General features: G+C 71.7%; 416 protein-coding genes, 2 tRNA genes, 5 pseudogenes and 2 riboswitches (2 of these 425 running past the window's edge). Of the genes and pseudogenes, 255 read left to right on the top strand and 168 right to left on the bottom strand.

Features of this window, described 5'->3' with window-relative positions; genetic code table 11:
• On the top strand, positions 1-1,547 hold the 3' portion of the coding sequence (locus BJ999_RS40430) for a serine/threonine-protein kinase (RefSeq protein ID WP_268247761.1). It extends 100 nt beyond the left edge of the window; 1,547 of the gene's 1,647 nt are visible here — the last part of the coding sequence; the start codon falls outside the window, past its left edge; it ends in the stop codon at positions 1,545-1,547.
• 24 nt (positions 1,548-1,571) lie between these two features.
• Here the strand turns inward: BJ999_RS40430 and rho are convergent.
• Positions 1,572-2,750: pseudogene (rho, locus tag BJ999_RS40425) on the bottom strand (transcription termination factor Rho); the annotation flags it as partial.
• 570 nt (positions 2,751-3,320) lie between these two features.
• On the opposite strand from rho, the gene BJ999_RS40420 reads away from it, so the two are divergent.
• A complete protein-coding gene (locus tag BJ999_RS40420; RefSeq protein WP_179838105.1) occupies positions 3,321-4,094 on the top strand; it encodes an enoyl-CoA hydratase/isomerase family protein in 774 nt (257 codons plus the stop codon).
• A 44-nt stretch (positions 4,095-4,138) separates the two neighbouring features.
• Here BJ999_RS40420 and BJ999_RS40415 read toward each other — a convergent pair whose 3' ends face one another.
• From BJ999_RS40415 to BJ999_RS40405, 3 genes are all read right to left on the bottom strand, one after another.
• Positions 4,139-5,026, bottom strand: coding sequence for a hypothetical protein (locus BJ999_RS40415; protein ID WP_179838104.1), 888 nt, complete (start codon positions 5,024-5,026; stop codon positions 4,139-4,141).
• 64 nt (positions 5,027-5,090) lie between these two features.
• Positions 5,091-5,735, bottom strand: coding sequence for a response regulator (locus tag BJ999_RS40410; protein WP_089310572.1), 645 nt, complete (start codon positions 5,733-5,735; stop codon positions 5,091-5,093).
• Positions 5,699-6,997 (bottom strand): sensor histidine kinase, encoded by a 1,299-nt coding sequence (locus BJ999_RS40405; RefSeq protein ID WP_229810036.1) that lies wholly within the window; start codon positions 6,995-6,997, stop codon positions 5,699-5,701. The genes BJ999_RS40410 and BJ999_RS40405 overlap by 37 nt, the downstream gene beginning before the upstream one ends.
• A 226-nt stretch (positions 6,998-7,223) precedes the next feature.
• Here BJ999_RS40405 and BJ999_RS40400 point away from each other — a divergent pair, with 226 nt between their 5' ends.
• Positions 7,224-8,642 (top strand): DHA2 family efflux MFS transporter permease subunit, encoded by a 1,419-nt coding sequence (locus tag BJ999_RS40400; protein ID WP_179838103.1) that lies wholly within the window; start codon positions 7,224-7,226, stop codon positions 8,640-8,642.
• Positions 8,639-9,487, top strand: a complete 849-nt coding sequence (mca, locus tag BJ999_RS40395) for a mycothiol conjugate amidase Mca (protein ID WP_179838102.1) — start codon at positions 8,639-8,641, stop codon at positions 9,485-9,487. Before BJ999_RS40400 ends, mca begins: the two co-directional genes overlap by 4 nt.
• A 3-nt stretch (positions 9,488-9,490) precedes the next feature.
• On the opposite strand, the gene BJ999_RS40390 is transcribed toward mca, so the two are convergent.
• The gene (locus BJ999_RS40390; RefSeq protein ID WP_179838101.1) at positions 9,491-10,273 is read right to left on the bottom strand and encodes a polysaccharide deacetylase family protein; all 783 of its coding nucleotides are present in this window, start codon (positions 10,271-10,273) and stop codon (positions 9,491-9,493) included.
• Between the two features lie 553 nt (positions 10,274-10,826).
• Here BJ999_RS40390 and BJ999_RS40385 point away from each other — a divergent pair.
• On the top strand, positions 10,827-12,248 hold the full coding sequence (locus BJ999_RS40385; RefSeq protein ID WP_218935443.1) for an MFS transporter: 1,422 nt from the start codon (positions 10,827-10,829) through the stop codon (positions 12,246-12,248).
• Here BJ999_RS40385 and BJ999_RS40380 read toward each other — a convergent pair.
• The 4 genes from BJ999_RS40380 to BJ999_RS40365 all read right to left on the bottom strand — a co-directional run bounded on the left by BJ999_RS40380 (position 12,194) and on the right by BJ999_RS40365 (position 17,305).
• Positions 12,194-13,015, bottom strand: a complete 822-nt coding sequence (locus BJ999_RS40380) for a helix-turn-helix transcriptional regulator (protein ID WP_179838100.1) — start codon at positions 13,013-13,015, stop codon at positions 12,194-12,196. The two genes, BJ999_RS40385 and BJ999_RS40380, sit on opposite strands and share 55 nt — an antisense overlap.
• 257 nt (positions 13,016-13,272) lie before the next feature.
• Positions 13,273-14,913, bottom strand: coding sequence for an AMP-binding protein (locus tag BJ999_RS40375; RefSeq protein WP_179838099.1), 1,641 nt, complete (start codon positions 14,911-14,913; stop codon positions 13,273-13,275).
• A complete protein-coding gene (locus BJ999_RS40370; protein ID WP_179838098.1) occupies positions 14,910-16,592 on the bottom strand; it encodes an AMP-binding protein in 1,683 nt (560 codons plus the stop codon). The genes BJ999_RS40375 and BJ999_RS40370 overlap by 4 nt, the downstream gene beginning before the upstream one ends.
• 98 nt (positions 16,593-16,690) lie before the next feature.
• The gene (locus tag BJ999_RS40365; protein ID WP_179838097.1) at positions 16,691-17,305 is read right to left on the bottom strand and encodes a TetR/AcrR family transcriptional regulator; all 615 of its coding nucleotides are present in this window, start codon (positions 17,303-17,305) and stop codon (positions 16,691-16,693) included.
• 137 nt (positions 17,306-17,442) lie between these two features.
• Between BJ999_RS40365 and BJ999_RS40360 the strand changes: the two genes are divergently transcribed.
• A complete protein-coding gene (locus BJ999_RS40360; protein ID WP_179838096.1) occupies positions 17,443-17,913 on the top strand; it encodes a carboxymuconolactone decarboxylase family protein in 471 nt (156 codons plus the stop codon).
• Between the two features lie 68 nt (positions 17,914-17,981).
• On the opposite strand, the gene BJ999_RS40355 is transcribed toward BJ999_RS40360, so the two are convergent.
• The 6 genes from BJ999_RS40355 to BJ999_RS40330 form a co-directional block, all read right to left on the bottom strand.
• The gene (locus BJ999_RS40355) at positions 17,982-18,518 is read right to left on the bottom strand and encodes a GNAT family N-acetyltransferase (protein WP_229810035.1); all 537 of its coding nucleotides are present in this window, start codon (positions 18,516-18,518) and stop codon (positions 17,982-17,984) included.
• 216 nt (positions 18,519-18,734) lie between these two features.
• The gene (locus BJ999_RS40350; protein ID WP_179838095.1) at positions 18,735-19,418 is read right to left on the bottom strand and encodes a GNAT family N-acetyltransferase; all 684 of its coding nucleotides are present in this window, start codon (positions 19,416-19,418) and stop codon (positions 18,735-18,737) included.
• Between the two features lie 46 nt (positions 19,419-19,464).
• Positions 19,465-20,232 (bottom strand): group II truncated hemoglobin, encoded by a 768-nt coding sequence (locus BJ999_RS40345; protein ID WP_179838094.1) that lies wholly within the window; start codon positions 20,230-20,232, stop codon positions 19,465-19,467.
• A gap of 70 nt (positions 20,233-20,302) precedes the next feature.
• Positions 20,303-20,836, bottom strand: coding sequence for a copper resistance CopC family protein (locus tag BJ999_RS40340; RefSeq protein ID WP_229810034.1), 534 nt, complete (start codon positions 20,834-20,836; stop codon positions 20,303-20,305).
• Complete coding sequence (locus BJ999_RS40335) at positions 20,833-21,543, bottom strand: YcnI family copper-binding membrane protein (protein WP_179838093.1); 711 nt, start codon at positions 21,541-21,543, stop codon at positions 20,833-20,835. Before BJ999_RS40335 ends, BJ999_RS40340 begins: the two co-directional genes overlap by 4 nt.
• Before the next feature lie 76 nt (positions 21,544-21,619).
• The gene (locus BJ999_RS40330; RefSeq protein ID WP_179838092.1) at positions 21,620-22,249 is read right to left on the bottom strand and encodes an MFS transporter; all 630 of its coding nucleotides are present in this window, start codon (positions 22,247-22,249) and stop codon (positions 21,620-21,622) included.
• A 106-nt stretch (positions 22,250-22,355) separates the two neighbouring features.
• Positions 22,356-22,572, top strand: a riboswitch (cobalamin riboswitch).
• A gap of 137 nt (positions 22,573-22,709) precedes the next feature.
• On the opposite strand from BJ999_RS40330, the gene BJ999_RS40325 reads away from it, so the two are divergent.
• The 7 genes from BJ999_RS40325 (at position 22,710) to BJ999_RS40295 (ending at position 29,850) form a co-directional block, all read left to right on the top strand.
• Entirely contained in the window at positions 22,710-25,046 is a 2,337-nt protein-coding gene (locus tag BJ999_RS40325; RefSeq protein ID WP_229810033.1) for a ribonucleoside-diphosphate reductase subunit alpha, read from the top strand.
• A gap of 41 nt (positions 25,047-25,087) precedes the next feature.
• Positions 25,088-26,083 carry a ribonucleotide-diphosphate reductase subunit beta gene (locus BJ999_RS40320; protein ID WP_179838090.1) on the top strand — a complete coding sequence of 332 codons (996 nt, stop codon included), beginning with the start codon at positions 25,088-25,090 and terminating at the stop codon, positions 26,081-26,083.
• Between the two features lie 55 nt (positions 26,084-26,138).
• Complete coding sequence (locus tag BJ999_RS40315) at positions 26,139-26,297, top strand: hypothetical protein (RefSeq protein WP_179838089.1); 159 nt, start codon at positions 26,139-26,141, stop codon at positions 26,295-26,297.
• A 141-nt stretch (positions 26,298-26,438) separates the two neighbouring features.
• Positions 26,439-27,065, top strand: a complete 627-nt coding sequence (locus BJ999_RS40310; protein ID WP_179838088.1) for a superoxide dismutase — start codon at positions 26,439-26,441, stop codon at positions 27,063-27,065.
• 247 nt (positions 27,066-27,312) lie between these two features.
• On the top strand, positions 27,313-27,729 hold the full coding sequence (locus BJ999_RS40305; protein ID WP_179838087.1) for an acyl-CoA thioesterase: 417 nt from the start codon (positions 27,313-27,315) through the stop codon (positions 27,727-27,729).
• Positions 27,726-28,850 (top strand): zinc-dependent alcohol dehydrogenase family protein, encoded by a 1,125-nt coding sequence (locus BJ999_RS40300; protein ID WP_179838086.1) that lies wholly within the window; start codon positions 27,726-27,728, stop codon positions 28,848-28,850. The genes BJ999_RS40305 and BJ999_RS40300 overlap by 4 nt, the downstream gene beginning before the upstream one ends.
• Positions 28,851-29,019: 169 nt before the next feature.
• On the top strand, positions 29,020-29,850 hold the full coding sequence (locus tag BJ999_RS40295; protein WP_179838085.1) for a hypothetical protein: 831 nt from the start codon (positions 29,020-29,022) through the stop codon (positions 29,848-29,850).
• On the opposite strand, the gene BJ999_RS40290 is transcribed toward BJ999_RS40295, so the two are convergent.
• Positions 29,819-31,003: a hypothetical protein gene (locus BJ999_RS40290; protein ID WP_179838084.1), complete on the bottom strand. Its 1,185-nt coding sequence runs from the start codon at positions 31,001-31,003 to the stop codon at positions 29,819-29,821. The two genes, BJ999_RS40295 and BJ999_RS40290, sit on opposite strands and share 32 nt — an antisense overlap.
• A 7-nt stretch (positions 31,004-31,010) precedes the next feature.
• The gene (locus BJ999_RS40285) at positions 31,011-31,742 is read right to left on the bottom strand and encodes a PaaX family transcriptional regulator C-terminal domain-containing protein (protein WP_179838083.1); all 732 of its coding nucleotides are present in this window, start codon (positions 31,740-31,742) and stop codon (positions 31,011-31,013) included.
• A gap of 91 nt (positions 31,743-31,833) precedes the next feature.
• Here BJ999_RS40285 and BJ999_RS40280 point away from each other — a divergent pair, with 91 nt between their 5' ends.
• The 4 genes from BJ999_RS40280 to BJ999_RS40265 all read left to right on the top strand — a co-directional run bounded on the left by BJ999_RS40280 (position 31,834) and on the right by BJ999_RS40265 (position 36,860).
• On the top strand, positions 31,834-33,594 hold the full coding sequence (locus tag BJ999_RS40280; RefSeq protein ID WP_179838082.1) for an acyl-CoA dehydrogenase family protein: 1,761 nt from the start codon (positions 31,834-31,836) through the stop codon (positions 33,592-33,594).
• A gap of 17 nt (positions 33,595-33,611) precedes the next feature.
• Positions 33,612-34,379: a crotonase/enoyl-CoA hydratase family protein gene (locus BJ999_RS40275; protein ID WP_179838081.1), complete on the top strand. Its 768-nt coding sequence runs from the start codon at positions 33,612-33,614 to the stop codon at positions 34,377-34,379.
• Between the two features lie 107 nt (positions 34,380-34,486).
• A complete protein-coding gene (locus tag BJ999_RS40270; protein WP_229810032.1) occupies positions 34,487-35,755 on the top strand; it encodes a cytochrome P450 in 1,269 nt (422 codons plus the stop codon).
• A 10-nt stretch (positions 35,756-35,765) separates the two neighbouring features.
• Positions 35,766-36,860: an NAD(P)-dependent alcohol dehydrogenase gene (locus BJ999_RS40265; RefSeq protein WP_179838080.1), complete on the top strand. Its 1,095-nt coding sequence runs from the start codon at positions 35,766-35,768 to the stop codon at positions 36,858-36,860.
• Here the strand turns inward: BJ999_RS40265 and BJ999_RS40260 are convergent.
• Positions 36,838-37,629, bottom strand: coding sequence for a helix-turn-helix domain-containing protein (locus tag BJ999_RS40260; protein ID WP_308427178.1), 792 nt, complete (start codon positions 37,627-37,629; stop codon positions 36,838-36,840). The two genes, BJ999_RS40265 and BJ999_RS40260, sit on opposite strands and share 23 nt — an antisense overlap.
• An 81-nt stretch (positions 37,630-37,710) precedes the next feature.
• Here BJ999_RS40260 and BJ999_RS40255 point away from each other — a divergent pair, with 81 nt between their 5' ends.
• Positions 37,711-38,121: a nuclear transport factor 2 family protein gene (locus BJ999_RS40255; RefSeq protein WP_179838079.1), complete on the top strand. Its 411-nt coding sequence runs from the start codon at positions 37,711-37,713 to the stop codon at positions 38,119-38,121.
• A gap of 95 nt (positions 38,122-38,216) precedes the next feature.
• A complete protein-coding gene (locus tag BJ999_RS40250) occupies positions 38,217-38,954 on the top strand; it encodes a GntR family transcriptional regulator (protein ID WP_179838078.1) in 738 nt (245 codons plus the stop codon).
• 73 nt (positions 38,955-39,027) lie between these two features.
• Here BJ999_RS40250 and BJ999_RS40245 read toward each other — a convergent pair whose 3' ends face one another.
• Positions 39,028-39,936, bottom strand: coding sequence for an NAD(P)-dependent oxidoreductase (locus BJ999_RS40245; RefSeq protein WP_179838077.1), 909 nt, complete (start codon positions 39,934-39,936; stop codon positions 39,028-39,030).
• Between the two features lie 68 nt (positions 39,937-40,004).
• Between BJ999_RS40245 and BJ999_RS40240 the strand changes: the two genes are divergently transcribed.
• Together BJ999_RS40240 and BJ999_RS40235 are read left to right on the top strand one after the other, a co-directional pair.
• A complete protein-coding gene (locus tag BJ999_RS40240) occupies positions 40,005-41,030 on the top strand; it encodes a nitronate monooxygenase (protein ID WP_179838076.1) in 1,026 nt (341 codons plus the stop codon).
• Positions 41,031-41,144: 114 nt separating this feature from the next.
• Positions 41,145-41,894: a tRNA(His) guanylyltransferase Thg1 family protein gene (locus tag BJ999_RS40235; RefSeq protein WP_179838075.1), complete on the top strand. Its 750-nt coding sequence runs from the start codon at positions 41,145-41,147 to the stop codon at positions 41,892-41,894.
• Here BJ999_RS40235 and BJ999_RS40230 read toward each other — a convergent pair whose 3' ends face one another.
• Positions 41,895-42,254, bottom strand: coding sequence for a winged helix-turn-helix transcriptional regulator (locus BJ999_RS40230; protein ID WP_179838074.1), 360 nt, complete (start codon positions 42,252-42,254; stop codon positions 41,895-41,897). It lies immediately after the preceding gene.
• Between the two features lie 53 nt (positions 42,255-42,307).
• Between BJ999_RS40230 and BJ999_RS40225 the strand changes: the two genes are divergently transcribed.
• The 3 genes from BJ999_RS40225 to BJ999_RS40215 all read left to right on the top strand — a co-directional run bounded on the left by BJ999_RS40225 (position 42,308) and on the right by BJ999_RS40215 (position 44,527).
• A complete protein-coding gene (locus BJ999_RS40225) occupies positions 42,308-42,703 on the top strand; it encodes a YybH family protein (protein WP_179838073.1) in 396 nt (131 codons plus the stop codon).
• A 133-nt stretch (positions 42,704-42,836) separates the two neighbouring features.
• On the top strand, positions 42,837-43,253 hold the full coding sequence (locus tag BJ999_RS40220) for a YciI family protein (RefSeq protein ID WP_179838072.1): 417 nt from the start codon (positions 42,837-42,839) through the stop codon (positions 43,251-43,253).
• Positions 43,253-44,527: an RNA polymerase sigma factor gene (locus BJ999_RS40215; protein ID WP_179838071.1), complete on the top strand. Its 1,275-nt coding sequence runs from the start codon at positions 43,253-43,255 to the stop codon at positions 44,525-44,527. The genes BJ999_RS40220 and BJ999_RS40215 overlap by 1 nt, the downstream gene beginning before the upstream one ends.
• Positions 44,528-44,555: 28 nt before the next feature.
• On the opposite strand, the gene BJ999_RS40210 is transcribed toward BJ999_RS40215, so the two are convergent.
• Entirely contained in the window at positions 44,556-45,320 is a 765-nt protein-coding gene (locus tag BJ999_RS40210; RefSeq protein WP_179838070.1) for a tetratricopeptide repeat protein, read from the bottom strand.
• A 249-nt stretch (positions 45,321-45,569) separates the two neighbouring features.
• On the opposite strand from BJ999_RS40210, the gene BJ999_RS40205 reads away from it, so the two are divergent.
• Positions 45,570-46,469 (top strand): alpha/beta fold hydrolase, encoded by a 900-nt coding sequence (locus BJ999_RS40205; protein WP_179838069.1) that lies wholly within the window; start codon positions 45,570-45,572, stop codon positions 46,467-46,469.
• Between the two features lie 78 nt (positions 46,470-46,547).
• On the opposite strand, the gene BJ999_RS40200 is transcribed toward BJ999_RS40205, so the two are convergent.
• Together BJ999_RS40200 and BJ999_RS40195 are read right to left on the bottom strand one after the other, a co-directional pair.
• On the bottom strand, positions 46,548-47,552 hold the full coding sequence (locus tag BJ999_RS40200) for a HEAT repeat domain-containing protein (RefSeq protein WP_179838068.1): 1,005 nt from the start codon (positions 47,550-47,552) through the stop codon (positions 46,548-46,550).
• Positions 47,553-47,558: 6 nt separating this feature from the next.
• Positions 47,559-48,227, bottom strand: coding sequence for a HEAT repeat domain-containing protein (locus BJ999_RS40195; RefSeq protein WP_179838067.1), 669 nt, complete (start codon positions 48,225-48,227; stop codon positions 47,559-47,561).
• Between the two features lie 177 nt (positions 48,228-48,404).
• Here BJ999_RS40195 and BJ999_RS40190 point away from each other — a divergent pair, with 177 nt between their 5' ends.
• From BJ999_RS40190 to BJ999_RS40180, 3 genes are all read left to right on the top strand, one after another.
• Positions 48,405-48,794 (top strand): YccF domain-containing protein, encoded by a 390-nt coding sequence (locus tag BJ999_RS40190; RefSeq protein WP_179838066.1) that lies wholly within the window; start codon positions 48,405-48,407, stop codon positions 48,792-48,794.
• A gap of 165 nt (positions 48,795-48,959) precedes the next feature.
• The gene (locus tag BJ999_RS40185) at positions 48,960-50,297 is read left to right on the top strand and encodes a carbohydrate-binding protein (RefSeq protein WP_229810031.1); all 1,338 of its coding nucleotides are present in this window, start codon (positions 48,960-48,962) and stop codon (positions 50,295-50,297) included.
• 112 nt (positions 50,298-50,409) lie between these two features.
• On the top strand, positions 50,410-50,811 hold the full coding sequence (locus BJ999_RS40180) for a MerR family transcriptional regulator (protein ID WP_179838065.1): 402 nt from the start codon (positions 50,410-50,412) through the stop codon (positions 50,809-50,811).
• Here the strand turns inward: BJ999_RS40180 and BJ999_RS40175 are convergent.
• On the bottom strand, positions 50,775-51,608 hold the full coding sequence (locus tag BJ999_RS40175; RefSeq protein WP_179838064.1) for a phosphoribosylaminoimidazolesuccinocarboxamide synthase: 834 nt from the start codon (positions 51,606-51,608) through the stop codon (positions 50,775-50,777). The genes BJ999_RS40180 and BJ999_RS40175 overlap by 37 nt on opposite strands.
• Before the next feature lie 180 nt (positions 51,609-51,788).
• On the opposite strand from BJ999_RS40175, the gene BJ999_RS40170 reads away from it, so the two are divergent.
• Positions 51,789-52,148, top strand: coding sequence for a DUF3140 domain-containing protein (locus BJ999_RS40170; protein WP_179838063.1), 360 nt, complete (start codon positions 51,789-51,791; stop codon positions 52,146-52,148).
• Positions 52,149-52,481: 333 nt separating this feature from the next.
• The gene (locus BJ999_RS40165; RefSeq protein WP_229810030.1) at positions 52,482-53,255 is read left to right on the top strand and encodes an MgtC/SapB family protein; all 774 of its coding nucleotides are present in this window, start codon (positions 52,482-52,484) and stop codon (positions 53,253-53,255) included.
• Positions 53,256-53,270: 15 nt separating this feature from the next.
• Here the strand turns inward: BJ999_RS40165 and BJ999_RS40160 are convergent, their stop codons facing one another.
• Together BJ999_RS40160 and BJ999_RS40155 are read right to left on the bottom strand one after the other, a co-directional pair.
• Complete coding sequence (locus tag BJ999_RS40160) at positions 53,271-53,459, bottom strand: hypothetical protein (protein WP_179838061.1); 189 nt, start codon at positions 53,457-53,459, stop codon at positions 53,271-53,273.
• A 47-nt stretch (positions 53,460-53,506) separates the two neighbouring features.
• The gene (locus tag BJ999_RS40155; RefSeq protein ID WP_179838060.1) at positions 53,507-54,064 is read right to left on the bottom strand and encodes a hemerythrin domain-containing protein; all 558 of its coding nucleotides are present in this window, start codon (positions 54,062-54,064) and stop codon (positions 53,507-53,509) included.
• Between the two features lie 119 nt (positions 54,065-54,183).
• Here BJ999_RS40155 and BJ999_RS40150 point away from each other — a divergent pair, with 119 nt between their 5' ends.
• Positions 54,184-56,913 carry a helix-turn-helix transcriptional regulator gene (locus BJ999_RS40150; RefSeq protein WP_179838059.1) on the top strand — a complete coding sequence of 910 codons (2,730 nt, stop codon included), beginning with the start codon at positions 54,184-54,186 and terminating at the stop codon, positions 56,911-56,913.
• Between the two features lie 96 nt (positions 56,914-57,009).
• Here the strand turns inward: BJ999_RS40150 and BJ999_RS40145 are convergent, their stop codons facing one another.
• Positions 57,010-57,885: an arylamine N-acetyltransferase family protein gene (locus BJ999_RS40145; protein ID WP_179838058.1), complete on the bottom strand. Its 876-nt coding sequence runs from the start codon at positions 57,883-57,885 to the stop codon at positions 57,010-57,012.
• Positions 57,882-60,956, bottom strand: coding sequence for an AfsR/SARP family transcriptional regulator (locus tag BJ999_RS40140; protein ID WP_179838057.1), 3,075 nt, complete (start codon positions 60,954-60,956; stop codon positions 57,882-57,884). The genes BJ999_RS40145 and BJ999_RS40140 overlap by 4 nt, the downstream gene beginning before the upstream one ends.
• A gap of 93 nt (positions 60,957-61,049) precedes the next feature.
• Here BJ999_RS40140 and BJ999_RS40135 point away from each other — a divergent pair, with 93 nt between their 5' ends.
• Positions 61,050-61,922 (top strand): NAD(P)-dependent oxidoreductase, encoded by an 873-nt coding sequence (locus BJ999_RS40135; RefSeq protein ID WP_179838056.1) that lies wholly within the window; start codon positions 61,050-61,052, stop codon positions 61,920-61,922.
• Here the strand turns inward: BJ999_RS40135 and BJ999_RS40130 are convergent.
• Complete coding sequence (locus BJ999_RS40130) at positions 61,897-63,297, bottom strand: sensor histidine kinase (protein WP_229810029.1); 1,401 nt, start codon at positions 63,295-63,297, stop codon at positions 61,897-61,899. The two genes, BJ999_RS40135 and BJ999_RS40130, sit on opposite strands and share 26 nt — an antisense overlap.
• A 175-nt stretch (positions 63,298-63,472) precedes the next feature.
• Here BJ999_RS40130 and BJ999_RS40125 point away from each other — a divergent pair, with 175 nt between their 5' ends.
• Complete coding sequence (locus tag BJ999_RS40125; protein ID WP_179838055.1) at positions 63,473-63,985, top strand: ATP-binding protein; 513 nt, start codon at positions 63,473-63,475, stop codon at positions 63,983-63,985.
• On the opposite strand, the gene BJ999_RS43355 is transcribed toward BJ999_RS40125, so the two are convergent.
• Complete coding sequence (locus tag BJ999_RS43355) at positions 63,969-64,103, bottom strand: hypothetical protein (protein WP_268247758.1); 135 nt, start codon at positions 64,101-64,103, stop codon at positions 63,969-63,971. The genes BJ999_RS40125 and BJ999_RS43355 overlap by 17 nt on opposite strands.
• A gap of 307 nt (positions 64,104-64,410) precedes the next feature.
• Between BJ999_RS43355 and BJ999_RS40120 the strand changes: the two genes are divergently transcribed.
• The 5 genes from BJ999_RS40120 (at position 64,411) to BJ999_RS40105 (ending at position 68,587) form a co-directional block, all read left to right on the top strand.
• Positions 64,411-65,748: an LCP family protein gene (locus BJ999_RS40120; RefSeq protein ID WP_229810028.1), complete on the top strand. Its 1,338-nt coding sequence runs from the start codon at positions 64,411-64,413 to the stop codon at positions 65,746-65,748.
• A gap of 54 nt (positions 65,749-65,802) precedes the next feature.
• Positions 65,803-66,348 carry an AraC family transcriptional regulator gene (locus BJ999_RS43915; RefSeq protein ID WP_308427177.1) on the top strand — a complete coding sequence of 182 codons (546 nt, stop codon included), beginning with the start codon at positions 65,803-65,805 and terminating at the stop codon, positions 66,346-66,348.
• Entirely contained in the window at positions 66,330-66,749 is a 420-nt protein-coding gene (locus BJ999_RS43910; protein ID WP_308427176.1) for a helix-turn-helix domain-containing protein, read from the top strand. The genes BJ999_RS43915 and BJ999_RS43910 overlap by 19 nt, the downstream gene beginning before the upstream one ends.
• A 16-nt stretch (positions 66,750-66,765) precedes the next feature.
• A complete protein-coding gene (locus BJ999_RS40110; RefSeq protein WP_179838053.1) occupies positions 66,766-67,362 on the top strand; it encodes a DJ-1/PfpI family protein in 597 nt (198 codons plus the stop codon).
• Between the two features lie 109 nt (positions 67,363-67,471).
• Positions 67,472-68,587 (top strand): hypothetical protein, encoded by a 1,116-nt coding sequence (locus BJ999_RS40105; protein WP_179838052.1) that lies wholly within the window; start codon positions 67,472-67,474, stop codon positions 68,585-68,587.
• A gap of 39 nt (positions 68,588-68,626) precedes the next feature.
• Here the strand turns inward: BJ999_RS40105 and BJ999_RS40100 are convergent, their stop codons facing one another.
• Positions 68,627-69,532 (bottom strand): arginase family protein, encoded by a 906-nt coding sequence (locus BJ999_RS40100; RefSeq protein WP_179838051.1) that lies wholly within the window; start codon positions 69,530-69,532, stop codon positions 68,627-68,629.
• Positions 69,533-69,619: 87 nt separating this feature from the next.
• Between BJ999_RS40100 and BJ999_RS40095 the strand changes: the two genes are divergently transcribed.
• The gene (locus BJ999_RS40095) at positions 69,620-71,212 is read left to right on the top strand and encodes a CocE/NonD family hydrolase (protein ID WP_179838050.1); all 1,593 of its coding nucleotides are present in this window, start codon (positions 69,620-69,622) and stop codon (positions 71,210-71,212) included.
• 480 nt (positions 71,213-71,692) lie between these two features.
• A complete protein-coding gene (locus BJ999_RS40090; RefSeq protein ID WP_179838049.1) occupies positions 71,693-72,619 on the top strand; it encodes an alpha/beta hydrolase family protein in 927 nt (308 codons plus the stop codon).
• A gap of 78 nt (positions 72,620-72,697) precedes the next feature.
• On the opposite strand, the gene BJ999_RS40085 is transcribed toward BJ999_RS40090, so the two are convergent.
• Positions 72,698-73,927, bottom strand: coding sequence for a PucR family transcriptional regulator (locus BJ999_RS40085; protein WP_179838048.1), 1,230 nt, complete (start codon positions 73,925-73,927; stop codon positions 72,698-72,700).
• Between the two features lie 407 nt (positions 73,928-74,334).
• Between BJ999_RS40085 and BJ999_RS40080 the strand changes: the two genes are divergently transcribed.
• Positions 74,335-74,586, top strand: coding sequence for a hypothetical protein (locus BJ999_RS40080; protein WP_179838047.1), 252 nt, complete (start codon positions 74,335-74,337; stop codon positions 74,584-74,586).
• 9 nt (positions 74,587-74,595) lie between these two features.
• On the top strand, positions 74,596-75,399 hold the full coding sequence (locus BJ999_RS40075; protein ID WP_179838046.1) for a hypothetical protein: 804 nt from the start codon (positions 74,596-74,598) through the stop codon (positions 75,397-75,399).
• Between the two features lie 96 nt (positions 75,400-75,495).
• On the opposite strand, the gene BJ999_RS40070 is transcribed toward BJ999_RS40075, so the two are convergent.
• Positions 75,496-75,687, bottom strand: a complete 192-nt coding sequence (locus tag BJ999_RS40070) for a hypothetical protein (protein WP_179838045.1) — start codon at positions 75,685-75,687, stop codon at positions 75,496-75,498.
• Between the two features lie 104 nt (positions 75,688-75,791).
• Here BJ999_RS40070 and BJ999_RS40065 point away from each other — a divergent pair, with 104 nt between their 5' ends.
• The 6 genes from BJ999_RS40065 to BJ999_RS40040 all read left to right on the top strand — a co-directional run bounded on the left by BJ999_RS40065 (position 75,792) and on the right by BJ999_RS40040 (position 80,418).
• Positions 75,792-76,160: a hypothetical protein gene (locus BJ999_RS40065; protein WP_179838044.1), complete on the top strand. Its 369-nt coding sequence runs from the start codon at positions 75,792-75,794 to the stop codon at positions 76,158-76,160.
• Positions 76,161-76,248: 88 nt separating this feature from the next.
• Positions 76,249-76,605 carry a DUF488 domain-containing protein gene (locus BJ999_RS40060; RefSeq protein WP_179838043.1) on the top strand — a complete coding sequence of 119 codons (357 nt, stop codon included), beginning with the start codon at positions 76,249-76,251 and terminating at the stop codon, positions 76,603-76,605.
• 376 nt (positions 76,606-76,981) lie between these two features.
• The gene (locus BJ999_RS40055; RefSeq protein WP_229810027.1) at positions 76,982-77,527 is read left to right on the top strand and encodes a DUF4360 domain-containing protein; all 546 of its coding nucleotides are present in this window, start codon (positions 76,982-76,984) and stop codon (positions 77,525-77,527) included.
• 76 nt (positions 77,528-77,603) lie between these two features.
• Positions 77,604-78,254: a DUF4360 domain-containing protein gene (locus BJ999_RS40050; protein ID WP_179838041.1), complete on the top strand. Its 651-nt coding sequence runs from the start codon at positions 77,604-77,606 to the stop codon at positions 78,252-78,254.
• Between the two features lie 192 nt (positions 78,255-78,446).
• Entirely contained in the window at positions 78,447-79,784 is a 1,338-nt protein-coding gene (gene gdhA, locus BJ999_RS40045) for an NADP-specific glutamate dehydrogenase (RefSeq protein WP_218936437.1), read from the top strand.
• Positions 79,785-79,914: 130 nt separating this feature from the next.
• Entirely contained in the window at positions 79,915-80,418 is a 504-nt protein-coding gene (locus BJ999_RS40040; RefSeq protein WP_229810085.1) for a potassium channel family protein, read from the top strand.
• A 52-nt stretch (positions 80,419-80,470) separates the two neighbouring features.
• On the opposite strand, the gene BJ999_RS40035 is transcribed toward BJ999_RS40040, so the two are convergent.
• Positions 80,471-81,088: a TetR/AcrR family transcriptional regulator gene (locus tag BJ999_RS40035; RefSeq protein WP_179838038.1), complete on the bottom strand. Its 618-nt coding sequence runs from the start codon at positions 81,086-81,088 to the stop codon at positions 80,471-80,473.
• An 87-nt stretch (positions 81,089-81,175) separates the two neighbouring features.
• Here BJ999_RS40035 and BJ999_RS40030 point away from each other — a divergent pair, with 87 nt between their 5' ends.
• Both BJ999_RS40030 and BJ999_RS40025 read left to right on the top strand, forming a co-directional pair.
• Positions 81,176-81,949, top strand: a complete 774-nt coding sequence (locus tag BJ999_RS40030) for an SDR family oxidoreductase (RefSeq protein ID WP_179838037.1) — start codon at positions 81,176-81,178, stop codon at positions 81,947-81,949.
• An 82-nt stretch (positions 81,950-82,031) separates the two neighbouring features.
• Positions 82,032-83,012: a threonine ammonia-lyase gene (locus BJ999_RS40025; protein WP_179838036.1), complete on the top strand. Its 981-nt coding sequence runs from the start codon at positions 82,032-82,034 to the stop codon at positions 83,010-83,012.
• Positions 83,013-83,127: 115 nt separating this feature from the next.
• On the opposite strand, the gene BJ999_RS40020 is transcribed toward BJ999_RS40025, so the two are convergent.
• Positions 83,128-83,994, bottom strand: a complete 867-nt coding sequence (locus BJ999_RS40020) for a LysR family transcriptional regulator (RefSeq protein ID WP_179838035.1) — start codon at positions 83,992-83,994, stop codon at positions 83,128-83,130.
• A gap of 74 nt (positions 83,995-84,068) precedes the next feature.
• Here BJ999_RS40020 and BJ999_RS40015 point away from each other — a divergent pair, with 74 nt between their 5' ends.
• A complete protein-coding gene (locus BJ999_RS40015; protein WP_179838034.1) occupies positions 84,069-84,728 on the top strand; it encodes a LysE family translocator in 660 nt (219 codons plus the stop codon).
• 164 nt (positions 84,729-84,892) lie between these two features.
• Complete coding sequence (locus BJ999_RS40010; RefSeq protein ID WP_179839136.1) at positions 84,893-85,318, top strand: VOC family protein; 426 nt, start codon at positions 84,893-84,895, stop codon at positions 85,316-85,318.
• A gap of 16 nt (positions 85,319-85,334) precedes the next feature.
• Here BJ999_RS40010 and BJ999_RS40005 read toward each other — a convergent pair whose 3' ends face one another.
• On the bottom strand, positions 85,335-85,799 hold the full coding sequence (locus BJ999_RS40005; protein ID WP_179838033.1) for a nitroreductase family deazaflavin-dependent oxidoreductase: 465 nt from the start codon (positions 85,797-85,799) through the stop codon (positions 85,335-85,337).
• A 221-nt stretch (positions 85,800-86,020) separates the two neighbouring features.
• Between BJ999_RS40005 and BJ999_RS40000 the strand changes: the two genes are divergently transcribed.
• The 3 genes from BJ999_RS40000 to BJ999_RS39990 are packed head-to-tail and all read left to right on the top strand — an operon-like array spanning position 86,021 to position 89,536.
• Positions 86,021-88,516 carry an ATP-dependent Clp protease ATP-binding subunit gene (locus BJ999_RS40000; protein ID WP_179838032.1) on the top strand — a complete coding sequence of 832 codons (2,496 nt, stop codon included), beginning with the start codon at positions 86,021-86,023 and terminating at the stop codon, positions 88,514-88,516.
• A 37-nt stretch (positions 88,517-88,553) separates the two neighbouring features.
• On the top strand, positions 88,554-89,108 hold the full coding sequence (locus BJ999_RS39995) for a CGNR zinc finger domain-containing protein (protein ID WP_179838031.1): 555 nt from the start codon (positions 88,554-88,556) through the stop codon (positions 89,106-89,108).
• Positions 89,105-89,536: a protein-tyrosine phosphatase family protein gene (locus tag BJ999_RS39990; protein ID WP_179838030.1), complete on the top strand. Its 432-nt coding sequence runs from the start codon at positions 89,105-89,107 to the stop codon at positions 89,534-89,536. The genes BJ999_RS39995 and BJ999_RS39990 overlap by 4 nt, the downstream gene beginning before the upstream one ends.
• Before the next feature lie 72 nt (positions 89,537-89,608).
• Here the strand turns inward: BJ999_RS39990 and BJ999_RS39985 are convergent, their stop codons facing one another.
• A complete protein-coding gene (locus BJ999_RS39985; protein WP_179838029.1) occupies positions 89,609-91,216 on the bottom strand; it encodes a GMC family oxidoreductase in 1,608 nt (535 codons plus the stop codon).
• Between the two features lie 541 nt (positions 91,217-91,757).
• On the opposite strand from BJ999_RS39985, the gene BJ999_RS39980 reads away from it, so the two are divergent.
• On the top strand, positions 91,758-92,312 hold the full coding sequence (locus tag BJ999_RS39980; protein WP_179838028.1) for a lytic polysaccharide monooxygenase auxiliary activity family 9 protein: 555 nt from the start codon (positions 91,758-91,760) through the stop codon (positions 92,310-92,312).
• Positions 92,312-93,232, top strand: a complete 921-nt coding sequence (locus BJ999_RS39975; RefSeq protein ID WP_179838027.1) for a glycoside hydrolase family 19 protein — start codon at positions 92,312-92,314, stop codon at positions 93,230-93,232. The genes BJ999_RS39980 and BJ999_RS39975 overlap by 1 nt, the downstream gene beginning before the upstream one ends.
• Positions 93,233-93,293: 61 nt before the next feature.
• Here the strand turns inward: BJ999_RS39975 and BJ999_RS39970 are convergent, their stop codons facing one another.
• The 3 genes from BJ999_RS39970 to BJ999_RS39960 all read right to left on the bottom strand — a co-directional run bounded on the left by BJ999_RS39970 (position 93,294) and on the right by BJ999_RS39960 (position 95,674).
• Positions 93,294-94,046 carry a TIGR03943 family putative permease subunit gene (locus BJ999_RS39970; RefSeq protein ID WP_179838026.1) on the bottom strand — a complete coding sequence of 251 codons (753 nt, stop codon included), beginning with the start codon at positions 94,044-94,046 and terminating at the stop codon, positions 93,294-93,296.
• Positions 94,043-95,083, bottom strand: coding sequence for a permease (locus BJ999_RS39965; RefSeq protein WP_179838025.1), 1,041 nt, complete (start codon positions 95,081-95,083; stop codon positions 94,043-94,045). The genes BJ999_RS39970 and BJ999_RS39965 overlap by 4 nt, the downstream gene beginning before the upstream one ends.
• A 297-nt stretch (positions 95,084-95,380) precedes the next feature.
• Entirely contained in the window at positions 95,381-95,674 is a 294-nt protein-coding gene (locus tag BJ999_RS39960; protein ID WP_179838024.1) for a hypothetical protein, read from the bottom strand.
• A 206-nt stretch (positions 95,675-95,880) separates the two neighbouring features.
• Here BJ999_RS39960 and BJ999_RS39955 point away from each other — a divergent pair, with 206 nt between their 5' ends.
• A complete protein-coding gene (locus BJ999_RS39955; protein ID WP_179838023.1) occupies positions 95,881-96,411 on the top strand; it encodes a hypothetical protein in 531 nt (176 codons plus the stop codon).
• On the opposite strand, the pseudogene BJ999_RS44200 reads toward BJ999_RS39955, so the two are convergent.
• The 3 genes and pseudogenes from BJ999_RS44200 to BJ999_RS39935 form a co-directional block, all read right to left on the bottom strand.
• A pseudogene (locus tag BJ999_RS44200) lies at positions 96,389-96,849 on the bottom strand (DUF6807 family protein). The gene BJ999_RS39955 and the pseudogene BJ999_RS44200 sit on opposite strands and share 23 nt — an antisense overlap.
• Positions 96,850-96,860: 11 nt before the next feature.
• Complete coding sequence (locus tag BJ999_RS39940; protein WP_179838021.1) at positions 96,861-97,403, bottom strand: RNA polymerase sigma factor; 543 nt, start codon at positions 97,401-97,403, stop codon at positions 96,861-96,863.
• Positions 97,403-97,606, bottom strand: a complete 204-nt coding sequence (locus BJ999_RS39935; RefSeq protein ID WP_179838020.1) for a hypothetical protein — start codon at positions 97,604-97,606, stop codon at positions 97,403-97,405. Before BJ999_RS39935 ends, BJ999_RS39940 begins: the two co-directional genes overlap by 1 nt.
• A 402-nt stretch (positions 97,607-98,008) precedes the next feature.
• On the opposite strand from BJ999_RS39935, the gene BJ999_RS39930 reads away from it, so the two are divergent.
• Positions 98,009-98,968 (top strand): GlxA family transcriptional regulator, encoded by a 960-nt coding sequence (locus BJ999_RS39930; RefSeq protein ID WP_218935441.1) that lies wholly within the window; start codon positions 98,009-98,011, stop codon positions 98,966-98,968.
• Positions 98,969-99,120: 152 nt separating this feature from the next.
• Here BJ999_RS39930 and BJ999_RS39925 read toward each other — a convergent pair whose 3' ends face one another.
• Positions 99,121-99,603 carry a MarR family winged helix-turn-helix transcriptional regulator gene (locus tag BJ999_RS39925; protein ID WP_179838018.1) on the bottom strand — a complete coding sequence of 161 codons (483 nt, stop codon included), beginning with the start codon at positions 99,601-99,603 and terminating at the stop codon, positions 99,121-99,123.
• 77 nt (positions 99,604-99,680) lie between these two features.
• Here BJ999_RS39925 and wrbA point away from each other — a divergent pair, with 77 nt between their 5' ends.
• The 5 genes from wrbA (at position 99,681) to BJ999_RS39900 (ending at position 105,373) form a co-directional block, all read left to right on the top strand.
• On the top strand, positions 99,681-100,325 hold the full coding sequence (gene wrbA, locus BJ999_RS39920; protein ID WP_179838017.1) for an NAD(P)H:quinone oxidoreductase: 645 nt from the start codon (positions 99,681-99,683) through the stop codon (positions 100,323-100,325).
• A gap of 86 nt (positions 100,326-100,411) precedes the next feature.
• Positions 100,412-101,806, top strand: coding sequence for an MFS transporter (locus BJ999_RS39915; RefSeq protein WP_229810026.1), 1,395 nt, complete (start codon positions 100,412-100,414; stop codon positions 101,804-101,806).
• Between the two features lie 61 nt (positions 101,807-101,867).
• Positions 101,868-102,743: a carotenoid biosynthesis protein gene (locus BJ999_RS42735; protein ID WP_229810084.1), complete on the top strand. Its 876-nt coding sequence runs from the start codon at positions 101,868-101,870 to the stop codon at positions 102,741-102,743.
• Positions 102,731-104,200 (top strand): phytoene desaturase family protein, encoded by a 1,470-nt coding sequence (locus BJ999_RS39905; protein ID WP_218935440.1) that lies wholly within the window; start codon positions 102,731-102,733, stop codon positions 104,198-104,200. The genes BJ999_RS42735 and BJ999_RS39905 overlap by 13 nt, the downstream gene beginning before the upstream one ends.
• Before the next feature lie 30 nt (positions 104,201-104,230).
• Positions 104,231-105,373, top strand: coding sequence for a glycosyltransferase family 2 protein (locus BJ999_RS39900; RefSeq protein ID WP_179838016.1), 1,143 nt, complete (start codon positions 104,231-104,233; stop codon positions 105,371-105,373).
• Here the strand turns inward: BJ999_RS39900 and BJ999_RS39895 are convergent.
• On the bottom strand, positions 105,324-105,929 hold the full coding sequence (locus BJ999_RS39895) for a glycerol-3-phosphate acyltransferase (RefSeq protein WP_229810025.1): 606 nt from the start codon (positions 105,927-105,929) through the stop codon (positions 105,324-105,326). The two genes, BJ999_RS39900 and BJ999_RS39895, sit on opposite strands and share 50 nt — an antisense overlap.
• 12 nt (positions 105,930-105,941) lie before the next feature.
• On the opposite strand from BJ999_RS39895, the gene BJ999_RS39890 reads away from it, so the two are divergent.
• Positions 105,942-106,682 carry a spheroidene monooxygenase gene (locus tag BJ999_RS39890; protein WP_218935439.1) on the top strand — a complete coding sequence of 247 codons (741 nt, stop codon included), beginning with the start codon at positions 105,942-105,944 and terminating at the stop codon, positions 106,680-106,682.
• On the opposite strand, the gene BJ999_RS39885 is transcribed toward BJ999_RS39890, so the two are convergent.
• The 5 genes from BJ999_RS39885 to BJ999_RS39865 all read right to left on the bottom strand — a co-directional run bounded on the left by BJ999_RS39885 (position 106,676) and on the right by BJ999_RS39865 (position 113,090).
• Complete coding sequence (locus tag BJ999_RS39885) at positions 106,676-107,614, bottom strand: phosphate acyltransferase (RefSeq protein ID WP_179838015.1); 939 nt, start codon at positions 107,612-107,614, stop codon at positions 106,676-106,678. The two genes, BJ999_RS39890 and BJ999_RS39885, sit on opposite strands and share 7 nt — an antisense overlap.
• A 1-nt stretch (position 107,615) precedes the next feature.
• On the bottom strand, positions 107,616-108,521 hold the full coding sequence (locus BJ999_RS39880) for a phytoene/squalene synthase family protein (RefSeq protein WP_179838014.1): 906 nt from the start codon (positions 108,519-108,521) through the stop codon (positions 107,616-107,618).
• Complete coding sequence (locus BJ999_RS39875; protein WP_179838013.1) at positions 108,518-109,987, bottom strand: phytoene desaturase family protein; 1,470 nt, start codon at positions 109,985-109,987, stop codon at positions 108,518-108,520. The genes BJ999_RS39880 and BJ999_RS39875 overlap by 4 nt, the downstream gene beginning before the upstream one ends.
• Positions 109,988-110,197: 210 nt before the next feature.
• Complete coding sequence (locus BJ999_RS39870; RefSeq protein WP_179838012.1) at positions 110,198-111,724, bottom strand: SDR family oxidoreductase; 1,527 nt, start codon at positions 111,722-111,724, stop codon at positions 110,198-110,200.
• A gap of 49 nt (positions 111,725-111,773) precedes the next feature.
• On the bottom strand, positions 111,774-113,090 hold the full coding sequence (locus BJ999_RS39865) for a cryptochrome/photolyase family protein (RefSeq protein WP_179838011.1): 1,317 nt from the start codon (positions 113,088-113,090) through the stop codon (positions 111,774-111,776).
• Between the two features lie 348 nt (positions 113,091-113,438).
• Here BJ999_RS39865 and BJ999_RS39860 point away from each other — a divergent pair, with 348 nt between their 5' ends.
• From BJ999_RS39860 to BJ999_RS39850, 3 genes are all read left to right on the top strand, one after another.
• The gene (locus BJ999_RS39860; RefSeq protein WP_179838010.1) at positions 113,439-114,371 is read left to right on the top strand and encodes a MerR family transcriptional regulator; all 933 of its coding nucleotides are present in this window, start codon (positions 113,439-113,441) and stop codon (positions 114,369-114,371) included.
• Positions 114,372-114,484: 113 nt separating this feature from the next.
• Entirely contained in the window at positions 114,485-114,997 is a 513-nt protein-coding gene (locus tag BJ999_RS39855) for an RNA polymerase sigma factor (protein ID WP_179838009.1), read from the top strand.
• Entirely contained in the window at positions 114,994-115,965 is a 972-nt protein-coding gene (locus tag BJ999_RS39850; protein WP_179838008.1) for a YbgA family protein, read from the top strand. Before BJ999_RS39855 ends, BJ999_RS39850 begins: the two co-directional genes overlap by 4 nt.
• A 97-nt stretch (positions 115,966-116,062) precedes the next feature.
• Here the strand turns inward: BJ999_RS39850 and BJ999_RS39845 are convergent, their stop codons facing one another.
• The gene (locus BJ999_RS39845; RefSeq protein WP_179838007.1) at positions 116,063-117,586 is read right to left on the bottom strand and encodes an MDR family MFS transporter; all 1,524 of its coding nucleotides are present in this window, start codon (positions 117,584-117,586) and stop codon (positions 116,063-116,065) included.
• 195 nt (positions 117,587-117,781) lie between these two features.
• On the opposite strand from BJ999_RS39845, the gene BJ999_RS39840 reads away from it, so the two are divergent.
• On the top strand, positions 117,782-118,510 hold the full coding sequence (locus BJ999_RS39840) for an HD domain-containing protein (RefSeq protein WP_218935438.1): 729 nt from the start codon (positions 117,782-117,784) through the stop codon (positions 118,508-118,510).
• A 6-nt stretch (positions 118,511-118,516) separates the two neighbouring features.
• Here BJ999_RS39840 and BJ999_RS39835 read toward each other — a convergent pair whose 3' ends face one another.
• Positions 118,517-119,068 carry a hypothetical protein gene (locus BJ999_RS39835; RefSeq protein WP_179838005.1) on the bottom strand — a complete coding sequence of 184 codons (552 nt, stop codon included), beginning with the start codon at positions 119,066-119,068 and terminating at the stop codon, positions 118,517-118,519.
• A 476-nt stretch (positions 119,069-119,544) separates the two neighbouring features.
• On the opposite strand from BJ999_RS39835, the gene BJ999_RS39830 reads away from it, so the two are divergent.
• A complete protein-coding gene (locus BJ999_RS39830; RefSeq protein WP_179838004.1) occupies positions 119,545-120,612 on the top strand; it encodes a hypothetical protein in 1,068 nt (355 codons plus the stop codon).
• 137 nt (positions 120,613-120,749) lie between these two features.
• Here BJ999_RS39830 and BJ999_RS39825 read toward each other — a convergent pair whose 3' ends face one another.
• The 3 genes from BJ999_RS39825 to BJ999_RS39815 form a co-directional block, all read right to left on the bottom strand.
• The gene (locus BJ999_RS39825) at positions 120,750-122,021 is read right to left on the bottom strand and encodes a YncE family protein (protein ID WP_179838003.1); all 1,272 of its coding nucleotides are present in this window, start codon (positions 122,019-122,021) and stop codon (positions 120,750-120,752) included.
• A gap of 401 nt (positions 122,022-122,422) precedes the next feature.
• The gene (locus tag BJ999_RS39820; RefSeq protein WP_179838002.1) at positions 122,423-123,226 is read right to left on the bottom strand and encodes an HPF/RaiA family ribosome-associated protein; all 804 of its coding nucleotides are present in this window, start codon (positions 123,224-123,226) and stop codon (positions 122,423-122,425) included.
• Positions 123,227-123,243: 17 nt separating this feature from the next.
• Entirely contained in the window at positions 123,244-123,447 is a 204-nt protein-coding gene (locus tag BJ999_RS39815) for a DUF1918 domain-containing protein (RefSeq protein ID WP_179838001.1), read from the bottom strand.
• A gap of 165 nt (positions 123,448-123,612) precedes the next feature.
• Between BJ999_RS39815 and BJ999_RS39810 the strand changes: the two genes are divergently transcribed.
• Both BJ999_RS39810 and BJ999_RS42730 read left to right on the top strand, forming a co-directional pair.
• Complete coding sequence (locus BJ999_RS39810; protein ID WP_229810024.1) at positions 123,613-124,566, top strand: ribose-phosphate diphosphokinase; 954 nt, start codon at positions 123,613-123,615, stop codon at positions 124,564-124,566.
• 224 nt (positions 124,567-124,790) lie between these two features.
• Complete coding sequence (locus BJ999_RS42730; protein ID WP_229810023.1) at positions 124,791-126,602, top strand: phosphoribosyltransferase family protein; 1,812 nt, start codon at positions 124,791-124,793, stop codon at positions 126,600-126,602.
• Positions 126,603-126,608: 6 nt separating this feature from the next.
• Here BJ999_RS42730 and BJ999_RS39795 read toward each other — a convergent pair whose 3' ends face one another.
• Positions 126,609-127,112 (bottom strand): DUF2267 domain-containing protein, encoded by a 504-nt coding sequence (locus tag BJ999_RS39795; RefSeq protein ID WP_179838000.1) that lies wholly within the window; start codon positions 127,110-127,112, stop codon positions 126,609-126,611.
• 177 nt (positions 127,113-127,289) lie between these two features.
• Positions 127,290-128,405 (bottom strand): baeRF2 domain-containing protein, encoded by a 1,116-nt coding sequence (locus tag BJ999_RS39790; protein WP_179837999.1) that lies wholly within the window; start codon positions 128,403-128,405, stop codon positions 127,290-127,292.
• A gap of 167 nt (positions 128,406-128,572) precedes the next feature.
• Here BJ999_RS39790 and BJ999_RS39785 point away from each other — a divergent pair, with 167 nt between their 5' ends.
• Positions 128,573-130,075 carry a cryptochrome/photolyase family protein gene (locus BJ999_RS39785; RefSeq protein ID WP_218935437.1) on the top strand — a complete coding sequence of 501 codons (1,503 nt, stop codon included), beginning with the start codon at positions 128,573-128,575 and terminating at the stop codon, positions 130,073-130,075.
• A 69-nt stretch (positions 130,076-130,144) separates the two neighbouring features.
• Here BJ999_RS39785 and BJ999_RS39780 read toward each other — a convergent pair whose 3' ends face one another.
• Complete coding sequence (locus BJ999_RS39780) at positions 130,145-131,383, bottom strand: PucR-like N-terminal domain-containing protein (RefSeq protein WP_179837998.1); 1,239 nt, start codon at positions 131,381-131,383, stop codon at positions 130,145-130,147.
• Between the two features lie 33 nt (positions 131,384-131,416).
• Positions 131,417-132,643: a PucR family transcriptional regulator gene (locus tag BJ999_RS39775; protein WP_179837997.1), complete on the bottom strand. Its 1,227-nt coding sequence runs from the start codon at positions 132,641-132,643 to the stop codon at positions 131,417-131,419.
• Positions 132,644-133,028: 385 nt separating this feature from the next.
• On the opposite strand from BJ999_RS39775, the gene BJ999_RS39770 reads away from it, so the two are divergent.
• The 5 genes from BJ999_RS39770 (at position 133,029) to BJ999_RS39750 (ending at position 137,915) form a co-directional block, all read left to right on the top strand.
• Complete coding sequence (locus BJ999_RS39770) at positions 133,029-133,658, top strand: hypothetical protein (protein WP_179837996.1); 630 nt, start codon at positions 133,029-133,031, stop codon at positions 133,656-133,658.
• A 312-nt stretch (positions 133,659-133,970) separates the two neighbouring features.
• On the top strand, positions 133,971-135,860 hold the full coding sequence (locus BJ999_RS39765) for a Vgb family protein (protein ID WP_179837995.1): 1,890 nt from the start codon (positions 133,971-133,973) through the stop codon (positions 135,858-135,860).
• Between the two features lie 205 nt (positions 135,861-136,065).
• Positions 136,066-136,281: a hypothetical protein gene (locus tag BJ999_RS39760; RefSeq protein ID WP_179837994.1), complete on the top strand. Its 216-nt coding sequence runs from the start codon at positions 136,066-136,068 to the stop codon at positions 136,279-136,281.
• Between the two features lie 159 nt (positions 136,282-136,440).
• A complete protein-coding gene (locus BJ999_RS39755; protein WP_179837993.1) occupies positions 136,441-137,043 on the top strand; it encodes a TetR/AcrR family transcriptional regulator in 603 nt (200 codons plus the stop codon).
• 107 nt (positions 137,044-137,150) lie between these two features.
• The gene (locus BJ999_RS39750) at positions 137,151-137,915 is read left to right on the top strand and encodes an SDR family NAD(P)-dependent oxidoreductase (RefSeq protein ID WP_179837992.1); all 765 of its coding nucleotides are present in this window, start codon (positions 137,151-137,153) and stop codon (positions 137,913-137,915) included.
• Positions 137,916-137,948: 33 nt separating this feature from the next.
• Here BJ999_RS39750 and BJ999_RS39745 read toward each other — a convergent pair whose 3' ends face one another.
• Positions 137,949-139,148 carry a low temperature requirement protein A gene (locus BJ999_RS39745; protein WP_179837991.1) on the bottom strand — a complete coding sequence of 400 codons (1,200 nt, stop codon included), beginning with the start codon at positions 139,146-139,148 and terminating at the stop codon, positions 137,949-137,951.
• Positions 139,149-139,247: 99 nt separating this feature from the next.
• Between BJ999_RS39745 and BJ999_RS39740 the strand changes: the two genes are divergently transcribed.
• Positions 139,248-140,096 carry an oxidoreductase gene (locus BJ999_RS39740; protein WP_179837990.1) on the top strand — a complete coding sequence of 283 codons (849 nt, stop codon included), beginning with the start codon at positions 139,248-139,250 and terminating at the stop codon, positions 140,094-140,096.
• Positions 140,097-140,198: 102 nt separating this feature from the next.
• Here the strand turns inward: BJ999_RS39740 and BJ999_RS39735 are convergent, their stop codons facing one another.
• On the bottom strand, positions 140,199-140,474 hold the full coding sequence (locus tag BJ999_RS39735; RefSeq protein WP_179837989.1) for a DUF1905 domain-containing protein: 276 nt from the start codon (positions 140,472-140,474) through the stop codon (positions 140,199-140,201).
• Between the two features lie 9 nt (positions 140,475-140,483).
• The gene (locus tag BJ999_RS39730) at positions 140,484-140,858 is read right to left on the bottom strand and encodes a VOC family protein (protein ID WP_179837988.1); all 375 of its coding nucleotides are present in this window, start codon (positions 140,856-140,858) and stop codon (positions 140,484-140,486) included.
• Positions 140,859-141,096: 238 nt separating this feature from the next.
• Between BJ999_RS39730 and BJ999_RS39725 the strand changes: the two genes are divergently transcribed.
• On the top strand, positions 141,097-142,020 hold the full coding sequence (locus tag BJ999_RS39725; RefSeq protein WP_179837987.1) for a LysR family transcriptional regulator: 924 nt from the start codon (positions 141,097-141,099) through the stop codon (positions 142,018-142,020).
• 14 nt (positions 142,021-142,034) lie between these two features.
• Here BJ999_RS39725 and BJ999_RS39720 read toward each other — a convergent pair whose 3' ends face one another.
• The 5 genes from BJ999_RS39720 to BJ999_RS39700 form a co-directional block, all read right to left on the bottom strand.
• The gene (locus BJ999_RS39720; RefSeq protein WP_179837986.1) at positions 142,035-143,444 is read right to left on the bottom strand and encodes an MFS transporter; all 1,410 of its coding nucleotides are present in this window, start codon (positions 143,442-143,444) and stop codon (positions 142,035-142,037) included.
• 68 nt (positions 143,445-143,512) lie between these two features.
• On the bottom strand, positions 143,513-143,731 hold the full coding sequence (locus BJ999_RS39715; protein WP_218935436.1) for a hypothetical protein: 219 nt from the start codon (positions 143,729-143,731) through the stop codon (positions 143,513-143,515).
• Positions 143,728-144,621, bottom strand: coding sequence for an alpha/beta hydrolase (locus BJ999_RS39710; RefSeq protein ID WP_179837985.1), 894 nt, complete (start codon positions 144,619-144,621; stop codon positions 143,728-143,730). Before BJ999_RS39710 ends, BJ999_RS39715 begins: the two co-directional genes overlap by 4 nt.
• 419 nt (positions 144,622-145,040) lie before the next feature.
• A complete protein-coding gene (locus tag BJ999_RS39705; protein ID WP_179837984.1) occupies positions 145,041-145,337 on the bottom strand; it encodes a hypothetical protein in 297 nt (98 codons plus the stop codon).
• On the bottom strand, positions 145,334-145,624 hold the full coding sequence (locus BJ999_RS39700; RefSeq protein WP_179837983.1) for a hypothetical protein: 291 nt from the start codon (positions 145,622-145,624) through the stop codon (positions 145,334-145,336). The genes BJ999_RS39705 and BJ999_RS39700 overlap by 4 nt, the downstream gene beginning before the upstream one ends.
• A gap of 526 nt (positions 145,625-146,150) precedes the next feature.
• Between BJ999_RS39700 and BJ999_RS43905 the strand changes: the two are divergent.
• Both BJ999_RS43905 and BJ999_RS42725 read left to right on the top strand, forming a co-directional pair.
• Positions 146,151-146,246: pseudogene (locus tag BJ999_RS43905) on the top strand (helix-turn-helix domain-containing protein); the annotation flags it as partial.
• Positions 146,223-146,687 carry a DUF397 domain-containing protein gene (locus tag BJ999_RS42725; RefSeq protein WP_338070802.1) on the top strand — a complete coding sequence of 155 codons (465 nt, stop codon included), beginning with the start codon at positions 146,223-146,225 and terminating at the stop codon, positions 146,685-146,687. The pseudogene BJ999_RS43905 and the gene BJ999_RS42725, both read left to right, overlap by 24 nt.
• 97 nt (positions 146,688-146,784) lie before the next feature.
• Here BJ999_RS42725 and BJ999_RS39690 read toward each other — a convergent pair whose 3' ends face one another.
• The 4 genes from BJ999_RS39690 to BJ999_RS39675 all read right to left on the bottom strand — a co-directional run bounded on the left by BJ999_RS39690 (position 146,785) and on the right by BJ999_RS39675 (position 151,602).
• Positions 146,785-147,654, bottom strand: a complete 870-nt coding sequence (locus tag BJ999_RS39690) for an alpha/beta fold hydrolase (RefSeq protein WP_179837981.1) — start codon at positions 147,652-147,654, stop codon at positions 146,785-146,787.
• Between the two features lie 92 nt (positions 147,655-147,746).
• Complete coding sequence (locus BJ999_RS39685; protein ID WP_179837980.1) at positions 147,747-149,726, bottom strand: hypothetical protein; 1,980 nt, start codon at positions 149,724-149,726, stop codon at positions 147,747-147,749.
• Entirely contained in the window at positions 149,723-150,871 is a 1,149-nt protein-coding gene (locus BJ999_RS39680; protein WP_179837979.1) for a 5'-methylthioadenosine/S-adenosylhomocysteine nucleosidase, read from the bottom strand. The genes BJ999_RS39685 and BJ999_RS39680 overlap by 4 nt, the downstream gene beginning before the upstream one ends.
• A complete protein-coding gene (locus tag BJ999_RS39675; protein ID WP_179837978.1) occupies positions 150,868-151,602 on the bottom strand; it encodes an NUDIX hydrolase in 735 nt (244 codons plus the stop codon). The genes BJ999_RS39680 and BJ999_RS39675 overlap by 4 nt, the downstream gene beginning before the upstream one ends.
• A gap of 531 nt (positions 151,603-152,133) precedes the next feature.
• On the opposite strand from BJ999_RS39675, the gene BJ999_RS39670 reads away from it, so the two are divergent.
• The gene (locus BJ999_RS39670; protein WP_179837977.1) at positions 152,134-152,940 is read left to right on the top strand and encodes a hypothetical protein; all 807 of its coding nucleotides are present in this window, start codon (positions 152,134-152,136) and stop codon (positions 152,938-152,940) included.
• A gap of 44 nt (positions 152,941-152,984) precedes the next feature.
• The gene (locus BJ999_RS39665) at positions 152,985-153,983 is read left to right on the top strand and encodes a hypothetical protein (RefSeq protein ID WP_179837976.1); all 999 of its coding nucleotides are present in this window, start codon (positions 152,985-152,987) and stop codon (positions 153,981-153,983) included.
• 34 nt (positions 153,984-154,017) lie between these two features.
• Here BJ999_RS39665 and BJ999_RS39660 read toward each other — a convergent pair whose 3' ends face one another.
• Together BJ999_RS39660 and BJ999_RS39655 are read right to left on the bottom strand one after the other, a co-directional pair.
• The gene (locus BJ999_RS39660; protein ID WP_179837975.1) at positions 154,018-155,442 is read right to left on the bottom strand and encodes a DEAD/DEAH box helicase; all 1,425 of its coding nucleotides are present in this window, start codon (positions 155,440-155,442) and stop codon (positions 154,018-154,020) included.
• 219 nt (positions 155,443-155,661) lie between these two features.
• Positions 155,662-155,865: a cold-shock protein gene (locus BJ999_RS39655; protein WP_179837974.1), complete on the bottom strand. Its 204-nt coding sequence runs from the start codon at positions 155,863-155,865 to the stop codon at positions 155,662-155,664.
• Between the two features lie 266 nt (positions 155,866-156,131).
• Here BJ999_RS39655 and BJ999_RS39650 point away from each other — a divergent pair, with 266 nt between their 5' ends.
• On the top strand, positions 156,132-156,359 hold the full coding sequence (locus BJ999_RS39650) for a hypothetical protein (protein WP_179837973.1): 228 nt from the start codon (positions 156,132-156,134) through the stop codon (positions 156,357-156,359).
• A gap of 126 nt (positions 156,360-156,485) precedes the next feature.
• Here the strand turns inward: BJ999_RS39650 and BJ999_RS39645 are convergent, their stop codons facing one another.
• Both BJ999_RS39645 and BJ999_RS39640 read right to left on the bottom strand, forming a co-directional pair.
• On the bottom strand, positions 156,486-157,079 hold the full coding sequence (locus BJ999_RS39645) for a GAF domain-containing protein (RefSeq protein ID WP_179837972.1): 594 nt from the start codon (positions 157,077-157,079) through the stop codon (positions 156,486-156,488).
• A gap of 44 nt (positions 157,080-157,123) precedes the next feature.
• Positions 157,124-157,495, bottom strand: coding sequence for an STAS domain-containing protein (locus BJ999_RS39640; RefSeq protein WP_179837971.1), 372 nt, complete (start codon positions 157,493-157,495; stop codon positions 157,124-157,126).
• Between the two features lie 439 nt (positions 157,496-157,934).
• Between BJ999_RS39640 and BJ999_RS39635 the strand changes: the two genes are divergently transcribed.
• A complete protein-coding gene (locus tag BJ999_RS39635; RefSeq protein ID WP_179837970.1) occupies positions 157,935-158,222 on the top strand; it encodes a hypothetical protein in 288 nt (95 codons plus the stop codon).
• A gap of 822 nt (positions 158,223-159,044) precedes the next feature.
• The gene (locus tag BJ999_RS39630; protein ID WP_229810083.1) at positions 159,045-159,332 is read left to right on the top strand and encodes a MerR family transcriptional regulator; all 288 of its coding nucleotides are present in this window, start codon (positions 159,045-159,047) and stop codon (positions 159,330-159,332) included.
• 38 nt (positions 159,333-159,370) lie between these two features.
• Here the strand turns inward: BJ999_RS39630 and BJ999_RS43900 are convergent, their stop codons facing one another.
• From BJ999_RS43900 to BJ999_RS39590, 7 genes are all read right to left on the bottom strand, one after another.
• The gene (locus tag BJ999_RS43900; RefSeq protein WP_308427175.1) at positions 159,371-161,218 is read right to left on the bottom strand and encodes an ATP-binding cassette domain-containing protein; all 1,848 of its coding nucleotides are present in this window, start codon (positions 161,216-161,218) and stop codon (positions 159,371-159,373) included.
• The gene (locus BJ999_RS39615) at positions 161,215-162,123 is read right to left on the bottom strand and encodes a Nif11-like leader peptide family natural product precursor (RefSeq protein WP_179837969.1); all 909 of its coding nucleotides are present in this window, start codon (positions 162,121-162,123) and stop codon (positions 161,215-161,217) included. Before BJ999_RS39615 ends, BJ999_RS43900 begins: the two co-directional genes overlap by 4 nt.
• 15 nt (positions 162,124-162,138) lie before the next feature.
• Positions 162,139-165,333, bottom strand: coding sequence for a type 2 lanthipeptide synthetase LanM family protein (locus BJ999_RS39610; protein ID WP_179837968.1), 3,195 nt, complete (start codon positions 165,331-165,333; stop codon positions 162,139-162,141).
• Positions 165,334-165,459: 126 nt separating this feature from the next.
• The gene (locus tag BJ999_RS39605; RefSeq protein WP_089310450.1) at positions 165,460-165,699 is read right to left on the bottom strand and encodes a cinnamycin family lantibiotic; all 240 of its coding nucleotides are present in this window, start codon (positions 165,697-165,699) and stop codon (positions 165,460-165,462) included.
• Positions 165,700-165,723: 24 nt separating this feature from the next.
• Positions 165,724-166,095, bottom strand: a complete 372-nt coding sequence (locus BJ999_RS39600) for a DurN family substrate-assisted peptide maturase (RefSeq protein ID WP_179837967.1) — start codon at positions 166,093-166,095, stop codon at positions 165,724-165,726.
• Positions 166,096-166,593: 498 nt separating this feature from the next.
• Positions 166,594-167,961 (bottom strand): carboxylesterase/lipase family protein, encoded by a 1,368-nt coding sequence (locus BJ999_RS39595; protein WP_179837966.1) that lies wholly within the window; start codon positions 167,959-167,961, stop codon positions 166,594-166,596.
• Complete coding sequence (locus BJ999_RS39590) at positions 167,958-168,833, bottom strand: VOC family protein (RefSeq protein ID WP_179837965.1); 876 nt, start codon at positions 168,831-168,833, stop codon at positions 167,958-167,960. Before BJ999_RS39590 ends, BJ999_RS39595 begins: the two co-directional genes overlap by 4 nt.
• An 85-nt stretch (positions 168,834-168,918) precedes the next feature.
• Here BJ999_RS39590 and BJ999_RS39585 point away from each other — a divergent pair, with 85 nt between their 5' ends.
• On the top strand, positions 168,919-169,869 hold the full coding sequence (locus tag BJ999_RS39585; RefSeq protein WP_179837964.1) for an AsnC family transcriptional regulator: 951 nt from the start codon (positions 168,919-168,921) through the stop codon (positions 169,867-169,869).
• 91 nt (positions 169,870-169,960) lie between these two features.
• On the opposite strand, the gene BJ999_RS39580 is transcribed toward BJ999_RS39585, so the two are convergent.
• Complete coding sequence (locus BJ999_RS39580; protein ID WP_179837963.1) at positions 169,961-170,884, bottom strand: LysR family transcriptional regulator; 924 nt, start codon at positions 170,882-170,884, stop codon at positions 169,961-169,963.
• A 218-nt stretch (positions 170,885-171,102) separates the two neighbouring features.
• Here BJ999_RS39580 and BJ999_RS39575 point away from each other — a divergent pair, with 218 nt between their 5' ends.
• Positions 171,103-172,548, top strand: a complete 1,446-nt coding sequence (locus tag BJ999_RS39575) for an MFS transporter (protein ID WP_179837962.1) — start codon at positions 171,103-171,105, stop codon at positions 172,546-172,548.
• Positions 172,549-172,573: 25 nt separating this feature from the next.
• Here BJ999_RS39575 and BJ999_RS39570 read toward each other — a convergent pair whose 3' ends face one another.
• Positions 172,574-173,002 (bottom strand): peptidase inhibitor family I36 protein, encoded by a 429-nt coding sequence (locus BJ999_RS39570; protein WP_179837961.1) that lies wholly within the window; start codon positions 173,000-173,002, stop codon positions 172,574-172,576.
• 341 nt (positions 173,003-173,343) lie between these two features.
• On the opposite strand from BJ999_RS39570, the gene BJ999_RS39565 reads away from it, so the two are divergent.
• Genes BJ999_RS39565 through BJ999_RS39550 form a run of 4 tightly spaced genes read left to right on the top strand, consistent with a single transcriptional unit; the run spans position 173,344 to position 179,606 of the window.
• Positions 173,344-175,251 carry an NHL repeat-containing protein gene (locus BJ999_RS39565; protein ID WP_179837960.1) on the top strand — a complete coding sequence of 636 codons (1,908 nt, stop codon included), beginning with the start codon at positions 173,344-173,346 and terminating at the stop codon, positions 175,249-175,251.
• Positions 175,252-175,263: 12 nt separating this feature from the next.
• Positions 175,264-176,250, top strand: a complete 987-nt coding sequence (locus BJ999_RS39560; protein WP_229810022.1) for an AAA family ATPase — start codon at positions 175,264-175,266, stop codon at positions 176,248-176,250.
• Between the two features lie 3 nt (positions 176,251-176,253).
• A complete protein-coding gene (locus BJ999_RS39555; RefSeq protein ID WP_179837959.1) occupies positions 176,254-177,396 on the top strand; it encodes a DUF58 domain-containing protein in 1,143 nt (380 codons plus the stop codon).
• On the top strand, positions 177,381-179,606 hold the full coding sequence (locus tag BJ999_RS39550) for a transglutaminase TgpA family protein (RefSeq protein WP_179837958.1): 2,226 nt from the start codon (positions 177,381-177,383) through the stop codon (positions 179,604-179,606). Before BJ999_RS39555 ends, BJ999_RS39550 begins: the two co-directional genes overlap by 16 nt.
• On the opposite strand, the gene BJ999_RS39545 is transcribed toward BJ999_RS39550, so the two are convergent.
• From BJ999_RS39545 to BJ999_RS39530, 4 genes are all read right to left on the bottom strand, one after another.
• Positions 179,582-181,945 (bottom strand): protein kinase domain-containing protein, encoded by a 2,364-nt coding sequence (locus tag BJ999_RS39545; protein ID WP_179837957.1) that lies wholly within the window; start codon positions 181,943-181,945, stop codon positions 179,582-179,584. The two genes, BJ999_RS39550 and BJ999_RS39545, sit on opposite strands and share 25 nt — an antisense overlap.
• Positions 181,946-182,168: 223 nt before the next feature.
• The gene (locus BJ999_RS39540) at positions 182,169-183,986 is read right to left on the bottom strand and encodes a type IV secretory system conjugative DNA transfer family protein (RefSeq protein ID WP_179837956.1); all 1,818 of its coding nucleotides are present in this window, start codon (positions 183,984-183,986) and stop codon (positions 182,169-182,171) included.
• A 141-nt stretch (positions 183,987-184,127) separates the two neighbouring features.
• Positions 184,128-184,733: a hypothetical protein gene (locus tag BJ999_RS39535; protein ID WP_218935435.1), complete on the bottom strand. Its 606-nt coding sequence runs from the start codon at positions 184,731-184,733 to the stop codon at positions 184,128-184,130.
• The gene (locus BJ999_RS39530; RefSeq protein ID WP_179837954.1) at positions 184,730-185,896 is read right to left on the bottom strand and encodes a C40 family peptidase; all 1,167 of its coding nucleotides are present in this window, start codon (positions 185,894-185,896) and stop codon (positions 184,730-184,732) included. The genes BJ999_RS39535 and BJ999_RS39530 overlap by 4 nt, the downstream gene beginning before the upstream one ends.
• Before the next feature lie 438 nt (positions 185,897-186,334).
• Here BJ999_RS39530 and BJ999_RS43895 point away from each other — a divergent pair, with 438 nt between their 5' ends.
• The 19 genes from BJ999_RS43895 (at position 186,335) to BJ999_RS39435 (ending at position 203,898) form a co-directional block, all read left to right on the top strand.
• Positions 186,335-186,898, top strand: a complete 564-nt coding sequence (locus tag BJ999_RS43895; protein WP_308427224.1) for a DUF6668 family protein — start codon at positions 186,335-186,337, stop codon at positions 186,896-186,898.
• 254 nt (positions 186,899-187,152) lie between these two features.
• Positions 187,153-187,461: a hypothetical protein gene (locus BJ999_RS39520; protein WP_179837952.1), complete on the top strand. Its 309-nt coding sequence runs from the start codon at positions 187,153-187,155 to the stop codon at positions 187,459-187,461.
• Between the two features lie 143 nt (positions 187,462-187,604).
• The gene (locus BJ999_RS39515; RefSeq protein ID WP_189269911.1) at positions 187,605-188,558 is read left to right on the top strand and encodes a hypothetical protein; all 954 of its coding nucleotides are present in this window, start codon (positions 187,605-187,607) and stop codon (positions 188,556-188,558) included.
• Between the two features lie 69 nt (positions 188,559-188,627).
• The gene (locus BJ999_RS39510; RefSeq protein WP_179837950.1) at positions 188,628-190,082 is read left to right on the top strand and encodes a G protein-coupled receptor family protein; all 1,455 of its coding nucleotides are present in this window, start codon (positions 188,628-188,630) and stop codon (positions 190,080-190,082) included.
• Between the two features lie 24 nt (positions 190,083-190,106).
• The gene (locus tag BJ999_RS39505) at positions 190,107-191,588 is read left to right on the top strand and encodes an SCO6880 family protein (RefSeq protein ID WP_179837949.1); all 1,482 of its coding nucleotides are present in this window, start codon (positions 190,107-190,109) and stop codon (positions 191,586-191,588) included.
• Positions 191,585-193,147 (top strand): P-loop NTPase family protein, encoded by a 1,563-nt coding sequence (locus BJ999_RS39500; RefSeq protein WP_179837948.1) that lies wholly within the window; start codon positions 191,585-191,587, stop codon positions 193,145-193,147. Before BJ999_RS39505 ends, BJ999_RS39500 begins: the two co-directional genes overlap by 4 nt.
• A 283-nt stretch (positions 193,148-193,430) precedes the next feature.
• Positions 193,431-194,216, top strand: coding sequence for a 2-keto-4-pentenoate hydratase (locus BJ999_RS39495; protein WP_179837947.1), 786 nt, complete (start codon positions 193,431-193,433; stop codon positions 194,214-194,216).
• A 41-nt stretch (positions 194,217-194,257) separates the two neighbouring features.
• Positions 194,258-195,253: an ABC transporter substrate-binding protein gene (locus BJ999_RS39490; RefSeq protein WP_179837946.1), complete on the top strand. Its 996-nt coding sequence runs from the start codon at positions 194,258-194,260 to the stop codon at positions 195,251-195,253.
• A gap of 27 nt (positions 195,254-195,280) precedes the next feature.
• Positions 195,281-196,081 carry an ABC transporter permease gene (locus BJ999_RS39485; protein ID WP_218935434.1) on the top strand — a complete coding sequence of 267 codons (801 nt, stop codon included), beginning with the start codon at positions 195,281-195,283 and terminating at the stop codon, positions 196,079-196,081.
• Complete coding sequence (locus BJ999_RS39480) at positions 196,078-196,866, top strand: ABC transporter permease (protein ID WP_179837945.1); 789 nt, start codon at positions 196,078-196,080, stop codon at positions 196,864-196,866. The genes BJ999_RS39485 and BJ999_RS39480 overlap by 4 nt, the downstream gene beginning before the upstream one ends.
• Positions 196,863-197,741, top strand: coding sequence for an ABC transporter ATP-binding protein (locus BJ999_RS39475; protein ID WP_179837944.1), 879 nt, complete (start codon positions 196,863-196,865; stop codon positions 197,739-197,741). Before BJ999_RS39480 ends, BJ999_RS39475 begins: the two co-directional genes overlap by 4 nt.
• Positions 197,734-198,618 carry a creatininase family protein gene (locus BJ999_RS39470; RefSeq protein WP_179837943.1) on the top strand — a complete coding sequence of 295 codons (885 nt, stop codon included), beginning with the start codon at positions 197,734-197,736 and terminating at the stop codon, positions 198,616-198,618. Before BJ999_RS39475 ends, BJ999_RS39470 begins: the two co-directional genes overlap by 8 nt.
• On the top strand, positions 198,611-199,459 hold the full coding sequence (locus BJ999_RS39465; RefSeq protein WP_179837942.1) for a DODA-type extradiol aromatic ring-opening family dioxygenase: 849 nt from the start codon (positions 198,611-198,613) through the stop codon (positions 199,457-199,459). Before BJ999_RS39470 ends, BJ999_RS39465 begins: the two co-directional genes overlap by 8 nt.
• Positions 199,460-199,491: 32 nt before the next feature.
• Positions 199,492-199,821, top strand: a complete 330-nt coding sequence (locus tag BJ999_RS39460) for an extradiol ring-cleavage dioxygenase (protein ID WP_179837941.1) — start codon at positions 199,492-199,494, stop codon at positions 199,819-199,821.
• Positions 199,811-200,935 carry an amidohydrolase family protein gene (locus BJ999_RS39455; RefSeq protein ID WP_308427174.1) on the top strand — a complete coding sequence of 375 codons (1,125 nt, stop codon included), beginning with the start codon at positions 199,811-199,813 and terminating at the stop codon, positions 200,933-200,935. Before BJ999_RS39460 ends, BJ999_RS39455 begins: the two co-directional genes overlap by 11 nt.
• Positions 200,932-201,657, top strand: coding sequence for a FadR/GntR family transcriptional regulator (locus tag BJ999_RS39450; RefSeq protein ID WP_179837939.1), 726 nt, complete (start codon positions 200,932-200,934; stop codon positions 201,655-201,657). Before BJ999_RS39455 ends, BJ999_RS39450 begins: the two co-directional genes overlap by 4 nt.
• Positions 201,654-202,259 carry a cysteine hydrolase family protein gene (locus BJ999_RS39445; protein WP_179837938.1) on the top strand — a complete coding sequence of 202 codons (606 nt, stop codon included), beginning with the start codon at positions 201,654-201,656 and terminating at the stop codon, positions 202,257-202,259. Before BJ999_RS39450 ends, BJ999_RS39445 begins: the two co-directional genes overlap by 4 nt.
• Positions 202,259-202,459: a tautomerase family protein gene (locus tag BJ999_RS39440; protein WP_179837937.1), complete on the top strand. Its 201-nt coding sequence runs from the start codon at positions 202,259-202,261 to the stop codon at positions 202,457-202,459. Before BJ999_RS39445 ends, BJ999_RS39440 begins: the two co-directional genes overlap by 1 nt.
• Positions 202,456-203,898, top strand: a complete 1,443-nt coding sequence (locus BJ999_RS39435) for an aldehyde dehydrogenase (RefSeq protein WP_179837936.1) — start codon at positions 202,456-202,458, stop codon at positions 203,896-203,898. The genes BJ999_RS39440 and BJ999_RS39435 overlap by 4 nt, the downstream gene beginning before the upstream one ends.
• A 49-nt stretch (positions 203,899-203,947) precedes the next feature.
• Here the strand turns inward: BJ999_RS39435 and BJ999_RS39430 are convergent, their stop codons facing one another.
• Positions 203,948-205,177, bottom strand: a complete 1,230-nt coding sequence (locus tag BJ999_RS39430; RefSeq protein WP_179837935.1) for a hypothetical protein — start codon at positions 205,175-205,177, stop codon at positions 203,948-203,950.
• Positions 205,178-205,337: 160 nt separating this feature from the next.
• On the opposite strand from BJ999_RS39430, the gene BJ999_RS39425 reads away from it, so the two are divergent.
• Entirely contained in the window at positions 205,338-206,519 is a 1,182-nt protein-coding gene (locus BJ999_RS39425; RefSeq protein WP_179837934.1) for a DegT/DnrJ/EryC1/StrS family aminotransferase, read from the top strand.
• A gap of 138 nt (positions 206,520-206,657) precedes the next feature.
• Here BJ999_RS39425 and BJ999_RS39420 read toward each other — a convergent pair whose 3' ends face one another.
• Both BJ999_RS39420 and BJ999_RS39415 read right to left on the bottom strand, forming a co-directional pair.
• Positions 206,658-207,620 carry a dihydrodipicolinate synthase family protein gene (locus BJ999_RS39420; protein ID WP_179837933.1) on the bottom strand — a complete coding sequence of 321 codons (963 nt, stop codon included), beginning with the start codon at positions 207,618-207,620 and terminating at the stop codon, positions 206,658-206,660.
• Positions 207,621-207,640: 20 nt separating this feature from the next.
• Positions 207,641-208,756: a mandelate racemase/muconate lactonizing enzyme family protein gene (locus tag BJ999_RS39415; RefSeq protein ID WP_218935433.1), complete on the bottom strand. Its 1,116-nt coding sequence runs from the start codon at positions 208,754-208,756 to the stop codon at positions 207,641-207,643.
• A 110-nt stretch (positions 208,757-208,866) separates the two neighbouring features.
• On the opposite strand from BJ999_RS39415, the gene BJ999_RS39410 reads away from it, so the two are divergent.
• Complete coding sequence (locus BJ999_RS39410) at positions 208,867-209,838, top strand: LLM class flavin-dependent oxidoreductase (RefSeq protein WP_179837932.1); 972 nt, start codon at positions 208,867-208,869, stop codon at positions 209,836-209,838.
• Here the strand turns inward: BJ999_RS39410 and BJ999_RS39405 are convergent.
• The 8 genes from BJ999_RS39405 to BJ999_RS39370 form a co-directional block, all read right to left on the bottom strand.
• Entirely contained in the window at positions 209,820-210,995 is a 1,176-nt protein-coding gene (locus BJ999_RS39405; RefSeq protein ID WP_179837931.1) for a DegT/DnrJ/EryC1/StrS family aminotransferase, read from the bottom strand. The genes BJ999_RS39410 and BJ999_RS39405 overlap by 19 nt on opposite strands.
• Positions 210,992-211,768, bottom strand: coding sequence for an amidohydrolase family protein (locus BJ999_RS39400; protein ID WP_179837930.1), 777 nt, complete (start codon positions 211,766-211,768; stop codon positions 210,992-210,994). Before BJ999_RS39400 ends, BJ999_RS39405 begins: the two co-directional genes overlap by 4 nt.
• Entirely contained in the window at positions 211,765-212,460 is a 696-nt protein-coding gene (locus BJ999_RS43890) for an amidohydrolase family protein (protein WP_179837929.1), read from the bottom strand. The genes BJ999_RS39400 and BJ999_RS43890 overlap by 4 nt, the downstream gene beginning before the upstream one ends.
• Before the next feature lie 7 nt (positions 212,461-212,467).
• Positions 212,468-213,298, bottom strand: coding sequence for a carbohydrate ABC transporter permease (locus tag BJ999_RS39390; protein ID WP_179837928.1), 831 nt, complete (start codon positions 213,296-213,298; stop codon positions 212,468-212,470).
• A gap of 5 nt (positions 213,299-213,303) precedes the next feature.
• Positions 213,304-214,269: a carbohydrate ABC transporter permease gene (locus BJ999_RS39385; protein WP_229810021.1), complete on the bottom strand. Its 966-nt coding sequence runs from the start codon at positions 214,267-214,269 to the stop codon at positions 213,304-213,306.
• Positions 214,270-214,339: 70 nt separating this feature from the next.
• Positions 214,340-215,596: an ABC transporter substrate-binding protein gene (locus BJ999_RS39380; RefSeq protein ID WP_179837927.1), complete on the bottom strand. Its 1,257-nt coding sequence runs from the start codon at positions 215,594-215,596 to the stop codon at positions 214,340-214,342.
• A 575-nt stretch (positions 215,597-216,171) separates the two neighbouring features.
• Positions 216,172-216,933: an amidohydrolase family protein gene (locus BJ999_RS39375; protein WP_179837926.1), complete on the bottom strand. Its 762-nt coding sequence runs from the start codon at positions 216,931-216,933 to the stop codon at positions 216,172-216,174.
• Positions 216,930-217,697: an amidohydrolase family protein gene (locus BJ999_RS39370; RefSeq protein ID WP_179837925.1), complete on the bottom strand. Its 768-nt coding sequence runs from the start codon at positions 217,695-217,697 to the stop codon at positions 216,930-216,932. The genes BJ999_RS39375 and BJ999_RS39370 overlap by 4 nt, the downstream gene beginning before the upstream one ends.
• A 134-nt stretch (positions 217,698-217,831) precedes the next feature.
• Here BJ999_RS39370 and BJ999_RS39365 point away from each other — a divergent pair, with 134 nt between their 5' ends.
• Complete coding sequence (locus BJ999_RS39365) at positions 217,832-219,841, top strand: PQQ-binding-like beta-propeller repeat protein (RefSeq protein ID WP_179837924.1); 2,010 nt, start codon at positions 217,832-217,834, stop codon at positions 219,839-219,841.
• On the opposite strand, the gene BJ999_RS39360 is transcribed toward BJ999_RS39365, so the two are convergent.
• Positions 219,831-221,774, bottom strand: a complete 1,944-nt coding sequence (locus BJ999_RS39360) for a WD40 repeat domain-containing protein (protein ID WP_179837923.1) — start codon at positions 221,772-221,774, stop codon at positions 219,831-219,833. The genes BJ999_RS39365 and BJ999_RS39360 overlap by 11 nt on opposite strands.
• Positions 221,775-222,015: 241 nt before the next feature.
• On the opposite strand from BJ999_RS39360, the gene BJ999_RS39355 reads away from it, so the two are divergent.
• The 4 genes from BJ999_RS39355 to BJ999_RS39340 all read left to right on the top strand — a co-directional run bounded on the left by BJ999_RS39355 (position 222,016) and on the right by BJ999_RS39340 (position 228,336).
• Positions 222,016-222,705 carry a hypothetical protein gene (locus tag BJ999_RS39355; RefSeq protein WP_179837922.1) on the top strand — a complete coding sequence of 230 codons (690 nt, stop codon included), beginning with the start codon at positions 222,016-222,018 and terminating at the stop codon, positions 222,703-222,705.
• A gap of 11 nt (positions 222,706-222,716) precedes the next feature.
• Positions 222,717-223,379, top strand: a complete 663-nt coding sequence (locus tag BJ999_RS39350) for a hypothetical protein (RefSeq protein WP_179837921.1) — start codon at positions 222,717-222,719, stop codon at positions 223,377-223,379.
• 438 nt (positions 223,380-223,817) lie between these two features.
• On the top strand, positions 223,818-225,179 hold the full coding sequence (locus tag BJ999_RS39345; RefSeq protein ID WP_179837920.1) for a M28 family peptidase: 1,362 nt from the start codon (positions 223,818-223,820) through the stop codon (positions 225,177-225,179).
• A 175-nt stretch (positions 225,180-225,354) separates the two neighbouring features.
• A complete protein-coding gene (locus tag BJ999_RS39340; RefSeq protein ID WP_179837919.1) occupies positions 225,355-228,336 on the top strand; it encodes an AAA family ATPase in 2,982 nt (993 codons plus the stop codon).
• Here the strand turns inward: BJ999_RS39340 and BJ999_RS39335 are convergent.
• The 10 genes from BJ999_RS39335 to BJ999_RS39290 all read right to left on the bottom strand — a co-directional run bounded on the left by BJ999_RS39335 (position 228,333) and on the right by BJ999_RS39290 (position 242,077).
• The gene (locus BJ999_RS39335; protein WP_179837918.1) at positions 228,333-229,994 is read right to left on the bottom strand and encodes a glycoside hydrolase family 13 protein; all 1,662 of its coding nucleotides are present in this window, start codon (positions 229,992-229,994) and stop codon (positions 228,333-228,335) included. The two genes, BJ999_RS39340 and BJ999_RS39335, sit on opposite strands and share 4 nt — an antisense overlap.
• Before the next feature lie 80 nt (positions 229,995-230,074).
• A complete protein-coding gene (locus tag BJ999_RS39330; RefSeq protein WP_229810666.1) occupies positions 230,075-231,370 on the bottom strand; it encodes a cytochrome P450 in 1,296 nt (431 codons plus the stop codon).
• A gap of 50 nt (positions 231,371-231,420) precedes the next feature.
• Positions 231,421-232,470 carry a ketoacyl-ACP synthase III family protein gene (locus BJ999_RS39325; RefSeq protein WP_179837917.1) on the bottom strand — a complete coding sequence of 350 codons (1,050 nt, stop codon included), beginning with the start codon at positions 232,468-232,470 and terminating at the stop codon, positions 231,421-231,423.
• A gap of 214 nt (positions 232,471-232,684) precedes the next feature.
• On the bottom strand, positions 232,685-233,704 hold the full coding sequence (locus tag BJ999_RS39320; RefSeq protein WP_179837916.1) for a methyltransferase: 1,020 nt from the start codon (positions 233,702-233,704) through the stop codon (positions 232,685-232,687).
• A 60-nt stretch (positions 233,705-233,764) separates the two neighbouring features.
• Complete coding sequence (locus BJ999_RS39315; RefSeq protein WP_218935430.1) at positions 233,765-234,847, bottom strand: methyltransferase; 1,083 nt, start codon at positions 234,845-234,847, stop codon at positions 233,765-233,767.
• A 125-nt stretch (positions 234,848-234,972) separates the two neighbouring features.
• Positions 234,973-235,245, bottom strand: a complete 273-nt coding sequence (locus BJ999_RS39310; RefSeq protein WP_179837914.1) for an acyl carrier protein — start codon at positions 235,243-235,245, stop codon at positions 234,973-234,975.
• A 38-nt stretch (positions 235,246-235,283) separates the two neighbouring features.
• Positions 235,284-236,450, bottom strand: coding sequence for a beta-ketoacyl synthase N-terminal-like domain-containing protein (locus BJ999_RS39305; protein ID WP_179837913.1), 1,167 nt, complete (start codon positions 236,448-236,450; stop codon positions 235,284-235,286).
• The gene (locus BJ999_RS39300) at positions 236,450-237,727 is read right to left on the bottom strand and encodes a beta-ketoacyl-[acyl-carrier-protein] synthase family protein (RefSeq protein ID WP_179837912.1); all 1,278 of its coding nucleotides are present in this window, start codon (positions 237,725-237,727) and stop codon (positions 236,450-236,452) included. Before BJ999_RS39300 ends, BJ999_RS39305 begins: the two co-directional genes overlap by 1 nt.
• Before the next feature lie 672 nt (positions 237,728-238,399).
• Positions 238,400-240,277: a DUF11 domain-containing protein gene (locus tag BJ999_RS39295; protein WP_179837911.1), complete on the bottom strand. Its 1,878-nt coding sequence runs from the start codon at positions 240,275-240,277 to the stop codon at positions 238,400-238,402.
• 129 nt (positions 240,278-240,406) lie between these two features.
• Positions 240,407-242,077 carry a prenyltransferase/squalene oxidase repeat-containing protein gene (locus tag BJ999_RS39290; RefSeq protein WP_179837910.1) on the bottom strand — a complete coding sequence of 557 codons (1,671 nt, stop codon included), beginning with the start codon at positions 242,075-242,077 and terminating at the stop codon, positions 240,407-240,409.
• 647 nt (positions 242,078-242,724) lie between these two features.
• Between BJ999_RS39290 and BJ999_RS39285 the strand changes: the two genes are divergently transcribed.
• The 6 genes from BJ999_RS39285 (at position 242,725) to BJ999_RS39260 (ending at position 252,601) form a co-directional block, all read left to right on the top strand.
• On the top strand, positions 242,725-244,257 hold the full coding sequence (locus BJ999_RS39285) for an ABC1 kinase family protein (RefSeq protein WP_179837909.1): 1,533 nt from the start codon (positions 242,725-242,727) through the stop codon (positions 244,255-244,257).
• Positions 244,258-244,432: 175 nt separating this feature from the next.
• Complete coding sequence (locus tag BJ999_RS39280; RefSeq protein WP_179837908.1) at positions 244,433-244,906, top strand: nuclear transport factor 2 family protein; 474 nt, start codon at positions 244,433-244,435, stop codon at positions 244,904-244,906.
• 392 nt (positions 244,907-245,298) lie between these two features.
• Positions 245,299-247,722, top strand: a complete 2,424-nt coding sequence (locus BJ999_RS39275; protein WP_179837907.1) for a glycoside hydrolase family 5 protein — start codon at positions 245,299-245,301, stop codon at positions 247,720-247,722.
• A gap of 41 nt (positions 247,723-247,763) precedes the next feature.
• Complete coding sequence (locus tag BJ999_RS39270) at positions 247,764-249,314, top strand: beta-N-acetylhexosaminidase (protein ID WP_308427290.1); 1,551 nt, start codon at positions 247,764-247,766, stop codon at positions 249,312-249,314.
• 246 nt (positions 249,315-249,560) lie between these two features.
• Positions 249,561-252,377, top strand: a complete 2,817-nt coding sequence (locus BJ999_RS39265) for a glycoside hydrolase family 2 protein (protein WP_179837906.1) — start codon at positions 249,561-249,563, stop codon at positions 252,375-252,377.
• 68 nt (positions 252,378-252,445) lie between these two features.
• On the top strand, positions 252,446-252,601 hold the full coding sequence (locus BJ999_RS39260; protein ID WP_179837905.1) for a hypothetical protein: 156 nt from the start codon (positions 252,446-252,448) through the stop codon (positions 252,599-252,601).
• A gap of 184 nt (positions 252,602-252,785) precedes the next feature.
• Here the strand turns inward: BJ999_RS39260 and BJ999_RS39255 are convergent.
• Positions 252,786-252,871, bottom strand: a tRNA-Leu gene (locus tag BJ999_RS39255).
• Positions 252,872-252,983: 112 nt separating this feature from the next.
• Here BJ999_RS39255 and BJ999_RS39250 point away from each other — a divergent pair.
• The 3 genes from BJ999_RS39250 to BJ999_RS39240 all read left to right on the top strand — a co-directional run bounded on the left by BJ999_RS39250 (position 252,984) and on the right by BJ999_RS39240 (position 257,235).
• The gene (locus BJ999_RS39250) at positions 252,984-254,303 is read left to right on the top strand and encodes a M20/M25/M40 family metallo-hydrolase (RefSeq protein WP_179837904.1); all 1,320 of its coding nucleotides are present in this window, start codon (positions 252,984-252,986) and stop codon (positions 254,301-254,303) included.
• 79 nt (positions 254,304-254,382) lie between these two features.
• Positions 254,383-255,090, top strand: coding sequence for a hypothetical protein (locus tag BJ999_RS39245; RefSeq protein ID WP_179837903.1), 708 nt, complete (start codon positions 254,383-254,385; stop codon positions 255,088-255,090).
• Between the two features lie 135 nt (positions 255,091-255,225).
• Positions 255,226-257,235 carry a chaplin gene (locus tag BJ999_RS39240; RefSeq protein ID WP_179837902.1) on the top strand — a complete coding sequence of 670 codons (2,010 nt, stop codon included), beginning with the start codon at positions 255,226-255,228 and terminating at the stop codon, positions 257,233-257,235.
• Positions 257,236-257,447: 212 nt separating this feature from the next.
• On the opposite strand, the gene BJ999_RS39235 is transcribed toward BJ999_RS39240, so the two are convergent.
• Positions 257,448-257,633 carry a DUF5703 family protein gene (locus tag BJ999_RS39235; protein ID WP_141580137.1) on the bottom strand — a complete coding sequence of 62 codons (186 nt, stop codon included), beginning with the start codon at positions 257,631-257,633 and terminating at the stop codon, positions 257,448-257,450.
• 254 nt (positions 257,634-257,887) lie between these two features.
• Between BJ999_RS39235 and topA the strand changes: the two genes are divergently transcribed.
• The 10 genes and pseudogenes from topA (at position 257,888) to BJ999_RS39190 (ending at position 270,035) form a co-directional block, all read left to right on the top strand.
• Positions 257,888-260,578 (top strand): type I DNA topoisomerase, encoded by a 2,691-nt coding sequence (gene topA, locus BJ999_RS39230; RefSeq protein ID WP_179837901.1) that lies wholly within the window; start codon positions 257,888-257,890, stop codon positions 260,576-260,578.
• A gap of 28 nt (positions 260,579-260,606) precedes the next feature.
• The gene (gene tmk / locus BJ999_RS39225) at positions 260,607-262,676 is read left to right on the top strand and encodes a dTMP kinase (RefSeq protein ID WP_179837900.1); all 2,070 of its coding nucleotides are present in this window, start codon (positions 260,607-260,609) and stop codon (positions 262,674-262,676) included.
• Between the two features lie 19 nt (positions 262,677-262,695).
• The gene (locus tag BJ999_RS39220; RefSeq protein WP_179837899.1) at positions 262,696-263,835 is read left to right on the top strand and encodes a DNA polymerase III subunit delta'; all 1,140 of its coding nucleotides are present in this window, start codon (positions 262,696-262,698) and stop codon (positions 263,833-263,835) included.
• Positions 263,836-263,970: 135 nt separating this feature from the next.
• Complete coding sequence (locus tag BJ999_RS39215; RefSeq protein ID WP_179837898.1) at positions 263,971-265,686, top strand: S8 family peptidase; 1,716 nt, start codon at positions 263,971-263,973, stop codon at positions 265,684-265,686.
• 100 nt (positions 265,687-265,786) lie between these two features.
• The gene (locus BJ999_RS39210; protein WP_179837897.1) at positions 265,787-266,266 is read left to right on the top strand and encodes a low molecular weight protein-tyrosine-phosphatase; all 480 of its coding nucleotides are present in this window, start codon (positions 265,787-265,789) and stop codon (positions 266,264-266,266) included.
• Positions 266,256-267,107, top strand: a complete 852-nt coding sequence (locus BJ999_RS39205) for a fructosamine kinase family protein (protein WP_179837896.1) — start codon at positions 266,256-266,258, stop codon at positions 267,105-267,107. The genes BJ999_RS39210 and BJ999_RS39205 overlap by 11 nt, the downstream gene beginning before the upstream one ends.
• 103 nt (positions 267,108-267,210) lie before the next feature.
• Entirely contained in the window at positions 267,211-268,194 is a 984-nt protein-coding gene (locus tag BJ999_RS39200) for a TolB-like translocation protein (protein ID WP_179837895.1), read from the top strand.
• A gap of 49 nt (positions 268,195-268,243) precedes the next feature.
• The gene (locus BJ999_RS39195; RefSeq protein ID WP_179839119.1) at positions 268,244-269,077 is read left to right on the top strand and encodes a PSP1 domain-containing protein; all 834 of its coding nucleotides are present in this window, start codon (positions 268,244-268,246) and stop codon (positions 269,075-269,077) included.
• A 220-nt stretch (positions 269,078-269,297) separates the two neighbouring features.
• Positions 269,298-269,612, top strand: a pseudogene (locus BJ999_RS44145) (LiaF transmembrane domain-containing protein); the annotation flags it as partial.
• A gap of 45 nt (positions 269,613-269,657) precedes the next feature.
• The gene (locus tag BJ999_RS39190) at positions 269,658-270,035 is read left to right on the top strand and encodes a LiaF domain-containing protein (RefSeq protein ID WP_179837894.1); all 378 of its coding nucleotides are present in this window, start codon (positions 269,658-269,660) and stop codon (positions 270,033-270,035) included.
• 2 nt (positions 270,036-270,037) lie between these two features.
• Here BJ999_RS39190 and BJ999_RS39185 read toward each other — a convergent pair whose 3' ends face one another.
• The 4 genes from BJ999_RS39185 to BJ999_RS39170 form a co-directional block, all read right to left on the bottom strand.
• Positions 270,038-271,054 carry a hypothetical protein gene (locus tag BJ999_RS39185; RefSeq protein WP_179837893.1) on the bottom strand — a complete coding sequence of 339 codons (1,017 nt, stop codon included), beginning with the start codon at positions 271,052-271,054 and terminating at the stop codon, positions 270,038-270,040.
• 16 nt (positions 271,055-271,070) lie between these two features.
• A complete protein-coding gene (locus BJ999_RS39180) occupies positions 271,071-271,316 on the bottom strand; it encodes a hypothetical protein (protein ID WP_179837892.1) in 246 nt (81 codons plus the stop codon).
• Positions 271,317-271,589: 273 nt separating this feature from the next.
• A complete protein-coding gene (locus BJ999_RS39175) occupies positions 271,590-272,552 on the bottom strand; it encodes a hypothetical protein (RefSeq protein ID WP_179837891.1) in 963 nt (320 codons plus the stop codon).
• A 217-nt stretch (positions 272,553-272,769) separates the two neighbouring features.
• Positions 272,770-273,915 (bottom strand): hypothetical protein, encoded by a 1,146-nt coding sequence (locus BJ999_RS39170; protein ID WP_179837890.1) that lies wholly within the window; start codon positions 273,913-273,915, stop codon positions 272,770-272,772.
• Positions 273,916-274,152: 237 nt separating this feature from the next.
• Here BJ999_RS39170 and BJ999_RS39165 point away from each other — a divergent pair, with 237 nt between their 5' ends.
• The gene (locus BJ999_RS39165) at positions 274,153-274,830 is read left to right on the top strand and encodes a S1 family peptidase (protein WP_179837889.1); all 678 of its coding nucleotides are present in this window, start codon (positions 274,153-274,155) and stop codon (positions 274,828-274,830) included.
• Here BJ999_RS39165 and BJ999_RS39160 read toward each other — a convergent pair.
• Positions 274,827-276,224, bottom strand: a complete 1,398-nt coding sequence (locus BJ999_RS39160; RefSeq protein WP_179837888.1) for an MFS transporter — start codon at positions 276,222-276,224, stop codon at positions 274,827-274,829. The two genes, BJ999_RS39165 and BJ999_RS39160, sit on opposite strands and share 4 nt — an antisense overlap.
• 130 nt (positions 276,225-276,354) lie before the next feature.
• On the opposite strand from BJ999_RS39160, the gene BJ999_RS39155 reads away from it, so the two are divergent.
• Positions 276,355-277,182 carry a GNAT family N-acetyltransferase gene (locus tag BJ999_RS39155; protein WP_179837887.1) on the top strand — a complete coding sequence of 276 codons (828 nt, stop codon included), beginning with the start codon at positions 276,355-276,357 and terminating at the stop codon, positions 277,180-277,182.
• 2 nt (positions 277,183-277,184) lie between these two features.
• Here BJ999_RS39155 and BJ999_RS39150 read toward each other — a convergent pair whose 3' ends face one another.
• The 3 genes from BJ999_RS39150 to BJ999_RS39140 form a co-directional block, all read right to left on the bottom strand.
• Positions 277,185-278,267, bottom strand: a complete 1,083-nt coding sequence (locus BJ999_RS39150) for a fatty acid desaturase family protein (protein WP_179837886.1) — start codon at positions 278,265-278,267, stop codon at positions 277,185-277,187.
• A gap of 10 nt (positions 278,268-278,277) precedes the next feature.
• The gene (locus tag BJ999_RS39145) at positions 278,278-279,345 is read right to left on the bottom strand and encodes a ferredoxin reductase (protein WP_218935429.1); all 1,068 of its coding nucleotides are present in this window, start codon (positions 279,343-279,345) and stop codon (positions 278,278-278,280) included.
• Positions 279,346-279,575: 230 nt separating this feature from the next.
• The gene (locus tag BJ999_RS39140; protein ID WP_179837885.1) at positions 279,576-280,310 is read right to left on the bottom strand and encodes a DUF427 domain-containing protein; all 735 of its coding nucleotides are present in this window, start codon (positions 280,308-280,310) and stop codon (positions 279,576-279,578) included.
• 93 nt (positions 280,311-280,403) lie between these two features.
• Between BJ999_RS39140 and BJ999_RS39135 the strand changes: the two genes are divergently transcribed.
• The 4 genes from BJ999_RS39135 to BJ999_RS39120 all read left to right on the top strand — a co-directional run bounded on the left by BJ999_RS39135 (position 280,404) and on the right by BJ999_RS39120 (position 284,750).
• Positions 280,404-281,576 (top strand): efflux RND transporter periplasmic adaptor subunit, encoded by a 1,173-nt coding sequence (locus BJ999_RS39135; RefSeq protein WP_179837884.1) that lies wholly within the window; start codon positions 280,404-280,406, stop codon positions 281,574-281,576.
• A complete protein-coding gene (locus BJ999_RS39130) occupies positions 281,573-282,292 on the top strand; it encodes an ABC transporter ATP-binding protein (RefSeq protein ID WP_179837883.1) in 720 nt (239 codons plus the stop codon). The genes BJ999_RS39135 and BJ999_RS39130 overlap by 4 nt, the downstream gene beginning before the upstream one ends.
• Before the next feature lie 88 nt (positions 282,293-282,380).
• Positions 282,381-283,634 (top strand): ABC transporter permease, encoded by a 1,254-nt coding sequence (locus BJ999_RS39125; RefSeq protein WP_179837882.1) that lies wholly within the window; start codon positions 282,381-282,383, stop codon positions 283,632-283,634.
• 465 nt (positions 283,635-284,099) lie between these two features.
• A complete protein-coding gene (locus BJ999_RS39120) occupies positions 284,100-284,750 on the top strand; it encodes a hypothetical protein (protein ID WP_179837881.1) in 651 nt (216 codons plus the stop codon).
• A 563-nt stretch (positions 284,751-285,313) separates the two neighbouring features.
• Here BJ999_RS39120 and BJ999_RS39115 read toward each other — a convergent pair.
• Entirely contained in the window at positions 285,314-286,801 is a 1,488-nt protein-coding gene (locus BJ999_RS39115; RefSeq protein WP_179837880.1) for an MDR family MFS transporter, read from the bottom strand.
• Positions 286,802-286,904: 103 nt separating this feature from the next.
• Here BJ999_RS39115 and BJ999_RS39110 point away from each other — a divergent pair, with 103 nt between their 5' ends.
• From BJ999_RS39110 to BJ999_RS39100, 3 genes are all read left to right on the top strand, one after another.
• Positions 286,905-287,597 carry a TetR/AcrR family transcriptional regulator gene (locus tag BJ999_RS39110; protein WP_179837879.1) on the top strand — a complete coding sequence of 231 codons (693 nt, stop codon included), beginning with the start codon at positions 286,905-286,907 and terminating at the stop codon, positions 287,595-287,597.
• Positions 287,598-287,689: 92 nt separating this feature from the next.
• A complete protein-coding gene (locus tag BJ999_RS39105; RefSeq protein ID WP_229810664.1) occupies positions 287,690-289,171 on the top strand; it encodes an alpha/beta hydrolase in 1,482 nt (493 codons plus the stop codon).
• Between the two features lie 64 nt (positions 289,172-289,235).
• Positions 289,236-289,311, top strand: a tRNA-Thr gene (locus BJ999_RS39100).
• Positions 289,312-289,367: 56 nt separating this feature from the next.
• On the opposite strand, the gene BJ999_RS39095 is transcribed toward BJ999_RS39100, so the two are convergent.
• Positions 289,368-292,025, bottom strand: a complete 2,658-nt coding sequence (locus BJ999_RS39095; RefSeq protein ID WP_179837877.1) for an ATP-binding protein — start codon at positions 292,023-292,025, stop codon at positions 289,368-289,370.
• A gap of 106 nt (positions 292,026-292,131) precedes the next feature.
• On the opposite strand from BJ999_RS39095, the gene BJ999_RS39090 reads away from it, so the two are divergent.
• From BJ999_RS39090 to BJ999_RS39070, 5 genes are all read left to right on the top strand, one after another.
• On the top strand, positions 292,132-292,674 hold the full coding sequence (locus tag BJ999_RS39090) for a cysteine dioxygenase family protein (protein ID WP_179837876.1): 543 nt from the start codon (positions 292,132-292,134) through the stop codon (positions 292,672-292,674).
• Between the two features lie 13 nt (positions 292,675-292,687).
• Positions 292,688-293,197 (top strand): pyridoxamine 5'-phosphate oxidase family protein, encoded by a 510-nt coding sequence (locus BJ999_RS39085; RefSeq protein WP_179837875.1) that lies wholly within the window; start codon positions 292,688-292,690, stop codon positions 293,195-293,197.
• Between the two features lie 23 nt (positions 293,198-293,220).
• Entirely contained in the window at positions 293,221-293,646 is a 426-nt protein-coding gene (locus tag BJ999_RS39080; RefSeq protein ID WP_218936423.1) for a VOC family protein, read from the top strand.
• 210 nt (positions 293,647-293,856) lie between these two features.
• Positions 293,857-294,261, top strand: a complete 405-nt coding sequence (locus tag BJ999_RS39075) for a VOC family protein (protein ID WP_179837873.1) — start codon at positions 293,857-293,859, stop codon at positions 294,259-294,261.
• Positions 294,262-294,344: 83 nt separating this feature from the next.
• Positions 294,345-294,878, top strand: a complete 534-nt coding sequence (locus BJ999_RS39070) for a DinB family protein (protein ID WP_179837872.1) — start codon at positions 294,345-294,347, stop codon at positions 294,876-294,878.
• A 159-nt stretch (positions 294,879-295,037) separates the two neighbouring features.
• Here the strand turns inward: BJ999_RS39070 and BJ999_RS39065 are convergent, their stop codons facing one another.
• Entirely contained in the window at positions 295,038-295,412 is a 375-nt protein-coding gene (locus tag BJ999_RS39065; RefSeq protein ID WP_179837871.1) for a MarR family winged helix-turn-helix transcriptional regulator, read from the bottom strand.
• Between the two features lie 75 nt (positions 295,413-295,487).
• Here BJ999_RS39065 and BJ999_RS39060 point away from each other — a divergent pair, with 75 nt between their 5' ends.
• Positions 295,488-296,966 carry an MFS transporter gene (locus BJ999_RS39060; RefSeq protein ID WP_179837870.1) on the top strand — a complete coding sequence of 493 codons (1,479 nt, stop codon included), beginning with the start codon at positions 295,488-295,490 and terminating at the stop codon, positions 296,964-296,966.
• A gap of 524 nt (positions 296,967-297,490) precedes the next feature.
• On the opposite strand, the gene BJ999_RS43340 is transcribed toward BJ999_RS39060, so the two are convergent.
• A complete protein-coding gene (locus BJ999_RS43340; RefSeq protein WP_268247866.1) occupies positions 297,491-299,911 on the bottom strand; it encodes a VIT domain-containing protein in 2,421 nt (806 codons plus the stop codon).
• Complete coding sequence (locus tag BJ999_RS42705; protein WP_179837868.1) at positions 299,908-300,699, bottom strand: MerR family transcriptional regulator; 792 nt, start codon at positions 300,697-300,699, stop codon at positions 299,908-299,910. The genes BJ999_RS43340 and BJ999_RS42705 overlap by 4 nt, the downstream gene beginning before the upstream one ends.
• 533 nt (positions 300,700-301,232) lie before the next feature.
• Between BJ999_RS42705 and BJ999_RS39040 the strand changes: the two genes are divergently transcribed.
• A complete protein-coding gene (locus tag BJ999_RS39040; RefSeq protein ID WP_179837867.1) occupies positions 301,233-302,441 on the top strand; it encodes an RNA polymerase sigma factor in 1,209 nt (402 codons plus the stop codon).
• Between the two features lie 177 nt (positions 302,442-302,618).
• Positions 302,619-303,845: a C40 family peptidase gene (locus BJ999_RS39035; protein ID WP_229810662.1), complete on the top strand. Its 1,227-nt coding sequence runs from the start codon at positions 302,619-302,621 to the stop codon at positions 303,843-303,845.
• A gap of 143 nt (positions 303,846-303,988) precedes the next feature.
• On the opposite strand, the gene BJ999_RS39030 is transcribed toward BJ999_RS39035, so the two are convergent.
• Entirely contained in the window at positions 303,989-304,480 is a 492-nt protein-coding gene (locus BJ999_RS39030; protein WP_179837865.1) for an inorganic diphosphatase, read from the bottom strand.
• Between the two features lie 218 nt (positions 304,481-304,698).
• On the opposite strand from BJ999_RS39030, the gene dacB reads away from it, so the two are divergent.
• The 11 genes from dacB to BJ999_RS38975 all read left to right on the top strand — a co-directional run bounded on the left by dacB (position 304,699) and on the right by BJ999_RS38975 (position 314,995).
• The gene (dacB, locus tag BJ999_RS39025; RefSeq protein WP_229810661.1) at positions 304,699-306,018 is read left to right on the top strand and encodes a D-alanyl-D-alanine carboxypeptidase/D-alanyl-D-alanine endopeptidase; all 1,320 of its coding nucleotides are present in this window, start codon (positions 304,699-304,701) and stop codon (positions 306,016-306,018) included.
• Positions 306,019-306,158: 140 nt separating this feature from the next.
• Positions 306,159-307,268 carry a zinc-dependent metalloprotease gene (locus BJ999_RS39020; protein ID WP_179839117.1) on the top strand — a complete coding sequence of 370 codons (1,110 nt, stop codon included), beginning with the start codon at positions 306,159-306,161 and terminating at the stop codon, positions 307,266-307,268.
• Between the two features lie 65 nt (positions 307,269-307,333).
• Positions 307,334-308,329, top strand: a complete 996-nt coding sequence (gene tilS / locus BJ999_RS39015) for a tRNA lysidine(34) synthetase TilS (protein WP_179837863.1) — start codon at positions 307,334-307,336, stop codon at positions 308,327-308,329.
• 123 nt (positions 308,330-308,452) lie between these two features.
• Positions 308,453-309,016, top strand: a complete 564-nt coding sequence (gene hpt / locus BJ999_RS39010; RefSeq protein ID WP_179837862.1) for a hypoxanthine phosphoribosyltransferase — start codon at positions 308,453-308,455, stop codon at positions 309,014-309,016.
• A gap of 380 nt (positions 309,017-309,396) precedes the next feature.
• A complete protein-coding gene (gene ftsH, locus BJ999_RS39005) occupies positions 309,397-311,400 on the top strand; it encodes an ATP-dependent zinc metalloprotease FtsH (protein WP_179837861.1) in 2,004 nt (667 codons plus the stop codon).
• A 32-nt stretch (positions 311,401-311,432) separates the two neighbouring features.
• The gene (gene folE, locus BJ999_RS39000; RefSeq protein ID WP_179839116.1) at positions 311,433-312,038 is read left to right on the top strand and encodes a GTP cyclohydrolase I FolE; all 606 of its coding nucleotides are present in this window, start codon (positions 311,433-311,435) and stop codon (positions 312,036-312,038) included.
• Positions 312,039-312,194: 156 nt separating this feature from the next.
• Positions 312,195-313,106, top strand: coding sequence for a dihydropteroate synthase (folP, locus tag BJ999_RS38995; RefSeq protein WP_229810660.1), 912 nt, complete (start codon positions 312,195-312,197; stop codon positions 313,104-313,106).
• On the top strand, positions 313,103-313,540 hold the full coding sequence (locus BJ999_RS38990; protein ID WP_179837860.1) for a nuclear transport factor 2 family protein: 438 nt from the start codon (positions 313,103-313,105) through the stop codon (positions 313,538-313,540). The genes folP and BJ999_RS38990 overlap by 4 nt, the downstream gene beginning before the upstream one ends.
• Positions 313,537-313,902, top strand: a complete 366-nt coding sequence (gene folB / locus BJ999_RS38985) for a dihydroneopterin aldolase (protein WP_179837859.1) — start codon at positions 313,537-313,539, stop codon at positions 313,900-313,902. Before BJ999_RS38990 ends, folB begins: the two co-directional genes overlap by 4 nt.
• A complete protein-coding gene (gene folK, locus BJ999_RS38980; RefSeq protein ID WP_179837858.1) occupies positions 313,899-314,486 on the top strand; it encodes a 2-amino-4-hydroxy-6-hydroxymethyldihydropteridine diphosphokinase in 588 nt (195 codons plus the stop codon). Before folB ends, folK begins: the two co-directional genes overlap by 4 nt.
• A complete protein-coding gene (locus BJ999_RS38975; protein ID WP_179837857.1) occupies positions 314,483-314,995 on the top strand; it encodes a DUF3180 domain-containing protein in 513 nt (170 codons plus the stop codon). Before folK ends, BJ999_RS38975 begins: the two co-directional genes overlap by 4 nt.
• Positions 314,996-315,060: 65 nt before the next feature.
• Here BJ999_RS38975 and BJ999_RS38970 read toward each other — a convergent pair whose 3' ends face one another.
• Positions 315,061-316,209 (bottom strand): NADH-quinone oxidoreductase subunit D, encoded by a 1,149-nt coding sequence (locus BJ999_RS38970; RefSeq protein ID WP_179837856.1) that lies wholly within the window; start codon positions 316,207-316,209, stop codon positions 315,061-315,063.
• 391 nt (positions 316,210-316,600) lie between these two features.
• Between BJ999_RS38970 and BJ999_RS42700 the strand changes: the two genes are divergently transcribed.
• The 3 genes from BJ999_RS42700 to BJ999_RS38955 all read left to right on the top strand — a co-directional run bounded on the left by BJ999_RS42700 (position 316,601) and on the right by BJ999_RS38955 (position 319,904).
• Positions 316,601-316,948 carry a PH domain-containing protein gene (locus BJ999_RS42700; RefSeq protein ID WP_229810659.1) on the top strand — a complete coding sequence of 116 codons (348 nt, stop codon included), beginning with the start codon at positions 316,601-316,603 and terminating at the stop codon, positions 316,946-316,948.
• A 278-nt stretch (positions 316,949-317,226) separates the two neighbouring features.
• Positions 317,227-318,483: a PH domain-containing protein gene (locus BJ999_RS38960; RefSeq protein ID WP_229810658.1), complete on the top strand. Its 1,257-nt coding sequence runs from the start codon at positions 317,227-317,229 to the stop codon at positions 318,481-318,483.
• A gap of 212 nt (positions 318,484-318,695) precedes the next feature.
• Positions 318,696-319,904 carry a cytochrome P450 gene (locus tag BJ999_RS38955; RefSeq protein ID WP_179837853.1) on the top strand — a complete coding sequence of 403 codons (1,209 nt, stop codon included), beginning with the start codon at positions 318,696-318,698 and terminating at the stop codon, positions 319,902-319,904.
• A 260-nt stretch (positions 319,905-320,164) separates the two neighbouring features.
• Here the strand turns inward: BJ999_RS38955 and BJ999_RS38950 are convergent, their stop codons facing one another.
• Entirely contained in the window at positions 320,165-321,220 is a 1,056-nt protein-coding gene (locus BJ999_RS38950; protein ID WP_308427289.1) for an SAM-dependent methyltransferase, read from the bottom strand.
• 112 nt (positions 321,221-321,332) lie between these two features.
• Between BJ999_RS38950 and BJ999_RS38945 the strand changes: the two genes are divergently transcribed.
• The 12 genes from BJ999_RS38945 to lysX all read left to right on the top strand — a co-directional run bounded on the left by BJ999_RS38945 (position 321,333) and on the right by lysX (position 334,761).
• The gene (locus BJ999_RS38945; RefSeq protein ID WP_179837852.1) at positions 321,333-322,502 is read left to right on the top strand and encodes a sensor histidine kinase; all 1,170 of its coding nucleotides are present in this window, start codon (positions 321,333-321,335) and stop codon (positions 322,500-322,502) included.
• A gap of 76 nt (positions 322,503-322,578) precedes the next feature.
• Complete coding sequence (locus tag BJ999_RS38940; RefSeq protein ID WP_179837851.1) at positions 322,579-323,268, top strand: response regulator; 690 nt, start codon at positions 322,579-322,581, stop codon at positions 323,266-323,268.
• Between the two features lie 160 nt (positions 323,269-323,428).
• Positions 323,429-323,752: a chaplin family protein gene (locus BJ999_RS38935; RefSeq protein WP_179837850.1), complete on the top strand. Its 324-nt coding sequence runs from the start codon at positions 323,429-323,431 to the stop codon at positions 323,750-323,752.
• Positions 323,753-324,003: 251 nt separating this feature from the next.
• Entirely contained in the window at positions 324,004-324,777 is a 774-nt protein-coding gene (locus tag BJ999_RS38930; protein ID WP_229810657.1) for an ABC transporter ATP-binding protein, read from the top strand.
• The gene (locus BJ999_RS38925) at positions 324,777-327,272 is read left to right on the top strand and encodes an ABC transporter permease (RefSeq protein ID WP_179837849.1); all 2,496 of its coding nucleotides are present in this window, start codon (positions 324,777-324,779) and stop codon (positions 327,270-327,272) included. The genes BJ999_RS38930 and BJ999_RS38925 overlap by 1 nt, the downstream gene beginning before the upstream one ends.
• A gap of 107 nt (positions 327,273-327,379) precedes the next feature.
• Entirely contained in the window at positions 327,380-328,453 is a 1,074-nt protein-coding gene (locus tag BJ999_RS38920) for a Rossmann-like and DUF2520 domain-containing protein (RefSeq protein ID WP_229810656.1), read from the top strand.
• Between the two features lie 105 nt (positions 328,454-328,558).
• Positions 328,559-329,419 carry a pantoate--beta-alanine ligase gene (panC, locus tag BJ999_RS38915; RefSeq protein WP_179837848.1) on the top strand — a complete coding sequence of 287 codons (861 nt, stop codon included), beginning with the start codon at positions 328,559-328,561 and terminating at the stop codon, positions 329,417-329,419.
• The gene (gene panD, locus BJ999_RS38910; protein ID WP_179837847.1) at positions 329,419-329,835 is read left to right on the top strand and encodes an aspartate 1-decarboxylase; all 417 of its coding nucleotides are present in this window, start codon (positions 329,419-329,421) and stop codon (positions 329,833-329,835) included. Before panC ends, panD begins: the two co-directional genes overlap by 1 nt.
• A 90-nt stretch (positions 329,836-329,925) precedes the next feature.
• Positions 329,926-331,557: an L-aspartate oxidase gene (locus tag BJ999_RS38905; protein ID WP_229810655.1), complete on the top strand. Its 1,632-nt coding sequence runs from the start codon at positions 329,926-329,928 to the stop codon at positions 331,555-331,557.
• Positions 331,554-332,411: a carboxylating nicotinate-nucleotide diphosphorylase gene (gene nadC, locus BJ999_RS38900; protein WP_179837845.1), complete on the top strand. Its 858-nt coding sequence runs from the start codon at positions 331,554-331,556 to the stop codon at positions 332,409-332,411. The genes BJ999_RS38905 and nadC overlap by 4 nt, the downstream gene beginning before the upstream one ends.
• A gap of 14 nt (positions 332,412-332,425) precedes the next feature.
• The gene (locus BJ999_RS38895; protein WP_179837844.1) at positions 332,426-333,208 is read left to right on the top strand and encodes a type III pantothenate kinase; all 783 of its coding nucleotides are present in this window, start codon (positions 332,426-332,428) and stop codon (positions 333,206-333,208) included.
• Between the two features lie 98 nt (positions 333,209-333,306).
• The gene (gene lysX, locus BJ999_RS38890) at positions 333,307-334,761 is read left to right on the top strand and encodes a bifunctional lysylphosphatidylglycerol synthetase/lysine--tRNA ligase LysX (RefSeq protein WP_218936416.1); all 1,455 of its coding nucleotides are present in this window, start codon (positions 333,307-333,309) and stop codon (positions 334,759-334,761) included.
• On the opposite strand, the gene BJ999_RS38885 is transcribed toward lysX, so the two are convergent.
• Positions 334,748-335,974, bottom strand: a complete 1,227-nt coding sequence (locus BJ999_RS38885; protein ID WP_179837842.1) for a cytochrome P450 — start codon at positions 335,972-335,974, stop codon at positions 334,748-334,750. The two genes, lysX and BJ999_RS38885, sit on opposite strands and share 14 nt — an antisense overlap.
• Positions 335,975-336,029: 55 nt before the next feature.
• Positions 336,030-337,115 (bottom strand): LacI family DNA-binding transcriptional regulator, encoded by a 1,086-nt coding sequence (locus BJ999_RS38880; RefSeq protein ID WP_229810668.1) that lies wholly within the window; start codon positions 337,113-337,115, stop codon positions 336,030-336,032.
• Positions 337,116-337,540: 425 nt separating this feature from the next.
• On the opposite strand from BJ999_RS38880, the gene BJ999_RS38875 reads away from it, so the two are divergent.
• On the top strand, positions 337,541-337,771 hold the full coding sequence (locus BJ999_RS38875) for a transcriptional regulator (protein WP_021591725.1): 231 nt from the start codon (positions 337,541-337,543) through the stop codon (positions 337,769-337,771).
• Positions 337,772-338,352: 581 nt separating this feature from the next.
• Here BJ999_RS38875 and BJ999_RS38870 read toward each other — a convergent pair.
• Positions 338,353-339,294: a C40 family peptidase gene (locus BJ999_RS38870; RefSeq protein ID WP_179837840.1), complete on the bottom strand. Its 942-nt coding sequence runs from the start codon at positions 339,292-339,294 to the stop codon at positions 338,353-338,355.
• Between the two features lie 57 nt (positions 339,295-339,351).
• Positions 339,352-339,558: riboswitch (cyclic di-AMP (ydaO/yuaA leader) on the bottom strand.
• Positions 339,559-339,829: 271 nt separating this feature from the next.
• Between BJ999_RS38870 and BJ999_RS38865 the strand changes: the two genes are divergently transcribed.
• The 6 genes from BJ999_RS38865 (at position 339,830) to BJ999_RS38840 (ending at position 346,616) form a co-directional block, all read left to right on the top strand.
• The gene (locus BJ999_RS38865) at positions 339,830-340,351 is read left to right on the top strand and encodes an amino-acid N-acetyltransferase (protein WP_373292875.1); all 522 of its coding nucleotides are present in this window, start codon (positions 339,830-339,832) and stop codon (positions 340,349-340,351) included.
• Between the two features lies 1 nt (position 340,352).
• Positions 340,353-341,150, top strand: coding sequence for an RDD family protein (locus tag BJ999_RS38860; RefSeq protein ID WP_179837839.1), 798 nt, complete (start codon positions 340,353-340,355; stop codon positions 341,148-341,150).
• 7 nt (positions 341,151-341,157) lie between these two features.
• A complete protein-coding gene (locus tag BJ999_RS42695) occupies positions 341,158-341,781 on the top strand; it encodes an RDD family protein (protein ID WP_229810654.1) in 624 nt (207 codons plus the stop codon).
• Between the two features lie 980 nt (positions 341,782-342,761).
• A complete protein-coding gene (locus BJ999_RS38850) occupies positions 342,762-343,085 on the top strand; it encodes a histone-like nucleoid-structuring protein Lsr2 (RefSeq protein ID WP_089316904.1) in 324 nt (107 codons plus the stop codon).
• A 495-nt stretch (positions 343,086-343,580) separates the two neighbouring features.
• Entirely contained in the window at positions 343,581-346,115 is a 2,535-nt protein-coding gene (locus tag BJ999_RS38845) for an ATP-dependent Clp protease ATP-binding subunit (RefSeq protein WP_179837838.1), read from the top strand.
• Between the two features lie 111 nt (positions 346,116-346,226).
• A complete protein-coding gene (locus BJ999_RS38840) occupies positions 346,227-346,616 on the top strand; it encodes a VOC family protein (RefSeq protein ID WP_179837837.1) in 390 nt (129 codons plus the stop codon).
• A 105-nt stretch (positions 346,617-346,721) separates the two neighbouring features.
• Here the strand turns inward: BJ999_RS38840 and add are convergent, their stop codons facing one another.
• Complete coding sequence (gene add / locus BJ999_RS38835) at positions 346,722-347,717, bottom strand: adenosine deaminase (protein ID WP_179837836.1); 996 nt, start codon at positions 347,715-347,717, stop codon at positions 346,722-346,724.
• Between the two features lie 178 nt (positions 347,718-347,895).
• On the opposite strand from add, the gene BJ999_RS38830 reads away from it, so the two are divergent.
• Positions 347,896-349,056 carry an NADAR family protein gene (locus BJ999_RS38830; protein WP_179837835.1) on the top strand — a complete coding sequence of 387 codons (1,161 nt, stop codon included), beginning with the start codon at positions 347,896-347,898 and terminating at the stop codon, positions 349,054-349,056.
• Here BJ999_RS38830 and BJ999_RS38825 read toward each other — a convergent pair.
• Entirely contained in the window at positions 349,038-349,916 is an 879-nt protein-coding gene (locus BJ999_RS38825; RefSeq protein ID WP_179837834.1) for an HhH-GPD family protein, read from the bottom strand. The two genes, BJ999_RS38830 and BJ999_RS38825, sit on opposite strands and share 19 nt — an antisense overlap.
• 69 nt (positions 349,917-349,985) lie before the next feature.
• On the opposite strand from BJ999_RS38825, the gene BJ999_RS38820 reads away from it, so the two are divergent.
• Positions 349,986-350,609, top strand: coding sequence for a hypothetical protein (locus BJ999_RS38820; protein ID WP_218935428.1), 624 nt, complete (start codon positions 349,986-349,988; stop codon positions 350,607-350,609).
• A gap of 90 nt (positions 350,610-350,699) precedes the next feature.
• Here the strand turns inward: BJ999_RS38820 and disA are convergent, their stop codons facing one another.
• The 4 genes from disA to BJ999_RS38800 all read right to left on the bottom strand — a co-directional run bounded on the left by disA (position 350,700) and on the right by BJ999_RS38800 (position 355,207).
• Positions 350,700-351,782: a DNA integrity scanning diadenylate cyclase DisA gene (gene disA, locus BJ999_RS38815; RefSeq protein ID WP_179837833.1), complete on the bottom strand. Its 1,083-nt coding sequence runs from the start codon at positions 351,780-351,782 to the stop codon at positions 350,700-350,702.
• A gap of 113 nt (positions 351,783-351,895) precedes the next feature.
• Positions 351,896-353,344: a DNA repair protein RadA gene (gene radA / locus BJ999_RS38810; protein WP_179837832.1), complete on the bottom strand. Its 1,449-nt coding sequence runs from the start codon at positions 353,342-353,344 to the stop codon at positions 351,896-351,898.
• Between the two features lie 51 nt (positions 353,345-353,395).
• Complete coding sequence (locus BJ999_RS38805) at positions 353,396-354,472, bottom strand: alpha/beta fold hydrolase (protein ID WP_179837831.1); 1,077 nt, start codon at positions 354,470-354,472, stop codon at positions 353,396-353,398.
• A 36-nt stretch (positions 354,473-354,508) separates the two neighbouring features.
• Positions 354,509-355,207, bottom strand: coding sequence for a class I SAM-dependent methyltransferase (locus tag BJ999_RS38800; protein ID WP_229810619.1), 699 nt, complete (start codon positions 355,205-355,207; stop codon positions 354,509-354,511).
• A gap of 129 nt (positions 355,208-355,336) precedes the next feature.
• Between BJ999_RS38800 and BJ999_RS38795 the strand changes: the two genes are divergently transcribed.
• From BJ999_RS38795 to BJ999_RS38755, 9 genes are all read left to right on the top strand, one after another.
• Entirely contained in the window at positions 355,337-356,224 is an 888-nt protein-coding gene (locus BJ999_RS38795; protein ID WP_179837830.1) for a sugar phosphate isomerase/epimerase family protein, read from the top strand.
• Positions 356,221-356,826, top strand: coding sequence for a TetR/AcrR family transcriptional regulator (locus BJ999_RS43885; RefSeq protein WP_179837829.1), 606 nt, complete (start codon positions 356,221-356,223; stop codon positions 356,824-356,826). The genes BJ999_RS38795 and BJ999_RS43885 overlap by 4 nt, the downstream gene beginning before the upstream one ends.
• 93 nt (positions 356,827-356,919) lie before the next feature.
• Positions 356,920-357,669 carry an ABC transporter ATP-binding protein gene (locus tag BJ999_RS38785; protein WP_229810618.1) on the top strand — a complete coding sequence of 250 codons (750 nt, stop codon included), beginning with the start codon at positions 356,920-356,922 and terminating at the stop codon, positions 357,667-357,669.
• Positions 357,666-358,400 carry an ABC transporter permease gene (locus tag BJ999_RS38780; RefSeq protein ID WP_179837828.1) on the top strand — a complete coding sequence of 245 codons (735 nt, stop codon included), beginning with the start codon at positions 357,666-357,668 and terminating at the stop codon, positions 358,398-358,400. The genes BJ999_RS38785 and BJ999_RS38780 overlap by 4 nt, the downstream gene beginning before the upstream one ends.
• 125 nt (positions 358,401-358,525) lie before the next feature.
• A complete protein-coding gene (locus tag BJ999_RS38775) occupies positions 358,526-359,695 on the top strand; it encodes an LCP family protein (protein WP_179837827.1) in 1,170 nt (389 codons plus the stop codon).
• A gap of 60 nt (positions 359,696-359,755) precedes the next feature.
• Positions 359,756-360,676 carry a proline dehydrogenase family protein gene (locus tag BJ999_RS38770; RefSeq protein WP_179837826.1) on the top strand — a complete coding sequence of 307 codons (921 nt, stop codon included), beginning with the start codon at positions 359,756-359,758 and terminating at the stop codon, positions 360,674-360,676.
• 114 nt (positions 360,677-360,790) lie between these two features.
• Complete coding sequence (gene proC / locus BJ999_RS38765) at positions 360,791-361,585, top strand: pyrroline-5-carboxylate reductase (protein ID WP_179837825.1); 795 nt, start codon at positions 360,791-360,793, stop codon at positions 361,583-361,585.
• 70 nt (positions 361,586-361,655) lie between these two features.
• Positions 361,656-362,090, top strand: coding sequence for a hypothetical protein (locus BJ999_RS38760; RefSeq protein WP_179837824.1), 435 nt, complete (start codon positions 361,656-361,658; stop codon positions 362,088-362,090).
• 229 nt (positions 362,091-362,319) lie between these two features.
• Positions 362,320-362,493, top strand: a complete 174-nt coding sequence (locus tag BJ999_RS38755; protein ID WP_179837823.1) for a hypothetical protein — start codon at positions 362,320-362,322, stop codon at positions 362,491-362,493.
• On the opposite strand, the gene BJ999_RS38750 is transcribed toward BJ999_RS38755, so the two are convergent.
• Entirely contained in the window at positions 362,490-363,488 is a 999-nt protein-coding gene (locus BJ999_RS38750) for an alpha/beta hydrolase (protein ID WP_179837822.1), read from the bottom strand. The genes BJ999_RS38755 and BJ999_RS38750 overlap by 4 nt on opposite strands.
• Positions 363,489-363,659: 171 nt before the next feature.
• Between BJ999_RS38750 and BJ999_RS38745 the strand changes: the two genes are divergently transcribed.
• From BJ999_RS38745 to BJ999_RS38700, 10 genes are all read left to right on the top strand, one after another.
• Entirely contained in the window at positions 363,660-364,874 is a 1,215-nt protein-coding gene (locus tag BJ999_RS38745; protein WP_179837821.1) for an acetoin utilization protein AcuC, read from the top strand.
• Positions 364,875-364,947: 73 nt separating this feature from the next.
• Entirely contained in the window at positions 364,948-365,784 is an 837-nt protein-coding gene (locus BJ999_RS38740; protein WP_268247855.1) for a phosphatase, read from the top strand.
• A gap of 374 nt (positions 365,785-366,158) precedes the next feature.
• A complete protein-coding gene (locus tag BJ999_RS38735) occupies positions 366,159-366,362 on the top strand; it encodes a helix-turn-helix domain-containing protein (protein ID WP_021591693.1) in 204 nt (67 codons plus the stop codon).
• Between the two features lie 371 nt (positions 366,363-366,733).
• Positions 366,734-366,832: a 30S ribosomal protein bS22 gene (locus BJ999_RS38730; protein WP_018654693.1), complete on the top strand. Its 99-nt coding sequence runs from the start codon at positions 366,734-366,736 to the stop codon at positions 366,830-366,832.
• A gap of 49 nt (positions 366,833-366,881) precedes the next feature.
• Positions 366,882-367,877 carry an NAD-dependent epimerase/dehydratase family protein gene (locus BJ999_RS38725; protein WP_179839106.1) on the top strand — a complete coding sequence of 332 codons (996 nt, stop codon included), beginning with the start codon at positions 366,882-366,884 and terminating at the stop codon, positions 367,875-367,877.
• Between the two features lie 32 nt (positions 367,878-367,909).
• A complete protein-coding gene (locus BJ999_RS38720; RefSeq protein ID WP_179837820.1) occupies positions 367,910-368,857 on the top strand; it encodes a lysophospholipid acyltransferase family protein in 948 nt (315 codons plus the stop codon).
• A gap of 30 nt (positions 368,858-368,887) precedes the next feature.
• The gene (locus BJ999_RS38715) at positions 368,888-370,072 is read left to right on the top strand and encodes a low temperature requirement protein A (protein WP_218935427.1); all 1,185 of its coding nucleotides are present in this window, start codon (positions 368,888-368,890) and stop codon (positions 370,070-370,072) included.
• An 18-nt stretch (positions 370,073-370,090) separates the two neighbouring features.
• Complete coding sequence (locus BJ999_RS38710) at positions 370,091-370,849, top strand: dienelactone hydrolase family protein (protein ID WP_179837819.1); 759 nt, start codon at positions 370,091-370,093, stop codon at positions 370,847-370,849.
• A 132-nt stretch (positions 370,850-370,981) separates the two neighbouring features.
• Positions 370,982-371,938 carry an ATP-binding cassette domain-containing protein gene (locus BJ999_RS38705; RefSeq protein ID WP_179837818.1) on the top strand — a complete coding sequence of 319 codons (957 nt, stop codon included), beginning with the start codon at positions 370,982-370,984 and terminating at the stop codon, positions 371,936-371,938.
• Positions 371,935-372,720, top strand: coding sequence for an ABC transporter permease (locus tag BJ999_RS38700; RefSeq protein WP_179837817.1), 786 nt, complete (start codon positions 371,935-371,937; stop codon positions 372,718-372,720). The genes BJ999_RS38705 and BJ999_RS38700 overlap by 4 nt, the downstream gene beginning before the upstream one ends.
• Here BJ999_RS38700 and BJ999_RS38695 read toward each other — a convergent pair.
• The 4 genes from BJ999_RS38695 to BJ999_RS38680 all read right to left on the bottom strand — a co-directional run bounded on the left by BJ999_RS38695 (position 372,717) and on the right by BJ999_RS38680 (position 377,910).
• On the bottom strand, positions 372,717-375,884 hold the full coding sequence (locus BJ999_RS38695; protein WP_179837816.1) for an ATP-binding protein: 3,168 nt from the start codon (positions 375,882-375,884) through the stop codon (positions 372,717-372,719). The genes BJ999_RS38700 and BJ999_RS38695 overlap by 4 nt on opposite strands.
• Positions 375,885-375,958: 74 nt before the next feature.
• The gene (locus BJ999_RS38690) at positions 375,959-376,849 is read right to left on the bottom strand and encodes an HAD family hydrolase (protein ID WP_179837815.1); all 891 of its coding nucleotides are present in this window, start codon (positions 376,847-376,849) and stop codon (positions 375,959-375,961) included.
• A 10-nt stretch (positions 376,850-376,859) separates the two neighbouring features.
• Positions 376,860-377,048 carry a hypothetical protein gene (locus BJ999_RS38685; RefSeq protein ID WP_179837814.1) on the bottom strand — a complete coding sequence of 63 codons (189 nt, stop codon included), beginning with the start codon at positions 377,046-377,048 and terminating at the stop codon, positions 376,860-376,862.
• Positions 377,049-377,232: 184 nt separating this feature from the next.
• Positions 377,233-377,910 (bottom strand): sigma-70 family RNA polymerase sigma factor, encoded by a 678-nt coding sequence (locus tag BJ999_RS38680; protein ID WP_179837813.1) that lies wholly within the window; start codon positions 377,908-377,910, stop codon positions 377,233-377,235.
• 158 nt (positions 377,911-378,068) lie between these two features.
• Here BJ999_RS38680 and BJ999_RS38675 point away from each other — a divergent pair, with 158 nt between their 5' ends.
• The 8 genes from BJ999_RS38675 (at position 378,069) to BJ999_RS38640 (ending at position 386,750) form a co-directional block, all read left to right on the top strand.
• Positions 378,069-379,361 (top strand): putative quinol monooxygenase, encoded by a 1,293-nt coding sequence (locus tag BJ999_RS38675; protein WP_229810617.1) that lies wholly within the window; start codon positions 378,069-378,071, stop codon positions 379,359-379,361.
• 1 nt (position 379,362) lies between these two features.
• On the top strand, positions 379,363-379,614 hold the full coding sequence (locus BJ999_RS38670) for a glutaredoxin family protein (protein ID WP_179837811.1): 252 nt from the start codon (positions 379,363-379,365) through the stop codon (positions 379,612-379,614).
• A gap of 235 nt (positions 379,615-379,849) precedes the next feature.
• On the top strand, positions 379,850-380,590 hold the full coding sequence (locus BJ999_RS38665; RefSeq protein ID WP_179837810.1) for a redox-sensing transcriptional repressor Rex: 741 nt from the start codon (positions 379,850-379,852) through the stop codon (positions 380,588-380,590).
• Positions 380,591-380,738: 148 nt separating this feature from the next.
• Positions 380,739-382,304 (top strand): glutamyl-tRNA reductase, encoded by a 1,566-nt coding sequence (locus BJ999_RS38660; protein ID WP_218935426.1) that lies wholly within the window; start codon positions 380,739-380,741, stop codon positions 382,302-382,304.
• Entirely contained in the window at positions 382,301-383,221 is a 921-nt protein-coding gene (gene hemC, locus BJ999_RS38655; protein ID WP_179837809.1) for a hydroxymethylbilane synthase, read from the top strand. The genes BJ999_RS38660 and hemC overlap by 4 nt, the downstream gene beginning before the upstream one ends.
• A 206-nt stretch (positions 383,222-383,427) precedes the next feature.
• Positions 383,428-384,957 (top strand): bifunctional uroporphyrinogen-III C-methyltransferase/uroporphyrinogen-III synthase, encoded by a 1,530-nt coding sequence (locus tag BJ999_RS38650; protein WP_268247858.1) that lies wholly within the window; start codon positions 383,428-383,430, stop codon positions 384,955-384,957.
• 32 nt (positions 384,958-384,989) lie between these two features.
• Positions 384,990-385,973, top strand: coding sequence for a porphobilinogen synthase (gene hemB / locus BJ999_RS38645; protein WP_179837808.1), 984 nt, complete (start codon positions 384,990-384,992; stop codon positions 385,971-385,973).
• Between the two features lie 132 nt (positions 385,974-386,105).
• Complete coding sequence (locus BJ999_RS38640) at positions 386,106-386,750, top strand: bifunctional DNA primase/polymerase (RefSeq protein WP_179839103.1); 645 nt, start codon at positions 386,106-386,108, stop codon at positions 386,748-386,750.
• A gap of 52 nt (positions 386,751-386,802) precedes the next feature.
• Here the strand turns inward: BJ999_RS38640 and BJ999_RS38635 are convergent, their stop codons facing one another.
• Positions 386,803-388,506 (bottom strand): serine/threonine-protein kinase, encoded by a 1,704-nt coding sequence (locus BJ999_RS38635; protein WP_179837807.1) that lies wholly within the window; start codon positions 388,504-388,506, stop codon positions 386,803-386,805.
• Positions 388,507-388,593: 87 nt separating this feature from the next.
• Between BJ999_RS38635 and hemL the strand changes: the two genes are divergently transcribed.
• On the top strand, positions 388,594-389,892 hold the full coding sequence (hemL, locus tag BJ999_RS38630; RefSeq protein WP_179837806.1) for a glutamate-1-semialdehyde 2,1-aminomutase: 1,299 nt from the start codon (positions 388,594-388,596) through the stop codon (positions 389,890-389,892).
• Here hemL and BJ999_RS38625 read toward each other — a convergent pair.
• Both BJ999_RS38625 and BJ999_RS38620 read right to left on the bottom strand, forming a co-directional pair.
• A complete protein-coding gene (locus BJ999_RS38625) occupies positions 389,889-390,761 on the bottom strand; it encodes a dihydrodipicolinate synthase family protein (RefSeq protein ID WP_179837805.1) in 873 nt (290 codons plus the stop codon). The genes hemL and BJ999_RS38625 overlap by 4 nt on opposite strands.
• A 5-nt stretch (positions 390,762-390,766) precedes the next feature.
• A complete protein-coding gene (locus BJ999_RS38620; RefSeq protein WP_179837804.1) occupies positions 390,767-391,699 on the bottom strand; it encodes an EamA family transporter in 933 nt (310 codons plus the stop codon).
• A 72-nt stretch (positions 391,700-391,771) separates the two neighbouring features.
• Here BJ999_RS38620 and BJ999_RS38615 point away from each other — a divergent pair, with 72 nt between their 5' ends.
• The 8 genes from BJ999_RS38615 to BJ999_RS38580 all read left to right on the top strand — a co-directional run bounded on the left by BJ999_RS38615 (position 391,772) and on the right by BJ999_RS38580 (position 398,922).
• Positions 391,772-392,701 carry a LysR family transcriptional regulator gene (locus tag BJ999_RS38615; RefSeq protein ID WP_179837803.1) on the top strand — a complete coding sequence of 310 codons (930 nt, stop codon included), beginning with the start codon at positions 391,772-391,774 and terminating at the stop codon, positions 392,699-392,701.
• A 7-nt stretch (positions 392,702-392,708) separates the two neighbouring features.
• On the top strand, positions 392,709-393,347 hold the full coding sequence (locus BJ999_RS38610; RefSeq protein ID WP_179837802.1) for a histidine phosphatase family protein: 639 nt from the start codon (positions 392,709-392,711) through the stop codon (positions 393,345-393,347).
• 80 nt (positions 393,348-393,427) lie between these two features.
• The gene (locus BJ999_RS38605) at positions 393,428-394,030 is read left to right on the top strand and encodes a TlpA family protein disulfide reductase (RefSeq protein ID WP_229810616.1); all 603 of its coding nucleotides are present in this window, start codon (positions 393,428-393,430) and stop codon (positions 394,028-394,030) included.
• Positions 394,031-394,050: 20 nt separating this feature from the next.
• The gene (locus tag BJ999_RS38600) at positions 394,051-394,770 is read left to right on the top strand and encodes a cytochrome c biogenesis CcdA family protein (RefSeq protein ID WP_229810615.1); all 720 of its coding nucleotides are present in this window, start codon (positions 394,051-394,053) and stop codon (positions 394,768-394,770) included.
• Between the two features lies 1 nt (position 394,771).
• The gene (resB, locus tag BJ999_RS38595; RefSeq protein WP_179837800.1) at positions 394,772-396,463 is read left to right on the top strand and encodes a cytochrome c biogenesis protein ResB; all 1,692 of its coding nucleotides are present in this window, start codon (positions 394,772-394,774) and stop codon (positions 396,461-396,463) included.
• Between the two features lie 4 nt (positions 396,464-396,467).
• Positions 396,468-397,493 carry a c-type cytochrome biogenesis protein CcsB gene (gene ccsB, locus BJ999_RS38590; protein WP_179837799.1) on the top strand — a complete coding sequence of 342 codons (1,026 nt, stop codon included), beginning with the start codon at positions 396,468-396,470 and terminating at the stop codon, positions 397,491-397,493.
• Between the two features lie 137 nt (positions 397,494-397,630).
• A complete protein-coding gene (locus BJ999_RS38585; RefSeq protein ID WP_179837798.1) occupies positions 397,631-398,602 on the top strand; it encodes a hypothetical protein in 972 nt (323 codons plus the stop codon).
• 50 nt (positions 398,603-398,652) lie between these two features.
• On the top strand, positions 398,653-398,922 hold the full coding sequence (locus BJ999_RS38580) for a hypothetical protein (protein WP_179837797.1): 270 nt from the start codon (positions 398,653-398,655) through the stop codon (positions 398,920-398,922).
• Between the two features lie 215 nt (positions 398,923-399,137).
• On the opposite strand, the gene BJ999_RS38575 is transcribed toward BJ999_RS38580, so the two are convergent.
• A complete protein-coding gene (locus BJ999_RS38575; RefSeq protein WP_141580358.1) occupies positions 399,138-399,341 on the bottom strand; it encodes a BldC family transcriptional regulator in 204 nt (67 codons plus the stop codon).
• A gap of 236 nt (positions 399,342-399,577) precedes the next feature.
• Between BJ999_RS38575 and BJ999_RS38570 the strand changes: the two genes are divergently transcribed.
• The 19 genes from BJ999_RS38570 to BJ999_RS38480 all read left to right on the top strand — a co-directional run bounded on the left by BJ999_RS38570 (position 399,578) and on the right by BJ999_RS38480 (position 420,104).
• Complete coding sequence (locus BJ999_RS38570) at positions 399,578-400,591, top strand: threonine ammonia-lyase (protein WP_179837796.1); 1,014 nt, start codon at positions 399,578-399,580, stop codon at positions 400,589-400,591.
• A 12-nt stretch (positions 400,592-400,603) separates the two neighbouring features.
• A complete protein-coding gene (locus BJ999_RS38565) occupies positions 400,604-400,861 on the top strand; it encodes a DUF4229 domain-containing protein (RefSeq protein ID WP_179837795.1) in 258 nt (85 codons plus the stop codon).
• 70 nt (positions 400,862-400,931) lie between these two features.
• Positions 400,932-401,645, top strand: a complete 714-nt coding sequence (locus tag BJ999_RS38560; protein WP_179837794.1) for a demethylmenaquinone methyltransferase — start codon at positions 400,932-400,934, stop codon at positions 401,643-401,645.
• Positions 401,646-401,780: 135 nt separating this feature from the next.
• The gene (locus BJ999_RS38555; protein ID WP_179837793.1) at positions 401,781-403,037 is read left to right on the top strand and encodes a geranylgeranyl reductase family protein; all 1,257 of its coding nucleotides are present in this window, start codon (positions 401,781-401,783) and stop codon (positions 403,035-403,037) included.
• Positions 403,038-403,194: 157 nt separating this feature from the next.
• Positions 403,195-403,554 carry an NADH-quinone oxidoreductase subunit A gene (locus tag BJ999_RS38550; RefSeq protein WP_089315506.1) on the top strand — a complete coding sequence of 120 codons (360 nt, stop codon included), beginning with the start codon at positions 403,195-403,197 and terminating at the stop codon, positions 403,552-403,554.
• Position 403,555: 1 nt separating this feature from the next.
• Positions 403,556-404,101 (top strand): NuoB/complex I 20 kDa subunit family protein, encoded by a 546-nt coding sequence (locus BJ999_RS38545; RefSeq protein ID WP_179837792.1) that lies wholly within the window; start codon positions 403,556-403,558, stop codon positions 404,099-404,101.
• 1 nt (position 404,102) lies between these two features.
• A complete protein-coding gene (locus BJ999_RS38540; protein ID WP_179837791.1) occupies positions 404,103-404,849 on the top strand; it encodes an NADH-quinone oxidoreductase subunit C in 747 nt (248 codons plus the stop codon).
• A complete protein-coding gene (locus BJ999_RS38535) occupies positions 404,846-406,192 on the top strand; it encodes an NADH-quinone oxidoreductase subunit D (RefSeq protein ID WP_179837790.1) in 1,347 nt (448 codons plus the stop codon). Before BJ999_RS38540 ends, BJ999_RS38535 begins: the two co-directional genes overlap by 4 nt.
• Complete coding sequence (gene nuoE / locus BJ999_RS38530) at positions 406,189-406,968, top strand: NADH-quinone oxidoreductase subunit NuoE (RefSeq protein WP_179837789.1); 780 nt, start codon at positions 406,189-406,191, stop codon at positions 406,966-406,968. The genes BJ999_RS38535 and nuoE overlap by 4 nt, the downstream gene beginning before the upstream one ends.
• On the top strand, positions 406,965-408,263 hold the full coding sequence (nuoF, locus tag BJ999_RS38525; RefSeq protein ID WP_179837788.1) for an NADH-quinone oxidoreductase subunit NuoF: 1,299 nt from the start codon (positions 406,965-406,967) through the stop codon (positions 408,261-408,263). Before nuoE ends, nuoF begins: the two co-directional genes overlap by 4 nt.
• Positions 408,260-410,743, top strand: coding sequence for an NADH-quinone oxidoreductase subunit G (locus tag BJ999_RS38520; RefSeq protein WP_179837787.1), 2,484 nt, complete (start codon positions 408,260-408,262; stop codon positions 410,741-410,743). Before nuoF ends, BJ999_RS38520 begins: the two co-directional genes overlap by 4 nt.
• The gene (gene nuoH / locus BJ999_RS38515; protein ID WP_179837786.1) at positions 410,740-412,080 is read left to right on the top strand and encodes an NADH-quinone oxidoreductase subunit NuoH; all 1,341 of its coding nucleotides are present in this window, start codon (positions 410,740-410,742) and stop codon (positions 412,078-412,080) included. The genes BJ999_RS38520 and nuoH overlap by 4 nt, the downstream gene beginning before the upstream one ends.
• A complete protein-coding gene (gene nuoI, locus BJ999_RS38510; protein ID WP_179837785.1) occupies positions 412,067-412,717 on the top strand; it encodes an NADH-quinone oxidoreductase subunit NuoI in 651 nt (216 codons plus the stop codon). The genes nuoH and nuoI overlap by 14 nt, the downstream gene beginning before the upstream one ends.
• Positions 412,714-413,634, top strand: coding sequence for an NADH-quinone oxidoreductase subunit J (locus tag BJ999_RS38505; RefSeq protein WP_179837784.1), 921 nt, complete (start codon positions 412,714-412,716; stop codon positions 413,632-413,634). Before nuoI ends, BJ999_RS38505 begins: the two co-directional genes overlap by 4 nt.
• A complete protein-coding gene (nuoK, locus tag BJ999_RS38500) occupies positions 413,631-413,930 on the top strand; it encodes an NADH-quinone oxidoreductase subunit NuoK (RefSeq protein ID WP_021593191.1) in 300 nt (99 codons plus the stop codon). The genes BJ999_RS38505 and nuoK overlap by 4 nt, the downstream gene beginning before the upstream one ends.
• 10 nt (positions 413,931-413,940) lie before the next feature.
• On the top strand, positions 413,941-415,857 hold the full coding sequence (nuoL, locus tag BJ999_RS38495; RefSeq protein WP_179837783.1) for an NADH-quinone oxidoreductase subunit L: 1,917 nt from the start codon (positions 413,941-413,943) through the stop codon (positions 415,855-415,857).
• Positions 415,854-417,470: an NADH-quinone oxidoreductase subunit M gene (locus BJ999_RS38490; RefSeq protein ID WP_179837782.1), complete on the top strand. Its 1,617-nt coding sequence runs from the start codon at positions 415,854-415,856 to the stop codon at positions 417,468-417,470. The genes nuoL and BJ999_RS38490 overlap by 4 nt, the downstream gene beginning before the upstream one ends.
• Positions 417,467-419,053 carry an NADH-quinone oxidoreductase subunit NuoN gene (gene nuoN, locus BJ999_RS38485; RefSeq protein ID WP_179837781.1) on the top strand — a complete coding sequence of 529 codons (1,587 nt, stop codon included), beginning with the start codon at positions 417,467-417,469 and terminating at the stop codon, positions 419,051-419,053. The genes BJ999_RS38490 and nuoN overlap by 4 nt, the downstream gene beginning before the upstream one ends.
• A 49-nt stretch (positions 419,054-419,102) precedes the next feature.
• Complete coding sequence (locus BJ999_RS38480; RefSeq protein ID WP_179839101.1) at positions 419,103-420,104, top strand: polyprenyl synthetase family protein; 1,002 nt, start codon at positions 419,103-419,105, stop codon at positions 420,102-420,104.
• 321 nt (positions 420,105-420,425) lie between these two features.
• On the opposite strand, the gene BJ999_RS38475 is transcribed toward BJ999_RS38480, so the two are convergent.
• The 9 genes from BJ999_RS38475 to rarD all read right to left on the bottom strand — a co-directional run bounded on the left by BJ999_RS38475 (position 420,426) and on the right by rarD (position 430,220).
• On the bottom strand, positions 420,426-421,040 hold the full coding sequence (locus BJ999_RS38475; RefSeq protein ID WP_179837780.1) for a GTP-binding protein: 615 nt from the start codon (positions 421,038-421,040) through the stop codon (positions 420,426-420,428).
• Complete coding sequence (locus BJ999_RS38470) at positions 421,021-421,449, bottom strand: DUF742 domain-containing protein (protein ID WP_179837779.1); 429 nt, start codon at positions 421,447-421,449, stop codon at positions 421,021-421,023. The genes BJ999_RS38475 and BJ999_RS38470 overlap by 20 nt, the downstream gene beginning before the upstream one ends.
• Positions 421,446-421,871: a roadblock/LC7 domain-containing protein gene (locus BJ999_RS38465; RefSeq protein WP_179837778.1), complete on the bottom strand. Its 426-nt coding sequence runs from the start codon at positions 421,869-421,871 to the stop codon at positions 421,446-421,448. Before BJ999_RS38465 ends, BJ999_RS38470 begins: the two co-directional genes overlap by 4 nt.
• A complete protein-coding gene (locus BJ999_RS38460; RefSeq protein WP_179837777.1) occupies positions 421,868-424,303 on the bottom strand; it encodes a sensor histidine kinase in 2,436 nt (811 codons plus the stop codon). The genes BJ999_RS38465 and BJ999_RS38460 overlap by 4 nt, the downstream gene beginning before the upstream one ends.
• Before the next feature lie 209 nt (positions 424,304-424,512).
• Positions 424,513-426,267: a prenyltransferase/squalene oxidase repeat-containing protein gene (locus BJ999_RS38455; protein WP_229810614.1), complete on the bottom strand. Its 1,755-nt coding sequence runs from the start codon at positions 426,265-426,267 to the stop codon at positions 424,513-424,515.
• The gene (locus tag BJ999_RS38450; RefSeq protein ID WP_179837776.1) at positions 426,264-427,184 is read right to left on the bottom strand and encodes a terpene synthase family protein; all 921 of its coding nucleotides are present in this window, start codon (positions 427,182-427,184) and stop codon (positions 426,264-426,266) included. The genes BJ999_RS38455 and BJ999_RS38450 overlap by 4 nt, the downstream gene beginning before the upstream one ends.
• Complete coding sequence (locus tag BJ999_RS38445; protein WP_179837775.1) at positions 427,181-428,551, bottom strand: cytochrome P450; 1,371 nt, start codon at positions 428,549-428,551, stop codon at positions 427,181-427,183. Before BJ999_RS38445 ends, BJ999_RS38450 begins: the two co-directional genes overlap by 4 nt.
• Before the next feature lie 380 nt (positions 428,552-428,931).
• Positions 428,932-429,291 (bottom strand): hypothetical protein, encoded by a 360-nt coding sequence (locus tag BJ999_RS38440; protein WP_179837774.1) that lies wholly within the window; start codon positions 429,289-429,291, stop codon positions 428,932-428,934.
• Between the two features lie 38 nt (positions 429,292-429,329).
• Positions 429,330-430,220 carry an EamA family transporter RarD gene (gene rarD / locus BJ999_RS38435; protein ID WP_308427285.1) on the bottom strand — a complete coding sequence of 297 codons (891 nt, stop codon included), beginning with the start codon at positions 430,218-430,220 and terminating at the stop codon, positions 429,330-429,332.
• Between the two features lie 73 nt (positions 430,221-430,293).
• Here rarD and msrA point away from each other — a divergent pair, with 73 nt between their 5' ends.
• A complete protein-coding gene (gene msrA / locus BJ999_RS38430; RefSeq protein ID WP_179837773.1) occupies positions 430,294-430,944 on the top strand; it encodes a peptide-methionine (S)-S-oxide reductase MsrA in 651 nt (216 codons plus the stop codon).
• Between the two features lie 22 nt (positions 430,945-430,966).
• On the opposite strand, the gene BJ999_RS38425 is transcribed toward msrA, so the two are convergent.
• A complete protein-coding gene (locus BJ999_RS38425) occupies positions 430,967-432,202 on the bottom strand; it encodes a helix-turn-helix domain-containing protein (protein ID WP_229810613.1) in 1,236 nt (411 codons plus the stop codon).
• A 156-nt stretch (positions 432,203-432,358) separates the two neighbouring features.
• Between BJ999_RS38425 and BJ999_RS38420 the strand changes: the two genes are divergently transcribed.
• Positions 432,359-432,655 carry a hypothetical protein gene (locus BJ999_RS38420; protein ID WP_179837772.1) on the top strand — a complete coding sequence of 99 codons (297 nt, stop codon included), beginning with the start codon at positions 432,359-432,361 and terminating at the stop codon, positions 432,653-432,655.
• 720 nt (positions 432,656-433,375) lie between these two features.
• Here BJ999_RS38420 and BJ999_RS38415 read toward each other — a convergent pair.
• Positions 433,376-433,999 (bottom strand): maleylpyruvate isomerase N-terminal domain-containing protein, encoded by a 624-nt coding sequence (locus tag BJ999_RS38415; RefSeq protein WP_229810612.1) that lies wholly within the window; start codon positions 433,997-433,999, stop codon positions 433,376-433,378.
• Complete coding sequence (locus BJ999_RS38410) at positions 433,996-434,883, bottom strand: NAD(P)-dependent oxidoreductase (protein ID WP_179837771.1); 888 nt, start codon at positions 434,881-434,883, stop codon at positions 433,996-433,998. The genes BJ999_RS38415 and BJ999_RS38410 overlap by 4 nt, the downstream gene beginning before the upstream one ends.
• Positions 434,884-435,001: 118 nt before the next feature.
• Between BJ999_RS38410 and BJ999_RS38405 the strand changes: the two genes are divergently transcribed.
• The 3 genes from BJ999_RS38405 to BJ999_RS38395 all read left to right on the top strand — a co-directional run bounded on the left by BJ999_RS38405 (position 435,002) and on the right by BJ999_RS38395 (position 438,090).
• Positions 435,002-436,015, top strand: coding sequence for a GlxA family transcriptional regulator (locus BJ999_RS38405; protein WP_179837770.1), 1,014 nt, complete (start codon positions 435,002-435,004; stop codon positions 436,013-436,015).
• A 145-nt stretch (positions 436,016-436,160) separates the two neighbouring features.
• Positions 436,161-437,258, top strand: a complete 1,098-nt coding sequence (locus tag BJ999_RS38400) for a hypothetical protein (protein WP_179837769.1) — start codon at positions 436,161-436,163, stop codon at positions 437,256-437,258.
• A 202-nt stretch (positions 437,259-437,460) separates the two neighbouring features.
• A complete protein-coding gene (locus tag BJ999_RS38395) occupies positions 437,461-438,090 on the top strand; it encodes a hypothetical protein (protein WP_179837768.1) in 630 nt (209 codons plus the stop codon).
• Positions 438,091-438,407: 317 nt separating this feature from the next.
• Here BJ999_RS38395 and BJ999_RS38390 read toward each other — a convergent pair whose 3' ends face one another.
• The gene (locus BJ999_RS38390) at positions 438,408-438,899 is read right to left on the bottom strand and encodes a hypothetical protein (protein WP_179837767.1); all 492 of its coding nucleotides are present in this window, start codon (positions 438,897-438,899) and stop codon (positions 438,408-438,410) included.
• 309 nt (positions 438,900-439,208) lie between these two features.
• On the opposite strand from BJ999_RS38390, the gene BJ999_RS38385 reads away from it, so the two are divergent.
• Complete coding sequence (locus BJ999_RS38385) at positions 439,209-439,730, top strand: flavoprotein (RefSeq protein ID WP_179837766.1); 522 nt, start codon at positions 439,209-439,211, stop codon at positions 439,728-439,730.
• Between the two features lie 23 nt (positions 439,731-439,753).
• On the opposite strand, the gene BJ999_RS38380 is transcribed toward BJ999_RS38385, so the two are convergent.
• Positions 439,754-440,356 carry a Type 1 glutamine amidotransferase-like domain-containing protein gene (locus tag BJ999_RS38380; RefSeq protein WP_218935425.1) on the bottom strand — a complete coding sequence of 201 codons (603 nt, stop codon included), beginning with the start codon at positions 440,354-440,356 and terminating at the stop codon, positions 439,754-439,756.
• A gap of 9 nt (positions 440,357-440,365) precedes the next feature.
• Here BJ999_RS38380 and BJ999_RS44140 point away from each other — a divergent pair.
• Positions 440,366-440,680, top strand: a pseudogene (locus BJ999_RS44140) (thioesterase family protein); the annotation flags it as partial.
• A gap of 58 nt (positions 440,681-440,738) precedes the next feature.
• On the top strand, positions 440,739-440,873 hold the full coding sequence (locus BJ999_RS43880; RefSeq protein ID WP_308427284.1) for a hypothetical protein: 135 nt from the start codon (positions 440,739-440,741) through the stop codon (positions 440,871-440,873).
• Between the two features lie 282 nt (positions 440,874-441,155).
• Here the strand turns inward: BJ999_RS43880 and BJ999_RS38370 are convergent, their stop codons facing one another.
• The 3 genes from BJ999_RS38370 to BJ999_RS38360 form a co-directional block, all read right to left on the bottom strand.
• Complete coding sequence (locus tag BJ999_RS38370; protein WP_179837764.1) at positions 441,156-441,986, bottom strand: ABC transporter permease; 831 nt, start codon at positions 441,984-441,986, stop codon at positions 441,156-441,158.
• Positions 441,983-444,457 (bottom strand): alpha/beta fold hydrolase, encoded by a 2,475-nt coding sequence (locus tag BJ999_RS38365; RefSeq protein ID WP_179837763.1) that lies wholly within the window; start codon positions 444,455-444,457, stop codon positions 441,983-441,985. Before BJ999_RS38365 ends, BJ999_RS38370 begins: the two co-directional genes overlap by 4 nt.
• Positions 444,458-444,546: 89 nt before the next feature.
• Entirely contained in the window at positions 444,547-445,155 is a 609-nt protein-coding gene (locus BJ999_RS38360) for a TetR/AcrR family transcriptional regulator (RefSeq protein ID WP_179837762.1), read from the bottom strand.
• A 120-nt stretch (positions 445,156-445,275) separates the two neighbouring features.
• Here BJ999_RS38360 and BJ999_RS43875 point away from each other — a divergent pair, with 120 nt between their 5' ends.
• Together BJ999_RS43875 and BJ999_RS38350 are read left to right on the top strand one after the other, a co-directional pair.
• Positions 445,276-447,879, top strand: coding sequence for an MFS transporter (locus tag BJ999_RS43875; RefSeq protein WP_308427283.1), 2,604 nt, complete (start codon positions 445,276-445,278; stop codon positions 447,877-447,879).
• A gap of 70 nt (positions 447,880-447,949) precedes the next feature.
• The gene (locus BJ999_RS38350) at positions 447,950-448,771 is read left to right on the top strand and encodes a YceI family protein (protein ID WP_179837760.1); all 822 of its coding nucleotides are present in this window, start codon (positions 447,950-447,952) and stop codon (positions 448,769-448,771) included.
• Positions 448,772-448,973: 202 nt separating this feature from the next.
• Here BJ999_RS38350 and BJ999_RS38345 read toward each other — a convergent pair whose 3' ends face one another.
• From BJ999_RS38345 to BJ999_RS38325, 5 genes are all read right to left on the bottom strand, one after another.
• Positions 448,974-450,008: a SecDF P1 head subdomain-containing protein gene (locus tag BJ999_RS38345; RefSeq protein ID WP_229810611.1), complete on the bottom strand. Its 1,035-nt coding sequence runs from the start codon at positions 450,006-450,008 to the stop codon at positions 448,974-448,976.
• Positions 450,009-450,192: 184 nt separating this feature from the next.
• Entirely contained in the window at positions 450,193-451,296 is a 1,104-nt protein-coding gene (locus tag BJ999_RS38340; RefSeq protein WP_229810610.1) for a 2-oxoacid:ferredoxin oxidoreductase subunit beta, read from the bottom strand.
• Positions 451,289-453,130 carry a 2-oxoacid:acceptor oxidoreductase subunit alpha gene (locus BJ999_RS38335; protein ID WP_179837759.1) on the bottom strand — a complete coding sequence of 614 codons (1,842 nt, stop codon included), beginning with the start codon at positions 453,128-453,130 and terminating at the stop codon, positions 451,289-451,291. The genes BJ999_RS38340 and BJ999_RS38335 overlap by 8 nt, the downstream gene beginning before the upstream one ends.
• A gap of 424 nt (positions 453,131-453,554) precedes the next feature.
• Positions 453,555-454,736, bottom strand: a complete 1,182-nt coding sequence (locus tag BJ999_RS38330; RefSeq protein WP_179837758.1) for a LolA-like protein — start codon at positions 454,734-454,736, stop codon at positions 453,555-453,557.
• A 670-nt stretch (positions 454,737-455,406) separates the two neighbouring features.
• Positions 455,407-455,861, bottom strand: the 3' end of a protein-coding gene (locus BJ999_RS38325) for a hypothetical protein (RefSeq protein WP_229810609.1). The gene runs 613 nt beyond the window's last position; 455 of the gene's 1,068 nt are visible here — the last part of the coding sequence; its start codon lies off the right edge, out of view; its stop codon occupies positions 455,407-455,409.

Below are 455,861 nucleotides of genomic sequence, written 5' to 3'. Positions count from 1 at the left end.
TGCTCGATCGGGACGTCGCGGTCAAGGAGGTCCATCTCCCCCCGCGCATCACCGAGAGCGAGCGCAGGGTGATGTGCAGGCGCCTGTTCTCCGAGGCCCGCGCGACCGCCGCCCTGCGCCATCCCGGCGTCGTCGCCGTGCACGACCTCATCATCGAGGACGGCCGCCCCTGGATCGTCATGGAGTTCCTGGAGTCGTGCTCCCTGCACCGGCTGGTCACGGAGGACGGCCCGCTCGGCGTGCGGCGGGCGGCGGAGATCGGCGCGGCGGTCCTGTCGGTGCTCCGCGCGTCGCACGCGGCGGGCATCCTGCACCGCGACGTCAAGCCCAGCAACGTCCTGCTGTGCGACGACGGGCGCGTCCTGCTCAGCGACTTCGGCCTGGCCGTCCACACCGGCAAGGGCCCGCAGCCGGCCGACACCCTGCTCGCCGGCATCGAGGGCTCTCCCGCGTACCTCCCGCCGGAACGGGTGGACGGCCTGCCGAGCGTGGAGGCGTCCGACCTCTGGTCGCTCGGTGCGACGCTTTACACAGCGGTCGAGGGCTTTTCGCCTTTCCTGCGTTGCCACGCCCTCGCGTCGATGGTGGCGGTTCTTCTGGGCGACTATGCGCGCCCAGTACGGGCCGGGCCGCTGGGTCCGGTCATCGAAGGGCTGCTGCGGCAGCGGCCGGAGGACCGATTGACGGCCGAGGCCACCGCGGAAATGCTGCAAAAGGTTATCGGAACGGTCCCCGAACCGGGTTTCACCCGTGCGCCGGTGCCGCATCCCCGCCGTTTCTCCGCGCACCGCACCGTCCTCGGGCGCCGCGTCCCGTGGGCGCTCAGCGGCGCCTGGGTGTCGCGGGACGCGCCGAGGGCGCCGGTCCCGCGCGGGCCTCGGGTCCCGTGGACGCTGCGCGGCGGCAGGCCGCCCGGGGACCGGTCCGGCAAGCCGCCGTGCGGTTCGCGGCGGGCGGGGTGGCGCGTCCCGGCGCTTCCGTCGCAGCGGATGCGGCCCGGGACGGTGGTCAGCGTGGCGCTGCTCGCGGCGCTCGCGGCCGGGGCGGGCACCTGGACGGCCCGGTGGACGTCGATCGGCAAGGGCGACGCGGTCGCGCTGCGTCCGGCGGCGGGCGTGTCGGTGAAGACGGCGAAGTACCACGAGGCGGGCGCCTACTCGGTGCGGGTGCCCGCGGGCTGGCAGGCGGAACGGCGCGGCGGCGTGATGACCTGGAAGGACGCCGGCACCGGAAGGGGGCTGCGCATCGCCCCGGTCCCCGGCGACCCGCTGGCCGGGCTGCGCGCGGAGGAGCGCGACGCCGTGGTGGAGCACCGCTATCCCGGCTACGAGCGGCTGCGGCTGGAACCGGTGCCCGAGGTCGTCGACGGCGCCGCCGAATGGGAGTTCACCTGGCGGGACGGTGTCCACAAGGCCGTCCGGCACGTGCTGTGCGGCCGTGCGGCCGGGTACGAGTTCTGCTTCCACGCGCCCGACCCGGAGTGGACGCCGGGCCAGCGCCTCTACGACAGGATCCTCAAGTCGTTCAGGCCGGAGAACGGCGGCTGAGCCCCGGCCGGATCGCGGGGCCGGTCAGGTCGTCTGCTGGAGGCGCAGGAGGAACTCGGCGTTGGAGGAGGTGCCCTTCATCTTCTCCAGGAGCTGCTCGACCGCCGCCTGCTTGTCCAGCCCCTGGAGGGCGCGGCGCAGGCGCCAGGAGAGGGCGAGCTCCTCGGGGGACATCAGCAGCTCGTCGCGGCGCGTCCCGGACGCCTCGATGTCGACGGCGGGGAAGACGCGGCGGTCGGCGAGGCCCCGGTCGAGCTTCAGCTCCATGTTGCCGGTGCCCTTGTACTCCTCGAAGAAGACGTCGTCCATGCGGGACCCCGTCTCCACCAGCGCGGTGGCGAGGATGGTGAGCGAGCCGCCGTTCTCGATGTTGCGGGCGGCGCCGAAGAACTTCTTCGGCGGGTAGATCGCGGTCGTCGCGACGCCGCCGGCGAGGATGCGGCTGCTGGAGGGCGCCGCGAGGTTGTAGGCGCGGCCGAGCCGGGTGATCGAGTCGAGCAGCATCACGACGTCGTGGCCCTGCTCGACGAGGCGCTTGGCCCGCTCCACGGCGAGCTCGGCGAGCGCGGTGTGGTCGCGCGCGGGACGGTCGAAGGTCGAGTGGATCACTTCACCGCGCACGGTCCGCTGCAGGTCGGTGACCTCCTCGGGCCGCTCGTCGATGAGCAGGACCATCAGGTGCACTTCGGGGTTGTTCTCCGCGATGGCGTTCGCGACGGCCTGCAGCACCATCGTCTTGCCGACCTTCGGGGGCGACACGATGAGGCCGCGCTGCCCCTTGCCGATCGGCGCGACCAGGTCGATGACGCGGGTCGCGAGCGGGCCGGTGTCCAGGCGGAGCCGCTCGTCGGGGAACAGCGGGGTCAGCGCGCCGAACTCGGGCCGGTTCGCCGCCTCCGCCACCGGGAGGCCGTTCACGGTCTCGACGCGGGCGAGCGAGGGGGCGTCGCCCCGGCCCTGCTTGGGCGCCCTGGCGAAGCCGGCGACCACGTCGCCGGGACGCAGGTGGTGCGCCTTGACCTGGGCGAGGGAGACGTGCACGTCGTCCGGGCCGGCGAGGTAGCCGGACGTGCGGACGAACGCGTGCTTGTCCTGGAGGGAGAGGAGGCCGTGGAAGGGGACGGTCGGCGCGTCGTCGGCCGGGCGCCGCTGCTGCTGCCGCCCGTCCTTGCGGGCGCTCTGCGCGGACATGGCGTGCGCGCCGCGTGCGGGGGCCTTGCGGCCTGCTGCCGGTTCTGATTCGAGGGTGGGGGCGGACATACGGGTCCCTTCTCAGGCGGGCGCACGGTGGGCGGCGCCGCCCGGGGTCGAAGTCCGCGTACGGCGGCGGAACCCGCGGCGCGTACGCGAGAGGAATGCGAAGGATGCAGCTCGGTCCACCGGGCTGACGTCGGCTCCCTTGTGCGGTGGCCCCGCACGCCGTGTGCGTGCCGGACCGAAACTCACCGGGCGCTCAGATGGCCCGGGCGGGGAAGAGACGTCCTCGACGCGAGTCGTGATAGTCCAAGGACGTTGCCTTGACAGTACAGCAATCGAGGGCGCTTTCGCATTCCCCCAGGTCGGTGACGGCTTTCACGCGGATGTCCCCCTGCGTCGGTCCGGTGCCGCGGCGTCCCCCGACCCGCGTACCCGGTGTTCCATGCTGACGGTGTTCACGCTGACGATGAATATGACTACCGGCGCGGCCTCCAGGTTCCGGCGGCCGGTCCGGTGGCGGGGCGCCGGGCCGCGGGCGAATACGATGAGCCGCGCTGCGCGGGGCGAGGGAGGACGATGGGCGAGGGGCTGCGGTTCGAGGCGGCCGGAGGCGTCGGGACGGTCACGATCGACCGGCCGGCCAAGCGGAACGCCATGTCGGCGGACATGTGGCGGGCGCTGCCCGGCATCCTGGACGGGTTCGCCGCCGATCCGGACGTCCGGGTCGTGGTGCTGACGGGGGCGGGCGGGAACTTCTGCGCGGGCGCCGACATCTCCGAGCTGGACGACATCCACCGCGACGACGACTCGCACCTGTCGACGGTCGCCGAGCGGGCGCTCGCCGCGTTCGGCAAGCCGACGCTCGCCGCGATCGAGGGGTACTGCGTGGGCGGCGGCTGCCAGCTCGCGGCCGCCTGCGACCTGCGGTTCGCGGCGGAGGGCGCGCGGTTCGGGATCACGCCGGCCAGGCTCGGCATCGTCTACCCGGCCGCCGCGACGGCGCGGCTCGTCCGGCTGGTGGGCCCGTCGGCCGCGAAGTACCTGCTCTACTCCGCCGACCTGGTCGACGCCCCGCACGCGCTGCGCATCGGGCTGCTGGACGAGGTCGTCCCCGAGGGCGGCCTGCACGACCGCGTCGCCGCGTTCACCGAGACCCTCGCGTCCCGTTCCCTGCTCACCCAGCAGGCGACCAAGGACATCGTGGACGCCATCGTCGCCGCGGGCCCGGTCGAGGAGAAGACGCAGCGGTGGCTCGCGGAGGTCGCCGCCAGCGGGGAGGTCGCGGAGGGCATCGCCGCGTTCCTCGAACGCCGCGCGCCCGAATTCCCCTGGAGATCCCCTCTGCGGTGAGAGCCCCGTGGTGAGAGCCCCGTGGTGAAAGCCCGTGGTGCGGGTCAGGCGTTGAGGGCGGGCCAGGCGGACACGTCGCAGAACCGGCCTTCGGGGAGGCGGTGGAGGCGCCGGGCGGCGGCGTCGGGGTCGCCGAGCAGCCCGGCGGCGTCGGGGCGGCGCAGCTCGGCGAGCGGCAGCACCCCGCACACCAGCGACTCCGGCGTCCGCGCCATGAGGAGCGGCCCGATCCGCGCGCCGCCCCGGTCGACGTCGCGCAGCGCGCCGAGCAGGGACCGCGCCGGGCCGGTGGACTCCACGCAGTGCTCGCGCAGCGCGGCCACGAGGTCGATGAAGTCGAGTTCCAGGCCGCGCGGGCTGCGTCCGGACAGGTAGTAGCGGTCCCCGTCGGTCAGCTCGACGCGCAGCCCGTGGTGCTCGGCGAACCGCTCGAAGGGGCCGGCCAGCGCCGGGCGCGCCTCGCCCGGCACGACGGCGAGGGACCCGGTGACCAGGTCGGCGGGGTCGGCGCCGAGGGACGCGGCGGCGGCCTGGTCGAGCCGCCCGACGAGGTGCCCGCGGAGCACGGCCATCTCGGCTGCCAGCCGCTCCACGGCCGCGCGCTGCTCCTCGGCCGCCTCCCGCTGCTCCTTCAGCCGACCGCTCACGTCCGGTACCAGCCGGTCGTTGATCTGCGTGACGAGGGACCGGATCCGCGCGTCGGCCTCGCCGAACGCCGCGCGGTCGCTCTCCTGGTCGGCGGTGAGCCGGTCGAGCCGCTCGCGCTGGGACGCGCGGAACTCCTCCAGCTCGTCCCGGGTCCCCTTGAGGGCGCGCAGCTGCGTGCGGATGTCGGCGATCTCGGGCGCGCCCGGCGTCCGACCTCGCTCGAACGCCAGCCACAGCTCCCGCCCGGCGATCGCCAGGCACAGCAGAACCAGAATCACCGTCATCGCGCCCTCCCCGGGCCTGCTCGCGGGGCAGACTACGCCACCGCCGCGCCCGTCGGCGGACGACTCAGCGGTTGAGGTAGGCCAGGACCGCGAGGACGCGGCGGTTGTCGTCGCCGGTCACGGACAGGTCGAGCTTGGCGAAGATGTTCGCGGTGTGCTTGGTCACCGCGCGCTCGGTGACCACGAGCCTCTCCGCGATCGCCGCGTTGGAGCGTCCCTGCGCCATCAGCTCCAGGACCTCGGTCTCGCGCGGGGTGAGGCGGCCGAGCGGGGTGTCGCGGGTGTTGCGGGCCACGAGCCGGGAGATGACCTCGGGGTCCATCGCGGTGCCGCCCGCGGCGACCCGGCGGACCGCGTCCACGAACTGCGCCGCGTCGAACACCCGGTCCTTGAGCAGGTAGCCGATCGCGCCGGTGCCGTCGGCGAGCAGTTCGCGGGCGTAGAGCTGCTCGACGTACTGCGACAGCACCAGGACGGGCAGCCCGGGGACCTGCCGCCGCGCCTCCAGCGCCGCCTGGAGCCCCTCGTCGGTGAAGGACGGGGGCAGGCGCACGTCGACCACCGCCACGTCCGGGCGGTGGTCGAGCAGTGCCTTCAGCAGGGACGGGCCGTTGTCGACGGCCGCCGCGATCTCGAAGTCGTGCGACTCCAGGAGGCTGACGAGGCCCTCCCTCAGGAGGGCGAGATCTTCGGCGAGGACAACGCGCACGGCAGCTCCATGGTCACGATCGTCGGGCCGCCCAGGGGCGAGCTGAGGGCGAGGACGCCGTCGAATGTACCGATCCGCCGCTCGATCCCGCGCAGCCCCGAGCCGCCCTCCAGCGTCGCGCCGCCGCGGCCGTCGTCGGTGACGGTGATCCGCAGCATGCGGTTCTCGTACCGCATGTCGACCCAGACGCGGGACGCGCCGGAGTGCTTGGCCGCGTTGGTGAGGATCTCCGACACCGCGAAGTAGGCGGCGGACTCGACCGGCGGCTCGGGCCGCGCCGGCAGCTCGGCGGACACCTCGACGTCCAGCGGGTGGTCCAGCGCGAGGGCCCGGACCGCGTCCCCGACGCCGCGGTCGGCGAGCACCGGCGGGTGGATGCCGCGGACGAGGTCGCGCAGCTCGTGCAGCGCCTTCGCCGACGACGCGCGGGTCTCGGCGAGCAGGAGACGGGCCTTCTCCGGGTCCCGGTCGAGCAGGTGCTCGATCGCGCCGAGGCTCATCCCCATCGCCACGAGCCGGGCCTGCGCGCCGTCGTGCAGATCGCGCTCGATGCGGCGCAGCTCGGCGGCGGAGGCGTCCACGGCGTCCGACCGGGTCTCGGTGAGGTGCTGGACGCGCAGCGCCAGCTCCGACTTCCTCGTCGGGCCGAGGAGGGCACGGCCCCAGTACCCGTAGGCGGTCAGCATCTTCGGGCCGATGACGTACCCGAGGGCGATGCAGGCGGTGGCGACGGCCACCGTGGAGACGATCCGTCCGGTGTCGCGGCCGAACCCCTCGGTGACGTGGATGTAGGCGTACCAGTCGCTGCCGCCGTAGTGCCCGATCATGTCGCCGGCGAAGGCGGCGAGCACGTATCCCCACACCCCGTAAAGGATCAGCAGGGCGGGCAGCGCCGCGGTGAACACCGAGACGACCGGGTCGGTCAGGACCCACAGGTAGTCCCGCCAGGTGGCCGGGTCGCTGATCAGCGCGATGAACCGCTTGAACATGCCGTGCAGACCGGGCTCCTGCTCCGGCTCCGGCAGGTAGGGCCGCGCGATCCGGACGTCGGTCCACCGGTTGATGCGGACCCGGTACGCGTCGAGCTGGTTGCGCAGCAGCATCGCCGAGGACGGGAACAGCAGCACCCCGACGAAGCTCGTGATCATCGAGACGACCGTGATGAACCACACGCCGACGAGCGTCGCGGGGATGCCGAGCAGCCAGAGGGTCAGCCCGCGCCAGGGCGCCCTCACATGCCGTTGCAGCCGTGTCTCTTCCACCAGTCCACCGTTCACCGGATCCTCCGCGGGTCGCTTGCCGTCTGGAGTCCAGTCTTCTGGCGGCGCCCTCGCAACACAGTGTGCCCGCAACCCGAGCGTGGGGTGTACCTGAGTACACCCCGGGGATCCGCGCCTCCAAAGTTAGAACGAACATAAAAATAGTCTTGACCATGTGAGTGTGTTGAGTCTAATTTTAGGCTCGTTCCACTTATTTGGAGGATGTTCCATGACCGCACCCCTCCGCGCCCCCGCGGCGCGGCGACCGGCCGAGAGACTGGACCCGGCGCTGCTGAAGGCGTCGTTCGTCCTGGTCCTCGGCCCGGTACTCGCTCTGATCGACACGACGATCGTGGCGGTCGGCCTGGACGCGGTCGCCCGCGACTTCCACAGCCCGCCCGCCACGCTGCAGTGGGTGTCGGCCGGATACCTCCTCGCGATCTCGATGGTGATGCCGCTGGCGGGCTGGGCGAGCGACCGGTTCGGCGCCCGCAGGACGTGGATGCTCTCCGTCGCCCTGTTCGCGGCCGGGTCCGCCCTCTGCGGCCTCGCGTGGTCGGCCGGGAGCCTGATCCTGTTCCGGGTGCTCCAGGGCGTCGGCGGCGGCCTGATCCAGCCGATCGGGCAGTCGATCGTCGTCCGGGCCGCCGGGCCCGCCCGCCTCGGCCGCGTCCTCGGCATCACCGTCCTGCCGCTGACGTTCGCGCCGGTCCTCGGCCCGGTCCTCGGCGGGCTGATCGTCGACCGGTTCGACTGGCGCTGGATGTTCCTGGTCAACGTCCCGCTCGGCCTGCTGACCCTGCTGCTGGCGGCCCGCCACCTCCCCTCCGACCCCCGGCCCGGGACGAGCGGCGATGACCGGCTGGACGTCCTCGGCCTGGCGCTCCTGTCACCCGGCCTGGCCGCACTCGTCTACGGCCTCTCCGCGGCCGGCGACCAGGGCTTCGGCGCCCCCCGCGTCACGGTGCCGCTGCTGGCCGGAGCCGTGCTCGTGCTCGGCTATGTCGCGCATGCCCTGCGCCGCCGCGCGGCGGCTCTGATCGACCTGCGCCTCTTCGCCCGGCGCGGCTTCGCGGTCGCGACCACCAACTCGTTCCTGCAGGGCGCCGCGCTCTACAGTTCCATGCTCCTGCTGCCGCTCTACTACCAGCAGGTCGAGCACGCGTCCGCGCTGGAGGCGGGTCTCCTGCTCGCTCCGCAGGCCCTCGGGACGGCCGCCGCCACGTTCTTCGCGAGCCGTCTGGCCGACCGCACGGCACCCCGCCCGCTGATCCTCACCGGCATCCTGCTGACCCTCGCCGGCACGGTCGCCTTCACCCGGCTGGGCTCCTCACCGGCGGGCTGGCTCCTGGTGGCGTCGCTGGTCGTTCGGGGCGCGGGGCTCGGGGTCGTGATGGCGCCCGGCATGGCGACGATCTACGCCGCCGTCGGGCGCCACGAGGTCGCGCGCGCCGCCGGGGCGGTCAACACCCTCAACCGCGTCGGCGGGTCCCTGGGCACCGCGGTCCTCGCGGTCGTCCTGCAACGCTCCCTGGACGGCCGCGCTCCCGCCGCCGCTTACGGCCACACCTTCCGGTGGGCGGTGGCCCTGTCCGCCCTGACCCTCGTACCAGCCCTCTTCTACCCGTCCCGGAAGGAGAACCGATGAGGTTCCGGCTGCTCAGCGTCCACGCGCACCCGGACGACGAGTCGAGCAAGGGCGCCGCCACGCTCGCGAAGTACGCGGCCGAAGGCGCGGACGTCCTGGTCGCGACCTGCACGGGCGGGGAGCGCGGCGACGTGCTCAACCCCGCGATGGACCGGCCCGGGATCCGGGCGGACCTGCCGGCGATCCGGCGGGCGGAGATGGAGGCGGCGTGCGGGATCCTCGGCGTCCGGCAGCGGTTCCTCGGCTTCGTCGACTCGGGCCTGCCGGCCGCCGGCGAGCCCCTGCCGGACGGCTGCTTCGCGCGGACGCCGCTCTCCGAGGCCGCCCGCCCCCTCGTGGCGCTGATCCGCGAGTTCCGTCCCCATGTGGTCGTCACCTACGACGAGACGGGCGGGTACCCGCATCCGGACCACATCAGGACGCACGAGGTGACGGCGGAGGCGTTCGACGCGTCCGCCGACCCGTCCCGCCATCCGGGGACGGGCGAGCCGTGGCGGCCGGACAAGCTCTACTACCAGGGCGCCTTCTCGAAGGAGTGGTTCCAGGCGCTGCACGACGGGATGACCGGGCGCGGACTCGAATCTGGCATCGGCCCGATCCTGGCCGGGTGGCCGGACACCGCGCCGAAGCTCGACATCACCACCCGCGTCCACTGCGCGGAGTACTTCGCCGTTCGGGACAGGGCGCTGCTGGCGCACGCCACCCAGATCGACCCGAACGCGGGATTCATGGTCCACCCGCGCGACGTCGAACGCGCCGTCTGGCCGACCGAGGACTACCACCTCGCCCGTTCCCGCGTGGAGACGGAACTGCCCGAGAACGACCTCTTCGCAGGGCTGCGGTGACCTCTAGAGAGCGACGAACGTCAGGCCGCGCTTCTTCATCTTCGGGATGACGGTGTCCAGGGCCTTGAGGGTCTGGGAGCGGTCGCCGCCCCCGTCGTGGCACAGCATGATGTTGCCGGCCTTGCCCTTCAGGAGCGTGCGGCGGATGTGGCCGACGCCGGGACGGGCCCAGTCGCGCGGATCGACCGCCCAGTCGATCGGCAGCATGGCGTGCTCGGCCACCAGTTCCAGGATCGTCTTCGACCACGCGCCGCCGGGGGAGCGGAAGAACTGGGGGACGACGCCCGTCACGTCGGCGATCCGGTCGTGCGCCTCGACGATCTCCTTGCGGACCCGCTTCCTCGACATGCCCGCGATGCTGATCGGGTGCGTCTCGGTGTGGTTGCAGATCTGGTGGCCGGCGTCGGTGATGCGGCGGGTGAGCTTGGAGAACTCCTTCACCTGCTCGCCGATGACGAAGAACGTCGCGTGGATCTCGTGCTCGGCCAGCAGGTCGAGCACGCGGGGCGTCCACAGGGGGCTCGGGCCGTCGTCGATGGTGAGGGCGATCGACTCCGCGGGCGGCGGGGGAGACAGCTGCGACAGCTCGCGGACGGGGGTCTCCAGCGCGGTGAGCTTCGCCGGCGTCCACGGTGCGGGCCGGGGGGTCGGGGTCGGGGTCGGCGTCGGGGTCGGATGGATGACCGGCCTCGCGCGGGGGGTCGGCGCCGCCCACGCGGGTGCCCCCGAGCGCGGCGGACGCGCGCCGTCCGCGCCGAGCGCGGCGAGACCGGCGGCGGCCCCCATCAGCCAGAGTGCTTTGCGACGGGATGTCCAACCTGAGTCCTCAACCTCCACAAGTCCTACGCTATCGGGGTTTTGGGCGGGTAGGAGGCCGCTATGGGATCACAATCGGCTCACCCTGAGTGGTCCGATTTCGGGCGTGAGTACAGCGTCGCAGGTCGGGCCACTATCGGCGGTCGAGCGGCACTCGTCGTCCCGACCTGTGGTGGTGATCCCAGGGGAGGTCGTGAGCTGCGCGTGGGTGAGGTGAGGACGGCCGCGATCGTGCCGGCGGAGGTGTTACCGTCTTCAGTGCGAATCGGGGGCCGGACGTCCCTGCCCGGGAACGAGGCGGGACGGCCGAGCGAGCACGGCCCGGCGCAGCCGGCGTGCGGTGACCGTTACCAGGCAGTGCGCCGCGGGGGCCGATCTGTTCTGGACGACGCCCACGCCGCTGACCCCGTCGCCGGGCCCGATCCGACGAAGACCGCGCGGCCCCGCGGTGTTCACCGGCCCGTGAAGACCCCGTCGGCCCGCCCCACTGCAACCCGGTGGCGGCGGCCGGGGTTGGTCCCCCATGCCCTCCATCACCGGCCCCCGGCGGCCCGCCCTCATGCTCGCGGTGCTGCTCGCCGGGCAGTTCATGGTCAACATCGACATCGCGGTCGTCAACGTCGCGGGCCCGGCCATCAGGGAGGATCTGCGGCCGTCCGGCGGCGCCCTCGAACTGGTCGTCTCCGGGTACACGCTCGCCTACGCCGTTCTGCTCGTGATCGGCGCGCGGCTCGGGCAGGCGCGCGGCCACCGGCGGATGTTCCTGCTCGGGCTCGGCGCGTTCACGGCGGCGTCGCTCGCGTGCGGCCTGGCCCCGTCCACCGGAGCGCTCGTCGCCGCGCGGCTGGCGCAGGGGGCGGCCGGAGCGCTGATGGTGCCGCAGGTCCTCTCGGGGATCCAGCTCCACTTCACCGGCCCGGCGCGGGCACGGGCGCAGGGCCTGCTCGCGGTGGCGCTGTCCGGCGGCGCGGTCGCGGGCCAGGTGCTCGGCGGCGTGCTGGTCTCGGCCGACCTGTGGGATCTCGGCTGGCGCCCGGTCTTCCTGGTCAACGTGCCGGCCGGGATCGTGCTGCTCGCGGCCGGGGCGCGGCTGCTGCCGGCGGACCCGGGCGGCGGCCGCGCGCGGCTCGACCTCGGCGGCGCGGCCCTGCTGTCGGCGGCGTCGCTGCTGGCGGTCGTCCCGCTGCTGTTCGGCCGCGAGACGGGCTGGCCGGTGTGGGCGTGGGCGTCGCTCGCGGCCTGCGTGCCGGTGGCCGCCCTGTTCGTCAGGCGGCAGCGTCGCGTCGCGTCCCCGCTGCTCGCCGTGGGCGTGCTCGGCCGCCCGGTCGTGGCGTGGACGCTCGGGGCGCTCGGCGCGGCCACCGGCACCTTCTACGCGATGATGTTCGTCCTCGCCCTCTACCTGCAGGACGGGCTGGGCCACAGCGCCCGGTTCTCGGGCCTGGTGCTCGTGCCCTGGGTCGCCGCGTTCGGTATCGCCGGGCCGCTCGTGCCGCGCCTGCCCGCCCGCGTGGTCGACCGCGCGCCGGTCGCCGGCTACCTGATGCTCGCGGCCGTGTACGTCACGGCGGGGCTGACCCGGGTGGACGGGACGGCGCTCGCCGCCCTGCTCGGGTTCGGCGGGCTCGGCCTCGGGCTCGGGTTCGCGCCGCAGCTCGCGCGGCTGACGGCGCACGTCCCGGACCGGCACGCCGCTGACATCAGCGGGCTGGTCAACATGAACTTCCAGCTCGCGGGCGTGGCGGGCGTCGCCGTCTTCGGGACCCTGTACCTCGGCGTCCCCGGCGGCCACGGCGCGGCGTTCACCGCCGTGATGCTCGGGTTCGGCGGGACGGCGCTCGCCGCCACCGCCGCCTCGCTGGCGGGGCACCGGGCGGCGCGGCGCGAGGATCAGGGGAGCAGCCCGGCGCGGCGGGCGGCGGTCACGGCCTCCAACCGGGTGTGACTGTCGAGCTTGCGCATCGCCGACCGCAGGTAGCTCTTCACCGTCTCCGGCAGCAGCCCGAGCCGCTCTGCGGCCTCGGCGTTGGTGCAGCCGATCGCGACGTACGACAGGACGTCCAGCTCGCGGGGCGACAGGACGGGGCGCGGCGACCCGGCCGGCTCGTCCAGCCCGGCCGCCGCGAGGCGCAGCGACGCGTCCCGCAGCCGGTCGCGGGTCGGCAGGTCGCGGACCTGCTCGGCGAGGGCGCGCAGCTCGGCGTGCACGGCCCGGACCTCCTCCCAGCGCCCCGCCGACGTGCCGGGCGGCGTCCGCGCCAGCGCCTCGTCCGCGCGGTCCTGGACGGCGAGGTCCTGCTCCAGGTCGCGGGCCGCCTCCACGGCCGCGCCCACGACGCGGTCGGCGAGCGACAGCGGCTCCCTCAGCGCGCCGTACAGGACGCCGCGGACGCGCCGCCGCACGACGATCGGGACCGCGACGATCGACAGCAGCCCCTCGCGCCCGACGGGCTTGTCGTAGTCGTGGCTGATCGACGCCGAGCACGGGTAGTTGCTGACCCACGCGGGACGTCCCATGGCCATCGCCTTGCCGCCGAGCCCGTTGCCCTGGCGCACCGCGAGGCCGTTCAGCGAGTCGGTCGTGTTGCCGACCAGCTCGGTGATCAACAACCGGTCCTGGCCGCCGAGGGCGCCCCCGAACACCACGGGCAGGCCGGTCGTGCGCTGCAGCGTCAGCACCGCCGACCGGACGGCCCCCACGTCATCGCCCATGCTCCGAGAATGCCCTGAGCGACCCCCGCCACGAAAGTGGCAAGGCGGACGAACCTGGGCATGTCGCGAGGCGGCAGGGCCTAGGGCCTGTCTCGAAGTGGCCTCGGGCACGCGCACGAACGCGTGACCTGCCCGGTGCAGCGAAGCCGGAGGCGAGCGAAACCGGGCTGATCGCGAAGCGATGCCGCGTTCGCCCAGGCCCGGTCACGTAGCGAGCCGCCAGGCGAGCGAAGTGGGCCGGGACTTTGAAACCCGGCCTAGGTGTAGCGCGCGGCGGTGTCCTCCAGGCCGAGGATGTCCACGGCCTCGGCGCGCATCTGCACCTTGCGGATCTTGCCGGTGACCGTCATCGGGAACTCCTCCACCACGTGCACGTAGCGGGGGATCTTGTAGTGGGCGAGCCTGCCCTCGCAGAACGCGCGCAGCTCCCCGGCGGTCATGCCGAGCACGCCCTCGCGCAGCCGCACCCAGGCCATCAGCTCCTCGCCGTACTTCTCGTCCGGGACGCCGATGACCTGCGCGTCGACGATGTCGGGATGGGTGTAGAGGAACTCCTCGATCTCGCGCGGGTAGATGTTCTCCCCGCCCCGGATCACCATGTCCTTGATCCGGCCGGTGATGGTGACGTAGCCCTCCGCGTCCATCACCGCGAGGTCGCCGGTGTGCATCCAGCGGGCCGTGTCGACGGCCTCGGCCGTCTTGTCCGGCTCGTCCCAGTAGCCGAGCATCACCGAGTAGCCGCGCGTGCAGAACTCGCCGGGCACGCCGCGCGGGACGGTCACGCCCGTCTCCGGATCGACCACCTTGATCTCCAGGTGCGGCAGGACGGTCCCGACCGTGGACACGCGGCGTTCCAGCGAGTCGCCCGCACGGGTCTGCGTGGACACCGGCGACGTCTCGGTCATGCCGTAGCAGATCGCGACCTCGCTCATCCCGAGCCGCTGGATGACCTGCTTCATCACCTCGACCGGGCACGGCGACCCGGCCATGATCCCGGTGCGCAGGCCGGACAGGTCGAGTCCGGTGAGCGACGGCTCGTTCAGGACCGCGATGAACATCGTCGGCACCCCGTACAGCGACGTGCAGCGCTCGGCCGCGACCGCCTCCAGCGTCGCCTTCGGGTCGAACGCCGGCGCCGGGATCACGACGCACGCGCCGTGGCTCGTCGCCGCCAGGTTGCCCATGACCATGCCGAAGCAGTGGTAGAAGGGCACCGGCACGCAGATGCGGTCCTCCTCGTCGTAGCCGCACAGCTCGCCGACGAAGTAGCCGTTGTTCAGGATGTTGTGGTGCGACAGCGTCGCGCCCTTGGGGAACCCGGTCGTCCCGGACGTGTACTGGATGTTGATCGGGTCGTCGGCGGTGAGCATCCGCCCGATCTCGGCGAGGACGCCCGGTTCGCCCGTGCGGCCCGCCTCCAGCAGCGCGTCCCAGCCGGGGGTGCCGATGAGCACGACGTCGCGCAGCGCGGCGCACTCGGGCCTGACCTGCTCGATCATCGCCGCGTAGTCGGACGTCCTGAACACCGGCACCGCGACCAGCGTCCGGATCCCGGCCTGGTTGAGGACGAACTCCAGTTCGTGCACCCGGTAGGCGGGGTTGATGTTGACCAGGATCGCCCCGAGCTTGGCCGTCGCGTACTGGACGAGCATCCACTCGGCGCAGTTCGGCGCCCAGACGCCCACCCGGTCGCCCTTGACGACGCCGAGGTCGCGGAGGCCGAGCGCGACGGCCTCCACGTCGTCGGAGAACTGCTCGTAGGTCCAGCGGCGGCCGGACGCCCGCTCGACGAGCGCGTCGCGGTCCGCGTGCGCCGCGACCGTCCTGTCGAGGTTCGCGCCGATCGTGTCGCCGAGCAGCGGCGTGGCCGAGACGCCCGACGCGTAGGAGAGGTTCATCGCAGGTCCTCCTCCCTGAACTCGCCCGCCGGCCGGTCGTCCTGCCCGGGATGCTTGTCGATCTCGCTGGCCCGCAGCTCGACGCGGCGGATCTTCCCGGAGATCGTCTTCGGCAGCTCGGCGAACTCCAGCAGCCTGATCCGCTTGTAGGGCGACAGCTGCTCCCGGCAGTGCGCGAAGATCGCCTTCGCGGTCTCGGCGTCCGGCGCCCAGCCGCTCACGAGCGTGACGTAGGCCTTCGGGACGGCCAGCCGCACCGGGTCGGGCGACGGCACGACCGCGGCCTCGGCCACCGCCTCGTGCTCGATCAGCACGCTCTCCAGCTCGAACGGCGAGATCTTGTAGTCGGACGCCTTGAACACGTCGTCGGCGCGCCCGACGTAGGTGATGTACCCGTCCTCGTCGCGGGAGCCGATGTCGCCGGTGTGGTAGCGGCCGCCGGCCATCGCCTCCTCGGTGCGCTCCTCGTCGCCGTGGTAGCCGGTCATCAGCCCGAGCGGGCGGTCTTCCAGGTCGAGGCAGATCTCGCCCTCCTCGCCCGGTTCCCCGGTCAGCGGGTCGATCAGCACCACCTCGTAGCCGGGCACGGGACGTCCCATCGACCCGGGCTTGACCGGCTGGCCGGGCGTGTTGGCGATCTGGACGGTCGTCTCGGTCTGCCCGAAGCCGTCCCGGATCGTGCGGTCCCAGGCCCGCTTCACCCGCTCGATGACCTCGGGGTTCAGCGGCTCCCCGGCCGCGACGACCTCGCGCGGCGGCGTGCCGAGCCGTCCGAGGTCGGCCTGGATCAGCATCCGCCACACGGTCGGCGGCGCGCAGAAGCTCGTCACGCCGCAGCGTTCGAGGGTGTCGAGGAGCCGGTCGGGGTCGAAGCGGGTGTAGTTGTAGATGAACACGCACGCCTCGGCGTCCCACGGCGCGAAGATGTTGCTCCACGCGTGCTTCGCCCACCCCGGCGACGAGATGTTCAGGTGGACGTCCCCCGGCCGCAGCCCGATCCAGTACATCGTCGACAGGTGCCCGGCCGGGTAGGACGCGTGGGTGTGCTCGACCAGCTTCGGCTTGGCCGTCGTCCCAGATGTGAAGTACAGCAGCAGCGTGTCCCGCGACATCGTCAGCCCGTAGGGGGTGAAGGACTCGCCCTCCTCGTAGGCGTCGGCGTACGGCAGCCAGCCCTCCACCGGCTCGCCCACGGCGATCCTGGTGTACTCGCCCTCGACGCCGTCGAACTTCCCGGCCTCGGACGAGGCGGTCACCACGTGCCGGGCCTTCCCGCGCGTCAGCCGGTCCTGGAGGTCGGCCGTGCCGAGCAGCGGCGTGCACGGGATCATGATCGCGCCGAGCTTCATCGCCGCGAGCACGGTCTCCCACAGCTCCACCTGGTTGCCGAGCATCAGGATGATCCGGTCGCCGCGCCGCACCCCCGCCCGCCGGAGCATGTTCGCGACCTGGTTCGACCGCCGCGCCAGCTGCGAGAACGAGTACCTGGCCTCGGCGCCGTCCTCCTCGACGATCCACAGCGCGGGCGAGTCGTTCCCCTCGGCGATCTTGTCGAACCAGTCCAGCGCCCAGTTGAAACCGGTCAGCACCGGCCAGCGGAACTTCTCGTACGCCGTCGCGTAGTCGTCGCGATGCGCGAGCAGGAAGTCGCGCGCCGCGCGGAACTCGACTGCGGGCATGGTCTTCTCCCTCGTAGCCGCACGGACACCCGGTCAGATGGATGGTTGGCCATCCGGGTGACCCACGCCACCCCCGAACGGGGGTAGTGGGGGTGGTCTTACCCGCCCGTTACGAAGGTTGAGCGCAGCAAGAGCGCCATGTGGTCACCGATTTGGCCGGGGGTCCAGCCGCGGTCGTCGAGCAGCGTGCCGCTCACCTCGTTGGCGATGAGCGCGAGGAGCATGTCGGTGGCGGTGTCGACCGTCCAGCCGGGGGCGAGCACGCCCTCCTCGTGCAGCCGCAGGATCAGTGCGCGGTTCGTCTCGTACCGCCGGCGCATGGCGGCCTCCCAGTGCCGGGCCGCGTCCGGGTCGCTGCCCGCCTCCCGCTCCACCGCCCGCGCCACGGCGAGGACGCGCGGCATGAACTCGGCGTGCCGGCGCGCGAACACCTCCAGCGCGACCACCGCGTCCGGCGCCTCGCTGACCGGCGCGAACCGCCCCCGCAGGTCCTCGACCTCGTTGACGTGGTCGAACAGCTCATTGATGAGGTCGGCCCGCGACGCGAAGTGGAGGTAGACGGCCCGCCGCGACACCCCGGCACGCTCGGCGACGGCCGCCATTGTCGTCGCCGCCATCCCGTGCTCCTCGACGAGCTCGCGCGCGGCACTCAGCAGCGCCGTCCGGGAACGCCGGCTCCGCGCGTTCCGCGGCTCCTCGATCGCCCTCGCCATGCCCCCCATGTTCCCAGCCTCCCGCCCGCCGCCCGCCCGGGTCGCCGAGGTGAGGGGGGTCACTTTCCGGGGTGTCACAACCCGCGCGTCCGCCCCGTCAACCTGGTGCAACCCTCCACACGGCAAGGGAGATCACCATGGACGCCCGTTTCAACTACTACGGCACCGCCACCGCCGGCAAGTTCATGAAGTACATGCAGTCGGCGGCCAAGGCCGTTTCCGGATCGACGCTGCCGTCCACGACGGTGCACCTGGTGGAGCTGCGGGCCAGCCAGATCAACGGCTGCGGATTCTGTGTCGACATGCACAGCAAGGAAGCCGCGCACGCGGGAGAGACGTCGGTGCGCCTCAACCTGGTCTCCGCCTGGCGGGAGGCGACCGTCTTCACCGACGCCGAGCGCGCCGCCCTGGAGCTGGCCGAGCAGGGGACCCGCCTCGCCGACGGCACCGGCGTTTCCGACGAGGTCTGGGGGACCGCGGCCAAGCACTACGACGAGGAGGAGCTCGCGGCCCTGGTGTCGCTCATCGCCCTCATCAACGCCTGGAACCGCATGAACGTCATCACCCGGCAGCCCGCCGGCGCCTACCAGGCCGGCCAGTTCGGCTGACCGGACCGGAGAACGGACGTGCCGCCCTTCACCCGAGGTGAAGGGCGGCACGACGCTCGGCCCCGCCGTCAGGCGGTGCTGTAGGTGATGAGCTCCTCGCCCGTGCCGACCTGGCGGAGGCCGGCGTTCACCAGGACGCGGGCCGACGCGGGGTTGGACGGTTCCACGGTCGCGACGACCTTGTCCACGCCGGGCGCGGTCAGGGCGAACGCCACGATCGCGCGGGCGGCCTCGGTGGCGTACCCGCGGCGCCGGCGGGACGGGACGATGCCGTAACCGAACTCGACGGCCCCGTCGGCGGGCGGCCAGAACAGGCCGACGGCGCCGACCACCAGGCCGGTGGACCGTTCGATGATCTGGCGCTGGCCGTGCTCGCCGAACGCGGACGGGTGTTCGGCGATGAAGCCGGCGATGGCGAGGTCGCCTTCGGCGGGGAAGTCGTCCGCCCAATGGGCGAGCCTGCCGCCGGACACGACGACGGAGATCTCGCCGGGCGTCCACGGCCGCAGGACGAGACGGTCCGTGGTCAGGTCCGCGTGGGTCAGGTCGGCGTTGGCCGGGTCTGAGTCGGGCAGGCCTGGTGTGGTCAGGTCGGAAGAAGACAAGTCTGGCTCCTGGTCATTCTGGACGACCGGGCCGCGCTCAACCGCGGGCGGCCCGGACAAGGGCGTGCTGAAGAAGCGCCACGCGGGCCATATTCATCAACCTCCCCTGTCGCAGGAACGCCGCAGAGCGTACTACGACCGGCCCACCTAGTGCGACCGGCCTCTGCCTGTCGCGACGGGCCCGAGCGTCCGCGGCGGTGATGGTGCCCGCGGCGGTCAAGGAACCCGGAAGCCGCGGAACGTCACGTGCCCCCGGGTCTTGAAGCCGAGCCGTTCGTAGAGCGCGATCGCCGGGGTGTTCGTCTCGGCCACGTGCAGGAAGGGACGCTCGTTCCGGGCCGCGATGCGCGTCGCGAGCGCGCGGATCAGGCGTGCGGCGTGGCCGCGCCCGCGCGCCTCGGGGGCGGTGCAGACGGTGCTGATCTCCGTCCATCCCGGAGGCCGGAGCCGTTCGCCCGCCATCGCCACCAGTGCGCCTTCGTCGCGGATGCCGACATAGGCGCCGAGTTCGCGGGTGCGCGGCCAGAACGGCCCCGGTCGGGTCCGTGCGACGAGGTCGAGCATCTCGGGAACGCTGTCCGCGCCCAGTTCCACCACGCCGGTCTCGCTTTCGCCGCTCCCGGACCAGACCATCTGGAGGCCTTCGAGAACGAAGACCGGCTCCCAGTCCGGCGGCGGGGCCGCCGGACTGCTGAACATGTCGGCGAGTTCGCCTCGGCCGAGCAGCCGGGCGAGGTCGGCCCACTCCGCCGGGCCCGGGTCGGCGGACACCGTCGAGAAGGTGGAGACCTCCGGCCGGTAGGTGGCGGCCCGGCCGACCCGGCGGGCAAGGTGCGCGTGGTGACCGCGAAGCGACTCGCCCACGGGGTCGTCGAGGGCGACGTCGTCCCGGTCCGCCATGGTGCGGTACCTCCCAGGCCGTGCGTGAGGATCAGCGCCCTGGATGCTAGTCGGCGGGGACGTAGGGCGGGGCGACGCCCCAGCCCCAGTGGGGCATGGGGGCTTCGAGGGGCGGCTCGGCGCCCGGCTGGGAGTTGGCGAGGGCGATGCGGGTGCCCCACTCGAGGTAGGACGCGAACGCGGCGCGGAACTCCGGGTCGTCCGGGAGGCCGACCTCGTCCGCCGCGTCCATGAGGAGCGAGACCCAGCGGCGGCGCTGCGCCTCGGTGATGGACTTGCCGAGGTGGTGGCTCACCATGTGGTGGTAGCCGCCGCGCTCGCGGCTGTAGCGCGCGGGCCCGCGGAAGACCTCGCCGAGCCACGCCGCGACCCACTTCGGGTGGTCCGGGGACATGTGCTCGAAGAGGGGGCGCAGCAGGTCGTCCTTGAGGACGATCGTGTAGAAGTGCTCGGTGAGCCGCTCCAACGCCTCGCTCCCGCCCGCCCAGTCGTACATGGTCGGGACGGACGAACCGGCGCCGCGCACCGCCGTCCGCTCGTAGTGCCGCATCTCCTCGATCTGCTGGACGTACGGCTTGATCTCGGCGAAGAACGCGGGGAAGTGCTCGCCGCCCCGGAAGCCCCGCATGTGGTCGTCGGCCGACGTCCAGCAGATGCGCAGGATGTAGGACGACGGCTCGTCGACGCACCTGGACAGCTCGTAGTCCACGCACTCGGGGGCGGCGGCGAGGGGGACGGAGGCCCGCGCGTAGGCGGCCTCGAAGTCCTCCGCGTCCTGCGGCTCGATGCGGTAGCGGATGTACTCGACGATCATTGTGCCCCCAGGCTGCTTCCGGTCGGATTATCACTGTAATCCTGTAATCATCCGACCGGAAGCGAAAAGATCAATCCTGGGTGGGCGAGCGGCGGAACCAGGCGACGGCGCCCGCCGCGGCCGCGAGGACCAGGGCGATCAGGCCGATCCAGAGCCAGCCCGACGAGCCCCCGGAATCCCCGGTGGAGACGAGGTTCGTCCGGACCGGGGAGGGTGCGGGGGGCTGGGCGGCCCCGGACGAGCCCTGCACGGTGAACGTGAAGGTGCCCTCGACCGGATGGCCGTCCGACGCGACGACGCGCCACCCCACGGTGTACTTCCCGTCGGGCAGCGTGCCGCCGACGGCCTGGGTGACCTTGTTGTCGACCGCCTGCGCCGACCCGGCCTGGTACTGCTTGCGCGACCCGTCGGTCACGACCACGCGCGGCAGCCGTACCGGGTCGGCGTACGTCAGGACGATCTGGGACGGGGCCGCGACCGTCGAGTCCTTCGCCGGGCTCGCCGACGTCAGCGTCGTGTGCGCCGACGCCGGGACCGCGGTCGTCGCCAGGACGGCCGCGAGCGCCGCGGCACCGGCGGCCCCGCGCAGCGCCGCCCGGGTCATGCCCGGCTCCGCGCCCGGGTCGCGCCGTAGGCGCCGACCGCGATGCCGACCACGCCGACGGCGATGCCGATGCCGCCGAGCAGCCGGGCCGTCCCGTCGTCAGGCGACGCGGACGACGTCGCGGCGGCGGGCTTCACCTGCGCGGTCATGCCGGTCGTCGCCGTCGAGCCCTGGGGGAGGAGCTTCAGCACCGGCGAGGGGTGCTCCGGCTCGTCGGCCCCTTCGGCCGGGGGCTCCTCCCACTTGACGACCTCGCCGCCGGAGTACGTCTGGTCGGCCGTGAACACGAGCTGGTCGGTGTCGGTGGGCAGCGGCCCCATCGAGACGTCGAACTCCTCGAACCGGCCCGGCTCGATCTTGCCGCCGCTCCAGGTGATCTTCGTGACGGCCTCGGTCAGCTCGCCGCCCTCGGTCTTCACCGGCTTCGGCAGCCTCGACTTGTCCACCTTCACCGTCCAGCCGGGCAGCGGCCGGACCGACACCGACGACAGCGGGTGGTCGGTCGGCAGGTTCACCACGAGCTTGGTGGTGGAGGCGTCGTCGCGCTCGTTCGGCACGCGGAACGAGACCTTGGAGTACGAGCCCTGCTCGGCGGTCCTGGGGTTGACCGTGACGTGCGCGGACGCCGCCGCGGCCAGGCCGATCACGGACAGGGAGGCGAGGGACGCGACGGCGCCGGCGCGCCGGGCATGCGGAAGGAAGCGCATTGCGGAACTCCGTTCGAGACGTACGGGAATGGCCGGGCGCCGAGAACCGGCGTCCGGTGACGTACGGCGCTCCGGCTCAGGAGTGAGCGAGCGCCCTCGAACGCCGCGGCGGACCCCGCCGGACGACCTGGTGCCGCAGGGCGCGTCCGGTGGCCGTGACGGCGGCCGCCGCGGGCACCGTCCGAAGGGGGCGGGCCGGAGGCTCGGCCGGCTCCACGGCGAGCAGGGCCAGTAGCAGCCGGATCGGACGGTCCGCGAGGGCGGCGATCCGCCGGGCGAGCGACCACGCGGCCCGCTCGCCGCGCCGCAGCCACCACGCGGCCACCAGCGCGGCCGTGCAGTGCGCGAGCGTCATCACCAGGCCGTTGCCGCCGTGGGCGGCGGGGACCGCGACGGGTTCCACGGCGCCGGTCATGGCGGCGTGCGCCTCGGGCGTGTGGTGGGACGCGGTCGCCGCGGTGAACAGCGTGTGCAGGGCGAACTGCCCGCCGAGGAGCCCGCCCAGGATCGTCGCGAGCGAGCGCTCATGGCCCGCCAGCATCAGCGTCACGCCGAGGACGGCGCCGAAGCCCGTGAGCGCCGCCCAGGCCGGCACCGCCGCGCCGCCCGCCAGGACGTGCCCGAGGGACGCCAGCGTCGCGCACACGGTGGCGAACACCACCGCGCGGGCGGGCCGGAACAGCGGCTGCGGCGCATGGGGGCTCATGACGGCCCCCATCGTCCCATCCGCGGCGCGCTCTGCCCAGCCGCCCCCGAACATCCGCTGACACGCCCAACATCTTGGGGTTGTGCGTTGATCGTCGACTAGATGTAGGGTTCAGTCCCGTGCTGGTCCGCCCCCGCCGCTCGCGGCGGGGGCGGCGTGAGAGGGAACCCGGTGGGAATCCGGGACTGCCCCGCAGCGGTGAGCGGGAACGACCGCCGTCATCGAGCACTGGGCCCGGCGGCCCGGGAAGCGACGGCCAGTAGGACGCCTCGGAAGAGGCGGCGCCCGCGAGTCCGAAGACCTGCCCGCACGCGAGACCGGGAGACCGGCCTCATCTGGGTTCCGGGTCCGTCCCGGATCGACACGTCCAGGCCTCGCGGGTGGGCCGGGGACGGAGCGCGGCCGACCGCCGCGCGCCGTTCGCATGCCTCCGCGAGGCGGCATGCGAGGGGAGATGCACGTGACACAGGTTCTGGCCGCGCCGCCGGCGGAGATCGCCATCGAGGTCGAGGCGGCCTGCGAGGGGGTACCGGGCGCCGAGGCCGGACGGGTGCTGGCCGCGGTCCGGTCCGCGGACGGGCTGGACGCGGCGGCCCTGCGGGACCTCGTGATCGGGGAGGCCGCCGCGCTCATCCCCGCCGATCCCGGGTACTCCAAGGCCGCGGCGCGGCTGCTCGGCGGCCGGATCCGGGACGAGGCCGCGGCCGCCGGCGTCCGGACGTTCGCCGAGTCCGTCGCCGCCGCGCACCGGGAGGGCCTCCTGGCGGACGACCTGGCCGCCTTCGTCGCCGCCAACGCGGTGGCCCTCGACGCGCTCATCGACGAAGGGGCCGACGACCGCTTCGAGTACTTCGGGCTCCGGACGGTCTACGACCGGTACCTGCTCAGGCATCCGCGGTCGCGGCTCGTCCTGGAACGGCCGCAGCACTTCTTCCTCCGGGTGGCCTGCGGCCTCGTCTTCCCCGGCGAATTCCCCGACGATGGCGGGCCGGAAGGTGCCGAGGGTCGACCCCCCACGGGCGACACCGCGACCGTGGACGAGGCCGCCGAGCTGTACGCGCTGCTCAGCACCCTGTCGTACCTGCCCAGCTCGCCCACGCTCTTCAACTCCGGGGCCCGCCGCCCGCAGCTCTCGTCGTGCTTCCTGCTCGACTCGCCGCGCGACGAGCTGGAGTCCATCTACGACCGGTACGGCCAGGTCGCGCGGCTCAGCAAGTACGCGGGCGGCATCGGCATCTCCTGGTCGCGGGTGCGGTCGCGGGGCTCGCTGATCCGGGGCACGAACGGGCACTCCAACGGGATCGTCCCGTGGCTGCGCACGCTCGACTCGTCCGTCGCCGCCGTCAACCAGGGCGGCCGCCGCAAGGGCGCGGCGTGCGTGTACCTGGAGCCGTGGCACGCCGACGTCGAGGAGTTCCTGGAGCTGCGCGACAACACCGGCGAGGACGCGCGCCGCGCCCACAACCTCAACCTGGCCAACTGGATCCCGGACGAGTTCATGCGCCGCGTCGAGGCCGACGCGGCGTGGTCGCTGTTCGACCCCAAGGAGGTCCCCGAGCTGGTCGACCTGTGGGGCGACGAGTTCGACGAGGCCTACCGGGCGGCGGAGCGGGAGGGACGGTTCGTCCGCCAGGTCCCGGCCCGCAAGCTGTATGGACGCATGATGCGGACGCTCGCCGAGACGGGCAACGGCTGGATGACGTTCAAGGACGCCGCCAACCGCGCCTGCAACCAGACCGCCGAGCCGGGCAAGGTCGTCCACCTGTCCAACCTCTGCACGGAGATCCTGGAGGTGACGGGCGACGGCGAGGCGGCCGTCTGCAACCTCGGATCGGTGAACCTGGCCGCGCACGTGGGGCCGTCCGGCGTCGACTGGGAGCGGCTCCGGTCGACGGTCCGCACCGCGGTCCGGTTCCTGGACCGCACCATCGACCGGGGCTTCTACCCCACGCCCGAGGCGGAGACGGCCAACCGCAAGTGGCGCCCGGTCGGGCTGGGCGTGATGGGCCTCGCGGACGTGTTCTTCACGCTGCGCCTGCCGTTCGACTCCGACGAGGCGCGCGAGCTGTCGACCCGCGTCGCCGAGGAGATCGCGCTGGCCGCCTACAACGCGTCGGCCGACCTCGCCGCCGCCCACGGTCCGCTGCCCGCCTATGCCGCGACCCGCACCGCGCGCGGCCTGCTCCACCTGGACCACTTCCCGGACGCGGCGCCGTCCCGTCCCGCCGACTGGGACGCGCTCCGCGCCCGCGTCGCCGAGGTCGGCCTGCGCAACTCGCTGCTCGTCGCGATCGCGCCGACCGCGACGATCGCCTCCATCGCCGGCTGCTACGAGTGCATCGAGCCGCAGGTGTCCAACCTGTTCAAGCGCGAGACGCTGTCCGGCGAGTTCCTCCAGATCAACCGCTACCTGGTGGAGGACCTGAAGTCGCTCGGGCTGTGGACGCCGGCCGTCCGCGAGGCGGTCAAGAAGGCGAACGGGTCCGTCCAGGGGCTCGTCGACCTGCCGGAGGAGATGCTGTCGCTCTACCGGACGGCCTGGGAACTGCCGCAGAAGGCGCTCATCGACCTCGCCGCCGCCCGCACCCCCTACATCGACCAGTCGCAGTCGCTGAACCTGTTCATGGAGACGCCGACGATCGGCAAGCTCTCCTCGATGTACGCCTACGCGTGGCGGGCCGGGCTCAAGACGACGTACTACCTGCGGTCCCGTCCGGCGACGCGGATCGCGCAGACGACCGTCGCCGCGGCCGTCTGCTCCCTGGAGAACCCCGAGACCTGCGAGGCGTGCCAGTGACCGTGCGAGACGAAGGGCACAGGGGAGAGGAAAGGCGGGGCATGCTCCTCGATCCCGGCATGGACCTGACGCTGCGGCCGATGCGCTACCCGGACTTCTACGAGCGGTACCGGGCCGCGATCCGCAACACCTGGACGGTCGAGGAGGTCGACCTCGCCTCCGACATGGCGGACCTCGCGCGGCTCACGCCCGCCGAGCTGCACCTCGTCAACCGGCTCGTCGCGTTCTTCGCCACCGGCGACTCGATCGTGGCGAACAACCTCGTGCTCAACCTCTACAAACACGTGAACGCGCCGGAGGCCCGGCTCTACCTGTCGCGGCAGCTATATGAGGAGGCCGTGCACGTACAGTTTTATCTGACCCTCCTGGACACCTACCTGCCCGATCAGGACGAGCGCGTCAAGGCGTTCGCGGCGATCGAGCACATCCCGTCCATCCGGGCCAAGGCGGAGTTCTGCTTCCGCTGGATCGACTCGCTCGGCTCCCTGGACGAGCTCCGCGGCGCCGCCGACCGCAGGGCGTTCCTGCTGAACCTCATCTGCTTCGCGGCCTGCATCGAGGGGCTGTTCTTCTACGGCGCGTTCGCCTACGTGTACTGGCTCCGGTCGCGCGGCCTGCTGAACGGCCTCGCGTCCGGGACGAACTGGGTCTTCCGGGACGAGTCAATGCACATGGAGTTCGCGTTCTCCGTGGTCGACACCGTCCGGGCGGAGGAACCCGGCCTGTTCGACGCGGAGCTGACGGCCCAGGTCACCACGATGATCGAGGAGGCCGTCCAGGCGGAGCTGGCGTTCGCCCGCGACCTGTGCGGGGACGGCCTGCCCGGCATGAGCGCGGACGACATGCGCGCCTACCTCGAGTACGTCGCGGACCAGCGGCTCGTCCGGCTCGGCCTGCCCGCCCGCTACGGCACCGCCAACCCGTTCGCGTTCATGGAGTTGCAGGACGTCCAGGAGCTGTCCAACTTCTTCGAGCGCCGCGTTTCGGCCTACCAGATCGGCGTCGAGGGGACCGTCGCGCTCGACGAGGCGTTCTGAACCTTTCGGAACGGGCAGTCGTTGAACCGTGAAGACAAGGCCGAGGAGGAAGAACATGCCTTCCGTCATCGACCGCATCATGCGGTTCGCCCGGAGCCCGCAGGGCCGCAAGGCGCGTGCCCGGGCGGAACGGCTCGCCCGGGACCCGCGCACCCAGGCGAAGATCCGAGGACTGCTGTCGCGCGGACGCGGCGGCGGGCGCCGCCGCCACTGACCCCCGACCGCGCCCCGACCGAGCCCACCGCACCCGAGATCCCGACCCGCACCGAGACCGGACCCGTCCCCGCAACCGGGGGCGGGTCCGGTCCGTGTTGCACATTGGACGTAACTGCGACTCATTTGCAATAGTGGCCTCATGGCCGACTACACGCTTCCCGACCTGCCCTACGACTACGCCGCACTGGAGCCGGCGATCACCGGCGAGATCCTGGAGCTGCACCACTCCCGGCACCACGCCGCCTACGTCAAGGGGGCCAACGACACGCTGGAGAAGCTCGCCGAGGCGCGCGACAAGGAGCAGTACGGCGGGCTGGTCGGCCTGGAGAAGACGTTCGCGTTCAACCTCTCCGGCCACGTGCTGCACTCGATCTTCTGGGACAACCTGTCGCCGGACGGCGGCGACCGCCCGGACGGCGAACTGGCGGCGGCCATCGACGAGCATTTCGGCGCGTTCGAGGCGTTCCAGAAGCAGCTCACGGCGGCGACCTCCACCGTGCAGGGCTCCGGCTGGGGCGTCCTCGCATGGGAGCCCCTCGGCGAGCGCCTCGTCGTCGAGCAGGTCTACGACCACCACGGCAACATCGGCATGAACACGACGCCGCTGCTGGTGTTCGACGCCTGGGAGCACGCCTACTACCTGCAGTACCGCAACGTCCGCCCGGACTACGTGGAGAAGCTCTGGTCGCTCGTGAACTGGACGGACGTGAAGGCCCGCTTCGACGCGGCCCGTTTCGACGCGGTCCGCACGGGCTCCTCCCGATAGACGGCGGCGTCCGCGCGGCGCCGCTGAGGGGGCGGCGTTCACCTGGCCGGGATCGTGCTCAGAACCTTTCCTCGCGGCCTGGTGAACGCCGCTTCCGCCTTGCCGGCCGCGCGACCCGCTCGGCACGACCTGCTCGGCACGAGCGGGTTGGGCGTGCGCCCTCAAGCACCCGGCCGAGATTTTGCACGGTCACCGTTGTGCCAGGGCGGTGCGGCGCCACCGCTGCCCCGCCCCTAGTCTGCTCCTCATGACCGGCGAGTACCTGTACTGGGAGAACGTCCCGACGCGGTGGAAGGACAACGACGTCTACGGGCACGTCAACAACGTCGTCCACTACTCGCTGATGGACACCGTCATCAATGAGTGGATGATCCGGACCGCCGGCTTCGACCCCGCGGCCTCCGGCTCGATCGCGCTCTGCGTCGAGTCCCACTGCGAGTACAAGGCCGAGGCGGCCTTCCCCGACACGATCCGCGTCGGGCTCCGCGTCGGCAAGCTGGGCCGCTCCAGCGTCCGCTGGGAGATCGGCATGCTGCGGGGGTCGGACGGCGCGCTCATCGCCGAGGGCCACTTCGTGCACGTCTTCGTCGACCGGGACACCCGCCGCCCGGTCGAGATCACCGGAACGGTCCGCTCCGAGATGCAGAAGCTGCTGGCAGCATGACCGCCACCCGCGCCGCAGTCCTCGTCGAGTCGGGCCGTCCCGCCCCGTACGCCGCGTCCCGCCCCCTGGAGATCGCCGACCTGCGCCTCGACCCGCCCGGCCAGGGCGAGCTCCTGGTCCGGATCGGCGCCGCCGGTCTCTGCCACTCCGACCTGTCCGTCATCAACGGGTCCCGGCCGCGGCCCCTGCCGATGGCCCTCGGGCACGAGGCCGCGGGCGAGGTCGTGGAGACCGGGCCGGGCACCGAGTTCGCGCCCGGCGACCACGTCGTGCTCGCGTTCGTCCCGGCGTGCGGGCACTGCGAGCGCTGCGTCGCCGGACGTCCCGCCCTCTGCGGGCCGGGCGCCCAGGCCAACGGCGCCGGGACCCTGCTCGGCGGCGGCCGGCGGTTCCGCGCCCCGGACGGCACGCGCCCGCACCACCACCTCGGCGTCTCGGCGTTCTCCGAGTACACCGTCGTCTCGTCCCGCTCCGCCGTGAAGATCGACCGCGACCTGCCCTTCGACGTCGCCGCGCTGTTCGGCTGCGCGGTCCTCACCGGCGCCGGCGCCGCCCTCCACAGCGCCGCCGTCGCGCCGGGCGACACCGTCGCCGTGTTCGGCCTCGGCGGCGTCGGCCTGTCCGCCGTCCTCGCCGCCAAGGCCGCCGGAGCCTCCACCGTCCTCGCCGTGGACGTCGTCGCCTCCAAGCGCGACCTCGCCGAGCGCCTCGGCGCCCGTCCCGTCGCGGGCGGCCCGGACGCCGTCGAGGCGATCCGCGACCTGACGTCCGGCGGCGCGGAGAAGGTCGTCGACACGACGGGCGTCGTCGCGGTCCTCGAACAGGCCTACGCCGCCACCCGCCCCGGCGGCACGACCGTCACCGTCGGCCTCCCCGCCCCCGGCGCGCCGCTGACCCTGCCCGCTCTCAGCCTCGTCTCCGAGGAGCGGACCCTGCGCGGCAGCTACCTCGGTTCCTGCGTCCCCCGGCGGGACGTCCCCCGCTTCATCGCCCTGTACCGCGACGGCGCCCTCCCCGTGGACGCCCTCCTGAGCGGCCGTCTCCCGCTCGACAAGATCAACACGGGTTTCGACCGTCTCCACACCGCCGAGGCCGTCCGCCAGCTGATTACATTTCCTTGAATGAACGAAATTGCGTGCTATCGTCTTAATTCACCATTGTGGGCGAGCGATGCGGGCATGAATGAGCACTCGGCCGGGGCGTTCACGCAGGCAGCCGAAGAGCGCGCATAGGCGTCCCTCGCGAAGACCCTGGCATCAGCGGCCGTTCGCCTGGTTGGTCGTCCTCGCCATGGCGGTGACCACGGCCTATTTCCAGGACACGCTCCGGGCGGTGGCCGAGGGGTGGCTGACGCCCGGTGAGGTCGCCGATTCGGTGTCCGCGGGCGACGCCATCCGGGTCGTCGACATCCACCACGACCTCGACACCGGCAACGACATCCTCGTGCCGGCGCCGAAGGGCGGCGGAAACGCGCTCTCCGCCCGCGACGCGCCGCCCGACTCGCTGGACGAGGAATGGCTCGCCGCGCACGGCGCGATCGACGTCGGCTCGTCCCGCTGGGAGATCACCGTCGAGACCCGGCGGAACGAGGACGTGGAGATCGTGGACGTCCGCCCGGTGCTGGCGGCCCCGCGGTGCGGTCCGGCGCCGTCGGGCGCGCTCGTCACGAACCAGGCCGCGGGAGGAGGGGACAAGATCGCGCTCTACCTCGTGATCGACGGCCCCCGCCCGCGCCCGGTCTTCCAGCGGAACGAGGGCGGGAGGCTCTCCCCGTTCTTCGTCGGGTCCAAGGCGCAGCGGGTGACCCTGGAGAAGGGCAGGAAGGAGACGCTCGCGATCGTGGCGAGCATCGGGCACCCCGACAAGTCCACGGGGCGGGAGGGGCCGTACTGCCAGTGGAGCGTGCAGGTCGACTACATCGCGGGCGGTGGGCGCCACGGGATGTCGATCAGAGCACCGGGGAACCGGCTGTTCGCGCTCACCGGCACCCTTCCCGATGTCGCGCGGTACCAGGCGGTGTTCCTGGACGGTTTGACGTGCGCGAGGCAGCACTACACGAAGGTGTCGGCGTCCAAGTACGCCGGGCTTCTCAAGGCGTCGTCCCGGCTGGAGTGTCCGTAGGCGCGGCCACCAAGGCCGGGCGCCCGCTCCTCCGGCAGGAGAAGGCGACGGCCAGCCCGACGAGCCAGCCCCAGACGACGCCGAACCGCATCGCGAAGGGCAGGATGAGCGTCACCTGCGTCCCGAAACCGATGCCGTCATTCGTCAGACGGGACAGCGCCGCATGGAAGATCGCGGTCAGCGCGCCGGTGAGAACGATGACCGACCAGCCGAAGAGGAACGCGTACAGGGTGCCGCGGCGCGCCCCTGGTTCCAGTGCCGAGACGACCTTCCACAGCATCAGCCACAGCAGCACGAGGAAAACGAGCGCCACGGCGGTCGACACAGGCCAACTCTCGCTGATGCCGGAATAGAGCATCAATTTTTCGCCGTCCTTGGGGGGGAGCCAGTCGTCGACCACATTCGGCGGTGGCTTCGGCCGCAGTCTCGGATAGAGCGAGATGTTCGACAGTGCCTTGGGCAGCGAGATCCGGCCATCGCCGGGGGAGACGAATGGCGTGGCGCCGCCGACAAGGGCCAGGCACACCGCGGGAATGACGCCGACGGTGGCGACGTGGCGCGCCCGTCCCGGCAGGTCGCCCACGGCTCTCGTGAGCACGCCGGGGGGGTCGCCGGGCAGCCTCGCCCTCCAGACGCGGTGGGCCGTGTAGAGGCCGATCAGCGGGAGCCCGATCCACAGCGACATGCCGACACCGGCGAACATCCCGTCGGAAGACCAGAAGTGGCGGTCCCACCGCGTGTCGATACGGATCGCCGGCGAAACGCCTGACACGTGGTCCGCCCCGGAGAGGATCACGATCGTCAGCGCCGCCACCTCGCCGGCTCCGAAGGCCAGCATCACCACGCTCGTCCAGCGAAGGAGGGCGTTGACGAGACTCGTCCTGGCCGTGACGGAGCGGGCGGTGAGATAGACGAGCGCGGCGGTCAGCAGGTAGACGCCCAGTCGAAGCGGCCAGATCCACGGTGCCAGATGGGGGCCGACGGCGTCGTTCGGCGTCATGGGCGCGAAGAAGGAGAAGACCCGGAAAACGGGATTGTCGCCGTAGCGGAAGGCGGTCAGGCGCGGCGGGATGTGCGCGGCCGTGTCCGCTTGCGTGATCGATAAGCACACCGCGGCGCAGACCGCCGCCGCGATGCTCCAGGAGCGTTTCACGCCGGCCTCAGGCGAGGACGTGGGTGGTGAGGAGTTGCTCGAAGTCGGCCTCGAAGACCTCGTAGCGCGTGCGCAGGTCGGGCCCTGGCCAGTCGGCGGGCAGCAGTGACGGGGGGAGGAGCGGATCGTTCAGGAGGTGGCGCAGGATGGCCGCCGCGTAGGTGAAGCGCTCGGCGATCGCGGTCGCCCCGGCCAGGGCGGTGCGCAGGGCGTCGGCCTTGGCCGTCCAGGCGTCCAGGTCCCAGAGGGAGGCGGCCAGGGCGGCGGGGTCGTCCTCGGGGCGGCCCGTGAGGAAGGTGCACTGGCGGACGACGGGCTCGGGCCGCGGGCGCGTCAGGTTCGCCGGGCGCAGCCAGGTGCCCTCCCGCAGCTCGGCGAGCCGCAGCGTCGACATGGCCTGGCGCAGCGCCGCACGGTCGGCGGCGGGACGGCGCTCGGCGGTGATGACGGCGATCTCCCAGGCGCCGTCCCACGGCCGGGTCGGGGGGAGGCGGGCCTCGTCCTGGCGGGCCTGGCGGGCGAGGAGGCGCTCGGTGAGGGCGTACGTCCCGCCGGCCTGGACGAGGTCGCCGGCGGCGACCATGCGCGAGAGGGCCACCCGGATCGTCCCCTCCGCGATGCCGAAGAGGTCGCCGACGCGGACGAGGTAGCGGGCCGGGAGGCGGGGCGGGTGGACGCCCAGCAGCGTGCTCAGGACGACGGACCGAGCGGTGAGCGGGCGAATCTCCAGGCTGTCCATGGCTGGTGGTGACCCTACCCGGGAGGGAGGGTGGCCTCATCCTCAGATTACAGTCTTTTTGTCGCGTGAGCTATAAGTGTAATGTCGGGTCATGGCGTCTTACCTCATCGAGTCGTTCGACCGGTTGCCGTTCGGGGGCGCGGAGAAGGCGCGCCGCTACGCCACCGAGCACTACCGGGGCGCGGCCGGCCGCAACTGGTACGACTGCGACCCCACACTGCGGTTCCTCATGCGGCGGCATCTGGGGGACGGTTTCGGCTGGGCCGAGCCCCGCCTCAGGGAGATGGGCGCGCTGATGGGCGGGCCGATCGCCGAGCGGGCCGAGGAGACGGACCGCAACCCGCCGCGCCTGGAGAAGTACGACCGGTGGGGACGCGACATCAGCGAGGTCGTCATGCCGCCCTCGTTCGAGGCGGCGCGCCGGGACATCGTGGCGACCTCGTTCACCCGGCCCGACTTCGTGGCCGAGGCCAGGCGCGGCGGCGTCGACCCCGCGCCGATGGGCGTGGCCTGGAGCTACCTGCTCGACCAGGCCGACATCGGCATGGCGTGCGCGCTCGGCACCGGCGGCGACATGGTCGTGGGGCTGACGGAGATGTTCGCGCCGGACGACGTCAAGGCACGGGTGCGGGAACTGTTCGCGGCCGGGGAGATGTCCGGCGAGGCCGCGCAGTTGCTCACCGAGCGGTCGGGCGGCTCGGATCTCGGAGCGCTGGAGTCGACCGCGTCCAGGGAGGGGGACGCCTGGCGCCTCAACGGGTTCAAGTGGTTCGCCTCCAACGCGGGCGGCTCGGCGTTCGTGGTGCTGGCCAAGCCGGAGGGGGCCGTGGACGGGGTCCGGGGCATCGCGCCGTTCCTCGTGCTGCGGGAGCGGCGGGACGGCTCGCGCAACGGCGTCCGGATCCGGCGGCTCAAGGACAAGCTCGGCACGCGGTCGGTGGCGTCGGCCGAGATCGAGTTCACCGACGCCGAGGCGTTCCTGCTGGCCCCGGCGTCGAGCGCGGGAGAGGGCGGGGACGGCAGGGGCCTGGCCCGCATGATGGAGCTGACCAACGGCGCCCGGCTCGGCATCTCCATGATGGGCCTCGGCTGCGCGCGGCGGGCCCTCGTCGAGTCGCTCTGCTACGCGCGGGCGCGTGAGGCGTTCGGCGCGTCGCTCGGGGCGCAGCCGCTCATGCGCCGCAAGCTCGCCGAGCTGATCGTGGAGACCGAGGCCGTACAGGCGCTCGTGTTCGACGGCTACCTGGGACGTCCCCGGCTGCGCCTGGGGGCCGCGCTCATCAAGCTGCGGGCCGCCCGGCTGGGCGTGACGGCCGCGAGCGACGCCATCGAGATCCACGGCGGGAACGGCTACATCGAGCAGTGGCCGGTCGCGCGAATCCTCCGGGACGCCCAGGTCAACCCCATCTGGGAGGGCGGCGACAACATCCTGTGCCTGGACGTCCGCCGCGCCATCGAGCGGCAGGAGGCGCACGAGCCGTTCCTCGAACGGCTCGCCCAGGGCCTCCAGGAGGCGCCCAGCGGGGACGACGAGACGGCCGCGCTGGTCGGGCAGAGCATCGGGCATCTCCGCGAGGCCATCGAGAAGTGGCGCGGGCTCGACAGGACCCTGGCCGAAGCCCGCCTCTACCCGCTCGCCCAGTACATGGCCGACGTGTACGCGGCGGCGCTGCTGCTGGAGCAGGCCGGATGGGAGCGCGCCGATTCCGGCGAGGACCGCAAGGCGCTGGTCGCGCGCCTCTACGCTCGGAGACACCTCGCCGACCCCGGTCCGCTGCGGGGCATCGACGACCCGGCGGACGACCTCGAACGCTTCGAGGACCTGGCGGACGGCGCGTTCACCGACGACTAGCCAGCTGGGGAGGCCGCGTGGCGGTACGGATCGAGCGGGACGGCACGGTGACCACGGTGGTGATGTCCCGCCCGGCGACGCGCAACGCCGTGGACGGGCCGACGGCGCGCGAGCTGGCCGCCGCGTTCCGCGCGTTCGACGCGGACGACGGCGCGAGCGTCGCGGTCCTGTGGGGCGAGGGCGGGACGTTCTGCTCCGGCGCCGACCTCACCTCGGTCGGCACCGACCGAGGCCCGCGCCTGGACCCGCCCCCGGCCGACGGGCCGCTCGGCTGCACGCGGATGCGCCTGTCGAAGCCGGTCATCGCGGCGGTCGCGGGCCACGCCGTCGCCGGGGGCCTGGAGCTGGCGCTGTGGTGCGATCTGCGTGTCGCGGAGGAGACGGCCACGTTCGGGGTCTACTGCCGGCGCTGGGGCGTCCCGCTGGTCGACGGCGGGACGGTCCGGCTCCCGCGGCTGATCGGCGCGAGCCGCGCCATGGACCTGATCCTCACCGGACGGCCCGTGGACGGGCGGGAGGCGTTCGAGATCGGCCTCGCCAACCGGCTCGTCCCGCTGGGGAAGGCGCGGGAGGCGGCCGAGGAGCTGGCGGCCGAGCTGGCCCGTTTCCCGCAGACCTGCCTGCGGGGCGACCGGCTGTCGTCGCTGGAGGCGGAGGGCCTCGCCGAGGACGAGGCGATCGCCGCCGAGTACCGCCACGGCCTGGGCTCCATGGAGGATGCGATCAAGGGCGCCGGACGGTTCGCGAGCGGCCGCGGCCGGCACGGCGACTTCACCGACATCTGAGCCCGCCGTCCGCCGCCCGTGCCCGCCGGCACGACCCCGTTCGACATCAGCCGTAGGTCGTTGACCGAATGCAATTCGGGACCGTAGGTTCCTGAGGGGCGGCCGCCGTGACCGAGGAGAGCGAAGCGATGACGCTGACCGTGGAGGAGGCGGGCCTGGCGCTCGCCGACCCGAAGGCCTACGCCGACGACCGGCGGTTCCAGGAGTCCCTCGCGCTGCTCCGCCGCGAGTCCCCGGTGCACCGGGTGGAGGCCCCCGACTACACGCCCTTCTGGGGGATCACCAGGCACGAGGACGTCCTGGAGATCGAGCGCAACCACCAGCTCTTCCTCAACGCGCCGCGCCCGGTGCTCGGCACCGCCGAGTTCGACGCGCTCAACCGGCAGCGCGCGGAGCAGGGCATCGCGCTGCGCACGCTCGTCCACATGGACGACCCCGACCACCGGGTCGTCCGGGCGATCGGCGCGGACTGGTTCCGGCCGCGCGCGATGCGGGCTCTGGAGCCGCGCGTCCGCGAGCTGGCGAAGCGGTACGTCGACCGGATGGTCGAATTCGGCGGCGAGTGCGACTTCGCGCAGGAGGTCGCCGTCCACTTCCCGCTGTATGTGATCCTTTCGCTGCTCGGCCTGCCGGAGAGCGACTTCGACCGCATGCTGAAGCTGACCCAGGAACTGTTCGGCGGCGACGACGACGAGTTCCAGCGGGGCACGACCAACGAGGAGAAGCTCCAGGTCCTCCTGGACTTCTTCGCCTACTTCCAGGGCCTGACGGAGGAGCGCCGCAGGCACCCGACCGACGACCTCGCCTCCGCCATCGCGAACGCGCGCATCGACGGCGAGCCGCTCAACGACTTCGACACCGCGTCCTACTACGTGATCGTCGCGACCGCCGGGCACGACACCACCAGCGCGACGATCGCCGGCGGCCTGCACGCGCTCATCGAGCACCCCGACCAGATCGAGCGGCTGCGCGAGAAGCCGGAGCTGATGCCGCTCGCCGTGGACGAGATGATCCGCTGGGTGACGCCGGTGAAGGAGTTCATGCGCACCGCCACCGAGGACTACGACCTGCGCGGCGTCACGATCCGCCAGGGCGAGGCGGTGCTGCTGTCCTATCCGTCCGCGAACCGGGACGAAGAGGTCTTCGACGACCCGTTCCGCTTCGACGTCGGGCGCGACCCGAACAAGCACCTGGCGTTCGGCTTCGGCGTCCACTACTGCCTGGGCGCGGCCCTGGCCCGCATCGAGGTCCGCGCCTTCTTCGAGGAACTGCTGCCCCGCCTCGGCTCGATCGAGCTCGCCGGGGCGCCGGAGAGCATCGCCACCACCTTCGTCGGCGGCCTCAAGCGCCTCCCCGTCCGCTACTCCCTCGTCTAAGGAACCCCCGGTGCAGATCGAAGCCGCGGTGCTGCGCGCCGCAGACGCCCCCTACACGATCGAGTCGCTCGACCTCGCCGACCCCGGGCCCGGCGAGATCCTCGTCAAGGTCGCGGGCGTGGGGATGTGCCATACCGACATGCTCGGCCGCATCCCCGGAGACCTCGTCACGAAGCCGGTCGTGCTCGGGCACGAGGGCTCCGGCGTGGTCGAGGCGGTCGGCCCCGGCGTCACCGGCCCCACCGTCGGCGACCACGTGGTCATGTCGTTCGACTCGTGCGGGGGGTGCGCCAACTGCCGCGCCGCCAGGCCGGGCGCCTGCCCGCAGATGACCGCGCTCAACATGCTCGCGATGCCGCTGGACGGGACGCCCCGCGCCACCGGTCCCGGCGGCGAACCCGTCCACACGCGCTGGTTCGGGCAGTCGTCGTTCGCGAGCCACGCCCTCGGGACCGCGCACAACGTCGTGCCGGTCGTCAAGGACGTCCCCCTCGACGTGCTCGGGCCGCTCGGCTGCGGCGTGCAGACCGGCGCCGGCTCCGTGCTGATCTCGCTCGGCGTCCGCGCGGGCGACAGCATCGCGGTCTTCGGCGCGGGCGCGGTCGGGCTGGCCGCCGTCATGGCCGCGCGGATCGCGGGCGCCTCCACGATCGTCGCCCTCGACCTGCACGAGTCCCGGCTCGACCTGGCCCGCGAGCTCGGCGCCACCCACGTTCTCAACGGGGCGGACGACGACATCGCGGGACAGATCCGGGCGATCTCCGGGGGCGAGGGCGTGCAGTACGCCCTCGACTCCACCGCCGTCCCCGGGGTCGTCTCGACGGCGGTGGCGTCGCTGCGCACCACCGGCGTCTGCGGCCTGGTCGGGGTCGGCGCCGCCGAATACCGGCTGGACGCGAACCTCCTGCTCATGGGACGGACGGTCAAGGGCATCATCGAGGGCGACGCCGTCCCGCACACGTTCATCCCGCGGATGATCGAAATGTGGCGGCAGGGCCGTTTCCCGTTCGACCGGCTCGTCACGGCCTACCCGCTCGCCCAGATCAACGAGGCGGAGGCGGACACGACGTCCGGCAAGGTCGTCAAGCCCGTCCTGATCCCGTGAGCCCCCTCCCGGGGTCCTCGAAGTAGGCGGCGCTCTCGGCGTCCGCCGGGTAGTACGACTCGATGGCGACCTCGTCCAGCGTGATGTCCAGGGGAGTGCCGAACGTGGTGATGGTGGAGAACAGCCGCAGCTCCCGTCCCCCGATGCGGACGATCATCTGGATCGTGACGTCGGCATCGGCCGGCGCGTCCTCGGGACCGGGTTCCAGCAGTTCCTCGTAGAGGGCGGCGAGTCCGGGGTCGGGCGCGGCGGCGAGCTGGCGCCTGACCCGGGAGCGGAACACCGCGCGCACGTCGGACAGGTTGACGACCAGGCGGGCGAGGCCGCGCGGGTCCAGGCCGAGGCGCAGCAGGTTGACCGGCGGCCGGAGCAGCTCGGGGTCGACCTCGGCGAGGAACGGGTCGACGGCGCGGTTGGTCATGACGAGGTTCCAGCGGCGGTCGAACGCCAGCGCCGGATACGGCTCGTGCGCGCGCAGCACCCGCTCGACGGCGTTCCGGGCGGCGGACAGCGCGTCGTCGTCGAGCGGCCGTTCGGCGTACCGGGGCGCGAAGCCGGCCGCGAGCAGCAGCCGGTTGCGGTCGCGCAGCGGCACGTCGAGCTGGTCCGCGAGCCGCAGCACCATGGCGGCGCTCGGGTTGGACTTCCCCGTCTCGACGAGGCTGACGTGCCGGGCCGAGACATCGGCGGCGATCGCGAGGTCGAGCTGGCTGAGCCGCCGGCGATGCCGCCACTGCCGCAGGAGCTCCCCGACCGTGTGCATGGTCATCGAGAGTACTCATCGTGGAGCTGGACGCCATGAAACGGGACTTCATCGACAACCCGCCGCGACCGCCGAAACACTGCGTCCATGACCGACAAAGACATGACCGACAAGGACATGACCAACAAGGACACCGTTCAGCGGGCGCTGTCGGAACTGATCACCACGGGCAGCACCGACGGGCTGCGACCGCTGCTCAGCGACGGCTTCGTGCACCACCGGCCGGACGCGACCTCCTCGACCAAGACCGAGTGGCTCGCCGCCGTGCAGGCGGCGCTCACCCCGCTCGCCGGCATGCAGGTGGAGATCCGCCACCTGCTGGCCGACGGCGACCACGTGGTGCTGCACACGCGGCGGCGGCTCCCGGACGGGCCGGAGATCGCGGTCGTCGACATCTGGCGGGTCGACGACGGGCTGATCGCCGAGGCGTGGGAGATCATCGAGCCGGTGGCCCAGGCCGCCGCCAACCTCACCTGGTGGGAGCCCGCTCCCGCCTGACCCGCTGGTCGCTACCCAGCCGCACAGGACGCAACGACCAGGCGGCGCCCGGTGACGTCTGGCGACCGGGTGCGGTGATCGGATATGCATGCTAGGTGATCGATTCCTCCGGATCCCTGCCGAAGTACCTCCAGCTTCGCGCCATCCTGCTGGACATGATCGAAGGGGGCCGGCTGCCGGTGGACGCGCTCGTCCCGTCCGAACGGGAGCTGTGCCGAAGGTTCGGAGTGTCGCGGGCGACCGTCCGGCAGGCCATCGACCGGCTCGTCGCCGAGGGCCGGCTTCGGCGCATCCCCCGCGAGGGCATGGTCGTTGCGCGCCCGAAGGTGCGGATGGCAAGGGAACTGGTGTCCTTCACCGAGGACATGCACGCCCTCGGGTTGAGGCCCGCGTGCGTCGACCTCGACGCTCGCACGATCGAGGCGGACGCCCGGCTGGCCGCGCTCCTCGGCGCGGCGCCAGGAGTCGCCGTGCACGTCCTGGAGCGCCTGCGGCTCGCCGACGGCGAACCCATGGCGATGGAGCGCGCGCACATCCCGGTGTCCCTCGCGCCCGACCTGTTCGAGCGCCGCGCCCCCCGCGGCTCCCTGTCCAAGGTGCTGGAGGGCGAGTTCGGAATCGTCATGGACGAGGGCGACCAGACGATCGAGGCGGGCCCGGCGGATCGCGGCGAAGCCGGGCCGCTGAGCATCGCGCAGGGCGATGCCGTGTTCTTCCTGCGTCGGCGGACGTTCAGCCGCGGGACCTGCGCCGAGGTCACCTTCTCGACCTACCGGGCCGACCGGTACCGCATCCACCTTGGACATGAGACCTCGCGCCGCTCCGTGACCTAGCCGTCCGCGAACCAGCCCGACCGACGTGCGGTGGGCGGTGCTGGAGCCGTCGCCGCCGGGCAGCACGGGGACGCTACCGGACCCGGTGGAGGAGGCCGTCGCCGCGCGCGAGGCGGCGGCAGTTCTCCGCGGCGACCGCGAAGTAGCGGTCCCACGTCTCGCGCGTCAGCCACGCGACGTGCGGCATGACGACCACGTTGTCGAGGGCCAGCAGCGGATTCCCCGCGTCCACGGGCTCCTCCTCGAAGACGTCCAACCCGGCGCCGCCCAGATGCCCCGACGCCAGCGCCGCCACCAGCGCCTTCTCGTCGATCACCGCGCCGCGCGCCGTGTTGACCACGATCGCGCCCTCCGGCAGCAGCGCGAGCCGCCCGGCGTCCAGCAGATGACGGGTCTCGTCCGTCAGCGGGATGTGCACCGACACGATGTCGCCGGCGCGCAGCAGCTCGTCCAGCTCCCGCCAGGCGGGATCCTCAGGCCGGGGCCGCCGCGTCGTGTAGAGGACGGTCGCCCCGATCGCCTCCAGCATCCCGCGCAGCAGGGTCGCGATCTCGCCGCCGCCGAGGAGCCCGACCGTCCGTCCGGCCAGCTCACCGCCCATCAGGGACCGGTCGGCGGGCCACCCCTCGCCGCGCCGCGTCCGCGCGTCGAACGGGACGACCCGCCGCAGCGCCGCCAGCATCAGCAGCAGCGACGTCTCCGCGACGGCCTGCGCGTTGCGGCCCGGCATGTTCGCGACCGCGATCCCCCGCTCGGCCGCGGCGTCCAGGTCGATGGTGTTCACGCCCGTTCCGAGCTTCTGGATCAGCCTCAGCCGCGGCGCCCGGTCCATGTCGGCGGCCGTCACCGGGTGCAGCACGTGCCAGAGCACCTCGGTGTCCGGCAGCAGCTCGGCGAACCGCGCGTCGTCCTGCTCCGAGCAGCTCACGATGTCGAGACCGGGCTCCTCGTGTTCCCTGTCGTAGTGCAGCAGCACCCGCATGCCGACCCTCTTCTCTCTCTGCGACCCCGGCGTCACCACCCGGTGTCCCCCGCGATTATCGTGCGAGCATGACCAGGAGTCGGACCGAGGTGAGCGCCGTGCGGACGGAACTGCCGATCGTGCAGGCCCCGATGGCGGGCGGGCCGTCGACGCCGGAGCTGGCCGCCGCCGTCTCGAACGCGGGCGGCCTCGGCTTCCTCGCCGCCGGCTACCGGACGACCGAGGCCATGCGCGCCGACATCGCCGCCACGCGCGAGCTGACGTCCCGCCCGTTCGGGGTGAACGTCTTCATGCCGTCCCTGGACGAGATCGACCCGGCCGCCGTCGCCGCCTACCGCGAACTCCTCGCCCCCGAGGCCGCGCGCCTCGGTGTGGAGCCGGGCACCCCGGGCGCCCGCGACGACGCCTACGACGCGAAGATCGCCGACCTGGTGTCCGACCCGCCCGCGGTCGTCAGCTTCACGTTCGGCTGCCCGACCCCGGACGTCATCCGCGCCCTCAGGGACCGCGGCGCCACCGTCGTCGTCACCGTGACCTCCGTGGACGAGGCCCGCCAGGCGTCCGGCGCCGACGCGCTCTGCCTCCAGGGCCTGGAGGCCGGAGGCCACCGGGGCTCGTTCACCAACTCCCTCGACGACCCGCTGCCGCTGCGGGCGCTGCTCCCGGCCGTCCAAAAGATCACTCGGCAGCCCCTCATCGGCGCCGGGGGCCTGGCCACGGCCGCCGACGTCGCCGAGATCCTCTCCCTCGGCGCCGTCGCCGCCCAGCTCGGGACGGCGTTCCTGCGGTGCCCGGAGAGCGGTGCCGGCGCCGTCCACAAGGCCGCCCTCACCGACCCCGGCTACACCTCGACCGCGATGACCAGGGCGTTCAGCGGACGGCCCGCGCGGGGCCTGATCAACCGCTTTCTCACCGAGCACTCGGGGGACGCTCCCGCCGCGTACCCGGACGTCCACTACGTGACGGCGCCCCTGCGCCGCGCGTCCGCCGCCCAGGGCAACCCGGACAGCGTCAACCTCTGGGCAGGCGAGTCGTTCCGAGAGACGACCGAATCCCCCGCCGCCACGCTGGTAGCGGCCTTGGCCTCCGCCTGACGCACGAGCTCGGAGGGGACCGCAACGCGTCCTGGCCGCCGTAATTCAGGTGCCGGACGTCGGAATCCATGCCACGCTCAGGCGACTCCGCCGCCCGATCCGAGGAGCCCCCCGATGAAGGATCTTGAAGCGCGCATGCGCGCCCGCGAGTGGTTCCACTCCCTGACCCTGCTCCCCGGCGCCTGGGCCGTCGTCCGCGTGGACGGCCGATCCTTCTCCCGCTACACCGAGGCCAACTTCGACAAGCCCTTCGACCCGCGCTTCTCCGACCTCATGGTCGACACCGCGGCGACCCTGCTCACCGAGCTCGGCGGACGGTACGCCTACACCGAGAGCGACGAGATCTCCGTCGTCCTCGACCCCGCCTTCGACCTGTTCGGCCGCGAGGTGGAGAAGCTCGTCTCACTGTCGGCGGGCATCGCCACCGCCGCCTTCACCCACGCCGCCGGAGCACCCGCCGTCTTCGACGGCCGCGTCTGGATGGGCACCTCCCTCGGCGACGTCGTCGCCTACTTGATCTGGCGCCGGGCCGACGCGGCGCGCTGCGCCGTGAACACCTGGAGCTACTGGACGCTGCGCAAGGAGGGGTTGTCCGCGCGGAGGGCGACCCGCGAGCTGGAGCGGGCCTCCGCCGCCGACAAGAAGAAGCTGCTCCTCGCGCGCGGCGTGAACTTCAACGAGGTCCCGGCCTGGCAGCGAGAGGGCATCGGCCTCTGGTGGGAGACGTACGAGAAGACGGGCCACGACCCGATCCGCGACACGTACGTGACCACCACCCGCCGCCGTATCCGCACCGAACGCGACCTCCCGCATGATGACGCCTACCGTGACCACCTCGGAGCGGTCCTGCGGCCGCCCGCCTGACTACGCCTCGGCGCCCCAGTCCCACAGCGCCTGGAGCACCGGGCCCAGGCGGCGGCCCTGCGGAGTGAGCGCGTAGTGCGTGCGCGGCGGCCACCCGGCCGTTCTCTCCCGTCCGAGGACGCCCGCCTGGACGAGGTGGGCCAGCCGGTCGGCCAGCACCTTGTCGGACAGGGCCGGAAGGGACCGCCGCAGTTCGCTGTACGAGCGGTCGCCCCGCAGAAGCTCGCGGATCACCAGCGTCGTCCAGCGCCCGCGCAGCGCGTCGAGGGTGATCTCCACCGGACAGGACGGCGTGGGCTCCGCCGCGTCCGCGCGCGGATCGTCGGGCAGCCCCGGGTGGCTGACCGTTTGGTGAGTCACGAGGGCGCCTCCTAGCGTTTCGCGTCCCGACCTTGTCTACAGGATGGACGACGATGCGCCCCTTGGCCGAACTCCCCGAGGACGTCCCGTACGTGTTCGCCGACCGCTTCAACAGCGGCGACCCGGCGGCGGTCGCCGAGGTGTACGAGGAGGGGGCGGTCTTCGTCCCCGCACCGGGCACCCCGCTGACCGGCGCCGACGCCCACGCCGCCAACGCCCGCTTCCTGGCCCTCGGCATGCCGGTCAAGGTCGCCCCCCGCCACGTCTACACCGCCGGCGACCTCGCCCTCCTGATCGTCGACTGGGTGATCGAAGGCCGGGGGGACGAAGGCCCGGTCCGCGTCGAGGGCACCGCGACCGACGTCGCCCGCCGGGGCCCGGACGGCCGCTGGCGCTACGTCGTCGACAACCCCTTCGGCACGGCGGCGACCGCCGGGCGGCCGACGTGACCAGGGATGATGTGCGAAGTACAGGCATCCGGGAAAGATTCTTGGAGGCCGTGTTGATTGAGCCGTCCTCCATTCGACCTAAGGGTGAGAGGGTCCCTGCGGAGGGGCCCGGACGGACAGGGAGACAGCGAACATGAAGTACATGCTGATCATGCGGGCGACCGACGAGGCCTACGCGGGCATGGCGAACACGGACCACGCCGAGATGATCGAGACCGTGGGCCGGTTCAACGAGGAGCTGATCCGGGCCGGCGTGCTGCTGGCCGCGGAAGGCCTCGACGACCCGTCCGAGGGCGTGGTCGTCGACCACTCCTCCGAGCCGCCCGCGGTCACCGACGGCCCGTACGGCGAGACGAAGGAGCTGTTCGGCGGGTTCTACATCCTCAACGTGGCCTCGAAGGAGGAGGCCGTCGAGTGGGCCAGGCGGGCGCCGGGCGGTGCCGGCTTCAAGACCGAGATCCGCCGCGTCCCCACCATCGACGAGTTCCCGCAGGACAACGAGTGGATCAAGAAGGAGCGGGCCTGGCGCGAGGCCACCGGCCAGCTGTGATGGGCGACCCCACCGGACGCGAGGCCGTCGCCGCCGTCTGGCGGATCGAGTCGGCGCGGATCGTCGGCGCGCTCGCCCGCTACACCGGCGATTTCGCGCTGGCCGAGGATCTCGCCCAGGAGGCGCTGGCCGAGGCGCTCGTGACCTGGCCGCGCGACGGCGTCCCCCGCAATCCGTCGGGGTGGCTGCTCACCGTGGGCCGGCGGCGGGCGATCGACGCGTTCCGCCGCCGCTCCGCCCTCGACGAACGGTACGCCGCCCTCGCCCACGACCTGGACGAGGGCGGCGCCGCCACCGGCCGCCCGCCCGAGAAGGACGACGACGTGCTCTGGGACCCCGACCAGATCGACGACGACGTGCTCGCGCTCATGTTCGTCTCCTGCCACCCCGTCCTGTCGCGGGAGGCGCGGGTCGCGCTGACGCTACGCGTGGTCGGCGGCCTGACGAGCGACGAGATCGCCCGAGCCTTCCTCGTCCCGACCGCGACCGTCCAGGCCCGGATCACCCGCGCGAAGAAGACCCTCGGCGCGGCCCGGGTGCCGTTCGGGGTACCACCGGCCGGAGAACGGGCCGGGCGCCTTCCCTCCGTTCTCAACGTCGTCTACCTGATCTTCACCGAGGGCTCCACGGCCAGTTCGGGCGGCGAGCTGATCCGGTTCGACCTCGCGGGCGAGGCGCAGCGCCTGGCCCGCGTCCTGGCCCGGCTGATGCCGGACGAGCCGGAGGCCCACGGCCTGCTGGCGCTGCTGGAGTTGACCGCCGCGCGCTTCCCCGCCCGTACCGCCCCGGACGGCGAGCCGGTACTCCTGGAGCACCAGGACCGCACCCGCTGGGACGCCGCCGCGATCCACCGAGGACGCGCCGCCCTGTCCCGCGCCGAGAAGGCAGGCCGTGGCCTGGGCCCCTACGGCCTCCAGGCGGCGATCGCCGAATGCCACGCCCTCGCCCCCTCGGTCGCCGAAACCGACTGGGGCCGGATCGTCCTCCTCTACGAGGCCCTGGGCCGCCTGGCGCCGTCCCCGGTCGTCGACCTCAACAGGGCCGTGGCGGTCTCCATGGCGAAGGGCCCGGCCGCCGCCCTCCCCATCGTGGACGACCTGGCGGCCTCCGGCGCCCTCGCGAACTCCCACCTCCTCCCGAGCGTCCGAGGTGAACTCCTCACCCGCCTGGGCCGCCCCGAAGAAGCACGCACCGAACTGGAACGAGCCATGAAAATGGCAGCCAACGAACGCGAACGCACCCTTCTCCAACACAAACTCACCGCCCTCCCCTGAAAGAAGACGCGGCGGGCCTTGCGGTTGGTCAGAACAGGCCGGGCATGTAGGGGGCGCCATTCGCGCGGACTCCGCGCGCCACGGCCGTCGCCCTCGCCGCGCCACGCCGATGCCCGGCCTGGCCGGCCTTGCGGAAGTACTCCTCGGCCCCGGCCATGTCGTCCTTGTGCTCGCAACGGACGCCGAGGTTGAACAGGGAGTCCGGGTCACCCGCCGCCGCTCCCTTCTCCCACCACTCGTCGGCCTCCTCGCGCCGGTCCTGGGACCAGAGATGGTTGGCGAGCGCACTGAGCGCACGGCCGTCGCCCTTCTCAGCGGCGCGCCGAAGCCATTCCTCGGATTCCTCCGCCCGGCCCATCTCACCGAGTGCCAGCCCGAGGTTGGTCATCGAATCGGTGAGCCCGGCCTCGGCCGCGACACGGAACTGCTCGGCGGCTGCCTGCACGTCACGGCGACCGATGAGCAGCAGCCCGAGATTGTGCCGTGCGCCCATCTCGCCCGCCTCGGCCGCTTTGCGATACCAGCCTTCGGCCTCCTCGTCCCGCCCCTGGCCCGAGCAGAGGATGCCGAGGTTGAGCTGCCCGACGCGATCGCCCGCGTCGGCCGCCGCGCGCCACCACCGCTCGGCCTCCCCCTCGTCCCGCTCCACGACCAGGACACCGAGTTCGAGCATGGCGTCGACATGCCCCGCCTCGGCGGCGACCCTGAACAGTCGTTCGGCCTCCCGCACCTGCCCCTGCTCCTGAAGCGACTCCGCCTCCTGGAACTCGGCCTCTCCACTACCCGTCTCCACGCGGTCCCCTTCCGTGATCACCACGATCGGACTGGTCCGGCCCCAGAACGGTTCCAACACACTCCGGGCGACGTGCGTCTGGGGCGGCGGATCTGTCCCCCATCCGAGCTACCGGAGATTGTCCACTGAGCGGTGACGAATCGTGTGCCGCCGATTCCTTAGCGTTGCGGTGGTCGCGGCATTTCGGCCGCGCCTCCCGCCGCACCGCCAAGTGAATCACGGCGGCAATTCCCTCCTGGAGAAGAAGACATGATCCGCAAGATCAAGACGGCCGCCATCGCCGCAGCGTGCTGCACCGTCGTCGGCGCGGGACTCGCGGGCTGCGAGGGCGACTCGATGGCGGACGGAGGCCTGTTCTCCAGCGGCAAGCCGAAAGGCGACCTGATCACGGGCACCGAGAAGATCGAGGTCGGCGGCAAGTCGGTGAACGTGTCCTGTGCGGGTGACGCGGTGAAGGGCAAGCCGGTCATCGTCCTGATGCACGGAGGGGGCGACGGGCTGGACAAGCTGGCCGCCACCCAGAAGGAGCTGAGCAAGGACGACCGGGTCTGTTCCTACGACAGGCTCGGCGCAGGCAAGAGCGACCCCCCGGATGGTCCGCAGGATTTCTCCAGCACCGGCAAGGTCCTGACCGGAGTGCTCGACCGGATCGCCGGTGACGGTCCGGTCGTCCTGGCCGGACACTCGCTGGGTGGACTGATCGCCGCCAGGTACGCACCGGACCACCGGGACAGGGTCAAGGGGCTGGTCCTGATGGACGCCACACCGCCGACGATGGTCGAGGACATCACCAGGGCGATCCCCGCGTCCGCCAAGGGGCCCGCGGCCGAGGTGCGCGCGCAGAACCTCGCGATCTTCCAGGGGCAGAACCCGGAGAAGCTCACCATCACCGACGGGAAGGTCGGTTCCGCCGGGAACATCCCGGTAGAGGTGATCAAGCACGGGAAGCCGTACCTCGCGGCCATCCCCACCTACGGGCCGCGCCTGGAGCGGTCATGGTCCGCCGGACAGCGCGCGTGGCTCGCCCTGTCCAGCCGCAGCAAGCTGAGCACCGCTCCCAAGAGCGGGCACTACATCTACCTCGAACAGCCCGAGGCCGCCGTCAAGGCCGTTCAGCGAGTCACCGCCAAGGTCGCCGGCGACGGCTGATCAGCCGAGGAGGCCCTGCTCCACGGCGGCCACCACGCCGTGCGGTAGCCGATCGGCTCAGCATCTCGGGCGGCTCCGTCAGCGTGTGTTGCGTATCCCCAGGATGTAGGTCGCGGTGAGCGCGACGGCGCGGTCCTCGTCTTGGGCCAGGTCCGCGAGGGCGCGGGACGCCTTGGCTCCCGGGATGTCCGCGAGGGCCTGTGTCAGGCGTCGGCGGGCGGACGAATCGACGGTGGCTTGGGCGAGGTGGTCGACGAGCCTGGTGGCGATCTGATCCGCCAGGGCGGGGCGGCTCGCCAGCGTGCTCAGCGCGTCGGCCGCGTCGACGTCGTTCGCCTCCTCGACGATCATGTCGATCAGCGTCGGGACGGCGTCCTCCACTCCCCGTGCTCCGAGCGCCAGGGCCGCGTGTCTGCGGACCACGAGGTCAGGGCTCGTGAGGGCGTCCCGCAGCGGTGCGGTCGCCCGCTCGCTCGGAATCTCGGCCATGGACTGAACGGCCCGTCTCCGCACCTCGGCATCCGGTGAGCCGAGGGCCTCCGCCAGCGGCGCCAACGCGCTGTCGCCCGATCGCGCCAGTGCCCATCGAAGGGCTCCGGCCACGTTCGTGTCGGTCTCGCTCAATGCCGCCTCGACCAGTGCGTCCACCGGCACCGGAACCTCTTCGACCGAGGACAGGGCCGCGCGCTGGCGCTTCCCTGCGCTTTCCGACCCCAACGCGTGGAGGAGTGCGACGATGTGGAGGACGTCCTCCCAGCCGGCGGGTTCCGCGGCATCGATCCGGCGGAGTCGCGTGAGCAGCTCCGTCTCGCGTGCGATGCGCTCCCGCGTCCGGCGGACGAGGTCGTCGACGAGCTCCGCGGGGGCGAAGTCGGGATCGCCGAGCGCACGCCCGACCTCGCGCAGCGACAGCCCCAACGACCGCAGGCTCTCGATGTGGAAGATCCGCCGGATGTCCTCGCCGGAGTACTCGCGATAGCCGGCGCCGGTACGCCCCGTCGGCCGCACCAGGCCGAGCGACTCGTAATGCCTGAGCATGCGCGCGCTCACCCCGGACCGTCGCGCCACATCGCCGATCAGCATCGCCCGTCACTCCTCCTGGCCGGTCGTGCCGAGGGCCACGATGCGCTTCGCCTCCTCGATGGCGAACTCGAATCCGGCGTCCGGATCGCGCAACAGGCGTTCCGTGGCCATCGCGTGCGCCCGCACGCGGGGTTCGGGAGCCGTCATCGCGGCGCGCAGAACCGGCAGGATCACCTCACCGAGCGCGATCAGCGCCCTGCTGAGGCTCTGCTGCATCGGGCGCTCACCGCGCCCGAGCTGCGTGGCCAGGACCGCGGCCAACCCGGGTTCCTCATCTTCGGGTACGAGCACGACCGCGGCCCGCCAGGCGCTCCGCGCCACCTCGTCGTCGGCGTCGGTCAGCAGCTCCCGCGTGATCGCCGGCCACGCCCGCGGGTCCCCGACCTTGGACAGCGTGTGCAACCCCTGGCTTCGCGCCTGCGCCCGCTCCGAGCGGAGTTCGTCGATGAGCTTGGGAACCGTCGTCGATGACGAGTGGCGGGTCAGAGCCCACGTGAGCATGTCGCGCACGAAGAACTCGGATTCGACCGCGCACCGTTCGATGAGCTTGTCGACGAACCCCGGGTCAGGGGCCGTTCCGACCGCCATCGCCGCCCGCAGCCGCACCGAGGCGTCGCTGTTCTCCAGCCCCCGGAGAACTCGAACCGTGTCCGCGTCCTGTTGTGGCATGGTCATCGGACCACCTCCCTGGTCGCAGTGAAGAGCTTGTCACTGTGTCAAGGTCAAGCGCGGTCGAGCCGGGACGGCGCAGGGGCGATACGGGGCGTCCAACGGTCTTCTTCACACCGCCCGCCGGTTTGAGCATGAGGACGGTGTGAAATAACAGCATCTGATTACTCTCGGGGGGAACTCGTGCGCACGTTGTTGAACGTCCTCTGGCTGGTCCTGGCGGGCTTCTGGATGGCGATGGGCTACGTGGTCGCCGGACTGATCTGCTGCATCCTCATCATCACCATCCCGTTCGGCATCGCCTCGTTCCGCATCGCGGGCTTCGCGCTGTGGCCGTTCGGCCGGACGACCGTCCCCAGGCGGGACGCGGGCGCGGGCTCGCTGCTGGGGAACATCATCTGGATCGTCTTCGCGGGGTGGTGGCTGGCCCTCGGGCATCTCGTCACCGGGGTCCTCCTCTGCATCACGATCATCGGGATCCCGTTCGGCATCGCCAACTTCAAGCTGATCCCGATCTCGCTCACCCCGCTGGGTCAGGAGATCGTCCCGTCGGACCGCACCGCGACCTTCTGAACGGCCGCCCTTTCGAGGGCTTCACGGGCTCGGACGGGACGGTTACCCTCTAACTGGCGTCCACGCCGGTCGTATGTGCCTTGCTCTGGGAGAGTCCCGTCCCCACGGGACTTGTTCGGCTCCTGCACCGGCTCCTCTGTCCCGCTCAGCTGAGGAGTCGTCCCCGTGAAGCCCAAGCACGCGCGCTTCAAGCACAGACCCTTCACACGCGCGGCCGGTGCCGCGCTGGCCTCGGGCGCCGCCGCGGCCGTCCTGTCGTTCGGCACGCTGGTCGCGGTGTCCGCGCCGTCGTCGGCCCAGCCCGCTTCCGCGGTCGCCTGCACGTATCCGGCCTGGGCGGAGGGCACCTCCTACAAGGTCGGCGACAAGGTCGTCTACAGCGGCCACGGCTACGAGGCGATCGTCGCCCACACCGCCTACCCGGGCGCCGGATGGAACCCCGCGTCCACCGCCACGCTGTGGCGTGAGCTGGGCACCTGCGACACGTCCGAGCCGCCCACCACCCCGCCCACGGCCCCGCCGACCACCCCGCCGCCCGGCGGGGACGAGACCTGCGCGGTGAAGTCCAAGCCCGCCGGCAAGATCCTCCAGGGCTACTGGGAGAACTGGGACGGCGCGTCCAACGGCGTCCACCCGCCCTTCGGCTGGACGCCGATCGACAACCCGGTGATCAAGCAGCACGGCTACAACGTGATCAACGCGGCGTTCCCCGTCATCCGCTCGGACGGCACCGTCCTGTGGGAGGACGGCATGGACGCGACGGTCAAGGTCTCCACCCCCGCCCAGATGTGCGCGGCGAAGGCGGCGGGCGCGACCATCCTGATGTCGATCGGCGGAGCCGCCGCGGGCATCGACCTCAGCTCCAGCACCGTCGCCGACCGGTTCGTCCAGACGGTCGTGCCGATCCTGAAGAAGTACAACTTCGACGGGATCGACATCGACATCGAGACGGGGCTGTCGGGCAGCGGGAACATCGGCCAGCTGTCGGCGTCGCAGGCCAACCTGGTCCGCATCATCGACGGGGTCCTCGGCCAGATGCCGTCCAACTTCGGGCTCACGATGGCGCCGGAGACCGCGTACGTGACCGGTGGCAGCGTCACCTACGGCTCCATCTGGGGCGCCTACCTGCCGATCGTCAAGAAGTACGCGGACGACGGCCGGCTGTGGTGGCTGAACATGCAGTACTACAACGGCAGCATGTACGGCTGCTCGGGCGACTCCTACTCCGCCGGGACGGTCGAGGGCTTCGTGAAGCAGACCGAGTGCCTGAACAACGGCCTCACCGTCCAGGGCGCCACCATCAAGGTCCCCTACGACAAGCAGGCCCCGGGCCTTCCCGCGCAGCCGGGCGCGGGCGGCGGCTACATGTCGCCGGGCCTCGTCGGCCAGGCGTGGAACCACTTCAACGGCCGGCTGAAGGGCCTGATGACCTGGTCCGTCAACTGGGACGGGTCGAAGAACTGGACGTTCGGCGACAACGTCCGCGGCCTCCAGGGACGCTGACGGCCTGACCCGGGTGGGCCCGGCGGCGTCCGCCGGGCCCACCCGCTACGGCCCTTGACGTTGACGGCGGTGTCAAGGAGTAGCGTCGGCCTACGAAGACGAGGAGGGGCCGATGCGGATCGGGGAACTGGCCGCCCGCGCGGGTGTGAGCACCCGCATGCTGCGCTACTACGAGCAGCAGGGCCTGTTGCCGGCGCGGCGCGCGGCCAACGGCTACCGCGAGTACGAGGAGTCCGACCTGCGGCTCGTCGCACAGATCCGCGCGCTGCTGGACACGGGCTTCACGCTGGACGACACGCGCCCGTTCCTCGACTGCCTGCGCGCCGGCCATGCCGACGGCGCCGCGTGCCCCGAGTCGGTCGCGGTCTACCAGCGCGCGCTCGCCGAGATCGACGCGGAGATCCGCGCGCTCATCGGGCGCCGCGCCGAGGTGGCGGGGCGGCTCGCCCGGTCCTGCCCCGGCTGCGCGCCCGGGCCTCAGGAGGTCCAGGCGGTGCCGGTCAGGCGCTCGTAGACCTCGGTGTAGCGGGCGCGGGTGGCCTCCACGACCTCGTCGGGGATGGCGGGGCCGGGCGGGGTGCGGTCCCAGTCGAGCGTGCTGCTCCAGTCGCGCACGAACTGCTTGTCCAAGGAGTGCTGCGGACGGCCGGGCACCCACTGGTCGGCAGGCCAGAAGCGGGAGGAGTCGGGCGTGAGCACCTCGTCGCCGAGGACGAGGGTCCCGTCGGCGGCGCGCCCGAACTCCAGCTTGGTGTCGGCGATGATGATGCCGCGCTCGGCGGCGAGGGCGGCGCCGCGCCCGTAGATCTCCAGGGTGACGTCCTTGAGGCGCTCGGCGGTGTCGTCGCCGATCTCGCGGACCACGTCGTCGTAGGTGATGAACTCGTCGTGGCCCTCGGTGGCCTTGGTGGTCGGAGTGAAGATCGGCTCCGGCAGCCGGGACGCCTCGGTCAGGCCCTCGGGCAGCGAGACGCCCGAGACCGTGCCCGACTTCTGGTACTCCTTCAGGCCGAGCCCGGCGAGGTGCCCGCGCGCGATCCACTCGACGGGGAGCATGGTGAGGCGGCGGCAGCGGATGGCGCGCCCGGCCCACTCCTCCGGCACGTCCGTGGCCGAAACGACGTGGTTCGGGATGATGTCGGCGAGCCGCTCGAACCACCAGAGGGACAGCTGCGTGAGGATCTTCCCCTTGTCGGGGATCGGGGTCGGCAGGACGACGTCGTAGACGCTCACCCGGTCGGACGCGACGAGGATCAGATCGTCGCCGTCCGCGTAGACGTCCCTGACCTTGCCCGAGTGGACCAACTCCATGACGCTCCCCATCTAGCCGCCGTGCCGGTAGGAGTCTTCCACAACGCCGCCCCGCCACCCGCGGCGCCTCCGGCCCGCGGCGGGCCGCGTGTGATTCTGTCTGCAAGTAACGCAAGCTGGGACGAATGGGGCAGCGGTCTCCGGGTACGGCGGGCATGAACGCGTACAGGGAGTTTTGCTATGAACAACCGCGTATCGCCCGAGGTGGAGCTGGCGTGGGAGGACTTCCACCGGCTCGTGAACATGACCTCCGACGAACTGCGCATCTGGTTGCTCACGGACGCGTCCGGCGAGGAGGCGTTCCCGGCCGACGGCCAGGGGCCCGGGGTTTCGGAGCTGGGAGCCCGCGTGGTGGACGTGCTGCGCAAGCGGAAGGTCGACCTGACCGAAAGCGACGGGGAGGTGATGCAGGAGGTCGTCGACTACGTGGAGGACCGGCTGGACCACCGGCCGCCGGACGTGGAACGGGACGAGGAGTGGCGCCACGCGCTGATGAGCGTGGGGCACGACCCGCTGCGTCCCCAGCCGTCCAGGGCATAGGAGGCGAGAGCATGCCGAACCCGCAGCAACCCGAGATCCGCCGGTCCGGGAGGACCGCGGTGACGGACGGGCCCGCGCCCGAGGCCACCGCCCCGAAGTCGAAGTCGACGGCGGCCAGGGGCCACGCGCACGGCACCGACAAGGGGAGCCGAGGAGGAGGCGAGGGCGGCGGGACACCGCCGGGCCAGAAGCCTTCGCACCCCTCATAGCAGCAGGCCGGAGGCCGCCCCGGAGAGAGTCCGGGGCGGCCTCCCGTCTGCTGCTGTGCGGCCGCGGATGTCCGGCGGATGCACGCCGCCGATCGACAACGGAAGAGGGAGGGGTGGTACGAGGGTGTTCGAGTTGTCCCCCGGGCAGGGTTGGGTGGAGATGGGCGAGCTGCTGCTCGCCATGGTGCTGTCGGCCGCGATCGGGCTGGAACGAGGGCTGCGCAACAAGAGCGCGGGACTGCGCACGCACACCCTCGTCGGCGTAGGCGCGGCCCTGTTCATGCTGGTCAGCAAGTACGGATTCGAGAACGTCCCCGGGAACGTCTCGCTGGATCCCTCCCGGGTGGCGGCGCAGATCGTGTCCGGCATCGGCTTCATCGGCGGCGGGCTGATCTTCGTCCGCCGGGACGCGGTGCGCGGCCTCACGACCGCCGCCGTCGTGTGGGTGACGGCGGCCGTCGGCATGGCGGCCGGCGGCGGCCTGCCGGTCCTCGCGGTGGCGGTCACCGCGATCCACTTCCTCGTCGTCTACGGGCTGAGCGGCCTGACGAAGAGGCTGCCGCTGGAGCGGTACCGCCGGGCCGGGGTCGCGCGGATGAGGATCGTCTACCGGGACGGGCACGGCGTGCTGCGGCAGGTCCTGATGGAGTCCACGCAGCGCGGTTTCGTGATCCTGGAGGTCAACGTCGACCGTGACTACCTGCCGGACGACTCCGACCGCGGCCGTGACGAGCGCCGGGACCGGCGCGAACCCGACCGGCGCCGTCCCGGCAACGCCGTGGTGACGCTCACGCTGGAGGGAACGGGCTCGGTCCCGGAACTCGCCGCGGTCCTGAGCGAACTGGAGGACATCGTCGGCGTCACGGTCGGAGCCGACCAGGACGACGACAGCGAGTAGGGAGCCCCGGGCGGATCAGGGGACCTCGGTCTGCGGGCTGTAGCCGTCGTCCTCGCCGCCCGGGGTCTCGGCCTCGGCGATCGGCGGGTCCGTGGGGCCGGGCGTGTGCTCGGCCCCCACGTCGGCGTCGTCCTCCTGCGGCGCCCCGGCCTCGGCGCGCCGGTCGGCGAGCGGCTTGTCCTCGTCGTTCCTGCGGTCGGTCATCGCACCTCCTCGAAGGGGGGACGGCCCGGCGGGCCGCCCCGGGCGGGTCAGCCGCGCGCCTTGCCGATGGCGTCGCGGACGCGGTCGGCGACGGCCGCCATCGGCCCGACCGCGAGGTTCTTGGTGGGCGACTCCGTCCCCTGGTGGGGATGGGTCGGGGCGATCGCCTCGGCCGCCCTGACGGCCTTGGCCATGCCGCGCATCTGCTCGGGCGTGGCCTCGCGGGCGATGCGCGGGAACTCCTCTTTCTCCTCGTGCGAGGCGTGCGCCTCAAGGTCTCTGTGGAACCTGGCGAACGTCTCCACGAAGTCCGCGGACTCGGGGTCCATCTTCTCCAGGTCCGACAGGACGCCCTTGGCCTTGTTCTCCTCCTCCAGCCGCGCGTCCACCACGCGGGAGCCGTCGGCGGCGGCGCGCCGGGCGAACGGGTGGACGACCTCCTCCTCGGCGGTCTCATGCACGGCGAGGAGCCTGCGCAGCCGGTCGAAGGCGTCCTTGCGCACCTTGCCGTGGTTCTTCTCCACCGTCGAGGCGAGGTGGCGGATCTCCTCGTGCTGCGCGAGCAGCAGATCGACGACGTTCTCCTGGGTGGCCTGCTCGGCCATGACCGACCTCCTGTGGGTGTTCGACTCCTGTCCGGCTCGAATCGAGGCGATACCCGAGGTGAGGGCTTCAACCATCCGGGGCCGAGCAGGTGGTGCGGCGGGCTGAGTAGGGTGAGCGCATGCTGTACGGGCGGGACGGGGAACTGGCCGCGATCGACGGACTCCTCGACCGGGCCCGCGGCGGGCGCAGCGGGACGCTCGTGCTGCGCGGCGAGGCCGGGATCGGCAAGTCCGCCCTCCTCGACCACGCCGCCGGCGCCGCGGACGGGATGCGCGTCCTGCGCGGGACGGGCGTCGAGACCGAGAGCGGCATGCCGTACGCGGGCCTGCACCTGCTGCTCGGCCGCCACCTCGACCGGATCGGCGGCCTGCCGGACGCGCAGGCCGAGGCTCTGCGCGCGGCTCTCAACATGGGGGGCCCGGAGGCCGAGAGCGACCGGTTCCTCGTGGGGCTCGCGGTGCTGACGCTGCTGTCCGACCTGGCGGAGGAGCGGCCGCTCGTCTGCCTGGTCGACGACGCGCACTGGATGGACGGCTCGTCCGCCGAGGCGCTGCTGTTCGCCGCACGCCGCCTCGACGCCGAGCCCATCGCGGTCATCTTCGCGGCCCGCGATGCGGTCGCGCCGGAATGCGCCGCGCCGGAGTTCGTCGCGCAGGGGCTGCCGGAGCTGCGCCTGCGCGGCCTCGACGGGACCGCGGCGGCCGGACTGCTGGCCGAACGCGCCCCCGACCTGCCCGGCCATGTCCGGCGGGAGATCCTCGCCGGGGCGATGGGCAACCCGCTCGCGCTGCTCGAACTGCCGGGCCGGGGCGGGCACGGGTCGGCGTACGAGCGGATCCTGAGGTCGTTCGCCGAGCGGATCGCCGCGCTGCCGGAGCCGGCGCGGCGGCTCGTCCTGCTGGTGGGGGTGGACGATCTCGGCGACGCGGGGGTGGTGGTGAAGGCGGCGTGCCGGTTCGGCGCGACGGCCGGTGCCTCCGTCGGCGCCTCCGTCGACGACCTGGAGCCCGCCGAGCGCGCGGGCCTGCTGCGCACCACGTCCGACGGACGGCTGGAGGTGCGGCATCCGCTGATCCGCACCGCCGCCGTGCGGGAGGCGACGCTCGGCCTGCGCCTGGCCGCCCACCAGGTGCTGGCGGAGGCGTACCTGGAACGCGGCGACGTGTGCCATCACGCCTGGCACCTGGCCCGCTCGGTGACGGAACCCGACGAGCGCGTCGCGGCCGTGCTGGAGAAGACCGCCGAGACCGAGCGGAACGCGGGCGGCAACGCGGCCGTCGCCGCCATGTACGAGGCCGCCGCGGGTCTCACCCCGGACCCGGCCGAGCGCGGCCGGCGGCTGGCCGCGGCGGCGCGGGCCTCGGCCGACGCGGGGCTCCCCGAGCGCGCGGTCGAGCTGGCGGCGCGGGCGGAGGCCGACCTGCCGGACCCGCTGGCGCGGGCGGAGCTGACGCTGATCCGGGCGTCCCTCGCCGACGAGCAGGACCGGGCGGGGGACGCCCACCGGCTGTTCGCCGAGACGGCGGCGTCGGTCACGCGGCTCGATCCCCGCACGTCCGGCTACCTGTTCTTCCAGGCCGCGGCCGCGGCCGCCAACGCCGGGGACTTCGCCGCGATGGACGGCATCGCCGCCGAGGGCGTGCGCCTCGGCGTCCCGAACGCACCGCACCTGCGGGCGCTGAGCCGGGTGTTCGCCGGGCAGAACCCGCTCGCGGACGCCGACCCGGCGGACGGCGTGGCGGCGCTGCGCGAGCTGATGGGCGCGATGGGCGCCTGCTACGCGCCGCGCGACCGGATCCGCGCGGGCATGTGGCATCTCATGATCGGCGACGTGCGGGGCGCGGCCGAGGTCGCGGCGGAACTGGAGCGTCGCTTCCGCGACCGGGGCGCGATCGGGCTGCTCGCGCCCGTCCTGATGCTCCGGTCCCGGACGGACCTGCTGCTCGGCAGGCACCGCGACGCGCTGACCGGCGCGACGGAGGGCGTGCGGATCGCCGCCGACACCGGCCAGCACCGCATCCGCGTCTACCTCGACACCAGCCTGGGGCAGCTCGCCGCGATCCAGGGCGACGAGGAGCGCTGCCTGGAGCTGACGGAGGAGGCGCTGTCACGCGGTCTCCCGCCGAGCAACGTGCACGCCGCCGCCGCGCGCAGCCTGCTCGACCTCGGGCTCGGCCGGTACGACGCGGCCCTGGAACGTCTCGCCGACGTCGTCGCCGGACCCAGCCGGCAAGGCGCCATCGCCGCTCTGCCCGACCTCGTCGAGGCGGCCGTCAGAGCCGGCGTCCCAGAGCGCGCGCGGGACGCCGCCGACTGGTACGGCGATTGGGCCGCACAGACCCAGCAGCCTTGGGCGCAGGCCATAGCGGCACGCTGCGCGGCCCTGCTGGCCCCGGACGACCCAGACCCGCTGTACACGAAGGCCCTCGATCTGCACCGCGAGGGCAGGACGCCGTTCGAGCAGGCGCGCACCGAGTTGCTGTACGGGGAGTGGCTCCGCAGGTCACGCCGCAGGAACGACGCGCGGGCGCGGCTGCATGCGGCACTGGAGGCGTTCGAGCGACTCGGCGCCGCACCATGGGCCGAACGAGCCCGGGCCGAACTGCGCGCCGCCGGGGAGAACTTCGCCGCAGGGCAGGACGACGCGGCCTTCCGCGACGACCTCGCCGCCCGGCTCACCCCGCAGGAACTCCAGGTCACCCGGCTGGCGGCGACGGGCCTCAGCAACCGGGAGATCGGCGCGCAGCTGTTCCTCAGCCCCCGGACCGTCGGCTACCACCTCTACAAGGCCTATCCCAAGCTCGGCGTCACCACGAGGGCGGCCCTCGCCCGCCTCGACCTGGGCTAGTCGTGCGCTGATCCGCGGCCGGATCCACATGGCGGCCGATCTGCGCATCCCACGTCCCCCCGCCCATCGCGGATGCCGAGCTGAACGGCCTTGCGGCTAGCTCCTCGCGCGCACGAACTCGACGAGCCGATCCGCGTCCCCACCCTCCAGCACGATTCCGAAGTCCTCGCCCAGCGTCCCCGGCAGGTCCTCGGGGGCGAGCGTGCGGGTCTCGACGCTCCCGTCCGGGCGGGTGACGGTCAGCTTCACCCCGTCCAGCACACGGAGGGAGTCGGACGAGAACCTCTGCGCGAAGGGGCGGGTCGTGAACGGGGAACGCGCGCTGGTCGAGACGTAGTGGCTGCCCACCTCGAAGTCGATGCGGAACACCTCGTTCTGCACGAACGTGTGCCGCTGGACCCAGCTGTCCGGGCCGCGCTGGTGCAGCTCCCATTCCGCCGTGTCCGGCGTCCAGGTGGTGACGGTGCGGCCGCGCCGGAGCCGGAAGCCCCAGCCGTCCTGGACGGCCTCCTCACCGTCCACGAGCCGCAGCGGCTCCAGCGGGCCTGCGCCGAACCCCACGTCGCACAGCCACGCCGGCTCGTCCCGCGACGCGTCCGGCGGGCGGACGTGCAGGAGCGCGTGCGTGGCGGGCAGGATCTTCGCCGCCCCCAGCGTCACCCGCGCCGCCAGCGCCGTGACCTCGTACCCGAGCCTCTCCAGCACCGCCGCGAACAGCCGGTTGTGCTCGTAGCAGTAGCCGCCGCGCGGGCGCTCGACCAGCTTCGCCTGGACGGCGTCCAGCGACAGGTCGATCGGCCGCCCGAGCATGATCTCCAGGTTCTCGAACGGGATGGACGTGACGTGCGCGCGGTGCAGGGCCCGCAGCGTCGCGGCGGTCGGGGCCGGGTCGCCGTCGTGGCCGACCCGCTTCAGGTAGGCGGGCAGGTCGAGCAGCTCGCCCTGCCATCCGTAGCCGAGATCCTCGCTCATGGCTCCCTTTCCCCCGGTGATGACGATTCCCCCGGTGATGGCGATTCGCCGGTATCGGCGACAACACCGGAGGCGTCCCGGATCCTCCCGGCGATCCGGTCGACGTCGCGCCGCTCGGCGGGCGGCAGCGCGGCCCCGGCAGCCGCGCGGAGCCCGTCCGCCTCGGCGAGCATCCTGGCCGCGGCCGCGTGCTCGCCCGCCAGGGACCGCGCCCCGGCCAGCCCTTCCAGCGCGAGCGCGATCGCGCGCGGGTCGCCGACGGCGCGGGCGGCGGCGAGCCCCTCGGTGTGCAGGGCCAGCGCCCGTACCGCGTCGCCGCGCTCCTCGGCGACGAAGCCGAGCTGGGCGTGCACGAACGCCAGGCCCGCCGTCCCGCCGATGCCGCGCAGCCAGTCGAGCCGGGCGCGCAGGTGCCTCTCGGCGGCGTCGAGGTCGCCGCGGGCCCGGGCGACGAGGCCGAGCCCGACCTCGGCGAACTCCTCGGCCGACCGCGCCATGTGCCGCCGCGCCAGGTCCAGTGCCCGCTCGTGCAGGTCGCGGGCCTCGCCGAGGGCGCCGGTGAGGAGCGCGACGCGGCCGAGGCCGGACAGCCGGAACGACGTCTCCGGCCACATCCGCGACTCCTCGGCCAGCCGGAGCCCCTCGCGGAGCAGCCGCGCGGCCTCGGCGTAGTCCCCGGCGATCTCGGCGCGCCGGACGAGCGCGTCGGACGCCTCCAGCCGCCCCCACGGGTCGCCGAGCTCGGCGAACAGCGCGACGCTCTCGACCGCGTCCCGCTCCAGCGCGACCAGATCGCCGTGCCCGAGGGCGAGGTTGGCCCGGGTCGCGAGCGCGGCGGCCGTGAACCAGCGGTCCTCCCGCTTCCGGAACACCGTCAGGGCGCGGTCGACGCGTCGCCTGTTCACGGCCAGATCCCCGTACGCCCAATGCACATGGCTCAGCAGCCACTCGGCCTTGGCCCTGGCGAACGGATCGTCATGGTCGGCCAAGGCGGTCTGCCGAAGCTCCTCCGAATCGACGCCCTCGCCGGCCAGCATGGTGAAGACCGTCAGCCACGTCGCCGCCTCGGTTCTGGCCGGTGACGCCTGCGGGTGGGCGGCCAGGGCGCCGGCGAACGCGCGACGGGCCTCCCCGAAGCGCCCCCGCAGGTACCAGTACCAGGCGAGCGCGTTCACCGACCCGATTCCGGCGCCGTTGCCCAGCGCCGCGCGCAGGTTCGCGGCCTCATGGTCGAGCCGCTTCAGCCAGTGGCCCTGTTCCGGCCCGCGCAGCCGTTCCGCCGCATGTTCGGCCAGGCCGGTGTAGTGCAGGGCGTGGCGGTGCCGGAACTCGTCCTCCTCGCCCGCCTCCCGCAGGCGCTCCAGCGCGTAGGCGGCGACCGACTCCAGCAGCCGGTACCGGCCCTCCTCCGTCCGGACGGCGAGGGAGCGGTCGACCAGCCGGGCGAGCACGTCGACGTCCGTGTCGCAGACCGCCTCCGCCGCGTCCAGCGTGCAGCCGCCCGCGTGGACGGCGAGGCGCCGCAGCGCGACCCGCTCGGGCCCGGTGAGCAGCTCCCAGCTCCAGTCGATCACCGCGCGGAGTGTCCGCTGCCGGGCCGGGCCGCCGCGCCGCCCGTCCGCCAGCACCCGGAAGCGGTCGTCCAGCCGCGCCGCCAGCTCCCGCACCCCGAGCGCGCGGACGCGGGTCGCCGCCAGTTCCAGTGCGAGCGGCACCCCGTCCAGGCGCCGGCAGATCGCCGCGACCCACGGCGCCGTGTCGGCGTCCAGCGCGAAACCGGGGCACGCGGCCGCGGCCCGCGCGACGAAAAGCCGGACCGCGCTCGACTCCCGCAGCCCGTCCGGCGCGGTCTCGGGACCGGGCAGATCGAGCGGCGGGACGAGCTGCAGCCGCTCCCCGGCGATCCCCAGCGGTTCCCGCGACGTCGCGAGGACGCGCAGCCCGGGCGCGGCGGCGAGGAGCCGCCCGGCGAGCTCGGCGGCGGGTTCGAGCACGTGCTCGCAGTTGTCGAGGACGAGCAGCGCCCGCCGCCCCCGCAGCGCGTCCGTGAGAGGGGTCCCGCCGGGCTCCTCGCGAAGCCCCAGCACGGAGGCGACCTGCTCGGCCACGTCGTCGGGCGCGGTCAGCTCGACCATCCACACCCCGTCGGGATGGTCGGCGAGCGACCGGGAGGCGATCTCCACGGCCAGCCGGGTCTTGCCGACGCCTCCCGGACCGGTGAGCGTCACCAGCCGGTGCCCGGCCAGCAGGGCCCGGCCTTGATCGACCGCGTCCTCGCGGCCGATCAGCTCGTCGAGCGCGGCGGGCAGCCGGGGAGCGGGACGCGGCGGGGCGGCGGGGCCTTCCGCGAGCATCGCCCGGTGGAGCTCCGCGAGCTCGGGGCCCGGGTCGGCGCCCAGCTCCTCGGCGAGCCGCTCGCGCAGCGCGTGGTAGCCCGCGAACGCCTCGCCCTGCCGGCCGGACAGGTGGAGGGCGCGCAGGTGGAGGGCCTGAAGCGGTTCGCGCAGCGGGTGGCGGGCCGCCGGCGCTGCCAGCTCGGCCGCCACCGCCGCGTGCTCGCCGAGGTCGAGCCGGGCCCGCGCGTGCCGCTCCAGCGCGACGAGCCGCCCCTCCTCCAACTCGATGATCGCGGTGCGGGCGAACTCGGCGTCGGCGAAGTCGGCGAAGGCGGGGCCGCGCCACAGCGCCAGCGCGTCGCCGAGAAACCGCTTGCGGGCGAGGGGATCGGCGGCCTCGCGGCCGAGCGCCGCCGCGAACCGTGCGGCGTCGACCGCGTCCGGCCCGGCGTCGAGCGCGTACCCGGGCGGACGGGCGGCGACGAGGCCCCGGCCGCCCGGCTCGCCCTCCTCCAGTGCCCTGCGGAGCTGCGAGACGCGGGCCTGGAGCGTTCCGATCGCGTTGCGGGGCGGCCGGTCGCCCCACAACGCGTCGATCAGCCGATCGACGGACACGGGGTGGCCGGGCCGGGTGAGCAGGACGGCGAGCAGCGTGCGGACCTTCGCCTCGGGCACGCGCACGGGCGCCCCGGCGTCCGTCCACACCGCGAGCGGCCCCAGCACCCCGAAACGCACGGCCTCCAGCGTAGCCACCGCTACGGACGGACCCGCAGCACATCCGTAGCGGTCGGGACGAGTGTGGAGGAAATGCACATCCCAGGAGGACATATGAAGACCCCGGTAATCGTCATCGGACTCGGGCCCATGGGCGCGGCGATGGCCAGGACGTTCCTGGAGAACGGCCATCCGACCACCGTCTGGAACCGGACGGCGTCCAAGGCCGCCCCGCTGGTGAAGGACGGCGCGACCCTCGCCCCCACCGCCGCCGAGGCCCTCGCGGCCTCCGAGCTGGTCGTCGTGAGCCAGACCGACTACAAGGCGATGTACGACTCGCTCGACGGCGCGGACCTGAAGGGGCGCGTCATCGTCAACCTCAGTTCAGGCAGCCCTGGTGAACTGCGCCGTGCGAGCGAATGGGTGTCCGAGCGGGGCGGCGTCCTGCTCACCGGGGGCGTCATGGTGCCTCCGCCGGGCATCGGCCAGCCGGGCGCGTACGTCTTCTACAGCGGCCCAGAGGGGGCATTGGAATCCCACCGCGAGGCCCTGGGCGAGCTGGGGGACGTCACGTTCGTCGGCGAGGACCCGGGTCTGTCGATGCTCTACTACCAGTCCCAGATCTACCTCTTCTGGTCGACCCTTGCCGCCTACATGCACGCCGTGGCCTTGCTGGGCACCGCGGGCGTGTCCGCCCAGGAATTCCGTCCGTTCGCCGCGTCCCTGCTGACCGAGCTGGCCAGCGATGGGCCGATGGGCTTCCTGAAGCAGCTCACGGAAGAGTTCGAGGCCGGGGTCTACCCGGGCGCGGACAACACCCTGCGGATGCAGGCCGTTGGCGCCGACCACGTCGTGGAGGCCGCCCGCGAAGCCGGGATCGACGTCGCGGGCCCGACCGCCCTGCGGGATCTGTTCTGGCGTGCCGTGGACGCCGGCCACGGCGAGGACGGGCTGTCCGCCGTCATCGAGGCGGTCCGTCGCCCGTGACCAGCGGGAGGCGGAGGACGAACCTGGCGCCTCGGCGGGAGTCGGCGATGCGCAGGGAGCCGCCGTAGACCTCGGCGATCTCGCGGGCGATGGGCAGGCCGAGGCCGGTGCCCTGGGGGTCCCGGGCGCGCGACTCGCTGAGGCGGGCGAAGCGCTCGAAGACGCGTTCGCGGGCCTCCTCGGGGATGCCGGAGCCGTCGTCGAGGACCTCCACGACCGCGTCGGCGCCGTCGCGCGCCACGGTCACCTCGATGCGCGACTCGGCGTGCCGCTCGGCGTTGCCCAGCAGGTTGCCGAGCACCCGGCTCAGCCGCACCGGGTTCGCGCGCACGACCACGCCGGGCTCCAGGCGCATCCTGATCGGGACGTCGCCGGCCCGGAGGCCGACCTCCCGGCGGACCAGGGCGGCGAGGTCGACCGGTTCCACGGGCATCGGGGTGCGGGCGTCGAGCCGGGACAGCTCCAGGAGGTCGGCGACGATGTCGTTCAGGCGCCGCGTGTCGCGGAGCGCGCCGCGGACCATCGGCTTCCAGTCGGCGTCGTCCGGCTCGCCGAGGGCGAACTCCAGTCGCGTCTGGAGGCCCGTGATCGGGTTGCGCAGGTCGTGGGAGGCGTCGGAGACGAAGCGGCGCTCCCGGGTCACCGCCTCCTCCAGCCGGTCCAGGGTGGCGTTGACCGTCTCGGCAAGGCTCTTGACCCCTCCGGGGGCCTGCGGGACGGGCACCCGGTGATCCAGTCCCAGCGCGTCCAGGTCGGCCATCTCGGCACGGATGATGTCGACCGGGACGAACGCCTGCCCGATCGTGTGCCACGTCCACCACGCGATCAGGCTGAGCAGCGCGGCCAGAAGACCGAGGAGGGCGAGGGGCAGCAGCCACATGTTCAGCAGGCCGGGCAACGGGGCCGCGGCGATGACCATGGCGTTCGAGCCCCACGGGGACGTGTGGATGCGGAGGCCGAACGCCCACACGCACGTGTCCAGGAAATCGGGGCAGACCCGCTGGTCGATCAGCAGTTCGCCTCTCGCCAGGTCGGCGATGGCGAGCGCGGGACGCCCGCGGATCGCGTCACTTGCGGCCACGACCTCTTCCTCAGGGGTCACCACCTGCACCATCGGCGCCTCGTCGGGGCCGACGTCGATGATGCCGGGGTTCCCTCCCCTGGAGAGCTCGAAGGCGATCCGTTCGGCGGTCCGTTCCGTCTCGTGCTCGACCATGCTCTTTACCCAGTCCCGCGCCAGCAGCAGCATCAGGACGAGCGCCAGCGCCAGGATCAGCGCCGACACCACGACGGTGATGAGCGTCGCGCGCCCCCGCACCGAGAAGAGCAGGTGCCTGGCCCACGGGCGGGCGTGATCCCGCTTCTCCGTCGTCACAGTGGTTCTCCGGAACCGTACACACCGTCACTCTAAGTTACTCAGTGTGAGATGCTCGCGGCGCACGCGGCGCCGGGGCAGGTGGCCGTGAACAGGACAAGGGCCGCGATCCGTATATCGAGGGTGACGGGCCGCCTTCCGGACGTGAGGGCGGCCGGGACGGGGAGGCGGTGCTGTGGTCGGGACGCGGGACCGTGTGGTGGTGATCGGCGAGATCACGTTGCCGGGCGTGCGGCGGTCGGTCGGAAGCGCGCGCGGCTTCGTCCGGAGCTTGGCGGCCGGTCATCCCGCCCTCGACGACATGGTCCTGGTGGTGAGCGAGACGGTCGCGAACGCGGTCGCGCACACGGCGTCCGGGCTGGAGGGCGGGGTGGTGAAGATCGTCGTCCTGGCCGGGGGCGGGGGGTACAGGCTTGAGGTCGCCGACCAGGGGGCGGCGGGCGGGCGCCCCCATGTCAAGGACGAGTACGCGGAGGAGGGGACGGGCGCGGAGTCGGGACGCGGGATGCGGATCGTCGAGGCGCTCGCGGCGCGGTGGGGGTTCCGGACGGACGGCGCCCGGACGGTGGTGTGGGCGGAGTTCCCGGCCCCGGCGGCGCCCGCTCCGGAAGCGTCGCCGGCCCCGGCCGCCGCGATGGAGCGGGGCCGGGGCCAGGTCCGGGGAGCGCCGGTCAGCGGCCCCGGTTGAGCTGCCGGGTCGGCATCTGCCGGGCGTTGCGGCGGTTGTTCGCGACATTGGCCGAGCGGAAGTCGGAGTTCTTCCGCTTGCCCTTCTTCCTGGATTTGGTGAAGGGGTCGTTGTTCATTTCATGGTTCATTGCACGCATGAAGAGATCACCTCCGGGCACGTCTGAATTCGGCCGTGAAAGGCCGCGAAAAGGTGTGGAAGGGCGCGCCGCATCATCGCAGGACACGCGTGTGCCCGTGCGAGGGAGGAGCGCCATGGAGAGGGACGGGAGCGGGCCCGCGGCAATGCCGGGGGCGGCTCAACCGAAGAAGGATCAAAGCTTCATGGGAATAGTTAGCCATAGGTTCGGGCGGCGTGTCAACCATTAATTCCCGCCGGGCGTGAACTCGAAGGCGGGGAAACGGCGATACATGCCGGGAGGCTTCATGAGGCTGCTGGCTTGGGTCGCCGTCGCGGCGGCCGCGGTGATGGTGACGGGCGCCCTGTCGGCGTACGGGTACTACTGGCGGCTGCAGAGCGCCGTCCAGCACGAGGACGTCGACCGGCTGATCGGCGGAGACCGGCCCAGAAAGCTCAACGGCGCGATCAACATCTTCGTGCTCGGGTCGGACACGCGCGAGGGCGCCAACGCCCAGTACGGGCGGGGCCTGCGGGGCAAGCCGCCCGCGTCCGACACGATGGTGCTGCTGCACCTGTCGCCGGGCGGCGGCCAGGCGATCGCCGTCAGCTTCCCCCGCGACCTGGTGGTGCCCATTCCGGCATGCACCCGCAGGGACGGGACGAAGGCGCCGGGCAGCGGCAGCGCCATGCTGAACGAGGCGATCGCCCGCGCGGGCCCCACCTGCACGGTCCACACCGTGGAGCAGCTCACGAAGATCCGCATCGACCACTTCGTGCAGGTGGACTTCGTGGGCTTCAAACGGATCGCGACGGCGGTCGGCGGCGTGCCCGTGTGCGTGACGGCCGACGTGCACGACAAGGACTCCGGGCTGACCCTCACCAAGGGCACTCACCGGCTGAAGGGCGAGGACGCCCTGGCCTACGTCCGCAGTCGCAAGGGCTTCGGGGACGGCAGCGACACCGAGCGCATCCGGCGGCAGCAGCACTTCTTCGGCGCGCTCGCCAAGGAGGCGATGAGCGCGGGCGTCCTCACCGATCCGGGACGCCTGAACGCGCTGCTCAGAGCCACGGCCGAGTCGCTGACGACCGACAAGGCGCTCTCCGCCGCGGAGATGCTGAAGATCGCGCAGGGCATGCGCGATCTGAACGCGGGGAAGCTGCGCTTCGTCACCGTGCCGTCCGTGCCGTACCCGCTGAACCGCAACCGGGTGGCGCTCTCCCGGCCCGCCGCGGACCAGTTCTTCGACGCGCTCCGCAAGGACGTGGCGGCGCCGGCTCCGGCGAAGGCCGCGGGCGCGCGGCCGGGGAAGGTGCGGGTGTTCAACGCGTCCGGGGTCGAGGGCCGCGCCGCGCAGGTGGCGGCGCAGCTCACGGACGCCGGCTGGCAGGTCGCCGGCGTCGGCGACCTCGGCGCCCGCCCGCGGGCCACCGCCGTCCGCTACGGGACGGGCGCGGAACCGCAGGCGAGGGCGCTGGCGGGCGTCCTGCCGGGCGCACGGATCGCGCCGCGCGCCCGGACGGCCCCCGGCGTCGTCGACCTGGTCATCGGGACGGGCTTCACGCGCGTCCGGACGTCCGGCGGCGTCCCGGTCCAGCGCGGCGAGAGCCGGGCGAGCGACGAGGTCTGCGAGGCGGTGGCGTGATGTGTGGGGTACCCGTCGTGGACGCCACGGCGACCCCGGTGACAGCCTGGAGCCATGCGCGTCGCGTTCGTGATCTATGACGGCTTCCAGATCCTGGACCTGACCGGTCCGCACGAGGTGTTCGAGGCCACCGGGCGGTACGAGTGCCTGGTCGTCGGCCCGCGCGTCGGGCCGGTGCCGGCGTCCGGCGGGCTCCGCGTCCACGCCGCCTTCGACACGGACCTCGCACCCGAGGGCATCGACACGCTGGTCGTGGCGGGCGGCGTCGGGGTCGACGACGCGCGGGGCGACACGGCGCTCGTCGACTGGGTCGCGCAGGCCGCGCGGACGGCGCGGCGGGTCGCGTCGGTGTGCAGCGGCGCGCTGCTGCTCGCGGAGGCCGGGGTCCTGGAGGGACGGCGCGTCACCACGCACTGGGGCCGTGAGGAGCAGCTCCGCACGGAGTACCCCGGGCTGGCCGTGGACTGCGACCCGATCTTCGTCCAGGACGGGAACGTGTGGACGTCGGCGGGCGTCACGGCGGGGATGGACCTGGCGCTGGCGCTCGTGGAGGACGACCACGGGCGGGAGCGGCGCACGCGGTGGCGCGTGAGCTGGTGATGTTCCTGCGGCGGCCGGGCGGCCAGTCGCAGTTCAGCGTCCCGCTGTGGTCGGCGCAGCCCGCGACGGACCCGGTCCGTGCGGCGGTGTCGTCCGTCCAGGCCGATCCGGGCGCGCGGCACACCATCGCCGACCTGGCCGGACGCTCCGGCCTCAGCGCGCGGCACCTGCAACGCAGGTTCACCGCCGAACTGGGCGTACCGCCCGCCGCGTACGTGGAGCGCGTGCGGATCGAGGCGGCCCGGCGGGCGCTGGCGGAGGGGGACGAGCCGGTCGAGACGCTGGCGCGGCGGCTGGGCTTCGGGACGGGCGAGACGTTGCGCCGGGCGTTCCACCGGCACGTCGGCGTCGCACCGTCGGACTACCGGGACCGCTTCAGAGGAACGAGGGAGTACGCGTGAAGGGGTGGGAGTAGGCATGACCACGTATGGGCTGCTGGTGTTCGAGAACGCCGAGGAACTGGATTTCGTAGGGCCGTGGGAGGTGTTCACGGCATCGGCCATGGTGCGCGACCAAGGCGACAAGGCGGTGCTGGTCGCCGAAAGGACGGAACCGGTCCGCTGCAACAAGGGCATGAGGGTCGTGCCAGACCACACCCTGGACGACCACCCGAAGCTGGACGTTCTCCTGGTTCCCGGCGGGCGCGGCGCCAGGGAGACGCAGCCGAACAACCCGTCCGTCACCGGCTGGATAGCGAAGGTCGCCGAACAAGCCGATTGGGTGACGAGCGTGTGCACCGGGTCGTTCCTGCTGCACGCCGCAGGCCCGGCCAAGGGACACAGGGTCGCGACCCACTGGGCCTCCGAGGACGCCCTGGAAGCTCTGGGGGATGTGACCGTCGTCCGGGACGCGCGCTACGTCGTCGACGGCGACCTCGTCACGAGCCAGGGCGTGTCGGCCGGAATCGACATGGCCCTCTGGCTGGTCGGACGCATCCACGGCCGCGACCACGCGCGCAAGGTGCGCCGCTACATCCAGTACGAGCCCGCGCCCCCGTACATGGCGGACGAGTAGACGCCGGCCTGGTGGACGGCGGACGAGTGGACGGCTGGGAGCCCGCCCGATCGGAAAGAACATTCAGCCATACCGGTGATGATCTTCTCTTATCGGCATAATCACCCGAATGGCGATATCGCTTCCGGTGCGGTTCCGCAGCGACGGGGTGCGGGTCGCGGTGGAGACCGACCCCCTGCACGCTCCGCTGCGCGACTTTCTCATCAACGACCTGGGCGAGGACGTCTCGGCGATAGCGCGCGCCCAGGGGCGGCTGAGCGACGGCGCGGCCCGGCCCTGGCAGGAGCAGTACCGCTACCACCGCCTCGACTTCGACGGTACGACCGTGCACGTGCGCGACGTCGCCGGATGGGCGTCCTGCGATCTCGAACCGGCCGTCCTGCGGCGGTGCCTGGACGAGTACCTCCACCAGGTCGGCGCCCTCAAGAGCCGCCGCAGCCTGGAACGCGATCTCGGCGGGCCGGGCAACGGCGAGCCCATGGCCGCCTCCCTCGCCCTCGGTTCGGTGTCCCCGCGGACGCAGGGATGGGGACTCGTCCAGACCCCGCGCGCCGTGCTGGAGGACCTGGCCGGGCTGACCCCGCACCCCGACGCCTGCCTGCCGCACGGTGTCATGGAGACCGGCTCGGGCGCGTGCTGGGCCGACCTCGCCGTCCTGGACGAATCGGGGAAGCGCCTGCGCGGCGGCACCAAGACCTTCATGCCGAAGGGCATCGACCCGGAACGCATCATGGGCGAACTGGGGAACGCCCTGACCCAGGCCCGCTTCCTCGACGTCGTCCCCGGGGCGTGGTCGGGCGTCGTCGCCGGGGTGCCGGTGCACGGCTACGTCGACCCGGAGGCCGTGCTACGGCTCCCCTGCCGGCCCATCGAGATCGGCGGCGTGGTCCGGCGCGTCAAGGTGTTCTTCCCCGAACTCGCCGATTCCGGTGCCGACCTGGCGACCGCGGCGTCCGGCGCCAGCGCGTTCACGCCTTCGGTGTACGGGCCACGGCACGTCCTCACGGCGTTCCTGCTCCACGACGTGCAGAGCCACCGCCACCACCTTGAGGTCGTCCGCGCCGCGCGTCCCGGCTGGGAACACACGGGCAACGCCTGCCACATCCGCATGGACGTCCAGACCGTCCGTCTGGAACACCTGTGGCTTCCCGGCCACACCTGTGAGGTGCCGACAGGCGAGTTCGCCAGCGTCCTCTACGAATACGAACGCCTGACGGCGGCCTGACACCGGACGGCGGCCTGACCGGACGGCGGCCGACACGAGCTACGCGAACGCCGCGCCGAGCGTGTCGGTGAGGGCCGCGCCGGCCATGCCGTCCGGGTCCAGTTCCGGGTCGTAGATGGCCACGTGCAGGCCGACCGCCCGCGGGCTCGCCACCAGCGTCCGCAGGACGGACGTCAGCTCCTCGAACGACAGACCGTCCGGGTTGGGGGAGTCGACGGCCGGCATCACGCTCTTGTCGAGGATGTCGGCGTCCAGATGGATCCAGTACCCCACGATCGGGGCGGCCTCCAGATGCGCCCGCGCCCCCTCGGCGGCCGAGTCCGCGCCGTGCTCGCGGATGTACTCGATCGGGAAGCGCCGCACGCGCGAGGCCTCGAACGCGTCCAGGTCGAACAGCTCGAAGTCCTCGGGCTCCCGCTGGAGGCCGATGTGCGCGACGTGCTCCTCCTCGACGTAGGGGCGCAGCCCCTCGACGTCGGTGAGGGCGGCCGGCCCGTGCCCGGTGACCAGGCCGAGCGCCATTCCGGCCGCCACCAGCCGGCCAGCGACGGCCGACGGGTCCCGCCGCGGCGAGTAGTCGTCGTGCCCGTCCAGGTGCGCCAGCCCGTACACGCCGCGGCGCCGCAGCGCGAGCATCGGGCCGAGCAGGATGCCGCAGTCGCCGCCGAGCACGACCGGGAACTCGCCGCGGTCCAGCACCTCGCCGATGCAGGCCGCGAGCCGCTCGGTGTAGTCGACGAGGCCGGGGCCGTTCAGGTAGCCGGTCTCGTGGTCCGGGCCGAACACGTAGGGCGGCGGGTCCACGCGGCCGGCGTCCTCGGCCTGCAGGCGGCCGACGATGCCGTGCCCGCGCAGGGCGCGGGCCAGCCGGCGCACGCCGGGCTCATGACCCTCGCGCGGCGGGCGGAGCCCCAGGTTGGACGGTGCGTCGAGCACTGCGATCATTCATGCAATCTAGAACACCGCGACACCCCGGCACACCGCCCGACAGCGGGCACGTCAGGAAACGGCCGGGAACGGAAGGGGCGTTCGATGACCGCTTCGGGACGACTCGTCGACCGCCTCCTCGGCCTCCCCGAGTCGCCGTCCCCGCCCGCCGGGTCGGCGCGGGACCTGCGTGTGCCCATGCCGGACGGCGTCGCGCTCGTCGCGGACCTGTACCGGCCGCGCGGCGCGGGACCGCTGCCCGTCGTGCTGATGCGCACCCCGTACGGCAAGCGGCAGGCCGTCGTCCGGCTGTTCGCGGGCGTCCTGACCCGGCGCGGGTTCCAGGTCGTCGTTCAGAACGTGCGCGGCGTCTCCGGATCGGGCGGCGAGTTCCACGCCTTCCACGACGAGAAGGACGACGGCCTGGCCACGCTCAAGTGGCTCCGCGCGCAGCCCTGGTGCGACGGCAGGGTCGCGATGGTCGGCGCAAGCTACCTCGGGTTCACCGAGTGGGCCGTCGCGCCCTACGCGGACCCGCCCCTGGCCGCGATGGGGCTGGGCATCACCGCGTCCGAGTTCGCCGGCTCGTTCTACCCCGGTGGTGCGCTCGCCCTGCACAACACGCTCGTCTGGTCGTCCTTGATGGGGACGCGGGAGGAGAGAAGGCGGCCGTTCCACAACAGGCGCGTCCGGCAGGCGATGCGGCACCTGCCGGTAGGCGAGGCCGACCTCGCTGCCATCGGACGTCCCGAATCGTTCCTGCGCGAGGTCGCGTCCCACGCCGAGCCCGGCGACGATTTCTGGAAGGCGACCGACCACAGCGCCGGCGTCCCCGCGACCACCACGCCCACAACGATGGTCACGGGCTGGTGGGACCTCTTCCTGCGCGGCCAGCTCAGGGACTTCGCCGCCCTGCACGCGGAGGGACGCCAGGTCCGCATCACCATCGGCCCCTGGGGACACGACGCCAAAGCCCTCCGCGCGACGCTCCACGACCAGGTCTCCTGGCTGAACGCCCACCTGAACGGCGACAAGGCCCAACTCCGCAGGGCGCCGGTAAGGCTGCACCTGCAACAGGCCGACACCTGGCTGGACTTCGACCGATGGCCCCCGCCCGAGACCAAGCCCACGCCGCTCTACCTGTCCCACGGCCTCGTCTGGGACGAGCCGGACGCGGACCCCGCCACGTTCACCTACGACCCCTTCGACCCGACCCCGAACGTCGGCGGCCCGCTCCTGTCGCCGGGCAAGGGAAAGCAGCGCGACAACGCCCCGCTCGAACGCCGTGACGACGTGGTCGTCCTCACCGGCGCGCCGCTCGCCGTGGACCTCGACGTGATCGGGCCCGTCGCGGCGACGATCCACGTGCGCACCAGCACCGGGCGGGGCGACCTGTTCGTCCGCCTCTGCGACGTCGACCGGAGCGGCGTCTCCCGCAACGTCACCGACGGCATCCTGCGCATCACGTCCACCGGGACCGTGCGCGCCGAGATCGAGATGCATCCGACCGCGTACCGCTTCCGGCGCGGCCACCGCCTGCGCGTCATGCTCGCGGGCGGCGCGTTCCCCCGCTTCGCCCGCAACCACGGCACCCCGGAGCCCGCAGGCCGGGCCGTGGCGTCCCGGCGCACCCACTTCGCGATCCTCCGCGACGCCGCCCACCCCTCCGCCCTCCACCTCCCCGTCTGGAACCCCTGACCCCACCGCGGACGCCGGCCCACCCGGTCTGCGCCTGGCCGACGTTCCGGCCGCCCATCGCGCCGAATGCCCAGCGTGTTCCGTTCATCGCATGCGGTGGCCCGTTCGTCGACAGGGCCGGGCAAAGCCGCGATGCGCCGGCGGACCCCCGCTACGTTCTTCACATCCGCCGGACGGTACGGCGCGAGCCGCTTCGGGGGGAGCGGCCGGTCCTGTGCCCGCGCCGGGACCGCGACGGCGGAACGGGGGGAGAGGGGTCACTCGGGGGGAGTGGCCCCTCCGTCCGTTTCCAGGCTCTGTGAGTCACCCGCATTGTGAGTCACCTGCCCCGCCTGTCTGCCTGCTTTGTTGGCTGGCTACAAGGCGGCCGGAGCGAAGGCGCGGCTGCGTGAGAAGTAAAGAAAGCCGGGGCGCCCCACAATTCTTGCACCCGCGAATTCCCCCCCGTCGCGGGTTCGCCTAGTGAAGGGTACGCCCCCGATGAACAGGCATCTGACGCACGCGCTCAGAGTGCTCCCCGCCGTCGTCGCCCTGGCCTCCGGTGCCGCCCTGGCACCCGCCGCGCAGGCCGCGCAGCCCGCCGCGCCGGCACGTCCCGGTCCCCTCGCCGTAAACGACCTCGCCGCCAATCCCTACGAGCGCGGCCCCGCGCCGACCGAGGCGAGCATCAAGGCGGAGAAGGGTCCGTTCGCCGTCGAGAAGATCGACGTTCCGGCGGGCAGCGGGACCGGCTTCAACAAGGGCACCGTCTACGCGCCGACCGACCGGAGCCAGGGCACGTTCGGCGCCATCGCCGTCTCGCCCGGATTCGTCTCCCCGCAAGGCTGGATCGACTGGTACGGGCCCCGCCTCGCGTCCCAGGGCTTCGTCGTCATGACCCTGGAGACCAACAGCCTTCTGGACGTCCCGGCCGCCCGCGGCGAGCAACTTCTCGCCGCCCTCGACTACCTGACGGGCAGGAGCAAGGCGAAGGACCGCATCGACGCGTCCCGCCTCGCCGTCATGGGCCACTCCATGGGCGGCGGCGGGACGCTGGAGGCCGCGAACAAGCGCGCGTCGCTGCGGGCCGCCGTTCCGCTGGCGCCCTGGGACACCACCTACGACTGGAAGAACGTCAGGGTCCCCACCATGATCATGGGCGCCGACAACGACTTCATCGCGCCCGCGGACTCGATGGCGGAGTCCTACTACGACAACCTCACGGCCGTTCCGGAAAAGGCCTATCTGGAGCTGAAGAACGCCGGGCACATGACGTTCAACTCGCCGAACGCCACGATCGCGAAGTACGCCATCGCGTGGATGAAGCGGTTCGTCGACGACGACGCACGCTACGAGCAGTTCCTCTGTCCCGAACCGAGCCCGGACGCGGCCATCGCCCAGTACGAAGGCACCTGCCCCACCGGCTGACCCCGCCCCGGCCGGTGGTGGCGCCCGACCCGCTCGGCCGCCCCCACCGGCCGTCATCCCCGCCGTCAGTGCCGGTCGTCAGTGCCGGTCGGCGGGGGAGAGCCGCCGCTCGCCCTGATCGAGCCGGATCAGATGGTGCAGGAGCAGCAGCAGCTCGATCCGCCGGTCCGGGTCGGACATGCCGCCGCCCAGGATCTCCTCCAGGCGGCGGATGCGGTACCGGACGGTCTGCTCGTGCACGAGCAGCCGTTCCGCCGCCGCCACCGCGTTGTCGCGGCACTCCATGTAGGTCAGCAGCGTCCGGGCCAGGGCGTCCCGCCGGTGCGGCGGCAGCTCCATCAGCGCCGCCAGCCGGGAGCCCAGTGCGACGTCCAGAAGCTCCTCGCTCTGCGCCGCGACCAGGCTCGGCAGTTGGTCGAGGCAGCGCAGCGGTTCCTTGCCGGGCAGCACGCCGCGTTCCACCAGCGCGAGCCCGCGCCGCGCCCAGCGCAGCGACAGGGCGGCCCGGGACGGCGGGACGGCCGGGCCGATCGCCGCCGCCCGCGTCCCCCTGATCGCGGCGAGCAGCCGGTCCCGGCCGGGTCCGCCGGGGTCGGGGCAGATCAGGTACGGGTCCGGCGCGTGCCAGTCGACGAGGAGGACCGGCGGCAGGACGGGGACGGCCCCGCCGGGGTCGGGCCGCAGCGCGACGGCGGCCAGCGTCCGCGGCACCTGCCAGCCGGCCGACCTCGCCAGCTCCGCGATCGCCTCCGTGCTGGCCGGCGGGTCCATGACCAGCAGGTCGCGCAGCCGCCACCGGAACCGCTCCCTTTCGCCGGCCAGCTCGCCCTGGGCGCGCGCGTAACCCTGCGCGGCCGCGCTCGCGACGCGCTCCAGGAACACGAACAGCGACTCGGTGATGGAGCCGAGCGTGTCCAGGGACCAGCCGAGGCGCCGGGCGTCCTTGATGAACCGGCGGCACGCGACCTGCCCGCTCACCCGGACCGCCGCCTGCAACCCGTCCAGGCTGCGGCCCTCGCGCGCCTCGTACGCGCCGATCCCCTCGAAGATGCCGGTGACGCCCTCCCACTCCATGTCGGGGCGGCCGATGGCGTCCACGAACTGCCGGACGGTCTCCTGGACCGCCCACCGCATCCGCCGGCCGTAGCGGCTCTCCGGCGGGCGCGCGTACTCCGGGACGAGCCCCTGGATCTCCTTGACCATCTCCACCGCCGCAGCCTCCAGATGGGGCCGCATCGGCCCGGCGACCTCCGGTGGGAGCCCGGACAGCGGAAAATCTCTCCCGGCGGACGGGATGGTCCGACTCATGGCGCGCCCTCCTGAAGCCGACTGCCCCCTCAGGTTCGGTTCCGGAAGCGACGGACCGATAGGCGTGTTCGGAAAGGTTCGAGACGGGCGGATTGTCACCCGGCTGACAGCCGAGGAGGCGGCGCCCCGGCGTGTCGCGAGGCGCGGACCCGGGCGGCGCGGGGACGGGCCTCGCCGCATAAATGGGGATCTCCCCTCACCGGCCTCCCGGCGTGCTGCCGCAAATTCAGGTAAAGGAATCCCCGGGCCCGTTCCAGTATTCCCGGGCCCCGCACCAAGGACTCGAAGATCCCGACTTGGGGCGGACGTTTCCGACCTGACAGGAAATGACCGTTCCGCGAGCCTGGGTCGAAAAATTGACCCCGGGGGAGTCGACTTCGAGGCACGGCTGCGGAATGGTCTCCCGCATGGATTCACGATTTCGAGCCGCCTGCGGGACGTCCGGTCCCGTCAAGTGGCTGCTGGCCTTTCTCTGCGCCCGCGAGAAGGCGCTGCGGACGCACTCCGGGGTCGCCTCCGGCCCGGCCGAGTGGCTGCTGGTCTTCCTGGAGGTCGAACGCACCGGGCTGGCGGCCCGGCAGCGCCCGGCCGCCCTGCCCTCCCGGCGCGGCAGGGCCGAGGAGCCACCGTTCGGCCGGCTGTCCGCCCGCAGCGCGTAAAGGAAGTTCATGAACATCGAGATGCTCCTCGCCGCCCTGATCGGCGGCGCGATCGGCTTCGCCGAGCTCGTCGCGCGCTACCGCGACCGGCCGGCCGCGGCCCTGCTCTCCCCGGGCGGGCTGCTGTTCGTCTTCGTCAACGCCTGCGCGTCGATCGTCGCGCTGATCGCGGTGACCGCCTCCGGCTGGACGTTCGGGCTGCCCGTCACCACGCCCCCCGCGAGCCTGATGGTCGTCCGGGTGATCGCCGCCGGGCTCGGCTCCGCGGCGGTGCTGCGCATGTCGTTCGCCCCCGCGCGGGGCCGCGGCGCAGGCGCCGGCCCCGTCGCCCTCCTCAACGGCATCCTGCGGGTCGCCGACGGCGAGCTGGAACGCAAACGCGCGCTCAGCAGGCTGTCGCACGACGACCTGGCGGGGCTGTCGTTCGAGCGCGACCACGCCGCCCTCGCGGAGCTGTGCTGCCACCTCATGCGCGAGTTCGACCTGGCCGAGGCGCAGCGGCTCGGCGGCCTGGCGGCGGAGCTGAGCAGCCGCGACGACCTGACCGACGCCGACAAGCTGGACTGCTGGGGGCTGGAGCTGACGCGGCTCGTCGGCGAGCGCGCCCTCCGGCAGGCGGCGCGGCGGCTGCGGGACCGCCCCCGCGACGAGGCCCGTCCGGCGGCCGAACCCGAGCAGCCTTCGGCCGTCCCGGCCCCCGACCACGACTACCTGGCCGAGACCGCGCCGTCCCGCCCCCCGGTCGCCAAGGCCTCCCGCCTCGCGCCGAGCACGAACGGCAGGCCGGAACGCAAATCGTTCAGCGACGCCTGACACCCCGTGGAATACCGGTGCGCCCGTTCGGCGGGGCGCGCCGGTATTTTCGCTGGGACGGGTCACTTCGCCGGACGGGTCACCCCGTCGGGACGGCTATTTCGGCCGGCCAGAAAGGGCCGCCTCGGAATCGTCCCGCGCCTCCAGTGCCGCCGCAATGCGGTGCAGCGCCTCCGCCATCGAGACGAGCGCCTGCACCTGCGCGGCGGCCATGAGATTCCCCGGCGAGGGATCGGCGGCCTGGGCCTCCGCCGCCGCCTCGCAGGCCTGCTGGTTCCACCAATGCACGTGCCGATTCTATTCGGTGACACGAATGCGGCACATTGCGCCGCGCCGCCCCGCCGCCGGTACGGAAAAGGCTTTGCCGGCACCGGAATGGAAAGGACCCCGCCGTGAGCACCGAACCCCGCGCCGCCCCGCCCACCGCTCCGCCCACCGGAGGGCTCGCCGGTCCTCCGCGCTGGACCGGCAAGCCCGTGCGGCTGCTGACGACCGCGGAACTGGCCGAGGCCCTCGAATATCTGGAAAGGCACCGCCCGGACGACGACGTCCTCGGCCGCGCCCTCGCCGGCGAGTTCGTCCGGCGGACGGCCGCCGCCGAGTTCGCCCGCCGCGCCACGGCCGACCGCCGCGGTGCCCTGGAGAGCGGCCCCGGCAGGGGATGCGCCCCTGGAGAGCCCCACCCCGCCTCGCCGGATCTCGACGGGCCGCGCCGCCCGCCCCTGACGCCGCCGCCAGGACGGCCCCGAGCCCCGCAGTGAGTCGGAGCACCCTGCGTACCCGGGGGCCGTGAGGCCGGGAGGTCGTGAGGTCGTGCGTCACTTCCGTGGCCCGGGGTATGGACGCGTCATGGAGGTACGGCTGCGCAGGGTGTACGAGCCGCCGTCGGCCGAGGACGGCAGGCGGATCCTGGTCGACCGGGTGTGGCCACGAGGCCTGTCGAAGGACAGGGCCCGCCTGGACGAGTGGGAGAAGGACGTCGCCCCCTCCACCGAACTCCGCAAGTGGTACGGCCACGACGCCGCCAGGTTCGAGGAGTTCACCCGCCGCTACGACGCCGAACTGGCCGAGCCCGAACGCGCCGCGGCCCTCGACCACCTGCGGGAACTCGCCCGGCAGGGCACCGTCACCCTGCTCACCGCGACCAAGGACGTCGACCGCAGCCAGGCCGCGGTCATCGCCGGCAGGCTCCGCGACTCCTCCTGAGTTACCTGGCCGCTCCCTTGCCCTCCCCCTTTTTCTAGGGTTTCTGGACGTTTCGCGTCAACTTCCCGTTCACCTTAATGGAACGCTCCTTTTCGGCGGCGTCTTCAAAGGGGCGGTATTGGACATTCCATCTCCCCTGACCATGCCCTTCAAGAGAAGTTCTTTCACCTTTTGGTGACCCTGTTCAATTGAAGTGAAAAAGCAGAGATTGACCCCTCCGGCCGGGCGAGTTTACGCTCCCTTTGCGCAGGTCCCAGCGAGGAGGAATCGCATGCGTAAAGGGATTGCCGTTTCCGCTGCCACCGCAATTGCCGTGAGCGCCTTGTGCGTCGCGCCGGCGTCCGCGGCCCCGCGTCGGGTGCACGGGCCGAACGGGGTGACCATCGAGATCGCGACCGTCAACGGATCGGGCTGTCCGGCCGGAACGGCCGCGGTCGCCGTGTCCGAGGACAAGGAGGCCTTCACCGTCACCTACAGCGACTACCTGGCGCAGGCGGGCGGTTCCTCCGGCCCGACCGACTTCCGGAAGAACTGCCAGATCAGCATGAAGGTGCACGTCCCCCAGGGCTTCACCTACGCGATCTCGTCCACCGACTACCGAGGCTTCGCGTCCCTGGAACCGGGCGCGTCCGCCGTCGAGAAGGCGAGCTACTACTTCCAGGGAATGTCGCAGACCTCCGCCGTCTCGCACCCCCTGAAAGGCCAGTACGCCGACAATTGGCAGTTCACCGACACCAACGATGTGGCGCAACTCGTTTACAAGCCCTGCGGCGAGGAGCGCAATTTCAACGTCAACACGGAACTGCGGGTGCTCAAGGGCACCTCGGACCCCGCGAAGACCAGCTTCATTTCGATGGACTCCACCGACGGAAGCATCAAGACCACCTACCACTTCGCCTGGAAGCAGTGCCCCCCGTGGTGACGGGCCGTTCACGGCCGTGACCACCGGCGCCGAGCATGCCGGCTTCCATCCAGCCCCGAGTAGAGGAGAACAACCGATGCGCACAGGACTGTCCGTCCCGGCGGCCTGCCTGGCCGCCCTGGCGCTCCCCCTGGCCGCCGTGCCCGCGTCCGCCGAGACGGCGGACCCGCCCCCGCCCGACCGGATCGTCATCGACGTCAACACCGTGAACGGGTCGGGCTGCCGCGCGGGGACGACCGCGGTGGCGGCGGCGAGCGACAACACCGCGTTCACCGTCACCTACAGCGACTACCTGGCCCAGGCCGGAGGCGGCTCCAACCCGACCGAGTTCCGGAAGAACTGCCAGATCAACCTGAACGTGCACGTCCCGCAGGGCTTCACGTACGCGATCGCCGGCGCCGACTACCGGGGCTTCGCGCACCTGGAGGACGGCGCGTCCGGGATGGAGAAGGCGAACTACTACCACCAGGGCATGGCGCAGACCACGCCCGTCAGCCACACGATCCGCGGGGGGTACTCCGACAATTGGCAGTTCTCGGACCGCACCGACGTCTCCGAGCTCGTCTTCAAGCCGTGCGGTGAGGACCGCAACTTCAACATCAACACCGAGCTGCGCGTCTACAAGGGCACCTCGGACGCCGCGAAGACCAGCTTCATGGCCTTCGACTCCACCGACGGGAGCGTCAGGACGACGTACCACTTCGCGTGGAAGAAGTGCCTGGGCTGAGTCGGGCCCTCAACTGCGCCGCCCGGGCCGCGCCCCACACCAGGGAGAACGCGGCCCGGCCGCCCGTCCGGACGAGGTTCGCCGCGGCGAGGCGTCCCGGCGCAGCCCGGAACGGGTTTTAGAGTGAGGGGGTCTCAAGGAAGGATCCTCACCATGCCCCTCGCCTCACGCCTGCCGGCTCCGCCCGAGACCATGGCCGTCCTGGAGGAGACCTACGCGGGGGTGCTGCGCCGAGATCCGGGCGAGTCCGAGTTCCACCAGGCCGTGCACGAGGTGCTGGAATCCCTCGGCCCGGTGCTGGCCGCGCGGCCGGGCCTCGCCACCGCCAAACTGGTCGAGCGGGTGATCGAGCCGGAACGCCAGATCATGTTCCGCGTCCCGTGGCAGGACGACGACGGAGAGATCCACGTCAACCGCGGCTTCCGCGTCGAGTACAACGGCGCGCTCGGGCCGTACAAGGGCGGGCTCCGCTTTCATCCCACGGTGAACCTCGGCATCGTCAAGTTCCTCGGCTTCGAGCAGATCTTCAAGAACGCGCTGACCGGCCTCGGCATCGGCGGCGGCAAGGGCGGCAGCGACTTCGACCCGCACGGCCGCTCCGACGCGGAGGTCATGCGCTTCTGCCAGTCGTTCATGACCGAGCTGCACCGCCACGTCGGCGAGCACACCGACGTCCCGGCCGGCGACATCGGCGTCGGCGCCCGCGAGATCGGCTACCTGTTCGGCCAGTACCGCCGCGTCACGAACCGGTGGGAGGCCGGGATGCTGACCGGCAAGGGCATGCTGTGGGGCGGCTCCGCCGTCCGGACGGAGGCGACCGGCTACGGCAACGTGATGTTCACGGCCGAGATGCTGCGCCGCCGCGGCGAGGACCTGGACGGCCAGCAGATCGTCGTCTCCGGCTCCGGCAACGTCGCGATCTACACCATCGAGAAGGCGCAGCAGCTCGGCGCGAACGTCATCACCGTCTCCGACTCCGGCGGCTACGTCGTGGACGAGAAGGGCATCGACCTCGACCTGCTCAAGCAGGTCAAGGAGGTCGACCGGGGCCGCGTGTCCGACTACGCCGACCTGCGCGGCTCCTCCGCCCGGTTCGTCGCGGGCGGCCGGGTCTGGGACGTCCCCGCCGACATCGCGCTGCCGTCGGCGACGCAGAACGAACTCGACGCCGACGCCGCCGCGATCCTCGTCCGCAACGGCGTGAAGGCCGTGTCGGAGGGCGCCAACATGCCGACCACGCCGGGCGCCGTGCACGTTCTCCAGAACGCGGGCGTCGCCTTCGGCCCCGGCAAGGCCGCCAACGCGGGCGGCGTCGCGGTGAGCGCACTGGAGATGCGGCAGAACGCGAGCCGCGCCGCCTGGCCCTTCTCCCAGGTGGAGGAGGAGCTGCTGGCCATCATGACGAGCATCCACGACACCTGCTACGAGACCGCCGACCGCTACGGCGCCCCCGGCGACTACGTGGTCGGCGCCAACATCGCCGGCTTCGAGCGCGTGGCCGACGCGATGCTCGCCCAGGGCCTCATCTAGCGAAGCGCGTCACCTCCGCCGCAGGACCGCCCGCTTCCGAGCCGCCGGATGGCTCAGAAGGGGCGGTCCGGGGCATGAGCGGAGAGTGACGGCGCAATCGCGAAGAGCCCGCGTCCGGCCCTTGGTCAGGGTGACCCTGCGCACGACGCTGACCACGGTGGCTCTCATCATCGTGTACTTCACGGCTCCCTTGAACAGGCCGTTCACGACGCTGACCGGCGTCGGGCTGACCGTGGCGCTGTTCGCGCTGGGAACGCTCGCCACATGGCAGGCGAGGTCGATCGCGCGCTCGCGCTCCCCGAGGCTCCGCGCGATCGAGGCTCTGGGGACGACCGTCGCGTTGTTCCTCCTGCTCTTCGCCTCCGGCTACCTCCTGATGAGCCATGACACCCCGCCCGGCTTCTCCGAGCCGCTGACGCACGTCGACGCCCTGTTCCTCACCATCACGATCTTCACGTCGGTCGGTTTCAGTGACATCGTCCCGATCTCGCAGACGGCCCGCGCCCTCACGGTCGTGCAGATGCTCGGCGACCTGGTCTTCCTGGGCGTCGTGGCCAAGGTCTTCCTGGAGGCGATGCGCCGGGGCGTCGAACGCAAGGCCGGCGAACCCTCCGACGGTGGCGAAGGCGGCTGAGGGCATCCGCGCCGCCGACGCGTTCGGTTGGTCGGCTTCGGTGGAGCGTCGGTCAACCGCGTGGCGCGGGCCACGCGGCGAGGGCCAGTTCGGCGGTTTCGGTCAGCTCGGTCGCCGTGGCTCCATCGCAGGCGCGTTGCGACATGCCCTGGATGACGGCGGCGAAGTACGCGGCCATGGCGCGGGGGTTCGCCGTGGAGGGCAGTTCGCCGGCCTGTCGTGCCGTCTCAAGGCGGGCTTGGAAGACGTCCAGGTTCCTGTTCCGCAGATCGCGGAGGAATGCCGCCACCTCGGCGTCCTGCGGGGTGACGTTGGTGGCCGCGCTGATCGTCAGGCATCCGGCCGGGTGCGCCGGGTCGGTGTAGACGACGGCAGCCTCGCGCAGAATGCGGGCGAACGCGCCCTGCGCGGTGGGCTCCTCATCGAGGGCGACGCCCATGAAGGCGCCCACGGGGGAGCGCCCATAGCTGTGCACCACCTCCCTGAACAGTGATTTCTTGTCCCCGAAGGCCGCGTAGAGGCTGCCGGGTCTGATGTCCATCGCCTCGGTCAGCTCGCCGACGGAGGTGGCCTCGTAGCCGCGTTCCCAGAACAGCCGTGTGGCCGCGGTCAGTGCCGCGTCGCGGTCGAACGCCCTGGGCCGCCCTCGCTTCGCCCGTGTGTCACCCACCCCCACATTCTAGAACGAACGCTCAAGAAGGCGTGCTACCGTATTTCTTGAGTCATCGCTCAAAAATTTGAGGAGTGGTCACAGCCCATGGACGCACGTGCTCTTGAGGGGAAGGTCGCGCTGGTCACCGGCGCCGGCCGTGGCATCGGACGGGCCATCGCCCAACGTCTGGGCCGGGACGGGGCCACCGTCGCCGTCGCCTACGCGCGCGACGAGACGGCCGCGAACGAGGTCGTCGAGCGCATCCGCAAGGACGGCGGCCGGGCCTTCGCCTTGCAGGCGGAGCTGGGGCACCACGGTGACGCGGCCCGCCTGTGGGCGGCCTTCGACGCCCATGCGGACGAGTACGCGCCCGGCGGGGGCGTCGACATCATCGTCAACAACGCCGGCATCGGCCGCAGTCATGATCTTGCGTCGTTGACCGAGGACGGTTTCGACGAGGTCTTCGCCGTGAACGTCCGCGCACCGTTCTTCATCGTCCAGCACGGGCTGCGACGGCTGCGCGACGGAGGCCGGATCATCAACATCTCCAGCGGTGCGGCCCGCCTCGCCATGCCGGAGATCATCGCCTACGGCGCCACCAAGGGCGCGCTCGACACCTTCACCCTCAACCTCGCCAAGGAACTGGGCCCCCGGGGCATCACGGCGAACTCGGTGGCGCCCGGCATCATCGACACCGACGTCAACGCGGGCTGGCTGCGTGGAAACCCGCAGGCCGAAGCCCACGCCGCGTCCCTGGCCGCGCTCGGCCGGGTCGGGCGGCCGGAGGACGTGGCCGACATCGTGGCCTTCCTCGCCTCGGACGACGCGCGCTGGGTGACCGGACGGGTGATCGACGCGACGGGCGGTTCCGGGTTGTGAGCCTTCCGGGGCGCCGGGCGCGGCAGGGTATGGCCCCCGGCGCGGCCTTTGTCAGGGGCCGTCCGGGCTAGGCTGCTGTGTCGTGCTGGAGACGCGCCTCGACACTGCTCGGATCCGGGCGGCCCGCCGGATGATCGCCCCGGTCTTCCTCGACACTCCGCTGTATCGCTGCGAGGCGCTGGAGCCCGTCCTCGGGTGCGCGGTGAGCATCAAACTGGAGACGGCGAATCCGGTCCGCAGCTTCAAGGGGCGCGGCACCGAGCTCGTCGCCGGGCTGCTCGCCGAGAACGGTCCGCGAGCGGCGGTGTGCGCCAGCGCGGGCAACCTCGGTCAGGCCCTCGCCTGGTCCGGGCGCGGCCGGGGGCTCGACGTCACCGTCGTCGCGTCCCGCTTCGCGCCCGCGACCAAGCTCGATCGCATCCGCGCGTTGGACGCCAGGCTGGAACTGGTGGACGGCGACTTCGAGATGGCGCGCGAGCGGGCGGTGGCCATCGCGGGCCACGAGGGCGTCCGGCTGGTCGAGGACAGCCTGGACATCGAGACCTGCGAGGGCGCGGCGACCATCGGGCTGGAACTGCTCGACTCCGCACCGGCGTTCGACGCCGTCCTGATCGCGCTCGGCGGCGGGGCGATGGCCACCGGTGTGGGCCACGTGCTCAAGACGTTCGCGCCCGGGGCCGAAGTGATCTGCGTCCAGCCGTCGGGCGCGCCGGCGATGACACGCTCCTGGCGCCGGCAGCGCGTGGTCACCACCGAATCGACCGACACCATCGCTGACGGCGTCGCCGGACGACGCCCCATCCCGGAAGTCCTGGACGACCTCCTCCTGGTCGCCGACGACGCCGTCCTGGTCGAGGAGGCGTCGATCATCGCCGGTATGGGGCTGCTCCTCGACCGGGCCGGCCTCGTCGTCGAGCCGTCGGCCGCCCTCGGCATCGCGGCGATCCTCGAAGACCGCGCCCGCTTCGCGGACCGGCACGTCGTCACCATCGTGTGCGGCGGCAACGTCGACGCGGGCTCCTACCGCCGCTGGGTCGGCATGGGCCTCGACCACAAGCCTTGAGGACGCGCTCACCTGTTCCGGTCTTCGGCCCTGCGGTCTGCCGATGACTGCGCGGGATGCCTTTCGGAGGCTGGTCGAGCGGGTGAAGGCCGGGACCCTGGAGCGGACGGCCAGGTCACGCGGCCTGGCGTAGGGCCGCCAGCAGGGCCGTCGTGGCCGGTGGGTCGGGCGGCTCGCCGTAGGTGGCCGCGTAGACGCGACGGGTCGAGGCGGGGATCTCGGTCGCCTCGACGCCGGTGCCGCGGTGGGCCCGGAGCGCCAGGCCCGGCAGGGTGGTGACGCCCAGCCCGGCCGCCACCAGAGACTGCATCACCACCATGTCGTCGGTGCTGTAGGCGATGTCCGGCGCGAAGCCGACTCCGGCGCACAGGTCCAGCAGGTGGCCACGGCAGCGATCGCAGCCGGCGATCCAGCGCGCGTCGCGGTGCGCCTCCAGGGTCTGAGGTCCGGACGGCCCCGGCGTGACCAGGTAGGTGGGGTCGTCGAGCAGGTGGTGCAGCCGGATCCCGGGTTCCTCGGACGGCGACTCGTCGTAGCGGAAGACGACCGCGACGTCGGCCCTGCCGGCGCGCAGGAGCCGTAGCGCCTCGGGCGGGTGCGTGTCGGTGAGGCCCAGTTCCAGGCCCGGGTGGGTGGCCGCGAGGGTGGTCGCGGCGGCCGGGACGAGCGTGCACATGGCCGAGGAGAAGCCCGCGAGCCTGACCTTGCCCGCGCTCAGGCCGACGTGGGCCGACAGTTCGGCCGCGGCGGCGTCGACCCTGCCGATGATCTCCATGGCGCGTTCGGCCAGCAGTTCACCGGTCGGCGTGAGGCGGACCCCGCGGCCGACGCGCTGCAGCAGCGCGGCCCCGGTCTCCTTCTCCAGCCGCGCGATGTGGTGGCTCACCGACGGCTGCGTGTAGTGCAGATCCCTGGCCGCCGCGGTGATCGAGCCGGTGCGGGCCACGGCGGCGAGCACACGCAGGCGGACGAGGTCCAACATATTCACTCCGTCTATGGAATCCAATGATCATAGGCATTGGACGTGATGAGTCGAGAGCCGTCAGGCTGGACGGCATGCAGAGCTCGATCCTGACCTTCGCCCTCGCGGCGCTCGTGCTGATCATGATTCCGGGGCCCGACCAGGCCCTCGTCACCCGCAGCACGCTCGCCGGGGGCCGGGCGGCCGGGCTGCTGACGACGGTCGGCGGAGTGGCCGGGCTGGCGGTGCACGCCGGCGCCGCCGCGCTCGGGCTGTCCGCGCTGCTGCTCGCCTCGGCGACCGCCTTCGCCGCTCTGAAGATCGTCGGAGCCGCGTACCTGCTGTGGATGGCCGTGCAGACCCTGCGCTCGGCCGCCCGCTCGCGCCGTGAACCGGAAGCGGCACCGGTCGAGCGGGCCGGGCGGCCAGGACGACCACGGCGGCGGCCGATGTCGGCGCTGGGGCAGGGGTTCCTGAGCAACGCGCTGAACCCGAAGGTCGCGCTGTTCTTCGTGACGTTCCTGCCGCAGTTCCTGTCGGCCGAGTCGGCGGGCGCCGCGCGCGGCCGGGCGCTGCTGCTGTCGGCGGTGTTCGCGCTGCTCTACCTGGTCTGGTTCGGCCTGTACGTCGCCGTGGTCGACGGGTTCGGACGGTTGCTTCGCCGTCCTCGGGTGAAGGCGGGGATCGAGCGTGTCACCGGCGTGCTGCTGATCGGGTTCGCGGTCAAACTGGCCACCGCGCGCCAGTCCTCCTGACCGGCCCGCGGCCAGAGGGCCGATCCGCGGCCGTCGGCGGCGTCCCGCCGACCGGCATCATCACGACATCACAAGACCAGGCACCACCGATGCGGCCCGGAGCTGCACCGTCCGTGTCCTGCACCTGCGAACACACCGAGGAGAATCACATGGCCATCCAACGCATGGACCACGTCAGCGTCGTCGTCGACGACCTCGAGGCCGCCATCGCCTACTTCACCGAACTCGGCATGGAGCTGGAGGGCAGGGCGCCGATCGAGGGTCCCGTGGTCGACAGCATCAACGCGATCGACGACATCAAGGTCGACATCGCGATGATGAAGACGCCGGACGGCCAGGGCCGGCTTGAGCTGACGAAGTTCCGGTCGCCGGCAGTGATCGCCGGCGACCCTGAGGTCGCGCCGCCGAACATGCTGGGCCTGCGCAGCGTCATGTTCACCGTCGATGACCTCGATGACATCGTCGCCCGCCTGCGAAGCCACGGCGCCGAACTCGTCGGCAAGGTGGAGCAGTACGAGGACGTCTACCGGCTCTGCTACCTCCGCGGCCCGGCGAACATCATCGTCGCCCTGGCCGAGCCGCTGAAGTGAAGGCCGGCCCGGCGGGTCAGCGGCGGGTGAGGCGGACGACGGGAAACCGGCGGTCCGACTTGCCCTGGTATTTCGCGTAACGGGGCTGGGCGGCGGTGATGCGCTCCCACGCCTCCTCGCGGTCGGCGCCGTCGAGCCGGTGCGGCGCCACCGGCACGGCGTCGCCGCCGGCCAGCTCGATCGCCGCCTGCTCGGGGTGCGCCATCAGGTTGACGTACCAGTCCGGGTCCTGGCTCCCGCCGCCGGACGCGACGATCAGCCAGGCGTCGTCGCCGCCGGGGAACCACGACACGGGCGTCTCGCGCGGCCGTCTGCTCCGGTGGCCCACCGTGTTCAGGATCAGGACGTGCATCCCCATGAACGTCGCGCGGCCGCGCCGGATCTTGCGCATCATGCGGGCGTTCATCGTCTGCTGCATCCACCGCGACACCGCCCCGGGCCTGCCGCTCCTGTGCGCCTTCACCTGCTGATTCTGTGCCATCGCCTGCCTCCGGTCGGCCGTACTGGTATCCGTTGTCCTCACGCTAGGCGCGGCCCGGTCAAGGGCGCTTCTCGATTCCTGACCGGTCCGCCGTCCGTCGCGCCGAAGACAGGCGAGCCATGCCGCGGGACGGTTGGCGTGGGGGTTTTCTGGGGCATGCCATGAGGAGGGGGATGTCCGTCGTTGTGACGTGTCCTTCGACTACCGGGGGGTTTTCGGAGATGACCGCGGGATGGTACGGGCCAGGGGGAATGGACCCATTCGAGGAGATGCTCGCCCGCTTCTTCGGGGCGCGGGCGCACCGGCGGCCCATGGAGCGGATCAGCATCGCGCGGCTGATGAGCGAGCCCGCGCGGGAGCTGGTGCGGGACGCGGCCGCGCAGGCGGCGCAGTGGGGCAGCGACGATCTGGACACCGACCACCTGCTGTGGGCGGCGACCCGGCAGCACGGGACGCGGCAGTGGATGGCGCGGGCCGGCGCGGACCCGGACAAGATCCGGGATGAGATCGAGGACCATGCGCGGCGCGGCGAGCCCCGCGACGTCCCGCCCGAGCTGACCCCTTCCGCCAAGCGGGCGCTGCTCGACTCGCACCAGGTGTCGCGGGCGCTCGGGTCGTCCTACATCGGGCCCGAGCACCTGCTGTTCGCGCTGGCGCTGGACCGCGGGTCGAGCGCCGGGCGGATCCTCGACCACGAGCACGTGACGCCCGACTCGCTGCAGCAGGCGGCGCCCGGCGGAGGTTCCGGGCAGCCGCCGCCCGGCGGCGGCGGGCAGCAGAGCGGGACGCCGACGCTGGACGAGTTCGGACGCGACCTGACCGCCCTCGCCCGTGAGGGACGCATCGACCCGGTCATCGGGCGCGAGGACCAGATCGAGGAGACGGTCGAGGTCCTCTCGCGGCGCACCAAGAACAATCCGGTGCTGATCGGTGACCCGGGGGTCGGCAAGACCGCGATCGCCGAGGGGCTGGCGCAGCGGATCGTGGACGACGAGGTCCCCGAGACGCTGCGCGGCAAGCGCATCGTCCAGATCGACCTCGGCGGCGTCGTCGCGGGCACCCGGTACCGGGGCGACTTCGAGGAGCGGCTGAAGAAGCTCGTGGACGAGATCCGCGAGCACGCCGACGGCCTGGTCGTGTTCATCGACGAGATCCACACGATCGTGGGCGCGGGCAGCGCTGAGGGCGCGATGTCGGCGGGGAACATGCTGAAGCCCCCGCTCGCCCGCGGCGAGCTGCACGTGGTGGGCGCCACCACGATCGACGAGTACCGCCGCAACATCGAGAAGGACGCGGCGCTGGAGCGGCGGTTCCAGCCGATCCTCGTGCCGGAGCCGAGCACGGACGACAGCATCGAGATCCTGCGCGGCCTGCGCGACCGGTACGAGGCGCACCACCAGGTGCGCTTCACCGACGAGGCGCTCGTCGCGGCCGTCGACCTGTCCAGCCGCTACCTGACCGACCGGTTCCTGCCGGACAAGGCGATCGACCTCATCGACCAGGCGGGCGCGCGCGTCCGGCTGCGCAGTGCGCGGGACGGCGGGCGCCGCGAGCTGGAGCAGCGCCTCGACCAGCGGTGCCGCGAGAAGGACCAGGCCGTCGCCGACGAGGACTACGAGCGGGCCTCCGAGCTGCGCGACGAGGTCGCCCGGCTGGAGAAGGACATCACCGAGACGCGCGGGAACGGCGGGCCGGCCAAGGTCCCGGAGGTGACCACGGAGGACGTCGCCGAGGTCGTCTCCCGGATCTCCGGCGTCCCCGTCACCCAGCTCACCCAGGCCGAGCGGGAGCGCCTGTCGAACCTGGAGGGCCACCTGCACGAGCGCGTGATCGGGCAGGAGGACGCGGTCGCGGCGGTGGCGCGGGCCGTCCGGCGGTCCCGCGCCGGGATGGGCGACCCGGACCGGCCCATCGGCGGGTTCCTGTTCCTCGGCCCGACCGGCGTCGGCAAGACCGAGCTGGCGAAGGCGCTGGCGGAGGCCCTGTTCGGCAGCCGGGACCGGATGATCCGGTTCGACATGAGCGAGTTCCAGGAGCGGCACACCGTCAGCCGTCTGATGGGCGCGCCACCCGGATATGTCGGCTACGAGGAGGCGGGGCAGCTCACCGACGCCGCCCGCCGCCAGCCGTACTCGGTGATCCTGCTGGACGAGATCGAGAAGGCGCACCAGGACGTGTTCAACGTCCTGCTCCAGCTTCTCGACGACGGCCGCCTCACCGACGCGCAGGGCCGCACCGTCGACTTCCGCAACACCGTCGTGATCATGACGAGCAACCTCGGCTCGGAACTGATCACCGGCACGACCGAGATCGGCTTCGGCATGTCCGGCGAGGGCGGCGGGCTGCGCGATCGGATCATGCGGCGGCTGCGCGAGTCGTTCCGGCCCGAGTTCCTCAACCGGATCGACGAGATCATCGTCTTCCGGCGGCTGGAGCCGGGCCAGCTCCGCCAGATCACCGACCTGCTGCTGGACGAGACGCGCCGCCGCCTGCGCGCCCAGGACGTCTCCGTGACCTTCAGCACCGAGGCCGTGGACTGGCTCGCCGCGCGCGGCTACCAGCCCGAGTTCGGTGCCCGGCCGCTGCGCCGCACGATCCAGCGCGAGGTGGACGACCAGCTCTCCGACCTGCTGCTCTCCGGCGATCTGCGGCCCGGCGAGCACGTCGACGTGTCCGCGGTGAACGGCGGCCTCCAGTTCGACGTCGCCACGAAGTAAGAGTTACAGTCCTCCTATAAACCTTACAGGAGGACATGTGCTCATCCCGATGGCCGACTACGCGGCGGGTGTCGAGGTCGCGAACGATCTCGTCAGCACGTCGCCGGGCGTGCGGGGGGGCGAGGGGCTCTCCGGGCCCGCCGCCCTGGCCGGCCTGCTCGCGGCGTACGACGTCGCTGTGCCGACCGCCGAGGATGTCGAGAAGGTCCGTTTCCTGCGCGGCGAAGTGCGCTCCGTCATGGAGTCCGGGACCGAGGACGAGGCGGTGGAGCGCGCGGCGCTGCTGGCCGGGCACGCCGGGCTCGCGCCCGTGCTGCGCCGCGATCCGTCCGGCCGGTGGCAGTGGTACGTCCCGACGGCCCGGGACGCCTCCCTCGTCGGGGAGGTGGCCGCCCTCGTCGGCGTCGCTCTGCTCAGCCTCGTCCGGGCCCTCGGCCACGCCCGTTTCCGCCCGTGCGCCGCCCCCGGGTGCGGCGGCGTGTTCGCCGACGCCAGCCGTGCCGGACGCCGCCGCTACTGCATGCCGGAGCTGTGCGGAAACAGGCTCAACGTCGCCAACCACCGTGCGCGCCGCCGGGCGGTGGCCCGATGACGCTCACCGGCGCGCTCCGGCTTCCGGACGGGACCCTGATCCGGGGACGCGGCCTGCGGAACCCGCCACCGGACGGCCCTGCCCCCGACTTCGGGCTCTACCTGGGCTCCGGCCGCCTCCGCCGCAGGCACGAGCCGCGGCTGAGCTGGCCGTCCGCGTGGATCGACTGGCCGGACTTCCTGCTGCCCCGAGACCGGGACGAGGCCGTCCGGCAGATCCGCGCCCTGCACGAGCGGGCCCGCTCCGGCGCCGCCGTCGAAGTCGCCTGCGGAGGCGGCGTCGGCCGCACCGGCACGGTCATCGCCTGCCTGGCCGTCCTGTCGGGAGTGGCACCGTCCGAGGCCGTCGCCTGGGCGCGCGAGCACCACCATCCGCGCGCCGTCGAAACCCCCTGGCAACGCCGCTGGGTGACCCACTTCCCAACCTGACCCACGGAGCCCGGCCCGACAACGCACCCACCCCGAGGCCGGACCCCGCGCAGGACTCGGCCTCCCGCGTGGTCAGCCTCGCCCGAGGATCAGGTGTGCGGCGTGTTCGCCGATCATCATGCTGGGGGCGTTGGTGTTGCCGCCGATGATGGTCGGCATGATCGAGGCGTCCGCCACGCGGAGCGCCTCGATGCCGCGCACGCGCAGTTCGGGGTCGACGACGGCCCGCTCGTCGGAGCCCATCCGGCACGATCCGACGGGGTGGTAGACGGTCGTCGCGCGGTTCGGCAGCTCCCTGGCCAGGGCCTTGCGGTCGGGGAACTGCGGCCCGGGGGACAGCTCCTCCTTGACGTCCCCGGCGATGATCTGGTTGGCCATCACCTCGCGGACGAGCTCGATGCCGTCCAGCAGCAGCCGGGCGTCGTCGGGCTCGGTGAGGTAGCCGGGGTCGATGATCGGTGCGGCGGACGGGTCCGCCGACCCCAGCCGGACCGTGCCGCGGCTCTTCGGATAGATCAGCGTCGGCATGATCGTGAGTGCGGACCGCTTGTCGACGGCGTGCCGCACCGGCGCGTCCTGGTTCGGGAACGGGTACGACCACGGCAACGCGTGCAACTGGATGTCGGGCACGTCGCCCGCCTGCCCGCTGCGGACGAAGCCGACCGCCTCGAACACGCTGCGGGCCACCCACGTCCCGCCCCTCGTCCACTCCTTGGCGACGCCCCTGGCGAAGTAGGGCGCGGTGCCCCTGTGGCGGGCCGTGTCCATGACGAACGTCATCGGCACGAACATGTGGTCGTGCAGGTTGTCGCCCACCGGGAGGTCGGCGCGCACCTCGACGCCGTGGTCCCTCAGGTGGCCGGCCGGGCCCACGCCGGACAGCATCAGCAGGTGCGGAGAACCGAACGCCCCCGCTGACAGGACGACCTCCTGGGATGCCCGGATCGTCGCCGTGCCCTTCTTCCCGGCGACCTCGACGCCCGTGGCCCGCCCCTTGTCGATCACGACCCGTTGCACGGTCACGTTCGTCAGGACCGTCAGGTTCGGCAGGCCGTGGTCGTCCAGGTAGCCCACGGACGAGCTGTAGCGCAGGCCGTCCGCGACGCTCTGCTGGAAGATCCCCACGCCCTCCTGCTCGGCGCCGTTGTAGTCGTCGTTGCGCTTGACGCCCGCCGTCTGGGCGACCGCCTCGATGAACGCTTCGGAGGCGGGCGTGAGGTCCCGCTGCCGGGTCACCTGGATGGGGCCGCCCGCACCGCGCAGGTCGGACGCGCCGTCCTCCCAGTTCTCCATCCGCCGGTAGCTGTCGAGGACGTCGTCGAAGCCCCATCCGGTGCAGCCCTCGGCGGCCCAGTCGTCGTAGTTCTTGCGGTGGCCGCGCACGAACAGCATCCCGTTGATCGACCCCGAGCCCCCGAGGACGCGTCCTCGGACCTGCGGGATCTTCCGGTCGAGCGCGCTCTTCTGCGGGGCGCTGTAGAAGCCCCAGTCCAGCCGCTTCTTCAGCTGCGGGACGTTGTGGAAGACGGCGATCAGCCCCGGCTTGCGGACCAGCGGCGTCCGGTCCGGACCGCCCGCCTCGACCAGGACGACGCTCGCCCCGGACTCGGCCAGCCGCTTGGCCAGCACGCAGCCGGCGCTGCCGGCCCCCACCACGACGTAATCAGCGCTCCGGTCCATGTGTTCCTCTCAGCGGACGCCGTGCAGCGAGGCGACCGCTAACGAGGGCCCGCGCCTGGCCCTTGTCGGCGCCGCCGTCCCGGCCGGACGCGGGAGTCCCCGCCGGTCGGGCGACAGAAATGGGTGGCCCGATCGTAGAAGGGCGGGGACGGGCCTCCAAGGGGTGTCCCGGTGACCGGAACCTCACCCCCGCCCCGCCTCTTTTTATGGATCGCCTCCCCCTGGCAGATATCGCCTGCCGTTCGTGCGCGGTTGCGGGGAATGGTGCCGAATTTTCCGACCGTAAACGGCTGGTTCGCTTCCCTGCCTGCACTGGTCCGGCCGTGCGTGTGCGATGCCGTTTCGGCGGTTTCCGGCGGAGTCTTGCCCGCGATCGTGCGCGGGGTTAACGTTCCCTAAATCCGATAGGAAAGTTTCCTATCTGATGGAGTGTCCATGCCCCGCTCCCGCGCCCCGCCCCCGCGTTCGTCGACTGCTCCCCCGCGGCAGGCCCTGCCGCGACGACGTCCGATGACCACCCCCATCACGCAAGGACCCCCGCATGGAAACCACCCCCCGCACGAAGAAGACCCCCCGCACGAACCGCTCGCGAAGGATCGCCGCCATCACGGCGGGCGTCGGAATCGCCCCCCTCGTCGCCGTGGTGATCCCGGCGACCTCGGCCTGGGCCCACGGCTACGTCTCGGCGCCGATGAGCCGGCAGGCCCAGTGCGCGCAGCACATCGTCCAGTGCGGCTCCATCCAGTGGGAGCCGCAGAGCGTCGAGGGCCCGAAGGGCCTGCGCAGCTGCAGCGGCGGAAACTCGCGGTTCGCCGAGCTCGACGACGACGGCAAGGGCTGGAGGGCCACGACCGTCGGCCGGACGGTGACCTTCACCTGGACGTTCACCGCCCGGCACCGCACCTCGAACTACGAGTACTACGTCGGCGGTAGCCGCGTCGCCGTGGTCGACGGCAACAACCAGCAGCCTCCGGCCACCGTCTCGCACTCGGTCAACCTCGGCGGCGTCACCGGCCGGCAGAAGGTGCTGGCGATCTGGAACATCGCCGACACGGCCAACGCCTTCTACGCCTGCGTCGACGTGAACGTCCAGTGATGCCGGCCCGCAAGGCGCGGCGCGTCCCCCGGCTCGGCGCCCGGCTGACGGGTGCTCTCCTGCTCGCGGCGGGGACATGGTCGGCCGTCCTGCCGATGGCGTCGGCCTCCGCCGCGGACTGCGCGGCGGCGTGGAGCTCCTCCGCCGTCTACACCGGCGGCGCCGCGGCGTCCTACAACGGGCACAACTGGTCGGCGAAGTGGTGGACGCAGAACGAGACCCCGGGCCGGGCCGACGTGTGGGCCGACCAGGGGGCCTGTGGCGGCGGGTCGCCCGACCCCGGCGATCCGCCCGGCCAGGGCGGTTTCGTGGTGAGCGAGTCGCAGTTCAACCAGATGTTCCCGAGCCGCAACTCGTTCTACAGCTACAGCGGCCTGACCGCGGCCATGGCGGCCTTCCCCGCGTTCGCCACCACCGGAGGCGACACGGTGAAGAAGCAGGAGGCGGCCGCCTTCCTGGCCAACGTCAACCACGAGACCGGCGGGCTGGTCTACGTCGTCGAGCAGAACACCGGGAACTACCCGCACTACTGCGACGCGAGCCGGCCCTACGGATGCCCGGCGGGGCAGGCGGCCTACTACGGCCGCGGTCCCATCCAGCTGAGCTGGAACTTCAACTACAAGGCGGCGGGCGACGCGCTCGGCCTCGACCTGCTGAACAACCCGTGGCTCGTGGAGCGGGACGCGTCGGTCTCGTGGCGGACCGGGCTCTGGTACTGGATGACCCAGAACGGCCCCGGCACCATGACCGGCCACAGTGCGATGGTCAACGGCCGCGGATTCGGCGAGACGATCCGCAGCATCAACGGCGCCCTGGAGTGCGACGGCCGGAACCCGGCCCAGGTGCAGAGCCGGGTGAACGCGTACCAGCGATTCACCCAGATCCTCGGCGTCCCCGCAGGAAGCAACCTGACCTGCTGACCCCCCCGACCCGCCGACGGACACGACCCCCTGATGGTGGCGACCGGGACGGCGGGCCCGGTCACTCGTAGGGGTTGCCGGGCCTGCCGATCCGCTGGAGGGACCGCCCGCGCAGCGTCTGGACGACCGTCGCCCGGCGTCCGGTCGCGGGCGGCTCCCACACCCCCTCGACCCGCACCCACGTGTCGGCGGGCGGCCGCGGCAGGCCGCGCACGATCACGGGGAACGGGATGGCGTCCCCCGCGCAGCACGCGACCTTCAACCGGGTGACGCGCCAGCCGCGCTCGCCCTTCGCCGGCGGGCTCACGAAGCCCGTCAACCGCACCGGGACCCCGGCGAACGAGGCGGGGTCGCCCGTCTGCGCCTCGTAGGCGCGTCCGATGAACTCGCCCATGCTCATCGGGGCGGGCGCCCCCGTCCTCGGCAGCGGGGCGAAGCCCTCGGCGGGGGGCGGCGAGGGCGGCGCGGCGCGAGCGGTGCCGCGTGCCGCGGTGAACGAGCCGAGCGCGGGCGGCGCGATGATGAAGACCGCCAGCACGGGCAGGCAGAGCAGCCACGCCACGCCCGGCCCGTGCCCGCCGTGCCCGTGCCCGCCGTGCCCGTGCCCGCCGTGCCCGTGGTCGGCGTCGCCGGCGTCGCGCCATTCCCGGCGCAGCCCGGCGGCACCCAGCACGACCAGCGCGATCGCCGCGGCCACCAGCGGATAGCGGAACCCGGGCCGCACGTAGTTGACGTACTCGCCGCTGCCCAGCGTGATCCACAGCATCGCGCCGCCGACCAGGACCAGCAGCAGGTTCTGCGCGGACCTGCTCACGTGAGGAGCCCTCCCACCAGCGCGCTGACCCCCACCGCCAGGCAGAACGTCAACGGGACGAACCGGACGGCGAAACTCCGGCCGAAGAATCCCGCCTGCAAGGCGATCAGCTTCAGGTCCACCATCGGGCCGACCACAAGGAACGTCAGCCGCGCGGTGGTGGAGAACTGCGACAGGCTGGCCGCCACGAACGCGTCGGCCTCCGAGCAGATGGACATCAGCACGGCCAGCACGGCCAGGAGCAGGACCGACACCACGGCGTTGCCCGCCGCCGACGAGACCCACTCCGAGGGCACCGCGGCGTTGATGGTCGCGGCCGCTGCGGCGCCGACGACCAGGAACCCTCCGGCGTGCATGATGTCGTGCCGCATGGCCTGCCGGAACGCGTCGAGGCGTCCGGCCGCCCCGTGCGCGTGCGGACGGGACGGCACCCTGAGCCATTCGCGCCTGCCCAGCAGCAGCCACGCCCACCCGGCCAGCACCGCCACCAGCAGCGATGCGGCGAAGCGTCCCACCACCATCTCCGGCTTCCCCGGGAAGGCGACCGCGGTGGCGACCAGGACGATCGGGTTGATCGCGGGAGCGGCGAGCAGGAACGTGAGCGCGGCGGCGGGCGCCACTCCGCGCGCCATCAGCCCGCTCGCGACCGGTACCGACGCGCACTCGCACCCCGGCAGGACCGCCCCCATCGCGCCCGCGACCGGCACCGCCGCCCCCGGCCGGCGCGGCAGCACCCGCCGCCACACCGACGCCGGGACGAACGCCGTGATCGCGGCCGACAGCGCGACCCCGAAGACCAGGAAGGGCAGCGCCTGGACGCACACCGCGACGAAGATCGTTGCCCAGGCGTCCAGGGCCCGTGCGCCGATCCGCGGCGCCGCCCACACCCGGCCGAGCACGAGCGCCGCCGCCAGCGCGCCGAACGCCCACGCCGCGCGCGCCCCGGACGCCGCACCCCGCCCGCGTCCCCACTCCGCCGGAGGAAGCAGCTCCTCCTCGGCCGCCCGCAGGCCGATGCGTTCGGTCATGCGGGCCATCGTCCCAGAGCCCACCCCCGCAACGCCCCGGATCCACAGCCCCGCCCGGCAGCCCCGCCCGCCGATCTTCCCGGCCGCCGGGACCTACGCGCGCCCGGGATCTATGGCCGCGCGGGCTCCGCAGTCGCCGGGACGACGTGCGGCTGCCCGTGAATCAACCTTCCGCCACCCACGCCCGACCGAAATCTGTCGCCCTGATCCTGCGGGCGTCCGGGACTTGCGGGTGCCCGGGACTCTGAGTCGCCGGGGGCGTTCCGGTCGCCGGCGGCTTCGGGCGTCCGGGCCGCGGGTATGGCGTCAGCGCATCGCGTGGGACGCGCGGCCTCCGACTCGTTCGTCCATCTCGCCGCGCTGCTGCGGGACGTCGGTGCCCTCCTCGTGCATCTCCTCCAGGCGCATGGCGACGCCGATGGCGAAGAAGGTCGGAGCCCATTCGCCGACGAAGATGCCCCACCGGTCGGCGCGGTCCAGGCCCGCCTCCTCCAGGCGTTCGGACAGCGCCCACGACGCGAACGCCAGGGCGATCGACCCGAGTCCCGCCGTGTACATGTGATGCGACTTGAGGCCCCGCTTGTGCAGTGTCCTGATCATTTTCCCCCCTTGGTCGGTCGGGCAGTACCCGAGCGTTCACCTGCACAAGCACGCATTGGCCGGTTTTTACCCACTCCGGACGCGAGGGTGTCCGGCCACCGCCGAAAGGCGGCCGGGCCAGAGGTTTCGCGGTGAATACCCGTCCGCCCGCCGGGTACCGCGAGCACCATCACCCGACGAGCCGCCATCACCCGACGAGGAGGGCCATGGTCACCGCATCCGAGAGGACTCCCATGGAGAAGCCGGCCGGATCATTCTTGGCGATCTACCTGAACGACCACCTCGCGGGCGCGGCCGCGGGCGTGGGGCGCTCCCGCGCGCTCGCCCAGGCGCACCGGGGCAGGCCCGGCGAGGAGCGGTTGCGGCGGCTGGCCGAGGAGATCGCCGCCGACCGGGGAGCGCTGCTGTCCATCATGGCGTCGCTGGGCATCCCCGTCCGGCACTACAAGAGCATCGCGATGTCCGTGGCGGAGAGGGCGGGACGGCTCAAGTTCAACGGCCGCCTGAAAGAGCGCTCGCCGCTGACCGACATGGTGGAGTACGAGTTCCTGCGCCTGGCCGTCGAAGGCAAGGCCGCCGGATGGCGCACGCTGCTCACCCTCGCCGACCGGACGCCGGACCTGGACGCGGGCGAGCTGGAGAAGCTGCTCCACCGCGCCCAGACGCAGATCGATCTCCTCGAAGATCTCCGCAGGAGCGCCGCCGCGGACGTCTTCACCTCCGGCCGGCCCGCCTGATCGGCGGCGCCGCCGCGAGGGTGCAGGCGCGGTCGGGGGTGAGCCGTCCGTCCGCGACGACCACGGTGATCGCCCGCTCCAGGCGTCCCGGGACGGTCCGCGGCTCGTCCCACGCCAGCGCGGGCCCGACGCCGGGGTACTCGGCGACGCGGACGAACCAGGGATCGAGCCCGGCGGTCTGGACGAACACCAGGCTCCACGCGTCCGAGGTCAACGCCAGCCAGGGGGTGACGACACGGCCTCCTCACCGGACGCCTCGCCGGTGAAGACGTCCAGGCCGGGGGAATCCTTTTGGGCGCGCCAGAAGAAGCCGCCGTATCCGGCGCCGGTGCGGCCCTTGCACGCCGAGCTCCGCAGGACGAGCGGCCGCCCGGTCCGGCCGATCAGCGTGAACGCGAAGTCCAGCGCCCACGCGCCGGGTCCGGACCGGGGTGCCAGGGGCCGCGCCGTCAGGGTCCGCTCCTCGGTGGCGACGACGGTTCCGTCGGCTCATCGCCGGATAGGCCGTCGGGACGGCCGGGGATCTGCACCCGAAGCTTGCGGCGGGCCTTGTGCAGCGTGACGCGTACGGTGTTGGCGTCGGACCCGAGCAGTTCAGCGATCTCCGTCGGGGCGTAGCCGTCGTAGGTGAGCGCCATCACCTGCTGTTGAAGCCGGGGCAACGTGCCGATCAAGGCCAGGACCTGTTCGTGCGCCTCGGCTCTTTGGGGATCGACCATGGAGAACTGTGCGTCGATCCAGTCGACGGGTTCTTCGATCTGCGAGGTGCGAACGCGGGCGAGTGCGTTCCGTGCGGTGGTGTACGCGTAGGCTCGAAGGTTTTCGATCTTGTCCCGGCGCAGCCACATGGCTACCAGGGTCTCCTGTAGAGCGTCCTCGACCTCGTGCGGGTGGGCCCCTGCAGAAACCAGGAAACCGTACAGCCGACCCGCGTCGTGACGGCAGAACTCGGTGAACTCCTGGCCTGCGGTGATCTTCGCGATAGTGATCATCAGGCCTCCCGGCTTTCGCGGCGGCGGAGCTGCAGCCACAGTGCGGTGGCGCCGGCGGCCGCTGCGACCTGGGTCGGCGCCACCGTCGCCAGGACCACGATCACGATGATCACAGTGATGGGGCGAATCCGCCGGCGCAGCCAGGGGGAGGGATGGAGCCGATCGCGCAGAGTCAGGGTGAACGCCGGCAGGGCGTTCTGCATGTGAGCCTTCATGAGACGGTCTCTTCTCACTGGAGGCCCTGGTCGCCGTACGCTCCGGCCAAAGAGATGTCGGCGACCTGGGCCTTCGCCGGTCCTTTCCCACGATCGTGGAGCGCCAGACAGCGCCCCTGACACCCCCCGGCTAGGCAGGGTTTTCGCACCCGATCCCGGTTAATGTTCGGCCCTGGTCCAGCACTCTTAGAGGTGACGGACCTCTGCCGGATTGTTGAACAATCTGTCTGCTCAGGTGCAGGTCCGGTCACTGGAGGCCCTGGTCGCCGTACGCTCCGGCCAAAGAGATGTCGGCGACCTGGGCCTTCGCCTTGCCGCCATGCTTCGGCCCGCGAGGAGGATCCTCCTCACGGGCCCTTCTGCGCGTTCTCGTCTTTCGGCAAGGCCCGGTTGGGACGTCCTGCAGACGTCCCCGGGGACACGCTGAGACGTCCCGGCCGTCCGCACGCCGTGGCCGGAGCCACCGCCTACCGGCTGCTGACGGCGTCGCCGCGCGGTGGCGCCGTCATCGCCGAGAACGGCCTGACGATCCAGGCCGGGCACGCGCTGGGAGAGATCGCCTCCGGTGACGACGAGATCGACACGATGATCGTGGTCGGCGGCAGCGGGGTCTACGACGCGGCCGTGTCCGCCGAGGTGGTCCGGGAGCTTGCGGCACTCGCCCGGCGGTCGCGCCGCGTCGCCTCGGTCTGCGCGGGGTCCATGCTCCTCGCCGCCGCCGGGCTGCTCGACGGCTACCGCGCGACGACGCACTGGGGATCGACGCACCTGCTCGCCGAGCGCATCCCGCAGGTGCGCGTCGAAGCGGACCTGATCTATGTGCGCGACCGCGACCGATGGACCTCGGCCGGGGGCACCGCCGGCATCGACCTCGCGCTGGCCCTGGTCGAGGACGACCTCGGCGCCGAGGCCGCGCAACTGATCGCCCGCTGGTTCGTCGTCTTCACCCGCAGGCCCGGCGGCCAAGCCCAGTTCAGCGCCCAGATGCGCGCCCAGCCTGCAAAGACCCCGGCGATCCGGGCCGTCCAGGAATGGCTGCCCGACCACCTGGGCGAGGACCTGAGCGTGGTCGCGCCGGCGAGACGGGCGCGGATGAGCGAGCGGAGCTTCGCCCGCGCCTTCCGCGCCGAGACCGGCGGCACGCCCGGCACCTACGTGGAGAACCTGCGCCTCGAATCCGCCCGCCGCCTGCTGGAGACCACAGACCTGACGGTCGGCGCCATCGCCAGGACGGTCGGCTACAAGCACGGCGAGACACTGCACCGGCTCTTCGCCCGCCACCTGGCCACCACCCCCGAGCGCTACCGGCAGCACTTCGCGACGAGGGCCCACACGCCCCCAACGGCCTAGAACCGGGTCGGCGAGGCCGCCGGACTCGCTCGTAGAACCACGCACGACCTTGGCGACATCATCAGGCATGGCCGAGGTCTGGTGGGCCGTGACAGCCTGTGTAGCGGCGCGCTCGGCTGGTCCTGGCCGCGTCGGTCCGCGGTGGCCGACGGTCACCCGTCGGATCCGCGGTCCTGGCGTGCGCGCCTGGCATCGTCGCGTGGGCGCCGGGTGTCGACGTTGGCGGTCAGGGTGCCGAGCACGCCGGGCAGGTCCGCCACGGTCTGCTCGGGCAGGCCGGTCACGGTCTCCTCCGCCAGGGCGCACCACAGTTCCTTGACCCGTTCCGCCAGGGCCGCCCCGGAGTCGGTGAGCTCCACGATGCTGGCGCGCTTGTCGGAGGGCGCGGGCCTGCGCCGGACGTGCCCGGACGCCTCCAGCTTGCGGGTCATGAGCGTGACGCTGGGCGGCTCGCAGCCGAGCGCCTCGCTGAGTTGCGCCTGGATCCTCGGGCCGGTCCGCGCGAGTTCGAGGAGCAGCGTCTCCTGGCCGGGGTGCAGTCCGAGCGGGGCCAGCAGCGCCGCGGCCCGGGCGCGGTGGCGCAGGCTCAGCAGGCGGATGGCCTGGTTGATCGCGTCGGCTCGGTCGAAGTCCACGGCCCCTCCTTGACGGATTAGTTATGCGCATAACATTATGCGGATAACTAATTCTAGCGCGACGTCGAGGAGCCGACATGTCCGTGAAGGTCGCCGTCATCTACTACAGCTCGACGGGCGCCGTGCACGCGCTCGCCCAGGCCGTCGCCGAGGGCGCCGTCTCCGCCGGGGCCGAGGTGAGGCTGCGGCGGGTCGCCGAGCTGGTGACCGACGCCACGATCGACGAGAACCCGCGGTGGCGGCGGCACGTGGACGCCACCGCCTCGATCGCGGAGGCCGCCGTCGAGGACCTGGCGTGGGCCGACGCGTACGCGTTCGGGACGCCGACCCGGTTCGGCGCGCCCGCCGCGCAGCTCAAGCAGTTCATCGACCAGAGCGTCGGCCTGTGGCGGGAGGGCGTGCTGGCCGACAAGCCGGTGACGGCGTTCACCTCGGCGTTCAACCGCCACGGCGGCAACGAGGCCACGATCATCTCGCTGGCCAACGTCTTCTACCACTGGGGCGCGCTGATCGTCCCGCCCGGCTACACCGACCCGGCCGTCTACGCCGCCGGAGGCAATCCCTACGGCGCCTCGTCGGTGACCGGGCCGTCCGGCGACGGCCCCGACACGGCCTCCCTCGACGCGGCCCGGCACCAGGGCCGCCGCCTCACCCGGACCACGATCCGCCTGCTCGCCGGCACCCGCGCGGACGGGGTCGAGGCCGCCCCGCAGACCGCGTGAGCGGCGACGTCACCCGTGATCCCACTCGTTTCCAGGAGGAGCTCGTGTCGCCTGACCTGCCTGCGAAGACTCTGACCCGCGGACCCGTGAAGGCAGGGAGCGGGCCCGGCGTGCTGGTGCTGGTGTGCGCGTGCCAGTTCATGGTGATTCTGGACGCGTCCATCGTCAACGTCGCCCTGCCCTCGGTCGATCGGGACCTCGGCTTCACCGCCGCGGGACTGGCCTGGGTGGTGAACGGCTACCTGCTCACCTTCGCCGGGCTCATGCTGCTGGGCGGACGCGCCGCCGACCTGTTCGGCCACCGCCGGACGCTGGCCGCCGGGATGCTCCTGTTCTCCGCCTCCAGCCTCGTCGGCGGCCTGGCGACCGCGCCGCAGATCCTGGTGGCGGCGCGCGTCGTCCAGGGCGTGGGAGCCGCCCTGCTGGCCCCGGCGACGCTGGCCGTGATCAACACCGGCTTCACCGGGGGCCGCGAGCGGGCGCGGGCGTTCGGCGCGTGGTCCGCCGCCGGCGGCGTGGGCGGGATGGCGGGCGCGGTCGCGGGCGGCGCCCTCACGACCGGCCTGTCCTGGCGGTGGGTCTTCCTGATCAACGTGCCGATCGGCGCGGTGCTGATCGTGGTGGCCCTGACGTCGCTGTCCGGTGCGCGGACCGGCCGGCGGGAGCCGCTCGACCTCCCCGGCGCCGTCACCGGAACGGCGGGGCTGGCCGCGCTGATCTACGGGGTCATGCAGAGCACCGGCCACGGCTGGACGTCCGCGCGGGTCGCCGGTCCGGCCGTGGCGGGCCTGCTCCTGCTCGCCGTCTTCCTCGTGGTGGAGGGACGTTTCGCCGCCCGGCCGCTGATGCCGCTGCGGCTGTTCAGGATCCGGGGGGTGGCCGCGGGCGGCGGCATGCTGCTGCTCTTCGGGGGGATCGCCATCGCGATGTGGTACTTCACGTCGCTGTTCCTGCAGAACGTCCTGGGCTATGGCGCGCTCCGGGCCGGGCTCGGGCAGACGCCCGCGGCCGTGATGTTCATGCTGGTCGCGCGCCTCGCCGCCGGACTGCTGCCCCGGACGGGTGCGCGCCTTCTGGTCCTGGCGGGGTGCGGCTGTCTCCTCGCCGGGTTCGGCTGGCTCTCCCAGGCCGGCGCCGGGAGCGGCTACGTCACCGGCGTGCTCGGGCCCACCCTGCTCGTCGCGGTCGGGATCGGGCTGACGTTCCCCACCCTCATGGCCGCGACGACCGCGGGCGTCCCCGAGGGCGACGCGGGGGTCATCGGCGGGCTGGCCAACACCGCCGCTCAGGCGGGCGGGGCGGTGGGCCTGGCGGTGCTCGCGACGGTGGCCACCGCGCGGACGCAGGCGGCGCCCGGCGGGCCGGCCACGACCGCCGCGCTCGCCGCCGGTTACGACCGGGTCTTCCTCATGGCGGCCGGTCTGGGCCTGATCATCGCCGTGGTGGGCCTGCTGCTGCCGCGCGGCCGGGCCGCGTCCTGAGGGTCGATGCATCCGGCTGGGCGCCTCGGTACGAAGTGATCGTGTGGGCTTTGTGCGCAGAATGCGGCTCGGCTGGGACGCGCCGGCGTCGCGACCTCTCGGACTGCTCGGCGCCGGGCTGCTGGCCGCGATGGTGGTGGCCCAGGTCGCGTCCGGGCTGAGACCTGAGCCGATCCGGCTGACCAGCGTGGTCGTGGTGCTGCTGGCGGCGAGCGCCGTGGCGTTCCTCGCCGACCGGCGGGGCCCCGGCCGCGCGGCCGGGGCCTTCGCCGCGACCGTGGCCATCGGGTACGCGGCCGAATGGATCGGCATCCGCACGGGCCTGCCGTTCGGGGAGTACTCCTACACCTCGGTGCTGCGGCCCCAGGCCGGCGGCGTGCCGGTCATCGTGGCGGCGGCGTGGGGCGGCATGGGGCTGGCCGCGCACGCCGTCGCGACCGCGGTCGCGCCGGAGAACCGGGTCGCGCGGTGGGCGGCGGGGGCCGCGGCGCTGACGGCATGGGACCTGTTCCTGGACCCGCAGATGCTGCGGCTCGGCCTGTGGACGTGGGCGGACGACGGCCCCTACCGCGGCGTGCCGCTCAGCAACTTCGCCGGATGGCTGGTGGTGTCCGTCCTGGTCATGATGGCGATCGATCTGATCGTGGGACGGGAGGACGCCGCCGTTCGATCCTGGAGGAACGGCCCGTCCTGGAGTCGGAGCCCATCGTGGCGGCAGGGCCGGTCCTGGAGGCACGGCCAGTCGTGGCGGCATGGCCCGTCCTCGGAATCCGGCCCGTCCCGGGGGCTCGTCACGCTCTACTCGGTGATGGCGGCCATGGAGACGCTGGCCTTCGCGGCGGTGTTCGAGCCGGGAGACCCGCTGGTCGCGGCGGCGGGAGGGGTGGCGATGGGGGCGTTCGCAGTCCCGGCTTGGAGGCGCGCATGGCGGAAGTGACCGTGGTCGGCGGCGGGGTCGGCGGGATGACCGCCGCGCTGCGGCTGGCGCGCGGCGGCCACGAGGTCCGGCTCTACGAGCGGCTGGACCGGCTCGGCGGGAAGCTGGCGGAGTACGAGCGGGACGGGTTCACGTTCTCGCTCGGCCCGTCCCTGCTGACCATGCCGCGACTGTTCCGGGAACTCGGAGTGGACGTCCCGCTGGTGGAACTGGACGAGCTGTGCCGGTACCACTTCGCCGACGGGTCGCGGCTGCGCGCGTTCCGCGGCCCCGACCGGATGGAGCAGGAGGTCGACCGCCTGAGCCCCGGCCAGGGCCCGGCCTGGCGGTCCTTCTACGGCTGGGCGGAGGAGTGCTACGCGGCCTCGGAGCGGACGTTCTTCGCCGGGCCGCTGGGCCGTCCCCCCGAGAAACCCCGGATCGGCGACCTGTTCTCGGTCGCGCCGGGCCGGACGCTGGACGGCCTGGCGCGGCGCTTCTTCGACGACCCGCGGATGCACCAGTACGTCGGCCGGTACGCGACGTACGCGGGGTCGAGCCCGTACCGGGCGCCGGCCGCCCTCGGCTGCGTCCCGGCCATCGAGCACGGGTTCGGCGGCTGGTACGTCGCGGGCGGCCTGCCCCGGATCGCCGACGCCCTCGCCCGGCTCCTGACCGACGCGGGCGTCGAGGTGCACACGGGAACCGAGGTGGCGGAGGTGGTCGCCGGCCGTTCGGCGGTGTCGGGCGTGGTGCTGGCGTCGGGCGAGCGGGTGAGCGCCGACGCCGTGATCGTCAACGCCGATGCCGCCGCGCTGTACGGCTGGCTGCTGCCCGACCGGCGCCGACTGCGCAGGCTCGCCGGACTCGGCCTGTCGTCATCGGCTTTTCTGCTCCTCGCGGGGGTGGACGGCCGTACTGAGGACCTGCCGCACCACTCCGTCGTCTTCTCGGCGGACTACCGGAAGGAGTTCGACGACATCTTCCACCGGAAGGTGCCGCCGGACGACCCGACCGTCCACATCGGCTGCTCGGCGGTGGACGACCCGGCCCAGGCCCCGGGCGGGGCTGAGAACTGGGTGATGCTGGTGAACGTCCCGGCGCGCGATCCCGGCCGGTGGCCGATGTCCCGCGAGTCGTACCGGGACCTCGTGCTGGAGGGGCTGGCGAAACGCGGGCACGACCTCTCGGGCCGGCTCCGGTTCGTGGACATGTTCACGCCCGCCGACCTTCGCGACCGGTACGGCGCCTGGGGCGGCGCCATCTACGGAACCGCCTACCAGGGACGTTTCGCGCCGTTCCGCCGGCCGGGCAACCGTGGGCCGCGGCGCGGCCTCTACCTGGTGGGCGGGTCGGCGCATCCGGGCGGCGGCCTCCCGCTCGTCGCGATGGGCGGCCGGATCGTCGCCTCCCTCGTGAACCAGGACTTCGGCGGCGCACGCGGCACCACGCCCCTCGAAAGGACGGAAACACAGTGAGGCCGGAACCACGATGAGGCCGGAACCACGATGAGGGCGCTGACCGTCCTCCAGGCGGCCGCCGCCGGGGTCGTCGCGTCGCGGCTCGCCCGGGGGCGCCGCCGTCCCGCGCCGCTGAGGCCGGGGACGGCAGGACCGCCGCCCGAGCGGGTGTCGGTGGTGGTCCCCGCCCGCGACGAGGAGTCCCGCCTCGAAGGATGCCTGGCGCCGCTGCTCGCCGACCCGGCCGTGGACGAGGTCATCGTCGTGGACGACGAGTCCCGCGACGGCACCGCGCGGCTGGCCGAGCGGCTGGGCGCCACCGTCCTCCCGGGCGCGCCGCTGCCGGACGGGTGGATCGGCAAGCAGTGGGCCCTGCACCAGGGCGTGCAGGCCGCGACCGGCCCGGTCGTGGTCCTGCTGGACGCCGACATGCGTCCCAAGGCGGGCCTCTGCGCGGAACTGGCGGCGCTCCTGGACGCCCATGACCTGGTGAGCGCGGGACCCCGCTTCATCTGCGGCAACGCGGTGGAGCAGGCGCTGCACGCCTCGCTGCTGGCCACGCTCGTCTACCGCTTCGGGCCCATCGGCTCGACGACGGCGCCCACCGGGCCGGGGGCATCGGTGGGGCGGTTGCTCGTCACGGGGCAGTGCATGGCCTTTCGCAAGGCGCGGATGGACGAGGCCGACGGGTTCGCGCGAGTCAGGCGCCATCTCACCGACGATGTGGCGCTCGGGAGGCTCCTCGCCCGCGACGGCTGGCGGGTCGCGTTCGTGGACGCGGGCCCGCTGCTGGAGGTGGACATGCACACCTCCGCCGCCGACGTGTGGCGCGAATGGGGACGGTCCATCGCGCTGCGGGACGTCACCCCCGTCGCCCATCTGGCGGGCGATCTGGCGGTGGTCTGGCTGACCGCCGCGCTCCCCGTCCTGCGGCTCGCGGTAGGACGGCCGACGCCGCTCGACCTCGGCCTGCTGGCGCAGCGGCTCCTCCTCGTGACGGCCCTGCGCGGCAGTTACGTGCGTCCGGGCCCCGGCCTGGCGGCGTCCCCGTTCCTGGACGCGGCGGCGGCCATCCGGCTCACCTGGTCGGCGCTGCTGCCGACGCGCACCTGGCGCGGCCGGGACTACGGCCCGGCGGTGGTCAGGGCCGCCGTCCCGCCAGCGCCGCCTGCCCGAAACGCAGCCCGATGAGGCACATCAGCGCCCCGGTCCCGGCGACCTGCTCGACGGGGGCGAAGAACAGCTGCAGCACCGGCAGCGAGAACACCGAGAGGCGGGCGCCCCACGTGAACGAGAAGACGAGAGTCCCCGCGAGGAGCAGGACGAGGCCGAGCGCGAACGCCGCCGGGCAGATCACCGCGAACCCGCCGGCGAAGGTCAGGATCGAGCGCCCGCCCCGGCGCCCGGCGAACACCGGCCAGGCGTGGCCGGCCATCGCCGCGCCGACCGCCGCGTACACCGGCAGGACGCTCGCCCCGGCCACCGAACCGAACCGGCCCGTCTCGACCCCGCTCACCAGCAGGCCGACCAGCCCGGCCGCCGTCCCCTTGAGCATGTCGCCGGCGAAGACGGGCACGGAGGCCTTCCGGCCGAGCTGCTCCATGACGTTCCAGAAGCCGGGGTTGCGGTCGCCGACGTCGCGGGGATCGAGGCCGTGGGCGCGGCCGACGAGCACCGCGACCGGCACCGAGCCCAGCAGGTAGCCGCCGACGACCGACACGAGCACGGGAATCACCGCTGTGACCACGGGAACCACTGCATGAGCACGGAGATCATCGCCTCGTTCCACCTCATCAGGTACGCGGGAGTGGACGCCATGCGGCACATGGCGTTCGACCGTCCGGTGCTGCGCGGCACCGGCGGCCTGCGGTTCTGGCGGCTGCTCGGGACGGGGAGGGGCCGCTCCATGAGCCTCGGCGCCGACCTGCGGCGCTGGGCCCTGTTCGCGGTGTGGGAAGGCGAACCGGCGCTGGAGGGCTTTCTCACGCGTTCCCCGATCGCGGTGCGGTGGCGGGACGAGGCCGAGGAGTCCTGGCATGTGCGGCTCGCGCCGCTGGCGTCCCGGGGCGGCTGGGGAGGGGCCGACCCGCTCGCCGGAGCGGCGGCCCACCCTCCGCCGCACGGACCGGTGGCCGTGCTGACCAGGGCGTCGATCCGTCCGGGACGGCTGGTGGCGTTCTACCGTTCCGTACCGGGCGTGGACCGCCTGCTGTGCGGCCAGGACGGCTGCCTCGCCTCGGTCGGGGTCGGGGAGTGGCCGCTGGCCCGGCAGGCGACGTTCTCGCTGTGGCGGGACGAGGCGGCCGTCCGCCGCTACGCCTACCAGGGAGGCGCCCACCGCGACGTCGTCAGGCGGGTCCGCCGCGAAGGCTGGTACAGCGAGGAGCTCTTCGCCCGCTTCGTTCCGTTCGGCAGCGAGGGCACCTGGAACGGCCGCGACCCGCTGCGTCCCGGCGGCGGAGACGGACCCGCTCACGGCACCGGCCCCATGGCTCACTGACCCTCCGCGGCCAGGTCGCGTGCCACCACGCAGGCACGGGCGACGGCGGCCGCGCTCGACGAGCCGTGCGCGACGACGACCGTTCCGGTCAGGCCCAGCAGCGCGGCGCCCCCGTGGGTGTCGGCCGCGTACAGGCGCGCGACCGCCTCCAGCGGCCCGGCGTCGACGGTTCCGGCACGGGCGACGAGGCCGAGCGTCGTGCGGACGCAGCCTTCGATGCTCTTCAGTACGACGTTCCCGGTGAACCCGTCGGTCACGACCACATCGACGGTTCCGGCCAGCACGTCGTGGCCCTCGACGTTGCCGTGGAAGCGCACCGGCATGTCCGGCAGCAGCAGCGCCGCGTCCCGGACGAGCCGGTTCCCCTTGCCCGGCTCCGCCGCGATGGACAGCAGCCCCACCGAAGGATCGGCCACGCCCAGGACGCTCCGCGCGTACTCGGTGCCGAGCGCCGCGAACTGAGCCACCATCTCCGCCGACGGGTCGGCGGTGCCGCCCGCGTCGACCAGGACGGTGAAGCCCGACATGGCGGGCAGTGCCACGGCCAGCGCCGGGCGCAGCACGCCCTCGCGCCGCCCGAGGGCGCGGACGGCGCAGGTCACCACCGCGCCGGTGGACCCGGCCGACACGAACGCCGCCCCTCCGCGTCGCGCCAGCTCGCAGCCCACCATCAGGCTGGACTTGGACTGGAACGCGGCGTTCGAGCCCCGCTCGGCCATGGGGATGACGTCGTCGGCGTGCTGCACCTCCAGCTCGCCGACGCCGCCGTGCCGCCGCAGCTCCTCGTCGATCTCGTCGGCCCGTCCCACCAGGAGGACGGGGACCCCGTGCGCGCGGTGCGCCGCCAGCGCGCCCGGCACCGTCTCGGCGGGCCCGTGGTCGCCGCCCATCGCGTCCAGCACGACCCGCGCCGCGCCGCCCGTTTCTCCCATGTCAGGCCATCCCGGCGGGGACACGCCGCTCGGCCCGGCCCGCGGCCGACGCCGCCAGCAGGTGCCGCGCGTAGATCACGGCGCGGCGGTGGCGGGGCACCCGCGCCCGCGCGGCCAGCACGTCGTGGCCGGCAGCCTCGATCTCGTCCAGGATCCCGCCGTACAGCTCGTGCGCCGCGCGGATGCAGGGGCGCGAGGACGGCACCAGCAGCTTCACCCCCTCCAGCGCACGGCCGTAGTGCTCCCGCGCGCGGCCGGCCTCGAAGGCCACCAGCTCGCGGATGCCGGGCGTGCACGTGCCGGAGGCCAGGTCGTCCTCGGTCACGCCGAACCTCTTCAGGTCGTTCGTCGGGAGGTACACGCGGCCGCGGCCCAGGTCCTCGGCCACGTCGCGCAGGAAGTTGGTCAGCTGGAACGCCCGGCCGAGCTCCCGGGCGGGCTCGCGCGCGGTCCGCCCGGCGCCGGGCAGGGTCTCCAGGACGGGCAGCATCATCAGGCCGATGGCCGCGGCCGACCCCTCCATGTAGGCCAGCAGGTCGTCGTAGGTCGCGTACCGGGTGACGGTCAGGTCGGCGCGCATCGACTCCAGGAACGCGTCGATGTCCTCGCGCTCGACATCGAACGAGCGCACGGTGTGCACGAACGCGGGCAGGACCGGGTCGCGGACGTGCTCGCCCGCCAGTGCCGCGTCGAGCCGTCCCTTGACCTGGTCCAGCGCCGCGGCCCGGCCTTCCGCGCCGGTGGCCTCGTACTCGTCGACGATGTCGTCCACGTGGCGGGCGAACCCGTACAGGGCGTGCACGTGCCGGCGTTTCCACGCGGGCAGCAGCAGCGTCGCCAGGTAGAAGGAGCGCCCGTGCCGGGCGTTGAGGCGGCGGCAGTGCTCGTAGCTCGCGGTCAGCGTCATCGGGCGCCCTCCATGATCCGGGCGGCGGCCAGCCTCCCGGAGATCAGTGCCGGTGGGACCCCCACGCCGGGCGCGGTGTACATCCCGGCGAAGTGCAGCCCCGCGACGCGGCGGCTCCGGCCCGACGGGCGGAACCACGCCGTCTGCCGGAAACGGTGGTCGAGGGCGAAGGGCGTGCCCGCCGAGTGGCCGAGGCGCGCCCACGTCGGCGGGTCGAAGGTCTCCCTGGGCGCCGCCGACAGGTCGCCGTACCCGAGGTCGGCCAGACGGCCCAGCAGGCGGTCTTCCAGCTGCGGGGCGAGGCGGTCCCAGTCGGCCCCGCCCGCCAGGTTGGGCGCGGGTTCCAGGACGCTCAACGTCGAGTGCCCGGCGGGCGCGGCGGTGTCGTCCGATTCGGGATAGGTCACGAGGAGGCTCGGGTCCGGCTGGGGGCGTCCGGCCGCCAGGGCGGAGAAGACGGTGCCCCACTCGCGGCCGAAGTGCAGGGTGTGATGGGACTGACCGGGCAGCCGCCGGTCCAGCCCGAAATGCAGGACCAGGCAGGACGGCGAGTACCGCGGCCTGCGCAGCCGCCAGTCGCCGGCCCCGTCCGGGAGCAGTCCGGCGTGCGCCCGCGGCAGGTCGCAGGCGACGACGACGCTGCTCGCGGGCAGCCGCTCGCCGGTGTCCAGCCGGACCGCCGTCACACCGTCCGTGCCGGTCTCGACCCGTTCGGCGCGGACGCCGTACCTGATCGAGGCGCCGGCCTTCTCCGCGACGGCCGCCAGCGCCTGCGGGACGGCGTGCATGCCGCCCCGGGACGGGAAGTAGACACCGCCGACGGTGTCCATGTGCGCGACGACGGCGTAGATCGCCAGCGCCTTGTGAGGAGGCAGCCCCACGTACAGCGCCTGGAAGGTGTGGGCCCTGACGAGCCGTTCGTCCGTCAGGTGACCGGCGACGAAGCGGTCCAGGCGCCGGAATCCGCCCGCCGCCGCCAGCCTGAGCAGCGCGTGGGGGCGCGCCATGCCGCGCAGCCGGGTCATGTCCGCGTCGATGAACGACGACCATTCCCCCTCGAACATCTCCCCGAGCCGCCGCCGGAACCGCAGGTAGCGCGCCGCCTCCGCCGGGCCGCACAGCTCCCGGACGCCCGCGGCCATCCGCTCGGCGCCGCCCACCACGTCCAGCCGGGAGCCGTCGTGGAACGCCAGCCGGTAGAACGGGTCCAGGCGCCGCAGCGGGAGAACGCTCTCGAGGTCGGCGCCCGCCGCGCCGAACGTCTCGGCGAGCACCTCCGGCATGGTCAGCACCGAAGGTCCGGTGTCGAACCGGTACCCCCCGGTACGGACGGTCCCGCAGCAGCCGCCCGGCACGTCCCGGGCCTCGACCAGCACCACCTCGCGGCCCCGCGCCGCCAGATGGATCGCGGCGGACAGGCCGCCGAGACCCGCCCCGATCACGACGACCGGGCCCCGCCCTCCCATCAGCCCCGCCCTCTCGTCAGCCCGGCCCGCGTCATCGGCACCGCCCGCGACGGCTCGCCCGGCGTGCCGCACGATGTCGGGTTCGCACCTTTTTCCTCCATCGTCGTCCCGAGTGGGTTCTGCACGGTTCTTCAGGTCTGCACAGTTCTTCGGGACGCGACGCCCGGTCGGTTGCATCACCACGGGCCGTAGGTCACGCTCGGCGGAGCGTCAGCGGGCCCGTACCGTCGCGCGCTGCTTCGGCGCCCCGCGCCGCTCGGCCGCGCGGACGATGCCCGAGCACATCCCCCCGAAGATCCGGTCGTGCAACGGGCGGAACGCCCACCAGTACGCGTGCCCGGCGAGGCCCCGGGGATGGAACAGGGCCCGCTGCGTGAGGGACGTCCGGGAGCCGTCGCTGCGCACGACGAACTCCAGCCAGGCCAGTCCCGGCAGCCGCATCTCGGCCCGCAGCCGCAGCAGCCGTCCCGGCTCGATCTCCTCCACGCGCCAGAAGTCCACCGCCTCCCCGATCCGCAGCCGGCGCGGGTCGCGGCGGCCGCGCCGCAGCCCGACCCCGCCGACCAGCCGGTCGAGGACGCCCCGGGCCTGCCAGGCGACGGGGAAGGAGTACCAGCCGCGGTCCCCGCCGATCCCCTCGACGACCCCCCACAGCCGCTCGGGCGGCGCGTCCGTCCGGCGGACCTGCTCGTCGGTGTAGAGGCTGCCGCCCGCCCAGTCCGGGTCCGTCGGCAGCGGGTCGCTGGGCGCGCCGGGCGTGCTCGCCGACGACCAGCGGGTGGCGACGTCCGCCTCCCGGACGCGGCGCAGCGCCAGTTCGACCGAGCGCTCGAACCCGACCGCCCCACCGGGCGGTGGCGGCACGTACTCGGCGAGGTCGTTCTCCCTGCACACCACCTCGTTGCGCAGCGACTCCACCAGCGGCCGCGCCAGCGCGCCGGGAACGGGCGTGATGCCCCCGACCCACAGGCTCGACAGCCGCGGGCTCAGCACCGGGACCGGCAGGATGATCCGCTGCTTGAGCCCGGCCGCGCGGGCGTAGCCGCGGATCATGTCGACGTAGGTGAGCACGTCCGGTCCGCCGATGTCGAAGCCGCGGTTCACGTCCGCGGGCAGGTCCGCGGCCGCCACCAGGTAGTACAGGACGTCCCGGATCGCGATCGGCTGGATGCGGGTGCGCACCCAGCGCGGCGTGACCATCACCGGCAGCCGCTCGGTCAGGTACCGCAGCATCTCGAACGACGCCGAGCCCGAACCGATGATCACCGCGGCGCGCAGCCACGCGGTCGGCACCCCGCTGTCCAGCAGGATGCGGCCGACCTCGGCGCGGGACCGCAGGTGCGGCGACAGTTCCCCCTCCGGCTCCATCCCGCCGAGGTAGACCAGCCGCCCGACCCCCGCCTCCCGCGCCGCGCCGGAGAACGTGCGGGCCGCCCGGCGGTCGGTCTCGGCGAATCCGCCGTTGCCGCCGATCGCGTGGATCAGGTAGTAGGCGACGTCCGCGCCCTCCAGGGCCCGCCGGGACGACTCGGGGTCGGTCGCGTCGGCCTCCACGATCTCGACCCGGTCCGCCCACGGCAGGTCGCGCAGCCGCCGGGCCGAGCGCGCCATGCACCGCACCCGGTGGCCGGCCGCCAGGAGTTCCGGCACGAGGCGGCCTCCGATATAACCGCTCGCCCCCGTGACGAGGCAGGTCCGCCCTTCACCGGTGTCCGTTCGCCCGTTCCCGGTGTCCATACGTCTCCCTCGGTCGTCGTCCGCCGGGCGGGCCCGCCCGCTGCGGGGGTCATCGGTCGTCGGGGTCGATGATCGGCGGCGGGTAGCCGAGGGACCGCCTGCGGTCCTCGTCCAGCGTCCAGGGCCGGTGGACGCCGGACCCCTCGACGCCGGCCAGTTCGGGGACGTACCGGCGGACGTAGTCGCCGCGCGGGTCGAAGCGCGACGCCTGCCGGAACGGGTTCATCACCTGGTCGGGCCGGGTGCTGTTCCCGGTTCCGGCGACCCACTGCCAGTTCCCCGCGTTGTCGGCGACGTCGCCGTCGACGAGCCACTCGTTGAAGTGGCCCAGGCCCCTGCGCCAGTCGATGCCGAGGTCGCGGGTCAGGAACGAGGCGGTGATGAGCCGGGCGCGGTTGTGCATGAACCCCTCGCGGTGAAGCTGGCGCATCCCCGCGTCCACGATCGGGACGCCCGTCGTGCCCTCGCACCACGCGGCGAAGGCGTCCTCGTCGTCCTTCCACCGCCGGTCGCGCGATCGGTAGTCGCGCCGCGGGAGCTCGGGGAAGGCGGCGGCGACCTGGTGGTGGAAGTCCCGCCACGCCAGCTGGCGCCGGTAGGCGTCCGGCGCGGCCTCCGCCAGTTCCCGCGGCGAGACGCAGCCGAACTTCACGTACGGGCTGAGCCGGGACGTGCGGTCGGCGGCGAGATCGTCGCGGACGTCGTCGTAGGCGGTGGCGTCCTCGCGCAGCCACGCCTTCATGCGCTCGCGTCCCGCGCCCTCCCCGCCGGGCGCGAGCGCGGGGGACGGGGAGCCGGAGATCAGGTCGGCGAGCCGCGGCAGCGCGCCCGGCTTCACCCCGGACGGCAACCGGATCTTCTCGGGCGCGTCCGCGGCCGGACGCCACCGGGCCGCCTCCCAGGCCCGCCAGTACGGGGTGAACACCTTGTAGTGGTCGCCGCTGGTGGGAATGAGCTCGCCGGGCGTGACCACGGTGATGCCGGGGTGCGCCGACACGTCCAGGTCGAGGCCGTCCGCGCGCACGGCTTCGCGGATGCGGTCGAGGCGCCGGGTCGCGTACGCCGACCGCTCGTCGGCGAGGAACAGCGAGCCGGCGCCCGTCTCCCGGGCCAGCCGGGCGACCTCCTCGGCGGGGTCGCCGCGCCGCACCACCAGGTCGCCGCCCCGCTCGCCGAGCGACCGTCGCAGGTCGGCGAGGCTGTCGAGGAGGAACCGGATGCGGTTGGGCACGCCGAACGGGCCGTCCAGGATCGCGTCGTCGAAGACGAAGACCGGGACGACCTGATCCGCCTCGCAGGCCGCGGCCAGAGCGGGGTTGTCGCGTACCCGGAGGTCGCGGGTGAACAGCATCAACGAGGTGTCCATCACCTGGGTCTTCGGAGCCGGGGGCGTGAACGGTTGCGGTAGGCGATGTCGCAGTTCAGCGCGGTGGCGAAGGCGCACCGGGCCGCGTAGGGAGCGGCGCGCCGTCAGGGTCGACCGCCTTCCCGCTACGGCGGCATCCGCACGTCGCGTTTCGCGGCGGTCTTCAGGGGGTGTTCCCTGAGGTCAGAGGGCACCGGGATGCAACCGGAAGGACCGGCTCCGGCGAAGACCAGTGGGACCGCACGGTCAAGGAGCCCGTACGACCGGTGGCACCGGACGACCGGTGGCACCGGTAGATCGGTGACGCCGTACGCTGTGCCGTCGGAGCAGCACGGGAGACCGAAACGCATGCGTGGGGAGACGGACCGGGGGCCGGGACTGGGCGTGGGCGCGGTGGCGCGGCGCCTGGGCCTGGCGGCCGCCACCCTGCGCACGTGGGACCGCAGGTACGGCATCGGCCCGAGCGGCCGCAGCCCCGGCGGCCACCGCCGCTACACGCCCGCGGACGTGGCGCGGCTCGAAGCCATGCAGCGGCTGATCCTCGCGGGCGCCCCGCCGGGCGAGGCCGCCCTCGCCGCGCTGCGCGAGCCGCCCGGCGCGCCCCGCCCGCCGCGCGGGCACGGCGCCGGCGGCAACCGCGTGCCCGTCGGGGAGGCGCCCGCCGGAGCGGACACCGCCGAGGTGCGCGGCCTGGCCCGCGCATCGATGTCGCTGGACGTCCCCGCCATGAACGACGCCGTCCGGACCGCGATCGCGCGGGACGGGGTCGTGCGGGCCTGGGACGGCCTGATGGTCCCGGTCATGGTCGGTATCGGCCGCAAGCACGCGGCGGGCGGTGACTGCGTCGAGGTGGAGCACCTGCTGTCCACGGTGGTGCTCGGCTGCCTGGCGGAGGTGCCGCCGCCCGCACGGCCGGTGAACGTCCGGCCCGTCCTGCTCGCCTGCGCCCCGGAGGAGCAGCACAGCCTGCCCCTGTACGCGCTGGCCGCCGCGCTGGCGCAGGGCGGCGCCGCGGCGAGCCTGCTGGGGGCGCGGGTCCCCGCGAACGCCCTCGCCGCCGCGATCCGGCGCACGGGGCCGGGCACCGTCTTCGTCTGGTCGCAGATCGCCGAGACCGGCGACCCGGGCTGGCTGGCCGATCTCCCGGGCACCCGTCCCGTGGTGCGGCTCCTGGCCGGCGGGCCGGGCTGGAGGCGGGACCGGCTGCCGGACGCCGTCCGCCTCGTGACAAGCCTTTCCCAAGCCGTCACCGAGATTTTGGACGGCCCCGCGGCGCCCTGATACGCGCGGAACCCGCGCGCCCGCGTCCCCCATCGCCGTGTCGGGCCCGACGTTGCCCAGAGAATCGACTATGAACAAGTTTTGAAACGATTCTCTCGGGAAAGGCCCAGCTCATGAACCTGGGAGAGCGGCTCGCATGCGGGGACGAGACCGCGCTGGCCGAGTGCTACACCGTGCTCGGCCCGCTCGTCCGCCGCCACGTCGTCCGGCTCGTGCCCCGGCACGCCGTGGACGACGTCGTCCAGCTGGTCTTTCTGGAGGTCTGGCGGTCGCGGCGCCGCTTCGACCCGGCGCGCGCCCTGGAGCCCTGGGTCCTCGCCATCGCCCGCAGGCGCGCCATCGACCAGCTCCGCGCCGAGGCCCGCCACTACCGCAGGACGCTGCCCCTGGAGGACCACGCGGAACTGCCCGCCGCGCGGACGCCCGACGCCTCGCCGTCCGTGGAGACCGCCTGCGACGTCCGGGACGCCCTTGCCGTCCTGCCCCTGCCGCAGCGCCAGGCGATCGTGCTGGCCCACTTCGGGCAGCTGACGCAGACGGAGATCGCCGACCGGCTGTCCGTCCCGCTGGGCACCGTCAAGGCCCGCACGGCCCGCGGCCTGCGCCGGATGAGAGAGCTTCTATGACCGGCGGCCCGTATCCGCGTCCCCGGCTGGCGGTGTCGAGCTGCCTGCTGGGGGCCCCGGTCCGCTACAACGCCGGCCACAGCCGCGACCGGTTCCTGACCGACGCCCTCGACCCGCATGTCGACTGGGTCCCGGTATGCCCGGAGATGGAGATCGGCCTCGGGACACCGCGTCCGACGCTGCGGCTGCTCACCGACGGGCACCTCGTCACCCACGACGGGTCCGCCGACCACACCGCCGCGATGACCGCGCTCGCCGAGACCCGCGTCCCCCAGCTGGAGGACCTGGACGGCTACGTGCTCAAGTCGCGCTCGCCGTCCTGCGGGCTGTTCCGGCTGCCGCGCTACGCCTCCGGCAAGCCCGGTGAGCGCACCGACGGCCAGCCCGTGGACCGCCAGGGCCGCGGGGTGTTCGCCGACCTCGTCCGCGAGGCGCTCCCGGATCTGCCCGCCGAGGAGGACGGCCGCCTCCGCGACCCCGTCCTGCGCGAGCACTTCATCGAGCGCATCTACGCCCACGCCCGGCTCCGCGAGCTCTTCGACGCCGACTGGCGGCCCCGCGACCTCGTCGCCTTCCACAGCCGCCACAAGCTGCAGGTCCTCGCCCACGAACCGTCCGCCTACCAGGGGCTCGGACGGATCGTCGCGCAGGCGGGGACCCGTCCGCGGGACGAGTTGGAGGACGACTACCGGCACGTGTTCTGCGCGGCGTTCGCCGTCCGTCCCAAGCGCGGCCGCCACATGAACGCCCTCCAGCACCTCCTCGGCATGCTCGGCGACCACCTCGACGACACCCGCCGCCACGACCTTCTGGCCGCCATCGAGACCTACCGGCAGGGCCAGGCACCCCTCAGCGTCCCCATGGCCCTCCTGCGCCACCACGCCATGGGCGAGGGCCTCGACTACCTGACCCAGCAGACCTACCTGGACCCGTATCCCGCCGACCTGGTCCTGCGCCACTACCTGTGACCGCCCCTTGCCGGTGACCGGCAAGGCCCGCCCCACGCCGAACGGGCCGAGGCGAGAGCGAGGCTCACCACCGGCCCGTTCAGCAGGCACCGCTTGTTCAGCAGGGGGCGGGCTCCAGGATCCGGTCGGCGGCCTCCGGCTCCTCGGCGGCCGGCACATCGGACTCGTCGGCGGCCTTCGCGCGCCTGGGCAGCAGGAACGCGACCCCGACCATCGCCAGGGACAGTGCGGCGCTGATGACGAACGCCAGCCGCATCCCGTCGAGCTGGGCGAGGGTGGCGGTGACCCCGTCGGCCATCCGGCTCTCGGCGCGCCCGGCCATCACGGTCACCACCAGCGCGGTGCCGAAGGCCGCGGAGACCTGCTGGAGGGTGCCCAGCATCGAGCTGCCGTGCGAGTAGAGCGGGGCCGGGAGCGCCCCGAGGCCGAGGGTGAACACGGGGGTGAACGCCGCCGCCAGGGACACCATGAGCAGCGAGTGCAGGCCGAGCACCTGCCAGTACGGCATCGTCGCCGAGATCTGGGTGAACCCGGCCAGGGCGAGCACGATGCCCGCCGCCCCGGGAATGATCAGCATCCGCCCGCCGAAGCGGTCGAAGAGCCGTCCCACGGCCGGGCCGAGCAGCCCCATCGCCAGCCCGCCGGGCATCATCAGCAGGCCCGTCTCCAGCGGCGAGAGGCCGCGCAGGTTCTGCAGGTAGATCGGCAGCAGGATCATCGACCCCATCATCGCCATGAACCCGAGGGCCATCAGCAGCAGCGAGAGGGTGTAGGTGCGGTGCCGCAGGACGCGCAGGTCCAGCAGGGGGACGTCGCGGCGCTGCAACCGGAGCTGGCGGAGGGCGAACACCGCGATCGTGACCGCCCCGACCGCGACGAGCGCCGCGGGGAGCACCGCACTGCCCTGCCCGAACCTGCTCAGCCCGTACACCAGGGAGCCGAAACCGAGAGCGGCGGCCGCGACGCTGAACCAGTCGATGGTGCCGGCCTGCGGCTCCCCGACGTTCTCCAGCCGTCCGAGGCCGCGCCAGGTGACCAGCGCCGCGATCGGCAGCACCGCGGCGAACAGCAGCCGCCACGAGCCGAGCTGCAGGATCAGGCCCGAGACCGCCGGGCCCATCGCCGGCGCGACCGAGATCGCCATGGTCACGTTGCCCATCACCCGGCCGCGGTCCTCCTCCGGCACGACGGTCATCAGCGTGGTCATCAGCAGCGGCATCATCACCGCGGTGCCGGTCGCCTGGACGATCCGCGCGAGCAGCAGCACCTCGAACACCGGCGCGACCGAGGCCAGCGCCGTCCCGGCGAGGAAGACGCCCATCGCGGTGGCGTAGGCGCGGCGGGTGGTGACCCGCTGCAGGAACCACCCCGTCACCGGGATCACCGCGGCCATGGTCAGCATGAACGCGGTCGAAAGCCACTGCGCCGCCTGCTCGGTGACGTTCATGTCCGCCATCAGCCGCGGGATCGCGTTGATCATGACCGTCTCGTTCAGGATCACCACGAAGGTGGCCAGCACCAGCAGCCGGATCACGGCGGGCGTCTTCGAGCGGCCGCCCCCCGCTCCCCGGGCCGCGGTCTCCGGCTGTCCGCCGCTTGCGTGCTCTTGCGTCGTCGTCATGCCGGGGTAGACCGCCGCCGTCCGGAGAACTCATCGCTCGATTCGAGAATTCTTTCGAGCGCCGACCGAGCCGTCCACGACCAGCGAGAACGCGCGACGGAACGGAACCGGATGATCGCGGACGGCGTCGGATCGGTACGCGGGAACGCCCCTCCGGCCCGCGGACGGGCGCATCTTCCGCGCGAGGGGAGCACGGTGCCCAGCTATCTGCAGACTCTTCCGCTCCACACGATCACCGAGGTGTACGGCGAGGCCGGACTCCGCGACCGGTTCTCCCGCGAGATCCTGCGGTTCCGTGAGCCGGACTGGCGGCGGTTGAGCACGGCGCTCGCGCTGGCCGGCGACCTGCACCGGCAGGACCGGCGCGTCCGCGAGCCCGTGGTCAACCATCTGCTCCGGGTGACGCTGCGCGTGATGTGCCACTACGAGGTGGACGACGCGGACCTCCTCGTCGCCGCCCTCATGCACGACTCCGTCGAGGACCACCCGACCGACCTGGCCGGGGACGGGCACGCCGACCCGGCGGAGGCGGCCCTCGGCGTCCTGTCAGCCGAGTTCGGGCCGCGCGTCGCCGAACTCGTCCGCGCCGTCACCAACCCGGTGTACGACCGCGGCCGGGACGTCCACGCCCAGTACCGCGCCCACGTCGTCGAAAGCCTGGAACGCCACCCGGCCGCCCGCATCATCAAGGTCTCCGACTTCACCGACAACGGCGTCGGCCTGATCCACACCACCGGCCCGAAGCTCCGCAAGCTGGCCCGCAAGTACCGGCCGCTGGTCCCGGAGCTCAAGGACCTGGTCAACCGCCCCGACACGCCGCTCAAGGAGCGGATCAAACAGCACATCACCGGCCAGCTCGACCGCGCCGACGAACGCTTCACCGCCATCCTGCAGGGGCACACCCTCGCCGGCCAGGCGACCTGACGTCCTCTACGGCCCTCTCATCAGCGTGTCGGCCCGCCGCCCGGCGATGTTCCGTATCTTCCTCGTCCCGCCGCCCTCGGCGAGCAGCGTGAGAACCGGCAGGGAGGTGACCTTCTCCGCGAGCATGCGCTGCATCCAGGGCGTGGTGTCCGCCAACTCGGCGGCGGCCGGCGTCCGCCCGTCCTCGATCGCCAGGTAGACCGACCAGTCGTGGACGCGGCGACGTACGAACGGGCCGTGCCCTTCCGCATCGAGTCTCCGCAGCTCCGGCAGGAGCCCGGCCGCCCAACGCTGGAACTCGCCCGGACCGGCGGACCTCATCGCGACCTCGTCCACGAGCTGGACGACCGCCGTCTTGGCCACCGACGAAACGGGATCGCGCAGGATCAGGGCCACGATCCGGCGCTCTGCGTCAGGGCGGCGGGACGCGGCGACCGCCGCGACCACCTCGCCATAGACGCGTACCCGCACATGCTCGTCCTCGACGGCCTCGTCGACCTCCGCGTCGTGCATCCCGGCGTCCGCGAGCATCGCGGCCACATCCGCACGTAGAGCCATCCGGTTCGTCACCTCCCACCAGGCCCCATCCAACAAGAGATCGCCGAACACCGGCGATCCCTTGTTGGACGCAGGTGCGGAGCCTGGTGTCCGGCAGCACTCGCGTCGCTCCAGTGGAACGGCAGGCCTCCGTCATTCCTGCGCGGTCGTGGTCGCCGGAGGCGTTCCCTGGGTGACCATTTCGTCACAGGTAAAGGATGATCACTTGTAATCGCCGAGAAATGCTTCACAGATCGTCCGATCTCATTTCCGGTTTTCCTTAACTCGCGTTGGATGACTGACCGGAAGATGGACGCAACTTCCTGATCGCCGATCTTGGTATGTGCCTTGAGCTGCACAGATGGATTCTCCGAGCCCTTGCCGTGCTGTCCGCTTCGCGCCAAGGGTTTTTTGGCGTCTTGCTGCGGCGTGCATTTCTAGGACGGTCGCGATCGAAGTCATCAACAACCAAGATTTCAGAGAGTGAGGAATCTCGTATGGCCGAGATCCATGTCAACAAGTCGCACATTCCCGCCGACGACGCGCCGGGTCAGCTCTCAGAGGCCAGGATCACCTGGCTGGACCATTTGAAGGCTTGGCAGTGGCGCATCGACAAGGCTCACTACGTCGAGGCTCGGCGGGCGGGTGCCACCCATGCAGAGGTCATGGAGGCTCACGCCGTCCGCAGCCTCTACCTGGGGGACTACACCTCGGCGCGAGTGGCCGGAACCACCCACGCGGAGGCGCTGGAGGCTCACGCCAACGGCATCTACCTGTACCAGTACGCCAAGGCGAGGGAAGTCGGCGCTTCTCACGCGCAGGCGCTGGAGGCTGACGCCATCGGCATCAACCTGGCTTACTACGCCGACGCGCTGGGATGGGTGTATCCCGTCCTGGGGTGGACCGCTGAGTCCGCACGGGTCCACAGCTCGTCTCACGCAGAGGTGCTGGAGGCCCACGCCAAGGGCATCGATGTGGAGCGCTACGCCACCGCGCGGCGGAAGCACGGCGCCTCACACGAGGATGTCCTGGTCGGTCACGCCAACGACATCGACGTGGCCCACTACGCCGCCGCGCGCAAAGCCGGCGCGACCCACGCGGAGGTGCTGGAGGTCCACGCCGAAGGCATCGTCGTTGGAAGCTACGGCGAGGCGCGGAGCCACCGCATCTGGCCTATCTCTCACGCGGAGGTCCTGGAGGCTCACGCCAAGGGCATCGACGTGGGGGACTATGAGGCCGCTCGGGCCTACGGGGCCACTCACGCGGAGGTGCTCGACGCTCACGCCAAGGGCGTCGATACGGGTGACTACTGGACCACGCGGTCCCGTTTCGCCACTCACGCGGAGACGCTCGACGCTCACGCCCAGGGCGTGAACCTGTACGACTACGCCCACGTGCGCCACTACGAGGGTTCCAGGACCCACGAGGAGGCCCTGGAGGTCTGCCTCAAGGGCATCCCGTGGTGGAAGTACACCAGGGAGGTGAGCAGGCGCTTCAACGCCTCTCACACGGAGGTGGTCGAAGCGCTCCTGGCGTCCGCGGACGAGGAGGACTTCGAAGACTGAGCTGGAAGAGCCGCGTTCCAGGCTTCTCCGGCAGAACCCGCCGCTCTCCGTCTCGACATGGAGGGCGGGAAGAACACCGAGACCGGCCCGCCCTCACTGGGCGGGCCGGTTCCTTGTCGGCGGGCCGGGGGGCGGGGTCAGCCGGTGGTGCCGGTCCAGGTGGCCGGGACGTGGGCCAGGCGGACGCGCTGGGGGTGGTCGCCGACGGGGACGGAGGTGATCTTCTGGCCGGTGCCGAAGTCGATGGCGGTGACCTGGTCGGCGCCGCTCTCGGAGATGACGCAGGCGCGGCCGTCGCCGCTGACGGTGGCCCAGTAGGGCTTGGACGCGGTGACCAGGGGGCCTTCCTGGAGGGACGAGCGGTTGACGATGGTGGCGTAGTCGTCCATGGTCCCGGCGACGCAGAGCCTGCTTCCGTCGGGGCTCATCGACAGGCCGTGGTGGCGGGAGTCGTTGACGAAGGTGGTGCGGTCGTCGCTGGTGGCCGGGTTCTTGGGCAGGGTCTTCACCCGGGTGATCTTGTCGGTGGCCATGTCGTACTCCACGAGGCCGTTGAAGAACGAGACCTGGAAGTACAGCTTCGACTCGTCCGGGGAGAACACCGCGGGCCGGATCGCGTTCGACAGGTCCTTGCGGCCGAAGGCGTCCAGGCGCGAGCGCATGTCGATGGTCTTGACGACCTTGTAGGTCGAGGTGTCGGCGATGGTGAGATGGCGGTCGCCCTTGGTCCAGTCCTGGGACGGGTCGTCGAAGTCGGTCTCGACGTTCCCGATGGACATGTTCAGGATGTACCTGCCGTCCCTGGTGAAGATGTTCTCGTGGGGCTTGTCGCCGGTGGCGAACGAGCCGAGCTGCCTGCCGGTGTTGATGTCCAGGACGTGGACGACCTTGCCGAGCGAGGCCGACACGGCGACCTTGGTGCCGTCGGGGGAGACCGACATGTGGTCGGCGCGGTAGCCCGAGACGGCGAACCGCCACCTGACCTTCCCGGTGGTCAGGTCGATGGAGACGACGTCGCCGAAGCTGGGCCGCGAGGCGACCAGGGCGGAGCCGTCGGGGGTGGAGTACAGGTCGTCGACGAGCTGGTCGTGCCCCTCGCCGGCGGTGGCCCGGATGCCGAGGAAGACGGCCAGGTTGATCGGGTTGAGGTAGATCGCGGTGAGCCGCTGGCTCCGGTCGGGGACGACGTTGATCCGGCCGATCTTGGCGAAGTCGCCGCTGGACTTGATGACGTCGGCGGTGCCCTCCCAGTTGTTGCCGACGAACATCACCTCGCGCAGGGGGGCCGCGTGCGCGGTGGTCGCGGTGACGGCGGGGGCGATGGCACCGGCCGTCAGGACGGCCGCGGCGGCGATGCTCCGCAGGCGACGGTGAGGTCTGGGGCGGGCAGGGGTGGTCGCAGCGTGCATGCTTGCTTCTCCCAAGGGGGTGGGGGTCGCCCAGAGGGGGCGGGAGCGCGGAACCCTTCCGCGTCCGTGCCGGCGCGCACGGCGGCAGGCGGGGACCCTCCCGCGCGGCCCGCGGCGCCGGCTGCGCGGTGATGAACGGTCGCGGGCATGGCCGGCCCTGGATTCCGCTCGCCTTGTGGGCTGCATATGAAATCCGCCCAAATCCGAACATTACCGTATTCAGACTTTGGTTACTGGATAGTAAGCAGGGGTGGAGTGCGCCGCAAGACCCGATGGTGAGGGATTTCTTGTCGCCTGGTGGAGGATGCGGAGGCGGGCCGAATCATGCGTACGGAAGGGCCCTCAAGGACTCAAGGCGACCGAAACGGGGCCGCCGGTCAGGGCTTCGGCGCCGCCGCGCGCTACGCGGGAATGATCAGGCCGTAGTGCCCGTCGTAGCGGTGGTAGAGGACGTTGCCCCGTTCGGTCTCGGCGTCGCGGAAGAACACCCAGCGCAGGCCGGTCGCCTCCAGATGCTCGGTCGCCTCCTGGAGGGTCAGCCTGGGCGCGGGCCGCGGGCTGATCGTCAGCGGGATGGCGCGGGGCGTGCCCACCCGTCCGCGCGGGGTCGCCTGCGCCAGCCGGTACCCGTGGTCGGCGGGGTAGATGACGCTGTCCTCGCCCGTCTCGACGTCGGTGAACAGCAGGAACCCGTAGTCGAGCACCTCCATGTCGAAGGCCGCCTCGTCGGGCGTCTCGGCGCTCAGCGTGAACGACTTGTGCCGGATCAGCTCCCGCTCCTCCGGAGGACGCGGGTAGTAGTCCGGACGGTGGGTCGGCTCGGCGCCGTGCCGCCACTCGTGCGGGCCCGGCGCGGGGCTCGTGGGATAGGCGCCGCGGCGGGCCTCCCAGTGCCGGGAGATCCGGTCGAGCCGGTTCAGCAACCGGTCGTGGAGCCGGTCGACGGCCTCGGTCATGCTCGGCGCCGCCACCTGCGCCCGGACCAGGCGGCCGTTGACGTCCAGGTTGGCCTGGGCCGTCGCCGGACGCGGCCCCGCCGGATCGGGCGACATGATCAGCTTTACGCGCGCGAACAGCACCGGCTCCGACGCGTGCCGGAAGACCGCGCCGACCTTGGAGCGCGCGTAGTCGGTGGCGCCCTCGGGCACCCTTCCCCGGTGTTCGACGGCCACCTCGGGAGCGGCCCTGGTCGTCGCGCGGTCCATGTCGTCCCCCCGTCGCTCTACCGCTTCACCCACTCGGCCGGCTGGTGCTCGATGGTGGAGTCCGAGGACGGGAAGAACGTGGTCTCGTGTCCGTCGTCCCACCGCACCAGGTAGGGCGGCTCGCCGTCCCGTCCGTGCACTTCGAGGATCTCGGCCCTTCGGGCCGCCTCGCCCACGTGGTGTCCATGGACGATCAGCCGGTCGCCTTCGCTGGCTCGCATCGTGTCCCCCTCACGTCACCCTGATTCCATCGTGCGGGCGAGCGGAAGGGCGCCACCAGGGCCGAAGGTCCATTTTTTGTGCAGGTCAGTCAGTATGTGGTGAATCTGGCTATCCGGCGGGGGGAGGGGAAGAATTCCGGGTGTGCGGCCGTCGACGGGAGGGCGATGTCGAACAGGAGCGCGATGCCGACCCGGATCGTGGCGGGGACGGCTCATCCGGCGCTCGCCGCCGCCGTCGCGGCCGCGCTGGGCGTCCGGCCGGTGCCCTGCGACGTGGAGAGGTTCCCGGACGGCGAGCTGCGGCCGACCGTGCACGGCGTCCAGGGCGGGGACGTCTACGTGGTGCAGCCCACCGGGCCCGCGGTCAACGACCATCTGGTCGAGTTGCTGCTGCTCCTGGACGCGTGCCGCCGGGGCGGCGCCGAGATCGTGACCGCGGTCGTGCCGTACTTCGGGTACGCCCGGCAGGATCGGCGCGACCGGGCGGGGCAGGCGGTGGGCGCCAGGGTGGCACTCGACGCGCTGGCCTCGGCGGGGGCGGACCGGCTGGTCGTCGTGGAGCCGCACGCCGTCGCCCTGGAGGCCATGTGCCCGGTTCCGGTGGAGATGCTGACGGCCGTCCCGATCCTGGCGGACGAGCTGGCGGATCTGACACCGGAGACGGCGGTGCTGGTCGCGCCCGACCTCGGCGCCGTCAAGCCCGCCGAGCACTACGCGCGGCTGCTGCGGCGTCCGGTCGCCGTGGTGCGCAAGACGCGGGTGAGCGGCGAGAGGGTCCACGCCGAGGAACTGGTCGGCGACGTGGAGGGCCGGCCCGCGGTCATCGTGGACGACATGATCAGCACCGGCGGGACGATCGAGGCGGCCGTGCGCGTGCTGCTGGACCACGGCGCCTCGCCCGACATCACGGTGGCCGCGGCGCACGGCCCGCTGGTGCCGGCCGCGCGGGACCGGCTCGGCCGGCTCCCGATCCGCTGCCTTCTGGTCACCGACACCCTCCCGGTGGGCGAAGCACGGGCGGCGCGGCTCCGGGTGCGTTCCGTGGGCCCGTTGATCGCCGACGCCATCGGCCGCCTGCACAACGGGCAGTCCCTGGACACCCTGCTGGTACGCGGCTGATCGATCCAGAACTCCCAGCGCTCCGCCGTGGCGACCTCCGAAACCGCTTCTACCTGGGCGTTTCCGTTCGGTGAGGAGGGAAACACCCTCGCGGTAGAGAAGGGAGGCGTCCGGGGGATCGGCCTGCCGCCCCAGATGCTCCTGGAGCCGGTGCTCCAGGTCGCGCTCCACGAGGCCCGCCGCCCGGTGGCGGTGGGGCCCGCACCCCGACCCGGGAGGCGACGATGCTGGACTTCGACGACCGCGCCGACGCCGGACGGCGCCTGGCCGAGCGGCTGGGCGGTCTGCGCGGCCGGGACGCCGTCGTGCTGGGGCTGCCCCGCGGCGGGGTGCCCGTCGCCTTCGAGGTCGCGCGGGCGCTGCGCGCGCCGCTGGACGTGATCGTGGTCCGCAAGCTGGGCGTCCCCTTCCAGCCCGAGCTGGCCATGGGCGCCATCGGCGAGGGCGGCGTGCTGGTCGTCAACGACGAGATCGTCCGGCGCACGGGCCTCGGCGAGACCGACCTGACCGACGCGCAACGGCGCGAGCAGTCCGAACTGGACGTCCGCGTCGAACGCTTCCGCCGGGGCCGCCCCCGGGTCGAACTGGGCGGCCGCACGGCCGTCGTCGTCGACGACGGCGTCGCCACCGGCGCCACCGCCCGCGCCGCCTGCCAGGTCGTCCGCGCCCAGGGCGCCCGCCGTGTGATCCTGGCGGTCCCCGTCGGCTCGCCCGACATCATCGCCGGCCTGCGCCGCACCGCCGACGACGTGGTCTGCGTGCTGGAGCCGGACCTCTTCCACGCCGTCGGCCAGTGGTACCGCGAGTTCGGCCAGACGTCCGACGGAGAGGTGGTCGAACTCCTGGATCGAGCCGCGACCCCGCCGACCAACGCCCGGCACGATTCCGACCCCGCCGACCCTTCCGGCCCCGCAAGGTCCGCCGGAACCGCGAACCCCGCCGACGCCGCCCATCCCGGCGGAGCCACCAACCCCGGCGGAGCAGCCGGCCCGGATGGTGCCCCCAGCCCTGCCGGGGGCACCGACCCTCGCGGAGCAGCGGACCCTCGCGGCGCGAGCCCGGGTGAGGCCGACCCTGCCGGGGGCACCGATTCCGGCGGGGGCGCCGACCCTCGCGGGGCCGGTCCTGCCGGGGCCGCCGGCACCGGCCGAGCCGTCCACCCGGGCGGAGCCACCAACCCCGGCGGGGCCGCCGACCTGGGCGGGATCGCCAACCTGGGCGGGATCGCCAACCCGGGTGGAGGCACCGGCCCCGGCGGGGCCGCCGACCGGGGCGGAGCCGCAAACCCGGGCGGGGCCGCGAAGCCCGGTGGGATCGTCGACCCCGGCGGGAACGCCCATCCTGCCGGGGCCACCAACCCGTCCGGGGCGTCCGGTCCCGGCGCGGGTGCCGACGGTCCGCCGGTCGTCGACGAGGAGGTATGGATCGACGGCGGGTTCGTGGAGCTCACCGGGCATCTCACCGTTCCCGCTCGGGCCAGTGGGGTCGTGGCGTTCGCGCATGGCAGCGGGAGCGGCAGGCACAGCCCGCGCAACCGGCTGGTCGCCGCCGGGCTCAACCAGGCGGGCCTTGGAACGCTGCTGTTCGACCTGCTGACCACCGGGGAGGAACTCGACCGCGGCAAGGTCTTCGACATCGGCATGCTCGCCGACCGGCTCGTCGCCGCCACCGGCTGGCTCCGCGACCGGCCGGAGATCGCCGGCGCCCGCATCGGCTACTTCGGGGCGAGCACCGGTGCGGCGGCGGCGCTCTGTGCCGCCGCCGAGCCCGGCGCCGAGATCGCCGCCGTCGTCTCCCGCGGCGGGCGCCCGGACCTGGCCGAACGCCGCCTGAGCGACGTCCGCGCCCCCACGCTGCTGATCGTGGGCGGCGCGGACCGGCAGGTGATCGGCCTCAACCAGCGCGCGCAGCGGCGCATGCGCTGCCAGAACCAGCTGACCATCGTGCCGGCCGCCACCCACCTGTTCGAGGAGCCGGGCGCCCTGCGGGCCGTGACCGACCACGCCAGAGACTGGTTCCTCGCCTACATGCGCTGACCTGCCTCACATGACGGCTCGGGGCGCCGCGGGAGGGGCCGCGGCACGGGCCGCAGGACGCTCCGCGGCACGTGCTGCCCGCTCGCCGCCCGGCTGGAAGAGCTTGCGGAGCTCCTCGGGGAGCTTCCACAACGCCTGCTCCACGCCTCCCGGCGCCATCTTGGAGGACACGACCTCGGTGACGATCGCCGCCGTCTTGGGCACGTCGTCGCGTCCGATGCCCGCCTGCTCGGCGTAGTGGACGGTGATCTCGCGCAGGTCGTACTTGTGGGGCACGTGACCGGGGCTCCACCCGTCGTAGTACACCCCGCGCAGCAGTTCCGGCAGCTGGGCGGCCAGATGCGCGGCGGACTCGACCGTCAGCCGGTCGCGCAGCGTGTGCATCCAGGCCCGCAGCGCCCGGTAGGCGAACCGGCGGTCCTCGGTGCCGAACGCTGCGGCCACATCGGCGATCCACCGGTTGGTGGTGTCGATGCTCCGATCCAGCCCCTGTATCCCTGTGAACGTCATCGCAACGGCTCCAGAGCGGTTTCGGCGAACACGGACGATTCCAGCCTGCCGCCGCCCGAGCATGCGGCGGCAGGGACGAAGGTCCCCAGGTGGGGAGCGTTTCCGCAGGTCCGGGCGCCATGACGAGCGACGGTGCGCCCGAGGGAAGTCGATACCGCCGGCACGCATGACGGCGCTTCAGGCATAGCGGCACAAGGCTCCGATGCCCTGCGCGGGAAGATCCGGCGCCCCGGGCTCCAGGACGCGCACCTCCGCCCCGGTGAGCACGGCGGCGCGGACGGCGACGTCCACCAGCCGCCCGTGCTCCACCGGGTCCGCGCCCGACTCGGCGAGGGACGCCCGCCGGTCGGACACCTGCGTCGGCGCGGGGCCGAACCAGGCCGTCCGCCGGTCCGCGGGGTCGTCGGTCACCAGCAGCGTGTCGACCCGGCCGCGGGCCAGCGCCCGCAGGGTCGCGGCCGCGCCCTCCACCGCGAGACCGGACGGGCCCCGCCCCTCGTCCAGCCGCTCCAGCAGCCCGCGGGTCTCCTCGCCCGCCCACCGGCTCACCTGTTCCCGGACCTGCGTCTGGCGCCGCCGCCGTGCGCCGTCCCGGTTCCGTCCTCCGGAGACGTGACCGACGGTCACCTCGTGGCGGACGCCCTCGGGAAGGTGCTTGGTGAGGTACTGCATGGCGCGCACGTCGCCGCCGAGGAGCAGCACGTGCGCCCCGGTCACGGCGAGATCGTCCGCGAGGGCGTGCGCCACCCTGGTCGCGTTGTGCTCCCAGGAGTCCTCGGCGCGGTGCTGGTGGCGCGACTGGGACCAGCCGCCCGGCGCGTTGCGCACGATCTCGTCGTCGGGGCCGTCGATCGTCCTCGTGGTCGCGGTCCCCGTCCCGCCCCGGCACGTCTCGATGTCGGCGCCCTTGCGGTCGACGAGGGTCAGCACGTACGGCGGACGCTCCTGGAGCCACGCCAGCAGCGGCAGGAGGCGCGGCAGGGGACCGTGGACGGCGAGATCGGGCTGCCGCGCCTCCGGCATCTCGACCACCGTGGGCGCAGGGTCGCCGTCGATGGCGAAGGCGGCCAGCGCTCCGGAGCCCGGCTCCGCCCTCGCGACCAGCCGGTCCAGCGCGTCCACGACGGCGCCGCCGGCTCCCTGCGCGCGGAGCCGCTTGCCCAGCCGTTCCCAGCGCAGCGCGGCGTCCTCCTCCCCGGGAGGCGCGGTCAGGTTGAAGTAGACCGTTGTGACCGGCCCTCCAGAACAGAGCCGACGCAGGGTCTCGGTCGCGGTTTTCTCGTCCGGCTTCATGCAAACAGCCTGTACAGCGGGCCGCCGTCCGATTAGGGACGAAGGTCCGCAGGTCGCCGGACCTTCGTGAGCCCGCCCCTGCCGGACCGCGTCGCGCGCCGCCTTCGCCGGCGACGGGCCGTGCCCCACACTGAGCGGGAGTCCAGACGTCCAGGGGGAGGATCGGCGTGGCTCACGACCGTTCGGAAACCGGTTTCCACTGGTTGTTCGGGGACCAGTTGGGCCCGCACTTCCTACGCCCGGACGCCGAGATCGTCATGGTCGAGTCGCGGGCGGTCCTGCGTCGGCGCCGCTTCCACCGCGCCAAGGCGCACCTGGTCCTGTCCGCGATGCGGCACCGCGCGGCCGAACTCGGGGACCGCGTCCGCTACGTCCAGGCGGAGACGTACCGCGACGGCCTGGAACAAGCCGTGGGCGACGCCCCCGTGACCGTCCACCACCCCACGTCCCACGCGGCCCTCGGCTTCGTGCGGGGCCTCCAGCAGGTGGAGGTGCTTCCGCCGCGCGGTTTCCTCGTCCAGCCGGACGCGTTCGGCCGGTGGGCGGAGTCCGCCGGCGGGCGACTGCGGATGGAGGGCTTCTACCGGCAGGTGCGCCAGGACCACGACCTGCTGATGGACGGCGATCAGCCCGCCGGCGGGCAGTGGAACCTGGACAAGGACAACCGCGAGCCCCCGCCCAGGGGCGAGGCGACTCTCCCGGTGCCCGCCCCCTACCGGCCGCGCGAGGACGAGATCGACGAGCGGGTCAGGGCCGACCTGGACCGCTGGGAGCGGAGCGGAGAGGTCTCGTTCGTCGGCCGGGACGGCCCCCGACTGTTCCCGGCCGGCCGTGCCGAGGCCCAGCGCGCCCTCCGCGCCTTCGTGAAGAAGCGCCTCCCCACCTTCGGTCGGTGGGAGGACGCGATCCTGGCCGAGGACTGGGCCATGAGCCACAGCCTGCTGTCCGCCGCGCTCAACCTCGGGCTGCTCGACCCGGCCGAGTGCGTCGAGGCCGCCGAAGGCGCCTACCGCGCGGGCGACGCGCCGCTCAACTCCGTCGAGGGCTACGTCCGGCAGGTCGCCGGGTGGCGCGAGTACATGTGGAACCTCTACTGGTACTTCGGCCCCCGCTACCGCGAGTCCAACGCCCTCGGGCACGACGCGCCGCTGCCGGACTGGTTCGCCTCCCTGGACGCCGACGCCGTCCAGGCCCACTGCCTTTCGACGACGCTCGCGCAGGTCCGCGACCGGGGCTGGGTGCACCACATCCCCCGGCTGATGATCCTGGGCAACCACGCCCTCCAGCGCGGCTGGGATCCGGCGGCGGTGACCGACTGGTTCCACCGCTGCTTCGTGGACGGCTACGACTGGGTGATGCTCACCAACGTGATCGGCATGTCGCAGTACGCCGACGGCGGCCGCATCACCACCAAGCCGTACGCGTCGGGCGGCGCCTACATCAACACCATGAGCGACCTGTGCGGCCCCTGCGCCTACCGGCCCACCGAACGCACCGGTGAGCGGGCCTGCCCCTACACCGCCGGGTACTGGGAGTTCGTCCACCGCCACCGCGAACGGCTCTCCCACAACTACCGCACCGCCCGCGCCGTCAAGCAACTGGAGCGCCTCGGCGACCTGGACGAGGTGCTCGGCGACGCCCGCCGGCGCGACCCGAACGCCGCCCCCTGAACGCCCGGCCGCCCGCAGGGGACCGGCGCCGGAACGATCAGGTGCCGCCATCGGCGCCGGGCCCGCCGGTCAGGTCCCGGTGCCGGGCGGGCAGGGCGCCGGCCGGGCGTCGAGGCTTCGGGCGCTAAGCCGGTGGGTGCGCAGCGCGGCCTCGATGGCGAACCGGGTGCCGGGGTCGGCGAGTTCGTCGCCGAGGAGGTGTTCGAGGACGCGCATCCGGTACCGGACGGTCTGCACGTGCACGCCGAGCTCCTCGCTGATCCGCGTCGCGGGCGCCCGGGTGCGCAGCCAGACGGCGAGCGTGTCGACGAGCGGCAGCCTGCGCCGCTCGCTGAGCGGGGCGAGGGGCGCCAGGCCGCGGCGCGTCATCTGGTCCATCAGCGCGCCGTCGGCCAGCAGCCACAGGCTCATCAGGTGGTCCTCGCACAGGGTGAGCGTGCCGTCGTGCAGGACGTCCTTCAGGTCGAGCAGGCGCCTGGCCCAGCGGAGCGAGTCGGCGGCACGAGCCCGCGGGACGGTCAGGCCCACCGCGGCACGCTCCCCGGCCAGGGCCGCTTCCAGCATCGCCCGCCGGTCGCCGGTGAGCGGGCCGGGGACGAGGAGATAGGGCGCCGGGTCCTCCGGGTCGAGCAGGACGTCGGCGTCCAGTAAGGGGCAGACGGGCAGAGTCCCAGAGGGCAGGGCGACGAGCGTGACCTCGTCGGGAAGCGGCCAATCGGCGGCCGGGTCCGGCCCGGCCGACGATGCGGGGCCGACGAGCGCGCGCAGAAGGGCCAGCCGGGCGGCGGCGCGTCCATCGCACGCCTCCGCCTTGGCCCGCTCGTAGCCCTCCCTGGACAGGGCCGCCGCATCGTCCATGTAGGTGATGACGGCCTCGGCCAGCGCGGAGACCGCCAGGACGGACGCGACCCGGTCGTCCAGCATCGCCCGTATACGCGACCACGCCACCTGCGTCGCGGCGCGGTAGGCCGACTGGATCACCGTGAGCGGGCGCCCCTCCATCACCTCGAACGCGCCCATCTTGCGGCACAGCTCGTCCCGGCGGTCGAGCGGCCGCGCGGGGTCGGCCAGCCAGTCCAGGAACCCGAGCACATTGCGTTCGACGGCGGTGCGGATGACGTGGTTGTAAGCGCTTCCGGGAGGCCGCGCGTAGGCGGGGATCGCGGCGCGGATCCTCTCCACGATCTCGTCGACGAGGCCCGGGACGACGGTCGTCCGGACGTCCGGGGACAGCGCCGCCACGAGTGCGCGCAGCTCGGCGGTCTTCGGCGGCGACGCGCCGCCGCCTGGAGATGATGGCCTCGGCATCGCACACGCTCCGTGGGGTGGGTGACGGGGGTGTCAGGAGGCGGGCCGGCCCGGCGGCGTCCGCCGGCGGGCCTTCAGGACCGCCTCCAGGACGAAGCGCGTCTCGGGATCGTCCAGCCGGTCGCCGATCTCCTTCCTGATCTGCCGCAGCCGGTACCGGACGGTCTGGGGGTGCAGGTGCAGCCGCCGCCCGACGTCCGCGGCCGTGCTCCACTGCTCCAGCCAGACCCGCAGCGTCTCGGTGAGTGCGCGCCGCTTGCCCTCGGGCAGGACCGCCAGGCCGCCGAGCCGGCGGCGTGCGATCTCCTCCACGAGGGGCGGGTCGCACGTCAGCCACAGGTCCAGGAGGTGGTCCTCGGCGCGGATCAGCGGCGCGGCGTCGATCACGCCGTCCTCGGCGAGGGCGAGCACGCCGCGCGCCCAGCGCAGCGCGTCGGGGATCTCGCCGAGCGGCACGGTCAGGCCGACCACGACGGGCCCGCGGTCGAGCGCCGCGCCGAGCAGCGCGCGCCGGGCCTCGTCCACCCCGCCGGGCACGAGCAGCCAGGGCGCGGTCCCGCCGAGGGCCGACAGGACGTCGCGGCGCGCGGCGGCGGGCCGCCATCGCGTGCCGCGGCGGACCGCGACCGGCGTCGCCGTCTCCGGCACGTTCCACCCCAGCCTGGCCGCGAGGTGCTCGACCACCTCGCGGGAGGCGACCGGACGCGTGGAAAGGCCCCGCATCAGCAGCCTGCGCGCATGGACGAGGTCGACCGGCGCCTTCAGTCCCTGGTCCAGATAGGCCTCGACGATCGGGTCGATGATCTGGTCCATGAAGGCCATCTGGAATTCCGCGACGCGGGCCAGGTCGGCGCCCGACACCTTGTTGCGGACGCACACCTCGGTGATCCGGTGCCAGGAGGTGTCGAAGGCGATGTGGATCGCGGCGTGCAGGGACTCCAGGCTCCGGTTGCCGGTGACCTCCTTGCGGCCGAACGAGTGCAGCAGCTCCAGCAGCCCGTCCAGCGGCTCGGCCGGGTCGGCGAAGCGCGCCACGTAGGTGCGCATGGCCTCCCGCACGACCCGTTCCGGGCTGGGCGGGCTGCCGTCCGCGACCGCGTAGTCGGGGACGGTGGCGCGGACGGCCGTGTAGATCTCCTCGGCCAGTCCGGGGAGCCCCGACCGCAGGACCTCCACGAGTTCGGGAGGCGCCGGTTCGGGTCGCACGATCGCACCCTCCCGTCCGAGCGCCGACGCGAGCTGCCCCACCGGAAGCGACATGCCGTTCAAAATACCCAGGGGCCCCTAGTCGGAAAAGGGCCCGGAACGGCGCCGCGAAAAGGAATAGGGTCGCTGACAGGCTTCCGTCGCGGAGAGTCAACGGGGCTGCCAGTATCGGTGATCCTTCATGGCGTATTCCGGTCGGACCGCTTCAGGGTGCCCGGCGCGTCCTCATCGGCGCACAAACTCCGCGAAGCGTTTTACTCATCCGTTGACAGACCTTGCCGGAATCGGCGTCGGTCCCGCGCCCGAACCTTGTCGGCCGTGAAAATCTCCGCTTACCGTACCGGCTAGTAGGTGAATGGTGAGCTCACACCCACCCACGCAGGAAGGCCCGTGCCCGTCCCCAGGCACCCGGTCCCACCCCCAGGAAAGGTCATTCCCCGTGCGCAAGATCACCTCTGTGGCCCTCGCCGCCACGAGCGCGTCCGCTCTCGCGCTCTTCCTCACCCCCGCCGCCTACGCGGCGACCCTCACCGCGACCGTGACGAACGGCGGCTCGGTGACCGCCACCAACTCCGGCAACCTCGTCATCACCGACACCACCACCGGCATCGCGGTGACCTGTACCGCGTCCACCGGCACCGGCAGCATCCCGAACGGGGTCAAGAGCGGCAACTCGCCGCTCCAGGTCGGCTCGATCAGCGCGATCTCGTTCACCAGCTGCAAGGGCGGCGGCTTCACCTTCACCGTGACGCCGAACGCCCTTCCCTGGAAGGTGAACGTCACGGGCGCCACGTCGGGCGGCGTCACCGCGGGCAGCATCAGCGGCATCTCCGCGCACGCCTCGGCGGCCTTCGGCCTCTGCCAGATGGACATCGCCGGCACGGCCGCCGGCACGTACACCAACGGCACCGGCAAGCTGACGGCCACCGGCAGCGGACTGACGATCAGCAACGTCACCTCCGGCTGCCTGGGCATCGCGAACAGCGGGGACTCCGCCTCGCTGGTCGGCGCCTACACCGTCAAGAACAGCGGCGGGACCTTCCCGCAGATCAACGTCACCTCGCCGTGACCCCCTGATCCTGCGCACACGACCGCGGAGGCGGCCCACCCCCTCAGGCCTCCGCACCGCTTGGCGAGCCGGAAACGCCGACGCGTTTCCGGCTCGCCGCCTGTCCGCAGGACGCGCCCCGAGCGCGATCGCGGCCCGCGTCCGGCGATGCGTCCCGGAACGTTCCGGTGTACCGGTTGGCCGGTAGCGGCCCGTTCCGGCGATCTTGCTTGACTCCGGACACTCCAGCGTTTCTATTGGCCCCCGTGGTCCGTTGCGATCACCGCTGCTCCTGTCGGCTTTCGGGGAAGAGGAACCATAGGAGGCGATGGCATGCGCCATCGACGTACACGGGCGGGTTCACTCGCCCTCGCCGCGGTCCTGGGCCTGAGCCCGCTCGCGGCGGTGCCGCCGGCGTCGGCCGACGGCCGGGTGACCGAGGTGGCGCTGCCGGTGCCGGACGTCGCACCGGTCGGTCTCGCCGCCGGACCGTCCGGCACCCTCTGGTACGCCGCGAACGCCGGCGGCATCGGCCGCGTCGGCGCCGACGGCAAGGTCACCGAGTTCAAGATCAGTGAGAACTCGCAGCACCAGGTCGGCGTCCCGGACGCGATGACGGCCGCGAGCGACGGCGCCCTCTGGTTCACCGACATGTCCCTCAGCGTCCCGCGCGTGGGGCGCGTGAACCCGGCGAGCGGCGCCGCGACGCTGTTCGAGCTGCCGACGACGGGCGACGTGAACTTCGCCAACGCCCAGGTCAACGGCGTCGCGCCCGGCCCGGACGGTTCGGTGTGGATCACCGGCGGATACTCCGGTTCGATCGGACGGGTCGACCCGTCCGGGAACGTCACGGCGTACGCGACGGGCCTGACCCCGTACGCGGTCACCGTGGGCCCGGACCAGGCGGTGTGGTTCACCGACACCAGCGGCCGGATCGGCCGGCTCGACCCCGCCACCGGCCAGGTCACCCCCTACGACACGCCGTTCACCTTCCAGGGCTACCCGGGCATGGGCGACATCGTGCCGGGCCCGGACGGCAAGGTCTGGTTCACCCAGCCCGGCGTCGGCCGGATCGGCAGCATCGACCCGGCCACCGGCGAGGTCGCCGAGTACGCTCCGCCGCGTCCCGACTCCGACCCGACCGGCATCGTCGCGCGGGACGGCAAGCTGTGGTTCACCGAGGCCGCCGCCAGCAACATCGGCAGTCTCGACCCCGCCACCGGCGAGATCGCCGAGTACCCGCTGCCGGCGACCCTCTCGGCGCCGACCCGCATCGTCAACGGCCCCGGCGGCCACCTGTGGTTCACCGAGCCCGGACGCGGCCTGATCGGGCACTTCGACCCGGCCGACCCGCCGTCCGGCACGTCCCACCCGGCGGTGCCCGCCTCGGCCCCGGGTGCGAGCCCCAACCCCGGCGCGCGCTTCCAGAACCAGTGCGCGGTGGAGTCCCTCTGCCAGACGCAGGTCACCACCGGCGGCGACGTCAAGATCGGCACCTTCCGGCAGAGCCTCCCGAGCGGCGCCATCCGCATCACCGGCTCCCTCGGCGCGCCCGACGAGACCGGCGACTTCGTCCTCGACCCGCCCGTGGTCGGCCAGCAGCTCATCTCCCCGCCGGTGGACGTTCCGGGCGGCCTCATCGGGCAGCTGCCGCTGATCGGCCCGATCCTCGGCAAGTCGCCCGCCGCGATGTGGGACGTCAACCGCCTGACGATCAGCCAGACGCTGGCCGGCAAGGTGCACGCCTACCTCACCGACAGCGGGCTCGGCGTCCGGGTGCCGCTCAACGTGCACCTCAACAACCAGCTGCTCGGCACGACCTGCACCATCGGCCCGATCACCGCGAGCCTGCCGACCACCTTCCTGGCCGGCGCCCCGAACGGCGATCCGCACCTCGGCTTCGTCCCTGCGGCCGTCTCCCTGGAGGCGCCCATCGAGGTCCCCGCCGCCAGGGGCTGCGGCCCGTTCGGCCTGCTCGACGGCGTCATCAACCAGCTCATGGGCCTGCCGTCGCCCGCGTCGCAGAACTCCATGAAGCTGACCGGCGTCCTCAACCTGGGCAACGGGATCAACCAGAGCAACACCCCGCAGACCCTGGCGTCCGGCCCGGTCGCCGCCAGGCTCAAGCAGATCCTCAAGTCCGGGAAGACCCCGCGCAAGACGGCCAAGGCCCCCACCCCGGCCCCGAAGAAGGCCACCTACAAGGTCAAGGCCCGCCGCTAGGAACAGAGCCCAAGCGGAGACGCCCCCGAAGGCCCTTCCTTCGGGGGCGTCTCCGCACCGTCCACACCCTGTGGACGGCAATCCCCGGACGGGCGAAGCGCACGGCCGTCGCCTTTAATGCCGATCGATCGCCATTGTCAGTGGGCCCTCTAGTAGTCGATCAGCATGACTGTCATGCTGTGAATGACAAACGGGGAGGACGACAATGCACGACGATCATTACCGTCATCAGCAGAGAACGAACGACTACCACAACTGGCAGCGGGACCGGTCCTCCCGCTGGGATTCCGAGGACAGGCGGCGGCGCAACCGTGACGATCTGCACCGCAACTGGCAGGAGAACGGTTATCCCGGCTTCTGGGAGATCGTCGGCGGGCTGATCCTTTTCTTCGCCGCCATCGCGATCATGTCGGGACGCTGATCCTCCAGGGGAGGCCCGATTCGGGCACCGGCGGCGCTCCTTTCTCTGAGACGAGCCTTTCGTCGCCCTGCTCTCCCGCGGCGAGGTGAAGGGAGCTCCGGGGGCTCGGCCACTCCCGCGCTAAGTTGGACTTGCTGGTCCAGTTCGGGGAGGCGCGGCGTGCGGAAGACGTTGACGGCGAAGGGTGCGGCGACCCGGCACCGGATCATCGAGGGCGCCGCCGAGGTGATGCGGGACAGGGGAGTCGCCTTCGCGACCCTCGAAGACGTCATGGCGCGCACCCGGGCCAGCAAGAGCCAGTTGTTCCACTACTTCCCCGCGGGCAAGGACGAGTTGCTGCTCGCGGTCGCGCGCTACGAAGCCGATCAGGTCCTGGACGACCAGCAGCCCTACCTGGGACGCCTGGACTCGTGGGAGGCGTGGCGGCGGTGGCGCGACGTGGTGGTCGAACGCTACGAGGCGCAGGGCGACCGGTGCCCCCTCGGCTCGCTGTTCCTCCAGGTCGGCCGGGCCACCCCCGGAGCGCGCGCCATCGTGGTCGAGCTGATGAACCAGTGGCAGGCGAGCCTGGCCGCCGGGATCCGCTCCTTGCAGGCCGCCGGGCACCTGCCCGCCGGCGTGGACGCCGACCAGCGGGCGGCCGCGCTGCTGGCGGGCATCCAGGGCGGCGTGACGATCCTCCAGTCGACCGGCCGTTCCTCCCACCTGCGGGCCGCCCTCGACCAGGCGATCGACGACCTGCGCCGTCTCGCGCCCGCGTGATTGGACTTGCAGGTCCAATTTTCCCCTTGCAGAGTGGCGGGTGCCGCACGGGCCGACCGGCCCGAGCGGAACGAGCGAGCGGCACGGATGGCCGAGGGGAGCACGTGATGAGCGGACGGCTGGAAGGCAAGCGGGCGCTGGTGACCGGATCGACCAGCAACATCGGGCGGGCGATCGCGGAGGCCTTCGCCGCCGAGGGCGCGCACGTGATCGTGTCCGGCCGCAGCGCCGGGCGGGGCCGGGAGGTCGTGGACGGCATCCGCGCACTGGGCGGCCGCGCCGACTTCGTGCAGGCCGACCTGGACGGCAGTGCCGAGGCCTCGCAGGCCCTGGCGCGCGAGGCGGCGTCGGTTCTCGGCGGCGGCATCGACGTCCTGGTCAACAACGCCGGGATCTACCCCGGTGACGGCACGGCGGCCACCGACGAGAAGACGTTCGACCGGGTCTACGCGGTCAACGTGAAGGCGCCGTTCTTCCTGACCGCGGCGGTCGCCCCCGCCATGGTCGAGGCCGGCGGCGGCGCGATCATCAACCTGGGGTCGTGGATCGCGCGCCTGGGCGTCCCCGTGGGGGCGCTCTACAGCTCCACCAAGGGCGCGATGGAGACGCTCACCCGGGCGTGGGCCGCGGAGTTCGGCCCGCACGGCGTCCGCGTGAACGCGATCTCTCCCGGCGTGATCCTCGAACCCGCGCCGGGCGAGCGGCACCCGGGCGAGGCCATGATGGTCGGTACTCCGGCCGGAGGCATGGGCAAGCCGCAGGCCATCGCGCACGCCGCCGTCTACCTGGCCGCCGAGGAGGCCGCCTTCGTCCACGGCATCACCCTGGACGTGGACGGCGGCCGTACCACGACGGCCGTCATCGCCGCCTGACGCGATCGCTCCGCGCCACCCTGCGCGCGGCCGTCAGCCGGGTTCCGCTCCGCCGTACCGCGCGGACGTCCGCCACTCGAAGGCGACCAGCGCGAGGAGCAGCGCGCTCACCAGACCGAGCGCGGCGATCGCGGGCAGAAGCCGGGCAACGGGGATCAGCGGGAAGAACGCCACGGCGACCACCAGCGGGACGCCCGGAACGGCACGGACGGTGAGCCTGGCGAACGCCGCCCGCCCCAGCAGGAACACGGCGGCCCCCGCATACAGGGCGGTCAGGACGGGCCATTCCAGGGGCCGACCGTGGCCGGCGGTGTCGCCGGACAGTTCCGCCAGGACTTCGTGGGCGCCCAGGGCGATGTAGAGGGCACCGGCGATGAGCGGGAAGTGGACCATGGTGTAGGCGTCGCGGGCGATCTGGGCGCGGCGCAGGCCGGACGCGCGTTCGAGGGCGTCCTCGGCGGCGTCCGCCAGGCCCCGGAAGTACAGCAGCCACAGGCAGACGACGGCGGCGAACCCGACCAGCGCGGCCAGGAGCACCATCGCATCGGCCACCGAGTCGCCCGCCCCGGCACCGGCGGAGATCAGGGACTCGCCCAGCGCGATGATCAGCACCATGCGGTGCCGTTCGGCGAAGTGGCCGGCGCTGCGGACCGACCAGCCGCCCAGGCCGGAGGCGATCCGGCCCCCGCCGAAGTCGACGGCGAACGCGGCGGCCCACAGCACGGTCTGCCAGGTCCCCCCGAGCACCGCCCCCGCGAGGAGCGCGATCAGGGAGATCGTCTGCGGGATCGCGTCGAGGAGGAGCTGGTCGCGCAGCCTGCGGTCGCCCGCCACCGAGGACAGGTACAGGCCGAAGTAGACCGCCCGGACGACGCAGAAGGCCACCGCCAGGACGAGCGGCGCGTCGACCGTCCCGGCGTGGCGGCCGAAGGCGTCCGGCATGACCAGCGCGGCGACGAACAGGGCCGCCATGACCACCAGCATCCCGGTCCGGACCACCCCGCGGTCGGCGCGCACCCGGTTGCCCAGCCAGGCGTACGCCGCCCATGACCACCAGAGCAGCAGGAACAGGATCAGCCCCCGCGCCAGCGACAGAACGGACGGGGAATGCGCCATGAACGAGACGACCCGAGTGATCGCGAACACGAAGACGAGGTCGAAGAAGATCTCGAAGGAGGTCGCCCGATGGGATTCCGGCGTGATCGCCGGGCGCCGCCACGGGAGGTCTGCCACCGCCACAGGATACCGGTACGGCAACCGCGTCGCCGCTGGTCAGCGGGGCCTTCCCGAAACTGGGTATCACCTCACGAGCCGCGAAAGGAGGAACGACCCATGGCCAGGACATGGCTGATCACCGGGGCGTCGCGAGGACTCGGACGCCACCTCACCGAGGCCGTCCTCGACGCGGGTGACCACGTCGTCGCGACCGCCCGGCGTCCGGGACGACTGGACGACCTGGCGGCCCGGCACGGCGAGCGCATGCGGGCGGTCGCGCTCGACGTCACCGACCCCACCGCGGCCGCCCGCGCGGTGGAGGAGGCCACCGGCGCCTTCGGCCGCCTCGACGTCGTGGTCAACAACGCCGGCTACGCCAACAGCGCGCCGATCGAGGAGATGGCCGAGGACGACTTCCGCGCCCAGATCGAGACGAACCTCTTCGGCGTCGTCAACGTGACGCGGGCGGCGCTGCCCGTCCTGCGCGCGCAGCGCTCGGGGGTCTTCGTGCAGGTCTCCTCCATCGGCGGACGCGTGGGCGGCACCCCCGGAATGGGCGCCTACCAGACCGCGAAGTTCGCCGTCGAAGGCTTCTCCGAGGTGCTCGCCGCCGAGGTGGCGCCGTTCGGCGTGAAGGTCGTCATCGTCGAGCCGGGCGCGTTCCGCACCGACTGGCAGGGCTCGTCCATGGAGCTCCATCCCGTCGGCCCCGACTACGAGGAGACGGTCGGCGCCGTCAACGCGTACCGGCAGGCCAACGACGGCACCCAGCAGGGCGACCCGGCCCGCGCCGCCAAGGCCATCATGGACGTGGTCGCCGCCGACGACCCGCCGCGCCGCCTCATCCTCGGCAGCGACGCACTGGCCCTGGCCCGCAAGTCCGCCGAGGTCCGCGCCGCCGAGGCCGAGCAGTGGGCCGCCGTGACCGGCTCGACCGACTTCCCCTCGGACGAGCCCCGGGCATAGGGGGACAGCACCTGCGGCCCTCAAGCGGTCGGGCGGCTGTGGGCAAGAGTCTCCAGCGGGCGGGCTGCGGCAACAGATCGATGCGGCAGAAGGTCTTCGGTGTCAGTTGATGCGTTCCTCGAGATGGATGGTGACTTCGTCGCCGGGCCCTTTCGCGAGCAACTCGCGCACGTCGGCCTTGACCGGCAGCTTGTGCGTGCCGTCGCCCAGCGCCATGAAGGAGCTCCGGAATGGGTGGCCGTCGATCGTCCCTCGGACTTTGACGAGTCCGTGGGTGCCGAAGTACTCGGCCGATCCGGCCATCACCACATAGGTCCAGCCGCCCTTGTTCGGGCTCTTCTGCAGCGTCGCTGTGAACTCTTTGTCCAGTGCGGTCATGGTGTGCTCCTATTCGACGATCACCAGGATGTTGGCGTCAGGGTCTCGAAGGGTGAACATGGGCGGCACTCCAGGCCACTGAAGCAGGTCGTCCACGTCGACCCCCTGCTCCTTGAGATGTGCGTGGACGGCCGGGACGTCGCCGGCGTTGAGTCTGATCCCGGTGTTGACGCCGGTGGACTCGCCTGGGACCAGCGCGATGCTGGTCACGGCTCCGTCCGGGGCAACGGTGATCCAGCGTCCGCCGATCTGCTCCAGCGGAACGTCCATCCGCTTCTCCAGCCCCAGGACGCCGACATAGAAATCGACGGCCTTGTCCTGGTCGCTGACGGGAACGGCTACCGTTTCGATACCGGTGATGCGGGCCATGTCGCGCTCAGTCATCTGTACTCTCCCCGGTGGTCGATTCACCTATGGAGACCAGCGGGTCCGGCAGAACTCATCGCTCCGGCCCTCTACCGTCCAAGAAGAATCACCCCAAGATCCGGGGACCTCCCCGATCGCGCCGTCATCGGCCGACGACGGCGCGGGTCGGCGGGGACGATGACCTGTCGCCCACACTCCGGCGGCCGATCGATAATGGAGGCGGCGGTGGTGGTGAGGTTGCGCAGGTGGGGGGCCAGTGGAGCGGTACGAGATCGAGACGTTCCTGGCTCTGGCCGAGGAGCTCAACTTCACGCGCACCGCTGAACGCCTGCTCGTCTCGCCCGGCCGGGTCAGCCAGACGATCAAGAAACTGGAGCGTCGCCTCGGCGGCGCGCTGTTCGAGCGCAGCAGCCACCACGTGGCCCTCACCCCGGTCGGCCGGCAGCTCTACGCGGAGCTGCTGCCCGCGCACCAGCAGGTGCGCCGTGCCGTCGGCAATGCGGCCGAGGCCTTCGCGGGTATCAGCGGCGTGCTGAGAGCAGGCTTCACCACCCCCTGGTCGGGAGCCCTCTTTGTGCAGGCGTCCGAGGCTTTCAACTCGCGCCATCCCCGGTGCACCGTCGAGCTGCAGGAAGAGACGTACAACGCGGCCATCGCCGCCCTGCTGGAGGAGGCCGTCGACCTGGTGATCGCCGAGCTTCCCTTCGAAGACCCGGCGATCGCGGTGGGTCCCGTCGTGTTCTCCGAACCCCGCGCCCTTCTCGTCCCCGCCGGTCACCCCCTGGCGGCACGGGAAACGGTGTCGCTGGAGGATCTCGCGGTCCTGCCGTTGATCACGGCTGTGGGCGTGTCCCGCCGCTGGCAGGACGTGCACTTCCCCCGCCGCACCCCCCGGGGCCGCTCCATCGAGCACGGGCCGGCCGCCGCCGGGTGGCAGGAGATCCTCTCACTGGTCGGGGCGGGCAAGGGCGCCACCGTGGCCGCCGTCCGGGCGGGGCTCTACCACGCCCGTCCGGACATCGTGTACGTGCCGTTCGAGGACGCCCCGCCCATCGATTACGCGCTGATGTGGCGCCACGCGGGCGATACGGCCAGGCTGCGAGAACTCGTGCAGGCCGTCCTCGCGTTCGCTCCGCAGCCGGCCGGCCGGCATTCGGATCGGGACCTGGCTTCCTCGTAGCGGACCGGCGAGTCTCACGGCTCCGCGCGCTGTTGCCCGCCTCGCGGCAGCGTCAGGGTCGCGCCCGCCGTCAGCAGGAGCCCGGCTGCCGCGAGCAGCATGCTCCACCGCATTCCGGCCAGGAACGTGCCCGCCCCGGTCAGCAACGCCCCGAAGACCGCCACCGCGAGCGCGCCGCCCACCTGGCGGGCGGTGTTGAGCACGGCGGATGCGGTCCCCGCCCGGTCCGCGGGGACCGCGTCGAGCAGCAGCGCGGTCAGCGCGGGCACCGCGAGCGCGCCGCCGAGGCCGACCGGAACCATCAGCGCCGCCACGGTCCCGACCTGGGTGTGCGCGTCGACCGTGGTCAGCGCCGCCAGGCCGGCCGCCCCCAGCAGTTGCCCCGCCACCATCGGCACGCGCGGGCCGAACCGTCCGGCCAGCCGAGCCGAAGCCAGGTTCACCACGGCCACCAGCGCCGTCATCGGTATGAACAGCAGACCGGTATCGAGCGCCGACTGCCCGCGCTGCTGCTGGAAGTACAGGCTGAAGATGAACACCCCGCCGTAGTAGGCGGCATTGAGCATGAAGCCGACCACCATCGACACCGCCGCCACCCGCGAGCGGAACAGGGGCAGCGGGAGCATCGGATGCGCGCCTGTGGCCTGCGCGACGAGAAAGGCGACGGCAGCGGCCGCGGCCACGGCCAGTGCCGCCACCACCAGCGGCCGGCCGAAGCCCTCGGCCCCGCCCTCGATCACGGCGTAGGTGAGGCCGCCCATCGCGGCCACCGCGGTCACCTGGCCGACCACGTCCAGCCGGGCGGGCAGCCGCGGGGAGGCCGGCACCCGGGTGAACAGGGCGAGCGCCAGCAGGCTCGCCGGCAGGTTGACGAAGAAGATCCAGCGCCAGCCCACGGAGGCCGTGAGCGCCCCGCCGAGCACCGGACCCGCCGCCACCGCGACGGCGCCGCCCACGGTCCAGACGGCGATCGCCCGCGCCCGTTTCGCCTGGTCGGGGAAGTTCTGCCGGACGAGGGCCAGGGACGCCGGCATCATCACCGCCGCCGCCGCCCCCTGAACCAGGCGTGCGGCCACCAGCGCGCCAAGTCCGGGGGCGCATCCGCACGCGGCCGAGGCCAGCGCGAACAGCACCAGTCCGCCACCGAACGCCCGCCGCGCACCGATGCGGTCGGACAGGGCGCCGGCGGAGAGCATCAGGGCGGCGAAGACCAGCGTGTATCCGTCCACCACCCACTGCAGCCCGGACATCCCCCCGCCGAGGCCTCGGCCGATGTCGGGCAGCGCGACGGTGACGATCAACGCGTCCAGCGAGATGAGAAAGAAGCCCAGCAGGGCGGTGCAGAGCACCACGGCGGATCCGCCCCGGGGCGCCTCCGGCACCGCGGCGCGCTCGTGGGTGGCTGCGGGGGACAGGGACTTCATCAGGGCACTCCTGAGACGTTCTGAAAGTGTGCTGACGCGGAGGGGGTCACGCGGCGGGGCGGGTGGGGTCAGCCAGCTGCCTGGGCGGGCAGGTCCTTGTTACCGTCGCCCCAGGTCGCCGTCATCGTCACTGAGGTGATGAGCCATCGGCCGCTGCGGGCCAGCTCCCAGCGGTAGTCGCCGCCGAGCGTCCACAGCGGAGCCCCATGTGCGGTGGCGAGGCGGTGAGGTGATCTCCTGCCGGGACGGTATGTGGTGCGAGTCGGGATGAGGCCCGTGACGCTCACAGCGTGCGGGCGAAGTGCTCGGCCGCCGCGTCGGCGGCCAAGCCGACCTGCGGGGCCTGGTCGTAGAAGTCGAACTGCGTGCCTTCGGTCCACAGGAACTTCCTCGGACCCGCGAGGCCGTCGTGGAAGCGGCGGGCGCCGTCCGGGATGGCGGCGTCCTGGCTGTGGACGAGCAGCACCGGCGCGGCCACCTTCGGCGCGAGCGCGACGCCGTCGAAGTCGAGCCACCCCGGCCAGGCCATCACGGCGAACCGGTTGGGCCACTGGCGGATCCCGCCACGCTGCGGGTTGAGGTAGAAGTCGATGTCGAACGGCATGGCCGCGTCCGGGTCGCTCCCGCTGACCACCGGTACGTAGGCGACCTCCCCGGTCTCCTCGTACCGGCGCCGCGCCTCGGCCGCCGCCGCCTTCTTCGCCTCAATGCCCTCCGCACCGCCGTAGTTCTCCTCGCAGATACCGCGATCGTGCAGCCACGGCGCCACCAGGGCGAGCGACCCGACCCCGGCGTCCACGGCGGCGAGGGCGCTGACGTACATCGCACCGGCGCACACGCCCAGCGCGCCCAGCGGCCCACCGCCCACAGCCGGATGTCCGGCCAGGAAGTCCGCTGCCGCCCGCAGGTCCCGGACCTTCAGCTCCGGCGACTCGAAGTCGCGCGGCTCACCCGCCGATTCTCCGTAGCCGGTGAAGTCGAACGACAGGGCCGCGAAGCCACGCCGGGCCAGTTGCCCGGCGTACCGGTCGGCCATCTGCTCCTTGACGCTCGTCCAGGTCCCGGCGACCACCACCCCCGGGATGGAAGCGCCAGAGCCGGCGTTGTCCGGCAGAAACAGGTGACCGGCGAGCTTCGCCGCATCACCGGCGAAGCCGACCTGTTCTGGTCGGGGCATGTCGAAACTCCTCGGCTGCGAAAAGGAATGGCGCGACGGACGGCGTCCCCCCGCTCGCCGACTCCTTCACGCTGGCATTCGGCGCGCTGACGCGGCAACGCCCGAAACCTCAAGGCGCTTTTAGCGCGACTAATAGCCCTTTCGAGCGGCTGCGGTAGCGCCGAGGGTGGAGCGGCCACCCGGGTGGCCTTCTCCGCGGACGACCGCGCCGCTGTCGAACACCACCTCTGCAGCGCGTTTGGAGAGGCTCTCCACAAGCGGCGGACCCGACCTTGCTACGTCGTGTTCGGCGCGGCCGCGTCTGGCGAGGGCCTTGGCGGCCCAGATCGCCTACGGGGGAGTGGTCGAGGGCGTCGCGGGAAGGTCAAAGCGCCGCGTTTCCGGCCTTGGCGCGGTGACACTCGAACTCACGGCTGATCTCACCGGTCCGCCTCCGCGCCAAGCGCCGCTTTCACCAGCACGACGGCGTTGACAGGACTGTCGGCCTCGCACATCCAGATACCGCCCTGGACGAACCACCAGCGATCGCCGTCGTTCGCACGGCGACAGCACTCGACCTCCACGCCGCAGGCCTCCGGTTCCTTCGCCACGCGCAACCGCAGAGCGGAGACGCTCTCGACCGCGAGCTTCTGACCTCGCAGCAGGTTCGCCAGCGTGGTCGTGAACTCCGCACCCTTCGAGTCCTCGCTGGAGCCGCCTGGAATCGACGCAGTCATGCCGCTGCCGCCACCTTCATCTGGTTGCTGATCAGGCGTGCCGCTCCGGCCAGGTCGTTCGCCGGTCCGATGAGTTCGCCGCTGTGGACGTGGTAGAGCCACCAGGCCCCATGCCTGCTGTAGCGGCACCCGATTGTCAGGGCGCCGCGTGCCGGCTCCACGGGGATCACGTTGAGGACGGCGAAACCCTCGATCACGGCGAACGCGGTCACCGCGTCGGCCCATGGGGCCAGAACGTCCGCGAGAAGGACGAGAAAAGTGATCCGCTCGCGTTGCGGGATCGCCATGGCGGGTCCGCGTGTTCGGCTCAGTTCGGGGAGTGGCGGCGGAAAGCGGTGTCCTTGGGAAGTCCGCTCGTGCGCTCCCACGGGGGTCACGCTCCTGGCGCCCGGCGGGAGCCGCCCGGGGGTCGTCGGTTGTTTTTCATGATCGGCCTCTTCTGGCTGCGGGGGCTGGTTGGTCCTTTTGCTACGGCGATGCGCGGAACGGGTGCCCTGTCCGGCTCGATGTGATCACGGATTATCGTGTTTCACTCCCGTGCTGACTCTGAGTAGAGCACCATGAAAGCGTGGTCCGCAAGCAATCGGATCGATTCTCTGTCGGGAATTTTCGCAGGTCAGAGACCTGTTGCGAGCCGAGTGAGGGGGATGCTTTCATTCCGGGTGAAAGGCGGCCCCCGAGATGCGAGATGGAGGTGATGTGAGTGTCGGAAGCAACCACGGGTTCGACCGTCCCCCGGCGGCAACTTGGCCGGTACCTCCGCGAGCTCCGGACTAATGCGCGCTTAACCGTACATGTCGCGGCGAAGCGCTCGAATGGTCCAAAGCAAAGATGTGGAGGGTCGAGACCGGCCAAACGTCCCTGCGTTCTCACGACGTGGAGACCATGTGCCGTGTGTACGGCGCACCCGAGGAACTGAAGGTCGCCCTGATGGGCCTGGTCAAGGACACCAAGGGAAAGGGATGGTGGCACGCCTACGGCGACGTGATCCCGGAGAGCTTCGATCTCTTCATCGGCCTGGAGGAGGCCGCCAGAAGCCTGGCGTCGTACTCGACCGAGCTGATCCCGGGTCTCTTTCAGACCTCTGACTACGCTCGCGATCAAGAACAACGCCCGGTTCCAAGAGGACGCCAGGGAGATGATCGGACCATGAACGCTGACTTCGCAGGAGCTACGAGGCGCAAGAGCAGTCGCAGCAACTCTGAGCAGGAGTGCGTGGAGGTCGCCCAGTCGCCGACCGCCATCGGCATCCGGGACGGCAAGAACCCCGAGGGCGGTCACCTCGCCCTCGACCTCCCCACGTTCACCCGCCTCCTCACTCACGCGAAGGCCGGCACCCTCGACCTCTAACAACCCTCCAGCGGGGTCCCGGTGGCCAAGCCCGCCGGGACCTTCTGCACGCGCGAGGCGCAGGGCTCACTGGTTGAGCGCGGGGGCGCCCGCCTGATCAGCCGACCTCGTCCAGGACCTCGCGCAGCTTGCGCGCGAAGGCCTCAGGCTGCCCGGCGTAGCCGAACTCGCCGCCGGCGAAGCCTCCGTGATGGCTCGGGAACACCGTTGCCCGCTGACCGAGCAGCTCGGCCATCGCCACGGAGGTGCGTCCGGTGAAGGTCTCCAGAGACTCCTCACCCACCGCGATCACGATCCGCGTGGGTGCCGCGGTCAGCGCGTCCAGATCGGGCTGGTAGGCGGTCACCGCCGACGACCGGTCGGACAGCAGCGGATCATCACGGGATCCGTCATCCTCGCTCGGCATCCCGAACGCGGCGGGGTCCGGAGCGGGCTGGGCGAAGTAGTCGTCGGTGAAGTCGCCCTGCCACGACGTCATGGCGATGAACGCCGCCATGCCGGCGCCGGACCCCTTGGTCTCGTAGGCGTCCCGAACGCCGGCCCATGCGCGCTCGGCGGCTTGGGCGTCGGGGAGCACTCGCATGAGCGGCGGCTCGTGCGCCACCAGCGTCGTCAGGTCGTCGGGGTGTGCCGTCACGAGGGCGAGCGCGGTCACCGCACCGCCGCTGCTGGCGAACATCTCGACCGGGCCTGCGCCGAGCGCCTCGATGACCCCGTGCACGTCGGTGGCCTGGATCTGGGGCGCGTGGTCGACCCGTCCGTCCCTACGCGTGCTGCGGCCGATGCCGCGCGGATCGTAGGTGATCACGGTGCGCTCGGAAAAGAGCGACGCCAACGTGCCGAACCCGCTCGCCCCCATGGGCTGGCCGATCATGAACAACGGCGGGCGTCCGTCGGCGGGCGGCAGCGGACCGTGAACGTCGTAGACGAGGCTGACCTCGGGAGTCTGGAGCATCTGCTCAGTCATAACCGTATTGACCGCCCCCGGGTCGAAACCTCATCGGTCCTGCGCCCGCGATGCCCCGACGACGCCGTAACGGTGATGCTGCGCTGCAGGAATCAGTGTGGAAGCGGACCCACACGCTCGGTCCTTCTTCGGCGTTCCTGAGCGATCCATCGCTTGCCTTCGGCGGCGACGCCCTCCAGGACGTGAAGGGTGTGCTTGAGGCCTGCGGAGTCCAGCGTGGCCTCCGCGACCACGCCAGGGGTCTCGTCCATCAGTAGCTCTTCCGTACCCGAGGTCAGCACCTCGACCTCGATCTGCTCGCCGTTGATGAGTGCGAGTTCGAACTTGCGTTCATCGCGCTCCGCTTGGTGCACTCGCACTGCCGCGACGGCCTCGTAGCGGTAGTTGGTGCGTTCATGGCCGCGGAAGATGCTCTGCCTGAAGTCGAGTTCGGCCTGGAACTGGCGTATCCCGTCAGGTGTGAGAAGGAACAGGAGTAGGCGATACCGCGTGTAGCGCCATGGACCGTCCTTCACACGCGCACGTCGATTGGGGGTGCCAGGCGCTTCGATGAAGGCGTGAGCGATCAGGTCGCTCATGGACAGTCCGTAGTGTCGTAGCGCTTCGGCCAGCAGTAGTTTCCGGTCGCAGTCCAACCATGCGGCCATCTCCAGATCCGAGGGTTTGTCAGCCAGCTTCTTTCGCCAGCGCTGGAAGGCCGCATGGCATGCGGCCAGCGTCTGCGCGGCCTCGGCTTGGTCGGCGGCGTGCCGTCGGCGTTCAAGGACGATGCGCAGCCAGGCGCGGACGGCCACGAATCCCGCAGCGAGTGCGATAGCCGTCGAACGCGTCGCGCCCAGGGGAGCGACCTGGGTCGCGGTCACTATCGCCTGGGAGGCTCCCGCGACGCATGTGGCGAGGCCGAGGAGGGTCACGACCTTCGTGGACCGGGCCACGGCGAGTTCCCGGCGGTAGTCCCACAGCGTGCCGTCCTCCCACCGCTTCCTGACCTCGCTCACGCGGTACCGGATCAGCCAGGCGATGCGTTCGACTCCTGTCCGCTCCTCCCGATAGACATGGACGATCTCGTCCCGGATGCTCTGACGAATCCCGGCGGTACCGTCCAGCCAAGCTGAGCGGCTCGCGTTGCGCGGAACGTACTTGGCGAAATAGTGGTCGAAGCGTTGGTCGACCTTGCGGGCGAAGCCGCCAGAAGGTGCGCTGGCCGGACGAGCGCGAGGTGGTGCGTACTCTGCGTCCTTCGCCCGGCGCCGTTCCAATCGGAACCGCCACTCCAGACCACCGCGCGCGGCGAAGTAGCCGCCGCCGATGCTCAGCAGGTACATGAGCACCGCGAGCACCTGGAGCTCCCGGGCCAGAAGGTAGCCGATGTAGAACGCCGCCGCGGCCAGGATCGTGGTTGCCGACACCGCCTGAAGCCAGGAGCCCATAGGAGTGTCGGGAGGTCGTGGGTCGCGGAGCCGGGGACGCAGGGGCTTCGGCTCGAAGAACTTCCAGACACGGTCGGTCCGGTCATTCACCATTTGGTGTTGTTCGGCGCTTTCCAGGGAGCGCTTCCACATCTCATTTTGAAGTGGTCCTTCTAGGAACAACTCCATATGCCTAAGGAGCATCGTTCGCTGAGGCTCGCCGAGCCCGTCGAGATCTTTGAGGAGGGGACGAAGATCCGCGTCGGGCAGCCGTGCGGCATCCAACAGGCGCCCGATGGTCTTCACCCCATCAGCCCAGGCGTCTCCGCCGGAGACGTGGCACATGGTCGGCGCATGCCGCAGCATCCTGGCGTCATCTGGAGGCATCTCGTGCCGGGTCCGGCCACTGACCAAGGCGAGCTGTAAGTGGAAGCAGGCTTCGTTTCCCCCTTGGCCGTCCATGACGGCTCCTTGCATGAGTTGCCGCGCCTTGCCAGGCATGCCGCCGTCGAGCAGGCTGACACCGGTCTCGAACCGTTCCGCTGGCGAGGCATCCGCGGAGAGCGTGTAGTAATGGATGCCGCCGTGCACGGTCGCAGCCTGGACACCGACGTAGGCCCGGTCCCCCGCATAGTTCGTCGCAGAGGCGTTGGATCCGGTCATGACAGGCCCTGGACGAGGGCGATGATCGTGCCGACCTCGGCGGCCAGGATCGCGACCTCGGCGACCAGTCCGCGCACCTTCTTCAGGGCCAGCGTCACCGCGCCCATGTCCTGCGGCGTTGTCGTCAGTAGCGTCTCGCTGGCGGTGGCGAGTTCTGCTTGCGCCGCCTGGTAGGTGTCCTCGTCCAGTTGGCCCGCTGTCCGGGCCTGCTGGAGTCGGGCGGCCAGTCCGGCGATCGCCTTCGTGGGATCGGTCGGTGCGGTTCGCTCGCTGGAAACATGGATGCCGCCGTACACCTGGCCGGCTTGCACGCCCACGCGCGCGTTGTCCTTGGCTACATTGCGGGTCGTTCCGGTCATATCCGTGCTCCCCTTCGTGTCGTTCGCCTCGGATCGGGCGCGGTCCTGTTCCTCGCCTGCCAGGTTTTCGGCCAGGGCCAAGGTGAACGCCGCCGCATTGGCCACTGCCCGTGCCTGCCACTGTTCGCGGTCGGTGGTCTCCTTGGTGCCGTCGGCGCCGTCGCTGACGCCCCGGACGACGACCACCGGCAGCGACTTGTTCAGGTGCGCGGCCTGCGCGACGCCGGCCCCTTCCATCTCGATCGCGAGTGCGTCGTTGTAGTGCTGCCGGATCCAGTGGGCGTGACCCGAGACCCGGGAGTTCAGAACGACCTCGCCCGCCGCGATCGGTCCGAAATGCACCTCGGGCGCACGGCCACCGCCTGCCCAGTCACGAGTGCGCGCGACGTGCCGCGCGAGCTGGTCGGCGCCGTGGGATGCCTCCCACACACGGGGTCGACTCTTGAAGCCGTCGTCCTCACTCGTCCCGCCATGGAACGCGTACACGTGCGTGGCGACCACCACGTCCCCTAGGGCGATATGGGTGTGCAGAGCTCCCGCTACCCCGACGAAGAGCAGCGCCACGGGGGAGAACTCGGCGATGGCGCGTTCGGCCAGCACCGCCGCGGATTGATTGCCCTTGCCGACGAGCCCCAGGGCGATCCGGCACTTGCCGCCTCTGATCCGGCCCACCTCGAACCGAGTGCCCTGCGGATGGCGGCGGACCTGTGGGACGTCCAGCTTCTCGCGAATGGCCTCGTACTCGACGTCGAGTGCGGTAAGGATGACGATCGGGCTGTCATTCATTCCTCCGGTCCCTTCGTATTCGACGGTTCGCTCGGCCGGACCATCGGCGGGTACACGACTTCGCGCGGCCCGGCCTTGAACAACCGGGCGGGTCTCCCGGGCGTCACCTTCCGCTCCGACCCCGCCGCGACGATGAACCCCCTGGTCTTCTGGACCTTCCGATAGAAATTGCGCGGATCGAGGGGGATGCCCCACACCGCTTCATAGACCCGTTGGAGATCGGTGATCGTGAATGTCGGAGCGCAGAACGCCGTTGCGAGGGCGGAATGCTCCAGCTTGGCGCGGGCGTTCTCGACACCGTCCGCAACGATCCGCCGATGATCGAAGGCGAGCTCCAGCTCCCCGGAGAGCACCTGATCGACTAGTTGCCAACGGGCGCCGACCGCATCCGTGCCCGCGGTCGGCTCCGGCAGCCCCGGCGCGATCGCCAGGTAGGCGACGGACACCACCCGGCCGCGCGGGTCGCGACCGGGTGTGCCATAGACCCCCAGGTGCTCCAGATGCAGCGTCGCGACGTCCATCGCCGCTTCCTCCGCCAGTTCGCGGCGAGCCGCCGCGGTGAGGTCTTCCTCGGCGTTCTGCAAGAACCCCCCGGGAAGTGCCCACGCGCCTTCGTAAGGCTCGACGCCGCGCTCGATGAGCAGCACGTGCAGGCGCGACTCGCGCAACGTCAAGATCACCAGATCGACCGCGAGCAGGATGGCGGGCGGCGTCCAGCGGTCATCGGTCACGCAGCGAGAATAGCTTTTTGTCGACCTGACAAAAAGTGCCGTCACGTTGGCGTTCCGGTCACTTCCGCGTCACCGGTCAGATAGCTCCGGTCTCGCGGGAGGCGGTGGGGCGGTTGGGGCGGGCGTTGGGTGGGGCGTGGGTGGGGGGTGGTGGCCGTATGAGGTCAGGGGGTGGATGTTCTGATCTTGCCAGTAAATACTGGCGTTGATGTTTCGTTCGTTCGAGGAGGCACTGTGGATCGAAGCCCGCTGAATCCTCTGCTGTCGCGTCGCGTCTTCGGGCTGGGTGGGGCCGCGATGGTGGGGGCCGCTGTCGGTGGGGCGCTGGGTGGGGTGGCGCACGCCGCCGGTCCGCCGTCGGGGGAGTGGGTCGATGTGCCCGTTCCGCCGTTGGCGGGGCGGAGCCATCTGCTCGGTCTCGCTGCGCCGGATCCGTGGCATGTCTTCGCAGGCGGTACGGAGAACGCGTTCGAGCCGGAATCGCGTGCCGTCATGCTGCATCGGTCGCCACGTGGTTGGGCGCGCGTCGCGATGCCTGAGGGGCTGGTCGCCGTCAACGACGTCCGCGCCTGGCACGCCGCAGACGTGTGGGCCCTCGCCGCGGGCCAGAACGCCCAGGAGCGCACGGACCTGCTGCGCTGGAACGGACGCCGCTGGACGACGGTGGCAGGCCCCGCCGGCGAACTGCTCCAGGCCATCGACGTCGACCGGACCGGCGGGCTGTGGGCGACCGGGATCGGTGGGGACGCCACGACGGTGTCGGTGCGGCGGCATGGTCAGTGGACGAACGCCCTCACCCTTCCGCAGCCCTCCGGGCTCAACGCCATCGCAGCCGGGAGCGCCTCGGACGTCTGGGTCGGGGGATATGGCGAGTCGCAGACCGGTCCCACGCCGTTGTGGCACTTCGACGGCACGGACTGGACGCGTACCCCATGGGGCTCGGAATGGGCCCACTGGATCCTGCAGATCGAGTACGTCGCCCCAAACGACGTCTGGTTCTACGCCCTCGAACAGCATCCGTTGTTCCCGCCGCCGACGCTGCACCACTGGAACGGCTCCGGGTTCACCGTGCACAAGCTCCCGAGCCCGTCCGCCTCGGCCGGCGAGGTGCACCCGATGTCCACGGTCGGCTTCCTCGGCTCGATCGCCGCCGACGGGCGGGGCGGCGTCTGGGTGTCCAGCCCGTTCGACCCCGCGCACCTGCTGCACTTCGACGGCGCGTCCTGGACCGGTGTCACGCCGCCCGTCGGGGTGACCGCGTACTCGATGACCCGCGTCCCGCACACCACCACCGTCTGGGCCGGTACCCAGGTCGGCACGGTCTGGCGGCATTCCTGACGCCCCGATGCCCGCGCGCCGACCGGGACTGGTTTGCTTGATCAATGGTCTCTGACGACGATGCGATCGACTACGCGGACGTGGCCCGCGAGCTCGCGAGCATGCTCCATGGCTATCCCAACGGCGACCCCTACGAGCTGCTCGGCTGGATCGCCGCCGAGGTGAGGTCCGGCCCGGGCACCCGGGCCGGACGTGCGATGACCGCCGCGCTCTGGGCGAGCCGCTGGTACGTCAAGTGGCAGGTCACCGATCCCGCCCTGGTCGACGACCTGATCGAGGCCGCCGGACGTGCCGGGACGGTGCTGGAGGCCGCAGGTTGCACGGCGCCCGGGGAGCACGAGCACCCGCAGGTCGACGACGACCCCGAGGCGATGGGCGACGTCGTGGCGCGCATCGGGGATCCGGAGAAGTGGTTCGCCACTGACCCGGACCGCGACCCGGACGACGAGGACGTCGAGGCCTACGCCTGCCCCGGCTTCCTCGCGGAGCTGGCCGCCGAGGCCGAAGAGGCGCTCAGGGACGCGCGGGCGGAGCGCTTCGAGGCCCGGGACACCGCGCACCTGGACGAGCACTTCCTGACCGGGGAGGGCCGCACCGACCTCGACGCGGTGATGACCGACATCGAGCTGCAGAAGTACAGCAGCATCGATCCCACGGCCGAGTCGGCGGCGCTGTGGGCGGCGCGGCGGCTGCTCGGCGACGCGCGTCCCGGGGAACGGGTGTCGCTGGCACTGGCCGTGAGTTACCTGGCGCAGCGCTGCGCCGGGGGAGCCGCCGCCCCCGGCGTGGTCGCCCTCTACCGCGAGGGCCTGCAGACGTTCGATCTCTCGGCGCTCGACCGGCCGTGCCCCCACCCGGAGGCGCATCCCAGGATCAAGCTCCGCGACCTGCCCCGCCTCGCTCGGGCGATGGCGCCGGACTCCGCGCCGGTGGACGACCGCGAAGGATGTCCCCGGCGCATCGCCGCGCATGTCAGGGAGATCATCGACTACACGGGCGGGTACCTGGGTGTCGAAGACGCTCCGGCGGAGGTCTCGGCTTAGGCGGCGACGGCCGACGAAGCTCGGGCGGCTCGGGTCAGCTGTTGAGGGAGGACGCTCGCCGCCGCGGCCTGCGCGAGGGGGCGGCGGCGTGGGAGTTCCCGCGCTGGGAGCCGGAGGCGGCGGGACGCGGCTTGCGGGCCGGGGCGGTGTTCGGGGCGGCGGCGGCGCGGGCCGGCGGGCGGGCGCCGGTGATGCGGGCGAGGTCGGCATCGCCGGGGCGCACGCGGGCGGAACGGGGGGTGATGCCCGCCTTGGCCATCATGTCGTCCATCTCGCGGCGCTGCTCGGGCAGGACGAGGGTGACCACGGTTCCGGCGTTCCCGGCGCGGGCGGTGCGGCCGCCGCGGTGGAGGTAGTCCTTGTGGTCGGCGGGCGGATCGACGTTGACGACCAGGTCGAGCTCGTCGATGTGGATGCCGCGGGCGGCGACGTTGGTGGCGACCAGCACGGTGACGTCCTTGCGGTGGAAGCCGTCCAGCGCGCGGTTGCGCTGCGACTGCGTCTTGCCGCCGTGCATCGCGGCGGCGCTGATCCCGCGGGCGGTCAGCTTGCGGACGAGGCGGTCCGCGGCGTGCTTCTTGCCGACGAACATGATGACGCGGCTCTCGCGGGCCGCGATGTGCACGGTCGTCTCGTGCTTGTCGGTGTCGGTGACGTGCAGCAGGTGGTGCTCCATGGCGGTGACCGCGCCGGCCGGCGGGTCGACCGAGTGGGTGACCGGGTCGCTGAGGAACCGGCGGACGAGCCGGTCGACGCCGCCGTCGAGCGTGGCCGAGAACAGCATCCGCTGCCCGTCGGGCGGCGTCTGCTCCAGGAGCCGGGTGACCTGCGGCAGGAAGCCGAGGTCGGTCATCTGGTCGGCCTCGTCCAGCACCGTGATCCGCACGTCGCCGAGCCGGCAGTCGCCGCGCTCGATCAGGTCGGCGAGCCGCCCGGGCGTGGCGATGAGGACGTCGACGCCCCGTGCGAGCGCGTTCGCCTGGCGCGCGATCGGCAGGCCGCCGACCACGGTGGTCATCCGCAGGTCCACGGCGTCCGCGTACGGTTCGAGCGCGCCGGTGACCTGCTGGGCGAGCTCCCGGGTGGGGACCAGGACCAGGGCGAGGGGACGGCGGGGCTGGGCGCGGTGCCCGGCGGTGCGGGCGAGGAGCGCGAGGCCGAACGTGAGCGTCTTGCCCGACCCGGTGCGTCCCCGGCCGAGGACGTCCCGTCCTGCGAGGGCGTTCGGGAGGGCGGCGGCCTGGATGGGGAACGGCGCGGTCACGCCCTGGCGGCCCAGCGTGTCCAGGAGCGGGGCCGGCAACGGCAGTTCGGCGAACGACGCGACGGCGGGCGCCGCCGGCGTGGCCTGGACCGCGGCCGGAGGCGTGGCCTTGGCGTCGGGCCTTCGCCCGTCCGCCGGACGGCGGGCGGGACGAGGCCGGGAACCTCGGCCGCTCGATCGGGGGGCGCGGGGCATGGTGAAGCCTTCCTTGAGAGCGGTGCGTGTCAGGGAAGTGCTCCGTCATGCGGCAACGCGGACTCGGCAGGAGTCCGGGTGGAGGATTCTCAAGAACGAACCGGGAGCGGTCCAGCGGGGGTTTCCGCCGTGGACCGGGAGAGACGAGGGGCGCGGATCAGGTGCCCGGACAGCATTGCGGTGCGCGGCCCTCGGGACCGCGCACCGCCTACGCCGAGATCAGGCGGGAACGATGTTCTCCGCCTGCAGGCCCTTCTGGCCCTGGGTGATGTCGAACGTCACCTTCTGGCCTTCCTGGAGCTCACGGAAGCCCTGGGCCGCGATGTTGGAGTAGTGGGCGAAGACGTCGGCGCCGCCGCCGTCCTGCTCGATGAAGCCGAAGCCCTTTTCCGCGTTGAACCACTTGACGGTACCGGTGGCCATGATCGTCTCCTTCAGGGTGTGCCCCGTCCGCACACCGTGTGCGGACGAAGACGCCGCGATGGCCCATCCGGAAGATCCAGAAAAAACAAAAGTGCGCCTGAGGTCAGATCCAACAGGCGCACGCACATGTCTATGGGAACCGCAACTGGGAACTACGGTACCACAGGATTCGCCGGGCGGATCAGGGGGGGCGCCTGTCGCGAGAATTTACCAGCCGGTCCGCGAGAAGGCTTCAGGGAACCGCCCGGTACGCGCATAATGAGGTAATGAAACCCACCGGCCCCGCCCGACGGCGACACCTGCCCACCAGCCCCTTCAAACCCCCGCCCGCCGCTCCGCCGGCCAAGGAGTTCACCCTCGACGACCAGGTCACGCACGACAAGTACGGGCTCGGGCGCGTCCTGGAGGTCGAGCCGGGCAACGCCGTCCTGGTCGACTTCGGGACACGGAAAGTAAAGATCCTCTCACCGTTCACGAAGCTTTTCAGGCTCTGAAAGACCGCCGGGGACCCGGCGCGGCACAGCCCGAATCCACGGGGCGGGCGAGCGCCGCCGGCCGGGCCCGGACAGGCCCCCGGAGGCCGATCCCCTAGCGGCGAAGGCGCCGCGGCCGCGTCGGCGTCAGCCCGACGACTGCGGTCGCAGGGTCGACTCGGCGACTCCCGGCGAGGCGCCCGGATGGCGGGCCCCGGCCACCTCGATCAGCCGGGCGGCCATGTCGGAGAACAGGAGCATCTGGCGCGCGGTCGCCGGGCCGAAGGGCTCCGCTCCGACCCGTCCGAGGACGGCGAGCACTCCCCGGGTGGCCTCCCCCGTCTCCAGGGGCAGGATCAGGATGGGACCGGCCGGAAGGCCGGTGAGCGTCTGGTCGGCGGCGATCCGCGCGGACACGGCCCGGCGCGATGTGAACGCCCGGCCGAGCATGGACCGGCCCCGCCGCACCGTCAGCCCGCGTATCCGGTCGCCGCCGGGGCCGTCCGCGACCTCGACCCGCAGCGTGTTGCCGTCCTCGCCGGGCAGGGCGACGAACGCCAGCGGGACGTGCGCCAGTTCCCGGGCGTGCGCCGCCACGAGGGCCAGCATGCCCGGCACGTCGGTCCCCTCCAGGACCACCGCGCTCATCAGCTCGAACGTGGCCGCGAGGCGCCGACGGTCCGCATCGCTCGGTGCGGCTCCGGCGGCGCCCCACCCGATCGATCCCGGGTCGCCCGTCATGTCGTCATCCCGTCCTCCCGCTCCGTCCGGGCCGGGCCGCGTGCTCAGGCCGCGGCCGATCGGATGTGCGCGGCATCGACGGTGGGGCGGACGGCGAAGACCCGGGCCAGGCCGCTGACCCGCAGGAGCCTGACCATGTGCGGGCGGGGAGCGGCGAGGACGAGCGTGACGCCCTCCGGTTCCGCGACGCGGCGGGCGCCGGTGAGCAGAGCAAGCCCGGCCGCGTCACAGAACGTCACCTCGGACAGGTCGATGACCACGAGGGGGCCCGCGTCCCGCAGCGCGGTCTCCAGGGGCCCGCGCAGGGACGGCGCGGAGGCGATGTCGAGATCGCCGGTGATGGTGATGACGGTGTGTTCCGTGAGCGCTTCGCGGCGCAGCCCGGCCTCGGGGGAGGCGGTGCCTGCGGTATGCATCTGGGGCTCCGATCAGGAGTGTGCGTGTGGCCGGGACCGCTCAAAGACCCGTGGACGCCGCACCGCGGCCCTGGTGGGCGGCAGGGCCGGCGCCGAGAACGGGCGTCCGCGTTCGAGAGGGACGGTGGAGCGGCGTCATGCGCGCCGGCCTGTCTGGCCTCAGGGAGACCGATCATCGGAAACCAGGGGGACGCCGGCTTGGCCGCCCGCATCGAGAACCCCTAGCTCACCCAGAGTCTACGCCCTCCGGCCCGACCCCGCCGGAGTCCGGCGACCGCTCCTCTCGCCGGACGGCGACCGGGGCGGCGGGGCCGAGCGGCACCTCGCTGATCAGCTGCGACGCCGGTGGGGCCGCGTCCGCGAGCCTCGATGAGGGCGTGGAGCGCACGGAAGGGGGACGCCGGGCGTACGGGGCCCTCGATCCGGGCAGGGGACGCTCATGAGCGAAGTGTGGATCTCCGCCGCCGAGGGTGACGACCTGATCCGTGCCGACGCGATAGTGATCCTCCGCATGGACAGGACGGGCCGGTTGACCGTGCAGCTCCGGGACGAGGCGAAGGTCAGCGTGACGCTCCTGGAGGGCACGCCGGGCGGAACCCGCCCGCCCGCCGACTTCCACCGCCAGTTGATCCGGCTGGTCGCCGAGCTGGCGGACTCCAGCGGTACGCAACTGGTCCGCGCTCGGCATGAGAACGGCGCGTGGCGCTGGACGAGCGAGAGCCTCTAGGTCTCCCACCCCTGCGCGCGGGTAGTAGGGGCGGAGCCTTTCCGCAGGGTGCGGGGCCACAGCGGCGGACTCTCAGGGCCGGCGGCCCCGGCCTGCCCTCTGCCTGTCCGCGGTGGCCGGGGCACTCTCGGCCGACGGAGGAGAACCAAGACCTGTGATCTACGAAACTCTGTAGTGATCGGAGTAGATTTTCGGATCGGCACCGGGTAGTGTTCCTTCCATCGAAGAGAGACGAATCCATGAGAAGCGGCAGAGGACGAACTGCCGGAGGGTATGGATGACGCCGGCCGGGCGTGCCGGGGCCAGCGCAGTGCAAGGGGCCTCGGCAGCCGGTCGGACCGGTGGCGGGAAAGTCACCGTCAGTAGTGGAGAACAAGAAGTACGCAGTACTGGAACACGTAGTACAGGTAGTGATGTCGAGGAAAGGAGAGATCGGCGCCATCGGGATCGCCCGCAGCAGGCTCCAGTCACGCCGCGCGGGTACCGCAGTTCCCCGGATTGGACGGTGGTCTACGGTCACGCATACGCGATCCCCGCGTCCCCGCCCGCAGTCGGGCGGCCTACGCGGAAGACCGGCTCATCAGAGCCGGTAGGTGGTGTTGTACCTCTGGGCCCCGGCGCCGCAGTATGGCGCCGGGGCCCCCTGCCGTCGCCGCCTGCCGATGCCACGGCAGTACGGAAGGTTTTGTGAAAGCACCCCACATGGCCCAGACCGGCGACCAGCCCGACCAGCCCGACCAGCAGCGACCGCAGGCGGCCGCGCAAGACGACTCCGCCGCGCTCGAAGGCAAGTTCGACGACGAGGACTATCCGGCCTACAGCATGGGCCGCGCCGCCGAGATGCTGGGCGTGACCCCGGCGTTCCTGCGCAGCCTGGACACCTCCCGGCTGATCGTTCCGCAGCGCTCGTCCGGCGGGCATCGGCGCTACTCCCGCTACCAGCTGCGCCTGGCGCAGCGCGCCCGCGATCTGGTCGACCAGGGCACCGCCCTGGAGGCGGCCTGCCGCATCATCATCCTCGAAGACCAACTCGCCGAGGCCCAGCGCATCAACGCCCGACTGCGGCAGGACCGTTCGGAAGGCGGGACGTCCCGTCCGCCTGGTCAGTGAAGGCGCCCGCCGAGATCCCGCCGTTCTTGTGCGGGGCGTCAGGGGAGGCGGGTGAAGCGGTGGGCGGCATAGGACAGGGCGGCTGTCGTCAGGGCGGCCATCAGGGCGCATTCGAGGAGGAGCGGCGGGTGCCAGGAGCCCAGGGCCAGCGGTTGGAACAGGTGGTGCGGGGCGTCCGGTAGGTAGGCCGTGATGGTGCGGCGCATCACGTCGACGGCGTAGGTCAGCGGGTTCGCCAGTGCCAGGGCCTTCATCCAGACGGGCATCGCGCTCAGCGGGAAGAACGCGCCGGACAGGAACACCATCGGGGCCATGATCACGGTCAGGACGGTGCCGAAGGTCTGCGGGCGGCGCAGGATGGTCGACAGCAGGACGCTCAGGACGGTCATGGCCAGTGAGACCAGGACCAGTTCGCCCAGCAGGAGGGCGATCAGGACGCCGTCGAGGGGGACGCCGACCGGGGCGGCGGTGGCGAGGAGGATGGCGGCCTGGCAGGTGGCCACCGTGGTGCCGCCGAGGCATTTGCCGATCAGCAGGGACGCGCGGCTGACGGGGCCCGCGAGCATCTCGCGCAGGAAGCCGCCCTGCCGGTCCCACATGATCGAGGTGCCGGTGGCGAGCGCGGGTCCCTGCGCGGCCGTCACCAGCGCGCCCGAGAAGAGGAAGAGCTGGTAGGCGTCACCGTTGGGCCCGGGCATCAGGTTCGACAGGCCGATGCCGAGGATGAACAGGAAGATCAGCGGCTGCACGAGGGAGATGGCGGCTCCGACGCGGTCCCGCCGGAAGTGCAGCATCTCGCGCCGCCACACCATCCCCATGGCGCGCAGTTCGGCCCGGAGCCCGCCCTTGCCCGGCTCGGACGCCGACGGGACCCGCATCGGGCAGGCGGACGGCTCGGGTGGGGCCTCGTCGCGGATCCGGTGCCCGGTGTGGTGCAGGAAGACGTCGTCCAGGCTGGGCGGGGTGACCCGCGCCTCGTACACGGGGACGTCGAGCTCGGTGAGCAGCCGGGGCAGCACCCGTGCCCCCTCGGGGACCTGGAAACGAAGCCCGTGGCGGTCGCGGGTCACCTCCAGGCCGAGGCGCTCGGCGATCAGCTGCGCCGCGGTCGCGTCGTCGCCGGTGCGCAGCTCCACCCGGTCGGCGCCGAGGACCGACTTCAGCTCGGCGGGGCTGCCCTGCGCGACGATCCGGCCCGCGTCGATGATCGCGATGCGGTCGCACTGCTCGGCCTCTTCGAGGTGGTGGGTGGTCAGGAAGAGGGTGACGGACTCGGTCTCGCACACGTGCCGCAGGTGGCGCCAGACCTGGGCGCGGGCGTTCGGGTCGAGCCCGATCGTCGGCTCGTCCAGGAAGAGGATCTGCGGGCGGTGCAGCAGCGCGCGGGCGATCTCCAGGCGGCGGCGCATTCCGCCGGAGAAGGTGTGCACGACGCGGTCGCGGCAGCCGGTCAGCCCTACCAGGGCGAGCGTCTCCTCGACGCGCGCCTCCACCTGGCCGGACGGGACGTTGTACAAATCGGCGTGGAACCTCAGGTTCTCGGCCGCGGTCAGCTGGACGTCCAGGGTGGACTCCTGGAAGATCAGCCCGATGCGGCGGCGTGCCGCGGCGGAATCGGTCCGCGTGTCGTGGCCGGCGATCTCGATCCGGCCGGACGTCGGGACCGCCAGCGTGCACAGCATCGCGATCGTGGTGGTCTTGCCCGCCCCGTTGGGCCCGAGGAATCCGAAGCTCTCGCCGGGCGGGATCGTCAGGTCGAGCCCGGCCACCGCCTCGACGCCGGGGTACCGCTTGCGCAGCCCGACCGCCCTGATCGCGGGCGTCGCCCCGGCGGGTGCGACCGCGCCGGGCCCGGCGGGCGCGGCGGTGGCGGGACGCGCCGTCACGACCGGCCCGCGATGGCGCCGAGCCAGGTGTCGGGGACGTGGCAGCCGAAGCTCCACCGGTGCCGGGGGGTGGGGTTGACGATGCAGTGCCAGAACAGCCGGTCCGGGTCCTGCTCCACCTTGAAGAAGCGCGCCAGTTTCGGGCGTTCCCGCAGGGTGACCAGCTCGTCGGTCTCCGGGTGCTGGTACCGGAAGAACGAGGTGTGCTCGGCGTCGGGGAACCCCTCGTCGAAGTCGATCAGGTACATGCGCCAGCCCGGCTGGTCCTCGTTGGTGTGCCACAGCCGGTAGCTGGACGGCGGGTACCACAGGTTGCCGGACAGCCGGACCTCGCCGCCGAAGACCTTCTCCAGCGCGTCGACCAGCCGGATCTTGGCCGCGTAGTAGGCCTCGTAGTCCGCGTGGTCGGTGTGGGAGTCCAGGTTGACGAGGTGGAAGTCGCGCCTGCGCCGGGTGGCCGGCGCCGCGCGCCACCGGTGGTACTCCGCGCCGTTCGGGGCCAGCGACGTGGAGCGCAGGTCGTCCGCGCGGAACTCGGCGTCGAACTCCGCGAGGTCGACCGTGGACGGCTTGATCTTCAGCGCCGGCAGTTGTTCGAGGACGGCGTCGAACCCGGGAAGGTCCGCCATGTCGTACTCGTAGTGGTAGAACGCGGTCGGTTCGGCCGTGGCGGGCGCGGGTGCCTGCGGGCCGGACGCCGCCTTCTCGGACGCCGCTCTGGGCGCGGCCTCGGAGAAGTCCGGCGAGGACGACGCAGCCGCGAGGTCCCGGGCGTCGAACAGGTAGCCGTGCGCCCGGCCGAGGCGGATCATCTCCGCGACCGCGGTCATGGCCTTCATCTGCTGCCTGATCCCGGTGTCGCGGAGGGCGTACCGCAGGAACGCCGCGCAGGATTCGACGGACATGGGGGAGATCACTCCTCAGATCGACGCGGGCGGAGGGTCCAGGAGGAGCGCCGAGGGGACCCGCTCCGGATGGGCCAGCCGCAGGAAGTGCATTCCGAAGCCGGACATGCCGAGCATCAGCCCGGGGAAGAACCCGGTGGCGGACGCGGGCGGAGCGTCCTCCAGGTTGCGCCACTGCGCCTGCACCTGGACGTTGGCCTCCAGGCGGAACGCGGGCTCGTCCGCCAGCAGCGCGAACCGCAGGAACAGTTCGGCGTTGCCGGACCGGCCATGGCACAGCGAGTCGTTCATCAGGCGCGGGAAGTTGCGCATCGTCGCCGTCAGCGCGCTCCTGGCCTCGGTCAGCACCGAGTCGTCGTCCTTGCCGAGCGCCGCCCAGCTCTGGATGCGGCTCAGCCCGATGCCCGCCGCGCCGTTGCACCAGGCGTTGGCGTAGTGGCGTCCCTCCCAGAGCATCCCGCCGGGGAACTCGCGCAGGTCGTACCAGTCCTGCGCGCTCTGGTCGAAGTGGAGGGCCTCGTAGGCGAAGGCCCGCCGTCCGGCCGAGACGTACTCGGCGCGGTCGGTGAGCCGGCCCAGCGTGATCAGTGCCCAGCCGACGCCGCCGGCGCCGTGGGACAGGCCGGTCAGGTTGGCTCCGGAAGCACCGAGGTCGGAGCCGGGCCAGGACAGGGCGTCGCCCTCGGCCTCCGCGCGGCACAGCAGATGCGCGGCGCAGTGGTGCGCCTGCTCCAGGCCTCGTCCGTCCGCGACGCCGGCCAGGCCGATCATCACCGGGATGAGCCCGGCGGCGCCGTGGAAGACGTCCAGGTGGCGGTCGCCGTCGATGCGTCCGGCCAGCTCGTCGCCCAGTTCGAGGGCGCGGTCGAGCAGGGCGCGCTCACCCCAGAGGCGGTACAGGTGCGTGAGGACGTAGACCATGCCGCCGAGCCCCGTGAAGGCCCCGATGCGCTGCCGTTCCCAGGTGGCGACGGCGTGGTCCAGCGCCCGCCGAGCCGCCGCGCGGAACTCGGGACGCGGGTCGAGGGCGTCGAGGTAGGCCAGGAACAGGGCGATGCCGCCCGAGCCGTTGTAGAGGTCGCCCTCGATGTCGACCTCGTTCCGCCCGTCGGGGGCGATCACGAAGGACGTCCAGGGGGCGGGCGCGTCCGGTGCGCGGAGCATCGCGCAGAGCTGCTCCCCGAGCGCGGCCGCGCGCTCGACGCACGTCTCGGCGAAGTCGGCGCTCGTGACGTCGCCGCCGGACAGCCCGGCGGCGATGTACTGGCGCTGCTGCGCGCGGTTCCGCGCGGACAGGCCCCTGATCCGGGACGCGGCGTGGTCGAGCGGGCTCGTCTCCAGATCCGCCCCGACCCGGGACACGTGGTCGTGGACGAGCGCGGTGCCGCCCGCCTCGACGCTGAACAGCGGAACGTCCCGGCGCCACATCGACGCGACCTCCCAGCCGGGGAGGGCCGCGTCCTGGTCCCACTTGCGCGGGAAGGTGCGGACGGTCTCGATCAGCAGGTCGGCCTCCAGCGGCTCCAGCAGGCACCGCGGGTGCAGGGCCGCCGCGAGCAGCTGCGAGTAGACCTGGGTGCTCCAGTTGACGAAGCGGACGCCCGAACCGGAGAACAGCTCGCGGACGCAGGCGATCGCCTCGTCGGGCCGCCGCCGGAACCACTCGTAGACCCGGTCGAAACCGGTCCCGATGGCGTCGACGAACTCCTCGGCGTGCGTCAGCTCCTCGCCGACGAAGATCCGGTTGGCGGCCCCCGGGTCGACCCGCACTCCTTCGCGGTAGCTGACGGACGACGCGAAGGACTGCAGGCGGTCGACCTGCGGCACCGGCATCGGCATCTCGTAACCGCCGCCGCCGGTGTACCCGCTGATCCGCATCTCGCCCTCGGGTGCCGCGCCGCTCCTCGGCCACTCGATCAGTCCGGTCCTGAAGACCGAGTCCATCAGCGTCCCCGACGGGCGCGGCCACCCCTTGGGCAGGGCTCCGAGCACCGTCTCGCAGTCGCAGATGAAGGCGTGGCCGTCCGCGATGAGGACGTTCTCGAAGTGCAGGTCGCCGCCGCCCAGCACATAGAAGATCGCCAGGTAGCCGCCGAGTTCGGCGTAGACGCGCTCGGCCTCCTCCCGGGTGGCGACCCGGTTGCGTCCCGGCGGGATCAGCGCCTCGAAGCCGTAGCCGTCCCTCCGGAGCACGGCCCGCTCGGCATAGTCGAGGACGCCGTCGGCGCGCAGCCGCGCCAGCAGCCCCTGGAACCCGGCCTCGCCCTCCAGGCCGCGGGGCTTGTAGACCACGGACTCCTGCGCGCCGTCCGCGAGCTCGACCTCGACGATCGCGACGCTGCGGCCCCCGGCGTGGTGGTCGGAACGGCCGAGCCGCGCGGTCCGCACCGCCGCGACGGGCCGCCCGAAGAACGACTCGGACAGCTCGGCGGCGTCGTCGCGGAGCCTGCCGACCATCTGGGCGCCGTGCTCGGCGAGCTGCCCGGTCGTCTGGGCGAGCCAGCGGCCGAGCAGGGGGAACTCCAGGTAGAAGCGGTGATAGGCGTCGGTGTCGGCGAACGTCTTGTCGAGGTAGGCGAGGTAGTCGTCGTGGGTCGCGCTCGCCGGGTCGATCCCGTGCAGCCGGCAGTGCACCTTCGCGTCGGTCTCCACCGCCCAGGCCAGCGCCAGCTCGAACCGGTCGAGCAGGTAGGCCTGGAAGTCGGCCACCAGCCGGGAGTCGACGCGGACCGCGGGCCCGCCGCCGTCGATCGCGCTGGTCAGCCGGCGGCCGAGCTCCACCAGGAAGGGCTCGCAGGCGGTGGCGAGCCGGCCGTGGTAGACCTCGTCCGAGCGCCAGTCCGCCGCCGCGAACGCCTCGTCGCCGGGGTCGAACCCGTCCAGCGTCTCCCGGTAGACCGGCAGCCAGCCTCGGTGGAGGTCCGCCAGCATCCGGCCCAGACGGCCTTCGGGGTCGGTGAGGCCGAGCTCGTGCGCGCGATAGGCCCGCAGGGTCTCGCGCAGCGACTCTTCCGTGTGCCGCTCCGACCGGGGGCTGGTCTCCGCGCCGAACTTGGCGGCCAGCTTGGCGGCCAGCCGGTCGATCCTCCAGGCGTCGAAGGCCTCCAGCGGCTCCGCGCCGGACGGCGGGCCGAGGGCGGACACGATCTGGATCCGCTCGGACAGGTTCGCGGCCCGGGCCGCGAGGTCCACGGGAAAGGTCGGCTTCACGCGGGCGGGCTCCTCGCCTGTGGGACAGTCTCGCCTGTGGGGGAAGGTCGGAGGTGATGGGCCGATGGCTTCGGCCCATCGGTGTTCCGCGCGCCCGGCGCGAGGCCGGGCGCTAACGCGGAGGCGCTACTTGGTGCTGCCGTCGCACGCGAAGGTGAACGGCCCCGAGCTGCACGTGGACGCGCAGGCGTAGGCGTCGACGGCGGCGACGCCCTCGGTCCAGTAGCCCAGCGAGGCGGTGTCGGGCTGCGCGACGGCGGCGGGGACGGCGGCGGCGGGCACACCGAACCGTCCCGCTCCGGCGAGCAGTTCCGTGCGGACGTCGGCGTCGGCGGCGGCGTGCCGCAGAATCGTGCTGGGTGACATTTCTTCCTCCTGGTTCGTTGCTGTTCACTCGACCGTTCGAGGCGCCAGCCTGATGCCGAGTCTGCGCTCGGCCTCCTGGAGCTCTTCGACGGCGATGTCCATGCTCGGCTTGTCGTTCTGCCAGTCGATCAACTCCCTTTCCTCGGGGGAAATGCCGACCCGAGTCCAGAAGAACTCGAGCCAGGTCTTGGTGGCCTGCGGGTGGAGATCGTGAATCGGCTCGACACCGTCCGGGAACTCCTCGTTGCTGACGTCGAGCGCGAGCCTGAGCATCTCGCGCGCCTTTCCGTCCGGCGGCAGCACCGAGCACAGGACCATCAGGAACTGGATCTGGCGGACGGTCTCGATGCCCTTGTGCTTCGTCAGGTCGCTGGGTGGCTTCGGGCCAGACCTCACGGCTCACCTCCTTGCGCTCCCGGCCGCCGGCGCGCCATTCTTCGTCGCGATTCGGCGGCCCGCGGGACGGACGTCAGGAAACTCTGTGTACGCAATCTTTCACGCAGAGTGACCATAACAAGGGGTGCCGGGCCGGTCAATGGAAGAAAGCCGGCGCACCGACCCGTCGATATCGGGAGAACGAAGCAATTCGACGACCGATTGAAACCTTCTCGCCCGCTATGCGAGTACCCCACCTGACCGCCACGGCCAGCTTTCAGTTCCCCCCGGGCACCCTTCCGCATCCCGGTGCCTCGTCCATCGGGGAGGTCCACCGGCGGCGCGCACACCCGATCGGCGGAATGGAGGAAAGTCCGCCGCCTCCGGAGCGATGGGGGCGACCGTCAGCGCGGCTGATACGCCCTGGGCAGCCGCATGCCGCGATCGGCCATGATCTGGCGGACGCGGTCGGGGCAGTCGGCGATGACCGTCGAAGAGAACGGGGACGACGGTCTGCTCTTACGTGCGGCCGGCGGGCTCGTCCGTGAAGTGGTGAGTGGTGCCCGCGGCCCAGCCGGGGTCGCCTTGGCGGACGAAGCCGGTCCAGTGGCGGCGTACCTCGCGGACGAGGCCGGCCGGCGGGGCGCCGTCGAGCATGGGCGCGTCACGCCAGGCACCCGGGGTGCCGAGGACGAAAGGCAGGTCGATGCAGTGGCACGCGCCGTAGGGGCTGTGCGGTGGGTGCCAGTCGAAGCGGTAGAGCCAGGGCGCGGCGCCGTTGCCGGTGAGTGACTCCGCCAGGCGGAGCGTGGGTTCACGGAACATCTGGTCGGTGGCGAGGTCGATGGCGATCCGGGCGGCCGTCCGGCCTTCCGGCGCCGCGCGGCCGGGGTCGCCGAACCAGTGGGCGGCGATGCGCGCGAGTTCGTCGGGACCGAGCGCCGCCACCTGGTCGTCGAGGGCGTAGAACGCCGCCGCCTCATCGCGCGTGGTGCCCATCATCAGCTGGACGCCGCCCGCGGCGCGCCGGCCGACCTCTGCCACCGGGTCGGCCGCCACCAGGTCGCCGTCGGCGACGAGCTGGAACGGCGGCACGGCACTGAGCGGTGCGGCGGTGCGGCGGGCCACGGCGCCGTGGGCGGCCAGCAGGCCGGAGACGGGGAGGTCCACGAGCCGTGCGGCCTGTCCGGGTTCGACGCCGAGTTCGTCCAGCAGGAGGGCACCGGTCCGTTCGGCCTCGTCCGGCGAATCGGGGAGCATGCCCGCGGGCGTGCTCTGCAGGATCGCGCGCCCGAACAGCCCGTGGGCACGACCACCGGACAGCAGCGCCAGGATCGACTGGGCGCCCGCCGACTGGCCGGCCACCGTCACCTTGCCTGGATCACCGCCGAAGGCGGCGACGTTGTCGCGTACCCAGCGGAGCGCGGCGAGCTGGTCGAGCAGTCCCAGGTTCCCCTCGCTCAGCCCGGGGAGGCGCAGGAAGCCGAGCACGCCCAAGCGGTAGTTGAGGGTCACGACCACCAGGTCTCCCTGAGCGGCCAGTTCCCCCCCGCCGTACCAGTCCAGCCCGCCCGAGCCGCTGGTGAAGCCGCCGCCGTGCAGGAAGACGAGCACCGGATGGCCATCGCCGGGAGGCGCCCACACGTTCAGTGTCAGGCACTTCTCCTCCGACTGGGCGGCCTGGAAGCCGCCCATCACGCGTTCGAGGCGGGACGCGGGTTGCGGGGCGGCCGGACCCGGTGCGGAGGCGTTCCGCACCCCGGGCCAGGGCCGCACCGGCCCGGGTGCGGCGAAGCGGTCGGCACGGGCGTAGGGAATGCCGCGGAACGCGGTGAGCGGCCCCTCGGAGACGCCGCGCACCCGGCCCGCGGCCATTTCGACGATCATCGGGCGGTGAAGGTCAAGCCCGCGCCGCCGGCGTCCCGGGCGGAGACGAAGAACCCGCCGCCGACCGTTCGGGTGGCGGTCCCGCCGTTCTCGACGAGCGTGCGCGCGGCGGCGAGGTCGTCGACCGCGATGGTCATGGCGGCCGGATAGGACGCGGCCGGGACGGGCTCTCCGGGCAGTGCCCGTTCCGCGTCCGAGGCGCGGACGAGTTCGAGGCGGCCCTCCGCCAGCTCCACCACCGTGAGATGCCCCCGTCGCACGGGCGAGGTCTGCAGGATGGCGGCGTACCGGGACACGACCGCGTCGAGACCGGCGTCGTCGACCACGATCAGTACCGCCTCCAGAGCCCGCGCGCCGTTGGGGTGGCGCAGGTAGCGCGGCTGGTGCACGTACTCGCGGGTGAGGTGCTGGGCGATTCCGACGTAGCCCTCGGGCGTCGAACGCGGGTCGAGGTGCACGGCGCGGGCGCGCATGGTGCGGGTCCCCTCCTCGGTGTCGACGTCGCGTTCCAGGTCCAGGACGCCGGAGGTGCGCAGCCCGGCGCCGGTCAGCCGCCGGTCCGCCGCCTCCGCGTCGTCGGTGTCGAAGTTGAGCAGCCGGAACCCCTCGTACTGGTCGACCATCGCCTTGGTATGCCAGGGGTCGGGCGCGGATTCGTCCACGATGCCCAGCAGTTCGATGTAGGCCCCGCCGAAGAGGGCGCACCGGTTGGCGGTGCAGCCGGGAACCGGTGGCTTCCCGGGGCGCTCGTTCAGCAGGTGCCGGGAGCGGGGGCTCAGGGTGAAGCCGAGCGAGATGTAGGTGCGCTCCAGCAAGCCGAGATCGCGGACGACGATGCCGGTGTGGTGGAGACCATGGATGTCGTGGGTCATGCGCCGATGCTGCGGCACCCGTCCGGGCCACGTCACCGGAGAGCACCCCGAACGCCGTGATCCGACACCGACGTACGATCTTCTGGTGGATTCGGCCACGCTCGGGCAGCTCGACCTGCAGTTGCTGCATGCGCTCCATCTCGACGGGCGCGCCCCGTTCAGCCGGATCGCCGAGGTCCTCGGCGTCTCCGACCGCACGGCCGCCCGCCGTTTCGCACGGCTGCGCGCCACCGGCACGGCCCGGGTGACGGCCGTCGTCGACGGCCGCGGCGCCGGCCACGCCGAGTGGCTCGTCCGGCTCCGCGTGCCGCCCCCCGACGCCGCCGGCCTGGCCCGGGAACTGGCGCGGCGCTCCGACACCGCCTGGGTGACCGTGCTGTCGAGCGGAACCGAGATCGCCTTCATCGTCCGTGCTCCCGCCGGACGCGCAGCCCCGCTGGCGGGGCTGGCCCGCCACCCGCGCATCCTCGGCGTGGAGGCGTACCGGCTGCTGCGCCACCTGATGGAGCACCGCTGGCTCGGCCGGACGTCGGCGCTCACCGGCGAGCAGGTCTGCGCGCTCCGTCCGCCGCCCGGCGGCGCCGCCACCCCGATCGCCCTGAACGATCTCGACCGCCGGCTGCTCCCCGTCCTGGCCGCCGACGGCCGCGCCGCCTATCCGAGACTGGCCGGCCACGTCGGCTGGTCGGAGTCGGCGGTCCGCCGGCGGCTGGAGGAACTGCGCCGCTCCGGCACGCTCCGCTTCGATGTCGAGGTCGACCCCGTGCTGCTGGGTTTCCCGGCCCAGTGCCTGATCTGGCTGACCGTCACTCCGTCCCGGCTCGCCGACACCGCCCGAGCGCTGGCCGCCGACCCTGAGGCGGCCTTCGTCGGCGCGGTCACCGGTCCGCACAATCTCCTGGCCATCGCCGTCTGCCGGGACGAGGACGCCCTGTACACCTACCTCAGTGACCGGATCGGATCTCTGGACGGCGTCGAACGCGTGGAAACCGCTCCGATCACCTCTTACGTCAAACGCGTCGCCCCGCCCATCTGAGGCCCCCTGCGCCGGGGGAACCCGGGCGCCCCGGGACTCGAAAACCCCTGATGTGTCGTCACGGCGCGCGTCCCCGCGCGGCCCTTCCGGATCAGTCGCGCGGAGTGGCCGTGGAGAGGCTCGCGGCGGTGTCGGCGAGGGCGCTGATGGCGGCGTTCTGGCGGGCGGTGACCCAGATGAGGCCGATCGGGATATCGGGCAGATCGCGGATGGCGATGAGGTCGAGGTCGTGGCGGTGGGCCAGGAGGGGGGTGAAGATGTCGGCGCTCAGGTGGACGATGTGGCCGCGCGCGACCGCGGCCACCGCCGCGCCGTAGGCGTCGCCTTCACCGAGGTCGTAGGTGCGGTGGATCGGTTCGCCCAAGGGGGTCGCGGGCGGCACGAAGTGGTCGAAGAGAGCGCGGGGGAGCCGGGGCGGTCGTGCCACGGTCCTGCGGCCCGCGAGGTCTTCGATCGACAGCGACGGCCTGCCCGCCAGTGGGTCGCCGGCCGCGACGACCAGGACCCGGGCGGTGTGATGGATCGCCGGGCCCGTGGTCAGGTCGGGTTCTTCGACGGGGTCGACGATGAGATAGGAGATCAGGACGTCGACCTCGTCGCGGCGGAGCGGTTCGTAGGGATCGACGTACGGGACGTTCGTCAGGGATATCTGGATTCCGGGGTGGCGGGCCTCATGCGCGCGGACCAGGCGGCTGAGCGGCTCCCCGCCAACGGAGAGAAAGAAACCAATGCGGAGCGGCTGCGCCGTGTCACGGGCTCGGGCGCGAGCATTCTGCAGGGCCTCCGTCAGAAGACGGTAAGCGGGCTCGGCCTCATGGCGAAATCGGCGGCCCAAAGGCGTGAGGCGGACCTGGCGGCTGGTGCGTTCGAACAATCGGCCGCCCAGATGGCTTTCCAGGGCGGCGACGGCCCGGCTCACCTGCGGCTGGGTGAGATGGAGCCGGTCGGCGGTATGGCCGAAATGCAGCTCCTCGGCCAGCGCCAAGAACACTTCTATCTGCCGCAGGTCCGTCAATCGATGCCTCCGGGCAGAGTCGGCCACGATCCATGCGGTGACGACATCGATCGTTGCATATATCGGTGTTGATGGTCGAACCCGCCATCGATCACGCTCGTGGAAACCCCATGCCGGCGCGGACGAGTCGATGGCCGGCGCGGCCCGAAGGGATCCGGATGACGGCCACCGGCACATCGGATATGACGGGTGGGAGAACGATCGATATCGGGGGTGAGTTGCGGCTGTCGCAGCCTTCCGGCCGGTGGGCGATCGCGGCGACCGCGCTCGGGGCGGGGCTGGTGCTGCTGGAGACGACGGTGCTCAATGTCGCGCTGCCCGCGATCGCGCGCGACCTGGGCACCGGCATGGCCGGCATGCAGTGGACGGTGAACGCGTTCGCGCTGGCGTTGGCCGGTCTGGTCCTCTTCGGCGGCGCGCTCGGGGACCGCTACGGGCGGCGGCGGGCCTACCTGGCCGGCCTCGGTCTGTTCGCGCTCGCCTCGCTGCTGGGCGGGCTGGCCCCGGCCATCGGCTGGCTGATCGCCGCGCGGGCGCTGCAGGGCGTCGGCGGTGCGCTGCTCGTTCCCGGGTCGCTGGCACTCGTCCAGGCGGCCTTCCACCGCGATGACCGGGCGCGGGCGGTCGGCGCGTGGTCGGGCATGAGCGGGATGGCCGGGGCGGCCGGGCCGCTGCTCGGCGGCGCCGTGGTCGATGCGGCGGGCTGGCGGTGGGTGTTCTGGATCAACGTCCCGGTCGCCGTCGCGGTGGCGGCGGCCGTGAGCCGCCACGTACCCGAGACGCGAGACGAGGGGGCGGTGCGCGGCCGTCTGGACGTGGCCGGTGCCGCGCTGGCGGCGATCGGCCTCGCCGGCGTCACCTACGGCCTCACCGACACCTCGGGCGGCGGGCTCCTTCCCGAGGCCGCCGCCGTGCTCGGCGTTCTCGCAATGATCGCTTTCGTGCTGGTCGAGCGGCGCGCCGAGGCGCCGATGCTGCCGCCGGCCCTGTTGTCGCACCGGCGGTTCGGCGCGGCGAACGCGGCTTCGTTCTGCATCTACGGCGCGGTGGCCGGGATGTTCTTCCTCGTGCCGATCCAACTGCAGATCACCAGCGGCTACTCCCCGCTCGCCGCCGGGCTGGCGTTGCTGCCGATCACCGTCGTCGTGCTCGTGCTGTCACCCCACGCGGGCACCCTCGTCACCCGTTTCGGCCCGCGGGCGCCGCTCACCGTCGGCGCGGTCGTCTGCACGGCAGCGGCGTTGCTGGCGGTGCGCATCGGCCCGGACGCCTCCTACCTGCCCGACGTCCTGCCGGCCGTCGTCGCCGCCGGCCTGGGCATCTCGGCGATCACCACTCCCGTCAGCATCGCGGTGCTGTCCGCCGTCCCCGACAGCCGCGCCGGCATCGCCAGCGCGGTCAACAACGCGGTCGCCCGCGCCGCGGGCCTCCTGGTCATCGCCGCGCTGCCGCTGCTGGCGAACCTGCCCGAGGACGCCACCCACAGTCCGCGGGCCCTCGGCCACGGGTTCACCGTGGGCATGGTCGCGTGCGCCGGGCTCTTCCTCCTCGGCGCCGCCGCGTCCTGGTACGGGATCGGCCGCCCCGACGCGCCCGCCCGGTCGGCCCGCCATCGGCACTGCGCTCTCACCACACCGATGGTGGAACCGCCCTCTAACTGCTAGCTCTGGGCGGGACGAGCAGCGCCTGTCAGCAGCGGCCGAGGAAGGCGGGCCGGAGCGAGCTGACCTTGTAGCCGAACTGGCCGGTGTTGCCCTTGGCGCCCGCCAGCGGTTCGCGGGGGTACTTGCGGCCTTCGCCCTTGAAACGGGCGTCGGAGTACATGCACCAGGTCTTGCCGGTGCGGTTCCAGAAGGACAGGGCGTGGTCGTTGAGGCCGCCGCCGAGCTCACTGAGGTCGCGCGCGACCTTGGCATAGGAGCCCCGCGAGCCGTGGGCGTTGGGGAGGCGCCAGATGCACATCCGGCCCTGGGGGCAGTCGGCCCAGGAGCGAAGGGCCGCCGGCGACGCGGTGTTCGGGGCGCTGGGCGTGCTCGCCGAGGCGATGGACGGGGCCTGGACGAGCGCGGTCCCGGCGGCCAGGACCAGGACGGCCGGGGTCGTTCGGATCGACGGCATCTGCGATCTGCCTCCCATGCTCTCTTCGTATCGAGTTGATTACTTTCCGTAGTCGGTTCGCAGTGTAACCCCGCCCGCGCTGGGGCTTCCAGCCGCTGAACGCGTCCGCCTCCTCCGCGCGACGGGGTCCGGTGGTTGCAAGATCGCCCGGACTCCGGACGGTGATCTGTAGCGTGGTGCCGCGGTGCCCTGTTCGGCGGCATCGCCGACGCCGTCGAGACCCGGCCGTCCGCCGGCCGGTTCGACAAGCATCGTTGACCTGGGAAGAAGACCTGCCCTGATGGCCGTCGACATGAGCGGGGCGAGCCCGCACCGCGAGGCCATGGGATGAAGGAGCGGCCGTGAAGTCGCGGAAGAAGGGCGCCGAGATGGTTCGCGCGCGAGGCGGCTGGTGGGCCGCGGCCGCGCTGGTCACCGTCTTGCTGCTGGCCACGCTGCTCGGCGGGGGGCGGGTCGGTCTCGCCGTCGCGGCCACCGACGGCAGCGCCTGGCTGTGGAGCCGGACGGCGGGCGAGGTGGACCGGGTCAACCCCGACAGCGGACGGGTGGAGCAGCGCCGCGAGGTGAGGGACGCCCGCGGCCACCGGGTGCAGGTCACCCAGAACGACAAGTTCCTGCTCATCCACGACCTGGACACCGGTCGCGTGTCGTCGCTAGACCTGAACGGCCTGGGCTTCTCGGGACGGCTGGACATCGGCACCCGAGGTGATCCGCACCTGGCGATGGGCTCCGACGGGGCCGCGCTGGTCGAGCGCACGTCCGGCGCGGTGCGCGCGCTGGATCCGGCCACGCTGCGCCCCGTGGGCCCGGTCCTGCAACTGCCCGGACCGCTGGTCGGCGGCGAGTTCGACGACGCCGGCCAGCTCTGGGTGGCCGTGCCCCGGCAGGGCACCGTCATCGCCGTGAAGGTCACCGCCCAGGGCCCCACCGTCGTCCGTACGGCCGAGGCCGCCCCGCCCGACCACGATCTGACGATGACCGTGCTGGACGAGGGCGCGCTCGTGGTCGACCGCGGCGGGCGCGAGCTGGTGGTCGCGGCGGGCGGGGAGACCCGCCGGGTCACGGCCCCGGTGTCGCTCGCCGGCGCGATGGTGCCGGCGCGCACCCACGGCGCGCTGGCCGCGGTCACGGTCCCCGGCGCGGGCTCGGTGGTCACGCTGGGCGACGTGCGCAAGGGCGGCCCGGTCCGGTCGTTCCCCCTGACCGATCCCGTCCAGGAGCCCGCCGTGCCGTTCGCCGGCAAGGTGTACCTGCCCGTGCGGGAGACCGGGCAGGTCCGGGTCTTCGAGCCGGCGGGGCGGCAGACCGGCATGCTGACCATGCCGGCGGGGCGCGGAGACATGGAGCTCCAGGTCCGCGAGGGCAACCTGTTCGTCAACGCGCCGGGCAGCACGGACGCCCTGGTCGTCGGCGGTGACGGAGTGGCCCGCAAGGTCGGCAAGTACCCGGGCGGGCCGGGGCGGGGCGGAGAGCGCCCGGACAAGCCGGGCGGCGGGGCGAGCAGCCCGCCTCCGGTACCGGCACCGCCCGGCGATCCGGTCTTCCCGTACCCGCTCGACCCGAGGCCCTCTCCCAAGACCCCCGAGACGCCACCGTCCAGCAGACCCGGAACGCCCCCTCCGGCCGGCCGTACGGAAGCGCCTCGGCCTCCGGCGACGCCCGGCTCGCGCACCCCGTCGCCTCGGCTGCCCTCACGGACGCCCACGACGGCCCCCACGACGAAGTCGCCCACCAGGACCACGTCGCCCACGAGCCGGCCGACGACGCCCAGGCCGACCACGCCCAGGCCGACGACGCCCAGGCCCTCCACGCCTAGGCCGACGACGCCCAGGCCGACCACGCCCAGGCCGACCACGCCGAAGCCGACCACGCCCAAGCCCACCCCGACCAAGCCGAAGCCCACTCAGACCAGCAACCCGTACACACCGGCGCAGGTCTGCAACGCGACCGCGGGCGGCAACTACAAGGTCCAGCGGTCGTCGTCGTTCACGGGCGGGCGGATCTACCAGCTCTACAGCGCCACCACCAAGAAGAACTGCGCGGTCACGATGAAGACCGCGGACATCGGCAAGGGCACCAACGTCTGGGTCCGCCTCCAGAGCCAGACGGGCGGCAAGGTCGCCTCCGACAACGGCACGTTCAAGTACTACGCCGGACCGGTCTTCGTCCAGGCGCCGGGCGACTGCGTCCGGTACTCGGGCGGCGCGTCCGGCGCCAGCGCCTCGGCCGGCTGGGCCAACTGCGGCTAAGAAGGGTAATGAGTGAGCACCACGACCGCGACGTCCGCGCTGCCTGACGAGGAGGCGCTGCTGGCCGCCGCCGCCTTCGAGCGGATGGCCTCCGGCATCCAGTCGGCGGCACGCTGCGACCCCGCCACGGTGCGCCTGATCCTCACCGCGTTCGCCGCGGGCGGGCACGTCCTGCTGGAGGACCTGCCCGGCATGGGCAAGACGACCATGGCGCGCGCCCTGGCGGCGGTGACCGGCGGGAAGATCGGCCGCGTGCAGTGCACCCCCGACCTGCTGCCGTCCGACGTCACCGGAGTGACGATCTTCAATGAGCGGAGCCGCGAGTTCGAGTTCCATCCGGGCCCGGTGTTCGCCAACGTCGTCATCGTGGACGAGGTCAACCGGACCTCGCCGAAGACGCAGTCGGCGCTGCTCGAGGTGATGCAGGAAGGCCAGATCACCGTGGACGGGCAGGCGCACCCGGTGCCGCGTCCGTTCCTCGTGGTGGCGACGCAGAACCCCATCGACCTGGAGGGGACGTTCCCGCTGCCCGAGGCGCAGCTCGACCGCTTCCTGATGCGGCTGTCGCTGGGATACCCGGGGGAGGAGGCGGAGCTGTCGCTGCTGCGCGGCTCGGCCTTGGCCGATCCCGAGGACCTGGCCCCGGTGCTGATCGGCGAGGAGATGGCGCGGCTCGGCGCGGCCGCCGACCGGGTCGCGGTCGCCGATTCCGTCCACCAGTACGTCCTGCGGCTGGCCCAGCGCACCCGGCGGCATCCGCACCTGCGGGCCGGTGTCTCCCTGCGGGGCTCCATCGCGCTGTGCCGGACGGCGCGGATCTACGCGCTGGCCGACGGCCGGGGGTATGTCACCCCGGACGACGTCAAGGCCCTGGCGGGGCCGGTCTGGGCGCATCGGCTGGTGCCGCTCTCGGGCGCCGCCGGCGCGGCGGAGACCGCGGAGCTGCTGGACGGCGTCCTGGCCGAAGTCCCCGTCCCGGCCGCGCAGGGGAACGGCTAGGCCGTGGCCGGCGGCACCCTCCGCCCCACCGCCCGTGGCTGGGCGCTGCTCGTGTCCGGAGCCGTCCTGTCCGGCGGGGGCCTCGGACTGGGTTACCTGGCGCCGGGCGCGCTGGGGGCGCTCGCCTTCCCGGTCGTCGCGCTGGCCATGGCCCTCGCCGGCCGCCTCCCGCCCACCCGGGTCGGCCGCCGGATCACGGCGCCGCGGGTCCGCGCCGGAGAACCCGTGACCGTCGTCCTGGACGTCACGGCGCGGAAGGGCACCGGGCGGGCCACCGTCGCCGAGCGCGTCACCGGGGTCGGGGCGCCGGTCGTCCTGCCTCTGGGCCCGGCCCACGCCAGGATCCGGTATGAGCTGACACCCCAGCGGCGCGGTGTGGTGGAGGCGGGGCCGCTCAGCCTGGTCCGCACCGACCCGCTGGGGCTCGCACGCGCCGTCCGGGCGGCCGACGACGTGCCGGTGCGGCTGCTGGTGCATCCGCGCCACCACCACCTCGCCCCCGTGCCCGCGGCCGGCGGCGGGGGCCGGGACACATCGTCGGCGTCGGTCCGGGCGTCCGAGGGGGCCTTCGCGGGGCTGCGCGAGCACGCGCCCGGCGACGACGTCCGCCAGATCCACTGGCGGACGTCGGCGCGCCGCGGGCGCCTGATGGTCCGCGAGCACGCCGACTCCGCCGGCACGGGCATGACCGTGCTGGTCGACGACCGGTACGGTCCGGACGAACTGGACCTCCTCGTGGAGGCCGCGGCGTCGATCGTGCGGTCCGGGCCGGACGTCCCGATCGAGTTGCGGCTGGCCGGCGGCGCGCGTTCTCCCGCCGCCGCGGGCGTCACCGCGCACCTGGACGTGCTCGCCGAGGCGGTGGCCCGGCCCGGCGCGGACTTCCCGGCCGCCTGCGCGGGGCTGCGCTCCGCCCCGACGGGACGCGCGATCGTGCTGCTGTCCACGAGCGCGGCGGACGAGGACACCGCCGCGGCCATGCGGCCGCTCGCGGCGCGGCACACCGTCTCGCTGGTCGGCCTGATCGGCCCTGGGGACACCGGCGGCGGGGGCCTCGCGCCGCCCGCCGGGGTCCGGCTCCTGCGCGCGGCCGATCCGGCCGGCTTCGCCGAGCGATGGAACGAGAGCCGATGGTGGGCGCAGTGACCCGGGTCCGGACCGCGCTGTCGTCCGCCGCCGTCGCGCTGGCGGCCGTCGCGTCGGCGCCGCTGCTGGCGGTCGGGTACGACCGGCCCCTTCCCGCGTTCACCGTGCTGGCGCTCACCGCGGCCCTCGCCGTCGCGGTGACGTCGGTGGCGTACCGGATGCTGCGCGGGCTCGGACCCGCCGCGATCTCGGCGGGGCTGCCCGTGGCCGCGGTCTGGCTGGTCGCCCTCGCCTCCTGGGCTCCCGGGCCGGTCAAGGGCCCCGTGCCGGCCGCCGTGGACGCGGTGCTGCACTCGGGCGCCCGCATCCTGACGACCTCGCCGCGGGCTCCCGTGACCGTGGACCTGCTGGCCTTCCCGGTGGCGGCGGTCTGGCTGGCCGCGGCGATCGCGACGGTGCTGTGCCGCGAGGGCCGCGTCCTGCCGGCGCTGCTGCCGGGTGCGCTGCTCCTGTGCGGGGCCACGGCGCTCAACCCGCAGGCGGCCGGGCCCGGCTACTGGGCGGCCGCCCTGGTCGCCGCGGGCGGCGCCGTGCTGCTCGCCGCCGCGCCGCAGGTCCGCCCGGACACCGCGAGCGCCGGGTTCACCGTGCGCGTGGGGGACCCGGCGGACGCGGGGTCCACGCCCGCACGGCGACGGCCGCGCCCGCGCATCGGCGCGGCGGTGGCGGCGGTGGCCTGCGCGGCGGCCCTGCCCGGCGCCGTCGCCGTGGTCGGCGGGTCCGGCGTGCTGGAGGACTGGCCGGTCAAGGCGGCCGACCCCCGCCGGGCCGCCGGGCCCCCCGCGGCGCCGGCCGAAGAACGCAACCCCCTGTCCTACCTGTCGGCGTGGTCCGCCGATCCCGATGTGCCGTTGCTGAGCGTGTCGGGACCGAGGACGGAACTGCGGTGGGCCGTGCTCTCCGAGTTCACCGGGCCGAGCTGGCTGCCCGACAACACCTACCTTCCCAGCGGGGCGAGCCTGCTGCCTCCCGTCGACATGCCGCCGAAGACGGTGCGGACCAGGATGCGCGTGTCGGTCGGCACGTTGCCCGGCGGCTGGGTGCCGGTTCCCGGTGTCCCGTCCCGGGTGGACGGCCTCGCGGTCCAGCAGGACGAGGACTCCGGCAGTCTCCTGTCCTCGGACGGCCCGGTGGCCGGGCGGAAGTACTCCGTGACGGGCGACGTCCCGGAGTGGAGCGGATCGCAGACGGCCGAAGCCACGATCGCCTCCGGCGAGGGATACCAGCGCTACCTCCGGTTGCCGCCCGGTGCTCCGCCGAAGCTGGAGGAGATCGCCCGCAGTGCCGCCGGGGACGGCACCGCGCACCAGCGCGCCTCCCGCCTCGCCGCGTACCTGCGCGCCTCCTACACCTTCAAGCCGGGCGCCCCGGGCGGTCACGGCTACGCCGAACTCACGAAACTGCTGGTCACTCCGGGCCGCCGGGGCGGAGGCGCGACGTCGGAGCAGTTCGCCAGCGCGTTCGCGGTGCTGGCGCGGGCCGCCGGGCTGCCGAGCCGGGTGGCGGTCGGCTTCGGGCCGGGAAGCGGCGGCCGCGACCGCGTGGTCCGTACCGGCGACGCGGTGGCCTGGGGCGAGATCTACTTCCGGGACCTGGGCTGGGTGCCCTACGACCCGAACCCGCGGGAGCGTTCGCAGGCGACCCCCCAGACCGGTTCCGGGAAGCAGGTCGAGGAAGGCGGCGACCAGCCCGACGGTCCCGACGCCCAAGGGCTCGGTGACCAGGGCGGTGCGGGCGGCGGCGGGCGCACGGGTCCGGGTTCGCGCGCGGAGAGCCTGTTCGTTCTCCCGGCGCTGGCCCTGCTGGCCTTCCTGCTCGGCACCCCGATGCTGGGCGCGATCCGGTTCCGCCGGCTGCACCGGGGCGCCGCGCCCGACCGGATCCGGGCGGCCTGGACCGAGCTGCTGGTGGCGACGCGCGTCGCGGGCCTGCCCGTTCCCGCGTCCGCCACTCCGGTCGAGATGGCGGGGCGGCTCGCGCGGGAGCTGCCGCGCACCGACCCCGAACGGCTGCGCCGGGTGGGCGGGCTGGTGAACGCCGTCCGCTACGGGGGCTCGGTCACCCCGGAGGACGCCGCGTTCACGGTCGCGGAAGTCCGTTCCGTGACCGTCGCGTTGCGCCGCTCCCGGCCGCTTCCGCGCCGGCTGCTCTGGTGGTGGGACCCGCGCGCGCCGCTGTGGGCGGCTCAGCCCGCCCGCCTGCCGCGGTGAGTGCAGACGGGCTTGGCGTAGGCGACCCGGTCGACGTCCAGCACGGCGACGACCGTCAGGCAGTACTCCACGCTCGGGTTCAGGGCGAGGATCACGGCCTTCGCCGTTCCCGCCGGCACGTTGGCCATGGTGGACGGCGTGCGCCCTGTCGGGCCGCCGACCACGTAGTACGCGGCCTTGCCGCCGGTGGCGTCCCGCCAGCTGATCTCGATCGAGACGCGGCTGTCGACGATCTGGACCTGGCTCGGGCTGTACCTGTTCTCCGGCCGCACCGCCGTCGGGCTGGACGTGGGCGCCTGCGTGCCCGAGTCGGGAGCGGGCGAGGTGGGGGCGGGCCCCGGCGAGGTCGGGACGGGCACCGGAGGCGGGTCCGCACGACGCCGCTCGGCCGTTCCTGAGCCCGTCAGGAGGGAGACCGCGCTGAACACGACCGCGGCGAGAACGAGCGCCACCAGGGCCATCAGCGCGATCCCGCGACGGCGCGACCCCGCGGGCTCCGCCTGCTGCGGCGCGAACGGCCGCTGCGGTTCCGGGAACGGCACCGGTTGTTCCGGGAACGGCACCGGCTGTTCCGTGAAAGACACCGGCTGCTCTGTGAAGGGCGCCTGCGGTTCCGTGAAGGGGACCTGCTGGTTCGCGAAGGTCGTGAGCGGCTCGGCGAAGGGGACCTGCGATTCCGCGAAGGGCGTGTGCGGATGCACGTAGGACGGCTGCGCGTAGGACGTGCGCTGATCCGCGAAAGGCGGCTGCTGGTTCGCGAAGGGCGGGTGCGGTTCCGTGAAAGGCGGCTGCGGCTCCGTGAAAGACAGCGGCTGTTCTGTGAAGGGCGCCTGCGGTTCCGCGAAGTGCACCTGCTGATCCACGAACGGTGCTTGCTGATCCGCGAACGGCGCCTGCTGCTCCATGAACGGCGCCTGCTGATCCGCGAAAGGCGCCTGCGCCTCCGCGGCAGGCACTTCCCGGCTGGTGACCGGGGCCTGCGGCTCCGCGAAGTGCACCTCCTCGTCCGCGAAGGGTGCCTGCTGCTCAGGGACGGCCACCGGTGACGGATCGGGTTCCGGCGCCGCCTCCTCCCTCGGCGGCCACGGCGCGCTTTCCAGCTGAGCGTCCTGCGAGGGAACGGCGCGGAGCCCTTCCTCCAGCGCCTCGGTGAACGCCGCCGCCGTCGGGTAACGGTCGGCGGGCTCGCTCGCCAGCGCCTTTTCGAGAGCGTTCCCGAGCCATTCCGGCACGTCGTCACGCGGCACCCGGGGCACCGCGTCGTGCGAGGGACGTTCCCCGTCGGCGGCGAAGGGGGCATGCCCGGCCAGCAGGCCCCACAAGGTGGCGGCGAGCCCGTACACATCGGCCTGCACGGTCTGCGGCTGCCCCCGCAGTGCTTCCGGAGCGGCGAACCCGGGATCGATGCGTTCCCGGGCGACCGGCTCCAGGACGCCCGGCGCGGCGTGCGCGGCCAGCCCTCGTGCGGTGGCCGCACCGGTGAGCAGATGTCCCGCTTCGCCGCGCAGGATCCGGCTGGGACGGACGTCGCCGTGGACCAGTCCCTCGTCGTGCAGCGCCTGCAGGGCCCGGCCCGTCGAGACCGCGCTGCCGACCGCGTCCCCGATCGGCAGGGGCTCCGGCGCGTGAGCGCCGCCGGGGCAGTACTCCGACGCCGTGTACATCTGCCCGGTGGTGGCGCGGCCGCTCTCCAGCACGCTCACCAAGTGATCGCTGCGGGAGGCGCGTTCGAGGGCGGCCAGTTCCTCCGCCGGGGTCTCGGAACCGTCGAGCCGCACCCTGACGGCGACCGCGGCGCCGGACTCCTCGTGCACGGCGCGGTAGGTCACCGAGCCCGTGCCGCGATGGACGATCGACAGCCCGCCGTACCCGGGTATCAGGCTCGACGAGTCGCCCGCGCGGGGCCCGGCGACGCGCAGCTCGGGCGGGGGGCCGTCGGACGGCCAGGTGAACGTCGTCCCGGCGGGGGCCGACGCCCGCTCGGGCTGGGCGGCGCCGAGCAGCTCCAGCAGCTCCGCCAGCGTCAGCGGCTTGGCCGTCGCGATCACCGCCGGGGCGAACACGTCGCCGCGCTCGGTGAAGAAACCGTGGACGATCACGGTGTGGCCGCTCGCCGCCAGCCTGTCGGCCAGGAAGGGGACGCCGGCCTCGGGCAGGTCCTCGTCGAAGTCCGGCGCGAACAGGAACGCCGCCGGGGCGCGGACCTCGCCGCTCTTGGACAGGTCCCGGAGCCCGCTGGCGGAGGCGGCGTCGAACACGGCCGGGAAACGCCCGGTGGCGCGCAGCCTCCGGGCGAGGTCCGGGTGCCCTGCAACGATGAGGTTCGGTGGGGTGACCATCACGTCGGCCCCGCCTAGCCGAGCCGGCGCGACCGGGCCACCCGATGCGGGTGCCCGCGGCCTCGATCCTCGGCGGCCAGGTTCAGTCCGAGATGGTCGGACGTCGGCACAGAGACCCTCCTCGCTGACCCGTCGAGTGTAGTGCCCATCCCTACTAGACGTCCGTGCGCGGCGTCATTGCGCAACCCGGTCGCGCTCCCGATCCGCCGATCGATCCGCCCCGTCACCAGACGATGGCCGATGCGTCGCTGTCATCGTCGCCCGCAACGGCCGCGTCGTGGGTCGAGGCGATGCCGGCCTGCTGACCGGCGTGCATCTTGTGGATCATCGCTTCCGCCGCCGCCTTGCCCCTCGCGATGGCGTCCCGGTCCTTGCGCTTCCACCAGGGCGTGAGCCACATCTCGACGGGACGGGCGGTGCCGGCGACGACGGCGGCACGGCCGAAGGGCATGGTCCGCAGCTCCTCGGGGCTGAGGATCTGCTTCCCGTCGTGCTTGCCCACGAGGTCGGAGAGGTCGGAGAGGTCCTTGGCCGTGCCGGAACCACCCGAGATGATCTTGACTGTGGCGTTGTCCCACAGGGACGCCGCACCGTCCGAGCCCCACACTCTGCGAGCCTCCGCCAGCGACGTCAGGTAGACGTGCAGGCTGATGGAGTAGCCGCCGGACTCGCCCATGTAGGTGGCCAGGCCGCCGAGGGGGCAGATGTCGGCCACCTGGTTCAGCTCGATCGTCAGCGGCGGGTCGAGGCGACCGGTCGGATTCTTCATAGCCGTGCCGCGCGCGCTACGGAAGTACTGCTCGATGATGGTCGTGACGATGGGGGCGATGCCTCCCCAGTCGCTCTGCTTCTTGGAGACGAAGTACAGGGTGTTCCGGCCCTGGAGGAACTTCTTGAAGTCGAACTCCTCTCCGGGGTCCGGCGTGCAGTCGTCCAGCACCTCGGGCTGCGAGAAGCACGACATGACCTGGATCACTCCGGACCACAGGCTCTCGTTCCGCATGCTGAACTCCAGCGCCCCCGGATATCCGGGGGCGGTCCGCCCCTCGCGCTCGCCCTGGCGCAGGATCTCCAGTGCCTCCTCGCCGTTGGCCTCGTAGATCCAGCGCATCACCTCGCGGAAGTTGAGCCTGCCGATGGCACCGGCGTGCAGCAGGCAGCGGATGATGGTGACGATGCCGCTGAGCGTGCTGCCCCCCTCATGCCCGATGTCGAAACCGCTCGACTGGACGAGCGTCCCCGACCGGACCGCGCAGACGTTCGGGTCCTCGCATCCCTGCAGCGGCGACCAGCGCATCCGGTTCGGCCAGCCGGTCCAGTTGTACGGGTCGAAGACGTACACCTCTCCGAACTGCGCCCGCACCATGGCGGTGTTGATGAACGTCTCCCGCCGGCTGGACGTGACGATGCAGGGGCCGGGCGCGTCGATGGTGAACGGCGTGACGAAATGCACGTCCTTTCCCTGCCGTGGCGCCGCGACGACGATCGCGGTGTCCTCCAGAGACGCGTACAGCTTCCGCCGGGACCTGATGTCCCTCCCGATGTAGAACCCGACCTGCTCGGGTTTCACCGAGCGCGAGGGAAGGCTCTGCGTGGACGGCCGGACCTGCGCCGCCTTGCTCTGGACGGTCCGGGCACTCAGCAGCTTGCGGACCTCCCAGCCGGAGGCGAACCCCAGGCGCAGCCGGCGGAACGTCCGGTGCCGCCGCCAGTTCAGCAGAAGCCGGATAAGGATGTAGGCGCCCAGGGCCGTCGCCAGGAGCATCACGGCCAGCAGGGCGAAGAAGATGGGGGCGGACCCGAGGGCGGCGGCGGCCGCGGGCGGCCATGCACTCCGCGGATCGTTCGGATGGCGCAGGAGGTTGTAGGTGATGCGCAAACAGTCTGTCGGGCTGGAATCCGGCCACCCGCCGCCCGAGAGGACCCCGGACAACTGGCCCGCCAGCCACGTCAGGAAACTGCTGACCCCGCCCAGCAGCGCGCTCACAAAGCCAATACCTATGAAGACCACGTAAACGTCGTCATCGTCGTTACCGGCCATAGAGCCTCCTCAATCGTGATATCCCGGTGTGCCGGGATATGCCGTACGTCGCGGAAGTGGAGCGCGCGGGGCCGACACTTCCGGGCCGGGGCCGTGGCGGGCGCCGGTGCTGCGGGGATCGCCCGTGGGTCATGCCGTGGGTCATGCCGTGGTGACCCCCGAGACCTGCCAGGCGTCCCCGGCGTCGCGGGTCAGGGTGACGAAGGCGATCGCTTGGGTGGGCGTTCCCTTCCAGCCGTCCCGGCCGGTAGGGGTGACGGTGACCTCCCATTGCCGGTGGGAGGTCCGGGCGTTGTCGGGGGGCGCCCCGTCTTCGGGCGTCTGGGGCCTCAAGCGGACTCGGGCGTAGGCGCGGTGGTCGCGCCAGACCGAGGGCACCGCTCCGAGCGGTTGGGCGTCCGTCCGCGCGGCGTACTCGGGGGTCAGGTAGGGCCGGGCCCGCCGGTAGGCGTCGCCCTGGCCGCGGTCGATCGCCGCGTCGACGGTCCACATCACCTGGACGGCGGCTCGCGACACCGCGGTCGCGTCGTGCCGGTCGACGGTCTTCGGGTCGGGCAGGCCGTGGGGAGTCGCGGTCGGGGCGGGAGGAGTCGAAGGAAGGGCGGAGGGCGGGGACGTGGCGGCGCCCTCCGCCTTCTCCCGATGCGGCAGCCCGCAGCCCGAGGCGAGCAGCAGCGCGGTGACGGCCAGAACGGCGGGCCGGCCGCGGCGCCCGGACGGTCGTTCATGACGAGAATTCGGCATCATGCCTTCACCGTCTTCGGTGCGGTGAATCGGACGCCGCCGCTGAATTCCTTCTCGTCCATAGGACCGATCTTGACGACGGTGCCCGTGTACGGCGCATGGAGCATCTGGTTCCCGCCGACGTAGATACCGACGTGATGCGGGTCGGCATCGCCAGGCTTGGTGAAGAAGACCAGATCACCGGGTTGGAGGTTCGAGCGGCTCACCTTGGTGCCGCGGGAGTCCCTGAGCTGGTCTCCGGTGTAGTGCGCCAGTTGGATCTTCCCGCCGGTCGCCTGGTACACCGCGTACAAGGTCAGGCCCGAGCAGTCGAAACCGCCGCCCGTGGGGCCGTTGATATTGCCGCCGCCCCAGACATAGGGGGTCTTCAACCAGCGCTTGGCGTGAGAGATGATGCTCTGGCCGAGCGCCGACGGGGCGCCGCCGCCGAACGAGGCGCAGGACATTCCGGCATTGTTGGCCCCGCCGAGGGCGAATTTGCCGCCCGCATAGCGTTCGGCCCACGACAGCACGAGGTTCACATAATCCCAGGAGTGGTTGTAGGCGTAGATCGCCTTCCTGGTCTGGGCCGGTGCGCCGCTGGCGTGCAGGTAGTTGGCGGCACTGAAGATCGCGTCTGCCGGGTTGTAGCGGTCCTTCTGACCGTTCTTGTCCCCGTCGACCGCGTAGGCGTTGAAGGTGCTCTGCAGAAACTGCATCGGACCGCCCGCACCGGCGTAGTTCGCCCCGGAGTGGACCCCCGGCAGAGTGGAACGGCCGTGGTCGGTCTCCACCTTTCCGATTCCGGCGAGCACGTACCAGGGGATGTCGTACTTCGGTCCTGCGGCTTTGTAGAGCTTGACGTAGTTCTCGGGGATGCTGTTCGCGGGTGCCTTGGCCGCCGCGGCGACGTTCTGCACGGCTCCGGAACCGAGCGGCCCTCCGTCCGGGCCACGTTCGTAGGCCGCCGGGGCCACGGTCGGCCCCCCGGTCCCCGGGCTCGGCTTGGGCGCCGGACTCAGGAGTTCGGGGCCGTCGGGGTTCGCCGGTCCGCACACATTGGTGATGCCGAGCGAGGCCACGTTCTGGATCGCTATGAACATCACCGCGACCATGAGCACCAGAATGGCGACCACCCCGAGGCAGCCTGTCCTGAGGATGAACTTCCCCAAGCCGAAAGTCACCATCGGAGATCATTTCCGGAACAGTTGATGATGTGGCCTTCCCAGATCGGCGATGACGTTGCCCGCCCCTTCCGCCGGGCGGCGGAGCGCCGAGCCGCCACCGTCGGCGTCCTCTTCGGGCGGGCCCCGCCTGCTCAGGGCCCGCCGACCAAGACCGTGCGGTCATCGCGCGGTGATGCAAGGTGCCTCCCGCGGTCGTGCGCGTCCGGGCCCGGATGAAGCGGGTGTCGTGGAGCCGGGTGCGGCGGGTTGACGGGACCGACGCCCTGCGGACGGTCGGTCCCAGGAGTACGTTGATCTTCGCTTGCGCGGTGCCGGCGCGGTGCCGCGCGGGCGAGAGCAGAGCCGCTCGTGACTTTCCGGAGGTGGGCACCCGTGGTGCGGGCAACAGAGAGCGACGCCCTGCAGCGCGGGGGGATCGGCCTTGAGGCCCCGCCGGGCATGCCGGGCGCACCGGCGTATCCGGCTCAGCAGGGGCGGCCCCAGAGGGAGGGGTACGCCGCACAGGCGGTCATTCCAGCGGAACAAGCACCCGTCCCGAGGAGCGCCCTCGGACTGGTCACCTACAACGGCCGAGCCCCGGGACTCTGGCTCTCCTCGTGCCATGGGGGAGCCGGCGCCTCCACGCTGGCCGCTCTCATAGCCAACAGCGTGAGCGCAGGACGCTACTGGCCGACGCCCGCACCCCCGGGGCAGTCCCAGGTGCTGCTGGTCGCCAGGAGCCATGCCGCCGGGCTGTGCGCCGCCCAGGCCGCCGTGGCGCAGTGGGCCGCGGGCGTCCTCCCGAGCGTGCACCTGCTCGGCCTGGCGGTGGTGGCCGACGCCCCCGGGAAGCGTCCGAAACCGCTGGCAGATCTTCTGCGCCTGATCGGCGGCGGCGTGCCGCACCTCTGGGACCTGCCGTGGGTGGAGGCCTTCCGCCTCGGCGAACCTCCGGACCGGGTGCGGCTTCCCCCCGCCTACTCGCGTCTGGTCCGGGACATGGGCGGCCTGGCTTCCGCGTGATCGTGCCAGAGTTGCCGCCTTCCGGGCGCTTGACGATCACTTCGGCCTCAGGACCGTCCAGTACAAGTACAGAACCGTGCTCGGAAGGTGCCTCGCCGGCCCAGTCCTGACCGGCGTCCGCCCCTTTCGGAAGGGGCCTGTCGATCACGCGGGCGGCGGCGCGCCGCGGCGCGCGGCGGCGGGCTCCGGCCAAGTCGCCTACCGCCCGCGCATGGCCGGTCAGGACCTCGATCGCATCATCTCGGAGGACGCGCATGCTCGACGCGACGATCACGTGGACGGCCCACCTGCTCGACCATGCGGCAGCCCTTGCCAGGGACATCCCGAATCCCGGTCAGGGCGAGGCACCGCCGTTCGCAAAAAAGATCGAAAAGCTGCTCGGCTGGGCGGCCTGGGGCGGCCTGCTGGCCTGCGTCGCGGGTTTCGTCATCATCGGCGCCCGGATGGGGATCCAGCACAGGAAGGGTGAGGGGGGCAATCACATCGGGAGCATGTTCATCGTCGGATTCGGCTGCCTGCTCATCGTGAGCGCGGGAGTGATCGTCAAGAATCTCGCCAGTTGATGCCCGCGCCCCGACATCACCGCGCAGCGGGCGTCAGGGGCCGCGGGAGCCGGGTGCCCGCGCCAGGACGCGGGTCCGTCCTGTCCGCCGCGCTCCTCGCGCTGGGCGCCGTCCTGCTCGTGATCAGCCTTCTTCCCGCTCCCGTGCCCGAGGTCGTCCTGAGCGGGCAGCGCGGGGCGGAGGCCCTGGAACGCTCTCAACCGGCGGATCCACTCGCCGCCGGCCCGGCGCGGCTCGCGGTCGAGGCCCTCCCGGCCGCTCGGGCGCCGGGCCGGGTGGGGAGCGTCGGCCTCGCGGCACTGGCGGAACCCGTCGACTGGGGCAAGACGGAGGACATCGAGACCATCGACACCGACCCGGGCGGCAAGCTCCAGTTCGACCCCGCGACCGGTCGGATCAGGGTGTGCGACCACAACAACGACGGTCACCTCGCGCGCGGCTATGCCATCGTCGACGGGCAAGAGGTGGCCAGCGTGCGGGGGGCCGGAAAAGGCAAGTGCGACGAGATCGAGATTCCCGACTACAAGCGGACCACGGGTTCGAAGTACCAGTTCAAGGTCTGCCTTCGCCGGAGCGATTCGGACCCGGACGGCTACTGCAACACCAGTAACAGCGCCCAGTGGCCGAAGGAAGACAAGAAGAACGACTCCTGCTGGGACCTGAAGACCGATCAGGAGAAGATCGACTGCGTGGGGGGAGTGGATGAGTACTGCGATCAGTGGCAGCACAGCAGCGGGATGTTCCCGAAGCAGTGCAAAGAAGACCACTCTGACAAGAAGACGACCGTACTCAAGCCTCCCACCGGAAGAAAGCCGGATATCCACGCCAGACCCGACGCCTCGCTGCCGCGCGGTCACGCGAAGGGAGTGGGCGCGGTCACCGAACCGGTGGAGCCCATGCTCCGCTGGTTGCTCTGGACCGCCCTGGCGGCCTGCGTGCTGGGCTTCATACTCGTCGGCGGCACTATGGGGCTCAAGCACAAGCGGGGCGAGTTCGGAGCGCATGCGGTCGGCCTGGGATGGGTGATGGTCGCATGCGTCATGGCGGGCTCAGGACTGGCCATCGCCTTCGTCAGCCTTCTGCTCGATCCCTTCTGAGAAGAAAGCCCATCGTGCGCGAGTTGATCGACTTCGTTGTTCCCGCTCCGTCCGTCCAGGTGGTCACTGATGGATGACCTCCTCAACGAGGCATGGGCGTGGCTCGTCAACAAACTGCTGGACTGGGCGCTGTCGAGTTTTCAGACGTTCCTCACCTGGTGGATGAGCGACAGCGCCTACAGCGTGAACCTGGGCGGGGAAAGAGGCGGAGTTCTCTACATGCTCCGCGAGTACACCAACTGGCTGACCGCCGCGATGGCGTTCGCCGGTTTCCTCGTCGCGGCCTTCCGGATCGCGATCCAACGCAAGGGCGAACCCTTCCGGCAGGCGATGACCCAGTTCTTCGAACTGGCCGTCATCATCCTGACGCTGGCCACGCTGGTGAATCTGGCGAACATCGCCGGGGACAGGTTCTCCCACTGGATCATCGAGGGCATGGGGCCGAAGGACGACGCCTGGATAGAGAACTGGAAGAACGGCCTCGACCTACTCGGGGGCGACGAGGGCGACACGTCGTTCATTCTCGCCTTCTTCGCCCTCGCCGCGGCGCTGTCGTCGGCTATCCAGTTCGTGCTGATGCTCTTCCGGAGCGGCGCCCTGATCATCCTGGTCGGGATTCTCCCGACCCTCGCCGCGGCCAGGTTCAGCGCCTATGGAAACGCCGCCTACAGGCAGTGCGTCGGCCTGCTGGTCGCCTTCACCGCGGTCAAGCCGGTCATCGCGGTGATCGACGGCGGGGCCCTGAAGCTGATGGCGTCCGAGTACGAGGCCGACCGCCTTTTCGGCCTGGCCCTGGCCGCCGGCTCGGTGTTCGCCCTGCCGGCGACCATGCGCGCCGTGATGCCCGCGGCCACGGAAGGCCTCAGCTTCTTCGGCATCCGTCAGGTCGGCCACTTCACGTACGGCGGTACCGCGATGACCATGCGCAATCGGGCGTCCGGTCTCTTCACGGGCCTGATGGGGGGCGGCGGCGGCAGTGGCAGCGCGTCGACTCCCGTGCGGAGCACCCGACCGGGTGGAGGTTGGGGTGGATGGGGTTGGGGTGGTAGAGGCGGCGGCGGCTCAGGCGGCGGCTCGGGTAGCGGCACGGGCGGTGGCACGGGCGGTGGCACACCGACTCCCAGGCCGACCACAGGACCGGGCGGACCGGGCGGCGGACCGAGCGGTGGTTCGGGCGGCGGACCGAGCGGCGGACCGGGCGGCGGACCGACCGGCGGACCGACCGGTGGGCCGAGCGGTGGTTCGGGCAGCGGTACGGACAGCGGTTCGGGCGACGGCCGAGGATCGCAGGGCCCCTCGGGGGCCGACCCTTCTTCCGGCGTTCCCGCGTACGAGGTTCCCGCTTACGAGGTTCCCGCGCCTGACTTCTCCTCTATCGGGGGCAGCGGCAGCGAGGTTCCCAGCTACCGGCCCCCCGATACTGGCTCCTCCCCAGGCGGAAGCACCGGGCGCACTCCTCCTTCCGGGGGCGGTGGCCCGGGCGGCAGCAGCGGAAACACGGGTGGTCCAAGTGGCAGTGCCTAGGCCGAGGAATGAGGTGGGGGCGGCGTGACGTCCGACTATCGTGAACCCACGTACGGGAACTGGCGGAAGCCGGTGTCCCCCGGAATCGGGCGGCTGGGGCTGGCCGGGACGCTGATCCTCATGGTCGGGCTGATCCTCATCACCCTGATCGCGACGGTGTCGCTGGTGGTGAGCCTGGCCGGCGCCGTGGTGCTGGGGCTGGTCATGCTGCCGCTGGTCATCCAGGACGCGCACGGGCGGACCGCCCTCCAGTCGCTCACGGCACGGCTGACCTGGTGGTCGGGGCGCGCCCAGGGGTGGCACCTCTACCGTTCGGGACCGTTGAGCGTGGTCTCGCACGGCTCGTGCCGGCTTCCGGGGCTGCTCGCCCAGTCCCGGCTGGTGGAGGGACGCGACTCCTACGGGCGCCCGTTCGCCCTGGTCGTGATCCCGTCGACGAAGCACTACACCGTGGTGTTCGAGTGCAATGCCGAGGGCGCGGCGCTGGTCGACCAGAGCCAGATCGACACGTGGGTCTCCCACTGGGGGCAGTGGATGGCCTCGCTGAGCTACGAACCGGGGCTGGTCGCCGCGAGCGTGACCATCGAGACGGCCCCCGACACCGGAACCCGCCTCCGGGAGGAGATCTACGCCAACACCGACCCGAACGCGCCCGAGCTGGCGCGGCAGGCTCTGGACGAGATCGTCTGGAACTACCCGGTGGGCAGCGCGCGGGTCTCCACCCGCATCGCGGTCACCTACGCCGCCCTGCCGCAGCTCGGAGGCAAGCGCCGTGACCAGGACGCCATGGTGCGGGAGATCGGGATGCGCATCCCCGGGCTGGTCTCCGGGTTGTCGATGACCGGCGCCGGGTCCGCTCGCGCGCTGACCGCGAAGGAACTCGCCCGCGCCGTGCGGATCGCCTACGACCCGGACGCGCAGACGGTCCTGGAGGCCGCCGAGGACCAGGAGACGAGCTGGGAGGACGCCGGGCCGGTCGCGGCTCAGGAGTCCTGGGACCACTACGTCCACGACAGCGGCTGCTCCATCACCTGGGGCATGTCGGAGGCGCCGCGAGGCGAGGTGCTGTCCAACGTGATGACCGGGCTGGTGGCCCCGCACCACGACATCGCCCGCAAGCGCGTCACCTTCCTCTACCGGCCGCATGATCCGGCCTCTGCGGCCCGGATCGTGGAACGGGACCGGCGGGACTCGCGCTTCCGCCTCGACGGCGCCGCCAGCGCCGCCCGGAACGAGATCGACGTCATCAAGAGCGACCAGTCGGCTCTGGAGGAGGCCAGGGGAGCGGGGGTGATCCGGTTCACCGTCCTCGTCACCGCCACCGTCCGCTCGGCCGAGGAGCTTCCGGTCGCGGCGGCGGCCGTCGACACGCTCACGGGCCCCGCGCGGCTGCGGTTGCGGCAGATGTACGGGTCGCAGGCGTCGGCGTTCGCGGCCGCCCTTCCCCTGGGCATCGTCCTTCCCGACCACCTTCAGGTGCCGGCGCTGGTGAGGGAATCCCTGTGAAGCGTCCTGCGAAATCGGTCCCCGGCGGGGCGGCCGGAGAGCCTGCCGCCGAACAGGACGGCGGGAAGGGGAAGAAGGACAAGAAGAAGGGCAGGCCCGAGCCCAAACCCGGATTCAGGGGGTTCTCCCGCCGGGGCGGGGGCCGGGCCTCCTACGTGGAGATGCCGTCGGAATGGCGCGGTACCACGGTCCAGGTGTGCGGGCTGTGGCCGTTCGGGGCCGGGTCGGGAACGCCGATGGTGGGGGTGCCGCTCGGCCGGGAGCTGACCACCGGCGCCGCGCTGTGCTGCGATCCGATCTCGTGGTTCCAGCGGGCGAGCCTGATCCACAACCCGTCGGCCCTGGTGCTGGGCAAGCCGGGGCTGGGCAAGTCGACGCTGATCCGCAGGATGGTGGTGGGGCTGGTCGGGCAGGGGGTGTTCCCCATGGTGCTCGGCGACCTGAAGCCCGACTACGTCGACCTGGTCCGGGCGATGGGCGGGCAGATCATCAAGCTCGGCCGCGGGCTGGGCTCGCTGAACGTGCTCGACCCCGGGGCGACGGCGGGCGCGGCGGCCAGGCTCCCCGAGGCGGCGCGGACCAAGCTGGTCGCCGACGCGCACGGCCGCCGGCTGAACATGGTCAGCGCGCTGCTCACGCTGCTGCGCGGCGGCCCGATCGCCGACACCGAGCGCACCGTGCTCAACGCGGCCCTGCGGGTGCTGGACGAGCGCCACCGCGGCGTGCCCGTCCTGCCCGACCTCATCAAGGTGATCGACGACGGGCCGGAACGCCTTCGCGCGGTGACCCTCGCGCGCGGGGACGAGGCGCGGTACCGCGCGGCCGTCGACCCGCTGCACGCCTCGCTGCTCGGGGTCCTGGACGGTCCGATGGGCGAGACGTTCGCGCACCAGACCACCACCGCGATCGAGCTGGACAATCCGGGCGGCGTCTGCATCGACATCAGCGGGATCGACGACGCCGACGCCGAGTTGCAGGCCGCCGTCCTGCTCGCGTGCTGGTCGGACGGGTTCGGCTCGATCGAGGCCGCGCACGCGCTGGCCGACGAGGGGCTCGAACCGCAGCGGCACTTCTTCGTCGTCCTCGACGAGTTGTGGCGCGTGCTGCGCTCCGGGCGCGGCCTGGTGGACCGGGTCGACGCCCTCACCCGCCTCAACCGGCAGCGCGGCACGGGGCAGGTGATGATCACGCACACCATGGCCGACCTGCTCTCGCTGAGCGACCACGCCGACCGCCTCAAGGCCAAGGGCTTCGCCGAACGCGCGGGCATGGTGATCTGCGGCGGGCTCCCGCAGGCGGAGATGGCGATGGTGAACGAAGTGGTCCGGATGTCCTCCATCGAGGAACGCATGATCGTCGACTGGTCGACGCCGCCGTCCTGGAACCCCGAGCTCAAGCGGGACAGCGAGCCCCCGGGACGCGGCAGGTTCCTGGTCAAGGTCGGCGGCCGCCCCGGCATCCCGTTCAAGGTGGAGCTCACCTCCGTCGAGCGGGGCGTCAACGACACCAACAAGCGCTGGACCAACTCGACCACGAGGCCCCCGGCCGAAGCCATCTGACCTGCACGGTCGCCCCCCGGCGCCCGTCTCGCGGCAAGAGCCGCGGGGCGGGCGTCGTCGTCTTTCCCGCCCGTTTCCCGCCCGCTGGCCGCCGGCGCTCCGGCCTCACCAGATCTTGAACAGATCGTATGGATCTATTGAATATATCCATTAGGTGTTTTAGGTTGATGCGTCACGGAGACGCGTCGACACCGCAGGTCATCGCACCGGTGGTGTCCGGGACCGGCTGAGCCGTCCGCCCGGGGACGCCCGCCCTGGCTCTGCACGAGAGAAGGACCACGCCATGTCCGAGTGGACGATCGACACCACCGTCGGCGAACTGCTGCGCCGCGAGCACGGCCGCGAGGACGGAGCCAAGATCACCGAAGGGTGGCCGGACCTCGACCTCGGCACCGCCTACCGGATCCAGGACGCCCTGCTCGACCGCAAGACGAGCGGCGGGCAGACCGTCGTCGGCGTGAAGCTGGGCCTGACCTCGCGTGCCAAGCAGCGGCGGATGGGCGTCGACGTCCCGCTGACCGGCTGGCTCACCGACGCGATGACCCTGGCGCCCGGCGAGCCGGTGGCCGTGGGGGAGTTCATCCACCCGCGCGTCGAACCCGAGATCGTTTTCATCATGGGCGCGCGGCTGAGCGGCCCCGGCGTGACCGCCGAGCAGGCGATGAGCGCGGTCCGGAGCGTGCACGCCGGGTTCGAGGTCATCGACAGCCGCTACCGCGACTTCGACTTCGCCCTGCCGGACGTGGTGGCCGACAATGCCTCCGCCTGCCGGTTCGTCCTCTCCGGCCACGCCGTCCCACCCGAGGGCCTGGACCTGGCGGAGGAGCCCTGCCGGCTGAGCGTCGACGGCGACACCGTCGACACCGCGACGGGCGCGGCCGTCCTCGGGCACCCGGCCAACGCCCTCGCGCTCGCCGCCAACGGGCTGGCCGAGCGGGGGCTGGCCATCGAACCCGGCTGGATCATCCTCACCGGCGGACTCACCGACGCCGTTCCCCTGCACCCCGGCAGCACCGTCTCCGCGGCATTCGGCTCACTCGGAGCCCTGTCCCTCACCGGAACCCGCTAAGCCCCTCCGCGCCCAGCGCGCCTTCGCCCAGGAGTACCGACATGTCCTTCTTCCATCGCGGCCGCCCCAGGCGCCTCACACCGCTCATCGCAGGCGCGGCCACCGCCGTGCTGGGGCTGGCGGCCCTCACCGGCTGCGGCTCCGACGCCGGCGGTGAGGTCTCCGCCTCCGGCGCGGCCAAGGTGAAGCTCGGCGTCATCCCCATCATCGACATCGCCCCGGTGAAGCTCGGGATCAGCAAGGGCGTGTTCGCCCGCCACAAGTTGACGGTCACCACGCAGGACGCCCAGGGCGGCGCCGCCATCGTCCCCGCCGTGGTCAGCGGCGACTTCCAGTTCGGCTACTCCAACCTCGTCAGCCTGCTCGTCGCCCGCGAGAAGGGCGTGCCGGTGACGATGGTCTCCGTCGGCGCCCGAGCCTCCGAGAACGCGATGAAGGACGGATCCGGGCAGCTGATGACCGCGGACCCCGGGATCGCCAAGGTGGGCGACCTGAAGGGCAAGAAGATCGCGATCAACACCCTGAAGGGCATCAACGAGGTCGCCGTCGCCTCGGTCCTGCAGAAGAACGGGCTGAAGACCAGCGACGTCACCCTGGTGGAGGTGCCCATCCCCAACATGCCCGCCGCCCTGAAGGCCGGCCAGGTGGACGCCGCGATGCTCAGCGAACCGTTCATCACGATCGCCCAGGGGCAGGGCGCCAAGCCACTGCCGGTCAGCTACGCCGCGATGGGCGCGAACCTGCCGTTCGCCGGCTGGTTCACCTCCAAGCAGTACGCGGCCAAGAACCCCGACGTCGTGAAGCGGTTCTCCGCCGCGCTGAAGGAGTCCCTGCAGTACGCCCAGGAGCACCCGGACGAGGCGCGGGCCGCGCTGAACGGCTATCTGAAGCTGGACCCGGGGCTCAGCGACAAGGTGACCCTGCCCGGCTGGAACCCGGAGGCCGGGCGAACCGAGATCGCCCCGCTCGCCCAGCTCACCGTCGACACCGGCCTGATCGGCAGCACCCGTCCGCTGGACGAGCTGTTCGCCCGGTGACAGGACGAGTGACATGACGAGGACATCATGATGATCAAGAGCCGGCGGCGCGGAGGCGTCGTGCCCGACTCGCTCCTCGGCCTGCTCGGAGTCGCCGCCTTCGCCGCGCTTCTCGAGGTGCTGCCGCGGACGGGCGTGGTCTCGCCGGACGAGCTGCCCCCGTTCAGCGCCATCGTCCGGGCGCTGGCCGACGAGGCCGGCAGCGCAGGGTTCTGGGGCTCACTGCTCGACACGCTCCGGGGCTGGGGATACGGGCTGGCCATCGCGGTCGCGGCCGGTCTGAGCCTGGGCCTGCTGATCGGCAGCGTCCGGGTCCTGCGCGAGGCGACCGCCTCGACCATCGAGTTCCTGCGCCCGATCCCCTCGGTGGCCCTCGTCCCGCTGGCCGTGCTGCTCTACGGCACGCGGCTCGGCTCCACGCTCCTGCTGGTGGTGTACGCCGCCGCCTGGCCCGTGCTGGTGCAGGCGATCCACGGAGTGCAGGACGTCGACCCCGTCGCCCGGGAGACCGCGGCCGCCTACCGCTTCTCCCGGTGGGGCCGGCTCCGGTACCTGATCTGGCCGACCGCGCTGCCGTACCTGCTGACGGGCGTGCGGCTCGCGGCCTCGGTGGCGCTGGTCCTGGCCGTCGCGGGCGAGCTCATCATCGGGTCCCCGGGGCTCGGCAGCGCGATCGGGCTGGCCCAGGCGAGCAACGCCGTCGCCGAGATGTACGCGCTGATCTTCGTCACCGGTGCGCTCGGAGTCTGCGTGAACCTCCTGACCCGTGCGCTGGAGCGGCGCGTCCTGGCCTGGCACGCGTCGATGCGGACGGAGGTGCCGGCATGAGGACCGTCCTCCGCGGCGCCGGACGGCTCGGCTACCTGCTGGGGCTGCCCGCCGTGCTGCTCGCCCTCTGGTGGGTGCTGACCGCTTCGAGCACCGACTTCTACTTCCCCCCGTTGCGGACCATCCTGAGCGCGTTCGGCGAGACGTGGTTCTCCAGCCGCATCGTGGACGACGTGCTCCCCAGCGTCGCCCGTCTGGCGGCCGGGTACCTCGGCGCGGTGGCGCTGGGCGTGACCGTCGGCGTCCTGCTGGGGTCCAGCCGCCGGATCAGGCTGCTGGCCGAGCCGGTGCTGGAGTTCTTCCGCGCGGTCCCGCCGCCCGTCCTGATCCCGGTGCTGATGCTGTTCGTCGGCATCGGCGACACCATGAAGATCACCGTCATCGTCATCGGGTCGATGTGGCCGGTGCTGCTCAACACCGCCGAGGGCGTCCGCGCGATCGACGAGGTGCTGGCCGACACCGCCCGCTCCTACGGGCTGACCGGCGCCGCCAGGCTGCGCCGCCTGGTGCTGCCGGCCGCCTCCCCGCAGATCGTCACCGGCATGCGGCAGGCGCTGTCGATCTCGATCATCCTCATGGTGATCAGTGAGATGTTCGCCAGTTCCAGCGGCCTCGGCTACACGATCGTCCAGTTCCAGCGCGGGTTCGAGATCCCCGAGATGTGGAGCGGGATCCTGCTGCTCGGCCTGCTGGGGTTCCTGCTGTCGCTGCTCTTCGGGCGGTTCGAGGCCCGCGCGCTGCGCTGGTACCGGGGGTGGCGCCAAGCCCAGAAAGGAAAGTCATGACCGGCACGGATATCGCGTCCCCCACCGCGGTGGGCACCGGGAGCGGCTCGGTCCTGCTCGACGTGCGAGGGCTGAGGAAGACCTACCAGGCGGCCGACCGCACCGTCGAGGCGATCCGCGACCTCACGTTCGGGATCCCGGCGGGCGAGCTGGCCTGCATCGTGGGGCCGTCGGGCGCCGGGAAGACCACCCTGCTGAAGTGCGTCGCCGGCCTCCTGGCTCCGAGCGGCGGAGAGGTGGTGCTGGAGAACCGTCCGGTGCTGCGGCCGCCGGAGAACATGGCGGTGGTCTTCCAGGAGTACGGACGGAGCCTGTTCCCCTGGCTGTCCGTCGCGCAGAACATCGAGCTGCCGCTGAAGCAGAAGAAGGTGCCCAAGCGGCGGCGCGGCGAGCTGGTGGCCGAGGCGCTGGAATCGGTCGGCCTGGCGGACGCGGCGGGCGCCTACCCCTGGCAGCTCTCCGGCGGGATGCAGCAGCGGGTGGCGATCGCCCGCGCCATCGCCTACGAGCCGGCCGTGTTGATCATGGACGAGCCGTTCGCCGCGGTGGACGCCCAGACCCGCGCGGAGCTGGAGGACCTCACCCGCGAACTCTGGCGGCGGCTCGGCATGACGGTGCTGTTCGTCACCCATGACATCGAGGAGGCGGTGTACCTGGGCCAGCGCGTCCTGGTGCTCTCCGCGGCCCCCACGGTGATCATGGACGACACCCCGATCGACCTGCCCGCGGAACGCGAGCAGCTGGCGACGCGCTCCGATCCGCGCTTCGCGGAGCTGCGCGCGCACGTCTACTCGCAGGTGCAGCAGGCCAAGACCTACCACCGGCGCGACCGCGCCCGTCCCGCCGCCGATCCCGGGGAGGGCCGCGATGGATGACGGCACCCGCGACGTCTTCGCCGGCACGCTGGCGGAGCTGACCTGGCACGAGGTCGACGCGGCCGCCCGGTCGGGCGCGGTGCTGCTCTGGGCGTTCGGCGTGATCGAGCAGCACGGTCCGCACCTGCCGACCGGGACGGACGTCTACCTGCCGGTGGCCCGGCTGCGAGCCGTCCGGACGCTGCTGGCCGAGCGCGGCGTCCAGGCGCTGATCGTGCCGCCCTACTACTGGGGCGTCAACGTGGTCTCGGGCGCGTTCCCCGCCTCCTACGACGTGCGGCCCGAGCTGATGCGAGAGATCATGGTCGACCTGCTCGCCGGGATGGCGCGCGACGGCTTCAGGCACGTGTTCTGCTTCTCCGGGCACGGCGACGCGCTGCACAACCGCACCGTCCACGACGGTGTCAGAGCGGCCTGCGAACGCACGGACGCGGACGCGAGTTTCGTGACCGAGCCGGCGCTGGCCCGGCGCATCGGCCTCGAAGCGGACGACCCCTACCTGACTCTGTACGGGCCGGACGAGGCCCCGCCGGACGGTCCGGTCGACGTCCACGCCGGGAGCTGGGAGACGTCCCTCATGATGCACACCCACCCGCGGCTGGTGCGCGAGGAGGTCCGCGCGCGGCTGGAACCCAGCGGTGTGGGCCCCAGCGAACTGGCCATCTGGCGCCAGGGCTACGAGCACGCACGCCGCGTCACCCCGGACGGCTACCTCGGCGACCCGGCCGCGGCCGACGCCGCCGAAGGACTCCGCATCCAGACCGCCGCCGCCGAGCAGGCCGCCGCCGCGATCGTGCTTCGCCTGCGGGACGACACGCGTCGCCCGCGGCAGAACGCCTCGGCCCACCCCCAGACAGAACGGAGGAACCATGGCTGAAATCAGCGTCGCCATGGCCGCGAGCCACGCTCCCGGCCTCACCGGCTGGTTCGACAAGGCCCCCGAGGCCGACCGGAAGACCGTGCTCGCGGCCTACGCCGAGATCCACGCCGCCGTCGTGGAGTCCCGCACCGACGTGCTCCTGGTCATCGCCAACGACCACATCGCCAACGGCCTGGTCAGCGACTACGCCGACTTCACCTTCGGCCTGGCCGAACGGCACTCCGGCCCCGACGAGTGGTTCAAACCCTGGCTGCGCGTCGCGGACTACGAGCTTCCCGGACGCCCGGACGTGGCCGAAGTCCTGTACGAGAGCGTGAAGGACCGTGCGCCGCGCGTTCGCGCGGTCCGCGAGAACCTTCGCTACGACGACAACCTCTCGGTCCCGGTCACCATGGCGGACCTCGTCTCGACCGGTGTGGCGGTCGTCCCCGTGCTCCAGAACTGCACGGTGCCGCCCGTCCCGGACGAGCGTGTCTGCTACGCGCTCGGCGAGACGCTCGGCGAGGCGATCCGCACCCGGCTGCCGGCGGGGCTGCGGGTCGGGCTGCTCGGCTCGGGCGGCCTGTCCCACGAGCCGGGCGGGCCCCGCTACATGGAGATCGACGAGAAGTTCGACCGCTGGTGGATGGACCTGCTGGTCGAGGGCGATCACGAGAAGGTCCTCACCGACGCGACGTTCGAGCGGATGGAAGAGGCCGGCTCCGGCGGTACCGCGGAGCTGCTGTCCTGGATGGTCGTCATGGGCGCCATCGGCCCGCGCCCGTGCAAGGCGCTGGGCTACGCGGCCGTCGACCAGTGGCGCTGCGGCTTCGGCGCGGTCCGCTGGGACCTTTCATGACCCCGCCGCCTACACGAATGGACGACCCGGAAATGGCACTCGAATACTTCGACCCGCTGCTGCGGACCAACGATCTCGTGCAGGACCTGAAATGGGACCGCGAGCTGCGGGCCCGGTTCGAGTCGTCCGAGAAGGAGGTGCTGGACGCCTATCCGCTCACCGGCGAGGAGCGCACGGCGATCCTGGACCGGGACTTCCGCAAGCTGTTCGAACTCGGCCTGCATCCCTACCTGCTCTCCCAGCTCGCACGGCTGATCTACGGCACGGGCGAGACGGCGGGCACCTCCGGCGCCGCCACCGCGCTGCTCAAGTCCCTGCTGGGAGACCGGTACGACTCCTACATGGCCGAGCGTGGTGAGTAGGGCCGTGCCCCACGCAGACCCGACCGGTCGCGGGCCCCGTCCCCGGACGCCGGTCATCGACGTTCACACGCACGCGATGCCGATGCCGTTCCTGCGGCACCTGGAGCGCAAGGGGCTGGCCGACCTGTCCCGCGGCGCGGAGCGCGTGCTGAACCTCGACCCGGCGATCTGCGGGCTCGCGCCCGGATCGCCCATCCCGCTCGCTCCCGAACAGCACGACATGGAACGCCGCCTGGCCTCCCTCACCGCGATGGGAGTGGATCACCAGGTCGTCGCCGCACCTCCGTTCCTGTTCGCCTCCGAGTCCGACGACGACCGGCTCACGCTGGAGGTCACGCGCCTGGCCAACGACGCGCTCGCCGAGTTCGTCGCCGGCTCGGGCGGCCGCCTGTCCGGCCTGGCGACCGTGCCGGTGGGGCATCCGGGCGCGGCGGACGAGCTGGCCCGCTGCCTGGACGAGCTCGGCATGGTGGGCGCCACCCTGGGCACCTTCGGCGGCGGACGGGAGCTCGACGACCCGGTCAACGAGGAACTGTGGCAGGCCCTCGCCGCACGGCGCTGCTTCACGCTGCTGCACCCGAGCCGCGTCTCCTCCCGCGACCGGCTGGCCGACTACCACCTGGTCCAGCTGCTCGGCTACCCGATGGAGACCGCGCTGGCGACGTCCCGGCTCGTCTTCGGCGGTGTGCTGGACCGGCACGACCTGGTCCTCTGCCTCGCGCACGGCGGCGGATGCGTCCCCGCCGTCAGCGGCCGCCTCGATCTGGGCTGGCGGCGCAAGCCGGTCGCGCGGGTGACGAGCCGCACGCCGAGCGACTACCTGCGCCGGCTCCTGTACGACACCGCGGTGTTCGACACCGGCGCCCTCGGCCGGCTGGTCAAGGACATGACGGCCGCCCACGTCCTCCTGGGCACCGACACCCCGTTCGACCTGGTCGACCACGACCCCTTGCGGACGGTGCGCGCGTTGGGCGTGGACGCCGGGCAGGAGACCGCCATCCTGGGAGGCAACGCCGCGCGTCTGCTCGGATTGCGCGTCGCCCGGCCGGACCCGGACGAACGGGTCGAAGAACCCTCCGCTCCCCCCATCCCCGTCGAAGGACACCCCACATGAGCACCGACAAGGCGGCGACCGATCTGCCCCGGCTTTCCCTGGCGGAGACCGTCGCCAGGAGGATCGAGGCGCGCATCGCCGAGGACGCCCTGGCCCTCGGCCACCGCCTCGGCACCCGGGACAGCCTGCGCCGCGAGTTCGACGTGGCGGCCGCGACGCTCAACGAGGCGGTCCGCCTGCTGACCTCGCGCGGCACGATCTCCGTCCGTCCGGGCGTCAAGGGCGGGATCTTCGTCGCTTCCCCGCCGCCGCTGGTGCGCCTGGGCCGCAAGATGCTCGAACTCAGCGGAGACTCGGTCTCGGTCTCCGACTGCCTGGTCATGCGCGACGCGCTGGAACCGTTGCTCGTGCGGGAGGCCATGCGGCATCGCACCGAAGCCGACATCGCGGATCTGCGCCGGCTGGCCGAGGCGATGGCCGTGGCCGTGGAGAGCGACGCCCAGGACGGTGTCGGTTACCTCGCCGCCAACTGGGCCCTGCACCGCCGGATCGCCGAGATAACCCCGAACAAGGTCCTGCAGCACACCTATATCTCCCTGCTGGAGTTCGTGGAGAACAGGCTGCGCGGCGTCACGTCCAACGAGCCGTCCACGCGATACGTGGACGGACCGGCCGTCCACAAGGAACTGGTGGAGGCCATCGCGGGCGACGACCCCGACCGCCTGGACGCGGCCGTCGCGGCGCACGCCGCGCTGACCGCCACCCGCGGAGGCGGCACATGAACGCCCGGCAGACGGCCCTGCTCGTCATCGACATGCAGAACGACTACTGCCATCCCGACGGCGTGTTCGCGCGGGCCGGGCTTCGCGTCACCGGACTGGACGACCTCGTCGGGCACGTCAACACCCTCACCGCCGCCGCCCGCTCCGCGGGCCGGCCCGTCATCTGGGTGCGGATGGAGTGGGCGCAGGACGCCGAGGTGGGGCTGCTGGCCGAGCGGAGCCCGTTCCTGCGCGCGAGCGGACTGAGGCGCGGGACGTGGGGCGGCGAACTGCTCGCCGGTCTCGACCGCGCGCCGGGCGACCACGAGATCACCAAGCCGCGCTTCGACGCGTTCCACCGCACCGAGCTGGACGGGCTGGTGCGCGACCTCGACGTCGGCACGCTCGTGGTGGCCGGTGTGCGCACCGACTTCTGCGTCGAATCGACCGTCCGCGCCGCCTTCTTCCGCGACCTGCGCGCGATCGTGGCGCGGGAGGCGGTCGCCGGCTACGTCGAGGATCTGCACCTGGGCAGCCTGCGCCTGATGGGCACCGTCTTCGCCGAGGTCGTCCCCGTGGCCGACGCGGCCGACGCACTGGCCCGTACGCCGGGAGAGCGCTGATGCCCCTGATCGAGGTGACCCTGGTCGCCGGCCGGCCGGCCGGGCAACTGCGCACACTGATCACCCGCCTGACGGAGGCCGCCGAGGAGGCCACCGGGGCACCCCGACGCAACATCCGCGTCATCCTCCGCGAGGTGCCCGCCACCCACTGGGCCGCCGGAGACGTGACCATCGAAGAACGCAACGAGGAACAGCCATGAACCTGATCCCCCATGTCATCGACGGCCGGGAGACCGAGTCCCGCCAGAGCAGCCGATTCTCCACCGTCGACCCCTACACCCGGCGGCCCTGGGCGGAGGTGGCGCTCGGCGGCCGGGAGGAGGCCGGTCTCGCCGTCACGGCCGCGCGCCGCGCGTTCGACGAAGGCCCCTGGCCGCGCATGGGGTACGCGGAACGGGGCGCGATCCTGCACAGGCTGGCCGACCTGGTCGAGGCCAACATCGACGAGCTCTCCCTGGCCGACACCACCGACATGGGCAAGCCCGTCTCCGACACCCGCGGCAAGGACGTTCCGCGGTCGGCCTACAACTTCCGGTTCTTCGCCGACCACGCGCGGCTGTCGGCCGCCGAGGCACTGCCGATGGACAGCGGCCACCACGCCTACACCCGCTTCGAACCGGCCGGTGTCGTCGCCGCCATCGCGCCGTGGAACTTCCCCCTCATGCTGGAGACCTGGAAGATCGCCCCGGCTCTGGCGTGGGGCAACACGGTGGTGCTGAAGCCGGCCGAGCAGACCCCCGCCTCCGCGTCCCTGCTGGCGAGGCTGGCACTGGAGGCCGGGATGCCGCCCGGCGTGCTGAACGTCGTCCACGGCTACGGACCCGGCTCCGTCGGCGAGGCGCTCACCAGGGACCCGCGCGTCGACCGCATCACCTTCACCGGTGAGTCCGCCACCGGCCGCGCCATCGCCGGGGCCGCGGCGGCGAACCTCACACCGGTCAGCTTCGAGCTCGGGGGCAAGGGCGCCAACCTCGTGTTCGCCGACGCGGACCTGGACCTCGCCGCCTCCTGGTCCATCAAGGCCATCTTCAGCAACGCCGGACAGGTCTGCCTGGCCGGCAGCCGCCTGTTCGTCCAGCGCGAGGTCTACCAGGAGTTCCTGGACCGCTTCATCGCCGCGGCCGAGGCCCTCGTGCCCGGCGACCCCAAGGACCCCGCGACCCAGCTCGGTCCCCTGGCCTCCGAGGAGCACTACGCGAAGGTGAAGGCGTACCTCGACGGGGTTCCCGGCGAGGGCGGCAAGATCGCCACCGGCGGCGTGGGCGCCGAAGGGCTGTTCGTCCGGCCGACCGTGGTCCTCGACGCGCCGCCGACCGCGCGCGTGCGCCGGGAGGAGATCTTCGGCCCGGTCGCCGTGGTCACGCCCTTCGACACCGAGAACGAGGCCGTGGCGGCGGCCAACGACACCCCGTACGGCCTGAACGCGATGGTGTTCACGGAGAACCTCTCCCGAGCGCACCGGGTGTCGGCCGCCCTGAAGGCCGGCACGGTGTGGACGAACTGCTTCTTCATCCGCGACCTGCGCGCCCCGTTCGGCGGGGTCGGGGACTCCGGCCTCGGCCGCGAGGGCGGCACCTACAGCCGCGAGTTCTTCACCGAGCCCAAGGCCGTGGTCATGGCGATCGACACGAATCGATGACCCGGTCGGAAGCCCCGGACGAGTCCGGCGGCACAGGGGTGAGCCGCGGTCAGAGGTTCACGCGGTAGACGGTCGGCGGCCGGCCGGTGCGGCCCTGCTGCTGGCTGCCGGTCGGCGTGGCGATCCCGGCTCGTTCCAGGCGCTTGAGCACGCGCCGCGCGGTGCGCTGCTGCACGTCCAGGTGCTCGGCGACGTCGTGCGCGGTCAGGCCGTCCGGGCGGTCGGTGACCAGTTCGCGCAGCCGGGCGAGCGTCTGCGCGTTGAGGCCGACGCGGCGGGCCAGCAGCGGCAGGCTCTCGGCGCCGCGCTCGGCGGGGGGTTCGTCGCCGTCGGCGGGCTCGATCACGATGTCGACGTCGTCGGCCATCGCGACCACGCCCACCGAGGCGCCGATCGCCTCTGCCCGGCCGAGGGCCCGCTTGGCCAGGGACTCCGCCTCCGCCGCCGTACGGCCGATGCCGAAGCCGACGTGCACGGTCGGGTGCCGGGCGGCGAGCCGGTCGAGCAGCGGCAGCCGGGTGAACTGCTCGGTGGCCTGCTCCAGGAGGCCGCGGGTGGTCACCATCAGGTGGCGCCCGCCGGGCAGCGGCGCCAGGCTGCCGCCCAGCGTCACCACGTCCGCCGCCAGGGTGTCGTCGGGGCCGGGAAGCTCGATCAGGCCCAGCGCGACCTGGGCGTCGCCGACCTGCTGCCCGACCGCGGTCAGGGTGAGGGCCTGGATGGTGGAGCGGATCGAGAAGCGCGACGGGGCCAGCCGCACGGTGTGCATCAGGGGTTCGAGCACGTTGTAGGCGGAGCCCAGGCAGGTGATGGCCACCCGGGTGTCGTGCCGGTCGCGCGCGGTGCGGTGGAACGCGACGATGTCCTCGGACGTGAGGCCGGCCTTGTAGGGCAGCACCTGGACCTGGTCGGTCGGCAGCTTGGCCTCGGTGAGGGTCTCCATCACCTCGGCGCGGCGGAGCGTGTCGACCGAGAGGCGCGTCACGTCGTGGCCCAGGCGCAGGAGCTCCACCAGTGCCCGCAGCAGTGTCGCGCCGTCGTAGGACACGTACATCGAGGGCCGCGTCACCACGCCCGCGGCCGTGGCCGTGGTGTACGGGACCACGCCGGTGAACAGGAACGCGTCGACCTCTTCCGGGGCCGCCGCGACGACCTCCACGGCCTCGCCCTCGTGCCGGTAGGCGAGGCCGGTCATGATGGCGCCGCCCATCTCGGTGCCCACCGCGATGGCGCGGTGGACCAGGTCTTCGGGACCCACGACCCCGATGGTGATGGGCACTCTCTGCTCCTCTATTTAGGTCCAGCCCTCAACCGGCTAGGTTAGTGCACTACTCGCAGGGTTCGTTACCTCCCCTGCTCGTCCTCTTGACGGATTTCTTCAGGTGACATAACTTTCGGCCCAGACCGTAAAAGGGTACGGCGGGACGACGAGGAGAGGCATGGGCGCGGACGGCGGACGGTTCCCCGATGTGCTGGGTCCGGGCGGCCGGACGATCGGAGCCGAGGAGCGCCGGGCGGTCCTGCGCGTCCTCGACAGCGCCGTGCTGTGCAGCACGTTCGGCACCGAGACGCGCGCCCTCGAGGCCGAGATGGCCGCGCTGTACGGCCGCCGCGCGGCGGTCGCGTCGAGTTCGGGCACGGCGGCGCTGCATCTCGCCGTCGCGGCGGCACGCCTCGACCCCGGGGACGAGGTCATCACCACCCCCATCTCCGACTTCGGAACCGTCGCGCCGATCCTCGCGCAGAACGGGGTGCCCGTCTTCGCCGACGTCGATCCGGCGACCGGCAACCTGGACCCCGCCGCGGTCGAGGCGGCCGTCACCCCGCGCACCCGGGCGATCATCGCGGTGCACCTGTTCGGCGCGCCCGCCGACCTCGCGGGGCTCCGCGCGGTCGCCGACCGGCACGGCCTGATCCTCGTCGAGGACTGCGCCCAGGCCTGGCTCGGCACCACTCCCGGGGGCGACCTGCTCGGCACGGTCGGCGACATCGCGTGCTTCAGCCTCCAGCAGTACAAGCACATCACCGCAGGTGACGGTGGTCTGTGCTGCACCGATGACGACGAGTTGGCCCGCCGCATGCGGCTGTTCATGGACAAGGGCTGGGACCGGACGGTCGGGCGGCTGCACCTGTCGCTCGGCCTCAACTACCGCATGACCGAGCTCGTGGCCGCGGTGGCCCGCGCCCAGCTCGCCAAGGCAGCCGGGGTCGTCGCCCGCCGTGCGGAACGCGCCGGCCAGCTCCTCTCCTCGCTCCAGGACCTGACCGGAATCGGCCTTCCCGATCCCGCCGGGCACGCCTGGTGGCTGTTCCCGTTCACGGTGCCGGACCATCCGGGCAACCGCGTCTGGGCGGAGGCGCTCGCCGCGGAGGGCGTTCCGGCGGTCGCCGGGTATCTGGAGCGCCCCCTGTACGCCAACCCCGCGCTCGCCGACGAGCCCGTCTACGGTTCTTCGCGCTTCCCGCTGGAGGGCCGGTCGTATCCGGCCGGGCTCTGCCCGAACGCGGAGCGGCTCATCGACCGGACGCTGGTCGTCCTGCACTGGAACGAGGGCTACACGGCCGAGCACGTGGAGGTCATCGCCCACGCGGTGCGCCGCGTGCACGACCGGCTTGCGTGAGGGCCGGGTTCGCCGGGCCTCACGGGCACGACCGACGCATTCCGGCGGCACCGCGTCCGGACGCCCGGCCACCGGGAGACGGGCCGCGAGGCGTTCACCGCGCTCCTCACCGCCCGTTCCCGCACCGGGTCCGGCTGATCAGTGCGCCGCGGCGGCGTGCAGGTCCTCCAGGCAGGCGATCACCCGGTCGCGCTCGGAAGACGGCAGCGCAGGGCCGTACGGGTCGTGCGCCGCGGCCTCGGGGATGAGCCCTTCCCAGACCGCCGCCCACAGCATGCGCTGCACGTATCCCTCGATCGGCGCGTAGAACGTCGCCGCCGCGAACCGGTCGAGGCGGTCCGAGGCCTCGACGAACGCCGTGTGGTCGCGTCCGGTCCAGGCCCGCAGCACGTCTGCGCTCAGCGCGGCCTGCGCCGCGGCGATGCCGACGAGCGCGGTGTCGGCGCCCCACATGAACGAGGGGCCGAACATGCGGTCCTCGCCGGTGATGGAGAGCCTGCCGGTGCCGCGGCCCGCCCAGATCGCGTCCTGGCAACCGATGGCGCTGTCGAGCGTGGCGGTCTTGACGCCGAGCATCGCGGGGAGCGCCAGCAGGTCGCGGATCAGTTCGGGCGGGTACGGGTAGCCGCCCGCCTCGTCGTGCAGGAGGAACCCGACGAGCGGCAGCCCGCTCTCGGAGGCCACCCGCTGGTGCAGCCGTACGGCCTGGCCGTGCCCGTCGGGCTCCTCGCGGAGCGCGGCCAGCGGGTAGACCATCACGGCGTCCGCACCCAGCTCCGCCGCCCGCACCGCCATCGCCACCGTCGCGTCCGAGGCCGCGGCCAGTGTCGGGGCGGAGACCGACCGCGGCGCGCCGACGCCCGCCACGATGGGCGCCGCGGTGGCCAGCCGCCAGGTCGTCAGCACCCGGGCGCGGTCGTCGGCGGACAGGTGCAGACCGCGCCCGGTGTGGGCCCACACGGCCACGCCGCCGATCGGTTCGGCGGCGATCCGCGCGGCGTAGGCCGCGAGGGCGTCGTGGTCCACGACGCCCTGCCGGTCCATCGGGGTCACCACGGCGGGCAGGAGCGTGCCGCGCAACCGGTCGACCAGGTCGTGCATCGTCGTGTCTCCGTTCCGGATCACAGGTCGTGGCCGAGGCCGGGGGCGGTCGGGACGTCCACCCATCCGTCGACGGCGGTGAACACCGAGGGTGCCAGCGGTTCCTCCCGCACCAGCAGCGGCCCCACCAGGTCCGCGGGCACGGTGGCGCCCGGCAGCGCGGCGGCCAGGTGCAGCGCGGCCAGCGTCGCCACGCCCAGCTCCGGCATGGAGCCGATCTTGACCGCCAGCCCCGCCGCCTCCGCGATGGCCGCGATCCGCAGGGCGGGGTGCAGCCCGCCCACCTTGAGGATCTTGATGTTGAGCACGTCGGCCGCGCCGCGCCGCACGATCTCCAGCGCGTCCTGCGGCGACTGCATGCTCTCGTCCACCATCACAGGGACGTCCAGGCGCTCGCGGAGCCGGGCCAGTCCCGCAAGGTCCCAGTGCGGCAGCGGCTGCTCCAGCAGGGAGAGCCCGGCGTCGGCCATTCTGGCCAGCACGGGCAGCGCCGAAAGGTCGTAGCCCTCGTTGGCGTCCAGGCACAGTTCGGCGCCGGGGGGCAGCACGGCCCGGACGGCGCGCACGAGGTCGAGGTCGCGCTCGGGGTCGTGGCCGCCCTTGATCTTGATGTGCCGGAACCCGCGCCCGGCGTGGTCCGCGGCCTCCGCCGCCATCTCGTCCGGCGTGCCGAGCCCGACCACCCAGGCGATCGGGACGCGGTCGCGCACCCGGCCGCCGAGCAGCGCGGTGACCGGCCATCCGGCGAGCCGCCCGGCCAGGTCGTGCAGGGCGATGTCGAGGGCGGCCTTGGCGACGTGCTGCCCGCGCAGCGCGACGTCCATCGCGACGTGCGCGCCGGCCCGGTCGAGCGGGTCGCGGCCGATCAGGGCGGGGGTCAGATGCTCCTCGACGGCCGCGGCGACGCCCGCCAGCGTCTCGCCCGTGTAGGCGGTCATCGGCGAGGTCTCGCCCACGCCGATCGCCCCGTCCGCCGTCTCCACCTCCGCCACCAGGCTGATCAGCTCCGTGCTGACCCCGCTGCTGATCTGGAACGGGCGGCGGTAGGGGGCCCGGACGACGCGCGTGCGGATCGCGGCGATCGGGCCTCCGGTCGCGGGCGGGCGCTCGCCGGGGCGGGGGAGGGCGACGCTCAAGGCTGACTCCTCTGCTGGGGTCGCAATGAGAGGGCAAATGATTTACGGTCTAGACCGTAAGTAGCGTGCTTGGCTGATGTCAATGCCACCGACGACTGGAGGGCGGCCCCATGCGCCTCGGCCTGTATCTGAACCTGTACGGCGACGCGGCGGACCGCCCGTCCCTGGACGACGCCGTCGAGCAGGCACGGCTCGCCGAACAGGCCGGCTTCGCGTGGGTCGTGCTGGGCGAACGCCACCTGCACCGGCCCGGCTACCACGAGATCCTCACCTCGCTGACCTGGATCGCGGCGCACACCGAACGCATCGGGCTGGCCACCGCCGGGATCGTCGCGCCGTTCTACAACCCGGTCGCGCTGGCCCAGACGCTCGCGCACATCGACGTGCTGTCGGGCGGCCGGCTGACGGCCGGGTTCGTGCTCGGCTACCGGCCCGAGGAGTTCGCCCTCTTCGGGGTGCCCCAGCGGGAGCGGGTCGCCCGGTTCGAGGAGTGCCTGGAGCTCCTCACCCGGCTGTGGACGGCGGACAAGGTGACGTTCGAGGGGAGGTTCACGCAGGTCGAAGAGGCGTTCCTGGCCCCGCGCCCCGTCCAGGCGCCGCGCCCGAGGCTCTGGAACGGCGGCCGGGTCCCGGCGGTGCTGGAACGGACGGCGCGCATGTGCGACGGCTGGACCACCTCGTTCAACGAAGTCGACGCCGACCTCCCCGGGAAGATCGAGGAGTACCGCGCGTACGAGCGGGGCCCCGGCACGCTGGGCGCCGAGGTCATCGTCTGCCGAGAGGGCTACTGCGCGCCGACGTCGCAGGGGGCGCGCGAGGCGCTGGAGGCGCCGTTGCGCGACCTGTACGACGCGTACACGGGCTGGAAGCGCACATCCTCGGACGCGGGCCGCTACGCGCAGGGCTGGGACGAGATCGCCGCCCGGAGCGTGATCGGCTCGCCCGGCCAGTGCGAGGAAAGGCTGGCGCACTACGCGGCGATGGGCGCCGACGGGGTCGTGCTGCGCGTCCAGCCGCCCGGGATGCCGCAGGCGGACGCCCTCCGCACCATCGAGGCTTTCGGTCACATCATTTCCGGCTGAGCCCGAAACTCGTGCCTGACCTTGGCCGCCGCGGACACGATGTCGGCGAGCGCGTCCTCGTCCGCCATGAGGAGGTTCTGCCGGATCCAGACGACCGAGTCCTCGGCGGTCTCGGCCACCGGGCAGGACGCCTCGCCCACGTACGGGCGGAGGGCGGCCTCGCGGGACAGGGAGCGGTAGCCGGCGTCCAGCGGGACCCCCTCGGCCGCCATCGCCGCGACGAAGTCGGCCTTGGACCGCCCGCCGAACTCCGCCGGCACGTAGCGCACGACGCCGAGGTGCCTGCCGTGCCGCGTCGTTCCCTCCGGTCCCGGCAGCAGGCTCAGCCCGCCGACCGCCGCCAGTTCCCCGGCCAGGTACGCGGCGGCGCGTTCGCGGGCGGCCACCTGGCCGTCGAGCAGCGAGAGCTGGGGAGTGAGCACGGCCGCCTGGAACTCGGTCATGCGCAGGTTCCAGCCGATCTCGGGATGCTCGTACCAGCCGCCGCCGAGCCGCCGCCCGACGTTGTGCAGCGACCAGAGCCGCTCGTAGACCTCCCGGGCGCAGGTCACGACGATGCCGCCCTCCCCGGCGGTCATCGCCTTGCTCGACTGGAAGCTGAAGCAGGCCACGGCGCCGAGCGATCCGGCCGGACGGCCGTGCCGCGCGGCGCCGTGCGCCTGCGCGGCGTCCTCCACGAGCGGGATCCCGAACGCCTGGAGGCCCTCGGTGTCGGCGGGGGCACCGGCCAGGTGCACGGGCATGATCGCTCTGGTGCGCGGTGTGATCGCGCGTTCCACCGCCGCCGGATCCAGGTGCAGCGTGTCCGGGGTGACATCGGCGAGCACGGGCCGGGCGCCCGCGAGCACCACCGAGGTCGCGCTGGCCACGAACGTGTAGGCGGGCACGATCACCTCGTCGCCCGGGCCGACGCCGAGGGCGCGCAGCGCCAGGAAGAGCCCGACCGTGCCGTTCACCACGCAGACGCCGTGCTCCGCGCCCACGGAGGCGGCGAACGCCGTCGCGAACTCGGCGACCCTGGTCCCGGCCGTCGCGCCCCACGCGCCGCCGTCCAGCACCTCCAGCAGCAGCGCGCGCTGCTCGGGAGTGGCGGGCGGTGGCCAGGCGGGCCAGCCGGAGGTGTGGACGGGGGTGCCGCCGTCGAGGGCCAGCCTCATCGTGCTCCTTCCAGAAGCCGGGTCATCGTGCCGAAGAGGAGCAGGTCGCGGTCGGCCGGGTCGAGCGGTGCCAGCACCACGCGGCCGAGGCCGACGCGCAGGTCGAGGAAGAGCGCGTCCGAGCCGAACACCATGCGGTCCGCGCCGACGGCCGACACCAGCCGTGCCAGATGCCGGGCGGTCATCCGCGAGCCGCAGATCTCCAGCACCACGTTGGGCCGGCGTTCCGCGACGTCCGCCGCGGCGGCGAAGCCGGAAGGCCACAGCCCGGCGTGGCCCATCAGCAGCGGGACGGCCGGATGGCGTCCGGCGACGGTCGCGAAGCGCGCCGGGTCGGACCAGGGCGAGCCGTACTCGCCGTGGGACAGCACGATCGCGCCGGACGCGGCGGCGAGGGCGAACGCGGGCTCGTAACCGGGGCCGTCGAGCCGGTGCTCGTGCGTGTCCGGGTGCAGCTTCACACCGATCACGCCGGGCTCGCCGAGGAGGTCGCGCAGCCGGCCGGGGGCCTCCGGGTCGTGCGGATCGTACACGGCGTAACCGAGGAACCGGCCGGGCCACCGGGCCAGTTCCGCGAGCAGGAGGGCGTTGCCCGCGCGTGCGTCCGGGCCGACGCCCAGCAGGTGCGAGACGCACATCGTGGCCACGCCGCAGCGGTCCATCACCGCGACCAGGCTCTCGGTCGAGGTGTCGGCGATGGCGAAGTTGAACCAGCCGCCGAGGTGGCCGTGGGCGTCGATGACCTTGCCGCGCCAGGCGTCCGGGCCGCTCATCGGCCGTCCTGATCGAGCTTGAGCAGGGCACGCGCGTTGCCGCCGGCGATCAGCGCGATGTCGGTGTCGGGGAGGTCGAGATGGTCCAGCTGGAAGCGCGGCCCGGCGTCGTCGCCGACCGGCGCGCTCGTGCCGAACCACACGCGGTGCGCACCGTGACGGCGGGCCAGCCACTCGACGCTCTGGTGACCGTTCAGCGTCGCGGTGCCGACGCCGATCCGAGGGTGGGCGTCCATCAGGTCGGCCAGCTCGCGCAGGCTCCGGTACCCGGTGTCGGTGAGGATGAGGCGCAGCCGGGGGTGCCGCGTCGCGAGCCGGTGGATCTCGTCGAACGTCGCCGACCGCCAGCCCAGCAGCACCGCCGTGCCCTGGTCGGCCAGGTCACCGGCCAGCGCCGACCCGTGCGGACCGGTGAGCGCGAATCGGTGCTCGGCCGGGCAGAGCCGCACCAGCCGCGCCGCGGTGCCACCGGTGCCGAGCGGTCCCGGCACCAGGACGGGCACCCGCACGAGCCGGTCGGACACCGTCCGCGGCGGACGGGCGGTCGGGTCGTAGAAGAGCGCGTGGGAATGCACGACGCAGGCCAGGTCGATGCGGTGCCGGTCGAGTTCGGCGACCAGGCCCCGCTCGTCCGCGCTCGCCACGTCGTCACCGGGGATCGGGCCGAGCACCCGGTCGATGTCGATGATCACGGGCCGGTCAGCCCTTGAGACCCGTCATCGCGATGCTGTCGGTGAGGTAGCGCTGGAGCAGGCCGAAGACCAGGAGGCTCGGCACCACCGTGATGGTCGCGCCCGCCATGATCTGGTTGATCGGCACGTTCTCGCTCTGCAGCGTCGCCAGCCCGACGGTGAGCGTCTGCATCTCACCGGACTGCCCGATGACCAGCGGCCACAGGAAGTCGTTCCAGTGCCAGAGGAAGACGAAGACCCCCAGGGTGGCGAGCGCGGGCCGCACGAGCGGCAGCACGATCGTGGTGAAGATCCGCCATTCCGAGGCGCCGTCCATCTCGGCGGCCTCGAAGAGCTCGTCCGGGAGCTGCACGATGAACTGCCGCATCAGGAAGATCGCCTGCACGTTGGCCAGCGTCGGCACGATCATGCCCCAGTAGGTGTCCACGCCGTTCAGCCGCGAGACCAGGATGTAGGACGGGATGAGCGTGGCCTGGAACGGCACCATCAGCGTGGCGAGCAGCGCCCAGAAGAGCGCGTCACGGCCCGGGAAGCGCTTCTTGGCGAACGCGTAGCCCGCCATGGACGCGAACAGCAGGATCAGCACGACCGACACGAACGAGAAGATCAGCGAGTTGAGCGTCCAGCGCGGGACGTCGGAGCTGGACAGCACGTGCTCGAAGTTCGCCAACGTGATCTTGTCCGGCAGCAGCGCGTCCGGGAAGGTCTGCCCGCTCTCGGGGGCGAACGCGACGAGCACCATGGCCGCGAACGGGGTGATGGTGACGATCGCGGTGAGCACCAGCAGCACCGGCAGCGTGAGCCGCCCGGTGCGCGCCGCGGTGCGGGAAGCCGCCATGGCGGTCAGTCCTCCTTTCCGAGGAACCGGCGCTGGACGAGCGAGACGCCCAGCACGAAGATGAAGATCACCAGCCCGATCGCACTCGCGTAGCCGAAGTCGAAGAACTTGAAGCCCGAGTCGTAGAGCAGGTAGACGAGCGAGTAGCTGGATCGCACCGGCCCGCCGCCGGTCATCACGTACATCGCGTCGAAGACCTGGAACGCGGTGATGGTCTCGATCACCAGCACGAAGAACAGCACCGGCCGCAGCAGCGGCAGCGTGACGTGCCGGAACCGCTGCCACGGCCCGGCGCCGTCGATCATGGCCGCCTCGGTGAAGGACCGCGGGATCGCCTGGAGCCCGGCGAGCAGGATCAGCATCGAGTAGCCGAAGCCCTTCCACGCCGAGGTGAGCGCGATCGAGGGGAGCACCAGCTCGCCGCGGCCGAGGAAGTCGACCGGGCCGATCGAGGCGAGCCCGAGCAGCCCGTTGACGAGCCCGTCCTCGGCGTCGTAGATCCACTTCCAGATCACGGCGGCGAGCACGATGCTCGTCACGTACGGCAGGAAGAAGATCCCCCGGAACAGCCCGCGCCGCCAGACCACCTGGTGCAGCATCGCCGCGGTGGCCAGCGACATGAGCACGGTCAGCGGCACGAAGATCACCACGTACAGCAGCGTGACCGTGAGGCTCTCGCGGAACAGCTCGTCGCCGCCGAGCCGGGTGTAGTTCTCGAGCCCGACGAACGTCCACTCGCCGCTCAGCCGGTAGTCGGTCAGCGACAGGAAGACCGCCCCGAGCACCGGCCCGAACCTGAACACCACGAACAGCAGGAGCATCGGGGCCGCGAAGAGCAGACCCACCCGGGCCTGCCGGCGGCGGCGGGCCCGCCCGCCGCCGCCGGGCGGTGACGTGCCGCTCGCCGCCCGGCCCCTCTCGGCGGTGTCGCCGGGTGGAGAGGTGACGGGAGCCGTGCTGGACGTGGGCACAGACGCCTCCTCGGATCCGTGGCCGGGGCCGCCCGGACCCGGCCGTTCGTTCGCGTTCATCCGCGGTCGGCTAACGCTGCCTCGCCAGCAGGTCGTCCGACTGCTTCGCGGCGTCCTCCAGGGCCTGCTTCGGCGTCTTCTTGCCGGTGAGCGCGGCCTGGATCTCGGTGCGCAGCAGCGCCATGACCTGGCGGGCGGCCGGGTTGGCGTCCCCCGGGTAGGTGTACTGCAGGGCCTCGGCGAACTTGGCCGCGCGGGGGTTGGGCGCCGGGACCTTCACGTCGGTGCGCGGGGACACGAAGCCCGAGGCGGTGCCGAGGCTGGTGATCTGCTTGGGGTCGATCATGAACTTGAGGAACTTCTCGGCCGCCGCGGTGTGCTTGGATCTGGCGTTGACGGCCAGGCCGCCGGGGATGCCGAAGCCGACGCGCTTCTTGCCCTGCAGCGGCAGGCCGACGACGACGTTGTCCTGACCCCAGGTCTTCGCGGCGATCTCGGCGTCGGCCGGCACGTTCATCAGCCCGGCGGCGACCTGCTGCTTGCCGAGCGCCTGGTCGGCGACGACGTTCTTGTTGGTGAGCGCGCTCTTCGGCACCGCGCCCTGCTTGTAGAGGTCGGTGAGGAACGTGAGCGCCTCCAGCCCCTCGGGGCTGTTGAAGGCCGCCTTCTTGCCGTCCGGGGTGAAGACGCTGCCACCCGCCTGCCACAGCAGCGGATAGAAGTTCATGTTGAGCGAGGCCTCGGGGGACGCCGAGTAGTCGAGCGTGGCGAAGCCCTTGGCCTTGAGCTTGGGCGCGGCCGCCTTGATCTCGTCCCAGGTCTGCGGCGGCGTGGTGATGCCCGCCTCCGCCAGCAGCTTCTTGTTGAAGATCATGCTGGTCACGGTGTGGTAGATGGGGACGGCGTAGAGCTTGCCGTCCACGCTGAGCGAGCTGAGCGCGTTGGGCAGGAAGGCGCCCTTGGTGGCGGCCACGGCGTCGTCGACCGGCTTGAGCGTGCCGTTGGCGACGTACTGGGGGACCTGGTCGGGGCCGAGCAGGACGACGTCGGGGCCCTTGCCGCCGGACAGGGCGGTGGCGACCTTGGTGTCGCGCCCGTCCCACGGCTGGAGCTCGATCTTGAGGTCGGTGCCGGAGTTGGCGGCCTCGAAGTCCGTCTCGATCTTCTTCCAGTACGCGTTGTTCGCCTGGACGTCGGTGATCACCGGATACATCCAGAGGGTCAGCGACTTGTCGGAGCCTCCGGAGCCGTTGCAGGCGGCGGTGAGCCCGGTGGCCAGCGTGAGTAGGGTGAGCGACGCCGTGAGGCGGCTGCCACGGATCTTCATCGGGACGGGACCCCTTAGTTCGAGGTGACGCGGGGGGCAGGGGGCGGAGCGAGGGCAATAACGGTCTAGGCCGAAAGTAACCGTGCTGGATTTCGGGTGTCAATGCCTGAGAGCGATCCGGAACATCTCCGCGCCGTCACCGGAGTCCGGTGGTCCGCCGTCGCGCACCCCGAGCCGCCGGTGCGGGTGATCCACCTGGAGCATCGGTTCGCGACGTGACCGGGGGCGAGCTTGTAGATCTTGCTGCCGTCCAGGCGCGCGGACAAGACCGTGCGGGCGGCGGCGACGTCGCCTCCGGTGCCGTCCGGCGCCGAGCGCCAGGCGCCGGACGCGTCTTCCGGCGCGCGGATCGAGGGCGTAAAGACGCACGCCGGCGAGGCCCCACAGCTTTCGGTCAGGGCCGCTGCCGCCCGAGCCGACCACGGCTCACCCGGCGCGGGAGTGACCTCCGACAGCTCGCCGCAAAGCGCTGCGTGCGGCGAGGTAACGCGACCATCTCTGGGTGCGCGGTCCATCCCGTGCGGCGCGGCGGGTTCCTTTCGCACCCGGCTCGCCGGGCGCCCGAACCTCGATCCCTACACGGCCCGCGAGCCGATCTGCGTGTTCCGCAGGTCCGGTGCGGGCAGGCCGAACAGGTCGGCGGCGTTGCGCCAGGCGACCCGTTCGGCCACCTCGTCCGACAGGCCGGCGGCCGCGACCGCGCCGAACGCCGAGGCCGGATCGATGAGCGTCGAGTCGGTGCCGAAGAGCAGCTGCCGGGGATCGACGGCCGCGGCCACCTCGGCGAACCGCCCCGCCGGGGCCTGCGACCAGCACGGTTCGAGGTAGACCCGGTCGCAGCCGTTCGCCGCCTCGATCGCATGCCGGTACCCGTCCGCGCCCATGTGGCCGGCGATCACCTTCAGGCCCGGGGTCTGCGCGCAGAGCGCGGCGAGGTCGAGCACCGACGTCCCCCACGTGTGCACGAGCGCCGGGCAGCCGAGCGAGCCGAGCAGGGCGAGGGCGTCGCGCATCTGCGGCGAGGTCACCGGCGACCCGGTGTAGTCGGTGTGGATCTTGGCGCCGACGAACCGCCCGGTGGGCAGGTAGGCGTCGAGGTCCTTCTCGGCGTCGGCGAGCCGCCGCGGGTTGACCGTCACGTACCCGTAGAGCCGTTCGGTCGTCTCGAGGACCTCCGCCAGCGCGCGGTTGCCGCTCGGCGCGTCGTAGATGACGGCCTCGGTCGCCGACACGATCGCGAGGTCGATGCCGTAGCGGTCCATGGTCCGCAGGCTCAGGCCGGTCACGTCCATGGTGAAGAACCACGGGCCCCAGTGGGCGTGCACGTCGATGATCACGAGGCGGCTCCGGGGTCGAGTCCGAGGAGGCGGCGGGCGGTCCCGCCCGCGACGGCGGCGACGTCGGCGGGGGCGAGCCCGCCGGTGGCCAGGCGCAGCAGCGGCACGGTCGTCTCGGTGTGCGGCGTGCGCGAGCCGAACACCAGCCGGTCCGCGCCCAGGTGAGCGGCCACGGTCTCCAGCGCGTCGGGGGAGTTGAGGAGGCGGGTGGAGGTGTGGAACCCGGGCTCGTCGGCCGCCGCCACCAGGAAGTCGCCCAGGTGGTAGAAGTGCGTGTCGAGGAAGACGACGGTGGCGCCGAGACCTCCGAGCGGCCGCCAGAATCGCCGCACGTCGCCGCCCGTGAGCAGGACGAGCCCGTGTCCGGCGGCGCGCTTGGCGACATGCCGGACGGACGGGAAGCCGGCCTCCACGTTCTGCTCGTCCGGGAACAGCCGGACCGCCCGCACCGACGCGGCGGCCAGCCGGTCGATCTCCGCCGCGGCGCCGATCGGGTCGCGCAGGTCGACGGCGCCGACCGGCACCACCTCGGGACGCTCGGCGGCCAGGGCGAGGACGTCGTCGTTGCCCGAGGCCATGTCGAACAGCGCGGCGCGCAGGCTCGCCACCGCCGCGCCCGTGACGCGGTGCGCGGCGAGCGCGCCGAGGACCGCCTCGGGGGTCCCGGACGGGCCGGCCCGATCCGGATGGGCGCCGACGAGGACGTCGAGATCGAGCGTGACCGTGAGCTCCCCGATCAGACGTTCCGCCGAGAATGCCGTCATCGAACCACTCTCTTTCCGATATCGGTCAAGACCCTAAGCGGGGGGTCGGCTTGGCAGCAAGGGCGAGAAGCCGTTGACGAGCACCGCAACCTCTGATTACGGTCCAGGCCATAAGTCTACAGAGGAGGTACGGCATGTCCTCACGCCGTTCCCGCCACCAGGCCCGGGCCGTGATCGTCTCTGCCCTCCTGGCCGCAACCGTGATCCAACCGGTCCACCCGGCCCACGCGGCGGCCGCCTCGCCGGCGTCCTGCTCGGCGCCGGGCTACACGACGTTCGGCCCCGCGTCCCTGACCGGCGCGATCGTCGGGGCGACGGTGCTCGACGGCAAGGCCTACGTCGTCACCCGGGGCCTGAAGCCGCCGCTGCTCGCCGAGATCGACCTCGCCACCAGGAAGGTGGTCCGCGAGTTCCGGCTGCCCGACGCGCCCGCCGCCGGGGAGGCCGAGGGGGCCTGGGCCACCACTGTGTCCGGCGGCAAGATCTACATCGGCACCTACCCGGTGCCCGACCTCTACAGCTTCGACCCGGCGACGGGCGAGGTGAAGCACCTGCGCTCGTTCGGCCGCAACGGCGGTTTCGTCTGGAGCCTGACCACCGCACCCGACGGGACGATCTACGCGGGCACCTACCCCGACGGCAAGGTCTGGGAGTACGTGCCCGCGACCGGCGCCGTACGCGACTTCGGCGTGCTCGCCGCAGGCGAACGTTACGTACGGGCGGTCGCGGCGGACGCCGACAACGTCTACGCGGGGCTGCTCGACAAGGGCAGGCTGGTCGCGATCCGACGGTCGGACGGCTCCGTGCGCGAGCTGGCGCAGGGCACCACCGGGATCGGCGCGGTGGCCGAGCACGGCGGCCGCGTGCTCGCCGCGAGCGGCACGACGCTCCTCGACGTGCGCAAGGACGGCACCGACCTGCGCTCGGTGGACCTCGGCGGCGTCACCCTCGACACCATCGCCTTCGGCGCCGACGGCACGGCCTACCTGGCGTCCCGGCCCAACGGCACCATCTACCGCTACCGCACCGGCGACACCGCGCCGACCGAGCTCGGCACGCCGCGGCTCGGCGAGGAGACGCGCAGGCTGGTCCCGGACGGCGACCGGCTCACCGGCTTCGCCGGCAGCGGCGGCATGTGGTCGATGGACCTCACCACGAAGGCCGTCACCTACACCGACCTCATCGAGGCCGGCCTGACGACCGGCTCGGAACGGCCCCAGTCGATCCTGCTCGAACCGGGCCGCCGGGCGCTCTACGTCGGCGGGCACTACTCGGTGACCGTACGGGACCTGCGCACGGGCGGGCAGCGGCGGCTGTGGGTTCCGGGCGAGCCGAAGGCGATGGTCCGGCGCGGCGGCAAGGTGTACGCCGCGATCTACCCGAGCGGTCAGATCATCGAGCTGGACCCGCGCACCGGCCGGATCCGGAGCCTCGGCTACCTCGGGCAGGGGCAGCAGCGCCCGTGGGACCTGGAGTACGACCCCCGCACCGACAAGCTGCTCGTCGCGACGGCGCCGCTCGGCGCCAACCTCAAGGGCGCGCTGTCGGTGGTCGATCCCGACACCGGCGACAAGCAGGTGTACGTGGACGTCATCCCCGACCAGAGCCTGATGAGCCTCTCGCTCGACTCCGCCAGGGGCGTCGTCTACCTGGGCGGCGACGTGCTCGGCGGGGGAGGCGCGCCGCCCACCAGGACGTCCGCGTCGGTCGCCGCGTTCGACCTGCGCACCCGCGAGGTCCTCTGGCAGGTCGACCCCGTGCCGGGCTACCGGACGTTCCAGGACGTCAAGGTGCACGACGGCGTGCTGTACGGAGTCTACAAGCGCACCGCGAGCTGGTTCGCGATGGACCTCGCCACCCGGACGATCACGCACCAGGGTCCGCTGCCCGGGTACGGCGAGATCGAAGTGCATCGCGGGCGAGTGTTCGCCTCGACCTACTTCGGCGGGGGCAATGTGCACGTCCTGGGCACCGAGGCCAAGCTCGTCGCGACCGGCCTCGGCGACGAGTGGTACACCAACCCGCAGCTGGCCTTCGAGCCCGGCTCCTGGGACGCCTGGGCCCTGGTCGGCCGCGACCTGGCCCGGATCAGGCTCGATCCTCGGTGCCCCGCGCTGACCGTCCCGGCCGGGGTCAGCCGGTGATCGCGATGCGGACCAGATCGCGACCCTTCACCCCGTAGAGCGCGCGGCGCGAGGGATCGAGGGCGAGCTTGGGCTCGCCGCCGAACCACTCGCCCGCCAGTCCGCCGGCGATGGTCCGGACGGTGAGGGCGGCCAGGTCGATCTTGTAGACGGCCTGGCCGTCCGTCGTGTACGCGCTGCGGCCCACGATGTGCAGGTCGGAACCGCGCACGCCGACCTTCACCGTGCGGGTCACCTTCCGGCGGCGCAGGTCGAACTCGAAGAGCACCCCGGTGTCGGTGACGCCGTAGACGGCCCGCCCGGTGTGCGCGATACCGGGGACGACCTTCGCCCCGGGCACCGGCTCCACCTGCCAGAGCAGCCTGCGGCGACGCAGGTCGTACGCGGCGAGCCGGGCGGTCGTCGTCACGGGCGGCAGGCCGAGCCCCTCCTGGACGTTGGTGCCGATATAGGCGACGCCCCGCCGGCACGTCACCGCGTAGAGGCTCTGCCGTTCGACCACCGGCCGGTGGGTCTCGAACCGTCCGGTGCGCGGCGAGTAGAGCGACAGCGCCCCGTTGACGTGCCCCGGCTCCGGCTGCGTCGTCATCGCGATCAGGCCCGTCGCCGGGTCGTAGGCCAGGTCGCGCGGCCGGTCCTGCTGGTTGCCCGTCCTGGCGAGCAGGGTCGCCTCGGCCTCGCCCGGGCGATGCGAGTAGAGCAGCCCCTGGGTGTAGACACCGAGGTAGGTGCGGTCGCGCACGGTCAGCGCGGTCTTGGGCTCCCCGGGGATGCCGAGCCGCGTCCGGGTCCTGGTGGCGAGGTCGTGGATGTCGGCCCCGCCCTTGCCGCCCACGTAGACGCGCCTGCCGTCGGAATGCACCGACATCGGCTGCTCCGGCGCGGCCCTGAACCCGCGCTGGACGAGGTTGACGTAGTCGAGCGCCTTGGTGGCCGGGTCGAACACCAGGACCGCGCCGTCCTGCACCCCGTACACCTTCCCCTCGTGCGCGAGCAGCCGGTGCGTGGCGGCCTCCGGTTGCGCGATGCCGAGCGCCTCCACCTCGCCGCCGTCGAGCGCGCAGCGGTAGAGCGTGCCCGAGGGGCGCCCGGTGAAGTAGACGAAGCCGTCGTGGAGGAGCACGGACGGGACGTACTTCTCGGACGTGGTGAGGATGCGGTGGTCGGCGGGGTCGCTCTTGGACATCACCAGGACCTCGCCGTTGGACGAGATGCCGCCCGCGAGGTGCGTGCCGGAGACGTCCAGGCTGGCCACGAAGTCGCGTCCCGCGAGCGCGGCCGGGAGGATGTCGCGCTTGGCGCCGGTGGCGCGGTCGATCGTCACGAGGTGGGCGCGCGCGCCGACGCCCGCGTAGATCGTGGTCTCGTCGGCGGCGATGCTGCGCACGTACGCCTCGCCCTCGACCGTGACGCCGAGGTCGCGGCTCTCACCGCTCGCCGGGTCGTACTCCACCACGCGGCCCGGCTCGGAGATGGCCAGGAAGACCTTGCCGTCGGGAGAGGCGGCGAGGTTCCAGATGAAGTGATAGGGGTACGCGCCCACCTTGGCCGCCGAGCCGGTCAGGGTGTCCAGGCGGTAGAGGTCGGACTGGCTGTGCGTCCCCACGTAGACGTCGGTGCCGACCTTGCACATCGCCCAGACGCCGATGCCGGTCGGGATGTCGACGTGGGCGGTGACGGCGTCCTTTGCCAGGTCGTACGCGCCGACGACGTTGGGGGACAGTCCGCGGGTGCCCGCGTGGAGCACCCCGTTCACGAACTCGCCGTTGCCGAGCGGGGTGGTGACGCTGGCCGGCCCGAGATCGGTGACCGTGCCCTCCATCTCGTGCGGGGAGCGGTCCGAGGCACTTGCGAGCCCGGGGGACAGGAGGGGCGTACCGCCTGCGACGGCGGCCGCCGCGGCCGTCTGGAGGAACTGGCGACGCTGGATCACGAGAGAACCCTTTCGGTCAGGACCGGAAGCCGTCCTTCACACTAGCGTCCACCGACCTTTCGGTCAGGACCCAAATTCGCGAGAACGCCGCGAGGCCCCTAAATCGATCACTCGCATCGCCCGTCCCAGGCCCTCCCGGGACGCCGGGATGCCAGGTGTGGGAAGAGGGGCGCTTGACTGGCCCGCGGCCGATAGCGGAGGCCCACTATGATCACGCCATCATGGTCGGGAGGGCGCCGGGATGAGCGGACGCGAGCTCAGCGGGACGCTGGCGCTGCGGCGGCACTGGTGCCGGCCGGATGAGCCCGTCCTGCTGTGCCTCCACTGTCACGGTCCCGCCCTGCGTTTCGATGTGGACGGCCACAACTGGCGGGGCGTCCCGGGCGGTGGCGGACGCGCCGTGCTGAACGCCGTCGGAGCCGGCATGGATTCGGCGTTCCGCGAGGAGAACCTCGACCCGCCGGCGATGGTGGTCTACGGGCCGGGCAGCGGCACGGCCGCGCGGGTGACGCTTCCCGACTCCCCGGAGACTCGCTACTGGGTCCTCACCCCGTACCGGATCGGCATCGTCGCGATGACGCGGGGCGAGGCCGCCGAGTCCGGAGCGCGACGCGAGTCGCAGGCGGGCGTGCTGTCACGGGCCCGCAGAATCGCCGCCGGGGCGGCGGATCTGGGACGCGCGCTCGCTCGTGACCATCCTTATCCAGCGGGTGAACCGGTGCCGCTGTCACGTGTCGCAGGTCTCGCCGAGGTTCCGGCGGCGCAGATCGCGCACCTCGGCCTGGACCGGCGCAAGCTGCCGTCCGGGTACCGTCCCCGCAAGGTCCCGGTCCTGCGGATCGGGCTCCGGGACGGTTCCGGTTTCGACGTCACCGCACCGGACGACGAGGCGGCGGAGCGCCTCGCCCGCCTCGCCGCGCAACGTTCCTGACGGGTGACCACGTGCCTCGCAACGAGCAGAAACTGTACGAGATCGCCCGCGCGCACTGGTGCGCGCCCGGCGAGAGGCTGGTCATGGGCGACCACGCGGCCGGGCACATCGGCGCGACCGTACGGGGGCTGAGCGCGGCCCCGCACCCGCCCGCCGTCCCGGGCGGTTCGTCGGTCCCGGACCCGTCGTGGCCCCTGCCGACCGATCCGGTCCGGACGGGCCGGTTCTGGTACGACGAATGGGCCGACGACCCGGTGATCTGGGGGTGGGCGCACGCGCCCGGACCGGACGCGGCGGCGGCCGCGGTCGCCGCCCACATGACCGGGTACACCGACGAGGCGTGGCTGCTGCTCACGGACCGGCGGCTCGCGGTGTCCGTCGAGTCACGGTTCGCGCGTCCCTCCGCGAGGCCGGGCGGGTTGCGTGGTCGCGTCCGCGGCGCTCGGGGCGACCATTCGGACGACCCGGCCGGGCCCCTGACGACCTGCTGGGAGATTCCGTTCACGGCGGTCCGAGGACTGCGGGCGCTGCCGCTCGGCCGCACCCCGCAGCCGGAATGGTTCATCCGGATCGACTTCACCGACGGGTCGGCGTTCGACTTCCGGCCCCGCCGCGGTGCCAAAGCCCCGGACTACGTCCAGTCGGTCTACTCAGGTCTGACGTCCGGGCACTGAACCCAGCGGCCCAAGCTGATCGATTCGGCGCCGCGCATGATCCGGCACGCCCGGCGCCCACCGTCCGTGTGAACTGCCCGGGCGCCGGATGAGTTCCGAGCCGTGTAAAAGGACCAAGCAGTTCGTCGGCGATGTCCTCGCCCTCGCGAATGTGTCACAACCGATGGGCCTGCACGTGGAATGCAATGCCATTCACCTCGGCCGGTTTCCCATTGGCATGCCTCAGGCCAGATGATCCGGCGGAAACTGGTGGTCCATGGGGGGCTGTGCCGCAAGCTTGATCACGATCTGGTCTGTGGACCGTAAGAGTCTTGTCGGTTTTGTGGCGATTTTGTATGTTCGCTTCAACCGGGGGAAGTTCGTTGTCTCGCCGTCCGTTGCCGACGCCGAGATCCGAGGCCGGCGGCGCGCCGGCCGCCCATCTCCCGAGGAGACGCCATGTCCGAGGTCAAACGCCGTGATCTGCTGGCCGGGGCCGCGGCCCTCACCGGGTTCGCGACCGTCGGCCTGCTCCCCGGCACCGCCGCCGCCGCGACCCGGCAGCGCCCCGGTGCCCTCCGGTCACCCTCCCTCACCGCCGGCGACAGGGCGGTGGTCGCCCGCGTCGACGCCCGCCGGGCGCTGCGGCACCTGGAAGTGCTCAGCGACCAGATCGGCTGGCGCATCGCCGGCACCCCGTCGGAGCACCGCGCCGCCCGCTACATCGCCGGCCGTCTGCGCGATCTCGGCTACACGGTCGAACTGCAGCCCTTCCCGGTCGCGGACAAGTATCTGGCGGAGATCCGCTCCCGGGGCGAGCGGGTCTGGCAGTGCAGTGCCTCCCCGCAGGGGGCCGTCGCCTCCGTGGACGGCACGGTGGTGGACGTGGGCCAGGCCACCGAGGTCACCGGCGACGTGCGCGGCAGGCTCGTGCTGTTCGACCGGGTGCCCGGCATGGAGACCGCGCAGGCCGAGGCGGCCGCGGGCGCCGGAGCCGCGGCGGCGCTCATCGTCAACGCCCGCTCGGTCACCTATCCCGAGCGCAAGCCCGGCTCCTTCGTCCCGACGCTGAACGAGACGGTCGCGATCCCTGTGCTGGGCCTGGCCGAATACCACGGCGAGCGGATCCGCGCGGGCGCCCGGCGGCTGTCCTTCGCGGTCACCCATCACTCGGGGCTGACCTCGTACAACGTCCTGGCCGAGCGGAAGGCGACGCTGCCCAACCCCACCGGCAAGGCCGTCATCGTCAGCGCACACTACGACAGCGTCCCCGGCTCACCCGGCGCCAACGACGACGGCAGCGGAACCGTGCTCTGCCTGGAACTGGCGCGCGTGCTGAGGCGGCTGCCGACCCAGCAGGCGATCCGCGTCTGCCTGTGGGGTTCGGAGGAGTACGGCCTGGTCGGTGCCCGGCACTACGTGAAGCAACTCGACGCGGCGGGCGTCGCGCAGATCACCGGCTGCTTCCAGAACGACATGGTCGCCACCAGTCATCCCCCCGCGGGCACGTACTGGCTGCTGTCCGTGGACGGCGCGGACAACACCACCACGGCCGCGGTGAACGCCGCCGCGCACCGGCTCGGCTACGCCGGTCAGACCAAGGGCCCCACCGCCCGAGGCTCCAGCGACCACGAGGCCTTCCACGAGCGCGGCATCCCGGCGGGCAACTTCAGCTGGCGCGGCAGTGAGGCGCCCAGCCAGTTGGAGCCCTTCTACCACTCGCCCGAGGACACGATCGCCCAGAACGTCAGCCGGGAGCGGCTGCAGGTGTCCCTCGAACTGATCGGCTGCGCCCTCTACGACGTAGCGCGCCGCAAGTAGCGCGAACGGGCGGGGCTTCCGCACCAGCCCGCCCGAACGCAGACCATTCTCGCCGGCCCACGTCGAGGCGCCGGCCGAGACGAGTCCGGGCCACCGCCTCCACACTTCGAGGGATCGGCAGAAGCGGGAACGGGTCTCCGCATGCCACCATAACGGTGATTCGTGAGGAGACCCGTTGCACAGTCTGGTCGTGTCGTTGACCTCCCCCGGGGCGTATCGAACGGTACTGGAGGCGCTGAACGCGCCGCTGCCGCCGGGCGCACCGCGTGGACGGCATATTCTGATCGAGCCGGGCTCGTACCCGAACACGGGGTTCCGCAGCAAGGGCGACTTCGTCATGACGGCCGTGGAGGGCCTCGGTTCGGTCACGCTCGACGGCCGTACCGTCGGCACGATCGAAGTCACCGGAAAGGTGACGCTGCAGGGGCTCATCGTCCGGAACTGGAGTGACAAGGGCCTCGCGCTGGAGGTGGCGGAAGGCACCATCCTGGCGGAGCAGTGCGAGTTCATGACCCGGTCCCGAATCGCCGTGCGGGCGTCAAAGGGCGCCCAGCTCACCCTGCGGGACTGCGAGGTCCAGGAGGGCGCGGTCGTGTACAGCGCCTCGTCCGGGGGCATGGAGGGCACCTCGGTCACCGGGACCGACGGCAACGCGGTGGCGATCCGCAGCGGCAGCACGGTGACCCTGCGGTCGTGCCGGATCATCGACGCGGGCGGGCACGGCATCTGGGTGACCGAGGGGTCCAAGCCGCTCCTCGACCAGTGCACGGTCAGCGGTCCGGCCCTTTCGGGGATCCGGGTCGACGACCGCGCGGAGGCCGAGCTCCGCGACTGCGAACTCCGCGGCTCGGGCCGGACGTCCCTGGTCGCCGTGGAGAAGGGCAAGGCGGTCGCGGAGGACTGCCTGATCGTGGACGCGGGCGCGGACGCGCTGTGGGTGGCGACCGGCGGCTCGCTGACCGCCCGGCGGGTCAAGGTGGAGTCGCCGCAGCGGACCGGCATGGTCGTCGAGAAGGGCACCGTCCGCCTGGAGGACTGCGAGGTCGTCAACGCGCCCTCCAACGGCATCTACCTCGCTCGGGATGCGAACCTCATGATGGTCCGGGGCGGGGTCGCTGACACGGGGCGGGTCGGCGTCGAGCTGGACGCCGGCTCGCGCGTCCTGATGGAGGGTACGACGATCACCGGCAACAAGCTCGCGGGCGTGAGCGTGGAACCGGGGGGCGAGCTCGCCATGCGCGGCTGCACGCTGGCGGACAACATCGGCCGGGGCATCCTCACCTGCCTCGGGACGAGCGTGCAGATCGAGAACCTGACGAGCGTCCGCAACGGGAAGCCGGACCGGTTCGACTTCGATCTCGCCGCCGTGACCGGTCAGCGCGCGAAGGGGGCGCCGGCCAAGCCCGGGGGAGACGCGCCGGCCGGGGCCGGGAGCGAAGCACCGGCCCAGCCCGAGGCGGCGCCGCCCGTGTCGGAGGAGCAGGCCGACGGGAAATCGGCGGATGTGCTGCTGGCGCGGCTGGATGGGATGGTGGGTTTGGCGGGGGTGAAGCGTGAGATTCGTAAGTTGACGAATTTGCAGAAGGTGGCTGAGCGGCGGCGGTTGGCGGGTTTGCCGCCGGGGCCTTCGATTGGTCGGCATATGGTTTTTGCGGGTCCGCCGGGGACGGGTAAGACGACGGTGGCGCGTTTGTACGGGGGGATTCTGGCGGCTCTGGGTGTGGTGGAGAAGGGTCAGGTCGTGGAGGTGAGCCGGGCTGATCTGGTGTCGGAGAACGTGGGTGGGACGGCGTTGCGGACTTCGGAGGTGTTCCGGCGGGCTTTGGGTGGGGTGTTGTTCATCGATGAGGCCTACACGTTGTCGCGTAGGGCGACGGGTACCGATTTCGGGCAGGAGGCCATCGACACCCTGGTGAAGCTGATGGAGGACCACCGCGAGGAGGTCGTGGTGGTGGCGGCGGGGTATTCGGCGGAGATGCGTGAGTTCCTGGCGGCCAACCCGGGGTTGAAGTCGCGGTTCTCGCGGACGGTGGAGTTCGAGAACTACAGCCCCGCCGAGCTTTTGCAGATCACCGAGTCGCACGCGGTCAGGGACGGGTACCGGCTGGCCGAGGACGCGCGGGCGGCGATTCTGGCGCATTTCACTTCGGTGCGGCGGGATGCGACGTTCGGTAACGGGCGGGCGGCGCGGCAGGTGTTCGAGGGTGCGGTGGAGCGGCAGGCGCAGCGGCTGGCCGATCTGGAGGAGCTTCCCTCGGGTGAGGTGTTGAGTTTGCTGGTCGCCGAGGATCTGGATGTGGGCGGGGGGTTGGCGGCGCGGTTCGGGGAGGCCCGCGATCCCGCGCAGGTGAGCACCGTTCTGGCGCGGTTGACCGCGATGACGGGGCTGGAGGAGGTCAAGCGGGAGATCGGTGACCTGCTGGACGTGCTGGCCTCGGCGCGGCGGCGGCGGGCGGCGGGGTTGGAGGCCGAGCCGTTCACCGGGCACCTGATCTTCGCGGGGCCGCCCGGCACGGGCAAGACGACGGTGGCGCGGTTGTACGGGGAGTTGCTGACGGCGTTGGGGGTGCTGGCGCAGGGGCAGGTGGTGGAGGCGGCCCGGGTGGATCTGGTGGGGCAGTACGTGGGGCAGACCGCGCAGAAGACCACCGAGGTGTTCCAGCAGGCGCGCGGCGGGGTGCTGTTCATCGACGAGGCCTACACGCTGGCGCGGCCGGGCGGCTCGGGGCACGACTTCGGGCAGGAGGCCATCGACACCCTGGTCAAGCTGATGGAGGACCACCGCGACGAGGTCATCGTGATCGCCGCCGGATACACCACCGAGATGGAAGGGTTCCTGGCCACCAACCCGGGCCTTGCCTCCCGGTTCGCGCGGACGCTGAACTTCACCCCCTACCCGGTCGACGGCCTGGTCTCGATCTTTGTCGGCAAAGCCCAGGCCGCCGACTACCGCGTCCCCGAACACACCCGCCAGGCCCTCACCACCTACCTCACCACCAACCGCGACCGGTTCCGCGAAGGCAACGGCCGCGAAGTCGACAAACTGGTCCGCTCGGCCATGACCGCCCACGCACGCCGCACCGAACAACTCGCCAGCACCGGCGCCCAACTCACCACCGAACAACTCGCCACCCTCCTCCCCGAAGACATCACCTAGTCCTCGGGTGTGACGCTCCACCAGGCGGCCGTGTCGGGCGGGAGGATCGCGTCCCGGCCTGCCGTACGGATCGGCCCGCTGCTCAGCAGGAGCGAGCCGGGGGCCGAGAACCGGATGCTCTGGTCGCCGGTGTTCACCGCGCACAGCATTCGCGGGCCGCCGGAATGACCGGTGCGCTCGAACACCAGGCAACCCGGCGGCTCGTCCAGCCAGCGCAGCTCGCCGTCACCCAAAGCCGGATGGTCGCGCCGGATCCGGAGGGCCTGGCGGTAGAGGGTCAGCATGGAAGCGTCGTCGTCCCGCTGCGCCTCCACGGTGAGCGACTTCCATTCGGCCGGCGACGGCAGCCAGCCAACGCCCGACCCGAACCCGAACGGGGGCTCGTAGCCGGACCACGGCAGCGGAACCCGGCAACCGTCCCGGCCGCCCTTGATGCTCTCCAGCTGCGGGTCGGTCAGCAGCTCGGCCGGGATGTCGAGCACCTCGGGCAGACCGAGCTCCTCTCCCTGGTACACGTACGCCGAACCGGGCAACGCCAGGGTGAGCAGCGCCGCCGCTCGGGCCCGCCGCTGTCCGAGGTCGCCGTCGCCGTAGCGGGTGACATGCCGCTGGACGTCGTGGTTGGACAGCACCCAGGTGGTGGGTGCGCCGACGGAGCCGGCCGAGGCCAGGGACTTCTCGATCACCGAGCGCAGTGCACCGGCGTCCCAGTCGGTCCTCATGTAGTCGAAGTTGAAAACCTGGTGCAGCTCGTCCGGCCGTACGTAGTTGGCCAGCCGATCGAGCGAGGGCGCCCATGCCTCAGCGACCCCGATCCGCTCTCCGGGGTAGGAGTCGAGCAGCCGTCGCCAGCCTCGATGGATCTCGTGCACCCCGTCCTGGTCGAAGTACGGCACCTTGCCGCGTCCCAGCAGCCGCGACTGCGGCGCGTCACCGACGTCGGGCAGCCCTGCCGCCTTGACCATGCCGTGCGCCACGTCGATGCGGAATCCGTCGACCGCCAGGTCCAGCCAGAATCGCAGGACGTCGTCGAACTCGGCGCGCACGTCCGGGTGTTCCCAGTTCAGGTCGGGCTGCTGCGGAGCGAACAGGTGCAGGTACCACTGCCCGTCAGGCAGCCGGGTCCACGCGGGACCACCGAAGACCGACTCCCAGTCGTTGGGCGGCAGTTCGCCGGCGGCTCCTCGTCCCGGCCGGAAGACGTAGCGCTCCCGCGCCGGACCGGAGATCCCGGCGGCCAGCGCCTCCTGGAACCAGACATGCTGGTCGGAGGTGTGGTTGGGCACGATGTCAACGATGACGCGCAGCCCCAGGCCGTGCGCGTCCTCGATCAGGTCCGCGGCGTCGGCGAGCGTGCCGAACGTCGGGTCCACCGAGCGGTAGTTCGTGACGTCGTAGCCGCCGTCGACCATCGGCGACTCGTAGAACGGCGTGATCCACAATGCGTCCACGCCGAGCGAGGCCAGATAGGGAAGCCGGTCTCGGACGCCGGCCAGGTCGCCGATGCCGTCCCCGTCGGCGTCGGCGAAGCTGCGTACATAGATCTGGTAGATGACCGCGTCACGCCACCAGCGTGTATCGCCCACCAGAGGGCTGGAGGACTCCGCAGGGCGTCGCACCCCGCGCGTCGGTGAAGGAGATGTCGATGACAGATCCATACGAGGGACCGTCTGGAGATCCATTTGATACGCACTGGAGGTGACCGATCAACGTGATCTCCGCGGCGGCCGCCTGCCGCTCAACGATGCGAGTCTGCGTGAACGTCGATGTGGACGGGCAGTGCGCGGGGGCTGTTGGTGAACATGGAGGGGACTTGCCGGAGGTCGCGGTCGGGGACGGCGAGCCGCACCTCGGGATGGCGGCTGAACAGTTCGCACAGCGCGATGCGGGATTCGAGGCGGGCCAGAGGCGCGCCGAGGCAGTAGTGACTCCCAGTACCGAAGGCCACCTGCTGGGAGACGACGCGGGTGATGTCGTACCGGTCGGCCGTGGAACCGTAGAGGTCGGGGTCGCGGCCGATGCCGGCGTACAAGCTGACCAGGAGCTGTCCGGGCGGAATGCTGACGCCGCCGATGGGGATCGTGTCGGTCGTGTAGCCGGCCACCAGATAGTTGATCACACCGTCCCACCGCAGGGTCTCCTCCACCACGGCGCTCCAGCCGTCGGGTGGGAGTGCTCTGGCGTGAGCCAGCTGATCGGGGTGGGTGAGCAGGGCGCGGACCGCGTTGGTGATCAGATTGAGGGTGGTCTCGTGCCCGGCGATCACCAGTGACCACAGGGTGTCGAGCAGCTGCCGGTGGAGCAGAGCGCCGCCGCCGTTGTCGCGCACAGTGATCAGGCTGCTGGTCAGATCGGCACCGGGGCGGGCGAGGCGGAGTTCGACCAGTTCGTCCAGCAGATCCAGGCGGCCCTGTTCGAGGGCGGCGGCGTCTTGCGCGGTCTTGGCGTCGGTGCGGAGCAGCGTGTCGACCAGGTTCCGGAATTGCGGCCGCATGGATTCGGGGATGCCGAGCAGGTGGCAGATGACACCCATGGGGACCGTGTAGGCGTAGTGGGCGCGCAGGTCGACGGCGCCGTCCGGGCCGCGGTGGCCGGGCAGGGCGTCCAAGGCGTGCCGGACGATGCGGGTGATGTCGGCGCTCAACTGTTCCACGCGTTTGGCGGTGAACACCGAGCTGATCATTCGGCGGTGATGCTGGTGTTCGGGGTCGTCCAGGAAGAACATGTTGGTCAGGCCGATGAACATGCCCGCCAGGGGCCAGTCGGCGGGGACGAGGCCGTCGCGGTAGGCGGCCCAGTGCCGGTGCGCGACCCGGGACACGGCGGGGTGCCGGCTGAGCCGGCTGAGCAGGTCCTGGCGGGTGACCATCCAGGCGTGCACGGTGTCGGGCAGGCCGGGCAGCACCGTTCGCACGACCGGACCGGCGGCGCGCAGCCGGGCCATCTCGGCATGCGGGTCGGCGCCGAGGGGGTCGATGGTGACGATCGGAGCCGACTGCTGCCGGTCGCTGGTCTGGGCGTCGAGGTGTGTCACTGGCTTCCTCCAATGCTGTGGACCGGATGGCGTCGGACACGCGGGGGGCTTCACGGCGATCTCGCCGCGTGGTCGGCCCAGGTCGGGCGCTCCAGGATGTCGATCACGGCGGCCGTCCACGTGAAGCCGGCGCCGACGCTGATGACCAGGCACCGGTCCCCGGCGCCGAGGGCGCCGGTCAGCATCAGGTGCTCCAGTCCGGCGAAGGGGTCTCCGGCGCCGAGGTGCCCGATGTGCCGACTCCACGGCCAGGTGGTGATCTCCGGCTTGAGGCCGAGTCTTCGCAGGTAGCTGCCGTTGAGCCGGTGGAGGCCCAGGTGGGGAAGGACGACGCGGTCGATGTCTGCGAGCTTGACCTCCGCTTGCGCCAGCGCCTTGGCGAGCACCGCTTCCTGGCCCGCGCACACGCGCGCCGCCACGCGTCGCATTCCGGCGCTCGCGAGGAAGTCACGCTGGCATGCGTCGAGGTCGACGATGGAACGCGCGCTCAAGGGGGCGGGCCCGAAGGAGTCGTCGCCGCGGTGCATGCCCTCCAGCTCTGGGTCGCTGACCGTCACCAGGCTTCGCAGCAGCCCGAATCCCCTCCGCCGGGACAGCGCGAGCGCGGTCCCGCCGTCGGCGTACACGGTTCCCGGGTCGCTTCGCCACCGGTCGAAGGCGGGCGGGCTGAACTTGTCGCCCGTGGTCACCAGCGCGGCCTCGCGGCCGGGACCGGCGATCAGGAAGGCGCGCGCCAGATCGACCGCGGCCATGCCGCCGTTGGACGCCTGGCGTATCTCCACCGCCGGGCAGTCATTCCCCACGGCGACACGTTGGACGTACGACGCCGGGGCCCACACGTCATGGCCCTGGTAGAAGAAGTTCGCATGCAGGATCAACGCGATGTCCGCACCGTCGTAGCGCGCCCGGCGCAGCGCGATCCGAGCGGCCCTGCCCGCCATTTCCGGTGCCGCCTCGGTACCGGCCACAGCGACCGACACCATTCCCGTGCGCTGTGCGAGTTTCTCGTCGCATTGACCGTCGGCGACGGCCTGCGCGACCGGCAGCAATGGCGGCAGCCAGGTCGCGCAGGCCGCGATGTAGATGTTTGGCTCGCTCACCGAGCACCCTCCATGCCCTTTCCAGGGAGTACCGGGAAGTGCGGCCCTTGCGGATGGCCGTGCCTGCAAGGACCAGGTTCTCCCGGGACTCGGCCCTCCCGGGCGGACGAACGTCGTGACGGCGGGTGCGGTCAGGGCCGATGGGGCCGGCCGGAAACGCGATGACCTCTGCGAGGTCGGGTGTGGCCTGGCCGCAGGGCCTGGGCTGCCCTTCCTATGCCGCGACGGCCTCGATGATCGAGTACTCTCCGAGCGTCTGCACGGGGAATATGTTGCTGATGCGCAGGCCCGCGTCGTTCAGTATCGCTTCGAATTCCTGCCGGGTGCGTTCCTTGCCGGTGAGGGTGCTCAACATGACCAGGTCGAGGGCCCAGCCGAAGTGAGGGTTGCCGGGTTCCGGCAGAACCGGGTCGATGATCAGTACGCGGGCGTCGTCCTTCATCGCCGACCGGCAGTTCCTCAGGATGGCGGTGGACTGCTCGTCGCCCCAGTTGTGGATGATGTGCTTGAGGACGTAGACGTTTCCGCCGACAGGGACCGACTCGAAGAAGCTTCCCTCTTCCAGGCGCCAGCGGTCGGCCGTCTGCGGCGTGTCGAGGACGTGCTCGCGCAGCGCGCTCCGGTCGTCTTGGAGAACGCCGTTCAGGTGCTGGTTCTTCTCGAGGATCTCGCGGAGCAGCGCGCCACGTCCCCCGCCGACGTCGACCACGGTGCCCGTGGCAGGAAAGTCATAGGTATCGATGATTCTTTCGATGCCCGTTTCGGAGAGTTGAACCATCGACGCGTGGAATGTCGAGGCGGCGTCGGGGTTCGCGCCCAGCCATTCGAAGAAGGGCTTGCTGTACAGCTGTTCGAAGGAACTGGATCCCGTCTCCACCGCGGCGGTCAGGTGGCTTGCCGATCTCCACATGTAGTCTTCGGAGAACATGATCACGGCGTCGCGGAGTGACCGGCTCGCGCCGGAGCGAAGGAATTCGGCCGCGGGCGTCAGGTGGTACAGGCCCTGGTCGTCCTCACGGAAGATGTCCTGGGAGGCGAGCATGCGGAGGACCCGGCGCAGCGCCGCGGCGTTCACGCCGGTCCTCTCGGCCAGTTCGACGACCGTTCGCGGCCGGTCCAGATGGTCGGCGACGCCGGCTCTGGCCGCGACGGCGAGGGCTGCGGTCCGGTACATCCCGACGGTCTGATCGAGGATGATCGTCGCGGCGGCGATGCTGTCCTGAGCTGGTTCCATTCCGGTCCTCCGTACTCGTCTTCTCGGATTTGCCCTGGCTCTCGGGCTGGTCTGCGCCTGCTAGGAGGCGGACGTGTCGACGACGTGTCGTTCCGCCGGCGAACCGTCGACGGGGGCCTTCTTACGCGCCGAGATCAGGCCGTTGCAGGAAGGGGTGTCGATCGGCTCCAGTTCCGGCGCTTCGAACCCCGCTTCCAGCAGCCAGGCGTTGTACTCGGCGGCGGTGTAGTTGCGGCCCTGGGTGGCCACGAGCATGTTGAGGCTCATCAGCGCCGCGTCGGCGGGGCCGGATTTGTCGTCGTCGACGAGCAGCTCGCTGATGATCGCCCGGCCGCCGGGTGCCAGCGCCCGGTGGCATTTGTTCAGGAGCCGGAGGCATTCGTCGGGCGTCCAGTCGTGCAGGATCATCGAGAGCAGAACGGTGTCGTATCCCGACGGCAGCTCCTGGGTGCGGAAGTCCCCGGAGATCGTGCTGATCCGGCTGCTCAGCCCCTCCGCCTCGATCTTGGCCCGGGCCAGGTCGCACACGGGCGGCAGGTCGTAGATGGTGATCGTCAGCTGCGGGTTCGCCGAGGCGAGCTCGATGGCCCAGGCCCCGGTTCCGCCGCCGACGTCGAGCAGCGTCCGGGCGCCCGACAGGTCGATCCGCTGGGCGGCTGAGGCCGCCGAGTGCCGGGAGAGGGAGTGCATCCCGTCCTGGAACTGGGAGGTCAGCTCCGGGTCGACGATGTCGAAGGGGGTTTCCGCCTCGTGGCCGGATTGCCAGCCCATGGGGCGGTTGGTTCGTATCGCTTCGGTCAGATGGGCCCACCCGGGGTAGTTGCGTTGGTCGAGATGGGCGATCCAGCCGCCGAAGTAGTACCTCCCGCCCCTGACCAGGTAGGTCTCGGCGAGCGGGCTGTTGCCGTACCGGCCGTCGTCGACCTTGAGCAGTCCGAGCGAGGCCAAGGCGGTCACCAGCGTTTCCGCGGGCCGTTCCTGCACGTCGAGCCGCCGTGCCAGGTCACTGATCGGTTGGGCGCCGGCCTCGTGCAGGATGTCGAAGAGGCCGAGTTCCTGCGCGCTGACGATGGACTTGAATGCCCAGAAGCCGGTGCAGATCTCCATCAGGTCCTTGATGGAGCCGGGCGGTTGTGTTTCCACGGTCACTGATTTCCTCTGGTTCGCGACGTCCCGTTCGGCGATGGCACTGTGGGTCATCGCCTCCGGGAGCCGTTGCCGGGTGTGCTCGCATGGCCGCGAGCGCCGCACGCGGGTCGGGCCCGGTGTCACCCGGCCGCGGCCGTGATGTGCTGGTTGATCAGGCTGGTGGCCTGGGTGATGCTGACCTTGAGCAGTTCGCCGAGCAGGGGATCGGGGAGCTTGACCTCGTAGCGGAGCTCGATCTGGGACATCAGGTCGGCCATCGCGATCGAGTCGTATCCGAAATCGGCGAGGCTGCGGCTGCCGGTCGTCTCGCTGTCGTGGGCGGGCGCGGGTGCGCCGTCCGTCGGCAGCATGTCGATGAGGTCTTTCTCGTTCAGCCGGGCGTCTGTTTCCATGGCCGGTGCCCTTTCTAGGCGCAGACGTGGTGTGCGGGTCAGTCCAGGGCGCCGACCACGATGGCCGAGTTGTGGCCGCCGTGGCCGCGGGCCAGGACCAGGGTGTTGCTCAGCCGGGTCTCGCGGGGACGGTCGTAGACCATGTCGATGCCCCGCGGCTGCGGAATGCTCCCCCGCCTCGCGGTCGGGGGGATGACCTGGTGGTGCAGCGCCAGAAGCGCGGTGGCGACGTCGAGGGCGGCTCCGCCGGCGCCCATCTTCCCGGTGAGGGTCTTGGGTGAGGTCACCGGCACCGGGTGGTCGGTGAAGATCTCGGTGATGGCCGCCGTCTCGATGTCGTCCAGGTAGGGGACGGTGCCGTCGGCGAAGATCACGTCGATGTCGGCGGGGTCGACCTGCGCGTCGGCGAGGGCGGCGCGGGTCGCGCGTTCCAGCCCCGAGTCGCCTGGCCGTGGTGCCACCGGGTCGAAGGAGGTTCCGTAGCCTTTGATCTGCCCGTAGGGGGCGGACAGCCGCCGTTGCGCCGTGTGCGATTCGAGGACGAGGGCGGCGCCGCCTTCCCCGATCAGCCGGCTCGCCTCCGGGCTTCGCGGGGGCTGTGCGTCCGCGTCGGCAAGGTACGCGGTCGCCACTTCCTGTCCGACCGGATCCAGGAAGGAATCGAAGGCGCCGGTCATGGCGATGTGGCCGCCCCTGCGGAGGTGGCGGCACGCCTGCGCGATGGCGTCCAGTCCACCCGCTTGCCCGCTGACCAGCGTCCAGGCGGGGCCGTGGGCATCGTGCCGGATCGACGCCTGGCTGGAGTTGGCGGCGTAGAACCAGGCGTAGGACAGGTAGGGCTTGACGTGCCCGGGACCCAGTGTCCAGAGCTTGTGCAGTTCTTGCCCGACGTAGTCGGTGCCGCCGAAGGCATTGGCGAACACGGTGCTTCGGCCTTCGGCCGGGACATCGGACAGCACGAGCTTGGCGTCGGCCAGTGCCCAGTCCGTACCGGCCAGCGTCATCTGGGTGACCCGGGCGGTCTGGGGCAGCAACTGAGCGGGGATGTGGGCCGCCGGTTCGAAGGAGCTGGTCAGCGCGGCCAGCCGCCCGCTGGTGAGTCGGCTGGTGTCGCAGTCCAGGGCCGCTTTCCAGAAGTCGGCATGCCCGAGACCGGTCGGGCTCAGCACACCGAGTCCCGTGACGACGATCTTCGCCGAGCTCATCATCGGCCACCTCCGGGGGCGCCCATCAAGATCGCTGTCTGGAGGCCGCCGAAACCGCTGCCGGTGCACAGCGCGATGTCGGTGCGGTGCTCGCGTCCGATCAGGGGCACGTAGTCCAGGTCGCACTTCGGATCGGGGTCGTACAGGTTGGCCGTGGGCGGGATGAGGTTGTCGCGGATGGCCATGGCGCAGGCGATCAGCTCGATCGCGCCGGCCGCACCGAGCGCGTGACCGACCATCGACTTGATCGAGCTGATCGGGACGGTGAAGGCTCGCGATCCCAGCGCCTGTTTGAGCGCCGCCGTCTCGTGTTCGTCGTTGTGCCCGGTCGCGGTTCCGTGGGCGTTGACGTAGTCGACGTCGTCCGCCGCCACCTTGGCGGTGTGCAGTGCTTCCTGGACGGCGTCGGCCAGGTCGGATCCCTCTGCCTCCAGACCGGTCATGTGGTGCGCGTTGGCGCGGTGTCCGCAGCCGAGCATCTCGGCCAGGACCACCGCGCCCCGGTTGCGGGCACTGCCGGCCTCCTCCAGGACCAGGACGCCCGCGGCCTCGGCGACCACCATGCCGTCGCGGTTGCGGTCGAACGGGCGGCACGCCTCCGCCGGGTCGCCGTCGTAGGCGGATGTGGCCCGGATGGCGTCCATCGACGAGACCGCGACCGGTGTCAGGGGTGCTTCGCTGCCCCCGGCGATCACGACATCGGCCTGCCCGTCCTCGATCAGCTGCACGCCGTGGGACACCGCGTCCAGCCCGGAGGTGCAGCCGTTGCTCACCACGCGCACCGGCCCGCGCGCTCCCGCCTGCTGCGCGACCACCTGTGCGATCACGCTCGGCTCCGCCTCGGACAGGGGCCGCCCCCTGCCGTCGGCGCCCCCGAGGGCCATGGCGAAGCGGTTGGTGGTGCGCCGGGCGGTCCAGTGGTCGAAGGAACTGACCCGGCCCAGCGCGCTGCCCATCGAGACCCCGATCCGGTCCTTGGGGAACCGGTCCAGGTCGAGTCCGCTGTCGGCGATCGCCTGCCGGGCCGCGACGTAGGCGAACTGGCCCGCGCGGTCCAGTCGGTGCGCCTCGGCCGGGTCGATGCCGTGTGCCTGCGGGTCGAAGTCGCATTCTCCGGCGACCTTGCTACGAAACTCCGTCGCGTCGAAGCAGGATATCTTCCGAATGGCCGAGTCGCCATGAATGATCAAGTCCCAGAACGGTCCGGTGCCGATTCCCGCGGGTGTCACCGCCCCCAGTCCCGTGACGACCACGCGGCGGGGCGCCGCCCCGCTCATCGATGGCTTCCGAAATGTAGATGACGACGCACGATTTTCCCCCACTAGTTGGATGGGTCGGCAACGCTTGTGCCGTTGTCGCGCTTGCAACAACGAGCACGCTAGCACTACGGAGAGTTGCTTTACGGATACAAACGGCTACTCGGAACGTAGTAGATCGTGTGGCGCGATTCGCTGTGAATGCCGCCGGCGGGAGCCGGGTGCCCGGAGAGGCGTGCCGAGAGCAGGAAGCCGCGGGGAGAACAACAGGAATGCCGAATTCGACGCGTCCTCGTTGCGGCTTCCTTGCCGGCGCGGGCGTTTCTGACCAGGGCTCACTGAATTGGCGGCCTGGCCCCCGCCGCGCAAGACCCGGCCGCGGCAAAGGGGTATCGCCGATCCGGTCTCTTGCGAAGACGGTCCCTAGGGATTTCGCATCGGAGGCGGCCGTGTCCGGCCGTAAGGCTGCTTCCGGGCCGCGATCAAGGGCTTCCTGCCGCCGTTGTCACCCCATCGCGTGATGGTCGGCCGGATCCTGGGGGCCTTCCATCTCGCAGTAGCGCCGGGAGTTGCGAAATCGCCTCCGCCGTATCGAATATCACGATTCCGACTGCATCCGGGGCGCGCCGCTCCTGATATCTCACCCGGCGCTGGTGCTCCTGACCTGAGCGGCGCGATCTGCGACCGACCGCGTCACCGGTCGTTGTTCATCTCGGCAAGTTGCCGGCTGAGCGCATGAACCTGCGAGGCCAGTTCACGCAGGAAACGCCGGTGGTGCTTGGCCCGTTTCTTGCTGCCCTTCTTCCCGTGCCACATGGCATGAGAGGCGTCCGCAACAGCGGGGATGAGCACGGAACGAGAATGCGCCGGCTGCTCGTGCCAACCGTCGTAGGCGCAGCCGAACTGGCAGAGGCCGGTGTTCGCCGGCGCCATGAGGTGGACGGTACGGCCAGGCACGCAGACAGTGAACGCGGTCTGGTCCTGGCGCGCCTGCGCGACCACCATCTGCACCGCGTCACCCGAAAGTGGCAGGTCGGCGTCCGCGCCGGTCTGGGTGGCGGGGGCGCCGCCTTCCCCGTGAGCGGCGCAGGCGGATTTCGCATGGGTGCACACTGCGACGGCCGCGGTCGCGATGACGTGGGTGGTCCGGTCGGGCACCCCGGCCCGGTCGGTGGTGACGATGGCGGTAACGGACAGCGCGCCCGGTGCCGTGGCCGTGGTGTGCAACTGCAGCTCAGCGGTATCGCCTGCGGGCAGGTCCCCGATCACCCACTCGCCGGGGGGCCGGCCGTACGTCCCCGTCCCGGCGGCCGACACGAACTCAAGGTCCGCCGAGAGTTGGACGGTGACGATGACACCGGTGGCCTGGGCGGGGCCGTGGTTGCTCACCGCCAGGTGGAAGGTGACGTCCTCGCCGACCGTGGCCGACACCGGGTCGGTGACCATGGTCGCGGCGAGTCGGCCCGCCTCCCCTTCGGCAGCCTCCCCGTCGGCCGCCGGCGCGACGGCCACGGAGGTGGGGTTGGAGGTGGAGGTCAGGTGCTCTTCGGTGTCACCACGGGCGCTGTCGTAGGTGGCGGTGGCCTGCTGGGAGATCGTTCGACCGGCACCCTCGCGCTCCACCTGGACCTGGAACTGGGCGTTGACACCATCGGGCAGGTCGACGGTGGAGGGCAGGGTGCCGCCTTGGGCGGCGGTGGCGCCCTGGCCCAGCGGCAGGGTGAGCTGACCGGTGGTCGAGTCGTACCAGCCGTTGCCGCTGCTCTGACCCGGCCCGTTCTCGATCTTCAGGGATCCGGGCACGTAGCTGGTCCCGGCAGGGACGGCGTCGCGCAGGATGAGGTTCTCGGCGGGGATGCCGCCGTGGTTCTTCAGGTTGACGGTATAGGTGATGGTGTCGCCGACGGCGGCGGACTCCGGCTCAGCGGCGGCGGTCACCACCACGCAGGGGGCGGTGCCGAAGACGATGTCGTCGAGGAAGTTGCCGACGGTGGGATTGCCGGTGGCGGTTGTGCCGGCCTCGAACGCGAACCGGGTCACCGTCTGTCCCGCCGGGACCTTGTAGGAGTCGGCGTGCGACACCCATTCGGCGGTTCCGTCGGTGAAGGTCCAGGTCTTGTTCGGCCTTCTGTCCGGTCGGCCGATCTTCACCGACATCGTGTCGTCGCCCTCGCGGCCGCGGTGCCGCAGGCTCCAGTACAGAGTGGTGCCGGGTGTGGTCTCCAGGTCCTGGTACAGGGCGGAGGACTCGTTGGCGTTGAGCTCGGCGAACTGTTCGCCGCCCGCCGCGGGCACGCCCCTGCGGCTGTGCCAGATCTCGATCACGTGGTCGGAGGCCGTCGTCTGCCAGCCGGGTACCGAGCCGTCACCGGGCCGGGTGGCGTCGTGCAGCATCTGGTTCCCACCGGTGATCTTCGGCTCCTCGAAGCCGCCGTTGATCAGGGCGACCTGTTTGGGCACGTCCTGCAGCGTGGGGAACTGGGGGACCGATGACGTCGGCTGGTCACGTAGATCGGCGCCGGTCGCGGTGGGGGAGGCGACCGCGGCGGGGTCGGCATTACGAGGGGACATGAGATCCTTCCACGCTGCGGGGGGACATCGGGAAGGAGGCTAACACGGAGTAATTGATCCTTTCCGTAGCGCAACCAGAGGGCTCGGTGCGGGACGGGCCCGGGGCTTGCGCGACCGCACGGGGGGGAGTCACGGGCCGACCAGCGGCTCTGTGCAGTCGGAGCCGCTGTGCTCCACGTGAATCGGGGAAAGAGAATAAGCACGGCTGGTAAGCGGGAAATAGCGGCGCAGTCGGCAGGTCACCGCCAGGATCGCCGCGTCGATGACGGCGGCGGGGGCGTAGAGGTCCTTGCCGTGCCACAACGGCGGGTGCCCCGTCCCGGCCGCGGCCAGGCGCTGCAGAGCGGCGGCACCCCTGGCCAGCAGATCCTGTGAGATCTGGTGCGGCGCCGCCAGCAGCGTCTGCAAGGCGTACGCGGTCTCCTCGGCGGTTCCCCTCCACACCCCCCAGGATCCGTCGGGCCGCTGGGTGGCTCGGACCCACCAGGCCGCGCGGGCGACCGCGGAGGAAGCGCCGCGGCAGCCGAAGCGGCTCAAGGCCACCGAGATGTGGGACGTGGCGTAGTAAGGGGAGGCGTGGCCCGGATCCTCCCAGCGGCCGCTCAGCTGCTGACGGCCGCACAACCAGCGTGTGATCTTGGAGATGACCGGCGCGTGACGCGGACGGTGACCGGGACGGGCCGCGGCATGAGCGCCGAACGCCTCAAGCACGTGAGCGTTGGCGACGGGCGAGCAGACCGGGTCCCCGGGCCAGCGCTGGAAATGGGTCGCGGTCTCGAAGCGCCGCAGAACCTCCACGGGGCACCGCCCGCCCAGCTCGCCGAGTTCGGCGAGGGCGTACAGCGCGGTGCTCACGACCCCGCAGTCTCCGGTCACCTCGCGGGGCGCCTCGTCGGTCCCGCCGGTCGCCTGCCACCGCAACCGCTCCCGCAGGGAGGGCGGCACCGCGGCTCCCAGTCCCGCGCGGACCAGCGTGGCCACCAGCTTGACCTGCTCGTAGCCGGTCACCGGCCACAGGCTGGGCACGGGGCCCCCGTGCACGCGCGCCACGCCGTCGAGCGCGCCCACGCACCGCCCGTCGCGTTCGTCGGCCGGCCCACGTGCCAGCCACGCCGCGGTCGCCGCCGGTGACGAGCCGATCATCCCGTCCACCGGGCTCGCGGCGGCCGTCTCGCGGGCCGGGCCGCCGGAGTCTTCCCAGAAATGGCCCGCCAGGAACGGCAGCCCCTGAGTCGAGGAGGACGAAGGCACGGCCCCCTTGGCCGCTCCGCGCTCCCGGCCCTGGTGAGGGGACGGCAGCACGGCATGGCGCCCTAGCCGCCGCGGCAGGCTTTCAAGGGTGTCCGTGGCCGCGCACGGGCGCAGCGTCTTGTTGATCTCGTTGACCAGGTACGGCACGAGCAGGTCGGCTCCAAGCGTGCGAGGCCGCGGCCGGGAGGCTCTGCCGAGCAGACGCCGCGATGCTCCAAGCCCGCGGTCGGCGGCGGCCGCCAGGAGGTCGGCGGCGTCGGTCCGGCGTTCGGCCCTGATCGGCGAACGGTCCCGGGCACACGCCAGATGCAACAGTGCCTCCGTCGCGCTGAGAGTGGGCACCAGGGCGTAGAGATCGGGCCCGCCCCAGGTGCCGTCCCGGCGCTGCAGAGCCATCAGGTAGTCGATGCGCGCATGGTGCCCCCACACCCACGGCGCCAGGCGCACAAGCCGGGCGGTCTCGTAGACCGACAGGGACAGATGCACGCCCGAGCCCACGGCGGCTCGCGCCAGCAGCCGGTCGGCCGCAGCTCTGTCGGCTGCCGGCATCGGTTCCACCCCGGATGCGGCAGTGGCCGCCTTCTCGTGGCCGTCCCTGCCCGGCGCCCACCGGCTGAGCGTCGGACCCGCGACGGCGCCGGCCCGAAGCACCCTATCCAACCTGCCCATGAGCACCTTTCTGATCGGATAACGCTCTATGACCGCCGCTGATTTAGTAGATAAGAACCAAATCGCGCCATTCGGGACGAGCGATCCCGTCCGGTCGTGGTCTTCTTTGACGTAAGCAGGTGAAGCCTTGGCCGGGGTGTTGACAATCGCGGGGCGGCCCGATGCATACTCGCACTCGACAAGGCTCCGCCGGTAAAGGATCGGCCTGAACTAGCGATCTTTGTGGGCTCGGCGGCAAAGACCATATCAGTGCGAAAGGTGACGTCGTGGCAAGAAGGTCCGTCTTCGACGACATGATCAGACGCTCCGAAAAGTCCGGTAACAGGCACGCCAAGGCCGTGCGGAAGAGTCTCGGCGTGAAGAAAAAGAAGAAGAGTGGGAAGAAGCGGGCCAAGCGGAACGAGCGGCACATCCGCGAACTCGCCGGGCAGATCAGTGTGCTCAGCCAGCAGATCGCCGACATGAAGAAGTAGCCGTAGACGAACACCGTGCCGTCGGCTGATCGCGCCGGCGGGTAGGGAGAACGCGTGCCCGCAGGCAGGGCCAGCCGCACGATCAAGATCGCTTCCCGATCGGCCGCCAACGAGGCGACGCGCAGCCTCCGGGCGCGGCTGGCCCGGTCGCAGGCACCCGTCGACGGGCTGCGCCAGCAGGAGCGGGCGAAGGCGCTACGGTCGATGCTGGAAGACTTGGGGCCGATCTACATAAAACTCGGGCAGCTACTGGCGACCAGGCCCGATATCATGCCCCAGTACCTGATGGACGAGTTGGCCAATCTCAACGATCAGGCACGCATCGACCCCTTCTCGGTATTCGAGCCCGTCATCGAAGCCGAACTGGGTGGTCACTGGCGCTCGTGCTTCCAGGAGATCAACACTGAGCGGCCACTGGGCGCCGCCTCCGTCGCCCAGGTCTATCGCGCCGTGTGGAACGACGGGCGCCCCTGCGTTCTGAAGGTGCAGCGCCCCGGCACGTCTGCGGCCATGCTGGGCGACATGGCGGTGCTGCGCAAGATCGCCGGCCTCATCCACCGGGCGGCCCCGCACTTGTGCGAGGTCATCGACGTCAAGTCGATGATGGAAGTGGTGTTCACCGCGATGGAGGCCGAGGCGGACTTCACGCGCGAGGCGCGCAACATGAAAGACGCGCGCAAGGCCGCGAGGAACTTCAAGCGGATCAAAGTTCCCAAGGTCATCGAGGCGACGCCTCGCGTGCTGGTGCAGTCATTCGTCGACGGCACGCCGATCAACCGGGTGAAGGACGACGATCTGACGGACAAGCAACGCAAGGAGATCGCCTACCAGTTGATGGGTTTCATGTTCCGCGGCTACTTCGTCGACCGGGCCTTCCATGCCGACCCCCACCCGGGCAACATCCTTGTCGATCAGAACGGGAAGGCGCATGTGATCGACTGGGGGATGTATGGAAAGATCGATCGAAATGCCAGCCTGATCCTGCTCAAGGGACTCGTCGGAATGGCGCGCGGCGACGGGGCGGCCCTGGCGAGAGACTGGATCAAACTGGGATCGCTCACGCCGTGGAGCAACAGCACGCGTTTCGCCAACGATGTGTCGAACACGATCCCGTACTGGGCGAACGCCACCCTGGAAGAATTGAATCTCGGGGTCGCCCTGATGTCCATCGCCCGCTACTCCACCCAACGCGGGATCCAGGTCAGCCCGCTCATCTCACTGATCGGCAAGTCGATGGGGAACATCGAAGGATCAGTGCGTTTCCTCTACCCCAAGCTCAAATTCGACAAAGCATTGAGCAGAGTGATGAATGACATCGCTCGCGAGATCCTGGCGGACAGCCTCGGTGTCGACCATGGAATGCACATGCTCCTGGACTTCGTTTACTCGTTCAACAATTCATCCTCCCAGATGCAGTCCGTCCTCGGCGACGTGACCACCGGACAACTCGGCCTCAACGTCCGGACCAACCTGGGGGACCCCCTCGGCCCGAGGCGGAGACAGCGTCTGAAACACCATGTCTCCCTCGGTTCCACGGCCGCCGCGGCCACGGCCGAAACCCTGATCCGGCGGACTCTCGGCGGTTGAACCCAAGGCCGCCGCCGAGCGGAACCGCTCGCATGGGGTCCGTCCAGAGCCGGCGTCACGTCACTCTGCTCGCATCATCAGCCCAGCGCACGCAATCCGACCACCCTTCGTACGGACACGCCGAGGACGAAGGCGTCCGCCGACGCAGGCGGACCGCCGGGAGGTAGCCAGGATCATGCCACCGACGAACCCGCCGACCGGATCGGCCGACCAACTCCGATGGCTGGTCGACCGGGCGGCGATCAGCGATCTGCTCATCGACTTCGCCCGCGCGCTCGACGACCAGGACTGGAAGAGCTACGCGGCCAACTTCACAGAAGACGGGGCGGTCATCATCTCCCCGCTCGTCGCCAAGACCATCACCCACCGCGGACGCGAGGGTCTGGCCGAGTTCGTCGCCGGCAACCTCGGCCGATACGCCGGCACCCACCATCTCAGCACCAACCACGCGATCACACTGGACGCCGACACGGCCGACGCGCGGTCCGCCTTCGTCGCCGCACACTTGTTCGACACGCACGACCCTCTACGACATGCCGACGGAGCCGGATGGCACTACTGGAAACTCCGCCGCACTCCAGATGGCTGGCGCATCGCGCAACTCACCCTGGAAGTTTGCTACCTCTCCGGCGAACCCCTCCTGCACTGAGGTCTTACCCATCGAGACCGAGGCTCCCCGATACCGCGGACAGCTGGGGTGAGAGTACGGGTCAGGTGGACGCGTTTCTTCAGCATGTCCGCCACCCCGATCGGCCACGTCTGCCGCGTAACGCCAGGGAAATAGCCGCACGACTCGCACGGCCACTCGACCGCGCCGGAGCCGGCCTGGCCGCGGGCCGGCGACTGGTGAGCAACCCGGATGTGCTGCCGGGCGTGCACGTCCCGGTCAACCGGATGGTGCCGGGCGCACCTTCGTCGAGGGCGAGCAGCTCCATCCGGCGTGGCCATGACCGAACGGCGACTCGTCGGTTCTCCGGCAGTCCTAGCAAATATGAGGATCCTTCATGTAATTTGGCGCTTCCCCGGCGCCAGGAGGCCACATTGGGTTCGCGACGTCTCGTGTCGACGACCGTGGGTGCCGTCCTGGTACTGGTCGTGGTGGGGGCGCTGATCGATCCGGTCGGGTACTTCGCGTTGCTGGGAATGCCCGGACGGGTGGTGCCGGCGGCGCGCTGGCAGATCGTCCCCCTGGTGGTCTACGTTCCGCTGCTGCTGGGGGGCACGGCGTGGGTCGTGGCCGCCTTCGGGCATCTGGGGCGGCGGGCGCGCTTCGCGACGGTCTGGGCGGGGTTCGTGCTCACCGCCGTGGTCGCGAAGGCCGCCATGTCGACGGCGGCGACCGCGCCGGGGCCGAACGTCGCCGACCTGCTGTGGGCGACGAGCTTCACCGTGCCCAAAGCGGCCCTGTACGCGCTGGTCCCGGCGGCGGTGACCCTTCTCGCCCGTCCGGGAGACCGCGGGGACGGCGAGCCCGCTCGACGGTCGCACTGGCCGGTCGCGGCCGTCAGCGTCTCGGTGCTGGCGGTGACCGGACCGTGGGTGGCGTCGCACTGGGCGCGGGACCTGCCGGATGGACTGCCGTCGGCGTCCCCGCAGGGTGGGGCGGCCGGGCTCCTCGCCGGACTGGTCGTCGTCTCCCTCGCGCTCGCCCGCACCCAGCGGACCTTCGCGCGCCGGTCCCGCACGGCCGCCGGGGCCTTCCTCGGCGGGTGGCTGGCCGCGCTCTGGGCGGGCATCGTCCTCGGCGCCGTCCAAGTCGCCGGACTCCTGATCCTGGACGGGCCAGGTGCTCCCCTGCAGACGCCCGCCGCCCTGTGGATCAGGTTCGGCGAGGGCGCGTCCCTCGGCGTCGCGTTCGGCTGGCTGCCCGCGCTGCTGACCCTGCCCGCCACCCGCCGGGCGTTCGGGCGGGCGGCCCCGCGCGCCTCCACCGCGACCGCCTTGAGCATCGCGGTCGTGGTGGTGGCGACGGCCGGAGCCGTGGCCCTCGCCGGACCGGAGCCCGCACCCTCCGCCCGCAAGCCGGTCGCCGCCCAGGGGACGGAGCTGTCACCGTTGCGGGCCGTCCGCGGGGAGCGGCCTCGCATCGTCGACGGTGAGGACAGGCAGGTCCTTCTGCGCGGAGTGAACGTCAACCAGCTGGTCGACTTCTACGTGCCGCGTCCGGGAGTGCCGGCGACACTGCCGCTCGGCGAGGACGATTTCGCGCAGATGGCGGCGCTCGGCCTGAACGTGGTGCGGCTGGGGGTGTCGTGGTCACGTATCGAACCGCGCCCCGGCCGGTACGACGAGGGCTACCTGCGGCAGATCGACCAGGCCGTGGCCTGGGCGAAGCGGCACGGGCTGTACACGGTGATCGACATGCACCAGGACGGCTGGAGCAACGAGCCCACCCCGGCCGGAAGCTCGTGCCCCTTCGGCACGTCCCGGATGGACGGCTACGACGGCGCGCCCGCGTGGGCGACCAAGGCCGACGGCGCACCCCGCTGCCAGTTCACCGGACGCGACATCTCGCCCGCGGGGAACCGCGCGTTCACGAACTTCTACTATGACCGCGACGGTGTCCAGGGCCGCCTGGTGAAGGTGTGGGGAATGCTCGCCGGACGCTTCGGCGGCGACCCCGCGGTGGCCGGGTTCGATCCGCTGAACGAACCGGGCTTCGGTGAGCAGGCGCCGCTGACCTCGACGCTGCTGCTCGGCCGTTTCCACGACCGTGTCCTGCGTGCGATCCGCGCCGCCGAGTCCCGTCCCCATCTGCTGTTCGTCGAGCCGAGCATCTTCTGGTCCGGCACCGGGTTCGACGCGATCCCGCGCGGCTCCTTCCGGTCCGATCCCGACGTCGTCTTCGCGCCCCATCTGTACGCCGAGTCGATCACCATGGACGCCTCGCTCGGGCTGCCCGTCATGACCTCCGTCGAGCACGGCTTCGCCCTCGCGCGGAGGGCCGCCGGCGACATGCCGGTCTGGAGCGGCGAGTGGGGGTTCTGGGGCGATGCCGGCTCGGTGGCCGGCAGGCTGCGCCGCTACGCCCGCCAAGAGGACGACGGCAGGATCGGCGGAGCCTTCTGGGTGTGGAAGCAGGCGTGCGGCGATCCGCAGAACGGCATCGAGCCGACAGGGAACGGCCTCAACAACCTCGACTGCGCGACGGGACGCTTCCTCCCCCCGGACGCGGTGGCCGTCCAGGAGATCTCGCGCGCCTACCCGCGCGCGGCACCCGGCGTCCTCACCTCGCTGCGCTCCCTCCCCGGTGGCCGGCCCGGCGCGAAGCCCACGGGACCGCAGAAGTTCACGCTGACCGGAAGGACAGCCGGCGGCGGCTGCGAACTGGACGTCTGGGTGCCGGGAGAAGACCGCCCCGCTCCCGCGGTCACCGGCATCGAGAAGATCGAAGCGACGAAGGCCGAGGGCGGCTGGCGGGTCACCGGCTGCGCGCGCGGCTCGTACCGGCTGACGATCGGCTGACCGCCCCACGGTGCGGGCTTGGTGAACCTCAGCAGCCGGTCGTGGCGGGTGTTAGAACTGGGTGTGTGGCGTCTGAGTTGGCTTTGATACCAGCCCCGGGGCGGGTCGAACGGACCGGAGGGTCCGGCCCTTTCAGCGGGGATGTGCGTACCGATGTCGACCCGTCACTCGGGCCGGAGGCGTACCGCCTTTCCGTGTCGGCTGAGGGCGCCGAGATCGTGGGCGGTGATGAGGCGGGTGCCTTCTGGGGGCGTCAGACCTTGCGGCAGATGCTGGGCCCGGAGGCCTTTCGCCGCGCCCCCAGTGCGCGGGGGCCGGTCACGGTGCCGTACGTGACCATAGAGGACCGGCCGCGTTTCGCTTGGCGGGGCTTCATGCTCGACGTCGCGCGGCACTTCCTGCCCAAGGACGATGTGCTGCGCTATGTCGACCTGCTGGCCGCCCACAAGCTGAACGTGCTGCACCTGCATCTCACCGACGACCAGGGGTGGCGGGTCGAGATCCGCCGCCACCCCCGGCTGACCGAGATCGGCGCCTGGCGGCGGCGGACCCGCCTGGGCTGGGGGGAGCCGCCGCTGTGGGACGAGCGGCCGCACGGCGGCTTCTACACCCAGGACGATCTGCGCGAGATCGTCGCCTACGCGGCGGAGCGGCACGTCACCGTCGTGCCCGAGATCGACCTTCCAGGCCATTCCCAGGCCGCCATCGCCGCTTACCCCGAACTGGGGAACACCGACGTCGTCGACACCGCCGCGCTGGAGGTGGGGACCGACTGGGGCTTCAACCGCAACGTGCTGGCCCCTACTGACGCCGTGGTGCGCTTCTATCAGGATGTCCTGGAGGAAGTGCTGGCGATCTTTCCCAGCCGGGTCGTCCACATCGGCGGGGACGAATGCTTCAAGGACCAGTGGCGCGAGTCGCCCACGGCCCAGGCCCGCATCCGGGAACTCGGGCTCGAGAACGAAGACGATCTCCAGTCGTGGATGATCCGCCACTTCGCCCGCTGGCTCGCCGCGCGGGGCCGGCGCCTCATCGGCTGGGACGAGATCCTGGAGGGCGGCCTGGCGGACGGCGCCGCCGTCATGTGCTGGCGGTGGTACTCGGGCGGGATCGCCGCCGCGCAGGCCGGCCACAGCGTGGTGATGTGTCCGCAACAAGAGGTCTACCTTGACCACGTCCAGGCCCACGGCTCCGAAGAGCCCGTGCCGTTCGGATGGGTCCACACACTTGAGGATGTCTACCGGTTCGAGCCCGTACCGCCCCGGCTGTCCGGCACGCCCCACGCGGCCAACATCATCGGTGCACAGGCCAACCTGTGGACCGAGGTCGCGGAGAACCGCAGCCGGGTGGACTACCAGGCGTTCCCCCGCCTCGTCGCTTTCGCCGAAGTGGCCTGGTCGCAGCTCCCAGGCCCGGATGAACGTGATTTCGAGGACTTCGAGCGCCGGATGAACACGGCGCACTATGCCCGCCTGGACGCGCTGGGCGTCGGGTACCGCCCGCCCAGCGGACCGCACCCCTGGCAGCAACGCCCCGGCATCCCCGGACGGATGCACGACCAACCTCGCAAGACCTGGCGGATGGCGAACTGACCCCTCGGCCGGCAGGCTGCCGTTCACAGCGGCCGCATGGCGGGGGGTGTGTCGCGCTCAGGTCGACGCGAGCCCCCCGAGACCAGGCGGCTCTTGGACGCCACCGTCCTCACCGCGAAGTGGGCTTAGCACTACCCCCGTTGACGTCCTGGCCCTACGGCCTGCCGGGTGCCTCCGGTCCGAGCATGGATGGCATCGGCCGCCGGGAAGCGCCCGGCTCCGGCCGCACGAAGGAGTGATGGACACATGAGCGGGTCCAGGACTCGAACCACGGCGTTGTGCGCCGTGCTCGCCCTCGGCGGGACGTTGGCCCCCGCGGTGCCGGCCCACGCATTCTCCGGGCACCGGCCCGCCGTGCAGAGGATCCGGTCCTCCGGGACCACGGAACTGGCCTCCGGCTGGGCGATCCGGTCCTCCGCCGACACCCGCGAAACCGGCGCTGAGATCTCCAAGCCGGACTATTCGACGAAGGGCTGGCTGCCGCTTTCCCGGCCCGAGACGCTGATGGCGGGCCTGCTGGAGAACGGCCGGTACCCGGACATCTTCCACAACGACAACATGGCGAAGGTGCCGGCCAAGCAGTTCGACGTGAACTGGTGGTACCGCGAGCAGTTCACCGTCCACCCCAGGAAGGGCGGCCGCACGTCACTGGTGATGAACGGCGTCTCCGGGAAGGCCGATCTCTGGATCAACGGGAAGAAGGTCGCCGGGGGTGCGCAGTTGCAGGGCTCGTACGCGCGGCTGGAATACGACATCACGCCCTACGTCCGGGACGGGGCGAACGCCATCGCGCTCGATGTCTCCCGCAACGACGCCGACATCACCAAGTTCGACACGCCCATGCGGTACCTGACCCAGAACCAGGTCGACTGGAACCCGATGGCGCCCGACCAGAACACCGGGCTGCAGTACGCGCCGCAGATCGTCCAGGACGGGCCGGTCTCGGTGCAGAACGCGCACGTCCTGCAGGACGACGCCGCCGACCTCTCCGCCGCCGACCTGACCGTGAAGGCCGACGTGCGCAACAACACCGGGTCGACGCAGCGGGTGGTCGTGTCCGGCACGGTGACGCACGGTTCCACTCGCGTCGCCTGCAAGGCCACGGTCACGGTGCCCGCGCGCGCGACAAGCGCCGTTGCGATCACCAAGGCGGACTGCCCCGGCCTGCACCTGGAGCACCCCGACGTGTGGTGGCCCTACCAGATGGGCGACCAGCCGATGTACCACCTCGCGCTGGACGCGTCCGTGGGCGGGACCGTCTCCAGTGCCGCCGCCGAGGACTTCGGCATCCGGACGGTGACGTCGCGGCTCACCAAGCCCGTCCCCGGCAAGACCCACGGCAAGGACGGCTACCGACAGTTCATCGTCAACGGCAAGCCGCTGGTCATCCGCGGCGCCGGATGGTCGCCGGACCTCTTCCTGCGCTACTCCCCGTCCAATGTCTCCGACCAGATCTCCTACATCCGGAACATGGGCCTGAACGCGGTCCGGTTCGAGGGCAATTTCCCGCCCGACGACATGTTCGCCCAGCTCGACCGGGCGGGCGTCCTCGCCATGCCGGGCTGGCAGTGCTGCGCGCTCTGGGAGAGCAAGTCGTCGACCTGGTCGGACGATGTCAAGGCCAACGCCTCCAATCAGGCGGGCACGATGGCGGAGCGGCTCCGCGACCACCCGAGCGTCTTCACCTTCTTCCAGGGCAGCGACGACGCGCCCGACGCGGAGAAGGAGGCCCTCTTCCTGAAGGCGTTCGAGCAGGCCGACTTCCGGCTCCCCCAGGTCGCCGCCGCGGAGTACAGGTCGTCGCCCAAGCTGGGGCCGGCCGGCACCAAGGAGGGCGGCTACAACTATTTCCCGCCGAACGCCCTGTGGAACAACAGGCGGGAGACCGTCAACACCAACGACCCGACGCTCAGCATGACCGGTAGCGCCTGGGGGTTCGACACCGAGGTCAGCACCGGCAACACCATTCCGACGCAGGACTCGCTGAACCGCTTCCTCACCCCGGACGAGCAGAAGAAGATCTGGGACCCGGCGACCGCGCAGGGCCAGACCGCAGGCCAGGACATGTACCACACGTTCTTCTACGCCGATTACACGCGCCTGTCCCGGATGGGCGTCTACAACACCCCGCTGTGGCACCGGTACGGCCCCTGGAAGGACGCCGGCTCGTACCACAAGACCGTCCAGCTCGGTGAGTACGAGGCGACGCGCGCGCAGTTCGAGTCGTACATCGGCAACTCCACCGACAAGGCGAATCCCAGCACCGGGATCATCTACTGGATGCTGAACAAGGCGTGGCCGTCGCTGCAGTGGAGCATGTACGGCTCCGACTTCGACCAGCCGGGCGTCTACTTCGGCGCGAAGAAGGCCAACGAGCCCGTGCACGTCATGTACTCCTACGACGACGGCTCCATCAAGGTCGCCAACCTGACCGGCGCCCGCCAGGACGGCCTGCGCGCGACCGCACAGATCATCGACCTCGACGGCAAGGTCCGCGCCACCGCCACCGCGCCCGTCGGGGCGCTGGGCAGCCAGGACGTCCGGACCGTCCTGCACCCGAAGGTCCCGTCCGGGATCTCCAAGACCTACTTCGAGAAGCTCACCCTCACCCGCGGTACCGAGGTCGTCAGCCGCAACGTGTACTGGCTGTCGACGAAGGCCGACCAGGTCGACTGGCCGAAGACGCACGCGCCCGGCCAGTACACCCCGTCCAACGGGTTCGCGGTCTTCCAGAGAGACGGCTACGCCGACCTGACCGGCCTGCGCGCCCTCAAGCCCGCCGACATCAAGGTCCAGGCCACCACTCGTCGCGAGGGCCGCGAGATGGTGACGAGCGTGACCGTCCGCAACGTCGGCCACGGCGGCACCCCGGCCCTGTTCACCCGGGCCGACCTGTTCGCCGGCGGCAAGCAGGTGCTGCCGATTCGCTGGAGCGACAACGACGTCACGCTCTGGCCCGGCGAGCAGCAGACCATCACCGCCCGCTACTCCGCCACGTCCGCCAAGCCCGACGTCCGCGTCAACGGCTTCAACGTCCCCGACCAGACCCGCCACACCGGCTGACCCGGCACGAAGGCCGGATGGGGCCCGCCCCCATCCGGCCGTTGCGGCTCTGGAGGAGGTCGGTCGCTGTGCAGGACGGTGCGCAGGCCGAAGAGCACCAGCCGAATCGCCACGGCCATCACCTACGCACCCGCAAGATCACTCTTACCTGCGAGCCCGAAGACCGCACCCTGCGGACCGGCACCCCGAAAGAGGTGAAGATCAATATTGAACGCCGACGCTGACGCCGCAACGCCTCGGGGGGGCCTGCGCCGTTCTGGCACACGGCTTGCGGCCAGGGTGTCACGGCCTTCACGCCGATAGCGGAAGGAAGTGATCAAACAACGGAGGGGCCGACCCTCGGGTGCGTACTGGCTCTCCGAGGGTGCTCCGGAATGCCCGGAAACGTCCAGCTATGTACAAACTGTGTGTCCGAGGGGGGACTTGAACCCCCATGCCCCGTAAAGGGCACTAGCACCTCAAGCTAGCGCGTCTGCCTATTCCGCCACCCGGACCGGTCGCAGGCCGCAGCGGGGCTGCGGCGGCGGAGTTCACCATACCAAAGGTGACGAGTCGCGGCGAAGTCGATCGGCGGGGCACCATGGGACGGTACGCAAGCGACGCGAGGTGATCATTGTGGTTCCGCAGCCGACCGCTGAGGACGAGGTCGTCCGGCTCTGCCAGGAGCTGATCCGGATCGATACCAGCAACCCGGGCGATCATTCGGGGCCGGGGGAGCGGGTGGCGGCGGAGTACGTCGCGGAGAAGCTGGAGGAGGTCGGGCTGGAGGCCCGGATCTTCGAGTCGCATCCGGGTCGGGCCAGCCTGGTCGCGCGGATCGAGGGGGAGGATCCGGGGCGTGACGCGCTGCTCCTGCACGGGCATCTCGACGTGGTGCCGGCGCGCAAGGAGGACTGGACGCGCGACCCGTTCGGCGGGGAGATCGCCGACGGGTGCGTCTGGGGGCGCGGGGCCGTGGACATGAAGGACATGGACGCGATGATCCTCGCGGTGGCGCGGCAGCGGCTGCGGGAGGGGCGCAGGCCCCCGCGGGACGTGGTGCTCGCCTTCCTGGCCGATGAGGAGGCCGGGGGGAAGTGGGGCGCGCACTGGCTGGTGCGGGAGCATCCCGAGCTGTTCGAGGGGTGCACCGAGGCCGTGGGGGAGGTCGGCGGGTTCAGCCTGACGGTGCCCGGGGACCGGCGGATGTACCTCATCGAGACGGCGGAGAAGGGCATCGCGTGGATGAACCTGACCGCCAAGGGGACGGCCGGACACGGGTCGATGGTGCATCCGGACAACGCGGTCACGGCGGTGGCGGCGGCGGTCGCGCGGCTGGGGGCGCACGAGTTCCCGGTGCGGCTGACGAAGTCGGTGCGGGCGTTTCTGGAGCGGGCCTGCATGGCGTACGGCGTCGAGTTCGATCCGGAACATCCGGAAAAGTGCCTTGCGGAGATCGGGCCGCTCGCGCGAATGATCGGGGCGACGCTGCGGAACACGCTCAATCCGACGCGGCTGGATGCCGGATATAAGGCGAATGTGATTCCGCAGACCGCCACGGCTCAGGTGGACGGGCGCTTTCTTCCCGGACACGAGACGGAATTCTTCTCGGTGGTGGACGAACTTCTCGGTCCGGACGTTCAGCGGGATTTCGTCCACCATGACCGCGCGGTCGAGACGGACTACGAAGGCGCGCTCGTCGCGGCGATGGAAGCGGCGCTGACCTCGGAGGACGCGGGCGCGCTGCCGGTGCCGTACTGCCTGAGCGGCGGGACGGACGCCAAGGCGTTCTCCACGCTGGGCATGCGGTGCTTCGGCTTCGCGCCGCTGAAATTGCCCCCAGAGTTGGACTTTTCCGGAATGTTCCATGGGGTCGACGAGCGCGTTCCCGTGGACGGCCTGCGCTTCGGCGTCAGGGTTCTCGACAAATTCCTTGATCGCTCTTGAATTTGCCATCACCAGAGCTTTCCGTGGTGCTATCGTCGCCATTCGTTGAGGACGGATCGGTGACGGCGGAGGGTGTCCGGTGGCAGGTGGCGCGGTTCGAGTCGGGGCGGAATCCGTCCTGCCGCGCCGCGCCGCCGTGGGACGTTCCGTACGGCGCCTGCTGGTCCTCGGCGGGCTGCTGATCGCCGGCTGGCTCCTCGGGTGCGCGGCGCAGTCCGCGCACGCCGACGAGCCGCCGCCCGCGCCCGTGGCGGGGGTCGTCGAGAAGACGCCCCTGCTGGGGGACGCGGTCCAGACCGTTCGCGAGCGCCGGCCGGTGCGCGAGGTGCCCGGCGTCGCCGACCCGGTCGAGCTCGTGCACGTGGTGGCGCCGGAGCCGCGTGAAGAGAAGGTCACGCGGAACGTGTCGCCGCCTCGGCCGGATGTTCGGGTCGAGCCGGTGGCCGAGCGGGAGCCCAGGCGGGTCGTGACCGAGGTCGCGGCCGCGCCTGAGACGCACCGCCGGCCGCCGCCCGCTGTCTCCGGCCTTTCCCGGACGCGACCGAATGCCGGCCATGGGGCCCGCCATGTCGTCGTCCAGCACCACCCTGCGCCGATGCCGGCGCCTGAGAAGCCGGGCACGCATTCGGCGACCGTCGGCTTCGCCATGACCGGTGTCGCCGCCGGGTTCCCGGCGGCCGGGACGTGGGTCCCCGCACCTCGTCGGGCATCACTGCGCCATGTCTTCGGTGCGGTGCCGCCGGCCGTCCGCACCGCCGCGGACGAGCCCTCCTTCGCGCCCGACTAGTTCCTGACCACAGTCTCCGGACGCGTGCCCCGTGCGGCTCGGGCGCGCCGATCCGGTCTCCCGCCGTGCCCTCATGCGCGGCCTTCCCCCGAGACACACGTGTCTCTTCTCCACCAACTCTCCCCTAGGAGCATCATGCGAACGTGGGCAAAGGGCACCTCGCGTGCCGTGCTGACCGCGGGCTTCGTCGCCCTCGGCGTCAGTGCCATCCCCGTCAACGCCTTCGCCGACGTCACGACCGGCAACGGCGGAGTCCTGAGCGGCAACCAGGTGAACGCGCCGATCTCCGCCCCCGTCGACGTGAGCGGCAACGGCGTCTCGCTGGTCGGCGGCAGCAAGGCGAAGTCCCGCGGCGGCGCCAAGGTCGACCAGGGCGGCAGCGGCAGCGGTGGCGGCCAGCGGACGTCCGGCAAGCGCGGCGTCGTGTCCGGGAACCAGGTCAACGCCCCCATCTCCCTGCCGGTGAACGCCTGCGGCAACGCCGTGGCCGTCGTCGGCGGGGCGAAGGCCGGCTGCGAGGGCGGCGCCAAGGTCAAGGGCAGCGGCAAGGGCGGCCAGACCACGGACGGGACGGACGGCGTCCTCGCGGGCAACCAGGTCAAGGCCCCGATCTCCGCGCCCGTCAACGCGTGCGGCAACGCCGTCGCCGTCGTCGGCGGGGCGCTCGCGGGCTGCGAAGGGGGCTCGAAGGTCAAGAGCGGCGGGAACACCGGATCGAGGCAGAAGACGTCCGGCGTCCGCGGCGTCGGAAGCGGCAACCAGGCCGATGTGCCGATCAGCGTGCCCGTGGACGTCTGCGGCAACGCGGTCGGCAACGCGGTGGCGGCGTGCGAGGGCGGCGCCTCCGTGCGCAACGGCGGCCACCGGACGGGGCGGCAGACCACGTCCGGCGCGCGCGGGATCCTCTCGGGGAACCAGGGCAACGCCCCGATCAGCATCCCGGTGACGGCCTGCGGCAACGCCGCGGCGCTCGTCGGGGAGGCCGGCGCGCTCTGCGAGGGCGGCGCGCACGTGCGCAGCGGCTCCGGGGGCGACCAGCAGACCTCCGGGGTGCGCGGGATCCTCTCCGGGAACCAGGGCAACGCCCCGATCTCCATCCCCGCCGAGGTCTGCGGCAACACGGCGGCCGTCGTCGGCGATGCGGCGGCGAAGTGCAACGGCCAGTCGCTGGTCAAGGGTTCGCACGGCTCCGGCGCCAAGACCTCCGGCGCCCAGGGCACCGGCTCCGGGAACCAGGCGAACGCGCCGGTCCAGGTCCCCGCGGAAGTGTGCGGCAACGCCGCCGCCGTGGTCGGCCGGGCCGCCGGCGTGTGCGACGAGCCGGGCAACGGCGGGTACGAGCCCTACTCCCGGACGGCCGGCACCGGCCCGCGCCCCGGTTCGAAGATCGACCCGCCCGCGGTCGGCGGCCTTGACGGCGTTCCCGTCCTGAACGGCGGGGCCGGCCTGGCCGGCGGCCTTCCGGCGCAGGGCGGGACCGCGAGGCGGACCCAGCGCACCGCGCTCGGCGGTGACAGCGCACCGGCGGCCGTCTCGCTCCTGGACACGCAGGCCCTGCCGGGCGGCGCCGGCCTCCCCAGGGTGAACGGCCGTAGCGCGGCGACCGGTGCGCCGGTCGCGAACGGCCTCCCCGAGCTGGGGAACCCGCAGGCGCTGGGCACCGCCGCCTCGAAGCTGGGCCTGGTCGGTCTGGCCAAGGGAACCGTGCTCCAGGGCGAGCAGGCCCCGAGCGCGGTGTCGAGGTCGACGGGCCTTCCGAGCACGGGCCTGCCGAAGGTGGGCGTTCTTCCGGATGTGAACGGTGTGTCGCAGGTGCTTCCCGGGACGAAGGTGCTTCCCCAGGCCCAGGGCCTGGCCGGGAAGAGCGCGCCGGTGAGGGCCGGAGCCCAGCGCGTCCGGCCGGCCGAGGGGGCGCCGGGCGCGCTCGCGCTGCCCGCGACGCCGGTCGACCTGCACGGCGTGGCCACCGGCGAGATCGCGGACGTGCCGGGCGGGATCGGCCGGATCGCCCCGGTCGCGTCCACGAAGACGATCACGCCGGGGACCAGGGCGGGCGCGACGCTGCTGGCGGCGGTCTCGGGGCTGCTGGCCGCCGCGGCCGGAACCCTGGTGCTGACCCGGCGGATCCGGGTGGGCCGCCGCTAGATCCACCAGACCGCGGGTGAGCCGGCCTCGGGCCGGTATGCGGAGGACCTTCGCCCGTCCCGGAGGCGCGGACCGGGGCGGGCGAAGCCGTGTCCACGGGCGGGTGAAGGCATGTTCACGGGCGGGTGTGGCCGTGCCTGCGGCGGACACAGTAACGTCACGTCAGGGAATCCGTACGCAGTGCTACGCTCCGGACAGGCCGCTGGGAACGGTCAGAACGTACGGACGGCGCGGATGACCTTGCGGCGCAGTTGAATACGACGGCGGCCGTCCGGGTACAGGCGCAAGCGATCGAGTTCCCACCCGCCGTGCTCCGCGTGCTCGGTCATGATCTGCCGGGCGGTGTCACGGGTGGTACCGCGCGGCAGTGACAGGACGAGGTAGGTGTACTCCGCCATTGCGACCATTATTACTTGGTCTACCGGCCGTGCGGCACCGTACCGTGGCCTCCCGGTCCGCGCGGTGCGCGGCGGCATGTCATCCTGTCGGGGGCGCGCGGCGGTGAGAATCCCGCCCCTCCGCGGGGGCGGCACGATGATCGCGAGGCGGTCGCGAGAAGGCGCGGGCACAAACACGCCGTCATGCGACGTTGTACGAAGCCGGTAGGAAGAGCCTGAACCAGAGAACCCGAGACAGCGAGGTTGGAGCGACTGTGCCAGCCAAGAACGGCACCGCGAGCAGTGGCCGGGGCAACGGCGCGGGGACGCGCCTGGTGATCGTCGAGTCGCCCGCGAAGGCGAAGACGATCGCCGGTTACCTGGGCCGCGGCTATATCGTGGAGTCCAGTATCGGCCATATCCGGGACCTGCCCGGAAGCGCCTCGGAGGTGCCGGCCAAGTACAAGGGCGAGCCGTGGGCGAAGCTCGGCGTGAACGTCGAGCACGGGTTCGAGCCGCTCTACGTGGTCAACTCCGACAAGCGCCAGCAGGTCCAGAAGCTCAAGAAGCTGCTCGCCGAGGCCGACGAGCTCTTCCTCGCGACGGACGAGGACCGGGAGGGCGAGGCGATCGCCTGGCACCTCCAGGACGTCCTGAAGCCGAAGGTCCCCGTGCATCGGATGGTCTTCAACGAGATCACCAAGGACGCGATCCAGCGCGCCGCCGCGAACCCGCGCCAGCTGAACATGCGCCTGGTGGACGCGCAGGAGACGCGCCGCATCCTGGACCGCCTCTACGGGTACGAGGTCAGCCCCGTCCTGTGGAAGAAGGTCATGCCGAAGCTGTCGGCGGGCCGCGTGCAGTCGGTGGCGACGCGGCTGGTCGTCGAGCGGGAGCGGGAGCGGATCGCGTTCGTCCCCGCCCACTACTGGGACATCGCCGCCCAGTTCGACACCGGCAAGGACGAGGAGCCGACGGCCTTCAAGGCCGGGCTCGTCTCGGTGGACGGCAGGCGCGTCGCGCAGGGCCGCGACTTCGGTTCCGACGGCGCCCTGAAGACGCGGGACGCGCTGCACCTGGACGAGGCCGCGGCGACGGCCCTCGCCGAGCGGCTCCGCGGCCGCCCGTACGAGGTCAAGTCGGTCGAGCCCAAGCCGTACACGCGCCGTCCGTACCCCCCGTTCCGCACGACGACCCTCCAGCAGGAGGCCAGCCGCAAGCTGAACTACTCCGCGAAGTACACGATGTCGGTCGCGCAGAAGCTGTACGAGAACGGCTTCATCACCTACATGCGAACCGACTCGATCACGCTCTCGGAGACGGCGATCACGGCGGCGCGGCGGCAGGCGGCTTCGCTGTTCGGCGGCGAGTACGTCCCGGACAAGCCGCGCGTCTACACGTCCAAGGTGAAGAACGCGCAGGAGGCGCACGAGGCGATCCGCCCGGCGGGCGACTCGTTCCGCACGCCCGCGGAGACGGGCCTGTCCGGCGACCAGTTCCGCCTGTACGAGCTGATCTGGAAGCGGACGATCGCGTCCCAGATGAAGGACGCCGTCGGCCAGTCGGTGTCGATCCGGGTCACCGGGGTGTCGACGCAGAACGAGCGGGCCGAATTCGGCGCGACCGGCAAGACCATCACGTTCCACGGTTTCCTCAAGGCCTACGTGGAGAGCGCCGACGACCCGTCCACGGACCGGGACGACCAGGAGCGGCGGCTGCCGAACCTGGCCGAGGGCGATCCGCTGACCGCGAGCGCGGTGGACGCCGAAGGCCACTCGACCCGCCCGCCGGCCCGCTACACCGAGGCCAGCCTGGTCAAGGAGCTGGAGGAGCGGGAGATCGGGCGGCCGTCGACCTACGCCTCGATCATCGGGACGATCCTGGCCCGCGAGTACGTGTTCAAGAAGGGCACGGCGCTCGTCCCGTCGTTCCTGGCGTTCGCCGTGGTGAACCTGCTGGAGCAGCACTTCGGCAACCTGGTCGACTACGACTTCACCGCCCACATGGAGGACGGTCTCGACGAGATCGCCCGCGGTGAGGCCGAGCGCGTCCGCTGGCTGACCCGGTTCTACTTCGGCGACTCCGGCGAGGAGGGCCTGAAGGAGCTGGTCGGCGACATCGGCGACATCGACGCCAAGGGGATCAGCTCGTTCCCGATCAAGGGCACCGACATCATGGTGCGGGTGGGCCGGTACGGGCCGTACCTCGACCGGGACGGCGAGCGCGTCAACATCCCCGAGGACATCGCGCCGGACGAGCTGACCGCCGACAAGGCCGAGGAGCTGTTCGCGCAGCCGTCGGGCGACCGGGAACTCGGTGCCGACCCCGAGACCGGCCACACGGTCGTCGCCAAGTCGGGGCGGTTCGGTCCCTACGTCACCGAGATCCTGCCCGAGCCGGCGCCGCCGGCCGACGGCAAGAAGCGGACGAAGAAGGCCGACGCCCCCAAGCCGCGCACGTCGTCGCTGTTCAAGTCGATGTCGCTCGACACGATCACGCTCGACGACGCGCTGAAGCTGCTGTCGCTGCCGCGCACGCTGGGCGAGCTGGACGGCGAGCCGGTGACCGCGCAGAACGGCCGGTTCGGCCCGTACATCAAGAGGGGCTCCGACAGCCGGTCGCTCGGCTCGGAGGACGAGCTGTTCACGGTCACGCTGGACCGGGCGAAGGAGCTGCTGGCGCAGCCCAAGCAGCGCGGCCGCCGCGCCGCGGCCGCGGCGCCGCTGCGCGAGCTGGGCAAGGACCCGGCGAGCGGGGAGCCGGTGGTGGTCAAGGAGGGCCGGTTCGGCCCGTACGTCACCGACGGCGAGACGAACGCCAGCCTGCGCAAGGGCGACGAGATCGAGTCGATCACGATCCAGCGCGCCGCGGAACTGCTCGCGGAGCGACGGGAGAAGGTCGCCGCGGGCGGCGGGAAGAAGAAGACGGCGCCGCGCCGTCGAACCTCCGCAAAGTCCGGTTCATAGGGACATCTACGCCGATACCCTGACCGACATGACCAGAACGGGCGCACCTCGGCCGCACCCCGCAGCGCCATCGCCGCCGGGCGTTTCGTCGCTTTCGTCGATCGGGCCGTTCCGGCGGCTCCGGATCGCGCTGTCGCTGTCCAGCGCAGGCCAGTGGATCGGCGTGCCCGCGCTGACCGCCATGGCCGCGATGCTGACGCGCGGCGACGGCGCCGCGGCGCAGGCGCAGGCGATCGGAGGCGTACTGGCGCTGATGCTGCTGCCCGCGGTGGTGCTCCCGCCGGTCGCCGGGCTGCTCGCCGCCCGCGTCGACCGCCGGCTGATGCTGATCATCGCGGACGCGCTGCGGCTGGTGGTCGTGGTGACGGTGCCGCTCGTGCACGCGCTGCCGTGGACCTTCGCCGCCGCGTTCCTCGTCTCGTGCCTGAGCCTCGTGTGGATTCCGGCGGCGCGCGCGTCCCTGCCCGCGCTGGTGCCGGACGAGGAGCTGCGGCCCGCCGCCCGCCGTGCCGCGACGCGCGTGCTCTACGGCCCGGCGCCCGCCGCCGCGCTGCTGTTCGCCGTCCTCGCGCTCGTCGCGAACGGGACGCTCGGCGCCGGTTCCCGCGCCGACCTCGCCGTGTACGTGACGGCGGGCCTGTTCCTCGTCTCCGCCGCCCTCGTGGCGATGGCCGGCGAGATCCCGGCGACCGAGCCGGTCGCGGCCGTGTCGCCGCTGAAAATGATCTTCCAGGGCCCGGGGTCGGCCGCCGCGCGCGGTCTCGGTCTCGCCATCGCGGCGGCGTCCGTCACGGCGGGCGCGGTCGTCGCCGTGGCCCGCGCCCACGCCGGCGCGCTGGGCGGCGGGGACGCCGGGTACGGCTCCGTCCTGACCGCGCTCACGGTGGGGCTCGGTTTCGGGCTGTTCCTCGGGCCGCGCGTGCTCGTCCCGTTCAGCCGCCGCCGTCTCCTCGGCCTCGCGGTGATCGCGGCCGCGCTCGCGCTGGTCGTGCTCGCCCTCGTCCAGAACCTCGTCGTCGTGGTGTTCGCGACGGCGTTCCTCGGCGTCTTCGCCGGGGCCGCGTGGTCGACCGCGAAGGCGGCGGTGCACGACCCCGAGGCGCCGGAGGACGCCCGCCCGGCGGCGTACCTGCGGTCGGTCGCGCTCATCACGGTGCTGCTCGCGTTCGCCGCCGTCCCGCTGATCGCGGCGGCGGTCGGATCCCACCGCCTCGACCTCGGCGGCGGCGTCTACGACGCCCACGGGACCGGCGTCGCCCTGCTGGTCGCGGCCGTCCTGGCCCTGCTGGCCGGGCTGTTCGCGTACCGGCGGCTGGACGACCGGCGCGGCATCCCGCTCGTCCCCGACCTGCGCGCCGCCCTGCACGGCGAGATCTACACGCCGCCGGAGCAGGCCGCCGCGGCGCCGCAGCCCGTCCACCGCAACCGCGGCGTGTTCATCGCGTTCGAGGGCGGCGAGGGCGCGGGCAAGACGACGCAGGCGCGGCTCGCCGCGATCTGGCTCCGCGACCACGGCTACGACGTGGTGACCACGCACGAGCCGGGCGCCACCAAGATCGGGATGCGGCTGCGCGCGATGCTGCTGGACCGCGACACCACCGGCCTGTCCGACCGCGCCGAGACCCTGCTGTACGCCGCCGACCGCGCCGACCACGTCGCCAACGTGATCAAGCCCGCGGTGGACCGCGGCGTGATCGTGGTCAGCGACCGCTACGTCGACTCGTCCCTGGCCTACCAGGGCTTCGGGCGGCAGCTGCCGGTGGAGGACATCGCCCGTGTCAACGCCTGGGCGACCGGCGGGCTCGTCCCCGACCTGACCGTCCTGCTGGAGATCCCGCCGCAGGCGGGCCTGCGGCGGCTGTCGGCCCCCGCCGACCGCATGGAGTCGGAGTCGCAGGAGTTCCACGAGCGGGTCCGCGAGGGCTTCCACGCCCTCGCCGAGGCCGCCCCGGACCGCTACCTGATCCTGGACGCGAGCCGGCCGCAGGGGGAGCTGAGCAGGGAGATCCAGTACCGCATCCGGGAGATCCTGCCCGACCCCGTCCCGCTCGGCACCGAGGACGCCACGAGCACGTTCCCGGTCATCACCGACTTCTGAGCCCGCTAGCCTCTGTTCCATGAGCGTGTGGGACGACCTGGTGGGGCAGGAGACCGTCATCGCGCAGCTGTCCTCGGCGGCTGGGCGGACGGGCGGGCTCGCGCACGCGTGGCTGTTCACCGGGCCGCCCGGGTCCGGGCGCGTGGCCGCGGCGCGGGCGTTCGCCGCGGCGTTGCAGTGCACGGAGACGCCGCGCGGGTGCGGGCACTGCGCGTCCTGCCACCAGGTGCTCCAGGGGACGCACGCGGACGTCGAGGTCGTCCGCCCGCAGGGGCTGTCGTTCGGCATCAGGGACGCCCGCGCGCTGGTGCTGCGGGCCTCGTCCTCGCCGAGCGGGGGCGGGCGGCAGATCGTGCTGTTCGAGGACGCCGACCGGGCCACCGAGGGCGCCGCGAACGCGCTGCTGAAGGCGATCGAGGAGCCGCCGCCGCGGACGGTGTGGCTGCTGTGCACGCCGTCGCCGGAGGACCTGCTCGTCACGATCAGGTCGCGCTGCCGGCTGGTGACCCTGCAGACGCCCCCGATCGAGGCGATCGCCGACTTCCTCGTCCAGCGCGACGGCGTCGAGCGCGAGACCGCCGAGGTGGTGGCGCGGGCGGCGCAGGGGCACATCAGCCGGGCGCGCCGGCTCGCCTCGGATCCGCGGATGCGGCGGGTGCGCGAGCAGGTGGTGGCGGTGCCGCGCCGGCTGACCGGGGTGAGCGCGGCGGTCGCGGCGGCGGAGACGCTCGTGAGCGCGGCGAAGGCGGAGCGGGACGCGCAGACCGCCGAACTGAACGACGGGGAGACCTCCGCCCTGCGCAAGGCGCTCGGCGAGAGCGAGAAGGGGCGGATGCCGCGCGGGACGGCGGGCGCCCTCAAGGAGCTGGAGGACCGGCAGAAGTCGCGGGCGACGCGGATCCTGCGCGACGCCCTGGACCGGACGCTGCTCGACCTCGCGTCCTACTACCGGGACGTGCTGACGCTGCAACTGGGGGCGGGCAGCGAGCTGGTCAACATCGAGCTCGGCCCCGAGCTGCGGTCGGCCGCGGGGGACGGGCGCCCGGAGGACACCCTCCGGCGCCTCGATGCGATCATGGACTGCAGGGAGCGGTTGGCGGCGAACGTCAACCCGCAGCTGGCGTTCGAGGCGCTGACTTTGGCGTTGCGGCACGGGTGATACGGATGGGGCTTACACAATTTGTCCCCATTCGTTACATTTCCGTACGCGACTCTCCATGAGCGCTCCCGTAACGTTCGCTGGCTGATTGACCGAAATCCGGTTGGTCACCCCCCCACAGCCAGGAGGTCTGCCTTGCGGCGAGCCTTGATTTCCGCCGCGTGCGCCGTCACCACCGTGACGGCGCTCGCGTTCCCAGCATCCGCAGCTCCGGCCCCGGCACAGGCGAAGGGCGAGGTCTCGGAGTACGTCGTCCTCTACAAGGAGGGCGCGTCCCTCGGGCAGGCCCACCGGGCCGTTTCGGCGGCCGGCGGCAAGGTCGTGCACGAGAACCGCGACGTGGGCGTCGCGACCGTCACATCCGAGAACCCGGAGTTCATCCACGCCGTGATGAACCAGCGGGCGCTGGACGGCGTCGCGCACAACCGGATCATCGGCGAGGCGCCCAAGGCCAAGAAGCAGGCTCCGAAGGTCGAGAAGCTGACCGGGGCCGTCCACGGCGCCAAGAACCAGGCCGTCCCCGCGGGCAAGCCGTCCAAGGACACCGAGCCCCTGGCGGAGCTGCAGTGGGACATGAAGCAGATGCACGCCACGGCCGACGGCTCCTACAAGAAGGAGCCGGGTGACCGGCGCGTGCTGGTCGGCGTCCTCGACACCGGTGTGGACGGCGACCACCCGGACATCGCGTCGAACTTCAACCGCAAGCTCAGCCGCAACTTCACCCACGACATCCCGACCGACGCCAACGGCAACGAGGTCGACGGGCCCTGCGAGTTCACGTCGTGCGTCGACCCCGACGACTGGGACGACAACGACCACGGCACGCACGTCGCGTCCACGATCGCCTCGCCCCGCAACGGCCTCGGCATGGCGGGCGTGGCGCCGAACGTGTCGATCGTGAACCTGCGCGTCGGCCAGGACTCCGGCTACTTCTTCCTCCAGCCGACCGTCGACGGCCTGACCTACGCGGCCAAGCACGGCATCGACGTCGTCAACATGTCGTACTACATCGACCCGTGGCTCTGGAACTGCGGCAACAACCCCGCGGACAGCCCCGAGGACCAGCTGGAGCAGCGCACGATCATCAAGGCGGCGCAGCGCGCCCTGGACTTCGCGCACAAGCGCGGCGTCACGCTGATCTCCGCGGCCGGCAACGACCTCGTCGACTACACCAAGACGAACGTGGACGACAGCAGCCCCGACTTCCCGTCCACCCCGGGCGAGGAGCCGCACGACCGCACGATCCCGGCGAGCTGCGTCTCGATGCCGTCCGAGGGCGAGAACGTCATCCCGATCTCGGCCACCGGCCCGAGCGGCCGCAAGTCGTACTACAGCAGCTTCGGCAACGGCTACGTCGCGGTGGCGGCGCCCGGCGGCGACAAGGTCGACAACGCCGACCAGCGTCCGGACGACAAGGGCGGCATCTGGGCGGCCTACCCCGAGCGGCTCGCCAAGGAGCGCGGCGAGCTGAACGCCGACGGCACGCCGAAGGTGCCGTACATCATCCGCAGCTGCAAGGGCGACAAGTGCGCCTACTACCAGTCGCTGCAGGGCACCTCGATGGCGTCCCCGCACGCGGTCGGCGTCGCGGCGCTCATCGTCAGCAAGTACGGGCACCGGGACCGCAGCGGCGGCCTGACCCTGGACCCGCGTCTCGTCGAGCGGGTGCTGCGCGGCACCGCGACCCCCAAGGACTGCCCGAGCCCGCGGACGGTCGAGTACGTCTGGTACACCCAGTCGAACGGCCAGTGGGTGAAGCACACCTCCACCCAGACCTGTGAAGGCTCGAAGGGCCAGAACGGGTTCTTCGGCAGCGGCATCGTGGACGCGCTGAACGCCGTCTCGCGCTGACCCCGCCTGGACCACCCCAGGACGCGACCCCCGGCTCCGGCCGGGGGTCGCGTTCTTTCCGGCGTCCTGCGGTCGCGGACCCCTCGGGCATGATGGGTGGATGCCGTACCGAGTCACCTTCGTCTGCACGGGCAACATCTGCCGCTCCCCGATGGCCGAATGGATCCTGCGCCACCACGTCGAGAAGGAGGGCCTGGACGTCGAGGTGGACAGTTCGGGCACCGGCGGCTGGCACGTCGGCGACGGCGCCGACGAGCGGACCGTCGCGGCGCTGGAGCGCGCCGGCTACCGTTCGGCGCACATCGCGCGGCAGTTCGATGCCGGCTGGTTCGACCAGTACGACATGGTCATCGCGCTGGACGAGAGCCACCTGCGGGCGCTGCGCTCGATGGCACCGAACTGGCAGGCGCGCGGGAACATCCGCCTGCTGCGCGAGTTCGACCCGGACGCGGGCGGCCACCTCGACATCCCCGACCCCTACTACGGCGGCCGCGACGACTTCGACCTCGTTCTGTGGCAGGTGGAGGCGGCGATGCCCGGCCTGCTGAAGGAGATCCGCTCGGTGCTCGATGACCGCTGAGCGGGTGCGGCTGGAGAGGCTGCTCGGAAGCGGCGTCGAGAAGGTCCACGACCTCGGTTCCAGTCATTCCTGGACGTTGCACAGGGCTTCCCTGGCCGACGGCCGCGAGGTGTTCGTGAAGGCCGCGCAGGACCAGGCCGGCGTGTTCGCGGCGGAGGCGGCCGGGCTGCGCTGGCTGGGGGAGGCGGGCCCCGGGACGCCCGTCCCCGAGGTGGTCGCGGCGGACGACCACATGCTCGTCCTGCCGTGGCTGCACTCGGCTCCACCGTCCCGCGAGGCGGCCGAACGTCTCGGGCGGGAACTGGCCGCCCTGCACACCGGTAACCGCCCCGACGCCTACGGCGCGCCCTGGGACGGCTTCATCGCCGACCTCCCCTTGGACAACACGCTGGACGACCGCTCCTGGCCCGTCTGGTACGCCGAACGCCGTCTCGAACCGTTCCTCCGCCTCGGGGCCAGGCATCTGTCGTCCGGCGACGTCCGCCTGGTGGAGCGCGTGGCGGCCGACATCGAGACGCTCGCCGGACCGCCGGAGCCGCCGTCCCGCATCCACGGCGACCTGTGGTCGGGGAACGTCGTGTGGACGGGCGAGCGGGCGCTGCTCCTCGACCCGGCCGCGCACGGCGGGCACCGCGAGACCGACCTCGCCATGATGGCGCTGTTCGGGACGCCGCACCTCGACTCCGTGCTCGGCGCCTACGATGAGGCCGCGCCCCTGGCGGACGGATGGCGTTCCCGCGTCCCGTTGCACCAGTTGCACCCGCTGCTCGTCCACGTGGCGCTGTTCGGCGGGTCGTACCGGGCGTCTCTGGTCGAGGCGGCCCGCGCTTCCCTCGGCTGAGGCGGCTCACGACTTGGTAACTCTGCGTTCATGGGTTTTTGTCGCGATCCAGATGCGGTAGAAACGACGGGCGATCCGCAGGAAAGGTTAGGTAGACACCCCCATGGACGACGGCAGGCGCGAGGACCCGGGTACCCGGCTTGGCTCGTGGAAGGGTCTCGTCCCTCTCGGCGTGGCCGCGACCGCCGCGCTTCTCATCGGAGGGGGCGTGGACATGGTGCACCGCCACCAGCGCGCCGCCGACAAGGAGCACGCGGCCAAGCCCGCCGCCAAGGCAGAGAAGACCGAACCGTCGTTCGTCGTCGGCGTCACCGAGAAGGGCGCCTCCCTCCTCGTCCGAAACGTGCGCACCGGGACGAACGTGGGGCTGCCCATCGCCGCCCCGCAGGGCCGCCGCTTCCACCGCGTCGCCGCGCTGAAGGACGGCTCGTACGTCGTCGCCACTGCCGGCGCCCGTGACGTCACCTTCCAGCGCCTCCGCCTGGACGACGGACGCCCCAAGGACCTCAAGCCCCTCCCGAAGGCCACCGTCCCCGGTGCCTCCACCGTATGGTCGGACCTCGCCGCGACCCCGGACGGCGCACAGATCGCCTACGTCACCTACAAGGGCGCGAGCGCCCGCGTGGACGTCGTCACGCCGGAGACCGGTGTCCACAAGGTGTGGGCGACCAAGCTGCGCGCCCGCGTCGGAAGCCTCTCCTGGTCCGGCACCACGCTGTCCTTCGTCTGGAGCCCGGTCGGCTCGGCGAAGCACCAGGTCCGCGCACTCGACACCAACGGCGCCGCGGGCGATCTCAAGACCAGCAAGGCCGTCATGCCCCTGCCCAAGGGCAGCTCCAACGCCGTCATGAGCCGGGACGGCACCTCCCTTATCGCGGCCATAGCGAAGAACTCCGAACTGACCCTCCAGACCTTCACGCTGCAGGGGAGCCCCACCAAGACCCTGTGGACCCAGAAGGTGAAGGGCGCACCCACGGCCCTCGACCTGGCCCACACCGGTCACGGCGTCATCGCGACCGCCGGCGACCTGTACGCGCAGGGCGTTCCGAGCGTCCCGGCAGGGGATCTCGCCGACGCCGCCTGGTGAGACCTAGAGTGGGTCGCACAAATCCGGGCGAACGGAGCGAAACGTGGGCATGATGATGGCCGTCAGCTTCACCCGTTACGGCCGCTTGTTCTACCTCGATCCGGGCCCGCACAGCCCCAGGGTCGGCGACAAGGTCCTCGTCCCCACCGACTCCGGCCCCGAGGTCGCCGAGTGCGTGTGGGCCCCGCAGTGGGTCTCCGAGGACGTCGACGGCCTCCCCGAATGCGCCGGCCCCGCCACCGACGAGCACCTCGCCCGCGACGAGGCCAACCGCCGCCGCCGCGCCGAGGGCCGCCTCATCGCCAAGCGCCTCATCCGCAAGCACGACCTCCCGATGAAGGTCATCGGCGTCGACTACCTTGACGCCGACAACATCTTCAAGATCTACTTCACCGCCCCGCACCGCGTCGACTTCCGCGCCCTCGTCCGCGACCTGGCCCGCGGCATCAAGGCCCGTGTCGAACTGCGCCAGGTCGGCCCCCGCGACGAGGCCCGCCTCCAGGGCGGCATCGGCCCCTGCGGCCGCGACCTGTGCTGCGCCACCTTCCTCAAGGACTTCGAACCCGTCTCCGTCCGCATGGCGAAGGAACAGGACCTCCCGGTCAACCCCCTCCGCATCGCCGGCGCCTGCGGCCGCCTGATGTGCTGCCTCAAGTACGAGCACCCCCTCTACGCGGAGTTCAAGGAGAAGGCGCCGCGCCTGGGGTCCCGGGTCAGCACCCCGGAGGGCGAGGGCCAGGTCATCGGCTACAACGTCCCCGGCGACCGTGTCACGGTGAAGGTGGGCTCCCGCCGCTGCTCGTGCCCCTCCGCCTCGGTCTGCTCCCCCCGCCAACAACACGACGCCCACTACTCCCCCTCGGACAACAGCGAGCCCAGCTAAGAGTCGCGGGGGCTGCCCCTCTTCCAGCGGGAGCGACCGCACGTTCGCAGGGCCGATGAGGCGACTTACTCGGAACTCGTTGTGTCGAGGGCCGAGGGCGAGCGGGTTGATGTTGGCAGCGAACGTCGAACCTGGCGTGATGTGTGGAGTTGGGACTGCAGAGCATCCGGTCTTCCTAAGATCACGGTCCGATGGCTCATTGATCTGACGGGAGCGGCGCGTGACCCGGACGCGTGTTCTGCTGGGCTTGGTCGCTGTGGCGACGGGGGCCGCTCTGGCCGCTGGGGGATCAGATGCGCTCCGGAGAGGGGGCGAAGTATTTGCGCTGACTGCCCCCTTCCTGCTGTTGGCGGCCGGAGCGATAATCCTGCTGAAATCAGTCTTACCGCGAGAACAGACGATGGTGGGACCTGCGTTCTTGTTCGTAGCTGGCCTGACGTGGCTGGCCGTGACCCGGGATTGGTTCGACTCAGTAACGATGCGACCGTTCGCGTCCGCAGTGCTTGTTGCGGGGGGAGTGGCTCTGGCCATGAGTAGTGGGCGGCGTGACCTGGATGTCGATACGGGCGTAAGGCGCTGCATGGCCGTCGTCATGCCACGTGTATCTCGCTTTGCCCAGGCACCACGGAAGCTGGTCGTTCGTGCCTTGGCGGGGGATGTGGTCATCGATCTGAGCGAGGCCCGGTTGCCTCGCCAACAGGAGCTGGAGATCGATCTAGCCTTGCTGTACGGCCACGTTGAGATCCTCATTCCAGATGACTGGGCCGTCGTGCGCGGGAGGCTTGAGACCGCCCGGCGGATCCGGCTGGACGGGACGCTCGATCCGCCCTATGTCTACAGCCCTCCACCGGCTTCCGATGTGGACGGGCCAGGTTGGCATAGCGGGCGCGGCGGCGTGGTGCTGAACATCTCCGGCATCGGCGGATCGGTCGTCCTTCGCCGGACGTCCCGCGAATGATGTCAGCCGGCCGGCGGGTCGCCGGGGTGGACGAAGAACTCCTGTCCCAATCCGGATTCGGCGAGTGACTGACGCTCCTTGAGGAAGGCGGTGAGGCGCTTGTTCAGCTTCAATTCGCCCTCGGGTGTCTCGGGAAGCGCCAAGTGCAGGGCCTTTGGAATGTCGAAGCGATGGAGGTCGAACGCGGTGGCCAGCAGGACAGCGTGCTCGGCCGACGCGCGGACGGCTCCGCGGTAGGAGACGACTGCGAACATCAAGGTCGCCAAGGGTACGAGCCGCCATAGGTCAGGCCGCAGTACCAGCGGTAGGGAGACTGCTGTGGCTGAGGCAAAAGCCACGCAGAGTGTCGCGGTGGCAGCGATCAGATCGAGTTGGCGACTGATGTCCGCGCGTAAGAGCGCGGAGACTGACGGGTACATCCTCGGATAGACGGCCATGGCGTCGAGACCGTAGGGCCGCCCGGCGGCCTCCTCCCCCTGGCGGAGCACGTTACCCAGGAGGGTCGGCATCAGAAGGTCATCAGCTTCGGGATACCGGTCGAGAACCCTGTCGGCGCGAGCGCCGAGCCGTCGCCTCCGCTGCTCCCGCTGTGCGCCCACAGCGGCGGCTCGCAAGGTCCGCGGTGCCTCCGCCTCCTCTTCGTCTAGGTGGTCCTGCTGGATTGAGGCCGTGTGCCTGGCCCGTCGATGCCGCTCGACTGCAAGCGCGTACAGATACTGCAGGGGCCGCGGGTTCACGTAGCCCTCCAGCATCTGTACCAGCGCAACCTGAAATGGACGCAGAAGGATGCCGAGCAGGAACAGCGCGAAGACGAAGACGATGGTCACCGCAGCGGTGTCGTTCTTACTGGGAAGGACGTCGTGAAGGTCGATTTTCTTATCGAAGTCGAAGGCGTGTGAGCGATACAGCACGGCCACGAAGCTTGCGAGTAGCGTCCCTGGCAGAATGTTGACGAGGGTGAATCGCGCGCCTCCCAGCGCGTCGGCCCCGGATTTGGCGATATCAGTCAGAGCGGCCACGAGTTCGTCTCCCCGGTCACGAGTCGTCGTCCTCCCGCTTCATCTTGCTGTTGCACTCCTTGCACCGCGGCCCACCCGGCATTCTCGGCTTGGACTTGAACCGCCGCCGCTCGCCACAGCCGGGGCTCCGGCAGATGTACACGTACGAGCTCGGAGTCGGATCGCCGTAGGACCCTCGATGGTCGGACGGTCGCGTGGCGACCGTGACCACGAGCACGATGAAGATCCCGATCGCCGGGCCGCGGTGGCGACGAGCATCCATGGGGCCTCCAAGGGAGGTCCCAAAATTATCCCCTCGGCGCCAACGGCTCGTCAGCCGCCGCAGGGCAGCCGATTGTGGCCAGCAGGTCACGGCGGAAGGGGCTTAAAGGCGGCGATGACCTCGGTGATGGGCGGCCCATCGATGACCTGCGGTGCGAGCACCCTGCCTGACCGGCCGCTTTCAAACGGACGGCCCGCACAAGGAGGTGGCCCTCCCGAAACGCGGAAGGGCCACCCGTGCTTGAGGGACACCGTTCGTGCGGCGTCCCCGGATTCAGATCACTTCGACTTCCACGTGGCTTGCCAGGAAACGCGGCCTGGCACCCGGACGTGTCCGCGAGATGCCTTCCAGCCCCCCGATCACCGAGTTCCAGTTGACGCGGAACACGGTGCCAGGGGCCGTGTGAGGGCGCCGCTGACGCGTCAGGTGAACCGCGTTGCGCTCCACCTGCCGCATGCTGTTCCCCGTGATGTCGTTGAGCGTGAGTCGTACCGGCGTGCCGGTTCGCTCGCCGACCCGCGGGGACGTGGGCACGATCGCCAGGACGTACACGGACTCCGCCCAGAAGCGGTCCGTGGTGCCCAGGCGTTCGGGCGGGTTGTTCTCCAGGCCCCTGGTGGCCCACCCCCAGGGGTGGTCGAAACCGACCTGGAACACGGCGTCGGGGCCGAAGCACTGACGCGCGAGGTGAAGCGCGCTGCGCTCCACCTGCCGCATGCTGTTCCCCGTGAGGTCCTTGAGCGTGAGGCGTACCGGCGTGCCCGTTCGCGCCTTGACCTGCGCGGACGTGGGCAGGATCGCCCGGACGGACACGGATGTCGTCCAGTAGCGGTCCGTGGTGCCCAGGTGCTCGGGCGGGTCGCTCTCCAGACCATTCGTGAAAATGATCTGGAACGCGGTGTCAGGCCCGAAGCACTGACGTGCCAGGTGCGCCGCCTTGCGCTCCAACTGCCGCATGCTGTTCCCCGTGAGGTCGTTGAGCGTGAGCTCGACCGGCGTGCCGGTTCGCTCGTCGACGTGCGGGGACATGGGAAAGGTCGCTCGGACGTACACCGTCTCCGTGCCGCCCAGGGTTTCGGACCAGTTGTTGCCCGCGACCAGGAGCTCGGCGTCGGGGCCGAAGAACTGACGTGCCAGGTGAAGCGCCTTGCGCTCCACCTCCTCTTCGCCGATGCCCTTGACGTCCTTGAGCCTGAGCCATTCGGCGACAGTGCCGGGGTGCAGGATGGTGGTCATGGATCTCTCCTGACAATTCATGACGACCCGGGGCCGTCGATCTGCTTTGTGGAGGTACTGCCGATGACCGTCCAGCAGATCCACGAACACGCACGAGAGTCGACGACTCGCCCGTTTGCCGTTCCATCTGATGGATGAACGGTCGCGGCCGGTATCCGTCTCAGACGGACACCGGCCGCGGTATGGGCTGGCTCGGGTTCCCGGGTCTCGGTGCGCCTCAGGGGGTGGAGAGGATGGCGCCCTTCTCGTCGTTCATTCCTGCGACGAGGATGCGTGTGTCGCCTGGCAGGCGGGTGATGGCGCGGGCCTCGAAGGAGCCGAAGCCGGATGCCCGGATTCTGGTTCTGGTCCAGGTGCCGGTGGCGGTTCGGTGGGCGAGGGCCGACTCGTTGGCGTTGACGTCGGTGGAGCCGATGAGCCAGATCTCGCCGCCCGCGTCGATGATCGGGGCGCCGATCGGGCTGAGCCGTCCCGTCTTCTCCATGAGGCTTTCGGAGGTCCAGCGGCGTCCCCCGGCGTCGCCGTGCAGGAGCAGGGACGACAGGCGAAGGTCGTCCGGGCCCAGCGGTTCGGTGCGGGTGCCGTCCATCTTGCCGGACGGGATGCCGCCGGCGCTCTCGGCCGTGATCCAGACGCCGGCGTCCGTGGCGGTGATCGTGCCGAGCCGGTACGTCGTGTCCTCGAATCCGCTTCTCTTCTCGGCCGGCAGGACGTCGTCCAGCGGGACGGGCCTCCAACCGCTGCCGTCCTGGTGGTACAGCCTGTTGTCGAAGGTGAGCGCCCAGACGTCCAGGGCGGAGCGGGCACTGGTGCGCGCGATCCGGAACGGCAGGCCGGCCTCCGACCATCCGTTCGCCGAACGGGTCCAGGTCGCTCCGGCGGCGCGCGGCCCGGTGCCGTAGACCCGGACGTCCCGCGGGGAGAACACCTCCATCGCCGTCACCATGAAACTCGGAAGGCGGCGGTCGATCGTCCAGCGCTCGCCGTTCCAGTGGAGGACGGTCGAGTTCCGCCCGCCGAGGGTCACCGCCCAGACGTCGGACGCCGAGGACGCGCCCGCCGCCTTGACCGCGCCGATCCGTCCGCCCGGAAGGCCGACCTTGTTCCAGGCGTGGCCGTTCCAGTGCCTGGCCGTCGGCCGCCACGCCGTGTGCTCCGAGCCGCGCCCGCCGAACGCCCACACGTTGTTCGGGCCCAACGCGACGATCTGGGGATCGACCCGCAGCGACGCGTCCGCGACCTCAACCCGCCACCGGGCGCCCCCGGCCTCCGTCCTCCGGGGCGTCGACTCTGCGGCCTGGACCCCGCACCCCGCGAGGGCGAGCAGGGCCACGGCGCTGGTTTTCGGCAAACGAATTCTCATGCGCCCTCCATTCCGAAACGGTCGCCCCATCCTGGGCGATGGAAGAACGCGGGGGATGAGCACCCGTACCTAGATGGCGCGACCTTCCGTACTCATCGCCGACCAGCGCCTTCGCGGGGCTTCGTCGTGATGTTGCTATACGGTCGCGGGCAACCTTGGCACCTTCCTCCCCTTGCCGACGCCCCCGGGTTTTCGCACCATTCCGGCAAGCCGCCATTTCCCCGCAGGAGGTATTCCGTGAGACTGCGCGTCGCGACCTTGCTCGCGGGCATCGTCGCCGTCCTGGCCGCCGTCAGCCCCGGCGCGTCCGCTTCACCGAGCGACGTCCGTCCCGTCGCGGCGCCGGGCGCGGAAGGGGGCCAGGCGATCTACGGGGCCGGGGGCGTTCGCTGCACCCTCGGGTTCAACGTGCGGCAGAACGGCACGTACTTCTTCCTCACCGCGGGCGGGTGCGCTCAGGTCGGCATGGCGCTGTACGCCGACCCGGGGCTGACCGTCCGGCTCGGGACGGTCGTCTCGGTCACGAACCTCGCCGTGGCGCTCGTCCGGTACGTGGAGCCTTCCGTGGAGCGGCCCGGCAGCGTCCACCTCTACCCCGGGTCCCAGGACATCACGACGGCGGGACGGCCGGTCGTCGGCCAGCGCGTCTGCCGCAGCGGGCCCACCACGGGCGTGCGCTGCGGCAGCGTGACGGCCATCAACGTGACCGTGAACTTCCCTGAGGGGACGATCACCGGGCTCGCCAGGACGACCGTGTGCACGGAGCCCGGGGACAGTCCCGGGGCTCCGTACTTCTCGGGCGGCACCGCGGTCGGGCTGGGGATCGGCGGAGTCGGGGACTGCGCCAGCGGCGGGTCGTCCTTCTTCCAGCCGATCTCTCCGGTGCTCAGCGTCTTCGGCGTCAGCGTGTACTAGCGCCTGGGGAGGAACTGGGCGAGTGCCGCGGTGACGCCGCAGAAGGCCATGACCGGGAACAGCGACACCCGGAAGGCGTCGGCGACCTCGCCCTGCGCGCCGTAGAAGACGATCCCGACGAGCGCGACGCCGAGGGCGTTGCCGACCTGCTGGGCGGTGGACAGGACGCCGGCGGCCGAGGCGGCGTGCCGGTCGGTCACGCCGGACAGGACGAGCGCCGACAGCGGCGCCAGGACGAGCCCCATGCCCGCCCCGACGAGGACCAGACCCGGGATGAGCCATCCGATGGCGTGCCCGATCGCGTCGAGCAGGAGGAGGCAGCCGGCCGCCTGCACCGCGGCGCCCAGGGCGAGGATCTGCCGTCCCAGGCGGGCGGCGACGGCCGTGGCGCGGGTGGACGCGGCGAAGTAGCCGGCGCCCAGGGCGACGAAGAGCAGGCCCGACTCCAGGGCGCTGAGACCGCGTCCCTGCTGGAGGTACAGGGCGAGGTACAGGAAGAAGGACGCCATCGCCAGGGTGTAGACGAGCGCCAGGCCGCTGCCGACGCGGAACGCGGGCTCGCGGAAGAGAGCGGGTGCGACGAGCGGGGCGCTGCCGCGGCGCTGGGAGAGGGCGAACCCGGCGAGCAGGACGGCCGACGCGGCGAGCGACGCCCACGTCCAGGCGGGCCAGCCCAGGCGGCGCCCCTCGATCAGGGGCAGGACGAGCGCGATGAGGCCGAGGGTGACCAGGACGGTTCCCGTGACGTCCAGGCGGGTTCCGGTGGTGCGCGGCTGGGACGGGACCGTCCGGCGGACCAGCGCCAGCGTGACGATCCCGACCGGGACGTTGATCAGGAAGATGCTGCGCCAGCCGGTGCCGAACAGATCCGCCTGGATCAGGGCACCCCCTATGAGCTGCCCGAACACGCCGCCCAAACCGAGTGCGAGGCCGTAGGCGGTGAACGCCTTGGCGCGCGCCTCCCCGGTGAACACGCCGTTGATGATCCCGAGAACCTGCGGCATCAGGAGCGCGGCCGCGATCCCCTGCACCACTCTGGCGCCGATCAGCGTGCCGGGGGACGGGGCGAGCCCGCACGCGAGGGAGGCGGCGGTGAACACGGCGAGACCGAGCGCGTACATCCGGCGGCGTCCGGCCAGGTCGCCGAGGCGGCCGCCGGTGATCAACCCGCTGCCGAGCGCCAGCCCGAACCCGGCGACGACCCACTGGATCGCGGTCGCGCCGGCGCGCAGATCGGACTGGATGTCGGGGATCGCCACGTTCACGATGAAGAAGTCGAGCGTGGTGATGAAGACGCCGGTGAGCAGGACGAGCAGGGCGCCGACGGACGCGGTGGGCGAGGGCGCGGCCTCGCGCGGGGGCCGTCCCGCCACTGGGGTCGCCGTGTGCGACATGGTTCTCCTCAAGTCGTCGTTAACCGCACCCAGACGATCTCGCTGTGGAGGTCGTGAAGGCGATGACCTGTGGGGTAATGCCGCGTAATTGGGTTGTGCGGCACGCGGGGCCGATCTAGCGTCCGGTCTCATGGATGGGGACAGGCCCGCACGGCGGCTCGGGATCGACGACCTCGCCGCCTGCCAGCGGCTCGCGGAGGACCGCGACTGGGGGCGTGAAGACCGTAAGTGGCGGTTCCTGTTCTCGGTCGGCGACGTCTACGGCATCGACGACGGGGAGGGCGAACTCGCCGCGGCGACGGTGTCGACCCCATACGGCGGGGACGTCGCGGCCATCAGTATGGTGCTGGTGGCGAAACGCTACGAACGGCGTGGTCTGGGCGGCCGCATCATGCGGCACGTGATGGACAACACCGAAACGAAGAGCTTCTGCCTGACGGCCACCGAATATGGGCGCCCGCTGTACGAGCGTCTGGGATATCGCTCCGTCGGGCTCTGCACGACGTATACGGGCATGGGGAAGGGGCCTTCCAGGCGAGGCGTGTCCGTCCCCGTGGAGGCGGCGGACATGCCTGCCGTCCATGCACTCGACACCGAGGTCTTCGGCGCGGACCGTTCACGGCTGGTCGACGGACTGCCGTCGTTCTGCGAGACGTTCCATGTCGTCCGGGACGAGTCCGGCCTCAGGGGCTTCGGGGGCGTGTGGTGGAACGACTCCAGGGCCGTCGTGGGCCCCGTCACCGCGGAGGACGGCGAGACCGCGCTCGCGCTCGTCGAAGAGATCGTTCCGGCGGGGCCGATCCGCCTGGACATCGACCACCGGCATCCGGAACTGGTCGACTGGGCGCGGCGGCACGGCCTGGAGCCCGCGTTCACCACCACGGTCATGGAGTACGGCGCGCCCATCGCGAACGACCCCTCCCGCCTCCACCTCCCCGTGGCGCAGGCCCTCGGCTGACCTCAGACCGCCTCGGGCTCCGCCGCGGACGGCCTCCCGCCGGGCAGCGCATAGCGGACGATCTTCTTCCAGGTGCCCGTGACCTGCTTCGACAGTGTGCCGGTGTGGTACGGGACGTCGTACTTGTCGCACAGCGCGCGGACGCGCGGGGCGATCTCGCCGTACCGGTTGCTCGGCATGTCCGGAAACAGGTGGTGCTCGATCTGGTGGCTGAGGTTGCCGGTCATCAGGTGGAACAGCCGGCCGCCGGTGATGTTGGCCGAGCCGCACATCTGCCGGACGTACCACTCGCCCTTCGTCTCGCCGTCCAGCCGCTCCTCCTCGAACACCTCCACGTCGCCGGGGAAGTGCCCGCAGAAGATGATCATGTGTGCCCACACGTTGCGGACCACGTTCGCGGTGGCGTTCGCGGTCAGCGTGGACAGGAACTGCGGACCGCTGAGCAGCGGGAACGCCAGGTAGTCCTTGCCCCACTGGCGGCGGATCTTGCGACCGATGGCGCGCAGCTTCTCCTTCGTCACCGCCTCGTCGGCCGTCCCCGCCCGGATCTTGTCGATCTCCAGGTCGTGCAGCGCCACCCCGTACTCGAAGAACATCGCCAGCAGCAGGTTGTAGAGCGGTTGGGCGAGGTGCGCCGGGGACCACTCCTGCTCGGGGGCGACGCGCAGGATGCCGTAGCCGACGTCGTTGTCCCTGCCGAGCACGTTCGTGAACGTGTGGTGGACGAAGTTGTGCGAGTGTTTCCACTGCTCGGCCGGCGAGACGTTGTCCCACTCCCAGGTCGTGGAATGGATCTTCGGGTCGCGCATCCAGTCCCACTGGCCGTGCATGACGTTGTGCCCGATCTCCATGTTCTCCAGGATCTTCGCGACGGCCAGCGTCGCGGTCCCGGCGATCCAGGCGGGCGGCAGCGCGGAGGCGAGCAGCAGCGCCCGGCCGCCGATCTCCAGCCCGCGCTGCCGGCGGATCACCCGCCGGATGTAGGACGCGTCGCGCTCGCCGAGACCGGACATGATCTCCTCGCGCAGCGCGTCCAGTTCGGTGGCGATCGTCTCGTAGTCCTCGGCCGTCAGATGGTCGGTCATGCCGCTCCTCTCACAGTTCGATCTCCACGGGCCCGGCGGCCGCCGAGACGCAGGTCTGGACGATCTCGCCCTCGTCGCCGTGCACCTCGCCGGTGCGCAGGTCGCGGACCTTGCCGGACGCCAGCCGCCCGACGCAGCCGCGGCAGATGCCCATCCGGCATCCGCTCGGCAGCAGCGCGCCGGCGTCCTCGCCCGCCACCAGGAGGGGCGTGCCGCCGTCCGCGTCGGCCGTGACGCCGCTCCTGGTGAACGTGACGCGCCCGCCCTCGCCCCCGCCGCCGGAAAGGACGGTGCGAAAGCGCTCGACGCGCAGCCTTTCCCCGATGCCGGCGGCCCGCCAGTGCGCGGCGAGGTCGTCGAGCATGTCGCCCGGCCCGCACGCCCACGCCTCGCGGTCCGCCCAGTCGGGGCAGAAGTCGGGTAGCTCGGACGGCTTCAGGCGGCCGTCGGGGGCCGTGTGCCGCTCGTGCAGCCGCACCCCCGGCATCCGGCGCAGTTCCTCGCCGAAGATGACGTCCCCCGCCGTCCGGTCCGAGTGGACGAGCACGGCGTCGGACGCGCCGCCGAGATGCCGCAGCATCGCCATGACCGGCGTGATCCCGCTGCCGGCCGTCACGAACAGCAGCTTGCGGGGGACGGGTGAGGGGAGCGTGAAGTCGCCCCCGGGCGGCGACAGGCGGACGACCGTCCCGGGCCGGATCTCGTCGACCAGGTGCGCCGAGACGAACCCGTCGCGCGCGGCCTTGACGGTGACGGTGATGCGGCCGTCCGGGCGCGGCGGCGACGACAGCGAGAACGTCCGCCAGTGCCGGACGCCGCCGACGTCCACGCCGATCTTGACCCACTGGCCGGGCCGGTGGCCGTTCCACGCCTGCCCCGGCCTGATCACCAGGGTCGCGGTGGACGGGGCCTCGTGCCGGACGGCCTCGATCCGTCCGCGCGGCTCGGCCGTGGACCACAGCGGGTTGACCAGGCCGAGGTAGTCCTCCGGCAGGAGCGGGGTCGTGAGAAGCCGGGCGGCCGCCGCGATCCGGCGTCCCGCGGTGGGGCGGCGTGGGCGGCGCGTTGCGATGGTCAAGGTTCCTCCCCGAGGCGCGCTAACTTACGCTCGCGTAACCTACGGTCGCGTAGGAATCGCGGAGGATTCAAGGCCTCGGCCGCCAAAGCGACAGGCATCACACCATCGCATGATGTTCCATCCGGTGATGTGATGCCTGCTGATAAAAGGCGGTGTGGAAGTTGTCGGCCGGGCACGATTCCTCGTGCCCGGCCGATGAGCGGCCGTCCTCGGCCGATGAGGGGTCGTGCTCAGAACTTGGTCTTCGGCCGCTCCTGCAGAACCCCGTCCACGAAGATGTCGAGCTTCTCGTTGTAGAAGCAGACCAGGCCGGCGACCTTGCGGCTCTCGTCCAGGGGCGTCCGGTACGACCAGGCCAGATCCTCGTGCAGCGTGCCGTTCACCCGTATCGACCAGTATTCCGCGGTGCCCTTGTACGGGCAGTGCGTGGTGGTGTCGGTGTGTTCGAGCAGGTCCATGCGGACATGCGGCTTGGGCAGGTAGTAGCGCACCGGCAGGCCCGTCTCGAAGAGCAGCCGCGGGCCGGACGACTCCGCGACCGTCACCCCGTCCACCTCGACCCGGACGTGCCGAGACGCCGCCAGCACGTCCACGCGGGTGTACGGGTCGCGGGGGTGGACGAAGACCTCCTCGTCCTCCTCGAACCAGGCGTCCATCGCATCCCAGTCGAGCCGGACGAGGCCGGGCAGCTCGGTATAGCGGAACGCGGCGCCCGGAGCCTGCGCGCCGTCCACCTTCACCGTGTGGGCGGTCGCGTCGCCCCTGCTCGGCGAACGTGTGCCCGGCCCGTCCTCGACGAGCTCGGCCCGCACGTCCGCCTCGGGGAAGTAGTAGGTCGGGTAGTAGGGGATCTCCCAGACGAGAGACGGATGTGTCGAGTCGGCCACCAGATGGCCGCCGAGGTAAGCCCTGACGCGCTTGCCGCTCTCCTCGATCCGGAGGCTGGTCTTCCGCGATGTGCCCATGCCCTGGGCAACCGCACCGGTTCGGACCCTATTTCATCTAATTCTCACCCTTGACTCACGAACGCCACATGAGTGCTCACGAGCCTCATCTGCATGAATCGGACACTCCTGGTCAACGGCGCGCTGGGCGTGCTGCTCGTCGCCGGGGCCGGAACCGCGTACCTCGCCCTCGGCGACGGAGGCGACGGCGCCGCCGCGTCCACCCGCCTCTCCCGTGTCACGCGCGGAACGGTGGTCTCGTCGGTGTCGGCGTCCGGCTCGGTGGAGAGCGCCCGGAGCCGTTCGCTGTCCTTCAGCGCCTCGGGGACGGTCGCGAAGATCTACGTCAAGGCGGGGCAGAAGGTGAGGCCGGGTGACGTCCTGGCCCGCCTCGACCAGACCGAGGCGATCGAGAACGTCGACGCCGCCAAGGCGAACCTGGCCGTCGCCGCCGACGGGGACACCTCGTCCGAGAAGGGGTACGCCAGTTACATCCAGGCCAAGAACTCCTACAACTCCGCTCTGCGCGCGTACCAGGGGACCGTCCTGAAGGCCCCGTTCGCCGGGACGGTGACCGCCGTCAACGGGACGGTGGGCGGCGGTTCGAGTGGATCCTCCTCGTCCTCCTCGGGCTCGGGGTCGGGTTCGGGCTCCGGTTCGGGCTCCGGGTCCTCGTCGCCGACCTCGTCCTCCACCTCGTCGGCGTCGTCGGGCTCGGGCTTCGTCGAGCTCGCCGACACCGCGCACCTCCAGATCGAGGGCGAGTTCACCGAGGCCGACACCACCAAGCTGAAGACGGGCCAGGCCGCCGCGGTCACGTTCGACGCGCTCACCGGCAAGACCGCCACCGGCAAGATCACCGCGATCGGAGCGGCGCCGACGACCACCGACAACGTCGTGAAGTTCCCGGTCACGATCGCGCTGGGAGACGTCCCGTCCGGGGTCCGGCTCGGCCAGACCGCCACGGTGGAGATCACCGTCGCGCGGGCGGAGAACGTCCTCTACGTGCCGAGCGCGGCGGTCCGGACGGCCGGCGGGCAGAGCACGGTCACCGTCGTGCGCAACGGCAGGCAGGTCCCCACCACGGTCGGGACCGGCGTGAAGGGAGACCAGGGCACCGAGATCAGCTCGGGCCTGAACGAGGGCGACCAGGTCGCCGTGACCTCGACGTCCGGCAGCGGCAACACCGACCAGCGCGGCTTCCCGGGCGGCGGCGGACCGGGCCTCGGCGGCTCGGGCGGCGGCGCTCCAGGCGGCGGAGCGCCGGGCGGCGGAGGCCGTCGATGACCGCGCCGGAATCCTTCCGCATCCCGCCCGTGCTCGACCTGCGCGGCGTGACCAAGGTGTACGGGACGGGCGACACGGCCGTCCACGCCCTGCGGGGCGTCTCGCTGACCGTGGAACGCGGTGACCATGTGGCGATCATGGGCGCGTCGGGCTCGGGCAAGTCGACGCTGATGAACATCATCGGCTGCCTGGACGTGCCGAGCGCCGGCCGCTGCCTCCTCGACGGCATCGACGTCGTCGGCCTCGGCGAGCGCGACCTCGCGATCCTGCGCAACCGCCGCATCGGGTTCGTCTTCCAGTCGTTCAACCTGATCCCGCGGATGACCGCGCAGGCCAACGTCGAACTGCCCCTCGCCTACGGCGGCCTCAAGGGCGCCGACCGGCGGCGCCGCGCCCTCGCCGCCCTGCGCGAGGTGGGGCTCGCCGACCGCACCCGGCACGAGCCGAACGAGCTGTCGGGCGGCCAGCAGCAGCGCGTCGCCGTCGCCCGCGCCCTGGTCACCGCGCCGACGCTGCTCCTCGCGGACGAGCCGACCGGCGCGCTCGACAGCGCCTCCACCGCCGACATCCTCGGCGTCTTCGACCGGCTCAGCCGCACCGGCCGCACCATCGTCGTGATCACCCACGAGGACGACGTCGCCGCGCACGCCAAGCGGATCGTCCGCCTCGTGGACGGCCGCATCGTCGAGGACGTCCGCCGGGAGGCCGCACGGTGAGCCCCACCGATCTTCGCGTCGCGCGGTTCCGGCCGCGCGATCTCAGCACCCGGCCGCGCGCCGCGTCCCCGGCATCGAAGGAGGCCAGGTGAGCGCCCTGGAGATCCTGCGCTTCGCGGTCCGCGGGCTGTCGGCCAACAAGCTGCGCAGCTCCCTCACCACGCTCGGCATCCTGATCGGCGTCGGCGCCGTCATCCTGCTCGTCGCGGTCGGCAACGGCTCGTCCGAGCAGATCAAGAAGAGCATCCAGCGCCTCGGCGCCGACTCCCTCACCGTCACGCCGTCCACCACGGGCCGCGGCGGCCCGGGCGGCTTCGGGGCGACCGACCAGGCCTCGGGCCCGCGCACCCAGGCCCGCGACCTCACCGCGGCGGACGCCGAAGCCCTCACCGCCGCCGGCCAGGCCCCGTCGGTCAGGACCGCGTCACCCGTCGTGACCAGCCAGTCCGTCACCGCGGGGTACGCCGGCACGAGTGCGACCATCGGCCAGTTCGTCGGGACGACCCCGTCCTACTTCGCGGCGGCGAACAAGACCCTCGCGTCCGGCGCCGCGTTCACCGCCGAGGACGTCGCCGCCGCGCGCAAGACGGTCGTGCTCGGCAGCACGGTGGCGTCCGACCTGTTCGGACGGGTGAACCCGATCGGCAAGAAGATCGACGTGGGCGGGATCCGCTTCACCGTCGCCGGCGTCCTCAAGGCGACGGGCTCCTCCTCGTCCACCTTCTCCGACCCGGACAGCATCGCCGTCGCGCCGCTCCCGGCCGTCCAGGAGACCCTCACCGGTTACGGCGCGCTCGACCAGATCATCGTCCAGGCCACCGGCAGCGGCGCGGTCGGCGCCGCCGAGGCCGAGGTCACCCAGATCATCGGCCAGCGGCACGACGTGGCCTCCTCGGGCGCCGCCGACTTCACGGTCTCCAGCCAGGCGAGCGTCCAGTCGGCGGTCAGCGAGTCGAGCCGGACCTTCACCGTCCTCCTCGGCGCCGTCGCGGCGATCAGCCTCCTGGTCGGCGGCATCGGCATCACCAACATCATGCTGGTCACCGTCACCGAACGGACCCGCGAGATCGGCATCCGCAAGGCCATCGGCGCCCCGCGCGGCGCGATCCTCGGCCAGTTCATCGCGGAGGCCACCGTCCTCAGCCTCACCGGCGGCCTGCTCGGCGTCCTCGCCGGCGTCATCGGCAGCCTCTTCACCATCGCCGGCGTCAAGCCCGTCCTGGTGCCCTCGTCGATCGTCCTGGCCCTGGCCGTCTCCCTGGCGATCGGCCTGTTCTTCGGCAGCTACCCGGCCAACCGCGCCGCCAAGCTTCGCCCCATCGACGCCCTACGCCACGACTGACCAAGGACCCCATGCGCCCCCAACCCGCGCCGCTACCGCCCACGCGCCCGAATGCGGCAGACGAACGCACCTCGCCATCCGCACCCGTCACCCACCCTGACGATGCGCACCCAGCCACGCCTCCCGCCCTTCCCCCTTCCGACAAGCACTCCACTCCGCCGCAGCCGCCCAGGCCGGCGAAAGCCACCAGCACCTTCCACTCCTTCAAGGCGACCGCACACGGGCGACCTGCCCTTTTGCCCTGGCGGGCGTGCACGGACATCGCCACGGCGAAGGAGCCGGAGAACCTCCGGAGGATCGCCGCCGACAGGTCGCCGGGGGTGCATCGCCGTTCGCCTGGCGGGCGCAGCATGCGTTCACGGGCGGGCGGGCCGGAGTGGGCGGGGCTGCCGACAGTTGGGGTGAGAGGGACAAATTGGGACGCCGTTCGTGTGGTGACGGGGCGCTGTGAGTGAGAGGCGGGACATGTCTGAGAACCCGATGGGGGACGCGGAGCTGCTGGCGAGCTCGCCGTTCGACGACGATCTCGACACCGAGCCGGCGGCGCGGCCATCGCCAAGGTCTCTGCCAGGGCCGACGCTCTACCTCGCGGCCGGGGTCCTCCTCGTTGCCGGCTTCCTCGGCGGGGTCCAGACGCACAAATGGTCTTCGGGCGGGACCTCCGGTGCGTCCGCCGGCGGCGATGCCGGAGGGCAGGAGAGAGGACGCGCCAGGACCAACGGCTACGGCGGGCCGCCCGGCGCCTCGGCGCCACAGGGCGGCTATGGCGCCCCGGGCAACGGCGCGAACAGCGGACCGGGCAACGGGTCGGGCAACGGGCCGGGCGGTGCACCGGGCGGCGCACCGGGCGGCGCGGCCAACGGGACGGGGTCCCGCCCGGGCGGCGGTTCGGGAACCGCCGGGACGGTGACCAAGGTCGTCGGCAGCACCCTGTACCTGCGCACCGCCTCCGGCGAGACCGTGAAGGTCAGGACCACCGGCACGACCAAGATCCGCATTGTCGAGGACGGCAGGCTGCGCGACCTCGGCGCGGGCACGACCGTCGTCGTCCAGGGTTCCACGGGCCAGGACGGCTCCCTTACCGCGACCACCGTGAACGAAGGCTCCGGCCGTTGACCGCCCCGACCTGCGCCAGGTTCCTGACGTGGGGGTCGGCGGAGCGAAGAAGGAGGAAGATCTCAATGGGCACCACGCGCGCAATCCGGATGCTCGGCACCCTGACCGTCGGTGGGGCGATCCTGCTGACCACGGCCTGCGGAAGCGGCGACACTGCCGCGGGCTCGGGCAAGACGGCCGGAGCCGACCCCATGGCCTCGTTCCGCGCCTGCCTTGAGAAGCAGGGCGTCGATCTCCCAGGCGGCAGAGCCCCAGGTGGCGCACCACCATCAGCCCGCGCGTCGGATCGTCCGAGCGGCGCCCCGACAACTCGTCCAAGCGGTGCCCCAGGGGGGCCACGAAGTGGACGCCCCTCCGGCGCCCCGACAGGCCGACCAGATGGGCTCCCGACCGGCAGCCGCCCCTCCGGCGTTCCGACCGACCGCCCGACGAGGTCCGCGGCAGAGCAGAAAGCCATGCAGGCGTGCGCCTCCCTGGCCCCACGGCGCGGCAACGGCAGAGGGCAGGACGCCCCGCCCGCGCCCCCGCAACAGACCAGCGGCAACTGACCCAGCCGAGGCCGGTCAGGCCGGGGTGAGTGGGGTTTGTTTTGGTTTGCGGGGGACGGCGAGCACGGGGACCAGGGCCGCCACCAGGAACACGGCCATCCACCAGAAGGTGTCGGTGAAGGCGTTCGCCAGGAGGGACGGTGAATCTGCCGTGTGGTGTGCGGCGGCCTCGTCCAGACTGCCGGATGCGCCCGGGATCTCGTGGCGGATCCCGATCTGGAGGACGACCGCCGTCACCGCCGTGCCGAACGAACTGCCGACGCGGACCAGGATGTTCGCGCCGGTGGTCGCGGCAGGCACCGCTTCGCGGGGGAGGCCCTGGTAGGCCATCGCCATCAGGGGCGGCGCGATCATGCCGTGGCCGAGACCGACGACCAGCATCGCGCCCATGATCGTGGTTCGTCCGGTGTCGGGGGAGAGGGTGGTGAGGGCCACGGTTCCGGCGAGCACGCAGAGGATGCCGCCGACCACGAGCCACCGTCCGCCGAAGCGGTCGCCGAGCCGCCCCGACACCGACATGGTGGCCATCGCGCCGAGCCCCATCGGTGCCAGCAGCCAGCCCGCGTCCAGGGCCGACTCCCCGCGGACGATCCCCGCGAACAACGGAACGAGGATCATCAGGCCGAACATCGCGGCGCTGTAGAGGAAGAACCCGCCGGTCGCGGCGGCGAAGGCCCGGGTGCTCAGGCGGCGCAGGTCGATGAGGGCGCCGTCGCCCCTGCGGAACGCGTGCGCCGCGAACGCCGCAACGAGGACACCGCCGGCGATCGCGGTGACGAGAAAGCGTCCACTGGTCAGGTGGGTCCCGTTGCCGGCCTCCGACAGCGCGTACACCAGGGCCGCCAGGCCGGGGGACAGGAGCACCATGCCGATGACGTCCAGCCGGGCGTCCTTGCTGCGCTCACCGTCGCGGGGCAGCATTCGCAGGGCGGCGAGCAGCGCCAGCGCGCAGAACGGGACGTTCACGAAGAACATCCACCGCCAGCTCAGGTTGTCGACGATCACGCCGCCGAGCAGCGGGCCCAGGGCCGGGGCCAGCATCGCGGGCACCGAGACGATGCTCATCACGCGTCCCATCCGGTCGGGCCCGGCCTCCCGGACGAGCATCGTCTGCCCGACGGGCATCAGCATGCCGCCGCCGAATCCCTGCAGGACGCGGAACGCGATCAGTGAGGGCACCGACCAGGCGAGCCCGCACAGCAGCGACCCGCCGATGAACAGGCCGAGCGAGACGAGCCACATCGTCCGGGCCCCGAACCGCCGCACCGACCACGCGGTCAGCGGGATCGCCATCGAGAGGGCGAGGGTGTAGCCGGTCACGACCCACTGGATGGTCGAGAGCGAGGTGCCGAAGTCACGGCCCAGCGCGGTGATCGCGACGTTGACGATCGTGCTGTCCAGGACCGTCATGATCGCGCCGAGCACCACGACGACCGCGAGATTGCGCAGGTGCGGATCGATGGGCGCCTTCTGGACGGGCGGTGCGGTGTCTGCCGTGGTCATCCCGTTCCCCTCCGGTTTCCGTACGCCGTATCGGCAACACCATACAGCGTCTCGCTCGTTCCGTACACCGTATCGATACGCCGTATCGCGTACGATCTCAGGTGTGGCGGCAACACCGAGGTCAGGCGATGTGTGGACGCGTCAGCGCGGCGGACGCCGGCCGAAGCTGACACGCGAGGCGATCGTCGAAGCGGCGATCAGGCTGGCGGACGCGGAGGGCCTGGACGCGGTGTCGATCCGCCGCATCGCGAGCGAGCTGGGCGTCCGGGCGATGAGCCTCTACACGCACATCGATGCGAAGGAAGACCTGCTCGACCTGATGTACGACGAGGTCGCCGAAGAGGTCCTGGTCCAGGGCGAGCTGCCGGGCGGCTGGCGCGAGGCGATGATGGAGATCGCCCGGAAGGAGCGCGAGGCAGGGCTGCGGCACCCCTGGATGCTGCAACTCGCGGGACGTTCCCCGCGTATCGGACCCAACGGCCTGCGCCACATCGAGCAGTCCATGGCCGCCGCCGCCCGGCTCACCGACGATCCGGACGGCATGCTGGCCATCGTCAAGACGATCGACCACTACATGCTGGGCTTCATCACGATGGAGCGGCAGGTCGCCGAGGCCGCCCCGCAACGCGTCCAGACGACCCCCTTGGAGCAGTCGTACGTACAGCTGCTGGTGGAACGCGGCGAGCTCCCTCACCTCAAACCCTTCCTGGAGACGAGCTTCTACCGCGGCGACAGCTTCGAGCTGGGTCTCAAGTGGCTTCTGGACGGCATCGAACACGAATACCGAGGGAAGTAGCCCTCGACCACCATGCCGACGTAGCGTAGGCGGCGGCGTACGTGCCGCTACGACGAGACGGGGACCGGGTGCGGGCAGCGAGACTCATCAGCGTGGCTACTGTGCTGGTCCTGGCGACGGTCACCGGCTGCGACGGCGGCGACAAGAACACGAGCCAGGCCGCGAGCGTTCCCACGGGCCTCGGGCAGTTCTACGGTCAGAAGCCGTCCTGGAAGGGCTGTGGCAACGGCTTCGAGTGCGCGACCGTACAGGTCCCCTTGGACTACACCAAGCCGTCCGGCGAGAAGGTCGGCATCTCGCTCATCAGGCTCCCTGCCGAAGACAAGTCCGAACGGATCGGTTCGCTTCTCACCAATCCCGGGGGGCCGGGCGGTTCCGGGGTCGACTTCGTTCGCCAGGCTGCCCGCACCTTCGGGAGCGACCTGCGCCGCCGTTTCGACATCGTCGGCTTCGACCCGCGTGGGGTGGCGTCCAGCGACCCCGTCCGCTGCAACACCGGACCCCAGTTGGACGAGTTCTTCGCCACCGACGCATCCCCGGACGACCCGAACGAGACCAACAAGCTGGGCAGCGAAAGCAGCGCCTTCGCACAGCGCTGCAAAGCCAAGGCCGACTCGGAGCTTCCCCACGTCGGCACGGTCGACGCCGCCCGCGACATGGACGTCCTACGCGCCGCCTTGGGCGACCAGAAGCTCACCTACTACGGCGCCTCCTACGGCACGTACCTGGGCGCCTTCTACGCCGAGCAGTTCCCCAAGAACGTCCGAGCCCTCGTCCTGGACGGCGCCGTCGACCCGAAGCTGTCGTCCACCGACCTCCTGATCGAGCAGGCCAAGGGCTTCGAAACCGCCCTCCGAGCCTTCGCCGACGACTGCGTGAAGACGGGTAGCTGCCCCTTCGGCAACACCCCGGACGCGGTCATCGGCCAGGTCTCCTCCTTCCTCACGTCCACGGACAAGAAGCCCCTGAGCAACACGCGCGACTCCCGCAAGGTCACCGAGTCCCTGGCCGTGATGGGCATCGCCCGGGCCCTTTACGTCAAGGAGTACTGGCCCGTCCTGCGCCAGGCGCTCACCCAGGCGACGCAGAAGGGCGACGGCACCCTTCTCCTGGCGCTCGCGGACGAGATGGTCGAGCGCAAGGCGAACGGCACCTACAGCAACCAGACCGATGCCAACATGGCCGTCAACTGCGTCGACAAGCCCAACCCGTCGAACCTCGCCGCCTACGGCAAGGCCGCAGAGCAAGCCAAGAAGGTCGCGCCCCGCTTCGGACCGTTCGTCGTCTGGGGCGGCCTCCCGTGCGTCTACTGGCCCTCCCAGACCGAACAGGCCCCCAAGCCCATCACCGCCCAGGGCGCCGCTCCCATCGTCGTCATCGGAACCATCCGCGACCCCGCAACCCCCTACAAGTGGGCCCAGAGCCTGGCTGACCAGCTCTCCAGCGGCGTCCTCCTCACCTTCGACGGCGACGGCCACACTGCCTACCTCCAAGGCAACTCCTGCATCACCAAGGCCACCGACGACTACCTGATCAGCACCGACCCGCCCAAGAACGGGACCACCTGCCGCTGAATAACCAGTGCACGCCCACCCCCCAACACCCGGTAGACTGCTTCCCGCCGTGCCCACACGGCACGCCGCCTTAGCTCAGTCGGCAGAGCGATTCACTCGTAATGAATAGGTCATCGGTTCGATTCCGATAGGCGGCTCCACGTCAGAGGCCCCTTCCGATCCCGGAAGGGGCCTTTTGCTAACAGGCGGTGTCCAGTTAGAGGCGCGCCAGCAGGGCTTTGGTGTGGTCGCGTTCGGCCTGTGCGTCCAGGTTTTCGAACGCCGTGAGGGCGCGGGCGAGTTCGGCGCGGTCGTTGTGGAGGCGCCCGCGGGCGCGGGCGAGGCAGGCCGCGGCCCAGGTGTTCTCTTCGGCGAGCGGGGCGGCCGCCGCCAGCAGGTCCGGCGCGTCGGGGAGGCGTGCCGCCACGGCCAGTTCCGCGCCCGCCGCCCGCGCGTACACGAGGTATTTGTCCAGTGAGGCGTCGACCGCGAACGCCCTGCGTACGAGGGGTTCGGCGGTGTCGTACCGCTCGTCGTGGAGGGCGAGGCGTGCGTCGACGAACGCCGCGACCGGTGCCGTGCAGAGCATGCCGCCGGCCACCTCCGCGGCACGCGCCCGCCACAGCGCCACCGCCCTCGCCTCCCCGATCATCGCGCTGGCCAGCACCGTCATGCTCACGGCCGGCAGCATCCAGAGCGGGGCGGGGCGTCCGGCGCGGTCCCACTGGTCCAGCATTCGTTCGGCGTGTCCGATCGCGTCGTGGAAGCGGCCGGTCAGCACGAGCGGCTGGACGAGGCGGCTGGCCGTGAGGTGGGTGTCGCGCAGCAGGTCGTCGCCGATGCCCGCGCGGGCGGCGGCCATCGCGCCGGGCAGGTCGCCGGTCATGATCGCGTAGGCGCAGGCGCGGCCGTAGGTGTTGCAGATCTCCGGTGCGCAGTACGGGTCGTCGCGGTCCATGGACGGCAGCAGCGCCAGGCGTTCGCGGGTGATGCGATTGGCCTCGCGCAGTCGTCCGGCGTGTAGTGCCGCGGTCCCGGCCGCGCACAGGCCGGAGCTGATCAGGACGGGGTCCGCGGTCGCCCGGGTGGCGGCGAGGGCGGTCGACGCCAGCTCGGGGTCCGGCGCGCCCCGGTCCGGGCCGGCCAGCCACGCGCGGGCCAGGGCCAGGCGCGCCGTGACCGCCGGGTCGTCGCCGGGCCCGGCCGCGACCGCCTCGTCGAGGAGGCCGCGCAGGTGCTCGTACGGGACGCCGGGCTCGAACGCCTCGGGGAACCGGCAGGCCGTCTCGACCGCGCGGGCCAGGTCGATCGCCCGGCCGCGGTCGTCGCCGGCCCGTGCCGCCTGTTCGGCGGCCTCCAGGAGCAGCTCGAACACGTGCTGGTCGGACGTGGTGCTGACGTGCGCGCACCCGGCTCCCGCGCGCAGGTCGCGTGCCGCCGACGCGGCGCTCGTCGCGAGCGCGGCGGCGGTCCGGTGGTGGGCGAAGGACTCCAGCAGGTGGCGGCGGGCGAAGGTCAGGTGCGCCAGCGCGCTCGCCAGCCGGTGCGTCACCTCGCCCGGGCCGCCGGCCGCGGCCAGCGCGACGCGCAGGTCCGCGGCCGTGGCGTCGAAGTCCTCGCGCCAGGTGGGATCGCCGATCCTGACCTCCGTGGCGGACGCCGCGTCGGCGGCCCAGCAGAGGTGCCGCGCCCGGGTCTTGTCCTCCTCGCCCGCGGCCGTCATCTGCGCCAGCGCGAACGCGCGTACGGTCTCCAGCAGGCGCCAGCGGCTGACCCGCCCGCGCACGTGCACCACGAGGCTCTTGTCGACCAGCCGGCCGAGCAGGTCCGCGACGCCCGCGCGATCCCCGCCGACGGCGGCCGCGGCGTCCATGTCGAAGGCCCCGACGAACACCCCGAGCCGCCGGAACAGCGTCTGCTCCTCCTCATCGAGCAGGTCGTAGCTCCACGACAGGACCGCGCGCAGCGAACGGTGCCGCTCGTCGCCGCCGCGTACGCCGGACAGCAGCCGCAGCGCGTCGTCGAGCGCCGCGAGCAGTCCCGTGGGGCCCAGCGACGCGCCCCGGGCCGCGGCCAGCTCGATCGCCAGCGGCATGCCGTCCAGCCGCGCGCACAGTTCCGCGACAACCGCGGGATCGGCCACGAACTGGGGGTCCGCGGCCAGCGCCCGGTCGTGGAACAGCCGCTCGGCGTCCGAGCCCAGCGGCAGCGGGGCGATCGGCACGCTGCGCTCGCTCGGTACGCCGAGGCGTTCCCGGCTGGTCACCAGGACGCGGGTGCCGGGGCAGGCGGCCAGGATCCGTTCGGCGAACTCGGCGGCCTCGTCGATCACGTGCTCGCAGTTGTCCAGGACGAGCAGCGACCGCCCGGTGCCCAGCCGCGCCGCGACCGCCTCCTCCAGTGGCTGGTGCGACCCCTCGGTCACCCCGAGCGTGGTCGCGACCGCGCGGGCCACGAACCCGTCGCGTACCGGCACCAGGTCCACGAACGCCCCACCGGACGGGAACAGCGCCACGGCCTCCTCGGCAGCCACCGCGGCCAGCCGGGTCTTGCCCACCCCGCCCGGGCCCAGCAGCGTCACCAGCCGGGCCTGCTCGACCGCGGCCAGGACGGCGGCGCGCTCGGCCGCACGGCCCACGAACGTCGTCCCGGACACCGGCAGCCCGGCCATCCGGCCCGGCTCCCGCTCCCCGGATCGGGCCAGCTCGGCCAGCGCCCACCGGTCGGCCATGCCGTACTTGCGCAGCAGCGACGACACGTGACTCTCCACCGTGCGCACGGAGATGTGCAGCCGATTCGCGATCTGCGCGTTGGACAGCCGCGCACCCAGCGCGGCCAGCACCTCGGCCTCCCGCTCAGAGATCCGCTCCGCCACCCTGGGCCCCTTTCCGTGGCAGCGTCCGTGGTGTTCTGCGGTCAGCACGGATGACCGCACGACCCCGTCGGGGCGACGCTGGAATCACCTGACAGGGGAGGACACCATGAACACCCTAACCGTGCGCCCCGCCACAGAGCTGGACGAACTCCTCACCGCCGTACGCGGCGCGGTCGCCCGCGACGCCGACTGGCGTGAGACCGCGTCGTACGTGGGCGAGGCACTGCGCGAGCACCTGCCTTCGCCCGGCCTGCTTCCCGCGGATCTGTTCGGAGGCGAACGCGGCACGTACCGCAGCCGGCGCCTGCATGTGGAGCCGGACGGCTCGTTCTCGATGGTGGCGATCGTCTGGCAGCCCGGCGCGCTGACCCGCATCCACGACCACGTGACCTGGTGCGTGTTCGGGGTCCTGGCCGGCGTGGAGCACGAGGACCTGTACACCCTCTCCGAAGACGGCACGACCCTGATCGAGGCCGGCCACAACCCGAACACGACCGGCGAGGTCAGCGCCTTCGCCCCGCCCGGCGACATCCACCGTGTCCGTAACGTCGGCGACGAGACCGCCGTCTCCCTGCACATCTACGGCACCGACCTGAACCGCATCGGCTCCAGCGCCCGGCGCTTCTACGACCTCCCGATCCAGAGCTGACAGGAGACACCACATGACCACGCCGAACGAGACCACCGAGATCCTGAACCGTCCGCTGAGCCGGGAGATGCTGGCCCGCGACATCACCCGCCTGGCCTACGTCGCCAAGGACGGCACGCCGCGGAACGTTCCCGTCGGGTTCAGCTGGAACGGCACCGAGATCGTCATGTGCACCGCGTTGAACGCCCCGAAGCTCGCCCACCTCCGCCAGAACCCGGCGGTCGCCCTGACGATCGACACCGAAGTGCACCCGCCCAAGATCCTGCTCATCCGCGGCCACGCCGAGCTCGACGTCACCGACGGCATCCCGGACGAGTACCTCGAAATGAACAGCACCTACCAGATGACGCCGGAGCAGCGGGTCGAGTGGGAGGCCGGGGTGCGTTCGCTGTACCACGAGGGCATGGTCCGCATCGTCGTCACACCGACCTGGGCGAAACTGATCGACTTCGAGACGACCCTCCCGAGCGCCGTCGAGGAACTGATCCAGCAGCAGGCCGAACGCCAGGCGTCCGACTCCTGAGGGCAGGCGACATGACACTTCGAATGGACCACGTCAGCATCGTCGTCGCCGACCTCGAAGCCGCCGTCGCCTTCTTCGCCGAACTCGGCATGGAACTGGAGGGCAGGGCCCCGATCGAGGGCCGCTCGGCGGAGCGGGTGAACGGATTCGACGACCTCCGCGCCGAAATCGCGATGATGCGGACCCTGGACGGCCACGGCAAGCTCGAGCTGACGAAGTTCCACGCGCCGGCGGCGATCAGCGCCGATCCCGACCCCGCACCGTCGAACACGCTGGGCATCCGCAGCATCATGTTCGAAGTCGACGACGTCGAGGACGCCGTCGCCCGCCTGCGCCCCCACGGCGCCGAACTCGTCGGCGAGATCGCTCGGTACGAGGACGCCTACCTGCTCTGCTACGTCCGCGGCCCCCAGGGCATCATCGTCGCGCTGGCCGAGAAACTTCGGTGAGCAGCGTGACCCGCGGCGGCCGTCCAGCACCCGGACTGCTGGACGGCCACCTCCACGCCGCAGCCGACACGAACGAGATTCGGCCCGTCGAGCCTTCCGCACACCTTCACACCCTGCCGGATGAGGACTTTCAACACGTCTTTCAAGGACGCCGCTACGCGTCCCACGTGGGCGTAGTGGGTTTGCCCAGGTCGCATTAGTCTGCCGGGCATGCGCATGCTGCACCTCGGGCTGCGGGTCACCGACCTGGAACGCTCGCACGCCTTCTACGCCGCGCTCGGGTACGCCAAGGTCGGCAGCGTCCCCGAAACCGGCTTCGGCAGTCTCACCATGCTCCAACTGCCTGACGATCCGTTCGTCAGCCTTGAGCTCGTGCACGATCCCGCGAGACCGGTCGAGGACACCGGCGCCGTCAACCACCTGGTCGTCCAGGTGGACGATCTCGAGGCCGCGATCGCCGATCTGGCGGCCAACGGCGTCACGGCCGAGCCGCCGGCCGAACCGGGGCCGGGGCTCCGGACATCATGGCTGACCGACCCCGACGGCTACCGGATCGAGCTCGTGCAGTGGCCGCCCGGCCATCCGCCAGGCATGACGAAAGCCGACTTCGTCTGAGACGGCACAAACGGGTGTCGAGGTTCTGACCAGTGCCTCGTCTCGTGCCTGCTCTAGGGGCTGACCGCATTAACCTTCGGCGGATGCAGAACCGTCCGGACCAGGTTCCCGCGCTCCTCGATGGCCCAGGCGTCGAGGTGACGGATGCTCGTGAACTCCTCCTCGGATACCTGGAGTGGTATCGCGAGGCATTGATGCGCAAACTCTCCGGGTTGCCGGACGACGAGCTCCGCGCGCCGGTCGAGCCGTTGGGGTGGTCGCCGCTCGGGTTGGTGCAGCATCTCGGCTGGGTCGAACGCCGGTGGATGCGCTGGGGATTCGCCGCCGAAGACGTTCTCGCCTACCCGCCCGGGGGCGATGCGGCCGAATGGACGATTCCTCTTGACCGGTCCACCGCACAGGTCATGGACGCTTACCGTCTGGAGGTCGCCTGGACACGCACGCTGGTGGAGGGTGCCTCGCTAGACGACAAGGCCCGCCTGGGCGGTCGCTTCCGTACGTCCGATCAAGCTCCGTCCCTCGGCAGGATCCTCTTCCACCTGCTCCAGGAGTACGCGCGCCACGTCGGTCACCTCGACATCGCCCGCGAGCTGCTGGACGGGACGACCGGCGAGTAGCGCCGTCGGCGCGGCATTGCTCGATCGGAACCAGTCAACCGAGGTCTTCGACCCCACCACGACCACGGCGCCCCCAGGACGAGCCGACCTGGCCGTTCGGGCATCCGAAGGCCGGCGAGTGGTTCTCCACTCGCATCGCCTGCGCCTGACGCACCCGGGTCAGTCGGTCAGGTGCTCGGCGAGGATCTTCAGATGGGTGTCGCGGGCCTCGGCGTGGCAGCGGCGGCCGTCGTCGGTGATCTCCACGAAGACGCCGCGGCGGTCGGCCTCGCAGAGCCCGCGCACGACGTAGCCGTGCTTCTCCAGGCGGGCGACCGTCCGGGACAGGGCGCTCTGGCTGAGGTACATGGCCGCGGCGATGTCCTGCATGCGACGCTTCTCACAGGCTTGATCGACGAGACGGTCGAGCGTCTCGTACTCGCTCATGCTCAGGCCGTGGGCGTCCTGCAGAGCGCGGTCCAGCGCGCACGCGACCGTGTTGTAGCAGGTCGCCAGCTTGCGCCAGCGGTCGACCAGAGCAGACTCCGCCTCCATGCCGCGCATCGTACCATGCGTGCGCATCAGATGCACAGGCATTAAATTCGGCGGAACTTTGTGCGTGGACATTTGATGCATGTGCATGTACTGTCCTTCGACGTGACTATCACCGAGACCTCACCCGACTCCGCTGTCCGCGCGCCGGGCGCCGTGGGCGCGCCGGCCGAACAGACCTGGACCCCCCGGCTGTGGGGCGTCCTCGCCGTCCTGTGCGCCGTGTTGTTCCTCGACGGACTCGACGTCTCGATGGTGGGCGTCGCGCTGCCGTCGATCGGCGCTGAACTGGGCCTTTCGACCACGTCGCTGCAGTGGATCGTCAACGGCTACGTCCTCGGTTACGGCGGACTGCTCCTGCTCGGCGGACGCACCGCCGACCTCCTGGGCCGACGCCGCGTGTTCCTCGCCGCTCTCGCCGTGTTCGCGGTGGCGTCGCTGGTGGGCGGTCTCGTCAACGACGGCACGCTGCTGATCGCCACACGGTTCGTGAAGGGGCTGGCCGCCGCGTTCACCGCGCCGACCGCGCTGTCCATTCTGACCACCACCTTCCACGAGGGGCCGGCGCGCAACCGGGCGCTGTCGGTGTTCTCCGTTTTCGGGGCGAGCGGCTACTCGTCCGGGTTGATCCTCGGCGGGCTGCTGACCAGCTTCGGGTGGCGCTGGACGTTCCTGACGCCCGTGCCGCTCGCCGTGATCGCCCTTGTCGCCGGCATCGCGCTGATCCCGCGGGACCGGTCGGCGGCCGAGGGAGGGCACGACCTTCTCGGCGCCGTGACGCTCACCGGCGGCATGCTGCTCGCGGTCTACACCGTGGTCTCGGCGCCCGAGCGCGGCTGGCTGGACCCGGTCACGCTGGGCTCCGTCGCCGTCGCCGCGGCCCTGCTGATCGCGTTCTTCGTCACCGAGAAGAAGGTGCGCCACCCGCTGATCCGGCTCGGCATCCTGCGCATCGGCTCGATCGTGCGGGCCAACCTGAGCATCGTCGCGCTGTTCGGCTCGTACCTGAGCTTTCAGTTCATGATGACGCTCTACCTGCAGGACGTGCTGCGCTGGTCGCCGCTGAAGATGGCCATGGCCCTGCTGCCGGCCGGGCTCCTCGTGGCCTTCGGCTCACCGTTCGTCGGGCGCCTGATCGACCGGTACGGGACGCCCCGCCTGATCATCAGCTCGATGACCTCCCTGAGCCTCGGTTACGCCTGGTTCCTCGCCACGGCCGGAAACGCTCCGCACTACGCGTTCACGATCCTGCCCACGATGCTGCTGCTGGGCGGCGGGTTCGCGTTCGGCTTCAGCTCGATCATGGCTCAGGCCACCGACGGGATCGACGACTCCGAGCAGGGGCTGGCCTCCGGCCTCGTCCAGACCTCCGGCCAGGTCGGCGCCGCCCTGGTCCTGGCCGTGGTCACCGCGCTGGTCGCGGGCGGGACGGCCGCCGGCGGTGACGGCTTCGCCGAGTTCCACCCCGGAGTCAACCTGGTCAGCGGCGTCGCCGTGATCGGACTGGCCCTGAACCTGATCCCGCTCCTCCGCCGCTACCGTCCGAAGCACACCTGACCGTCCCCCGCCAACGTGGGCCGGACCGCGCCTCCCACAGCGCGGCCCGGCCCACGCCCGTGCCCAGCGCCTGTTGCCCGCACCTCCTACTCGCCAGTCAGGCCACGCTTCTTCCTCGCGCTTCCCGCCCGAAGAGGGTGGTCTGCGTTTCCTGGCGTGCGGTGGGGCATGTGCCTCTACCTCGCGCCTCCCGCCCGAAGAGGGCGGTCTGCGTTTCCTGGCGAGCGGTCGGGCATGTGCCTCTACCTCACGCTTCCCGCCCGAAGAGGCGGTCTGCGTTTCCTGCCGTGCAGTCGGGCAGGTGCCTCTACCTCACGCTTCCCGCCCGAAGAGGAGGTCTGCGTCTGCTGCCGTGCGGTGGGGCATGGGCCTCTACCTCGCGTTTCTCGTTCGGCAGGCGCAGGTGTCATCGCCACCTGCCACGTCACCGGGGTAGTCGTGCCCTGGTTCGCTCTGCTCTGTGCGCCATGTGGGTGTGCGGTGCGGCGGGGGCGGCCTCCTGCTGCGGGCGCCCCCGCCTCGGGTCAGCTGGGGCGCTTCCAGAAGGGGCGGCGGGGTGGGGACTCGCCGGTGAAGTCGGCGAGGACCTGGAGCGCGCGGGTCCACTGGTCGTTGACGGTGGGCTGGTCGGCGGTGGGGCGGAGGCGGTGCAGGTCGTCGCGGAGCTCGGCGAGGGGCTTGGTGTCCAGGGAGAGGGTCTGCATTCGCTGGACGATCGACTCCAGGATGGGGAGGAGTTCGCTCAGCAGGTGCTGGACGCGCTCTTCGCCTGTGTCGGGGACCTGGCGGAGGCGACCCAGGACGTTGGCCAGTTCCTGCTGGAACCGGGTGAGGGGCGAGGGTGCAGGGCCTGCCGCCCGCCGGGCGCGACCGGCGGGGCGACCGGCGGGGCGGCCTGAGACCGGGGGCGGCGCGCCGTAGCCGGGAGGGGCGCCCTGCGGCATGGGAGGCGGGCCGGAGGGGGCGGCCGGCATGGGCGCAGGGGACATGGGGGCCATGGGGGCTGCACCTGCCGGCGGGGCGGCGGCTTCCATGTCGGCGGCGAAGGCGGCCGGGGCCATCCGCGGGGCGGCCATCGGTGCGGCTCCCGCCCAGCCGCGGGGCATCTCCACCGGCTGGACGACCTGGTGCGGCGCCTCGCCCTCGGTCGCGACCCGGCTGTCCACGGCGACGAACGCGGTGAAGCGGCACAGGACGCCGAATCGGAGGGAGGCCGAGATGATGCGCTGTTCCAGGTCGTCGGGGCCGCCGACCGTGTACTGATCCTCCAGGTCGCGCAGGTGTGCGCGGGCCCAGATGGATCGGGCAGCCGGGTTCTCGGCGACGACGCCGGTGGCCTGCTGCGCCCAGGCCGTGCCGTCGGAGGCCGTCCCCCGCACGGACAGGGCGCCGGAGGGCGCGCCTCGGAACCGGCCCGCGATCTGGAGCGGCACCCCGGGGAACAGGGCGCCCAGCCGGGCGGGCGCCACGGTGCCGGGGATGATCTCCAGCCCGTCGGCGTCCAGGTCGAGGCCGGTGGCCAGCGGGGCGGCGATCCGGTGGTGGATGTGCTCCATCGCCTCGTCGAGGCGGTCCTCGGACTCCACCAGTTCGCAGCGGCCCCGCCCGATCGCGGCGAGGCGGTTCAGGAAGCCGGCATTGACGGCCTGGTCGATGCCGACCGTGTGCACGCGGACGCCGTTCAGCCGTGGTTCGAGGTGGGCGAGGAGCTGGTCCTCGTTGCCGACCTGGCCGTCGGTGATGAGGACGAGGACCCGGTCGCGGTTGGGGTCGGCGAGCAGGCGGCAGCCCTCGTCGAGCGGGGTGAGCATCTCGGTGCCGCCTCGCGCGCCCAGCGCCGCGAGGTGCTCGACGGCGCGGAACCGGTTGCGGTCGGTGCCGTCGACCAGCCCGGAGCCGAGGTCGCGCGGGCGCTCGATGACGGTGTCGAAGGACAGGACGGCGAACCGGTCTTCGGCGCGGAAGGTGTCGACGATGCGCGCCGCGGCGCGGCGGGCGGCGACCATCTTCCAGCCGTGCATGCTGCCGGAACGGTCGAGGACGAGCACCACGTCGCGGGGGCGGGGCCTCGCCTCCCCAGAGGGCAGGACGGTGAGGCTGAACGTCCCTTCCTCGCCGGACTCGTCCGGGATGAGGGAGAGGGCCGCGCTCTCGCGAGGGGCGAAGTCGAGCCGCAGGACGAAGTCGCGGTCGAGCCGCTCGCCCGGTTGCAGGCGCACGGTCGTCCGCTCGCCGTCGCCCTCCTCGGCGACCACGTGCAGCGCCGACCGGATCTGGGTGAGCGGAAGCCCGGCCGGATCGATGTCGACCCTGAGGGCCAGGTGAACCGGGTTGGGGAAGCCGGGCAGCAGGACGGGCGGGCTGATCCGGGACGCGTCGGGCACGGCGCCGGTGTCGTCGGCCACTCCGGGGCCTGCGCGCTCACCGTCGAGCGGAGCGCCGGGGATGTAGCGGGGGGCGACGACGAGGGGGAAACGGAACGTCGCGCTGGACGCCGACTCGTGCGGCAGCGGCTGGTCGAGGGAGAGGCGGATCGTGACCCGCTCGCCCGGCAGGATGTTGCCCACCCGCATGGTGAACACGTCCGGGCGGTCTTCCTCCGCGATGGCCGCGCGTTGACCCGCGGCGATGGCGGTGTCGTAGTCCTGCCGCGCCTGCCCGCGCTCCTTCAGCCTCCCTTCGATGACCCTGTCCGCGGCCTCCATGCGCAGTGCGGTGACGGCGGCGCGGTCGGGCAGGGGGAAGATGTAGGTGGCCTCCAGCGGCACGTCGAACGGGTTGCGAAAGCCTTGGACGATCTCGATGCGGGCGGCGAGGCCGGTGAGGGACGCGTGCACGTCCACGGAGTCGAGCGGCAGGTTTCCCCTGTCGGTGCTGAGCGCGCCGAGCCCGTGGTCGGGTACCGGCGGCGCGGTCTCGGGTAGCGGCAGGATGCGCACGGTCACTGAATCCTCCGGGGTGGGTCGGCGGGCTGGAAGTCGGGGCTTTCGGCGGGGTCTCGCGCCGGGTCGAGCAGGCCGCGGCGTCGCAGTTCGTCGAGCAGCGGACGCGCGGCCGCCTCGATGGCGGCGAGGTCGTCGCCGTTCAGGTCCGGGATCTCGAGGAGCACGGTGAGGCCGGGCGCGAGGCGGACGCCTTGGACGATCGCGGGTCGGGGCTCGCCGTAGGCGCTGATGTCGACGTCGCGGCGGAAGGACACATCGGGTCGCGTGCTCCAGAAGTTCCCTCTCTCGCCACCCCCCGCCCCTTCGGGGGCTGTTGGAGGCATGCCCTGGCTCTCCGGCCTTGCCTGGGGGTCGCCGAGGGGAGCCCGATCAGCGTCCCGAGTGGCCGGCGTGTTCGAGCCGGGGCGTCCGGCTGCTCGGCCAGGTGAAGCGCCGGGGGCCGGTGAGTAGGTCGAACGGGCGTCCGGCGGGTGAGGGAGAGCGGCGATGCGGGCCAGGTCGGCGTCGGTCGCGGCGGCGAGCTCGACCTGGATCTCGGCGATGGAGGCGCCCGAGGCCTGGCGGCGCTTCACCGCGACGAGCTGGAGGAGATGGCGGGGCCCGTACAGGGCGGTGCGTCCGCGGCGGCCGAGGGGCGGGTCGATCAGGCCGATCGTGGTGTACCAGCGGATCAGCCGCTCGTTGGGCAGGTCGCGCACCCGGCCGCTGACCTGCGCGGACGCGTCGGCCGCGAGAGCCGCGGCGGCACGGTCCGCCAGTTCGGCGATCGTCCAGGTGTCGTCGTCCATGGCTCGATGATGACACTGTAACGATGACAGTGTCAACTTCGTTCAGATGAACCTCCGCGAGGCAGGACGGGGTGACCGAGGACAGGACGTTGCCGTCGGCCTGTTGATGGCCGGCGCCATTGCCGAGTGTCGTCTCTGGACGTAGGCGCGCTTGCCTGGAGACGAACCCGTCGTCGAATTGCCCTCTGAAGCGTCGCGGTGGCGGTATTCGCCCTTTGGGTCACTGTTTGGTTAGGCCTTGATGGCCGTGGCCGGAAGTGCGGTCTGGCCGGTCGTAGAATGGTCATTCCAGACTGGAGGCCCGAAATAGCACTCAATCGCTCTCGGTGACCACGTGGTCGCCCACCGGGGCGGCGTCCAGGTCATGGGAGCCGACGAACCTTGCAGTATCGCGGTCGAAGTACCGCGAAGTCCATTAATTGTGGACAGACTCCCGAAATACCTGATTAAGGGGTAAGAATAATGTTCGGTATCGGCGTGTGATCTCTTGAATTTGCTGGTAAAGGTCGCCTGCAGCCTTTAGCTTCTCTGGCATGAGCGACGATCTCCTGGTCGAGACGCTGCGGGAGCGCGACCCCGGCGCCCCGCCCGCGGTCTACGACGCCCATGCCGAGGGGCTCTACGCGTACTGCTGGTCCCAACTGCGGGGACGTGACGCGGCACAGGTCGCCCTGCGGGACACCTTCATCGTGGCCGAGGCGCACATCGGCAAGCTGCGCGAACCCGAGCGGTTCGGGCCATGGCTCTACGCCATCGCCCGGCTGGAGTGCGCCCGCCGCATGCCGTCCGAGCACCAGGTGCCGGACGTGCCGGTCACCGGCCACGACCAGGAGGACGTAGACCAGCGCATCACGGTATGGCGGGCGGTGCTGGCGCTGCGGCCCCTCTCCAGGGAGATCCTGGAACTGCACGTCAGGCGCCAGTTGTCGGTTCCCGACCTTGCCAAAGTGTTCGGGGTGTCGCTGAGGGACGCACAGACGGCACTCGACGGCGCGCGCGGCGAGCTCGAAGCGGCGTTGACCGTGGAGATACTCGCGAACAAGGGGGCCTGCGGTTGTCCCGAGCGCGCCCTCCTCCTGCGCGAGCGGCGTGGCGATCTCACCGACGACATCAGCAGGCGGCTGGTGGAGCACGCGCGAGTGTGTGCCGCCTGTGGAGCTCTCCGTCCCCGAACCATGTCGGCCGCCCAGGTCTACGGGCTGCTACCGGACGTGTTACCCGCGCCGGAGATGCGGCTCAGGGTGATGAGTTGCTTCCTGGATCCGGAACTTGTCGGCTACAGGCTCTTCGTGGCCACTCGCGTCACCGAGTTCAGGTCCGATGGGTTTCCCGTCCAGACCGCCTTCGGACGTCCCGGACGGACGTCCCGACAAGGTCGGCGCTGGCGGTTCGGCCGCACCCGTAGGGCGTCCAAGGAGGAGGGGGCTGCCAAGCTCTGCGCACAGGTCGGTCGTGCTTTCGCCGTGCTCGTGACTGTTGCGCTCCTGTCCGCGTCCGGGGTCGCCTCCATGTACGCCGTCGGTGCCCGGCGGGAGTCTAGGGACGAGCGCGCCGCCCCGCGCCCGACGGCAGTACCCGGCATCTCGCAGAGGCCCGGATCTGGGCGGCAGCCGCATCCACACGCGTCCGACACCCTCGACGCCATCCCCTTGGCCACGTTTCCCCCGGGGGCACAGATGTCGTCCGCTCCGCCGGGTTACCGCTCCCCGATTCCCAAGGCCCGGACCGCGCCGGCCAGGTAGCCCTCCGTAGGCGAACACCAGGTCGAGCGCTTCCGCCCCACCTCCATCGCGCGGCGTTTGTACCTGCCATTTCCCGAGTCAACCCCTCTTCGTAGCTGATCATTTGCGCTAGGCAGGAACGCGGGCGGGGAGGACGTGATCATGGCACCTGGCGCACCTGAGCTACGTCGCCGTCGCGTGACCCCGTTTCCCGCCGGTGGCAGGGCGCTGCGGTTGGTCGCGCTCACCTCCGGCGTCGCGATCGGCATGAGCGTGCTGGTGCCCGGCGCGTCCGCCCGCCCGTCCGACCCTCCCGGACCTAGCGCGAAGGACGTCGAACACAGCGAACGCGACGTCAGGGAGAAGGCGGCCGAGGTCGGGCGGACGAAGGCCGTGCTCGCCCAGGCGGACGGCGAACTCGACAGGCTCGCCATCGCCGCAGAGGCCGCCGTGGAGCGTTACAACGGTGAACTGGTGCAGCTGCGGCGCGCGCAGGAGGCGTACAGGGACATCCAGGGGAGGCTTGCCGAGGCGAACCGGAGAGTGGAGGAGGCCAGAGCCGAACTGGCGTCCTTCGCCTCGCGGGTCTACCAGGACAACACCGGCTACGACCCGATGTCCTCGGCTGTCGCGGGTGAAGGCGGGCCCCAGGGATTCATGGACCGCGCCGGCATGGTCAAGATGCTCGCCGAACGGCGAACGGCCATGTTCCGCCGGGTCGAAGCCTCCCAGACGGTCGCGGACGTGTTCCGCCGCCAGGCGAAGACCGCGCTGGACGAGCAAGGCGCGGCGACGAGGCGCGCCGACGAGGCCAAACGGTTCGCACAGGACGCCGTGGCCACCCAACAGGCCGCCGTCCAGCGCATCGAGACGGACAAGCGCCGTCTAGAACGCAAGCTTGGCAAGGCGCAGGCGAAATCCGCAGAGGTCAAGCGCGCGCGGGAACGGGCGCTGGAGAAGGCGCAGACGCGCAAGTTCCGTTCGGACTTCCCCGTTCCGAAGGTGGCGCCGCCCGAGGCGCGCGGCGCCGTCGCGGCCGAGGCGGCGCTCAAGTGGCTCGGCACGCCCTACTCCTGGGGCGGAGGCGGCATGGACGGGCCGACATACGGCATCGCGCAGGGCGCCGGGACCGTCGGCTTCGACTGCTCAGGCCTGACCATGTACGCGTGGAACAAGGCGGGTGTGCAGCTCGACCACTGGACGGGCACCCAGTGGACGTCCGGACCGCACATTCCCATCAGCAAACTACGTGCAGGTGACCTGGTCTTCTTCGCGACCAACCGGTCCGATCCCGCCACGATCCACCACGTCGGGCTCTACCTCAGCAACGGCCGCATGGTGGAAGCGCCCTACACCGGCGCGCAGGTACGCATCGCCAGCATCCACCGGCACGACCTGGTGGGGGCCACACGTCCCGCGGGCTGACGGAAGTCCCCGAAGAAAGCGAGAACCCTTCTGTAGAAGTCCTACAGAAGGGTTCCTCACGAGCGTCGCGTGGGCGGCAGGGAGCGGGTCGGCGCCGTCCGCGACTCCACACGGCCCGGCCGGCCGCACGGGCCGGGGACGGTTCAGTGGCCGCCCTGGTCGGAGGCGCGCTTGAAGGAACGCTCGATCTCCTGCTCGGCCTCCACGCGTCCCACCCAGCTGGCGCCCTCGACGGACTTGCCGGGCTCCAGGTCCTTGTAGACCTCGAAGAAGTGCTGGATCTCCAGCCGGTCGAACTCGGCCACGTGGTGGATGTCGCGCAGGTGCTCCATGCGGGGGTCCGTGGCGGGGACGCACAGGACCTTGTCGTCGCCGCCGGCCTCGTCGGTCATGCGGAACATGCCCACGGCGCGGCAGCGGATGAGGCAGCCGGGGAACGTCGGCTCCTGGAGCAGGACCAGGGCGTCCAGGGGGTCGCCGTCCTCGCCGAGGGTGTCCTCGACGAACCCGTAGTCGGCCGGGTACTGCGTGGAGGTGAAGAGCATGCGGTCGAGCCGGATGCGGCCGCTCTCGTGGTCCACCTCGTACTTGTTCCGCTGGCCCTTCGGGATCTCAATCGTGACGTCGAAATCCAAGATGTCCTCCGCTCCCTGCGCGCTCGCAGTGAATAGTCTTTCGGGAGCCTGTGGGCGAGGCCGGCACCACAGGTGAGTGTTCCCCTGTATAAGGATGTCGCACGTTGGTGAGTGCTGAGTGGGAGAGGGGCGGTCGCGTGCCTGGACGGGGCCGGGCCCTCGCAGTCGTGTCGTTGTCCCTCCTTAACGTTTTCGCCGTCGCCGCGGGTCTGGCAGTGGTGAAACTCACACCCGACCGGCGCCTGTCGCCGCAACCGCCCAGCGTGGCGGCGCGCGACCTGGTGCGGATCGCGCCGTCGTCCGCGGCGATCCCCGCCGCCGAGCCCGGGTCGGGGCGTCCGCCCGCCCCGTCCGCCCTGGCGGGACGGCTCTCCGCACTGATCGGGGGACCGCAGGCGAAGATCAACGCGGTGGTCGTCGACGCGGAGACCCGGCGGCCGCTGTACGAGCTGCGCGCCGGGCAGCCCGCCACCCCGGCCTCGACGACGAAGCTGGCGACGTCGGTGGCGGCGCTGGCCTCGGCCGGCCCGGCCCACCGGATCACCACCCGGGTCGTGCGCGGCACCGGCGACGGGATCATTCTGGTCGGAGGCGGGGATCCTACCCTGACGGCGCTTCCGTCGCGTCCGGGCGCCGGCCACCCGCCCTACGCGTCGCTCGCCGACCTGGCCCGCCAGACGGCCACGGCGTTGAAGGCTTCCGGCGCGGGCCAGGTTCGCGTGGACTACGACGCCTCCGCCTATCAGGGGCCTCGTAAGGCCGCCAGCTGGAAACCGAACTATCTGCCCGACGGCGAGCTGGCGCCTGTCAGCGCCTTGACCGTCGACGAGGGGCGTGTGGCGCCATCGGACCCGTCCAGCAAGACGCGGGTTTCTGACCCGCCTTCTGCTGCGACGAGGGAGTTCGCGCGTCTGCTGTCCAAGAACGGGGTCAGTGCCAAGGCCGGGGGTTCGACGGTCGCGCAGAAGGAGGCCGTGCAACTCGGTGCCGTCCAGTCGCCGCCGCTGTCCGCGCTCGTGGAGCATCTGCTGACCGACAGCGACAACGACGTGGCCGAGGCGGTGGCACGACAGGTGGCCATCAAGCTGGGCCGTCCCGCGACGTTCGCCGATGCCGCGCAGGCCGTCCGGCAGGTTCTCGCCGGGCTGGGCGTGGCCGAGGGCGTCTCGGTCAACGACGGCAGTGGGTTGTCGCCCCTCAACCGCATCTCGCCTTTGGCGCTTGCCCGGATCGTCTCGCTCGCCGCCGGCGGGGACCATCCGAACCTGCGCCCGGTCATCACCGGTCTGCCGATCGCGGGGTTCTCCGGGACGTTGGGCCCGCCCCGCTACACCGTGCCGGCCAGCCAGGCGGGCGCGGGCATGGTGCGCGCCAAGACCGGCACCCTGGCGGGAGTCAGCACCCTGGCCGGACTCGCCTACGACGCGGACGGACGTCTGCTCGCCTTCGCGTTCATGGCGGGGGACGGCAAGGGACCGGTCGACCCCGGCAAGCTCGACCAGCTCGCCGCGGCCGTGGCCACCTGCGGATGCGGCTGATCTGAGGCCCCACACCCGAGCCGTGGCGCGGGTGTGGGGGCGTCCGTACGGGAGATAACCAGGACGGTTGTTCGTTGAACGACCATGCAGGGCGCTCCGGCGCCGCGTTCCGAACGTACGGTGGTGACATGAGCGCCTCAATGATCGACTGGAACCTGGCGGTCCAGGCCGGCACCCGGCTCGTCAGGCCCGGGCCGCAGGTCACCCATGCCGAGGCCCGTGAGGTCGTGAAGGAGCTGCGCGCCCTGTCGCAGATCGCTCATGGGCACGTGCGGGACTTCACCGGCATGGCGTCCGAACTCGACCCCGACCCCGCGACGATCGTGGACAGGCCCGGCTGGATCCGCGCGAACGTGGACGGTTTCCGGGTGGTGCTGGAGCCGCTCATGGAGCAGATGTCGGAGAAGGGCAACGGCGGCCCTCTCGGTGGGGCCGGCAACGTCGTCGTCCAGGCGGTCGGTTCCCGCGTCACCGGCATGCAGGTGGGCGCGATCCTGGCGTACATGGCGAGCCGTGTCCTGGGCCAGTACGAGCTGTTCCTGCCGCCGGACCCGTCCGGCCGTGCGCCGACAGGGCGGCTGACTCTGGTCGCGCCCAACATCGTCCACGTGGAGCAGGAGCTCGGTGTGGAGTCGCGTGACTTCCGCCTCTGGGTCTGCTTGCACGAGGAGACGCACCGCGCTCAGTTCACCGGCGTCCCATGGCTGCGCGAGTACGTCCAGGACCAGATGACCAAGTTCCTGCTCGCGTCCGACCTCGACCCCGGCATGATGCTGGACCGCATCAGGGACGCGGCCGAGGCCGTCGCCGACGCCGTGCGCGGCGGTGACTCCAACCTCATCGACGCGATCCAGACGCCGGAGCAGCGGGAGATCCTCGACCGCCTCACCGCCGTGATGACGCTGGTCGAAGGGCACGGCGACTACGTCATGGACGCGGTGGGCCCCGAGGTCGTGCCGTCCGTGCAGCAGATCCGGTCGCGCTTCCAGGGACGGCGCTCGGGCGGTTCCAAGCTCGACAAGACGATCCGGCGCCTGCTCGGAATCGACCTGAAGATGAAGCAGTACGCGGAGGGTTCGCGGTTCGTGCGGAGGGTCGTCACCGAGGTCGGCATGAACGGCTTCAACCAGGTCTGGCAGTCGCCGGAGACGCTCCCGACCCACGACGAGATCAAGGAACCCACCCTGTGGATGAGCAGGGTCGTCGGTACACGCGCCATTGACGCCCCGCCGGAGGCCAACGAGGCCTGACCACTGCGCCCTTGAGGCCGTCCCCGCCTCGGGCGCGCGGCGCCGTGTGATGGTAGACGTTTGCCATGGGCCCTGATCCGGCTGTGGCGGCGGTACGTCTTGCGGTGCGTCGCGTGCTCGCCGACCTGCCCCAGGGGGCGATGGTGCTGGCCGCGTGCAGCGGGGGCGCCGACTCGCTGGCGCTGGCCGGGGCGTTGGCCTTCGAAGCGCCCAGGGCAGGACGTCCGGCCGGAGGCATCACCATCGACCATGGCCTGCAGAGCGGCTCGGACAAGCGGGCCGACGCGGTGGTCCGAATCATGGCCGCCCTTGGCCTCGACCCAGCGGGTTCTGTCGCGGTCACCGTCGACGGACCTGGGGGCCCAGAGAACGCGGCCCGCGATGCCCGGTACACGGCCCTGGATGATGCCGCCCTTCGATTCGGCGCTACCGCCGTCCTGCTTGGTCACACGCAAGACGACCAGGCCGAGACCGTCCTGCTAGGGCTGGCGCGTGGTTCCGGAGCCCGCTCGTTGGCCGGCATGCCCGCCAGATTCAGGCGCTCCGACGTCTTGTACTTGAGACCTTTGCTGGAGCTTGATCGCGCCACTACCCGCCGCGCCTGTAAGGCCATGGGGCTGGACGCCTGGGACGACCCCCACAACATCGACCCCGCCTACGCGCGCGTACGGGTCCGGCACGAGGCCCTTCCCGTCCTTGAGAGAACGCTCGGACCGGGGGTCGCCGAAGCGCTGGCACGGACGGCCAGGATGCTGCGCGACGACGCCGACGCCCTCGACGAGATGGCCGCTCGCGCCTACTCGGACCTGGAGACCTCCGAAGACGGCGTCGATGTGGCCGTCCGCCTGGAAGGGCTCGAAGGGCTGCCCAGAGCCGTCCGAACGAGGGTCCTGCGGACGGCGGCGGTCAGGGCCGGCAGCCCACCGGGTACGCTCGCGGCGGTCCATATCGATGCAGTGGATCGGCTGGTCACGGCCTGGCACGGCCAGCGGCACGTGGATCTGCCCGGGGGGCTGCGCGCCGTCCGGAGGTCTGGGAAGCTGCTGTTCGGCCCGGTTTGACGTCGCGGCGTGTGCGGATCGTCACGCGTCGCGTCCGCCGCGCACGGCCCGAACGGCGCGCGGCGGTGTCCGTCCGACGTCCGTCCCACCGGACGGGCGAGGTCTGAGCTATGAGGTGGGGTTGTGGACGAGAAGGACCTGGGCAACGACCTGGCGAAGGTGCTGATCCCCGAGGACGACCTGCAGGCGAAGGTGCGCGGGCTCGCCGCGCAGATCGACGCCGACTACGCGGGCAGGGACCTGCTGCTCGTCGGGGTCCTCAAGGGCGCCGTCATGATCATGGCCGACCTGGCGCGGGCGCTGCACTCGCCCGCCTCCATGGACTGGATGGCCGTGTCGTCCTACGGCTCGGGCACCAAGTCGTCCGGCGTCGTCCGCATCCTCAAGGACCTCGACACCGACATCCTCGACCGGCACGTCCTGATCGTGGAGGACATCGTCGACTCGGGCCTGACGCTGTCGTGGCTGGTGAGCAACCTGCGCTCGCGCAACCCGGCCTCGCTGGAGATCTGCGCGCTGCTGCGCAAGCCGGAGGCCGTCACGACCGACATCGACGTGAAGTACATCGGCTTCGACATCCCCAACGAGTTCGTCATCGGCTACGGGCTCGACTATGCGGAGCGGTACCGGAACCTGCCCTTCGTCGGAACCCTGGCCCCGCACGTGTACGGCGGGGACGGATCCTGAGCGTCCCGGAGGGGGCCGGGGGACGGCGGGGAGGGCCTGATCGCCCCGGACGCGCCCACACTGCTCGGAGGCGCATCAACGTCCCAGGGAACAAGCGACCGTGACGAATCGTTGCAAAGGTCGTTGACGGGTATAGGCAAGGGATGTGGGAGAACGGCGTCGGCTGCGTCTCCTGCGCCTGCGGTGTACCGTCGGTGTCCCGGACCTCGGGTTCGGGAAGCCATATGTGGGAAGCCGCCACGGTGGGACCGGAGCCCCGGGCGACGGGCCTTCCCGTTGGTCGCATTGTTGGTCGCAGTGGCGTCCGTCCCCAGGGACGGGCGAGGATCGCACACAGACGTTGGTCAGGAGGGACGGGCCCCTACGGGGTAACCGGATAAATGGACGTGAAGCGCTATTTTCGCGGGCCGCTGCTGTGGATCCTGCTGTTCGGCCTCTTGGTCGCCCTGGTCATGTGGGGCGTCAACCCCGGCCGTTCGTTCGAGAAGGTTGACACCTCCAAGGTCGTCCAGGAGATCAACGCGGGCCAGGTGAAGTCCGCGAAGATCATTGACAAGGACCAGCGGATCGAGCTGACGCTCACCAACGGCAAGCAGCAGCAGTCCTCCTGGGTCGAGGGCCAGGGGCTGCAACTGCAGCAGCAACTGCAGAACCAGGCCAACGCCGGCAAGCTGCCCGGCGGCTACAACGTTGATGTCCCGAAGCAGAGCTTCTTCCTGAACCTGCTGTTCAGCCTGCTGCCCATCGTGGTCATCGTGCTGATCTTCCTGTTCATCATGAACCAGATGCAGGGCGGCGGCTCGCGGGTGATGAACTTCGGCAAGTCCAAGGCCAAGCTCATCACCAAGGACACCCCGAAGACCACCTTCGCCGACGTGGCCGGGGCCGACGAGGCCCTGGAGGAACTGGAAGAGATCAAGGACTTCCTGCAGAACCCGGCGAAGTTCCAGTCCATCGGAGCCAAGATTCCGAAGGGCGTGCTGCTGTACGGCCCGCCCGGCACCGGCAAGACGCTGCTGGCGCGCGCCGTCGCCGGCGAGGCGGGCGTGCCGTTCTACTCGATCTCCGGCTCCGACTTCGTCGAGATGTTCGTCGGCGTGGGCGCGTCCCGGGTCCGCGACCTGTTCGAGCAGGCCAAGACCAACGCCCCCTCGATCATCTTCATCGACGAGATCGACGCCGTCGGCCGGCACCGCGGCGCGGGCCTCGGCGGCGGCCACGACGAGCGCGAGCAGACCCTCAACCAGCTGCTGGTCGAGATGGACGGCTTCGACGTCAAGGGCGGCGTGATCCTGATCGCCGCGACCAACCGTCCCGACATCCTCGACCCGGCGCTGCTGCGCCCCGGCCGCTTCGACCGCCAGGTCACCGTGGACCGTCCCGACCTGGAGGGCCGCAAGGGGATCCTGCGCGTGCACGGGCGCGGCAAGCCGTTCGCGCAGGACGTCGACCTCGACGTGATCGCGCGCCGCACCCCGGGCTTCACCGGCGCCGACCTGGCCAACGTGATCAACGAGGCGGCGCTGCTCACCGCGCGCTTCGATCGCAAGCTGATCGACATGGACACCCTGGAGGAGTCCATCGACCGCGTCATGGCCGGGCCGGAGCGCAAGACCCGGGTGATGTCGGAGAAGGAAAAGAAGATCATCGCCTACCACGAGGGCGGGCACGCCCTGGTGGCGCACGCGCTGCCGAACTCCGACCCGGTGCACAAGGTGACGATCCTTCCCCGCGGGCGGGCCCTGGGCTACACCATGACCCTCCCGATGGAGGACAAGTTCCTCACGACCCGTTCGGAGATGACCGACCAGCTCGCCATGCTCCTGGGCGGGCGCACCGCCGAGGAACTGGTCTTCCACGAGCCGACGACCGGCGCGGCCAACGACATCGAGAAGGCCAGCTCCATCGCCCGCAACATGGTGACCGAGTACGGCATGAGCGAGCGCCTCGGCGCGCGCAAGTTCGGCACCGGGCAGGGCGAGGTCTTCCTCGGCCGCGACATGGGCCACGAGCGCGACTACTCCGAGGACATCGCCTCCGCGATCGACGACGAGGTCCGGCGCTACATCGAGGGCGCGCACGACACCGCCTGGGAGATCCTCGTCGAGTACCGGGACGTCCTGGACGAGCTCGTCGTCAACCTGATGGAGAAGGAGACGCTGTCCAAGAACCAGGTGCTGGAGATCTTCGCGCCGATCCAGAAGCGGCCGCACCAGAACTCCTACACCGGCTACGGCAAGCGCCTCCCGTCCGACCGTCCGCCGGTGCTCTCGCCCAAGGAGCTGGCCCTGCTCGGCCCGCAGGACGTCACCGACCTGACCAAGAACAACGGCCAGAGCGGCGTCACCTCTGAGGCCGTCGACCCGGCCCCGGGCGAGAGCTGACGACCTTGGCGATCCCGTACGACGAGGCGCCGATCGAGAACGACCCGCCGGGCGAGACACTGCACGGCGGGCGTTTCGACCACGCGCGCATCGAGAGGGCCGTCCGCGAGATCCTGATCGGCATCGGGGAAGACCCTGACCGCAACGGTCTGCGCGACACCCCCGCCAGGGTGGCGCGCGCGTACGCCGAGCAGTTCGCGGGCCTGCGCCAGCAGCCCGAGGACGCGCTGACCACGGTGTTCGACGCCGACCATGAGGAAATGGTCCTGGTGAAGGACATCGAGGTGTACTCCGTGTGCGAGCACCACCTGGTGCCCTTCCACGGGGTCGCGCACGTGGGCTACACGCCCAACAAGAAGGGCCAGATCACCGGTCTGTCGAAGCTGGCCCGGCTGGTGGACGTGTACGCCCGCCGGCCGCAGGTGCAGGAGCGCCTGACCAGCCAGGTGGCCGACGCGATGATGAGGGTGCTGGAGCCCCGCGGCGCCATCGTGGTGATCGAGGCCGAGCACCTGTGCATGACGATGCGCGGGGTGCGGAAGCCGGGCGCGAAGACGGTGACGTCGGCGGTGCGCGGCGACTTCCGGGATCATGCCGAGACGCGTTCCGAGGCGATGAGCCTGATTCTCGGCCGCTGACAGACTCTCGGGTCTCCCCGGGTTCGTCCGAACGTCTGAACGGGCCTCAGTGTCAAGCTGAGGCCCGTTCTGCTGCTCCCGGAGGGTATGCCGGACGGATGGGGCGGTTGAAGCGCCGCTGCGGCCGGTCGATTCGAAGGCATAGGGTTGGGTGACATGACCAGTGCCGCCGTTCCGGGGCTGCCCGAGCCAGGGCGCTGCCTCGTCATGGGCGTGGTCAACGTGACCCCCGACTCCTTCTCCGACGGGGGCGCCTGGTTCGACCCGGAGAAGGCGATCCGCCACGGGCTCGATCTCGTGGGCGAGGGCGCCGACATCGTGGACGTGGGCGGCGAGTCGACCCGCCCTGGCGCGCAGCGCGTGTCCCAGGAAGAGGAACTGCGCCGCGTGGTTCCCGTCATAGAGGCGCTCGTGGCCGAGCACGTCCCCGTGAGCGTCGACACCATGCGCGCCGAGGTCGCCGAGGCCGCGGTCGACGCGGGCGCGCGGCTGGTGAACGACGTGAGCGGCGGCCTGGCCGACCCGGACATGCCGCGCGTCGTGGCCGCCGCGGGCGTCCCCTACGTGGTGATGCACTGGCGCGGCCACAGCCATGACATGTACAACCGCGCGATCTACACGGACGTGGTCCGTGAAGTGCGCGACGAACTCCTCCACAGGGTCGACGCCGTGCTGGGGGAGGGCGTCGACCCGTCGATGGTGGTGCTCGACCCTGGGCTGGGCTTCGCCAAGAACCCGGAGACGGGGCACAACTGGTCGCTGCTCGCCCATCTGGACGCGTTCACCGGGCTCGGTTACCCCGTCCTGGTGGGAGCGTCCCGCAAAGGGTTTCTGACGCGGCTCCTTGCGGAACCGGACGGGACGCGCCGTCCGTTCGGCGATTGCGATGACGCGACCGTGGCCATCACGTCTCTCGTGGCGGCCGCCGGGGCATGGTGCGTGAGAGTGCACAGGGTCCGGCCCAACGCGGACGCGGTACGAGTGGCGGCCGCGATGCGCGCGGCGCGTCCGGTCGATCAGGACAGCATCACCCAGGACAGCAAAGACGATGGGAGTCCCCGCCTATGAGCCGTGCCGTGAACCGCGCCGACGTGGACGAGGTCCATGCCGAGTTCTATGCCGCGTTCGAGGCCGGTGACTTCGACCGCATGTCGGCGGTCTGGGCGGACGGCCAGTACGCCGAGGGCGTCTCCTGCGTGCACCCCGGCTGGACGATGCTGCGGGGACGTGAGGCGGTCCTGCGCTCGTGGGCGCTCATCATGGCCAACACGTCCTACATCCAGTTCGTGCTCACCGACGTGGAAACGGACGTGTACGGCGACCACGCCGTGGTGACGTGTAAGGAGAACGTCCTGACCGCCGATGAGGACACCGAAGCGGGGTTCCTCGCCGGCGGAAGCATCGTGGCGACGAATGTGTTCGTACGGGCGGGCGGAGAGTGGCGGCTTCTGCTTCACCACGGGTCTCCCGTCCTCAACGTCGTGGATGCAGAGGAAGAATGACTCTCGACCGCATCGAGTTGCGCGGGCTTCGGGCACGGGGCCGCCACGGATGCCTGCCCGCCGAGCGCGACCTGGGCCAGGAGTTCGTCGTGGACGCAGTCCTCGGCCTCGACACGCGCCCCGCCGCGGAAGGCGACGACCTTTCGCGTACCGTCGACTACGGAGCGCTCGCCGGCCGGCTGGTCGCCGCCGTGGAGGGGGAGCCCCTGAACCTCCTCGAAACGCTGGCCGACCGGCTGGCGAAGATATGTCTGGAAGATCGGGCGGTGTCCGAGGTCGAGATCACCGTCCACAAGCCGAGCGCCCCGATCCCGCACCCTTTCGCGGACGTCGCCGTGAAGATCACGAGGAGTCGCCCATGACAGCGTCCGACCGCATGCCCGACCGCACCGCCACCGGGGGGCACATGCTGGTCCAGCACCGTGTCGTGTTCTCGATCGGCAGCAACCTCGGGGACCGCCTGGACAACATCCAGGAGGCGGTCGACGCCCTGTTCGACGCACCGGGGCTGAACTTCGTGGCGTTCTCCCGGGTCTACGAGACCGCCCCCTACGCGCCGCCCGGGGAGAGCATCCCCGAGCAGGGCGACTTCCTGAACATCGTGCTCATCGCCGACACGCGCCTGCCTCCGGAGAACCTGCTGGAGCGGGTTCTGAACATCGAGAACTCGATGCGCCGCGAGCGCGTGGTCCGCTGGGGTCCGCGCACCCTCGACATCGACATCGTGACTTTCGGGGACATCACGTCCGACGACCCTGATCTGACGCTCCCGCACCCGCGCGCGCACGAGCGCGCGTTCGTCCTCGTCCCGTGGTCCGACATCGAGCCGGACGTGCTGCTGACCGGGCACGGCCGCGTGGGAGACCTGGCCGAGGCCAGGCAGGCGGAGGGCGGCCCGTCGATCTGCCGCCGGCGTGACGACCTGGCTCTGCAGCAGCCTGCATGAAGCCGTCCCGCCCGCTGTTCCTCGTCGCCCTCGTGGTCGTCATCGGGGTGATCACCTGGGCGGTGCTGCGTTCCGCCTACCTGTCGTTGCCCCCGCTGCCGTGGACGGCGGTGCCGACGCTGCTGCTGCTCGCCCTCGGTGAGGCGTTCACCGGGCTGAACGTGTTGCGCCGCATCCGTCGCAAGCCTTCCAGCGGACGCGGGGCGGACGCCTCCCGCAAGCCGAGGCAGAAGCCGCTGGATCCCCTCGCGGTGGCGCGCCTGGCGGCCCTGGGGAAGGCCAGCGCGCATTCCGCGGCGGTCATCGCGGGCGTGTTCGGCGGGTTCGCCGTCAGCCTCGCCTCCTCGCTCGACAAGTCGACCCCCCGGCACGACTTCTTCGTGAGCGGCGGCACGTTCCTCGCGGCCGGCGTGCTCGTGGCGGCGGCGATCTTCCTGGAGTACGCGTGCCGGGTCCCCAAGGGGCCGGACGAGGAGCGCCGCGACCACCCCGGCGCGTCCCGAGCCTGAGGAGCGCCGCGGCGGGCCGGGACCGGCCGCGTTGCTCGCCGGGCCGGATCGCCCGCCTCGTCGCGCTACTTGTCGATGTCGCCGACGACGAAGAACATCGAGCCGAGAATGGCGATCATGTCGGCGACCAGGTTGCCGGGCAGCAGCTCCGCGAGCACCTGGACGTTGTTGTACGACGCGGACCGCAGCTTCATCCGCCACGGGGTCTTCTCGCCGCGCGACACCAGGTAGTAGCCGTTGATGCCGAGCGGGTTCTCCGTCCAGGCGTAGGTGTGCCCCTCGGGGACCTTCAGGACCTTCGGCAGCCGCTGGTTGATCGGGCCGGGCGGAAGCTCGGCGAGACGGTCCAGGCAGGCGTCCGCAAGGTCGAGGGACGCGTGCACCTGGTCGAGCAGGCACTCGAAGCGGGCCAGGCAGTCGCCCTCCGACCGGGTGACCACGCGGACGTCCAGCTCGCCGTACGCGAGGTAGGGCTCGTCCCGGCGCAGGTCGAAATCCACGCCGGACGCGCGCGCGATGGGCCCGGACACCCCGTACTGCAGGATCTGCTCCCGGGTGAGGGCGCCGACCCCCCTGGTGCGGGCCCGGAAGATCTCGTTGCCCATGATGAGGTCGTCGATGTCGCTCATGCGGGCACGGACCTCGGAGACCGCCGCCCGCGCGCGCGCCGTCCAACCGGCGGGAAGCTCGTCCTTCAGCCCGCCGACGCGGTTGAACATGTAGTGCATGCGTCCACCGGAGATCTCCTCCATGACCCGCTGCAGGACCTCGCGCTCGCGGAACGCGTAGAAGATCGGGGTGATGGCGCCCACTTCCAGCGGGTAGGAGCCGAGGAACATCAGGTGGTTGAGGACCCGGTTCAGCTCTGCCAGCAGGGTCCTCGCCCATACCGCGCGGACGGGGACCTCCATGCCGAGCATGCGTTCGACGGCGAGGACGACGCCGAGTTCGCTGGAGAACGCCGACAGCCAGTCGTGCCGGTTCGCCAGGACGATGATCTGCCGGAAGTCGCGGACCTCGAACAGCTTCTCGGCTCCCCGGTGCATGTAGCCGACGATGGGTTCGGCGGCCGAGATGCGTTCACCGTCCAAGGTGAGCTTGAGCCGCAGCACACCGTGCGTGGACGGGTGCTGGGGGCCGATGTTCAGGGTCATGTCCTCGGTGGCGAGCTCCTTCGCGCCCGCACCGATCCCGACGATCCGTTCGGTGGTCATGGTCGCGCCTCCGCCACTCCGATCACCGCTTCATGGTCCCATGGCGAGCGGTAGTCGTTATCCGGTTGACTAGGGGGCAATGAACGCGAGCCACGGCGAACCGCCATTCGATCCCGCCGCGCATCCTGGACAGCAGGGCGCGGTGCGTCCGCCCGCGCCGTCCGGTCCGGGCCACGGCGGTCAGCCTCCTGGTCAGGGACAGGTAGGGGCACCCTACCCGCCGCACCAGGGACAGCCCGTCTACCAGGCGGATCAGGCCTTCGCGCCTGGGGCCGGCCTCCGCTGGTCGCCCATTTCCCAACGCCATGCCTGGCACAGGCTCCTCACCGCGGTCCTGTGGGCGATTCCCGTGGGTGGTGTGGGCGCTTTCATCGTCTGGAGGAACGGAACCGTGGTCGCGGCGTCCATGTGGGTGGCCGCCGTTGTGCTCGGGGTCATCCTCACCTGGGTGGTCGCGGAACTTGACCGCAGGGCCTACGGCTACGTCGAGCGCGGCGACGATCTCATCGTGACCCATGGTGTCCTCGTCCGGCGCCTCATCGTGGTTCCGTATGGGCGGATGCAGTTCGTGGACGTCACTGCGGGGCTTCTGGAGCGGTGGATGGGTGTCGCCACCGTCCGGATGCACACCGCCGCCGCGGCGACGGACGCCACGATTCCGGGACTGCCCACCGCGGAGGCCGCGCTCCTGCGCGACCGTCTCGCGCAGAAGGGCGAGGAACGGGGCATGGGCCTATGAGCGGCCCTTACGGCCCCTATGGCCCGCCTGGACGGCCCGGCCCCTCCGGCCCGCCCGGGCCGCCTGGACCGTCCGGACCACCCGGACCACCCGGCCCGCCTGGGCAGCCGGGCCCTTACGGTCGCCCTGTGGGACCGTCGTACCAGCCGCCCCGGCCCGGGTATGGCCCGCCTCGGTCGCCGTATGCGTATGGTCCGCCGCAGCCGCAACGTCCCCCGGTCCGGTTCTCGGAGGGCACGCACAGGCTCCACTGGGCGACGGCCCCGCTGCGCGCGTTCGTGTTCCTCATCATCTACTTCGTCCTCCTCGGCTTCCCCCTGCTGCTGACGCAGACGGACAGTGGCATCACCTTGGCGCTCACGCCGGAGGTGGTCCTGCGGTTCATCATCGTGACCATCCCCATGGGACTGGTCGCAGTGGGAACCGGCCTGTGGACCTGGCTCGCACTGCGCTTCCGTGTCGACAACGACGACCTCGTCGTCGAAACCGGCATCCTGCGTAAGAACGCGCGCCGCATCCCGCTTTCGCGCATCCAGGCCATAGACGTCGTGCGTCCGCTGGTAACGCGGGTGTTCGCGCTTTCTGAAGTGCGCGTGGAGCTGGCAGGGGGCGAGCAGAGCGAAATCGCTCTCCGCTACCTGGGGCGGCAGTCGGCGCAACAGTTGCGTGCCGAACTCCTCGCCCGCGCCGCCGGGCTCCCGGGCCAGACCCCGGAAGCGCCCGAACGGCACCTGTGGCGCGTCCCGTTCGGCTCCCTGCTCGGGTCGCTCGTCGTGCGGCTGCCCGTCCTGGGGACGGTGCTGCTCTTCCTCGCGTCCCTCATCTTCCTCGTGATGTACGCCGAGGGCGGCATCCTGGCCATCACCATCCCGGTCCTGCTCGGCCTCATCCGAGCCGTGATCGCGCCGCTGGTCATGTACGCCAACTTCACGGTCGCGATGTCGCCGGACGGGATCCGCCTGCGCTACGGCCTGCTGGAGACCCGGATGCAGACGCTGCCGCCGGGCCGCGTCCAGGCCGTCAGCATCGTCGAACCGTTGATCTGGCGCAGCCTGGGCTGGGCCCGCGTCGACGTCACCGTGGCCGGATACGCGGGCGAGCGCCAGGCGCTCTCGTCGACCCTGCTCCCCGTCGCGCCACGCCACGTCGCCCTGCACCTCGTCTCGCAGGTCTTCCCCGGGACGCAGGTGGACGCGGTCACCCTCGTCCCCGCGTCCTCCAAGACCGTGTCGATAGAGCACGCGGAAGGCGCCGGCACCGACGACGTGGTCTTCGTGGCCCGGCACGGATGGCCCTGCCGCCGCACGGACGTGATCGCCCACGCGCGCGCGCAGAGCGTCAGGCTGACCGTGAACCCCTTCCAGCGTCTGCTGGGCCTGGCCACCGTCCACGTGGACGCGCCTCCGGGGCCGGTCCAGGTGGCCGCGGCGGACCGCGAACTGGGCGAGGCTCGCGCGATCGTCGAGTCCACCGCGCGCCGAGCCCTCGCCGCCCGCCGCGCCGGCGGCGGCGACCCCACCCACTGGGCCCGCTGACGACTTATCCCCAGAATCGCGTTCTACTTCCGCGCCCCTCGGCGTCCCCCGACGATGGAACACGTCGGCCCGCCCGAGGGGGGAGGGCGGGCCGACCCCGCCGAGAAGGGAACGCGATCATGTGTGAAGAGGCTGCCGCGGCGGCGCCGAAGGAGCCCGGCGCCAACACGGCTCCGCTCCAAATAACCGCAAAGGGCGCATATCGTCGGGACATGAGCGACCTGGCCTACGATCCCTGGTCCACCGCATTCGTGGCGGACCCGTATCCGGTGTTCGAGCGTCTCCGCGCGGAGCGGCCGGTGTTCTTCCACGAGCCCACCGGCCAGTGGGTGATCAGCCGGTACGAGGACGTCGACGCGCTGCTTCGCGACCGGCGTCTCGGGAGGTCGTACCTCCACACCGCGAGCCACGAGGAGTTCGGGCAGGAGCCGGAGCCCGACTTCCTCCAGCCCTTCTGGGACCTGATCCGCGCCGGGATGCTGGACGTGGAACCGCCCACCCACACGCGGTTGCGGCGTCTGGTGTCCAAGGCGTTCACGGCGCGCATGGTGGAGGGCCTGCGCCCGATGATCCGGCGCCTCGCCGAGGAGCTCGCGTCGGGGCTGGCGGACAGGGGCGGCGGCGACCTGCTGGCCGAGATCGCCGAGCCGCTGCCGGTGAACGTGATCGCCGAGATGCTGGGCGTCCCCGCCGAGGACCGGCACCTCCTGCGCCCCTGGTCGGCCGACATCTGCGGCATGTACGAGCTGAACCCGCCCGAGGACGTCCAGCGGACCGCCGTCCGCGCGGCCGTGGAGTTCTCCGACTACCTGCGGAAGCTGGCCCGCGCCCGGCGGGCCGAGCCGGGCGACGACCTCATCACCGCGCTGGCCCACGTCGTGGACGAGGGCGACCGGCTCACCGAGGACGAGCTGATCGGCACCTGCGTCCTGCTCCTCAACGCCGGCCACGAGGCCACGGTGAACGCGACGGGCAACGGCTGGTGGACGCTGTTCCGCAACCCCGGCCAGCTGGAACGTCTCCGCTCCGCCCCGTCGCTCGTGCCCACCGCGGTCGAGGAGCTGCTGCGCTACGACACGCCGGCGCCCATGTTCGAACGCTGGGTGCTGGAGGACATCAGGGTCGCCGGCGTCGACATCCCCCGCGGCGCCGAGGTCGCCCTCCAGTTCGCGTCCGCCAACCGCGACCCGGAGGTGTTCGCCGACCCGAACCGGCTCGATCTGGGCCGCGACCCGAACCCCCACATCACCTTCGGCCTCGGCATCCACTACTGCCTGGGTGCGCCCCTGGCCCGCATCGAGCTCACCGAGTCGTTCGGCGCGCTGCTGCGCGCGGCCCCCGCCCTGCACCTCACCACCGAACCAGAGTGGAAGTCCGGCTACGTCCTACGCGGCCTGACCGCCCTCCAAGTGGAGCGCTAGCAGCTCCACGTCACTCCACGTGGAGTGGTAGCCGGTCCGCGTCACTCCACGCGGTGCGGTAGCCGGTTCGCGTCGGTGGGGTGGGATCGAGACGTTGCTCGGCCGGTCTTGCGTTTGCCCTGAGCCGGGGTGCGGGCGTGGCTCGTTCTGCGGAGGCTGACCCAGAGGAGCAGACCCAGAGAAGCTGAAGCTCCGCCCGCAACACGACCCTGGGGTTGGGGATGCTGTGCGCGGCTCCCGGCCTGCGTCTTCCTGCTGAGTCAGTGGAGGTTCGGGTTCAGGTGGTCTTGCAGGGTCTGCTGGTCGGTTCGGGTTAAGGGGACGGGGATGGGGATGTCGATGGTCTGGGTGAGCCAGCCGAAGCCGCCCAGGCCGGTGGGGTCGGTCAGTTCGGCGTCCTCGCCGGCGTGGCAGAGGGCGGCCACGTAGGCGCGGGGGTCCTGGTGGGCCAGGTCGAGGGGTGGGCGGGTTCCCGAGAGCCCCAGGGCGCGCAGGGCCTCGCGCTGGGTCGTCAGGAGGCTGGACGTCGCTCCCGCGCGTCGTCCGGCGACCAGGCAGGCATCGAGCGCGACATGGGCGGTGACGTCGCATGATCCGTCCGGGACGGCGGGGACGGTCGCGCCGTCGCGGTAGCCGGTCAGCGACCCGTAGACCGGGCGGGACTCGCGGGAGTGCGAGTAGTCGACGGCGAGCGCGAGACCGGCGGACAGGCGGCCGATCACGGAGGACCAGGCGGCGCAGCGCGGATGCCCGATCTCGGCGCGGTCGCCCGGTTCGGCCAGCGGCCACCACTGCTCCATCCAGCCGCGGTCCTCGTCGGACGGCGGCGGCCCCGGTCGCTCGGTGCCGCTGAACGGGTCGACCAGGACGGTCCGGATGCCCTCGGGAGTGCGTTCCACCACGTCCAGCGGCACGTTGTCGAGCCACTCGTTCGCGACGGCCAGGCCGGTGATGCGGCCGGGCAGGTCGGGGCGCCAGACGATCCGGGACGGGAGGTCGGCGGGACGCGGTGCCAGCTCCACGGCCGTCGGGACGAGCCGGGCGTCCAGGTCGGGCGGCACGCAGCCCAGGATGTTGCCCAGCAGGCGGCCGGACCCGGCGCCGATGTCGACCACGTCCAGCCGGTCGGGGTGGCCGAGCAGGGCGTCGACCTCGACCAGCAGGCGGGCGATGGCGGCGGCGAACCGCGGCGAGGCGTGCACCGAGGTGCGGAAGTGCTCGGCGGGGCGTTCGCGCCGGTAGAAACCGTCCTCCCCGTAGAGGGCCCGCTCCATCGCGGCGCGCCACGTCAGCCATCCGGAAACCAGCGACTCCACGAGTGCGACGTTACCGTGAGTGGCGGGGCCCGGATGGGCCATCCCTGCGGCTGACACGGGTCCGACCTACGGCTGATCCCGGAGTGACCTGCCGGTACGTACGCTGGCGGGCATGGTGGCGAGCGCATGGGAGTGGCTGCGGGGCAAGAAGCCGCTCGTCGACGCCTTCTTCGCGCTGCCGGTCCTGTTCTTCTCGGTGCCGTCACTGTTGGTGGGGCCGAGCGGGATCGGCACGGGGCACTACGTGCTGCTGACCATTGCGCTGACCGGGCCGCTGATGCTGCGCCGGACGTTCCCCCGGACGGTCTTCGCCGTCATCGCGCTGGTCTCCTTCGTCCAGTGCGTGCTGGGGCAGATCCCGGTTCCGGCGAACGTGGCGGTCCTGATGGGGCTCTACACGGTCGCGGCCGGGTGCACGTTCCGCTGGGGGCTCGCGGCGGCGCTGATCGGCGAGGTGGGCTCGGTCATGGCGACCTACCGCTACCCGACCGGTGCCGACGACCGGAAGTTCTCGTTCGTCATGATGACGGTGCTGGTGGCGGGCGTGTACGTCCTCGGGCTGCACATGCGCACGCGCCGGGCGTACCTGCGTTCGGTGGAGGAGCGGGCCGAGCGACTGGAGCGCGAGCGCGACAACGAGGTCAAGGTGGCGATGGCGGCCGAGCGCGCCCGCATCGCCCGCGAGCTGCACGACGTGGTGGCCCACAACGTCAGCGTGATCGTCGTGCAGGCGGACGGCGCGTCCTTCGCCATCGACACCGACGTGGGGCGGGCCCGGCAGGCGCTCGACACGATCTCCTCGACGGGACGGCTGGCGTTGGCGGAGATGCGAAGGCTCCTCGGCGTGCTGCGCGAGAACGACGACGCCGGGACGTACGCGCCGCAGCCGGGGGTGGCCCAACTGGACGAGCTGGTCGAACAGGTCCGCGCGGCCGGGCTGGCGGTGGAGTTCGAAGTGGACGGGACCCCTGCGGCCATGTCGGAGGGGCGCCAGCTCACGGTTTATCGGATCGTCCAGGAGGCGCTGACCAACACGCTGAAGCATGGTGGCCCGCGGGTGAGTGTGTCGGTACGGCTGTGCTACTCCGGCGACGCATTGGAGATCCGGGTGGTCGACGACGGTCGCGGTGCGGCGGCGCCCGACGACGGTCGCGGCCACGGGCTGGCGGGGATGCGCGAACGCGTGGCCGTGTACGGCGGGACGGTCGCCGTCGGCCCGCGCGCCGGGGGCGGTTTCGCGGTGGCCGCGATCCTCCCGGTTCGCGAGGAGGTCGCCGCGTGACCGGACGCGGCGAGCGGGATCAGGGCTTGCGGCGCCCCTCGCCGGGCGTGCGGGGAGTGGCGGACAGGGAGGTGGCATGACGGACGTGGCGGCGCCCATCCGGGTGGTGCTCGTGGACGATCAGGAGCTGGTGCGGGCCGGGTTCAGGATGGTGCTGGACGCGCAGCCCGACATCGAGGTCGCCGGCGAGGCCGGGGACGGGCTGCAGGCGCTGGAGCTCCTGCGGGGCACGCGGGCGGACGTGGTGCTGATGGACGTCCGGATGCCGCGGATGGACGGGATCGAGGCGACGCGCCAGGTGGTGGCGCGGTCCGGGCCGAAGGTCGTCATCCTGACCACGTTCGACCTGGACGAGTACGCGTTCGCCGCGATCAAGGCGGGCGCGGGCGGGTTCCTGCTGAAGGACGCGGGGCCGGCGCAGCTCATCGAGGCGATCAAGGCGGTGCACTCGGGGGACGCGGTCGTGGCGCCCAGCACGACCAAGCGGCTGCTGGACCGGTTCGCGGTGCATCTGCCGGACGCCGAGCAGAAGGCGATCGGGGCGCTGGAGAGCCTGACCGACCGGGAGAACGAGGTGCTGCGGCTCGTCGCGCGCGGGATGTCGAACGCGGAGATCGCCGGACGGCTCTTCGTCTCGGAGGCCACGGTGAAGACCCACATGGGGCGGATCCTGATGAAGCTCGGCCTGCGCGACCGGGTGCAGGCGGTCGTGTTCGCTTACGAGACAGGTCTGGTGAAAAGCGGTCAAAACGGCCCATCCGCGTGACGCCTTGGGCGCCTCGTGATCATCATTTGGCGCCATCCTGGGACGCGCATTCGATCTTCCTTACCGTAGCCGGGTAACTACCGTACGCGACGCCGTCTCAGTGGGCGGCGTCGGCACTGTCACCTCGGGCACTGCTAAGCCCACATACGGGAGGACTCTCGTGTTCAAGAAGCTTGCCGCCACCGGCATCCTCGGCTTCGCCATCGCCGGCTCCGCGCTCGCGGCGGCGCCCGCGTACGCCGCCACCTACGGTGGCGGGGATGACCACGGCAAGGGCCACCATGGCAAGGGTCACCATGGCAAGGGCCACGACGAGAACTGGTTCAGTCACAACAAGACCAGCGACAACTTCGGGATCCTGAACGGGACCCAGGTGATCGCGCCGATCTCGGTTCCCGTGGACGTCTGCGGCAATGCCGTCGCCGTCCTCGGCGGTGCGAGCGCCCACTGCAAGGGCGGCTCGTCCGTCAACTACGGGCACTGACACGGCACACGGCGGGCCGACCGCCCGTCGTCGAGGCGCCGGAGACCGACGCTGTCTCCGGCGCCTTCGCGTGCCCGCGCCCCGAACGGGCGGGGTCGGCGGGCGGGGGGACGGCCGTGTACGACTCAGGTCGTACGCGGGCGGGCCGGATAGCCGTGAGAGTGAGGCGGAGCGTGGCCGCCGGGTCGATGGCAGGGACGGCGCGGATTCCTAGCGTGGAGCGCGTCCATCCGCGATCCGAAGGAGTCACCGTGACCAGCACGTTCGCCGAGCCGCCCGGGGGATCCCCCGCCGCCGGGGCACCGCCGGCCGTCATCGCCGAGGGCGTGTCCAAGGTGTACGGGTCCGGTGACGCGGCCGTCCACGCGCTCCGCGGGGTCGGCGTCGGGTTCGCCAGGGGCGCGTTCACCGCGATCATGGGGCCGTCCGGATCGGGGAAGTCGACGCTGATGCACTGCCTGGCCGGCCTCGACACCGTCACCGGCGGGCGGATCGTCCTCGGCGACGCCGAGATCACCGGGATGGGCGACCGGCAGCTGACGATGCTGCGCCGCGACCGCGTCGGGTTCGTGTTCCAGGCGTTCAACCTGCTGCCCACGCTCACCGCCGAGCAGAACATCCTGCTGCCCTTGGAGCTGGCCGGGCGCAAGCCCGACCGGGCCTGGTTCGAGCGGGTCGTCGACACCCTGGGCCTGCGGGACCGGCTCGGGCACCGGCCGAGCGAGCTGTCGGGGGGCCAGCAGCAGCGGGTGGCGTGCGCCCGTGCGATCGTCGCCCGGCCCGAGGTGATCTTCGCGGACGAGCCGACCGGCAACCTCGACTCCCGCGCGGGCGCCGAGGTCCTGGGGTTCCTGCGCTCCTCGGTCCGCGAGATGGGGCAGACGATCGTGATGGTCACCCACGACCCGGTGGCCGCCTCGTACGCCGACCGGGTGGTGTTCCTGCGGGACGGGGAGATCGTGTCGGAGCTCTTCCAGCCGACCCCGGACGCCGTCCTGGACCGGTTGAAGGGCCTGGGGGCGTGATGCTGCGGACGACTCTCGCGGGCCTGCGCGCCCACAAGCTGCGGCTGCTGCTCACGGCGGCGGCCATCACCCTCGGCGTCGGCTTCATCTCCGGGACGTTCGTCTTGACGGACACGCTGGACAAGGGCGTCTCCAAGACGTTCGCCAAGTCGGCCGACAAGGTCGACTACGCGGTGCTGCCCAAGAGCGACGACTCCGGCAAGGGCGTCCCCCCGGCACTGCTCGGCAAGGTGAAGGCGCTCCCCGGCGTCAAGGACGTCCAGGGCGCCGTGAAGGGCGACGCCGCTCTCGTGGGCAAGGACGGCAAGGCGGTGGGCGACTTCCCGACGGTCGGGATGTCCGTGCCGTCCGGACGCCTGCTGCGCTACGACGTCGACAAGGGGCGTCCCCCGTCCGGCGGGGGTGAGGCGGTCCTCGACACGCGGCTCGCCAAGCGGGAGGGCTACTCCGTCGGGAACGCGGTGACGGTCCTGGATCACGGGTCCCGCCCGCACCGGTTCACGGTCGTCGGACTGGTCGACTTCGGCATCGACCAGGAGGCGAGCTTCCGGGGCGCCGTGGGCTTCGACCCGGCGACCGCGATGCGGATGACCGGCGAGAAGACCTACCGCGAGCTCGACATAGCGGGCGGGTCCGGGGACGCCGTCGAGGCCGCCGCGGGCGGCGCCTACCGCGTGTACACGGGCGAGGAGCTCGGCGCGCGGCTGGCCAGGGCGGCCGGTGCCGACACCAAGATCATCAGGACCGGTCTGCTGATCTTCGGGCTGGTCGCGATGCTGGTGTCCGCCCTGGTGATCTACAACACGTTCTCGATCCTGATCGCCCAGCGGATGCGGGAGATGGCGCTGCTGCGCTGCGTCGGCGCGACCCGCCGGCAGGTGTTCGGGGGCGTGGTGGTGGAGTCCGCCGTCGTGGGCCTGGTCGGCTCCCTGCTCGGCCTCCTCGCCGGGGTCGGCCTCGGTGAGGGCGCGCTGGTCGTGGTCAGCAGGCTGAACGAGCGCGTGGCCGTCGCCGGACCGTCCCTCGCGGTCCGGACGATCGTGATCGGGCTGGCCGTCGGGATCGTGGTGACGGTCCTGTCCGCGCTGCTGCCCGCCCGCGCGGCCACCCGGGTATCGCCGGTCGCCGCGCTGCGCGCCGACCTGGAGCCGGGCGCCGGACGGTTCAGGCTCGGCGTGGTGCGCACCGTCCTCGCCGTCCTGCTGGGCGCCGCGGGCCTGGCCATCGGCGGTCTCGGCTCGCTCGGCATGGAGAAGGGCGAGACCGCGATGTACGCGGTCGCGTTCGCCGGCGGCGTGTTCTTCCTCGGCGTGATCGCGGCGATGCCGGCGCTCGTCCGTCCGCTCGGACGGGTCGCGGGCGCGGTCCCGGCACGGCTCGGCGGCGTCCCGGGACGGCTGGCCGTGGCGAACGCGCAGCGCGCTCCCCGCCGCACCGCGACCACGACGATCGCGCTGACCGTCGGCGTCGGGCTGATGAGCCTGTTCGCGGTGGTCGCGGCGAGCGGCAAGGCGACGGCCGCGCACCAGCTGGAGGAGCAGTTCCCCGTCCAGTTCCAGATCCGGCCGCAGAGCTTCGAGGGGACCCTCCCGCATGCGCTCGCCGAGGCGCTGCGCACCCGGCCCGAGGTCGCCGGCGTGGTCGAGACCCGGCGCAAGGAGACCCGCGTCGGCGGCGTCGGCGGCGACATCTCGACGATCACCACCTCGGCGCTCGGGAGGATCCTCAAGCCGGAGGTCGAGCAGGGGTCGCTGGACGCCGCCCTGAAGCCGGGCACGGCGATGGTGGACGAGGAGACGGCCAAGACGTCAGGCCGCGCCCTCGGCGACACGGTGCAGGTCCGTACGGCGAACGGCACCGTCCCGGTGAAGATCACCGCCGTCTACGCGGTGGGTGCGGGCCTCGACGGGATCATCGTCCCGGAGCCGGACTTCACCCGGTACTTCGGCGTCCTGGACCCGTCGGGGATCTACGTCAAGACCCGCGACGGCGTCCCCGCCGCACAGGCGCGCCGGGCCGTGGACGACGCCGCGCGCCCCTACCCGGCCGCGAAGGTCGCCTCGTCCGCCGAGTTCGAGGAGACGCTGACCAAGGCCATCGACATGGTCCTGATGATCTTCGGTGGGCTGCTCGGGCTGGCGATCGTCATCGCGCTGTTCGGCATCGCGAACACGCTGACCCTGTCGGTCGTGGAGCGCACGCGCGAGTCCGCGCTGCTGCGCGCCCTCGGCCTCACCAAGCGCCAGCTCCGCCGGATGCTGTCGGTGGAGGCCCTCGTCATGGCCGTGATCGGCGCGGCCACCGGGGTCGTGCTCGGGGTGGGCTTCGGCTGGGCCGCGACGAACGCGATGGCGAGCGACTCGATCTTCTCGCTGCCCTACCTGCAGGTCATCGGGTTCGTGGTCCTCGCGGGCGCGGCCGGAATGGTCGCGGCCGTGCTGCCCGCGCGGCGCGCCGCGAAGACGTCCATCGTGGAGTCCCTCGCGCATGACTGAATGGGGGGCGGGGTGACGATCGTCACCCACCGGACCGCGCGGCGGGGTCCCGCGGGTACCCTGGGGCGCGCACGTCCGGTACCTACCTGAGGACTGGAACGAAACCGATGGACCCACAGGTCACGCCCCCTTCCGGCACGCCCGGAAACGGGCCGGGCTCCGATGGGGGGACGACCCCCCACACCCCCCGGAAGAACGAACCGGGCTCCGGTGGGGGGACGACCCCCCACACCCCCCGCAAGATCGAGCCGGGTTCCGGTGGGGGGACGACCCCCCACACCCCCCGCAAGAACGAGCCGGAGACCCCGGAGGACCGGCCCGCGCGGCTCGCGGTCGGCGTCGTCGGCGCCGGCCGCGTCGGCACGGCGCTCGGCGCCGCGCTGTCGCGCGCGGGCCACCGCGTCGTCGCCGCGACCGCCGTGTCGGAGCGGTCGCGGGCCCGCGTCGAGGAACGCCTCCCCGGGGCCGGCGTCGCCGCCCCCCAGGACGTGGTCGCCGCCGCCGACCTGGTGCTGCTGACCGTCCCGGACGACGAGCTGCCCGAGCTCGCCGCCGGGCTCGTCTCCGCGGGCGTCCCGGTCACGGGCAAGCTCGTCCTGCACACCAGCGGCCGCTACGGCACCGCCGTCCTGGACCCGCTCACCCGCGCCGGCGCGCTGCCGCTGGCCCTGCACCCCGTAATGACCTTCACGGGACGCCCGGACGACGTGAACCGGCTCACCGGCATCTCGTTCGGCGTCACCTCGCCCGAGCCGCTGCGCCCCGTCGCCGAGGCCCTCGTCCTGGAGATGGGCGGCGAACCCGTCTGGATCACCGAGGAGGCGCGCCCGCTCTACCACGCGGCGCTCGCCGGAGGCGCGAACCACCTGGTCACCCTGGTCGTGGAGGCCATGGACCTGCTGCGCGGCGTCGGCGTGGCCGAACCCGGCCGGATGCTCGGCCCGCTCCTCGGCGCCGCCCTCGACAACGGGCTGCGGCTCGGCATCGACGGGCTCACCGGGCCCGTCGCGCGCGGGGACGCCGGAACGGTGGCCGACCACGTCGCGGAGCTGGGCAAGGTGTCGGCGGAGAGCCGCCGCGCCTACATCGCGCTGGCCCGCCTCACCGCCGACCGCGCGCTCGGCGCCGGACTGCTCAAACCCGAGGACGCCGAACGGCTCCTCGAAGCGCTGGCCGACTGACAGCGCCGACCGACCGAACAGGAAGGGAACGGCATTGGCTTCTGGCGTTTCCGGCGAGCCCGGCCCCGGCCGGCGCCCGCCGTCGCGTGAGAGGACGGACGCGTCGTGACACCGATCGTCGCGCGCACGCGCGAGGAACTGGCGCAGGCCCGGTCCAAGGCCGGCGGCACGCTGGCGCTCGTCCCGACCATGGGCGCCCTGCACGAGGGGCACCTGTCGCTGATGCGGCAGGCCCGCCGCAGCGCGGACGCGGTCGCGGTCAGCGTCTTCGTCAACCCGCTCCAGTTCGGGCCGGGCGAGGACTTCGACCGCTACCCCCGCACCTTCGCCGCCGACCTGGAAGCCTGCGCCTCCGAGGGCGTGGACTTCGTGTTCGCTCCGGCGCGCGAGGTCATGTACCCGGACGAGCCGCAGGTCACGGTCAGGTCGGGGCCCATGGGCGAGGTCGCCGAGGGGGCCGCGCGACCCGGCCACTTCGACGGGATGCTCACCGTCGTGCTGAAGCTGCTCAACCTCGTCCGCCCCGACGTGGCGGTCTTCGGGGAGAAGGACGCCCAGCAGCTCGCGATGATCCGGCGGATGGTCGCCGACCTGAACGTCCCCGTGGAGGTGGTCGGCGCGCCGACCGTGCGCGAGCCGGACGGGCTGGCGCTGTCGAGCCGCAACCGCTACCTGTCCGGGCCCGAACGCCGGACCGCGCTCGCCCTGTCGCGCGCCCTGCGGGCCGGGGCCGGCGCCTCCGCCTCCGGCCCGGACGCCGTGCTGGCGGCCGCGCGCACCGTCCTTTCCGAGGCCGAGGCCGCCGACCCGCCCCTCGTCCTGGACTACCTGGTGCTCGTCGACCCGTCGACCTTCACCGAGATCACCGGACCGCCCACCGGCCGGGCCGTCCTCGCCGTCGCGGGCCGCGTCGGCGCCACCCACCTCATCGACAACGTTCCCCTCCAGTTCGGCAAGGAGCACTGATGTTCCGGACGATGTTCAAGTCGAAGATCCACCGCGCCACGGTGACCCAGGCGGACCTGCACTACGTCGGCTCGCTGACCATCGACCAGGACCTGATGGACGCCGCCGACCTGCTGCCCGGCGAGCAGGTCTCGATCGTGGACATCGACAACGGCGCCCGCCTGGAGACCTACCTGATCGCCGGCGAGCGCGGCTCCGGCGTCATCGGGATCAACGGCGCGGCCGCCCGCCTCGTGCAGCCCGGCGACCTGGTCATCATCATCAGCTACGCGCAGATGACCGACGCCGAGGCCCGCGAGTTCGTCCCCGCCGTCGTGCACGTCGACCGCTCCAACAAGATCATTTCGTTGGGCTCCGACCCCGCCGAGCCCGTGCCCGGCACCAGCACCACCCGGGGCGACCTGATCCCCGGCTGACCTGCGGCGGGGCCGGAAGGCCGGGGCCGGGTGCTCGGACGATCCGCGGTTAGGGTCATAATGACGAGAACCGACCCCGGAGGAGGGCTCGTGATCCCTTCCGTTCTGCACGCCCCCGCGCCTGGCTGGACCACCGACGCCGACGTCGTCGTCATCGGGTCCGGCATCGCCGGCCTGGTCGCCGCGCTGCGCTGCCGTCCCCACGGCCGGGTGCTGCTCGTCACCAAGGCCCTCCTGGACGCCGGGTCGACCCGGTGGGCGCAGGGCGGCATCGCGGCCGCGCTCGCGGCCGACGACACGCCCGAGGAGCACCTGGCCGACACCCTCACCGCGGGCGTCGGCATCTGCGACGAGGACGCCGTCCGGGCGCTCGTCACCGAGGGCCCCGACGCCGTCCGCGGCCTGATCGACCTCGGCGCCGCCTTCGACCGCTCCGGCGGCGACATCGCCCTCACCCGCGAGGGCGGCCACCACCGGCGCCGCATCGCGCACGCGGGCGGGGACGCCACCGGCGCCGAGATCAGCCGCGCCCTCCTCGCCGAGCTCAAGGAATCGGGCGTCGAGGTGATCGAGCACGCGCTGGTCCTCGACCTGCTGAAGGACGCCACGGGACGCGCCGCGGGCGTCACCCTGCACGTCATGGGCGAGGGGCAGCCGGGCGGCGTCGGCGCCGTCCGCGCCCGCGCCGTCGTGCTCGCCACCGGCGGGCTCGGCCAGGTGTTCTCCGCCACGACCAACCCCGAGGTGTCCACGGGCGACGGCGTCGCGCTCGCTCTGCGCGCCGGGGCCGAGGTCACCGACCTGGAGTTCGTCCAGTTCCATCCGACCGTGCTGTGGCTCGGCGAGGGCGCGACGGGGCAGCAGCCGCTGATCTCCGAGGCCGTCCGCGGCGAGGGCGCGCACCTGGTCGACCACGCCGGCGTGCGCTTCATGACCGGGCGCCACGAGCTCGCCGAGCTGGCCCCCCGCGACGTCGTCGCCAAGGGGATCATCAACCGGATGCGGGAGACCGGCGCGTCCCACATGCTGCTCGACGGCCGCCACTTCGGCGCGGCGATGTGGGAGACCCGGTTCCCGACCATTCTGGCCGCGTGCCGCCACCACGGCATCGACCCGGTGACCGAGCCCATCCCCGTCGTGCCCGCCGCCCACCATGCCAGCGGAGGCGTCCGCACGGACCTGCACGGCCGCACGTCCGTCCCCGGCCTGTACGCCTGCGGCGAGGTCGCCTGCACGGGCGTCCACGGCGCGAACCGCCTCGCCTCCAACTCCCTCCTGGAAGGCCTCGTGTTCGCCGCCAGAATCGCCGAGACCCTTCCCGGGGATCTCCCCGCCCCGCTCGCGCACACCGCCACCCCACCCGAACCCGAACGGGGTGGGCTGCTGGAGCCGGGGTTGCGGGAGGAGGTTCAGCGGATCATGACCTCCCATGTGGGGGTGTTGCGGCAGGCCGAGGGGCTGGAGGCCGCGGTGCGGGAACTGGAGGAACTCGGGCGCGGGCGCGCGGAGCCCGGGGTGGAGGCCTGGGAGGTCACCAACCTGTACACCGTCGCGTCGGCGATCGCGGCGGCTGCGCGGCTGCGGGAGGAGACGCGCGGGAGTCACTGGCGGGCGGACTTCCCCGAGCGCGCGGACGGGACGTGGCGCGGCCACCTCGTCACCCGCCTGGCGGGGAACGTCCTGACGACCACCTACGCACCTCTGGAAGGGAAGCGCTCATGACACCGGAACTCTCGCAGGGGCTGACCGCCGCCGGGCTGGATCCACAGGCTGTGGAAAACCTTGTCCGCACGGCGCTGGCCGAGGACGGCGAGGTCGACGTCACCAGCACCCCGATCTTCGCGCCGCAGGACACCGCGAGCGGGGAGCTGAAGGCGCGCGAGGAGGGTGTCGTCGCGGGCGTTCCGGTGGCGTGCCTCGTCTTCGAGCTGCTGGACGTCGCCTACGAGGCGAAGGTCGAGGACGGCGACCGGGTCGCGCCCGGGCAGGTCCTCGTCGCGGTCGGCGGCTCTACCAGGGCGATCCTGAGGGCGGAGAGGACGGCACTGAACCTCCTCACGCACCTGTCCGGAATCGCGACCGCCACGCGCCGGTGGATGGACGCCATGGAGGGCACCAAGGCGAAGGTCCGCGACACCCGCAAGACCCTTCCCGGCCTGCGGGCCCTGCAGAAGTACGCCGTGCACCGCGGAGGCGGCGTCAACCACCGGATGGGCCTGCACGACGCCGCGCTCATCAAGGACAACCACATCGCGGCGGCCGGCGGGGTCACCAAGGCGTACGAGGCGATCCGCGCCGTGTACCCGTCCCTGCACGTCCAGGTGGAATGCGACACCCTCGCGCAGGTCGAAGAGGCCCTGGCGGTGGGCGCCACGAGCATCCTGCTCGATAACATGACCGACGCCGAAATGACCGGGGCCGTGCGGCTCGTGGCAGGGCGGGCGGAGCTCGAGGCCAGCGGTGGCCTTACCCTGGAGCGGGCCCGAGACGTCGCCGTGACCGGGGTGGACTACCTTGCGGTCGGCGCGCTGACGCACTCGGCGCACGTGTTCGACATCGGCCTTGACTTCACCTGAACAGCGGGGACCTGATGCTGCTGACCATCGACGTCGGTAACACCCAGACCGTTCTCGGTCTCTTCGAGGGCGACGAGGTGATCGAGCACTGGAGGATCAACACCGATCCGCGGCGCACCGCCGACGAGATCGCGGTGGTCCTGCAGGGACTCGTCCAGCAGAGCCCGCTGCTGGCCGAGACCGACATCAGCGGCATCGCGCTGTGCTCCACGGTCCCCTCCGTCCTGCACGAGATGCGGGAGATGTGCCGCCGCTACTACGGCGACGTGACCGCGGTGATCGTGGAGCCCGGCGTCAAGACCGGCGTCCCCGTCCGGATGGACAACCCGAAGGAGGTCGGCGCCGACCGCATCGTGAACGCGCTCGCCGCCGTCCACACCCACGGCGGGCCCGCGATCGTGGTCGACTTCGGCACCGCCACCACCTTCGACGCCGTCTCCGCCAAGGGCGAGTACGTGGGCGGCGCGATCGCCCCCGGCATCGAGATCTCGATCGACGCGCTGTCGTCCCGCGGCGCGCAGCTCCACAAGATCGAGCTGGTCCGGCCGCGCAACGTGATCGCCAAGAACACGGTCGAGGCGCTGCAGTCCGGGATCATCTTCGGCTTCGCCGGCCAGGTGGACGGCATCGTCGAGCGCATGTCGGAGGAGCTCGCCGAGGACCCGCAGGAGGTCACGGTCATCGCCACCGGCGGCCTCGCCCCCCTCGTCCTGGAGGAGTCCCGCTGCATCGACGAGTTCGAGCCGTGGCTCACCCTCATCGGTCTCCGGCTCATCTACGAGCGCAACACGCCGTGACGGGCCGGTGATCGCGCCGAAGTCGTTCGCCCCGCACCGGACGGGCTGGATAGCCTTGCGATGTGAGTGACGAGACCTTCGACGAGCTCCCGGAGCAGATGCGCGTGCGCCGGGAGAAGCTCGACCGGCTCCGCGAGAGCGGGATCGACCCCTACCCGGTGACCTTCCCGCGTACGGCGACGACCGCCGAGATCCGCGCGAAACACACCGGCCTGGAGCCGGGCACCGAGACGGGCGAGAAGGCCGGCGTCACCGGTCGCGTCATGCTGGTCCGCAACACCGGCAAGCTGTGCTTCGCCACCATCCGGGACGCCGGCGGCGACATCCAGGTCATGCTGTCGCTGGCCAAGGTCGGGCAGGAGCAGCTCGACTTCTGGAAGCGGGAGGTCGACCTCGGCGACCACGTCGGCGTCGAGGGCGAGATCATCACCTCCCGCCGCGGCGAACTGTCGATCATGGCGGACCGGTTCGCGATCACGTCCAAGTGCCTGCGGCCGCTGCCGGAGAAGCACGCCGGCCTGACCGACCCGGAGGCGCGGGTCCGGCAGCGCTACGTCGACCTGATCGTCAACGACGAGGCGCGGCGGATGGCGCGGCTGCGCAGCGCGACCGTCCGCGCGGTCCGCGACTTCTGGCACGAGGAGGGCTACCTCGAGGTCGAGACGCCCATGCTCCAGCCGGTCCACGGCGGAGCCGCGGCGCGCCCGTTCCGGACGCACATCAACGCCTACGACATGGACCTCTACCTGCGCATCGCGATCGAGCTGTACCTCAAGCGGCTCGTCGTCGGCGGCATCGAGAAGGTCTTCGAGATCAACCGCAACTTCCGCAACGAGGGCGCGGACTCCACGCACAACCCCGAGTTCACGATGATCGAGGCCTACGGGACCTACCTCGACTACAACGACATGGCCGACCTGACCCAGCGGATGTACAAGAAGGCGGTCGTCGCCGCCCTCGACACCACCGTGGTCGTCCATGACGGCGTCGAGATCGACCTCGGCCTCGCGGAATGGCCGCGGATCACCCTGTACGGGGCGGTGTCGGAGGCGCTCGGCGAGGAGATCACGCCGCACACGCCGATCGAGTCGGTGCGCAAGCTCGCGGACGCCCGTGACATCTCGTGGGACCCCAAGTGGGGGCAGGGCAAGCTCGTCCAGGAACTCTTCGAGGAGCTGGTCGAGCACACCCTCGTCCAGCCCACGTTCGTCATGGACTACCCGGTCGAGACGTCCCCGCTGACCCGCCAGCACCGCGAGGAGCCGCTGCTCACCGAGAAGTGGGATCTCATCGGGTTCGGCACGGAGCTCGGCACCGCCTACTCCGAGCTGGTCGACCCGATCGAGCAGCGCCGCCGCCTCACCGAGCAGTCGCTGCTCGCCGCGGGCGGCGACCCCGAGGCCATGCAGCTGGACGAGGACTTCCTGCGCGCCCTGGAGTACGCGATGCCCCCCACGGGGGGGATGGGCGCCGGCATCGACCGCATGATCATGGCGTTCACCGGCAAGGGGATCCGCGACACGATCCTGTTCCCGCTGGTCAAGCCCGAATGACGACCGGAAGCTCGCGCAGCCCGCGCAGCACGAGGTTGTCGCGGTAGACGACGTCGTCGGCCGCGAGGGTCACGTCGCGCTCGAACAGTTTGCCGAGCGCGACGCGGCCCTCAAGCCGGGCCAGCGGCGCGCCGAGGCAGAAGTGGACGCCGTGCCCGAACGCCAGGTGCTTCGGCGTGTCGCGTCCCTCGGCGTAGCGGAGCAGGTCCAGCCGGTCGGGCTCGTCGAAGACCGCCGGGTCGCGGTTGGCGGCGCCCGTCAGCAGGAGGACGAGCTTCCCGCGCTCGATGAGCGTGCCGTCCAGGTCGACGTCCTCCAGCGCCGACCGCAGGGTCAGCTGCACCGGCGGGTCGAAGCGCAGCAGCTCCTCCACCGCCGCCTGGGCGTTCTCCGGCCGCTCCCGGAACAGCCGCGACTGCGCGGGATCGCGGAGCAGCGCCAGCGCGCCGTTCCCGATGAGGTTCACGGTCGTCTCGTGGCCCGCCACGAGCAGCAGGATGCACGTCGCCAGCAGTTCCTGCTCCGACAGGGCGTCTCCGCCGTCGGAGACGCCCACAAGGGCGCTCAGCAGGTCCTCGCGCGGCTCGGCCCGGCGCTCGGCGGCCAGCTCCCGGAAGTACTCCCCGAACTCCTCGCGCGCCGCGTCCCGCTGGGCGATCTCGGCCTCCGGCAGCAGGAAGTCGGGGTCCAGCCCGCGCGCGAGGCTGTCCGACCAGCCCTTGAACAGGTCGCGGTCCTCGGCGGGGACACCGAGCATCTCGCTGATCACGATGACGGGCAGCGGGTAGGCCAGCGTCGCGATCAGGTCGACCTCGCCGGAGACGGGCTCCAGCAGCGCGTCGACGACCTCCTCGACCCGGGGCCGCAGCCGCTCCACGAGGCGGGGTGTGAACGCCTTGCTGACGAGCCGGCGCAGCCGCGTGTGGTCGGGCGGGTCCATGGTCAGGAACGACCGGTGCCGCGCCTGCACCTCGCGCCACACGCCGCCGCCCGACGGACGGTGCCCGAACCGCGGGTCGCGCAGGACCCGCTCGCACAGCTCGTAGGACGCGGTGACGCGCAGGCCGACGTCCGTCCGATGCAGGCTCTGCCCGCCGGCTCCGAGCGTCCGGTAGTGGGCGTACGGGTCGGCGCGGAACGCCGGGTCGCCCGGATCGAAGCCGAGTACCGCGGCCGCCCCGGCCTGCACCGTCCGGCCCGTCGTGTCCTCCATGCCTTCAGCGGACCCGAATCCGAGACGAGATGTCAACAGCGCCGGCCGCGGGACGCTAGGCGCTTTCCCGAATCACCAGGTCGGGCCGCTGGACGACCTGGCGGTGCTGGTGGGACTTGCCCTCGCCGATCTCGGCCATCGCCAGCTCGGCGGCCTCCCAGCCGAGCGCGCGGCGCGGCTGGCGGACGGTGGTGAGCGGCACGGCGGCGCTCGCCGCGAGCTCGATGTCGTCGTAGCCGATCACGGCGATGTCCTCGGGGACGCGGACGCCGAGCCGGGTCAGCTCGTTGATCAGGCCGATCGCGAGCAGGTCGTTGGCGCAGAACACGCCGTCGGGAACCGGTGACATGGCCATGATCTGGTGTGCCGCGGCCCGTCCCTCCGTGGGGCTCAGGGCGTCCTTGACCAGGACCGGGGGCTTGCCGAGGCCCGCCTCGACGATCGTGCGGGCGGCCCCGTCGCGGCGTTCCACGCACGGCTGCGGCTCGGGGGTCCCGGTCACGAACGCGATGCGGTTCCGTCCGATGCCGAGCAGGTACGCGGCGGCGGCCTCGCCGCCCGCCACATGGTCGACCCGGGCGGAGCACACGTCGGAGGCGTCCCGGTCGATCAGCACCACGCTCATGCCCGCGGCGCGCAGCCGGGAGATGTCGCGGGGGCCGATCCCGACCGGGATGACCAGGACCCCGGCGGCGTGCTGGTCGGCGAGCAGTTCCAGCAGGCGGATCTCCTTGTCGGCGGAGTGGTCGCTGGACAGCCAGAGGACGTCGTGGCCCGCCGCGTTGAGCGCGGCCTCGGCGCCCCGAGCGACATCGGTCGCGTACGGGTTGGCGAGGTCCTCGACGAGGACGCCGAACGCCCGGCGCGGCTGGTCGCCGAACTCGCCCGCGGTCCGTTCGGGGCCCGTGCGGAGCCGGCGCGCGGACTCGTTGCGGACGAATCCGAGCTCCTCGATCGCCGCGCGGACGCGGTCACGGGTAGCTTCGGCCACGAGGTCTGGCCGGTTTAGGACATTCGAAACGGTCCCAACTGAGACTCCAGCACGCCTCGCGACCTCACGAATACTGGTCTGTGGCAACTCGCTCCTCGTCCCGCTCCATGGGCGTTTTCCCAGGTAGTGGAGTTTGGCATGGCGGGGCACCGAATGCACGGTCACACATGGTGAGCGAACGGGCACGCAGCGCTCTTGACCGGCGCTTGACGGGCCGGATCCGGCCGCCTAGCGTTCCGAGCCGAAGCGTAGCTTGAAACGATTCACGATCTTCGTTCACTGCGAGGACCGGTGGTTTCGGCGAGGAGGGGCGGGCGGATGGCTGGCGATCACATCCCGTCTCCCTCGGCAGGCCAACGAGTGAATCGTCACCCGGAGTTCCCCCGTACACCCCCGCAATCGGCCATGCGGCCACCTCCGGCCAAGCGCGTGAGACAGAAAAGGAATCCGATGATCTAAGTCCGGAAGGGTCCGGACCCGGCAACCCAACGCGCGTACAGATCGAGGTCCAACCCGTGCCTGTGCAGCGGACGGCTGCATCCCCGCGGTCATCACCACGGACGAGGGAGGACGGAGTGGAAACAGCCACACTCGCACGTCGTGGCACCGACGATTTCGGGCTGAGCGAGGAAGAGATCCGGTTGCTCGCCCAGATCGCCAGCGGTGTCACCGCCGATGTGGCGGCACGCAAGCTGGAACTGAGCGCTCGGACCTTGCGGCGCCGGCTGCGGACGATCTGCGACCGGCTGGAGGTCAACACCCCTATCGAGGCCGTGGTGTGGGCGGCCCGGAGGCAGCTCATCTAGCGATGCACCCCCCGACGCTCGCCAGGGGACGGCGAGCGTCATCCGGAGAAACGGCGGCTCATCCGAATTCCGTCCGACCCCGCAGCGGCGGCGCCCGCGCCCTGGCAGGTAGGTCCCTGCAGAAGGCGTCGCCGCGGACGGCGTTCGGGCCTGACAGGCCCACCCTGCCCGCCTCGATCTCCGGCGAGCCCGGCCCCGCGACGGCTCTGGCCGGCGCGCCCCGGCCCGATCAGTTCAGCATGGTGAACGGCACCGCGAACCCGGTCGGCGTGACGGGTCGGCTCCGACAGCACTGACCGACCTCGCGACGGGCCTGATCGACGCACCTCGGCCGACCAGGGCGGCGCGGTCGGCCCCACGATGGTCGATCGGCTTCACAGAGTCGACGGGTGCGGTGGCGGGGTTCTAGGGCCTTTCTCGAAGTCGCCTCGGGCACGCGCGCGAACGCGTGACCTGCCCGGTGCAGCGAAGCCGGAGGCGAGCGAAACCGGGCTGATCGCGAAGCGATGCCGCGTTCGCCCAGGCCCGGTCACGTAGCGAGCCGCCAGGCGAGCGAAGTGGGCCGGGACTTTGGAACACAGCTAGGCGACCCGGACGCCGCCCGCGAAGGGGCGTCCGTTCATGGAGGCGATCTTCACGACGTCCCCGGTGTGCGGGGCGTGCAGCATCTTGTCGCCGCCGACGTAGATCCCCATGTGGTGCAGGTCGGAGTAGAAGAAGACGAGGTCGCCCGGCTGAAGATCGCCGCGCGACACGTGCGTCCCGGCGTTCCACTGGCTGCCGGTGTAGTGCGGCAGGTTGATGCCGACCTGCTTGTAGGCCCACATCGTGAGGCCGGAGCAGTCGAAGGTGGTCGGGCCGGCGGCGCCCCACACGTACGGGCGGCCGATCTTGCCCATCGCGTACCGGAGCGCCTGCGCGGCCTTGCCGGTGCCGATGACGGGGAGCTTGGCGAGCTGGGTGGGGTCCTTGTCGACGAGCTTGCCGCGGATCTTCTCGTAGGCGTCGGTGATCTTCGTGCGCTGCGAGTCGAGCTGCGTCTTCAGGGCCTTCACCTGCTTGGCGCGGGCCTCGGCAGACTTGCGGGCACGCTGAGCGGACTGCATGGCCTGCATCAGCCCGAGCACCTGGGTGCTGTCCTGCTTGGCGAAGTAGTGGAGGGTCGCGGCCTGGTCGAGGATGGACTGCGGGTCCTGGGAGGCGACGAACGAGACCGCGGGGTCGGAGCCGCCCTGCATGTAGCTCGTCGCCGCGAGAGATCCGACCTTCTGGCGGAGCGCCTCCAGCGTCTTCTCCTGGCGCTTGGCGTTCTCCGTGGCGACCTTGGCGGCGCGCTGCGACTGCGCGAGCCTGACCTTCAGCCCGTTGTACTGCTCGGTGAGCTGTTCCAGCTGGTCGGCGAGCTTGAGCGCCTTCGTCCTCAGCTCCTTGGCGGAGGGCTCGGGGTCGGCGTGCGCGACGGCGATCGCATGCGGGGCGATCGCGTGCGGAGCGGCCGAAACGACGGCGAGCGCGCCGACCATGATGGCCGCGCGCCCACGGAAGTGTGAAAGGGAAGCATGCCGCGATCGCTTCACGAATACTCCTCTCCTCAGCCGCCTACCGGGTTAGCTGACGGGTTGGGGCCGGAGCGGCCCGTCCGCGTCCGTGGGCGAACCGATCGCCCGCGACTGCGGATTCACCCCTCACGGTGGTCGCTCAGGGCGATTCCCCGAAACGCTCCGAAAGTGGGTCCCCGGCTCCCCGGGCAGCTGGTTGCGACCCGTGGGACTCGGCGGTGCGGCCTCCGTCCTACGGTGGGCCGACGTCAGCGATGGACACTAACGGACCCCGCATTGGATGCCAACCAGAACATGCGAATTCGCAGGTCGCGCTGCGCGGTGAACGAGGGAATCGCCGGATGGGTCGCGTTCCGTGCGCTGTGTTCTGCCTCACTTTTCGACCCCCCCTCGGCAGTGCCTAGTCTCTTTTATCTAGTCACTTGCGCGCGGTGCTCGGCACGGTTGGACGGAGGGCGTCGCCCGGCGAGCACGCGGCGTTCGATAATCTCGCCTGCTTGTGGAAGTCGTGATCCGGCGTGCACGTACCGCCGACGTCCAGGAGATCCGCAGGCTCGTCGACCTGTACGCCGGGTCGGGGCGTCGCCTGCTGAAGAAGACGACGGTCAAGCTGTACGAGGACGTCCAGGAGTTCTGGGTCGCCGAGGACGTCCAGCACGGGACGCCGGGGCCGCTCGTCGGCTGCGGCGCCCTCCACGTCATGTGGGAGGACCTCGCGGAAGTCCGTTCGGTCGCCGTGGACAAAGGATGCGGGGGACGGGGAATCGGGCACCGGATCGTGACCCGCCTCCTGGAGAACGCGCGTGAACTCGGCGTGCGAAGGGTGTTCTGCCTTACCTTCGAGGTGGAGTTCTTCGCCCGCCACGGCTTCCAGCAGATCCTGGGGACTCCGGTGGCGCCAGAGGTGTACGAAGAACTTCTCCGCTCCTACGACGAAGGCGTGGCAGAGTTCTTGAACCTCGACCGGGTCAAGCCGAATACGTTGGGCAACACCCGGATGTTGCTTCGCCTGGAGGACTGAGATGAGCGATTCCCCCCACGGCGGGCGGCCTTACCAGCCCCGGCAGGGGCAGGGTTCCTACGGCCCGCCGCCTCCGTACCAAGGTTCTCAGTGGCAGCAACCACAGCAGCGGTCGTCCCAGCAGCAGTGGGAGCAGCAGTCCCAGCAGCAATGGCAGCCGCAACAGGAGCAGTGGAACCAGCAGCCCGCCTACGACGACTACGGCTCCTACGACGACGGCGGTGAGCCGGTGCTGGCGCCGATCCACCGTAGGGCGGGAGCGCGAATCATCGACAACGCGCTCGTCGCGGTCTTCGGGTTCGCGCTCGTCCTCCCGGTGACGATCGGCGCATTCGGTCTGGGCAAGCCCGGCAGCAAGACGGAAGACGAGGGGGGTGTGTGGAACTGGCCCATCATCTTCACCCTCTTCTGCGTCCTGTCCGTGCTGCCGTTCATCTACGAGGCCGTGCAGTTGTCCATGTGGGGACGGACGCTGGGGAAGCGCGTCCTGGGCCTGGGCGTTGTTCAGGCGCGGCCCGCGGGCACCCCCATCACCACGACGCAGGCCGTCTGGCGGGCCGGGATCACCCACGTCGGTTACCAGCTCGGCGTTTTCTTCTTCCTCGTCCTGGCGGTGATGGTGTGGGACTACGCCGCGTACGGGATGGTGCTGGTCTGGGCGGGCGCGCTGATGGCCTACCTGTGGGCGATCTGGGACCAGCCCCTGCATCAGTCGCTGCACGATCGCTTCGCCGGCACACTCGTCATCGACGAGCGGGTCGGATATGACGATTCCGAGTACTCCGAGTACGCGGGCTAAGGGCACGATGGCGGCACCGCTCGCCGAGCCGGGGCAGAGGCTCCTGGCGCGCGTCGTGGACACGCTCGTCGTCGGCGTCCCCGTCGTTCTGGTCGTCCGCGAACTGGTGTCCGGGCACACGGCGGACGTCATGGCTCCGTCCGCCGTGGCCGGATGCATGCTGCTGTACGAAGCGATCCAGCTCGCCCTCTGGGGCCGGACGCTGGGCAAGCGCGTCGCGGGCATCGAGGTGGTCGCGGCGACGGCTCAGGAGGCGCCTGAAGCGGCGCCACGGGGGGCTGGGGGAGCGGACGAGAACGCCGGGCTCGGCGACGTGTCGGCCCTCCCCGTGTCCGTGCCCGGATTCGTGCCCGTGGCCGCTCCTGAGCCCGAGGAGACCGCGGCTCCGCCGGGGGCGGAGGCCGTAGGCGCGTCCACGCGTCCGGACGTTCTGCGCTGCGTTCTGCGGGCCGCCGTCTATTCGGTGCCGATCGGGCTGCGTCCGATTCCCGTTCTGGGTCTGCTCGCGAGCATCTTCTGGGTCGCGAACGCGGGGGCCGTGTTCGAGGGCGTTCGACGCCAGGCTGTTCATGACAGGCTCGCGGGGACGCTCGTGGTAAAACGCCCGCGGCCCGAATCCTCGGCCTTCTGAGGCCCTCTCCGCCGCACCGGGAGGTGCTCGCGGGGGCCCGATAACACCCGTCCGATACCGCGCACTCGCGTGCGCGGCCGGGCGTGCGGCCTGGTCCCCTCGCCTGCGCCATACATGTTTTCGTCGAGATGGGCGCTGTTTCCGGACGTCCGAGGCGCCGGCGGCATATGCCCGCTCGTTCCGGTTACGGTCCTGAAACCCGTGGGATGTGTCTCGTCCCGGACGTCGCCTCCGCTTTGACAGTTCCCTCCGATGGTGTTGCGGTGACCAGAACGAGACCGCTTGTTGGCGGCCGTGGACTTACTTCGGATGGCACGCTCCCGCCCTTGGAACGGACCTTTCGTGCGGCATGCCGGTGGCCGGGGCGCGGCCAGAGGCCGGCCCCTGCTCCCGACTCCGGCACCGGGTCGAAGAACGGGGACAGGCGGTGGGATTGTGTCCAAATCTCCCGATTTCGAGGCGACGGCGCTCGGCGCGGCGCATCCGCATCCTGAGCAGGGCGCGGGCTTCTCGCATCCGGCCGCGGCAACAGATTTCGGCGCCGGCCCGTCCAACGTTATTCGTCCACATCGCCCGGTCCGAGCGTTGATCCGGGACCGGGGTCGGCTGCGTATTACGACGCGGGCGCGCGGTTAGTGTCGATACGGCAGGTTAATCGCCGTGCCGACGGCGTCGCCCGCAAACCCGGACCAATGCGCCCGCCAGTGCAGGTCAGCACGGTACGCCGTGACACCGGTCACGCCTGAAAACCCGGGCGCGTGGCCGGGGCTTGGAAATTCATGGACGCCGGGCCGGATCCAGGCGTCGCCCGAGCGTCCTGCGCACCCGAAACGATGAGGCCGATTACAGCCGGTCACGAGCGGGAAGGCGACTTCGTGCGAGTGTCGGTTCACGGTCGATGCTGGAATTGTCATCTGCGAAGTTCTAGGTATATCTTTGTCACTCGATTGGAGTTTGCTCAAGCTGAAAGGTCTGTCCCCATGGCACAGAAGGTTCAAGTGCTTCTCGTCGACGACCTCGACGGTGGCGAGGCGGACGAGACCGTAGCGTTCTCGATCGACGGCGCCTCCTACGAGATCGACCTCAGTGGCGCCAACGCGACGAAGCTGCGGGAATCGCTGCAGCCGTTCGTCGAGAAGTCCCGTAAGGCGGGCACGGTCAACCGCCGCCGCCGGCAGCGCGGCGCGTCCAGCCGTGAGCGCAGCGCCGAGATCCGCGCCTGGGCCAAGAACAACGGCATCAAGGTCAATGAGCGCGGCCGCATCCCGGCTCACGTGATCGAGCAGTACGAGGCGGCCAACTGATCCGCCCGGACCGCCGTCGGCCCGTCTCCGTTCGTGGGGCGGGCCGTTCGCCGTTCGCGCCGTGAGTCGCGCACCGTTCGCGAGGCGAGTCCTCGCGCGGGCGAGCCGTTGGCCGGGTTCGTCGCCCGCCGGGGCGCTGCCGCCGATTCGCCGGACCGCCGGATCGAGGCGAACCGCCGTTCGCTTGTGGCGTAGCGCCCGCGCGGTTCGGCGTGTCCGCCGTGAGGTACACAGGGCGCGCGGGTGGAAACTCCACCCTCATTCGGCACTCTCGGCCCGCGCCTTGACCGACCTGCGGAAAGCCCCTCGTTCGCTTGGGGCGTAGCGGGAACATGACGCACCGATGCGGTAGTTGGATGAGACTGAACAGCGCATAGCTGGGGAACGTCTCCTGGTGGGAGTGCACCGGGCGGCCTCCTCGGGGCGGGCTAGCATGCGGAAGGACAGTTCCGGACGTTCCGGACTCTGCCCAACCGCTCTGTGAGGAGCGACGAGATGTTCGAGAGGTTCACCGACCGCGCGCGGCGGGTTGTTGTTCTGGCTCAGGAAGAGGCCAGGATGCTCAACCACAACTACATCGGCACCGAGCACATCCTCCTGGGTCTGATCCACGAGGGTGAGGGGGTTGCCGCCAAGGCTCTGGAGAGCCTGGGGATCAGTCTTGAGGCTGTGCGTCAGCAGGTTGAGGAGATCATTGGTCAGGGGCAGCAGGCGCCTTCTGGTCACATCCCGTTCACTCCGCGTGCCAAGAAGGTTCTTGAGCTGTCGCTGCGTGAGGCGTTGCAGCTGGGTCACAACTACATCGGTACCGAGCACATTCTGCTGGGTCTGATCCGTGAGGGTGAGGGTGTCGCGGCTCAGGTGCTGGTGAAGCTGGGTGCGGATCTGAACCGGGTGCGGCAGCAGGTGATCCAGTTGCTGCACGGGTATCAGGGTAAGGAGCCGGCGGCTTCGGGTGGTCCGTCGGAGGCGGCGCCGTCGACGTCGTTGGTGTTGGATCAGTTCGGTCGGAACCTGACGCAGGCGGCGCGTGAGGGCAAGCTTGACCCGGTGATCGGCCGGGACAAGGAGATCGAGCGGGTCATGCAGGTGCTGTCGCGGCGTACCAAGAACAATCCGGTGCTGGTGGGTGAGCCGGGTGTGGGTAAGACCGCGGTGGTGGAGGGGTTGGCGCAGAAGATCGTCAAGGGTGAGGTGCCCGAGACGTTGAAGGACAAGCAGCTGTACACCCTGGATCTGGGTGCGTTGGTGGCGGGGTCGCGTTACCGGGGTGATTTCGAGGAGCGTCTGAAGAAGGTGCTCAAGGAGATCCGGACGCGTGGTGACATCATCTTGTTCATCGATGAGCTGCACACGCTGGTGGGTGCGGGGGCGGCTGAGGGCGCGATCGATGCGGCGTCGATTCTGAAGCCGATGCTGGCGCGGGGCGAGTTGCAGACGATCGGTGCGACGACGCTGGATGAGTACCGCAAGCATCTGGAGAAGGATGCGGCGTTGGAGCGGCGGTTCCAGCCGATTCAGGTGGCCGAGCCGTCGTTGTCGCACACGATCGAGATCCTCAAGGGGCTGCGGGATCGTTACGAGGCGCATCATCGGGTGTCGATCACCGATAGTGCTCTGGTGGCGGCGGCGCAGTTGGCGGATCGCTACATCTCTGATCGGTTCTTGCCGGACAAGGCGATCGATCTGATCGATGAGGCGGGGTCGCGGATGCGGATCCGTCGGATGACCGCGCCGCCGGATCTGCGGGAGTACGACGAGAAGATCGCTGATGTGCGTCGGGACAAGGAGTCGGCGATCGACGCGCAGGACTTCGAGAAGGCCGCGGCGCTGCGTGATTCGGAGAAGCAGCTGCTGGGGCAGAAGGCGCAGCGGGAGAAGGAGTGGAAGGCCGGCGACATGGACGTGGTCGCCGAGGTCACCGATGAGTTGATCGCCGAGGTGCTGGCGACGGCGACGGGGATCCCGGTGTTCAAGTTGACCGAGGAGGAGTCGACTCGGTTGCTGCGGATGGAGGACGAGCTCCACAAGCGGGTGATCGGGCAGGAAGACGCGATCAGGGCGTTGTCGCAGTCGATCCGCCGGACCCGGGCGGGGTTGAAGGATCCCAAGCGGCCGGGTGGGTCGTTCATCTTCGCCGGTCCCTCTGGGGTGGGGAAGACCGAGTTGTCCAAGACGCTGGCGGAGTTCTTGTTCGGTGACGAGGACGCGCTGATCCAGCTGGACATGTCGGAGTTCATGGAGAAGCACACGGTGTCGCGGCTGTTCGGTTCTCCGCCCGGCTATGTCGGGTATGAGGAGGGCGGTCAGCTGACCGAGAAGGTGCGGCGCAAGCCGTTCTCGGTGGTGCTGTTCGATGAGATCGAGAAGGCCCACCAGGACATCTTCAACTCGCTGCTGCAGATCCTGGAGGACGGTCGGCTGACCGATGCCCAGGGCCGGGTGGTGGACTTCAAGAACACGGTGATCATCATGACCACCAACCTTGGGTCCAAGGACATCTCCAAGGGCGTGTCGATGGGGTTCGCCCGGCAGAACGACGAGCAGGGCTCGTACGAGCGGATGAAGGCCAAGGTGTCGGAGGAGCTCAAGCAGCACTTCCGGCCCGAGTTCCTCAACCGTGTCGATGACACGGTGGTGTTCCACCAGCTCACGCCCAAGGAGATCATCCAGATCGTGGATCTGATGATCGCCAAGGTCGACCAGCGGCTGCACGACCGCGACATGGGCATCGAGTTGCGGCAGGAGGCCAAGGACCTGCTGGCGCTGCGCGGGTATGACCCGGTGCTGGGCGCCCGGCCGCTGCGCCGCACCATCCAGCGCGAGATCGAGGACAACCTGTCGGAGAAGATCCTCTACAACGAGCTCAAGGCCGGCCAGATCGTGATCGTGGGCACCGAGGGCTTCGACCCCGACAACCCCGACACCACCGAGAACGCCAAGTTCACCTTCAAGGGCGTTCCGAAGCCGTCGACCGTCCCCGACAGCCCGCCGCCCGTCGAGGGCGCGGTCAACTTCAACAAGGACTGACGTCCCGCGCGCAAAGGCCCGCGACCGGTCATCCGGCCGCGGGCCTTTCGCATGTCCGCGCTCCTCCCGGGCAGCATCCCCTCACATGATCGACTGCCGTCGGGAGCCGCCATGAGCCGTCTGACCCTGTCCGCCCCCGTCCTCGACGCCCCCGATCCGCACGCGCTGGCGGACTTCTACCGGCGCCTGCTCGACTGGACGGTCGTGCAGGACGAGCCCGACTGGGTGAAGCTGCGTCCCCCCGGCGGCGGCACCGGCCTGTCGTTCCAGACAGAGCCGCTCTACCGACCCCCCACATGGCCCGCTGCCGAGGGCGCCCAACTGCAGATGGCCCACCTGGACTTCGAGGTGGACGATCTGGACGCCGCCGCGAAGCACGCCGAGGCCGTGGGCGCCGTCCTGGCCGACTTCCAGCCGGAGGACGACGTCCGGGTCTTCCTGGACCCTGTGGGCCACCCGTTCTGCCTCTTCCTGGCCGAGCCAGAGACCCCGATCGGGTAATCCACTGGCGTCGGCATCGCCGCTGCGGGTTCGCCGCGCACCACCGGTTCGCCGCGCACCACCGTGCGGCTCTGCGTGATCGGGGTTGGGGAGGGCGGTCCGAGGTCAGGAGGGGCTGGAGCGAGGGGGTGGGGCGGTGAGCCAGGCTCCTATTTCTTCATGGAGGGTCTTCTTGGTCTGGGGTGAGGCGAAGGAGGCGGTCACGGCGGCGTGGGCCAGCTCGGCCAGCGTGGGGTCGTCGTAGGCGAAGGCTGCGCGGACGTGGGCGTACTCGGTGGCGAGAGGGGTGTCGATCAGGGCGGGGATGTCGGTGTTGAGGGTGACCAGCAGGCCGGCCTCGCGGAGGCGGGGGAGGGGGTGCGCGTCCAGGGACGGGACGAAGCCCAGGGCGACGTTGGAGGACGGGCAGACCTCCAGGGGGATTCCGCGTTCGCGGACCTCGGCCACCAGGTCGGGGTCGTCCAGGATCCGGATGCCGTGGCCCAGACGCTCGGTGCGGCCGGGGCCGAGCGCCTGCCGGATGCTGGCCGGGCCCTCGCCCTCGCCCGCGTGGTGGACGACGTGGAGTCCGGCGTCGTGGGCCGCGGCGAAGACCTCGGTGAACGGGTCGCCGGGGTGGGCCTCGTCGCCGGCGAGGCCGACGGCGACCACGCGGTCGTGGCGGCGGGCCAGGTCGAGCGTCCGCCAGGCGCGCTCGACGGAGCGGCGGCGGGAGTGGTCGAGTATCAGGCGGCACTCGATGCCGAAGGCCTCCTGGCCCGCCTCAAGGCCCTCCAGGACGGCCGCCAAGGGCATGCCGAGGTCGTCCAGGCGCTCGCCGTGGGCGGCGGCGGTGAACGAGACCTCGGCGTACCGGACGCCCTGGGCCGCCTCGTCCTCGCAGAACTCGTAGGCGACGCGGCGGAAGTCACCGGGCCGCCGCAGGCAGGCGCGGACGAGGTCGTTCTGCGCGAAGAAGGAGGCGAAGTCGCCGAACGCGCCGACGTCGTCGGGGACACGCACGCCGTTGGCGGCGCCGATCTCGCGGAGAGTGGCGCGGCGAACGGTGCTCTCGAGGTGGACGTGCAGGTGGGCTTTGGGCAGGGTCAGCAGATCACGCACTGGCGTACGGTACGAGTCCGGGACCTGGGCTGACGAACGAATATTCGTTGACCGGCATGGGGGGAACGGCCCATGATCGACCGGATGCGCGGTCCGGGGCGTGGTGCCGGGTCACCTGGTGAGGCCACGGCGGTCGAGCGGCTGCGCTTCTCCGGACGAGATCGAGGGAGTTCCCGTATTGCTACGGATCCACCGGATAGAGGACGGGCAGCGCATCGAGGGGGTCGCACGGCCCGTCTTCATCCACAACTTCACGTACCACCTCACGAACCTCCTGGTGTTCGCGGACGGCGCGATCAGCTGCTGGGAGTGGGTCGACCTGGAGGGACTCCGGGAGAAGCTCGAATGCGGCTGGGTGGTGACGGAGGTACCCGACGGCGGTGAGATCAGCGCGTTCGAGCTGGGCCGGTGGAAGGCCGCCGAGCCGGTGTTCGGCCTCACCCCGGAGATGCTGCTGGGGGAGGTGGCCGACGACATCGAGCGGTTGAACGACCGCCCGGACTCCACCGACCGCTGCCTGGCCGTGCTGGACCGGTACCTGGAGACGCGGGACGAGGCCGACCGGCTGGCGCTGCGCGAGGCGTACCTGGCGATTCCCGCGCACAAGCGCCACTACTCGCTCGGCGACATGGACAACAAGGACCGCCCGCTGGTCTTTCTGTGCACCGATGTCGGCGAGCGCCCGATCGGCGGCTGGTTCGACGATGACGTGGTGACCGAGGCGATGCGGGAATGGGCGCTGGACTACTTCGCCGAGGAGGCCCGTGGTCGCGCCGAATACGCGTCGAAGCGGTCGGCGGACGATCCGCGGGAGGCTCCGCGCGGGACGATTCACCTTGGCGGGCGCGTGTTTCCGCGAGGGTGGCCGGACGACCCGGGAATCGACGCCCTGCAGAACGACTGCCCGGCCCCGATCGAGGCCGGAGGCGTCCTCTACCCGTCGGTCACGCACGCCTACTGGGCCCTGTCCGCCGAGGATCCCCGGGTCCGGGAGCAGATCCGCGCGGCCGAACGCCCCTACGACGCCCAGAAGATCGCAGAGGAGGCGTCCCGCGTCCAGGGATGGCCGCAGGGCAGGACGGCGGTGATGGCCGGACTCCTGCGCGCGAAGTACGCGCAGCATCCCGAGCTGGCGGAGATCCTGCTGGGCACGGGTGACGCCCCGCTCGGGTACGGCGGAGTCGAATCCGACCACTGGATCACGCGCGGTGAGAAGGGCCGCAACTGGGTGGGCCGGCTATTGGAACTCGTCCGTTCTGAAATCCGCGCACAGAGAGCCGGCCTGCTCCCCCTCGACAAGACGGCGGATGGACGTTCCGGTCAGCCGGGGAGGGCGTAGCGGCCGTCGTCCAGGGGGTCGACCAGGCCGTCGGCGATGAGGGCGTCCAGGGCGCGTTCGCGCTGGACGGCGTCCGACCAGACGACGTCCAGGGCCGGTTTCTCGACGGGGTCCTCGGCGTCTCGTAGGACGGCCAGGAGGCGGCCTCGGCACTGCCGGTCGGTGCCGGCGTAGGTCTGGCCCTTTCGCGGCGGCCCGTCGTAGGCGGGACGGCCGTTCCGTTGCCACGCGCACCTGTCGATGACGGGGCAGTCGACGCAGCGGGGCGAGCGGGCGGTGCAGACCAGCGCGCCCAGCTCCATGACGGCGACGGCCCAGCGGGCGGCGGTCGGCGGGTCGAGCGGGAGGAGGGTCTCCGCGAGCCTGACCTCGGCCCTGGTCTGCGTCTTCGGCGGGTACTCGACGCCGGAGAGCAGCCGGGCCAGGACGCGGCGGACGTTGGTGTCGAGGACGGCGTGCCGCTGCCGGAACGCGAAGCTGGCGACGGCGGCGGCCGTGTAGGCGCCGATGCCGGGGAGCGCCAGCAGGTCCGCGTGCGAGGAGGGGACGTCGCCGCCGTGCCGTTCGGTGATCGCGCAGGCGGCCGCGTGGAGGCGCAGCGCGCGGCGCGGGTAGCCGAGCCGTCCCCACGCGCGGACGGCCTCGCCGGACGGTTCGGCGGCGAGCGCGGCGGGCGTCGGCCAGCGGGTCGTCCAGGCGTCCCAGACGGGCAGGACGCGGGAGACCGGTGTCTGCTGGAGCATGATCTCGCTGACGAGGACGCCCCAGGGGGTCGCGTCCGGCGCCCGCCACGGGAGGTCCCGGGCGTTCGCGTCGTACCAGTCGAGGATCGGTGCGGTGTAGGCGGAGTCGGTGTTCATGGCGCCCTGCCATTGTGGCACGCGGCGGGTCGCCCGCCCTTAACGGTTCCGTGAATGCATACTGCCCGCATGGGGGCGAACACCGAGCGCGACCGTGACGGTTCTGGACTCGATCGATACTGGCGGCGGCGCGTGTGGGCCCTGGCGGGCGTCCTCGGGGCCGTCGGCCTGCTGGCCTGGACATGCCAGGGAGGCTCCGGCGTCGCCGGGAAGGACGAGCCGGGCCGCCCTGCGGGCGCGGCCGAGGGAACGCGCCCCCCGCCGCCGCCGAGCGCGATGCCGACGGTCACCGTCACCACGACGACCACGCCCGCGCCGGAGCAGGCCGACGGCGGCCCCTGCGACCGCGGTGACCTCGTGGTCAACATGTCCGCCGCGAAGAACGTCTACACGGGGTCCGAACGGCCGGAGTTCCGGGTCACGGTCGTCAGCACGGGTGAGGGGTCCTGCGCGTTCGACACGGGATGGCTGGACGTCCGCATCACCTCCGGCGCGGACCGCGTCTGGTCGTCGACCAAGTGCCGCAAGGCAGGCGCGCCCAAGGCGACGCTCCGGCGCGGCATCCCCTACGTCGACGACGTCGTCTGGGACCGCCGGCGCGACTGCAAGGGCGCCGTCCGCGCCCGCCCCGGCACCTACGTGGCCACGCTGAAAGGCGCGAAGGCCAAGAAACAGATCTTCAGCCTCCGCTGATCCGTCCCGCCCGCCGCGCCGTCTGTTCTTATGGCTTGGATGACGGGTTCTGGTGCGGGTCGTGCTCGGTCGGCCCTCTGGGGAACCGGGCTAGACGTAGCGTTCCAGGATGGACGACTCGGCCAGGCGGGAGAGGCCCTCGCGGACGCTGCGGGCGCGGGACTCGCCCACGCCCCCGACGGCCTGGAGGTCGTCGATGCTGGCGGCGAGGAGTTTCTGCAGGCCGCCGAAGTGCTCGACGAGGCGTTCGACGACCAGGCTCGGCAGGCGCGGGACCTTGGCGAGCAGCCGGAAGCCCTTGGGGCTGACGGGCAGGTCGAGGGCGTCCGGGCCGGCGAAGCCCATCACCTCGGCGACCGTGGACAGGTCGAGCAGCTCGTTGGCCGACAGGGTGTCCAGGGAGGACAGGATGGCGTCCACGCCGCGGGTGCGGGTGTCGTCGGACGGGTAGTCGCGGACGATCAGCTGCCGGTCGACGTCCACGCCGGAGACCAGCTCGTCGAGCTGGAGGGACAGCAGGCGGCCGTCGGTGCCGAGCTCGACGACGTAGCCCTCGATCTCGTCGGCGATGCGGCGCACCATCTCCAGGCGCTGGACGACGGCGCTGACGTCCCGGACGGTGACGAGGTCCTCGATCTCCAGCGCCGACAGCGTGCCGGACACCTCGTCGAGGCGCAGCTTGTAGCGTTCGAGCGTCGCCAGGGCCTGGTTGGCCTTGGAGAGGATGGCCGCCGAGTCCTCCAGGACGTAGCGGATGCCGTCGAGGTAGAGCGCGATGATGTGCATCGACTGGCTCACCGAGATGACCGGCAGGCCGGTCTGGCGGGCGACGCGCTCCGCGGTGCGGTGGCGGGTCCCCGACTCCTCGGTGGGGAGGGTGGAGTCCGGCACGAGGTGGACGGCGGCGCGGACGATGCGGGTGTGGCTGTCGTCGAGGACGATCGCGCCGTCCATCTTGGCGAGTTCGCGCAGCCGCGTGGCGGAGAACTCGACGTCGAGCTCGAAGCCGCCCGTGCACAGCTCCGCGACGGGCGCGTCGTAGCCGAGCACGATCAGGCCGCCGGTGTGGCCCCGCAGGATGCGCTCCAGTCCGTCCCGGATCTGGGTGCCGGGAGCCACCGCGGCCAGTGTGGCGCGGCGTCGTTCGTCATGACCCTTGTCGTGTGATGGCACCTGGCCCCCGGAGGTCGCTGGACGGCGCCAGTTTACCGAGGCGGGCCGCGTACTGGTTCCTCCCCAGGTCGCAAGCGTGCGTTGTGTGGAGTAATACTCTGGCGGGACGCCTGTCAGGGCGCGGTAAACGCGACCTGCAGCGCCTGCTGGAGGCTGTCGACCTCCATGACCTTCATGCCCTCGTAGCTGCTGAGCTGCGGATCCGCGCGTTTGAGGGGCCCGTCGGCCAGTTCGAGGGAGCCGCGCGGGACGACGGCGTGCTTGAACCCGAGCCGCGCGGCCTCGGCCAGCCGCCGCTGGACGCCGGGCACGACGCGGACCTCCCCGGCGAGGCCCACCTCGCCGAGCGCGATGAGGCTGGTGGACAGCGCCTGCTCGACGGTGGAGCCCGCGACGGCGAGGCCGAGGGCCAGGTCGACGGAGGTCTCGGCGAGCCGGACGCCGCCGACCGTCGAGACGTACACGTCCTGCTCGTGCATGGAGATCTTGCAGCGCTGCGCGAGGACGGCGAGGACCATCGCGACGCGGGACGTGTCGAGCCCGGAGGTGGCGCGCCGCGGCGCCGGGAGGTGCGACTTGGCGACGAGCGACTGCACCTCGGCGACGAGGGGGCGGCGCCCTTCGAGCGTGACGGTGACGCAGGTACCGGGGACGGCCTCCTCGCGGCGGGTGAGGAACAGGCCGCTCGGGTCGGGCAGCCCGACGATGCCGACCTCGGACAGGTCGAAGCAGCCGAGCTCGTCGGTGGGGCCGTACCGGTTCTTCACCGCGCGGATCATGCGGAGCCGGGAGTGCCGGTCGCCCTCGAAGTACAGGACGACGTCGACCAGGTGCTCCAGCAGGCGCGGCCCGGCGATCGCGCCCTCCTTGGTGACGTGGCCGACCAGCACGACGGTCATGCCGCGCTCCTTGGCGACCCTGATCAGGTTGGCGGCGACCTCGCGGACCTGGGTGACGCCGCCGGGCGCGCCGTCGGCCTCGGCGGTGCCGATCGTCTGGATGGAGTCGACGACGAGCAGCCCGGGCCCCACCGAGTCGATGTGGCCGAGGATCGCCGACAGCTCCGTCTCGGCCGCCAGGTACAGCCGGTCGGTGATCGCGCCGACGCGGTCGGCGCGCAGCCGGACCTGCTCGGCCGACTCCTCGCCCGTCACGTACAGGACGTTCCCGCCCGCCGGTTCTTCGGCGCCCGCCGGGCCCGCGGCGCCGCGGGACCCCGTCGAGGCGAGGGCGGCGACCTCCAGCAGCAGCGTCGACTTGCCGATGCCGGGCTCGCCCGCCAGCAGCAGGACGGCCCCGGGCACGATGCCGCCGCCGAGGACGCGGTCGAGCTCGTCCAGGCCGGTGGGGCGCGTCTGCGCGGACCGCACGTCGACCTGCCCGATCGGGCGGGCCGGTGAGGTGACCGCCCCCGCCGACACGACCCGGGCCGGGGTCGCCGACGCGGCCTCGGTGACCGTCCCCCATGTCTGGCACTCGCCGCAGCGCCCGACCCACTTGGAGGTCTGCCACCCGCACTCCGAGCACCGGTAGAGGGCCTTGGCCGTCTTCGCCTTCGCCATGTGCGGAAGCGTAGAGCCGCGCACCGACAGTTTTCGTCCCCGCGCGGGGGGTCAGCTCTCCTTGCGGGCCCGTTCGATCAGGTCGCCGAGGTGGTCGGACACGATGCTCGGACGTTCGAGCATGGCCATGTGCCCGGCGCCGGGGACGACCTCCAGCCGCCCCGACGGCGCGCAGGAGGCGATCTTCAGACTGTGCTCGACCGGGGTGAGCATGTCGTTCTCCGCGCCGATGACCAGGGTGTCGGCGCCGCCGAGCGACGCGCACTCGCTGATCACCTCAGTGGTGATCATGGAACGGAAGAAGTCGACGAAGGCGTCCATGCGGGTGTCGGCCATCATCTGCTCGGCGAAGGCGACCGCGGCGGGGCTGGCGTCCGGGCCGAAGGCGACCAGGTCCTCGACGAGGGCGGCGGCGTCGCGGCCGAGGTGGCGGACGCGCTCGACGACCCCGGAGCCGGCGCCGAGCGCGCCGAGGGCGGCGGGCATGAGGCGGTGGGTGGTGCGCGCGATGAGCGCGGGCATGCCGAGCGTGACCTCGCCGAGGCCGCCGGACGACGTGCACAGCAGCCCGATCGCGAGGATCTTGCGTCCGACCAGGTCGGGGTTCTCGTCGACGTACCGCATGATGGTCATGCCGCCCATCGAGTGGCCGACCAGGACGACGGGCGTCTCGGCGGGCACGGTCGCCTCGATGACGGCGCCGAGGTCGCGGGCCAGGCGGGGGACGGCGTAACCGTCGCGAGCGCCGCCGTCGGAGCGCCCGTGGCCGCGGTGGTCCCAGAAGACGAGGCGGCCGAGGCCGCGCAGGGCCTTGCGCTGGAAGTGCCAGGAGTCCTGGGTGAGCGTCCAGCCGTGGCAGAACACGATCGCGAGGTCGGTGCGGTCCTCGCCGTCGATCTCGGCGTAGAGGCGGGTGCCGTCGTCGGCGCGGACGGGCAGGGGGCGGCCGCGCAGCGATCCGAACGGCTCGCCCGCGAACGGGTCGGGACGCAGTTGCAGGCGGCGCATGGCGCGGCGCTGGGCGACCAGCCCGGCGCCGGCGCCGGCCGCGCCGAGGGCGGTGGCGGCGAGGAGACCGCCGAGCGCCCTCCCGGTGGTGACTCGGCTCGTGGCGGCGGCGCGACCCATGGTGCGTTCCTCCCGATGACCCAACTGACTGGTAACTCAGGGGCAACGCCACCACAAATTCACGGCATAGTCCACCTCGACGCCGGGGAGTTCGTGCAGGCAGGCGTCCGCGAGATCGCGGGGGAACTCGATCCGCAGGACGGCGGCCAGGTCCTCGCGGGTCTGGAACGCCCACCGGATGGTCAGCGGCTCCCGGTGGAAGCCGCGCCGCGTCCAGAACCGCTCGACGGCGGCGGGGTCGTATTTCGGCAGGCTCCGCCGGAACCAGCGGCCGAACGTGGACCGGGTGGCGTCGTTGTCGATGACGAGGATCGCGCCGCCCCGCCGGACGACCCGGTCCAGTTCGGCGAGGCCCGGCTCGCATCCCGGGCCGAAGAAGTAGGCCCACCGCGCGTGGGCGACGTCGATCGACGCGTCCGGGATCGGCAGTGCCTGCGCGGTGCCCGCACGCACGGTGACGTTGGGAAGGTCCCGCGTCCGGCGGGCGGCGGCGGAGGCGAGGCCGGCGTGCGGCTCCACGCCGATCACCCGGCGCGCGTCCTCGGCGAAGAACGGCAGGTGGAAGCCGGTGCCGCAGCCGACGTCGAGGACGTCGGCGCCGTCCCAGGGACGGATCGCGCGCATGGCGGCGGCCAGCACGCCGTCGGGGTCGACGGCACGGTTCTCCAGCTCGTAGACCTGGGGGGAGTTCCAGATGTTGGGGCTGGGCACGGCGCCCCGCGCGATCTCGGCCACGGAGACAGAGGGTAGCGGCGCGGCCGGCGGAGCAAGCGAGATCACTCCCGGCGAGTGTTTCATCACGGCCGCAGCGGCATAGGCTCTCTTCTACGACACAGTCGAGCGATCATTCATGGCGAGGAAGCCTTGGCCCCGCAGCACAACGGCGCCCCTTCACCGGCGCTCCGCGTACCGGACGCGCCGATCACGCTCTCCACGGCGTCGGTGTACCCGGAGAAGGTCCCGAGCGCCTTCGAGATCGCCTCGCTGCTGGGCTACGACGGCATCGAGGTGATGGTCTCGACGGACGCCTCGTCCCAGGACCTGAACGTCCTGCGCCGGCTGTCGGACTACCACCAGGTCCCCATCAAGTCGATCCACGCGCCGTGCCTGCTGCTCACCCAGCGGGTCTGGGGGCGCGATCCCTGGGGCAAGCTGGTGCGCTCCAAGGACGTGGCCGAGGAACTGGGCGCGGAGGTCGTCGTCGTGCACCCGCCGTTCCGCTGGCAGCGCGACTACGCGAAGGAGTTCGTCGAGGGCCTCGCCCGCATGCAGGACGAGACGGACGTGCTGTTCGCGGTGGAGAACATGTTCCCGCTCAAGGCGCGCGGCGCCGAGGCGGGCATGTACCTGCCCGACTGGAATCCCGTCGACCAGGACTACCCGTACGTGACCCTCGACCTTTCGCACACCGCCGTCTCGGGTTCGGACGCCCTCGACATGGCGGGGAGCCTGGGCGACCGCCTGCGCCACATCCACCTCGCCGACGGGCTCGGGATCACGAACAAGGACGAGCACCTCGTCCCCGGCCGGGGCAACCAGCCGTGCGGGACGATGCTGGAGAACCTCGCCGAGGGCGGCTTCAAGGGGCACATCGTCCTGGAGGTCAACACGAGGCGCGCGTCCAGCCGGATCGAGCGGATGGAGGACCTCGCCGAGGCCCTCGCGTTCGCGCGCCTGCACCTGGCCGCCGCCGCCCACACGTGGGAGGTCACCTCGGCCGGGGAGGTCACCCGCCGGGGCGTGCGCCGGTGAGCGGATCCCGGGAAGGGGCCGGGACGCGCGGGCGGGGCCCGGGCCGCAGGCCCGGCCCGACCGAGACGCGCGAGAAGATCCTCGCCGCGGCGCGGGACCTGTTCGCCGAGAAGGGCTACGACGGCGCGTCGCTGCGCGCCATCGCCCGCGCCGCGGAGGTCGACCCCGCGCTGGTGCACCACTTCTTCGGCAACAAGGAGGGCGTGTTCGTCGAGGCGATGCGCTTTCCGGTGGATCCGTCCGTCCTGCTGCCGCACATCATGTCGTTCCCCCCTGACCGCCTCGGCGAGGCGATGGTCCGCACCTTCCTCCAGGTGTGGGGGGACGAGGACCGCCGCGCCCCGATGCTGGCGATGCTCCGCTCGGCGATGACGAACGAGCGGGCGGCCGCGCTGCTGCGCGAGTTCGTCACGTCCGCGCTCTTCGGGCGGGCGTCGCAGGCCACGGAGGCGGCGCCGCTCGGCATCCAGGCGGCGGCCGGTCAGATGATCGGCCTGATGATGCTGCGCTACGTGCTGCGCATCGAGCCGCTGGCCTCCGCCTCCGAGGACGAGCTGATCGAGCTGGTGGCGCCGACGCTCCAGCGCTACCTCACCTCCTGAGGCCTCACACTCCTCCGCTCTGCCGGGCTCCCCTTCTGTCGACGGGACCTTCGGCCCCTTGACCGGAGTCCCGCCCCGCCTTAAATTCAACACATGATGAGTTCTAGTCCGGCGGGCGCCTCCGGGCCCGCGGTGGAGGTGCGCGACCTGCGGGTCGCGCGTGGGGGCCGGGAGGTGCTGCACGGGCTCACCTTCGACGTCCCGCGCGGCTCGATCGTGGGGGTGCTCGGCCCGAGCGGCTGCGGGAAGACGACCCTGATGCGGGCGCTCGTCGGCGTCCAGATCGTGCGCAGCGGCGCCGTGACCGTGCTCGGCGAGCCCGCCGGATCGCCCGGCCTGCGGCGCCGCGTCGGGTACGCGACGCAGACGCCGGCCGTCTACGCCGACCTGACCGTCGCCGAGAACCTGCGCTACTTCGCGTCCGTCCTGGGCGCCCCGCGCGCGGACGTCGCCCGCGTCATCGACGAGGTCGGCCTCGGCCGCAGCCGCGACCAGACGGCGGCGACGCTGTCGGGCGGGCAGCTCAGCCGCGCGAACCTCGCCGTGGCGCTGCTCGGCGAGCCCGAGCTCCTCGTCCTGGACGAGCCGACCGTGGGGCTCGACCCGGTGCTGCGGCAGGAGCTGTGGGAGCTGTTCCGCGAGCTGGCCGAACGGGGCGCCACCCTCGTCGTGTCCAGCCACGTCATGGACGAGGCGGGACGCACCGACCGGCTGCTGCTCATGCGCGAGGGCGACGTCCTCGCCGACGGCACCCCGGAGAGCCTGCGCTCGCGCACCGGCGCCTCCGACCTCGAAGAGGCGTTCCTCCACCTGATCCACGAGAAGGCCGGGAGCCCGTCATGAGCGCCGCCATCACGTTCGCCACGATGCGGCGCATCCTGGCGCAGCTCAAGCACGACCACCGCACGCTCGCCCTGCTGATCGGCGTGCCGACGCTGCTGATGATCCTGCTGCGGTACGTGTTCGACCAGCCGACGGCCTTCGACCGCATCGGGCCCATGCTGCTCGGCCTGTTCCCGTTCGTCGTCATGTTCGTGGTGGCCAGCGTCGCCACCCTCCGCGAGCGCACGGGCGGCACCCTCGAACGGCTGATGACGATGCCGCTCGGCAGGCTCGACCTGCTGCTCGGCTACGCCCTGGCCTTCGGCCTGCTCGCGCTCGTCCAGGTCGCCGTCGTGCTGGCGGTCTCGCTGACCTGGCTCGACCTCGACCTGAACGGTTCGCTGGCGTCCCTGGTCCTGGTCTCCCTGCTGGACGCGCTGCTCGGCATGGCCCTCGGCCTGTTCGCCAGCGCGTTCGCCCGGACCGAGTTCCAGGCCGTCCAGTTCATGCCCGCGTTCGTCCTGCCGCAGCTGCTGCTCTGCGGCCTGATCATCCCGCGTGAGGACATGGCGTCCTGGCTCCAGGCGATCGCGGACGTCCTGCCGCTGTCCTACGCGGTCGAGGGGATGCAGGAGATCAGCTCCAGTCCCGACTTCACCGGCACGCTGGCCCTGGACGTCTCCGTGATAGCCGCCTTCGTGGTGGTCGCGCTCCTGCTGGGCGCGGCGACCCTGCGCCGCCGGAGCGGCTGAGCCCCTGGCAGGGGGCCGACCCGCGAGCGGGGTACCGGGTTTACACGGAAGCGCGGTTACGCCGTAACCGGACAGGTGGGGTGAAGTCGGCCGTCCTTGCTCGGCGCGGCTGGTAGCTTCGCGCCATGACCTCCCCAGATCTTCACGGCTCGCAGGTGCCGCAGAGGCCCGAAGAGGGGGCGCCCGCGCCCGCGGGGCCCGAGGCTCCGGGCGCTCCGGGGGGCCCGGGGCCGGACGCCGAGGCCGCGTTCTGGGGCGGCTCGGACGGCGGCGGCGAGACGCGGCGCAAGCGGCGCTGGCCCCGCGTCCTGATCGCCGTGGGGGTCTTCGTGGCGCTGGTCGTCGCCGGTCTCGGCGGGCTGGCGTGGCAGCGGCAGTCGTCCTACAACGGCAACATCGACCGGCTCAAGGGCGTGATGCCGGACGACTCCCCGAACCGTCCGGGCGCGAACGTCGAGGGGACGGAGAACTGGCTGCTCGTCGGCTCGGACTCGCGGGCCGACGCGACGACCGGCGAGGGCAACCAGGTCTGGAGGCCGGGGCAGCAGCGCACCGACACGATCATGCTGCTGCACCTGCCGGCGGACCGGAAGAAGGCCTACATCGTCTCGTTCCCGCGCGACTCCTGGGTGGAGATCCCCGGCTACGGGCAGCAGAAGATCAACGCGGCGTTCTCGTTCGGCGGGCCGAAACTGCTGATCGAGACGTTGGAGAGCCTCACCGGCATCCGCATCGACCACTACGGCGCGATCGACTTCGAGGGCTTCAAGTCGATGACGGACGCGCTCGGCGGCGTCACCGTCAACATCAAGCAGGGCGTGTACGACCCGGCGCGCAAGAAGCGCTGGGAGGCGGGACGGCAGAAGCTGAACGGCGAGGACGCGCTGCTGTTCGTCCGGCAGCGCTACAACCTGCCGAACGGCGACTTCGACCGGATCAAGCGGCAGCAGGCGTTCCTCGGGGCGCTCGCCAAGCAGGCCGCCGACCGGGGCACGCTCACCAACCCGCTCAAGCTCGACCGGTTCCTGTCGGCGCTCACCAAGTCGATCAGCGTGGACGAGGGGGTGTCGGCGGGCGACCTGCGCTCGCTGGCGCTCAGCATGCGCAGCGTCCGCGCGTCCGACGTGATGTTCATGACGCTGCCGCACAAGGGCACCGGCATGCGCAAGAGGCAGAGCGTCGTGTTCCTGGACGGAGCGAAGGCGAAGGCCCTCTTCGAAGCGGTCAAGACCGCGCGGATGAAGGAGTACGTGCAGCAGTACGGCGCCGGGAACAGCCTCGGCACCGTGTCGTGAGCGCCGGGCCCCGGCGGCATAGCCTGGGACGGTAGGCCCAGGGGACGAGGGGTTCGCACAGTGCTTCGTCAGGCGTTGCTGGTCGCGTCGCGCAGCGGCGGCGCGCGCAGGGTGGTGGAGACCGCGCCGTTCACCGGCGACGTGGTCCGCCGCTTCGTCGCCGGTGAGACGATCGACGACGCCCTGCGCGTCACCGGCGGGCTGACCGGCGAGGGCCTGCTCGTCAGCCTGGACGTCCTGGGCGAGGACACCCACGACGAGGGCCGCGCCGAGGCGAACGCCGCGCACTATGTCGAGCTTCTCGGACGGCTGGGCGCAGCCGGGCTCGGGAGGCGCGCCGAGGTGTCGCTCAAGCTGTCGGCCATCGGGCGGACCTTCGACGAAGACCTCGCCCTGGAGAACGCGCGGCGGGTGTGCGCGGCCGCCCGCTCGGCCGGCACGACGGTCACCATCGACATGGAAGAGCACACGGCCGTCGACTCGACGCTGGGAGTCGTCCACGAACTGCGGCGGGACTACCCGGACGTGGGCGCGGTCGTCCAGGCGTACCTGCGCCGTGCAGAGGAGCACTGCGCGGAACTGGCCTACGAGGGTTCGCGCGTGAGGCTGTGCAAGGGCGCCTACGCGGCGCCGGCGGCGGTCGCCTTCACCGACAAGGAGGAGGTCGACAGGTCGTACGTGCGGTGCATGAAGGTGCTGATGGCAGGCAAGGGCTACCCGATGCTCGCCACGCACGACCCCCGGTTGATCGAGGTCGCGGGCGCGCTGTCGGTGCTGAACGAGCGCGACGACGACACGTTCGAGTACCAGATGCTCTACGGGATCCGCCCGCAGGAGCAGCGCCGCCTCGCCGCTGAGGGGGCGCAGGTCCGCGTCTACGTCCCCTACGGCCGCGAGTGGTATCAGTACTTCATGCGCCGGCTCGCCGAGCGGCCCGCCAACCTGCGCTTCTTCATGCGCTCCCTCGTCGGGCGGTCCTAGGGCGCTCCTAGGGCGCTCCTGGGGCGGCGGGTCTGGGGCCGGTCGCCGGGCGGCGCCGGCCGGCCCGGCGATAGGCTGGACGGGTCGTTTGGAACCCCACGTCAAGGTATGTCGATGATCGCGATTCTGGGTGCCGGGAAGATGGGCGAGGCGCTGCTGTCCGGGGTGCTCCGGGCCGGCCGCCGCCCGTCCGAGCTGATCGCCACCGCGCGCCGGGAGGAGCGGGGCGCGCTGCTGCGGGAGCGCTACGGCGTCGAGATCGTGCCGAACACGGAGGCCGCCGCGACCGCCGAGACGCTGGTCCTCGCGGTGAAGCCGCAGGACATGGGGGCCCTGCTCGACGAGGTCGGCCCGCACGTGCCGCCCGGACGGCTGGTGATCTCGATGGCGGCGGGCATCACGACCGGGTTCGTCGAGGCGCGGCTGCCGGAGGGCGTCCCCGTCGTCCGCGTCATGTCGAACACGCCCGTCCACGTGGACGAGGCGATGAGCGTCATCTCGCCCGGGTCGCACGCGGCGGAGGAGCACCTGAAGCTGGCCGAGGAGCTGCTGTCGCCGGTCGGCAAGGTGCTGCGCATCCCCGAGTCGCTGCAGGACGGCGCGACGGCCCTGTCCGGCAGCGGACCGGCGTACTTCTACTACCTCGTCGAGGCGATGGTGGACGCGGGCATCCTGCTCGGCATGCCGCGCGCCGCCGCGCTGGAGATGGTCATCCAGTCGGCGGTCGGCGCCGCCGTCATGCTCCGCGACTCCGGCGAGCACCCGGTGCTGCTGCGCGAGGCCGTGACGTCCCCGGGCGGGACGACGATCTCGGCGATCCGCGAGCTGGAGCGGCACGGCGTCAGGGCCGCCGTCCTGGAGGCCATCGAGGCGGCCCGCAACCGGGGACGCGAGCTCGCCGGCGGCTGACGCGCCCGGCGCCGGAGGATGTTCATCTTTGAACATTGAGCCGTGCCGGGGCCGCGTCCGTGTAAGAGGTATGGGACTCATACTCCGCCTGATCGTCGCCGCCGGGCTGGCGGCCGACGCGATCGTGCACTGGAAGTTCGCACCCGACATGGCCTTCGTGCAGGGCGGTTCCATCGACGGAGACCTGCTGTTCCGCGTCCAGGCCGCGGTCGCCGGGGTGGTCGCGGTGATCGTCCTCACCTACGCGACCCGCTGGGCGTACGCCCTCGCCTTCCTCGTCGCGGCCGGCGCGGCGGGCGCCGTCGTCCTCTACTACTACGTCGACGTGGGCGCGCTCGGCCCGCTCCCCGACATGCACGAGCCCGTCTGGTACCTCGAAAAGACGATCAGCCTCGCCGGCGAGGGCGGCGCGGCGCTGGCCGCGCTGGTCGGCGTCTTCGCCGCCGGGCGCGGCCGCCGCGCGGACGACGAGCTCCTCGACCCCGAACCCGCCGGCCGCTTCTGACCCGGAGCAACGAGCGGCCCGACCGGGCCGCGGGCGGCGCTCATCTGGCAGTCCCCAGAGCCAGGGACCCGAAAGGGCGCGCGGAGCGAAAGGCCCGTGGAGTGATGCCGCGCCCTGCGGACCGAGCGTGACGAGGTCCGTGCGGGGCGTAGGAAAAGATCACGATTTCGGCGGCATGGCCGGTCCCGCCCGGTTACCATCGAATTGATCTTGGACATCTGGGGGCCGGATGCGAGAACGGCGCGAACGTCCGAGCGAGATGCCGTTCCCGGCGTCCGCCCTGCACAGGGCGCTGCTCAGGGCGCGGGTCCCGCGCTTCATGGCCGACCACGCGGCCGCCCTGCTGGCCGGGCTCATGGCGAGACGCCCGGACCGCCCGGACCGCCCGGACCGCCGGGACTAGGCGGCCTTGGAGCGCCTCCCCGCCCTGGGGTGCTTGCCCGTCCCGCCCGTGACGGTCCGGACGAAGTGGGCGGCGTCGCGCATGGCGGCGCTCGCCTCCGGGAGGACGCGGTTCAGGATCTGGAAGACGTGCATCTGCCCCTTCCAGATCTGCAGGTCGCAGTGGGCGCCGGCGCGGCGCAGGGCGTCGGCGAACGCCTCGGCCTCGGTGCGCAGCACCTCGGCGCCGCCCACCTGGATGAGGACGGGCGGCATGTCGTTCCAGGCGCAGGTGAGCAGGGCCAGCCGCGGGTCCTCGAACCCGGTCGGCCCCACGACGAGGCGGGCGACCCGGCGCGCCGACGACGCGCTGATGTAGGGGTCGCGGGCGCGGCTCTGCGCGCCCATGGACAGCTCGCAGGTCAGGTCGACCCACGGGGAGAACAGCATGAGCCCGGCGGGGCCCGGCAGGCCCTGGCGGCACAGTTCGCCGGTCAGCGCGGCGGACAGGTGCCCGCCCGCCGAGTCGCCCGCGAGAACGATGCCGGACGCCGGCACGCCCCGCGCGAGCAGCCAGCGGTAGGCGGCGACGGCGTCCTCCAGCGGCGCCGGGAACGGGTGCTCGGGGGCCAGCCGGTACCGCGGGGCGAGGATGGGCAGGCCCGTGTCGACCGCGAGCCGCGAGGTGATGGGGCGGTGGGTGCGCGGCGAGCAGACGACGTAGCCGCCGCCGTGCAGGTACAGGACGGCGCCGGAGGGGCTCTCCTCCGCGGCATCGCGTGGAACGATCCACTCGCCCCTGACCGGGAGGCCGCCGTCCTCCCCGGGCGCCGGGTCGTTCAGCGACTCGACCCGCACGTGGGGGCTGTGCCGCAGCAGCAGGGACGCGGCGTCCACCGTCGAGCGCGCGGTGCGGATACTGGTCGCGTGGCCGGGGAGATAGTGCAGGAACGGACGGACGCCCAGACGGAGCGCGTTGCTGATCGCGCGGCTGCGAACGCTCGGGCCGTCGTCCATTCACACCCCCCGTAGGAGATATCTGCCTGATGTAGGTATGCCCGTTTCCGGCATGTAACTCACGTCACAGATATGTTGCGGACGGCGGCTTCCGGGCGGGGTGCCGCGCCGCGTCCCGCGGAGGCGGGAGCTGTGGGCCAGGTCACATGCCCTGCGCGATACCGTGAGGCCATGAGCAGTCCCGATTCGTCCCAGTCCGCCGATCCCGAGAACTGCGGGCTGGAGATCTTCTGGGACGAGCGGCTCATCTCCTACGACTTCGGCCCCGGTCACCCCATGAACCCCGTGCGGGTCGAGCTGACGATGGCGCTCGCCCGCGGGCTCGGGGTCCTGGACCGCCCGAACGTGCGGGTCTCGGCGTTCGAGGCCGCGGGCGACAAGCTGCTCCGGCTCGTCCACGAGGAGTCCTACATCGCGGCGGTCAAGCACTCCGGCGCCACCGGGCTGCCGGAGCTCGGGCACGGCCTCGGTACCCCCGACAACCCGGTGTTCCTCGGCATGCACGAGGCGTCCGCCCTGGTCACGGGCGCGTCGGTGGCCGCCGCCGAGGCGGTGTGGACGGGCCGCGCCGAGCACGCCGCGAACATCTCCGGCGGCCTGCACCACGCGCTGAGCGACGCCGCCAGCGGGTTCTGCGTCTACAACGACCCGGCCGTCGCGATCGCGTGGCTGCTGGAGAACGGCGCCGAGCGCGTCGCCTACGTCGACATCGACGTCCACCACGGCGACGGCGTCCAGGCCGCCTTCTACGACGACCCGCGCGTGCTGACGATCAGCCTGCACGAGTCCCCGCGGACGCTGTTCCCCGGCACCGGCTTCCCCGACGAGACCGGCGCGGACGGCACCTCGGTCAACATCTCGCTGCCGCCCGGCACCGGCGACCGGCCGTGGCTGCGCGCGTTCGACGCGATCGTCCCGCCGCTGCTGCGCCGGTTCCGACCGGACGTCCTCGTCACCCAGCAGGGCGCCGACGGCCACGCGCTCGACCCGCTCGCCCACCTGATCCTCAGTGTGGACGGGCAGCGGACGGCGTACTCGATGCTGCACCGGCTGGCGCACGAGACGGCCGGCGGCCGGTGGGTGCTCACCGGCGGCGGCGGCTACGAGCTGGTCCAGGTCGTCCCGCGGGCGTGGACGCACCTGCTCGCCGAGGCGGCGGGCGGCCCCGTCCCGCCCGGCACCGCGACCCCGGACGAGTGGCGCGAGTTCGTCCGGCAGCGGACCGAGGAGATCGCCCCGCGCCGCATGACGGACGGGACGGAGACGGTGGAGATCAGCAGGTGGGGGGACGGCTACGACCCGAGCAGCCCGGTGGACCAGGCGGTGCTGGCGACGCGCCGCGCGGTGTTCCCCGAGCACGGCCTCGACCCGATGACCGACGAGTGAAGCCTCCAGGGACCCTTCGCCCGTGAACCAGACGACCCCCGCGCCCGGAGGCCCTGTGCCCAGCAGGAAAGACGTGCCCACCAGGAAAGAGCTGCGCGCCCACCTCGTCCGCACGATGATCGCCGGCGACGTGGCCACGCCGCGCCAGAACAACCTGCTGCACTACCGGCGGATGGCCAATGGCGACCCGTCCTACCAGTTCGGCCTGGAACTGAAGCCGTCGTGGTCGGAGCGGTCGGTGCTGGAGATGATGGTCGAGCGGTGCGGAGTCGACCCCGATCCGCTGCATCTGTACGGGGACGACACCATCGATCCCGAGATCACGCTCGACACGCTGGAGGCGATGGGGGAGCGCATCGGCCTCGCGGCCCGGCGCAGGGAGCGCGTGATCCTCGCGACCGGGCATCCGTTCGCGCTGACGCCGCTGTACCAGGCGGTCGCGCGGGCGCTGGAGGACGCGGGCTGCCGGGTGCTGGCGCCCGCGGCCGGCTGGACCTACGAGGTCGACGCCGGGTACGGCGGCTCGGAGCTGCGCCGCATCGTCCACGCCGCCCCCGGCGTCGCGATGCTGGAGGGCGAGGACCTCCGCACGCACCACACGCACGACTCGCGCCCGATGGAGGCCATGCTCAGGGAGCTTGCTGATAGCGGGTCCGAGGAAGATACGGAAGCTAAACCAGATATTTGGCCGGATCTGGCCATAGCCGACCACGGCTGGGCCGGAGCGGCCGGCCAGGCGGGCATCGACACCGTGGGGTTCGCGGACTGTAACGACCCGGCGCTGTTCGCCGGGGCCGCCGAGGGCAAGATCGACGTGGTCGTCCCGCTCGACGACGGCGTCTCCGCGCACCACTACGCGCCCCTGACCGCCTACATCCTTGATCGCGCGGGCCTGCGGCCGTCCGGCTGAGGCGCCGGCCCGGGGGCCGGCTCCGGGGGCTTGCTCCAGGGGGACGCCTGGGTGGCGGCTTCTCGCCTGTCACGCCCTGTGACAGGACTGCCGTAACGAGGCGCATGAGCGTGCCGAGGGGCATCTGGCGCTGCGGAACCGCAGGTCATTTCGTGGTTTTGGTTAACAAGTGTTCGTCGCGCCACGCGCGGTACCGTCGCGTCCACCCTCTGTACGGGATCAGCACTGTAACCCTGCGGTCAGGTCGGATACGGAAATGTGCGGAACTCCCCTCTTGCGACTGCCGGTACGCGATTTACGCTGGAGGAAGTACACGTGCGTGATCAAAGTCACCCGAAGGGCCGGTGCGCGGCACGTGTGGAAGAGGGCGTCCGATGACCTCAGGCGAGCGACCTCTGAGCGAGGTCAGGTTCCTGACCGTCGCCGAAGTGGCGGCGGTGATGCGGGTGTCCAAGATGACCGTCTACCGCCTCGTCCACTCGGGCGAGCTGCCCGCGATCCGCGTGGGCCGCTCGTTCCGGGTTCCCGAGCAGGCCGTCCACGATTACCTGCGCGACGCGTACATCGAAGCCGGATAACGGGTAGGGGCGGGGCATGACCCCGCCGCGAACTCAGTACCCGGCCGTGCAGGGGGCGTCGGGAGGGTCCCGAGGGACCGTCCCGAAGCTGGGGAAACAGGACGAGGACCGGCAGAACGGTCCGGACACCGAACGGACGGGCGTTGGCCGGCGGCCACGCCCGCCCGGAAGGGACGGTGCCCGGCGCCGTGCGACGCGCGGTGCCGGCCGCCGTCCGTGCCGGTCGTCTCCGGGCCGCGGAGCAGGCCGCGGCATGATCTCCACCCACGCAGCGGTACCCTGGGGCCTCGGACCGTGCGCGCTTACCGAGACTCGCTCTCCAGCGGCACGCCCGTCTCCTGCACATCACCCGAGACTCCGAGCGAGGTTCCGTGGGCTCTGTCATCAAGAAGCGCCGCAAGAGGATGGCCAAGAAGAAGCACCGCAAGCTTCTGAAGAAGACGCGCATCCAGCGCCGCAACAAGAAGTAGCGACCACACCGGCCGTCCAGCCGTGAAGGGGTAGGGCCCAGTGTCGTCCATGCCCGCCGCCGCGGCCCGTGTCGTCCTCGTCACGGGCGTCTCCCGTTTCCTGGGGGCGCGGGTCGCGAACACCCTGCAAGCCGATCCGGGCATCGAGCGCGTCATCGGGGTGGACACGGTGCCGCCGGCCGAGTCGCTCGGCCGCACCGAGTTCGTCCGGGTCGACATCCGCACGCCCGGCATCGCGAAGATCATCGCGTCGGCAGCGGTGGACACGGTGGTGCACCTCAACCTGGTGACGTCCTCGTCGGTTCCGCGGGCGAAGGTCAAGGAGCTGAACGTCATCGGGACGATGCAGCTCCTCGCGGCCTGCCAGCGCTCGCCGGACATGCGCAAGCTGGTCGTCCGGTCGTCGGCCGCCGTGTACGGCTCCTCCCCGATGGACCCTGCCGTGTTCACCGAGCGGGACGAGCCCGTCGAGGCGCCCAGGTCCGGGTACGCCAAGGACGCCGTCGAGGTCGAGGGCTACGTCCGCGGGCTGATGCGGCGCCGCTCCGATCTGGCAGTGTCGGTGCTGCGGTTCGCGAACTTCCTCGGCCCGGGCGTCGACTCGCCCCTCACCCGGTACCTGCGCCTGCCGGTCGTCCCGACCGTGCTCGGGTTCGACCCGCGGTTGCAGTTCGTCCACGAGGACGACGGCGTCGAGGTGCTGCGGCGCATGACGGTCGAGGACCACCCCGGCTGCTACAACGTCGCCGGTGACGGCGTGCTGCTGCTGTCGCAGGCCCTGCGCCGCGCCGGTCGGCCCTACCTGCCCGTCCCGTCGCCGTCCATCTCGGTCCTCGGCGACATGGGGCGCCGCTTCGCGGGCCTGTCGGGGTTCTCGCCGGAGCTGCTGCGCTGGCTGACCTACGGCCGGGTCCTCGACATCACCGCGCTGGAACGCGAGCTGGCCTGGCACCCGAAGTACAGCTCCGAGGCGGCCTTCGCCGACTTCGCCGCCGCCCGGGGCTTCGTCCGCGGCGGCCTGACGTCCCTGCTGGGACGGGCCTGAGCCGCTTGGACCCGCCTGAGAGGAGAGCCGAGATGATGAACGACGCGCACCCCGGGGACGACGAGGGCGCTCAGGTCATCCGGCTCGGCGCGGTCCGCGAGGACGCCCCGGGCGGGGACCCGCCCGGTGATGACCGGGCGCCCGAGCGAGGCCAGTTCGAACGGTCCCTGGCGTCCGGGCTGGCGTTCCTGCGGCGCCGGCTGACGGGCGAGTACGAGATCGACGAGTTCGGCTTCGACCCCGAGTTCAACTCCACCGTCCTGCTGCCGATGGCCCGCGCCCTCTACGAGCACTGGTTCCGCGTCGAGCTCGACGGCCTGGACAACATCCCCGAGGGCGGCGCCCTCCTCGTCGCCAACCACTCCGGCACGATCCCCCTCGACGCGCTCATGCTGTCGGTCGCCCTGCACGACCACGCCGACCGGCAGGTCCGCCTGCTCGGCGCCGACCTCGTCTACCAGATCCCCGTGCTCGGGCATCTGTCCCGCAAGGCCGGCCACACGCTCGCCTGCAAGGCCGACGCCGCCCGCCTGCTCGGCAAGGGCGAGCTGGTCGGCGTCTTCCCCGAGGGCTTCAAGGGCGTCGGCAAGCCCTTCTCCGAGCGCTACAAGCTCCAGCGCTTCGGCCGCGGCGGCTTCGTCGGCACCGCGCTGCGCGCGGGAGTCCCGATCGTGCCGTGCGCCATCGTCGGCGCCGAGGAGATCTACCCCAAGATCGCCGAGCTGCGCCCGCTGGCCCGCCTCCTCGGCCTCCCCTACTTCCCGGTCACGCCGACGTTCCCGCTGCTCGGCCCTGCCGGGCTCGTCCCGCTCCCGTCCAAGTGGGTGATCCGGTTCGGCGAGCCGATGACGCTGGACGGCCACGACGCGGACGCCGCCGACGACCCCATGACGGTCTTCGAGATCACCGACCACGTGCGGGAGAAGGTCCAGCACCTGCTCTACGAGACGCTGCTGCGCCGGGGCCCCGCCTTTCTCTGACCGTCCGGGCGCGGCTCTAGAGTGAGCGCCATGCCGCCGCTGCGCAGCCGCATGGTCGCTCGCGACCTGGGCGAACCCCACCGGGTCTCCAGTCCCCTGGAGCTGCTGTTCGACCTGACGTTCGTCGCCGCCGTGTCCCAGGTCGCCGGGCGGCTCGCCCACGCCACCGAGAGCGGCCACGTGGGCGACTCGCTCGCGCCGTTCCTCATGACGTTCTTCGCGATCTGGTGGGCGTGGATGAACTTCACGTGGTTCGCCTCCGCCTACGATACCGACGACGTTCCGTACCGGCTCATGACGTTCGTGCAGATGGCGGGCGTCCTCATCCTCGCGGCGGGAGTACCGGACGCGTTCGGGGGCGACTTCACCACCGTGACGATCGGCTACCTCGTCATGCGCGTCGGCCTGGTCACCCTCTGGCTGCGGGCGGCCGCAGCACATCCCGAGGGCCGCGCCACGGCCCTGCGGTACGCGATCGGGCTGTCGGTCGTCCAGGTGTTCTGGGTGGCGCGGCTCGCCCTGCCCGACCAAGGCCCGATGTGGGTGTTCTTCGTGTGCGCCGCGCTCGACCTGTCCGTCCCGCCGATCGCGGAGCGGCCCGGCATGACGACCTGGCACCCGCACCACATCGCCGAACGGTACGGGCTGTTCACGATCATCCTGCTGGGGGAGAGCGTGCTCGCCTCCACGAACGCGGTGCAGGACGCCGTGGAGCACGGGGTCGGCGGCGCCCTGGTCACGATCGCCCTCGCCGGGCTCGCCATCCTGTTCGCGCTCTGGTGGATCTACTTCTCCGAGCCCGCGGGCGAGGGCCTGGAACGGCGCCGCGACCGGTCCTTCCTGTGGGGATACGGCCACTACTTCGTCTTCGCCGCGCTCGCCGCCACCGGCGCCGGCCTGGAGACGGCGGTGGCGTCCTCCGGCCATCACATCGAGGCGGGCGCGCGGCTGGTCGCCGCCTCCGTCACCATCCCCGTCGCCGTCGTCCTGGTCATGCTGTGGGTGCTGCACGCCCCGATGCGGCGCATGAACGCGCGCCCGGGCCTCCTCGTCGCCACAGCCGTCCTGGTGCTCCTCACGACCCTCGCCGCCCCCACCGTCGGCATCCCGGGAACCCTCCTCCTGATAGCCGCGCTCCTGGCCCTCTTCCTCACCACCACCCTCACCCGCCCGGCACCGCGACGCCCGACCACCGACGTAGGATCATCGAGTTGATCTACGGCGGGGGTTGAGATGTCGCGAGAAATCAGCACACAGGAGATCGAGATCGTGGTGCACGGCACCGCGCCGATGACCGCGTTCGTGGCCCGTCCGGCGGAGCCCGGCGCCTACCCGCCGGTCCTCGTCTGCGCGGAGCTGTGGGGCCTGACCGGCGAGGTCCGCGACGTCGCCCGGCAGGTCGCCGCCCTCGGCCACGTCGCCATCGCCCCCGACCTCTACCACCGCCTCGGCGCGGACACCGCGCACGGCATGGCCGAGAGCGACGCCAACCGCGAGCGCGCCTTCGGGCTGCTGGCGCGGCTGACCCGCGACGGCGTCGAGGCCGACCTGCGCGCCTGCCTCGCCCACGTCCGGGAGCACGAGGACGCCACCGGGAAGGCCGGGGTCCTCGGCTTCAGCCTGGGCGGCCACGTCGCGTTCTTCGCCGCCACCCGCCTCGACCTCGCCGCGGCCGCGATCTACTACCCCGGCTGGCTGCCGTTCGCGGGCACCGCGCTGAGCCGTCCGGACCCCCTCCTGGACGCCGCCGGGGAGATCGGCGCCCGCGTCGTCATGTTCTTCGCCGAGCTGGACCACGTCATCGACGCGGAGCAGCGCGAGCAGATCGCCGCCGGGCTCACCGCGGCCGGCGTCCGGCACGAGGAGGTCGTCTACCCGGGCGCCAGGCACGCCTTCTTCTTCCCCGGCCGCGAGCCCTACGACAAGGCCGCCGCCGAAGACTCCTGGTCCCGCGTCCGCGCGCTCTTCGCCGCCGAACTGCCCCCCGCCTGACGGCGGTCACGTTCTCGCAAGGCTCGTCCCGGGACTGGGCCCGCGGCGCTGACCTGGTGACTTTCAGGCGGCCGGACCGGCTGAAGCCGGGGTGAAAGCGGGCTGTAGGCGGGGGCGCGCACGCTTCGGGGCATGAACATCGAGGCACGGCAGACGGCCATCCAGGTGGCCGGGCTGCGCAAGGCGTTCGGGGACAAGACCGTCCTCGACGGGATCGACTTCGAGGTGCCGCGGGGGACCGTCTTCTCGCTGCTCGGGCCCAACGGGGCGGGGAAGACGACGGCGGTGCGCATCCTGTCCACGCTGATCCGCGCGGACGGCGGCGAGGTCAGCGTCGCGGGGCGGGACCTGCGCAGGGACCCCGACGGGGTGCGCCGGGCGATCGGCGTGACCGGGCAGTACTCGGCGGTGGACGGGCTGCTGACGGGACGGGAGAACCTGATCCTCATGGCGGACCTGCACCGGCTCGGCAAGGTCGCCGGGCGGAGGGCCGCCGACGCGATGCTGGAGCGGTTCGACCTGGTGGAGGCGGCGAACAAGAAGGCGGCCGCCTACTCGGGCGGGATGCGCCGGCGGCTCGACATCGCCATGACGCTGATCGGCGGCCCGCAGATCATCTTTCTGGACGAGCCGACGACCGGGCTCGACCCGCGCAGCCGGCGGACCATGTGGGAGATCATCCGCGGCCTGGTCAGGGGCGGTGTGACGATCTTCCTGACGACGCAGTACCTGGAGGAGGCCGACCATCTCGCCGACCGGATCGCGGTGCTGGACGGCGGCCGGCTGGTCGCCGAGGGAACCTCGGACGAGCTGAAGCGGCTCGTGCCGGGCGGGCACGTCCGGCTGCGGTTCGCCGACCTGGCGGCGCTCGACGCGGCGGCGCGCACGCTCGGCTCGGTGACGCGGGACGACGACGCGCTCGCCCTGCAGGTGCCCGGGGACGGCGGCGTCGCCTCCCTGCGGGCGCTGCTCGGACGGCTGGAGGCGGCGTCGGTCGAGGTCGGCGAGCTGTCCGTGCACACCCCCGATCTGGACGACGTCTTCCTCGCCCTCACCGGCACGACCCACGAGAAGGTGGCCTCCCGATGACCACGCTCACGCACGCGGCGGCCGACTCCGCGACGATGCTGCGCCGCAACCTGAGGCACGCGCTGCGCTACCCGTCCCTGACGATGGCCGGGATGATGATGCCGATCATGATCATGCTGTTGTTCGTCGGGGTGTTCGGCAACGCGCTCGGCGACGGCGTCGGCGGCGCGGCCAAGGGCGACTACATCCAGTACGTCGCGCCGGGGATCATCCTGATGGCGGTCGCGTCCGGTTGCATGGCGACGTCGGTGTCGGTCTGCGTGGACATGACCGAGGGCGTCGTCGACCGGTTCCGGACGATGGCGATCTCGCGGTCGTCGCTGCTCACCGGGCACGTCGCGGGCAGCATGATCCAGACGCTGCTCAGCACGGCCGCCGTCGTCGCCGTCGCGGTCGCGATGGGCTTCCGGACGAGCGGCGGCGCGGTGGACTGGCTCGCGGCCGCCGGCCTGCTGGTGCTGCTCACGTTCGCGCTGACCTGGGTCGCCGTCATGCTCGGGCTGCTGGCCAAGAACCCGGAGGGCGCGAGCAACACGCCGATGATCATCCAGTTCCTGCCGTTCGTCGGCAGCACGATCGTGCCGCCGGAGTCGATGCCGGCCGGGGTGCGCTGGTTCGCGGAGTACCAGCCCTTCACCCCGATGATCGAGACGCTGCGGGGGCTGCTGACCGGCACGCCGAGCGGGCGGGACGCGGCGGTGTCCGTCGCCTGGTGCGTCGGCCTCGCCGTCGCCGGCTACGTGTTCTCCAAGGTGCTGTTCAACCGGAAGGCGCCCCGCTAGCCCCGCCCGAACTCGCGCGCGAGCTTGCGGGCGGCGGCCCGGAGCTCCTCACGGCCCAGGCCGGCGTACTCCGACACCGCGTCGGAATACGCCGGCCCGTCGGCGTCCGCGGCCGCGCGGCTGATCGCCGCCGTGGACATGGTCGGATGGAACGAGCGGATGTGGTGGAGGCGCTGCGCCAGCGCGATCGCCCGGGCCGCCCGCGTCCGGACGGCCGGCGGGGCGCCGGGACGGGCGAGGTCGACCATGGCGAGCGCGAGCAGCAGCCCGCCGCTGACCGGCAGGTCCATGTAGAAGGCGGGCATCGGGAACGGCGGGCCGTCGACCAGCGCCGCCAGCTTGGCGGGAAGCCCGGCGACGATGTCCTCGACGAGGGCGACGCGGCCGTGCCGGGCGTGCGCGACGACGGTGACGCACTGGGCCTCCAGCGTCCACGGGTCGAGGCCGGTGTGCGGCATCGGGCCGTCCTCGGCGGCGAGCCGCTCCACCGCCTCCCGCCAGAGGCGCAGGCCGGTGTCGACGTCACCGCGACCGAGGGCGATCTCCGCGCGCGCTCCGAGATTGAAGGCGGCCGTGCCGAAGGACTCGTCCGGCCCGTGGACCAGTGACTGGTCGAGCCACTGCTCGGCCTCGTCGTACTCGCCGAGCGACAGGTGGCCTGACGCGAGCGCCCACATCAGCCCGAACATGTCGGGCCACTGGTACCGCTCCAGCAGCCCCAGCGATATCCGCAGATGGTGCAGGGCCCGGTCGTGCTGGTCGAGCTGGATCAGCAGTTCGCTGAGGCGCGAGTGGGCGAGCAGCCGGCACCACGGGATGTCCGGCGCGCCGGGCATCCCGATCATCGACTCGGTCGCCGCGAGCGCCCCCGCCACGTCGCCGTCGCGTTCGCGCAGGTATCCGGTGACGCAGTTCGCGATGGCGGCGACGAGCGGTTCGTCGCGGGCGCACAGCTCGTCCAGGGAGGAGCCGCCGGGGGCGAGGATCTCCGGCAGGGCGGCCAGGACCGTCGCCATCGCCGGGACGAGACCGTCCGGCGGGGCGGGCGGGAGGCGGCGCAGCGCGACGAGCGCGCGGGTCGCCTGCGGCCCCTGGAAAAGGCTCGTCGCGAGCACGCTGAGGGCCAGTGCGGTCCGCGTGGTCTCGACGTCCCCGGGACCGGGGCGGTGGCGGCTCAGGAGCCCGGCGGTCTCCTCCGCCAGGGCGAGCAGCCGGCTGTAGGCCGCCTCCAGCGTCCACACCCCGCCGAGGACGGCGGTCACCGCCGCGACGGCCGGGCCGTCGCGGCGGGCGAGGCCGTGGCGGAGCGCCTGCTGGAGGTTGTCCTGCTCGACCCGCACGCGCTCCACGGGAGCGAACGGCTCGGCGCCGAACAGCGCCTCGTGGTGCGCCGCGCCGAACTCCCGCGCCCAGGCGAGCAGGCCGCCCACCGCGCGGTCCGTCTCGCCCTCGGCCTCCCGGTGGGCCGCGCTGAACTCGCGGACGCTCTCCAGCATCCGGAAGCGGGTCCCGGGGCCGCCCTCCGCGGGTTCCAGGAGGGACTGGTCGACGAGGTCCTCCAGGATCTCCAGCGCGTCGCCGCGCTGGACGCCGCCCAGGACGTGGCGTGCCGCGTCCGCGGTGAAACCCGCCGGGAAGACCGACAGCGACCGCATGGCCGCCCGGCCGGACGGGGAGAGCAGGTTCCAGCTCCAGTCCACGACCGCGTGCATGGTCCGGTGCCGGGACGGCGCGTCGCGCGCGTTCCCGCGCAGCAGGGCGAAGCGGTCGTCCAGGCCGCGGGCGATCTCGGGCACGGACATGACGCGGACGCGCGCCGCCGCCAGCTCGATCGCGAGCGGCAGCCCGTCCAGGTGGCGGCACAGCTCCTCCACCGCGCCGGGGGGCAGGCCGGCGCCGGGACGCGCCGCCTGCGCCCGCTGGCGGAACAGCTCGGCCGACGTCGGCAGGTCCAGCGCGGGCAGCGGGTAGACCGACTCCGACGACAGCCCGAGCGGCGCGCGGCTCGTGGTGAGGATCCGCAGGTCGCGGGTCATCGACACCAGCGCGCCGGCGAGGCCGGCGGCGCCCTCGACGACGTGCTCGCAGTTGTCCAGCACGAGCAGGACGGAGCCGGGCCCGAGCACCTCCGCGATCGCCGAGACGAGGTCGGCGGGCCCGCCGACGCGTCCGTGGACGCGCGACGACTCGCCGACCCCGAGGACGGATGCGACCTCGCCCGCCACGTCCTTGTCCCGCGCGACGCCGGCGAGGGGGACGTAGTGCACCGCCCGCTGCGGCGCCTCCCGCGCGACGGTGTTCGCGAGCCGCGTCTTGCCCAGCCCGCCCGCGCCGACGATCGAGGTGACGCGGGACGTGCGCAGCAGGTCGAGGACGGCGGCGAGGTCCGCGGTCCGGCCGAGCAGCGGGTTCGGCTCGTGCGCCACGCCGCGCCGGACCACCGGCGCCTCGTCCTGGAGCAGCTCCTGCTGGACGCGCTGGAGCGCGCCTCCCGGATCGGTGCCCAGCTCGTCGCGCAGCGAGCGCCGGTAGGACTCGTACCGCGCCAGCGCCGCCGACGGCCCGGCAGTCGCGGCCTCGCACCGCAGCAGTTCCGCGAGCACCTCCTCGTCGCGCGGGTACTCCCGGGCGGCGCGGGTGAGCGCCTCGCGGCCCTCCGCGTGCCGGCCGAGCCGCGAAAGGGCCAGTGCGCGGGCTCGCGTCAGCGTCCAGTAGGTCGGGATCCGGTCCGCGCGCAGGGCGGCCACCGGATCGTCCGCGCCGTCCGGTTCGGGCGGCCCGTCCCAGAGCGCCAGTCCCGCCTCGGCGTGCGAGAGGGCGCCCGCGTGGTCGCCGTCGCGGGAGCAGCGCGCGCTCGCCGAGGCGGCGAGCACCACCGCGGAGGCGTCGACCGCGGACTCGTCCAGGCCGATGCGGTACCCGGTCGGCGTGCTGGCGACGACGTCCGCGCCCAGCTGCGACCTCGCCCGGGACACGACCACCTGGAGCGCCTTGGCGGGGTTCTCCGGGCGCTCCTCGGGCCAGAGCCCCTCCACCAGCCGGACGACGGACACGCCCGCCCGCGGCTCGCCCGCGAGGAGCGCGAGGAGGCCGCGCAGGCGCGGGCTCGTGACGTCCCGCCCGCGGCAGGCGACCCCGGACAGCACCCTCAGCTCGACGGTCACGGGGACAGGGTAGGACGTGTTCCCACAAACGCGATAGGTCGCGTTTGCCGGACGGCGGTCCGGAGGGGCGGCGGTCAGTTCGCCCGGTAGTGGCGGCGCAGCGCGATGCCCGCAGCGACACCGCCCGCGAGGGCCCCGGCGCCCGCGGCGGCGGGCAGCGCGACCATCGTGACCTTGCGGCCCGTGCGGAAGTCGTGGATCGGCCAGCCGTGGTCCCGGGCGTGGGCGCGCAGCTCGGCGTCCGGGTTCACGGCGTGCGGGTGGCCGACGACGGTCAGCATCGGCAGGTCGTTGATCGAGTCGCTGTAGGCCGAGCAGCGCGCGAGGTCGAGCCCCTCGCGCTGCGCCAGGGCCCGCACGGCCTCCGCCTTCGCCGGTCCGTGCAGCAGGTTCCCGACGAGCCGGCCGGTGTAGACGCCCTCACGGGTCTCGGCGACCGTGCCGAGCGCGCCGGTGAGGCCGAGCCGGTGCGCGATCGTCCGGGCGACCTCGACGGGCGTGGCGGTGACGAGCCACACCTGCTGCCCGGAGTCGAGGTGCTGGAGGGCGAGGGTGCGGGTGCCGTGCCAGATGCGGTCGGCCATCACCTCGTCGTAGATCTCCTCGCTCAGCTTGACGATCCCGCTGACCTTCTGCCCGGCGACGAACGCGAGCGCGGCCTCCTTGGCGCTGCCGATGTGCTCGGAGTTCTCGCTGCCGCGCAGCCGGAACGCGGCCTGCCCCCAGGCGAACATGGCGAGGTCGCGCATGGTGAACAGCTTGCGGGCCGCGAGCCCGCGCGCGAAGTAGTAGATCGACGCGCCGCGCATCATCGTGTTGTCGACGTCGAAGAACGCCGCCGCGGCGGGGTCGGGGGTCGGGAGCGGGGCGAACTCGGCCGCCGCGGCCGCGGCCACCTGGCCCGCGCTCTTGTGGTCCTCGTCCCTGCCGCGTCCCCAGAATTCGGACTGCCAGAATCGCCGCATGAGGCGAAGCCTAGTCAACCGCCTCCCCGCCGCCGTCCTCACGGCCGTGATTGCGACAGTCCTCACTCCTGTCGCTCGCGGCCGCCATCAGCCGCTCGCGCAGCACCGCGCGGAACCGCGGGTCCGGCCCCGCCGCGCTCTCCCGCAGCCGGGCCAGCGCGTTCCCCTGCTCTGCGATCTTCTCTCGCCTCGTCAACACCGGGCTCTCACTGGCCGCTCCCTTGCGGACTCGTGGCGCGGACGCCCTCCTGCCCGCTTGAACGATCGGAAGGTGGGCCGGGTTACGGCCCGAAAGTTCATTAATAAACTATCCAACGGGCTCGTGGCGCCGTCGACCGGCGCGGCGGGGTGGTTCGGCGGCGGGGTTGATCGTCGCGGCTCGGTCAGCCGCGCAGGTCGTCCGGGAGCATACGGGCCAGCGAGCGGACCGCTCGATACTGCAGCGCCTTGATCGCGCCCGGCTTCTTGTCCATGATCAGCGCGGTCTCGGCGACCGACAGCCCGTGCAGGAAGCGCAGCACGACGCATTCCTGCTGCTCGGAGTTCAGCCGCTGGACGGCCCGCAGCAGGGTCCGGTTGGTCATCGCGTCCAGGACGGCCCGCTCCGGCCCCTCCTGCGGGCGGTCCGGCTCGACCAGCTCGGCGGTGCAGACCTCCAGCCGGTAGCGGCCGGACTTGAAGTGGTCGGCGACCAGGTTGCGGGCGATCGTCACCAGCCAGGCCCCGAAGTCCTTGCCCTGCCAGTGGAAGTCGCACATGCGGCGGAGGGCCCGCAGGAACGTCTCGCTGGTGAGGTCCTCGGTGAGCGGGTGCGTCCCGACCCGGTAGTAGACGTACCGGTAGACGAGCTCGACGTAGTGGTCGTAGAGGGATCCGAACGCCTCGGCGTCGCCGTCCCGCGCCCGCAGCACCAGCGCCTTGAGCATCTCGGCCCGCTCGGAGGCCTGGTCGGCGGCGCGGTCGGAGGTACGGTCCCCGGCGCGGCCGCCCGGACGTGCGAGAGGGCCTCGGGAATGGCGAGGAAGCGGGACGAGCCCGGCATCGAGGGTCAAGCTGCTCATGCAGTTCTCCTCGGGGCGTACGCGACCTCCGACGTGAAGTGCCACCTTAGATAACGAAAGGTGCGCGAGGCAATGGTGCGTTCCTTGGCCGCGGTTACCCGTCGGCCCCCCGGATCGGGCACCATGGGTGCGCGATGGTCGATGCTCTTCTCGCGTTCTTGGCGACCCTTGGTGCCCTGGCGGCCACCGGGTTGCTGGTTCAGCGCGCCTACAAGGACCGGCTGCTCTATCTGATCGCCTGGTCGTTCACGCAGGTCGGACTCACGCTCGCGCTGCTGTCCATGAGCCTCGCCTTCATGATGGGGTTCAACGGCGCGTTCTTCCGCGTCATGGAACTCGGCGCCGCGCTGATCGGGCCGGTCTGGCTCGCGCTCGGCATGATCGAACTGATCGCGCGGTACGTGCAGGTCCGGTTCGGCGCCTGGCTGTTCACGATCTCCTACACGGTCGTCGCGATCGTGATCCTGATCCTGGACCCGCTGAAGGGCTCGCTCGGCAAGAGCCTGCCGAAGCCGAGCGCCACCTACGACGCGCTGCCGCTGCTGCTGATCGACGGCGCGCACGTCGTCGCCGTGCTCGCGCTGGCGGGGTGCACCGGCGTGACCGCGTGGCTGGCCAGCAAGCGCGACCAGGAGGCCGCCGAGCTGCTCATCCCGGTGGCGCTGGTCGCCCTCGCGGGCGTCCTGGTGGTCAGCGGGACCCGCGGGTTCCTGCCCGCGCCGCTCGCGGTGATCGCGCTCGGCGCCGCCGCCGGCCTCGTCTGGTACGGCTCGATGCGCACGATCCCCGTGTACGACGAGGACGGCGAGGGCTACGACGAGTACGGCGACGAACCCGCGACGGGGTACGAGGAGCAGGGCTACGCGCAGGCCGCCAAGGCCGAGCCCGTCCCGGCGCCGACTCCGCCCGGAGACTCCCGGCGCGGCGAACTGCGCTTCCCCGAGCCGGCCTCCGAGGAACTGCGCTACCCCGAGAACACCAGCATCCCGGAGCGGCCCGCCTACCCCGCACCCGCCGACCCGGCCGGGCCCACGACGGTGGACGGTCCGCTCGGCGGCCCGCTCGACCGGTCCCCGCTCGCCGGCCTCGCCAAGCCGGGCGCGCTCGGCGGCGAACTGGCGAGGGCGTGCGGCCAGATCACCGTCTACACGCTGCTGGACGGACGTGAGGACGCCTTCGACCGGCTCGCCGCCGACCTGGTGAAGGCCGCGCTGGTGACCGAGCCCGAGACGCTGATCTTCGCCTGCCACGAGGTGGTCGGCGCCCCCACGCAGCGCATCTTCTACCAGCTGTTCCGGGACGAGGCCGCGTTCGCCGCGCACCGCCGCCAGCCGCACCTGCAGCGCTTCCTGGGCGAGTCGCGCACCCACGTGATCAGCACGAACGTGATCGAGCTGAAGCTCGGCCCCGCCAAGGTGCCGCTCCCGGCGCCGGAGTTCCCCGGGAGGTGACATGGCGCGCGACATCATGATCACGCTGCTCGGCAAGCCCGGCTGCCACCTGTGCGAGGACGCCCGGGCGGTGATCGAGCGCGTCGCCCGCGACCTGGGCGTGCCGTGGGAGGAGCGCGACATCACGCGGTCCGAGCAGGACACCGAGCAGTACTGGGAGCAGATCCCCGTCACGTTGATCAACGGGGTCCAGCACGACTTCTGGCGCGTCGACGAGGACCGCCTGCGCGCGGCCATCGCGGACCTGCGCTAGCCGCCGCACCGGACCGGCCCTCCGCCGCCGGTCCGGCCGCCTGCCATGGCATGTCTGGTCGGTCACACCCTGACCGCTCCCTAGCACTTCGCCCATATGCTGAAAAGCCCTTGATGGACGCCCTTTCGGGACATCATCCGGAGCGCGCGCGATCCGCCGAACCGGGGGGCGACTTTGTGCGCGTATTCACAAGGGCTTAACCTGGGGGACACACCGTCGAGCCGAAGAGCAGGCCGTGACACCTCGACAGAACCGCCACCGCGATCGCGCGGGCCGCGGCATCCCCGAAGCCACCGTGGCGCGGCTCCCGGTCTACCTGCGAGCCCTCACCGGGCTCCAGGAGCGCGGCGTCGCGACCGTCTCCTCCGAGGAGCTCGCGGCCGCGGCCGGCGTCAACTCGGCCAAGCTCCGCAAGGACCTGTCCCACCTCGGCTCCTACGGGACCCGCGGCGTCGGCTACGAGGTGGAGTACCTCGTCTACCAGATCTCCCGCGAGCTCGGCCTCACCCAGGACTGGGTCGTCGCCATCATCGGCGTCGGCAACCTCGGCCGGGCCCTGGCCGGCTACGGCGGATTCGCGTCCCGCGGCTTCCGCGTGGCGGGCCTGCTCGACGCCGACGAGTCCATCGTCGGGCAGGAGATCTCCGGCATGACGGTGGAGCACACCGACCGCCTGGAGGACATGATCGCCGGGCACGGGGTGTCCATCGCCGTGATCGCGACTCCGGCCGGCGCCGCCCAGGGGGTGTGCGACCGCGTGGTGGCCGCCGGCGTGACGAGCGTGCTGAACTTCGCACCCGTGGTGCTGTCGGTGCCCGACGGGGTGGACGTGCGCAAGGTCGATCTGTCCATCGAGCTGCAGATTCTCGCGTTCCACGAGCAGCGCAAGGCGGGCGGGCCGGACGGCTTCGCCCCGCTGGCGGCCGCCGATGCGCCGGCCGGCGCTGCGCAGTACGTGGAAACGGTGGAAGCATGAGGGGGACAATTCGGGGGGCGTGGAGGATCGCCCCCTTTCCAACGACCGGCATGAGTGGAGCGGACCAAGGGGCAGTGGACGGCCCCTTCTCGGCAGGAGCTCGCATGGCGCGGGTGGGCGGAGACTCGGAAGATGCTGGAGACGGCAAATGAGCATTCTGGTCGTAGGCCTCAGCCACCGAAGCGCGCCCGTGGCGGTGCTGGAGAGGGCCGCGGTCGCCGGTGACGATCTCGTCAAACTGCTGCACGCCGTGCACGCGTCCCCGAACGTCGCCGAGGCCGCCATCGTCTCGACCTGCAACCGGGTCGAGATCTACGCGGTCGTCGGCAAGTTCCACGGCGGCGTCTCGGCGATCTCGGAGCTGCTGGCCCTGCACTCCGGCGTCCCGATGGACGACCTGTCGCGGCACCTGTACGTCCACTACGAGGAGCGGGCCGTCCAGCACGTGTTCGCGGTGGCGTGCGGGCTGGAGTCGATGGTCGTCGGCGAGGGGCAGATCCTCGGGCAGATCCGGCAGGCGTTCCGGCTGGCCCAGGAGGAGGGCACGCTCGGCCGCGACCTGCACGACGTCCTGCAGCAGTCGCTGCGGGTCGGCAAGCGCGCCCACCACGAGACGGGGATCGACAAGGCCGGCGCCTCGCTGGTCAGCGTGGGCCTGGAGGTCGCCGCCCGGCACCTCGGCCCCCTGCGGGACGCCCGCGCGCTGGTGGTCGGCGCCGGCTCGATGAGCTCGCTGGCCGCCGCGACGCTGAGCCGCGCCGGGGCGCGCGAGATCGTGGTCGCCAACCGGACCCCCGCGCGGGCGGCGCGCCTCGCCGAGTCGCTGGACGTCCCGTCCCGCGCGGTCGGGCTGTCCGAGCTGGACGCGGCCCTCGGCGAGGCGGACCTCGTGGTGTCGTGCACCGGCGCCACCGGCCTGGTGATCACCGCCGAGCAGCTCGCGGCCCAGGGGATCGGGACGGACGGACGGCGCCGCTTCCTCCTCGACCTGGCGCTCCCGCACGACGTGGAGCGCGCCGTCCGGAACCTGCCGGACGTCGAGCTGGCCGGTCTGGACGACCTGCGGACCGCGCAGGAGGCCGCGCAGGCCATCGGCCCGGAGGCGGTCGAGGCCGCGCGGCGGATCGTGTGCACGGAGGTCGAGGCGTTCCTCGGCGCCGCCCGCGCCGCCGCCGTCGCGCCCACCGTCGTCGCGCTGCGCAGCAAGGCGGCCGGGGTGGTGGAGGCCGAGCTGACCCGGCTGAGCGGGCGGATGCCGGAGATGGACGTCCGGGCCCGCAAGGAGATCGAGCAGACCGTGCGGCGCGTGGTGGACAAGCTGCTCCACGCGCCGACCGTCAAGGTCAAGGAGCTGGCGGCGGCGCCGGGCGGCGACTCCTACGCCGACGCGCTGCGCGAGCTCTTCGACCTGGACCCGAAGGCCCCCGAGGCGGTGGCCCGCGCGGACATGGGAGACGCCGACGTCCGCGACGGCGCCGCCTGGGATCCGAGCCCGGAATGCGCGGAGGCCGACTGCGTCAGCCCCGCGTCAGGGCAGGGGCGGGACGCGGTGTCCGACGCCATGTCCGAGGCGATGTCCGACGCCATGTCCGAGGCGATGTCCGAGCCGCCGTCGGACGGCGTGAACGTCGAGACGGTGAACGCGCGGGCCGCGAGCGTGCGGGCGGTCAGCGCCCGCGACGCCGTCCCGGCGCACGAAGGAGACGAAGCGTGAGTACCGGGAGCAGGGGCCCGCTCCGGCTGGGCACCCGCAAGAGCCTGATGGCGACGACCCAGTCGCAGGGCGTCGCCGACGCGTTGTCGCGGCTCACGGGGCATGCGGTGGAGCTTGTCGGGGTAACGACGCAGGGTGATGTCTCCAAGGCCCTGCTCGCCCAGATCGGCGGGACGGGCGTGTTCGTCAACGCGCTCCGCGACAGGGTGCTGTCCGGCGAGGTGGACTTCGCGGTGCACTCGCTGAAGGACCTGCCGACGTCCGAGACGCCCGGGATCGCCCTCGCCGCCACCCCGGCCCGCGACGACGCCCGCGACGCCCTGTGCGGCCCCGCGAAACTCGCCGACCTGCCGCGCGGCGCCCGGATCGGCACCGGCTCGCCGCGCCGCGTCGCGCAGTTGCGCGCGCTCCGCCCGGACCTGGAGATCGTCCCCATCCGCGGCAACGCCGACACCCGGCTGCGCAAGGTCACCGACGGTGAGCTGGACGCCGTGGTCCTGGCGCACGCGGGTCTGAGGAGGATCGGCCGGCTGGACGCGGTGAGCGAGGTCTTCGACCCCGACCAGATGCTGCCCGCCCCCGGGCAGGGTTCACTCGCGCTCGAATGCCGCGCCGACCGCGACGATCTGCGCGCCCTGCTCGGGACGATCGACGACGCCCCGACCCGGCGCGCCGTCACCGCCGAGCGGACGGTGCTGGCGGTGCTGGAGGCGGGCTGCTCCGCGCCCGTGGGAACATACGCTGCCGAAGTAGATGAAAGGTTGCATCTGACGGCTGCCGTCGCGGCGTACGACGGCAGCAGGCAGGTGCGGCTGTCCGCAAGCGGCCACCCGGATGCCGCGGAGCAGCTCGGACGCGATCTCGCGAACCGGCTGCTCGCGCAGGGGGCCGACCAGTTGATGGGGGAACGCGAGTGAGCCCCGCCGCGAAGAGCGCCACAGCGAAGACCGATCCGACCGCCGCCGACGAGCCCGCCGCCGACGAGACCACCCACGAGACCACGGCCGACGAGGCCACCGCCGACACGACCGTCAGGTCCGTGAAGGCCGCGAAGAGCGGCAGGCCCGCGAGGAGCGCGGCTCCGGCCGCGCCGCGCCGGACGGCCGGGCCGGGGACCGTCGCGATCGTCGGGATGGGGCCGGGCGACCCCGGCCTGCTGACCCTGCGTGCCGCCGCCGAACTGGAGCGCGCCGACACCGTCGTCGTGAGCCGCGCCCACTGCCCGGCCGAGATCCTGAATCACTGCCGCCCGGACGCCGAGATCCTCGACACGGCGGACGGCGACCCGGTGAAGCTCGCCGCGCGGGCCGCCAAGGCGGGGCGCCGGGTCGTCCGGCTGTTCCGCGGCGACCCGGGGGTGGCCTGCAACTACGCCGCCGAGGGCGGTGCGCTGGCCAAGGCGGGCGTCCCGTTCGAGGTGGTGCCCGGCGTGTCCTCCGTGACCGCCGTGCCCGGCTACGCGGGCATCCCGCTGACCGACGCCGCGAACCGCGAGATCCGCGTCGTCGACGCCTCCGAGGGCGGCGTCGACTGGGAGCGGTTCGCCGCCCCGGACACCACCCTGGTCGTCCTCGGCGCCGAGGGCGCGGTCGCCGAGGTGGCCAAGGGCCTGGTCGCGGCGGGACGGCCCGACTCCACCCCGGCCGCGATGACGAGCCTCGGCACCACCACCGAGCAGGAGACCGTCGTCTCCACGCTGAGCAGGCTGGCGTCCGACACCAAGGGCATGGACGCGCCCGCCCTGATCATCGTCGGGGACGTGGTGAACTGGCGCGACAGGCTCTCCTGGTTCGAGACCAAGGCGCTGTTCGGCTGGCGGGTCCTCGTGCCGCGCACCAAGGAGCAGGCCGCCTCGCTGTCGGACCAGCTCCGCGGGTACGGGGCCGTCCCGGACGAGGTCCCGACGATCTCCGTCGAGCCGCCGCGCACGCCCCAGCAGATGGAGCGCGCCGTGAAGGGCCTGGTCACCGGCCGGTACGAGTGGGTGGTGTTCACCTCCACGAACGCGGTGAAGGCGATCCGGGAGAAGTTCACCGACTACGGCCTGGACGCCCGCGCGTTCGCCGGGCTGAAGGTCGCCGCCGTCGGCGAGCAGACCACCGCCGCGCTGGTGGAGTTCGGCGTCCACCCGGACCTGACCCCGTCCGGGGAGCAGTCCGGCGAGGGCCTGGCCCAGGAGTGGCCGCCCTACGACGAGGACCTCGACCCCATCAACCGGGTCCTGCTGCCGCGCGCCGACATCGCCACCGACGTGCTCATCGCCCGGCTCACCGAGCTCGGCTGGGAGTGCGAGGACGTGACCGCCTACCGGACGGTCCGGGCCGCGCCGCCGCCCGCGCCGATCCGCGAGGCGATCAAGGGCGGCGGGTTCGACGCCGTGCTGTTCACCTCGTCCTCCACGGTGAAGAACCTGATCGGGATCGCGGGCAAGCCCCACAACGTGACCGTGATCGCCGTGATCGGGCCGCAGACCGCCAAGACGGCCGAGGAGTACGGGCTGCGCGTCGACGTCATGGCGGAGAAGCCCTCGGTATCGGCTCTCGCGGAGGCTCTCGCGGAGTACGGTGCGAAGCGGAGGGCGGCCCAGATCGAGGCGGGCGACCCGCTCCGCAAGCCCAGCCAGATGCGCCGGGGCGCCCGGCGCCGCAAGTAGACCCCGCACCCGGAAACACACACCGAGGGATCATGTCTGCACAGTTTCCCGCCGCACGCCCGCGGCGGTTGCGGCGCACCCCCGCGCTGCGCCGGCTCGTCGCCGAGACCCGGCTCAGCCCCGCGGAGCTGGTGCTGCCCGTGTTCGTCAAGGAGGGCATCTCCGAGGCGCAGCCGATCGCGTCCATGCCGGGCGTGTTCCAGCACACCCGCGACAGCCTGCGCAAGGCCGCCCACGAGGCGGCCGAGGCCGGCGTCGGCGGCCTCATCCTGTTCGGCATCCCGGCCGTGAAGGACGGCGTGGGTTCCGCCGCCGACGCCCCGGACGGCATCGTCCAGCAGGCGCTCGGCGACCTCAGGTCGGACCTGGGCGACGCGATCGTGGTCATGAGCGACCTGTGCCTGGACGAGTACACCGACCACGGGCACTGCGGCATCCTCACCGCGTCCGGCGAGATCGACAACGACGCCACGCTGGAGCGGTACGCCTCCATCGCCCTCGCCCAGGCCGAGGCGGGCTCGGCGGTCGTCGGCCCGTCCGGGATGATGGACGGCCAGGTCGGCGCGATCCGCGAGGCCCTGGACGGCGCGGGCCACTCCGACATCGCGATCATGGGGTACTCGGTGAAGTACGCCTCCGCCTACTACGGCCCGTTCCGCGACGCCGCCGAGTGCGCCCCGCAGTTCGGCGACCGGTCCACCCACCAGCAGGACCCGGCCAACGCCGACGAGTCGCTCCGCGAGGTCTTCCTCGACCTCGACGAGGGCGCCGACATGGTCATGGTCAAGCCCGCGGGCGCCTACCTCGACATCGTGCGCCGCGTCCGCGACGCCGTCGACGTTCCCGTGGTCGCCTACCAGGTGAGCGGTGAGTACGCGATGATCGAGGCCGCGGCCGAGAAGGGCTGGCTCGACCGCGAGCGCACGATCATGGAGTCGCTGGTGGCGATCCGCCGCGCCGGCGCCGACATCGTCCTCACCTACTGGGCCACCGAGGTCGCCCGCCGACTGGCCTAGTTCGCCTTCGACCACCCCGCCCTCTAGTCACTTAGGGTCGTTTTCCCGGGGTTGCCGTGTCCGGGGTTCATCCCGGCGGGCATCATCGTTAACCAGGAACCCATGTGCGACCTTGGGTATTGGGGGGCGGAGATGCTGGCGGTCTCGGGGAGCAGACGGCAGCGGGCGGCGCGCGACCGGATGGCCGCGGCGGCGCGGGAGTACGCCGATCTGGGGTGGCCCTGCTATCCCGGAGCCCACCCCCCGTCGGGCGGTGACCGGGCGTGCTCGTGCGACCGGCTCGGCTGTCCCGACCCGGGCGCGCATCCGGTGTCGGCGGCCTGGGCGCACCAGGCGAGCGTCGACGCGGCCGTGATCAAACGCTGGTGGGCCGAGCGGCCGCAGGCCAACATCATCCTGCCGACGGGCCGGGTGTTCGACGTGTTCGACGTACCGGCCGCGGCCGGGACCGTCGCCCTCGACCGGATCGCACGGGACGACCTCCCCGTCGGTCCGGTCGCGTCTTTCGGGGGCGACCGGCACCTGTTCTTCGTCGCCACGCGCGGCGCGCCCGTCGACGAGGACGAGTGGTGGTCCTGCCAACTGGACTGCTCCCCGGAGGACGTCGCCGAGACGCCGGGCATGCGGTGGCACTGCCGCGACAGCTACGTCGTCGCACCGCCGTCCGTCCTGCCGAACGGCCGCGAGGCGGCCTGGCTGCGCCCGCCGTCCCGCGGCCCGTTGCCCGACCCGCTGCGCCTCCTGGAGGTCCTCTCGGACGCCTGTGAGAGCGCCTAGCCGCTCAGGCGGATGCCTCCGGTGAGCGAGGCGCCCCTCAGCGGGGCGCCCCTCAGTGGGGCGCCTTGATGGGGGCCTTGCGGCCCCAGCCGCTGTAGGAGCCGCGCTGCATCTGGTTGCGGCCCTTCTCGGGCCCGGCGCGCACCCAGAACTTCACGGGCCGGTAGCCGGCGTCGAGCCTGACGGCGAACGCGATCTGCTGCGCGCCCGTGGCCTGCGCCATCTGCGCGTACAGCGGGCCGACGCCGGGCGCCTGGGCCAGCTTCGCGGCGGGCGCCTCGCCCTCGTAGATCGCTCCAGATCTGCTGAGCTTCGTCGCCGACCGCAGCAGCGTCGTCAGGTTCGCGACCGAGCCGCCCTGGCGCACCTGGTCGCCGGCGGCCGGGTAGCCGCGGCCTCCGAGCGGCGACTGCCGCCACTTCTTGCCGGCGCGGACGTACAGCCGGTCCTGGACGATGACGGCCCGGACCGGCTTGCGTGCGCTGCCCGTCCCCGCCAGCGTCAGGGCGTAGGACGGCGTCGCGCCCTGCACCAGCCCGATCGTCCCCTGGCCGGTGACGGGGAAGCCGCAGCAGCCGGTCTGGCGGTAGCTGAACGCGGCGCCGGGCGTCCTGGCGACGGCCTGGTCGATGCGGGCGACGAGCGGCGCGGGGTCGACGCCGCCGACGGGCAGCGTCGGCTGCGGGCTGCTGCTCTGCGCGGGCTTCGGCTCGGGCGGCTGCTTGTCACCGCCGAGCGAGGTGCCGCCCTTGAGCAGGAACGCCGCGCCCGCCCCGGCGGCGACGAGCACGACGGCGACGGCGACGGCCACCCAGCGCATCCGGGACCGTCCGCCGCCCTTCGGGCCGGCGACGACAGGCGTGCGGCCGCTGCTGCGGGACGGCTTCGCCTTCGGCGGCTCGGGCTGCTGCGCGGCCTGCGCGGCGAGCTCGGTGAGGCGGCCGCGGCCCTGCGCCTCCCAGGACGGCCCGTAGGCGGAGACGGCGGCGTCCTCCAGCGCGCCGAGGAAGTCGGCGGCGGACTTCGGGCGCTTCTCCGGCTCCTTGGCCAGGCCCTGGTGGATCAGGTCGCGCAGCGGCCCCGGGACCTCCTCGGCGGGGATCGGCGCCTCGCGGTGCTGCCGCGCCATGTTGCGGCCCGCGTACGGGGGCCGCCCGGTGAGGCACTCGTAGAAGATCGCGGTGGCGGCGTACAGGTCGGTGGCGACGGTGGCGGGCGCGCCGTCCCACAGCTCGGGCGCCGCGTACGGCGGGCCGTGCTGCGCCTCGGTGCCCGCGGGCGCCGTCGCGAAGTCGGTGAGGCGGGCGTTGCCCTCGGCGTCGACCAGGACGTTCGCCGGGCGCATCGAGCCGTGGACGAGGTCGTGGTCGTGCGCGGCGGCGAGGCCGAGGAGCGTCCCGCCCAGCATCGACAGGGCCGCGAGGGGGCCGCTCGGGCCCTGCGCCGCGAGCATCCGCCGCAGGCTCACGCCCTCGACGTGCTGCATCACGATCGCGGTGCCGTCTGCGGTCTCCACGAAGTCGTAGAGGTCGACCACGTTCGGGTCTTCCAGCTGGGACAGGCCTCGTGACGCCACGCGGTAGCGCGCGAGAAACGCCTCGTCGGCGCCGAGCGCCGGGTCGAGGTATTTGATCGCGACCCGCGTGCCGGTCATGTCGTCGACCGCCAGCACTACCCGGCCCGAGGTTCCGCCGCCCAGTTCGCGTTCATGGGTGAACCCCGGGACCGTCCAGCCGTTGACCACGGTGAAAGCCATCCCTCCGATGTCGTACTTGGTGGAATATCGGCCCATACGCCACCGGGTCAAGGCAAGTCGCCGAACTGCAACTGAGAGACTGCAACCGTGACTGACTTCGATCGCTCCCGGCAGTTGTTCGACCGTTCCGCCGCCGTTGTTCCCGGCGGCGTCAACTCCCCGGTCCGGGCCTTCGGCGCCGTAGGCGGGACGCCCCGTTTCATGGCGTCCGGGCGTGGTCCGTACCTTACCGACGTCGACGGCACCTCATACGTCGACCTCGTGTGCTCGTGGGGCCCAATGATCCTCGGGCACGCGCATCCGGCCGTGGTGGAGGCGGTGCGGGACGCGGCCGGACGCGGCACGTCCTACGGCGCGCCGACCCAGGGCGAGGTGGAGCTCGCCGAGGAGATCGTGTCCCGCACGGCGGCGGCGAAGGTCCGGCTGGTCAACTCGGGGACCGAGGCGACGATGTCGGCGATCCGGCTGGCCCGCGGGTTCACCGGCCGCACCAAGATCGTGAAGTTCGCGGGCTGCTACCACGGGCACGTGGACTCGCTGCTCGCCGCGGCGGGCTCCGGCGTCGCCACGTTCGGGCTCCCCGACACGCCGGGCGTGACCGGCGCGACCACCGCCGACACGCTGATCCTGCCGTACAACGACGTCGCGGCCGTGGAGACGGCCTTCCACGACCACGGCAACGACATCGCCTGCTTGATCACCGAGGCGGTGCCGTGCAACATGGGCGTGGTCCCGCCGCTGGCCGGGTTCAACGCGCTGCTCAAGCGGCTGTGCGAGCGGTACGGCGCGCTGCTGGTGATCGACGAGGTGCTCACCGGGTTCCGGGCGTCGCGGTCCGGGTGGTTCGGGATCGAGGGCGTGCCGGGCGACCTGATGACGTTCGGCAAGGTGATGGGCGGCGGGCTGCCCGCCGCCGCGTTCGGCGGGCGCGCCGACGTCATGGACCACCTCGCCCCCGCCGGGCCCGTCTACCAGGCCGGGACCCTCTCGGGGAACCCGCTGGCCACCGCCGCCGGGCTCGCCACGCTGCGCGGCGCCACGGACGAGGTGTACGCCGCGATCGACCGCTCGGCGCAGATCGTGTCGAAGGCCGCGTCCGAGGCGCTGGAGCGCGAGGGCGTCCCGCACACGCTGCAGACCGCCGGGAACCTCTTCTCGATCTTCTTCACCGACGGCGTGGTGGGCGACTTCGCCGCGGCGCAGCGTCAGGACCCCAAGGCGTACGCGGCCTTCTTCCACGCCGCGCTGGAGCGTGGCGTGTACCTGCCGCCTTCGGCGTACGAGGTGTGGTTCCTGTCCGCCGCGCACGACGACGAGGCTCTGGGACGCGTCCTGGAGGCCCTCCCGCACGCCGCCCGCGCCGCCGCGCGCGCGGCGGAGTCCTAGAACGGCAGAGCGCGGAACGCCCTCAGGGCGGCGACGACCGGTTCGTGGCGCGGTGCGTGCAGGGGAGCGCGCACCGCGGGGTCGTCGATCAGCCCCTCGTCGGCCAGGCACGCCTTGAGGACGGCCGGGGAAGGTTCGCTGAACAGCGCCTCCGCCATCGGCAGCAGGGCGTTGTGGAACGTCAGCGCCCGCGCCGCGTTGCCCTCCCGTGTAGCCCGCGCCATGGCGGCGTAGGCGGCCGGGGCGAGGCACGCGCACGCGGCGACGCCGCCCGCCGCGCCGAGCTGGAGCATGGGGTAGATGAAGGCGTCGTCCCCGGACAGGATCGCCTTGCCGGGGTTGGCCGCGAGCATGGCGAGGGTGTCCTGGTCGACGGCGCCCGCGCAGTGCTTCATGCCGGCGACGCAGTCGAGCGCGAGGATCGCCAGGAGGGCGTCGGCGGACAGGGGCCTGGCCGTCCGGTACGGCACGTTGTACGGAATCAGCGGGACGTCCACGGCCGCGCCGACGGCGGCGAAGTGGTCGATGACGCCCTCCTCCGACGGCCGCAGGTAGTACGGGACGACGACGAGCAGAGCGTCGGCGAGCGGGGCGCGCTCGCGGGCCTGCCGGATCGAGTCCTCGGTGCCCATCGTCCCGGCGCCCACCGTCAGCGGCGTCCCGTGCTCGATCGAGACGGCCCGGCACACCTCCAGCACCGTCCGCTGCTCGGCGGCGCTCAGCAGCGCGGCCTCGCCGGTGGTGCCGAGCGCGACCAGGCCGTCCGCGCCGTTCTCCAGGCAGTGCCGGGCGAGGCGTTCGAGGGATTTGGCGTCCACCTCGCCGGAGCCGCTGAACGGCGTGACGAGCGACGCGTGGATTCCGTGCATGGATCTCATCTCGTTCGGGCGGCCGGCGCGGCGGGCGCGGGCGGCGCGGGCAGGCTGCGGGTGCGGGACCGCGGCCGGACGCTGCCGGCGGCGACCCCCGCGATGATCAGTGCGGCGCCGGCGAGCCGGACCGCGTCCACGTGCTCGCCCAGCAGCAGGGCCGCCGAGACGAGCCCGAACGGCGGGACGAGCAGCGAGTACATGGCGACCGTGCCGACCTCGTACCGGCGGATCAGCCACGCCCATCCGCCGAAGCAGAACAGCGTGGCGACGTAGGCGATGAACGCCACCGAGGCCACCCCGGCGAGCGAGAGGTGGTGCGCCGCCTCCGGCAGGGCCCCCGGCCCCTCGAAGATCAGCGACAGGGCGAGCAGGGGGAGCGGCGGCACCAGCGACATCCACACCATGAACGCGAACGCGTCGACCGGCTCCCCGGTGGACCGGTTCATCCCCCGCATGGCGACGTTCGCCAGACCCCAGGCGGCCGCGCCGCCGAGGCAGACCAGGAACGCCCCCACCGGGCTCCCGCCCTCGCCCTGCGCGACGCCGAGCAGCGTGATCCCGGCGAACGCGACGGCCATCCCGGCGATCTGGCGGCCTCCGACGCGCTCCCCCAGCAGCAGGCCCGCGAACAGCGCCGTGAAGACCGCCTGCACCTGGAGCACGACCGACGCCAGGCCGGCGGGCATGCCCATGCTCATGCCGAGGAACAGCAGGCCGAACTGCCCCACGCCGAGCGGGACGCCGACCAGGACGAACCAGCGCGCGGCGACCGGCGGGCGGCGGACGAGGAAGACCGCGGGCACCGCCGCGGCCGTGAACCGCAGCGCGGCCATCAGCAGCGGCGGGAAGTCGTCCAGCGCCACCTTGATGGGCACGAAGTTGAAGCCCCACAGCGCGGCGATCAGGGTGGCCAGCAGGACGTGGCGCGATCTCATGCCTCGATGGTGAGGAAACACTTGCTTTAGGACAAGCGAGAACTTCTTGACACCTCGTTTTAGTATTGCTTCATGCTTGATCTGGAACGGCTGCGCGCCCTGCACTCGGTCGCGACGTACGGCTCGGTCAGCGCCGCCGCGGACGTCCTGCACGTCACCACGTCGGCCGTGTCCCAGCAGCTCGCGAAGCTGGAGCGGGAGACCGGGCAGAAGCTCCTGGAGCGCAACGGCCGCGGCGTCCGCCTCACCGACGCCGCCGAGCTGCTCGTCGCGCACGCCGAGCGGATCCTGTCGCTCGTCGAGCAGGCGCAGGCCGACCTGGAGGCGCACCGCGGCTCCGTCGTGGGCCAGCTCACCGTCGCCTCGTTCCCGACCGCGATCCGCGGGCTGATGCCCGCCGCGCTGCGCGCCCTGCGCGCCGACCACCCCGATCTGCGCGTCCTGCTCCGCGAGGAGGACCCCATGCGCAGCATGCCGCTCGTCCAGCGCGGGGACCTCGACATGGCCGTCGTCCAGGACTGGAACAACGAGCCCCTCCCGCTGCCCGAGGGCCTGCACAAGGGCGTCATCTGCGAGGACGTCGCGGACGCGGCACTGCCCGCGGGCCACGACCTGGCCGGGCGCGAAACGATCGACCTCAAGGAGCTCGCGGGGGACCCGTGGATCAGCTCCTCGCCCGACAGCATCTGCTGCGACTGGCTGCTGCGCACGCTGCGCGCCATCGACAGCGAACCCAGGATCGACCACATGGCCTACGAGTTCGCCACCCAGCTCTCCCTGGTCGCCGCCGGGCTCGGCAACGTCATCCTGCCCCGCCTCGGCCGCTGCGACGTCCCGCCGGGCGTCGCGATCGTCCCGCTCTCGGCCCCGCTGTCGCGCCGCGTCTACGCCGTCTGGCGCGAGGAGGCGGCCCGCCGCCCCGCGATCCGCGCCGCCGTGACCGCCCTGCGCGCCGCCGTCCCGGCCGGTTGCGGGGAGGAGGCGGGGGCGCGGGTAATCTGACGACGCCATGACTGACACGACGATCGTTCACCTCCTGCGGCACGGCGAGGTGCACAACCCCGAGCGCATCCTCTACGGGCGGCTGCCCGGTTACCGCCTCAGCGAGGACGGCGTCCTCATGGCGAAGGCCGCCTCCCGGTGGTTCGCCGACAGGGACGTCACCGCGCTGTTCTCCTCGCCCATGCAGCGGGCGCTGGAGACGGCCGCGCCGCTGGCCGACGCGCTCGGCCTGCCCGTCACGGTGGACGACCGCCTGATCGAGGCCGGCAACCACTTCGAGGGGCTCACGTTCGGGGTGGGGACCGGCTCGCTGCGCCGCCCCGAGCACTGGCGCCACCTCGTCAACCCGTTCCGGCCGTCCTGGGGCGAGCCGTACAAGCTGCTCGTCGCCCGGATGCGCGCCGTCGTCATCAGGGCACGGGAGACGGCCCTCGGTCACGAGGCCGTCTGCGTCAGCCACCAGCTGCCGATCTGGATCCTGCGGCTGCACGCCGAGCACCGCCGGCTCTGGCACCACCCGGCCCGCCGGGAGTGCGCGCTCGCCAGCCTCACGAGCCTGACGTTCGAGGGCAGCCGGCTGGTGGAGGTCGCCTACAGCGAGCCCGCCGCCGGGATCGCGACGGGCCCCGATGTCGCGGGCGCCTGACCGCACCGCTAAGTTTGTACTACATCCTGTAGTACTCCACGTCTCGCACTGAACGCCCTGTCGTACCGAGGAGGGGCACCGTGAACCCCCGCCGTATCTCGCCCTCGCGCGCTCCTTTCCGCGCGGGTGCCGCCGTCGCGCTCTGCGGCCTGCTCGCGGGCTGCGCCGGCACCGGCGCCGCGGAGGGCGGGCCCGACGGCGGCGACAACCGCTTCATCTCGGGCAACGGCAACGTGACCGAGTACAAGGCGGCGCAGCGCAAGAGCCTCGCGAACGTCACCGGGCAACGGCTCGACGGCGAATCCTTCAGGCTGGCCGACCTCAAGGGCAAGGTCGTCGTCGTCAACTTCTGGGCGTCGTGGTGCGCGCCCTGCCGGGGCGAGGCGCCGTCCCTCCAGCACGTCTACGACGGGAAGAAGGCGCAGGGCGTGGAGTTCCTCGGCGTCAACTTCAAGGACTCCAAGCCCAACGCGCAGGCGTTCGAGCGCAAGTTCAAGGTCACCTACCCCAGCCTCTTCGACGCCGACGGCCGCGTGACGCTGGCGTTCCGGGAGGTCCCGCCGAGCGCGATCCCGAGCACGCTCGTCCTGGACCGGCAGGGCCGCGTCGCCGCCCGCATCATCGGCGCGACGACGTTCACCAAGCTCGACCCCCTGGTTGGCAAGGTCCTCGCGGAGAAGTGAGCTCCCTGGACGAGACGGTCGTGAGCGGGTCGTTGGTGGCGGCGGCGCCGCTGGCCGCCCTCGCCGGGCTCGTCTCGTTCGCCTCGCCGTGCGTCCTGCCCCTCGTGCCGGGCTACCTGTCGTACGTGACGGGCATGACGGGCGCCGACCTCGCCGAGCAGCGGCGCGGACGGCTCCTCGCCGGGGTCCTGCTGTTCGTCGCCGGGTTCAGCGTCGTCTTCGTCAGCTACGGCGCGCTCTTCGGCGGGCTCGGACGGTGGCTGCTGGAGTACCAGGACACGATCACCCGCGTCCTCGGCGTCATCACGATCGTGTTCGGCCTGGCGTTCATGGGCTTGGTCCCCGGGCTCCAGCGGACGGTGAAGTCGGGGCGCCTCCCGGCGGCCGGGCTCGCCGGGGCGCCGCTCCTCGGCGTCCTGTTCGGGCTGGGCTGGACGCCGTGCATCGGCCCGACGCTCGGCGCGGTGCAGGGCCTGGCGATCACCGAGGCCAGCGCCGGGCGGGGCGCGCTGCTGTCGCTGGCGTACTGCGCGGGCCTCGGGCTGCCGTTCGTGGCCACCGCGATCGCCTACCGTAGGGCCCTCGGCGCGTTCGGCGCCGTGAAGCGCCACTACCCCCTGGTCATGCGGATCGGCGGGGGGATGCTCGTCCTCATCGGGGTGCTGCTCGTGAGCGGCCTGTGGGGTGACCTGACCATCGAGCTGAGGTCGTGGATCAGCGGCTTCGAACCGGTGATGTGAGATGACTGACACCAACACCGACCACCCCGGCACCGACCACGCCGCAGACGACGCGGAGGAGACCGGCACCGAGGCGCCCGCCGCGCGGCAGGCGCCGGAGGAGGTGCCGCGCCCCTCCGGCATCGGCCCGCTCGGCTGGCTGCGGTGGGGCTGGCGGCAGCTCACCACCATGCGGACCGCGCTGATCCTGCTGTTCCTGGTGGCGCTCGGCGCGGTGCCGGGCTCGATCCTGCCGCAGCGGGGCCAGGCACCCGAGAAGGTCGCCGCCTACCTGGAGAAGCACGAGACGCTCGGGCCCTGGCTCGACAAGTTCTCCATGTTCGACGTGTTCGCGGCCCCCTGGTTCGCGGCCATCTACATCCTGCTGTTCGTCTCGCTCGCCGGCTGCGTCGTCCCGCGCGCCGTCAAGCACTACAGGTCGATGCGGGCGCGCCCGCCGGCGGCCCCCCGCAACCTGGCGCGACTGCCGCAGTCGGCCACGTACGAGACCGACGCGTCTCCTGAGGACGTCCTCGACGAGGCCCGCACGGCCCTGCGCGCCCGCCGCTTCCGCGTGGACGTGTCCAGCGGCGCCGCGTCGGCCGAGAAGGGCTACCTGGGCGAGACGGGCAACCTGCTCTTCCACCTCGCGCTGCTGGCGCTGCTGTTCGCGCTCGGCCTCGGGAACCTGTTCGGCTACCGGGGCAACGTCCTGCTGACCGAGGGCAAGACCTTCGCCAACTCGCTCGGCCTCTACGACCAGTTCCAGCCCGGCCGCGCCTTCAGCGGCGGCGAGCTCGCCCCGTTCACGGTCACGCTGGACGACTTCAAGGCCGAGTACGAGGCCAAGGGCGCCAAGCGGGGCCAGGCCACCGAGTTCAACGCCAAGATCCATTACCGGTCGAGCCCGGACGCCCCGAACAAGCCCTACGACCTGCAGATCAATCATCCGCTCAAGGTCGGCGGCGCGAAGGTGTACCTGCTCGGCCACGGGTACGCGCCGGTGTTCACCGTCCGGGACGCCAAGGGGAACGTCGCCTTCCAGGATTCGGTGCCGTTCCTGGAGATGGAGCCGCGGAACCTGACGTCCGAGGGCGTCATCAAGGTCCCCGACGCCGAGCCCGACCAGCTCGCCTTCTACGCCATCCTGTGGCCGACCGCGGTGGCGAGCGAGGACGGCAAGCAGATCGTCTCGGCGTTCCCCGCGCCGCTGCGCCCGGTCGTCACGATCACCGCCTTCAAGGGCGACCTCGGCCTGGACTCCGGCAGCCCGCAGTCGGTCTACAAGCTGGAGGGCGTCGGCAGGACGATCCAGCCGATCAAGGGCGGCCAGAAGCTCCTGGAGCCGGGAGAGTCCTTCGCGCTGCCCGGCGACGCCGGCACGGTGACCTTCGACGGGCTCAAGGAGTGGACGAGCCTGTCGGTCAACCGCGACCCCGGCCGCATCCCCGCGCTCATCGCCGCCGTCCTCGCGGTGCTCGGCGTGGCGACCTCGTTCATGGTCCGCCGGCGCAGGGTGTGGGTCCGTGCGAGCGCCGGAGAGGGCGGGCGTACGGTGGTGGAGGTCGGCGGTCTCACGCTGGGGAACCCGACCTCGGAGTTCGACGACATCGTGACCGCGCTGCGCGGTCCGCAGGACGGGCCCGCTTCCGAGCCCGGCGAGACCCCCGCCGCCGACGGCCCCTCGGGTGCGGCGACCGAACCGAAGGAGTGACGAGGTGAGCAACGCCGACCTCGCGAACCTGAGCGACAAGCTCATGCTGACCACCGTGATGATGTACATCATCGCGCTGGTCGCCTACGCCGCCGATCTGGGCTTCGGCCGCCGCCGCGCGGTGGAGGCCGCCCCGGCGAAGAGCGGGGCGAAGGTGCTGGTGGGCGCCGCCGGGGCCGAGAGCGCGGCCGGCACTCCGGACACGGCCGGTGACTCCGCCTCCGCCTCCGCCTCCGCCTCCGCCTCCGACGAGGCCGCGGATGCGGACGCGGGGGCCGAGCGTCCCCGGGTCGACTGGATCCGGCTCGCCGTCCTGCTGAACGTGCTCGGCTGGGGCGCGCAGCTCGGCGTCCTCGTGACCCGCGGGCTCGCCGCGAACCGGTGGCCGTGGGGGAACATGTACGAGTTCCTCACCGCCATCGCGTTCGCCGCCGTCACCGCGTTCATGGTCGTCATGTTCCGCTACAAGGCGCGGTTCCTCGGCGCGTTCGTCATGGCCGCCGCGGTGATCGCCCTCGGCGTCGCCAACATCTGGCTGTACGACTCGGTGGGCCCGGTCAGCCCGGCGCTGAACTCCTACTGGATCGCCATCCACGTGACCGCCGCGATCATCGCGACCGGCGCGTTCACCGTCGCGGGCGCCGCGACGATCCTGTACCTGCTGAAGGAGCGCGCCGAGTCGCGCGGCGGGGTCGCGGCGGGCGGCGTGCTGTCGCGCCTCCCGTCGGTGGAGGCCCTGGACCGCCTCTCCATGCGGGTCACGATGTTCGCGTTCCCGATCTGGACGGCCGCGATCATCATGGGCGCCATCTGGGCCGACCAGGCGTGGGGCCGCTACTGGGGCTGGGACCCCAAGGAGATCTGGTCCTTCGTCACCTGGGTCATCTACGCGGCCTACCTGCACGCGCGCGCCACCGCCGGCTGGAAGGGCCGCAAGGCCGCCTTCCTGTCACTGCTCGCGTTCGCGGCGCTGCTGTTCAACTTCTTCGGCGTGAACTACATGTTCTCCGGCCTGCACTCCTACGCCTGACGCGCGGCGGAGCGCCGCGGCCGCGTGACTCCATGGGATGACGGAGAGTCGGGTTCCGGCTTACCCTTCCTCAGGGACCCGGTCCAGCGGCGGTCGCCGCTCGATACCCCCGCGGGTCCGGCTGACAGAGGAGCCCGATGCGCTTCAAAGGCGTGCACCGCAAGCCCCGGGAGACGTTCCGAGGCGGACGGTTCCGCGCGGACGCGGCCGGCGACGAGGTCCCCTACGCGCCGTCCCCGCCCGACTCGGGGCAGGTGCGGCCGCGCAGCAACCAGCCGCGCGACCGGTTCGGCCGCTTCCGCAAGGCGGGCCGCGACGACGACTACGCGCTCGGGCCCGAACGTCCGGAGGCGGGCCCCGTCGACACGGCGGGCGGCCTGCGCGGGATGACCGGCCGGCTCGGGCGGCGCGGGCAGGGCCGGCCGCGTTCGGGCGACTACTCCTGGAGCGACTTCGAGCTGGAGGACGACCGGCCGCGCGTGGAGCCCCATCCGCCGGGCACGCCGCACGCCGCCGACGGCCGTCGTGACTGCGGCGTGCTTGAGGGCGTCCTGCACCGGCAGTGGGACGTCCGGGAGGGGCCGCCGCCCGAGGTGATCGGGGCCGTGGAGAGCCTGGCGTCGCTCCCGGAGCCGCTGAAGGAGAAGCTGGCGAGCGGCCTCGACGGCATCTACGTCGGCCCCGGCGGCGTCCCCCAGCTCGACGACATGGGCCACCTGCGCGACCGGCCGCTGCCGTCGGGCCGCGCCACCTGGGACATCTGCGCCGGCGCGTACGGCGACCGCAAGATCGTCGTGGGGGACCGGCCGTCCCCGACCCCGGACGTGATGCTGCACGAGGTCGGGCACGCGCTCGACGACATCGACGGCGACGAGGGCGAGTGGACCTCCGACAGCCCCGCCTTCCGGCAGCTGTACGAGGAGTGCCTGCCGTATCTGGCGAGCGAGTTCCACAAGCAGCCGAACGCGCTCGGCCGCCGCGAGTTCTTCGCCGACGCGTTCGCCGCGATCTCCTCCCGGCAGCGCCCCGCCCTGGTGGATATGCTCGCCGGCAACATCCGCACGGCCCTTGAGGTCATGCTCTTCTTCAACCGCAGGTACGGGATCTAGGACGCCGAGATGACAGGCCGCGCGACGACAGACGGCGAAGGTGATCGACGATGTACGTGATCCGGCTTCCCGACGGCACGCTCCGGGTCCCCCACAGCGTTCTCGCCGACGGCGGCGAGCTCGGGCCCGAGGCGAGCGAGGGACGGATCATCGCCGACGCCTACGTCGAGATCGGCCCGGACGATCCCGACTACGACCGGTTGCTGAGCGAGTCGCTCACCGAGGAGGAACTGGCGGAACGGCGGCGCCGCTGGCGGGACGAGGACGCGGACCTGCTCCGCCGGTTCGAGGAATGGAAGGCGGACGGCGCCGAAGAGTGAGCACGGGGAAAGGCGAGCACTGGGGAAGCGAGCACTGGGGAGTGAGCGCGAAATCGGTGGGCGCGAGTCCGAGCCTTGAAAGGCGAGTGCTGGAGAGTGAGCGGGGGCGGGGCGGGGAGCGCCCCGGCCGCCCGGCGAGGACTGCCTTCGGCCAAGGACTGCCTCGGCGGGCGGTCCGGGCGGCTCAGGACCGGGGTCCGGGCGATGGGCCCAGGTCAGTGGGCCGAATGCTCGGCGACGGGCTCCTCGCCGCGCAGCAGCGCGTGCACCTCGGACTCGCGGAAGCGCCGGTGGCCCCCCGGAGTGCGGATGCTGCTGATCCGGCCCGCGGCGGCCCACCGGGTGACCGTCTTCGGGTCGACCCGGAAGAGGGCGGCGACCTCTCCTGGAGTCAGCAGGCGCTCGCTCGTGCTTTCCACGTCTTCTCTCCCCCTTTGTCCCGCTCTCGGCGCGGGTGGACTGTTTAACAGTGTGGCGGGTCAAGACCGATTTCTCCCTTGTTTTCGGAAAAGATCACCGACCGTAGTCCGCCGAACAGCGGCGATGACGGACGGTGATTCCGGCATGGGTCACAGTGATCACCCTGACCCCCGCTGACCTGCCATGTCACGCGGCCGAGGCCCCCGCGACCACCCGGGAGAAGTAGTCTCCGGGCATGTCCGACCTCGTATCGCTGCCGGAGATCGAACGGGCCGCCGAGCGCATCGCGGGCGTCGCCGTCCGGACGCCGCTCGTCCCGTTCTCGCGCGACCCCGCCCCGTCCGCCGCCGGCGCGCCCGCGCTGCTGGTGAAGGCCGAGTCGCTGCAGCCGATCGGCGCCTTCAAGCTGCGCGGCGCCTACTCCGCCATCTCCTCCCTCGCCCCGGGGGAGCGCGAGCGCGGCGTGGTCACGCACTCCAGCGGCAACCACGCGCAGGCCGTCGCCTACGCGGCCCGCGCGCTCGGCACCAGAGCCGTCCTGGTCATGCCGCACACCACCCCGGGCGTGAAGGTCGACGCGTGCATCGCGCTCGGCGCCGAGGTCGTGTACGTGGAGCCGACCTCCCAGGCCCGCGCCGAGACCGCGGGCAAGCTCGCCGCCGCGCACGGCTTCACCCTGGTCCCGCCCTACGACGACGCCCGGATCATCGCCGGCCAGGGCACCGCCGGGCTGGAGATCGTCCAGGACCGCCCGGACGTGGACGTCGTGCTCGTCCCGGTCGGCGGCGGCGGTCTGATCGCCGGCGTGTCCGCCGCGATCAGGGCGCTGCGCCCGGAGGTGAAGATCGTCGGGGTCGAGCCGGAGCTCGCCGCGGACGCCCGCGACTCGATGGCGGCGGGGCGTCCCGTCGAGTGGGCGGCGGAGGAGACCGGCCGCACCATCGCCGACGCGCTGCGCGTCCAGCGGGTCGGCGACCTGCCGTACGCGCACATGCGCGCCCACGTGGACGGCGTCGTCACGGTCACCGAGGACGAGATCCGGCAGGCGATGCGCCGCCTCGCCCGCGAGGCCCGGCTCATCGCCGAGCCGGCGGGCGCCGTCGCCACGGCCGCCTACCTCTACCACCGCGCGGAGCTCCCCGAGGGACGCACCTACGTCTCGATCCTGTCCGGCGGCAACGTCGACCCGGCCCTCTTCCTGGACGTGCTGAGCCGACCCCGGGGCGAGGACGCTCAGGACCGGGGATAGCCTCGAAGTGCCATGCGTTCCGTCATCCTCTACACCCTGGCCCGGGCCGTGATCTTCGCGGTCACCGCGGGGGTGCTCGCGCTCTTCGGGGCCCGCGGGTTCCTGCTCCTGCTGCTGGCGCTGCTGATCAGCGGCGTCGTCAGCTACGTCCTGCTGTCCGCGCAGCGGGACCGGATGTCCGCCGTCGTCACGCGGGGCGTGCGCTCGCAGCGCGAGAAGTTCGAGAGATCGGTCGCCAAGGAGGACGCCCCGCGCCCCCGCGCGGATTGAACCGGGCGCCCCCCGTGCGGACCGACCCCCGCCCCCGCGCGCAGGGCCTTGTGCGGCCTAGGCTGGAGCCATGACCCGCGCTTCACTCGACAAGCAGCCCGCCGACGTCGCGGCGATGTTCGACGGCACCGCCGAGCGGTACGACCTGATGAACTCGCTGATGACCGGCGGCCAGGACCGGCGGTGGCGGCGGGAGGTCGTCCGGGCGCTGGAGGCGCGGCCGGGTGAGCGGGTGCTCGACCTCGCGGCGGGGACGGGGACGTCGTCGGTGCCGTTCGCCGAGGCCGGCGCCGACACGGTCGCGTGCGACTTCTCGCTCGGGATGCTGCGCGTCGGGGTGCGCCGCCAGGCGGATGTCACGGGCCTGCGCTTCGTCGCGGGGGACGCCCTGCGGCTGCCCTTCGCGGACGGCTCCTTCGACGCCGTCACCATCTCCTTCGGGCTGCGCAACGTCGCCGACACGGGGCTCGCGCTGCGCGAGCTGCGCCGGGTCGCGAGGCCCGGCGGGCGGCTGGTGATCTGCGAGGTGAGCCACCCCCCGAACGCGCTGCTGGCGCTCGGCCACAAGGCGCACCTGCGCTACGGGCTGCCGCTGCTGGCGCGGGTCAGCTCCAACCCCGACTCCTACCGCTACCTCGCCGAGTCGACCCTCGCCTGGCCCGACCAGGCGGGGCTGGCGCGGCTCATCCAGGACGCGGGCTGGGGCGGGGTGCGCTGGCGCGATCTCACGTTCGGCGTGGTCGCCCTGCACCATGCCGTCAACCCGTCCGTCAAGCCTGCTTGACAGACGGCGGCCGGTGGTTCGGACCGGTCCAAACTTGGACCGGCCCAGAAGTACCCACCAGTCGTGATAAAGGAATAGACTCCCCACCGGATCCTTGTGAAGTACTTCACAAGCGAACGAGCGAAGAGGACCATCGTGACCGACTCCACCCGACACGCGGATGCCATCGTCGTCGGGGCGGGCCCCGCCGGGTCGTCGACCGCCTATTGGCTCGCGCAGGCCGGCCTGGACGTCTTCCTGCTGGAGAAGGCCACCTTCCCGCGCGACAAGATCTGCGGCGACGGCCTCACCCCGCGGGCCGTCCGCGCCCTCATCGGCATGGGCGTCGACATCAACGATCCCGGCTGGGGGCGCAACAAGGGCCTGCGCATCTACGGCGGCGGCGTCAAGGTCGAGCTGCCCTGGCCGGAGCTCGCGTCCTTCCCCGACTTCGGCCTCGTCCGCAAGCGCACCGACCTCGACCAGCTCCTCGCCGAGCACGCCGCCAAGGCCGGCGCGCAGCTCCTGCAGGGCTGCAACGTGACCGGCCCGATCGTCGACGAGCGCACCGACCGCATCACCGGCGTCACCGCCGAGTACGAGGGCGAGGAGATCGAGTTCCACGCGCCCCTGGTCGTCGCCGCCGACGGCAACTCGACCCGGCTGTCGCTCGCCATGGGGCTGCGGCGCCGCGAGGACCGTCCGATGGGCGTCGCGGTCCGCCGCTACTTCCAGACCCCGCGCCACGACGACGAGTTCATGGAGGCGTGGCTGGAGCTGTGGGACGGCCAGCGCCTGCTGCCCGGCTACGGCTGGGTGTTCGGCGTCGGCGACGGCACGTCCAACGTCGGCCTCGGCCTGCTCAACACCAGCAAGGCGTTCCAGAACGTCGACTACCGCGGCATGCTCAAGCGCTGGTGCGCGCAGATGCCGGAGGACTGGCAGTTCGACGAGGAGCACGCGACCTCCAAGATCCGCGGCGCGGCGCTGCCGATGGGCTTCAACCGGCAGCCGCACTACACCCGCGGGATGCTGCTCGTCGGCGACGCCGGCGGCATGATCAACCCGTTCAACGGCGAGGGCATCGACTACGCCCTGGAGTCCGGCCGGCTGGCCGCCGACATCATGGTGCAGGCGCTCGCCCGCCGCACCGCCGCGCAGCGCGAGCGGACCCTGTACGAGTACCCGCGCATCCTCAAGGACGAGCACGGCGGCTACTTCACCCTGGCCCGCGTTTTCGTCCAGGCGATCGGCGACCCGCGGATCATGAAGTTCCTGACCGCGCACGGCCTGCCGCACCCGACGCTGATGCGCTTCACGCTGAAGCTCCTCGCGAACCTCACCGACCCCAAGGGCGGGGACGCGATGGACCGTGTCATCAACGCGATGCAGAAGGTGGCGCCGGCCGCATGAACGCGCGCGTGGAATTCAAACTTCCGCAGGTGAGCGGACTAAAGTGCAGTACCCGACCCCCTGAGGGGAGCGCTATTGATCACCTTGGCTAGGGTGGCGGGTCGCAGGCGGCCCGTCCCGTACAACGTCGTACGTCCCGAGGAGAGGCTGTAGAGATATGGATCTCTATATTCCGATCATCGTGCTGGGTGTGCTCGCCTTCGCGTTCGCCGGCGGCTCGGTGGCGATGGCCGCGCTCACGGGGCCCAAGCGCTGGAACCGCGCCCGGCTGGACGCCTACGAGTGCGGCATCGAGCCCACTCCGCAGCCGGTCGGCGGCGGGCGCTTCCCGATCAAGTACTACCTGACGGCGATGCTGTTCATCGTCTTCGACATTGAGATCATCTTCCTTTACCCCTGGGCGGTCGCGTTCGACCGGATGGGGCTCTTCGGCCTTGTCGAGATGGTTCTTTTCATCGTCACCGTCCTCGTGGCGTACGCCTACATCTGGCGGCGCGGCGGTCTGGAGTGGGACTGACATGGGTCTAGAGGAGAAACTTCCCAGCGGCTTTCTGCTGACCACGGTCGAGCAGGTCGCGGGGTGGGCGCGCAGCAGCTCGATGTGGCCGGCGACGTTCGGCCTCGCGTGCTGCGCGATCGAGATGATGGCGACCGGCGACCCCCGGCACGACTTCTCCCGGTGGGGGATGGAGCGCGCCTCGGCGACGCCGCGCCAGGCCGACCTGATGATCGTCGCGGGCCGGGTGAGCCAGAAGATGGCGCCGGTGCTGCGGCAGATCTACGACCAGATGACCGAGCCGAAGTGGGTCATCGCGATGGGCGTGTGCGCCTCGTCCGGCGGCATGTTCAACAACTACGCGATCGTGCAGGGCGTGGACCACATCGTCCCGGTGGACATCTACCTCCCCGGCTGCCCGCCGCGGCCGGAGATGCTGCTGGACGCGATCCTCAAGCTGCACGACAAGGTCCAGAACACCAAGCTCGGGCCGCAGCGCGCGAAGCAGGTCGCCGAGCTGGAAGAGGCCAAGCGCCGCCAGCTCCCGTTGCTGGGACAGGGGGCCTGACATGAGTTCGGAGAACCCTGAGCAGCGGGCCGAGCAGGGCGCCGACAAGCTCCCCGCGCAGACCGAGGAGGAGCGCCGCGAGCAGCCGGTCGTCCGCAAGGGCATGTTCGGCGCGCGGACCACCGGCGACACCTCCGGCTACGGCGGGCTCGTCATCCGGCAGAGCCCGAAGGTGTCCGCGCAGCGCCCCTACGGCGGGCCCGGCGGCGCCGCCGAGGCCGGCGAGTTCGACGAGGTCGCCGACGAGTTGGAGCGCGCCTACCCGCACTTCGGGGACGCCGTCGACCGGGTCGTGGTCGACCGCGGCGAGATCACGTTCTTCGTGAAGCGCGAGCACCTCCTGGAGGTCGCGCGGACCATGCGGGACGAGCCGTCCCTGCGCTTCGAGATGTGCTCGGGCGTGTCGGGCGTGCACTACCCGAAGGACGAGGGCGCCGAGCTGCACTCGGTCGTGCACCTGCTGTCGATCACGCACAACCGGCGCGTCCGGCTGGAAGCGACCTGCCCGGACGCCGACCCGCACGTCCCGTCGCTGGTGCCGGTCTACCCGACGAGCGACTGGCACGAGCGGGAGACCTACGACTTCTTCGGGATCGTCTACGACGGCCACCCGGCGCTCACGCGCATCGAGATGCCCGACGACTGGGTCGGCCATCCGCAGCGCAAGGACTACCCCCTCGGCGGTGTTCCCGTCGAGTACCGCGGAGCGGAGATCCCCCCGCCCGACGAGCGGAGGTCGTACGTATGAGTTCCACGAAGTACACCGAGTACGACGCCTACGCCGCGGAGGAGGCGGCCGAGGGCAAGGTCTTCGACGTCAACGGGCAGGACTGGGACCAGGTCGTCGCCGGCGCGGAGGACCTCGGCGACGAGCGGCTCGTCGTCAACATGGGCCCGCAGCACCCGTCCACGCACGGGGTGCTCCGGCTCATCCTGACGCTCGACGGTGAGACGGTGAACGAGGCCCGGGTGGGCATCGGCTACCTGCACACCGGCATCGAGAAGAACATGGAGTTCCGCACCTGGACGCAGGGCACCACGTTCTGCACCCGGATGGACTACCTCGCGCCGATCTTCAACGAGACGGCGTACTGCCTGAGCGTGGAGAAGCTGCTCGGCGTCACCGAGCAGGTCCCGGAGCGGGCCCAGATCATCCGCGTGATGATGATGGAGCTGAACCGGATCTCCTCGCACCTGGTCGCGATCGCCACGTTCGGCCTGGAGCTCGGCGCGACGACGGTGATGCTGAACGGCTTCGTCGAGCGCGAGTACACCCTCGACCTGTTCGAGGAGATCACCGGCCTGCGGATGAACATGGCCTACGTCCGTCCGGGCGGGGTCGCGCAGGACCTGCCGAGCGGCGCGACCAGCAAGATCCGCGACTATCTGGACCGGATGCCGAAGCGGATCCAGGCGCTGCGCAAGCTGATGGACGCCAACCCGGTCTACCTGGCCCGCACGCAGAACATCGCGTACCTGGACCTGACCGGCTGCATGGCGCTCGGCATCACCGGCCCGGTGCTGCGCTCGACCGGCCTCCCGTGGGACCTGCGCAAGTCGCAGCCCTACTGCGGCTACGAGACCTACGACTTCGAGGTCGCGACGCAGGACACCTGCGACGTCTACGGCCGCTACCTCGTCCGGATGGACGAGATGGAGGAGTCGCTGAAGATCGTCGAGCAGTGCCTGGACCGGCTCCAGTCGGTCAAGGGCCCGGTGATGATCGAGGACAAGAAGATCGGCTGGCCGGCCCAGCTGGCGATCGGCGCGGACGGCATGGGCAACTCGCCCCGGCACATCGCGCACATCATGGGCACCTCGATGGAGGCCCTGATCCATCACTTCAAGCTGGTGACGGAGGGGTTCCGGGTGCCCGCCGGGCAGGCGTACGCGCCCATCGAGTCGCCGCGCGGCGAGCTCGGCGCCCATGTGGTCAGCGACGGCGGCACCCGGCCGTACCGCGTCCACTTCCGCGAGCCGTCCTTCGTCAACCTGCAGGCGGCCCCGGCGATGGCGGAGGGCGGCATGGTCGCCGACGTCATCGCGGCGGTGGCCAGCATCGACCCGGTCATGGGGGGAGTGGACCGATGACATACGGACCTGAGGTCCGCGAACGGCTGGAGCGCGACGCCAAGGAGATCATCGGCCGGTACCCCCGGCCGCGCTCGGCGCTGCTGCCCATGCTGCACCTGGTGCAGTCGGTGGAGGGCCACGTCACCGAGGACGGGATCGAGTTCTGCGCGGAGCAGCTCGGCATCACCCCGGCGCAGGTGACGGGTGTCGCGACCTTCTACACGCAGTACAAGCACGCGCCGGTCGGCGAGTTCCACGTCGGCGTCTGCATCAACACGCTGTGCGCGGTCATGGGCGGCGACCAGATCTGGAACGAGCTGAGCGAGCACGCGGGGGTGGGCCACGACGAGGCCACCCCGGACGGCAAGGTCAGCCTGGAGCGGATCGAGTGCAACGCGGCCTGCGACTTCGCGCCGGTGATGATGGTCAACTGGGAGTTCTTCGACAACATGACTCCTGAGAAGGCCAAGCAGCTCGTCGACGACCTGCGCTCGGGTAAGCAAGTGCTTCCTTCGCGCGGGCCGGAGAGCCTGGCCACCTGGAAGGAGGCGTCCCGCGTGCTCGCCGGCTTCCCGGACGGGCGCGCCGGCGAGGGCGTCCAGGCCGGGCCGGAGTCGCTGCGCGGGCTGAAGCTGGCGCAGGAGCGCGGCTGGGAGGCGCCCCGCACGGACGTCGACCGCGAGCGTCCCGAGGAGCCGGTGAAGGCCGAGGAGATCGCCGAGCCGCCGCAGGAGCCGGGCAAGCCCATGGGCGGCAAGGCCAAGCCGGGATCGCAGGAGGGGCGGAACAAGTGACCACGCTGACCCCCATCCTCACGAAGAACTGGGACCGTGCCGACTCGTTCACCCGCGCGGGCTACGAGCGCGACGGCGGGTACGAGGCGCTGCGCGCGGCGTTCCGGATGGAGCCGGACGAGATCGTCCAGGCGGTCAAGGACTCCGGTCTGCGCGGCCGCGGCGGCGCGGGCTTCCCCACCGGGATGAAGTGGGGCTTCCTGCCCCCGACCAGCCCGAACCCGCGCTACCTCGTCGTCAACGCCGACGAGTCCGAGCCGGGCACGTGCAAGGACATCCCGCTGATGATGGCCAACCCGCACGTGCTCGTCGAGGGCGTCATCATCAGCTCGTACGCGATCAAGTCGAACCTCGCGTTCATCTACGTGCGCGGCGAGGTGCTGCACGTGATCCGCCGCCTGCACCAGGCGGTGGCGGAGGCGTACGAGGCCGGCTACCTCGGCAAGGACATCCTCGGCTCCGGCTACGACCTGGACGTGGTCGTGCACAGCGGCGCCGGGGCCTACATCTGCGGCGAGGAGACGGCGCTGCTGGACTCCCTCGAAGGGTTCCGCGGTCAGCCCAGGCTCAAGCCCCCCTTCCCGGCGGTCGCGGGCCTCTACGGCGGGCCCACCGTCATCAACAACGTCGAGTCGATCTCCTCGGTTCCCTCGATCATCGCCAACGGGCCGGAATGGTTCGCCTCGATGGGCACCGAGAAGTCCCAGGGCTTCGGGATCTTCTCGCTGTCCGGGCACGTCACGCGGCCCGGGCAGTACGAGGCGCCGCTCGGCATCACGCTGCGCGAACTGCTCGACATGGCGGGCGGCGTCCGCGAGGGCCACCGGCTGAAGTTCTGGACGCCCGGCGGGTCGTCCACCCCGATCTTCACCGACGAGCACCTGGACGTGCCGCTGGACTTCGAGTCCGTCGGCGCCGCCGGATCCATGCTCGGTACCCGGGCCCTGCAGATCTTCGACGAGACGACCTGCGTCGTCCGCGCCGTGCTGCGCTGGTCGGAGTTCTACGCGCACGAGTCGTGCGGCAAGTGCACGCCGTGCCGCGAGGGCACCTACTGGTACAAGCAGATGCTGAAGCGGCTGGAGGCGGGCCAGGGCTCCGAGGAGGACCTGGAGACCCTGCTGGACCTGTCCGACAACATCCTGGGCCGGTCGTTCTGCGCCCTCGGCGACGGCGCCACGAGCCCGGTCGTCTCGTCCATCAAGCTGTTCCGGGACGAGTACCTCCGGCACTTCGAGCTCGGGGCCTGCCCGTTCGACCCGGCCAAGTCCACCCTCTGGGGAGGTGCCAAGTGACCGTCACCGACGACAAGTCGGCGGTGGAGAAGCCGGTGGAGATGGTCGCCTGCACCATCGACGGCTTCGAGATCGAGGTGCCCAAGGGCACGCTGATCATCCGGGCCGCCGAGCTGCTCGGCATCCAGATCCCCCGGTTCTGCGACCACCCGCTGCTGGACCCCGTCGGGGCCTGCCGGCAGTGCCTGGTGGAGATCCCCGACGCCGGCAACGGCCGCGGCATGCCGAAGCCGCAGGCGTCCTGCACCACCGCGGTGATGCCGGGCATGGTGGTCAAGACCCAGCTCACCTCGCCGGTCGCCGACAAGGCGCAGCACGGCGTGATGGAGCTGCTGCTGATCAACCACCCGCTGGACTGCCCGATCTGCGACAAGGGCGGCGAGTGCCCGCTGCAGAACCAGGCGATGTCCAACGGCCGCGGCGAGTCCCGGTTCGTGGAGGCCAAGCGGACCTTCCCCAAGCCGATCCCGCTGTCCAGCCAGGTGCTGCTCGACCGGGAGCGGTGCATCCAGTGCGCCCGCTGCACCCGGTTCTCCGACCAGATCGCCGGCGACGCGTTCATCGACCTGTTCGAGCGCGGCGCGAAGGAGCAGGTCGGCGCGGCGGACGGCAAGCCGTTCCAGTCCTACTTCTCCGGCAACACCGTGCAGATCTGCCCGGTGGGCGCGCTGACCGGCGCCGCGTACCGGTTCCGGTCCCGCCCGTTCGACCTGGTCTCGCAGCCGAGCGTCTGCGAGCACTGCGCGTCCGGCTGCGCGCTGCGCACCGACCACCGGCGCGGGAAGATCACGCGGCGGCTGGCCGGGGACGACCCGCAGGTCAACGAGGAGTGGAACTGCGACAAGGGCCGCTGGGCGTTCACCTACGGGACGCAGCCCGAGCGCCTCGCGCAGCCGCTCGTGCGGGGCGAGGACGGCGAGCTGGAGCCGGCGTCCTGGCCCGAGGCGCTCACCATCGCGGCGCGCGGCCTGGCGGCGGCGCGCGGCTCGGCCGGCGTCCTGACCGGCGGCCGCGTCACCCTTGAGGACGCCTACGCCTACGCCAAGTTCGCCCGGATCGCGCTCGGCACCAACGACGTCGACTTCCGGGCCCGGCCGCTGTCGGAGGAGGAGTCGCGGTTCCTCGCCTCGTCCGTCGCGGGCCACCCCATCGAGGTGACCTACGCCGACCTGGAGAAGGCGCCGGTCGTCCTGCTCGCGGGGTTCGAGCCCGAGGAGGAGTCGCCGATCGTCTTCCTGCGGCTCCGCAAGGCGCACCGCAAGAACGGCCTGAAGGTGTTCGCCGCGGCCCCGTTCATGACGCGCGGGCTGGCGAAGGTCGGCGGCACGCTGCTGCCGACGCTTCCCGGCTCGGAGGGCGAGGTCCTCGGCTCCCTCATCGGGGACGCCGCCGGCATCGGGGATGACGCCAGCACAGACATCCGCACGCTGCTGGAGACCCCCGGCGCCGTCATCCTCGTCGGCGAGCGGCTCGCCACCAGCCCGGGCGCGCTGACGTCGGCGACCCGGGTGGCGCAGGCGACCGGCGCCCGGCTGGCCTGGGTGCCGCGCCGGGCCGGGGAGCGCGGTGCGATCGAGGCCGGGGCGCTGCCCGGGCTGCTGCCGATCGGCCGTCCGGTCACCGACGCGGACGCGCGCGCCGAGGTCGCCCGCACGTGGGGCGTCGCCGACCTGCCCGCCGGTCCCGGTGAGGACACGGCCGGCATCATCGCGGCGGCGGCCGCGGGGCGGCGCGGCGCGCTGCTCGTCGGCGGTGTCGACCCCTACGACCTGGCCGACCCGGAGGCGATGCTGCGGGCGCTGGAGGCCACCCCGTTCGTGGTGAGCCTGGAGCAGCGGCCGAGCGCGGTCACCGACCGCGCCGACGTCGTCCTGCCGGTCGCGGCGGTGGCGGAGAAGGCCGGGACGTTCGTCGACTGGGAGGGCCGCGGCCGCCCGTTCGACGTCGTGCTCAAGTCCGCCGGGCGGATGTCCGACCTGCGGGTGCTGGACGCGCTGGCCGACGAGATGGACGTCCACCTGGGCCTGCCGGGCCCGGAGGCCGCCCGCCGCGAGATGGCCGGCCTCGGCGCCCACAGGGGCGAGCGCCCGGACGCGCCGAACGTCGCGCAGGGCCTGGCGCCGCACCCCGAGCAGGGCGAGGCCCTCCTCGCGACCTGGCGGCTGCTCCTCGACCGGGGCCGCCTCCAGGACGGCGAGCCGTTCCTCGCGGGCACCGCCAAGCCCGCCGCCGCCCGGCTGTCGCCCGCGACGGCCGCGGAGATCGGCGCCACCGGCGCGGTGACGGTGTCGGGCCCGCGCGGCGAGGTCACGCTCCCGCTGGAGATCACCCCCGACCTGCCCGACCGGGTGGTGTGGCTGCCGACGAACTCGGCGGGCTGCGCCCTGCACCGGGACCTCGGCGCGGTCGCGGGAGGCGTCGTCAAGATCGCGGGCGCGGTGCCCGCGACCGCGACCGAGAACGCTGGAGGCATCGAATGAGCTCCCTGGCAGCGGCGCCGGCGCCCGACCCGCGACTGCAGGACTTCGGGTCGGACCCGTGGTGGCTGATCGGCGGCAAGGTCCTCGCCATCTTCGTGTTCCTCGTCGTCACCGTGCTGATGACGATGTGGATCGAGCGGCGCGTCATCGGCCGGATGCAGCTGCGCGTCGGTCCCAACCGCGCCGGGCCCTTCGGCCTGCTGCAGGGTCTCGCCGACGGCGTCAAGCTGGCGCTGAAGGAGGACATCGTCCCCCGCCAGGTCGACAAGATCGTGTTCGTCCTGGCGCCGGTGATGGCGGCGGTGCCCGCGTTCATCTCCTTCATCATCATCCCGTTCGGGCCGACGGTCTCGATCTTCGGGCACCAGACGGCGCTGCAGGGCACCGACCTTCCGGTCGCGGTGCTGCTCGTCCTCGCGATGTCCTCGATGGCGATCTACGGCATCGTGCTGGCCGGCTGGTCCTCGATGTCGCCGTACTCGCTGCTCGGCGGGCTGCGCTCGTCCGCGCAGATGATCTCCTACGAGATCGCGATGGGCCTGTCGTTCGTGGCCGTGTTCATGTTCGCGGGCTCGATGTCCACCTCGGAGATCGTCGCGGCGCAGCACGACAAGTGGTTCGTGGTGCTGCTCGCGCCGTCGTTCGTCGTGTACGTCATCACGATGATGGGCGAGTCGAACCGCATCCCGTTCGACCTCCCCGAGGGCGAGGGCGAGCTGGTCGGCGGCTTCCACACCGAGTACTCGTCGCTGAAGTTCGCGATGTTCTTCCTCGCGGAGTACATCAACCTCGCGACGCTGTCGGCCCTGGCCACCACCCTGTTCCTCGGCGGCTGGCGCGCCCCCGCTCCGATCTCCACGGTGTGGGCGGGCGCCAACTCCGGCTGGTGGCCGGTGCTGTGGTTCCTGATCAAGATCTTCCTGTTCATCTTCTTCTTCATCTGGCTGCGCGGCACGCTGCCGCGCGTGCGCTACGACCAGCTGATGAAGCTCGGCTGGAAGGTGCTGATGCCCTTCTCGCTCGGCTGGATCCTGCTGGTCGCGACGATCCGCGCCCTGCGCAACGACGGCTACGAGATGCGGCAGCTGTTCATCGCCGCCGCCGTGGTCGCCGCGATCGTGCTGGTCGCCACGGTGATCTGGGAGATGGCCCGCGGCCGCGAGGACGACAAGGAGATCGTCCCGGGGGCGACGCCGGGGCCGCGCACCGACCCGTCGGCGGGCGGGTTCCCGGTACCGCCGATGGACGCGCCCCACTACCACGGCCGCGCCCGCGAGCCGGACCGGCCGGTCACGATCGAAACCCCCTCCGAGGAGGTCACCAGTGGGACTCACTGATTTCCTGAACCCGGTCAAGGGGTTCGGGGTCTCGTTCCACCAGATGTTCATGAAGAGCGAGACCGTCCAGTACCCCGAGGTGAAGAAGCCGACGGCTCCTCGCTTCCACGGGCGGCACCAGCTGAACCGGTGGCCGGACGGCCTGGAGAAGTGCATCGGCTGCGAGCTGTGCGCGTGGGCGTGCCCCGCGGACGCCATCTTCGTCGAGGGCGCCGACAACACCGCGGAGGAGCGGTACTCGCCCGGCGAGCGCTACGGCCGCACCTACCAGATCAACTATCTGCGGTGCATCCTGTGCGGGCTGTGCATCGAGGCGTGCCCGACCCGGGCGCTCACGATGACCAACGAGTACGAGCTCGCCGACGACAGCCGCGAGAGCCTCATCTACACCAAGGAGATGCTGCTGGCGCCGCTGCGCGAGGGCATGGAGACGCCCCCGCACGAGATGCGGCTCGGCGACACCGAGGAGGACTACTACCGCCTCGGCCTCCAGGAGAGCGAGCAGTCGCCGTCCTCCGGAACGCCTTCGGCTCCGAAGGTCCCCGCCGAGGGCGGCGGGCGCGCCGGCGCCGACCAGGCCGCCGAGCGCGAGAAGGCCAGGCGCGAGAAGGCGCGCAAGGGCGGTGAGGGCAAGTGACCGGCTCCGTCGCGAGCGCGCACGTGCTCGCCGCCGAGGTCGCCGACAAGCAGTCCGGCGAGCCGTTCTTCTTCTGGCTGCTGGCGATCGTCTCGGTGCTCGCCGCGCTCGGCATGATCTTCATGCGGAAGGCGGTGCACTCGGCGCTGCTGCTGGCGACCGTGATGCTCTGCCTGGCCGCGCTGTACGCGATCCAGAACGCGCCCTTCCTGGCGTTCGTGCAGGTGATCGTCTACACCGGCGCGGTGCTGATGCTGTTCCTGTTCGTGCTGATGCTCGTCGGGGTCAGTTCCACCGACTCGCTGGTGGAGACGATCCGGGGCCAGCGGTTCTGGGCGGTGCTCGCCGCGATCGGCTTCCTCGTCCTGCTGTCGGTCGGGGTCGGCAACGCCGCGCTCGGCGGCTCGGCCGGGCTGACCCAGGCCAACTCCGAGGGCAACATCGTCGGGCTGGCCCGGCTGCTGTTCTCCAAGTACGTGTTCGCGTTCGAGGCGACCAGCGCCCTGCTGATCACCGCGGCGCTGGGCGCGATGGTGCTGGCGCACCGGGAGCGCACCGAGCCGAAGCCGACGCAGAAGGACCTGTCGCGGCAGCGGTTCCTGTCCGGCTCCCACCCGGGCCCGCTGCCGGGTCCCGGCACCTACGCCCGGCACAACGCCGTCGACATGCCGGCGCTGCTGCCCGACGGGACGCCCTCGGAGCTGTCGGTCAACCCGGTCATCGCGGCCCGCACCGACACCGCGGAGCGGCACGCCGACCTGTACGGCGGCTCCGAGGAGGAGGCCCTCGAACGGGACGTGGCCGCGGTCAAGGCGGTCACCGAGGACGTTCGCGACACGGACGCCGAGGCGCGCTCGGTCAAGTCGGGGACGCCCGCCGCTGGCGGCGGCGCGAGTGAAGGCGAGGCAGGAGAATGAGCCCAGGGCATTACCTGGCGCTCTCGGCGATCCTGTTCACCATCGGAGCGCTGGGCGTCCTCGTGCGCCGCAACGCCATCGTGGTGTTCATGTGCGTCGAGCTGATGCTGAACGCGACGAACCTGGCGTTCGTCTCGTTCTCCCGTATGCACGGCAACCTGGACGGCCAGATCATCGCCTTCTTCGTGATGGTGGTGGCCGCGGCGGAGGTCGTGGTGGGTCTGGCGATCATCATGACCATCTTCCGGACCCGCAGGTCCTCGTCGGTCGACGACGCGAACCTGCTGAAGTACTGAGAGGCCAGGGATGAAAGCGGAAGGCATCCAGGCCGCGTCCTGGCTCCTCGTCGCGCTCCCGCTCGCGGGCGCCGCGATCCTCCTGCTGGGGGGACGGCGAACCGACAAGTGGGGCCACCTGCTCGGCGCCGCGATGTCGGTGGCGTCGTTCGCGGTGGGCGCCGCGATGTTCGCCCAGATGATCGGGTACGACGCCGAGACCCGGCGCCGCACCCTGCACCTGTGGGACTTCATCGACGTCGGCACGTTCAAGGTCGGCATGGACCTGCTGGTGGACCCGCTGTCCATCACCTTCGTCCTGCTGATCACCGGGGTGGGCTCGCTCATCCACATCTACTCCATCGGCTACATGGCCGAGGACCCCGACCGGCGCCGGTTCTTCGCCTACCTGAACCTGTTCCTGGCGGCGATGCTGCTGCTGGTGCTGGGAGGCAACTTCCTGATCCTGTTCCTCGGCTGGGAGGGCGTCGGACTCGCCTCCTACCTGCTGATCGGGTTCTGGCAGCACAAGCCGACCGCCGCGACCGCCGCGAAGAAGGCGTTCGTCGTCAACCGCGTCGGCGACATGGGGCTGATCATCGCGATCGCGCTGATCTTCGCCTCGTTCGGCACCATCGACTTCGGCTCGGTCCTCGGCACCGGCGCCGAGCACGTGGGGCTCGCCTCCAAGCTCGGCACCGGCACCGCGACGGCCATCGGGCTGCTGCTCCTGGTCGGCGCGTGCGGCAAGTCCGCGCAGCTCCCGCTGCAGTCGTGGCTGCTGGACGCGATGGAGGGCCCGACCCCGGTGTCGGCCCTGATCCACGCCGCCACGATGGTGACCGCGGGCGTCTACCTGATCGTCCGGTCCGGGCCGATCTTCGAGATGTCCGAGACCGCGCAGCTGGTGGTGACGATCGTCGGCGCGGCCACGCTGCTCGCCGGTGCGATCATCGGTTGCGGCAAGGACGACATCAAGAAGGCCCTCGCCGGGTCGACGATGTCGCAGATCGGCTACATGGTGCTGGCCGCCGGGCTCGGCCCGGCGGGTTACGTGTTCGCCATCGCGCACCTCGTCGCGCACGGCTTCTTCAAGGCCGGCCTGTTCCTCGGCGCCGGCTCCGTCATGCACGGCATGAAGGACGACGTGAACATGCGCCACTACGGCGCGCTGCGCACGGTCATGATGATCACCTACGTGACGTTCGGGCTCGGGTACCTCGCCATCATCGGGTTCCCCGGCCTGTCCGGCTGGTTCACGAAGGACGGCATCATCGAGGCCGCCTACGACAAGGGCGGCACGTCCGGGCTGATCCTCGGCTCCTGCGCGCTGATCGGCGCCGGGATCACCGCCTACTACATGTCGCGGGTCATGTTCATGACGTTCTTCGGCGAGAAGCGCTGGGAGGACGACGTCCACCCGCACGAGTCGCCGGCCGTCATGACCTGGCCGCTGATGCTGCTCGCGGTCGGCTCCGTCTTCGCGGGCGGGTTCCTGATCCTCGGCAGCTTCCCCGAGTTCCTCGAACCGGTCGTCGGGGCGCCCGAGCACGCGCACGAGTTCAAGTGGCTCACCGCGCCCGGCGCCGCCACCTTCGTCCTGATGATCGTCGGCGCCGGGATCGCCTGGATGCAGTACGGCGCCCGCAAGGTGCCGCGCGAGGCGCCCAAGGGCTCGTTCGTCACCGTCGCGGCCCGCAAGGACCTCTACGGCGACGCGCTCAACGAGTCGCTGCTGATGCGTCCCGGCCAGTGGCTGACCCGGCTCGCGGTCTGGTTCGACGGGCGCGGCGTCGACGGCGCCGTCAACGGGACGGCCGCCGGTGTCGGCGGCAGCTCCGGCCGGCTCCGGCGGGTCCAGACCGGCTTCGCCCGCTCCTACGCCCTCTCGATGCTGGGCGGCGCGGCCCTCGTGGTCGCGGCGCTCCTGGTGGTGAACGTGTCATGAGCGACTTTCCCTGGCTGAGCGTCCTCATCGCGCTGCCACTGGCGGGCGCGGTGCTGCTCACCGCCATCCCGCGCGAGCGGGAGGCGCTGGCCAAGCAGTTCTCGCTCGGCGTCTCCCTCGTCGTCGCGGTCCTCACCGGGGTCATGGCGGCGGGCTTCGACGCGGGCGGTGCGCGGTTCCAGTTCACCGAGAAGTACTGGTGGATCAAGGAGTTCGGAGTCCACTGGGCGGTGGGCGTCGACGGCGTCGCGCTGGTGCTGATCCTGCTGTCGGTGATCCTCGTCCCGCTGGTCATGCTGGCGTCGTGGAACGAGGCCGACCGGTCCGGCGGCGTGGACGCCCCGGCCCGGGACGAGGCGGGGCGTGGCCACGGGGGCGGAACGCAGCGGTCGGTGAAGACCTACTTCGCGCTGCTGCTGACGATGGAAGCGGCCATGATCGGCGTGTTCGCCGCGACGGACGTGTTCCTGTTCTACGTCTTCTTCGAGGCGATGCTCATCCCGGTGTACTTCATCATCGGGTACTACGGCGGCGCGCAGCGCTCCTACGCCGCGGTGAAGTTCCTGCTGTACTCGCTGTTCGGCGGGCTGCTGATGCTCGTCGCCGTCATCTGGCTGTACCCGCTGTCGAGCCGGTCGGTCGACGAGGGCGGCCTCGGGCACGGCACGTTCATGTTCGACGAGCTGTCGAAGATGAACATCGACCCGACGACGGCCAAGTGGCTGTTCCTCGGCTTCTTCGTCGCGTTCGCGATCAAGGCGCCGATGGTGCCGGTGCACACCTGGCTGCCGGACGCGGCGCAGCAGTCCCCGGCGGGCGCGCTGGTGCTGATCGTCGGCGTCCTGGACAAGGTCGGCACCTACGGCATGCTCCGGTTCTGCCTGGAGCTGTTCCCCGGCGCGGCCAAGTGGGCGACCCCGGTCGTGCTGGCGTTCGCGGTGCTCAGCATCATCTACGGCGCGGTCCTCGCGATCGGCCAGGTCGACATGAAGCGCCTCATCGCCTACACGTCGGTGTCGCACTTCGGGTTCATCGTCCTCGGCATCTTCGCGATGACGTCGCAGGGCCAGTCCGGCGCCGCGCTCTACATGGTGAACCACGGGTTCTCCACCGGCGCGCTGTTCCTCGTCGTCGGCTTCATGATCGTCCGGCGGCGGTCGGCGCGGATCTCCGACTTCGGCGGGGTCCAGAAGGTCGCCCCCGTCCTCGCGGGGATGTTCCTGGTCGCCGGCCTGTCCGCGCTGTCGCTGCCCGGCCTGTCCACGTTCGTATCGGAGTTCCTGGTCATCGTCGGGACGTTCAGCCGGTACGAGTGGGCGGGCGCGCTCGCGGTGAGCGGCGTCGTGCTCGCCGCGATCTACGTCCTGTGGATGTACCAGCGGACCATGGGCGGCCCCAAGACGCCCGCGGTCGAGGGCATGAAGGACCTGTCCGCCCGGGAGAAGTGGGCCCTCGCGCCGATCATCGCGATCATCGTGGCGATGGGCCTGTTCCCGCAGCCGGTGCTGCACGTGATCAACCCGTCGGTGGGCCACACGCTGGCCCGGGTCGGCGAGCACGACCCGGCGCCGGACATCACCGGTAACGTCGCCGAGAACGGAGCCCGTCCATGAGCACCACCAGTCAGGTGAGCGCGGTCCTCGCGCAGGGGGGTGACATCCCCGCGCCGCACATCGAGTACGGGCAGATCGCCCCGCTGCTCCTGGTCCTCGGCGTCGCCGTCGTGGGCGTGCTCGTCGAGGCGTTCGTCGGCCGGAGCGCGCGCTACTACGTGCAGGTGCCGCTCGCGTTCCTCGGCCTCGCGGGCGCGTTCGGCTGGACGATCGCGCTGGCATGGCGCGACAACCCGCACCACGTCGCCGCCGAGGGCGCTCTGGGCGTGGACGGCCCCACGCTGTTCATCCAGGGCACCATCCTGGTGCTGGCCCTGGTCAGCCTCCTGCTCATCGCCGAGCGGGGGGAGGGCAGGGCCGGCGGCCACTTCGCCGCGCAGGCGTCCGCCCTGCCCGGCAGCGAGGCCGAGCAGCGCACCACCGAGGCGGGGTTCACCCAGACCGAGGTGTTCCCGCTGATGATGTTCGCCGTCGGCGGCATGGTGATGTTCCCGGCGGCCAACGACCTGCTCACCATGTTCGTGGCGCTGGAGGTCATGTCGCTGCCGCTGTACCTGCTGTGCGGGCTGGCCCGCCGGCGGCGCCTCCTCTCGCAGGAGGCGGCGGTCAAGTACTTCCTGCTCGGCGCGTTCTCCTCGGCGTTCTTCCTGTACGGGGCGGCGCTGCTGTACGGGTACGCCGGGTCCGTCCGGCTGTCGGACATCTCCGTACAGATCGGCAAGGACGCGGGCAGCGAGACCCTGCTCCTCGCGGGCGTCGCGCTGCTGTCGGTCGGGCTGCTGTTCAAGCTCGGCGGCGTCCCGTTCCACATGTGGAAGCCGGACGTCTACCAGGGCGCTCCCACCCCCATCACGGCGCTGATGGCGTCCTGCACCGTCGTCGCCGCGTTCGGCGGGATCCTGCGCGTCTACTACGTCGCGTTCGAGACGCTGAAGTGGGACTGGCGGCCCCTCATGTGGGGTGTGGCCATTCTCACCATGGTCGCCGGGTCGATCATCGCGATCACGCAGACCGACATCAAGCGGATGCTGGCCTACTCCTCGATCGCGCACGCGGGCTTCCTGCTCATGGGCGTGATCGCCAGCTCGGCGGACGGCCTGTCCAGCACGATGTTCTACCTGGTCGCCTACGGCTTCACCTCGATCGGCGCGTTCGCCGTCGTGACGATGGTGCGGGACGCGGGCGGCGAGGCCGGCCACCTGTCGCGGTGGGCCGGCCTCGGCAAGCGGTCCCCGGTGGTCGCGGGCGTCTTCGCCTTCTTCCTCCTGGGCTTCGCCGGCATTCCGCTGACCAGCGGTTTCACCGGGAAGTTCGCGGTGTTCAAGGCTGCCGTCGAGAGCGGTGCGACACCCCTGGTGATCGTCGCCGTGCTCTCCTCCGCGGTCGCCGCGTTCTTCTACGTCCGTGTGATCGTCGTCATGTTCTTCAGCGAGCCGGACGCCGAGGGCCCGGTCGTGGTGGCCGGCCCGGCGACCGCGGTCGCGGTCGCGGTCGGAGTGACGGCTACTGTGGTACTCGGCGTGATCCCGCAGCCCGTTCTGGACCTCGCGGGGCAGGCCACGACCCACATGTTCGTCCGGTAGGGAGTCTTGGGTGAGCAACCCATTCGCTGAGAAGTCCGGCGGGCCGGCCATCCAGGAGACCGGCCCGTTCGGGCTTCCCGTCGACGCCGCGCTCGCGTCCGACGCCAAGGAGCGCCTCGCCGCCGTCGAGTCCCTGCTGCTCGACTGCGTCCGGGGCGAGGACCCGCTGCTGACCGAGGCCTCGCAGCACCTCGTCGAGGCGGGCGGCAAGCGGTTCCGGCCGATGCTGGTGCTGCTGGCCTCCCACTTCGGCGACCCGGCGGCGCCCGGCGTCGTCCCGGCCGCCGTCGTCGTCGAGCTCACCCACCTCGGCACCCTCTACCACGACGACGTCATGGACGAGGCCACCGTCCGCCGCGGCCAGCAGTCCGCCAACTCCCGCTGGACGAACACCGTCGCCATCCTCACCGGCGACTACCTGTTCGCCCGCGCGTCCGACCTGCTCGCCGACCTCGGCCCCGAGGCCGTCCGCATCCAGGCCCGCGCGTTCGCCCGCCTGGTCCGCGGCCAGATCCAGGAGACCGTCGGCCCCGGCGAGGACGCCGACCACCTCAAGCACTACCTCCAGGTCGTCGCCGACAAGACCGCGTCCCTGATCGCCGTCTCCGGCCAGTTCGGCGCCCTGCTCTCGGGCGCCCCCGCCCACGTCGTCGACACGGTCACCTCCGCCTGCGAGAAGATCGGCATCGCCTTCCAGCTGTCCGACGACATCCTCGACATCGACTCCGAGACCGAGGAGTCCGGCAAGACCCCCGGCACCGACCTGCGCGAGGGCATCCGCACCCTCCCCATGCACCACGTCCTCGCCGGCATCGGCTCCGGCCCCGACGACGCCCGCCTCCGCGAGCTCCTCACCCAGGACCTCACCGACGACGCCCTCCACGCCGAGGCCCTCACCCTCCTGCGCGCCCACCCCGCCATGGACCGCGCCCGCGCCGACCTCCGCCGCTGGGCCGAGGACGCCCGCACCGAACTCCTCACCCTCCCCGAGATCCCCGCCCGCGACGCCTTCACCAACCTCTGCGACTATGTAGTGAGCCGTACCGGCTAGCTGTGTTTACTGCAGTGCCCTCCTCCTTCGGGCCCGGAGGGCCCTCCATCGTCGGGCACTGCGGCGATCGCTGGCATCGCTCCGGCTCGCCTTGCGGCTCGCTGCGCGATCAGATTCTTGCTTCGCTCGAATCTGCCTTCGGACGCGATCGCGGCCATTGTGGTTGTTGCGTGGTTGCGGCGGTCGCTTGGGTCGGTGCGCCCGTGGGTGCGGCGGGTGCGAAGTCGCGCGGCTCCCGTCACTGCGTGGGGGCGCGGAAATCGAAGCGGGGCCGTGTGCCGCCGGCTCAGCGCCGGCGGCACACGGCCCCGCTTCGGTGTCTCAGGCTTTTTGGGGTTCTGGTTCTTCTGTGAGGCCGCGGGTTTTCATGGCGTGGAGGACGAGGTCGATGAGGACCTCTTTGCAGGAGCCCAGGCTGCGGGCGTCGCAGAGCATGACGGGGACCTTGGGGCCCAGGTTCAGGGCCATCTGGATCTCCGTCAGGTCGTAGCGCTGGGCGCCCTCGAAGCAGTTCACGGCGACGATGAACGGGGTGCCGCGGCGCTCGAAGTAGTCGACGGACGGGAAGCAGTCCGACAGGCGGCGGGTGTCGGCGAGGACGACGGCGCCGAGCGCGCCGAGCGAGACCTCGTCCCACATGAACCAGAAGCGCTCCTGGCCGGGGGTACCGAACAGGTAGAGGACGTACTCGTTGCGCATCGTGATGCGGCCGAAGTCCATCGCGACCGTGGTGGTCTGCTTGCGTTCCACCCCGGAGATGTCGTCGATGCCGACGCTCTCGTCGGTCAGCAACTCCTCGGTGCGCAGGGGGCGGGTCTCCGAGACCGTGCCCACCATCGTGGTCTTGCCGACCCCGAATCCGCCCGCGATCACGATCTTGACCGCGGTGGGGAGCCGGCGGGCGCGGACGTCGCGCCTAGAGGGCCCGGAGACCATCGATCACCGCCTTGTAGAGCCTGATGTCGTGCATGTCCGCCTCCGGTTCGGGTTCCTGCAGGGAGACGAAGCCCTTGTCGAGCAGGTCGCCGAGCATCACCCGCACGGTCGCCACGGGGAGGTCGAGATGGCCGGTGATCTCGGCCACCGACATCACCGACTGGCAGAGCCGGATGATGGACAGGTGCTCGGGTCCGAGGGCGATCGCGCCCTCCGGCTCCGCTCCGACCGCCACCACCAGGGTGATGAGGTCGAACTTGCCGCGGGTCGGCTCGATGCGGCCGCTGGTCATCACGTACGGCCGCACCATCGGGCCCGCGTGCTCGTCCAGGAACCGGTCGCTGAGGGGCGGGCGCGTCACGGCCTCGTCCGCCCAGGGCTCCTGGGCTGGATCCTCGGGGGGCATCATGCCGGGCGCCCCTCCTGCGCGGACTCCGAACGCGACGGCGAGGTGAGGTGGTGGCCCATGGCCGTGACGAGCATCGCCATCTCGTAGGCGGTGAGGCCGACGTCGACCTCCTCGCTGGCCAGGACGGCAAGGCAGGCGCCCTTGCCGGCGACCGTGACCAGCAGGAACGCCGAGGCCATCTCGACGATCGTCTGGCGGACGGGCCCGCCGCCGAAGCGGGTCCCGGCGCCCTTGGCGAGGCTCTGGATGCCGGCGGCGACGGCGGCGAGGTGCTCGCCGTCGTCCTGCGTCATGCCCTCGGAGGACGCCATGAGCAGGCCGTCCGCCGAGAGCACGACCGCGCTGCGGGCGTGCGGCAGCCGGTGGACCAGGTCGTCCAGCAGCCAGCCCAGATCGGAGGAGGAACCGGTCTTCTGCGTCACTGCTCTGCCTCGCCTTCCGCTGCGTTGGTGCCGAGGGCCTCCGCCGCGTCGACGCGGCCCCGCTGGGTGCCGCGCTGGTAGGAACCCATGATCCGCTGGATCTCCTCGGGGGAGCGGCCCGGGTCCTCCTGCTCGTCCTGCTCGTCGGCGGCGACGGGCTCATCGGTGCGCAGGGGTTCGGCCAGGTTCGCCTGCGGCACTCGGACGGGGAGACCGGACGGTGTGGTGGAGATGTCGGGCACGGGTGGCAGGTCCTCCGGCTCGATGGGGTCGGGACGTGCGCCGTCCGCGGGGTCGCCGTGCCCCGCGGGCGTGGCGGCCTCGGGCTCTGTTTCGGGGGCGGTGCCGCCGGCGGGCCGGACGGGCAGCGGCTCCGCGGCCGGCGGGGGGACCGCCACGAGGGCGGGGCCGACGGGCTGCGGTCCGGTGCCCGCCGGGGGGAGCGTCACCGTGGGGGAGGCGGAGCGGATCGCGGCGCCGGACGCGGCGCCGACGGCGGCCGGGCGCCGGACCTCCAGGCCGTTCGTGGTGGTGGTGCCGGCCGGGACCTGCGCCGGGCCCTGCTCGACGATCAGCTCCCTGGGGATCACGACGACCGCGGTCGTGCCGCCGTAGGCGGACCGCTTCAGCGAGACCTGCAGGTTGTAGCGCTCGGCGAGCTTGCTGACCACGAACAGGCCGAGCTGGACCGAGCTCTGCAGGTTGAAGTCGGGCGGGTCGGCGATCCGCCCGTTGATCTCGGCGAGCTTCTCGTCGGTCATGCCGAGCCCGCGGTCCTCGATGTCGATGGCGAAGCCGCTGGCGACCAGGTGCCCGCCGACCTGCACGATGGTGTCGGGCGGGGAGAACGACACGGCGTTCTCGATCAGCTCGGCCAGCAGGTGGGTGACGTCACCGACCGAGCGTCCGGCCAGCTCGACCGGGCCGAACGGCAGGACGGTGACGCGGGTGTAGTCCTCGACCTCGCCGACGGCGGCGCGTACGACGTCCACCATCGGGACGGAGTTGCGCCAGCCTCGGGCCGGGAGGGCGCCGGAGAGCACGATGAGGTTCTCGGCGTTGCGCCGCATGCGGGTCGCGAGGTGGTCGAGCCGGAACAGCTCCTCCAGCTCCTTGGTCTCGATGTCGCGGCGGCGCTCCATCGTGTCCAGCATGGTGAGCTGCCGGTGCACCAGCGTCTGGGTGCGGCGGGCCAGGCTCAGCAGGACGTCCCGGATGCCGCGGCGCAGTTCCGCCTGCTCGACGGCGGTGCGGATCGCGGTCTCCTGGACGGCGTTGAACGCGCGGCCCACCTGACCGATCTCGTCGTTGCCGAACCGCAGCGGCGGCGCCTCGACCTCGACGTCCACCTTCTCGCCGTGCCCGAGCCGCTCCACGACGCCGGGCAGCCGCTGCTCGGCGAGCTCCCACGCGGCGCCGCGCAGCCGCTCCAGCTGCCGGACGAGGGCGCGCGCCGTGGTGATCGACACGACGATGGACGCGATGACCGCGAGGAGGCCGAGTCCACCGGCGAGCAGCAGCCGGATGATGACCCAGGTGGCGATGGGAGTGGCGCGCTCCACCAGCCGGTCTCCGGCGTCCTGGATGGTCTTGCGCATCTGGGCGAGCGCGGGATCGGTCGCGCCGCGCCACTGCTCGGCGCTCATGCGGGGGCCGTGCGTCTTCGTCCGCTGGAGGAGCACGTCCTCCAGGGCGCTGACGGTGGTGAGCCGCTTGTTGGCGTTCAGCTCGTTCCAGGCCTGCCGGTCCGCGCCCTCCAGGTCGACCAGGGCGCGCTCGTAGTTGAGGCGCCGGGCGCCGACGGCCTTGGCGATGTCCATCTGGTCGACCGGGGTGATCCGGCCGGACGCCAGGACGCCGGCGACGAGCGCGTCCTCCTGGGACAGCAGCTCCCAGGACCGGTTGACGGCGATCTCCGCGCGCAGGTCGGAGGTGAAGCCCCTGTCGTCGAGCGTCGTCGTCCCGTCGTACATGTGGAAGATCGACTCGATGGTGTCGGAGTAGACGTCGATGATGTGCCGGCGGTCGAAGGCGCCCGCGTCGATCGAACGGCGGTCGCCGTCGAGCCGGCCGAGCAGCCGGACCATCGCGTCGAGCCGCTGGTCCATCTCGTCGTCGGCGGCGCGGCGGACCGAGCCGCTGCCGGCCTTCTCGACGACGATGGCCCGCTCCTTGTCGGTGCGGGCGCGCTGGGCGGCGAGGACGTCGGGCCGCCGTTGGCCGGACGCGAGCATGGTCACGGTGAGGCGGCGCTCTTGCTGCAGTTCGACGAGCAGCGGGTCGCTCGGGGCCACGACGCTGTCCAGGGTGCTCACGAAGAGCAGGTTCACGCCTTCGCGCAACGTCACCCAGGCGGCGAAGGCCCACAGCGCTGTCAACGAGACCAGCAGGGCCGCAATCTTGGTCCGCAGCCGTGAGTTGCGGAAACGCATTATGATCGCCCCAACAATTGTCAAGGTGCCTGCAATGCGAGGTCTTGGGGCCCGGCTGCGAGACACTGGTGGCGGTGAGTGCGGGTAGCGCTATGCCGTGTGATCGGCAACGCACCGATGAACCTTACCAACGCCACCAAACCCACTCAAGGTGAATGGTTTCCGGCTCAGGCGTACAAGCAGGTCACACTCTGACAGGGTGGTGAAATTCACCGCGCTGAAACACTCGTGTCACGCCGTGCCAGATGAAGGGCGCCCAGGACCGCCGCCCACACGATCGTCGTTGGGCGATATAGGTCTTTATCGTGCCAGAGAGGCGGCTTGCCGGAGTCAACGTCCCCCGGACCGCCGGTCAGGGCGCCGGGCGTGCTCCGCAGGGCCGCTCTGAGGTGGGCGTCGCCCCGCCGGACCGCCCGCTCCACTGCCTTCCGCGCCGCCGAGTCAGGTGCGGCATCGCCGGACGGGCGGGCCAGGGTCAGGATGTGGACGGCGTAGGCCGTTTCCTCGGCGGTCCCGCACCAGCGTCCCCAGGAGCCGTCCGAACGCTGCTCCCGCAGCACCCACTCGACGGACCGATTCACGGCGCCCGCCGATTCCGGACCCCCGAACTCGTTCAGGGCCAGGGCTGCACAAGCGGTCGCGTAGAGCGGCGACGCATGCCACCGGTCCTCCCAGCGGCCGTCGTCCAACTGCTCGCCGATGAGCCAGGACGCCGCTTTTCGCGCGCTCGCCGCGTAACGGCCGGCCGGTCCCGCGCCGCCGCACTCCAGGTAATGGCCGAACGCCTCAAGGACGTGCGCGTTGGTCGTGACGGACCGGCCGTTCTCACCAGGCCAGCTACAGAAATGCGTGGTCGTTTCGTACTTCCAGAGCAGGTCGGGCGGGTGGGGTTTGCCGAGAAGCGACAACGCGTACAGCACGCCGGAACTGGTGTCGGCGTCCGGGGGCAGGCCGGTCCCGCCCGGCGCGCCGTTCTCACCGAGCGACGCCCGCATCTGGGCGATCAGCTCCGGCGGGACCGCCGGCGCGAGCCCGGCGCGGGCCAGCCAGCCCAGCACCCACCCGCGCTCGAAGTTGGTCACCGGGACGGCGACGGGAACCGGACCGCCGTGCTGCTCGACGGCCGCCTCCAGGTAGCGCCGCGCCGCCTGGTCGCCGCCCCTGTCGATGTCGGGGCCGCCGAGCCACGCGGCGGTGGCGGCGGTGGAGGCGCCGACGGTCGCGAACCGTCCCGGTCCGTTCGCCACGGAGAGCTCGCGGATGGGGCGTGTCGGTGCAGGCAGGGGCACGGGACGGACCGCACCGGCCCGGCGCGCCGACGCCCCCGCGACCTCCAGGGCGTGCTGGACCTTCAGCGGCACGGCGCCGCCGTTCTCCAGATGGGCCCTGGCGGCGGCGATGAACGCCCCGTCCATTCCGGCGGGCGGGGCCAGCCGTCCGCCCGTCCACCAGGCGGTGAGGACGGGGTCGTCGCGGAGCCGGTCGAGGTGCCTGTTGATCGCCTCGATGAGGGCCGGGGTGATGTGCTCGATGGCCGGCATGTCCGGGAAGTCGGCCGCGGTGGCGCCGCCGAGCCGCCGCGCGAGGGCCCGCAGGGCGCGCCCGGCGCCGCGGACCACCTCGGCGACGGAGAGGCCGGCCGGCCAGCGGCGCCCCTCCGGGGCGAGCACGGACAGCAGCGCCTCGGTCGCGCTCAGGGTCGGGACGAGCGCGTATCCCGGATCGGGCGGTCCCCAGCCGCCGTCGGGCCGCTGCGTGTCGAGAAGGAAGCGGATCCTCCCGGAGTCCCCGGTCAGCCACGGGGCCAGGCTCACCAGCCGCCCGGTCTCGTAGACGGACGGGGACGACCGCCCCCACGGATGGTTCACGAGATCGGCCACCAGCGCGCCGGCGGCCGCGCGAAGATCGTCGGGGTCGGGATCGGCGGCCTCGGCCGCCTCCGGACCCACCTCCTCGACGGTCACAGCGACCCCCAGTAGTCGCTCAGCTCGTAGAAGCCCGTACTGAAGCCGATCTGCCGTTCGAGGTAGGCCGCCGCCTCGGGGCAGTCGCGCCGCAGCGGCCGGAGGTGGTCGCGGCAGCGCGCCACGATCTCGTCGATCCGCGTGGTGATCTGGGCACGTTCCACCCCGAGCATCTGCGCGTTCAGGTCGCCCCAGGTGACGTCCCGCTCGTAGGTGGCGAGATCGTTGAGCAGCCGCAGCACCTGCTGGACGTCCCGGCTCGCGGCCTGCAGTTCGCCGATGTGGTCGAGGACGCTCTGGTCGGCGTGCACGATCCAGTGCGAGACGTTGACCCAGGCCGAGCCGTAGTTGTCGGCGTTTTCCAGGTACTCGTCGAATGTCGGCCACGCGGCCCGGTCGCCCGACTTCCACGCCAGCTCGCGGGCCCCGCACTCCAGCAGCCGCCGGAGCTGCGCCAGCCAGTCGTCGCGCAGCGCCGCGAAGGCGGGCGACCCGGCGGCCTCGTCCCGGATGTCGGCGAGGAACCGGGTGAGCCCGTCCCCCGGCGCCGGCGCGCCCCCCTCCGCGACGGCGAGGCAGCGCCGGTTGATGTCGTCCACCTCGTCCCGGGACGTCGCGACGTGGTCCACCAGCCAGTCCAGGCCGAAGATCCACAGCGAGGTGCGTGCCGCCATCCGGATCCCGGACGCGGTGAGCCACGGCGACCCGAACGCGTTCGCGCAGGCCACGGCGTTGAACAGGGTCTCGTCGATCGGCTTGGCGTCGAACAGGTCGGGATAGGTCTCGGCGCACGTGGCCAGGTCGCGGGCGCACTTCACGGCCTGCGCCATGACGGCTCCGTCGTGCCGCGCGTCCAGGAGGGCGTCGGGCGTCGCGGCGCCTCCGGGATGCGGAGGCGCCGTGTCCGCCCCGGTCACGCGTTCCGCCCGACCGGGGTCAGCGTCATCTCCAGCGACTCCCGCGGCCGCAGTGTCGCGCCGATGCGCGGCATGGCGGGGATCGCGTCGGAAAGCGCCGGGCGGAACCGGCTCAGCAGGCTCGTCAGGATCATCCGCGCCTCGACGTCGAACACGTGGCGGCCGATGCACTGGTGCGGTCCGCCGCCGAACGGGAAGTAGGCGTAGCGGTGCCGCTCGCGGGAGTTCTCCGGCGTGAACCGCTCCGGGTCGAACTCCAGCGGACGCTCCCACACCGACCCCAGCCGGTGCGTGAGGAACGGGCTGATGAGCACCGGGTCGCCCGGCTCGATGTGCACGCCGCCGAGGATCGTCGGGGCGGTCGCCATGCGCGGGAACATCCAGCCGACCGGGTACAGGCGCAGCAGCTCCTGGACGACCTGCGACACGTACGGCAGCCTCGAAAGATGGTCGGGCCGGACCGGTTCGCCGCCCACCACGCCCTCGATCTCCTCGACCAGCCTGTCCAGGACGTCCGGGTGGTCGTGCAGCAGCGGCCACAGCCAGGTCAGCGCCAGCGTCGTGGTCTCGGTGCTGGTCGCGAACATCGCGAGCAGGTTGTCGCGGATCCACTTGTCGTCCGGCGGCGCGCCGTCCTCGGCCCGCGCCTGGCAGAGCGCGGTGAAGATGTCGCTGCCGTCGCCCGGATCGTCCCGGTAGCGCGCCACCAGCTCGAACAGGACCTCGTCCATCACCTGCACGGCGTCCTTGAACGCCCGGTCGCCCGGCATCGGGAGCACGCGCGGCAGGAACGGCAGCAGGAACCGGACCGAGATCGAGGTCGCGATCTGGTCGAACGTCGGGATCAGCTTGTTGGCCTCGACCGGGGAGATCTTGTCGCCGAACAGGACCTTGATCACGGTCTCGTTGACGATCCGGCTCATCTCCGGCAGCACGTCGATCGGCCGTCCCGCGCGGGCGGGCTCCTCCAGCTTCCCGACGGCGTCGTTGATCGCATCCGCCATCAGCCCGGTGAGCCGGTTGACGTTGCGGGTGGTGAAGACCGGCTGCAGCACCCGCTTGCTGTGCTCCCACTCGGCGCCCTCGGAGAGGATGCTGTCGCCCATCAGCTCGCGCAGCGGCCGCCAGAACACCCCGTCCCGCTGGAAGATGTCCGACTCGCGCCGCAGGACCTGCTGGATGTGGTCGGGATGGGTGACCAGGTAGGGGTGGGAAGCACCGAGGTCGAGCCGGATGAGCCGGCCGTCCCCCTCCGTGCTGATCCGTTCCAGCTGGCGAAGCGGGTCGCGGACGAAGCCGGCGACCGTGCGGTAGAGGGGGAAGTTCTTCGCCTTCTGGACTGGGACGGCGCCGACGTCAACGGACATTTACCGACTGCCCCTCGATGTTGAGTTGGAGTACCAGTGCTCGCGGATGGCCGTCCCGGGGTTCGCGGCCGCCTGGGACGCACGACGTCCCTCGCGGCGGGACGACGTGAATGAGTGATTCGGGCTTTGTGGGAAGGTTGCGGTGTTATGTAGCTTTCTGTGGGAGTATCACATGATCAATTAACATCGGCAAGGCTTCGGCCGGTAGAAATCTCAACCGTTCCGACGTGACCCTTATCACTTGCCGGTTGTGTTGTCTCATTGTCCGGGTCGGCCTTACAGGCATGCCCGAGGAGCCCGCGATAAGGGCATTTACAAGGCGTGGGAGAACACGGAGAGTGACATCCGATAAATGGAGCCCTCTTCCGGTTTATACCGAATTACTTTGCCGCGCGGTCGATCGGGACCAGTTCGGGCCACGCGACCCGACCCGCCACCTGGACCTCTCCGATCACTTTCCGTGATCCGCAGCGTGCCGCGACCGGATAGGCGCCGGGCGCCGCGTCCCGCCTCACGACGGCCGCGCCGTCCACGGCCCGTCCGGCGAACGCCTCGGAACCCGCGGCCACCCTGCCCGCGCATCCCGGCACCGAGAGCCGGACCCGCTCACCGGGACGCACCGCGCGGGGCTCCACCGAGACCGGACCGTCCCCGCCCGCCGTCGCCTGCCCCGTCGCCGGAGCCAGCATGCCCGCCGCAACGAGCGCTGTTCCCAACACGGTGATGCTGAGCAGACGCAACGACGACTCCCTCACTCGGGGGTGTGACGTCCGGCACTTTAGCCCCTAAGGGCTGTTTCGGGCATCGCTTCCCGGCGTCCGGCGGTCAACCCGTCCCACGTGAGCGTCACCAAGGCCAGCCAGACCAGCAGGAACCCCGCCCACCGGCTCGGCGGCATCTCCTCGTTCTGCACGAACAGCCCGATGGCGAACTGCAGCACTGGCGCCAGGTACTGCAACATGCCGATGACGCTCAGCGGCAGCCTGATCGCCGCAGTGTTGAACAGCATCAACGGCACGGCCGTCACGATCCCGGCCCCGGCCAGCAGCACCGCGTGCCCCACGCCGTGATGCCCGAAGGCCGCGTCGCCCCGTCCCTCCAGCAGCAGCACGAACCCCAGCGCCGGCAGGAACGTCACGGTCGTCTCGACCGCCAGGCTCTCGGCCGAAGGCATGTCGGCGAACTTCTTCAGCAGGCCGTACACCGCGAACGCGAACGCCAGTACCAGCGCGATCCAGGGAGGCCGCCCGTAGTCGACCGTCAGCGCGACCACCGCGGCCGCCCCCATCCCGACCGCCGCCCACTGCCACCGCCGCAGCCGCTCCTGGAAGATCACCACACCGAACACCACGCTGATCAGCGGGTTGATGAAGTACCCCAGCGCGCACTCGATCGTGTGCCCGCTGTTGACGGCGTAGATGTACGTCCCCCAGTTGACGCTGATCACCAGCGCCGCCAGCGCCAGCAGCGCGCCCCGCCGCCATCCCAGCGTCCGCAGCCACCCCCGGCTCCGCCGCACGGCCAGCACCGCGACCACCGCGACCAGCGACCACATGATCCGGTGCGCGAGGATCTCGCCGGCCCCCGCCGGCTTCAGCAGCGGCCAGTAGAGCGGGAACAGCCCCCACATCACGTACGCCGCGACCCCGCACACCATGCCCCGCTTCACAATGGCAACATATCAACAGGTAATCAACCAAAGGGAACAACGGTGCTGACAGGCGGCCGAGTAGCCTGGACGCATGTTCGGCTTTGCGAAGACCCAGATGGTCGCTCCGGAAAAGGCACTCCCCGGCAGGGACGAGCCCATCCCGGTGCCGCCGCGCCACGAGGTCCTCGACGCCCCCCTCGCGCCGCCCTACCCCGACGGCGCCGAGATCGCCGAGTTCGCCCTCGGCTGCTTCTGGGGCGCTGAACGCAAGTTCTGGGAGACCCCCGGCGTCGTCTCCACCTCGGTCGGCTACGAGGGCGGCTACACCCCGAACCCCACCTACGAAGAGGTCTGCAGCGGCCTGACCGGCCACACCGAGACCGTCCGCGTCGTCCACGACCCCGCCAAGGTCACCTACGACGACCTGCTCCGCGTCTTCTGGGAGGCCCACGACCCCACCCAGGGCATGCGCCAGGGCAACGACGCCGGCAGCCAGTACCGCTCAGCGATCTTCCCCCGCACCGACGTCCAGCAGAAGGCCGCCGAAGCCTCCCGAGACGCCTACCAGCAGGTCCTCACCAACGCCGGCTACGGCCCCATCACCACCGAAATCACCACCGCCCCCGACTTCTACTTCGCCGAGGACTACCACCAGCAGTACCTCCACAAGGTCCCCAACGGCTACTGCGGCACAGGCGGCACAGGCCTCTCCTGCCCCGTAGGCGTAGCCCCCGCCGAGTAGCGTCTGACCTGCTGCGCAGCGGTCAAGCGGCGTAGGCGTCGAGTACCTCGCGCACTTCGGGAACGTCCCGGTACGGCTCCAGTTTGGTGAGGACGACTCGTCCGCGCTTCGCAGTCCGGTCGCTGGGGAAGCGGGCCGAGAGGTCGAGCATGTGCCGCGCGGTGCTGGCTGCCTCCTCGGGCTCGTTGGCGTCCACCAGGGCGACCGCGAGCCATGAGAGATAGAGGGCGAGTTCGCGCGTGCGTGTCGAGTCGTACCGGCTGAGCACTTCTTGCAGGAGTGGGACGGCCCGTAGGGGTTTGTGCAGCTCGGTGTAGACGCGGGCGTCCATCACGTCGAGTTCCTCGGGCGAGACCCAGTAGGCCCAATCCGGTGCGTCCCGCGAGCCCTCCCCGTCCATGGCTTCGTGGGCTTGGGCAAGTGCGCGCATGGCTGGTTGCGCGTTGCCTGCCTTGGTGTTCGCCCATGCGACTCGGTCGAGGTAGAGCGCGCGGGCCTTGGGCGGTGCGTCTGGTCCTGCCTCTTCCAACGCGGCGCGGGCCAGACTCAGCCCGTCCTCTTCGTGGCCGGTGTTGGTGAGTTGATAGGCCAGACTCCCGGCGAGGTGACCGACGAGTGCGAGGTCTCCGGCCTCCCTGGCCGCTGAGATTCCGAGCCGGTATGCGCGTGCCGCCTGGTCATGCTGGCCCGCGTCGCTGGCGATCCACCCGGTGATCTGAGCTATCTCGCCGATGCTGCCGAGGAGTGAGCGGCCGGTCTGCTCGGAATGCGTCGTCTCCCGATAGAGCTGGACTGCGCCGTCCAGCTCTCTGAAGGCCGGCGCGAGTAGATCGCGGCTGGCGATGACGTCGTCCCCGAGCCGCAGGCCGTGCGCCCGGTCGGCAAGCGCGTCCGCCGTGGACGTCCCGACTCGACGGCCTGTGCTGTTCGCCAGTGGTCCGAGTTCGACGTCTTCGGGCAGGAAATAGGAGAGTGCTTCCGCTGGGCTGGGCGCTTCGGGCGAGAAGTCCTCGCCGCGCGCATGGGCGGCTGCCCGTTCAAGCGTCTGAAGGGGAACGTCTAGGGCCTCGGAGAGGGCAGAAATCCAGACATCGGGGATTCGCTCGCCTCGTTCCCACCGGCTGATCTCGTGGCGTGTCACGGACGCCGTTCCTGAGATGCGGCACAACGATTCCGCTAACTGTCGTTGGCTCTTGCGTGCGTCTCGCCGCAACCCCGCGAGATAAAGACCGAACCGTTGCCGCTTTTCGTTGATCACGCTGGCCCCTCCCTCACTCCTCAGTCTGGCCCCTCCCCGGCCCCCTGGTAGGCGCCTCTGAGGAGACAGCCCGAAAAGACAGGCTCTAGGCATGGAAGAGGCGGCAGGTACCAACGGTCAACCCCCGTCCTGCGCCTCGATGAAGGGATAGCTCCCATGGCAATGGAAGCTTCGGAGGTGACGGAGGCGCGGCGGTTGCGGGTCTGGGCGCTGGCGAAGGCGCTCAGGTCGCACGGATACGCGGTGGAGATCGCTGAGTCACTTCCGCTGCTGGCGGTTCCGGCTGCGTGTGGGCCGCCGGTGGGGGTGCGTTGTGATCTGCGGGCGATCTGTGGGGGTGAGTTGTGGTTCGTCTTCGCTGGCGGTGGTGCGATCGCTCCGGCTGATGACGCGCACATTCCTGACGCGGTGGTGGCAGTGAAGGGCCAGCTCGCCGCGCAAGCCGATGGGTAGGCACTCGTCGTCCGGTGCGGTCATCTGGTACGGACGGGCTACCGGAGCGTGGTGGGCGCTGGTCCCCACGCCGGACGGGGCACGGCTGCTGGAGCGGCCACCCGTGACGAATTGCGGGAAGCGCTGCGGAATCCGGCGGCCTGGCCGTGGCCTGCCCACAAGTTCGTTCCCGCATATCAGCGCCAATCAAGCGCCCCCGGGAGGCCACAAGAGGGACGACTCTATGGGGCGGGCTCAGGAGTCGTCCCTCATTCATGGCGGTGACGCGCGGTCTTGAGCCGGGGAGCATGACCGTTGTTGTCGTCCGCCGCCCCGCTTCTCTGCTTTGCCCCCATGGCAGAGAGGCGGGGCCTTCTCTTGATCTGTTGCGACGAGTTGAGGGCCGCGGCTTCCCTTTCGCGCTGACAGGGTCGGGGCCGGTCGATGGTCGGAGGCCACCCCGGAGGGGCGACCGGGAGGGGGTCAGCCGGCGCCGTGTCGGCAATTCCGTCTCAAGCGTCGCCCGGCCTGGAAGCCGCTGCCCGGCACTTCATGCGGCGGGCCCTCGCGCGGCGCCTTCCTCAGCTTGGGCGGTGTGGGATGGGCGGGCCGTCCACGGTGGGGCGGTGAGGCGTCGCCACAGCTCGGGGGCGTGGGCGTTCCACAGCACGGGGGCCTGTCGCGGGAGCACCGCGCCCCGCGAAGACTCGTGTCCTCGGTGAGCGCGGCGCCGCCAGCTGGTCAGCGCACGGTGCCGTTCCACTGCCAGTTCGCCTGCCGGGGCCGCTCCGGCAGCGGAACGCGGCCCGTGCACCACAGCAGGGCGTCGGAGGGAGCGTGCGCCGTTGGCGCGTCGGGGAAGAGCCGGTCGAGGACGGCGGCGCTGGCCTCGTCGGGCGGTGTCCACCGTACGCCGAGGGCGTGGGCGATGTCGTAGGTGTGGCAGACCAGCTCCGTGATCCCCATGGCGGCGAACCCGGTGCGGTCGGAATGGCCCCAGGGATGCCAGGCGCGCGCATCGGCGGGCGTCTCCCGGACGGCGGAGGCGAGGAGGGAGGTGGCGATACCGATCCCTTCCAGGCAGGCGGGAATGGGGGCGCCGGCGTCGAGTGAGGCGAAGAGGGCGATGTAGCGGTCGCTGGGCCGGGCGATGAGCAGGCCGGCGTAGCCGATCAGCCCTAGGGCGAGGTGATCGAGCGTTTCGCGGCATGTCCAGTCCAGGTCGTGGGCCGGGCGTGTCCAGTCCGAGCCGGCAGCGCCGGACAGGAGGTCCAGGCACTCGTCGGCGGTTGCCCGCAACAGGCCCGTCCAGGGCGTCGTGGGTGCCGGGGCCGGACCGCTGTGCGCGGTCGGTGCCGTGGTCACTCGCCCTCCTCTTCTCGCGGCTTCAGGACCTCGATCACGCTGGCATAGCTGTCGAGGCCGTGGCCGGCCGCCTTGGTCTTCTCCATGAGGGTCTTCGTCAGCTCGGGCAGGGCGTTGTCGACGCCTCGGGACTCGGCGGTGTGAATGAGATGGCCGATGGCCGCGATCTGCACGTCGACGGTGGCGTCGTCGCCCGGATAGTGGCCGGCGTCCACCTGCGGCGCGTACGTGGTCAGGAACACCGACACGGTCCTCAGCCAGCGCAATGCGATGGAGGTGAAGTCGGTGGCCGCGACGCCGTCCGAGCCGACCAGCGCGGTGCCGTGCAGCCAGCCGGTCATCGTGGACCACATCAGGCCGAGCAGGGCGACGTCGTAGAGAGAGGCCAGCCCCGGGTTCTCCCCGAGGTGGAGGGGGTCGCCGAGGGCCGCCAGCGTCGGACGGTGCGACTGGAAGACGGCCTGGGGACCGCTGTACAGGAACATCACCTCGGCACCGCCGACGCCGGGCGGCGTGGTCATGATGGCGCCGTCGAGGTGGTCGGCGCCGCGCTCCCGGGCCCAGCCGACCGCTTCGTGCGCCTGCTCCGGCGCGCCGGAGGTGAGATTGACCAGCGTCTTGCCCGCCAGCGCGCTCGCGTCCTGGTCGAGGACGCCGTACAGCGCGTCGTAGTCGAGTACGCAGGCGATGACGAGCGGGCTCGCCGCGACCGCCTCCCCGGGCGTCGGGGCAAGGAGCGCGCCGCGCTCCACCAAGGGAGCGGCCTTGTGCGGCGAACGGTTCCACACTGTGGTCGGGTGACCGCGGTCCAGCAGCGCGGCGGCGAGCGCCGAGCCCATCGACCCCAGCCCGATGACGGTCACGGCCTGCTTTTCAGAATCCATCTCACGCCCCTGGAGTGTCCTGGAAGAACATGTGCGGATCACGTTCGCAGGGAGCCTGGTACCGGACCAGTGACAGTAATGACGGGCGTCACCAAATTCCTGCCATAGCATTCGGGGCATGGGTGCCGGTTCTGTCGCTGTGGTCGTGACCGAGGACATCGACGTCCCCTCCTGGGACCTCTACGAGCTGAGCATCCCGTGCACCGTCTTCGGCAAGCCCCAGGCCGACCTGGCCGATCCCTGGTACGACCTGCGGCTGTGCGGGACCGGAACGCCGGACCGGGACGGCGCGGCGGCCGGCGCCGGGCTCGCGCTGCGGACCCGTTACGGGCTGGACGATCTCGCCGGCGCCGACACGGTCATCGTCCCCTCGGTGCCCGACGCCTGCGTCGAGGACGGCGCGCCGCTCAGTCCGGCGCTGGTCGCGGCGCTGCGCCGCGCGTACGACGCGGGGGCTCGCATGGTCTCCCTGTGCACCGGCGCGTTCGCACTCGCCGAGGCAGGGCTGCTCGACGGCCGTCGCGCCACGGCCCACTGGATGCACGCCGCCCAATTGGCGGAGCGCTACCCGAAGGTCCAGGTCGACGCCTCGGTGCTGTACGTGGATGATGGTGACGTGCTGACCAGCGCGGGGCTGACCGCCGGTCTCGACCTGTGCCTGCACCTGGTCCGCCGCGACCTCGGCGCCCAGGTCGCCAACCAGCTCGCCCGCCGGATGGTCGTAGCCGCCCACCGCGCCGGCGGCCAGGCGCAGTTCATCCCCATGTCCGTGGCCGGCACCGATGACGAGGGGGTCGGTCCCGTCCTCGACTGGGCCCGGGCCCGCCTGGACCGTCCGTTGACGGTCCAGGACCTGGCGCGGCGCGCCGCGTTGAGCCCGCGGACCTTCTACCGTCGGCTCCAGGCCGCCACCGGGACGACCCCGGTCCAGTGGCTGCTCAACGAGCGCCTGGGACAGGCCCGGCACTTGCTGGAATCGACGGACCTCCCGGTCGAGCGGATCGGCGAGCTGACCGGCCTGGGCACGGCGAACAACCTCCGCCACCACTTCCTCAAGCATGTCGGGATCCCGCCCAGCGAGTACCGCCGGGCCTTCCCCCGCACGGTGCCCGAGCCGTCCGCCCGTCCCTGACACTCGTTGGCCTGCACGGTAGCTCATGTGAACGGTTTCGTCTGTTTGAGCGGAGCGACCTTGGGATAGGTAGATCCCGATAGTTTGCCAGTAAATGGCGGCAAGATCGTCACAAGGGTGCCGCCTAACCGCCCCGGGAGTATTCATGGCCGTACATCGAGTCCTTCGCGTCGCCGCCTGGACCGCCGCCCTCTCCGGCCTGCTGCTCATGCCGTCCACCGCCGCGGCGGCGCCCCCGGAATGGGAAAAGGTGCCCACCCCGCCTCTCGACGGTCTCGGGGTGGTGACCGAGATCGCGGCGGCCGGGCCGCAGGCCGCGTGGGCGGCCGGGATCGAGGACGCGACGTCGAGCGGGAAACCCGTCATGCTGGCGTGGAACGGTCGGCAGTGGCAGCGCCAGGCGCTGCCGCCGGGCACGGGCCAGGTCGTCGACCTCGCCGCCGCCGGACCGCGGAACGCCTGGGGCATCTACCTGAACGAGGACGGCTCGCCGGCGCTGCATTGGAATGGCACCGCCTGGCGCAGGGTCGGTTACCCGGCCGGGGTCAAACCCACCATGCCGTCCCCTCTGCCCACGTATCTGCAGATCGTCTCGGCGGCGCGCGGCGGGCCGGCCTGGTCGCTCGGGTACGACTCACAGGCGAAGAAGGCCGTCGCCCTGCGCTTCCAGAACGGACGATGGGTGCGCCGGAAGACTCCGGTGCCGATGGTCAGTGCTTCTACCGTCGCCGTCCGGTCGGCGAAGGACATCTGGATCGCCTGCACCTGTGACATCCCGGGGGACGGCCCGACCGAGGCCATGCTGCATTGGAACGGCACCAAGTGGAGCACGATCCGGTACCCGTCCAAAGAGCAGACCTACATCGCGAAGATCGTGCCGGTCTCGGCCACGAGCGTCTGGGCCTACCGTGCCAGCACCGGCTATGCGACCCCCGAGCTCATGCACTGGGACGGGAAGGGCTGGACGTCGACGACGATCCCCGCGTCCCCGTACGCCTACCACTTCCCCGCGCTCGCCGACGACGGCGACCAAGGCGCCTGGGTGTCGGTGAGCACGGTCGACGACGACAAGAGCTACCTGCACTACAGCGGCGGCCGCTGGGCCGCCGAGAGCGGCGAGGGACGCCCCGGCACCGCCGTCTGGATCCGTGACCTGGCCCGGGTGCCGGGCACGCGCTCGATCTGGTCGACCGGCCTGCCCAGTTCCCTCGCCGGCCTTCCTTTCATCGAGCGCCGAAGCTGACCCTGCGTCCTCCACCCGGCGGGTGCGGATCCCGAAGAAGTAGTGACCACCTGGTCCTCTTTTCATGGCTTCCGAGGGATCGCCGATGAGGGAACGTCAGTGGCTCGCGACAGTCATTCCCGGACGGTTCTCTTCGAAGCACGCCCAGGGCGTCACTACAAAGAAGCACGCCTAGGGCGTTATTACAAAGGAGAGACACCGGATGAAGATTATGACGCTAGTCTGCGCCGTCCTGATGATGATCGCGGCCGTGTACACCGCTCGTAAGATCGATTACCGGGTGGCGTACCGAATGCTCAAGAAGATGCGTCCGCGCCACATCGGCACCGGGGTCGCAGCGTTCGGCGTGACGGTCGCCGGCGTGGCCATCTTCGAGGCCCCAGGGTGGGACTTCCTCACCTGGAGCTGGTGGCAGTCCATCGGCGGAGTCGGCAACCTCTCGCTCGGGCTGACGCGCGGGACTTCCGTCGCGGGAGCCCTGGTCAGTGTCGCCATGATCCTGACGTTCGTCATCGCACTTCCGATTCTCGCGATGATGGAGGAAGTCGTGTTCCGCAACGGCGCGGAGGACCAGAGCGCCGGGACGCGGATCCGCAGGGCGCTCGCCTTCGGATCCATGCACCTGGTCGTCGGTGTTCCGGTGGCTGCCGCACTCGCGCTCTCCCTCACCGGTGGAGTGTTCACATGGGTGTACCTGCGCGGCGCTCGCCGCTCCAAGTCCACCGAACCGAACCTCAGGTCTGCACATGGGTTGCTCGACTCGAGCCTCGTGCACACCGTTCACAACGTCGTGGCCGTGATCGCGGTCGCGATCGCCCTGTCGTTTTGCTGAGGGCAGGGAAACATGGGGGTGTCAGACCGGGCCGTACGCCTGGTCTGACACCCTTCTTGCTGTTCCGCGGGCCACTGTCACATCGACAGGGCAGCATGTCGGCTCGCCGGCGGTCGAGGCCGGCATCGCCGCGCTCGGGTCGCCTTCCGTTCAAGCTCCTTGAAAAGGGTGCTGGCCTCCGTCTCGTTTGGGAGAGGGAGGCCAGCGGACTTCTGGGGATCTGAGGACGATCCCGTTGCGGGCAACGCGGATGCGTTCTCCCTTCCCGGTGGTACGGAAAGGACACTGAGAACACCGCTGCGGTGCGGGCTCTCTTGTCAGTCGACCGAACTGACCCACACGGACTGGGCGTAGTAGCGGTCAGTGGTGCTCAAGTGATCGGGCACCTCGGTCTCCAGGTCAAAGAGGAAGTCGACCTGAACGAGCTCGTCCCGGCCGAAGACCTCACGCACCTGAGCGTCGCTCAGCGCCTTCTGGGCGATCTCGTCCGGGCTGTTGCCGGTCACATCATCGATCACCACGAGCCGGCTGCAGATTGTTTCCCGGGAGAACAGATGGACACATTCGAACGCCTTGTCGTCGTCATAGGCGCTGACACCCAGGTTGGGTGCCCAGTAGAGGTCGTCGGTGTCCAGCTGAGCGGGCGGATTCTTCCATAGGCCGCTCATCGAGCATGCGACCTGAAGGCGTGTTCTCGGCGGGAAGCACTCCCGCGCCGCGTCCATCGCCTTACAGCCGATCTCTTCCCACCTGTTGCCGGTCATGTCGTGCACGCGGACCCCGAACGGCCCGATGCGGTAAGGGTTCATGGGCGATTTCCCCAATGTTGGGGACGACGGAGTCGTCCATCTCTGGTTTGTGCGTGATCTACAGATGACGGTCCGTGGGTGCTCTACCTGCGCAAGCGGCGCCGGATCGGCGCCCGCCATGGCTCCGGGGCCGTGGTCGAGGCCGGACTTGGTCGCCGGCATGCTCTGCCAGGAGCCTTCGCCCTGCATGAGGCCGCTTCTGAAGGCTTAGGTTGGATGCCGTGCTCATCTCTGGTCGGCGGGAACGGGCGTAGGGGGAGGCAGGACGATGCCACGTTCGGTCACGTTCGGTCGGCGTAGCGAGGGTCGATGACCTCGACGAAAGTGCTCTACGCGATCGCGTGTGGGGCTGCTGCGGCGTCCGATCTGGAGACCTTCGTGCGGCTGGCGCAGGCGGCGGGCTGGCACGTGCGGGTGATCGCTACTCCTATGGGGGCCAAGTTCCTGGACATGGAACGGCTGGCGGCCCTGACCGGCGGCCCGGTGCGGACCGACTTCCGGCAGCCGCACGAGACGTCGAACGGCCTGCCTCCCGCCGACGCGATCGTGGTGGCTCCGGCCACGTTCAACACGATCAACAAATGGGCGCTGGGCATCACGGACACGGTCGCCGTCGGCATGCTCTGCGAACACCTCGGCATGGGCGTGCCGACGCTGGCGGTCCCGCAGGTCAAGGCCGAACTGGCCGGCCATGTGGCGTTCGGCCGCAATGTGGACGCCCTTCGCTCCATGGGCGCCCACATCCTCTTCGACCCTTCAGCCCCTCCACACGCGCGCATGCCAGGCTGGCAGGACATCCTCACGGAGTTGAGCAGCATCCTCGACGGCTGACCTGGCCGCGTTCGGAGGGCGGATCAGTGGACGGCGGTGGCGGGGCCGTCGATCACGATGGCCTGGCCGTCGCGCAGGGTGCGGTGGGCGACGCCCTGAGAGCGGTAGTGGTCGGCGACCGCGCCAAGGACCTCGGTCTCAGGATGTCCGGGGGAGTCGATGTGCGGCACCACGACGTAGTCGAGGATGGCCAGACCGTCGAAGCGCGCCGAAGCGCCATAGGCCGTGTGCACGGCTTGAGGATCGTCGCATTGCTCCAGCCCGTGCAGGTCCGGGGCCAGGACACAGGCGCCGGCGCTGTAACCGGCATAGACGACGGCGTCCTCTTGCAGGAGCTCGGTCACGGCATGGTCGGCGCCGCTCTTCGCCAGAGCGTGACGTAGGACGAACACGTTGCCTCCGCGGACCCAGAGCATGGGGAATCCGCGGAGCACGGCCGCGACGCGGCTGGGATCCTGGTCGAAGAACGTCCGCAAGTCGATTTCGACCGGCCGGAGGCCGAGGGCGGCGAGCGCTTGGATCTCGCCCTCGACCGCTACGCGACGCTCGGCGCCGGGCAGGGCGTCGACGGCATTGGCGATCACCGCGACCCGGGCCCCGCCGGGGCTCCGCACCAGGCGCAGCATCCGTTCCGGATGCTCCCCGGTCCGCCAGGAAGACAGATACAAGCGCACCCCAGAACCTTAAGGCGCCCCGCCCACAGCCGGAGGTGGTTGTTCGGGGGGAGGGGAACTGTGCGCCTGGCGGGGCAGGATGGGCGCATGGAGCTGACGCCGGGGTTGCGGGCTGAGGTTGAGGTCGTCGTCACCGAGGCTGACACGGCCGTCCGCCTGGGGAGTGGGGACGTGCCCGTGCTGGCGACGCCCCGGCTGCTCGCGCTCGCCGAGGCCGCCACGGTGAAGGCGGTCGGGTCCTGCCTGGAGGAAGGCGAGACCTCGGTCGGGACGCGGGTCGAGGTGCGGCATCGCGTCGCCACGCCCGTCGGTGGACGGGTGACCGTCACAGCGGATGCAGGACGTGGACGGAGCGCGCCTGGTCTTCGGCTTCGAGGCCATCGACGACCTGGGCGCAGTCGTGGGAGACGGCCGCATCGAGCGGGCCGTCGTCGGGAGGGAGAGGTTCCTTTCGCGGTTCTCCAGATGAGGGTCAGTACGGCAGGAGGCGGCCCGAAGGGGTCCGCAGGTCGGGTGGGCTCGGTTGACGTGGGGGCCTGGGGCGCTTGATGAGCTGCTGCCGTGCCATGGTGATCATCTCCCCCCGCCGGGCTGCCTTTAAAACCCGGGGATCGAGCCGTTTACCTCGTATGACGCGGCCGGGCCGGACGAGGTTCGCTGAGCTTATGTCACCGACACTGCCTGTTCGACCGGTTTTCGGGGAGTAATGATCCACGGTTCGCGTCCGGAGGACCGCGGAACGTGTCCGGGATCAGGAGACGATGTCGCGCGTCCGGAAGCGGCGGAAGGCCAGCGCGAACAGGACGGCGGCGTAGGAGACGGAGATGGCGGCGCCCTTGGCCATGCCCGCCCACTGGATCTCGGGCTGCAGGGCGTCCATCCAGGAGTACATCCAGTGCGTCGGGAGGAAGTCGCGCCAGGAGCCGAGCGCGGTGACGGCGTCCAGGATGTTGCTGACGATGACGAGCCCCACCGCGCCGCCGACCGCGCCGAGGGGGGAGTCCGTCGTCACCGAGAGCAGGAACGCCAGGGCGGCGACGACGAGCTGTGCGACGAGGGAGTAGCCGATGATGATCGCCATGCGGCCGAGCGCGGTGCTCACCGGGACGGTGCCGCCGGTCGGGAGCTCGACGTCGCCCCAGCCGAACCCGGCCGTCCCCGCGACGAGCGACATCAGCGGCAGGCTGACGACGGCGACGACCGCGTAGGAGAGGGCGACGATCAGTTTCTGGCGCAGCAGCCGGGCGCGCGGCACGGGCGCGGCGAGCAGGTAGCGCAGGGACGACCAGCCCGCCTCGCTCGCCACCGTGTCACCACAGAACAGGGCGACCGCGACCACCAGCAGGAAACCGGTCGAGACGAACAGGGCGAACAGGGCGAAGTTCAGCGCGGACGACGTGGCGACGTCGACCAGGCTGGGGACGCCGTCCGGGCCCGGATCTCCGCCGATCTTGAACGCGCCGACCAGCACCCAGGGCAGGACGAGCAGGAACGCGAAGGCCACCAGCGTGCGGCGGCGCCGGAACTGCCGGACGGCCTCGACCCGCAGCGGAAGGGTGCGCCGGACGTGGTAGGCGGTCATGAGCCCTCCCCGATGATCTCCAGGAACGCGTCCTCCAGGCGGCGGCCGGACCCGGTGATCTCGGCGACCGGGCCGGCGGCGACGCGGCGGCCGCCCGCCATGACGACGGCGTGCGTGCAGGTCTGCTCGACCTCGGCGAGCAGGTGGCTGGAGACGATGACCGTCCGACCGGCCGCCGCGTACCGGACGAGTACCTCCCGCATCTCGCGGATCTGGGGCGGGTCGAGGCCGTTGGTGGGCTCGTCCAGGACGAGGAGGTCCGGCAGCCCGAGCATGGCCTGCGCTATGGCGAGACGCTGTCGCATCCCCTGCGAGTACGTGCGGACGGCCCGGTCCAGTGCCGAACCCAGGTTGGCTATCTGCAGCGCCTCGTCCAAGTGGGCCTCGTCCAGGGGACGGCCGGTGGCGCGCCAGTAGAGGTCCAGGTTGTCGCGGCCCGAGAGGTGGGGCAGGAACCCGGGCCCCTCTACAAAGGAGCCAAGGCGGGACAGTACAGGTGCGCCCGGGTACACGCGGTGCCCGAAGATGCGGATCGAGCCGGAGTCTGGATGGATCAGGCCCATCAACATGCGCAGCGTCGTCGTCTTTCCTGCACCGTTCGGACCCAGGAGTCCCAGCACCTGGCCCTTCTCCACCCGGAACGACAGGTCGGAGACGGCGAGATGCCCGTTCTTGTAGGCCTTCGTCAGCCCCGATATCTCCAGGGGCACGTCGCTGTCCGTTTCGACGTCGCGCCTACGGCGTCCAGGGAGAAGGATGGCGAGCGCCAATGCGACGGCGGCGACGGGCAGAGCCCACACCCAGACGGGCAGGGGCGCCGGTGCGGCCTTCAACGACGGGACGGACGGGACGGTCAGCGGCGACACCACCTGCACTTTGTAGGACGACGGCGCGGCAGGCGTCGCGAAGCCCATGTCGGTGGTGGCGACGACCAGCCGGAGCCGGTGCCCGCGGTCGAAGCGGTAGTCCATCGCCGGAAGCGTCACCGTGACCTCGCCGCCGGACACCCGGAACGGCGCCGCCAGCCGCCGCGCCGGAGCGGCGGCCCCGCCCGGCGAGACGTCGTAGAGCTTCGCGAACAGCGGCCCGTCCCCGCTGACCTTGAGCCGGACGGTCGGGGCGCCCGTCAGCCACAGCGGACGGTCCAGCGGACGGGTCTCGAACGTGGCGGTCTGCCCTGGCATGTCCGAAGGCAGCTGCCCGCCCAGGGAGCCTCCCAGCGACCCGCCCAGGGATCCGAGCGCCCCCAACCCCGGCAGAGCGGAGATCGACGCGGGCGATCCGCCCGCCGGATTGAAGATCGTCTGCTCGCGCCCGGTCAGCGGCTGGGCCGACGCACCACCGGAAAGACCCGGATACCGCCCCGTCGACGCCTCGTCCACGACGACCGCCTGGGTGGAGGAGTCGAGGCCGCCCGCCCGCGTCACCGTGAACCCGTCCGAGGAAGGCATCGACGACCGCATGAGCCGGGCGTCGAAGAAGTCGCGCACGAGCCCCTCGACCCGCGCGGTCTCCGGGTCGCCGCCGTCGTGCCCGCCCTGGAACCACACCACCGACACCGGTGCGCCGTTCCGCGCGATCGCCCGCGCGTTGGCGTCGGCCTGGTCGAGCGGGAACAACGAGTCGGACTGCCCCTGGACGAGCAGCGTCGGCACCCTGATCCGGTCGGCGACGGATGCGGGGCTCGACCGCCGCAGTATGGCGATCGCCGATTCGGTGGGACGGCCCTTCTCCGCCACCTCCTGGTACATGTCGCACACGGACGGCAGGAATCGCCCGCAGGCCGTTCGTTCCGCGCTGCCGGTGAAGAACAGTCCCGCCCACAGCTTCTTGAACACGCCGTCCGTCGGTTTCGCGCCGGAGGCGGAGTCAGGGAAGAGCGCGTCGGAGAGGCTGTTCCAGGTGATCTGCGGCGCGATGGCGTCCACCCGCCGGTCGTAGGCGGCGGTCATCAGCGCGATCGCGCCGCCGTAGGACTGGCCCGCCATCCCGACGCGGGGGTCGCCGGGGCCGTCGAGCCGGACCTCCGGCCGCCGCGCCAGCCAGTCGATCAGCTGCCGGGCGTCCTTCACCTCGTAGTCGGGCGAGTTGAGGGCGATCTCACCGGTCGAGCGCCCAAAACCCCGCGCCGACCAGGCCAGCACCGCGTATCCGGCGCGGGCGAGGTCGCGCGCCTCGCCGGCGACGTCCCGCTTGGTGCCGCCGAAGCCGTGTCCCAGCAGGACCGCCGGGCCCTTGGCCCGTCCGACCGGCTTGTAGAACGTCGTGTCGAGCGTGACGCGCTGGTCGTCCTTCGGCCCGTCGACGACGTTGACGCGCTGTTCGGAGGTCTGGACGCGGGCGTCGCCGTCGGCCGTCGCCCCCCAGGCCGCGGCCCCGCCCGCCAGTGCCACGGCGACCGCTGCCGACGCCCAGCGCGCGGGCCGTCCCGTCCTGTCCCACCGCGCCCTGAGCGCGCCCGCCCGCCCCATGACCAGAACCCTATGCGCGCCCCGCGCCCGCCCGCTCCGCCCCGAAGCCGATCTTGCCTGCTCCCACCGGGGTACGCGGCCCCCGGGAGCTACGTCTCGCGGTGGACGGGCGGGGCGAGGGCGGCGGTGAACATCGCGGTGAGGCGGTCGGTGAGATCGGCGGGGTCGGCGGCGCGCAGGTCGCCGAGGCCGACCAGGCGCCGCACCGGCCCGCCGCCCATGATGATCGTGGACGCGAGCAGCGCCCGTGCCCGCGCGTCGGGCCCCTCCAGCTGCGCCACCATCGGCTGGACGATCACGTCCTCCAGGTAGCGGAGCAGGATCTCCTTGACCTCGGGGTGGCCCGCCGACCGGTCCAGTATCCGGGACATGGCGGTGACCGAGCGCTGGTCGACATGCCGGACGAAGTGCTCGGCGAGCCGGCGCGGCAGCCCTTCGGGGGCGCCCGCGATGACGCCGCGGATCACCGACTCCCCGGCCAGCACCTCGCCGAACAGCGCCGGCTTGGACCCGAAGTACCGGTGGACCAGCGCCGTGTTCGCCTCGGCGCGCGCGGCGATCATGCGGACGGTGACGCCGTCGTAGCCGTGCTCCCCGAACAGGTCGCGGGCGGCGCCCAGGATGCGGCGCCGGGTGGCCTCCCGGTCGCGCTTGCGCCGCCGCGCGGCCGCGCCGCCGGCCTGTTCCTCGCCCCGCATTCCGCTAGCCCCCGGTCGCCGTTACAGTCGGTGTCCATTATTGCCTGAGTTGCAAGTAAACAAGCGTCTACATACAGTATGTGCAAAGCACAGGTAATTCATCGGAGTTGTGGGGGCAGGGTGGCTCAAGCGAGCGTGGCGTCGCACGGCCCGGCGGCGCCAGAGCCAGCGAGACCGCAGTACACGCACCGTCAGATCCTGGAGATCCTCGCCGGCCTGATGATGGCGATGCTGACGTCGATGATCTCGACGTCGGTGGTCGCCACGGCGCTGCCGACGATCGTCGGGGACCTCGGCGGCCAGGACAAGCTCTCCTGGGTCGCGAGCGCGTCGCTGCTGACCATGACCGCGTCCACGCCGCTGTGGGGCAAGCTGTCGGACATCGCCGGCCGCAAGCTCATGTTCCAGACCGCCCTGCTCATCTTCGTGGCGGCCTCGGTGGGCGCGGGGCTGTCGCAGAACATCGGCCAGCTCATCGCGGCCCGCGCGTTCCAGGGCCTCGGCGTCGGCGGCCTGTCGGCACTGGCCCAGGTCATCCTCGGGGACGTCGTCGAGCCCCGGCAGCGCGGCCGCTACGCCGGGTTCATGGGCGCGGTGTTCGGCGTCTCGACCGTCGCCGGGCCGCTGCTCGGCGGGTTCATCGTGGACGCCGACAGCCTCGGCTGGCGCTGGTGCTTCTACGTGTGCGTGCCGCTCGCGGTCGTCGCGTTCTTCGTCATCCAGAAGGTCCTCAAGCTGCCGAAGGTGCGCCGCGACACCCGCATCGACGTGTTCGGCGCGTTCACCATCACCGGCAGCGCCGCCGTGCTGATGCTGGTGCTGTCCATGGGCGGGACGGAGTTCGAGTGGAACTCCCAGTGGACCTACATCCTGCTCGGCGCCGCCGCCCTGCTGCTCGTGCTGGCGATCGTCGCCGAGCGCGTCGCGCGCGACCCGATCCTGCCGCCCCGGCTGTTCCGCAACCCCACGTTCCTGCTGACCTCGTTCGTCTCCGTCTGCGTCGGCATGGCGATGTTCGGCGTGATGATCTACATGCCGCAGTACCTGCAGATCGTCAAGGGGATGAGCCCGACGACGTCCGGCCTGATGACGCTGCCGCTGGTCGTCGGGATGCTCGTCACCTCCACCGGCTCCGGCCAGGTCGTCACCCGGACGGGCCGCTACAAGATCTTCCCGGTGGTCGGGCTGCTGTGCGTCGCCGGCGGGCTGTACCTGCTGTCGCTGCTGCACACCGACTCGCCCAAGGTCATCGTCGGCGCCGACCTGGCCGTCCTCGGCGTCGGAATGGGCCTCAGCCTGCAGATCCTCATCCTCGCCGCGCAGAACGCCGCCGCGCCCGCCGACCTCGCCTCGACGACGTCCGGCGTCTCGTTCTTCCGCAACCTCGGCGGCGCGATGGGCGTGGCCGCCTTCGGCGCGATCCTCACCAACCGGGTCGCGGACGAGATCACCAGCGGCTTCCGCTCGGCGGGCATTCCCGTGCCGGCCGGCGGCGGCGCGTCCGACCTCGGCTCGCCGGAGGAGATCAGCAAGCTTCCTCCGCAGGTCAGGAGCATCATCCAGGACGCCTTCACCGACTCCCTGGAGACCGTCTTCCTCGTCGGCATCCCCGTCGCCCTGGTCGGCTTCCTCGCGATGCTCGCGCTGAAGGAGCACCCGCTGCGCGGCTCGGCGCACCGCGGCAAGGACGCGCCGCCGCCCGAGGCGCCCCTGACCGACGTCCCCGCGGAGAGCGGCGTCGTGCGCCCGCCGTCGGCGGCGGTGCGGACGGGCGCGGCCGCCGCGGTCGGCGCGGGCCGCCACGCGCGCGGCAACGGCCACCTGGACGACGGCCGCTTCGCCCCGGCCGCCGCGCACCCGGCCCCGCCGGAGGCGCCCGCCCATGCGGCGGCGGCCCCGGCCGCCACGGAGCTGGCGGCCCGGGCGAAGCTCCTCGCCCAGCAGATCGAGCAGGACGCCAACGGCGGCGTCCCGGTGCGCGGCGTGGTGCGGACCCGCGACGGGGAGCCCGTCCCGTCCGCCGCCCTCACCCTCATCGGCGTCGACGGCCACCAGCTCGCCCGGGCGACCACGCGGGAGGACGGGCGGTACGCGCTGCCGACGCCGGGCCCCGGCAGCTACGTGCTGATCGCTGCCACCGGCGGGCACGAGCCGCAGGCCGCGACCCTCGTCGTCGGCGACCGGCCGATCGAGTTCGACCTGCTGCTGGCCGGCAGCGGCGGCCTCGCCGGAACGGTCCGCAGCGCGGACGGCACCCCCATCGTGAACGCGATGGTCGTCATCACCGACGTGCGCGGCGACGTCGTCGGCACCGGCCGCAGCGACGCCGACGGCCGCTACACGTTCTCCGACCTCATGTCCGGCGCCTACACGCTCGCCGTCAGCGCCGCCGCGCACCGCCCGGTCGCGATGCCGGTGGAGGTGACGGGGAACGGCCAGACGCGGATGGACGTGGAGATGCCGCCCGGCGCCCGGATCCGCGGAACGGTCCGCAACGAGGCGGGCGAGCCGGTCGGCGAGGCGCGGGTCACGCTCGTCGACGCCGCCGGCAACGTCATCGCCATGGTCATCACCGGATCGGACGGCGAGTACGCCTTCACCGACCTCACCGGCGGCCAGTACACGATGATCGCGTCCGGATATCCTCCGGTCGCGACCGGTCTGTCGCTGTCCGGCGGCGGGCTGGACGATCACGACCTGAAGCTCGGCTACCCCGACGAGTGACCGACACGAGCGAGCCCGGGCCGCCGCAGGCGGCGGCCACGAGACACGGAACCTGGAGTGCGGGTCGTTGATGGACGCGAACCGAGGTCTGCGCGGAACGGTGCGGACGAAGGACGGCTGGGCGGTGCGGCACGCCATCGTCACGGTCATGAACCTGGCGGGCGACCAGGTCGCGCGCGAGCAGACCGGGGAGGACGGCGTGCTCGCCGCCGGCCCGCTGCCCGCCGGCACCTACACGGTGATCGTGACGGCCATGGGGTTCCATCCGGCCGCCGCCACGATGATCGTGTCCGGCGCGGGCACCGCCGACATCGGGAAGGTCGTGCTCGGCCGGGCGGGCGGCGCCGAGCTCCCGCCGCCCGGCATCTGGACGATCGACCCGGCGCACTCCAACATCGGCGCCGTCGCGCAGCACATCGGCCTGTCCAGCGTCCGCGGCCGGTTCGCCGCCTTCGAGGGACGCGTCGAGATCACCGAGCCGGTGGAGAACTCCCGCGTGACCGCGCGCATCGAGGCGGCGTCCATCGAGACCGGCAACAAGATGCGCGATGACCACCTGCGCTCGGCCGACTTCCTGAACGCCGACGTCCACCCCGCCCTCACCTACGAGGGCCACGGCCTGACCAGCATCGGACCCGACCGCTGGACGGTGCACGGCCACCTCACCCTCAACGGCATCACCCAGCCCGTCGACCTCGACATGACCTACCTCGGCACCGGCCCGGACCCGTGGGGCGGCACCCGCGCCGCCTTCCGCGCCACCGCCGAACTGCCCCGCAAGGACTTCGCCATCCGCTTCAACCAGATCGTGGAAGCGGGCATCTCCCTGGTAGGCGAGAGCCTGAAGGTCGAACTGGAGATCCAGGCCCTCCACGGAGAAGCGCTGCCGTAAGAACAAGCCGCGCAACGACCCAGGCCCGTACAGCAACCCCGCAACAACCTCAAGGGTCGCGATCGCGTCCGAAGGCAGATTCGAGCGAAGCAAGAATCTGATCGCGCAGCGAGCCGCAAGGCGAGTCGGAGCGATGCCAGCGATCGCCCCGCGTTTCTCGACGATGGAGGGCCTCCAGGCCCGAAGGAGGAGAGAAACGCAATCAGCTCGCGCGGCCCTTGAGCTGGCGGACCAGGGCGTTCGCGGAGGTGCGGTCGGGGGAGCCGGTGACCACGACCTTTCCGTCGGTGATGGCCATGTCGACGCGCGGCAGCGTGACCAGGCGGTCGCGGACGACGAAGGCCAGGTCGCGGCCGACCGTCGCGCGGGTCAGCTTGGCGAACGCGCGGCGGTCCCCGGGCCGCAGCGTCACCGCCACGTCGTACCCGCCCGGCTTCACCCGCGACTTCTGCACGCGCAGGTCGGCGACCTTGTGGATCGCGATCCCCTGGGTGAGCCGGTAGCAGGTCAACCCGGTGGCGGCCTGTCCGGTGATGCCCTGCGTCCCGGCGGGGCACTGCCCCGGCAGCACCTGCGCGACCGGGTAGATGTGCAGCGGGGCGGCCAGCGTCACCGGGCGCGTCCGCATCGAGGACGCGATCATCCCGCCGGTCACCGCGACGGCCGCGATCAGCAGCCCCAGCGTGAGCACCATGACCAGCAGCGCCGACCGGTGCTGGTCGGCGGCTCTCGCGGGCGCGACCTCCCGGTACGCGCGGCCCTGCCGCCGCGCCGCCCGGCTCCGCTTCATCTCCGCGGCTTCCCGCTGCCGCTGCGCGGCCCGCGCCCGCCGCCTTTCGGCCTCCGTGCCCGGCGGTCGGGTGGCCGCGGGCAGAACGGCCGTCGTGGCCCGGGAGCGCCGGCCTCCGTCGCGCAGGCTCTCCTGACCCAACGCCTCGGCGGGGTCGCGGCCCGGCTCAGGCCCGGCCTTCAGGGGACGGGTGTCGCCGGGCGGGACGGTCTCGCCGGGCGGGACGGAGGCGGGAGTTCCAGGCCGCGTCGTCGGTTGGGGCCGCGTCGTCTCGGCGGCGTCTTCGGGGATGAGCGGGGAGGGCGGGGGCGGCCACGTCGAGCTCTTGGCCGGGGTCGCCGGTTCGGCGGACGAGGCGGGAGGCGTCGGGGCGGGTGCGGGTTCCTCGTTTCGCTGACGACCCCTGTTACGGCGCGGTATGACCCGCATCGTCACCTCCCGGTTCATGATCTCCTCAGTCTGTCAGGCGGGGACGCCGCCGCGCAGGACGTCCCGCCCGGAAGACCACCGCGGATCGCCGGACGGCCGGCACGTGAGGAAACGTGCCCCGTTCGGGGGCCTCCAAGCATGCGCAGGCCCGGCCCCCGGGCGACGCGGGGCCGGGCCTGCGGAGACGTCCGGGAGGACGCCGTCAGTCGATGCGCCAGGTGTCGCCGCTGCCGAGCAGGGCCGCGAGGTCGCCCTCGCCCTGGGCCTGGACGGCCTCGTCGAGCTGGGCCCGCATCAGCTCGTCGTAGGACGGGCGGTCGACGTCCCGGAAGATGCCGATCGGGGTGTGCTCGAACGCCGGCTGGTCCAGCCGCGAGAGCGCGAACGCCTGCGACGGGTCGGGGTTGTGGGTGTCGTGCACGGCGATCTCGGCCGGGTCCACGTCCGCGATGTTCACGACCTCGAACGACCCGGACGGGGTGCGGCGCAGCGCCTTGTCACGGTCCGCCCCGAACACGATGGGCTCGCCGTGCTCCAGCCGGACGGTGACGTCGTCGCGCACCGCAGGGTCCTTCAGCGGGTCGAACGCGCCGTCGTTGAAGATGTTGCAGTTCTGGTAGATCTCGACGAGCGCGGTGCCGCGGTGCTGCGCGGCGGCCCGCAGCACCGAATGCAGGTGCTTGCGGTCGGAGTCGATGGTGCGGGCGACGAACGTGCCCTCCGCGCCGATCGCGAGCGACAGCGGGTTGAAGGGGGCGTCGAGCGAGCCCATCGGCGTCGACTTGGTGATCTTGCCGAGCTCCGAGGTCGGCGAGTACTGGCCCTTCGTCAGCCCGTAGATCCGGTTGTTGAACAGCAGGATCTTGAGGTTGACGTTGCGGCGCAGCGCGTGGATCAGGTGGTTGCCGCCGATGGACAGCGAGTCGCCGTCCCCCGTCACCACCCACACCGACAGGTCCGGACGGGACGTGGCGAGGCCCGTCGCGATCGCGGGCGCGCGGCCGTGGATCGAGTGGAACCCGTAGGTGTTCATGTAGTACGGGAACCGCGACGAGCAGCCGATGCCGGAGACGAACGTGATGTTCTCGCGGCGCAGCCCGAGCTCGGGAAGGAACGACTGGACGGCCGCGAGGACCGCGTAGTCACCGCACCCGGGGCACCAGCGCACCTCCTGGTCGGTCTTGAAGTCCTTCATCGACTGCTTCCCGTCCGCCTTCGGGACGAGGGAGAGCAGGCTGCGGCCGTTCCCCGAGCCGTTGCCGTTGCCGTTGGCGGAACCGTTGCCGCTGGCTCCGTTGTCACTCACTGTCGATCACATCCTGGATGACGCCCTGGAGCTCTTCGGCCTTGAAGGGCAGGCCGCGGACCTGGTTGTAGCCGATCACGTCGATGAACAGCCGGCCGCGCAGCAGCAGCGCGAGCTGGCCGAGGTTGATCTCAGGGACGATCACCTTGTCGTAGGAGCGCAGCACCTCGGCCAGGTTCGCCGGGAACGGGTTGAGGTGCCGCAGGTGGGCCTGTGCGATGGGACGCCCGGACGCCCGGACGCGCCGGACGGCCGCGGAGATGGCCCCGAACGTCCCGCCCCAGCCCATCACCAGGACGCGGGCCGCGCCGGACGGGTCGTCCACGGCGAGCGGCTCGATGTCGCCCGCGATCCCGTCGACCTTGGCCTGGCGGAGCCGGACCATGCGGTCGTGGTTGGCGGGGTCGTAGGAGATGTTGCCGGTGACGTCGGCCTTCTCCAGCCCGCCGATCCGGTGCTCCAGCCCGGCGGTGCCGGGGACCGCCCACGGGCGGGCGAGGGTGGCCGGGTCGCGCTCGAACGGCTGGAACTCCTCCTGCGACGGCTCGGCGAAGTTCGGATCGATCTTCGGCAGCGTCGCCACGTCCGGCAGCCGCCACGGCTCGGAGCCGTTGGCGAGGTAGCCGTCCGACAGCAGGATCACCGGTGTGCGGTACTTCACCGCGATCCGCGCCGCCTCGATCGTCGCGTCGAAGCAGTCCGACGGGGACTGCGGCGCGATCACCGGGACGGGCGCCTCGCCGTTGCGGCCGTACATGGCCTGCAGCAGGTCGGCCTGCTCGGTCTTGGTCGGCAGCCCGGTGGACGGGCCGGCCCGCTGCACGTCGATGACCAGCAGCGGAAGCTCGGTCGCGACGCCGAGGCCGATCGTCTCGCTCTTCAGCGCGATGCCGGGCCCCGACGTCGTGGTGACGCCGAGCGACCCGCCGAAGGAGGCGCCGAGCGCCGCGCCGACCGCGGCGATCTCGTCCTCGGCCTGGAAGGTGCGCACGCCGAACCGCTTGTGCTTGGAGATCTCGTGCAGGATGTCGGACGCCGGCGTGATCGGGTAGGAGCCGAGGAAGATCGGCAGCCCGCTCTGCACGCCCGCCGCGACCAGCCCGTACGCCAGCGCCAGGTTCCCGGTGATGTTGCGGTAGAGCCCCGGCTCGTGCTCGGCCGGCTTGATCTCGTACTGCACCGAGAACGCCTCGGTGGTCTCGCCGTAGGACCAGCCCGCCTGGAAGGCCGCGATGTTGGCCTTCATGATCTCGGGCTTGCTGGCGAACTTGCGCTCCAGAAAGGCCAGTGTCCCCTCGGTGGGACGGTGGTACAGCCACGACAGCAGGCCGAGCGCGAACATGTTCTTCGCGCGCTCGGCGTCCTTCTTGGAGATGTCGAAGTCCTCGAGCGCCTTCACCGTCATCGAGGTCAGCGGCAGCGCGTGGACCCGGTACTCCGACAGCGAGTCGTCCTCGACGGGGCTGGCCGCGTAGCCGACCTTGGCGAGGTTGCGCTTGCTGAACTCGTCGGTGTTGACGATGAGGTCGGCGCCGTTCGGAAGATCCCCGACGTTCGCCTTGAGGGCGGCGGGGTTCATCGCGACCAGGACGTTGGGCGCGTCGCCCGGCGTCAGGATGTCGTGGTCGGCGAAGTGCAACTGGAAACTGGACACGCCGGGGAGGGTCCCGGCGGGGGCGCGGATTTCGGCCGGGAAGTTCGGCAACGTGGAAAGGTCGTTGCCGAACGCCGCGGTCTCCTGGGTGAAGCGGTCGCCGGTCAGCTGCATGCCGTCGCCGGAGTCTCCGGCGAAGCGGATGATGACGCGGTCGAGCTGCTGGACCTGTTTGGTCACAGAGGAAGACCTCCTCGACGCGCAGCATCCGTCCTGGGGGAGGCACCCAGGATCGTGATGCTACTTAGGCTTACCTTCATGGTATGTCCGGGACGGGATGGGTTGGCGGGGACGGGCCGCACACTGGGATGACCGCGCAGGAAGGACGCGCGTTCCTCGCCCGGTGCCGGTGGCCGCGCGTCATGGAGGCGAGCGACGGGCGGCGAACGCACCGCAGGTCCTATCGGGCGATACGACCTGGACGGGTCCCCGGGTTCATCCCGAACACAGGCAGCTGCGCTGGCGGCACAGGTCGACGTGCAGACGCCGGACCAGCAGCGCGGGACTCGTCGAGGAGCAGCCGCTCCCCAGAGGCGTGGAGTTCACGACCCGAAGTGTAGACAGCCGGAATCCCGTTCGACCGCACCGCCCCTGAACGTGGGGTTCACGGTGCCCCTGGTGTCTGTGATGTGGCGATTTCTGGCCGCTCGGAGCGCTTGACCGACGGCTCGCCCGACACCGTCGGACCCGGCGTGCCCGGAGCCGCCTTCGTCACCGCCTCGCGCTCGCGGTCGACGCGGGCGAGGAGTTTCGGCACGTCGGCGACGTCGACGGCCTCGCCGACGACGCGCGCCTTCGCCTCGTAGGGGTAGGAGCCGGGGTTGTCGAGGGCGGCGCGCATCCAGTGCCGCCACAGTTTGCTCGTCACGGTGCAACGCAGGACGAGCGAGCGGTTGGCCGGGACCGGTCCGGACCCCGTGCACATCCCGAGCGGCTTTCCCCTGGACGAGATCGCCGCCCGCAGCGCGGCGCGCGCGCCGTCCGGCACCGCCGCGGGTTCGGTGAGGGTGGCGGGCATGTTCACCGTGCAGCCGCTGGTGTTCTGGTCGCAGTTGCTGAACGCCAGCGTCCCCGGCGTGAAGCGCAGGCCGGGATCGGCCGCGCCGCCGAGCCGGGCCACCCGCGGACGCAGCTCGGCGAGCAGCGTCGCCGGGGCCGCCACGGGCGCGACGGTGAAGCGCTGCGCCGCCTGCCCGTCCGGCCGCACCGCCAGCAGCCGGTACGGGGCCTCCGCCGTGAGCACGTACTCCGCGCCGGACGCCTTGACCTTGAAGGCGCGGACGCCGTTCACGCTCTCCGTGGGCGGTTTCGCCGGGGCCTTCTTCAGCGACCTGGCGATCGCCTTGGGGCCGAGGACGTCCGGGACGTCGAAACCGGGCACCGACGCGGGCGCCTTGGACCAGCGTCCCGCGTAGTACTCCGGGTGCGCGACGCCGGTCGCGTAGGTCTGCCAGAACGCCGTCCCGGCCTTGATGTAGGTGTCGCCGCCGATCGCGACGACCTCCGCCGTCAGCACGCCCGCGGTGAGCGTGCCGCTCGCCGCCCCCGCCGGTGTCACGCGCAGCCGCGCCTGGACGGGCCGGCCGCTGATCGTCAGGGTGCCGTCGTAGCGCAGCCCCGTCCCGGAGCTGAGGGCCTGGCCGGCCGCGACCGTCCACGCGGGAGGCGGGGCCGCCACGGTCGCCTTCGGCTTCTTCTTCGGGGACTCCCCGCCCCCGGTGAGCGCCACGGCCGCCACCGCTCCGACCACGACCACGACGGCCGCCGCGCCGGCGACGACCACCACGCGCCGGCCCCGCGGCCCGCGCGGCCGTCCCGGCGGGACGGGGCCACTCGGCGAGAACGCCGTGCCCGGTTCGCCGGGAGGGCCCGCCACAGGCGGGAAGTCAGCGCCGGGCGAAGCGGCGGAGGCCGGGCCCGGGGGGACGAAGGAGGGCGTACCGCGCGGGTCGGTGGGGGTCGCACCCGGATCCGACCCGGGGGTAGCCGTGCCGGCCGCGTCCGGACCGGCGGGGGAGCCCGCGCCGGGTGGGGCCTGGCCGCCGGCGACGCGTACGTCCCCGGGGTGGGGGCCCTGCGGGCCGGGGGCGCCCTGGTTCGGGCGGCCGTCCGGGCGGGGGGCGGCGCCCCCGGAATCGTCCGGGGACGGGGGTCGGGAAGAGGCCGTCGGTGACGGCTCGTCCTGTTCAGCGCTCACTCGGGGCTCACTCTGCTCACTTCCGGGGCCAGGTACCGGCCCGACCGTCAGACACAAAGCAAGGGATCATGGAGGCGTCCCCCGGTGGGTGCCGACGGGCTCGGGAACGTTCCGGGGGGAAGGGCGGCCGCCGGGCCCTGGAGGGGCCGTCCACCAAGAGCATAAGGGTGCCCGGCGGCGCGTCCCCCCGGAAGGGGAGGAGCGCCGCCGGGCACCCCTGCGGTCGAGGATCAGCGCGCGAGGCGCCTCACCTGCGGCGTCATTCGCTGTCGAGACCGTTCTGCAGACCGGACACCTCTTCGGAGGTGGCGCCGATCACCTTGTACTCCGCGTGCTTGTAGAAGGTGCCGCCGGTCGCCTTCGCCCAGCTCGTCCACGCGCTGCTGACGACCCGGCAGCTCGTCCACTGGGAGAGGCTGCTGGTGATCGTGACGTGGGCGGTGCAGTTGCCGAGGTCGCGGCCGGTCAGCGTGCCGGCGGTGAGCCGGAACCGCACGTCGATCGTGACGGGCTTCTCCACGTCGTACGGCGGCCGGATCTTGGCCTCGACCGTGCAGCCGGAGTTGCCGTTGCAGCCGCCCCTCTTCCACTCGTCGACCGTCGGCTTCGACGAGGCGTTGAAGGAGTCCTTCAGCTCGCCCATGCTGGTGCGCATGTCCGAGATCAGGGACGAGGCGTCGCTGGAGTCCTTCGGGGTGACGTCGAGCGCGACAC

The organism is Actinomadura citrea (assembly GCF_013409045.1).
GTDB classification, from domain to species: Bacteria; Actinomycetota; Actinomycetes; order Streptosporangiales; family Streptosporangiaceae; genus Spirillospora; species Spirillospora citrea.
The sequence above is the reverse complement of the archived record's forward strand: the minus strand, read 5'-3'. Positions and strand labels throughout refer to the sequence as shown.

Excerpts from the sequence above, each read along its gene's own strand:
- BJ999_RS40420 (WP_179838105.1), top strand. The coding sequence starts at position 3,321 with ATGGGCGAGGGGCTGCGGTTCGAGGCGGCCGGAGGCGTCGGGACGGTC.
- BJ999_RS40415 (WP_179838104.1), bottom strand. The coding sequence starts at position 5,026 with ATGACGGTGATTCTGGTTCTGCTGTGCCTGGCGATCGCCGGGCGGGAG.
- BJ999_RS40400 (WP_179838103.1), top strand. The coding sequence starts at position 7,224 with ATGACCGCACCCCTCCGCGCCCCCGCGGCGCGGCGACCGGCCGAGAGA.
- mca (WP_179838102.1), top strand. The coding sequence starts at position 8,639 with ATGAGGTTCCGGCTGCTCAGCGTCCACGCGCACCCGGACGACGAGTCG.
- BJ999_RS40390 (WP_179838101.1), bottom strand. The coding sequence starts at position 10,273 with ATGGGGGCCGCCGCCGGTCTCGCCGCGCTCGGCGCGGACGGCGCGCGT.
- BJ999_RS40385 (WP_218935443.1), top strand. The coding sequence starts at position 10,827 with ATGCCCTCCATCACCGGCCCCCGGCGGCCCGCCCTCATGCTCGCGGTG.
- BJ999_RS40380 (WP_179838100.1), bottom strand. The coding sequence starts at position 13,015 with ATGGGCGATGACGTGGGGGCCGTCCGGTCGGCGGTGCTGACGCTGCAG.
- BJ999_RS40375 (WP_179838099.1), bottom strand. The coding sequence starts at position 14,913 with ATGAACCTCTCCTACGCGTCGGGCGTCTCGGCCACGCCGCTGCTCGGC.
- BJ999_RS40370 (WP_179838098.1), bottom strand. The coding sequence starts at position 16,592 with ATGCCCGCAGTCGAGTTCCGCGCGGCGCGCGACTTCCTGCTCGCGCAT.
- BJ999_RS40365 (WP_179838097.1), bottom strand. The coding sequence starts at position 17,305 with ATGGCGAGGGCGATCGAGGAGCCGCGGAACGCGCGGAGCCGGCGTTCC.
- BJ999_RS40360 (WP_179838096.1), top strand. The coding sequence starts at position 17,443 with ATGGACGCCCGTTTCAACTACTACGGCACCGCCACCGCCGGCAAGTTC.
- BJ999_RS40350 (WP_179838095.1), bottom strand. The coding sequence starts at position 19,418 with ATGGCGGACCGGGACGACGTCGCCCTCGACGACCCCGTGGGCGAGTCG.
- BJ999_RS40345 (WP_179838094.1), bottom strand. The coding sequence starts at position 20,232 with ATGATCGTCGAGTACATCCGCTACCGCATCGAGCCGCAGGACGCGGAG.
- BJ999_RS40340 (WP_229810034.1), bottom strand. The coding sequence starts at position 20,836 with ATGACCCGGGCGGCGCTGCGCGGGGCCGCCGGTGCCGCGGCGCTCGCG.
- BJ999_RS40335 (WP_179838093.1), bottom strand. The coding sequence starts at position 21,543 with ATGCGCTTCCTTCCGCATGCCCGGCGCGCCGGCGCCGTCGCGTCCCTC.
- BJ999_RS40330 (WP_179838092.1), bottom strand. The coding sequence starts at position 22,249 with ATGAGCCCCCATGCGCCGCAGCCGCTGTTCCGGCCCGCCCGCGCGGTG.
- BJ999_RS40320 (WP_179838090.1), top strand. The coding sequence starts at position 25,088 with ATGCTCCTCGATCCCGGCATGGACCTGACGCTGCGGCCGATGCGCTAC.
- BJ999_RS40315 (WP_179838089.1), top strand. The coding sequence starts at position 26,139 with ATGCCTTCCGTCATCGACCGCATCATGCGGTTCGCCCGGAGCCCGCAG.
- BJ999_RS40310 (WP_179838088.1), top strand. The coding sequence starts at position 26,439 with ATGGCCGACTACACGCTTCCCGACCTGCCCTACGACTACGCCGCACTG.
- BJ999_RS40305 (WP_179838087.1), top strand. The coding sequence starts at position 27,313 with ATGACCGGCGAGTACCTGTACTGGGAGAACGTCCCGACGCGGTGGAAG.
- BJ999_RS40300 (WP_179838086.1), top strand. The coding sequence starts at position 27,726 with ATGACCGCCACCCGCGCCGCAGTCCTCGTCGAGTCGGGCCGTCCCGCC.
- BJ999_RS40295 (WP_179838085.1), top strand. The coding sequence starts at position 29,020 with ATGGCGGTGACCACGGCCTATTTCCAGGACACGCTCCGGGCGGTGGCC.
- BJ999_RS40285 (WP_179838083.1), bottom strand. The coding sequence starts at position 31,742 with ATGGACAGCCTGGAGATTCGCCCGCTCACCGCTCGGTCCGTCGTCCTG.
- BJ999_RS40280 (WP_179838082.1), top strand. The coding sequence starts at position 31,834 with ATGGCGTCTTACCTCATCGAGTCGTTCGACCGGTTGCCGTTCGGGGGC.
- BJ999_RS40260 (WP_308427178.1), bottom strand. The coding sequence starts at position 37,629 with ATGACCATGCACACGGTCGGGGAGCTCCTGCGGCAGTGGCGGCATCGC.
- BJ999_RS40255 (WP_179838079.1), top strand. The coding sequence starts at position 37,711 with ATGACCGACAAAGACATGACCGACAAGGACATGACCAACAAGGACACC.
- BJ999_RS40245 (WP_179838077.1), bottom strand. The coding sequence starts at position 39,936 with ATGCGGGTGCTGCTGCACTACGACAGGGAACACGAGGAGCCCGGTCTC.
- BJ999_RS40240 (WP_179838076.1), top strand. The coding sequence starts at position 40,005 with ATGACCAGGAGTCGGACCGAGGTGAGCGCCGTGCGGACGGAACTGCCG.
- BJ999_RS40235 (WP_179838075.1), top strand. The coding sequence starts at position 41,145 with ATGAAGGATCTTGAAGCGCGCATGCGCGCCCGCGAGTGGTTCCACTCC.
- BJ999_RS40225 (WP_179838073.1), top strand. The coding sequence starts at position 42,308 with ATGCGCCCCTTGGCCGAACTCCCCGAGGACGTCCCGTACGTGTTCGCC.
- BJ999_RS40220 (WP_179838072.1), top strand. The coding sequence starts at position 42,837 with ATGAAGTACATGCTGATCATGCGGGCGACCGACGAGGCCTACGCGGGC.
- BJ999_RS40215 (WP_179838071.1), top strand. The coding sequence starts at position 43,253 with ATGGGCGACCCCACCGGACGCGAGGCCGTCGCCGCCGTCTGGCGGATC.
- BJ999_RS40205 (WP_179838069.1), top strand. The coding sequence starts at position 45,570 with ATGATCCGCAAGATCAAGACGGCCGCCATCGCCGCAGCGTGCTGCACC.
- BJ999_RS40200 (WP_179838068.1), bottom strand. The coding sequence starts at position 47,552 with ATGCTGATCGGCGATGTGGCGCGACGGTCCGGGGTGAGCGCGCGCATG.
- BJ999_RS40195 (WP_179838067.1), bottom strand. The coding sequence starts at position 48,227 with ATGACCATGCCACAACAGGACGCGGACACGGTTCGAGTTCTCCGGGGG.
- BJ999_RS40180 (WP_179838065.1), top strand. The coding sequence starts at position 50,410 with ATGCGGATCGGGGAACTGGCCGCCCGCGCGGGTGTGAGCACCCGCATG.
- BJ999_RS40175 (WP_179838064.1), bottom strand. The coding sequence starts at position 51,608 with ATGGAGTTGGTCCACTCGGGCAAGGTCAGGGACGTCTACGCGGACGGC.
- BJ999_RS40170 (WP_179838063.1), top strand. The coding sequence starts at position 51,789 with ATGAACAACCGCGTATCGCCCGAGGTGGAGCTGGCGTGGGAGGACTTC.
- BJ999_RS40160 (WP_179838061.1), bottom strand. The coding sequence starts at position 53,459 with ATGACCGACCGCAGGAACGACGAGGACAAGCCGCTCGCCGACCGGCGC.
- BJ999_RS40155 (WP_179838060.1), bottom strand. The coding sequence starts at position 54,064 with ATGGCCGAGCAGGCCACCCAGGAGAACGTCGTCGATCTGCTGCTCGCG.
- BJ999_RS40150 (WP_179838059.1), top strand. The coding sequence starts at position 54,184 with ATGCTGTACGGGCGGGACGGGGAACTGGCCGCGATCGACGGACTCCTC.
- BJ999_RS40145 (WP_179838058.1), bottom strand. The coding sequence starts at position 57,885 with ATGAGCGAGGATCTCGGCTACGGATGGCAGGGCGAGCTGCTCGACCTG.
- BJ999_RS40135 (WP_179838056.1), top strand. The coding sequence starts at position 61,050 with ATGAAGACCCCGGTAATCGTCATCGGACTCGGGCCCATGGGCGCGGCG.
- BJ999_RS43355 (WP_268247758.1), bottom strand. The coding sequence starts at position 64,103 with ATGAACAACGACCCCTTCACCAAATCCAGGAAGAAGGGCAAGCGGAAG.
- BJ999_RS40120 (WP_229810028.1), top strand. The coding sequence starts at position 64,411 with ATGAGGCTGCTGGCTTGGGTCGCCGTCGCGGCGGCCGCGGTGATGGTG.
- BJ999_RS43915 (WP_308427177.1), top strand. The coding sequence starts at position 65,803 with ATGCGCGTCGCGTTCGTGATCTATGACGGCTTCCAGATCCTGGACCTG.
- BJ999_RS40110 (WP_179838053.1), top strand. The coding sequence starts at position 66,766 with ATGACCACGTATGGGCTGCTGGTGTTCGAGAACGCCGAGGAACTGGAT.
- BJ999_RS40105 (WP_179838052.1), top strand. The coding sequence starts at position 67,472 with ATGGCGATATCGCTTCCGGTGCGGTTCCGCAGCGACGGGGTGCGGGTC.
- BJ999_RS40100 (WP_179838051.1), bottom strand. The coding sequence starts at position 69,532 with ATGATCGCAGTGCTCGACGCACCGTCCAACCTGGGGCTCCGCCCGCCG.
- BJ999_RS40095 (WP_179838050.1), top strand. The coding sequence starts at position 69,620 with ATGACCGCTTCGGGACGACTCGTCGACCGCCTCCTCGGCCTCCCCGAG.
- BJ999_RS40090 (WP_179838049.1), top strand. The coding sequence starts at position 71,693 with ATGAACAGGCATCTGACGCACGCGCTCAGAGTGCTCCCCGCCGTCGTC.
- BJ999_RS40085 (WP_179838048.1), bottom strand. The coding sequence starts at position 73,927 with ATGAGTCGGACCATCCCGTCCGCCGGGAGAGATTTTCCGCTGTCCGGG.
- BJ999_RS40080 (WP_179838047.1), top strand. The coding sequence starts at position 74,335 with ATGGATTCACGATTTCGAGCCGCCTGCGGGACGTCCGGTCCCGTCAAG.
- BJ999_RS40075 (WP_179838046.1), top strand. The coding sequence starts at position 74,596 with ATGAACATCGAGATGCTCCTCGCCGCCCTGATCGGCGGCGCGATCGGC.
- BJ999_RS40060 (WP_179838043.1), top strand. The coding sequence starts at position 76,249 with ATGGAGGTACGGCTGCGCAGGGTGTACGAGCCGCCGTCGGCCGAGGAC.
- BJ999_RS40050 (WP_179838041.1), top strand. The coding sequence starts at position 77,604 with ATGCGCACAGGACTGTCCGTCCCGGCGGCCTGCCTGGCCGCCCTGGCG.
- gdhA (WP_218936437.1), top strand. The coding sequence starts at position 78,447 with ATGGCCGTCCTGGAGGAGACCTACGCGGGGGTGCTGCGCCGAGATCCG.
- BJ999_RS40030 (WP_179838037.1), top strand. The coding sequence starts at position 81,176 with ATGGACGCACGTGCTCTTGAGGGGAAGGTCGCGCTGGTCACCGGCGCC.
- BJ999_RS40020 (WP_179838035.1), bottom strand. The coding sequence starts at position 83,994 with ATGTTGGACCTCGTCCGCCTGCGTGTGCTCGCCGCCGTGGCCCGCACC.
- BJ999_RS40015 (WP_179838034.1), top strand. The coding sequence starts at position 84,069 with ATGCAGAGCTCGATCCTGACCTTCGCCCTCGCGGCGCTCGTGCTGATC.
- BJ999_RS40010 (WP_179839136.1), top strand. The coding sequence starts at position 84,893 with ATGGACCACGTCAGCGTCGTCGTCGACGACCTCGAGGCCGCCATCGCC.
- BJ999_RS40005 (WP_179838033.1), bottom strand. The coding sequence starts at position 85,799 with ATGGCACAGAATCAGCAGGTGAAGGCGCACAGGAGCGGCAGGCCCGGG.
- BJ999_RS40000 (WP_179838032.1), top strand. The coding sequence starts at position 86,021 with ATGACCGCGGGATGGTACGGGCCAGGGGGAATGGACCCATTCGAGGAG.
- BJ999_RS39990 (WP_179838030.1), top strand. The coding sequence starts at position 89,105 with ATGACGCTCACCGGCGCGCTCCGGCTTCCGGACGGGACCCTGATCCGG.
- BJ999_RS39985 (WP_179838029.1), bottom strand. The coding sequence starts at position 91,216 with ATGGACCGGAGCGCTGATTACGTCGTGGTGGGGGCCGGCAGCGCCGGC.
- BJ999_RS39980 (WP_179838028.1), top strand. The coding sequence starts at position 91,758 with ATGGAAACCACCCCCCGCACGAAGAAGACCCCCCGCACGAACCGCTCG.
- BJ999_RS39975 (WP_179838027.1), top strand. The coding sequence starts at position 92,312 with ATGCCGGCCCGCAAGGCGCGGCGCGTCCCCCGGCTCGGCGCCCGGCTG.
- BJ999_RS39965 (WP_179838025.1), bottom strand. The coding sequence starts at position 95,083 with ATGGCCCGCATGACCGAACGCATCGGCCTGCGGGCGGCCGAGGAGGAG.
- BJ999_RS39960 (WP_179838024.1), bottom strand. The coding sequence starts at position 95,674 with ATGATCAGGACACTGCACAAGCGGGGCCTCAAGTCGCATCACATGTAC.
- BJ999_RS39955 (WP_179838023.1), top strand. The coding sequence starts at position 95,881 with ATGGTCACCGCATCCGAGAGGACTCCCATGGAGAAGCCGGCCGGATCA.
- BJ999_RS39940 (WP_179838021.1), bottom strand. The coding sequence starts at position 97,403 with ATGATCACTATCGCGAAGATCACCGCAGGCCAGGAGTTCACCGAGTTC.
- BJ999_RS39935 (WP_179838020.1), bottom strand. The coding sequence starts at position 97,606 with ATGCAGAACGCCCTGCCGGCGTTCACCCTGACTCTGCGCGATCGGCTC.
- wrbA (WP_179838017.1), top strand. The coding sequence starts at position 99,681 with ATGTCCGTGAAGGTCGCCGTCATCTACTACAGCTCGACGGGCGCCGTG.
- BJ999_RS42735 (WP_229810084.1), top strand. The coding sequence starts at position 101,868 with ATGCGGCTCGGCTGGGACGCGCCGGCGTCGCGACCTCTCGGACTGCTC.
- BJ999_RS39905 (WP_218935440.1), top strand. The coding sequence starts at position 102,731 with ATGGCGGAAGTGACCGTGGTCGGCGGCGGGGTCGGCGGGATGACCGCC.
- BJ999_RS39900 (WP_179838016.1), top strand. The coding sequence starts at position 104,231 with ATGAGGGCGCTGACCGTCCTCCAGGCGGCCGCCGCCGGGGTCGTCGCG.
- BJ999_RS39890 (WP_218935439.1), top strand. The coding sequence starts at position 105,942 with ATGAGCACGGAGATCATCGCCTCGTTCCACCTCATCAGGTACGCGGGA.
- BJ999_RS39885 (WP_179838015.1), bottom strand. The coding sequence starts at position 107,614 with ATGGGAGAAACGGGCGGCGCGGCGCGGGTCGTGCTGGACGCGATGGGC.
- BJ999_RS39880 (WP_179838014.1), bottom strand. The coding sequence starts at position 108,521 with ATGACGCTGACCGCGAGCTACGAGCACTGCCGCCGCCTCAACGCCCGG.
- BJ999_RS39875 (WP_179838013.1), bottom strand. The coding sequence starts at position 109,987 with ATGGGAGGGCGGGGCCCGGTCGTCGTGATCGGGGCGGGTCTCGGCGGC.
- BJ999_RS39870 (WP_179838012.1), bottom strand. The coding sequence starts at position 111,724 with ATGGACACCGGGAACGGGCGAACGGACACCGGTGAAGGGCGGACCTGC.
- BJ999_RS39865 (WP_179838011.1), bottom strand. The coding sequence starts at position 113,090 with ATGGACACCTCGTTGATGCTGTTCACCCGCGACCTCCGGGTACGCGAC.
- BJ999_RS39860 (WP_179838010.1), top strand. The coding sequence starts at position 113,439 with ATGCGTGGGGAGACGGACCGGGGGCCGGGACTGGGCGTGGGCGCGGTG.
- BJ999_RS39855 (WP_179838009.1), top strand. The coding sequence starts at position 114,485 with ATGAACCTGGGAGAGCGGCTCGCATGCGGGGACGAGACCGCGCTGGCC.
- BJ999_RS39850 (WP_179838008.1), top strand. The coding sequence starts at position 114,994 with ATGACCGGCGGCCCGTATCCGCGTCCCCGGCTGGCGGTGTCGAGCTGC.
- BJ999_RS39845 (WP_179838007.1), bottom strand. The coding sequence starts at position 117,586 with ATGACGACGACGCAAGAGCACGCAAGCGGCGGACAGCCGGAGACCGCG.
- BJ999_RS39835 (WP_179838005.1), bottom strand. The coding sequence starts at position 119,068 with ATGGCTCTACGTGCGGATGTGGCCGCGATGCTCGCGGACGCCGGGATG.
- BJ999_RS39830 (WP_179838004.1), top strand. The coding sequence starts at position 119,545 with ATGGCCGAGATCCATGTCAACAAGTCGCACATTCCCGCCGACGACGCG.
- BJ999_RS39825 (WP_179838003.1), bottom strand. The coding sequence starts at position 122,021 with ATGCACGCTGCGACCACCCCTGCCCGCCCCAGACCTCACCGTCGCCTG.
- BJ999_RS39820 (WP_179838002.1), bottom strand. The coding sequence starts at position 123,226 with ATGGACCGCGCGACGACCAGGGCCGCTCCCGAGGTGGCCGTCGAACAC.
- BJ999_RS39815 (WP_179838001.1), bottom strand. The coding sequence starts at position 123,447 with ATGCGAGCCAGCGAAGGCGACCGGCTGATCGTCCATGGACACCACGTG.
- BJ999_RS39810 (WP_229810024.1), top strand. The coding sequence starts at position 123,613 with ATGTCGAACAGGAGCGCGATGCCGACCCGGATCGTGGCGGGGACGGCT.
- BJ999_RS42730 (WP_229810023.1), top strand. The coding sequence starts at position 124,791 with ATGCTGGACTTCGACGACCGCGCCGACGCCGGACGGCGCCTGGCCGAG.
- BJ999_RS39795 (WP_179838000.1), bottom strand. The coding sequence starts at position 127,112 with ATGACGTTCACAGGGATACAGGGGCTGGATCGGAGCATCGACACCACC.
- BJ999_RS39790 (WP_179837999.1), bottom strand. The coding sequence starts at position 128,405 with ATGAAGCCGGACGAGAAAACCGCGACCGAGACCCTGCGTCGGCTCTGT.
- BJ999_RS39780 (WP_179837998.1), bottom strand. The coding sequence starts at position 131,383 with ATGCCGAGGCCATCATCTCCAGGCGGCGGCGCGTCGCCGCCGAAGACC.
- BJ999_RS39775 (WP_179837997.1), bottom strand. The coding sequence starts at position 132,643 with ATGTCGCTTCCGGTGGGGCAGCTCGCGTCGGCGCTCGGACGGGAGGGT.
- BJ999_RS39765 (WP_179837995.1), top strand. The coding sequence starts at position 133,971 with ATGCGCCATCGACGTACACGGGCGGGTTCACTCGCCCTCGCCGCGGTC.
- BJ999_RS39760 (WP_179837994.1), top strand. The coding sequence starts at position 136,066 with ATGCACGACGATCATTACCGTCATCAGCAGAGAACGAACGACTACCAC.
- BJ999_RS39750 (WP_179837992.1), top strand. The coding sequence starts at position 137,151 with ATGAGCGGACGGCTGGAAGGCAAGCGGGCGCTGGTGACCGGATCGACC.
- BJ999_RS39740 (WP_179837990.1), top strand. The coding sequence starts at position 139,248 with ATGGCCAGGACATGGCTGATCACCGGGGCGTCGCGAGGACTCGGACGC.
- BJ999_RS39735 (WP_179837989.1), bottom strand. The coding sequence starts at position 140,474 with ATGACCGCACTGGACAAAGAGTTCACAGCGACGCTGCAGAAGAGCCCG.
- BJ999_RS39730 (WP_179837988.1), bottom strand. The coding sequence starts at position 140,858 with ATGACTGAGCGCGACATGGCCCGCATCACCGGTATCGAAACGGTAGCC.
- BJ999_RS39720 (WP_179837986.1), bottom strand. The coding sequence starts at position 143,444 with ATGAAGTCCCTGTCCCCCGCAGCCACCCACGAGCGCGCCGCGGTGCCG.
- BJ999_RS39710 (WP_179837985.1), bottom strand. The coding sequence starts at position 144,621 with ATGCCCCGACCAGAACAGGTCGGCTTCGCCGGTGATGCGGCGAAGCTC.
- BJ999_RS39705 (WP_179837984.1), bottom strand. The coding sequence starts at position 145,337 with ATGACTGCGTCGATTCCAGGCGGCTCCAGCGAGGACTCGAAGGGTGCG.
- BJ999_RS39700 (WP_179837983.1), bottom strand. The coding sequence starts at position 145,624 with ATGGCGATCCCGCAACGCGAGCGGATCACTTTTCTCGTCCTTCTCGCG.
- BJ999_RS42725 (WP_338070802.1), top strand. The coding sequence starts at position 146,223 with ATGTGCCGTGTGTACGGCGCACCCGAGGAACTGAAGGTCGCCCTGATG.
- BJ999_RS39690 (WP_179837981.1), bottom strand. The coding sequence starts at position 147,654 with ATGACTGAGCAGATGCTCCAGACTCCCGAGGTCAGCCTCGTCTACGAC.
- BJ999_RS39685 (WP_179837980.1), bottom strand. The coding sequence starts at position 149,726 with ATGACCGGATCCAACGCCTCTGCGACGAACTATGCGGGGGACCGGGCC.
- BJ999_RS39680 (WP_179837979.1), bottom strand. The coding sequence starts at position 150,871 with ATGAATGACAGCCCGATCGTCATCCTTACCGCACTCGACGTCGAGTAC.
- BJ999_RS39670 (WP_179837977.1), top strand. The coding sequence starts at position 152,134 with ATGCCTGAGGGGCTGGTCGCCGTCAACGACGTCCGCGCCTGGCACGCC.
- BJ999_RS39665 (WP_179837976.1), top strand. The coding sequence starts at position 152,985 with ATGGTCTCTGACGACGATGCGATCGACTACGCGGACGTGGCCCGCGAG.
- BJ999_RS39660 (WP_179837975.1), bottom strand. The coding sequence starts at position 155,442 with ATGCCCCGCGCCCCCCGATCGAGCGGCCGAGGTTCCCGGCCTCGTCCC.
- BJ999_RS39655 (WP_179837974.1), bottom strand. The coding sequence starts at position 155,865 with ATGGCCACCGGTACCGTCAAGTGGTTCAACGCGGAAAAGGGCTTCGGC.
- BJ999_RS39650 (WP_179837973.1), top strand. The coding sequence starts at position 156,132 with ATGAAACCCACCGGCCCCGCCCGACGGCGACACCTGCCCACCAGCCCC.
- BJ999_RS39645 (WP_179837972.1), bottom strand. The coding sequence starts at position 157,079 with ATGACGGGCGACCCGGGATCGATCGGGTGGGGCGCCGCCGGAGCCGCA.
- BJ999_RS39640 (WP_179837971.1), bottom strand. The coding sequence starts at position 157,495 with ATGCATACCGCAGGCACCGCCTCCCCCGAGGCCGGGCTGCGCCGCGAA.
- BJ999_RS39635 (WP_179837970.1), top strand. The coding sequence starts at position 157,935 with ATGAGCGAAGTGTGGATCTCCGCCGCCGAGGGTGACGACCTGATCCGT.
- BJ999_RS39630 (WP_229810083.1), top strand. The coding sequence starts at position 159,045 with ATGGGCCGCGCCGCCGAGATGCTGGGCGTGACCCCGGCGTTCCTGCGC.
- BJ999_RS39615 (WP_179837969.1), bottom strand. The coding sequence starts at position 162,123 with ATGTCCGTCGAATCCTGCGCGGCGTTCCTGCGGTACGCCCTCCGCGAC.
- BJ999_RS39605 (WP_089310450.1), bottom strand. The coding sequence starts at position 165,699 with ATGTCACCCAGCACGATTCTGCGGCACGCCGCCGCCGACGCCGACGTC.
- BJ999_RS39595 (WP_179837966.1), bottom strand. The coding sequence starts at position 167,961 with ATGATCGTCGAAATGGCCGCGGGCCGGGTGCGCGGCGTCTCCGAGGGG.
- BJ999_RS39590 (WP_179837965.1), bottom strand. The coding sequence starts at position 168,833 with ATGACCCACGACATCCATGGTCTCCACCACACCGGCATCGTCGTCCGC.
- BJ999_RS39570 (WP_179837961.1), bottom strand. The coding sequence starts at position 173,002 with ATGCCGTCGATCCGAACGACCCCGGCCGTCCTGGTCCTGGCCGCCGGG.
- BJ999_RS39550 (WP_179837958.1), top strand. The coding sequence starts at position 177,381 with ATGGTGGGCGCAGTGACCCGGGTCCGGACCGCGCTGTCGTCCGCCGCC.
- BJ999_RS39545 (WP_179837957.1), bottom strand. The coding sequence starts at position 181,945 with ATGGTCACCCCACCGAACCTCATCGTTGCAGGGCACCCGGACCTCGCC.
- BJ999_RS39540 (WP_179837956.1), bottom strand. The coding sequence starts at position 183,986 with ATGGCCGGTAACGACGATGACGACGTTTACGTGGTCTTCATAGGTATT.
- BJ999_RS39535 (WP_218935435.1), bottom strand. The coding sequence starts at position 184,733 with ATGATGCCGAATTCTCGTCATGAACGACCGTCCGGGCGCCGCGGCCGG.
- BJ999_RS39530 (WP_179837954.1), bottom strand. The coding sequence starts at position 185,896 with ATGGTGACTTTCGGCTTGGGGAAGTTCATCCTCAGGACAGGCTGCCTC.
- BJ999_RS43895 (WP_308427224.1), top strand. The coding sequence starts at position 186,335 with ATGCCGGGCGCACCGGCGTATCCGGCTCAGCAGGGGCGGCCCCAGAGG.
- BJ999_RS39520 (WP_179837952.1), top strand. The coding sequence starts at position 187,153 with ATGCTCGACGCGACGATCACGTGGACGGCCCACCTGCTCGACCATGCG.
- BJ999_RS39510 (WP_179837950.1), top strand. The coding sequence starts at position 188,628 with ATGGATGACCTCCTCAACGAGGCATGGGCGTGGCTCGTCAACAAACTG.
- BJ999_RS39495 (WP_179837947.1), top strand. The coding sequence starts at position 193,431 with ATGTCCGAGTGGACGATCGACACCACCGTCGGCGAACTGCTGCGCCGC.
- BJ999_RS39490 (WP_179837946.1), top strand. The coding sequence starts at position 194,258 with ATGTCCTTCTTCCATCGCGGCCGCCCCAGGCGCCTCACACCGCTCATC.
- BJ999_RS39485 (WP_218935434.1), top strand. The coding sequence starts at position 195,281 with ATGATGATCAAGAGCCGGCGGCGCGGAGGCGTCGTGCCCGACTCGCTC.
- BJ999_RS39480 (WP_179837945.1), top strand. The coding sequence starts at position 196,078 with ATGAGGACCGTCCTCCGCGGCGCCGGACGGCTCGGCTACCTGCTGGGG.
- BJ999_RS39475 (WP_179837944.1), top strand. The coding sequence starts at position 196,863 with ATGACCGGCACGGATATCGCGTCCCCCACCGCGGTGGGCACCGGGAGC.
- BJ999_RS39470 (WP_179837943.1), top strand. The coding sequence starts at position 197,734 with ATGGATGACGGCACCCGCGACGTCTTCGCCGGCACGCTGGCGGAGCTG.
- BJ999_RS39465 (WP_179837942.1), top strand. The coding sequence starts at position 198,611 with ATGGCTGAAATCAGCGTCGCCATGGCCGCGAGCCACGCTCCCGGCCTC.
- BJ999_RS39460 (WP_179837941.1), top strand. The coding sequence starts at position 199,492 with ATGGCACTCGAATACTTCGACCCGCTGCTGCGGACCAACGATCTCGTG.
- BJ999_RS39450 (WP_179837939.1), top strand. The coding sequence starts at position 200,932 with ATGAGCACCGACAAGGCGGCGACCGATCTGCCCCGGCTTTCCCTGGCG.
- BJ999_RS39445 (WP_179837938.1), top strand. The coding sequence starts at position 201,654 with ATGAACGCCCGGCAGACGGCCCTGCTCGTCATCGACATGCAGAACGAC.
- BJ999_RS39440 (WP_179837937.1), top strand. The coding sequence starts at position 202,259 with ATGCCCCTGATCGAGGTGACCCTGGTCGCCGGCCGGCCGGCCGGGCAA.
- BJ999_RS39435 (WP_179837936.1), top strand. The coding sequence starts at position 202,456 with ATGAACCTGATCCCCCATGTCATCGACGGCCGGGAGACCGAGTCCCGC.
- BJ999_RS39425 (WP_179837934.1), top strand. The coding sequence starts at position 205,338 with ATGGGCGCGGACGGCGGACGGTTCCCCGATGTGCTGGGTCCGGGCGGC.
- BJ999_RS39420 (WP_179837933.1), bottom strand. The coding sequence starts at position 207,620 with ATGCACGACCTGGTCGACCGGTTGCGCGGCACGCTCCTGCCCGCCGTG.
- BJ999_RS39410 (WP_179837932.1), top strand. The coding sequence starts at position 208,867 with ATGCGCCTCGGCCTGTATCTGAACCTGTACGGCGACGCGGCGGACCGC.
- BJ999_RS39405 (WP_179837931.1), bottom strand. The coding sequence starts at position 210,995 with ATGAGGCTGGCCCTCGACGGCGGCACCCCCGTCCACACCTCCGGCTGG.
- BJ999_RS39400 (WP_179837930.1), bottom strand. The coding sequence starts at position 211,768 with ATGAGCGGCCCGGACGCCTGGCGCGGCAAGGTCATCGACGCCCACGGC.
- BJ999_RS39390 (WP_179837928.1), bottom strand. The coding sequence starts at position 213,298 with ATGGCGGCTTCCCGCACCGCGGCGCGCACCGGGCGGCTCACGCTGCCG.
- BJ999_RS39380 (WP_179837927.1), bottom strand. The coding sequence starts at position 215,596 with ATGAAGATCCGTGGCAGCCGCCTCACGGCGTCGCTCACCCTACTCACG.
- BJ999_RS39370 (WP_179837925.1), bottom strand. The coding sequence starts at position 217,697 with ATGACGGCATTCTCGGCGGAACGTCTGATCGGGGAGCTCACGGTCACG.
- BJ999_RS39365 (WP_179837924.1), top strand. The coding sequence starts at position 217,832 with ATGTCCTCACGCCGTTCCCGCCACCAGGCCCGGGCCGTGATCGTCTCT.
- BJ999_RS39355 (WP_179837922.1), top strand. The coding sequence starts at position 222,016 with ATGAGCGGACGCGAGCTCAGCGGGACGCTGGCGCTGCGGCGGCACTGG.
- BJ999_RS39345 (WP_179837920.1), top strand. The coding sequence starts at position 223,818 with ATGTCCGAGGTCAAACGCCGTGATCTGCTGGCCGGGGCCGCGGCCCTC.
- BJ999_RS39335 (WP_179837918.1), bottom strand. The coding sequence starts at position 229,994 with ATGGATCTGTCATCGACATCTCCTTCACCGACGCGCGGGGTGCGACGC.
- BJ999_RS39320 (WP_179837916.1), bottom strand. The coding sequence starts at position 233,704 with ATGGAACCAGCTCAGGACAGCATCGCCGCCGCGACGATCATCCTCGAT.
- BJ999_RS39310 (WP_179837914.1), bottom strand. The coding sequence starts at position 235,245 with ATGGAAACAGACGCCCGGCTGAACGAGAAAGACCTCATCGACATGCTG.
- BJ999_RS39305 (WP_179837913.1), bottom strand. The coding sequence starts at position 236,450 with ATGAGCTCGGCGAAGATCGTCGTCACGGGACTCGGTGTGCTGAGCCCG.
- BJ999_RS39300 (WP_179837912.1), bottom strand. The coding sequence starts at position 237,727 with ATGAGCGGGGCGGCGCCCCGCCGCGTGGTCGTCACGGGACTGGGGGCG.
- BJ999_RS39295 (WP_179837911.1), bottom strand. The coding sequence starts at position 240,277 with ATGTCCCCTCGTAATGCCGACCCCGCCGCGGTCGCCTCCCCCACCGCG.
- BJ999_RS39290 (WP_179837910.1), bottom strand. The coding sequence starts at position 242,077 with ATGCCGGCAGCCGACAGAGCTGCGGCCGACCGGCTGCTGGCGCGAGCC.
- BJ999_RS39280 (WP_179837908.1), top strand. The coding sequence starts at position 244,433 with ATGCCACCGACGAACCCGCCGACCGGATCGGCCGACCAACTCCGATGG.
- BJ999_RS39265 (WP_179837906.1), top strand. The coding sequence starts at position 249,561 with ATGAGCGGGTCCAGGACTCGAACCACGGCGTTGTGCGCCGTGCTCGCC.
- BJ999_RS39240 (WP_179837902.1), top strand. The coding sequence starts at position 255,226 with ATGCGAACGTGGGCAAAGGGCACCTCGCGTGCCGTGCTGACCGCGGGC.
- BJ999_RS39235 (WP_141580137.1), bottom strand. The coding sequence starts at position 257,633 with ATGGCGGAGTACACCTACCTCGTCCTGTCACTGCCGCGCGGTACCACC.
- tmk (WP_179837900.1), top strand. The coding sequence starts at position 260,607 with ATGACCAGAACGGGCGCACCTCGGCCGCACCCCGCAGCGCCATCGCCG.
- BJ999_RS39220 (WP_179837899.1), top strand. The coding sequence starts at position 262,696 with ATGAGCGTGTGGGACGACCTGGTGGGGCAGGAGACCGTCATCGCGCAG.
- BJ999_RS39210 (WP_179837897.1), top strand. The coding sequence starts at position 265,787 with ATGCCGTACCGAGTCACCTTCGTCTGCACGGGCAACATCTGCCGCTCC.
- BJ999_RS39205 (WP_179837896.1), top strand. The coding sequence starts at position 266,256 with ATGACCGCTGAGCGGGTGCGGCTGGAGAGGCTGCTCGGAAGCGGCGTC.
- BJ999_RS39200 (WP_179837895.1), top strand. The coding sequence starts at position 267,211 with ATGGACGACGGCAGGCGCGAGGACCCGGGTACCCGGCTTGGCTCGTGG.
- BJ999_RS39195 (WP_179839119.1), top strand. The coding sequence starts at position 268,244 with ATGATGATGGCCGTCAGCTTCACCCGTTACGGCCGCTTGTTCTACCTC.
- BJ999_RS39190 (WP_179837894.1), top strand. The coding sequence starts at position 269,658 with ATGGCCGTCGTCATGCCACGTGTATCTCGCTTTGCCCAGGCACCACGG.
- BJ999_RS39180 (WP_179837892.1), bottom strand. The coding sequence starts at position 271,316 with ATGGATGCTCGTCGCCACCGCGGCCCGGCGATCGGGATCTTCATCGTG.
- BJ999_RS39175 (WP_179837891.1), bottom strand. The coding sequence starts at position 272,552 with ATGACCACCATCCTGCACCCCGGCACTGTCGCCGAATGGCTCAGGCTC.
- BJ999_RS39170 (WP_179837890.1), bottom strand. The coding sequence starts at position 273,915 with ATGAGAATTCGTTTGCCGAAAACCAGCGCCGTGGCCCTGCTCGCCCTC.
- BJ999_RS39160 (WP_179837888.1), bottom strand. The coding sequence starts at position 276,224 with ATGTCGCACACGGCGACCCCAGTGGCGGGACGGCCCCCGCGCGAGGCC.
- BJ999_RS39155 (WP_179837887.1), top strand. The coding sequence starts at position 276,355 with ATGGATGGGGACAGGCCCGCACGGCGGCTCGGGATCGACGACCTCGCC.
- BJ999_RS39150 (WP_179837886.1), bottom strand. The coding sequence starts at position 278,267 with ATGACCGACCATCTGACGGCCGAGGACTACGAGACGATCGCCACCGAA.
- BJ999_RS39140 (WP_179837885.1), bottom strand. The coding sequence starts at position 280,310 with ATGGGCACATCGCGGAAGACCAGCCTCCGGATCGAGGAGAGCGGCAAG.
- BJ999_RS39135 (WP_179837884.1), top strand. The coding sequence starts at position 280,404 with ATGAATCGGACACTCCTGGTCAACGGCGCGCTGGGCGTGCTGCTCGTC.
- BJ999_RS39130 (WP_179837883.1), top strand. The coding sequence starts at position 281,573 with ATGACCGCGCCGGAATCCTTCCGCATCCCGCCCGTGCTCGACCTGCGC.
- BJ999_RS39120 (WP_179837881.1), top strand. The coding sequence starts at position 284,100 with ATGTCTGAGAACCCGATGGGGGACGCGGAGCTGCTGGCGAGCTCGCCG.
- BJ999_RS39115 (WP_179837880.1), bottom strand. The coding sequence starts at position 286,801 with ATGACCACGGCAGACACCGCACCGCCCGTCCAGAAGGCGCCCATCGAT.
- BJ999_RS39090 (WP_179837876.1), top strand. The coding sequence starts at position 292,132 with ATGAACACCCTAACCGTGCGCCCCGCCACAGAGCTGGACGAACTCCTC.
- BJ999_RS39085 (WP_179837875.1), top strand. The coding sequence starts at position 292,688 with ATGACCACGCCGAACGAGACCACCGAGATCCTGAACCGTCCGCTGAGC.
- BJ999_RS39080 (WP_218936423.1), top strand. The coding sequence starts at position 293,221 with ATGGACCACGTCAGCATCGTCGTCGCCGACCTCGAAGCCGCCGTCGCC.
- BJ999_RS39075 (WP_179837873.1), top strand. The coding sequence starts at position 293,857 with ATGCGCATGCTGCACCTCGGGCTGCGGGTCACCGACCTGGAACGCTCG.
- BJ999_RS39070 (WP_179837872.1), top strand. The coding sequence starts at position 294,345 with ATGCAGAACCGTCCGGACCAGGTTCCCGCGCTCCTCGATGGCCCAGGC.
- BJ999_RS39065 (WP_179837871.1), bottom strand. The coding sequence starts at position 295,412 with ATGGAGGCGGAGTCTGCTCTGGTCGACCGCTGGCGCAAGCTGGCGACC.
- BJ999_RS39060 (WP_179837870.1), top strand. The coding sequence starts at position 295,488 with ATGCATGTGCATGTACTGTCCTTCGACGTGACTATCACCGAGACCTCA.
- BJ999_RS42705 (WP_179837868.1), bottom strand. The coding sequence starts at position 300,699 with ATGGACGACGACACCTGGACGATCGCCGAACTGGCGGACCGTGCCGCC.
- BJ999_RS39040 (WP_179837867.1), top strand. The coding sequence starts at position 301,233 with ATGAGCGACGATCTCCTGGTCGAGACGCTGCGGGAGCGCGACCCCGGC.
- BJ999_RS39020 (WP_179839117.1), top strand. The coding sequence starts at position 306,159 with ATGATCGACTGGAACCTGGCGGTCCAGGCCGGCACCCGGCTCGTCAGG.
- tilS (WP_179837863.1), top strand. The coding sequence starts at position 307,334 with ATGGGCCCTGATCCGGCTGTGGCGGCGGTACGTCTTGCGGTGCGTCGC.
- ftsH (WP_179837861.1), top strand. The coding sequence starts at position 309,397 with ATGGACGTGAAGCGCTATTTTCGCGGGCCGCTGCTGTGGATCCTGCTG.
- folP (WP_229810660.1), top strand. The coding sequence starts at position 312,195 with ATGACCAGTGCCGCCGTTCCGGGGCTGCCCGAGCCAGGGCGCTGCCTC.
- BJ999_RS38990 (WP_179837860.1), top strand. The coding sequence starts at position 313,103 with ATGAGCCGTGCCGTGAACCGCGCCGACGTGGACGAGGTCCATGCCGAG.
- folB (WP_179837859.1), top strand. The coding sequence starts at position 313,537 with ATGACTCTCGACCGCATCGAGTTGCGCGGGCTTCGGGCACGGGGCCGC.
- folK (WP_179837858.1), top strand. The coding sequence starts at position 313,899 with ATGACAGCGTCCGACCGCATGCCCGACCGCACCGCCACCGGGGGGCAC.
- BJ999_RS38975 (WP_179837857.1), top strand. The coding sequence starts at position 314,483 with ATGAAGCCGTCCCGCCCGCTGTTCCTCGTCGCCCTCGTGGTCGTCATC.
- BJ999_RS38970 (WP_179837856.1), bottom strand. The coding sequence starts at position 316,209 with ATGACCACCGAACGGATCGTCGGGATCGGTGCGGGCGCGAAGGAGCTC.
- BJ999_RS38955 (WP_179837853.1), top strand. The coding sequence starts at position 318,696 with ATGAGCGACCTGGCCTACGATCCCTGGTCCACCGCATTCGTGGCGGAC.
- BJ999_RS38945 (WP_179837852.1), top strand. The coding sequence starts at position 321,333 with ATGGTGGCGAGCGCATGGGAGTGGCTGCGGGGCAAGAAGCCGCTCGTC.
- BJ999_RS38940 (WP_179837851.1), top strand. The coding sequence starts at position 322,579 with ATGACGGACGTGGCGGCGCCCATCCGGGTGGTGCTCGTGGACGATCAG.
- BJ999_RS38925 (WP_179837849.1), top strand. The coding sequence starts at position 324,777 with ATGCTGCGGACGACTCTCGCGGGCCTGCGCGCCCACAAGCTGCGGCTG.
- BJ999_RS38920 (WP_229810656.1), top strand. The coding sequence starts at position 327,380 with ATGGACCCACAGGTCACGCCCCCTTCCGGCACGCCCGGAAACGGGCCG.
- panD (WP_179837847.1), top strand. The coding sequence starts at position 329,419 with ATGTTCCGGACGATGTTCAAGTCGAAGATCCACCGCGCCACGGTGACC.
- nadC (WP_179837845.1), top strand. The coding sequence starts at position 331,554 with ATGACACCGGAACTCTCGCAGGGGCTGACCGCCGCCGGGCTGGATCCA.
- BJ999_RS38895 (WP_179837844.1), top strand. The coding sequence starts at position 332,426 with ATGCTGCTGACCATCGACGTCGGTAACACCCAGACCGTTCTCGGTCTC.
- lysX (WP_218936416.1), top strand. The coding sequence starts at position 333,307 with ATGCGCGTGCGCCGGGAGAAGCTCGACCGGCTCCGCGAGAGCGGGATC.
- BJ999_RS38885 (WP_179837842.1), bottom strand. The coding sequence starts at position 335,974 with ATGGAGGACACGACGGGCCGGACGGTGCAGGCCGGGGCGGCCGCGGTA.
- BJ999_RS38870 (WP_179837840.1), bottom strand. The coding sequence starts at position 339,294 with ATGGTCGGCGCGCTCGCCGTCGTTTCGGCCGCTCCGCACGCGATCGCC.
- BJ999_RS38860 (WP_179837839.1), top strand. The coding sequence starts at position 340,353 with ATGAGCGATTCCCCCCACGGCGGGCGGCCTTACCAGCCCCGGCAGGGG.
- BJ999_RS42695 (WP_229810654.1), top strand. The coding sequence starts at position 341,158 with ATGGCGGCACCGCTCGCCGAGCCGGGGCAGAGGCTCCTGGCGCGCGTC.
- BJ999_RS38850 (WP_089316904.1), top strand. The coding sequence starts at position 342,762 with ATGGCACAGAAGGTTCAAGTGCTTCTCGTCGACGACCTCGACGGTGGC.
- BJ999_RS38845 (WP_179837838.1), top strand. The coding sequence starts at position 343,581 with ATGTTCGAGAGGTTCACCGACCGCGCGCGGCGGGTTGTTGTTCTGGCT.
- BJ999_RS38840 (WP_179837837.1), top strand. The coding sequence starts at position 346,227 with ATGAGCCGTCTGACCCTGTCCGCCCCCGTCCTCGACGCCCCCGATCCG.
- BJ999_RS38825 (WP_179837834.1), bottom strand. The coding sequence starts at position 349,916 with ATGAACACCGACTCCGCCTACACCGCACCGATCCTCGACTGGTACGAC.
- BJ999_RS38820 (WP_218935428.1), top strand. The coding sequence starts at position 349,986 with ATGGGGGCGAACACCGAGCGCGACCGTGACGGTTCTGGACTCGATCGA.
- radA (WP_179837832.1), bottom strand. The coding sequence starts at position 353,344 with ATGGCGAAGGCGAAGACGGCCAAGGCCCTCTACCGGTGCTCGGAGTGC.
- BJ999_RS38805 (WP_179837831.1), bottom strand. The coding sequence starts at position 354,472 with ATGGGTCGCGCCGCCGCCACGAGCCGAGTCACCACCGGGAGGGCGCTC.
- BJ999_RS38785 (WP_229810618.1), top strand. The coding sequence starts at position 356,920 with ATGATGAGTTCTAGTCCGGCGGGCGCCTCCGGGCCCGCGGTGGAGGTG.
- BJ999_RS38780 (WP_179837828.1), top strand. The coding sequence starts at position 357,666 with ATGAGCGCCGCCATCACGTTCGCCACGATGCGGCGCATCCTGGCGCAG.
- BJ999_RS38775 (WP_179837827.1), top strand. The coding sequence starts at position 358,526 with ATGACCTCCCCAGATCTTCACGGCTCGCAGGTGCCGCAGAGGCCCGAA.
- proC (WP_179837825.1), top strand. The coding sequence starts at position 360,791 with ATGATCGCGATTCTGGGTGCCGGGAAGATGGGCGAGGCGCTGCTGTCC.
- BJ999_RS38760 (WP_179837824.1), top strand. The coding sequence starts at position 361,656 with ATGGGACTCATACTCCGCCTGATCGTCGCCGCCGGGCTGGCGGCCGAC.
- BJ999_RS38755 (WP_179837823.1), top strand. The coding sequence starts at position 362,320 with ATGCGAGAACGGCGCGAACGTCCGAGCGAGATGCCGTTCCCGGCGTCC.
- BJ999_RS38750 (WP_179837822.1), bottom strand. The coding sequence starts at position 363,488 with ATGGACGACGGCCCGAGCGTTCGCAGCCGCGCGATCAGCAACGCGCTC.
- BJ999_RS38745 (WP_179837821.1), top strand. The coding sequence starts at position 363,660 with ATGAGCAGTCCCGATTCGTCCCAGTCCGCCGATCCCGAGAACTGCGGG.
- BJ999_RS38735 (WP_021591693.1), top strand. The coding sequence starts at position 366,159 with ATGACCTCAGGCGAGCGACCTCTGAGCGAGGTCAGGTTCCTGACCGTC.
- BJ999_RS38725 (WP_179839106.1), top strand. The coding sequence starts at position 366,882 with ATGCCCGCCGCCGCGGCCCGTGTCGTCCTCGTCACGGGCGTCTCCCGT.
- BJ999_RS38720 (WP_179837820.1), top strand. The coding sequence starts at position 367,910 with ATGATGAACGACGCGCACCCCGGGGACGACGAGGGCGCTCAGGTCATC.
- BJ999_RS38715 (WP_218935427.1), top strand. The coding sequence starts at position 368,888 with ATGCCGCCGCTGCGCAGCCGCATGGTCGCTCGCGACCTGGGCGAACCC.
- BJ999_RS38710 (WP_179837819.1), top strand. The coding sequence starts at position 370,091 with ATGTCGCGAGAAATCAGCACACAGGAGATCGAGATCGTGGTGCACGGC.
- BJ999_RS38705 (WP_179837818.1), top strand. The coding sequence starts at position 370,982 with ATGAACATCGAGGCACGGCAGACGGCCATCCAGGTGGCCGGGCTGCGC.
- BJ999_RS38700 (WP_179837817.1), top strand. The coding sequence starts at position 371,935 with ATGACCACGCTCACGCACGCGGCGGCCGACTCCGCGACGATGCTGCGC.
- BJ999_RS38690 (WP_179837815.1), bottom strand. The coding sequence starts at position 376,849 with ATGCGGCGATTCTGGCAGTCCGAATTCTGGGGACGCGGCAGGGACGAG.
- BJ999_RS38680 (WP_179837813.1), bottom strand. The coding sequence starts at position 377,910 with ATGAGCAGCTTGACCCTCGATGCCGGGCTCGTCCCGCTTCCTCGCCAT.
- BJ999_RS38670 (WP_179837811.1), top strand. The coding sequence starts at position 379,363 with ATGGCGCGCGACATCATGATCACGCTGCTCGGCAAGCCCGGCTGCCAC.
- BJ999_RS38660 (WP_218935426.1), top strand. The coding sequence starts at position 380,739 with ATGAGCATTCTGGTCGTAGGCCTCAGCCACCGAAGCGCGCCCGTGGCG.
- hemB (WP_179837808.1), top strand. The coding sequence starts at position 384,990 with ATGTCTGCACAGTTTCCCGCCGCACGCCCGCGGCGGTTGCGGCGCACC.
- BJ999_RS38640 (WP_179839103.1), top strand. The coding sequence starts at position 386,106 with ATGCTGGCGGTCTCGGGGAGCAGACGGCAGCGGGCGGCGCGCGACCGG.
- BJ999_RS38635 (WP_179837807.1), bottom strand. The coding sequence starts at position 388,506 with ATGGCTTTCACCGTGGTCAACGGCTGGACGGTCCCGGGGTTCACCCAT.
- BJ999_RS38625 (WP_179837805.1), bottom strand. The coding sequence starts at position 390,761 with ATGCACGGAATCCACGCGTCGCTCGTCACGCCGTTCAGCGGCTCCGGC.
- BJ999_RS38620 (WP_179837804.1), bottom strand. The coding sequence starts at position 391,699 with ATGAGATCGCGCCACGTCCTGCTGGCCACCCTGATCGCCGCGCTGTGG.
- BJ999_RS38615 (WP_179837803.1), top strand. The coding sequence starts at position 391,772 with ATGCTTGATCTGGAACGGCTGCGCGCCCTGCACTCGGTCGCGACGTAC.
- BJ999_RS38610 (WP_179837802.1), top strand. The coding sequence starts at position 392,709 with ATGACTGACACGACGATCGTTCACCTCCTGCGGCACGGCGAGGTGCAC.
- resB (WP_179837800.1), top strand. The coding sequence starts at position 394,772 with ATGACTGACACCAACACCGACCACCCCGGCACCGACCACGCCGCAGAC.
- BJ999_RS38585 (WP_179837798.1), top strand. The coding sequence starts at position 397,631 with ATGCGCTTCAAAGGCGTGCACCGCAAGCCCCGGGAGACGTTCCGAGGC.
- BJ999_RS38580 (WP_179837797.1), top strand. The coding sequence starts at position 398,653 with ATGTACGTGATCCGGCTTCCCGACGGCACGCTCCGGGTCCCCCACAGC.
- BJ999_RS38570 (WP_179837796.1), top strand. The coding sequence starts at position 399,578 with ATGTCCGACCTCGTATCGCTGCCGGAGATCGAACGGGCCGCCGAGCGC.
- BJ999_RS38565 (WP_179837795.1), top strand. The coding sequence starts at position 400,604 with ATGCGTTCCGTCATCCTCTACACCCTGGCCCGGGCCGTGATCTTCGCG.
- BJ999_RS38560 (WP_179837794.1), top strand. The coding sequence starts at position 400,932 with ATGACCCGCGCTTCACTCGACAAGCAGCCCGCCGACGTCGCGGCGATG.
- BJ999_RS38550 (WP_089315506.1), top strand. The coding sequence starts at position 403,195 with ATGGATCTCTATATTCCGATCATCGTGCTGGGTGTGCTCGCCTTCGCG.
- BJ999_RS38545 (WP_179837792.1), top strand. The coding sequence starts at position 403,556 with ATGGGTCTAGAGGAGAAACTTCCCAGCGGCTTTCTGCTGACCACGGTC.
- BJ999_RS38540 (WP_179837791.1), top strand. The coding sequence starts at position 404,103 with ATGAGTTCGGAGAACCCTGAGCAGCGGGCCGAGCAGGGCGCCGACAAG.
- BJ999_RS38535 (WP_179837790.1), top strand. The coding sequence starts at position 404,846 with ATGAGTTCCACGAAGTACACCGAGTACGACGCCTACGCCGCGGAGGAG.
- nuoE (WP_179837789.1), top strand. The coding sequence starts at position 406,189 with ATGACATACGGACCTGAGGTCCGCGAACGGCTGGAGCGCGACGCCAAG.
- nuoH (WP_179837786.1), top strand. The coding sequence starts at position 410,740 with ATGAGCTCCCTGGCAGCGGCGCCGGCGCCCGACCCGCGACTGCAGGAC.
- nuoK (WP_021593191.1), top strand. The coding sequence starts at position 413,631 with ATGAGCCCAGGGCATTACCTGGCGCTCTCGGCGATCCTGTTCACCATC.
- nuoL (WP_179837783.1), top strand. The coding sequence starts at position 413,941 with ATGAAAGCGGAAGGCATCCAGGCCGCGTCCTGGCTCCTCGTCGCGCTC.
- BJ999_RS38490 (WP_179837782.1), top strand. The coding sequence starts at position 415,854 with ATGAGCGACTTTCCCTGGCTGAGCGTCCTCATCGCGCTGCCACTGGCG.
- nuoN (WP_179837781.1), top strand. The coding sequence starts at position 417,467 with ATGAGCACCACCAGTCAGGTGAGCGCGGTCCTCGCGCAGGGGGGTGAC.
- BJ999_RS38475 (WP_179837780.1), bottom strand. The coding sequence starts at position 421,040 with ATGGTCTCCGGGCCCTCTAGGCGCGACGTCCGCGCCCGCCGGCTCCCC.
- BJ999_RS38470 (WP_179837779.1), bottom strand. The coding sequence starts at position 421,449 with ATGATGCCCCCCGAGGATCCAGCCCAGGAGCCCTGGGCGGACGAGGCC.
- BJ999_RS38460 (WP_179837777.1), bottom strand. The coding sequence starts at position 424,303 with ATGCGTTTCCGCAACTCACGGCTGCGGACCAAGATTGCGGCCCTGCTG.
- BJ999_RS38445 (WP_179837775.1), bottom strand. The coding sequence starts at position 428,551 with ATGTCCGTTGACGTCGGCGCCGTCCCAGTCCAGAAGGCGAAGAACTTC.
- msrA (WP_179837773.1), top strand. The coding sequence starts at position 430,294 with ATGTTCGGCTTTGCGAAGACCCAGATGGTCGCTCCGGAAAAGGCACTC.
- BJ999_RS38420 (WP_179837772.1), top strand. The coding sequence starts at position 432,359 with ATGGCAATGGAAGCTTCGGAGGTGACGGAGGCGCGGCGGTTGCGGGTC.
- BJ999_RS38410 (WP_179837771.1), bottom strand. The coding sequence starts at position 434,883 with ATGGATTCTGAAAAGCAGGCCGTGACCGTCATCGGGCTGGGGTCGATG.
- BJ999_RS38405 (WP_179837770.1), top strand. The coding sequence starts at position 435,002 with ATGGGTGCCGGTTCTGTCGCTGTGGTCGTGACCGAGGACATCGACGTC.
- BJ999_RS38400 (WP_179837769.1), top strand. The coding sequence starts at position 436,161 with ATGGCCGTACATCGAGTCCTTCGCGTCGCCGCCTGGACCGCCGCCCTC.
- BJ999_RS38395 (WP_179837768.1), top strand. The coding sequence starts at position 437,461 with ATGAAGATTATGACGCTAGTCTGCGCCGTCCTGATGATGATCGCGGCC.
- BJ999_RS38390 (WP_179837767.1), bottom strand. The coding sequence starts at position 438,899 with ATGAACCCTTACCGCATCGGGCCGTTCGGGGTCCGCGTGCACGACATG.
- BJ999_RS38385 (WP_179837766.1), top strand. The coding sequence starts at position 439,209 with ATGACCTCGACGAAAGTGCTCTACGCGATCGCGTGTGGGGCTGCTGCG.
- BJ999_RS38380 (WP_218935425.1), bottom strand. The coding sequence starts at position 440,356 with ATGCTGCGCCTGGTGCGGAGCCCCGGCGGGGCCCGGGTCGCGGTGATC.
- BJ999_RS43880 (WP_308427284.1), top strand. The coding sequence starts at position 440,739 with ATGCAGGACGTGGACGGAGCGCGCCTGGTCTTCGGCTTCGAGGCCATC.
- BJ999_RS38370 (WP_179837764.1), bottom strand. The coding sequence starts at position 441,986 with ATGACCGCCTACCACGTCCGGCGCACCCTTCCGCTGCGGGTCGAGGCC.
- BJ999_RS38365 (WP_179837763.1), bottom strand. The coding sequence starts at position 444,457 with ATGGGGCGGGCGGGCGCGCTCAGGGCGCGGTGGGACAGGACGGGACGG.
- BJ999_RS38360 (WP_179837762.1), bottom strand. The coding sequence starts at position 445,155 with ATGCGGGGCGAGGAACAGGCCGGCGGCGCGGCCGCGCGGCGGCGCAAG.
- BJ999_RS38350 (WP_179837760.1), top strand. The coding sequence starts at position 447,950 with ATGGACGCGAACCGAGGTCTGCGCGGAACGGTGCGGACGAAGGACGGC.
- BJ999_RS38345 (WP_229810611.1), bottom strand. The coding sequence starts at position 450,008 with ATGAACCGGGAGGTGACGATGCGGGTCATACCGCGCCGTAACAGGGGT.